Origin of the sequence: Paenibacillus sp. FSL L8-0641 (assembly GCF_038006265.1) — a bacterium.
Taxonomy (GTDB): domain Bacteria; phylum Bacillota; class Bacilli; order Paenibacillales; family Paenibacillaceae; genus Paenibacillus; species Paenibacillus polymyxa_D.
In genome coordinates this window covers 560343-950000 of sequence record NZ_JBBOUW010000001.1, presented here as the reverse complement: position 1 = coordinate 950000, position 389658 = coordinate 560343, and the positions used below count along the sequence as shown (strand labels likewise).

Annotated in this window: 342 protein-coding genes, 1 tRNA gene, 7 pseudogenes and 1 riboswitch (2 of these 351 running past the window's edge); of the genes and pseudogenes, 122 read left to right on the top strand and 228 right to left on the bottom strand. The window is 45.0% G+C overall.

The window, feature by feature from the left end:
- From MKY16_RS04215 to MKY16_RS04195, 5 genes are all read right to left on the bottom strand, one after another.
- On the bottom strand, positions 1 to 263 hold the 5' portion of the coding sequence (locus MKY16_RS04215; protein WP_220027006.1) for a nuclear transport factor 2 family protein. The gene continues 127 nt to the left of window position 1, outside the view; the window shows 263 of its 390 coding nt (coding positions 1-263); its start codon is at positions 261 to 263; the stop codon falls past the left edge of the window.
- 40 nt (positions 264 to 303) lie between these two features.
- Positions 304 to 1242, bottom strand: coding sequence for an NADP-dependent oxidoreductase (locus MKY16_RS04210; protein WP_029515744.1), 939 nt, complete (start codon positions 1240 to 1242; stop codon positions 304 to 306).
- A gap of 19 nt (positions 1243 to 1261) precedes the next feature.
- Positions 1262 to 1732, bottom strand: a complete 471-nt coding sequence (locus tag MKY16_RS04205) for a MarR family winged helix-turn-helix transcriptional regulator (protein ID WP_039270704.1) — start codon at positions 1730 to 1732, stop codon at positions 1262 to 1264.
- A 153-nt stretch (positions 1733 to 1885) separates the two neighbouring features.
- Entirely contained in the window at positions 1886 to 2557 is a 672-nt protein-coding gene (locus MKY16_RS04200; RefSeq protein WP_069011295.1) for an SGNH/GDSL hydrolase family protein, read from the bottom strand.
- Between the two features lie 21 nt (positions 2558 to 2578).
- On the bottom strand, positions 2579 to 3424 hold the full coding sequence (locus MKY16_RS04195; protein ID WP_340954256.1) for a LysR family transcriptional regulator: 846 nt from the start codon (positions 3422 to 3424) through the stop codon (positions 2579 to 2581).
- A gap of 130 nt (positions 3425 to 3554) precedes the next feature.
- Between MKY16_RS04195 and MKY16_RS04190 the strand changes: the two genes are divergently transcribed.
- Positions 3555 to 4685 carry a Gfo/Idh/MocA family protein gene (locus MKY16_RS04190; RefSeq protein ID WP_209949439.1) on the top strand — a complete coding sequence of 377 codons (1131 nt, stop codon included), beginning with the start codon at positions 3555 to 3557 and terminating at the stop codon, positions 4683 to 4685.
- A gap of 145 nt (positions 4686 to 4830) precedes the next feature.
- Here the strand turns inward: MKY16_RS04190 and MKY16_RS04185 are convergent, their stop codons facing one another.
- A complete protein-coding gene (locus MKY16_RS04185) occupies positions 4831 to 5448 on the bottom strand; it encodes a peptidase E (protein WP_340931322.1) in 618 nt (205 codons plus the stop codon).
- Between the two features lie 658 nt (positions 5449 to 6106).
- On the opposite strand from MKY16_RS04185, the gene MKY16_RS04180 reads away from it, so the two are divergent.
- The 8 genes from MKY16_RS04180 (at position 6107) to MKY16_RS04145 (ending at position 11436) form a co-directional block, all read left to right on the top strand.
- On the top strand, positions 6107 to 6511 hold the full coding sequence (locus MKY16_RS04180; RefSeq protein ID WP_340954251.1) for a hypothetical protein: 405 nt from the start codon (positions 6107 to 6109) through the stop codon (positions 6509 to 6511).
- A complete protein-coding gene (locus MKY16_RS04175; protein WP_340954248.1) occupies positions 6504 to 6710 on the top strand; it encodes a hypothetical protein in 207 nt (68 codons plus the stop codon). The genes MKY16_RS04180 and MKY16_RS04175 overlap by 8 nt, the downstream gene beginning before the upstream one ends.
- Positions 6711 to 6731: 21 nt before the next feature.
- Positions 6732 to 7076, top strand: coding sequence for a hypothetical protein (locus MKY16_RS04170; protein WP_340954247.1), 345 nt, complete (start codon positions 6732 to 6734; stop codon positions 7074 to 7076).
- Between the two features lie 170 nt (positions 7077 to 7246).
- Positions 7247 to 8410 (top strand): FtsK/SpoIIIE domain-containing protein, encoded by a 1164-nt coding sequence (locus tag MKY16_RS04165; RefSeq protein ID WP_340954244.1) that lies wholly within the window; start codon positions 7247 to 7249, stop codon positions 8408 to 8410.
- Between the two features lie 168 nt (positions 8411 to 8578).
- The gene (locus MKY16_RS04160) at positions 8579 to 9406 is read left to right on the top strand and encodes a rolling circle replication-associated protein (protein WP_340954242.1); all 828 of its coding nucleotides are present in this window, start codon (positions 8579 to 8581) and stop codon (positions 9404 to 9406) included.
- Positions 9384 to 9596 carry a DUF3173 domain-containing protein gene (locus MKY16_RS04155; protein WP_340954239.1) on the top strand — a complete coding sequence of 71 codons (213 nt, stop codon included), beginning with the start codon at positions 9384 to 9386 and terminating at the stop codon, positions 9594 to 9596. The genes MKY16_RS04160 and MKY16_RS04155 overlap by 23 nt, the downstream gene beginning before the upstream one ends.
- Positions 9589 to 10758 (top strand): tyrosine-type recombinase/integrase, encoded by a 1170-nt coding sequence (locus MKY16_RS04150; protein WP_340954236.1) that lies wholly within the window; start codon positions 9589 to 9591, stop codon positions 10756 to 10758. Before MKY16_RS04155 ends, MKY16_RS04150 begins: the two co-directional genes overlap by 8 nt.
- Positions 10759 to 10773: 15 nt before the next feature.
- Complete coding sequence (locus MKY16_RS04145; RefSeq protein WP_340954234.1) at positions 10774 to 11436, top strand: metallophosphoesterase; 663 nt, start codon at positions 10774 to 10776, stop codon at positions 11434 to 11436.
- Positions 11437 to 11521: 85 nt separating this feature from the next.
- On the opposite strand, the gene guaA is transcribed toward MKY16_RS04145, so the two are convergent.
- Entirely contained in the window at positions 11522 to 13060 is a 1539-nt protein-coding gene (guaA, locus tag MKY16_RS04140; protein WP_013308777.1) for a glutamine-hydrolyzing GMP synthase, read from the bottom strand.
- Positions 13061 to 13205: 145 nt separating this feature from the next.
- Here guaA and MKY16_RS04135 point away from each other — a divergent pair, with 145 nt between their 5' ends.
- The 6 genes from MKY16_RS04135 to MKY16_RS04110 all read left to right on the top strand — a co-directional run bounded on the left by MKY16_RS04135 (position 13206) and on the right by MKY16_RS04110 (position 19493).
- Positions 13206 to 13862, top strand: a complete 657-nt coding sequence (locus MKY16_RS04135) for a DedA family protein (RefSeq protein WP_340954232.1) — start codon at positions 13206 to 13208, stop codon at positions 13860 to 13862.
- Between the two features lie 370 nt (positions 13863 to 14232).
- Positions 14233 to 15774 carry a spore germination protein gene (locus tag MKY16_RS04130; protein ID WP_340954230.1) on the top strand — a complete coding sequence of 514 codons (1542 nt, stop codon included), beginning with the start codon at positions 14233 to 14235 and terminating at the stop codon, positions 15772 to 15774.
- Positions 15771 to 16979, top strand: a complete 1209-nt coding sequence (locus tag MKY16_RS04125) for a Ger(x)C family spore germination protein (protein ID WP_340954227.1) — start codon at positions 15771 to 15773, stop codon at positions 16977 to 16979. Before MKY16_RS04130 ends, MKY16_RS04125 begins: the two co-directional genes overlap by 4 nt.
- Positions 16980 to 16984: 5 nt before the next feature.
- Complete coding sequence (locus MKY16_RS04120) at positions 16985 to 18094, top strand: GerAB/ArcD/ProY family transporter (RefSeq protein ID WP_340954224.1); 1110 nt, start codon at positions 16985 to 16987, stop codon at positions 18092 to 18094.
- 29 nt (positions 18095 to 18123) lie between these two features.
- Positions 18124 to 18360 carry a hypothetical protein gene (locus MKY16_RS04115; RefSeq protein WP_340954221.1) on the top strand — a complete coding sequence of 79 codons (237 nt, stop codon included), beginning with the start codon at positions 18124 to 18126 and terminating at the stop codon, positions 18358 to 18360.
- A 17-nt stretch (positions 18361 to 18377) separates the two neighbouring features.
- Entirely contained in the window at positions 18378 to 19493 is a 1116-nt protein-coding gene (locus MKY16_RS04110; protein WP_340954218.1) for a GerAB/ArcD/ProY family transporter, read from the top strand.
- 78 nt (positions 19494 to 19571) lie between these two features.
- On the opposite strand, the gene bcp is transcribed toward MKY16_RS04110, so the two are convergent.
- Genes bcp through MKY16_RS04090 form a run of 4 tightly spaced genes read right to left on the bottom strand, consistent with a single transcriptional unit; the run spans position 19572 to position 22702 of the window.
- On the bottom strand, positions 19572 to 20039 hold the full coding sequence (bcp, locus tag MKY16_RS04105) for a thioredoxin-dependent thiol peroxidase (protein WP_340954215.1): 468 nt from the start codon (positions 20037 to 20039) through the stop codon (positions 19572 to 19574).
- Between the two features lie 42 nt (positions 20040 to 20081).
- Positions 20082 to 20870: an ABC transporter permease gene (locus tag MKY16_RS04100; RefSeq protein ID WP_340954211.1), complete on the bottom strand. Its 789-nt coding sequence runs from the start codon at positions 20868 to 20870 to the stop codon at positions 20082 to 20084.
- 4 nt (positions 20871 to 20874) lie between these two features.
- Entirely contained in the window at positions 20875 to 21669 is a 795-nt protein-coding gene (locus MKY16_RS04095) for an ABC transporter permease (RefSeq protein ID WP_025718034.1), read from the bottom strand.
- Positions 21662 to 22702 (bottom strand): ABC transporter ATP-binding protein, encoded by a 1041-nt coding sequence (locus MKY16_RS04090; RefSeq protein WP_165150775.1) that lies wholly within the window; start codon positions 22700 to 22702, stop codon positions 21662 to 21664. The genes MKY16_RS04095 and MKY16_RS04090 overlap by 8 nt, the downstream gene beginning before the upstream one ends.
- A gap of 103 nt (positions 22703 to 22805) precedes the next feature.
- Here MKY16_RS04090 and MKY16_RS04085 point away from each other — a divergent pair, with 103 nt between their 5' ends.
- From MKY16_RS04085 to MKY16_RS04075, 3 genes and pseudogenes are all read left to right on the top strand, one after another.
- Positions 22806 to 23927 carry an LCP family protein gene (locus MKY16_RS04085; protein ID WP_274484037.1) on the top strand — a complete coding sequence of 374 codons (1122 nt, stop codon included), beginning with the start codon at positions 22806 to 22808 and terminating at the stop codon, positions 23925 to 23927.
- 83 nt (positions 23928 to 24010) lie between these two features.
- Positions 24011 to 25327, top strand: a complete 1317-nt coding sequence (locus MKY16_RS04080; RefSeq protein ID WP_340957547.1) for a glutamate-1-semialdehyde 2,1-aminomutase — start codon at positions 24011 to 24013, stop codon at positions 25325 to 25327.
- Between the two features lie 207 nt (positions 25328 to 25534).
- Positions 25535 to 26495, top strand: a pseudogene (locus tag MKY16_RS04075) (DMT family transporter).
- A 79-nt stretch (positions 26496 to 26574) separates the two neighbouring features.
- Here the strand turns inward: MKY16_RS04075 and MKY16_RS04070 are convergent.
- From MKY16_RS04070 to MKY16_RS04005, 14 genes are all read right to left on the bottom strand, one after another.
- Positions 26575 to 26991 (bottom strand): sensory rhodopsin transducer, encoded by a 417-nt coding sequence (locus MKY16_RS04070; protein WP_322251836.1) that lies wholly within the window; start codon positions 26989 to 26991, stop codon positions 26575 to 26577.
- 55 nt (positions 26992 to 27046) lie between these two features.
- A complete protein-coding gene (locus MKY16_RS04065; protein WP_039270737.1) occupies positions 27047 to 28081 on the bottom strand; it encodes a glycoside hydrolase family 88/105 protein in 1035 nt (344 codons plus the stop codon).
- Positions 28082 to 28153: 72 nt separating this feature from the next.
- On the bottom strand, positions 28154 to 29266 hold the full coding sequence (locus MKY16_RS04060) for a rhamnogalacturonan acetylesterase (protein WP_029515763.1): 1113 nt from the start codon (positions 29264 to 29266) through the stop codon (positions 28154 to 28156).
- A 113-nt stretch (positions 29267 to 29379) separates the two neighbouring features.
- Positions 29380 to 30219, bottom strand: a complete 840-nt coding sequence (locus MKY16_RS04055; RefSeq protein WP_340954201.1) for a carbohydrate ABC transporter permease — start codon at positions 30217 to 30219, stop codon at positions 29380 to 29382.
- A gap of 5 nt (positions 30220 to 30224) precedes the next feature.
- Positions 30225 to 31133: a carbohydrate ABC transporter permease gene (locus tag MKY16_RS04050; protein WP_023987015.1), complete on the bottom strand. Its 909-nt coding sequence runs from the start codon at positions 31131 to 31133 to the stop codon at positions 30225 to 30227.
- A 238-nt stretch (positions 31134 to 31371) separates the two neighbouring features.
- The gene (locus tag MKY16_RS04045) at positions 31372 to 32664 is read right to left on the bottom strand and encodes an ABC transporter substrate-binding protein (protein WP_029515765.1); all 1293 of its coding nucleotides are present in this window, start codon (positions 32662 to 32664) and stop codon (positions 31372 to 31374) included.
- Between the two features lie 175 nt (positions 32665 to 32839).
- Positions 32840 to 34399, bottom strand: a complete 1560-nt coding sequence (locus tag MKY16_RS04040; protein WP_340931313.1) for a response regulator transcription factor — start codon at positions 34397 to 34399, stop codon at positions 32840 to 32842.
- Positions 34377 to 36107: a sensor histidine kinase gene (locus tag MKY16_RS04035; protein WP_209018226.1), complete on the bottom strand. Its 1731-nt coding sequence runs from the start codon at positions 36105 to 36107 to the stop codon at positions 34377 to 34379. Before MKY16_RS04035 ends, MKY16_RS04040 begins: the two co-directional genes overlap by 23 nt.
- Positions 36108 to 36231: 124 nt before the next feature.
- Positions 36232 to 36474, bottom strand: a complete 243-nt coding sequence (locus MKY16_RS04030; protein ID WP_029515768.1) for a hypothetical protein — start codon at positions 36472 to 36474, stop codon at positions 36232 to 36234.
- 39 nt (positions 36475 to 36513) lie between these two features.
- Positions 36514 to 37380 carry an inositol monophosphatase family protein gene (locus tag MKY16_RS04025; RefSeq protein WP_013308756.1) on the bottom strand — a complete coding sequence of 289 codons (867 nt, stop codon included), beginning with the start codon at positions 37378 to 37380 and terminating at the stop codon, positions 36514 to 36516.
- A gap of 174 nt (positions 37381 to 37554) precedes the next feature.
- Positions 37555 to 38556 (bottom strand): UV DNA damage repair endonuclease UvsE, encoded by a 1002-nt coding sequence (gene uvsE, locus MKY16_RS04020; protein WP_029515770.1) that lies wholly within the window; start codon positions 38554 to 38556, stop codon positions 37555 to 37557.
- Between the two features lie 139 nt (positions 38557 to 38695).
- Positions 38696 to 39019, bottom strand: a complete 324-nt coding sequence (locus MKY16_RS04015) for a hypothetical protein (protein ID WP_013308754.1) — start codon at positions 39017 to 39019, stop codon at positions 38696 to 38698.
- A 101-nt stretch (positions 39020 to 39120) separates the two neighbouring features.
- Positions 39121 to 40209, bottom strand: coding sequence for a D-alanine--D-alanine ligase (locus MKY16_RS04010; RefSeq protein ID WP_039270664.1), 1089 nt, complete (start codon positions 40207 to 40209; stop codon positions 39121 to 39123).
- A 73-nt stretch (positions 40210 to 40282) separates the two neighbouring features.
- Positions 40283 to 41278, bottom strand: a complete 996-nt coding sequence (locus tag MKY16_RS04005) for an amidase domain-containing protein (protein ID WP_029515772.1) — start codon at positions 41276 to 41278, stop codon at positions 40283 to 40285.
- A 420-nt stretch (positions 41279 to 41698) separates the two neighbouring features.
- Between MKY16_RS04005 and acnA the strand changes: the two genes are divergently transcribed.
- On the top strand, positions 41699 to 44410 hold the full coding sequence (gene acnA, locus MKY16_RS04000; RefSeq protein ID WP_340954198.1) for an aconitate hydratase AcnA: 2712 nt from the start codon (positions 41699 to 41701) through the stop codon (positions 44408 to 44410).
- Positions 44411 to 44483: 73 nt separating this feature from the next.
- Here acnA and MKY16_RS03995 read toward each other — a convergent pair whose 3' ends face one another.
- The 3 genes from MKY16_RS03995 to MKY16_RS03985 all read right to left on the bottom strand — a co-directional run bounded on the left by MKY16_RS03995 (position 44484) and on the right by MKY16_RS03985 (position 46673).
- Positions 44484 to 44831, bottom strand: coding sequence for a DUF1648 domain-containing protein (locus MKY16_RS03995; protein WP_069011282.1), 348 nt, complete (start codon positions 44829 to 44831; stop codon positions 44484 to 44486).
- Positions 44832 to 44875: 44 nt separating this feature from the next.
- Positions 44876 to 45514, bottom strand: coding sequence for an SdpI family protein (locus MKY16_RS03990; RefSeq protein ID WP_069011281.1), 639 nt, complete (start codon positions 45512 to 45514; stop codon positions 44876 to 44878).
- 322 nt (positions 45515 to 45836) lie between these two features.
- Complete coding sequence (locus MKY16_RS03985; protein ID WP_029515776.1) at positions 45837 to 46673, bottom strand: YitT family protein; 837 nt, start codon at positions 46671 to 46673, stop codon at positions 45837 to 45839.
- Positions 46674 to 47181: 508 nt separating this feature from the next.
- Here MKY16_RS03985 and MKY16_RS03980 point away from each other — a divergent pair.
- Complete coding sequence (locus MKY16_RS03980; RefSeq protein WP_010348453.1) at positions 47182 to 47334, top strand: hypothetical protein; 153 nt, start codon at positions 47182 to 47184, stop codon at positions 47332 to 47334.
- A gap of 122 nt (positions 47335 to 47456) precedes the next feature.
- Here MKY16_RS03980 and thiC read toward each other — a convergent pair whose 3' ends face one another.
- Positions 47457 to 49301, bottom strand: coding sequence for a phosphomethylpyrimidine synthase ThiC (gene thiC, locus MKY16_RS03975; RefSeq protein WP_069011280.1), 1845 nt, complete (start codon positions 49299 to 49301; stop codon positions 47457 to 47459).
- Positions 49302 to 49490: 189 nt separating this feature from the next.
- A riboswitch (TPP riboswitch) is annotated at positions 49491 to 49603 on the bottom strand.
- Between the two features lie 155 nt (positions 49604 to 49758).
- Complete coding sequence (locus MKY16_RS03970) at positions 49759 to 50502, bottom strand: IclR family transcriptional regulator (protein ID WP_039270658.1); 744 nt, start codon at positions 50500 to 50502, stop codon at positions 49759 to 49761.
- 300 nt (positions 50503 to 50802) lie between these two features.
- Here MKY16_RS03970 and MKY16_RS03965 point away from each other — a divergent pair, with 300 nt between their 5' ends.
- Both MKY16_RS03965 and MKY16_RS03960 read left to right on the top strand, forming a co-directional pair.
- Positions 50803 to 51840, top strand: coding sequence for an alpha/beta hydrolase (locus MKY16_RS03965; RefSeq protein WP_029515779.1), 1038 nt, complete (start codon positions 50803 to 50805; stop codon positions 51838 to 51840).
- 255 nt (positions 51841 to 52095) lie between these two features.
- On the top strand, positions 52096 to 53475 hold the full coding sequence (locus tag MKY16_RS03960) for a Fe-Mn family superoxide dismutase (protein ID WP_340954195.1): 1380 nt from the start codon (positions 52096 to 52098) through the stop codon (positions 53473 to 53475).
- 204 nt (positions 53476 to 53679) lie between these two features.
- Here the strand turns inward: MKY16_RS03960 and MKY16_RS03955 are convergent, their stop codons facing one another.
- The 7 genes from MKY16_RS03955 to MKY16_RS03925 all read right to left on the bottom strand — a co-directional run bounded on the left by MKY16_RS03955 (position 53680) and on the right by MKY16_RS03925 (position 59159).
- Positions 53680 to 54525: a lipoate--protein ligase family protein gene (locus tag MKY16_RS03955; protein ID WP_340954193.1), complete on the bottom strand. Its 846-nt coding sequence runs from the start codon at positions 54523 to 54525 to the stop codon at positions 53680 to 53682.
- A 162-nt stretch (positions 54526 to 54687) separates the two neighbouring features.
- A complete protein-coding gene (gene folE, locus MKY16_RS03950; protein WP_013308743.1) occupies positions 54688 to 55281 on the bottom strand; it encodes a GTP cyclohydrolase I FolE in 594 nt (197 codons plus the stop codon).
- 54 nt (positions 55282 to 55335) lie between these two features.
- Positions 55336 to 55590 (bottom strand): YneF family protein, encoded by a 255-nt coding sequence (locus MKY16_RS03945; protein WP_013308742.1) that lies wholly within the window; start codon positions 55588 to 55590, stop codon positions 55336 to 55338.
- A gap of 107 nt (positions 55591 to 55697) precedes the next feature.
- Entirely contained in the window at positions 55698 to 57446 is a 1749-nt protein-coding gene (gene queG / locus MKY16_RS03940; protein ID WP_340954189.1) for a tRNA epoxyqueuosine(34) reductase QueG, read from the bottom strand.
- A 95-nt stretch (positions 57447 to 57541) separates the two neighbouring features.
- Positions 57542 to 57979, bottom strand: coding sequence for a ribonuclease HI (gene rnhA, locus MKY16_RS03935; RefSeq protein ID WP_023986996.1), 438 nt, complete (start codon positions 57977 to 57979; stop codon positions 57542 to 57544).
- Between the two features lie 38 nt (positions 57980 to 58017).
- Positions 58018 to 58602: a signal peptidase I gene (gene lepB, locus MKY16_RS03930; RefSeq protein WP_029515784.1), complete on the bottom strand. Its 585-nt coding sequence runs from the start codon at positions 58600 to 58602 to the stop codon at positions 58018 to 58020.
- 131 nt (positions 58603 to 58733) lie between these two features.
- Positions 58734 to 59159 (bottom strand): GNAT family N-acetyltransferase, encoded by a 426-nt coding sequence (locus tag MKY16_RS03925; protein ID WP_029515785.1) that lies wholly within the window; start codon positions 59157 to 59159, stop codon positions 58734 to 58736.
- A gap of 521 nt (positions 59160 to 59680) precedes the next feature.
- Here MKY16_RS03925 and MKY16_RS03920 point away from each other — a divergent pair.
- Positions 59681 to 60295, top strand: a complete 615-nt coding sequence (locus MKY16_RS03920; RefSeq protein ID WP_340954187.1) for a superoxide dismutase — start codon at positions 59681 to 59683, stop codon at positions 60293 to 60295.
- Positions 60296 to 60428: 133 nt separating this feature from the next.
- Positions 60429 to 60920 carry a DinB family protein gene (locus MKY16_RS03915; protein ID WP_029515787.1) on the top strand — a complete coding sequence of 164 codons (492 nt, stop codon included), beginning with the start codon at positions 60429 to 60431 and terminating at the stop codon, positions 60918 to 60920.
- A 180-nt stretch (positions 60921 to 61100) separates the two neighbouring features.
- Here the strand turns inward: MKY16_RS03915 and MKY16_RS03910 are convergent, their stop codons facing one another.
- A complete protein-coding gene (locus MKY16_RS03910; RefSeq protein WP_307352471.1) occupies positions 61101 to 62534 on the bottom strand; it encodes a PTS transporter subunit EIIC in 1434 nt (477 codons plus the stop codon).
- Between the two features lie 24 nt (positions 62535 to 62558).
- Complete coding sequence (locus MKY16_RS03905; protein ID WP_340954184.1) at positions 62559 to 64751, bottom strand: alpha-galactosidase; 2193 nt, start codon at positions 64749 to 64751, stop codon at positions 62559 to 62561.
- 174 nt (positions 64752 to 64925) lie between these two features.
- Between MKY16_RS03905 and MKY16_RS03900 the strand changes: the two genes are divergently transcribed.
- Positions 64926 to 65747 carry an AraC family transcriptional regulator gene (locus MKY16_RS03900; protein ID WP_340954181.1) on the top strand — a complete coding sequence of 274 codons (822 nt, stop codon included), beginning with the start codon at positions 64926 to 64928 and terminating at the stop codon, positions 65745 to 65747.
- A gap of 348 nt (positions 65748 to 66095) precedes the next feature.
- Positions 66096 to 67025 (top strand): AAA family ATPase, encoded by a 930-nt coding sequence (locus tag MKY16_RS03895; RefSeq protein WP_090738462.1) that lies wholly within the window; start codon positions 66096 to 66098, stop codon positions 67023 to 67025.
- 482 nt (positions 67026 to 67507) lie between these two features.
- On the opposite strand, the gene MKY16_RS03890 is transcribed toward MKY16_RS03895, so the two are convergent.
- Positions 67508 to 68395 carry an NmrA family NAD(P)-binding protein gene (locus tag MKY16_RS03890; protein WP_340954178.1) on the bottom strand — a complete coding sequence of 296 codons (888 nt, stop codon included), beginning with the start codon at positions 68393 to 68395 and terminating at the stop codon, positions 67508 to 67510.
- Between the two features lie 239 nt (positions 68396 to 68634).
- Here MKY16_RS03890 and MKY16_RS03885 point away from each other — a divergent pair, with 239 nt between their 5' ends.
- Positions 68635 to 69276, top strand: a complete 642-nt coding sequence (locus MKY16_RS03885) for a TetR/AcrR family transcriptional regulator (RefSeq protein ID WP_445744860.1) — start codon at positions 68635 to 68637, stop codon at positions 69274 to 69276.
- Between the two features lie 684 nt (positions 69277 to 69960).
- On the opposite strand, the gene MKY16_RS03880 is transcribed toward MKY16_RS03885, so the two are convergent.
- Positions 69961 to 70539 (bottom strand): hydrolase, encoded by a 579-nt coding sequence (locus tag MKY16_RS03880; protein WP_029515795.1) that lies wholly within the window; start codon positions 70537 to 70539, stop codon positions 69961 to 69963.
- 125 nt (positions 70540 to 70664) lie between these two features.
- Here MKY16_RS03880 and MKY16_RS03875 point away from each other — a divergent pair, with 125 nt between their 5' ends.
- Positions 70665 to 71558, top strand: a complete 894-nt coding sequence (locus tag MKY16_RS03875; RefSeq protein ID WP_029515796.1) for a TetR/AcrR family transcriptional regulator — start codon at positions 70665 to 70667, stop codon at positions 71556 to 71558.
- Between the two features lie 250 nt (positions 71559 to 71808).
- Here the strand turns inward: MKY16_RS03875 and mutY are convergent, their stop codons facing one another.
- Together mutY and acpS are read right to left on the bottom strand one after the other, a co-directional pair.
- Positions 71809 to 73041 carry an A/G-specific adenine glycosylase gene (gene mutY / locus MKY16_RS03870; protein WP_039270624.1) on the bottom strand — a complete coding sequence of 411 codons (1233 nt, stop codon included), beginning with the start codon at positions 73039 to 73041 and terminating at the stop codon, positions 71809 to 71811.
- Between the two features lie 4 nt (positions 73042 to 73045).
- Positions 73046 to 73450 carry a holo-ACP synthase gene (gene acpS / locus MKY16_RS03865; RefSeq protein ID WP_029515799.1) on the bottom strand — a complete coding sequence of 135 codons (405 nt, stop codon included), beginning with the start codon at positions 73448 to 73450 and terminating at the stop codon, positions 73046 to 73048.
- Between the two features lie 184 nt (positions 73451 to 73634).
- Between acpS and MKY16_RS03860 the strand changes: the two genes are divergently transcribed.
- On the top strand, positions 73635 to 74462 hold the full coding sequence (locus MKY16_RS03860; RefSeq protein WP_029515800.1) for an alpha/beta hydrolase family protein: 828 nt from the start codon (positions 73635 to 73637) through the stop codon (positions 74460 to 74462).
- A 114-nt stretch (positions 74463 to 74576) separates the two neighbouring features.
- Here the strand turns inward: MKY16_RS03860 and nadE are convergent, their stop codons facing one another.
- The 3 genes from nadE to MKY16_RS03845 all read right to left on the bottom strand — a co-directional run bounded on the left by nadE (position 74577) and on the right by MKY16_RS03845 (position 77803).
- Positions 74577 to 75386 (bottom strand): ammonia-dependent NAD(+) synthetase, encoded by an 810-nt coding sequence (nadE, locus tag MKY16_RS03855; protein WP_025722646.1) that lies wholly within the window; start codon positions 75384 to 75386, stop codon positions 74577 to 74579.
- A 101-nt stretch (positions 75387 to 75487) separates the two neighbouring features.
- Positions 75488 to 75922 carry a BrxA/BrxB family bacilliredoxin gene (locus MKY16_RS03850; RefSeq protein WP_029515801.1) on the bottom strand — a complete coding sequence of 145 codons (435 nt, stop codon included), beginning with the start codon at positions 75920 to 75922 and terminating at the stop codon, positions 75488 to 75490.
- 141 nt (positions 75923 to 76063) lie between these two features.
- Positions 76064 to 77803 carry a two-component system sensor histidine kinase NtrB gene (locus MKY16_RS03845; RefSeq protein ID WP_039270619.1) on the bottom strand — a complete coding sequence of 580 codons (1740 nt, stop codon included), beginning with the start codon at positions 77801 to 77803 and terminating at the stop codon, positions 76064 to 76066.
- A 291-nt stretch (positions 77804 to 78094) separates the two neighbouring features.
- On the opposite strand from MKY16_RS03845, the gene MKY16_RS03840 reads away from it, so the two are divergent.
- Positions 78095 to 79354 carry a BaiN/RdsA family NAD(P)/FAD-dependent oxidoreductase gene (locus MKY16_RS03840; RefSeq protein ID WP_340954175.1) on the top strand — a complete coding sequence of 420 codons (1260 nt, stop codon included), beginning with the start codon at positions 78095 to 78097 and terminating at the stop codon, positions 79352 to 79354.
- 270 nt (positions 79355 to 79624) lie between these two features.
- On the opposite strand, the gene MKY16_RS03835 is transcribed toward MKY16_RS03840, so the two are convergent.
- The 6 genes from MKY16_RS03835 to MKY16_RS03810 form a co-directional block, all read right to left on the bottom strand.
- Positions 79625 to 81295: a ribonuclease J gene (locus MKY16_RS03835; RefSeq protein WP_029515804.1), complete on the bottom strand. Its 1671-nt coding sequence runs from the start codon at positions 81293 to 81295 to the stop codon at positions 79625 to 79627.
- 111 nt (positions 81296 to 81406) lie between these two features.
- The gene (locus MKY16_RS03830; RefSeq protein WP_340954174.1) at positions 81407 to 82837 is read right to left on the bottom strand and encodes a YfcC family protein; all 1431 of its coding nucleotides are present in this window, start codon (positions 82835 to 82837) and stop codon (positions 81407 to 81409) included.
- 2 nt (positions 82838 to 82839) lie between these two features.
- Positions 82840 to 84423 carry an amidohydrolase gene (locus MKY16_RS03825; protein ID WP_340954171.1) on the bottom strand — a complete coding sequence of 528 codons (1584 nt, stop codon included), beginning with the start codon at positions 84421 to 84423 and terminating at the stop codon, positions 82840 to 82842.
- A 135-nt stretch (positions 84424 to 84558) separates the two neighbouring features.
- Positions 84559 to 85272, bottom strand: a complete 714-nt coding sequence (locus MKY16_RS03820; RefSeq protein ID WP_069012137.1) for a GntR family transcriptional regulator — start codon at positions 85270 to 85272, stop codon at positions 84559 to 84561.
- Positions 85273 to 85367: 95 nt separating this feature from the next.
- Complete coding sequence (locus MKY16_RS03815) at positions 85368 to 86180, bottom strand: fructoselysine 6-kinase (RefSeq protein ID WP_165148393.1); 813 nt, start codon at positions 86178 to 86180, stop codon at positions 85368 to 85370.
- Between the two features lie 28 nt (positions 86181 to 86208).
- On the bottom strand, positions 86209 to 87180 hold the full coding sequence (locus MKY16_RS03810; RefSeq protein WP_340954168.1) for an SIS domain-containing protein: 972 nt from the start codon (positions 87178 to 87180) through the stop codon (positions 86209 to 86211).
- A 303-nt stretch (positions 87181 to 87483) separates the two neighbouring features.
- Between MKY16_RS03810 and MKY16_RS03805 the strand changes: the two genes are divergently transcribed.
- Entirely contained in the window at positions 87484 to 88116 is a 633-nt protein-coding gene (locus tag MKY16_RS03805) for a LysE family transporter (RefSeq protein ID WP_029515810.1), read from the top strand.
- 20 nt (positions 88117 to 88136) lie between these two features.
- On the opposite strand, the gene MKY16_RS03800 is transcribed toward MKY16_RS03805, so the two are convergent.
- The 4 genes from MKY16_RS03800 to MKY16_RS03785 form a co-directional block, all read right to left on the bottom strand.
- The gene (locus MKY16_RS03800; protein ID WP_029515811.1) at positions 88137 to 89477 is read right to left on the bottom strand and encodes an amino acid permease; all 1341 of its coding nucleotides are present in this window, start codon (positions 89475 to 89477) and stop codon (positions 88137 to 88139) included.
- Between the two features lie 190 nt (positions 89478 to 89667).
- Positions 89668 to 89967: a spore coat protein gene (locus MKY16_RS03795; RefSeq protein WP_029515812.1), complete on the bottom strand. Its 300-nt coding sequence runs from the start codon at positions 89965 to 89967 to the stop codon at positions 89668 to 89670.
- Positions 89968 to 89985: 18 nt separating this feature from the next.
- On the bottom strand, positions 89986 to 90171 hold the full coding sequence (locus tag MKY16_RS03790) for a hypothetical protein (protein WP_029515813.1): 186 nt from the start codon (positions 90169 to 90171) through the stop codon (positions 89986 to 89988).
- A 219-nt stretch (positions 90172 to 90390) separates the two neighbouring features.
- Complete coding sequence (locus MKY16_RS03785) at positions 90391 to 90825, bottom strand: hypothetical protein (protein WP_029515814.1); 435 nt, start codon at positions 90823 to 90825, stop codon at positions 90391 to 90393.
- A 289-nt stretch (positions 90826 to 91114) separates the two neighbouring features.
- Between MKY16_RS03785 and MKY16_RS03780 the strand changes: the two genes are divergently transcribed.
- Positions 91115 to 91579, top strand: a complete 465-nt coding sequence (locus MKY16_RS03780; protein ID WP_013369372.1) for a MarR family winged helix-turn-helix transcriptional regulator — start codon at positions 91115 to 91117, stop codon at positions 91577 to 91579.
- 174 nt (positions 91580 to 91753) lie between these two features.
- Here MKY16_RS03780 and MKY16_RS03775 read toward each other — a convergent pair whose 3' ends face one another.
- The 8 genes from MKY16_RS03775 to MKY16_RS03740 all read right to left on the bottom strand — a co-directional run bounded on the left by MKY16_RS03775 (position 91754) and on the right by MKY16_RS03740 (position 101487).
- Positions 91754 to 93346, bottom strand: a complete 1593-nt coding sequence (locus MKY16_RS03775; RefSeq protein WP_029515815.1) for a glycoside hydrolase family 32 protein — start codon at positions 93344 to 93346, stop codon at positions 91754 to 91756.
- A 111-nt stretch (positions 93347 to 93457) separates the two neighbouring features.
- Positions 93458 to 94957, bottom strand: coding sequence for a glycoside hydrolase family 68 protein (locus tag MKY16_RS03770; protein ID WP_029515816.1), 1500 nt, complete (start codon positions 94955 to 94957; stop codon positions 93458 to 93460).
- A gap of 610 nt (positions 94958 to 95567) precedes the next feature.
- Positions 95568 to 97082 (bottom strand): MDR family MFS transporter, encoded by a 1515-nt coding sequence (locus MKY16_RS03765; protein WP_029515817.1) that lies wholly within the window; start codon positions 97080 to 97082, stop codon positions 95568 to 95570.
- 172 nt (positions 97083 to 97254) lie between these two features.
- Complete coding sequence (locus tag MKY16_RS03760; protein ID WP_340957544.1) at positions 97255 to 98814, bottom strand: ABC transporter ATP-binding protein; 1560 nt, start codon at positions 98812 to 98814, stop codon at positions 97255 to 97257.
- Between the two features lie 60 nt (positions 98815 to 98874).
- Positions 98875 to 99462, bottom strand: coding sequence for an ECF transporter S component (locus tag MKY16_RS03755; protein WP_029515820.1), 588 nt, complete (start codon positions 99460 to 99462; stop codon positions 98875 to 98877).
- 156 nt (positions 99463 to 99618) lie between these two features.
- Positions 99619 to 100377, bottom strand: a complete 759-nt coding sequence (locus MKY16_RS03750) for an energy-coupling factor transporter transmembrane component T family protein (protein ID WP_322251864.1) — start codon at positions 100375 to 100377, stop codon at positions 99619 to 99621.
- The gene (locus MKY16_RS03745; RefSeq protein ID WP_340954163.1) at positions 100361 to 100957 is read right to left on the bottom strand and encodes a GNAT family N-acetyltransferase; all 597 of its coding nucleotides are present in this window, start codon (positions 100955 to 100957) and stop codon (positions 100361 to 100363) included. Before MKY16_RS03745 ends, MKY16_RS03750 begins: the two co-directional genes overlap by 17 nt.
- Before the next feature lie 224 nt (positions 100958 to 101181).
- Positions 101182 to 101487: a hypothetical protein gene (locus tag MKY16_RS03740; RefSeq protein WP_322251867.1), complete on the bottom strand. Its 306-nt coding sequence runs from the start codon at positions 101485 to 101487 to the stop codon at positions 101182 to 101184.
- A gap of 272 nt (positions 101488 to 101759) precedes the next feature.
- On the opposite strand from MKY16_RS03740, the gene MKY16_RS03735 reads away from it, so the two are divergent.
- Both MKY16_RS03735 and MKY16_RS03730 read left to right on the top strand, forming a co-directional pair.
- Positions 101760 to 102239: a GAF domain-containing protein gene (locus tag MKY16_RS03735; protein ID WP_029515824.1), complete on the top strand. Its 480-nt coding sequence runs from the start codon at positions 101760 to 101762 to the stop codon at positions 102237 to 102239.
- Between the two features lie 90 nt (positions 102240 to 102329).
- Positions 102330 to 102806, top strand: coding sequence for a hypothetical protein (locus MKY16_RS03730; protein ID WP_069012145.1), 477 nt, complete (start codon positions 102330 to 102332; stop codon positions 102804 to 102806).
- A 96-nt stretch (positions 102807 to 102902) separates the two neighbouring features.
- Here MKY16_RS03730 and MKY16_RS03725 read toward each other — a convergent pair whose 3' ends face one another.
- The 3 genes from MKY16_RS03725 to MKY16_RS03715 all read right to left on the bottom strand — a co-directional run bounded on the left by MKY16_RS03725 (position 102903) and on the right by MKY16_RS03715 (position 104691).
- Positions 102903 to 103667, bottom strand: coding sequence for a MerR family transcriptional regulator (locus MKY16_RS03725; protein WP_340954160.1), 765 nt, complete (start codon positions 103665 to 103667; stop codon positions 102903 to 102905).
- Between the two features lie 263 nt (positions 103668 to 103930).
- Positions 103931 to 104302, bottom strand: a complete 372-nt coding sequence (locus MKY16_RS03720) for a MerR family transcriptional regulator (protein WP_029515827.1) — start codon at positions 104300 to 104302, stop codon at positions 103931 to 103933.
- A 218-nt stretch (positions 104303 to 104520) separates the two neighbouring features.
- Entirely contained in the window at positions 104521 to 104691 is a 171-nt protein-coding gene (locus tag MKY16_RS03715) for a hypothetical protein (protein WP_340954158.1), read from the bottom strand.
- A gap of 306 nt (positions 104692 to 104997) precedes the next feature.
- Here MKY16_RS03715 and MKY16_RS03710 point away from each other — a divergent pair, with 306 nt between their 5' ends.
- The 3 genes from MKY16_RS03710 (at position 104998) to MKY16_RS03700 (ending at position 106863) form a co-directional block, all read left to right on the top strand.
- Positions 104998 to 105462: an AbrB/MazE/SpoVT family DNA-binding domain-containing protein gene (locus MKY16_RS03710; RefSeq protein ID WP_029515828.1), complete on the top strand. Its 465-nt coding sequence runs from the start codon at positions 104998 to 105000 to the stop codon at positions 105460 to 105462.
- A 384-nt stretch (positions 105463 to 105846) separates the two neighbouring features.
- Positions 105847 to 106353, top strand: coding sequence for a hypothetical protein (locus MKY16_RS03705; RefSeq protein ID WP_340954155.1), 507 nt, complete (start codon positions 105847 to 105849; stop codon positions 106351 to 106353).
- A gap of 180 nt (positions 106354 to 106533) precedes the next feature.
- Positions 106534 to 106863: a hypothetical protein gene (locus MKY16_RS03700; protein ID WP_340954153.1), complete on the top strand. Its 330-nt coding sequence runs from the start codon at positions 106534 to 106536 to the stop codon at positions 106861 to 106863.
- A 143-nt stretch (positions 106864 to 107006) separates the two neighbouring features.
- Here MKY16_RS03700 and MKY16_RS03695 read toward each other — a convergent pair whose 3' ends face one another.
- Positions 107007 to 107573, bottom strand: coding sequence for an NAD(P)H-dependent oxidoreductase (locus MKY16_RS03695; protein ID WP_340954151.1), 567 nt, complete (start codon positions 107571 to 107573; stop codon positions 107007 to 107009).
- A gap of 362 nt (positions 107574 to 107935) precedes the next feature.
- Here MKY16_RS03695 and MKY16_RS03690 point away from each other — a divergent pair, with 362 nt between their 5' ends.
- The 4 genes from MKY16_RS03690 (at position 107936) to MKY16_RS03675 (ending at position 110608) form a co-directional block, all read left to right on the top strand.
- Positions 107936 to 108847, top strand: coding sequence for a helix-turn-helix transcriptional regulator (locus MKY16_RS03690; protein ID WP_340931298.1), 912 nt, complete (start codon positions 107936 to 107938; stop codon positions 108845 to 108847).
- 88 nt (positions 108848 to 108935) lie between these two features.
- On the top strand, positions 108936 to 109286 hold the full coding sequence (locus MKY16_RS03685; RefSeq protein ID WP_069012151.1) for a nuclear transport factor 2 family protein: 351 nt from the start codon (positions 108936 to 108938) through the stop codon (positions 109284 to 109286).
- Between the two features lie 116 nt (positions 109287 to 109402).
- On the top strand, positions 109403 to 109729 hold the full coding sequence (locus MKY16_RS03680) for a DUF1330 domain-containing protein (protein ID WP_238437996.1): 327 nt from the start codon (positions 109403 to 109405) through the stop codon (positions 109727 to 109729).
- A gap of 84 nt (positions 109730 to 109813) precedes the next feature.
- Positions 109814 to 110608 carry an SDR family oxidoreductase gene (locus MKY16_RS03675; RefSeq protein WP_165148345.1) on the top strand — a complete coding sequence of 265 codons (795 nt, stop codon included), beginning with the start codon at positions 109814 to 109816 and terminating at the stop codon, positions 110606 to 110608.
- Positions 110609 to 110864: 256 nt separating this feature from the next.
- Here MKY16_RS03675 and MKY16_RS03670 read toward each other — a convergent pair whose 3' ends face one another.
- The 8 genes from MKY16_RS03670 to MKY16_RS03635 all read right to left on the bottom strand — a co-directional run bounded on the left by MKY16_RS03670 (position 110865) and on the right by MKY16_RS03635 (position 117461).
- A complete protein-coding gene (locus MKY16_RS03670) occupies positions 110865 to 111320 on the bottom strand; it encodes a DinB family protein (protein WP_029515829.1) in 456 nt (151 codons plus the stop codon).
- A 581-nt stretch (positions 111321 to 111901) separates the two neighbouring features.
- Positions 111902 to 113293 (bottom strand): aldehyde dehydrogenase family protein, encoded by a 1392-nt coding sequence (locus MKY16_RS03665; protein ID WP_340954148.1) that lies wholly within the window; start codon positions 113291 to 113293, stop codon positions 111902 to 111904.
- A 42-nt stretch (positions 113294 to 113335) separates the two neighbouring features.
- Positions 113336 to 113764: a universal stress protein gene (locus tag MKY16_RS03660; RefSeq protein WP_039270609.1), complete on the bottom strand. Its 429-nt coding sequence runs from the start codon at positions 113762 to 113764 to the stop codon at positions 113336 to 113338.
- A 27-nt stretch (positions 113765 to 113791) separates the two neighbouring features.
- Complete coding sequence (locus MKY16_RS03655; RefSeq protein ID WP_029515832.1) at positions 113792 to 115003, bottom strand: MFS transporter; 1212 nt, start codon at positions 115001 to 115003, stop codon at positions 113792 to 113794.
- Between the two features lie 40 nt (positions 115004 to 115043).
- Entirely contained in the window at positions 115044 to 115499 is a 456-nt protein-coding gene (locus MKY16_RS03650; RefSeq protein ID WP_069010957.1) for a MerR family transcriptional regulator, read from the bottom strand.
- A 350-nt stretch (positions 115500 to 115849) separates the two neighbouring features.
- Positions 115850 to 115951 carry a hypothetical protein gene (locus MKY16_RS03645; RefSeq protein WP_014599460.1) on the bottom strand — a complete coding sequence of 34 codons (102 nt, stop codon included), beginning with the start codon at positions 115949 to 115951 and terminating at the stop codon, positions 115850 to 115852.
- A gap of 114 nt (positions 115952 to 116065) precedes the next feature.
- Positions 116066 to 116650, bottom strand: a complete 585-nt coding sequence (locus MKY16_RS03640; RefSeq protein WP_069010956.1) for a TetR/AcrR family transcriptional regulator — start codon at positions 116648 to 116650, stop codon at positions 116066 to 116068.
- A gap of 199 nt (positions 116651 to 116849) precedes the next feature.
- Positions 116850 to 117461, bottom strand: coding sequence for a pyridoxamine 5'-phosphate oxidase family protein (locus tag MKY16_RS03635; RefSeq protein WP_069010955.1), 612 nt, complete (start codon positions 117459 to 117461; stop codon positions 116850 to 116852).
- Between the two features lie 115 nt (positions 117462 to 117576).
- Between MKY16_RS03635 and pdxR the strand changes: the two genes are divergently transcribed.
- The 3 genes from pdxR (at position 117577) to MKY16_RS03620 (ending at position 121409) form a co-directional block, all read left to right on the top strand.
- Positions 117577 to 119115: a MocR-like pyridoxine biosynthesis transcription factor PdxR gene (gene pdxR, locus MKY16_RS03630; RefSeq protein ID WP_340954145.1), complete on the top strand. Its 1539-nt coding sequence runs from the start codon at positions 117577 to 117579 to the stop codon at positions 119113 to 119115.
- 122 nt (positions 119116 to 119237) lie between these two features.
- On the top strand, positions 119238 to 119666 hold the full coding sequence (locus tag MKY16_RS03625) for a DUF1259 domain-containing protein (RefSeq protein WP_039270545.1): 429 nt from the start codon (positions 119238 to 119240) through the stop codon (positions 119664 to 119666).
- Positions 119667 to 119780: 114 nt separating this feature from the next.
- Positions 119781 to 121409, top strand: a complete 1629-nt coding sequence (locus MKY16_RS03620) for a GMC family oxidoreductase (protein ID WP_029515838.1) — start codon at positions 119781 to 119783, stop codon at positions 121407 to 121409.
- A 47-nt stretch (positions 121410 to 121456) separates the two neighbouring features.
- On the opposite strand, the gene MKY16_RS03615 is transcribed toward MKY16_RS03620, so the two are convergent.
- Positions 121457 to 122095: a pentapeptide repeat-containing protein gene (locus MKY16_RS03615; RefSeq protein ID WP_029515839.1), complete on the bottom strand. Its 639-nt coding sequence runs from the start codon at positions 122093 to 122095 to the stop codon at positions 121457 to 121459.
- A gap of 151 nt (positions 122096 to 122246) precedes the next feature.
- On the opposite strand from MKY16_RS03615, the gene MKY16_RS03610 reads away from it, so the two are divergent.
- Complete coding sequence (locus MKY16_RS03610) at positions 122247 to 125546, top strand: DUF5695 domain-containing protein (protein ID WP_340954142.1); 3300 nt, start codon at positions 122247 to 122249, stop codon at positions 125544 to 125546.
- Positions 125547 to 125829: 283 nt separating this feature from the next.
- On the opposite strand, the gene MKY16_RS03605 is transcribed toward MKY16_RS03610, so the two are convergent.
- Positions 125830 to 126876, bottom strand: a complete 1047-nt coding sequence (locus MKY16_RS03605) for a hypothetical protein (protein WP_340954141.1) — start codon at positions 126874 to 126876, stop codon at positions 125830 to 125832.
- Positions 126877 to 127048: 172 nt separating this feature from the next.
- Here MKY16_RS03605 and MKY16_RS03600 point away from each other — a divergent pair, with 172 nt between their 5' ends.
- The gene (locus tag MKY16_RS03600; protein ID WP_029515842.1) at positions 127049 to 127447 is read left to right on the top strand and encodes a hypothetical protein; all 399 of its coding nucleotides are present in this window, start codon (positions 127049 to 127051) and stop codon (positions 127445 to 127447) included.
- Positions 127448 to 127854: 407 nt separating this feature from the next.
- Here the strand turns inward: MKY16_RS03600 and MKY16_RS03595 are convergent, their stop codons facing one another.
- The 6 genes from MKY16_RS03595 to MKY16_RS03570 all read right to left on the bottom strand — a co-directional run bounded on the left by MKY16_RS03595 (position 127855) and on the right by MKY16_RS03570 (position 136104).
- Complete coding sequence (locus MKY16_RS03595; protein WP_029515843.1) at positions 127855 to 128682, bottom strand: carbohydrate ABC transporter permease; 828 nt, start codon at positions 128680 to 128682, stop codon at positions 127855 to 127857.
- Complete coding sequence (locus MKY16_RS03590; protein ID WP_029515844.1) at positions 128679 to 129563, bottom strand: carbohydrate ABC transporter permease; 885 nt, start codon at positions 129561 to 129563, stop codon at positions 128679 to 128681. The genes MKY16_RS03595 and MKY16_RS03590 overlap by 4 nt, the downstream gene beginning before the upstream one ends.
- A 38-nt stretch (positions 129564 to 129601) precedes the next feature.
- Positions 129602 to 130882: an ABC transporter substrate-binding protein gene (locus MKY16_RS03585; protein WP_069010949.1), complete on the bottom strand. Its 1281-nt coding sequence runs from the start codon at positions 130880 to 130882 to the stop codon at positions 129602 to 129604.
- Between the two features lie 219 nt (positions 130883 to 131101).
- Entirely contained in the window at positions 131102 to 132169 is a 1068-nt protein-coding gene (locus tag MKY16_RS03580) for a response regulator transcription factor (protein WP_029515846.1), read from the bottom strand.
- Complete coding sequence (locus MKY16_RS03575; protein WP_340931293.1) at positions 132166 to 133965, bottom strand: sensor histidine kinase; 1800 nt, start codon at positions 133963 to 133965, stop codon at positions 132166 to 132168. Before MKY16_RS03575 ends, MKY16_RS03580 begins: the two co-directional genes overlap by 4 nt.
- Before the next feature lie 132 nt (positions 133966 to 134097).
- Positions 134098 to 136104 carry a beta-galactosidase gene (locus MKY16_RS03570; protein ID WP_029515848.1) on the bottom strand — a complete coding sequence of 669 codons (2007 nt, stop codon included), beginning with the start codon at positions 136102 to 136104 and terminating at the stop codon, positions 134098 to 134100.
- Positions 136105 to 136399: 295 nt separating this feature from the next.
- On the opposite strand from MKY16_RS03570, the gene MKY16_RS03565 reads away from it, so the two are divergent.
- The gene (locus MKY16_RS03565; RefSeq protein WP_029515849.1) at positions 136400 to 137320 is read left to right on the top strand and encodes an AraC family transcriptional regulator; all 921 of its coding nucleotides are present in this window, start codon (positions 136400 to 136402) and stop codon (positions 137318 to 137320) included.
- A gap of 153 nt (positions 137321 to 137473) precedes the next feature.
- Here MKY16_RS03565 and MKY16_RS03560 read toward each other — a convergent pair whose 3' ends face one another.
- The 4 genes from MKY16_RS03560 to MKY16_RS03545 form a co-directional block, all read right to left on the bottom strand.
- On the bottom strand, positions 137474 to 138562 hold the full coding sequence (locus MKY16_RS03560; protein WP_029515850.1) for a site-2 protease family protein: 1089 nt from the start codon (positions 138560 to 138562) through the stop codon (positions 137474 to 137476).
- Positions 138563 to 138637: 75 nt separating this feature from the next.
- Positions 138638 to 138910, bottom strand: a complete 273-nt coding sequence (locus tag MKY16_RS03555; protein WP_029515851.1) for a hypothetical protein — start codon at positions 138908 to 138910, stop codon at positions 138638 to 138640.
- Between the two features lie 62 nt (positions 138911 to 138972).
- Positions 138973 to 140250 (bottom strand): lipase family protein, encoded by a 1278-nt coding sequence (locus tag MKY16_RS03550; protein WP_069010945.1) that lies wholly within the window; start codon positions 140248 to 140250, stop codon positions 138973 to 138975.
- 20 nt (positions 140251 to 140270) lie between these two features.
- Positions 140271 to 140570: a hypothetical protein gene (locus MKY16_RS03545; protein ID WP_029515853.1), complete on the bottom strand. Its 300-nt coding sequence runs from the start codon at positions 140568 to 140570 to the stop codon at positions 140271 to 140273.
- Between the two features lie 357 nt (positions 140571 to 140927).
- Here MKY16_RS03545 and MKY16_RS03540 point away from each other — a divergent pair, with 357 nt between their 5' ends.
- The gene (locus MKY16_RS03540; RefSeq protein ID WP_069010944.1) at positions 140928 to 144293 is read left to right on the top strand and encodes a DEAD/DEAH box helicase; all 3366 of its coding nucleotides are present in this window, start codon (positions 140928 to 140930) and stop codon (positions 144291 to 144293) included.
- A 93-nt stretch (positions 144294 to 144386) separates the two neighbouring features.
- On the opposite strand, the gene MKY16_RS03535 is transcribed toward MKY16_RS03540, so the two are convergent.
- The 3 genes from MKY16_RS03535 to MKY16_RS03525 all read right to left on the bottom strand — a co-directional run bounded on the left by MKY16_RS03535 (position 144387) and on the right by MKY16_RS03525 (position 146520).
- On the bottom strand, positions 144387 to 145337 hold the full coding sequence (locus tag MKY16_RS03535; protein WP_340954137.1) for a ring-cleaving dioxygenase: 951 nt from the start codon (positions 145335 to 145337) through the stop codon (positions 144387 to 144389).
- A gap of 55 nt (positions 145338 to 145392) precedes the next feature.
- Positions 145393 to 146019 (bottom strand): nitroreductase family protein, encoded by a 627-nt coding sequence (locus MKY16_RS03530; protein ID WP_029515856.1) that lies wholly within the window; start codon positions 146017 to 146019, stop codon positions 145393 to 145395.
- Positions 146020 to 146148: 129 nt separating this feature from the next.
- The gene (locus MKY16_RS03525) at positions 146149 to 146520 is read right to left on the bottom strand and encodes an MmcQ/YjbR family DNA-binding protein (protein WP_029515857.1); all 372 of its coding nucleotides are present in this window, start codon (positions 146518 to 146520) and stop codon (positions 146149 to 146151) included.
- A gap of 366 nt (positions 146521 to 146886) precedes the next feature.
- Here MKY16_RS03525 and MKY16_RS03520 point away from each other — a divergent pair.
- Positions 146887 to 147090: pseudogene (locus tag MKY16_RS03520) on the top strand (MFS transporter); the annotation flags it as partial.
- 148 nt (positions 147091 to 147238) lie between these two features.
- Here the strand turns inward: MKY16_RS03520 and ahbB are convergent.
- From ahbB to MKY16_RS03470, 10 genes are all read right to left on the bottom strand, one after another.
- Positions 147239 to 148228, bottom strand: coding sequence for a siroheme decarboxylase subunit beta (gene ahbB / locus MKY16_RS03515; protein ID WP_340954134.1), 990 nt, complete (start codon positions 148226 to 148228; stop codon positions 147239 to 147241).
- A gap of 18 nt (positions 148229 to 148246) precedes the next feature.
- Positions 148247 to 149248 carry a radical SAM/SPASM domain-containing protein gene (locus MKY16_RS03510; protein ID WP_340954131.1) on the bottom strand — a complete coding sequence of 334 codons (1002 nt, stop codon included), beginning with the start codon at positions 149246 to 149248 and terminating at the stop codon, positions 148247 to 148249.
- 25 nt (positions 149249 to 149273) lie between these two features.
- Complete coding sequence (locus tag MKY16_RS03505; RefSeq protein ID WP_029515861.1) at positions 149274 to 150446, bottom strand: radical SAM/SPASM domain-containing protein; 1173 nt, start codon at positions 150444 to 150446, stop codon at positions 149274 to 149276.
- A 546-nt stretch (positions 150447 to 150992) separates the two neighbouring features.
- A complete protein-coding gene (locus MKY16_RS03500; RefSeq protein WP_029515862.1) occupies positions 150993 to 151553 on the bottom strand; it encodes an NADPH-dependent FMN reductase in 561 nt (186 codons plus the stop codon).
- A gap of 188 nt (positions 151554 to 151741) precedes the next feature.
- Positions 151742 to 152749, bottom strand: a complete 1008-nt coding sequence (locus MKY16_RS03495) for an AI-2E family transporter (RefSeq protein WP_250243085.1) — start codon at positions 152747 to 152749, stop codon at positions 151742 to 151744.
- A 55-nt stretch (positions 152750 to 152804) separates the two neighbouring features.
- Complete coding sequence (gene psiE / locus MKY16_RS03490) at positions 152805 to 153221, bottom strand: phosphate-starvation-inducible protein PsiE (RefSeq protein WP_340954126.1); 417 nt, start codon at positions 153219 to 153221, stop codon at positions 152805 to 152807.
- 87 nt (positions 153222 to 153308) lie between these two features.
- Positions 153309 to 153803, bottom strand: coding sequence for a DedA family protein (locus MKY16_RS03485; RefSeq protein WP_340954123.1), 495 nt, complete (start codon positions 153801 to 153803; stop codon positions 153309 to 153311).
- Between the two features lie 22 nt (positions 153804 to 153825).
- Positions 153826 to 154335, bottom strand: coding sequence for a CDP-diacylglycerol--serine O-phosphatidyltransferase (gene pssA, locus MKY16_RS03480; RefSeq protein ID WP_029515866.1), 510 nt, complete (start codon positions 154333 to 154335; stop codon positions 153826 to 153828).
- 23 nt (positions 154336 to 154358) lie between these two features.
- The gene (locus MKY16_RS03475) at positions 154359 to 156128 is read right to left on the bottom strand and encodes a sensor histidine kinase (protein ID WP_340954120.1); all 1770 of its coding nucleotides are present in this window, start codon (positions 156126 to 156128) and stop codon (positions 154359 to 154361) included.
- Positions 156125 to 156805 carry a response regulator transcription factor gene (locus MKY16_RS03470; protein ID WP_029515868.1) on the bottom strand — a complete coding sequence of 227 codons (681 nt, stop codon included), beginning with the start codon at positions 156803 to 156805 and terminating at the stop codon, positions 156125 to 156127. The genes MKY16_RS03475 and MKY16_RS03470 overlap by 4 nt, the downstream gene beginning before the upstream one ends.
- Positions 156806 to 157015: 210 nt before the next feature.
- Between MKY16_RS03470 and MKY16_RS03465 the strand changes: the two genes are divergently transcribed.
- The 3 genes from MKY16_RS03465 to MKY16_RS03455 all read left to right on the top strand — a co-directional run bounded on the left by MKY16_RS03465 (position 157016) and on the right by MKY16_RS03455 (position 159664).
- Positions 157016 to 158365, top strand: coding sequence for a glycoside hydrolase family 30 protein (locus tag MKY16_RS03465; protein WP_340954117.1), 1350 nt, complete (start codon positions 157016 to 157018; stop codon positions 158363 to 158365).
- A 192-nt stretch (positions 158366 to 158557) separates the two neighbouring features.
- On the top strand, positions 158558 to 158947 hold the full coding sequence (locus tag MKY16_RS03460; RefSeq protein WP_029515870.1) for a winged helix-turn-helix transcriptional regulator: 390 nt from the start codon (positions 158558 to 158560) through the stop codon (positions 158945 to 158947).
- A 270-nt stretch (positions 158948 to 159217) separates the two neighbouring features.
- Positions 159218 to 159664, top strand: a complete 447-nt coding sequence (locus MKY16_RS03455; protein ID WP_029515871.1) for a hypothetical protein — start codon at positions 159218 to 159220, stop codon at positions 159662 to 159664.
- Positions 159665 to 159767: 103 nt separating this feature from the next.
- Here the strand turns inward: MKY16_RS03455 and MKY16_RS03450 are convergent, their stop codons facing one another.
- The gene (locus tag MKY16_RS03450; RefSeq protein WP_029515872.1) at positions 159768 to 160259 is read right to left on the bottom strand and encodes a phenolic acid decarboxylase; all 492 of its coding nucleotides are present in this window, start codon (positions 160257 to 160259) and stop codon (positions 159768 to 159770) included.
- A 167-nt stretch (positions 160260 to 160426) separates the two neighbouring features.
- Here MKY16_RS03450 and MKY16_RS03445 point away from each other — a divergent pair, with 167 nt between their 5' ends.
- Positions 160427 to 160975, top strand: coding sequence for a PadR family transcriptional regulator (locus MKY16_RS03445; RefSeq protein WP_069010937.1), 549 nt, complete (start codon positions 160427 to 160429; stop codon positions 160973 to 160975).
- A gap of 68 nt (positions 160976 to 161043) precedes the next feature.
- Here the strand turns inward: MKY16_RS03445 and MKY16_RS03440 are convergent, their stop codons facing one another.
- From MKY16_RS03440 to MKY16_RS03430, 3 genes are read right to left on the bottom strand one after another with little or no spacing between them, the layout of a single operon-like run.
- Positions 161044 to 162243 (bottom strand): Ger(x)C family spore germination protein, encoded by a 1200-nt coding sequence (locus MKY16_RS03440; protein WP_029515874.1) that lies wholly within the window; start codon positions 162241 to 162243, stop codon positions 161044 to 161046.
- Positions 162240 to 163334 carry a GerAB/ArcD/ProY family transporter gene (locus tag MKY16_RS03435; RefSeq protein ID WP_029515875.1) on the bottom strand — a complete coding sequence of 365 codons (1095 nt, stop codon included), beginning with the start codon at positions 163332 to 163334 and terminating at the stop codon, positions 162240 to 162242. Before MKY16_RS03435 ends, MKY16_RS03440 begins: the two co-directional genes overlap by 4 nt.
- A gap of 22 nt (positions 163335 to 163356) precedes the next feature.
- Positions 163357 to 165057, bottom strand: a complete 1701-nt coding sequence (locus MKY16_RS03430; RefSeq protein WP_340954114.1) for a spore germination protein — start codon at positions 165055 to 165057, stop codon at positions 163357 to 163359.
- Positions 165058 to 165304: 247 nt separating this feature from the next.
- Here MKY16_RS03430 and MKY16_RS03425 point away from each other — a divergent pair, with 247 nt between their 5' ends.
- The 3 genes from MKY16_RS03425 to MKY16_RS03415 all read left to right on the top strand — a co-directional run bounded on the left by MKY16_RS03425 (position 165305) and on the right by MKY16_RS03415 (position 171148).
- Positions 165305 to 165646, top strand: coding sequence for a phage tail protein (locus MKY16_RS03425; RefSeq protein WP_029515877.1), 342 nt, complete (start codon positions 165305 to 165307; stop codon positions 165644 to 165646).
- 48 nt (positions 165647 to 165694) lie between these two features.
- Positions 165695 to 169585 carry an immunoglobulin-like domain-containing protein gene (locus tag MKY16_RS03420; protein WP_340884274.1) on the top strand — a complete coding sequence of 1297 codons (3891 nt, stop codon included), beginning with the start codon at positions 165695 to 165697 and terminating at the stop codon, positions 169583 to 169585.
- Positions 169586 to 169819: 234 nt separating this feature from the next.
- Complete coding sequence (locus MKY16_RS03415) at positions 169820 to 171148, top strand: exosporium glycoprotein BclB-related protein (RefSeq protein WP_340884271.1); 1329 nt, start codon at positions 169820 to 169822, stop codon at positions 171146 to 171148.
- 68 nt (positions 171149 to 171216) lie between these two features.
- On the opposite strand, the gene nirD is transcribed toward MKY16_RS03415, so the two are convergent.
- Together nirD and nirB are read right to left on the bottom strand one after the other, a co-directional pair.
- Positions 171217 to 171546, bottom strand: a complete 330-nt coding sequence (gene nirD, locus MKY16_RS03410) for a nitrite reductase small subunit NirD (protein ID WP_029515880.1) — start codon at positions 171544 to 171546, stop codon at positions 171217 to 171219.
- Positions 171547 to 171585: 39 nt separating this feature from the next.
- On the bottom strand, positions 171586 to 174015 hold the full coding sequence (gene nirB, locus MKY16_RS03405; protein WP_029515881.1) for a nitrite reductase large subunit NirB: 2430 nt from the start codon (positions 174013 to 174015) through the stop codon (positions 171586 to 171588).
- Between the two features lie 406 nt (positions 174016 to 174421).
- Between nirB and MKY16_RS03400 the strand changes: the two genes are divergently transcribed.
- Genes MKY16_RS03400 through MKY16_RS03390 form a run of 3 tightly spaced genes read left to right on the top strand, consistent with a single transcriptional unit; the run spans position 174422 to position 178421 of the window.
- Positions 174422 to 176101 (top strand): spore germination protein, encoded by a 1680-nt coding sequence (locus MKY16_RS03400; protein ID WP_029515882.1) that lies wholly within the window; start codon positions 174422 to 174424, stop codon positions 176099 to 176101.
- Between the two features lie 24 nt (positions 176102 to 176125).
- On the top strand, positions 176126 to 177229 hold the full coding sequence (locus MKY16_RS03395; RefSeq protein WP_029515883.1) for a GerAB/ArcD/ProY family transporter: 1104 nt from the start codon (positions 176126 to 176128) through the stop codon (positions 177227 to 177229).
- Positions 177222 to 178421 (top strand): Ger(x)C family spore germination protein, encoded by a 1200-nt coding sequence (locus MKY16_RS03390; RefSeq protein ID WP_241113470.1) that lies wholly within the window; start codon positions 177222 to 177224, stop codon positions 178419 to 178421. Before MKY16_RS03395 ends, MKY16_RS03390 begins: the two co-directional genes overlap by 8 nt.
- A 37-nt stretch (positions 178422 to 178458) precedes the next feature.
- Here the strand turns inward: MKY16_RS03390 and MKY16_RS03385 are convergent, their stop codons facing one another.
- The 7 genes from MKY16_RS03385 to MKY16_RS03355 all read right to left on the bottom strand — a co-directional run bounded on the left by MKY16_RS03385 (position 178459) and on the right by MKY16_RS03355 (position 188354).
- Complete coding sequence (locus MKY16_RS03385; RefSeq protein ID WP_340954112.1) at positions 178459 to 180501, bottom strand: serine hydrolase domain-containing protein; 2043 nt, start codon at positions 180499 to 180501, stop codon at positions 178459 to 178461.
- A 123-nt stretch (positions 180502 to 180624) separates the two neighbouring features.
- Positions 180625 to 181926 carry a GHKL domain-containing protein gene (locus tag MKY16_RS03380; protein WP_340884269.1) on the bottom strand — a complete coding sequence of 434 codons (1302 nt, stop codon included), beginning with the start codon at positions 181924 to 181926 and terminating at the stop codon, positions 180625 to 180627.
- 1 nt (position 181927) lies between these two features.
- Positions 181928 to 182668, bottom strand: coding sequence for a LytR/AlgR family response regulator transcription factor (locus MKY16_RS03375; protein ID WP_165148237.1), 741 nt, complete (start codon positions 182666 to 182668; stop codon positions 181928 to 181930).
- A 210-nt stretch (positions 182669 to 182878) separates the two neighbouring features.
- Entirely contained in the window at positions 182879 to 183628 is a 750-nt protein-coding gene (treR, locus tag MKY16_RS03370) for a trehalose operon repressor (RefSeq protein ID WP_069010927.1), read from the bottom strand.
- Between the two features lie 76 nt (positions 183629 to 183704).
- Positions 183705 to 185669 (bottom strand): PTS system trehalose-specific EIIBC component, encoded by a 1965-nt coding sequence (gene treP / locus MKY16_RS03365; protein ID WP_340884268.1) that lies wholly within the window; start codon positions 185667 to 185669, stop codon positions 183705 to 183707.
- 90 nt (positions 185670 to 185759) lie between these two features.
- Entirely contained in the window at positions 185760 to 187499 is a 1740-nt protein-coding gene (treC, locus tag MKY16_RS03360) for an alpha,alpha-phosphotrehalase (protein ID WP_340884266.1), read from the bottom strand.
- A 273-nt stretch (positions 187500 to 187772) separates the two neighbouring features.
- Positions 187773 to 188354 carry a LysE family transporter gene (locus tag MKY16_RS03355; RefSeq protein ID WP_340884264.1) on the bottom strand — a complete coding sequence of 194 codons (582 nt, stop codon included), beginning with the start codon at positions 188352 to 188354 and terminating at the stop codon, positions 187773 to 187775.
- A gap of 110 nt (positions 188355 to 188464) precedes the next feature.
- On the opposite strand from MKY16_RS03355, the gene MKY16_RS03350 reads away from it, so the two are divergent.
- Positions 188465 to 189019: a helix-turn-helix domain-containing protein gene (locus MKY16_RS03350; RefSeq protein WP_081317545.1), complete on the top strand. Its 555-nt coding sequence runs from the start codon at positions 188465 to 188467 to the stop codon at positions 189017 to 189019.
- A gap of 116 nt (positions 189020 to 189135) precedes the next feature.
- Here MKY16_RS03350 and MKY16_RS03345 read toward each other — a convergent pair whose 3' ends face one another.
- The 7 genes and pseudogenes from MKY16_RS03345 to MKY16_RS03315 form a co-directional block, all read right to left on the bottom strand.
- Positions 189136 to 189705, bottom strand: coding sequence for a sugar O-acetyltransferase (locus MKY16_RS03345; RefSeq protein ID WP_029515893.1), 570 nt, complete (start codon positions 189703 to 189705; stop codon positions 189136 to 189138).
- A 183-nt stretch (positions 189706 to 189888) separates the two neighbouring features.
- Positions 189889 to 190041: pseudogene (locus MKY16_RS03340) on the bottom strand (MFS transporter); the annotation flags it as partial.
- 184 nt (positions 190042 to 190225) lie between these two features.
- On the bottom strand, positions 190226 to 191509 hold the full coding sequence (locus MKY16_RS03335; RefSeq protein ID WP_069010922.1) for an MFS transporter: 1284 nt from the start codon (positions 191507 to 191509) through the stop codon (positions 190226 to 190228).
- A gap of 5 nt (positions 191510 to 191514) precedes the next feature.
- Positions 191515 to 192171, bottom strand: coding sequence for an ArsR/SmtB family transcription factor (locus MKY16_RS03330; RefSeq protein ID WP_029515896.1), 657 nt, complete (start codon positions 192169 to 192171; stop codon positions 191515 to 191517).
- 193 nt (positions 192172 to 192364) lie between these two features.
- A complete protein-coding gene (locus MKY16_RS03325; protein WP_029515897.1) occupies positions 192365 to 194719 on the bottom strand; it encodes a glycoside hydrolase family 2 TIM barrel-domain containing protein in 2355 nt (784 codons plus the stop codon).
- A 79-nt stretch (positions 194720 to 194798) separates the two neighbouring features.
- Positions 194799 to 195593 carry a Nif3-like dinuclear metal center hexameric protein gene (locus tag MKY16_RS03320; RefSeq protein ID WP_069010920.1) on the bottom strand — a complete coding sequence of 265 codons (795 nt, stop codon included), beginning with the start codon at positions 195591 to 195593 and terminating at the stop codon, positions 194799 to 194801.
- Between the two features lie 121 nt (positions 195594 to 195714).
- The gene (locus MKY16_RS03315; protein ID WP_165148205.1) at positions 195715 to 196281 is read right to left on the bottom strand and encodes a 5' nucleotidase, NT5C type; all 567 of its coding nucleotides are present in this window, start codon (positions 196279 to 196281) and stop codon (positions 195715 to 195717) included.
- Positions 196282 to 196755: 474 nt separating this feature from the next.
- Here MKY16_RS03315 and MKY16_RS03310 point away from each other — a divergent pair, with 474 nt between their 5' ends.
- The gene (locus MKY16_RS03310; RefSeq protein WP_340884263.1) at positions 196756 to 197739 is read left to right on the top strand and encodes a glycoside hydrolase family 5 protein; all 984 of its coding nucleotides are present in this window, start codon (positions 196756 to 196758) and stop codon (positions 197737 to 197739) included.
- A gap of 113 nt (positions 197740 to 197852) precedes the next feature.
- Here the strand turns inward: MKY16_RS03310 and MKY16_RS03305 are convergent, their stop codons facing one another.
- The 3 genes from MKY16_RS03305 to MKY16_RS03295 are packed head-to-tail and all read right to left on the bottom strand — an operon-like array spanning position 197853 to position 204867.
- Positions 197853 to 200210 carry a beta-galactosidase gene (locus tag MKY16_RS03305; RefSeq protein ID WP_340884262.1) on the bottom strand — a complete coding sequence of 786 codons (2358 nt, stop codon included), beginning with the start codon at positions 200208 to 200210 and terminating at the stop codon, positions 197853 to 197855.
- Between the two features lie 21 nt (positions 200211 to 200231).
- A complete protein-coding gene (locus tag MKY16_RS03300; RefSeq protein ID WP_340884261.1) occupies positions 200232 to 201518 on the bottom strand; it encodes a cellulase-like family protein in 1287 nt (428 codons plus the stop codon).
- Entirely contained in the window at positions 201511 to 204867 is a 3357-nt protein-coding gene (locus MKY16_RS03295; protein ID WP_340884258.1) for a DUF5107 domain-containing protein, read from the bottom strand. The genes MKY16_RS03300 and MKY16_RS03295 overlap by 8 nt, the downstream gene beginning before the upstream one ends.
- Before the next feature lie 137 nt (positions 204868 to 205004).
- Here MKY16_RS03295 and MKY16_RS03290 point away from each other — a divergent pair, with 137 nt between their 5' ends.
- Positions 205005 to 205886 carry an AraC family transcriptional regulator gene (locus MKY16_RS03290; RefSeq protein ID WP_165148193.1) on the top strand — a complete coding sequence of 294 codons (882 nt, stop codon included), beginning with the start codon at positions 205005 to 205007 and terminating at the stop codon, positions 205884 to 205886.
- A gap of 115 nt (positions 205887 to 206001) precedes the next feature.
- Positions 206002 to 206978: pseudogene (locus tag MKY16_RS03285) on the top strand (bile acid:sodium symporter family protein).
- Positions 206979 to 207249: 271 nt separating this feature from the next.
- On the opposite strand, the gene MKY16_RS03280 reads toward MKY16_RS03285, so the two are convergent.
- The 4 genes from MKY16_RS03280 to MKY16_RS03265 all read right to left on the bottom strand — a co-directional run bounded on the left by MKY16_RS03280 (position 207250) and on the right by MKY16_RS03265 (position 212238).
- Positions 207250 to 207675 (bottom strand): MarR family winged helix-turn-helix transcriptional regulator, encoded by a 426-nt coding sequence (locus MKY16_RS03280; protein ID WP_039270457.1) that lies wholly within the window; start codon positions 207673 to 207675, stop codon positions 207250 to 207252.
- Between the two features lie 651 nt (positions 207676 to 208326).
- On the bottom strand, positions 208327 to 209808 hold the full coding sequence (locus tag MKY16_RS03275; RefSeq protein WP_340954108.1) for a glycoside hydrolase family 32 protein: 1482 nt from the start codon (positions 209806 to 209808) through the stop codon (positions 208327 to 208329).
- Positions 209809 to 209819: 11 nt separating this feature from the next.
- On the bottom strand, positions 209820 to 211055 hold the full coding sequence (locus MKY16_RS03270; RefSeq protein ID WP_029515908.1) for an MFS transporter: 1236 nt from the start codon (positions 211053 to 211055) through the stop codon (positions 209820 to 209822).
- Positions 211056 to 211254: 199 nt separating this feature from the next.
- Complete coding sequence (locus MKY16_RS03265) at positions 211255 to 212238, bottom strand: LacI family DNA-binding transcriptional regulator (RefSeq protein WP_029515909.1); 984 nt, start codon at positions 212236 to 212238, stop codon at positions 211255 to 211257.
- A gap of 129 nt (positions 212239 to 212367) precedes the next feature.
- Here MKY16_RS03265 and MKY16_RS03260 point away from each other — a divergent pair, with 129 nt between their 5' ends.
- Together MKY16_RS03260 and MKY16_RS03255 are read left to right on the top strand one after the other, a co-directional pair.
- On the top strand, positions 212368 to 212529 hold the full coding sequence (locus MKY16_RS03260; protein WP_250273189.1) for a hypothetical protein: 162 nt from the start codon (positions 212368 to 212370) through the stop codon (positions 212527 to 212529).
- A 446-nt stretch (positions 212530 to 212975) separates the two neighbouring features.
- Complete coding sequence (locus MKY16_RS03255) at positions 212976 to 213548, top strand: DinB family protein (protein WP_165148181.1); 573 nt, start codon at positions 212976 to 212978, stop codon at positions 213546 to 213548.
- A gap of 238 nt (positions 213549 to 213786) precedes the next feature.
- Here the strand turns inward: MKY16_RS03255 and MKY16_RS26085 are convergent, their stop codons facing one another.
- From MKY16_RS26085 to MKY16_RS03240, 4 genes are all read right to left on the bottom strand, one after another.
- Positions 213787 to 213960 carry a DUF3970 family protein gene (locus tag MKY16_RS26085; RefSeq protein WP_445744859.1) on the bottom strand — a complete coding sequence of 58 codons (174 nt, stop codon included), beginning with the start codon at positions 213958 to 213960 and terminating at the stop codon, positions 213787 to 213789.
- A gap of 6 nt (positions 213961 to 213966) precedes the next feature.
- Positions 213967 to 214245 carry a 3'-5' exonuclease gene (locus MKY16_RS03250; RefSeq protein WP_080658578.1) on the bottom strand — a complete coding sequence of 93 codons (279 nt, stop codon included), beginning with the start codon at positions 214243 to 214245 and terminating at the stop codon, positions 213967 to 213969.
- A 325-nt stretch (positions 214246 to 214570) separates the two neighbouring features.
- Positions 214571 to 215905: an erythromycin esterase family protein gene (locus tag MKY16_RS03245; RefSeq protein WP_029515912.1), complete on the bottom strand. Its 1335-nt coding sequence runs from the start codon at positions 215903 to 215905 to the stop codon at positions 214571 to 214573.
- Positions 215906 to 215986: 81 nt separating this feature from the next.
- Positions 215987 to 217144: a serine hydrolase domain-containing protein gene (locus tag MKY16_RS03240; protein WP_340954105.1), complete on the bottom strand. Its 1158-nt coding sequence runs from the start codon at positions 217142 to 217144 to the stop codon at positions 215987 to 215989.
- 1095 nt (positions 217145 to 218239) lie between these two features.
- Between MKY16_RS03240 and aiiA the strand changes: the two genes are divergently transcribed.
- From aiiA to MKY16_RS03215, 5 genes are all read left to right on the top strand, one after another.
- Positions 218240 to 218998, top strand: a complete 759-nt coding sequence (aiiA, locus tag MKY16_RS03235; protein WP_029515914.1) for a quorum-quenching N-acyl homoserine lactonase AiiA — start codon at positions 218240 to 218242, stop codon at positions 218996 to 218998.
- 14 nt (positions 218999 to 219012) lie between these two features.
- Positions 219013 to 220335: an MFS transporter gene (locus MKY16_RS03230; protein ID WP_340954103.1), complete on the top strand. Its 1323-nt coding sequence runs from the start codon at positions 219013 to 219015 to the stop codon at positions 220333 to 220335.
- A 45-nt stretch (positions 220336 to 220380) separates the two neighbouring features.
- Complete coding sequence (locus tag MKY16_RS03225) at positions 220381 to 221769, top strand: amidase (RefSeq protein ID WP_340954100.1); 1389 nt, start codon at positions 220381 to 220383, stop codon at positions 221767 to 221769.
- Positions 221770 to 221798: 29 nt separating this feature from the next.
- On the top strand, positions 221799 to 221990 hold the full coding sequence (locus MKY16_RS03220; RefSeq protein ID WP_029515917.1) for a hypothetical protein: 192 nt from the start codon (positions 221799 to 221801) through the stop codon (positions 221988 to 221990).
- A 159-nt stretch (positions 221991 to 222149) separates the two neighbouring features.
- Entirely contained in the window at positions 222150 to 222761 is a 612-nt protein-coding gene (locus MKY16_RS03215) for a TetR/AcrR family transcriptional regulator (protein ID WP_340954097.1), read from the top strand.
- 2168 nt (positions 222762 to 224929) lie between these two features.
- On the opposite strand, the gene MKY16_RS03210 is transcribed toward MKY16_RS03215, so the two are convergent.
- From MKY16_RS03210 to MKY16_RS03195, 4 genes are all read right to left on the bottom strand, one after another.
- Positions 224930 to 226468 carry a glycoside hydrolase family 32 protein gene (locus MKY16_RS03210; protein WP_340954094.1) on the bottom strand — a complete coding sequence of 513 codons (1539 nt, stop codon included), beginning with the start codon at positions 226466 to 226468 and terminating at the stop codon, positions 224930 to 224932.
- Positions 226469 to 226566: 98 nt separating this feature from the next.
- Positions 226567 to 228186, bottom strand: a complete 1620-nt coding sequence (locus MKY16_RS03205) for an ABC transporter substrate-binding protein (RefSeq protein ID WP_340954091.1) — start codon at positions 228184 to 228186, stop codon at positions 226567 to 226569.
- A gap of 18 nt (positions 228187 to 228204) precedes the next feature.
- Positions 228205 to 229086 (bottom strand): carbohydrate ABC transporter permease, encoded by an 882-nt coding sequence (locus MKY16_RS03200; RefSeq protein WP_013309484.1) that lies wholly within the window; start codon positions 229084 to 229086, stop codon positions 228205 to 228207.
- A gap of 14 nt (positions 229087 to 229100) precedes the next feature.
- On the bottom strand, positions 229101 to 229985 hold the full coding sequence (locus tag MKY16_RS03195) for an ABC transporter permease (protein ID WP_230584986.1): 885 nt from the start codon (positions 229983 to 229985) through the stop codon (positions 229101 to 229103).
- Positions 229986 to 230491: 506 nt separating this feature from the next.
- Between MKY16_RS03195 and MKY16_RS03190 the strand changes: the two genes are divergently transcribed.
- Positions 230492 to 231526, top strand: a complete 1035-nt coding sequence (locus MKY16_RS03190; protein ID WP_340954088.1) for a LacI family DNA-binding transcriptional regulator — start codon at positions 230492 to 230494, stop codon at positions 231524 to 231526.
- 22 nt (positions 231527 to 231548) lie between these two features.
- Entirely contained in the window at positions 231549 to 232544 is a 996-nt protein-coding gene (locus tag MKY16_RS03185; RefSeq protein WP_340954085.1) for a carbohydrate kinase family protein, read from the top strand.
- 240 nt (positions 232545 to 232784) lie between these two features.
- Here MKY16_RS03185 and MKY16_RS03180 read toward each other — a convergent pair whose 3' ends face one another.
- Positions 232785 to 233027 carry a hypothetical protein gene (locus tag MKY16_RS03180; protein ID WP_340954082.1) on the bottom strand — a complete coding sequence of 81 codons (243 nt, stop codon included), beginning with the start codon at positions 233025 to 233027 and terminating at the stop codon, positions 232785 to 232787.
- Positions 233028 to 233896: 869 nt separating this feature from the next.
- Positions 233897 to 237709: a GH32 C-terminal domain-containing protein gene (locus MKY16_RS03175; protein ID WP_340954080.1), complete on the bottom strand. Its 3813-nt coding sequence runs from the start codon at positions 237707 to 237709 to the stop codon at positions 233897 to 233899.
- A 1301-nt stretch (positions 237710 to 239010) separates the two neighbouring features.
- Between MKY16_RS03175 and MKY16_RS03170 the strand changes: the two genes are divergently transcribed.
- Together MKY16_RS03170 and MKY16_RS03165 are read left to right on the top strand one after the other, a co-directional pair.
- The gene (locus tag MKY16_RS03170) at positions 239011 to 240021 is read left to right on the top strand and encodes a LacI family DNA-binding transcriptional regulator (RefSeq protein WP_029515929.1); all 1011 of its coding nucleotides are present in this window, start codon (positions 239011 to 239013) and stop codon (positions 240019 to 240021) included.
- 1141 nt (positions 240022 to 241162) lie between these two features.
- Positions 241163 to 241495: a hypothetical protein gene (locus MKY16_RS03165; protein WP_340954079.1), complete on the top strand. Its 333-nt coding sequence runs from the start codon at positions 241163 to 241165 to the stop codon at positions 241493 to 241495.
- An 813-nt stretch (positions 241496 to 242308) separates the two neighbouring features.
- Here the strand turns inward: MKY16_RS03165 and MKY16_RS03160 are convergent.
- Positions 242309 to 243739 carry an aminotransferase-like domain-containing protein gene (locus tag MKY16_RS03160; protein ID WP_340954078.1) on the bottom strand — a complete coding sequence of 477 codons (1431 nt, stop codon included), beginning with the start codon at positions 243737 to 243739 and terminating at the stop codon, positions 242309 to 242311.
- Between the two features lie 113 nt (positions 243740 to 243852).
- On the opposite strand from MKY16_RS03160, the gene MKY16_RS03155 reads away from it, so the two are divergent.
- Both MKY16_RS03155 and MKY16_RS03150 read left to right on the top strand, forming a co-directional pair.
- A complete protein-coding gene (locus MKY16_RS03155) occupies positions 243853 to 244632 on the top strand; it encodes a PhzF family phenazine biosynthesis protein (RefSeq protein WP_340954076.1) in 780 nt (259 codons plus the stop codon).
- Between the two features lie 15 nt (positions 244633 to 244647).
- Positions 244648 to 245523: a DMT family transporter gene (locus tag MKY16_RS03150; RefSeq protein WP_340954075.1), complete on the top strand. Its 876-nt coding sequence runs from the start codon at positions 244648 to 244650 to the stop codon at positions 245521 to 245523.
- Positions 245524 to 245684: 161 nt separating this feature from the next.
- Here the strand turns inward: MKY16_RS03150 and MKY16_RS03145 are convergent, their stop codons facing one another.
- The 7 genes from MKY16_RS03145 to MKY16_RS03115 form a co-directional block, all read right to left on the bottom strand.
- On the bottom strand, positions 245685 to 246359 hold the full coding sequence (locus MKY16_RS03145; RefSeq protein ID WP_340954074.1) for an SDR family NAD(P)-dependent oxidoreductase: 675 nt from the start codon (positions 246357 to 246359) through the stop codon (positions 245685 to 245687).
- 151 nt (positions 246360 to 246510) lie between these two features.
- On the bottom strand, positions 246511 to 247074 hold the full coding sequence (locus MKY16_RS03140; RefSeq protein ID WP_340954073.1) for an OsmC family protein: 564 nt from the start codon (positions 247072 to 247074) through the stop codon (positions 246511 to 246513).
- Positions 247075 to 247201: 127 nt separating this feature from the next.
- The gene (gene ytxJ, locus MKY16_RS03135; RefSeq protein ID WP_340954072.1) at positions 247202 to 247540 is read right to left on the bottom strand and encodes a bacillithiol system redox-active protein YtxJ; all 339 of its coding nucleotides are present in this window, start codon (positions 247538 to 247540) and stop codon (positions 247202 to 247204) included.
- A gap of 285 nt (positions 247541 to 247825) precedes the next feature.
- The gene (locus tag MKY16_RS03130; RefSeq protein ID WP_340954071.1) at positions 247826 to 248167 is read right to left on the bottom strand and encodes a thioredoxin family protein; all 342 of its coding nucleotides are present in this window, start codon (positions 248165 to 248167) and stop codon (positions 247826 to 247828) included.
- Positions 248168 to 248193: 26 nt separating this feature from the next.
- A complete protein-coding gene (locus MKY16_RS03125) occupies positions 248194 to 248682 on the bottom strand; it encodes an OsmC family protein (protein WP_340954070.1) in 489 nt (162 codons plus the stop codon).
- Between the two features lie 104 nt (positions 248683 to 248786).
- A complete protein-coding gene (gene trxB, locus MKY16_RS03120; protein WP_340954068.1) occupies positions 248787 to 249713 on the bottom strand; it encodes a thioredoxin-disulfide reductase in 927 nt (308 codons plus the stop codon).
- A gap of 303 nt (positions 249714 to 250016) precedes the next feature.
- Positions 250017 to 250304: a hypothetical protein gene (locus MKY16_RS03115; protein ID WP_340954066.1), complete on the bottom strand. Its 288-nt coding sequence runs from the start codon at positions 250302 to 250304 to the stop codon at positions 250017 to 250019.
- Between the two features lie 446 nt (positions 250305 to 250750).
- On the opposite strand from MKY16_RS03115, the gene MKY16_RS03110 reads away from it, so the two are divergent.
- Positions 250751 to 251419: an ArsR/SmtB family transcription factor gene (locus MKY16_RS03110; protein ID WP_340954064.1), complete on the top strand. Its 669-nt coding sequence runs from the start codon at positions 250751 to 250753 to the stop codon at positions 251417 to 251419.
- 379 nt (positions 251420 to 251798) lie between these two features.
- Here the strand turns inward: MKY16_RS03110 and MKY16_RS03105 are convergent, their stop codons facing one another.
- From MKY16_RS03105 to MKY16_RS03040, 14 genes are all read right to left on the bottom strand, one after another.
- On the bottom strand, positions 251799 to 252377 hold the full coding sequence (locus MKY16_RS03105) for a TetR/AcrR family transcriptional regulator (protein WP_340954062.1): 579 nt from the start codon (positions 252375 to 252377) through the stop codon (positions 251799 to 251801).
- A gap of 104 nt (positions 252378 to 252481) precedes the next feature.
- Positions 252482 to 253252, bottom strand: coding sequence for an SDR family NAD(P)-dependent oxidoreductase (locus MKY16_RS03100; RefSeq protein WP_340954060.1), 771 nt, complete (start codon positions 253250 to 253252; stop codon positions 252482 to 252484).
- A gap of 478 nt (positions 253253 to 253730) precedes the next feature.
- Positions 253731 to 254693, bottom strand: coding sequence for an alcohol dehydrogenase catalytic domain-containing protein (locus MKY16_RS03095; protein ID WP_340954059.1), 963 nt, complete (start codon positions 254691 to 254693; stop codon positions 253731 to 253733).
- Between the two features lie 164 nt (positions 254694 to 254857).
- Complete coding sequence (locus tag MKY16_RS03090; protein ID WP_340954058.1) at positions 254858 to 255949, bottom strand: flavin monoamine oxidase family protein; 1092 nt, start codon at positions 255947 to 255949, stop codon at positions 254858 to 254860.
- 248 nt (positions 255950 to 256197) lie between these two features.
- Positions 256198 to 256620 carry a thioredoxin family protein gene (locus tag MKY16_RS03085; protein WP_340957543.1) on the bottom strand — a complete coding sequence of 141 codons (423 nt, stop codon included), beginning with the start codon at positions 256618 to 256620 and terminating at the stop codon, positions 256198 to 256200.
- A 253-nt stretch (positions 256621 to 256873) separates the two neighbouring features.
- Positions 256874 to 258370: an MFS transporter gene (locus tag MKY16_RS03080; RefSeq protein ID WP_340954057.1), complete on the bottom strand. Its 1497-nt coding sequence runs from the start codon at positions 258368 to 258370 to the stop codon at positions 256874 to 256876.
- Positions 258371 to 258925: 555 nt separating this feature from the next.
- On the bottom strand, positions 258926 to 259579 hold the full coding sequence (locus MKY16_RS03075; protein ID WP_340954055.1) for an ArsR/SmtB family transcription factor: 654 nt from the start codon (positions 259577 to 259579) through the stop codon (positions 258926 to 258928).
- An 80-nt stretch (positions 259580 to 259659) separates the two neighbouring features.
- A complete protein-coding gene (gene trxA, locus MKY16_RS03070; RefSeq protein ID WP_340954053.1) occupies positions 259660 to 259980 on the bottom strand; it encodes a thioredoxin in 321 nt (106 codons plus the stop codon).
- Positions 259981 to 260223: 243 nt separating this feature from the next.
- On the bottom strand, positions 260224 to 260994 hold the full coding sequence (locus MKY16_RS03065; RefSeq protein WP_340954051.1) for an SDR family NAD(P)-dependent oxidoreductase: 771 nt from the start codon (positions 260992 to 260994) through the stop codon (positions 260224 to 260226).
- Positions 260995 to 262842: 1848 nt separating this feature from the next.
- Complete coding sequence (locus tag MKY16_RS03060; RefSeq protein ID WP_069010900.1) at positions 262843 to 264162, bottom strand: ABC transporter permease; 1320 nt, start codon at positions 264160 to 264162, stop codon at positions 262843 to 262845.
- Positions 264155 to 265057 (bottom strand): ABC transporter ATP-binding protein, encoded by a 903-nt coding sequence (locus MKY16_RS03055; RefSeq protein ID WP_029515932.1) that lies wholly within the window; start codon positions 265055 to 265057, stop codon positions 264155 to 264157. The genes MKY16_RS03060 and MKY16_RS03055 overlap by 8 nt, the downstream gene beginning before the upstream one ends.
- A 2-nt stretch (positions 265058 to 265059) precedes the next feature.
- Complete coding sequence (locus MKY16_RS03050; RefSeq protein ID WP_185156356.1) at positions 265060 to 265995, bottom strand: ATP-binding cassette domain-containing protein; 936 nt, start codon at positions 265993 to 265995, stop codon at positions 265060 to 265062.
- Positions 265996 to 266036: 41 nt separating this feature from the next.
- Entirely contained in the window at positions 266037 to 266438 is a 402-nt protein-coding gene (locus tag MKY16_RS03045; protein WP_039270421.1) for a GntR family transcriptional regulator, read from the bottom strand.
- A 41-nt stretch (positions 266439 to 266479) separates the two neighbouring features.
- A complete protein-coding gene (locus MKY16_RS03040; RefSeq protein WP_029515935.1) occupies positions 266480 to 267199 on the bottom strand; it encodes a hypothetical protein in 720 nt (239 codons plus the stop codon).
- A 235-nt stretch (positions 267200 to 267434) separates the two neighbouring features.
- On the opposite strand from MKY16_RS03040, the gene MKY16_RS03035 reads away from it, so the two are divergent.
- Positions 267435 to 267662 (top strand): DUF1858 domain-containing protein, encoded by a 228-nt coding sequence (locus MKY16_RS03035; RefSeq protein ID WP_340954049.1) that lies wholly within the window; start codon positions 267435 to 267437, stop codon positions 267660 to 267662.
- A gap of 14 nt (positions 267663 to 267676) precedes the next feature.
- Complete coding sequence (locus MKY16_RS03030; RefSeq protein ID WP_029515937.1) at positions 267677 to 268936, top strand: DUF438 domain-containing protein; 1260 nt, start codon at positions 267677 to 267679, stop codon at positions 268934 to 268936.
- Here the strand turns inward: MKY16_RS03030 and MKY16_RS03025 are convergent.
- The 3 genes from MKY16_RS03025 to MKY16_RS03015 form a co-directional block, all read right to left on the bottom strand.
- Positions 268925 to 269437 (bottom strand): GNAT family N-acetyltransferase, encoded by a 513-nt coding sequence (locus MKY16_RS03025; RefSeq protein ID WP_340954047.1) that lies wholly within the window; start codon positions 269435 to 269437, stop codon positions 268925 to 268927. The two genes, MKY16_RS03030 and MKY16_RS03025, sit on opposite strands and share 12 nt — an antisense overlap.
- 593 nt (positions 269438 to 270030) lie before the next feature.
- On the bottom strand, positions 270031 to 270816 hold the full coding sequence (gene map, locus MKY16_RS03020; RefSeq protein ID WP_340954045.1) for a type I methionyl aminopeptidase: 786 nt from the start codon (positions 270814 to 270816) through the stop codon (positions 270031 to 270033).
- Positions 270817 to 270921: 105 nt separating this feature from the next.
- A complete protein-coding gene (locus MKY16_RS03015) occupies positions 270922 to 271110 on the bottom strand; it encodes a hypothetical protein (RefSeq protein ID WP_007428354.1) in 189 nt (62 codons plus the stop codon).
- 365 nt (positions 271111 to 271475) lie between these two features.
- Between MKY16_RS03015 and MKY16_RS03010 the strand changes: the two genes are divergently transcribed.
- From MKY16_RS03010 to MKY16_RS02990, 5 genes are all read left to right on the top strand, one after another.
- Positions 271476 to 272513, top strand: a complete 1038-nt coding sequence (locus tag MKY16_RS03010) for a serine hydrolase domain-containing protein (RefSeq protein ID WP_029515940.1) — start codon at positions 271476 to 271478, stop codon at positions 272511 to 272513.
- 44 nt (positions 272514 to 272557) lie between these two features.
- A complete protein-coding gene (locus MKY16_RS03005; protein ID WP_029515941.1) occupies positions 272558 to 273709 on the top strand; it encodes an MGDG synthase family glycosyltransferase in 1152 nt (383 codons plus the stop codon).
- Positions 273710 to 273739: 30 nt separating this feature from the next.
- The gene (locus MKY16_RS03000) at positions 273740 to 274021 is read left to right on the top strand and encodes a hypothetical protein (protein ID WP_029515942.1); all 282 of its coding nucleotides are present in this window, start codon (positions 273740 to 273742) and stop codon (positions 274019 to 274021) included.
- A gap of 554 nt (positions 274022 to 274575) precedes the next feature.
- Positions 274576 to 275259 carry an MOSC domain-containing protein gene (locus MKY16_RS02995; RefSeq protein ID WP_029515943.1) on the top strand — a complete coding sequence of 228 codons (684 nt, stop codon included), beginning with the start codon at positions 274576 to 274578 and terminating at the stop codon, positions 275257 to 275259.
- 259 nt (positions 275260 to 275518) lie between these two features.
- Entirely contained in the window at positions 275519 to 275857 is a 339-nt protein-coding gene (locus MKY16_RS02990) for a DUF4870 domain-containing protein (protein WP_029515944.1), read from the top strand.
- 184 nt (positions 275858 to 276041) lie between these two features.
- Here MKY16_RS02990 and MKY16_RS02985 read toward each other — a convergent pair whose 3' ends face one another.
- Together MKY16_RS02985 and MKY16_RS02980 are read right to left on the bottom strand one after the other, a co-directional pair.
- Positions 276042 to 276995 (bottom strand): sigma-70 family RNA polymerase sigma factor, encoded by a 954-nt coding sequence (locus MKY16_RS02985; protein ID WP_029515945.1) that lies wholly within the window; start codon positions 276993 to 276995, stop codon positions 276042 to 276044.
- An 18-nt stretch (positions 276996 to 277013) separates the two neighbouring features.
- Positions 277014 to 277457: a carboxymuconolactone decarboxylase family protein gene (locus tag MKY16_RS02980; protein ID WP_039270408.1), complete on the bottom strand. Its 444-nt coding sequence runs from the start codon at positions 277455 to 277457 to the stop codon at positions 277014 to 277016.
- A 151-nt stretch (positions 277458 to 277608) separates the two neighbouring features.
- On the opposite strand from MKY16_RS02980, the gene mscL reads away from it, so the two are divergent.
- On the top strand, positions 277609 to 278103 hold the full coding sequence (gene mscL, locus MKY16_RS02975) for a large conductance mechanosensitive channel protein MscL (RefSeq protein ID WP_039270406.1): 495 nt from the start codon (positions 277609 to 277611) through the stop codon (positions 278101 to 278103).
- Between the two features lie 82 nt (positions 278104 to 278185).
- Here mscL and MKY16_RS02970 read toward each other — a convergent pair whose 3' ends face one another.
- Entirely contained in the window at positions 278186 to 278887 is a 702-nt protein-coding gene (locus MKY16_RS02970) for a histidine phosphatase family protein (RefSeq protein WP_029515948.1), read from the bottom strand.
- An 85-nt stretch (positions 278888 to 278972) separates the two neighbouring features.
- On the bottom strand, positions 278973 to 279266 hold the full coding sequence (locus MKY16_RS02965; RefSeq protein ID WP_029515949.1) for a hypothetical protein: 294 nt from the start codon (positions 279264 to 279266) through the stop codon (positions 278973 to 278975).
- Positions 279267 to 279438: 172 nt separating this feature from the next.
- Between MKY16_RS02965 and MKY16_RS02960 the strand changes: the two genes are divergently transcribed.
- A complete protein-coding gene (locus MKY16_RS02960; protein ID WP_029515950.1) occupies positions 279439 to 280071 on the top strand; it encodes an NUDIX hydrolase in 633 nt (210 codons plus the stop codon).
- Between the two features lie 7 nt (positions 280072 to 280078).
- On the opposite strand, the gene MKY16_RS02955 is transcribed toward MKY16_RS02960, so the two are convergent.
- The gene (locus MKY16_RS02955; protein WP_029515951.1) at positions 280079 to 280867 is read right to left on the bottom strand and encodes a TrmB family transcriptional regulator; all 789 of its coding nucleotides are present in this window, start codon (positions 280865 to 280867) and stop codon (positions 280079 to 280081) included.
- Between the two features lie 65 nt (positions 280868 to 280932).
- A complete protein-coding gene (locus MKY16_RS02950; protein WP_029515952.1) occupies positions 280933 to 281784 on the bottom strand; it encodes a zinc ribbon domain-containing protein in 852 nt (283 codons plus the stop codon).
- A gap of 310 nt (positions 281785 to 282094) precedes the next feature.
- Here MKY16_RS02950 and MKY16_RS02945 point away from each other — a divergent pair, with 310 nt between their 5' ends.
- Positions 282095 to 284521 (top strand): UvrD-helicase domain-containing protein, encoded by a 2427-nt coding sequence (locus MKY16_RS02945; RefSeq protein ID WP_340954043.1) that lies wholly within the window; start codon positions 282095 to 282097, stop codon positions 284519 to 284521.
- Between the two features lie 179 nt (positions 284522 to 284700).
- Here the strand turns inward: MKY16_RS02945 and MKY16_RS02940 are convergent.
- Positions 284701 to 284943, bottom strand: a pseudogene (locus MKY16_RS02940) (tRNA-binding protein); the annotation flags it as partial.
- A complete protein-coding gene (locus tag MKY16_RS02935) occupies positions 284939 to 285844 on the bottom strand; it encodes a DMT family transporter (RefSeq protein ID WP_340954041.1) in 906 nt (301 codons plus the stop codon). The gene MKY16_RS02935 and the pseudogene MKY16_RS02940, both read right to left, overlap by 5 nt.
- Before the next feature lie 151 nt (positions 285845 to 285995).
- On the opposite strand from MKY16_RS02935, the gene MKY16_RS02930 reads away from it, so the two are divergent.
- Positions 285996 to 286889 carry an AraC family transcriptional regulator gene (locus MKY16_RS02930; RefSeq protein WP_318627621.1) on the top strand — a complete coding sequence of 298 codons (894 nt, stop codon included), beginning with the start codon at positions 285996 to 285998 and terminating at the stop codon, positions 286887 to 286889.
- Between the two features lie 99 nt (positions 286890 to 286988).
- Here MKY16_RS02930 and MKY16_RS02925 read toward each other — a convergent pair whose 3' ends face one another.
- Positions 286989 to 287783 (bottom strand): GNAT family N-acetyltransferase, encoded by a 795-nt coding sequence (locus tag MKY16_RS02925; protein WP_340931269.1) that lies wholly within the window; start codon positions 287781 to 287783, stop codon positions 286989 to 286991.
- A 449-nt stretch (positions 287784 to 288232) separates the two neighbouring features.
- Between MKY16_RS02925 and MKY16_RS02920 the strand changes: the two genes are divergently transcribed.
- Entirely contained in the window at positions 288233 to 290155 is a 1923-nt protein-coding gene (locus MKY16_RS02920) for a glycosyl hydrolase (RefSeq protein WP_340954039.1), read from the top strand.
- A 258-nt stretch (positions 290156 to 290413) separates the two neighbouring features.
- Here the strand turns inward: MKY16_RS02920 and MKY16_RS02915 are convergent, their stop codons facing one another.
- From MKY16_RS02915 to MKY16_RS02890, 6 genes are all read right to left on the bottom strand, one after another.
- Positions 290414 to 292093, bottom strand: a complete 1680-nt coding sequence (locus MKY16_RS02915; protein ID WP_029515958.1) for an ABC transporter substrate-binding protein — start codon at positions 292091 to 292093, stop codon at positions 290414 to 290416.
- Between the two features lie 42 nt (positions 292094 to 292135).
- On the bottom strand, positions 292136 to 293074 hold the full coding sequence (locus MKY16_RS02910) for a carbohydrate ABC transporter permease (protein ID WP_340954037.1): 939 nt from the start codon (positions 293072 to 293074) through the stop codon (positions 292136 to 292138).
- Positions 293075 to 293088: 14 nt separating this feature from the next.
- A complete protein-coding gene (locus MKY16_RS02905; RefSeq protein ID WP_340954035.1) occupies positions 293089 to 294045 on the bottom strand; it encodes an ABC transporter permease in 957 nt (318 codons plus the stop codon).
- Between the two features lie 86 nt (positions 294046 to 294131).
- Positions 294132 to 295682, bottom strand: coding sequence for a response regulator transcription factor (locus MKY16_RS02900; RefSeq protein ID WP_340954033.1), 1551 nt, complete (start codon positions 295680 to 295682; stop codon positions 294132 to 294134).
- On the bottom strand, positions 295675 to 297459 hold the full coding sequence (locus MKY16_RS02895; protein ID WP_340954031.1) for a sensor histidine kinase: 1785 nt from the start codon (positions 297457 to 297459) through the stop codon (positions 295675 to 295677). Before MKY16_RS02895 ends, MKY16_RS02900 begins: the two co-directional genes overlap by 8 nt.
- Positions 297460 to 297580: 121 nt before the next feature.
- Entirely contained in the window at positions 297581 to 299764 is a 2184-nt protein-coding gene (locus MKY16_RS02890) for an alpha-galactosidase (protein ID WP_340954029.1), read from the bottom strand.
- Positions 299765 to 300003: 239 nt separating this feature from the next.
- On the opposite strand from MKY16_RS02890, the gene MKY16_RS02885 reads away from it, so the two are divergent.
- Positions 300004 to 300843, top strand: a complete 840-nt coding sequence (locus tag MKY16_RS02885; protein ID WP_165148101.1) for an AraC family transcriptional regulator — start codon at positions 300004 to 300006, stop codon at positions 300841 to 300843.
- Positions 300844 to 300883: 40 nt separating this feature from the next.
- Here the strand turns inward: MKY16_RS02885 and MKY16_RS02880 are convergent, their stop codons facing one another.
- From MKY16_RS02880 to MKY16_RS02870, 3 genes are read right to left on the bottom strand one after another with little or no spacing between them, the layout of a single operon-like run.
- Entirely contained in the window at positions 300884 to 301768 is an 885-nt protein-coding gene (locus MKY16_RS02880) for a MetQ/NlpA family ABC transporter substrate-binding protein (RefSeq protein WP_029515965.1), read from the bottom strand.
- Positions 301769 to 301797: 29 nt separating this feature from the next.
- Positions 301798 to 302568: an SDR family NAD(P)-dependent oxidoreductase gene (locus tag MKY16_RS02875; RefSeq protein ID WP_029515966.1), complete on the bottom strand. Its 771-nt coding sequence runs from the start codon at positions 302566 to 302568 to the stop codon at positions 301798 to 301800.
- A gap of 5 nt (positions 302569 to 302573) precedes the next feature.
- Entirely contained in the window at positions 302574 to 303035 is a 462-nt protein-coding gene (locus tag MKY16_RS02870) for an S-ribosylhomocysteine lyase (RefSeq protein ID WP_029515967.1), read from the bottom strand.
- A 277-nt stretch (positions 303036 to 303312) separates the two neighbouring features.
- Here MKY16_RS02870 and MKY16_RS02865 point away from each other — a divergent pair, with 277 nt between their 5' ends.
- Positions 303313 to 304113, top strand: a complete 801-nt coding sequence (locus MKY16_RS02865) for a GTP pyrophosphokinase (RefSeq protein ID WP_029515968.1) — start codon at positions 303313 to 303315, stop codon at positions 304111 to 304113.
- A gap of 154 nt (positions 304114 to 304267) precedes the next feature.
- Here MKY16_RS02865 and thrS read toward each other — a convergent pair whose 3' ends face one another.
- Complete coding sequence (gene thrS, locus MKY16_RS02860) at positions 304268 to 306181, bottom strand: threonine--tRNA ligase (protein WP_029515969.1); 1914 nt, start codon at positions 306179 to 306181, stop codon at positions 304268 to 304270.
- A gap of 503 nt (positions 306182 to 306684) precedes the next feature.
- Here thrS and MKY16_RS02855 point away from each other — a divergent pair.
- Both MKY16_RS02855 and MKY16_RS02850 read left to right on the top strand, forming a co-directional pair.
- Positions 306685 to 307248 (top strand): TetR/AcrR family transcriptional regulator, encoded by a 564-nt coding sequence (locus MKY16_RS02855; protein WP_165148092.1) that lies wholly within the window; start codon positions 306685 to 306687, stop codon positions 307246 to 307248.
- A 12-nt stretch (positions 307249 to 307260) separates the two neighbouring features.
- Positions 307261 to 307689, top strand: a complete 429-nt coding sequence (locus MKY16_RS02850) for a DUF3995 domain-containing protein (protein WP_029515972.1) — start codon at positions 307261 to 307263, stop codon at positions 307687 to 307689.
- A 17-nt stretch (positions 307690 to 307706) separates the two neighbouring features.
- Here MKY16_RS02850 and MKY16_RS02845 read toward each other — a convergent pair whose 3' ends face one another.
- On the bottom strand, positions 307707 to 308930 hold the full coding sequence (locus tag MKY16_RS02845; protein WP_029515973.1) for an MFS transporter: 1224 nt from the start codon (positions 308928 to 308930) through the stop codon (positions 307707 to 307709).
- Between the two features lie 189 nt (positions 308931 to 309119).
- Here MKY16_RS02845 and MKY16_RS02840 point away from each other — a divergent pair, with 189 nt between their 5' ends.
- A complete protein-coding gene (locus tag MKY16_RS02840; RefSeq protein ID WP_029515974.1) occupies positions 309120 to 309698 on the top strand; it encodes a TetR/AcrR family transcriptional regulator in 579 nt (192 codons plus the stop codon).
- Positions 309699 to 309792: 94 nt separating this feature from the next.
- Here the strand turns inward: MKY16_RS02840 and MKY16_RS02835 are convergent, their stop codons facing one another.
- Positions 309793 to 310218 carry a MarR family winged helix-turn-helix transcriptional regulator gene (locus MKY16_RS02835; protein ID WP_029515975.1) on the bottom strand — a complete coding sequence of 142 codons (426 nt, stop codon included), beginning with the start codon at positions 310216 to 310218 and terminating at the stop codon, positions 309793 to 309795.
- Positions 310219 to 310382: 164 nt separating this feature from the next.
- On the opposite strand from MKY16_RS02835, the gene MKY16_RS02830 reads away from it, so the two are divergent.
- Positions 310383 to 311852, top strand: coding sequence for an MFS transporter (locus tag MKY16_RS02830; RefSeq protein ID WP_340954027.1), 1470 nt, complete (start codon positions 310383 to 310385; stop codon positions 311850 to 311852).
- Positions 311853 to 312067: 215 nt separating this feature from the next.
- Here the strand turns inward: MKY16_RS02830 and MKY16_RS02825 are convergent, their stop codons facing one another.
- From MKY16_RS02825 to MKY16_RS02785, 9 genes are all read right to left on the bottom strand, one after another.
- Positions 312068 to 313144, bottom strand: coding sequence for a Gfo/Idh/MocA family protein (locus MKY16_RS02825; RefSeq protein ID WP_340954026.1), 1077 nt, complete (start codon positions 313142 to 313144; stop codon positions 312068 to 312070).
- A 226-nt stretch (positions 313145 to 313370) separates the two neighbouring features.
- The gene (locus MKY16_RS02820) at positions 313371 to 313784 is read right to left on the bottom strand and encodes a DUF350 domain-containing protein (RefSeq protein ID WP_029515979.1); all 414 of its coding nucleotides are present in this window, start codon (positions 313782 to 313784) and stop codon (positions 313371 to 313373) included.
- A 96-nt stretch (positions 313785 to 313880) separates the two neighbouring features.
- The gene (locus MKY16_RS02815; protein WP_049816912.1) at positions 313881 to 315314 is read right to left on the bottom strand and encodes a glutathionylspermidine synthase family protein; all 1434 of its coding nucleotides are present in this window, start codon (positions 315312 to 315314) and stop codon (positions 313881 to 313883) included.
- A gap of 1 nt (position 315315) precedes the next feature.
- The gene (locus MKY16_RS02810; protein ID WP_069010810.1) at positions 315316 to 315654 is read right to left on the bottom strand and encodes a hypothetical protein; all 339 of its coding nucleotides are present in this window, start codon (positions 315652 to 315654) and stop codon (positions 315316 to 315318) included.
- A complete protein-coding gene (locus MKY16_RS02805) occupies positions 315654 to 316211 on the bottom strand; it encodes a hypothetical protein (RefSeq protein WP_238794842.1) in 558 nt (185 codons plus the stop codon). Before MKY16_RS02805 ends, MKY16_RS02810 begins: the two co-directional genes overlap by 1 nt.
- Before the next feature lie 90 nt (positions 316212 to 316301).
- Entirely contained in the window at positions 316302 to 317207 is a 906-nt protein-coding gene (locus MKY16_RS02800) for a M15 family metallopeptidase (RefSeq protein WP_340954023.1), read from the bottom strand.
- A gap of 151 nt (positions 317208 to 317358) precedes the next feature.
- Positions 317359 to 318084, bottom strand: coding sequence for a hypothetical protein (locus MKY16_RS02795; protein ID WP_029515984.1), 726 nt, complete (start codon positions 318082 to 318084; stop codon positions 317359 to 317361).
- A 20-nt stretch (positions 318085 to 318104) separates the two neighbouring features.
- Positions 318105 to 321230, bottom strand: a complete 3126-nt coding sequence (locus MKY16_RS02790; RefSeq protein ID WP_069010809.1) for a DEAD/DEAH box helicase — start codon at positions 321228 to 321230, stop codon at positions 318105 to 318107.
- 157 nt (positions 321231 to 321387) lie between these two features.
- A complete protein-coding gene (locus MKY16_RS02785) occupies positions 321388 to 322341 on the bottom strand; it encodes a helix-turn-helix transcriptional regulator (RefSeq protein ID WP_029515986.1) in 954 nt (317 codons plus the stop codon).
- 108 nt (positions 322342 to 322449) lie between these two features.
- Between MKY16_RS02785 and MKY16_RS02780 the strand changes: the two genes are divergently transcribed.
- Complete coding sequence (locus MKY16_RS02780; protein WP_029515987.1) at positions 322450 to 322989, top strand: dihydrofolate reductase family protein; 540 nt, start codon at positions 322450 to 322452, stop codon at positions 322987 to 322989.
- Between the two features lie 82 nt (positions 322990 to 323071).
- On the opposite strand, the gene MKY16_RS02775 is transcribed toward MKY16_RS02780, so the two are convergent.
- The 3 genes from MKY16_RS02775 to MKY16_RS02765 all read right to left on the bottom strand — a co-directional run bounded on the left by MKY16_RS02775 (position 323072) and on the right by MKY16_RS02765 (position 326307).
- Positions 323072 to 324367: an ABC transporter substrate-binding protein gene (locus MKY16_RS02775; protein ID WP_340954021.1), complete on the bottom strand. Its 1296-nt coding sequence runs from the start codon at positions 324365 to 324367 to the stop codon at positions 323072 to 323074.
- A 221-nt stretch (positions 324368 to 324588) separates the two neighbouring features.
- The gene (locus MKY16_RS02770) at positions 324589 to 325425 is read right to left on the bottom strand and encodes a carbohydrate ABC transporter permease (protein WP_029515989.1); all 837 of its coding nucleotides are present in this window, start codon (positions 325423 to 325425) and stop codon (positions 324589 to 324591) included.
- The gene (locus MKY16_RS02765; RefSeq protein WP_029515990.1) at positions 325426 to 326307 is read right to left on the bottom strand and encodes a carbohydrate ABC transporter permease; all 882 of its coding nucleotides are present in this window, start codon (positions 326305 to 326307) and stop codon (positions 325426 to 325428) included. It lies immediately after the preceding gene.
- A gap of 207 nt (positions 326308 to 326514) precedes the next feature.
- On the opposite strand from MKY16_RS02765, the gene MKY16_RS02760 reads away from it, so the two are divergent.
- Together MKY16_RS02760 and MKY16_RS02755 are read left to right on the top strand one after the other, a co-directional pair.
- A complete protein-coding gene (locus MKY16_RS02760; RefSeq protein ID WP_069010806.1) occupies positions 326515 to 328329 on the top strand; it encodes a sensor histidine kinase in 1815 nt (604 codons plus the stop codon).
- 7 nt (positions 328330 to 328336) lie between these two features.
- Positions 328337 to 329995 carry a response regulator gene (locus MKY16_RS02755; RefSeq protein WP_340954018.1) on the top strand — a complete coding sequence of 553 codons (1659 nt, stop codon included), beginning with the start codon at positions 328337 to 328339 and terminating at the stop codon, positions 329993 to 329995.
- On the opposite strand, the gene MKY16_RS02750 is transcribed toward MKY16_RS02755, so the two are convergent.
- From MKY16_RS02750 to MKY16_RS02740, 3 genes are all read right to left on the bottom strand, one after another.
- Positions 329925 to 330512, bottom strand: coding sequence for a GNAT family N-acetyltransferase (locus tag MKY16_RS02750; protein WP_029515993.1), 588 nt, complete (start codon positions 330510 to 330512; stop codon positions 329925 to 329927). The genes MKY16_RS02755 and MKY16_RS02750 overlap by 71 nt on opposite strands.
- Positions 330513 to 330624: 112 nt before the next feature.
- Complete coding sequence (locus MKY16_RS02745) at positions 330625 to 331749, bottom strand: NADH-dependent flavin oxidoreductase (protein WP_039270351.1); 1125 nt, start codon at positions 331747 to 331749, stop codon at positions 330625 to 330627.
- Between the two features lie 249 nt (positions 331750 to 331998).
- Positions 331999 to 332949 (bottom strand): bile acid:sodium symporter family protein, encoded by a 951-nt coding sequence (locus MKY16_RS02740; protein ID WP_318627633.1) that lies wholly within the window; start codon positions 332947 to 332949, stop codon positions 331999 to 332001.
- A gap of 243 nt (positions 332950 to 333192) precedes the next feature.
- Here MKY16_RS02740 and MKY16_RS02735 point away from each other — a divergent pair, with 243 nt between their 5' ends.
- Positions 333193 to 333948: a tryptophan-rich sensory protein gene (locus MKY16_RS02735; protein ID WP_340954016.1), complete on the top strand. Its 756-nt coding sequence runs from the start codon at positions 333193 to 333195 to the stop codon at positions 333946 to 333948.
- A 161-nt stretch (positions 333949 to 334109) separates the two neighbouring features.
- Here MKY16_RS02735 and MKY16_RS02730 read toward each other — a convergent pair whose 3' ends face one another.
- The gene (locus MKY16_RS02730) at positions 334110 to 334490 is read right to left on the bottom strand and encodes a RidA family protein (protein WP_029515998.1); all 381 of its coding nucleotides are present in this window, start codon (positions 334488 to 334490) and stop codon (positions 334110 to 334112) included.
- A 264-nt stretch (positions 334491 to 334754) separates the two neighbouring features.
- Here MKY16_RS02730 and MKY16_RS02725 point away from each other — a divergent pair, with 264 nt between their 5' ends.
- Positions 334755 to 335282, top strand: a complete 528-nt coding sequence (locus MKY16_RS02725) for a sigma-70 family RNA polymerase sigma factor (RefSeq protein ID WP_340954015.1) — start codon at positions 334755 to 334757, stop codon at positions 335280 to 335282.
- Entirely contained in the window at positions 335279 to 336547 is a 1269-nt protein-coding gene (locus MKY16_RS02720; protein WP_340954012.1) for a DUF4179 domain-containing protein, read from the top strand. The genes MKY16_RS02725 and MKY16_RS02720 overlap by 4 nt, the downstream gene beginning before the upstream one ends.
- 77 nt (positions 336548 to 336624) lie before the next feature.
- On the opposite strand, the gene MKY16_RS02715 is transcribed toward MKY16_RS02720, so the two are convergent.
- From MKY16_RS02715 to MKY16_RS02690, 6 genes are all read right to left on the bottom strand, one after another.
- Positions 336625 to 337344: an NAD(P)H-binding protein gene (locus MKY16_RS02715; RefSeq protein ID WP_340954009.1), complete on the bottom strand. Its 720-nt coding sequence runs from the start codon at positions 337342 to 337344 to the stop codon at positions 336625 to 336627.
- 46 nt (positions 337345 to 337390) lie between these two features.
- Complete coding sequence (locus MKY16_RS02710) at positions 337391 to 338836, bottom strand: ATP-binding protein (protein ID WP_340954006.1); 1446 nt, start codon at positions 338834 to 338836, stop codon at positions 337391 to 337393.
- A 175-nt stretch (positions 338837 to 339011) separates the two neighbouring features.
- A complete protein-coding gene (locus tag MKY16_RS02705; protein ID WP_318627636.1) occupies positions 339012 to 340514 on the bottom strand; it encodes an HD-GYP domain-containing protein in 1503 nt (500 codons plus the stop codon).
- 729 nt (positions 340515 to 341243) lie between these two features.
- A complete protein-coding gene (locus tag MKY16_RS02700) occupies positions 341244 to 341552 on the bottom strand; it encodes a hypothetical protein (protein ID WP_029516002.1) in 309 nt (102 codons plus the stop codon).
- Positions 341553 to 341650: 98 nt separating this feature from the next.
- Positions 341651 to 341773, bottom strand: coding sequence for a hypothetical protein (locus tag MKY16_RS02695; protein ID WP_274386362.1), 123 nt, complete (start codon positions 341771 to 341773; stop codon positions 341651 to 341653).
- 340 nt (positions 341774 to 342113) lie between these two features.
- Positions 342114 to 342419, bottom strand: coding sequence for a hypothetical protein (locus tag MKY16_RS02690; protein ID WP_238794843.1), 306 nt, complete (start codon positions 342417 to 342419; stop codon positions 342114 to 342116).
- 164 nt (positions 342420 to 342583) lie between these two features.
- On the opposite strand from MKY16_RS02690, the gene MKY16_RS02685 reads away from it, so the two are divergent.
- Positions 342584 to 342952 carry a VOC family protein gene (locus tag MKY16_RS02685; RefSeq protein ID WP_029516003.1) on the top strand — a complete coding sequence of 123 codons (369 nt, stop codon included), beginning with the start codon at positions 342584 to 342586 and terminating at the stop codon, positions 342950 to 342952.
- Here MKY16_RS02685 and MKY16_RS02680 read toward each other — a convergent pair.
- From MKY16_RS02680 to MKY16_RS02670, 3 genes are all read right to left on the bottom strand, one after another.
- Positions 342937 to 344601 carry a CoA-disulfide reductase gene (locus tag MKY16_RS02680; protein ID WP_340954003.1) on the bottom strand — a complete coding sequence of 555 codons (1665 nt, stop codon included), beginning with the start codon at positions 344599 to 344601 and terminating at the stop codon, positions 342937 to 342939. The genes MKY16_RS02685 and MKY16_RS02680 overlap by 16 nt on opposite strands.
- Positions 344602 to 344795: 194 nt before the next feature.
- Positions 344796 to 346091 carry a homocysteine synthase gene (locus MKY16_RS02675; RefSeq protein WP_340954000.1) on the bottom strand — a complete coding sequence of 432 codons (1296 nt, stop codon included), beginning with the start codon at positions 346089 to 346091 and terminating at the stop codon, positions 344796 to 344798.
- A 151-nt stretch (positions 346092 to 346242) separates the two neighbouring features.
- Positions 346243 to 346881, bottom strand: coding sequence for a flavin reductase family protein (locus MKY16_RS02670; RefSeq protein ID WP_340953997.1), 639 nt, complete (start codon positions 346879 to 346881; stop codon positions 346243 to 346245).
- A gap of 98 nt (positions 346882 to 346979) precedes the next feature.
- Between MKY16_RS02670 and MKY16_RS02665 the strand changes: the two genes are divergently transcribed.
- Positions 346980 to 347669: an ArsR/SmtB family transcription factor gene (locus MKY16_RS02665; protein WP_029516008.1), complete on the top strand. Its 690-nt coding sequence runs from the start codon at positions 346980 to 346982 to the stop codon at positions 347667 to 347669.
- A gap of 322 nt (positions 347670 to 347991) precedes the next feature.
- Here the strand turns inward: MKY16_RS02665 and MKY16_RS02660 are convergent.
- Positions 347992 to 348584 (bottom strand): annotated as a pseudogene (locus MKY16_RS02660) (dienelactone hydrolase family protein).
- Positions 348568 to 349422 carry an aminoglycoside 6-adenylyltransferase gene (locus MKY16_RS02655; RefSeq protein WP_029516010.1) on the bottom strand — a complete coding sequence of 285 codons (855 nt, stop codon included), beginning with the start codon at positions 349420 to 349422 and terminating at the stop codon, positions 348568 to 348570. Before MKY16_RS02655 ends, MKY16_RS02660 begins: the two are co-directional and overlap by 17 nt.
- Positions 349423 to 349598: 176 nt before the next feature.
- On the opposite strand from MKY16_RS02655, the gene MKY16_RS02650 reads away from it, so the two are divergent.
- The 3 genes from MKY16_RS02650 (at position 349599) to MKY16_RS02640 (ending at position 351663) form a co-directional block, all read left to right on the top strand.
- Positions 349599 to 350141: a GNAT family N-acetyltransferase gene (locus tag MKY16_RS02650; protein WP_080658582.1), complete on the top strand. Its 543-nt coding sequence runs from the start codon at positions 349599 to 349601 to the stop codon at positions 350139 to 350141.
- A 109-nt stretch (positions 350142 to 350250) separates the two neighbouring features.
- The gene (locus MKY16_RS02645) at positions 350251 to 350616 is read left to right on the top strand and encodes a cupin domain-containing protein (protein WP_039270324.1); all 366 of its coding nucleotides are present in this window, start codon (positions 350251 to 350253) and stop codon (positions 350614 to 350616) included.
- A 147-nt stretch (positions 350617 to 350763) separates the two neighbouring features.
- Positions 350764 to 351663, top strand: a complete 900-nt coding sequence (locus tag MKY16_RS02640) for an alpha/beta hydrolase family protein (protein ID WP_340953995.1) — start codon at positions 350764 to 350766, stop codon at positions 351661 to 351663.
- Positions 351664 to 351796: 133 nt separating this feature from the next.
- Here the strand turns inward: MKY16_RS02640 and MKY16_RS02635 are convergent, their stop codons facing one another.
- Positions 351797 to 352612, bottom strand: coding sequence for a DUF2935 domain-containing protein (locus MKY16_RS02635; RefSeq protein ID WP_340953993.1), 816 nt, complete (start codon positions 352610 to 352612; stop codon positions 351797 to 351799).
- A gap of 227 nt (positions 352613 to 352839) precedes the next feature.
- On the opposite strand from MKY16_RS02635, the gene MKY16_RS02630 reads away from it, so the two are divergent.
- Both MKY16_RS02630 and MKY16_RS02625 read left to right on the top strand, forming a co-directional pair.
- On the top strand, positions 352840 to 353874 hold the full coding sequence (locus tag MKY16_RS02630; protein WP_340953991.1) for an SPRY domain-containing protein: 1035 nt from the start codon (positions 352840 to 352842) through the stop codon (positions 353872 to 353874).
- A 279-nt stretch (positions 353875 to 354153) separates the two neighbouring features.
- Positions 354154 to 354795 carry a hypothetical protein gene (locus MKY16_RS02625; protein ID WP_069010792.1) on the top strand — a complete coding sequence of 214 codons (642 nt, stop codon included), beginning with the start codon at positions 354154 to 354156 and terminating at the stop codon, positions 354793 to 354795.
- A gap of 204 nt (positions 354796 to 354999) precedes the next feature.
- Here the strand turns inward: MKY16_RS02625 and MKY16_RS02620 are convergent, their stop codons facing one another.
- The 4 genes and pseudogenes from MKY16_RS02620 to MKY16_RS02605 form a co-directional block, all read right to left on the bottom strand.
- Positions 355000 to 355107 (bottom strand): hypothetical protein, encoded by a 108-nt coding sequence (locus MKY16_RS02620; RefSeq protein ID WP_023986758.1) that lies wholly within the window; start codon positions 355105 to 355107, stop codon positions 355000 to 355002.
- A gap of 147 nt (positions 355108 to 355254) precedes the next feature.
- Positions 355255 to 356136: a glycosyltransferase family 2 protein gene (locus MKY16_RS02615; RefSeq protein ID WP_340953989.1), complete on the bottom strand. Its 882-nt coding sequence runs from the start codon at positions 356134 to 356136 to the stop codon at positions 355255 to 355257.
- 223 nt (positions 356137 to 356359) lie between these two features.
- A pseudogene (locus tag MKY16_RS02610) lies at positions 356360 to 356443 on the bottom strand (glycosyltransferase); the annotation flags it as partial.
- Between the two features lie 542 nt (positions 356444 to 356985).
- Complete coding sequence (locus tag MKY16_RS02605) at positions 356986 to 357234, bottom strand: WGxxGxxG family protein (RefSeq protein ID WP_340931250.1); 249 nt, start codon at positions 357232 to 357234, stop codon at positions 356986 to 356988.
- A gap of 153 nt (positions 357235 to 357387) precedes the next feature.
- Here MKY16_RS02605 and MKY16_RS02600 point away from each other — a divergent pair, with 153 nt between their 5' ends.
- Positions 357388 to 357906 carry a DUF3231 family protein gene (locus MKY16_RS02600; RefSeq protein ID WP_029516021.1) on the top strand — a complete coding sequence of 173 codons (519 nt, stop codon included), beginning with the start codon at positions 357388 to 357390 and terminating at the stop codon, positions 357904 to 357906.
- A 183-nt stretch (positions 357907 to 358089) separates the two neighbouring features.
- Here MKY16_RS02600 and MKY16_RS02595 read toward each other — a convergent pair whose 3' ends face one another.
- A complete protein-coding gene (locus MKY16_RS02595) occupies positions 358090 to 359511 on the bottom strand; it encodes a transcriptional regulator (RefSeq protein ID WP_340953987.1) in 1422 nt (473 codons plus the stop codon).
- 921 nt (positions 359512 to 360432) lie between these two features.
- On the opposite strand from MKY16_RS02595, the gene MKY16_RS02590 reads away from it, so the two are divergent.
- On the top strand, positions 360433 to 361425 hold the full coding sequence (locus MKY16_RS02590; protein ID WP_340953985.1) for a YiiG family protein: 993 nt from the start codon (positions 360433 to 360435) through the stop codon (positions 361423 to 361425).
- Positions 361426 to 361935: 510 nt separating this feature from the next.
- On the opposite strand, the gene MKY16_RS02580 is transcribed toward MKY16_RS02590, so the two are convergent.
- Positions 361936 to 362007, bottom strand: a tRNA-Thr gene (locus MKY16_RS02580).
- Positions 362008 to 362080: 73 nt separating this feature from the next.
- Complete coding sequence (locus MKY16_RS02575; protein WP_029517883.1) at positions 362081 to 362428, bottom strand: MTH1187 family thiamine-binding protein; 348 nt, start codon at positions 362426 to 362428, stop codon at positions 362081 to 362083.
- A gap of 526 nt (positions 362429 to 362954) precedes the next feature.
- Here MKY16_RS02575 and MKY16_RS02570 point away from each other — a divergent pair.
- From MKY16_RS02570 to MKY16_RS02560, 3 genes are all read left to right on the top strand, one after another.
- Complete coding sequence (locus tag MKY16_RS02570; protein WP_029517884.1) at positions 362955 to 365288, top strand: ribonucleoside-diphosphate reductase subunit alpha; 2334 nt, start codon at positions 362955 to 362957, stop codon at positions 365286 to 365288.
- 20 nt (positions 365289 to 365308) lie between these two features.
- A complete protein-coding gene (locus MKY16_RS02565; RefSeq protein WP_029517885.1) occupies positions 365309 to 366340 on the top strand; it encodes a ribonucleotide-diphosphate reductase subunit beta in 1032 nt (343 codons plus the stop codon).
- 164 nt (positions 366341 to 366504) lie between these two features.
- Positions 366505 to 368256: a methyl-accepting chemotaxis protein gene (locus tag MKY16_RS02560; RefSeq protein ID WP_340953982.1), complete on the top strand. Its 1752-nt coding sequence runs from the start codon at positions 366505 to 366507 to the stop codon at positions 368254 to 368256.
- A gap of 184 nt (positions 368257 to 368440) precedes the next feature.
- On the opposite strand, the gene MKY16_RS02555 is transcribed toward MKY16_RS02560, so the two are convergent.
- On the bottom strand, positions 368441 to 369277 hold the full coding sequence (locus MKY16_RS02555; RefSeq protein WP_340931246.1) for an HAD hydrolase-like protein: 837 nt from the start codon (positions 369275 to 369277) through the stop codon (positions 368441 to 368443).
- 170 nt (positions 369278 to 369447) lie between these two features.
- Here MKY16_RS02555 and MKY16_RS02550 point away from each other — a divergent pair, with 170 nt between their 5' ends.
- The gene (locus MKY16_RS02550) at positions 369448 to 369942 is read left to right on the top strand and encodes a hypothetical protein (RefSeq protein ID WP_165148014.1); all 495 of its coding nucleotides are present in this window, start codon (positions 369448 to 369450) and stop codon (positions 369940 to 369942) included.
- Here the strand turns inward: MKY16_RS02550 and MKY16_RS02545 are convergent.
- Together MKY16_RS02545 and MKY16_RS02540 are read right to left on the bottom strand one after the other, a co-directional pair.
- Positions 369926 to 371530 (bottom strand): NAD(P)H-hydrate dehydratase, encoded by a 1605-nt coding sequence (locus MKY16_RS02545; RefSeq protein WP_340931244.1) that lies wholly within the window; start codon positions 371528 to 371530, stop codon positions 369926 to 369928. The two genes, MKY16_RS02550 and MKY16_RS02545, sit on opposite strands and share 17 nt — an antisense overlap.
- A 33-nt stretch (positions 371531 to 371563) precedes the next feature.
- On the bottom strand, positions 371564 to 372196 hold the full coding sequence (locus tag MKY16_RS02540; protein ID WP_039270303.1) for an NAD(P)-dependent oxidoreductase: 633 nt from the start codon (positions 372194 to 372196) through the stop codon (positions 371564 to 371566).
- 272 nt (positions 372197 to 372468) lie between these two features.
- Between MKY16_RS02540 and MKY16_RS02535 the strand changes: the two genes are divergently transcribed.
- Together MKY16_RS02535 and MKY16_RS02530 are read left to right on the top strand one after the other, a co-directional pair.
- Positions 372469 to 373434 carry a hypothetical protein gene (locus MKY16_RS02535; protein WP_340931243.1) on the top strand — a complete coding sequence of 322 codons (966 nt, stop codon included), beginning with the start codon at positions 372469 to 372471 and terminating at the stop codon, positions 373432 to 373434.
- Between the two features lie 271 nt (positions 373435 to 373705).
- Complete coding sequence (locus tag MKY16_RS02530; RefSeq protein WP_039270301.1) at positions 373706 to 374662, top strand: ArsR/SmtB family transcription factor; 957 nt, start codon at positions 373706 to 373708, stop codon at positions 374660 to 374662.
- A 119-nt stretch (positions 374663 to 374781) separates the two neighbouring features.
- Here the strand turns inward: MKY16_RS02530 and MKY16_RS02525 are convergent, their stop codons facing one another.
- The 3 genes from MKY16_RS02525 to MKY16_RS02515 all read right to left on the bottom strand — a co-directional run bounded on the left by MKY16_RS02525 (position 374782) and on the right by MKY16_RS02515 (position 378259).
- Positions 374782 to 375834 carry a lactonase family protein gene (locus tag MKY16_RS02525; RefSeq protein WP_340953979.1) on the bottom strand — a complete coding sequence of 351 codons (1053 nt, stop codon included), beginning with the start codon at positions 375832 to 375834 and terminating at the stop codon, positions 374782 to 374784.
- A gap of 212 nt (positions 375835 to 376046) precedes the next feature.
- A complete protein-coding gene (locus MKY16_RS02520; protein WP_029514730.1) occupies positions 376047 to 377249 on the bottom strand; it encodes an MFS transporter in 1203 nt (400 codons plus the stop codon).
- A 248-nt stretch (positions 377250 to 377497) separates the two neighbouring features.
- Positions 377498 to 378259, bottom strand: coding sequence for an AAA family ATPase (locus MKY16_RS02515; RefSeq protein ID WP_029514729.1), 762 nt, complete (start codon positions 378257 to 378259; stop codon positions 377498 to 377500).
- Between the two features lie 212 nt (positions 378260 to 378471).
- Between MKY16_RS02515 and mprF the strand changes: the two genes are divergently transcribed.
- Positions 378472 to 381114, top strand: a complete 2643-nt coding sequence (gene mprF / locus MKY16_RS02510) for a bifunctional lysylphosphatidylglycerol flippase/synthetase MprF (protein ID WP_340953977.1) — start codon at positions 378472 to 378474, stop codon at positions 381112 to 381114.
- Between the two features lie 106 nt (positions 381115 to 381220).
- On the opposite strand, the gene MKY16_RS02505 is transcribed toward mprF, so the two are convergent.
- A complete protein-coding gene (locus MKY16_RS02505) occupies positions 381221 to 381847 on the bottom strand; it encodes a nitroreductase family protein (RefSeq protein ID WP_340953975.1) in 627 nt (208 codons plus the stop codon).
- A 236-nt stretch (positions 381848 to 382083) separates the two neighbouring features.
- On the opposite strand from MKY16_RS02505, the gene MKY16_RS02500 reads away from it, so the two are divergent.
- Both MKY16_RS02500 and MKY16_RS02495 read left to right on the top strand, forming a co-directional pair.
- A complete protein-coding gene (locus MKY16_RS02500; RefSeq protein ID WP_039270297.1) occupies positions 382084 to 382560 on the top strand; it encodes a disulfide oxidoreductase in 477 nt (158 codons plus the stop codon).
- A 167-nt stretch (positions 382561 to 382727) separates the two neighbouring features.
- Entirely contained in the window at positions 382728 to 383225 is a 498-nt protein-coding gene (locus MKY16_RS02495) for a CcdC family protein (protein ID WP_029514725.1), read from the top strand.
- 156 nt (positions 383226 to 383381) lie between these two features.
- On the opposite strand, the gene MKY16_RS02490 is transcribed toward MKY16_RS02495, so the two are convergent.
- Both MKY16_RS02490 and map (MKY16_RS02485) read right to left on the bottom strand, forming a co-directional pair.
- The gene (locus MKY16_RS02490) at positions 383382 to 384344 is read right to left on the bottom strand and encodes a glycoside hydrolase family 26 protein (protein WP_340953972.1); all 963 of its coding nucleotides are present in this window, start codon (positions 384342 to 384344) and stop codon (positions 383382 to 383384) included.
- 640 nt (positions 384345 to 384984) lie between these two features.
- Positions 384985 to 385731, bottom strand: a complete 747-nt coding sequence (map, locus tag MKY16_RS02485; protein WP_013308498.1) for a type I methionyl aminopeptidase — start codon at positions 385729 to 385731, stop codon at positions 384985 to 384987.
- 193 nt (positions 385732 to 385924) lie between these two features.
- Between map (MKY16_RS02485) and MKY16_RS02480 the strand changes: the two genes are divergently transcribed.
- From MKY16_RS02480 to gntK, 3 genes are all read left to right on the top strand, one after another.
- Entirely contained in the window at positions 385925 to 386623 is a 699-nt protein-coding gene (locus MKY16_RS02480; protein ID WP_165147990.1) for a GntR family transcriptional regulator, read from the top strand.
- A gap of 131 nt (positions 386624 to 386754) precedes the next feature.
- On the top strand, positions 386755 to 388116 hold the full coding sequence (locus MKY16_RS02475) for a GntP family permease (RefSeq protein WP_340953969.1): 1362 nt from the start codon (positions 386755 to 386757) through the stop codon (positions 388114 to 388116).
- Between the two features lie 41 nt (positions 388117 to 388157).
- Positions 388158 to 389658: the 5' portion of a gluconokinase gene (gene gntK / locus MKY16_RS02470; RefSeq protein WP_340953967.1), read on the top strand. The gene runs 53 nt beyond the window's last position; only the first 1501 of its 1554 coding nucleotides appear in the window; it begins with the start codon at positions 388158 to 388160; its stop codon lies off the right edge, out of view.

The window sequence follows — 389658 nt, the reverse complement described above, 5'->3', positions numbered from 1 at the left end:
TTTTTACCACACACTGCCCATTTGGTTTGATAGGTATCAGGTTCTCTGGGTACAGGTTTCCAACCTTCATACATATGCTTGATTTCGAGCGATCCCTCAAAGAACATATTCAAGAAGCTTTTCCAACTGTTCATACCTTGTTTTCGATCACCATTCAATACAAACTCAATCTTCTCAGAAAAAAGGCTAATTAATCGCTCTCTACTCTTCTCGTCATCTTTTGCTAAATCATAGTAGTGAAAATAATCTTCTAAAATCTTCATCGTGCGCAATTCCATTCGTGCTGTATATGTGTATTCATCCTTATGAGAAGGTTATTGCAATTTTTCCAACAGCATGGTGGGTTTCGCTTAAAGCGTGTGCATCATATAAGCCTTTTTGCGAAAAAGGAAACGTCGCTCCCACTACCGATCTTACTTTCTTTTGCTCCAACAGGTCGGCAATTTCCTGCAGTTGCTGTCCGTTGGGCTCCAGCCATATATTTTTGGCCGTTACGTTGTACTCCTTTACCAGCTCTTCGTCAAAATTGCTCACAATGGATATGATCCGTCCAGTGCCCCTTTTCATTACCTTAAAGCTATTCTTCTGAACATCCCCGCCCATCGTATCGAACACCACGTCCACATCAGATAAAACTTCCTCAAAACGAGTTGTGTGATAGTCAATGATTTGGTCGGCTCCCAATGAAGCAAGCAATTCATGATTACGCTCACTGGCTGTAGTAATGACATAGGCTCCGGCTTGTTTGGCAAACTGAATAGCAAACATACCTACGCCACCTGCACCTGCGTGGATTAATACTTTTTCCCCTTTAGTCAGTTGACCATGTGTAAAAAGCGCCTGCCAAGCAGTCAACCCCGCCAAAGGTACAGAAGCGGCTTCCTCCCAAGAAATTGAGGCAGGTTTACGCGCCAACAGGTGATCATCCACCAAGGTATACTCGGCATAAGTACCGAACCGTGTGGTGTCCGGGCGTGCAAACACTTCATCTCCCACTTTCCAATCGGTGACCTCGCTGCCTACTTCCGAAATAGTGCCGGCTACATCCCAGCCTAAAATAATCGGGAACTCCCAATCCATCATTTGTTTTAAGTAACCTTCACGCAACTTCCAGTCAATTGGGTTGATGGAGGTAGCCGCCACTTTGACTACAACCTGATGAGCCAGTGGTGTAGGAGTAGGCACTTCTCTTTCTTTCAATTCATCCTTGCTTCCATACTGATCTATAACGATGGCTTTCATATTCATTTCCTCCTCACATTTATATATTCTTCACATTGTTGGACATACGCTGTAGTACATCTGTCAAAGCCACAATTTCCTCATCTGTAAACTTACATAGCAGCTTTTCCTGGAAGGCTTGTCTTTGCTCTGACAAAACTTGCAGCTCTTGAACCCCTAATTCGGTCAAACGTATATAGGTCACACGCTTATCCTGCTCTTTTTTACTACGTAAAATCAGACCTTCCTCTTCCAGCCTTCGTAGATGTCGAGTCACTGCTGCACCATCCAGAACGAGCAGATGTTGGAGCTCTAGCTGGCTTAGTTCCTGACGATGGTCAATATGATACAAAATTTCAACCTTGGTAAAACTGGTTTTTAACTGTGCTTCAAAAGCGTTATTCATTTCTTTACACAAAAGATGCATGCGATAAAACAACTGACTTTTTTCAGAGCAATGTTCGATGACAAACCATCCTCCTAATACTTGACCTATCAATTGATATATCAAGTATTATACACCCTCACTAAAAATAAACAAGTCCTGAGACAAGTCTATATAGACAAATCCTACAATTCAAGAATACTCAAGCTAAACAAATAGCCTGAGCATTCTTGAATTGTAGTTAAGGTCATTCGATGAAACGATGAAATAGTCCATACATTACAGTGTATTCATAAATCCGATAATACGAGCCGCCATCCGCTCGTGGCCTGCCTGATTCGGGTGCAGGCCGTCAGGGATACCATTTTCCCCTGTAAAGTACATCTGTTTATGCACAGGCAACAGTGGTTGAATTCCAGCGATATTCCACAGATCGCAGCACGGGAAAGAATACAGTGAGGCCACTTCTCTCACGGCCTGTGCATACGCGCTATAGACTTGACCTGTGATAGCATTAGGCAGATGCTCAGGAACGGTATCACTTGATCCGTGAGGCGGGGTCAAAAAGACGATCAGCTTGTCCGGGTAACGGTTAATTAATCCTTCGGCAATATGCTTGAGCGCACCATAAAACGTACGCGTTTCTGTCGATGGCGTATCCAAGCTACCGAACGATATTTCTCCCATCGAAAAATCGTTTCTTCCCCCCATAAAAAAGATCACGTCCGCATGAGGGTTCATTTTCTCATAACGCTCACACATCGGTTCAAAGCCACCGCTGGCTACACTGCTGCCGGATATGCCATGATTCTCAAAAGTTTGGAATCCTAATACATCACTCACGAGGTGGGGGTATGGCTTTTCTCCATCACGTAATTCATATCCAAACGTAATACTATCGCCCAGGAATACGGCATGGCTACCTTGGTACTTGCCCTGATTATTTGTCAATCTAATTCCACTCCTACTCTATTAGATCGTATTATTGATTTCGATAAATTTATGTTCAATCGCTGTCATTTCGTGATTTGGCCGGGTTATTAAATATGTATCCATGTAGCCAAAGATTGGGGGAGCGGGCAAATAGGATGTTACTTTGAATTGCCGCGCCAGCCTTTTGGACATGAGGGTGATTCCCATTCCCATCAAGGAAAATTGTACCATCGTTTCAAACACACCAACCTCCACAACCTCGCCATGGGTCAATTGCATGTCCTGATACATCTTCTCTAAATACGTGAGGTACAGGCAGCCATCCGACAATATGATAATAGACGCTCCTTGGAGTACCTGTTTAAGATCCGAGCCTTCATGTATGCCTTTCCCCACCAGTACCAGTTCTTCACGGCATAATTTTTGATAATGAATATACGGGTTAGCGGGATACCCTGTAACAAAAGCAATATCGAGTTCGCCGTCGAGAATCAATCGTTCCATTCCCGTGGTGGTTCCGGTTTTTAATGTAACCGAAGCCTGCGGATACAGCTCATATACCTTCGTGAGCGCCCTCGTTGTTTCGCCCGCCACGATGGACTGCATGGTACCGATGCGCAGCTTTTCCTCCTGCGGTCTCATTTTCATCTCCGTGTCTTGCCACAGCAACAACATTTGCTTGAACTGAGCATATAAGATTTCTCCTGCAGGTGTCAGCTCCATACCCCGGGGCTTTCGGTAAAATAACGCTGTGCCGTAATGGGCCTCCAGCTTCTTTATTTTAGCCGTCATATTCGATTGCAGATGATTCAGCTTTTGGGCAGCTTCTGTCAGGCTTCTCAGCTCCGCCACCGAAACAAATGCCTGCATATTTTCAATATCCATCCCTTCACCTCCCATCAAATAAAATGATACCTATATCATAAACAAGCATTATTATTTATGAGTTAAGTGTATTATATTGACCTTGGACGCTACTTTCCACCCTCATTTAAAAATTAGGAGGTATGGCAACATGGTAATAAAGAAGATTCGTGCAGGTATCGTAGGAGGTTCGATGAATAATAAATGGGCTAGTCAAACGCATATTCCGGCGTTGCTCAAGCACTCAAACCTGGATATCACTGCCGTCGGTACCTCCCGTATGGAGAGTGCACGACAAAGTGCAGAAGAAGTAGGGGCGGCACTGGCTTTTGATGATGCCAAAAAGCTCGCAGCTTCCGAGGATGTGGACATGGTCGTGGTGAGCGTAAAAGTTCCCCATCATTATGAGGCGGTGATGGCGGCAATTCAAGAGAGAAAGCATATTTTTTGTGAATGGCCCTTGGGGGCAAACACTGCGGAAGCTGCTGAAATGGTCAAGGCGGCGGCACTGGCAGGCATTCATCATACCGTCGGCTTGCAGGCACGGCAGGATCTTGAAGTGCAAACGATGAAAAAATTGGTGGAGAGCGGAGAGATTGGTGAAATTCTATCCTGTCATATGCAAGTAGCTACTTCCGGCAAAGGTGGACAAGTAAATCAGGACACTGCTTATTTGCTGAACAGAGCCAATGGCGCTAATCTGCTGACGATTAACGGCGGGCATTCTCTGGATGCGCTGCAATACATCGTTGGCGAATTCCGCGAGCTATCGGCCATCACATCATCTCGCTATAACGAAGCCACTATTCAGGAAACGGGTGAAGTCATTTCCAAGGATACAGCCGATCAGATTCTGATTCACGGACTATTAGACAAGGGGGCGCCGATATCCGTTCACATTCAGGGCGGAGTGAATTCTAAGTTTGAGATAGAGATTCAGGGGAAAAAGGGTATTTTGCGATTGACACAGAATCCTTCGCTTGGGCATGTTCAATTTGGGAATCTGACGCTCGAAAAACTTGCGTACGATCCAAGCAGTACGCAGAGTCATGGTCCTAATGGGGCGTTTGAACAAATAAGTGTAACTGCTGAGCCTGATGACGGACTGGATTTTCCAAAACAAGGGGTAACCCTGAATGTAGCCAAGGCTCATCATGTATTTGCCGAGGATATTTTGACGGGCACCCGTCTCGCTCCTGATTTCAACCATGCCTTAAAGCTGCATCAGCTACTGGATCGCATCGAGGAATCGGCTGCAACCGGGAAAAAGATTGTATGGTAAGGTAGAATTATAAAAAAGAACATTCAGTACCACGATGATGTGGAATTGAATGTTCTTTATATTGTAATCAGTTAAAATCCTACTCCACTCGATGGTGGTAATGCAGTGGACCTTCCTCTAGAAAAATTACCTTTTTTTAATGAAGTCATGCATTCTCGACTTTTATCCTATCACCTTCAACCAAAATAACTTCCGCGTTGCTGATTGGATATAAATTTAATTGGCTGTCATATTCCTCAATGATGCTCTCCACCGCTTTTTTAAACGGGATGTTCGTATGGTGGGGGACTGGGTAGAATTCAATGATCCCGAGCGCAACAAAGGAATCCAAAGCAGGCGCTTCCTGCACATTGTCCATAAGTCGGGCATATTCGATATTCGGTGATAAAATCATCGAACCTGCCGATTCACCTATGTATAACTTCCCTGCATTAACTTCATCAGCAATGATTTTGTCAGCCCCGGTTCTTTTTAACTCTTGAAGTAAATAAAATGTGTTGCCTCCGGTAATATAAATATAGTCATTTTCTCTAATTTTACTCTCTATTTCATTCAATGGTGCTGTGCTGATTTCGATTTCATCCACGACTAATCCTAAATTCTCTAATGCTTTTTTCCCTGAATTCACATAAAACTTAACTTTCTCTGGAATACTCGCGGTTGGGATGAAGGTGACTTTTTTTCCTTCTAAGTTTTCACCAGCGAAATGGACTAAGCATGGTGCAACATCCTTAAATGAGGACGATAGAAATAATTTTTTCATCTCTTTATTCTCCTTAGAACAACGTTTAATGAAACGAGATATGTAACACTTTAATCTAGGTACATTATAAAATATATTAGTATCAAAACATGACACCATTAGAGCATGACATGAAAAAGAGGTGAACGTTTAATTTCATACTTGATTTAAACTATTTATAGCTTGAATCTAATAAAACCATATAAAAAAGGAGATACATTACCATTGAATAATATCTCCTTTTTTCAACTTCATATTCCGTTTTGCAACAACAAATGACTTCATATCCCGTCCTTGCTTGCCCCCGTAAAAAAGACTCCAACCGCATAGCGATATTTCGCCGATACGGAGGAGTCTTGATGTTGTATTGGTAAATCTCAAAAGGTTCGTGGTTACAGGGCGGGAGTTCCCGCGTTTATTCCCACTCAATAAATTCATTAAATTGCGTAGCGTCTTCTTGATCTATTTGAATAGTTTATTAAGATTTGAGATTACTTGATTTTCATTGAATAGATACTGGTTGGTTGCAATTTGGTTGCAAAATTCAATTTAACAATACGACTTTTTATAAAAAGGGTTGCCAAGTGTCTTACCTTTTGTTATATTGAAAAGGTAAGACACTTGTTTTCCGTAAACTCAAGTCTTCAAACATTACTAAAAGAAAGTGAGGGTGATATTTTTGAGAATCCAAATGCGATTAAGTAGACCTGCTGTAGTAGCCATGCAAGAATACAAAAAGATTAAATTTGCTGATCCTGATGCGAAAGTCACTAATGGATACTTGATAGGGATGGCATTCAAATCCATCAAACATGAGCTAACACAAATTGACTGGATAAAAACAAACTCAATCACAATTCCAAACGTTACAGAAAACAATGATGAATCTTTGGATAGTTTACAGACGGCTTTAAATATTGAAGCTTCCATTTTACAGGACATAGAAGAACTGCAAAGGGACTTCATGATTGTATTTGGAACAAAAAAAATGTTCAAACCTTTTGTAATAAAACTGATTCTGTTTGCTGCGATTTTAAAAGAGCAAAACATCCTTGTATTAAAGGAGGAAACTGACCTTGAATAATGATGACATTTTAGAAATTGTAATGAATCATAAGAACTTAAACAAAAATTTTGTTGACATTACTTCAAAAAAATCAATTGAGAAAATTCCTAACACATCAGACTTAATTCATATCGTAAGGGAATTTTATCAAATGAATTTATCGCGAATGAATCATGATTACGCTTGGCGAATCGCTGTTTCATACTTGAACAAATAAAAAATCAAAGGGAGAGTTAAAATGCCATTAAGAATAACTGATCTACGAATTGATCCGAAGTCTCTTGGAGAAACAATGCTTCTTGCAGATATTACACCAAGTTACGAGTTTAAAGACGGTGCCAGAACTGAAAAGTTAGAAGGGTATAGATACTCCGTTGTTCTTCCTGCTCACAAAATGGAGAAGTTAGGCGTAAAAGTTCTAAACAAGACACCTTTGATTGATATTGAAAAAGGGGAAGAAATCCCAATCGGTACACCTATCCAATTTACAAATTTAGAGGTAGGCTCTTACTTCTCAAAAACTCAGGGTGTAAGTGTCACAGCTAAAGCGGATAATGTCTCATTCGTTAACAATGCAAAATGAGAAAGGTTATAAAATTTAAGATAGTATCTTTGTTAGACAAAAAAACGATCAACTTTAGATTATATTGCTGTATCGTTGTTACACTCGGCATAATTTGGGGGTTTGGGGAACTTCGTACCCTTACCCTCAATTTTTTTCAATCTAACCTGTCTATATTATGGTTTGTACCTATGATGTATCTAATTTTCAAAGTGTGGAAATTTTATATTAAAAAACAAAAAACAATAAATAAAATCATCGAAAAAAGACTCCTTTTCTTCCTCAAATCAAACAACCTCTTCCAAACCGAAACAATAGAAAAATACGAAAACAACAAGATAATAAAAGAAAAAACAATTTATAATTCTGCTATCTTAGGCTACCTAGTCACGTCTGAAGAAATTACGATCAGAGCATTTAAACAAGGTGATATTTTTAGCGATAAAATGAATGAATTTGATACTTCCCTTTGCGCACTACTTGATTTACCACTTGAAAATAAAGTTGATACTATTAGCTATTGTGATTATATTTTCAGTCTCCACAAAGATAACCGAATTATTATCAAGGGTACAGAGCTCATATACAACATAACAACCCTGTTACCCCTAAGCAGTAATTTAAAATGGAATATTCTGAAACAGCCACACTTGCTTTTGGCAGGCGTTACGGGATCAGGCAAGACAACATTTTTAAACTACCTCATTATCGAAATGAAGAAGATGAATGCTGATATATATATCTGTGATCCAAAACGTTCTGACCTTGCGAGCCTCAAAAACATTCTTGGTACTGAATATGTGGCGAGCGATACAAACAACATTGCGAAGCTTTCAAGAATTGTTAAAGAAGCGATGGAAAACAGATTCATCAACTATAAAGAAAGTGCTGAAAATTTTGTATATGGCTATTCATTTGTAGATTACAACTTAAAACCTATATTTATTATTTTTGATGAGTTAGGAGCATTTCGCGCAAGTGCTGATAAAAAAATATTTGCTGAAACTATGGCAAACTTGACTGAAGTCATTTTGAAGGGGCGTGAAATGGGTGTATTTTGCGTTTTAAGCACTCAACAACCAAATGCCAACAACATACCTACAGAATTGCGTGACAATCTCTCTGTGCGGCTTGCAATGGGCAACATGAGTAGTGAAGCCTATAGAATGGTATTTGGTGAGGATATAAAAGACTTACAGTCTGTAAACACGATGGGAAGCGGATATATATATTTAGATGGTCTGGGATGGTCTAAGCCTAAATCATTTGAAGCACCATACTTAGACTATAAAGAATTTAATTTTGTAGAGGAGTTGAAAAAATATCAAAACAATACGCTACCAGAAAAAATGTAGACCTCAATTTTCTATTTTTACAGTTGCGAAGCAAACTGAACGGAGTGATAAAAATAGAAAATTGAGGTTTCACGAGCCTCGGCTCGTGTAGAAACTTAACTTGATATATAGAACAACATCTAGAGAATTTTTCTCTTTCATAGTTATGGATTGCGAGGACAACCTACCTTGAAAAAACAGTTTAGGAGTTACAATGTCAAAACCATTGAAACACCTACAACAATCGAGGTTTGGGAATATATAGATAACTCGGTCTTTTACACTGTCAATGTTGGCGACAAAGAGCCAATCAAATGTGATCAAGCTGACGATAGCACAACAAAAGTTGAAAAGTCTGCAAGTACACATTATGACGCTCTGAAACGCAAGCAAAAGCATTATGAGGAAATGCGTTGGTTTATTGCTCGTATTGTAGATTGCAATTTTGATGACAATACCAAATTTATGACACTTACTTTCAAGGAAAATGTCCAGGACATCAACTATACAAATTACGAATTCAATAAATTTATAAAAAGATTAAATTTTCATATATACCATGTCAAAAAACAACAATTAAAATACATAGCTATTTGGGAAAAACAAAAAAGAGGTGCAATACACTATCACATCGTCTTTTTTAGCCTTCCATTCATAAAAATTAATCAATTAAAACAAATATGGGGACATGGATTTGTAAAACTAAATAAAGTAGATGTAGACAGCAAAGATAACCGAGGACGATATATTAGTAAATATTTTTCAAAAGATATTGATATTAAAGAACATAAGCAAAAATCCTTTTTCAAATCCCAAAACCTGATTAAGCCAATAACAACGCGCATGACAAGACAGGAGTTATTTGACTTCTCAACTGAGAATGTGGTGTTCACAAAAGAATACACTCGAACACTTCCCTATTTGGGAGATGATCCAGATGTCGGGCTTAAGTATGGCTCCGTCAGGTACACAAAGATTAGAAAAGGAGTTCAAAATGCAGATGATAACAAAAGTTGAATTAGGTCAACTCGGGTTTGGTCCAAGCCAGTGTTCAGATATAATACGAAAAGCAAAACGACTTATGGTGAACAAAGGCTACGGATATTATTCTAACAGGAGACTTGGTTGTGTGCCGGTCGAAGCTATAGAAGAAATATTAGGCATTCGTTTAGTCTTTGAAAACAATGAGGTGCGCAACAATGCCTAAAATATCAAACATTTATCAAGATAAGAAAAGTGGGAAATGGTACTTTGTTGCCAACCTTGGCTATGATGAGCATGGAAAGCGTCTAAGACATTGGGGGCGTGGTTACACAACACAAAAGGAAGCAAAGAAAGCTTTTGACGAATACATGAGCAATCATTCTAAATCGGCGCTAATAACGAACAGCACAATGAGTTACCAAGAATTTTATGAAACATATTTCGAGCCAGATTACAAAAGAACAGTCAACCAGAGAACTTTTGATAATCGCATGTCCTCGATGAGATTGCATTTTTCTTATTTCTTCAAAAGAAAGCTTAAAGATATAAATGCTCCGATGCTAAAAAAGTGGCAAAACAAGCTTTCTGAACGTTACTCCAATGCCTATATTCGTAATGTATATGGTTTATTTCAGAAGAGTTTAGATTTGGCTGTAAAACTGGGATTACTACAAATGAATATCGCAAAACAAGTCGGCAACGTTAAAAAGAACAAGCAAAAGGTGGACTTCTGGACACGTGAAGAGTTTGAAAAGGTAATCGCAACTTTTGATACAACGGACTACTATGAGCACTACGCCTTTATAAGCATATGGCTCTTGTTCATGACAGGCTTACGCATTGGTGAGGCACAAGCTTTAGAATGGCAAAGCGACATAAATTTCATCGAAAAAACGCTGACTGTCAGCAAGTCTATGTATTATAAAAGTACCCAAGAATTTTACCTTACAGCACCAAAGACGCAAGCAGGAAACAGAATCATAGCCCTGGATGATGATACTATACGTTATTTAAAAGAATGGCAGGAGGTTCAAAGTAAAAACGTACCTTCTAGATATGTGTTGTCTTACAATGGATTTCCCACCAATAAACATGCTACAAAATATGCGATAGAACAACATGCCAAACTTGCAGGAGTTCATAAAATAAAAACTCATGCACTTAGGCACAGTCATGCTTCTCTACTGATCTCTTTGGGAGAAAATGCGCTTGTTGTAAGAGACCGATTAGGGCATGAGGATATTGAAACAACGCTGGGCACTTACGGGCATTTATATCCAAATACCAATAGAGCAGTGGCGGACAAACTCAGTAATCTTATAACCGTTGAGAAAAGCGAAAAAGCAAAACGAACTTTGACGTCCAATCAATTTATTAAACGATGATACGGAGGAAACTATATGGCGCATATCTACGCTATGAGTGATATACACGAGGAACTAGATCTGTTCAAAGAAACACTTAGTCTAGTCGATTTCAGTAAAACCAATCAATTAATTTTAGTAGGTGACTATGTAGACATTCATTCACAAAATTTAGAGATTCTATATTTCATCAAAGAACTACAAGAAAAACATCCAGCTCAAATTACTGTTATAGCAGGAAATCATGAGTTAATGTTACTGGAGGAGATTGATTCCAAAGCCAGTTTGCTCAATGATATTACTCTCATAAAATGGCTGAGAGACTTACCCTTTTACTATGAAACAGACAAACAAATATTCGTTCACGCAGGCATAGATGAAGAAGCAGAGGAACTTTGGAAATGGGGTTCTGAAGATTATTATTTCTGTAGCAAATATCCTCATACCACAGGGGCATTTTTTAAAGATATTATTGCAGGTCACATATCAACTTCTGAAATTGCAGGTGAAGTTGATTATCACAAAGTCTATTGGGACAAGCAAAGCCATTTTTATATTGACGGCGATACTCGTGTTAGCAAAGCAATACCTGTTCTAAAATATGATACAACTTCAGGAAATTACTCTGGGTTTGAAAAAATAAAACAAGATGAAGATAGCTTTGTGTGGCGAGAATACTTAATAAAACAAGGCGAATAAACTTGGTTTGGTTGCAAAATGGTTGCTCATAAATAAAAACAGAGCGTGAAAGCCCGTTAAATATAGGCTCTCACGCTCTTGCTGTCTATTCCCACTCAATCGTTGCTGGTGGTTTGGAGGTGATATCGTACACGATACGATTCACGTTATCCACTTCGTTTACGATACGTACCGAAATTTTCTCCAGCACATCCCAAGGGATACGTGCCCAGTCGGCGGTCATACCGTCGATGGAGGTTACTGCACGAATACCTACAGTGTAAGAATACGTACGAGCATCCCCCATAACGCCAACACTCTTCATATTCGGCAAAGCGGTAAAGTATTGCCAGATTTCCCGGTCCAGACCGGCTTTAGCAATCTCCTCGCGCAAAATGTAATCCGACTCACGAACAATCGTTAGCTTGTCCTCTGTCACTTCACCCAGCACACGAATGGCAAGACCCGGACCTGGGAATGGTTGACGCCATACAATCTCAGCTGGCAGTCCACATTCTTCGCCGACTTTACGCACTTCGTCCTTGAACAGGGCATTCAACGGTTCGATCAGCTTGAACTTCATGTTCTCCGGCAAACCACCCACATTATGATGGGATTTAATGGTCTGTGCCGTTGCTGTTCCGCTCTCTACAATATCCGTATACAGCGTACCTTGTGCCAGGAAAGTAAAATCGTCGAATTGAGAAGATTCTTCCTCGAACACATAGATAAACTCGTTACCGATGATTTTACGTTTTTGTTCTGGATCATCTACTCCTGCCAGCTTGGACAAGAAGCGCTCACGTGCGTCAATTTTGACAACTTTCATATCAAATTTACCAACGAACGTCTCCATTACACTTTCGGCTTCACCTTTGCGCAGCAATCCATGGTCAATGAACATACACGTCAGTTGGTCACCGATCGCTTTATGAATGAGCATCGCTACAACGGAAGAATCCACGCCACCGCTTAAGGCACACAATACTTTCTTGTCGCCTACCTGTTGACGAATCTCACGAATCTGATCTTCAATGAACGATTCCATCGTCCAGTTGCCTTCACAACCGCACACTTCATACAGGAAGTTGCTGATCATCTCGTTACCTTGAACGGAATGACGTACCTCTGGATGGAATTGCACCGCATACAGATTCCGCTCCAGGTTACTCATCGCGGCAATCGGCGCACTCTCTGTTCCTGCATCCAGTGTAAAGCCGGTTGGCAGATCTGTAACGTGATCCCCATGGCTCATCCATACGGTTTGACGAGAATCCAATCCTTTAGCCAAGCGGGCATCCTGATTGAATTGCACGTCTGCTTTACCATACTCACGCTTGCCCGCACGTTCTACCTTACCATCCAATTGGTGAGCCATCAGCTGCATGCCGTAACAAATACCAAAGATAGGGATGCCAAGATCATAAATTGCCCGATCCACCTGAGGAGCATTGTCTGTATATACGCTGGAAGGTCCACCTGAGAAAACAATCCCTTTTGGCGCCAGCTCTCTCAGCTTCTCCGCAGGCGTATTGTATGGAAGGAGCTCGCTATATACGCCGAGATCCCGAATTCTTCTTGCGATTAACTGGTTGTATTGTCCTCCAAAATCAAGAACTACAACGATTTCATTAGGCTTATTCATTACCGTGCCTCCCTCAATTGTTCGTTTCATTATACGCAACGATAAAACAAGACGTCAAGAAATCAAGCGGAGTTGAGTGGGCATGAAAAGATTGTTAAAATGAATTGATTCTAAAATACTCAATCTGTTCGTAGGAGTGTAAACGATGGATGTGCTGAAGTGGATCGCGCAATTGTTCGAAGAATACGGCTACGGCGTCCTTTTTTTCGGCTTGCTGCTTGAGTTTATTGCTTTACCATTTCCCGGGGAAACCACAATGGCTTATGCGGGATATCTCTCCTATGCCGGTACCTTGGATTTCGGTAAACTGGTGCTACTAGCTTTTCTGGGCACAACCCTCGGTATGACTATTACCTACTTTATTGGAAGATGGGCTGGACTCCCCTTTATTCAGAAATACGGTAAATGGGTTTTGTTATCGCCGGACAAGCTTCAGAAAACACAAAAATGGTTCCAACGATATGGATACTGGCTTATTTTCCTTGGATATTTCATCCCCGGTGTCAGGCATTTTACCGGTTATTTTGCCGGGATTATTGCTCTTTCTTTCCGTAAATTTGTCTTGTATGCTTACAGCGGCGCTTTATTCTGGGTCATCCTCTTTCTAAGCATCGGCAAGCTGTTTGGTCCCCAATGGGATGCCATTTTCCATTTGGTAGAGCTGTATGCGCTGCGAATTGCGGGAGTCGTTGGGTTCATAATCCTGCTGTATATGATTTACCGGTGGAGAAGCTTCCTGTTTAGCTCGCTACGCAAATCCGAAAAATCGGTGAAAACCAGCAACAAGGATGACATGAAGTAGTCAAACCCCGCGCCTCCAACCAAACCCAACATACGCGGCTCCATCATTTCAATCACCACCCCTGCTCCAAACATAGACAGTCCGATGATATCTTGGCTCCACGCCGTCAGCATGCCCAACAATGGACCCTGTAAATACAATGGGGTCTCCCGCATTATTAATGTATCCAGACAAATGTCCCCTTTCCCGCCAGCCAACTACCGCTTAATCCATAAGTAAAATCCCCAGCAACAAAAGACATACCAGTCCTCCCTTCACCGGAGCAAATCGTGAATGTCAAACTGTATTCGTTTCTATAATCGTCAAGGCATAAATTCATATATTCAGAGCATACTAAGCCAACAAACTCCAATATCGGAGGATTTTACGTATGCCAAATCAGAATAAAAGTTGTCCACTTACTCATGTGTCCTCGAACTTGAAGGATAATGTAAACCATATTGAAAACTCCTTTGGAAACAGCGGAGATGTAATCATTAAAGAGCTATTATGGATGCAAAAATGGCCAGCAGCTTTGTTTTATATCGATGGTCTGATTAACACTCAATTGCTCCATGATTCCGTTCTGCGTTCATTAATGCGGGTAAACGAACATCATGTACCGGAGGGTGCGGAACCGTTCGACTATTTAAAGGATCAAGTATTAATTGCAGGTAACTCAGGTAGTGTGGACGAAATGGATGCCTTATTCAACCAGATGCTATCTGGCGGTATTATCATTTTGCTGGACGGATACGCAAAGGGCATATGGATTGATGCGGTCGGTTGGGAGGATCGCAGTGTTAGCGAACCCCAATCCCAAAGTGTCGTACGGGGTCCAATGGAGGCTTTTACCGAAAATTTACGTACCAATACCGCTCTAATTCGTAGGCGAATCCGCGATCCGCGCCTGTGGATGGAAACAAGACAGATCGGTCAAGTCACTCATACCAATGTGTCCGTGATGTATATCAAAGGAATTGCTGACGAAGGGGTTATTCAGGAACTGAGAGAACGTTTGGACCGAATTGATATTGACGGAATTTTGGAAGGGGGTTACATCGAAGAGGAAATTCAGGATGAATCCTTCACTCCGTTTCCCACCATTTATAATAGCGAGCGCCCGGATTCGGTCGCTGCCAGCCTGTTGGAGGGGCGGATTGCTATCTTGGTGGACGGGACACCCTTTGTTCTGTTGATTCCTGCGCTATTCGTGCAATTTTTCCAGTCGGCAGAGGATTATTACCAACGTGCTGATATCAGCACATTGCTGCGTTTGCTGCGTTTCTTTTCCTTTTTTATCGCTTTGCTTGCACCAGCAGTTTATATCGCGGTAACTACCTTTCATCAAGAGATGATTCCTACAAACTTATTGGTCAGTCTCGCTGCACAAAGGGAAGGCGTACCGTTTCCAGCCTTTGTCGAGGCGATGCTCATGGAAATTACTTATGAAATTTTGCGTGAAGCAGGAGTCCGAATTCCGAGGACAGTCGGACAGGCTGTATCTATTGTAGGCACACTGGTCATTGGGCAAGCAGCCGTGGATGCGGGGGTTGTCTCGGCGGCTATGGTCATTATCGTGTCAATCACCGCCATCTCCAGCTATGTTATTCCAGAAAACGGCCTGTCGATAGCGGTTCGTATTATACGCTTTGCCTTAATGATGCTAGCCGCAGCCTTTGGACTTCTTGGAATATTGATGGGGTTAATCGTAGTTTTGCTGCACTTGACCAGTCTGAGATCGTTTGGAGTATCTTACATGAGTCCGTTTGGCCCCTATGTGGAAAGCGATATGAAAGATACGCTGTTTCGCTTACCCTGGCCTCATATGAAGAAACGTCCTCAATCCATCTCTATCCAAAATACGATCCGCCAAAAAACGAAAAAAAGACGGATCGGCAATAAATCAAAAACCAGAAGGGATCAACCATGAAGCAGACCATACATTTGTTCTTTGTCTGGGGCCTGATTGCATTACTGTTAGGTGGTTGCTGGGATCGCCAAGAATTAAATGAGTTGGGCATAGCTATTGGGATCGGGGTGGATATGGAAGGAGACCAGTATCAGGTAACCGCTCAGGTGGTCATTCCTTCTGCTGTAGCTTCCAAATCTTCACCAAGTGCAGGCTCTCCAGTCGTTACTTATCAGGCCACTGCGCCCACGATTCAAGAGGCCATTGAAAAAATGACAAATACAAGTCCGCGCTCCATTTATTTATCTCATATTCGTATGCTGATTTTAGGTGAGGAGTATGCGAGAAAAGGAATTGCTGATGCGATTGAAGCCATGATGCGAGAGCCTTTTACAAGAAGTGACTTTTATATTGCGATAGCCAAGAATAACAAGGCTTCTACGATGTTAAAGATCCCCACTCCATTGGAAAAGTTGCCGGCAAATAAATTATTTGCTTCGTTAGATACCTTAACCAAAACCTGGGCTCCTGCCACCAAAGTAACCATGGATCAACTTCTTAGCAATCTGGTTAATCCCGACATCCAGTCCACTCTACCCGCTTTAGAAGCTGTGGGGGATATAGAGTCGTCCAATGAAAAAGGTATGGATGCTACCAAAAGCATATCGCCTGGAACCATATTGCGGTTTTCGGGTAATGGTGTATTCAAAAAAGACCGATTGCTGGGATGGATCAATGACCAAGACAGTAAAGGGCTCAGTTACATCAGAGATAAAGTGGAGTCTACAACGGGACACACCGATTGTCAGGGTGGGGGTAACATTGCCCTATTAACCTTGAGTAGCGACACTCAAAAAAAAGTAATCATTCGTGATGGAGAACCTGTTATCTCAGTATCAGTTACCAACAACAGCACAGTACGAGAAGTCAACTGCCAGCATATGAAGCTAGACAGTATAGCTGATATTAAAGAAATTGAAGCCGCAAGCAATGAAAAAATTGTTGAAATTATGAAGCATTCCGTAGAGACCGTTCGGCATGAGTTTAAGACAGACATTTTCGGCTTTGGTCAGCTGATCCACCAGTCCAAACCTGAGCTTTGGAAAAGACTAAAAGAACAAAAGGAAAATCCATTTATGGACTTACAGATTGAATATAAGGCACAAACGAAGATTAAAAAAATTGGTTCCTTGTTTGAATCATTCCAAAAACAAATGAAGGAGTGAGCTGGGTGGAGGAGAAAGGGCGTATCGGCATCAGAAATATAGCCGTACTCGTATTTTTGAGTATTATCGGAGACTGCGTATTGGTGTATCCCTCCCTCATTACAAGCATATCCAAGCAGGATGCCTGGATCAGCTCATTTCTAAGTATCCCAGCAGGATTGGCTGTATTACTGCTACTCCTGCGGGTACATCAGCTATATCCTGATCTCACCTTTATTCAACTCTGCCAGCGAATTTTGGGGCCATGGCTAGGCTCCCTCATCTCGTTATGGTATTTGTTCCATTTATTAATGAATTCCGCGATTTATTTAAGAGAGGTCGGGGATTTTATGAACAGCCAGACCTATGTGATGACGCCTCTGCCTGTTATCAATTTACTCTTAATTCTTGCGCTTATGTGGGGAATGTATATGGGATTGGAGCCTATTGCGCGTACGGCTCAAATCTTATTTCCATTATGCTTGGCTTTCACTTTGTTTTTAATTCTGTGCTTGCTTCCCCAATGTGAAAGTCAGCAACTTAAGCCTATGATCGAGCAAGGTATTCCCAAGATTATGGAAGGAAGCCTATTTGCACTATCCTATCCATTCGGAGAATTAGCTTTTTTACTCATGATTTTTCCTTATGTGAGCAAAAAACCGGGTCTAAAAAAATCGGTTTTGCTAGCTGGACTTGCTGCCAGCATTCTGTTAAGCGTACTACTCCTGGTTTCTCTCATGGTTCTAGGCCCTTTTGTAACCGAACATAGTGTGTATACCTCTTATACGCTATCTAAAAAAATCAACATAGGAGATTTCTTGCAGAGAGTTGAATCTATGATGAGCATAGCCTGGATTATCACTACCTTTGTTAAAACCATTTTACACTTCTATGCCTTTACCTTAGGAATGACTCAGCTACTGCGATTAGACAATGTACGGACCTTTCTGGGCCCTAGCTTTATGATCCTGTTTGGTCTGATTATCGTGTCGGCACCCAACATTACTTATTATCTGGATACGATCGTCCACGCTTGGATTTATTGGGATTTGACGGATTCCGTTGTCCTACCTTTGCTGCTGCTTATCGTGTACAAGTTGAGATCGAAAGGCAATCATAGCCTGGGACCTGGTTGACCCTCACTCTTAACGAAAGGAGCCTTAACATGTTAATTACCACTATCATTATCTGTTTCGCTCTCGCCATTGCTGCCAAAGATTTTCCAGGCTTGTACCGAAAGCATCGCTTTAAGGATATGTTCGTGTACATCGTTATGCTCGGATTAGGCACATGGCTTAGTATTCTTGCTGCCAAATTAGAGGTTACGCCAAGTCCGCTGATACTGATAGAGATCATCTATAACCCTGTTAACGCTTTTATTTCACATGTATTTGGCTTTTAGAAGGGAGGCAGCCACAAATGTCAAAAAAAGAACGTATCAGTGTTCGGCAAGTGACTGTCCTTATGTTTATGTGTTTAATCGGGGATATGCTCTTAATTTATCCGACTATGATTACACATATTGCTCATCAGGATGCCTGGATCAGCTCTATACTGTCCATACCGTTAGGTTTAATTATTATTTACGTGCTCCTTCGTGTTCATGAACTCTACCCGGGCCTTACACTTATTGAAGCGATCCGTAAAATTTTCGGGCCTGTATTCGGAACCATTGTCTCCTGCTGGTATTTGTTTTATTTTTTAATGAACACCGCTCTTATTGCTAGAGAGGTAGGCGATTACCTGACTACCCAGTTATTTGCACAAACCCCTCTGCGTGTCCTGCTCGTTATGGGAATATCCCTAATGGTGCTTACTGCGCTAATGGGAATTGAAGCTTTCGGTCGTGTTAGCGAGATACTATTACCAGCATATATATTAATCTTCTCTGGTCTGATCCTTGCACTCCTGCCACAAATTCAGCTTTCTAATGTACGGCCTGTTTTGGAAAACGGGTTAGCTCCTGTTGCTAAAGGAATGGTTCCAGGCGTGGCTATGCCTTTTGCCGAAATGTCCATTATGCTCATGGTTTTTCCTTATGTAAACAAAAAAGCCCATTTTAAAAAGGACATGTTGCTCACCTCTCTTATAGGCGGATTCCTGATTAGCGTGTTTCTGCTTCTCTCTCTCCTTGTCGTTGGTCCCTTTGTGACCAATTATAGTCCATACATTTCTTCTGCGCTCACAACAAAGATTAACGAGCTCAATTATATTACACGAGTTGAATCGTTAGTAACTTTAACCTGGGCACTTGCTGCCTATTTCAAAGGTGTCCTTTTCTTTTACGCGTTTACTTTCGGAACAACCCAGCTATTCCGAATTTCTAATATCCGCCCCTTTGTTATCCCCGCAGGAGCGCTTGTGTTTGGTATGACCATTTTGATAACCCCAAATGTGTTTTATTATGTAAGAACTCTTGTTTATCCCATGGCTACCTGGCATTATACAAACGGCTTGATCATTCCGCTTGTTTTATGGGGTGTTTATCTCTGCAAGCAAAAATGGAAGCAACGACAGAATGTATCTAAAAATTAGAAAAACCTTTTGAAACCGATGCTTAAAGAAAGCATAATCCGATTCCAAAAGGTTTTTTTGTTCTTCACTTACGCCATATCAATGAATGTATGCCAGCGCAGCATCAATATGCCCTTTTACTCTTAAACCACGCCATTCATGAACTAAAATTCCATTTTCATCAATAAGGAACGTAGACCGAACAATGCCCATGTACTGCTTGCCGTACATCTGTTTTTGCTGCCATACACCATACGTCTCAGCGACCTGATGCTCTTCATCAGATAACAACTGAAAAGGGAGTCCGTACTTGGCAATAAACTTGTCATGCTGCTTGAGAGGGTCAGGGCTTATCCCCAGAATCACCGTGTTCAAGCCTTCAAACTCCGTATGTTTATCCCGAAAGTCACAAGCCTGGGTCGAGCAGCTAGAGGTCAAATCCTTGGGATAGAAATACAGCAATACCCTACTGCCTCGATAATCAGACAGCTTGACACTCTTTCCTTCACTCCCAGGCAATTCAAAATCCGGTGCCGCTTGCCCAATAACGGTAAATGCCGCGGACATCTCATCATCTCCTATCTTGTGGGGGTTCTTATGTGATCTGACCTATGAGCCTGCCCCTCTATAGCGGCGAATTCCCCAGTTCCATGCCAGTAAGCCCAAGGTCAGAAAGACAATCCCCATCACAGGAGTTAAGAGAGCCATATGGCGCATGTCCTCTCGGTGGAGGAATAGGGAGGCTGGATATACACCAACAAAAGCAAAAGGTAGTATCCAAGTCAGCACAACCTGAATGGCTCGGTTATAGATCGTCACTGGATAACGTCCGTAGCCCTGAATATTGTACATGAGCGGGATAATTCCTGTGGGCGCATCCGAAAAGAACGAAATGGAAGTCAATATGGTGTAAATACCCGTATAAATGGCTACGGCACTCAGACTCATTACAATGAGTGCTGGAATAAACCACCACTCCATAGCCAAGTCCATCTGCGCACCGCTGATCCCCATAATAATCAGACCGATCACTGAGCCGACCAGTGCGGGCGGGTCCACATTTTCAAGGAAAATCTGGAACAGATTATACGCAGGACGGGTCATTACCCGGTCGAGTTCACCTTTTACAATATAACGCTCGCTAAAGTTCCAAAGGTTGACGAAACAGCTGAATAGTCCGTAAGGAACCATAAAAAATCCATAAACGAACACGACTTCATTTTCACTCCAGCCACCCAAACTGTCTGTGTGCATAAAAATAACCAGGATAAAAATAAGATTCGTGGCCTGAAACAGCAGATCTGAAATCACTTCTACCCAAAAGTCGGCCCGATAGGTGAGCCGTGACTTCATGTAATTTTTTAAATATTCGCTAATGAGACCCAAATAGTACATCATCGGCTTACCCTCCCTGCACGAACAGACGTCTGCGCGCCAGTCGCCAAATGATGATCATCGGCACGAGCAGAACAACCAGCCAAATGATTTGGATACCCAGTACATTCCAGATGCCAACGCCTTTTACACGTCCCGTAAATACAGAACCCGGCAAATAGGTAATCGCCTGAAACGGCATCCATTGGGCGATTGTCGCCAGCCAGCCTGGGAACAAACTGATTGGCAAAATCAACCCAGAAAACAGATCTACAACTACGCGCTTCATACGCATCATGCCCTCATTATTTTCGATAAAAAAGGCCGTTAACCCCGTAATAATATTAATTTGAGTGTTGATCATAAAGCTAAAAAACAGCATGACCAGAAAACCAACCCAGGCTACCGGATCCGTGGGAAGCTTCACCGGAAATAGCAGCAACGCAATCGCCATGCCTGGAATCATAAACAACAGAAAACGGAACATTCCTTCGCCGAGTCCTTGCATAAATTTAACAAGTACATAGTTATAAGGTCGGATCATCTGAATTGCAATGCTTCCATCACGTATATCCGTCGAGATCTCACGATCCAGATTGTTAAAATAAAAGGCTCTCGCCATCCACGATACTGCTACATACGTCGTCATCTGAGCAGCGGTAAAGCCTCCAATGCTACCCGCATCGCCATATATCGCTTTGTATGTGAAATAATACACGCCAATATTCATGCAATAAATAAGGATTCCTGAATAATAGTTCACACGATAAGCCAGCATCGTGAGAAATCGGATACGAATAAAATCGGTGTATACGCTAAGCATGAACTTTGGCCTCCACTACCGGATTGCCCTGGCGTTCAGCCGAGCCAGACTGATAGATACTGCGGACGATATCATCCGTGTTGGTTTCAATGATTTTGATATCCGTAATGTCCGTGCGACCGACTACGCAAGCGAGCACATCCGATACATTAATATGAAGAGGAATCCATACCTTGGCAGCCAAATCATTATCCACTGTCCAAGCCAATGGCATATCAGCAGTCCATGCCTGTAATTGCTCCAATTGGGTCGATGTGCCGAACTGGAACCGTACTTCTCGACCTGTACCCCAACGCGCCTTCAGATCCTCCAGACCACCATCATAAATGATATTCCCATCATCCAGCATAATGACGCGCGAGCACAGCGCTTCAATATCCTGCAAATCATGGGTCGTCAGCAAAATAGTCGTACCGTAATCCCGGTTCATGTCCTTCAGAAACTCGCGAATTTCGGACTTCACCATAATATCGAGCCCAATGGTGGGCTCGTCCAGAAAAACAATGGACGGATTGTGCAGCAAGGCTGCTACCAACTCACAGCGCATCCGTTGCCCGAGACTAAGCTTGCGTACCGGGCGGCTTAGCAGATCCTGCAATTGCAGTCTCTCCACCAGCTCATCCAGCCTGCGTTTGAAGTCCGTAGCCGGAACCTGATATACTTTCCGCAGTAGTTGAAAAGACTCGATCACACCGATGTCCCACCAAAGCTGGCTGCGCTGACCGAAAACAACACCAATGTTGCCTACAAATTTCTCGCGCTCCTCATAGGGGACATAACCGCCCACCTTGAGATGTCCCGATGTCGGCACGAGAATGCCTGTCAGCATCTTAATCGTGGTGGACTTTCCAGCGCCGTTCTCACCGATATAACCGCATATTTCTCCTTGCGGAATACGGAAGGAGATATCTTTGACCGCGGCCACCTCGTTGTATTCGCGGGCGAATAAATCAAGGAAGGCGCCTTTTAAGCCCTCGCGATTTTTTTGAACCTTAAATGTTTTGCGCAGATCCTGCACATCAATTGCCAGCATGTTATACCTCTCAATCAGGATTTGTAAAATCCATAGTTAAATTGATTGTGCTCCAAAAAGAAATTATAATGTAATGAACTGAAAAGCGAAAGGGAGAGCATCCATGACAAGCAGAACCAAAAGGACGATATGGTCGGTTCTAGCCGTGGTAATCGTCGCGATTGTCGGCTTTGCCGTGTACTATTTTACATCCATTTATAATCAGCTGGATAATCTGCATAAAGAGGGTGCTAACTCCCCCTTCAAAAATGTAAAGCAGGTCGATCAGGTTCGTACGCCAGAACCGCCCAAGTGGGAAGGTACCGATATGGTCAACATTTTGCTGATGGGTGTCGATGGACGCGGTATCCAGAAAGGGGAAGTCCCCCGATCAGACAGCATGATGGTTGTATCACTGGACCCCGTTAAGAAAAAAATCCACCTGTTCTCTATTTTGCGTGATACGTACGTGGATATTCCCGGCTACGGAAAAAATCGAATTAATACCGCCATTACTCACGGACCCAACACGGCCATGAAGACGGCTGGCGATCTGCTAGGCATCCCGGTGCAATATTATGTGTACACGGATTTCCAGGGCTTTATCAAACTGGTGGATGCCGTAGGCGGGATTGATTTTGAAGTGGAAAAGGATATGCATTATACAAGTAATGCGGATAAACATCAGTACGATATTGATTTGAAAAAGGGTATGCAGCATCTGGATGGCAACACGGCGCTTCAATATGTGCGGTTCCGCCACGATGCGATGTCCGACTTCTCCCGATCAGGACGGCAACGCGCATTTTTGGAGGCCGTAGCCCAGAAAATGCAGACCACGACTTCCATCGCCAACCTGCCGAACATTTTAGAGCAGGTTAACCCATACATCGACACGAATCTCAGTGTTAACGATATGTGGAAGCTGGCGAATGTGGGGTACCAAAGCAACTTTGCAGGCAGCGAACAGGTTCCACCGATGAAGATGCTCGGAGAAGAGAATGTGGGCGGCGCGGCAGTTCTTACTGTCCGCGACCCAGAGGAACTGAAAACGTATGTGCAGGATATATTTAATAATCCACCCGTACAAACACAGGAACAAAATAAGGATCAGAACGAAACGAAACAGCCAGACAGTGCATCGTCTACCAAGACGGATAAAGCTTCTTTTACAGGGGGCAGTAAAACCAGTAATGAGGATGCCTCCACACAATCAACAACAAAGACAGGTCAAAAAGAGCTATAATGATGTATGCAGGGGCAGCCGTGAACGCTGCCCTTTGGCGTGTGTATACCCTATTTTAATGAACGGAAAGGAAGTTTTTGATGATGAAACGGGAAAACTCCGAAGCACTATATAAAGAAGCCCTGGAGCATATTGTCGGGGGCGTTAACAGCCCTTCACGCTCCTTTAAAGCTGTGGGCGGCGGCGCTCCAGTATTCATGAAACGCGCTAAAGGTGCTCATTTCTGGGATGAGGATGATAATCGGTATATCGACTATTTGGCGGCATATGGCCCTATTATTACCGGACACGCCCATCCCCATATTACCAAGGCCATCAGCGAAGCGGCTGCGAACGGCGTATTGTACGGAACCTCAACAGCCTTGGAAATTAAACTGGCCAAGATGCTGAAGGAAGCCATTCCTTCTATGGACAAGGTCCGGTTTGTGAATTCCGGCACAGAAGCGGTTATGACGACGATTCGTGTTGCACGGGCCTATACTGGGCGGAACAAGATCATCAAATTTGCCGGCTGCTACCATGGTCACTCGGATCTGGTACTTGTAGCCGCAGGCTCCGGTCCTTCCACACTGGGCATACCGGACAGTGCAGGTATTACGACCAACATTGCGAGCGAGGTTATTACCGTGCCATTCAATGATCTCGACGCGTTGCGCCAAGCCTTGGAGCGCTGGAGCGACGATGTGGCGGCAGTCATGGTCGAGCCTATTGTCGGTAATTTCGGCATGGTCATGCCGCAGCCCGGTTATTTGGAAGGGTTGTGCTCCATGGCGCGTGCGAACGGCTCACTTGTCATTTATGACGAGGTTATCACCGCATTCCGATTCCACTTCGGTTCCACCCAAACGTATGCAGGTTTGGACAACCATGATGCGATTCAGCCAGATTTGACCGCGCTGGGCAAAATCATGGGTGGTGGTCTGCCGATTGGTGCCTACGGCGGCAACAAACACATCATGGAGCAGGTTGCCCCACTCGGCCCGGCTTATCAGGCGGGTACGATGGCCGGCAACCCGGCTTCCATCTCGTCAGGCATCGCCTGCCTTGAAGTCCTTCAAGGGGAAGGCGTGTACGAAGAGATGGAACGTCTGGCCGTGAGACTGACGGACGGTATTCAGTCCTCTGCTGAACGCTACGGCGTGCCATTGACGATCAACCGTATTCGTGGAGCGTTCTCGACGCATTTCTGTGATCATCCGATCACGAATTACGCACAGGCGCAGGATACGGATAGCGAAGCATTCGCATCCTTCTTCCGTCACATGCTGGATCGCGGTATTCATCTGGCACCATCCAAGTACGAGGCCTGGTTCCTCACAACAGCGCATACCGACGAAGATGTGGATGCTACACTGGAAGCGGCGGACGATTCGTTCCGGGCGATGTCACAAGGTAAGTAAACCTAGCGGTAAGTGATAGAATATGAAATATGATAAGAGCTGGAAGTAGTCTTAGGGAAGGGTATTCGACCTCTGGGACTTCGTTCCGGCTTTTTTCATTTCACAACTGTACCCGTACAGTTGCAGATTTTATGGATTGTATCAGGTTATGCCATCCGGGTATATTGAGAGAACAACAGGTTAAGGTCATGATTACGGAGGTTTATTATGCACAGTCGTTCCAGAAATGGAGCCGCCTATCTGGCAGCTCTCAGCTATGCAGCTATACTTGGATTTTCATTTTTATTTGTAAAATTGACAGTCACAGAGGCAAGCCCGCTGGATGTAATCGCCCACCGCTTTGCGCTGTCATTTATCGCTTTGACCGTTCCAGTGCTGCTCGGTTGGATTAAGCTCAACATCAAGTTACGTGACATTTTGCGCATTTTACCACTAGCACTGCTCTCCCCTTTAGTGTATTTTCCACTACAAGCCTTCGGGCTGATGAGCACTTCTTCATCGGAAGGTGGAATTATTCAAGCAACCGTTCCTATTTTTACGCTGCTGTTGGCTTCCTATTTTATTAAAGAGCGTACAACGGTAGTCCAAAAAGTTTCCTTACTGCTCTCTGTCTTTGGCGTGGTTTTTATATTTGTGATGAAAAGCGGAGCACCGCTAGCATCCAATAGCTATGGCGGTATTCTTCTGCTCATGCTCTCTGCGATATGCCTATCCGGCTATAATGTGCTGGCACGACCCTTAACACAAAAGTACAGCCCAATGGAATTGACCTACGTTACCTCTATTTTGGGATGTATCGTTTTTAACGTGGTGGCACTAGGATACCATGCCATAGACGGCTCCATGAGCGGCTATACCGCTCCACTGGTGAAGCCTGGTTACTGGCTGGCACTGGCTTATCTGGGCATTCTGTCTACCCTCGTCACCTCGCTGTTATCAAGCTTTGCCTTGAAGTGGATCGAAGCCTCCAAAATGAGTGTGATCGGTAATTTATCCACCCTCATTTCCATGATTGCCGGTGCTTACATTTTGAAGGAGCAGCTCGCCTACTATCACATTGTTGGGGCTGTGATGATCATTATCGGCGTGCTGGGTACCAATTTCGGAGGGCAAAAAAACTTCACGCCGATCAAAAACAACTTCGGCAAAATCAGAAAAAACAGGCTAAAAATAAATACTAAATTGCCTGCAAAAAAAGAAATCTCCCAGCTGCGCAATTCCAGCCGAGAGATTTCTTTTTTCACTTCTTAGTCTTCGTCGGATGAGATCGGGTACGCCATGACACTCATTAACGCCAATTCCGGCTGTGTCGTGTCCAATCTGCTATATTGTACGATGATGGGCACATCGCTAGTGACCGTAATTGCGTAAGGAATGCCTGTCGGAATCCGTTCGCCGGATTTCTCCAACGAGGCTGTTCGGATATGACGGGTTCGTCTTCCTTCCACCACCTCGATCAATCCCTCCAATGGCTCGCGGTCTTCAAAATAGATGTCTATACTTAGATTTGCCACACGGCTCCCACAATTCAGCACGCATATACTCTCATGACTGAGCAGCTCTCCCCGGCTTTCCGGTGGAATATACCCATCGGGGATGACCCAGAATAGGCCGCCTCGCGGCTGATTAGCCACCTTTTCCTGAGAAAGTTCAGCATTTCCCATACTATTGGCCTCCTTCCTTTACACATAATACTTTTTGGCGCATATGCCCCTTCTTCTAGCCGTACGGATTCTCCTTGGTACGCAACAGTTGAGCCAGAAAAGCAAGCGCCAATCCCTGACCCCAGCCTTGAATGCGTTTGTATGGAACGTTTCGATAGCCGTCAATATCGTTCATCACAGCGGTTCCAGCGGATACACCCGTTACTGTGCCGTCGTCCTTAATGCGGGAAAGTATACCGTCGATCGCCTTTTGTGTGTATTTGTTAAACAATCTTCCTTGCATAAGCAAGGCAGTCGCAATTCCTGCCGAGCCCGAGGTTTCCAGATAAGAGGTATCATCGTTCAGCACCGTATGCCACAGCCCTTCCGGGGATTGCAGCCGTACCAGCGCATTGAGCTGGTCACGCAGCGAGCCGTCGATGATCATATAAGATGGATGCTGCACCTCCACAAATTTCAGCGCTTTTGCCATCGTGAGAGCTGCCCATGAATTGCCGCGCGCCCAATATATTCCTGACATCCGGCTTTGATTCGCATGATCCCATCCGTGATAATACAGATTCGTATCCGGGTCCTGCAAAAATTCTTCATGCCCGTGATATTGACGAACCCCATCCTCCCAATACTCCTTGTTGCCTAACAGATGACCGATGCGCAGCAAGTAATAACCGGCCATAAACATCGTATCCACCCATGCTTGCTGCGGAAATACATCATGAAGTGAGTTCACCGTATGCTGGAAAATGCCGTCGGCAAACCGCTCCGCTTTTTTGGCCAAAAATTCTGCCATCTCGATGGCAATATCCAGGTATTTTTGCTCACCTGTGGCCTGATAAAGCGTCAACAAACAGTGCCCAACAGAAACGCCATTCACCGAGAGAGATGGAAGTCCATCCTCGATATTTTCGTCAACCCATTCTTTCAGCTTGGTCAAATACTTCTCGTTCCCTGTCGCTTCATACGCTTCACATACTCCGTAAAAGGCGACTCCACCCGGCCAATCCCAGCTGTAGTGCATTTGAAATGTGCGTTCTACGACCCGATCAATCACCTGCTTAACTTGTTCTTCATCAAAAATCAATGCAGGCATTTCCACGTCTCCCCCTTTGGTAAGTTTCACATGAGTTACCCCCTTAACGCCCGTACATGAAAAGGTTGTCCTTCAACGTAAATACATGCGCAGCGGTTGCAAATCCAGTGCCCTCACAGCATCCACCACCATGTCTGCAATACGAACCGCACCATTCTCATGAAAATGTGTGTTATCCTCTAAGCCGCCGGAAAAGTTCATGTATTCACCAGGCAGCAGCCACATAAAAAGCTCTTTACTCTCTTCGGGACCCAGCTGCTCATATAACTCCTGCGTGCGGGCAGACAAATCAATCAGCGGTACATTCGCTTCTTCCGCCAGCTCACGAACCGCTGTTACATAGTCACCATGTGTGTCAGATAGCGTACCATCCTCATTAAAATAGCGACGATGTACGGGCGTGACCAGTACCGGGGTTGCCCCATGGCTTCTTGCGCCGTCGATGTAGAGGCGAAGATGCTCCTTGTAGGTTGTAAAAGGCTCTGTAGCCCGCTCCGGGTCAGGCTTCTGATCATTATGGCCGAACTGGATGAACAGGAAGTCTCCTGCCTTTATTTCGCCCAAAATGGCACCCAGCCGTCCTTCGTCCACAAAGCTTTTGGAGCTTCTTCCCGATACGGCATGATTATCCACGCAGACATCATGCTTGAACAGGGCGGGCAAAGCCTGGCCCCAGCCAGTATACGGATAACCGGATGCGTCCTGATCCGTAACCGTGGAATCTCCGGCTAGGAATAGCCGGAGGGTCTGTGGCGCTGGCGCAATCTCCAGCGCATTGAGCCGTGGCGCGGTGCCTGATACGGTGAGGCGCAGCTTGCCACCCCGGACTGGCACCGCAAACAGGGCTTCGGTGAACTGGCCCGGCAGCGTGTGTACCGGGGGAAGCATGTGCTTGCCTTCACCAGCCTTGAGTCGCGTGAGCGTTTCCGCCTGCGAATCGCCGACCAGTATAGTGACGAGATACATCCCGTCTGGCACATCTGCAACAAATGCAGCGTTCAGTGGAATACAAAAGCTGCTTCGTAGCTGCGTGCGTGCATCCTTAGCTGCACACTGCCTTTTTCGACCGTACACATGCTCCGTAGTCTCGAAGCCATAGCCCTGTTCAGTTGTATATACGCAATCCGGAGACACTCCCTTGTAGCCATCCGCAGGTTCCCCCGGACCAAAATCAAACTTCCACAATTTACTCACCTCTCAGCCATCGCCCTCAAATCCCAACCATTTAATTGTATAAACCCGGATACCTTCCATTTCCACTCGTAAGCCTCATATCCTCACGCTATGGATTTTGAATCTTATCCCTTCAAACCACTTGTACTCATTCCTTCTACAATTTGCTTCTGGAATGCGAAGAATACAGCGATAACTGGAAGCAGGCTTAGGATAGACATCGCGAACATTCCTCCCCAGTTGGAAGCCGACTCGCTGTCGAGGAACATCTTGAGTGCAATAGATACGGTATATTTCTCCGGCGAATTCAGATACAGTACCGGACCTAGCAAATCCTCCCACTTCCAGTAGAAAGAGAAGATTGCCGCTGTAGCCAACGACGACTTGAGTAAGGGTAAAATAATTCTAAAATACAGCCGGAACTTGCCGCATCCATCAATCGTCCCCGCTTCATCCAACTCTCCTGGAATCGTTCGTATAAACTGCACCATCAGAAAGATGAAGAACGGCATCCCGAAAAAGGAGGGTACCACCAACGGTAAGATCGTATTGATCCAACCGAGCTTGGTGAAAATAATATATTGCGGTACCAGTACCACATCCCCTGGTAGCATAAGCGTCACCATCATCAAAGCAAACCACAAGTTACGCCCTTTGAATTTCAAGCGCGCAAAGCCAAATGCGATCAATGAGGAGGAAAGCACGGCTCCAATCGTTGAAATCACCACGATCGTGAGCGAGTTCAGAATGTACGTGCCAAAGTTGTAGCCAGTCGTTCCTTTCCAGCCTGTTACATAGTTTTGCCAGATCCATTCTGTAGGGAAAAGCGAGGATGCCGTGACGAATATCGTCCGACTTTCTTTAAACGAGCTGAACAGCATCCAAAAAACGGGATACAGCATCAGGAGCGCCAGTGCAGCAACCAGTATGTGATAAATTGGCCATTTGACCGTTTTCCATGCCATCGTTATCAGCGCCCCTTTTCCGTTTCATAAAATACCCAGTATCTGGAGGTTATAAATAATATCGCTGTCAGTATCCCAATCATAATGAGCATGACCCAAGCCATGGCTGCCGCATATCCCATGTTGCTGAACATAAACGCCTGTCGGAACAGATACAGTGAATGCAGCATCGTTCCATCCATCGGGCCTCCTTCGCCCTTAGAAATAACATAAGCCGGGACGAAGGTCATAAAGGCACTGATCGTCTGCATAATCAGATTAAATAGAATAATGGGGCTAAGCAACGGTAGCGTAATACTGAAAAATTTTCGTACTGGCTTAGCGCCATCTACACTGGACGCCTCGTACAATTCAACAGGAATGTTCTTCAAACCTGCCAGAAAAATCAGCATGGAGGAGCCAAATTGCCATACGGACAAGGTGATTAGCATCGTAAGCGAAGCATCCGGGTCACCAAACCACTTCACCGGAGTCGCCCCTAAGGTCGAAAGCAGGCTGTTCACTATGCCGTTATTACTGAAAATGTTCCGCCACATAATGGATACCGCAACACTGCCCCCGATAATCGACGGTAGATAGTACATCGTCCGATAGGTGCCGACCATACGCGACTTGGTATTCAAAATCATAGCCACAAACAGCGCGAAAATCAGTCGCAACGGTACACCGACCAATACATACGTAAACGTGACCCTGATCGAATTCCAGTATTTCGGGTCGCCTGTGAACATTTTTTCGAAGTTACCCAGACCAATCCATTTGGGCGGGGTGAACAGGTTGTAGGTGGTAAAGGACAGATACAGCGAAATAAACATTGGAATTAACGTAAACGCCAGAAAGCCCACAATAAACGGGCTGATAAACGCATATCCGGTCATATTGGCTTTCAAGCTCTGATGATTTCGCAAGCTCATCAAGCCTCCCTTCTGTTGCATTTTAAAGAATTAGCAAAACTTTATAATATTAATAATTCGTTGTTATGTGAATAATATTGTGATGTCTGCAAAGGGTGCTTATGCAGTCGGTTCGTCCAATCAACCGTGCGCAATCATGCTTTGGACTACGCACGGTTAACTTAACGAAACGTTCCTTCGATCATATCGATCTTATGCTAAAACAGTGTCAGATATCCTAAAGGTCACATTGCGCTCATTATTGCTTGTTATTCGCAAGGATAGTATTCGCATCAGCCCGGAATTTGGCCGCTGCGTCTTCTGGTGTCATCTGTCCAAAATTGACCTGCTCAATATAATCGGTCAGAGTCGCAATCACTTCCGGCGATCCGACTGGCGGCGGCGGGCTCATTGGAGAAGCCTTCGGCTCCATGGAAGCTACAAATTCAAACACCTGCTTCGTAGGCTCGCTTAACTCTGGCGCAACAGCTTCCTTGATTTTGGAGGAAATCGGTACGCCACGTTCGCCTTTAATCAATTTATTCGCTTCCACATCATTCATCCAGAAATCAATAAACTTTGCGGCCTCATCCTTCACCTGTGAACGGGAAGCAACCGTCCAGTACATCGTAGGCTGCATGTATACGCCTTTTTCCATATTCGGCCCAAACATTGGTGCCAGTGCCATGGGGCGGTTAACAACCTGCTGTAAACCTACATACTGATTGGACCACTGCCAAATACCGATGCCTGTTCCTTTTACGATATCGGATTCCTCAAGAATCCCCTTGGTCTGGTTCATAATTTCAGGAGGCGGGGTCGCTCCCTTCTTAATCAGATCAGCCAATCCGCTGAAGAAGTCAACAAACAGCTTATCATCGTCATACCCCAATCCTGTCCCTTCCGCATTGTAGAGAGTCTTTCCTTGCGTACGCAAATAATAGTGGAAGAAAATATCGGCAGCCATTGAGCTGTCAAAGTATACTTTATTGGAAGCTGCCTTTAAAGCCATTTCTTTGTATTGATCCCATGTCCAGTTGTCAGGAATTTTGTCTATGCCCGCTTTTTTGAGCAGCGCCGGATCATACTGGAAACCCAGAACATTGACACCTGTTGGAATACCATATTGCTTTCCTGCTATTACGCCGGTACTGAGTACATTTTCGTTCACGTCAGCGACCTGAATTTTTTGATTTAAGTAAGGCGCGAGATCCTCCAGTTGACCATTTTTTGCATATTGGCTAATGTACGAAATGTCCATTTGCACGATATCCGGTAACTGATTAGCCGCAGCCTGTGGGGCGAGCTTTTTCCAATAGTCATCAAAAGAGGCATATTCCACATCGATCGTTACATTAGGATTTTTCTGCTTATACAAATCAACGACCTTCTGCGTGTATTCATGACGCGTATCCGATCCCCACCAAGCGATACGTAACTTTACTTTCCCGTCTGCACTTGTGCCCGAATTGCCGCCGCCGTCCGCTCCGCTACATGCTGTCGTCAAAACGAGCAGCATAGCTATAATCAGAAACCATCCCTTTTTGCCCACCTATCTCTCCCCTTTTCGCTGTTCTAGAAAGGAGCCAAATTACAAGTGACAACGTATTTACGCATTTTTGATAGCGTTTACATTAGCTCCTGTTGTTATTTTCCCAAAAGCTGAGAAGCATTGGAATACACAAATCAGGTTTCCTGGGTTTAAAAAACAGTGGGACTCCATCAGCTCATCCCCTCTCGTGTGATTTAATGTACTCGGAAGGCGTCATACCTGCCCATTTTTTGAACACCTGGCTAAAATATTGCGCGTTCCCGCCAAAGCCGAACCATTCGGCCAGCTCAAACACCTTTACATCTCCTGTCTCTCGAATATGCTCAGCCGCACGTTCGATCCGATAACGATTGACGTAGTGTGAGAAGTTTTCCCCAGTCACCTTTTTGAAAATCTTCCCTAAGTAGTCGGAATTCATATACAGCATTTGGCCTGCCACTCCGTTCAGCGACAAATCGGATTTTCTGTAGTTTTGCTCAATAATAGTGATCATTTTATCAACGGTAGAAGATTGGCGATACACATTACTTTTATAATAGATTGCGGTCATTCGTTCGGCAGCTTCCTGTACAAAAGATTTGAGACATGCCAGCGTTTTTTGCTCTGCCAGCACCACCATTCGGCTCGTAAACGCCGCACGCTCTTCTTCAGGGCATATACGGATCATAGCGGCATAGAGCTGAAGCACATAAGAGCGGGTCACAGAGATTTCCAGCTTCATCCGGGACAAAATACCGAATAACCGATCCACTTCCTGTGCAACCTCCACCGTATTTCCAGCCTTGATCAGCAGACCGAACTTTTCCTCGTCCAGCTCCAAATCTGCCATCTCCCGGGTATCCTCAGTCGCTAAATCCTCTTTCGTAATCAGACTGCCCTCCCCGGTGTAAAAACGGTGATTCATACAATGCAGTGTCTCCCGGTACATCCCCCGTGAATGCTGCATACTATCCGACTCACTAACTGCGACCGTTACCTCCAGTTTGTAAAAGCGATGAAATGTCGCACGTACCGCTTCAATCTGTTTCATAAACCGTGACGTATCATCCTCGCTTTCCAGCACGATGAGCAATTGCCCCTGCATGGTCGTACTGAGCAAGACATCATCCATCAAATCTGCCGCTATATTTTGCAATGCAAACAGATGCTCCGGCTCATGGGATTCCTCCACCCGCAGCAGCAGCATTCGAACCTGCTTATCTTGCAATTCAATTCCGAATAACCGCTCATAAAATGCGATATCGCGGCTACCGTAAGTTTTATAGGAAATAAACTCCTTCAAAAAGTGTTCCTTCACATGAGGCAGCATACGCTGAAAATCTAGCTTCATCCGGTTTACAAACTGCTTGCGTTCTTCCTGCTCCTCCCGCTCCTGTCCCAACTCGGTCAGAGCCTCATGAATTTGCCGCTCATTGCATGGCTTCAACAAGTAGTGCTTCACCCCGTATTGCATGGCCCGACAGGCATAATCAAAATCTTTGTAACCAGACAACAGAATGAAACGGACGTCTGGAAAATGCTCCGTCGTTTTGGCAACCAGTCCGATACCGTCTAGTCCTGGCATAGAGATGTCGCTAATCACAAAATCAGGTGGGCTGGCTTGAATCTGATCATAAGCCTCAATCCCGTTACGTGCCGTGCCAACCAATCTCGTGCCCGCTTTCCCCCAATCAACCACCTGTGATATGCCTTCCAAAATCATACGCTCATCATCAACCAGTAGCACCTTGTACACGACCCTGATCCCCTTTCACATATGGAATACAGACATGAATCGACGTTCCTGTTCCTGACTCGCTATGCAGCTCTATCCCCCAAGGTGTACCAAATGTCAGGTTAATCCGTTCCTGAATATTCGTAAGTCCAATGCCCTGCCCACGAGTCGTAACCTGCCCGCTTCGCAGCTTTTCCAAGAAATCCGGCGTCATTCCCGGTCCGTCATCTTCAACTCGCAGAAATAGAGCACCCTCGCTTTCTCTCGCAATAATAGCAATCTGACAGGGTTCAATTCGCGGCTCCAGCGCATAATGAATGGCATTCTCCACCAAGGGCTGAAGCGTTAGCTTCGGAATTTGTGCATCCATCAGTTCTTCCGGAATATCCAGATGGAAAACGAGACGTTCATCAAAACGTGTTTTTTGGATCGTTACGTAGCTCCTTACAATATCCAGCTCTTTTCGAAGCGGAATCAGCTGCTCCTCAAAACTGACCGCACTGCGCAGTAGAAAAGCAAGTGCTTCCACCATCTCTGAAATCCGGTCCTGTTTATTGGCCTTGGCGAGCCAGTTCACGGACTCTAATGTATTGTATAAAAAATGTGGATTAATCTGGGCCTGGAGCGCCTTTAGCTCTGTTTCCCGCAGTAATAGCTGCTTGGCAACATTCTCATTAATGAGCTCACGAATGCGGCGAATCATTTTCTTGTACGTTCGATGAAGCAAGCCTACCTCATCCTGTGTGGAAAGGGGGACCGCACCAAGTGCTTCCTCTTCCAAACGGTCGAGATCGCCTTTTTCTATTTTACGCATGTTCTGGATTAATTGAACGATCGGTTTGGTAATGCTCCCTGACAATCTAGCCCCCAGAGCCAATGCGATAAGAAGCATAATGACAAAAATAGCGCTTACAACTTCTTTGATAATCGTAATGCTGCGAAACATATCATCGAAGGGGGTCATATGCAAATACGTCCAATCCGTATAAGAAGATTTGATTTGAGCAGCGAAAAAGGTTCCTCCTGAGTAGGTCGCAATCCCGTAAGGCTGCTTCCGGCCCAGCTCGGCCTGAATATCACTCTCACTCAAAAGTGGTGTTTCGGGATAAATCATCCGCCTTCCATCTGTAATCATCAGTTGTCCGTCACGACCGGAGGTTTGCACACGGTCCGCTACAATCCGGTCAATTCGTACACGAATCGCAAGCGTTCCGAGCCCATTCAGCGTAAAATTGGAATCGGTAAAGGATTTGAACTGCCGAGCTGCCAGCAAGGAGGAATGACCTGCGGCATACCATGCATTGGAACCGTCATGTTCGTCTGCCAGCTCCGACAGGGTGGATCGAAGCTCTTGGGGAATACCTTCGCGGTTGCCCGCACTCATGACCTGTCCCTCTTTGTCGATGACCATCATAGAATAGACATAGGTTTCAGAGCCGGCAAAGGCGACAAGCCTATTCGTTATTTTTTTACGCAGCACCATTTTGGCATAAGGGGATTTCTCTTTTTCCAATTGCAGCAAATAACGTTGAAGCTGCTCGTCCGTTGTTACCTTGAAAGTAACTTTTTCCACATCCTTCAGCTCATTTTCTATACCGATTGAAGAAATATTGAGTACTTCGGATGTTTTTTTGTACATTTGATTATCATAAATGTGAAATACGTACTTAAGTATGACTGCAACAACTGCAAAATTAACCAGCATAAGCACCGTGATCAGCAGTACCATTTTATGATGGATTCCAGCATTTTTGTAAGCGCTTTTAAAGTAGGTAATCAGTGATTGTCGCCTCCTTTATAACATACAAAATACCCCATGCCTTGGTCATTCGGCAAGAGGTATTTGCATTTGCTTAGCGTTGATCGGTTGGTTTCGATTTGTCCGCCTTGCTCATATATTCGTCGTATCGGTCATCAAGTTCCCGTGCCATACTCCGGTATTTACGCGTTTCCTCAACAATGGGATCGATATGAGTCTGAACCCGCACCTCATATTTAGGGCTGAGCCGTTCCCGCTTTTGGGCCTCATTCTCACGAATTTCGCCTTCCGTCAGCAGTTCACTGAGCTGGCGTTCCAATTCTTCGGATTGACTCATCGCGATTTCCTCCTTTAGGGTGATGGTCCCTACGTAGAATTATAACCCGGTTGCGTCTGCTTCTTTCAGCACTTGAATAAGTTGAGAATGAATAGCTGTATTCGTAGCTGCAATATGCCGTACACTCAGGTCATAAGGTCTGCCCAATGTATCGGTAATGGTACCGCCTGATTCCTGCACCAGCAAAGCGCCCGCTGCTACATCCCACGCATTCAAACCAATTTCGCAATAGGCCGATAACCGTCCCGACGCCACATAAGCCAGATGCAATGCTGCCGAGCCCAGCGCCCGAATGCCGCGTACCTGAGGTGTAAGAACCTGCGTGATTTTCATATTTAGCGGTTGTGCATACGTACGATCTGGCGGGAAGCCGATGCACACCAGACTATCTCCCAGTGTTTCTTCTCTTGAGGCTTGCATGCGATTACCATGTACATATGCGCCTTTTCCTTTTTCCGCTACAAACATTTCATCACGGGACGGATCATAAATAACCCCGACAATCACCTCTCCACGATGGGCCAAGGCAATGGACACACTGTAATACGGCAGACTGTGTACAAAATTGGTCGTGCCATCTACCGGATCAATAATCCATAAATATTCCTCTTCACGGGCAGCCTCTAGTGCGCGGGCCGAAGCTTCGGCTCCCGGCTCTACACCCTCTTCACCCAAAATCGCATGATCGGGAAAATGGGTCAGAATCAGTCTGCGAATCATCTGTTCTGCACCTTTATCTACCTCGGTCACTAGATCCGTAGGAGACTGTTTGGTATTCAAATGTTCAACAGTTCCCAGCCTGCTCTTAATCCATTCCCCGGCTTTGGATGCCGCGTTAATAGCCACGGCCGTATAGCTTTTTCCTGATACGATATAGGGAACCTTTTCGTTTTCATGTTCGTTCAACGTGTTCACTCTACTTTCTATATCATTGTTACGTGGTTTACGAAGCTGGCCTACAGCACAGTCTCTTAACCATCTCTGTTTCAGTACAAGTTTGCTAGTTTACACATTCTAGTATACACAATAAACTGCATAAAGTTTCCCCAAATGAGAGCTTTATCCGCAAAATACTACTTTCTAAGGCATAATTTCTACGGAAGCCCCATCCAGCACTTTGACCCCATTATCTTCCTGAAGACGCAGTTCATTCATCAATCCGAATAACGCTTCATCCTTAAGCTTGGCTTCAAGCATGACATCAATCCGATCCGTATATCCAGCAATATTGCGCAGAAAGGTCAGCAACGGCTCCACCAGAACACCGTCTGCATGACCACGAGGGTCTTTTTCACTTTTGGGACTGGAGGCATGAATTTTGGGCGGCAATGGATGATCAGTAGAAGATCCGGCTTGGGCCAATTCCCCTTTCCAGGTATTCAATATGTCTGGCCATAGCTCCCACGGCTTCTCACCCTCGTTATTGACCCATTGATGATGAATATCGAGAACCATCGGCAAGCCCGTTATTTTGCAAGCTTCCAGTGTTTCCACCGCATTGAATGTTTTATCATCATTTTCCAGCGTCAACCGTTCTCTTAACGAAAGATCCAGAGCACTAACCTGCTCTACAAAACGCTGGCCTGAGGTCACCTTATCTCCGTATGCACCACCAATATGAATGTTGTTCTTGGCTTCGGCACCGAGCCCCATGGCCTCCAGCATCGCTTTGTGGTACTTCAAGTCATTAATGGAGCTCTCCAACACCTCAGGACGGGGAGTGCTTAACACTGTAAAATGATCGGGATGAAACGATACCCTCATCCTATTCGCCTTGACATAGTTCCCAACCTCTGCGAAGTCAGTAGCAAGCGCCTGAAACGGGTCCCAATCCCGCAGATCCTGATGGGTCGCGAGCGGAATCAGCTTGGATGAGAAACGATAGACCTGGATATCACTCGCACGATTATGGCGCAGCAGCCTCAATGTATTATGGAGATTTTCGGCTGCTATCCGTTCTAGCTTGCGGATCGCAGCTTCTCGGTCTCCAATCTTGTTAAAGCTGGCCATCGTCATGGTTTTAGAGGGGGATGCATTTTGCACGGTAACCGACATGGCTACATAACCTAACCTTACGATCATAGGGTGTCTTCCTTTCAGTAGTTCGCAGTAGATGGTAAGGCCGCTTTCGTTCTGTGACCTAAAACCCTTTTCTACTGATCATACCCGGAAAAGCACATGCTGATTCGGTGTTATCGCACAAATTGCAAGAAGCAAACAGCTAGGATTGCTGCTGTGCTCCAAAAAACATTTCATCCGCCAATGCGGTCTGAATTCTTGATTCCTCATCATTCAGCTTACGAATGAGGATCATTTCAACTTCGGTCACTTCATCGCCCTGGAAATTAATTTCGGCGATACAGCCCACAATCTGTACGATGGCTACTGCCACGTTGTCCACGCTGTAAGCGATGACCTTCTGGCCTGTCGGAAACACGCGCAGCCCGGATTTAACCATTTTGCCACGTCCGTATTCCAGCAGTTCGTAAAGTTCTTGTTCGCTCTTGAATTTGCATACGGAGTTAAATTCAGTTTGAAAGCCCATGTGTAGCCGCCACCTTTCATCATTAAGGGTTTAGTGAAATGCTCAAGTAAGTGCCATATATATGAACAAAAAGGAGAGTGATCAGCTCCCCTTTGTTTCTTTTATGAGTTCTCGTAGTGCAATGCGGACCTGCGCTCATAACGCTCCAGTGCAAGAGCAATCATGCGGTCCAGCAGACTTGCATAGGATACGCCGGTTTCTCTCCACAATAATGGATACATACTGAACGGTGTAAAACCAGGCATCGTATTCACTTCATTAATAAGAATATGTCCGTCCGAGCGTCTGACGAAGAAATCGGCACGGGAAATCCCGCAGCCTTCCAGCGCGCGGAATGCTTGTAATGCGGCTTCACGAATACGATCTGCCACTTCCTCATCCAACGGTGCCGGAATAAGCATTTCCGATTGGCCATCCGTATATTTGGCAGCATAATCATAATAATCACTCGACGATACAATTTCACCCGGTACCGAGGCAATCGGCTCGTCATTGCCAAGTACGCTGACCTCAATCTCACGGGCATCGACGTACTCCTCGACAATCACCTTCAGGTCAAATTGCAAAGCCAGATCTACAGCCTTTTCCAGCTCTTCTCGGTTGCTGGCTTTGGAAATACCGACACTTGATCCCAGATTGGCCGGTTTGACAAAGCAAGGATAACCTAGCTCGGTTTCCATATTACGTACCAGATCATGACTGGTTTGGGCCCACTGTGTACTATTAAAATAACAGTATTTCACTTGCGGCAATCCTGCATGCTCAAACAGCTTCTTCATGACGCCTTTATCCATACCGGCTGCCGAAGCCAACACTCCTGCACCGACATAAGGCATATCCGCCATTTCGAACAGACCCTGAATCGTTCCGTCCTCGCCAAAGGTGCCGTGCAGCAACGGAAACAGCACATCCAGCGTCTGCTCTCCATACAGCTTGCCGAACAACGTATCTAATGCCGCCTTGGTACCGCCCTCTGCACGTTCCAGCTTCAATTGCTCTACAGAAGCCAGAGGAGCGCTTAATAGCGCCCCTCTACGCCAATCGCCAGCCTTCGTAATATAAAAAGGAATAATCTCGTATTTCTCATAGTTAAATGCGTTCATTACCGCATACGCCGTTTGCAGCGAAACCTCATGTTCGCCCGATTTGCCACCGTACACCAGCCCTACGGTCAATTTTTGATTTGCCATGCCTATCCTCCGCTTTCCTACTTTCGTCATTATGACTGATTTGCGTCACTATACCTGTTATCCATCATCTCATTTAAAAATAGTCGGCGATGTGATAAAAGCGATATACCGTGTTGTCGGTCCACGCATACGAATTTTTATAGTCCCAATAACGATGTCTGGAGCTTACCGTATGCGCATTGACTAGCGGCATGCCGCCCGCATCAAAGGCCGTTACCACCGTGCTGTGCTGAAAGGTTCCGTCACCATCCCAATCGTAAAAAATGACGTCCCCCAGCATGAGCTGCTCCGGTCGACTCACCTGCTCAGCAGTCAAACCCCATGAGCTGGAGCCCAAATACCGCTCCAGACTGTTGGAAACTGCCCAACTGTAGCTCCACAGCTCACGTCCGGCGACCCGTCCTTTATACCACCAGCCCGATTCTCTTTTACCAGTATAGTGGATCGGTGCGCCCCCTGCAAAGAGGCATTGCGAGATATAATTGGTGCAATCCACATCAAAACCTTCAAACTCTGGGTTAAAGCTATCCCACCACTGATCTGCATAAGCCGCTGCTTCTTCACGGCGATATCGGCTGGGACGTGCGGACGTACCAAAGCCCAGCACACCGCGATTCAGCAGCGGCAAACTCCCTCCCTGATTAAACGAAGCCTGTTCAAAAGGAACCTCTCCCCCCGCTGGCTTCCTTTCTGCCGGATCTCGCTCAATTCTCGCTACCTGCCAGGCTTCACCCTCGCGTGTGAACGTCAGACGCTCCCGTTCAATCCGATCCTCCCGGTGAGTCATCCCGCCCTTCTCATAAAAGAGTCGGACATGCAGTTGTACATCTACCACAGCCTCATCCGGCGTATCCTGCACCATTCGTAGCGGCTTGGCGCGTGTCTCGCTGCGTAGGGGAACAGCATCCCGTTCGTTGTACCACTGCTCCAATCTGGCCGCACGTGCTGCTCGTTCCATCCGCTGCCCCACCTCCAGATACTCATCCGGCTGCGGTACACCATTCACTTCACTGCGATTGTATTGATTCACGTAAGCAAAAAGGGCCTGTTTCCATTCCCGCTCCCCCATCCCAATCCCTCCATATTCGTCCCGCTATCCTTTTCCGGGGATAACCGGAATGATGTATAACTTCCTTTCTTGCCTCTCTGGTCTGAAATGCTCTCTATCTATAAGTATGAATCTCTAAAGCTTGGTATGAACATCGAAACGCGAGGGAGCGGGACGTTTTATTTTCCAATCTGCAACGCATCATTTAGGCCAAAAAAACTTTACGGAACTGTCTGAAAACGGTATACTTAATCCAAAAGCAATCATTTTGAAATCACGTTTCATCTAATGAAACAAATTGCATTCATCACAACCTCTAACACGTTAAGAAGCACTGAAGATGTAATTGAGAACGCAACCAATTTAAACCAACTGGGCAAGACGTCGAAAAAACGACATCCCTATTTTCCCCCAAGCATTCACTTCAAGGAGGTAATACTTATGTCAGGAAAAGATCAATTCTCCATCGCCCGTAGTCTGGAAGTTAACGGGAAGCCTTATCGCTACTACAGTCTTAAGGCACTGGAGGAACAAGGAAAAAGCGGTATCGCCAAGCTGCCTTTCTCCATTAAAGTGTTGCTGGAAGCCGCGGTTCGCCAATTTGACGGACGCGCCATCACTGAAGAACATGTACAGCAGCTGACAGGCTGGGCTGAGGATCGGGACACCAACAAGGAGATTCCGTTCATTCCTGCACGCATCGTGCTACAGGATTTTACCGGTGTCCCCGTGGTTGTCGATTTGGCAGCTATGCGTGATACGGTGAAAAAAGCGGGCGGGGACCCGAAGCAAATCAATCCGCTCGTTCCCGTCGATCTCGTTATCGACCACTCGGTCATGGTCGATGCTTTCGGTACCAGTGATGCGCTGGATTACAACATTAATGTAGAGTTTGAACGTAACGAGGAGCGGTACCGTTTTCTGCGCTGGGCGCAAACGGCGTTCAACAACTTCCGCGCCGTTCCGCCATCCACAGGTATCGTCCATCAGGTCAATCTGGAATATCTCGCCTCCGTTGCCGCTACCAAAGCCATTGACGGTGAAACGGTCGTCTTTCCAGATTCCCTCGTAGGAACAGACTCCCATACCACGATGATTAACGGCCTTGGTGTTGTTGGCTGGGGTGTCGGCGGGATTGAGGCAGAGGCGGGTATGCTGGGGCAACCGCTGTATTTTGTCACTCCCGATGTGATTGGCTTCAAGCTGACAGGCAGTCTGACGGAAGGCTCTACCGCCACCGATCTGGCGCTCACTGTTACACAAATGCTGCGTAAAAAAGGCGTAGTTGGCAAATTCGTAGAGTTTTACGGGCCTGGTCTGGCTAACATCAGCTTGGCTGACCGTGCGACAGTTGCCAACATGGCACCGGAATACGGCGCAACGATTGGTTTCTTCCCGGTCGATGCGGAAACACTGGCCTACCTGCGCAGCACTGGACGTTCCGATGAGCAAGTAAGCCTCGTAGAGGAATATTACAAGGCCCAAGGCATGTTCCGCACATCCGATACACCGGACCCTGTGTTCAGCGATACCATTGAGCTGGATCTAGCTTCGGTTGTACCGAGTCTCGCCGGACCCAAACGTCCGCAGGACCGTGTTGAGCTTGGCCGCATGAAAGAAACGTTTGAAGGCATTATTCGTACCCCGGTGGACAAGGGCGGCTATGGACTGAGCGATGAAAAAATCGCACAGAAGATTCCGCTGACCCATCCGGACGGCTCCACCAGCGAGTTAGGTACAGGAGCAGTCGTTATTGCGGCTATCACAAGCTGCACGAATACCTCCAATCCAAGCGTTATGCTCGGTGCGGGCTTGCTGGCCAAAAAGGCAGTGCAGCGTGGGCTCAAAAAGCCAGGCTATGTTAAAACAAGCTTGACGCCAGGCTCCCTCGTCGTGACGGAATACCTGCAAAAAGCGGGATTAATCGGACCGCTCGAAGCCCTCGGCTTCCATGTAGCAGGCTACGGCTGCGCAACCTGTATCGGTAACTCCGGCCCACTTCCTGACGAAGTGAGTCAAGCTATCACAGACCATGATTTAACGGTTGGCGCAGTTATTTCCGGTAACCGGAACTTTGAAGGCCGTGTGCATGCGCAGGTCAAAGCCAACTATCTCGGCTCACCGCCACTGGTTGTCGCTTATGCGCTGGCAGGTACAGTGAACATTGATTTGGTGAATGATCCGCTCGGTTACGATCAGGACAATCAGCCTGTCTACCTGAAAGACATTTGGCCCACTTCCGAGGAAATCAAGGAAGCCATCAGCCTGTCTCTCAGCCCGGATATGTTCCGTCGCAAATACGAAAATGTATTTACTGCCAATGAAAAATGGAACTCCATTCCGGTTCCTGAAGGCGAACTGTATGAATGGGATGAAAAATCAACTTATATTCAAAATCCACCATTCTTTGAAAAACTTCAGGATGGCGTGCAGGATATCAAGGAAATCCGTAATGCCCGTGTGCTTGCCCTGTTGAATGATTCGGTCACGACGGACCATATCTCACCAGCAGGCAACATTGCTCCTTCCAGCCCGGCAGGACTGTACTTGAAGGAGCATGGCGTGGAACGCAAGGATTTCAACTCCTACGGCTCCCGTCGCGGTAACCACGAGGTCATGATGCGCGGTACATTCGCCAACATCCGTATCCGCAACAATGTGGCTCCAGGTACTGAAGGCGGCGTGACCAAATACTTGCCAACGGATGAGGAAATGTCCATCTATGATGCGTCCATGAAATATCAGGCAGCCGATCAGAACCTGATCGTCATCGCTGGTAAGGAATACGGCACAGGCAGCTCTCGTGACTGGGCGGCCAAAGGTACGCTTCTGCTGGGCGTTAAGGCTGTCATTGCCGAAAGCTTCGAGCGGATTCACCGCAGTAACCTAGTCGGCATGGGTGTACTGCCTCTGCAATTCCAGGAGGGCTATGGCTGGTCCAGCTTGGGCCTCAATGGCCGCGAAACCTTCGACATCCTCGGCATTAACAATGACGTGAAGCCTGGTCAAGAGCTTACAGTTGTGGCTAAACGCGAGGATGGCACAAAGTTCGAATTCCCGGTAATTGCCCGTCTGGACAGCACCGTCGACATCAACTACTACCACAACGGTGGTATTCTGCAAACCGTATTGCGTCAAATGATTCAAGAGTAAAGAGCGTATAAATAACAAAATCCCCTCCAAATGCAGTGGAAACTGCACATTGAGAGGGGATTTTTTACATGCTTCAAGCCTTTAAAAGAAAACATATACCCAAGATTGCAAATACGAGGGTTATAAGAAGTGTGAAGAGACCAGGCAGGCTTTCCATGATTGCAGAGCCTTCTTCGCTCTTGAACTGACGACTGAAATAGGGTTGGAGCATAAGCATAATTATAAAAGATATGAGGCTAATTCCACACAACAACCATACCTCAGGGGAGGATTTGTCAACAAAACGGTCAGCCACATCATTGAAATTGTAGTGGATTGCTACATTCCTAGGCATTCTCGGATACATGAAAAGGTAGATAATGAAAGGCAAAACAGAAATAAGAAAAGACAATACATTAGAAAAATTTAATTTACTTCTCATGGAAATCCCCCTAATATGCCAAATCGATCCGCATTATACAGATATCAGCAGTCTATATTTTTATACCTATGGCTTAGAAAGAGAGAAGTAACAAAACTAATCATCGTCGGTAAACAAGAAGCGAGCACCATACACACATTAACTTCTTGTCCTAATCCTATAGCGATCCCGATTAAGCCAAAGGCTATCCAAATATAAGCAGAGATACGATGCGTCTTCTTCCATGCCTTTTCATTCGAAAGCAGCCATGGGAACTTCAAACCAATTAAACGGTTAGGTGTTAATTTAGTGAATGTGATACCTACTGTTAAGTGCGATATCGCTGAAACCAATAAAACTATATTTAAGGGACTGAAGTAAATAGCATTTGAATACAGTAACATTAAAAAAAGAAAAATAAAATTTAGAACAACAAACACACTGGAACATATTTTACGATATGGAACCAAATTATTTTCAGAAAATTGTTCTCTATGTTTCGAGAATTTTGGATACAAGACAACAATAAGAAAAGAGATAATCATCGCTCCTGATGACACAATAAAAAAAGCTAAAGGGAGCTTTAGCGGGTTCATTGAAGGCAATATAATAAATGAATTTATAAAATGCAATATAATAAATAAAATAGAAATCTGAATCCACGGCTTTTTAAATTCTTTTTTTAAATCATAGTTATTCTCCACTCAAAACAACCTCACTTGGAACTGTTTCTCAGTTGATTTTAGAAGTAAGTGTATTTATAATACTTCATTATAAAAAATGAATATATTTTAATAAAATATATATTATTGTCAGATCATAATGCATATTTTTCAAAAAAATAAGAGATCAAAGTCACATTCACAATATTTTTTTACAAAAAATAGCTTTTCTTCTGTTTCGAAAAGAAGTTATTATCTATCTACCTATTTCGATTATTAAAATAAACATCTCAAAGCAAAAAAGTCGATCCCTCAGGACCGACTTCCAACTATGTTCTCCTATAACCTAACCTTCGCACGCGAGCTACTTCGAAATATCCAGAAAACCTTCTCCGAACACGTCCCGCACGTCATGAATGGTGATAAACGCTGCTGTGTCGATGGCTTTCACTATCTTTTTGAGCGCCGATACCTCTTGTTTACTAATGACGATATACAGCACTTCTTTTGGATTTTTAGTGTAATAACCGTGGCCTGACAGGACAGTAACTCCACGATCCATTTTCGTAATGACCATCTCGGCAATTTTATCTTGGTGCTCCGAAATAATCATGACCGCTTTTTTGGGGTTCAGTCCTTCGATCATGAAGTCCATCACCTTCGTACCAACGTACAAAATAACGATAGTTAGCATCAATTTTTCCGGGCCAATAATAAAATAGGAAGAGAATGCGACAATCAAATCAAAAAACAGCAGGCCATAACTGATATTCCAATCCAGATACTTGTTGGCAATCCGTGCTAAAATGACCGTACCCGCCGTAGTGCCGCCTACCCGTACGATTAGGCCTATGCCAACCCCCACCAAAACTCCGGCAAATACGGCATTAATCGTCGGCTCATGCGAATCAATCCGCCAGTTGACTGTTAAATGTAAAAACAGCGAGTTAAAAGCGACCGCAATGATAGTGTACAAGGTCGTTCTCTTGTCTAAAAATTTATATCCGACAATCAGCAGCAAGCCATTAATCACCAGATTAACGATTGAGGGAGACCACTGAAACAGGTAGTACAGGATGATTGTGACGCCTGTAACGCCCCCCTCGCCAAACTCATTCGGGATCACAAACAGATTAACAGCTAGCGCGAAAAAAAACGCACCCAGAATAATAAATGCGATGTCTGCAATACATTTTTTCATATATGCTCTAATCCTCTCTCTAACATTTCAAAGGATGAATCGCCAGATCGATTGGCTGACTCTTGTTGTCAAAATACGCTGACAACCAGTTCATGGTATCTACTACCAAACATAAAGTCAATACAACTTTGACACTTTAATTCGCCACCAGACTGCCTCAATCCTGACTTGAGGAGTCCGCAAAACCCTCCTTTTACAAGGTTATTCGACAAAAAAACACAATCCCGACTACTAAACTAAGAAAACGGGCCTCAAGCCCTTGTTTTAGACCTAGGCACATTTTCCCCTAAAACGACCATCCTCCTAATCGGCATTTTGAACACACATGACCATCTTCCTGTTTTATGTCAAAAGCGTTTTACTTTGAAAAAATGTGGGTATAATGATTGAAACATAACCAAGCAACCTACATAGCATTGCGACATCAAGTACATATAAATAGTCCTATACAGACGTCCTAAGCAACTCAATCTGAATTTGACAATATGGAATTGGAGGAATGATCTACATGAATACAATGAACTTAACCGTCCACACCCTGATGCCCTTTCACCACCAATACCAACGTGCCAACGCGGTGAGTATGCAGAAGAAAGAAGATAGCTCGGAGAAGAAGCTCAGCTTTCAGGACATTTTGAATGAAAAAATGGGTAAAAAATAAGGCGCCGTTTATCCGGTTGCATGACTCGCTTTACATAAGCCAAAAAGCCGTAGTTTCCTACATCGACTGTAGAGAACCACGGCTTTTTTTGATTCATGCGTTCCTAAACTCACACATTCGTTTTATTGACCGCCATCCCGATACTGCTCTGCCTTCTCACGCATCCCAGCGGCCACTGCTTCTTCGGTGTTCAGCCCCTTATCCGCTGCATAGGCGCGAATGTCCTGCGTGATGCGCATACTACAAAATTTGGGGCCGCACATCGAGCAAAAATGTGCTTCCTTGGCTCCCTCTGCTGGTAGCGTTTCATCATGGTAGGACAAGGCCCGCTCGGGATCAAGCGACAGATTGAACTGATCCCGCCAGCGGAACTCAAAGCGTGCCTTGGACAAAGCATCATCCCGCTGCTGCGCCCGTGGATGGCCCTTCGCCAGATCGGCAGCATGTGCCGCAATTTTGTAGGTAATGACACCCTCACGGACATCATCCTTATTCGGAAGACCCAAATGCTCCTTAGGCGTAACATAGCACAGCATGGACGTCCCGAACCAACCGATCATCGCCGCCCCGATGGCTGAGGTAATATGATCATATCCGGGGGCAATATCCGTCGTGAGCGGTCCCAAGGTATAGAAAGGAGCTTCCTTACAAATCTCCATTTGCAAATCCACATTCTCTTTGATTTTATGCATAGGGACATGTCCCGGCCCCTCAATCATGACCTGAACATCATGCTTCCATGCGATTTGCGTTAGCTCGCCCAACGTTTCCAGCTCTGCAAACTGTGCTTCATCATTCGCATCATAGATACTACCTGGACGTAGACCATCCCCGAGAGAAAAGGCCACATCATAGGCTTTCATAATTTCGCAGATTTCTTCAAAATGTGTATACAAAAAATTCTCCTGATGGTGCGCAAGGCACCAGGCTGCCATGATCGACCCGCCACGGGACACAATTCCCGTCATTCTATTCGCCGTCATCGGTATATACCGCAGCAATACACCCGCATGAATTGTAAAATAGTCCACTCCCTGCTCCGCCTGCTCGATCAGCGTATCGCGATACAACTCCCACGTCAGCGCTTCTGCTTCGCCGTTCACCTTTTCAAGTGCCTGATACAGCGGCACAGTTCCAATCGGTACAGGAGAATTCCGAATGATCCATTCACGTGTGGTATGGATATTACGGCCTGTGGATAGGTCCATAACTGTATCCGAGCCCCAACGCACAGCCCAGGTCATTTTCTCCACTTCCTCCTCAATCGAGGAGGTAACCGCAGAATTACCAATGTTCGCATTGATCTTCACGTGAAAATGACGCCCAATGACCATCGGCTCACTTTCCGGGTGATTGATATTCGAAGGCAAAATGGCTCGTCCAGCCGCCAATTCCTGCCGTACAAACTCAGGCTCCACCCCTTCGCGGATCGCCGCAAATTCCATTTCGGGCGTAATGATCCCTTGCCGTGCATAATGCATTTGCGTCACTGTACGACCTTGCGAAGCACGAAGCGGACGGTTGGTCACGCCGGGAAATTCAACTGTCTCCCGTTTGGAGCCAGGTTTCAGTCCATTATCCTCCGGTTTGACGGCGCGTCCCTCGTAAGCCTCCACATCGCCCCGTTCCAGTGCCCAAGCTCGCCGTAATGGAGGCAGGCCCTGACGGATATCGACCTGATAGGCTTCGTCAGTCATGGGACCGCTCGTATCGTACACACGCAATGGCTCATGATGCTCCGTGCCCTGCGGCGTATGTGTAGGATGAAGAGCAATTTCCCGCTCTGGGACGGCAATGTCCGGCCGCGAGCCTTGAATATATACCTTACGGCTCCCTGGAAAGGGCGTTACCCCACTGGCTTGCTCCCCGTTTGTCTTCTCTACCCCAACTTCCCTTGTTCCTGCCAACCTTACTTCTGCTGATTTAAATTCTGTTCCTTTTGTTCCTTCTACTTCTGTCGGCTTCATTGTCCATTCCTCCCGTTTCGATGAAATGACACACCGATCCGGAACCATTCCCAGGGTGGCGCTGATCTATGCAAAAAAAGCCGGTTCCCCAGGGAACCGGCTAATCTAACGAGGCAGCTATCCAAACTGTGCACACGTGGAATAAATCCTATTCCAATGCGTCACCGTAGACAGCAACTGCGTATACATTTCAATGGCCGATTACTTCCCTACGCTGGTATGATCCAGATCAGGTGCAAAGGGTCCGGAATCTTGCACGATTCCATCTCAGCCCGGCATTACAGGCTCCCCCAGTAACTGTGATACTTCTATTCACATGAGGCGGACATAACAGACATCCCGCCATCCTTATCAGATTACTTCAAATTTATGGCTTTGGCAACCCTTCTAGGTTCCATTTAGCAAGGAGACGCTCCTCATCAAATCACTCTGCTTGCTTCAACTGCATTCATTCTTGTTACGGAAGCATAAGCCCCATTTCCTTCGCCGCTTCGATCAAAATCGGAGCAAAGTCATGTAGCGTCTCGGGTGCAAGCCGACTGACCGGACCGGATACAGATAAAGCCGCAGTGACCTGTCCCTTCCGGTTCACAATTGGTGCTGCCACAGCAGCGGCCCCTGGCTCCCGTTCTTCATAGCTGGTCGCATAGCCCTTCTCGCGAATGTCCTGCAGCTGGGCTTTATAGACCTCCGCGTCTACCGAGGGCGGCCATTCATTCCCGCTTAGCAGGGCTTCCAGCTCCTGCGGCGGCATAAAGGCAGCCAGCACCTTACTGGAGGCTCCTACAGCCAGCGGCATACGCGCACCCACAGGCGCAACCCTGCGGATCGCCTGATTGCTCTGCACGGCTTGTATGCGAATACGCATGCTGCCGTCCCGTAAGTACAAGCTGACCGTTTCGCCCAGACGGTCACGCAGTCCTTCCATTGCAGGCTGTAACAACACTGCCGGCTCGTCACTTTGGGACAAATGTGTGGATAGCTCCCAAATGCGGAAGCCAAGTCGATATTTTTCCGTTTCGGCATTCCGAACGACAAAGCCCCGATCCTCCAACGTAGTCAGCAGCCGATGAACCGTGCTTTTATGTAGACCAATTTTGGAGGCAATCTCCGTTAGGCCAAGATCCGAATCTGCGGTAAAACACAACAATATATCAAGTGCACGCTCTACAGCGCGAACGGTTAATTTACGGTCTTCCATTCGTGAACCGCTCCTCTTGTATCCATATTCGTTTCACACTATGAAACATGGTTACATAAATTATATAGAATAGTCGCGGCTACTGTAAACCGATGTTTTTGTGACAACCATATTACAGAACGAGAACAAACATCGACAATTCTTTGCATCATTTTTACTTTTCCGGTTCAGGCGTTGACTTTGGATAACCCCCATCATACGATAATAGGTATCTATACGGATATACACTATCATTTTCAAGTGGAATTATACCTAAATTCTATTGAAACGAAGATCAATTTTATATAAGGAGGCTCTTACATGATTTCTACATCCCAGCGCAACTCTCAGCTACAGACCGCTGTTCAGGAGCCGTCCACCCCACTCTTTAATCCCCGTCTGCTGCGGTTCAAGCACGTTGTGATTGCTCTGCTGCTGTCGGTCGTTTTTTTTCTGTTGTTTTGTTTTATTGCTTTGCATGCTTACATCGCGTGGGTACTTACGAATCCTACCGTCGCGCCGCTGTACTCTAATCCGATGCAGGCCAAAAACATGCCTTATGAGGAAGTCAGCTTCCCTGCCAAGGATGGTAGCCGCATGGTACAAGGCTGGTATATCCCGGCGGATCAATCGCGGAAAACGATTATTTTCAGCCATGGTTATGGAGCTAACCGCGAAGAAAGCTGGATTCCCATGTATGATCTGGCGCATTATGCCCACAGTTTGAACTTTAATGTGGTCATGTTCGATTATGGATTCGCGTCACAAAACAGCAAATCAGTCGCAACCGGAGGCAAAGCGGAATCCCAGCAGCTTCTCGGAGCGATCCAGCTTGCGAAGCAACGCGGCTCGTCGGAGATTATCGTATGGGGCTTCTCCATGGGGGCAGGAACCGCTCTTCAGGCGGGCTTGCAAACCAAGGATGTGGACGCAATGATTTTGGACAGCACTTTCCTGTTGGAGCCGGATACGCTGTACCATAACATTCACAATCAAATTAACCTGCCAAGACATCCGTCTTTGGAAATTCTGGAGTTGCTGTTTCCAGTCTTGAACGGCACCAGCTTGCATCAGATTCCATATCAGGAGGTTAAAAAGGAAAACTATCCGTTCCCGATCATGTTTGTGCATGGTACACAGGATGAAAAGGCTCCTTATCCTATTGCGGAAAAGCTCGCTGCCAATCAAACCAACCCACTTTCCAGTGTATGGATTGTCAAAAACGGGATACATGAGCTTATTTTCAGAGAGCATCCCCGTGAATATCTACGGCGGGTATCGACGTTTCTAAGCAGTGTACAGGAGCTGGAGGACAAGAAAACGATCGCTGATGCCCACAAACAAACGACTACGAAGTAAAGAATTATTTTTCAAAAAAACGTATTTAATTCTTCACCTTGAAGAAGCCTGCCTACGGACACTAACCCGTGCCGTAGCTGGGCTTCTTTTTCGTTTACCATGGTATTCTTGTTCTACGTAACAGATGTGACCAAATTAAGCGAGTTCATAGACATATTCCCGACAGGACAGCGAATATACTGGGTACGTATGCATCCAGGGCAGATCTGCCAGATCCGCCGGATAGCCATAGTGGGATACGGGAGGTATAAAACGATGCTGAGTACTTATGGGTCTTTCCTGCCCTTACGTGTGCTGGAGGAAATTCGGCATTGGAAGCAGCAGGAAAGTTGGCATGTGGAAGTGATTAAATCCGCTACCGAGGGACTGGAGCCTACTTATGTACGGCTGCTGGATGATTGGCGGACTGTATTCGAACAGACGGAACGCACCGCCATAGAGTTACTTGAAGAGCAACGGAGCGCACTTGATCCGGCAGATCAAGCGTGGCATCAGGAATGGAAACAGCTGTCGGCTGCCCCACAAGCACATACACACGAATTCACTGAACCTTCAAAACAGTCAAGGGGATTAGACGGATCATCATCTGTAAAGATGCCATCGTCAGAGTCAGCATTAAACGCTCAGCCTGACTCACAAGAATTAAATCGTCGATTGGACGATTTGCTGCAAACCGCAAACCGTCAGTCACAGGAGTATGTACGGCAGCTCGGTCTGCTGAGCGAGCACAGTCATGCATTGCGTCAGCAGCCAAAATCCGCTGGAGTTGTATTACACGCGGCACATGAAAGCCAATATTTCCTAATCTCGACAACCCCCTTTCAAGAACCCGGCTCCATTGCAAGGGCTGCTGGGTTGTATCATGTAGCGACAGAGGGTGAGAATTACCCAGAGGAAGCGTTTCGAGAACGGCAGGCAGGCATAAGGGGAGAAGGCACATCGACGACTAAAGGCGTCAAATCCAGCCAGGCTCAACCTTCGGCAACGGAAAAAACCTCAATCGGCCGGTCGGTTCCTATTGGAGGACATCGACTCCCACCGCTCCCTTACCCCTATAATGCGCTTGAACCGTATATTGATGAAAAAACGATGCGCATTCACCATGACAAGCATCATTTGAGCTATGTGAATGACCTGAATAAAGCGGAAAAGAAGCTGGAAGAAGCCCGAAAAACAGGTAATTTTGATCTCGTAAAACATTGGGAACGCGAACTGGCATTCAACGGCGCAGGCCATTATCTGCATACTCTTTTTTGGACGATCATGAGTCCTCAAGGCGGTGGCAACCCAAGTGGGCCACTGGCTGAACAGATTAAAAAGGATTTTGGCAGTTACGATGCATTCAAAAAGCAATTCAGTTCGGCAGCCGAAAAGGTCGAGGGTGGCGGCTGGGCTATCCTGGTATGGAGTCCGCGCGCGGGACGACTTGAAATTTTGCAGGCCGAAAAGCACCAGAATCTGACTCAATGGGAGTCCATTCCGCTGCTAGCGATAGATGTGTGGGAACACGCATATTACTTAAAGCATCAAAACGAACGCAACAAATACATTGAGGATTGGTGGCATGTCGTTAACTGGCCTGAAGTGGAAGCACGCTACGATCAAGCCTCCAAGCTGAGATGGCAACCCTTCTAGAGGTTGTTCAAAAAGTCGTCTTTCCATAACGAAGCTATTCAAGAAGCGGATTCGACGTCGAATCTTGAATTCAGCCGGGCCTTCCGTTGCTCACGTAGATCTGTCTACGCTCCGCTACTCAGTCCCTAGCTTCATCCAACTTTCTCGGTCCTGAAAAGCCGACTTTTTGAACACGCACTAATAGGCTTCTAAGCTAAAGACAAACTACACCTGCAAATCGTATCGCTCTCTGAGCGCTGCCATTTGTTCGGTCCATCCTTCCGGTTGTACCAGCCAGCTATCGGCAGGTAAAATGGCTGTCTGGCTCTCGACGACACGGCGCAGAGATGCCGTGTACGCCTCAACAGACGGCACTCCAGCCAGCTCTGCCAGGCTCCCCATCGTTGCTGGATTCACCCGGGGGTAATCCTGCTGCTGTACGCCTGTCGACGTATCTCCGGCTGCCTCCCTATAGAATTGCTGTACCGCCTGTGCACGCTCTGCACCGCTGCCCTCAATCATCACGAAGGCTGTGATGATATACGCCTTGGCTTGACGTCGCTGTGCAATGCCGCAAAACTTGCGGCCCCGGACGCTAACATCGTAATCCCCGGGACAGAAGGACCCGGGGATTTCTCCGGTCTGCGCCTCGCCAGACCACGGAACCAGCGCATCGGCAATTAGCCCTGCCATGAGCCGAAAATCCTCATGCAGGCTGATGGCCCGCTGTGGATTCGGCAGGATCAAGGACAGGTTCAGCACCCCCCTGTCCAGCATGACGGCCGCTCCCCCAGAGGGGCGTACGCATACCGAGGTTCCCGCGCTGCGCACTCGCTCCATCGCCTGTGGGGCGTAAGGGAGCCTGCGGTCCCGGTGACCGATCACAAGCGCTGACGGATGCCGCCATAGATGCAAAATGGGTGCAGCTCCTTTCCCTACTTGCCGACAGGCCAGCTCCTCCCAAGCCAGCGGAGACAAAACATCCTCCTGAGTGTCCGCAAGTGGTGCTTCAAACCACTGCAACTCAGGCAAAGCTGTTGTTTTTTCTGTTGATCTATGTACATTCTCCATACGTTATCCCCTATCTATAAAAATAACTGTTATCCATAGGCTAATCGTAATTTTAAGGCGGCTATCCCGTCGTTTATATCTGATGTTAACAAAAAAAGGTGGCTACGCCTATGCGTAAACCACCCTTTTTTGTTCATCACATAAACGTCTTGCGATGTTCGATCAATCCTTAAGCAGCGACAGAAACTCTGCGCGCTGCGCTGCATCATCACGAAACGTACCGCGTACCGCAGACGTTACTGTTTTGCTACCAGGCTTTTTGACACCTCTTGCACACATGCACAGGTGCTCGCCTTCTACGACTACCATAACCCCGTGAGCGGAGACCGCTTCATTTAAAATATCAGCGATCTGTGAAGTAATACGCTCCTGTACCTGCAATCGGCGGGTCACTGCCTCTACCAGGCGTGCAAGCTTGCTCAATCCTACAATTTTGCCGCTGGGTACATAGCCGATATGCACTTTTCCGAAGAAAGGAGCCATATGGTGCTCACACTGGCTGTAATAGACGATGTCCTTCACGATCACAAGCTCCTCGTGATTCTCGTCAAATGTCACACCCAGCGCATCCCGGGGATCAACCTCATAACCCGCAAATATTTCCTCATACATGCGCGCAACGCGTGCCGGTGTTTCCAACAACCCTTCACGCTTGGGGTCCTCACCGATCAGTTGTAAAATCTGCTCCACATGGTACTCGATTTTATCCCGGTTATCCGCAGCTTTGCGGTTAATATAATCTTTTACGCCAGCCACAGTAATCCTCCTCTATGCAGCAACCTCATGCGGCATCCGTACTCACGTTGCTCATTATTTCCGACGGCCCTGATTTTTACGCGGACCAGGCTGATTTTTGGAGAACTGTTGGTTCTTCATCATCTGCTGGGCTTTTTGCATTTGTTTCCCATTCAGGTTGTAACCCATCTGTTTGGCCATTTTTTGCAGCGTTTCAGGGTCGTTTTGCATCTTTTCAAGCTGTTTACGAAGATAATAAGCACCGATGAAAAATCCCCCAACCAAACCAGCAATCAGGGTAATAATCGGAATGACAATATTCCACACCACGAAGTCGTCACCTCTGTATATTTATATGAAACATCTTGAATTACACACGAACCTATCATAGCAAAACATGGGACAGCTAGCAAATCACTTTTTGCAAACATATGTCCTTATTGTTTCTCCAAATCCAGCAGCTTCGTCTTAACTGGCAAGCCTCCAGCATAACCGACCAAACTTCCATTAGCACCCGATACCCGGTGACATGGAAACAGAATGGGTAACGGATTTTTGTTATTGGCTTCACCCACAGCACGTACCGCCTTGGCTCGTCCGATCGATTCCGCAATATCTTTGTAGGACACACTTTGTCCGTACGGAATATTTTGCAGTGCACGCCATACCTGCTCTTGAAAAGGGGTGCCTCTCAAATCATAGGCTATACTGAATTCCCGTCGTTCTCCGGCAAAATATTCACGCAGTTGATCCGCGGCTTCGCACAGCTTTTCCGGCTCCTGCACATAGACGTATTCCCCAATCCATGTTCGGGCCCATTGCTGAAGCAGTGCTTCCTTCGCATGAAAAACGCCATAGTCTATTCGACACAGCCCCCGATCCGTAGCGCACAGCGTTAACGTGCCCACAGGTGTCTCCATCTCATCATAATAAATGGTGGTTGGACCCTGTGAATCCCCGGCCGTTACTTCTGATTTTGATAATTCAGATGCCTTTAGCTCTTCTGCCTGCTCTTGTTCCTCTAGTTTGGAATGCGCTTGCGCGATCATTTCGCGTACTTGCTCATGTTGTTCCTTCTCTGATGCTTGCTTGATCGCTGTCATAGCGTTTTCCCCTCCTATTCGACTCAAAGCCCACGCCGCCGTGCCTCGCAGCTCGGGACGCGGATCATCCAATAAAATCTCCGTTAATTTGGGCACCGCACTGATATCTTTGAAATTGCCCAGTCCAATGACTGCATTGCGTTGAATGGGCTTCTTCCCCCGCCAAGCCGCCGCACTTTGTCCAAATCGGTCTTTGAATTCACGGTTGCTCAAATCCAATAACGGCAGCAGCAACGGCTTCACAATTTCAGGATCGGGTGTAAGCTCGGGATGGTGATCCCAGTTGAGACCCCGATTTTTAGGGCATACCATTTGGCAGGTATCACATCCATACAGCCGATTCCCTATCTTCCGCATAAACTCCTCATCCAGAAAGCCCTTCGTTTGCGTCAAAAAGGACACACACCGTTGGGCATTCAGCTGTCCAGGACCCACAAGCGCGCCCGTAGGACAGGCATCCAAACATTTGGTACACTCGCCGCAACCCTCCGTTACCGGTTCATCTGGCTGGAAAGGAATGTTCGTCAACAGCTCACCTAGATAGATCCATGAACCCAGCGTCGGTGAAATCATCATCGTATTTTTGCCGCTAAAGCCAATCCCTGCACGTTCCGCAACGGCTCGATCCGACAGTTCTCCGGTATCCACCATATTTTTCATAATGGCATCAGGCACCCGCTCACTTATAAAAGCCTCAAGCTTTTCCATCGCTTCGCGTAGTACCAGATGATAATCTTTCCCCCAGGCTGAACGCGCCAAAATACCACGGTACTTCCCCTTGTCCGACTTCGGCGGGTCCTTCATTTTGGAAGGGTACGCCACCGCAATAGCAATCAGAGATGCAGGCTGTGAGCCATACAGCTCCGGGTAGATCCGCTTATCAATATCTGGCTCCTCAAAGCCGGATTCATAGCCTTTCGCACGATGCTCTTCCAATATAGCTTTCAGAGACAGAAAGGGGTCGGCGGATGCGAACCCGATGGAGTCGATACCCAGCCCTGGAGCCGCCTCAATAATTTCCTGCTTGAGCGAAGCCCAAGTCGAAGCGGTTCCGGCAGCCGCCTGAGTCAATCCGCGTTGCATCCGATACTCACCTCTCTTCCACTTTTTATCATTACAGATATGAGAATTTGCAAAATTCTCATATCTCAAATTTCAACAGAAAATAGCAGCAGATGCTACCGTAAATTTTTAACAGCACTGGTCGCTAGAAAATCACAACGATTATTCAGTTCGTTGTCACTGTGCCCCTTAACCTTCACATATTCAACCTCATGCTTACCCATCAGTTCCCACAGCTCTTCCCATAATTCCTTATTCTCCACTGGCTGATTTTTACTGTTGCGCCAGCCATTACGAAGCCAGTTCTTAATCCAGCCCTGTTTGAAGCAATTGACGACATAGGCAGAGTCACTGTGTACTTTCACATGGCAAGGCTCCTTGAGCAGCTTCAGTGCTTCAATCACGGACTTAATCTCCATACGGTTGTTTGTCGTCATTTTCTCGGCACCTGACAGCTCCTTACGATGCTCCCCATACAGCAGAACGATCCCCCAGCCCCCAGGACCCGGATTTCCCGAACAAGCGCCGTCGGTATATACCATCACTTCTTTCATCATCCTCTTCCTTTCCTTAATTTCAGACTTTAGTTGCTCTATAGCCACTTCCACTCAGATATCGGCCAAAATATAAATTCTGCACGTCCCAGTAAATCTTGAGATTTAATGCTGCCAAAATAGCGGCTATCCTTGCTTGCTGCAGTATGGCGATTATCTCCCATGACAAAAAAGTGCCCCGGCTCCACCGTAAAAGGACCATAATCACCATCCTCCACGTCAGAGTTGGTGTAAGGTTCATTTAGCAGTTCACCGTTCACATACAAATGATTATGTTCAACTCGGATTACATCTCCGGGAATACCTATGACTCTTTTCACTAAAAATCTTGGGCTCGACAGCTTGGAATCGGGATCTTTTAAAATCACAATGTCCCCCCTGCCCGGATCATGAAAATTATAAACCAGCTTGTTAACGAACAAATGCTGGCTTTCCATTAGCGTCGGCTGCATCGAATGTCCTCTAACCGTGGACAAGTTAAATACAAACAGGTTCAGAAGCAGCAAGACGACCATAGCGATCAGAAGAGTGACTAACCAATCGCGTATGTAACCAGAGCGACCTGCTTGTTTGGACGTTTCCGGCGAGGGAGGCGGGCCTGACGAAGGAGCCAAAGCGTCCATAATTAAACCTCCTCAACCCTGTTATAAATAGAAAAGCATATCCCGTACCCGATTGCAACGGTTACTCAGATATGCTCTAAATGTAAATATTATACTTAATGTTATTCAATTCTCTTTATTTCGATTCCCAATTAATGAGGCGCCAAAATACTCAGCTTCTGAAAAGCCTGTAAAATCTGGCTTGCTCCATAGCCCATCGCTTCGTACAAAGGCATGGCCACACTGTTATGCTTGTCCCCTGCTACCCAAATACGGCTAACCTTACGTTGCTGAAAACGCTGCTCCATGGACTCCACAAGCGATTTGCCGATTCCCATCCGACGACGATCCGGGTGAATAGCGATACGATAGTAACAACCATCATTCTGATCGATCGTGCCGATCAAAGCACCCACGATCTCTCCCTCTTCTTCTGCAACGATAATCAAACCGGAATCCCACGAAAGCTGACGGGCAAATGCTTTCACCGTCTCTTTGTAGCACTCCTCTGACAAGGCAATTTGCATGAGTTCCGTTACTGAGTTCACATCACTTAATTGAAAGGAACGAACGTGCATAAGTAATATCTCCCTTTTCGTAAGCATAATAAAAAAATTGAGACAGCACCGTCATTTTTACATAAATCCTTAAATTTCTTATCATGGTGTTAATCACAAGGCATTATGATAAAAATGCATACGATCTGCTATATATGAAATGAAGAACAGGAAAAGGGTGTATGCCCTCAAGTTCGTCATGTCATAGACATGACAGATTATAGCAGACGACAAAAAAGCCGAAATTTCTGCTTCCTTGACCATTAAACCATACTTTTTGACGGAATACATCCCTTTTTCTCATGTAAGCGCTGTATATAAAGCGTTTACATTTTAATGTTCACAATTTACCTCTTATTACCTATGTATTGTGTATTCCAAGCGGGTTTTTGGACATGCTATCTACCAGGCCGTATTGCCCAGTTTGCTATTTTACAAACAAAAATGTTGATTAAATAGGCTGAATGCGGTTTAATATAACTGTCGAGGGTATTATTACATAGGAACACTTACCCAACCATATAACCAGGAGGGATTTTACTATGGCATTTCAATTACCAGAACTTCCTTACGCAAAAGACGCATTGGAACCGCACATTGATGCACAGACAATGGAAATTCACCATGATCGTCACCATAACACATATGTTACAAACTTGAACGCAGCTCTGGAGAGCGCTCCCGAACTGCAAAGCAAAAGCCTGGAGGATCTGATCTCTAATCTGGACAGCGTTCCAGAAAGCATCCGCACTGCGGTTCGCAATAACGGTGGTGGACATCACAACCACAGCCTGTTCTGGGAAGTTATCGGTCCTAACGGTGGCGGACAGCCAACAGGTGCAATTGCTGAAGCAGTCAACAATGAACTGGGCGGCTATGACAAATTTAAAGAAGACTTCACTAAAGCAGCTACAACTCGTTTTGGTAGCGGCTGGGCTTGGTTGGTTGTCGGCAAAGACGGCAAACTGGCGATCACTAGCACTCCAAACCAAGATAGCCCGCTGTTTGAAGGTCTGACTCCGGTACTTGGACTGGACGTTTGGGAGCATGCTTACTACCTGAAATATCAAAACAAACGCCCAGACTACATTTCAGCTTTCTACAATGTAATCAACTGGGATGAAGTCAACAAACGTTACGCGGCTGCAAAGAAATAAGCCAGTAGCAACATTCTTATCCTATAATAAGGGCTGTCTCAAAAGTAGATTTTCTACGAATGAGACAGCCCTTTTGGCATTCCATGGTAAACTGGTGGAGATGATTCTCAAATATGGCTCTGGAGGTTGATGGATGCAGACTTTTTTTCGTTACAACTGGATGATTCGGGAACAATGGTACCGCTGGTGTGAAGAGGTGTCGCAGGAGGAATTACTGAAACAACGCGTCGGCGGAGTCGGCGGCATTCTAAAGACACTCTTTCATATCGTTGATGTGGAGTGGAGCTGGATTCAAACGATTCAGGGCAAACCCGACTTTCAGGAGGACTTCTCTCTGTATGATACGCTCGACAAGGTCCGTGAGCTGGATGCGAAGTTTCGACTCAATGTCGAGCCGTTCGTGCTCGCCTGGCATGATGGTCTGGAACGGAAAAGGTTTGAAGATCACCTCCCGGACGGCAGAATTGTAATGGATGCCTGGGGCGAGGTGATGCGCCATGTCATTGCCCACCAAATCCACCATATTGGGCAATTGTCCATATGGTCTCGGGAGCTCGGCAAGCCTCCGGTTTCGGCCAATGTAATCGGCAAAGGGCTGATTGAAAGCGATGGTGGCATCGATTAGCTTTAACGAATGTACATGCATACCTATGTAAACTTAGGGCCATCCTCGGTCGTTTATAACGGCGGAGGATGGCCCTTTTAATTTTTCATCTATGCTCTCTTGTCCATTCCACAAATATTCTCTTCCTTTAACCGTTTTCATAAAAGCTTAATTTTTTCAACCTGCTAATGTTCTTTTGGTTCAGGCTCGTGACCTCTTGCTCTTGATAGCACCATAAGCCAAGGTAAATAATGCTCCACATAACAGGGCAATAAGATGAGCGACAAGATAATTGATATGACCGTGATTATCTGACGCTGCAATTGCAAAGCCCGGAAGAGCCGTGGTTCCGAATCCTATGGCTGTCAGTTTACTTAAATATACATATGCTCCCGCAACCATTCCTCCGAGGCATCCAGCAACTAAGGGGAACTTATACTTTAAAGTGACCCCGAAGATCGCTGGTTCCGAGATTCCAAAAAGTACAGACCCGAATGCAGAGTAACCCATTTCTTTAACTTTAGTGTCTTTGCGATTCAAAAGAATATACCCCAAAACGGCGCCCCCTTGAGCCATCAAAGCTACTGATGCCAATGGGTTGATAAAATTTCTGCCTGTATCGGTTAACAGCTGCGCTTCTACCGCACCCATAACATGATGCAACCCCGTAATAACGATAATTTGCTGAATGCCTGCAAAAAACATAAAGCCGAATATTCCCAGGTTTTGCGTCATCCAAAGCAACGAAACCGTAACCAGACTGGCTAGCTCGCGCCCAAGAGGACCGATAATCGTAAACAAAAGCAGGGAAGAAACAAAGACCGTCAGCAAAGGAGCCAAAAACAATTTAATCATGTCTGGAACCTTTTTGTTAAAAAATTGATCCAATTTGGCTACCACGTATCCCATCATTAGAGCAATAATAATACCACCCTGAAATCCAACCAACTGTACGGGAAGGCCGAAAAGACTGATCGATTCCGGATTTTGACTCCCTTTAGCTACCTCAAAGGCATCCGCCAGGGCCGGATGAAGCATAATCGCACCCAGCACAAGCCCCAGAATAGGACGACCACCATATCTCTTGGTTGCAGAATAAACAACAAGCAGCGGCAGGATGGTGAAAATACCCGTGGAAACGATTTGAACAAAGCGATTAATCCCTTGAAAAATTGGATACATCTCCACAATCGATTTAGGACCAAATAACCCCTTCTGACCTAACAGCCCGGTTATCCCCATTAACAATGCGGCGGCGAGAATTCCCGGCATGATCTCAATGAAGACATCTGACAGCGATTTAATGGCTTTTTGAAAAGGATTTTGCTTTTGTGCGGACTTTGATTTGACATCACTTAATGACATATCTTCTGTTCCGGTCAGTTTGGAGAACACGGCATAGATATTATTGACCAACCCTGCTCCAAAAATGATCTGCAGTTGATCCCCCGCTATGAAAACACCTTTAACCAGATCAATATCTTCAATCTTCTTTAATTCCGCTTTTTCATTGTCCTCAAGTACAATTCTTAATCTTGTGGCACAATGGGCCACACCGATAATGTTCTCTTCACCACCGATATATTTTAAAATTTCTTGAGAAATGTGCTTATACCGCTTTTCTTTTGCTTCCATCTAGTAAACCCTCCTCTAGCTGAATCAGATCTCTTCTTTAACAAATCTCCAGAACATGCCTAAAAAGTCCTGCTTCACCCTGGCAAGCGTTATGCCAACATGCATTAATTCATCACCGCCGAACAGCTCACCGGTTTCTACATTTCTATAAACGTAGTCTGGATTCAAACCTTTGAATTTTAACGTTTTAATCGCGGCAGCGGGTTGGGATAAAACCTTGAAATAGCTGGCCGCCATTTCCGTTTGATCCTCTGACACAAAGCTCCATGCGGCTTCATTTTCATCAAACGGATTAATCATTCTGTAAAAATTTCCAAACTGAATGAGCGATCTCATTTCTTTATATAGAGCTATCTGTTTTTTCACCACTTCTTTTTCTTCAATGGTTAATGTCGTCAAATCCAGCTCATATCCTAAATTCCCGGCCATGGCGACATAACCTCTTGTCTCCAAGGGAGTTATTCTACCCACTTGATGGTTGGGTACTGTGGAAACGTGTGCCCCCATGGTAATTGGCGGGTAGACAAGACTTGTTCCCCATTGAATTTTCAGTCGGCAAATGGCATCCGTATTATCGCTCGTCCAGGTCTGAGGCATGTAATAGAGCATGCCGGCATCAAAACGGCCTCCTCCGCTAGAACAGCTCTCGAATAAGACGTTGGGGAACTTTGATGTAAGCTCTTCCATAATATTATAGAGTCCTAGGATATAACGATGCGCAGTCTCCCTTTGTCTCTCAGGTGGCAAGGCTGCCGAACCCACATCCGTCATGTGACGATTCATGTCCCATTTTACATAAGTAATTGGAACATCCGATAAAATATCCGAAACCGATTTAATAACGTACTCACACACTTCCTTCCTCGATAAATCCAACATAAGCTGATTTCTTCCCAACGTATACGGACGATCAGGGACATGGATACACCAATCGGGATGCTTTCTGTATAAGTCGCTGTCTATGGATACCATTTCAGGTTCAAACCACAAACCAAACTCCATACCCAGATTTCGAATGCGGTTTGCAAGATCCGGCAATCCATCTGGAAGTTTGCGACGATCCACCACCCAATCGCCTAATGAAGTATTGTCATCATCTCGTTTTCCAAACCACCCATCATCCAATACAAACAGCTCCACTCCCACACTTTGAGCTTCCTTCGCCAACTGCTCAATCTTGTTGGCATCAAAGTTAAAGTAGGTAGCTTCCCAGTTATTAATCAGGATCGGCCGCTCCTTGTCACGAAAAGGCCCACGGCATAATCTGTTCCTGTATAAATCATGATAAATTCTCGACATACCGCCCAAGCCATTTTCGGTGTATACCATGACCACTTCTGGCGTTTGGAACGATTCCTCTGGTTCAAGCAGCCATGTAAAATCAAAAGGATTAATCCCCATCATGATTCTTGTGTTCCGATAGGAATCTACCTGAGTCTGGGCCGTAAAGTTCCCGCTATACACCAGATTAAAGGCGTACACTTCACCCTGTTCTTCATCTGTCCCTTTTCTTACAAGTGCCATAAAGGGTGCCTGTTGAGGGCTGCTAGCTCCACGGCAGCTGTCTACCATTTGAATTCCGGGTACAATTTTTCGCCTTGCTATATTTTTCTCATTATTATGCGCACCGTACAAGGTAATGAGCTCGTATTCATCATCACGGAAATCCACACTAGCACTTAACGCTCTAAGCAGTTTTAGCTGTTGCCGACCTTCATTCTCGAAACGGACTGAACGGGTAATGACATCCCGCTTTTGATATAGGCTATAGGATAGTACAACCTTTACATCAATTAATGGGTCTTCAAGGACGATTTCCAGTGTTGCTACTTCGCCATCATCCTCTGCATACGTAGAAGGAAGCCCTTTCAATTTTGGTTTGCCTTGGAAAACCCGATGTTCTTTATACCGGAAATCGGTCACGGTAGAACCATTCTCCAATTGAATCTGATACGCAGGAATCCTGAAATCGCTATTCCCAAATGACGGATATTCTTGCGGGATGGTATCCAGTGAAAAGGCTCGATCCTCGCCATCGGGATTGGGCGAAAATCCTCTATCCATAAAGATGATTCTATTGCTCCCCCGATAGTTCTGAATTTTCTTTCCCCAATACAAATGGGATAAATAACCACCTCGTATAACCTGCATGACATAACTTGTATTGCTACCTTGTAAATGGAATAGAAGCTTCTCTTTATCGATGTATATAGCCATAGCAACCCCCTTATAGCGCTAATAGTACGATTTCCCAAAATTATAAATTATGTTGTTTGCTTATCGTTTACATTCTAATAATAATTGAATAGTTTTAATAATTATATGGAATAATGTAGACTCTATATGAAACAGTGTGATAATATGCAGAGATGAATTAAGGGGTGAAACCAAATGAGTTCGCATTTTTCCAATCATTCCTATAACAATCTGGATCTCAATCTATACACATGTGGCAAAGAGAGCTGTACCAGCAAACACTCTTATGGTCCAGCCATTCGAAGCGGGTATATGGTGCATTTTATTTTAAAAGGAAAAGGGATCTTTAAAGTCAACGATAAAATCTATCATTTGGAGAAAAACGATGCTTTCTTTATTGAACCGAAGGTTTTAATTTACTACGAAGCGGATGAGCTCGACCCATGGGAATATGCCTGGATTGGTTTTAATGGGGTGCAAGCAAAAGAATATCTAAGCCGGACCTGTATCCATAGGGACAATCCCATTTTCCGGTTTGAAGCGGAGGGCAGCCTTGCCCGCTGTATGGAGAGCATCGTGGTTTCTTCTACGCTGAAAACCAACAAGGACCTGTTGCTTGCATCCAAGCTGTATGAATTTCTGTATCTGATGTTTGATCTTTACCCTAATCAGGAAGTCAACCCTGAGGTAAGACAGCAGCGGTATATTAAAGAAGCGCTTCTCTTCATTCAACAAAACTATTCACACTTCATTACCGTAAGTGATATTGCCAAGTACATTTCAATTGACCGTTCGTATTTGCATCGTTTATTTAAACAGCAACTAAATAAGTCACCGCAGGAATTTTTATTACATTTGAGGATGGAAAAATCGTGCTCCCTATTAAGAAATACTTCCCTTAAAATCGGAGATATTGCTCGGTCTGTAGGGTATAAAGATGTACTCCTATTCTCCAAAATGTTCAAAACGGTCAACAAGGTAACTCCATCCGAATACCGAAAAAATCACCAAAAATAACACCTTCGGTCGCAAGTAAGTTAGGCATATTCCTCCCAGAAAACAGAAAAATAGCGGCAGCATGGATCAACCTCATGTCCATACTGCCGCTATTGTCAAAAGAAAATAAAGTTCTAGACTGAAAAATAAAGTATTAGACTGACGTTGCTTCATTAAGCTAACGAGCAGATTAGCACAACCAAGATAAGATAAGTAGATTTCGTCTGCTATAATACCTACATCGACTATGAATGGAAGGGGATTGAGCAATCAATGCTTTTAGAAGAGGAAGCTCCCACATTATTGAGGGAGGTTTACTAGTTGAAAACTTCAAATTGAAACGGAAGAGAAAACATAAGAGCAGGTTAGATGAATTACGGAGGAATGAAAATGTATTTAGATAAATTCATATTGCCTATAGATGAAGAATCCTCATTGATAGAACAAAGAATGGCATACAATGGCGGTAGGTTTGGATATGTCGACGAAACTTACCCATGTGGCATTTTCTCAAAAAATCGGTTTTCCGAATTGAGCTTTTCAAAAATCACAATTTTATATGGAGGAAACGGCTCGGGGAAAAGCACACTTCTAAATCTCATAGCGAATAAATTGGAACTAAATCGTATTGCACCATTCAATTCAAGTGAATTGTTCAGTTCATATGTTGAACATTGTAAATTTGAACTTGGACTTGACGACGAGGGATTTAAACATCGAATTCCAAATGGAAGTAGGATAATCACAAGTGACGATATTTTTGATTATATGCTTACAGTCCGCACAAACAACGATGAAATCGTGGATAGCACAGAAGATATAAGATCGGAATGGGGAAATCTGAAATTCGGCAATACAGTGAAAATGAATAGCATGGATGATTATGAAGCATTGAGGTTACAGGTGCTCTCAAGAAAAAAATCAATTTCACGCAGGGAGTTTATTCGCAGAGTCGCCGGCACCGAAATTAAACTGAACAGCAATGGGGAGACAGCCCTGAGTTATTTTAATTCCAAATTTAAAAATGACACATTATATTGTTTGGATGAACCGGAGAACAGTCTATCTCCTAAAATGCAGCTTGAACTTGTCAAAATGATAGAGGAAATGGCTCACTATTGCGGATGTCAATTTATCATTGCAACGCACTCACCGTTTTTACTGGCGATGGAGTTTACAAAAATATATGATTTAGAAGCTAATCCAGTCGACATAAAGCAATGGTGGGAATTAGAAAACCCAAAAGTGTACTTTGATTTTTTCAATAAGCATAAAGGGCTGTTTCTACACAATAAGTAAAGAAACAAGATTTGAACAAAAATATATCCGCCGCGTATATTAAAAAAAATTTGAGCTTATTTATTTATCGCTGATTACGCTAACGGGGAAACGATAGCTCAATAAATTGGCTTTTACCACGCCTTATTTAATGCCAAAGAGAGCCTATCCCTTTATTAATTGGAAATGATTTAACCTCCAAATCAAAGTGATGGGCTTATTTTCTTTCTCCTAAGCACTACACTACATTAGACTGACGCTATTTCATTAAGCTAACGAGCAGATTAGTTTAAAGTCAATCGATATGAACCTTATCACAGGTAAGGTTATTTTTTTGTGCGCATTCATCAATAAAAAACAAAGCTCGCTGTCACTTCAGCGAGCTTTGTTCTTTATATGTCAAAACCAAGTCATAGTAAACCCTATTCGAGGTCTCAAGTTATCGAAAGAAATAGCGCACTTAGGCGCGTTCTCATCCGCAGGTTAAACAATATTCTCGCTGTTTAAACAGATTTAATATACACATCTGCAAAAACTTTTGCAAAGTCTTCGACCTTGACTTTACCGAGGTGGTAGTCGGTGGCACGGAGGCTGACGTAGAACTCGTCGGCGTTCTCGCAGGCGCGGTTCATTTGGGCAAAGGCATTGGCAGTGTTTTCGTGGAAGCCGATTTTTTTCATATTCTCAGCAAGAGCTTCAACGGGGATTTGTTGGTATTTGGCCTCGATACCATTCTCAGCAAGGGCATTGAGCCAGTCGTTACCTGTGGCCCAGTCACTAACAATGAACTTCGCACTTTTACCCGATGGGGTGTGAGAAATCAGGGCGTAAGCGACGTCCGCGATATCAACGGGGCTGACCCAGCCTTGTGGGATGTCAACTGAAATTGGGCTGAAGATGGTCTGCTGGGTTTTTAGGCTTTGCATGTCGGCAAAAAGATTGCTGTAAAAGCCGACAGGGCGGATGTGGACAACGTTCACGTCTTCAAGCGAGTTTAGCGCTTCTTCTGCAAAATGATAGCTGTAGAGAATGCCGGCGTTTGGGTTGTCGGCGCCGACTGAGCTGAGGTTGACGACGTTTTTTACACCTGATTTTAGCACAGCGGCCTTATAATTTTCAGAAAGATCAATGGCGGTCTGCCACATGTCGGTGCCAGAGGCATAATTGATACCTGAAATCATGAGGTAGACGACGTCACTACCTGCAAAAGCCTGCGCGAGGAATTCGACGTCGAGGTTTGAGCCGACCGCTGGTTCGGCACCGAGCGCTTTGATGTCGGCGATACGATCTTTGGAGCTTGTGATGACGGTAACATCGTGGCCGTCTGCGATTAGGGATGGGAGGTAGTTGCGGTTAATATTGCCGAGTGAGCCGAGAACTGTGATTTTCATTGTGTAATCTCCTTTTTTAATGTGATTTCGAGAAATGGATATCGCTTATTGGGACCGTTATCCCTTCCTTGATTGGATATTCATTACAAGAGAGATTATACATCGGATAAATAAACTAAATAAACTAAATAAACTAATTTAATAAAATTAGTTTATTTAATAATCTTTTTAAATATTGTTTATTGATGCCTCTACTTTGATATAATATGATTTGACGAGCGGTAGAGGAGGCTTCAATCGTGAGAAAACCCATGAGCACAGATCAATATCTTAATAAAATCAAACCTGTAATTAGAAGAACCAGATTCAGCCAACTGAAAATTGACGATATCGCAAAACATATGGATATTAGTAAAGTGACGCTTTACAAGCATTTTTCATCCAAAGATGAAATCATCGAACAGGTTGTAGAGTATGGAATTCAGTACTTGCAGCAGGCTGACACCGTTGTATATGATGATTCCGTTTCATATATTGATCGATTTCAAAAAACGTTTCTGGAATCGTTAATAGGTGTTATTTATTTATCCGATTTGTTCCTGCAAGACCTTAAGGAGTTTTATCCACGACTTTTTGAAAATATTTCCGTTGCTCAACAAAATAGAATTAAAAATTTACAATCTTTTTTTCAATCCGGTATGGATAAAAAGATTTTTAACAGAATGCACGTTGCGCTGTCCTTAGTTCAAGACGATGCTACGCTTCGGCGCATTATGGAACCGACCTTTAGTATTCAATGGTATGATCTCACCTTGAAACAAGCCGTTATGGAATTTTATAAGATGAAACAGTATCAAGTGATTAGTCCTGAGTATCTGGATACTGTTGACGATTCCGTTATCGAAAAAGAAATCATTCGTATTTTACAAACCATTTCGTGAACGCGTTCGTTTCTCCCGACTTGCTCTTATTGATGCTGTCGTCCGTTATCTGAGTAATCGTTGTAAAGTTTGTAGCTTATAACGCTAAGAAGGCCCTCCGTGTAGATAACCATTAAACTTGCCGTTACAAACAGCACGATGAACCGTATCACAGTAAGTCATTATGCTAACGGAAAACGATAGCTCATAAAAGACAAGAAGGCAGCCGATCATAGTGATCGGCTGCCTTTGTTTAACTAACGGGCAGGATAGTTTAAAGCTTTCGATAAATCGTATGGCCTTACGAAAGACAATAAAAGCGCAGCTCATGATTGGAAAAGACCGTTTAAAAGAGCACCACCAATTCCACTGGCAATTATGCAAATTTTATTAGCATTAGCGCTGCGCCACTAGGCGTACTCGTCCCATTGGGCACTGCGGAACTCATGCTGGTTGCTATACAAGAAGCGCGTGCCAATTGCGACGAGCCGTTCGCTCTATATCATTCAGCGGTTACTTTGTATATTTGGTGCAGCAGGTCGTATCCCATGCCGTCAGCCAATATGTGCACCCTGGGAACACATAATCGTCCTTTAAGTATGGCCAGATGAGATTCCCAGCAAACGCAAAGCGAGTTTCAAGCTGTGGCGTTCTTCGTGTATTCGGTCAAATAATACACGGGGAATGGGAAAGTCATTTTTTCAACTATAAACAGTTGCCTGAAAGGGCAGAGAGGATTTCCTGTGTTGTCCGGGTACGCCCGATGCGTGGAAAAATGAAATTTTTTACGTAATCATGCCCGGTTTCGGAAAATCCAGTCATAGCATCAATCGCCAAAATCAGCTGATACCCATGCATAAACGCTTCCCGCGCAGTCGTATCAACGCCCAACTCAGTAGCGATGCCGCATAAGACGATGGTATCAATTCCTCGGCGGCGCAACTGAAGGTCGAGCTCCGTTCCGTAAAAAGCCCCCCATTGCTTCTTCGTGATGATATGGTCTGTCTCGGTGACCCGCATTTCCGGGACGATTTGATCCCATCCTTCAGGCAGATTCAGGGGTGGTCCAGGCGAATCCAACTTAGGACGCGGGATATCCTTCAAATCTTTACTAGATACCCGGACCAGTGCAACCATTGAGCTTTGCTCACGGAAAGTATCTGCCAAGGCTGCGGCGTTAGACACTACCTGCTCAGCAGAATAAGGGGCGTATTGATTTCCTATCCACTTTTGCAAGTCAATAACAACCAACGCTGTTTTTTGTGGATCCCATAATCGTTCCATTCTGTATGTTCTCCTCATCTCTTCGATTTGACCGTATGTCTAATTACGCGAACATATAGTCATTTGACTTCATGTTCCGTATTTTGTACTATCATTCATGAATAGTCAAGGGGGAGATTTTTCTTATGAGTGTGACAAGGGAAGAGGTTTTAAAATCGGCGATGAAGCTTTTTAAGGAACATGGGTTTCTTTCGACGACGATACAGGATATTGCCGAGGATTGCGGTATTGCCAAAGGATCAGTCTATAAATATTTCCCTTCCAAGGAAGACCTCTTCAGCGAGGTGTTTGATCAATGCCATAACGCCTATTTTGATCAAGTCGATGAACTGAAACGCTTTCCCGAACTCTCGCCAGAAGAGCAGTTTCTGCAGCAGATCATTCTGCGATTCCGTTATTTTATGGAATACAAGCATATTCTGGTCGAATTCACGGAGCTCCCCATCCAACAGGATCCCAAGTTCCAGCCGCTTAGACACAAGGTTAGAGGGCGGCTCATCCGATGGCATAAAGAGTGCTTGATACAGGTTTATGGCGAAGAAATTTATCCGTTCCTGTGGGATTTGGTTTCCATCTATCGTGCGATTCTGAAGGAGTACTTATTTTGGATCGTTTATGAAGAAAAGTCTCTATCGCTTGAGGAAACGGCAAGGTTCATTTTGGATAAGCTCAATGTGCTCGTTAAGCATATGATGGCCTCTAACCTGAAGCCTCTGCTGAAACAGGCTTCGTTCGAGAGGTATTTAAGCTGGGGGCTCGAGGACCGCCAAGGGGAGAGAGAGCAGTTCCTTACCGAGCTGTTCCGGGAGATGGATTCGGCCCTTAATGTTCTTCCATCCGGCGCAAAACATCGTTCGGAGTTGAAAGAGGTTTACCATTTTATCCAGAACGAAACTCGTAAAGCGGAACCGAACTTCCCGTTGCTGCAAGCTTCGCTCTACTTTTTGGAGAGAGAGAAAGAGCTTAAAAGTCAGGTCATCCAGTTAAGGAATATTATTTATTCAGGTAGGGGGAGATAGCTTGTTATGTGAAATCAAATCTAACCCCATTGGGGACAAGAGCGAAGACTCTAGGGGTGGAGAGGACAATACGCGAGAAAGGTACGTCTAATGTTGTTACGGTTAGCGAGCATCCCGCTAACGGGAAACGTTAGTTCAAGGGAAACAGCGACAGTCTAGGACTTTATTTTCTCGTCCTTAGTTGTCGCCATTTCCATTTTATAGGATAAATTAAATACTTTGTCTTTTGCTAACAGTTATTTCATTAACATCAGTTCTCTTTTTGCTTCGCATAATACTCGGTGATCAGATCGAGGAACACCTTGGGAAACGCCAAGGTGGCCATATCGGCTTCGCTGATCCAGCGGTACCCCGCTGGCAGCGCATTATGCGCGTGCTCCGCCTGCTCAGCCAGCGCAATCAACGCACCCGGCTTCGCTCCGGTGCTGTAGCTGGCCCGCTGCTCGGCAGCCAGCGGGGGGCCTCCCGCCTCCCCGGCAGGGGCGGCGACCTCCTCACACTGGAACACACGCAGGTTCCAGTGAATGTGGCTGAACGTGTGCTCCGCCTCACGTACAAACCGCACCGGGCGCGCAAGCACGCCCTCTGCCAGCAAATGAGCCGCCAGATGGTCCATGGCGGGCTCATCTGGCACCGGGCCGTTGTAGCCCTCCGGCACAGCAAGCTCATGCGGCAGCTCCCACATGCGGGCCAACAGGCCCTTGGCCGGGCGCTGCCGTACGAGCAGACGGCCGGTGTTCGCTCCGCTGCCCTCGATGAGAGCGACGGAGCGCGGCTCCAGCCGCGGCGGCTTTGCCTTGGTCTTGACTGGCAGTGTCTCCTCGCGACCTGCCAGCCTGCCCGAGCAATGCTCCATGACCGGGCAGGTCAGACAATGAGGCGACTTCGGCGTACAGACCAGTGCGCCTAGCTCCATCAGAGCCTGATTAAAATCAGAGGCTCTTCCTTCGGGAATCAGCTCCCGTACCAGACTTTCCATATGTGCCCGCGTGCTGCCTTTCATAATATCCTCTTCAATGAGAAAATAACGCGACAGCACACGCATCACATTCCCGTCCACAGCAGGCTCTGGTCGATTGAAGGCGATACTCATAATCGCCCCCGTCGTATACGGGCCTACTCCTTTCAGTGCAGCAACAGCTTGTGTATCATCCGGCACCTGTCCGCCGTGAAGCTCAACTACTTGTTTTGCCGCAGTTTGCAAATTCCGGGCCCGCGAATAATAGCCCAGTCCTTCCCATAGCTTAAGCACATCCTCCTCGGGTGCTTCCGCCAGCGCTTCAATCGTAGGAAAACGTGCAATAAAGCGATTAAAATACGGAATGACCGTATCGACACGCGTCTGCTGAAGCATAATTTCCGAGATCCAGATATAAAAAGGATTCCGATGACGTCGCCACGGCAAATCGCGTTTGTTACGTGTATACCAATTCAACAGTTCAAAGCTGAAATAACGCTTTTGTTCCAATGTATTTGTAGTCATCACATCACGTCTCCTTATATTCGACAATCACAAAAGCAGAGGCAATGTTAGGCTGATGTGTAATACTCAAGTGAATGCTGTAATTTGAGTCACCTGTATTCGGCAATCTCAGTCGATCCCACGCGGATGAAGACAAATAAACTACTGGCTTCCCCCCAGGTTCCGGTAAAATATCCATATCGCCAAACCCGATGATTTGCCCAATTCCGCAACCGAAGGCTTTCGTTATCGCTTCCTTGGCAGCAAAGCGCCCTGCTACAAACTCCGTTAGTCTACCCTTGCGTTCCACAGCAAGCTCGCGTTCTGCCGGGGTCAGCACTCGATTCAAAAACGCATCTGCATATTTACCTGCCAAAATATGAGCCATACGGCTTATTTCCAGCACATCATGTCCAATTCCGTAGATCATTTGGGTATTCTCCGTCCTTTATACTTTACTGGATCTATTGTAACAGTGCGTCCACACCCTGGCGAGTCACAAAGGCGTAAAAACAGCACCAAAATATGTTAAAATAAGAAAGGCTATAGATGAATGTTTGAAATTCAGCTGATATGCCCATTTTAAAAAAATTCCCGTAGAAAGGAAGGTTAGGATGTCAGAAACCATTATTGTTGAAGCAGGTACCGAAGCAGGAACAGATGCGGTGATCCGGGCTTCCTGGTTTCCCTCTAAAAATACAGCCAAAAGCCTGCTCATCATCGCTCATGGCTACAAAGGATTTAAGGATTGGGGCATGTTCCCCTATATAGCAGAAGCATTGAGTATGGATAACCATGTTGTGACCTTCAACTTTTCACATAATGGCATAGGTGAGGATCTGGAGAATTTTACCGAGCTGGAAAAGTTCGCACGCAACACCTATAGCCGCGAACAAGAGGATTTGGAACTATTGCTATCCAATCTGAGAGCCCGTCATGAGTTCAGAGAATTGCCATTGTTTCTGTTAGGTCATAGCCGAGGCGCGGGAAGCTGCTTTGTATATGCTCTAGATCATCCCGGCGAGATTGCTGGCGTCATTTCATGGAATGGCGTGACAGATCTTGATCTGTTTACTTTACCGCAAAAAGAAGAAATGCGCGCCAAGGGACGCAGCTATGTGGAGAACGCCAGAACCGGGCAACAGCTCCCGCTGGATGCTATCATTCTGGAAGACCTGGAACAAAATCGCCAGCGTTTTGCCATTGTAGACAGACTTGCCAACAGCCAGCTCCCAGCTGTACTGATCCAGGGAACCGAAGATTCCAAACGTCTACGAGAAGGCTCTGCCCTGCTCACATCCGTTCGTCCCGACATCGAATGGGTACAAATTCAAGGCGGCAATCATACCTTTAATACCGTTCATCCATTCCAGGGAGGCAGTCTTCCACTGGATCAGGCGATTACCGAAACCCGCCGCTTCATTGAGTGGATCGCCAATTAATTATTACCCCTTCAATACAAACGGCGATCCGCCGGGCGGATCGCCGCATTTATTTACTTCAGAATTTTGCAAAATCCTCGCTTGAGCATTTTAAAATTACATAATGATTAATGCTTAGACTCCTGGGATGCTTGTCCGCTTATGCGCAGTACGTGTAAAGAAGCTTTCCAGCTTTTCGCGTGCCGCCGGGTCAATTTCCTTGCCTTCCAGATAGTCACTGTTTGCTTCGTAGGAGATCCCCAGTTCTTTTTCATCCGTCTGGCCTTCCCACAATCCAGCTGTAGGCGCTTTGTCCAAAATGGCCTGCGGAACTCCGAGATAGCTGGCGAGCAAGCGCACCTGACGTTTGTTCAGCGTGCTAAGTGGCGTAATATCGACCGCACCATCGCCCCATTTGGTATAAAAGCCTGTGATGGCTTCGGAAGCGTGATCTGTGCCAACGACGAGCAAATTCAGCTCATTCGCAAGTGCGTACTGAACCACCATCCGTGTTCTTGCCTTTACATTCCCTCTCACTTGCGGAGTAATCGAACGCTCAAGACCAATATCCTTTAACGTATGCTCCACTTCCACGGCAACCTTGTCCACGGCTTCCTTAATGTTCGTTTCCCCGGCATATTTCAGGTCGAACGCTTTGGCAACCGCGTAGCTATGCTCGATATCTTCCTGTTGGCCGTATGGCTGGAATACACCCAACGTTTTGTATTCGTCTCCTTGTTCCTGCGTCAATTCATCTGTAGCGCGCTTGCACAAAGCAGCTGCTACGGCACTGTCAATCCCGCCACTGATGGCGATCAACAGCCCTTTGCTTCCCGTTTTCGTTACATACGACTTGAGGAAATCCACACGCTTACGGACCTCTGCCTCTACGTTAATCGTAGGCTGTACTCCCAATTCAGCAATAATCTGTTCCTGCAAACTCATCAGATAAGCACCTCTTTTTTAGGAATTTCCTTCACAAGCCAACATGCAAAAGCCCCGGCAAGTTTCGCAGGCGAAAAATGCGGGGCATAGCTTGAGCAGTCTTACCGGCAAAAACGATCAAATGCACTGGTCAAATCAGCAGCAATCTGATCTGCCGAACGATCCTCCACCTGATGACGCTCGATGAAGTGAACCAACTCGCCGTCTTTCAACAGCGCGATAGAAGGGGAAGACGGTGGGTAAGGTGCGAAAAATTCGCGAGCCTTTGCCGTTGCTTCCTTGTCCTGTCCGGCAAAAACCGAATACAGATGATCTGGCGTAATATCATGCTTCAGTGCTTCACCCACACCCGGGCGGCATTGGCCTGCGGCACAACCACATACCGAGTTCACAACCACCAGCACTGTTCCTTTACTATTAGGCAGCTTGGCCTCCACATCTTCAGAGGTACGCAGTTCCTGAATCCCAAGATTCGTCAGTTCATCGCGCATCGGCTGAACTGAATCTCTCATATATTGATCGAAAGACATAGACATATTCTTTCACTCCTTTTCCGAAAATCATGTATAGTACGTTTCTAATTTCATCCTTTGCCGTAGTAAAGGCATGGACATCTAAATTTCATTATACAATCTTTTTCACGTAATTTGCAAAAATCCGGCTATATTTTTGAACGATTATTTCTGTATCGGACTCATGACAGGAGGCTCAGAATGATCCCGGTAAGTCGGGACGGTTCTGCGCAATCGAACTTTAAACTGCGTGCCCATTCCCTCCACCGAATCTACGGCAATCGTACCGTGATGACGCTCCACTATACTTTGACATAAGGCCAGACCCAGACCTGTACCTTTCGTTTTGGTGGTGTAAAAAGGTTGGAACAGCTTTTCAAGCTGTTTTTGCGAAATTCCAGGCCCTGTATCCTTTACTTCCAGTTCCACGAAATCCCCTTCCTCATGAGTAGAAATGGTCAGCACTCCCTTTTCCCCCATGGCTTCCATCGCATTACGCGATAAATTAAGCAGCAATTGCTTTATTTCCTTAGGGTTCAAATGCAGCATCGTCACATGATCCTCCAGCTTTAGATCAATCGTCTGCCCCCTCAGATTCGCATCTGCCCACAATAAAGGCGTCAGTTCGCGAATAATATCATGCAGATGACATTGCTCCTTCTCGACAATTCGATTCTGGGCCAGTGAAAGAAAATCGTTAATAATCCCGTTCGCCCGGTCAAGTTCCTCCATCACAATGCGGTAATAATGGTTGAGGGATTCTGGGCTTTTCTCACGCATAAGCTGTAAAAAACCACGCACAACCGCCATCGGATTACGTATTTCATGAGTAATGCCCGCTGCCATCTGTCCAACCAGGCTGAGCCTCTCGAAATTGCCCAGCTCACTGCGCAGCGTCTCAAGCTCTGTAATATCTTGCAGGGCGATAATGACGCCTGTCGTTTGGTTTACATGTTTATCCCGAATAGGAAGGAAACTGGAGAAGAATACTTTGGGAGTAACATTTATAAAATCAGCACCCGCCTCTCCTTCCAATGCTTTCGCAACTCGTTCGTTAACCACAGGTAAAGTGTCAAAACCATATAACGTGCTCAATGGACGACCCACTATCTCAGGCAGTGTAATGTAGGGATCGTAGTTTCGATAGAGTTCCAGCATCGTTTTGTTCATATGTATAACTCGTTCTTCGCTGTCCAGAGTAACAAGAGATAACGGCATCAAATCCATAACTTGACGCAGCTTATCCACTTCAATTAAGTATTTGCTCGTAAACTCAGTCACATCACGCCGAAGCGTCAGTTTCTCAAAGGCATTATGCATTAGACTCACGACCGTAAAACTTGCCAGCACCCCTGCACCCATATTCCAAAACGTTGTAAGTAAGTCAGGAATGTATACAGAAACATCCTGTTTGCCCCACAGTAGCGGAAATATCGCCTTAAACAGCATATCAGCCACAACATATGCAGAGATCAGGAGCTTTTTGTCCAGCAATGTTCCTCTTTGAAAAAACTTGACATGCAGGAGCATAAAAGGAAAAAGGATAAAACCAGTGCCCACATACATTGGGGACATTTCTGTCGACTGGGCTATAATCAGGACACCCATCAGTGCGGAAGCAGCGAGCACAAAGGCAGTGCGACGTCTACCGTACATGATGCCAACAGCAAGGGGAATAATACCGAGATTAGAAGGTAGACCATACGGAGACTGATATTGAAAGAGTGTACATAGCAATATGGCTGGTAAGCAACACAAATACAGTATTCCTTGAGTGGGTCCAGGAAGCAGATTGCCGCCCCAAACCTTTTTCTTATCCCCATAATCCGTTAATATAGAGAAAAAACCCGCCGATATAACGGCAAGGAGAACTTGGAGCACACTTTCCTTCAACGCAATTAACAAGGACTTCTCCCCCTCATCATCTTTCCTTGACGCCGTTAGTTGAATTAAAGCACAGGCTACAATATATTACAATATATGTGTTAAAATTCCGGTATAGAACGACAAAATCTGCTAAATACCAGATGTATATAAGAAGATCGTTTTTACGCGTTTTAAAATCCTGTAAATTGAAAAATATACACGTTTACCGTGCCCTTAGGTTATCTAAAATGACGGTATTGCGATATGATGAAAAATTGGTTACGCCGTTCTGAATTTTTTGAAAATTTGTCGACGAAAAGGAAGAGGTTTATGACTTACGACGTTATTGTGATCGGAGGCGGCTCAGCCGGATTAATGGCTGCTGCCGCTGCCAGCAGTGAGGGCGCCAAGGTGCTTTTACTTGAAAAAGGAAATAAACTCGGGCGAAAGCTGGGGATCTCTGGTGGAGGCCGTTGCAATGTCACGAATGCCAAAGAGCTGGACGAACTCATTCGGCACATCCCCGGCAATGGCCGTTTTCTGCACAGTGCACTGGCGGCTTTTGGCAATCGGGATATCATCGCCTTTTTTGAACAGCTGGGTATAGCCTTAAAGGAAGAAGACAATGGGCGTATGTTTCCAGTGACGGACAAAGCCAAAACAGTAGTCGATGCTTTGATTAACAAGGTACGCTCTCAAGGAGTCGAAATTCGGACAAGTCTTCCTGTTCAAGAGGTTATTTACAAAGAAGGTCATACAGCTGGGGTACGGCTGCGTTCCGGTGAAATCCTACATAGCCGTAATGTCATTGTAGCCGTCGGTGGCAAGTCCGTCCCGCATACCGGCTCGGAAGGTGACGGCTATGCATGGGCAGAACAAGCGGGGCATACCATTACGGAGCTGTATCCAACAGAGGTGCCATTGACCTCAGGCGAAACGTTCATCCAGACGAAAGAGCTTCAGGGACTATCCTTACGCGACATCAGTCTGACCGTATGGAATGCGAAGCAAAAGAAAGTTGTCGTCCATGAAGGAGATATGATTTTTACACATTTCGGTCTATCTGGCCCAACTGCTTTGCGGTGCAGTCAATTTGTCGTCAAGGGAATGAAAAAAGATAAGGTAAACACGGTGTTATTGACTCTCGATTTGCAGCCTCATAAACATGCCGATGAAGTCTACCGTGAGACGCTGGAGTTGGCATCGGTCGATGCTAAAAAAGCGATCAAAAACGTGCTTAAGCCTTATTTACCGGAACGCTTGATTCCATTGTTGCTCCAGCAAGCCGAACTGCGTGAGGACTTGACCTATGATCATATTCCCAAGCAGCAATGGCAAGAACTTGCTCATCGCATTAAGGCGTTTCCAATCCGTGTGAACGGTACGCTCTCTCTGAAGGAAGCATTTGTTACCGGGGGCGGTGTGAATTTGAAGGAAATTAATCCGAAAACGATGGAGTCCAAGCTGATGCCTGGATTGTTCTTCTGCGGTGAGATTCTCGATATTCACGGTTACACAGGTGGTTATAATATTACAGCGGCGTTTACGACAGGGCATACAGCAGGGACACAAGCGGCCGTAAGCGATTAAGACGCTGCGCGTAGGACTTGATCTTACGATCGCTGTTGCCACGGGATTCTCTTGATTATATAAAAATTCCGTGGCAAAGGCGAACGCTGTCGCTTCTTCAGATTCAAATCCTCCGCTGCGCTGCATACCACCACTGCATCCTCATTTGTTTGGGGGAGATAGGAAAAGGAAATGAAAAAGACTTAAATCAGTTGAATTGCTGAGTTAAGTCTTTTTTTGAGTAATCGTGTATTGAACAAGCTCTATCTTGTTTTGACATTTGCCGCTATCTTAAACCTCAATAATGATAGGTAAAATCATGGGTCTTCTCTTCGTCTGATTGTAAATGAACCGACCAACATCATCTTTTAACATCTGCTTAATCAGTCCCCACTGACTCATTTCGATTTCTGTTAGCTCGTTCACTGTGGACATAATCGTGTCGTGGATCTGACTCATGAGCTCTTCGGAATCCTTAACATATACAAAGCCTCTTGAAATGACCTCTGGCGCTGCGAGCATTTGCTTCTCATTTTTACTCAACGTCATCACAATAATCAGCATTCCGTCTGAAGAAAGTTTTTTACGGTCACGCAGGACAATATTACCTACGTCACCGGTTACCAACCCGTCTACCAAGCTATTGCCGGCTGGTACTTTAGGGCCCAGGGATGCCCTTCCCTCTTCAATTTGAATCGTGTCACCGTTATGGACGATAAATACATTCTCCATCGGAATCCCCACTGACTCCGCTAGCTGACGATGCTGATACAGCATTCTGAATTCACCATGTATAGGAATCAAATACTGTGGTTTCATCAAAGTCATCATTAATTTCAGTTCTTCCTGGCTACCATGACCGGATACGTGCATTCCTGTAGAGCTGCCTGATCCATAAATAACCTGGGCACCCAGCACATACAGGTTGTCAATGACCTGGGAAAGGTTTCGCTCATTCCCCGGTATGGCTCCCGCAGCAATGATGACCGTATCACCAGGCAAAATTTCGATTTTGGGATGCAGAGAATTGGCTAAACGTGACAATGCGGCCATCGGCTCTCCCTGGCTTCCGGTACATAAAACTGCAATTTCTTCTGCGGGAAACCGCTCTGTTTCTCCCGCCTCAATCAGTAAATCCTCAGGCATATGCAAGAAGCCCAGCTCCTTGGCCACTGACACCACATTTATCATACTGCGTCCGAGTAAAACCAGTTTCCTGCCTGTTTCCACAGCCGCGTCAATGACTTGCTGGACACGGTTAACATTAGAAGCGAACGTGGAGATAAATACCTGCTGTTTGGCTCTGGCAAATGCATCTAGAATATGCCCGCCAACCAAACGTTCTGAAGGGGTAAATCCTGGCCTTTCCGCATTTGTACTTTCGGAGAGCAGCACTTTCACCCCCTTCTTTCCTATTTCAGCCATTCGATGAAGATCGGGAAAAGGTCCGCTTACGGGAGACATATCGAATTTGAAATCGCCGGTATGAACCACATTTCCTTCCGGTGTCTGAAAAAAGACACCCAAGCAATCTGGGATACTGTGGACCGTGGTGAAAAAGGATGCCTGAATCGTTCCCGCTTGAACGGTTGAATCCGCATCTATAAGATGAAGCTCGGCATCACGCAAAAGGTTATGTTCCCTTAACTTAATCTTAATTAATTCGATGGTGAGCTTTGTCCCATAAACAGGCATGTTAATCTGCTTGAGCAGATAGGGAATACCTCCGATGTGATCCTCATGCCCATGAGTCACAATGAGCGCTCTGACTTTATCCTGATTTTCCAGCAGATAGGTGACATCGGGCACAATAAGGTCAATACCAGGCAAGTTCTCATCAGGAAACTTCGAACCACAATCGATTACGACGATATCCTGATCGTATTGGATGAAATACATGTTTTTCCCGATTTCATTCACACCGCCTAAAGCAGCAATGAGTAATCTATTATCACCAAGCATCAAGTTTATTTCCTCCTTAGAAAAAGGCTATCCATATTATTCATTTTCCACGTAAACTTATACACAAAAAGAAACCCTTGTCTCTAAAGACAGGGGTTCTCACTTGATTTACTAAATACCCACCGCAGCCGAAATAGCAGCGAAAATAGCAGCAACTAACCACAGGATGGGGAATAGCTTGAAGATTACCTTCAGCCACTGTCCAAAGCTGATCCGGGCAATGGCCAATCCTGCCAGCAGAACTCCACCTGTCGGTGAAATGAGATTGGTTAACCCGTTACCAAACTGGTACGCTGTGACTACGGCTTCACGATTGATGCCTACAAGATCGCCAAGCGGTGCAAGTACAGGCATAGTTAGTGCTGCTTCCCCCGAAGAAGATGGGACTAGGAAAGTAATAATATTATGTGCAACCAACATAATGGTAGTGAACAAGTAATTTGGCAATCCTTCCAGGATGCTTGCGAGTGCATTCAATACGGTATCAATGATCATACCCTGCTCGGCGATGATCAGAATTCCGCGAGCGAGACCTATAATCACTGCAGCGTAGATGAATTCTCCACACCCTTTTACAAAATTCTCAGCTATCTCCTTCTGGCTCATTTTGGTAACTACCCCGACAAAAAGACCGAGTGCGAAGAAAAGGGCGCCGATTTCAGTCATATACCAGCCTTTGGCCAAAATTCCCCAGACAATGGCTCCAAGCGTTACAATAAATCCACCTATAATTAATTTGTCCCGAAACGTGAAGACGACGTCCTCACCTGTATTTTCTTTTATAAATTGCTCACGATTTATAATATCACTCTGAAAAACAATGGATTTCTCCGGATTTCTCTTAACCCGGTGCGCATACCACATCGTAAAGGCAATAGAAATCATAGTAAATACAAGCCATTCAATAAATCTCAGCCAGAGCTGTGGATTCCCCTCCACTCCTGCGATCCCCTGGGCAATCAATACTGAAAATGGATTCACAGTCGAACCAACATAGCCAATTTGCGTTCCCAGAAATAGAATGAGAATAGCAGTCATAGAATCGAAGCCTAGGGCAAACATTAACGGAATAAAAATTGCATAAAGCGGAATAATTTCTTCGCTCATCCCAAAGGTAGAGCCTCCAAGACTGAATATAACCATGGCAATTGGAATAAGCAAAATCCCCTTATTCTTCAGTCGCCTGGCAAGAGCCGTCAGAGCACGATCGATGGCTCCCGTCTGCAGAATAATCCCGAAGGAGCCGCCTACAATAAGGACAAAAGAGACCACATCGGCAGCATTGATAATCCCTTCAATCGGGGCGCTAAGGATTTGGGGAATTCCCTGTCTTAAATCACCGTTCTCACCCGTTTTGGGTACAGTGTGATAGGTTCCCGAAACGATTGCCGTTTTGGTCACACCGTTCACTGTCACTTCATGACGCTCAAACTGTCCGCTAGGTACAATCCATGTCAACGCAGCGACCGTAATAATAATCAAAAATATTAAAGTATAACTATGGGGCAAGGATAATTTCCATTTCTTATTCTTGATGTTCATGTTTATCCCTCATTCCAAGAATGGTTATACGTAACCTTCCCTCCCATAATGGTCAATATCACTTGGGCATCCCTGATGTCCCCAGCGGATGCGTTAAGGAGGTCGCGATCAAAAACGGCGATGTCAGCATATTTTCCAGCCTCCAGCGTACCTGTAACCTCTTCCATATAACAATGTTTGGCTCCATTAATGGTCCATGCCCTTAAAACGTCGGATGGCGGCATCCCTTGGTCAGGATACCAGCCTCCTGCAGGCGAGCCATCCGGGAATAATCGGTGAGAGGCTGCATACAGTGAATCAGGGACACTAGTGATAAATAAAGGCAGATCAGTCCCAATGGTTATTGGCACGTTAGCCCCCAGCATGGATTTATAATTATAAAAGCGGTTTTCATTGTCTTTACCTACCACAGCAGACATATAAGCCTCTTCGTAAGAAGGATTCAGTAGCAGGATTTGGGCGTAGACTTCGGCAAAAATTTCGTTCTCGCCCATTCTAATCAGATCATCTGGATGAGGATACTCTAGATCACTGATCGAATGTCTAATAAGGTGATTACCTTGTTGTTCGCGGCATTTTTCAATCATCGATACTGCCTGGCGAATTGCAGCATCCCCTTCTGCAGTTAGGCAGCATTTGATACCTTGGCTGTCTGCTTCCAGAACTAAGGCTTCAATTTTTTCATAATCAATCGTCCTTAAATTCGTGACTTCAGGCATATCTGCGTAAGGCTCCAACATATCCCCTGTATGATCGGCTACAACGCCGTCAAGCATCAGCTTGTATCCTTGAAAACGAATAAGGTCTCCATTATAAAGTGCTTTATACTTGATACCGGTGCCAATATCCAACGGTTCAACAACGGGTTCAAGCGAAAAATGAAATCGGAGTGGCAGTTCTCCTGCTTCTTTCAATTCTTCTAGAATCGGCAGTAGCTCGCTATGCCGGTCAAAGCCAATATCCTTTATGGAAGTAACTCCTCGTGCAGCCAGAAGGCGGCAAAACTCCACAAACTCTTGTTTGACAAGCCTATGATCCTGCATCATAGCTTGGAGCAGCAAAGCGCGTGCCTCAGCACTGCATTGATCCGGCAAAAACTGATATTTCTCCTGAGCCAGTCTGTTCATCCAGCAGTAGCTTTTATTTAGGTTAATGGCAATTACCGCCCGATCAGGGAACATCTCGTCCAACAAGCTTTGTTCCGGCAGCTTGCCCCATCTTTCCTCGCTCCACCCGTAAGCGGTTACATCTTTCCCTGGCGGGAGATTGTTTGCCGCTTGCAGCATGGATTCCACTGCTTCTCCAATCGAGGCTGCATGAGTCAAATCCACGCCCCGATGCATCGACATATATCCGGTAAAAAATACATGATTGTCATGAACTCCTGGCATGATAAAAGCATCACCCAAATCACAGACAACCGTTTCAGTTCCTATCCAAGCTTGTGCTTCCTCGGGACGCCCCACTGCTGCAATACATTCTCCCCGCAGTGCAATAAACCCAGGCGAAGCTTCATTTTCTAAGCCATTAAAAATTGCATTTGACAGTAGAACTTTGTCCGCTAATGTGTCCTTCATCCCTTGCATAGTTTCACCCCCTCATTATTTATCCGCTTCATAACATAACGTAACATAACGTTATAATATGGCTTCTGCTTCTCTCATGGAGTGGAAGCAGAAGCTGCGCCGTACCTGAATAACATTACATAACAGGCAACGGATTTATATTGAGAATTGATAACGGTCCCCAATGATGTACTGCTTACCTACATGAACGGGGCTTCCATGCTGATCATAAATAATCGTATGCATGTAGAACAACGCCTGTCCGATGGCCGTCTCTAGCAGCTTTGCCTGGTATTCATCCGCCAAGGCGATTTGTAATATCGTTTCTCCCGGTTGGTTAGGATCGATGCTGTATTTATGACGCAATAGCTCATATACAGAGCCCTCTAACTGCTCTTCCATTAGAAAAGAAAATCGGTCATAAGGGTAAAAATTATTCTCCAGCATGAGCGGTCGATCACCGGCGTATCTTTGGCGCTGAATATATAACACTTTTTCTCCTTGTGGCAACTGCAACTGATGTGCAATTTCCTCATCTGCTTCTCTGATTTCACGTTCTGTGACCACACTGTGTGAAGAGAGGCCGTTGGATTTGCAGGCAGCCGTAAAGCTGATCACATGTTCAATCTTCCGCCCAATTTTGGGTACATTGACAAAGGTACCTTTTCCTTGACGTTTGGTCAGATAACCTTCATGAACCAATTCGGCAATCGCTTTTCTTACGGTAATTCGACTTACATTGTAGGTCTCGCTTAGCTCAGTTTCGGTCGGTATACGACTTCCCTGCGTATATGTTCCATTATGAATAGCAGTTTTGACCGCTTTTTGTAATTGAATATATAATGGCTCTGCTTGATCTGAATTCAACATAATGTACCCTCACTTGTCATATAACGTTATATTACTCCCACTTAGAGTATCAAATGTTACATATTCTTACAAGTGAAGATATTTGAAAAAAATAATTAGTAACGGACGCCGTATCCGAATGAACCTTCTACCAGACAGCTCTGGGCGGCAACCCTCGATCCTTCTGCCATAGCGTCCTGAATATTATCCTTTTTCAAAAAACTCAGTAAAAAGGCGGTGATATAGGAGTCTCCTGCCCCCATCGTATCCACAGCGTCCACGGAATCAGGCGTTTGAAAATAGAACTTGGTACCATCATAGGCAATAGATCTATCTCCGCCGCGTGTGGCTACCAGAATTTGCCCCTCTTTTTTTCGATTGGAGCGGATATAGTTCTGTGTCTCTTCATCCGTCATATGGCTGCAAGAGAAGAATGCAAAATCGGCGTACGCAATATATCTCTCGACCTGTTCATCTACGAAATCATCTGAAAAGTCAAAAGAAAGAGGGATTCCCAACGTCTCCAATTCAGGCAGCAAGTGCCCTGTATGACTGTACAAGCCCGTGTGAATAAGGTCGAACCCGCCAACATAGGCCTTGTCATCTTCACTCAGCTTCAGCGGGTGGAGACGTGTAACTCCTCCCTCATTGCTGCCCAGAAATACTCTGTCCCCGTCTTCCAGGGTTACACGTGCGCAGCCGTTCTCACCGCTGTGATATCTGCACCGTGAAATGTCGATTTCCAGCTCACGGAGAATGTGTTCTACATGCTGTGCTTCGTTATCATCCCCGAATACTCCAATAAAGGCTGCATCTACTCCCGCTTTTTTGGCAAACACACTGAAATTAAGCGCATTGCCGCCAGGATACATCATGCGCAGATGAACATATTTATCTACCACATTATCGCCAATGCCTAGAACTTTCATGATGGTTTCCTCCTGTTGGTAAGTGCGCTTAGTAAGCTACTTTGCCCATATAACGGCGAGTTTCCAGTGGGTGATTGCGTACATTTGCGAGTGCTTCACGATAAACACATACAATGCTATAAAATAAAACCGGGTTAAAGAACTCGACAACCTCGTCAGCAATGGTTCCGATTCCAAGCTCCTTCGCATCGATTACTTCTACTTTCTCGGCATATTGATTCAGGAAAGTCTGTGCCCGCTCATCCAATGCCCGTGTGCGTCCTTCGTTGATCATCAGAATAAATGGAGTTTCTTTATCCGTTACTTCAAACGGACCGTGGAAAAATTCACCGGAATGGATTGAAGCCGCATGAAGCCATTGCATTTCCATTAGAGAACAGATAGCAAATCCGTAGGCATGTCCATAAGAAGCTCCGCTGGTCAGGATATAGAAGAGATCTTCATTGCGGTATTTGTCAGCGAATACACTGGCACGCGGTTCGACTTGTATTTTGGCCCTGTTAATAATTCCATTGATTGCTCCCAAGCCGTTCTGGAAAGCTTGATAATGCATATAGCCATCAGCGACTTGAAGCAGCTCAACAGTAAGCTCCAAAATAATAGCCATCGGGTTATTTTTGACATCGCTCTCATCTCCCCACTCGTAGAGGAATGAATAATCAGAGTAATTGAGCAGTGTCGCTTCACTATTGTGGGTTAAGCCGATGGTGTAAGCGCCTTTCTCTTTGGCTGATTTAGCAGCCGCAACCGATTCCGGCGTGTTTCCTCCATGGGAACACACGATGACAACTGAGTTTTTACCTAATCGTCTTGGCAGCGCGTGCACAAACTCATTTGCTGTATACATGCCTGCTACCAGCTTCTTTGCTTCACTATCCAAGAAATATTTTGAGGGATACATATCGACTAATGAGCCCCCGCAAGCTACTAAATAAACCTCAGAAATCTCTCCACTTGATTGTTCATAAATCGTCTGAACCGTCTGTTGTACATTCATCATTTTTACCTCTCCTTTTTATATAACGTTATATAACGTATTGTTTATGGGATAAATATAAGCGCTTTCACCAAAAGTGTCAAGTCCATTTATTCAATGAACTTTTAATACTCTGCATTCAAAAAGCTCTAATCCTTTTGTCGAAGAATTAGAGCTCCTATTGGGATTTGATTTATTGAGTGTTTGGTCATAGCGAGATTACACCTACAAAATACGCAAAAAATTGGTCTTACCCATGGGTTTGTCCGAATAAACTAAAGCAGACAAGTACATAACAGCCCATAAAAAATCAAGGAGGAAAACACCATTAATACATTTATCAGTTATATTTTTCTCGGTCTGTCACTTTCGGCCCCCATTGGGCCGATTAATGCTGCACAGTTGGATCGAGGTATTAAGAATGGATTTTGGCATGCTTGGTTTATCGGGCTTGGGGCAATAACCGCAGATATAATCTATATGCTGCTTGTCTATTTGGGAATGATCCACCTTCTCAATGCCCCGTTTGTTAAAGCTTTTTTATGGTTATTTGGTTTTTTCGTACTTGTGTATACAGGTGTTGAAAGCATCAAAAATGCAGGTGTGATTTCAGAATCTGAATTAAGGGGAAATGGCAATACCTTAACCAATTCATTTTTGGCAGGCTTCCTGATGTCATTATTTAATCCTCTCTCCATCCTTTTCTGGCTTGGCATTTACGGGTCCATACTGGCCAACGTCGCTAATACATATCCAGTACAACAGCTAATGATCTTTAGCGGAGCGATTGTATTAGGTGTGTTACTCTGGGACGTAACCATGGCAGCCGCTTCAAGTATTTTCCGGAGGTTTCTAAAAACCGGATTACTTAAAACCATCTCTTGGATGTCTGGATTATCTCTTATCGGTTTTGGTTTTTATTTTGGTGTACAGGCATTTCAATTACTTTTTTTACACTGACGATTAACTCCCTGACAAAGTTAACGAGATTCCTTGGCGTGCTTTCGGCGAACCCATTGTACAATGAGGTCACATATTGCAATGAACAAGACCAGAAGTAAGCTGATGTAAACCCCAGGACGGCTAAGCTTATGAAAAAAGGATCCGACCACAGCCATAGCTATCAACAATAATCCAACCCAGCGTTTAATGTTGCTAGATGTGCTCGATTTCAGTAACTTACCTGAAGACAGCAAAATAAAGCACCAGTTATACAACAGCATTAACCCTGCAGCTGTTGTAATATATTCATACACTTTTCCCGGCAGCAGCAACGACATTACGATGGCTGAGATTAATCCAACGGAGATCAAACTAAGTGCATACAGAGGATATTTGCCCTTCCACTTCCGTGAAAACAATGTGGGCGCATCTCCCTCCTGTGCAAGTGTAATCATCATAGATGTCTCTGCATATAGGGAGGCTGTCATTGTTGAGAACCCTGCAATAATAAGCACTCCATTAAATAAATGAGGTACAAAAACCAGATGATCGCTGCTCAGCGCAAGCACAAATGGACTTTCTTTCGGGTTAAAGGCACTTAAGGGTACCATAGACACAGCCAGACCAATCGAAAGCACATATACTACAACGAGCGTCATCAACATTACTTTTCCTGCTTTAGGTGCATCCTCCGGTTTTTGAAGCCGATTAGACATTATTCCGAGCACTTCAATACCTCCGTATGCATAAAAGGCAAAAATAAAAGATGACCATAATCCCATACCGCCGGTAGGAAAAAAGTCTTTGTAACTGATGGGGAACTTTGGATTATATTTTCCTCCTCCGATCCAGCCTGCCAAAAGAGCAACGGCCAAGACCAGAAACATAACAATAGCTGCCATTTTAATAATAGCCAATACATTTTCAACTCGATCAAAACCCTTGTTACCAAAAAAAACAATCACAAGTCCTAAAATCCCGAAGCCTGCCGCAAAAATCCACATCGGTACCTGAGGAAACCAGAAGCGTGAAAATATAGATAGCGCCGTTAGTTGGCTCCCATTGATAAGCAATTCTGAGAACCAATACACCCAGCCACTACCGAAGCCTGCCCAATTACCAAATGCTTTTTGGGCATAGGAACGGAAAGAGCCCTGTTCTGGATGATCTGCCGTCATGCGCGAAAGAGCGTCAAACACCACATACGTTCCCACCGCTGCCAAAAAGTATGCAATGAGTACGGCTGGGCCACCGATGGAAATCGCTAAGCCGGACCCGAGGAAATATCCTGTACCGATGGTACCTGCAACTCCTAACAAGCTTAGTTGCCACCATTTTAGTTTTTTTTCTTTTTGCATACGATCCGAAGACTTACCCATAAAAGAGAATCACCCTATTCCTGAATTTGAGACCGAGTTCTCTATTTTAAGATTGCCTATTTCACCATATTTCATGTGAAGCATGACTTGGCTTTATTTATGAATAAAGAAGCACCAGGACCCCGTTAAGGTTTACTGGTGCTTTGTAAATGTATAAAATTGTCCGAGGGGTTAAGTGAAACTCAAACGATCAAACTTTAGATAAAGAAAGGGCCTTATCGGCATTTTGAATATCCATTTGTATTTGCTGCTCCGGATCATAAGCGTTATAGTAACCGTTGTTCTTCATGTAATTAAAGATTTGTTCATGAAGATTAACCGCTTTGCTCAATTGGTCACAAAGAACATTGCGAACTTCCGAACTGGTTGACTCTGTCAGCGCAAGAGCATAGTTCTTAATTCCGCTTTTAGCTGAAATTAATAAATCAGAAGCAATCACCTGATCGTTCATGGGACTCGTTCCAGTCATATTCTCAATAAAAGAATTCACGTTAATCCTCCTTTAAAATTACACAAGTAGATTTCTAAGCTGTTGAATATCTTGTGTACCACCGTTGACATCCTGCTGCAAAATGTTTTTTAAGTTTGTGTCTGACACTAAAGGAATCATGGTTTGGGCTTTTGTGAGACAAGTTGTTTTAAATGTAAGCAGCTCATGTAATTCCAATTTTTCGTGAACTCCTAATTTTTGCATGGTCAAGACCTCCTTTCTGAAATTGTTATTCCCTGCTATCGCTGCTATTTATGCAAATCCTGCAGAGTTTCAGTTCTGGCAAAAGCTCTAACTGAGTTTTTCTCACACAAAAAAAAGCTCCTTCAAAGCCACAATAATCCATGGTCTTATAGGAACTTTTCCTTAAAATGTGCTGGACAGTGAAGACTCAAATTTCTAATCATGATTTTTAGGATAAAATTAGGTATGGATGCTTCCAGAAAATCCATCCACATCGTCCTCGGGTTGAGGATCAGAGCTGACGTTGTGCTCCTCCGTCGTATTAGTGTACGTTTGAGAGGAGCCATTTTTATAAGCTTCGCTCCAGTCTTCGTTGATCGTATGTGCTGGGATAATCCAGTCTTCCGGGCTATAACCTGGATTATGTACACCTATATTTCCTTGCAAACCGGGATATTCATCCGGTTTAGAGAAAAGAGTCCCTACCTCAATCATGCTTCCTTCATAGGCTTGGCAAATTTCCAATGCAGACAGTACATCTTGGTTCTCAATATGTACATTGAGACCTGTGTCACCGTTCGTGCTGGCAGAGTATCCAATTTCCTTTAATGTTTCACAGGCTTGAGCAGCTTGCTGCGGATCACGAAATTGAAAACGGAAAGAACCCGTATCCATGTGTTTCATCTCCTCTAAATTAGCTTATTTTGTTAATTTGTTCATTAGGTTAGGTATGTTCTTTTTTAATATAACCAACCAGAACAGTATTTTTACATTCAAATCCTTTATTTTTCAAAAATTTACTTTAATGCTTTGAAATTAAATAGTTAAAAAAGCAGCTACTGTGACAAATCGCATGTTTTCGCTATGTAAATCCCTTTATGCTAGTAACAAGGGTATGGTTGCCCGGTCATCCGAGCCGAGCGGTCAAAGGATGCCCAAATCCATACATAAAGGCGGAATGAAGATGATAGATTACCGAACATTGGTGACACAGCAATCTATGCATTTGTATAGCGTGTTTGCCAAGTCATTCAAAAGTGTAAACGAACATGCGGTTGCTGGCATCAAAACGGTGGGCTTCAACCCAACGGCCTTTGCCGTGATGGAAGTTTTATATCACAAGGGCGCGCAGCCAATCCAACAAATTGGAGCAAAGCTGCTTCTGCAAAGCGGAAATGTCACTTATGTTATTGACAAGCTGGAAAGTCGCGGTTATTTGCACCGTCACCCGTGCGACCAAGATCGTCGGATTATATATGCAGAATTGACGGACGAGGGACAACGTGTCATGGACGAAATTTATCCTGATTATACACGTCAGATTGAACGTGCCTTTAGCGGAATCAGTGAAACAGAAAGAGATCAACTCATCGGCTTGCTTAAAAAATTGGGTCGTAGCGCTGATAACCTGTCACCTTATCACAAATAGAATGTATAGTAATTTTAGCAAATAAACATTTGTGAAGAAATGAACAATCTTTAGCTGTGCTAAACGTAGATTAGATTTATACTAGAAAAGTCCACCCTTATATTCATGGGTGGACTTTTTATATACCTGAATAGAGCGAAATATGCCCAAGCTTACGAGCAGCATAAGTATCTGCTATCGACTAAAATGTTTGACCACTACATTGTTAAACATAGCCGGACCGCCATCGGAAAAAAGAGTAATTTTCTGATCCTCTAATCGTGGAAATATTAAGGAGGAATAAGCTACTTCTCCATCATCTACAAACACTTCAATGCTGGTTTTATCGACGAGAATGTTTAGGTGGACCTTTTTCTTATTAGCATCAAAAGGCGCCTTGCTCTCTACATATTTCCCACTCTGATCCGGATGTCCGGTATTGGCTCTATTTACGTAGGAGTATTGCCCATCCACCGAAACACCGACATCCACATGGCGCTTGCCATCTGCTGACTCTCGAAGCCTCAGTCCCGCATTTTTGATCGTTGACCAAGATACATCCGCCTCTAACTGATAGGTATCGCCTGCTACCGGAAGCGAGTAAACACCGTCTACTTTGATCTGTCCAAATGATTTCGTAGAAGTTTGGAATCGTTCCAAAGTTTTTACTGGCTGTGAAACCAAGCGATACCCAGCATCTGCTGTATGCTTCAACCGAATTTGACGAACAATCGAATCCATTCCATTAAAGCCTTCCTTTAGGGTAGGCGTGTTATTGGCATAATCCCAATTATTCATCCAGGCCAGAGCATAACGGTGACTGTATTTATCTTTGTCTTTTCCTTCCTCGAACGTAACTGCACCATACCAGTCAAACCCATAATCCAGCCACTCAGGTTCACTGTGATCAGGGAGAAATGCTTCTCCATTAAAATCTCCCGTCCAGTAGGCATACGTGTTGGGTCCGCCTGTTGGTTTGCTATTGGCGCTCGCGCCCAAAACCCATTGATAGGTTCCATCATCTGCACGCATCTGGTAAAGGTCAGGACATTCCACAAGCCCGATATTTTCCGTTTGAAAGCCACTCGTAAATTGCCAATCCTTTAAATTTTTAGACTTATAAAAGCCAATCTTCGTTCCCTCTGCCATGACCATCATCCATTGATTACGCCCAGTATCTCGGATGATTTTGGGATCTCTGAAGTCCTTTGTACCGGGATTGGACATCACAGGCTTGTTGCGGTAAGAAGTAAACGTCTTGCCGTTATCCTTACTGTACCACAAAAATTGTTCCTGCTTTCCGCCATCTGCGGAGGGCTGTGTCACAATGGCTACCAGCGTCCCTTTTCCAAAACCTGCGGTATTCTTATCATCGATCACGACCGAACCGGACCAAGGATCTCCATTCCGGTTCGTATATTTGGGAATCGCCACCCCTTCATCTTTCCAATGAACCAGGTCGGTTGATGTGGCATGTCGCCATTCTGTACCGTTCTTTTTGGGATAGTCACGATTGTATAAATAGTAATAATGATATTTTCCATCGAAATAAATGGGCCGTTGGGGGTCATTCTTCCACTTATCCGGAACGGTAAAATGATAGGCTGACCGATAGGTCGGTGTTGTATGCTTACTTTGTTTAGCTTGACTTTTTGGAGTTGCAGCAGATTTTGGGGGTTCGGCTGTATCCTGTTGGTACATACTCCAACCCATAGCTATGAATATAGTTAAGCCTGTGATGATTACAACGGATCGTATCCAAATGCTCTTGGGAGTTTTTTTTTTCATTATGACGATCCTCCTTACCTCTCATTGCATCGTTATGTACCGCCCGATGGACGACAGATCGGGTTGCTACCAATCTACCGCCTTCGGACATACTGCATTACATATACCTACTTATTTCTTTCCATACTCATTTGGAGATTCTTTTTTGTCATTCGTTGGATCAATCGTGATTTGCCCTTGCTCCAAAATACCGTTTTTCACAACAGAGGTTTTCGAGCCTTTAATATTCAGCAGGAAGCTTGGTGCGAAAGTAGATTTGTGATCCGGGAAAAGCCCGCGATTGGTCATATAACTCGAAACGACTACGTTATTGCCTTTGCCTTGCGGGATAGCAAAATGGGCATACGTCCAGGTAATATCATCACGATCCAGATCCTGATGAAGAACGAGACCGGTTCCATTCAAGGGTTTATAAGGCCCTGTCAAGGAAGTAGAAACATAACCCAGCATGTAAATATCATCGTCACCGATCGCATCTACAGTCACCTTGGAACCTCTCGTACTCGTAAATAAATACCACAAACCGTTCATTTTGAACACATTTGCCCGTTCAATTTCATCTGTTACCAAATTGGAAGCAATCAAAGGAGGCATTACATTTTTCAACGTATAATCATCATTCAATTCAACGATGCCCAGTGCGCCGTTAGCCAGCTCAGCTCCCTTTTTCTTGGGACTTTGCAACAAATTTTGTTGCTCTTCCGTGAAGAATTTCTTATTGCCGCCATAATAAGCTGGGTTTTGAAGCGAATCTTCGCCTTGGTAGCCGGTTTCTGTTCCTGTGTTGGCTTCAAATATAATATATTTGTGGCCTTGATCCTCGACATAGTGAGGGTCTCTAAACGTATGGTTGTCCATATCTATTCCGACGCTTTGCTGTACATTTTGATAGGTTTTCCCATCTCCACCGTCATAGATCGATTTCAAATCCTCGACTCCATCTACTTTCAGTGTCTTGTCATCAGGCTGAGAGACATTAATTTGAGCCGTGCTCAAGGTTTGTTTGCCGTATAGTTGGTTACTTGGCTCAAAGGGCTGTCTGCTGGTATAAAATAAACGTACTTGTCCATCAGAGGTTAACGTAGCAGAACCGGACCATTCTTCTGACTGATTTTTTAGAATCGGATCGTTGGCAAGTAATTTATCATTGTCTTTAAATACTCTTCCGGCATTTTTCCAGCCGCTCAGCGAGGTATTACCCGCTTTTTGATAGAACAGATATATAAATGTATCCTCTGCTCTTTTAGGATCGCCTGCCAACCCAAAAACGATATTATACCCTTTGTAATTGGCTACTGTGCCATCGGCATTTTGTAACGGCCAAGAGTCCCAGACATCAAAATCAGTCAGCTTGCCTGAGCTGTCGCGACCAATAGCAGAAGGAATATTCTTAATTGTAGACGCATCGAAGGACGGAACCTCATATTTCTCTTTGCCTTGCTGTTTGAAAATATTCAGCATGTCATTACGCGTAATTTGTGTAAATGCATTGTCTGTTTTGAGATCAGATGCATCATTTTCCTCGGCAAAAGCCTGAACGCCGCCTCCTAACAGCAAGGTAGTTGCTACTGTTGCAGTGGCTGCTTTACTGAACCATTTGTTAAACTTCAAGTACTCCATCTCCCTTAATCTAATTATGCTTCTAGATTTGAAAACCAACTTTTTGGTTGGTAGGGCCATTTTATATGGTATGTCAAACGATTGATATAGACTGAAAAGCCCTATTATGTGAGATAAGAAAACAGGTTACTCTATGAATTTCATCCTCATATTTTCCTAGTAATTTTCTGAAAATCCCTTTTTTTTCATTCTTATTACATTCAGAAAAATTTGCTGCTTGATTTTTTTCCGTGTTTCATATTGCTAGCTTGGTTGCTTCATTCACATGCAAAATCATTCTAAAATAAATCATACAAAGCCCAATTTGTAAGCGGGTTCAAAAAAATAGTTCCTTAGTACCCTACAGCTCCATCCAGAAACAAATTTTTTGTTACAATTTCTTAAGACTTTTTTACTATTTTGTTACCTATATCATATGAATATATCGCAGTCTCAAGGGGATTTTTATTTCCTTTTTGTATGCTGGGAAATTTATTGGTCCTATGCGAGGTGTTTTTTTGTTGAATCATTAGGAGGAGAGACCTTTGAATAAAGAGATAGCCCGGACTTTTATTCAAAGGTCCGGGCTATCTCTTTTATAATGAAAGATTTATATTATTTTTTATGCGTGTTCTCTTTGTGGTGTCTTTACGCGCTGATCTGCCTCTTCTTCCGTACCCGGCGGACGGTTCCGCAGTCCGAGCACGACAAACCAGCTAATCACTGCAATAACGACCATGATAACGAACAGGGAATGCAGACTGTTTTCCAGTACAGAACGAAGCAATCCGGCAACCTTGTCACTTAGACTCTGTGAAGCATGAGGTGCAAGCAGACCGTTAATATCCTCCTGCGTAACCCCTTGCTGTGTAAGCTGTCCTTCTGCTGTCTGGGCAGCAATGCGATAATTCAGCCATGAACCGAAGGCAGCAACCCCGATCGTTTGCCCCAACGTGCGCAGGAATGTATTCAAAGCTGTAGACGCGCCACGCAACTGGAACCCGACCGAGGACTGGGCAATAATCGTAAACACAGTTATCGAGAAACCGAATCCCAGTCCATACAACAATGTAGACAGGAAGAGCAGCCAGATTGGAGCCGTTTGGCCCATCAAGGTCATGACGAAGGCTCCCAATACAATCAGGGTCAGTCCAATCAATGAGGTTCGACGCGAGCCCAGCGTCAGCAAAATGCGTCCTCCGATCATAGAGCCAAATAGCCAGCCTATGGACATTGGAGCCAATGCGAGACCAGATGAAGCGGCATCCCCACCGTATACACCTTGAATCCATAGTGGAAGATAGCTAGTCAATCCGATCAGCAGGGTGCTGACTAACAGGGCTGCGGCACAGGAAAAAGCGATATCCCGTATCCGAAATAACTTTAGTGGCACCATCGGTTCCTGAGCGCGTTTTTCGATAACCAAAAACAGAATCAGGAACAAAATGGCTACGGCAGCCAAGGCCAGCAATTCAGGAGAAGCCCAACCGATATACTGTCCGCCCAGTGCCAATACGAGCAAGAGAGCCGTCATCCCGATGGTAAAGGTAACCGCTCCGGGTACGTCGATACGTGCGGTACGCTTGCTTACCTGTTCATGCAAGTAACGGGCGATGAAGAACATAGCCAGCAATCCAAAGGGAACGTTAAAGCCGAAAATCCACTCCCAACCAAAATAGGTGACCACATAACCGCCCAAGAGTGGCCCGATCAGGGAAGAAATTCCCCATACTGAGCTGATCATGCCTTGGACTTTGCCACGTTCCTCCATTTTGTATATATCACCGATGATGGTAAAGGTAACGGGAATGACACCACCCGCACCAATCCCCTGAATGGCCCGGTAGATAATAAGCTGCTCCATAGTACCAGCTATCATACAAAGTAAAGAGCCAAGTACAAACAACGAACAGCCGATTAAAAAAATGGGTTTTCGGCCAAACAAATCGCTAAGCTTTCCGAAAATAGGTGTGGTCACAGCCATCGTCAGTAAATATGCCGTAAAAATCCAGCTGAGCAAATTCACGCTGCCCAGTTCACTAACAATCGTCGGTCCCGCTGGACCGATAACCGTTCCTTCAATTGCGGCCAAAAAAGTGGCCAATAGAACACCTGTCAGCACGAGTCCGCGCTTCATAGGTTTATCGTCTCCCAAGCAAATCACAAATCCTTTCCTTATAAAAACTGTGTTGTATCTGTGCAGTTTTCCCTCTCAGATGGATGATTACCCGCACTGTATAATCGTAAACAGGCGGCCTATATAGGCCGCCTGTTTTGTACGATGTATATATATTATTGTCTACATATCCTTAATTTTTGTCAACTGTAATCGTATGATCATTCCAGCTATTTTCCGTTTTATAGAGATACCCCTCTTCCATACGAAGAACATGGCTGGCAAAGCGTTCAGCTACCTGTATATCGTGGGTGATGATCAGGAATGCCGCGCCTTCGGTAGACTGCTCTGTGCACATACGGAGCAGAATATTCGCCCCTTCGTAATCCGTTCCTGCGGTAGGCTCATCCAGAATGTAGAGCTTTTTGGGCAAGATAAACTGTGCTGCAACGCTCAAGAGCCTTTTCTCGCCTCCACTTAGCAGATACGGGGAGGCATCCAGTCTGTGCTCCAGCCTGGCGGCAGCCAGCAAGTGATGCGCCCGTTCCACATATGCGGCGGGAACTGGCTCCCCGGTCCGTAAACCAAGCTTGGCGCGAACGCTGTACAAGCACTCTTCCCACACCGTTGCAGCTGCAAACTGATGCTCTGGCTGCTGGAACACATAGCCGATTTCGGTAGCCAGCTGGTGAATGGGCAGCTTCGCCATATCCTGCCCCTCCCACCACATGCACCCCTTCGGTGCAGGGAGTAGGCCCATGAGCAGCTTGCCGAGCGTGGTTTTACCCGAGCCGTTCTCGCCCAACAGCACGGCTCGTTCGCCAGGCGCAAGGGCAAGACTCACGCCCTTGAGCGCCGGGCGCTGGCTGCCGGGGTAGGTGAAGGGCAATCCTTTCACCTCCAACAACGGCTGCCCAGCGCGGTCCGCTGCTGAGCCGGGATTCACCCACGGCTCACGCGGCATGTCTTCCCTCCCTGCCGGAGAGGGGAGCAGCCCCAAGGCGGCCAGCTGCGCACCATGTTCGCGCAGCAGCGTTTCGGGCGGACCCTGCAGCTGCACGGTCCCGCCCTTCAGGACGATGATGCGCTGCGCTGCCCGTGCGCCATCGTCTATGCGGCCGGACGCGGTAACTACCGTCCGGCCTTCGGCATGGAGCCGCCGACATAACAGGACGAAGTCGCAGACAGCCGGCGGGTCTAACTGCGCAGCTGCGTCGTCGAACACGACCAGCGGCGCTTCCAACGCCAGTACCGCAGCAATCGCGGTGCGTTGGCGCTGGCCTCCCGAGAGGCGCCGCACGAAGGAGTCGCGCTCGGGAGCTAGGCCGACGGCCTCCAGCGCAGCGGCAATGCGCTGCGCTATTTCTGCCGGAGGCACGCGCAGGTTCTCCGGCCCAAAAGCAATCTCGTCTTCGACGATTCCCTGCACCAGCTGGGCATCCGGGTCCTGAAGCACGACGCCGACAGTGGTGGCGACAGTAGCCAAATCAGCGGTATCGGGGTCCATCCCGTACACGGTCAACTCACCCGTTCGTTCGCCCTCGCCAGAACGGGATAACCCGCCATGAAGCAGCTGGCATAGCGTAGACTTTCCACTTCCGCTGGCTCCGACAATGGCTACATGCTCGCCCACCGCAATGTCCAGTGTCAGGCCATGTAACGCTGGCTCCACCTGATCATCATACCGATAGCCAAAATTCTTCAAGGATACGGCTATTTTACTGTTCGAATTATAATCGCTATGTTCATTCATAACTGAAATATCCTCGATCCCCATTGTTGAAGATATAACCACATGCATAGCCACCCACGGCTATGCACGTGAAGCGCGTCCTAGTTCAAACCGTTTTAACAGTCCCGTACGATTTAAGGCATCGCCCAGCACTTTCGTCAGCAGACCACACAGGACAATGCCGCTCAGGATACGAACGACCAGTGCAATCGTCAGCACCTTCCACCCCCAATGCATATAGCCAAACATATTGGCTGCCACAATAAACCACAGCGGAACCATAGCCCCACCCACTAGCATCAGCGAAACTGCGTTCCAGCGCCGATACCGCAACAAGGCAAATACCAACTCAGCCGCAATCATATAGCAGACAGCCGCCGCAATAATAGAAGCAATTCCATAGGCAGAGCCCATAAAAGACTGCACTACCGCACCAAAAGCATAAGCAATAACCGCCGTACCCGGCTTACGAATAATATAATAGGCCAACAAACCGTATATCATGTACAGACCGACAATAGTGGAAGTTGCGATAGGCCCTCCCAGACTGTTTAATGTTTTGTTAATGAGCGACAAATACACGGTCATGACGCCGTTCAACGTGGCCAGCATCGCCATGAGTACGATATCCAGCGTTGTAAACTTTGCAAACATACGAGATTCCTTCATATGTATTCTTGACTCCTCTCCCTATCTAATCTATAAGATTGCAGCTCTGATCCTTATACAAGCTGCTACTGTATAAATGTATTCATCTGCAGCCTTATTGTCAACCTAATTATATTCAAAAGGTTGACAATAAGAACAAAAATAAGAGGCTTCACTTTATAAGCTCCACCCTAAAACAGCCGTAGCTACTACAGCAGTCACAGCACATAAGTTGCCTAAACGCCCATTCTTCAGTGTGCGAAGATAGGTCCGTTCTGCATAAGCGCCGAAACCTTTGCCCTCCATAGCCAGCGCCGTCTGCTGAACCCGTCTTACAGCATTCACCAACACGGCAGCCGCATACCCGCTCCACCATGATAACCGATTGCCCCACCCCCGTGGTGGTTCCTGTCCACGAACACGCCGTGCTGCCATAATGGTTCGCCCTTCTTCTTCCAATAAGGGGAGAAACGTTAGTGCCACTGAAATACCGAACGCAAACCGATAAGGAACACGCAAGCGCAGATTCAATGCCTGCACAAAATCTCGGGGATCGGTCGTCGAGAGATAGATATAAGATGCCAAAAACAACACAAAAATCCGCAACGTTAACGCCCCTGCGATATCCAGTCCCTCTGCTGTAATGACAATGGGTCCCCATGAAGCCACGGGATGTCCTTCTCGAATCGCTAGGATAGACAGTATAAAATACGGGATGCCTAACCCAATCAGGAATGACATAGCCCGAAGTTGGCGTGCTAAGGTCAAACGTGCGCCCAAGCTAGCCACAGCAATCAGTACAGCCAAGAGAACTGCTTCCCGCAGCGTCGAATCCCAAACCATCGACAGGAGGCTAAAGCATCCCACCCATATTAGCTTACTTAACGGCCCTAGCCTGTGCAGTGGTGATAAACCGCCGTTATACTGAAACAGCATTTCGTTGTGCCTCCAGTCTGAGCCATTCTTCATGCAGTAAAGAATACATCAGCATATCCTTAAAGCCTGTAGATGTATGCTGTACCTGCCGCAACAGTCCTTCCTGTGTCCAGCCCATCGAGGACAGCAGAGCTTGCGAGCCTGTATTGCGCGGGTCCACCAGCGCTTCGATCCGATTCAACCGAATCGTGTTATACCCGAATGACAGCACCAAGCGTAGCGCCTCGGTCATGTAACCCTGTCGCCAATAAGGCTTGGCTATCTCATAACCAATCTCAGCTTTATAAGCTCCCTCTGTCTGCCAATAATTAAAACCACAGCTTCCAATCAACTTCCCGTTCTCCTTCAGCTCTATTCCCCAGCGCAGCGCATCCTCCGTCTTCGCCAGCTCATTCAACAGCTCAATCATATCCTCTGCATCCTCACGCCCTGACATACCAGAAAGGTTCATATAACGGTGAACCTCCGGGTCAGACCAGCAAGCGAACATCGTAGCCGCATCTCCGCTTTCCATTCTTCGCAGCCGAAGACGCGGACTTTCCAGCGATGGTATATGCCCCTTACATGCATATGCACACATGTTCAATCATCCTTCCAGCATTTAAAATGACAATAAATATACGCTACATTTAAGCATACACCTTCAACAAACACAACCTTATTTAAAGCTGAGAAACTTATATATATAGAAGATGCCCTTCTGTTCCTAGGATTAGGAATTAGAAGGGCATCTTCTATTTTATAAGAGATTAAACCGTTTGAGAGCTTGTCTTCCGAATCAAAAGTATTGAGCATCTAAGCCTTTTAAGAAGAGACACGGGTAGTGGTGCGTGTCGTTTTCTTCACAACATCCTTGTACAGTACGTCCAGCATCGACTGAATTTCCTGTAATTCATCGATCCCTGCACCGGTAATGCTGTACATATCATCATGCGGTGTCAGAAAGTTTTCCTGCGTCAGGTTTTCAAGCTCCTGCTTGACCTCACGTTCTCCTACACGGTAACCGCGCTCTTCCAACACAGGTTGAATATCTCTTATCGTGAGATCGTTCTGATGTGCATAAGAAAGCATCTGTATACGGATAAACAAGTTCTGAACATCTGCATGCATAATTGTAACTCCTCTCTGGCCTAAGCCAACCATGTTACACTGTTTTTACCCATAGAGGATAAGCTGGAAACAGATGAGGGCAACCCTTGCTGAATTACTCTCGATATTGTTTACCCCGCTAAAACGTATAGTTTTCCACTTGACTGAATATACACAATCGTTATATCTTAAATTAATTAACCAATGGTAAAAGCGAATTGCATAATTACCTATTTTTGGCAATTTATACAGCACTTCATGTGAAAATTTAATGTTAGGAGCGTGAACTCTACATGTTTCAAACTATACCTTACGAAGGCACACGTCATGAACAATTCGAATCCGTTCTCGGGCAACTCCGGGCACTGATTCATGATGAATCCAATACCATTGCTAATCTGGCAAATGCTTCAGCATTACTCGGTCACTTCCTTCCAAATATTAACTGGAGCGGTTTCTATCTTTATGATGGCACTGAGCTTGTACTTGGTCCTTTCCAGGGCTTACCTGCATGTATACGGATTCCGTTGGGACGTGGCGTATGCGGTACCGCAGCAGCAGAACAACGAACGCTTGTTATAGATGATGTACATGCGTTTCCAGGACATATTGCCTGTGACGCTGCTTCCAATAGTGAAATCGTTATTCCCCTTGTCAAGAATGGGGAGCTGATAGGAGTGCTGGACATTGACAGCCCACTTAAAGGTCGTTTTGATCACGAAGATCGTGTATTCCTAGAGGAATTTACGGCTATTCTGTTAGCCAGCCTATAACCAAAAATAGCGCATATATATCGTCTTCCTTCGCCACAATATAGGAGGGTCTGAAACCCAAAACTATCCGGCGAAGGAGATTGATGATCAATGTTCAACAACATGGCTCCACAACAACAACTTCATCAATGTGAACAAATTATTCAGCAATTGGCACAACAAACACAGCAAGGAACCGCCATGTATCAGCAGTTGCTGCAACAAGAGCAACAAAATGCATCCAGCCTTGAAAACCTGATGCAACGTGAACGTAATGCAGCTCAAATGATCCAAACCGCAATCCAGGACCACCAAAAAGCTATGCAACAATACCAACAAGTTATTCAACTGTGTAGTCAGCTGGAAAACACTATCCGCTCGAGCAGCCAAATGACTCAGCCTGGATTTGGCGATAACTATGCTTCCCGTAGTATGCAACCATCCACCTTTAGTGCAGGAAGCCACATGAATCACAGCTTTCCGCAGCATATGGGAACGACTGGACAGCATTTTGCAGGCAGTGGTAACATGCAGCAGTTCGGAAACAGCAGTCAGCAAGGCATGAGAACAGTACCAAGCAGCATGTAAGCTGTTTTACACAAAAAAAGGGTGAACAGCAGGCCGTCAAATCGGCTTGTTGTTCACGTCTTTTTCATATCATTTAAGCCCTTTCATCAGCTGTTGCTAGTTTAATTCCCGTTCGGCCAGCACCTTCATTCCGTCTCGCAAATACTCAGCCAGCCCGGGGCGATAGCCTTCATACATTTTATTGAAATCCTCATGCTCGACATACAAATCTCCCAGCCCGCTATAAATTTCTGCGGTAGGAGTATAAAATCGGCTTACCCATTGAAGATGACGGCGGATCAGCGCCTGTACTTCTTCACTGTTATGCTTCAATCCTTTATTCATGGCTTCAGCCAGCCGTCGATGAATCTGGTCAGCCTCTGCCTGCGAATCCAAATAATCCTCTTTGCTCCAGTTCTCCGTCGCCGTCTTGCTCTCCTGAATTGTTTTCTGAGCCTCTTGACCATAACGGTCTGTCAAATCATGTTCATACATTTCCTGCTTTTCCGGGTTAAACCCTTGGTACATTTGCTCTGGTTTCATTGCTTGTTCCCCTTTCAAATGAGCCACCGTTTCGTCGATGGTTTGTAGGAGAGTATGCAAGCGGAAGACTTTGGCCTCGACCTTGGCTCGATGCTCTTGCAAAACCTCGGCCTTTTGTTCCTCGGTTTGCTCCAGAACATTTCCAATTTCAGATAAAGGCAAATCCAGTTCCCTATATACCATGATTTGCTGAAGCCTCAACAGTTGTTCCTGTTCGTAATAGCGATATCCATTATTTCCAATATGATGCGGTTTCAGCAATCCTATTTCATCATAATAATGCAAGGTTCGTACGCTGATTCCCGACAGATTAGATACTTCCTTCACCGTATAAGCCATTCCGCTTCACCTCCCTTGCTTGACAGTCTACAGTCTCACGTGGCGTGAGAGTCAACGTCCCCACTTGCCCACCTTGGTACTACACTTTTACCCTATAAGCGCATTGTGAACCGCTCATTTACCAACCATTTTTCATACTTGCGACCTACAATCGGCATCTTTAGATAACTATGCAAAAAAGCCCACCAACGCGTATTTTCAAATATGCCGGGGGCTCCATATATTCGATTTGACTTAACCACTATTTACAGATCAAACGATACCTAAGAGAGGCTTTTTCCCATAACCACACGATCATAAAAAGCTATCTTTTGAATAATTTTCTCCAAATTGTGCTGCGTTTGTGCCACATGTTCTTCCACCTTCTTTTTGTGGGCTACAAGGAAATCTCTTCTCTCTTGGATTGTGGCTTCTCCTTTTACATTTAGCTCAAGGTATGCCTTAATTTCTTCAATGGTCATCCCTGTATCTTTCATAGCCATAAGGAACCTGATCCAATCGATTTGTTTTTCGGTATATACCCTTCTTCCCCCTTCATCCCGACCGACATCAGGTAATATGCCTTCTTTTTCATAATAACGAAGGGTAGATGCGGGCAATCCGCTCTTGATTTGAACTTCTTTAATGGAGTACATGGTTATTCCCCTCCTCATTCTTTTATTTTCTCTTCAAGTCAGCTTTAACGATAAGTATAAGTTTTCATAGTAAAGAGTGCAAAATTAAGATTCCTATATTCGTCTGTGGTACTCTTGCTTGCCATTCTCATCGGTAGTCCCTATAGCTCCATCCAGCAAGGGGGAACGGTCTTCTAGGCCTTCACTGCGGGCAATTGCTTTGAGAAAATCGGCATGTCTCATGGAATATCCGGCGAGCAACGGTACAAATTCTCGAAAATATCAAAGGCATCAATCGGATCGGATTCGATATTCTCAAGAATATGCTTTTGCAGTAGCGAGGCAACCTTCTTATTGCCCGTCAGTCCAGACAGAAAATAGAACGTGGGCATTTGTGCCTCATACAGCATGGGAATCGATTACCACCACAGCTTGCTTATTCTTCTTCCAAAACTGAAGTATTCTCATATGTAATTCACAGCTCCTTATCCCGTATCACTAAAAATTCCATTGCCAACTAGAATATACTTTATGAATATATATCGAAAATTCTTTATAATCTCCTCACACCTTCCTCTTAATAAATAAACATATTTTGGTAATTACTTGTATACTTTTCAACAGTTTACTAAAAATATGCGATTGCTTCTCTAAGCCTATTCTTTTTTATCATAACTATTTAGTATTATAAGGATATAAAAAAAGGAGGTTATCATTTGAAAAGTACAGGTATGACACGTCCCCTAGATGCGTTAGGTCGTATCGTTATTCCCAAAGAAATGCGAATTTCCATGGATTATAATGTGGGTGATCCTGTTGAGATTTTTGCAGATGAGGAAACCGGTATTCTCGCCTTTCGAAAATATACTGGGGTGACGTGTAAAATGTGTGGTTCAACAGAACAATTAACTTATTTTAGAGACAGCTTTATTTGCGGGGAATGTATTGAGAGTTTAAAGAAGGGGGTAAATTTCAGCCCAGTCCTAAGACCAGCCAAATCAGCTTTATCCAACTCACAACGATCTAATAAAGAGTCCAAACGTCTGCGGCGCTCGACACAACAGATGATCGAAAGTCTAAAAGAATTAATGCAAAAACACCCCAATGCAGCACAGCACGAATATGCCAAAATACTTGAGGTTTCCCAAGCCCGTATATCCCAGCTCAAAAAAATGCTATAACCACAGCTTGATACCCTACATAGATATACACCAGTGATTTCATCATGTACAGCTACTTTTGAACCGTGATACGCAGCATCATAGCTAACCGACAAAATGCAAAAACGTCCATGCGAAAATTCCAAACCAGGTATAAAGACCCACTGAATGACTTACAAGCGAGAACGCCTATAGCAAAAGGCAGTGCTACATTTAATATTGGTTCCTGAATTAAAAAATGACCTTCTTTAATTAGAGAAGGTCATTTCATTTATTTATTCATTTTTCTGTAGTAAAACATCCTATACTTTTCCTTTTCGTCGGCTTTTCGTCATTTCATTACATCTTCTCCTCATAAAAAATAATATTCGTTTTATAGAAAGAGAAAGGATGTGTGAACCTAATATGAACAAACCTACTCAAATTATTTCTATTCTTATACTTTCCGTAAGTGTAAGTGTGTTTGCTGGTTGTGGAAAGCAGGAAACAACAGATACATCTACCAATGAAACAGTACCAAAAACCTCAGAAACGGTAGTCAAAGAAGGAACAGATCAACCAGCCGCCCTGCAAAGCTTAGACGAGATCAAATGGAATGATGTTAAAGATCCTCTAATTGAAGATGCCATGATAACAAAACTCAAAGCAGCAATAGCTGCCTTCGTGTCAAAAGATTTGGAACAATTCCATGCTACGCTCGGTCCAGACGTTGGAACAGGTCACGATTACCTCTTCGATCATCCGGTGAAGTTTACTGGTATTGCTGGAGCTATAAAAGAAAATAATCGGACATTGATACCCGTTGTAGGGGAACGGCTGAATAATGAAGAAGGATATTCATCCGATATACGATATACCTTCTACTTTGAAAAAGATAAAGATGGCGCATGGCAAATTGTTTCAATTGATTAACTAAATTCTCTAAGATGCATTATCTCGATTTGTAGCAACATTGCCCATTCCAACGAGTACGTTTGCACATATGATGCCTTGTCAAAACATTCTTCTCATCGTTCGATGGGGCCGTAACAACCACATTTCGCGACCACTACTGAAGTGAGCAATTTTGTTAATTTATGGGGAATATTTACTGTGAACGGTCAACAGATCGTTGCTTTTGTAAAAAGCGTAGATCCCGCTAACAAATCTATGTTAGTGCTATATCCTAATGGCACACAGTCTTATATTGATGTTACTCAAATCAGTCAGGCTCAAGGCCCTTATCCAAGCATGCCTTCTGTTCCAGGACAAAGCGGTGGTCAGGGTGGGAGCCAAGGCGGTGGATCGCATTGGTATCCTCATGGTCAAGGCGGCGGTCAGAGCGGCGGACCACAGTGGTGGCCTCAACATGGTCAAGGTAGTGGATCACAGTGGCCTTCCAGTGGATCTCGTAGCGCCAATCGGAAAAATCGGAAAAACTAATATTCAACCCTTATTGTAGCAATTGCCACTTGTCATAAGCGAGTTGTCGATTGGAACACATTCAATGTTGGACCAACCAAAAGGCGTCGCCTGCAAATGCACGCGTTGCCTTTTGGGTTAGCCACTGGCTCTGAACATAAATATTAGGATCTGCTAGCCATGTCTGCAATCTGGTTAAGCCACTCTTTACGCGTATCTTCATCAGATTGGGGTACCGACTCAAAAAATAGATGATACATGACATCAAGTCCACAATATTCAAATATGCCTTTGTCGGACGTCAAGCGAAGTGCTTGATCCATACCAATGCTGGCATATTCCGCACGTGATTTTCCCTGCGTATTGAGAATAATAGCCTTCTTTCCCTTGAGCAGTCCCATCTGCACTCCATTTACATATTTATAAGCAAATCCGTAGGAGAATACGCGGTCAATATATCCCTTCATAATAGCTGGCATCCCCGTCCACCAAATAGGATAAATAAAGGTGATTACCTCTGACCATTGCAAATACTCCTGCTCCCGTACAACATCTTCTCCAATGTCTCCAATGACCTCGCTACTGCTAACCACAGGTTGAAAATTGATTGCATATAGATCACGAACAACCACATCATGTCCTTTTTGCTTTAGCCCCTCGACTGCTGTGTTCAAAATCGCATGATTAAAACTTCCCTCAGATGGATGTGCGTAAATAATAAGATGTTTCATTGGTTTTCCTCCATTTACTTCAAAGTAAGTGATTGATCAATTACTAAATTTTGCACACCTTCAACTAACTGAATATGCTCAATCCATAGTTCCGATAAAGATACGTTTGAGTAACCTTGAGCGGTATCCTGCTCATGAATAGCACCTCCATTGCTTGTTAATTTAGTTAGTGATTGATCAATCACTAATGATTGGTCTCAGTATAGTTTATTCCTTTTTACTTTGCAAGTGCTTTTTGTTCAACTTTATATAAAAGATTGGTCCCCCAGTTGATGTCCATTAGGGTGTGGTGTCAAACAATCACTTAATATGACTTTATAATGCCATGTTATTAGGTGTATGCTCCTAGAGAGGTGAAGCGTATGCCACTAAGCAGACATTTTGAAATTATTTATATGTTACTCCATAAGAAAAAAGTGACTGCTGATGAATTGGCAGAACATTTTGAGGTTTCCACACGAACCATTTATCGGGACATAGATGTCTTAAGCGCAGCTGGGATTCCCATCTACAGCAGTAGAGGCAAGGGTGGCGGAATATCATTGATGGAGGGTTATGTCTTTAACACCTCTTTACTGTCCGAGCAGGAACAAGATGATATCTTAATGGCCCTTCAGAGTGTGGCCACCGCTACCATCCCACAGGTAGAAGAAGTGCTGAACAAATTGAGTAGGCTTTTTAAAAAAGACATGGGTAACTGGATCGAGGTAGATTTTTCGCCATGGGGAAGCCAAAACAGTCAAAGACAGCTATTTACACTCATTCGCAACGCAATAATTACAAACCATGTTATAAAGTTCCGCTATTATAACGTCGCCGGGGAACAGAGTTATCGTAGCGTCGAACCTGCCAAGCTATTGTTTAAAGATAAATCCTGGTATGTGGAAGGTTACTGTTTAAATACCGAAAGTCATCGTGTATTTAAGATTAGCCGAATGAAAGAGATTACAGTTTCCGAAATTAGTTATGAGCCAAGAACGGTCGTAGCATCTACAGATACAAAAATGAACAATTTGCTTGATACCATTGAAGTAACTCTTCACATTTCTGCTCAAGGTGCTTACCGCGTATACGATGAATTTGCCGAGAAAACAATTACTCAGAAGGAAGACGGCTCTTATACCGTCACGGCACAATTTCCCGTAGGCAATTGGCTGGACAGTTATCTGCTGTCCTTTGGTCCCCTCCTTATAAAGGTTAGCCCCGAACAAGTACGTACAAGAATATTGTCTCATTTAGAAACGATGAAAAGAAATTTAAATGATCCTCTATAATATGACACCATGTAGTCATATTATCACTGCTATGATGAGTTTGAAGTTATCGCTCACAACATACTCACCATAGGAGGTTGAAGAATCAATGAATCCACATAGACCCATGCCACCAGCAGTAGAAACTTACTTTACATCAGCGAACAAATCCCGGCTTGAAACATTTACTTCCGCTTTCGATAAAGATGCGTTGATCTTGGATAATCATCGCGAAATCAAAGGTATGGAAGCCATAAAATCATGGTGTGAAGCAGAAATATTGGAGCCGAATGTCACCTTCGAGATCATGGATATGGATGACACAAATAATACCGTCGTCGTAACTGCGAAAGTAGACGGAGACTTTGATAAATCGAATCTTCCCGACCCACTCCTACTTAAACATCAATTTCTAGTAAACAACAATAAAATTAAAGAACTGATTATTACACTCCCATAAAGTAATTAAAAGAGGATTTTGTAAAAATCCCATAAGCGACTTCCAATGAACAAGATATAGATCGAGATGGTTTAGTTCGTCTATATCTTGCACTTCGGAGCGACTGGAATCGAATTTTGCAAAATCCTGAAAAAACAAGAAAGGGAAAACCGTATATGTCCGCTTATGTTGTTTTTATACGTGAACAGAGTACCGATCAAACTGAACTCCAACTCTATTCTCAGTTGGCACCGGCAGGTTTGGCGGGACATTCCGTCAAACCCCTAGCAATGTATGGCGCATACCTGGTCCTCGAAGGACCCGATATTGAAGGGTTGGCCATCCTGGAATTCCCCACTTTTGAGGAAGCACAAGCTTGGTACTTTAGTCCAGCCTATCAAAAAGCCCTAAAGCATCGACTGCGCGGAGGGCGGTACCGAGGTATCATTGTCGATAGTGTGTAAGGTTCGCAAAACAAGTGAACTCGGAGTGAAGATACCTAGAGGTAGTTCTCAACCACATTGTGAAAATCAGGAGGAATTATTCGCATGAGTTTTCAATTAGAAAACATTGTAAGTGAGTTTAAAGGTAAAAAGGCCTTGGTCACAGGCGGTACCAAAGGAATGGGAGAGGCTATTGCTAAGAGACTTACGGCTGCAGGTGCTACTGTAATTACTACGGCTCGAACTACTCCAGTTAATTTAGAAAATCCGGATCTATTTATTCCAGCCGATATTAGTACGCCTGAAGGTGTAGATAAAGTGGTAACCAGCGTTCTTGAGCGCCTAGGCGGTGTAGATATTCTTGTCAACAATGTTGGAGGCTCGTCAGCCCCATCCGGGGGAGCCCTTATCTTGACAGACGAGCATTGGCAGCAAACTTTTAACGCCAATCTGTTTGCTGCTGTCCGTTTAGACCGTGGACTGCTGCCGGCTATGGTTGAAAAGGAAGCCGGTGTTATTATTCATATTTCATCCATTCAACGTCGCTTGCCGCTATATGATGCAACATTGGCTTATGCTGCAGCCAAAGCAGCTTTAACTACTTACAGCAAAGGGTTAGCCAAGCAGTTTTCGCCTCAAGGCATTCGTATTAATACAGTTGCGCCAGGCTTTATCGAAACGAAGGCAGCACAAAGTTTGATTGATCGGATTGCTGAGACGACAGGTGACCGAGAAAGTGCATTAAAGCAACTGATGGACTCGTTGGGAGGAATTCCAATTGGTCGTCCAGGACTACCAGAAGAAGTCGCTGAGCTTGTTGCTTTTCTGGTATCTGACCGGGCCGCTTCTATTACAGGAAGTGAATATAATATTGACGGCGGAACAGTACCAACGGTCTAAAACTCAAGCTAAATACGCTTTATCAATAAGCCCATAACCGTATTTGGAAGCAAATTAATTTTCCAATTTATAAGGGTGTGGGCTCTCTTTGATCCTAAACAGCTCTGCTAAAACCGTGGAGGCTTTGTAGCAGCCGATTTTGCTCCAATCGCAATTAGAGTTTGCCTAAGTTCATCCTGAGTTACCTTTGCCATTTCTTGTGCAGTAGGATATTTCGGTTTTACTGCGTTTCCATTCCTTCTCATTGCGGAACTTTTCAGAGCCTCGCGAACGTGATGTAATCGACTTGGGCAGGCTCTGCCGATTCGATCCGAAGTGCCCGGTTGATCTGTCCCCGGTGATATTGTCCATGTAAGAGGACCTGCAACAGGCTGTCCCGGACGGACGTTCGGAACGGAACCCCGCTCTGGTTCGCATAGTCGATCATCTCATCCAACTCGGATTCCTCGAGCCCTTCGATATAGACACGATATTGTTCGGCGTTTTCTTCGAACATCGTCCGGATCGCCGACAGGTCTTCAGCTTCCTCCCACAACGAATATTGCGCGCTGCCCTTGCCCTGCAATCGGGACAGCCAGACTCGTTCCGCGACCGCGACGTGCCGAACCAGCTTCAGAAGGTCCTTGTTCTTCGTCTCACTCTCCTCGAGCGCGTCCAAGATGCGTCCGTCCGCCCAGTACAGGTGGTCCATCATGCACTTGATCGTCTTCATTTCGGTTTCCCCCTCTTCATCTCATCGATTACTTGAACCTACTGTTAACCGTTAGTTTAATCATTTGAATGAACTAAAACAACCTTTTTTGGGGTGAATTCCTTGTTGCTGTAAACTTCCAAGGAGAAACGTGCAATTTCAAAGGGTTTAGTGGCTTGTCGCTCCCTTTTGGGAAGAACTCATGGGAGATTAAGCCTACTCTGGTTGCTGCACCATCCTCATTTTACGTTTAGCCTTGAAAGATCTTTGATACTTTAATTTCATAACCCTTCTCAGGCACTGCCTTTTTTAAAAAATCATTTGGCTAGGTCTATTTTGTTATTGTCTTTTTGGGGCTACGACCATCCTTCATTATATTCCATTTTTAAATATTAATTAAAGAACATACGCGGGTAGCAGTAGTGATTTAAAAGAGCCTTATCTTAATCTAGCACTAAGAAAACACTTTATTTTCATCTGATAATCACGTAGAAGGTGCCAAAAAAGCCTATCTAATGAACAGACATACGCAAAACGTATTATCTATGTCCATCAGATAGGCTTTTATATAACTACTACCGTTTAATAACGATCAGCTTTGTTTACAGCATTTCTTCCATGGCATACTTTACGCCTTCGCGTCCGGTGCCACTTTGCTTCACACCACCATACGGCATATGGTCGACACGGAAGCTTGGAATGTCATTGATCACCACGCCGCCAACCTCAAGCTTGTCTGCTGCATCCAGCGCAGTCGTGATATTACGTGTGTAAATTCCCGCCTGCAGGCCATAGATCGAATCATTCACATGGTTTACGGCTTCATCTATAGAGCTAACAGAATGAATCAGCACAAGCGGGGCAAACACTTCACGACAGGATACCTTGGAAGTCGGGTCCACATTAAGCAAAACCGTCGGCTCCAAAATACCTCCCTTGGCTTGACCACCCAGAGCGATCCTCGCACCTGCTTGAACGGCTTCTTCCAGCCACTCACGGACACGTTCGACATCCTTGGCTGAAATAAGCGCGGATACATCCGTGTCCGGCTCTAGCGGATCTCCCATTTTTAAACGTTGAGTTGCTTCTATAAATCGGGATACAAAGGTATCATACAGTTCATCGACAACGTAAATACGTTGAACTGATATGCACACCTGCCCTTGATTGGCAAAGGCTCCACTCACACAACGGTCGATGACCGCTTCCACATCCGTATCACGGTCGATAATAACGGCCGCGTTGGAACCCAGCTCCAGCGTGACCCGCTTCAAGCCAGCCTTGGAGCGAATTTCTGTACCGACCGCCGGGCTACCGGTAAAAGTGATATAGCTGACGCGCGGATCAGTGACAAGTACGTCGCCATTGGTTTTACCATCGCCGCTGATCACGTTAAGAGCGCCCGCAGGCAATCCAGCCTGCTCTAGCAGCTCCGCGATTAGGTAAGCCGACAACGGCGTCTGCTCCGCAGGCTTTAATACGACTGTATTGCCTGCTGCCAGCGCGGGACCCACTTTATGAGCGACCAGATTCATCGGGAAGTTAAATGGTGTAATAGCTCCTACTACTCCGACAGGTTCTTTGAGCGTGTAGGCCATACGGCCCTCGCCGCCCGGTGCGGCATCCAGCGGAATGGTTTCCCCGTGAATCCGTTTGGCTTCTTCAGCTGCGAACTTGTAGGTTTGCACCGTCCGGTCAACCTCCGCCAGCGCAGCTTTCCATGGTTTTGACGCTTCGCATGCAATGATGCGCGCTGCATCCTCACGCCGCTCTTCCAGCAGGTCAGCCAGCTTCTCCAAAATGGCTGACCGCTGGTGCGCTGGCATGGCCCGCATCTCCGAGCGTGCATCAGAGGCCGCCTGAATAGCAGCCTTGGCATCTTTTGGCGTGGCCTCTGCCACCTCAGCAATGACCTCGCCGGAATACGGCGACTTCAACGTCGTATACGATGAAGCTGTTTTCCATTCTCCACCAATAAATAAATGCTGCTGCATGCTTTTTCCTCCTTTTCTCTATATTAACGTCTCTTTTACCATCTATTTTACCGTCAGCACCGGACAAGGTGCATGCTGAATCACATGATGGCTCACGCTGCCCAGTATCATTTCAGAAACAAGTCCTTTTCCCCGTGTTCCCATAATGATCAGATCCACCTTTTCCTGATCTGCAATTTCACAAATGATACTCGCCGGATTACCATGACCCGCCAACATACGGCAAGGGATGTCCGCGTCCTTTAAATAGTCGGATGCAGGTTCCAGGATATGACGACCTTCCTCTTCGATCCGCTCATCCACATCGACCCCAATCGGGGGCTCATTCATGGATAAAGCCGGGTTTACATGCAATACAGTCAGATGCGGGTTCCCCTGAAGCTGCTTAGACAACGTTTTGGCGGTCTCCAACGCCCTCATCGCGTGTTCCGAACCATCAATCGCGACCAGAATATGTTTGTATTCGCTCATACTCTTTTCCTCCTCAGAAGTTCGATCTTAGTGTGCATCCACCTGAATATCCTGCATATGTCGACGACGTCCGATCAGCACAACTACACCAATCAGGACCATCAATGCTCCAAAATAAAACGGGGTTTCTGCTGAGTACCACTCTGACAGCTTCCCTGCAAGCCACGGCGAAATGGCCCCGCCCAAAAACCGCATGAAGCTGTAGGCCGCAGATGCTGTCGAGCGCTCCACTGGAGCAGCCTGCATAACAGCGGTTGTAATCAATGTATTGTTAATCCCCAGGAAAATACCAGCTACAATGACGGCGACAATGACAGTCGTTGGCGAGCCAGCTACCGTCCCAATCGCCATAACACCTAAATCAATGGCAAATAGCGTCAGCATGATACTAATGGAAGATACCACGCTCAAGCGTGCTTGAATCTTTGGTGCTACAAACACCGAGGTAAAGGCTAGCATAATTCCCCAGCCAAAAAATACATAACCCAAACCATGCTCGTCCAGATGCATTACATATGGAGAATACGCCATCAACGTAAAAAATCCAAAGTTATATAACAACGCTACAATACCGAGCGTGAGTAAAGCTGGATAACTAAGCGCTTTGAACGGATCGGCAATGGAACCGCGTTTTTTGGGCTTTGGAATCGAAGGCAGCATAAACGTAATGAACAAAAATCCCACGACCATTAGTCCGGCTACACCGAAAAACGGACCACGCCAGGAAATGGAGCCTAACTCACCGCCCAGCAGCGGACCCACTGAAATCCCGAGGCCCAAGGCCGCTTCATACAAAATAATTGCTTTAGCTGTTCCAGAAGTAGACAGACCTACAATCGCAGATAACGCTGTTGCGATAAACAAAGCGTTCCCCAAGCCCCAGCCTGCCCGGTAGCCCACAATTCCGCCAACTGTATTGGCCGTGCCGCCAAGTCCGGCAAACACAATAATAAACAAAATCCCGGTTAGTAACGTCCATTTGACACCCAATCGACTAGATACGACGCCCGTAATCAGCATCGCAACGCCTGTTACCAGGTTATAGCTGGTGAACAGCAATGACACTTGGCTTTTCGTAGCATGAAGCTGATCGGCAATGGCCGGAAGAATCGGATCGACCAATCCCAGGCCCATAAATGAAATAACACAAGCAAAGGCGACCGCCCATACCGCTTTAGGTTGAGACAGCAAGCCTGAGCGTTCTTTTAGCTCTTCAGGTAATGCATGTTGTGAACTCATATTATGATGTTACCTCCACATCTGAATGTAAATGTTCTTGTTATGATGGGTTGTGATCAAGTTCCTCATCCAAAAGGGTTTTGCGTTCACGAACCCTGACCCGCAACTCCTCCAACTCAGTCTGGAGCAAACGGATGCTGTTGATTTTTCCCTCCATTAATTCCAACTGTTCGTTCAGTGTACCTTCCATATCCTCCAACATGGCCCGTCGCTCGTTCGGTTGCAAATGCTCCGTTCGCTCGCGATATTCCTCCCGCTGACCCTTGAGCATTTCCGCTGCGGACATGTAACGCTGAAGCTCTTGCAAGGAGAATCCAAGTACTTCCTTGGCACTCACTATTTTTTTTAGTAAATCCACATCCTCCTGCGTATACAGGCGCATATTTCCTTCACTGCGTTGCGGGGAGGGCAATAATCCGATCTCCTCATAATAACGAATAGTTCGCTTCGTCAGACCACTTTGCTTGGCGACCTCATCAATTTTATACGTAACCATGACACCCACCTTATGAAAAAGATTATATATAAATACTACGCCTATATAACGTTAACGTCAACGTAAACTTTGATATAAAAAGAAACCGCCTCTATTGGAGACGGTTCCTGTTTTGACTAGCACGGTCATAGACCCGAAGCATCGGCGCTCAAGCCCATGAATATAGCTTTAGATGAAAATGGTACGTGTGATGATAACCAGCAAAATGAAGAGTACCAGAATAACACCAGTGGAAGTAAACATGTTGTAGCCGCCACCACCGCAACCTCTTTCTACTTCACCCATCTTAAGTTCCTCCTCCCTCTGTCGATTACAACAAATCGCCCGAAATCAGATTCATGAGCTACGAATTAGATGACGAATGCTTTGGAAATAATAACGAGCAGAATGAAAAGTACCAGAATCGCTCCTGTAGATGTAAAAGCTCCATAACCAGCGCCTACTCCAGACATGGTGATTCCTCCCTTCATGGTTTACAAGAGCATCTTATGCTTATGCCATCATTCATGATAGGGACAAATGCCGCGCCTGCCGCCCAAATCTAGGTTTGGTATTGTATAGTCCTGTTATTCTTCGGACCCGAGCATGCCGTGATAGAGGAGGTTTCGTGCCTGCTTGGCAAGTACAGACGGACTTTCACGTCCAGGCAACAATTTCGTTAACGTCAGCCGTTCAATCAAGCCGATCACGCATTCTGCTATCAGTTCAGGGTCCAGTTCCTCACGGCACGAGCCCCATCGTTGCGCAGCCAGCAGATGCTTTTTGATATGCTCGGCCATTTCCGCCTTAATGCGCACCGAGTCTGCCGCCTGGTAAAATCCGACACGGGTGATCGCCGGATTGTTAGACAACACGCGAAAAATAGCCTCCAGAAACACTTGTCCCCGTTGCAAAATTTCAGCTTCGCTTTGATCCGGACCTATCTTCATGCTTTGAACCGTTTCATTCACCAAAGTACGAAAGCTCTCCACAAGCTCATCATACATCTGTTCCTTGCTTTCAAAATGAATATAAAAATCCGGCTGCGTCAATCCTGCGCGTGCCGCGATCGAACTTACCTTTGTCTGATAAAACCCCGTCTGAGCGAACTCTTCAGCCCCTGCTTCCAGTAACAACCGTCGACTCTCCCGACTTCTGACTCCTGCTCCCATCACGGTCTTGCCCCCTTACGCCACAAATCTATCGTATTATAAAGTTCCTTTGCAGTAAGAACAACGGGCTTGAGGATGATATATACCTGTCCTTCAAAAGTCCTAATACGGAAGGACTGAAAGTTTCGGAAAATCAAGGGCATCTCCCTACAAGGTATAATTAACCAATCTGATGGCGAGCGAGCAGGATTTATTACGCTCAGTGATGAGGACAATATTTGCGCATCATCTCAATCGTCGTCAGATCATCATCCAGCCCCCGTTGTTGCAAGCCGTCGATAATTTGCTGACGTTCCTGATCTTTGACATTTTGACCGAATTTAAACTTGGCGGTCCAATCCTCCGGTACAATTTTGATCAGAGCGACCCCTTTCAAACGTGAAGCATACCGAGAATCGCTAGCATCAATCGTGTCATACCCGCCTTCCGGTTGCAGCTTACTCATAAAAATGGAAAAGGCCGATGCTTTTTCTTCCAAATCCACTACATGCTCCGCATGACCACGAACGGTAATGCTTTTAAAAAATGAAGTCGCCGGACATGCCATATGTTCATCCGTAAAATAAGATGGAATGAGCGCATATTCTTTGGCGGCTGAAAAAGTAACCCGATTATCCTCTTTCATCTGTTCCATCTTTTCTCCAGCACGGCTGCCATGAATATAAAAAACGCCATTTCCATAAGCGAAATTCAAGGGAACCACACGCGGAAAACCATCCTCGCTGTTCATGCCTAAAAATCCGAAACTGACCTCGCTTAGAAACTGCTCTATTTCCTCTAGTTCTGCCACCGCAAATTCTTTCCTTCTCATAGTGAACTCTCCTTCCATCTATTGACCAATGATACATTTCAGATTATGTTGAAAATGGATTCATAAAAAGACCCAATATGAACGAAAATGAGTGGCCCAATCGAAGGAGAAGAGTATGGATATTACGATTGCTTATCAGCGCGCGCTTCATAAATATCATTTAAAATATTTGGCATTGTATCATGCTCTTCGTGAGGGAATCCTCAATGGTTCCCTTGCCAGTGGTACGCGTCTGCCTTCCACTCGTGATCTGGCTGTGATGTATGGAATTTCGCGAGGGAGTGTTAAAGAAGCATACGATATGCTGCTGGCAGAAGGATATGTAGACTCGGCAGTAGGCAGAGGAACCTTTGTTATGCAACAGACAGCAGTGCTACCAAACCCATCTCAAATCAGCCAGCAGAATCAGAATCCACCCGTTGCCAAGCAAAAATCCCCTACGCTGTCAGCATGGGGACAACGAATCATGCAGATCGAGAGGGAACGAAACTTACAGTCGTCTCCTGTTTCAACTACAGATAGAGACCGTGCGCAACAGCCTTTGATTTCTTTTCAGGCAGGAGAAGTTGTATTAGAGGGCAATTCACAGATCGCATGGAAAAGCGCACTGACTGCCGCTGGAAAAGATCTGCAAAAGCCCTCGGCTGACGAGACCACTGCACCAGTGAGCGGTGATGAATGGCTACGTGAAGCGATTTGCCATCATGTTGGCAGAACACGCGGAATTACGGCCAGCCCGGATCAAGTCGTATTATGCAGTGGTTCCATGGAAGTAATCACGTTATTAAGTCAGTTACTTATTCATGAACAAGATCGAATTGTATTGGAGAATCCTTGTTATTCCGGCATCTACCGTGCAGTTACTGCCTCAGGCGGACAGATACTCGCTGCCGAAATGGATCAACACGGAATTGTCCCACAGGATTGGGATTCCAACTTGCTGTTTGTTACACCTGGACGACAGTTTCCAACCGGTGCAGTGTTGCCATTAACACGCCGTCAACATATTTTGCAATGGGCAGCATCCAAGGGAGCGTGGATCATTGAGGACGATTATGACAGTGAATTCCGCTGGGCAGGACGACCCATTGAACCGTTAAAAGCACTGGATCGCGCAGAATGTGTCATCTATGTCGGTTCCTTTTCCAAAAGCATGTTCAGCAGCCTTCGACTCGGGTTTGCAATCCTGCCCGTTGAATTAGCCCAAGCGCTGACAGCTGCCAAACGACTATACGATCCCCTGCCGCCTGCCCGCTTGGAACAGCGCGCACTGGCACGTTTTATGATGCGCGGCGACTACGTTCGCCATGTGCGTCGGATGACTCGCATATACAGGTCTCGCTACGACGTGTTCCAGCGGGAAATACAGCAGTTGAATGAACTGTTTCACTGGCATCAGAACAATTGCGGACTACATGCCTATGCCATCTGGAAGCATGATTCTGCCCAGTATCATCATTTGATGCAGACAGCACGATTTTACGGAGTCACATGGCGTGATGCCGCTGATTACCAACTGACACCGGGACCTCCATCAGCTTGCTTTATCTTTGCCCATCTATCGGAGCAACAAATTATTGAAGGGTTTAACCGTCTGCGCCAGGCATGGGACAGTATCAAACATGAGTATCACGGAGCAAAGCTGAGGCTTTAAAAAGGTACTCCATTCGCGCTTTGTATATAGCAAATTAGACTAACGATAAAGAAGAATTGCCCTTTCCATTCCCTTACTTTTTCATATGATGCTAGTAACTTAAAAGAATTGGAGTGAGAGAAATGGCAATTAGTCCGCTTTGTAGACAGTTTGCAGCTATATTAAAAGCAACACCTCAAATCATCAACGGAGTTTGTACTGCATCTACAGTCAGAAATAACATCAAGCCGATCATTTTAGGGAAAAGGGCCAGATCCTTTCTTGCCATACCCCAAGCTTTTTCTTTCGAAAGTATTGGCCGTAACGGAAAAGGTTTATGTCTTGGTGAAACCGTGATTTTGACCGCAGAAATTAATCCGTTTATTTCTCGACTTCGTAAACATGATATCAAAGTGACGGCACTGCACAATCACTGGCTATTTGATAACCCCAATCTCTGGTACATCCACTTCGAAAAAGTAGAAAAACCGCTTGTTTTCGCCACAGAAGTGCGTGACGCGCTTAATGTCTTGACAACGAAGCCTGTACGGCCGGTTATTAAGAAAAAGTAAGCTATCAATAAATGCAAAGATCCGCTTTGGCGGGTCTTTTTTTGTTATGGGCGGAACATAGGACAAAACAGATTAATATTCTACATTAGCCCATTTATCTAAAAGGAGAGCTTTATGAAAAACAAATTAATCTTTGATTATATTGTCGTAGGAACAGGTCCTGCGGGTGCTGTAATAGCGAAAACCCTTACGGATGATAAGCAAACATCGGTTCTTGTGCTGGAAGCAGGGGAAAATAACGATAAAGATAAACCCATTAGGGACTCTACCTTTGCCCCGGAGCTGGAGGAACAATTTTTCCCTGAATACTTTTGGCAAGGGGAAGGCATTCCACAAAATGGAGTAGACGATCGGTCATTCGAATGGACCACAGGACGGCTGCTAGGCGGTGGCTCTTCAATTAACGGCGAGCAGTATGTACGGCCTACTTCGGCTGTATTTAGAGAATGGGAAAAACTTTTAGGCCCATTATGGTCACCTAGAAGAGCCATTCGCCGATTCAAAAAACTAGAAAAATATAATGGAGAAACGAATAATCCAAGGGTTCACGGATATAGCGGACGGATTGATATCAGGCAAGCTCCTGTAAATCCCACGTCTATGGCGCAAAAACTAACCTTGGCCATTGAACGTGCTACAGGTTTTCCGGAAATCCTCGATTATAACGATCCTAAAACTCCCCTTGGTCCCTTTACCCGATGGCAGTTGTTCCAAAAACCAAATGGACACAGGGAAAGCTCTTCAACCGCTTTTCTCTCGCCAGGCATCATGACTTCTTCCGGACAGGGCGTAAACGGCCGGAAGTTGAGGGTTTTCTTTAAATCAACAACTTTGCGCGTTCTTTTTACTAACAAGCGCGCTGTAGGAGTGGAATTCCTCCGTGAAGGAATATGTACACGAGCTTATGCGCGGAAGAAGGTTATCGTCTCAGCAGGCATTAACAGCGCCCAGTTATTAATGCTATCCGGAATCGGACCTGAAAAATCGCTTAAAGACAAAGGGATTCATGTAGTATTTAATAATCCCAATGTAGGCAAACGCCTGCGTAACCATACTCTGAACTTTGCCTCCTTCTCAACCAATCCCAAGGATCGCGCACTGCCTTCTAATGATCCAAGTGCTCTATATACGGGTGGAGCCTTCTTGCCTGATCCCAATGGAACGGAGGACCATCGTCGGGCGGTTCAAATGCTAGGTATAGGTTCGGAAGGCATGCTTACCTTAGGTTTGATTTACTTACGCCCTGCAAGCCGGGGATCGATCAAACTGCAAAACAACGACCCTCTGAAAATCGTGCTTGCAGATGAAGGCTTTCTCTCGAATCCCGAGGACATGGAAGCGGTGAAAAACATATATAAAAATTATGTCAAAAACATAGCGGCAGAGCTGACGGCCATTGATCCATCATATCAGCTCGTTTCTCCTACGCTTGACGTTATTGACAACGACTCTAACCTGGAGGAGTTTATCAAGCAAAATTTTGGCCATAATCATCACCAGCAAGGCTCTCTTCGCATGGCCCCATTAAATAGAGGAGGCGTCGTGGATCGCAGAGGTAACGTGCATGGAGTCAAAAATTTAATCGTTGCCGATGCTTCCATCATCCCCTTCACGGTCGATGGCAACACATCCGCTGCTGCATACCTGATAGGATATACCATAGCACGACAATTAAAGCTGCTGGATAAAAATATACGCGCTCGAAAGTTAAGACGGCAACGATATGAAGAATATGAAGAGTAGCCTGAGACTCGTTCGTCATTTGCGGCGGATGACTCGAATATATCCCCTTATTTAATTACTAGCCCCAAAAGGCCCACAAAGGATGAAGCCTGATGCGGTGAGATGATGCAGCCATTCAAGTCTTCTATCTCTACTTGTAATCCATCAAATTCGCAATCACTGAGATCAATTCCCTTGAGCTTGGACCCCGACAGGGTGGCTTGATCCAGATTGCAACGGGCAAAAGAGGTTTTTTGTAGTGTTAAATGATACAGATCTGCACTTATCAAAGAACAATCCTCAAAACCAACTTGCTTGAAATTAGCAAAACGGAACATCGAATAATCCCCTAAACAATCCGAAAAACGAACGTTTTGGAACCTGCTTCTCGAAAAATCCGTTCCGAGCAATTTGCAGTTTCTGAACTCTACCCGATGGATAAAGGAACCTGAAAAATTAACATTCGATAGATCGCATTTATCAAAAATAACGTCTGTCCATTCACTTTCCGGCAATGACGATTCCATGATCGTTACATTTTTAAAAGTCATCTTCTCTAATGAAACCTTAACCGCTTCCATATTGTCCAAAATGATATCCTCTACAGACCCTATACTGAGTTCGTCTTTGGATCGTATGGAGCGCATTTCTTCATTTAATACGGGTAAATCCGCAGGAATCTTTGGCAACTCCATTTTATTTTTCATTATATCTCTACCTCCACGATTGAGAGCCCTCTAGGATATCTATATGAATCTATTTTCTATCAATTCTCATACATAGGGTAGCAAAAGTATTTCTCACACATATATTAACGTAGTGAGCACGCTCACGAACCTTTGTTAGGAGGTTGATAACATGGCAGTACAGCTATCTAATCAAGTGTTCTCCATCTCTGTCGGAGATTACGGGGATCTCTCTTCCTTGCGACTGGTAGGGGACACTTTTAATACCAACTATGTTATGAACAGCTCCAACGCACCTAAACAGAATACGTCGGATCATCAATGGCTGGGTGAACTCATGTTCACCTATCGTCTCGGCAACGGAGCGTGGACTCGGGCATGGACAAGCAATTCTGCTGATGCGCGCCAGATCACCTCTTCTGGAAACAGTGTCCAGGTAGCCTATCAGAATTCATCAAACCATCAGGGAATACGTAATTTCATTTTACATGAAACTTATTCGTTGGTTAACGATTATTTGCACTGGCAAATGAAAGTAACGAACAGCTCTAATCAAACGCTGGAGATCGGAGATTGGGGACTGCCACTTCCGTTTAACGAGTACTGGTCGGGTGGCAATAATGAACAAATTTATGAAACCAGAGTACTCTCACACTCCTTTGTAGGCCATAACAGTTCCTTTATTACCGCTGGACGACCTAGCGGCATCGGACCGTATGTACTACTAATCCCTGATGCCTCAACGGGGGCTGGTCTCGAATATCAGGACCATTGGAGAACTGAGGAGCATCCCGGCAGCACATGGGCTATGGAGCAAGGGGGCTGGTCTGAAGGACTGAATGTGTTCTATATCCACTCCAATGTCATCAAGAGCACCAACCGTGGCTATCTTGGAAGCACCAGTCTGTCGCTGGCTCCTGGTGAAAGCAAAACGTATGCTTTTAAATTTTACAAGGTAGCGGACGAGCAGGCCGTAGAGGACAGGCTGTACAGTGAGGGACATGTGGATGTGACCGTGGTTCCGGGTATGATCTTCCCAACCAATCTCAAGGCTAAATTCGATCTGCATACCAGCAAATCCATTACCTCTGTCACCGCGCAATATCCGTCGGAAACGACCATCAGCTATCTGGAAACAGCCCCTACAAACCATAAAATATATGAACTTACACTGGGACGACTGGGACATAACAATATTACGGTTAACTATGGTAACGGCGAAAAAACCGTTCTCCAGTTCTATGCCATCGAGCCAATCGAAGCTGCACTTCAGCGTCACTCTACCTTCATGGTCAACAGCACCCAATGGAACGTTCCGGGCGACCTGAGGGATAAGGTCTTTGATGACTGGATGATGCAGTACAAGGCCAAACGCAACAGCTTTGCTGGTTACTGGGGCTGGGGTGACGATTGGGGGCTAACTCACGGTCAGTTTCTGGCGGAGAAAAACGTTCAGAAGCCCGTGGCATCTGAGATCAAGGCAGTCGATGATTATTTGGAAGTGGCCATCTGGACGAATTTGATGGAAGGCCATCATAGCGATTATCTGGTTCCTGATTTCCTGATGCCGCAGCCTAATACGACACCAACGTACCGGGGCTATGCCTATCCGCACATTTATAATACGTTTTTTAGCATGTATAAACTTGCCAAGCTGTATCCCAACCTGATCAGCTATCGCAATAGCAAAAACACATATTTGCTACGTGCTTATCATATTTTTAAAGCGTTGTATGAAGGCCCTGTTGCCTATAACTGGAACACGGGACTCATGGGTGAGCTAACTACACCTGATATTATTATAGCGCTTCAGGAAGAAGGCTTGACCACCGAGGCTAACGACCTGATTGCCAAAATGGCTACCAAGTACAACAATTTCAAGAATACCACCTATCCTTATGGCTCTGAGTATAACTATGACAATACAGGCGAAGAAGCCGTATATACACTCGCCAAAATGAACAACAACACGACGATGATGAGCAAAATCAACGCCAAAACGCGTGCTGCACGCGGTCATATGCCTGTCTGGTACTATTACGCCGATCCGGTCACCATTACCGGAGAGAATTGGTGGAACTTCCAGTACACGACCTCACTGGCCGGCTATGCGATGGATGACTGGACACGTCGTTATTCGTCCAAGCCTGAAGTGGATCAGCGTCTATCCTATGCCGCCAAGCTGGCGAACATCGGGGCGATTAACTCGGGACAGATCAGCTCTGATCCTGCCAATATCGGGGCGGTATCGTGGACATATCAGGCAGGCAAAGGCAATTATGGCGCACTCGGTCTGGACGGCGGCCCTCTCTTTAACGGATGGTGTGGCATGTCCGGGGAAGCCGATCTAGGGCTGTTTGGAGCCATTAAAATTCTAAGCTCGGATGTTGCTGTCGATCCCATATTCGGTTTGTTCGGTTATGGCTGTGACGTTACAGAAAGCAATAACAGCTATACGGTTACTCCAAAAGACGGCGTATTCCAACGTCTGCATCTGATCACCCAGAAGCTGAGTCTGGAGTTGAACCGGGATCAATATAGCTTGGCCATCGTGTCCAAGTCCAAGAACAACATGCGCCTGACACTGAAAAATATGACCCCAGGCACGACTCATACTACCGTTATGAGCTTGACCGGACTCGCGGCAGGTACGTATGACGTGCTCGTAGACGGCACAAAAACCGGATCAGTCACGGCTGCTAACAGCTCTGCGATCACGGTCAGACTGAATATCGGTACGGCAGCCAACTATGATATCCGTATTCAGTCGAGTACAGGTAATCCGTCTCCCGCTGGAGACATCATAGCCCGTTATGAATTTGACGAAACGGCCGGATCTACCGCAGCCGATTCGTCAGGTTATGGACAGCAGGCCAGTGTAAATGGAGGCGCGTGGGGAGCCGGACGGAAAGGCAATGCCCTGCACTTTAACGGTACAGACGCCTATGCTAGCCTGCCCGGTGGTATCGTTAGCAGCCTCAATGACTTTACCATTGCCGCGTGGGTACGGGTGAACACGCATAACGGCTGGGCACGCCTGTTTGATTTTGGAGCAGGCACGGATCGGTATATGTTTTTGACACCTAAGGCCGAGGGAACTGGTATGCGCTTCGCTATCACTATCGCGGGGAACGGAAAGGAACAACAGTTGAATGCGCCGGAGCTAGCAACAGGGGTTTGGAAGCATGTCGCCGTGACTTTGTCAGGCAATACTGGAATGATGTATGTGGACGGTGTAGAGGCGACGCGTAACACGAACATGACGCTGAATCCTTCCAGTCTTGGACTGACAAACCGGAACTATATTGGGAAATCCCAGTTTGATGATCCCTATCTGAACGGCGCAGTAGATGAACTGATCATTTACAACAGAGCCCTGACCGCTCAGGAAATCCGGGGCTTGGCCTCGGCAAGTAGCATCATTACAGCCCCTGATGTGGGAGTCCAAGCATATGCTGAGGGGGCAGATTAGAATGCATTATGCATTCATTCATGCCGTTAACGTTTTAGATTGTGAATGATTTGTATTATGAATGATTTGTATCGTGAAACATTTGCATCGTAAATGATTGGGATCGTGAATTATTTCTGCTGGTGCTTCTCATTGCCTCCGCCCCGGATTTCTTATATTAATTCTGTAATCAGGGGAGAAATCCGGGGAGGTGATGCTTCCGAAGTGAGCCTTCCTGTGGAAATCTCTTAAAGCGACCACTTTACCAAAGTAATCAGCGGCAGCTATTCCATCTATAGATCAATTAGCTTCGTCTAATACGTGTCGTTCTTGGTCTTAAGCGAGCGAGTTCCTCACTGGTGAGTTGTCTAGTATAGGAGCGAGGGGAAGACCCTGTATCTACCCTCAGCACCCTGCCTGCCCCGCTGGGTCGGGCTACTCGTGTGTTGAATACCTGCATGGCCCACTGCACTGGAAAGGCTATGGATAAGCGACCATCTGCCGTGCCTGCATAATTAACCGCAGCTGCATAATTATCAGACTGTCTGAGCCATACAGAGCCAGAATCCCCGGGTAGTGATACAGAAGTCGTACCTCTAATAACTGTCTGATCTTCGAAGGTCAGTAAGCCCAACTCTCCACCATAATTGATTTGCAGGTCCGTATAGACGGACTCTACCGTGCCATTGACCCGCCCGGTCGTACGCCCTACCTTCTTCAACCTATCCCCTATGCGATAAGCGGTCACATGACCCGGAATCGCTCCTACTGTGGCATAACGCGGATTGAGCAGGTTGTTACGGGTCGGAAGCGAAAGCGCCCCATCAATCAGGTTCGTTCCGGTAGGATTCAAGCGCACGTAACGATATAGCCGTCCTATACGATCCTGAGCAACCGTCCCCCCATCGGCTCCGCCTGGCTGAATTGTAGCCTCCCGATTGTCTGTATTGGAGGGATTGAGGACATGGTTGTTGCTAAAAAGATAACGTGTAGCCGGCGCTCCAGTTGGGGCGACGATGAGTCCGGTTGTACCGGAGCCTTCAATCGTCCCGACACTGTAGCCGGCGATGACCGGGCGTATGCGCACTCTGTAGTCCGTAGCATTGGCTCTGATCTTTCCAGTCTTTACAATTCGGACTGGAACGTTTGTTTTCTTTCCTAATGCGGTGGCCGACAGGAGTCCAGTAGAGGCCGACGCTAAACGGTCCGTGTACACAATGACAGCGGCTCCCCTTTTGGGATGGGCAGGGTCCCTGTATCCTACGCCAATGCCGTGGACACCGGACATTTTTAAGACTCGCTTGGCCATCCGCTTTTTCACTTGAAGCGCGGCCGAGAAGGTAGCCAACATGATCATCTCCTTTTACATTCAGATGAAATATTGTATGGCTAAGGCCGCTTCGCGTTCCATTTGATCTACGATCGCTGTATTGAAAAGCATATGAAAACATACCATAAAATGGTACACTTATTTCCGAAATTGACATCTTATCATTTGATTCTGATGTTCAAGGAGGTACTTTATGTTTTCAATCATGTTGACATACAGCATACAAGCAATTGCAATTTTACTAATTATCTTTGAATTGTTGAGAAAAAACAGAAAAAAAGTAGGCTGGGGATCACTTTCACTGCTGTTATCTCTTCTTGGCATGGCTGTTTCTTTTGAATTTGGCGATTACATATTGGGAGACCAGTTGCTTTCCTTTTTTGGATTGTCCGCATGGTCCAATCCTGTCGATAATACTAGGTTTCACTACACCATTTATCTATCCAGTATTTTTTTTATTCCCAGTTTAATCATTGGATATAAAAATCCTAAAGAGTTTGGAGCTACAATCGGAAAACGGGTTTCTAGTATATATCTAACTTTGATCATCATTTCGCTTTTATTTTTTATTATAAGTATTTTCTCGAAGTAACGTTGGATGTGCGTCGTTCCAAAACAAAAGCCTTTCTCAGCGGAGGGTTTCTGTTTTATCACATTAATTCCGAACATTCCTGGGTGGGTAATTAGATTAAGGAGCTGATATTATCTATAATTCATTTACCTCAACATTTTTTGCTGCGTTAACTGCAATCACCCTCATAACGCTGCCAAAATTAGAAGCTAGGGTGAGTAAGAGAACAATGTTGAAAGTGAGAATTTCCATAATAACAACAGTTCTGCTGATCGGAGTCGTGTTGTATATCATTGACCCTCAGTGGTGGATCATTGTAGCCTTTGCAATTTTGTTTGTAACCCTTCCTATCTTTTTATTGAAACGTTGGCGCGAAAAAAGCTGAATCAGAGAAAAAGCCTTCCTTATTGATAGGAAGGCTTTCCACCTTATCCCTTAACCGCTCCCTCCGCGATTCCTTCCATAATGAATTTCTGAAAGAATGCATAGATCAGGATAACCGGGATGGAGGTCAGCACGAGTGCGGCCAGAATAAGCGACCATTCCTTGTTGTACTCTCCAAACAGCATATTGGTCGAGAGAATCAGGGTGTAATGGTTCACATCCGTCAACATCAACAATGGAAGTAAAAAGTCATTCCAAATCCACAAGAAATCCAAAATCGCGATAGTAACTGTAATCGGCAGCAGCAAAGGAAATATAATGCGAAAGAACGTCTGAAACTCATTACAACCGTCCATTTGTGCGGATTCTTCCAGCTCACGTGGGATGGATTTGACAAATCCATGATACAAAAAGATCGCCATATTCACACCCAAGCCGATATAGATCAGGGCCAAGCCGTACGTACTGCCCTGAACGGACAAATCTTTTGCCATTCGTGTAAGCGGTATCATAATGGAGTGAAACGGCACCAGCATCGATGCGACAAATAGGAAGAAAATCGCACTGCTCAGTTTCCCCTGTGTACGAGACAGCTTGTAGCCTGCCAGCGCCGAACAGATCACAATGCCACCAATGCCGATAAAAGAAATAATCGTGGAATTCAGAGCGCTGTTCAGCAAATGAGTCTGATGAAAAGCCTGACTGTAATTTTCAAAATGAAGCTTTGTTGGCAGCGCTGTAAAGGATGCAAACATCTCACCCTGTGTTTTAAACGAATTAATTACCGCCATGTAGATCGGGAAGAAGGACACGACTGCGCCCACGCACAAAATCAGCGTAATCAGCAAGGAATTGGCTTTCTTCAACCTCATGCCTCCACCTCCCTCTTCTTCATGACACGCAGTTGAATCAGGGTGAAAATGAGAACAATCGCGAACAAAATAACAGATTTGGCACTCGCATAACCATAACGGAAGTTGTTGGAGAACGCCTCCTCATAAATGTTCATTGTAATCACCTGTGTACTGCGCCCCGGCCCCCCGCCAGTCAGTCCGTATACGACCTCATACACCTTGAAGGCACCATTCAGCGTCAGGAAGAAACAGATCGTAATCGCATGAGTAATCATCGGCATCGTCACACTTCGCAATGTCTGAAATGCGTTCGCCCCGTCAATAATCGCAGCTTCCTTCAAGCTTTGTGGTACACCTTGAAGCGCAGCCAGATAGATGATCATCATATAACCGACGCCATTCCAGAGCGACACGATAATAATAGCGAAGAAAGATACTTTCGGATCGCCCAGCCACGATTGGCCCAAAAAGGCGATAGCCGTCTTTTCGGCGATCTGTGGCAGCACGGAGGAAAAAACGAATGTCCACATAAATGCGCTAATAATGGTACTGATCATATTGGGCATAAAAAATATCGTCCGGAAAAATCCTTTGGTACGTGTACGCGACTCAATCAACACTGCCAGTGCCAGCGCCAGTACATTTTGCAGCACAATCATGACGAATACGTATTTAAGGGTAAACCAAAGGGAATTGAGAAAATCGGGGTCTTCTTTCAACGATTCCACAAAGTTCCCCAAGCCGATAAAGCTGTAATTGGGATTCAATCCGTTCCAGTCTGTAAAGCTGTAGTACATGCCGCTGATCGTTGGAATGAGCAGGAAGATGGCATAAAAGATCAGCGCCGGGGCTGTAAACGCCAGTAGCATGACGTATTTTTTATAGATTTTAAAAGGCATGGAGTCTCTCCCTCCTGGTGTAATTCTGTAGGTTACCGTTACTTGTTCACTTTGTTATACGATTTCCATGCCTTATCCAGCGCCTTAATGACATCATCCTGCGAGAGCTGACCCGCATAATAGGATTGTAGCGATTTGCCTGCCTCGTCCTTGACCGCTTGCGGGATCGATGGATCTTGGTACGACTTGCCTGCTTTTACGTATTCGGTAGCGTCATTAACCCAAGGATAGCTTTTAAACGTATGCACTTTGGAGATCGGGTTAAATTTCAATGCTTCATAGAACGCACTGGAATCCTTGTCATCCAGCACATAGTTAACAAAATCGAGCGCAACCTCCTTATTCTTGCTTGTAGAGGATACAGCCAGCGAAGTCGAAGTGGACAAATTGATCAATGTCGCATTCGGATCGTCATTGATCGGCAGCGGAGCTACCCCAAAATCCATCTTCGGATCCGATTTTAAAATCGTTTCTGCAAACCACGGTCCCTGAATCCACATCGCCGCTTTACCCGAGGCAAACGCAGCCGATCCATCATCCCCACCGATTTCCAGCGCCTTGTCCGTACCGTTGCTATTCACCAGATCAATAATATCGAACATGCTCTTCATTTCGGAAAAAGAGCCTTTATCCTGATTCATCCGGTCGATAAAATCCTTATTCTGTGTGTTCATCATCGCACCCGCTGTCAGCGGCACGAACAGCTGTGGAATCCAGGATTCCTTGTAGGACAACAGGAACGGTTTCACATTATTCGCTTTCAGCTTCTCGACCACTGCCTTCATTTCGGTTAACGTTCCCGGCGGCTGCAAATCCAAATCCTTAAATATCTTTTTATTGTACAAGTAGCCCCATGAGATCGTCTCCAAAGGAACCGCTACGACCTTTCCGTCTTTGGTTGTCACCGAAGGCTTCACACTATCCATCAATTTGTTAACAAAAGGCTGACCGGACAAATCCTCCAAATAGCCCGCTTTATAAAACGGAGGGATTTCATTCACTGCGTGCAATGCAAATACGTCCGGCGCATCGTTGGATGCGAGTCTTGTCTTCAAAATTTGTGCAGCGTTGTCCGCAGGCGGCATCTCCAGTTGAACAGTAACGTCGATATTTTTATCTTTCTTCTCTTTCGCTACGAACGCATTAATGTATTTATCGTAGTGCTCCTTCAAACGGGGCTGAGCAATAAACATTTTGAGATTCACCGTTTTGCCGTCTCCACCGGAACCGCTGCTGTCACTGCCTGAAGAATTCGCTCCACACCCGGCCAATAACGTGCCAACCAGCATTGTGCTCAATACACCTTTCCACATTTTCATAAAAAATGACCTCCCCTATTTTGAAAATAACTGCTACCCACCGACAAATCAGTTGTTATTCAAAGCAGCTATGCCGCCGGTCTTCAACCTCTATTCAGCTCTGTGCGAACTTCATAAAGGCCAAATTCCTTTGTACAACTTGTTTTGTATACGCTTTCATTATAGAATGGGAGGTCACTTCTGCCATTGGACACCCTTAGCTTATTGGATTGGACTTTTTTAAACTTCCTTCCTCATTTCACCGGGTGCCATGCCAAAATGCTTTTTAAATACCCGATAGAAATAAGACACATCCTCATATCCTGCCATCTCCGCAACTGCTTTAATTGAAACCTGTTTATTGACCAGCCATTCTCGCGCCTTTTCCATTCTTCGCGCTACAATATAGTCCGTTACATTTTGACCATACTCCTGCTTAAATACCTTGCTCATATACTCCTTGCTCACAAAAAAGTTTTTCGCCAACTGCTCCAGTGTAATCGGCCCAGCAAAGTGACTGTCAATATATCGCCGTACCTCTTCTAAATTCAGCTTGTTTTTGTATTTCCGCTGCCGAATGAGCTGATCCAGTTCCTGAACATAGCACGACGATACGAATTCCAGCGCATGTTCTACAGAGGATACGGCATCCTGCGACAGTAGAGATCCTGCCTTTGCCGTAGAAGTATCCAGCCCGTTATCCGCTGCCAGCTCTTTCAGCAGGGAAAGAAGCTCCTGCACTAGCCTGCCTAGCATAGGTGGACTCGGCGCTCCATAACTCTCCAGCTCCTGCATAACCTGTCTGCAGGTTAGGTTCACCCCGTCACAGTTCAACTCATTAAAATAAAGACGCAGCAGTTGCTTATACCGGGTCAGCTTGTGAAAAAACTCATAATCCAGCTCCGTCGCTTCTTGCTGCTGTTCAGCAGCCTTGACCTCCAGATCGTTTTTGCATTTGAGCAACACTGCATTCAGCTCGGCAGGATTGACTGGCTTTAACAAATAATCGACGGCCTTGTAACGGATGGCATGTTTGGCATACGCAAAGTCATCATATCCGCTCACGACAATGATTTTTACATCAGGACAATGGTTATTTAGCGCTTGCAGCAGCTCCACTCCGTCCGCACCTGGCATGTGCATATCCGTAATCACAATATGGGGAGCTAACTCCCCGACTAGTCTGAACGCCTCGTCTCCGTCCTCAGCCTCACCCACTACCAACATTCCGAGTTTTTCCCATGTGCCAAATGTCTTCAGAATATCGCGATTCCACGGCTCATCGTCCACAATTAATACTCTGATCATACTTTTCCCTCCTCTGCTGAGATGAATGGAATGCGGATGGTAACACGTGTACCAACACCCTGCTCACTATCTATCATCACTCCGTAGTGCACTCCAAAATTCATCCGTATGCGTGAAGACACATTGCTCAATCCGATATGACTACCCTGCGCCCAGATCGGTTCCTCCGACGCGTTTTCCAGCTTTGCCCGTACTTTTTCCAGCTTGTCCGGGGTCATGCCGTTTCCATTATCGCAAACCGTAATACACACATCTTCTCTCATAATCTCCACTCGAATTCCCATTAGCCATGCCCCTGCCTTACGGTCAAGACCGTGCTGAAACGCGTTTTCTAACAATGGCTGAAGCGATAGCTTAGGCAGACGAATATCCATCGCCTGTTCTTCCGTCTCCACCTGAAACACTAATCTTTGGGGAAATCGACGTTGTTGGATGCGCATATAATGCCCTACATGGTCGAGCTCTGCGCGTAAAGAGGCCAAATCCTGAGGCTCCCGTACCACGTAACGGAACATCTCACTCAGCGACCGAATAACTTCATAGGTGTCCTCCGGCTTTTGAGAAAATACCATACTCCCGATCATTTGCAGTGTATTTTGCAGAAAATGTGGATGAATCTGTGCCTGGAGCGCTTTCAATTCAGCCGTCTTTTTTTGCAAATTGATACTGTATTCTGTCTGGATATGCTCGCGGATTCGGCCTGCCATCCCATGCAGACTTCTTTCCAGCAGTCCTATCTCATCCGGACGTGTACTTGGCTGTCCAACCGGCCCTTTGATCATATCCAGCTCCTGTACGGAACGTGCCAAATGAACAATCGGACGTGCAGTCCGCCATGCGATGAAAACGGCAATGCAGATGGAAACCAGGATTGAAATCACGCCGACGATGATACCATACAGCATGGTTGAAAAGGCGCTGTGGTTAATGGAGGAAGTGGGTACGATTTTGACCAGCTTCAGCCCAACTACATCCAGATCATTATAGAACACATAATGTTCAGCAGTTTGAATCATCCCGGGGCCCGGCTTAACGTCACGCAGAGCTGTCAGCACTCCTGCAGGAGGAGGCGACTGAAGAGCCTGTGCTGGATACATAACCCTGCCATCTGCATCTGTAATCAACACTTGATGCTGATCCCCTCGTCCCAGCAGGCCCAGCGTCTGATCGAATTGAGACCACAATACATCCAAAGAAATAGCTCCCGTCTGCTTTTGGTCTTCAAAACGCCGAATACTGCGCGTCAGAGTAAAGCGTTCCGGGTCAGTAGAGCTTGGGCGAATCAAATAATCCTTATTCGCTTGCCACATCTCGGCATACTGTGGGGGAATACCGCTCACCGTCGTAATTTCATTTTGCATGCTATTGAAGGTAAACAAGGTTTGCGATTGCTTCGAATAAAGCTGGATGCCGATCACATGACTTCCGGCCGAATAATACACATTCGCCATCGTATTCAGCATTTTTCGCTGGGCATTAAATTGGCTTGAAAGATTGTCAGGCTCGCGCTCATTCAAATAATCGCTCAGATCAGGACTGATCTGAATGCTGTAAATCAGATGATTCAGACGATCTAGCTGATCGCTGATATAGATCCCCGTCCATTTCATATTGGACATGTTCGTCTCTACCACTTCCGTTTCCATGGAAGCTCTGCTTTTCTCCGCAGCCAGCACCGTGACAGCAATGACCGGCAGCACAGACAAAACAACCATCGTCAAGATCAGCTTGAGCTGAATGCTACGTCGATACGGGGCCGTCAGCGCCCGGAACCAGCGAACTGCTCGGGTTGGCATAGCGATGCACTCCTCTTTCAGCCATATGCGAAAACGCCCCGCAATTCGCAGGGGCGCTTCATGTACCGGATACTCCCGGGGAAAACCTATATGATATTATTCGTAAGTTGGTTTCAGCTCATTATTCATCATTTACGCTTCTTCGATAATTATAACACCCCAAGGCTCTAATGGAAGCGTTTCTCCTTGGGTAACCGCATGCTCCCCAATCAGCTCCTTGCCGTCTCCATGCGGATAGACCACCGAGCCTGCTTGTTCAGAATAGTTAAAATAGTACCGGATTGTCCGTCCTAGCTCATTCGTGCCGGATTTAACAATGATCGGATAAGACGTTTCCTGATCCAGTCCCCATACTCCTGCCTTTTTGGCTACAGAGCTGAATAGTTCGCGGATGACCGCCGGGCTGACGATACAGCCGATATAGGTCGCTGTTCCCTGACCATAGCGGTTTTGCGTAATTGCTGCATATTTGCCCCAATGCGGGTGATCGTAATAGGCCAATACTTCGGCGGTCGTCGGGGTAATCAGCTCCATCCACGTATCTACCTGATTGTCCTCTGGTGCCACCCCAAAAGGATTATTCTTAAGCGTCACTTTCTTCGGCTCCACGAACAAGCTGTAATGAATGCCGCAGGCTTCGCTAATCACGCCCGGCTGTCGGGACGTTCTCACCTGCACATGCTCGTTGGTAAATCCGCTTCGGAATGTGTATACTACATGACCACCTTTTTCCACATATCGGTTCAGCTTCTCCAGTAGTGCATCTGGGGCAGAATAGAGAACCGGGACGATCAAGAGATCATAGTCGTCAAACGATTCTGTACCTGGATGAACAATATCTGTCCCGATATTCAGTTTATACAACTCGTCATACAAACGACGTACGATGTCATTGTAATTCAACGGACTACTCATATTAAATTTAAACCAGTCAATTGACGTCAATGCTTCGTTGCTGACCAGAATCGCCGTTTTATTTTTTTTTTTCAAGTTGACCAAATGCGGAGACAATCTTGCAAAATCCTTCCCTATGGTCTGTGCTTCCTCATACACTGGATTCGGCTCAAAATCATGGCTCAGCAGACCCTTCCAGTAGGTTTCGAAGGAATTATGGATGGAATGCCAGTGCCAGTATGCCACCATATTGGCCCCTGAAGCCAGATGGCTGAACGCTTGCAGACGCAATTGCCCCGGATAGGGAACCCAGTGGGTAAAAGCCTGCGCTTCCGTTTCTAGCACTAGATAGTTGTTATTTTTCGTCGAACGTGCCACATCGCCACCGAAGGAAATTTCAATACCAGTCAGGTCATCCTGTGATGGATGGTAAATATCCACCCCAGTCACATCAAAGGCTTGCGATGCCGCAAAGTGATCCACGTCTGGCTGAACACCAAAGGAATGACCTCTCCATTCAAAATCAAAGTTTTGCGTAATAAATTGGTCCTCCCGCTTATATTCCTTCACCAGCGCGACCTGCCATGCCAGAAAGTCCGTCACCAGCTTGCGCTGGAATTGGGAAAAGGCTGCGCCCAAACTTCCATTAATCGTTCCGACCACTGAAGGAAAGTCCCCCCAGCTATTGATGCGATTACTCCAATAGTCCAGACCAAATTTGCGGTTTAGCTCCTCCAGCGATTCGAACCGCTCTCGCAGATACTTTACAAATTGCAATTGCACATTAGGCCCACTCGTGTTGTAATGCTTGGTCTCATTATCCGTCTGAAAGCCAATGACCGCCGGATGCTGACTCACCCGTCCGATCAGCTTGCGTATGATTCGCTCGGCATGAAACAGGTACACCGGGTTCGTAATGTCCATAATCTGGCGAGCACCATATTTGCCCGGCCCTTGAGGCGTTGTCGCCAATACATCAGGATGCTCCTTCACCAGCCACGTGGGTACGGCATAGGTGGGCGTCCCCACAATGGCTTCAATGCCCGCCTTATGCATGGCGTCCAGCACCCGATCCACAGAAGTAAAATCAAACACGCCATTTTGCGGTTCATGCGTACTCCAGGTGGATTCCGCAATCCGCACCACGTTGATGCCCGCATCCTTCATCATTTGGATATCCTGGTCCAAACGGTCATATGGCATATATTCATCATAATAGGCAACACCGTACAGTAGCTTTTTCATCAAGTCGTCCTCCAATTAGGTTCATCAGGATTTTGCAAAATTCGATTCCAGCCACTCCGAAGATCGGAGCACTAAGTGCATTCCATATACGGGCTAGTACAAATAGAGTACTGATAATTGAAACAGATATGTCAACATAATCCGCATCACTTTCAAAATGTCTATATATAAGCACTTTCTTTTATATAAAAGCTTATACAATAGCATTTGTAAGCGCTCTTTTATTATAGTTAAATGTTAGATACAATGAGATTGTCTAAGCGGTGTAAAATTTACCCTAATCGAAGGTGATCTGATGATATTAAATCCTGATGTTGATCCATCTCTATTTCATGATTGCCAATGGCTGCCCATTATTGACTGGAATGTGAAATTTTTTGGCGCCCATATTCACCGGGTCCAAGCGGATTGGTGCATGCCGGAGGAATCTCATATCGGTTTTGAAATTGCACTCATTTTAGAAGGTCGTCAGGAAACGATTATGGAAAATAACGTATATTCGGTTGGAGAAGGTGATATTTTAATCATTCCGCCGGGTTTTAAACATGTGAGTCAGTGTGTTTCCCCAAACGGCATGTACTATTTTAGCTCTCATTTTAATGTCGATGATCCATTATTCCGTCAGGAAATGATTAAAAGCAATCAGCTCTTTTTTCCGGCGGGTACTGAAACGAATGCCAAGCTGCAAAAGGTTGTCCATAGCTGGATTGGCATGGTGCGGAAAAGCGGAGAATATACGACAGCAGACCGTTTTCGCATGCAGATTGCCTTATTTGAGCTATTCGGGATATTCTCGCAAATGATATCTACCAGTTTGGAGCCCAGAATTGCGCCTTCATCCGTTCAATATGCCAAGGCCATCATGGAAGCTATTCAATCGAGGTTTAAGCCTTATCGGGAAGATGAATCTGGCGAGCAAGCGTTCCGACTTGAAGATGTGGCGGCTTCTCTCGGGATCAGTCCTGGCTATGCCCAGGAAGTGTTCCGCAAGGTATACGGCTATTCACCACGTCACTATCTATCGGAAACCAAGTTGCATGAAGCTAAGGTGTTGATCCAGCAGCCCAATCTACCACTCAACAAGGTAGCTTCCCTGCTCGGATACTCCAGTCTGGCTCATTTCAGCAGACAGTTCAAGCGCTGGACAGGCACCAGCCCACTTAAATACCGCCAAACGTTAAAACCGATTACTAATGAACAAAGGATTAAGATATAAGGACGGATAGCAAAGGCTCCACCGTGTTATTCAACCCAAAAAAAGAGCGTGACACCGAATATTGCGGCTGTCGCGCTCTTTTGTCTCTATTTTCTACAAGCTGTACCGTTGCCTTAATGATCTAAAATCTTCACCAAGCTCTCATCATTCGGATCACAGCCTAATATCCCCTATATGCTGGTGCACCACATACATCATCCCCATCAGGAATACGGCCAAAGCCAAGTAACCGATGCCGAATTTCCAGCGCGATGATGCGGGTACTTCGTAATACTTATCATTTTCAAACGGAATATAATCAATCCCACACAGCAATCTGAGCTGGTACGCATCCGGCGTCGGTATATGTTCCACACCGTTCAGCCATACATCCTGGACAAGACACTGCTGTGGCAGCAGAAGTGTCTGCTCCACATCCAGACTTTCCATATACACCGTCACATATTGCTGCCCCTCTAAATCCGAGTAGGTATTAAAAGATAATCTGCGCGTGTGCTCCGGTCCAGGCAGCGGATATCCTTGTTCATACAGATGCTGTACGTTCACCAGTGGCTTTTGCAAAAAGGATTGGACCTTAGCCTCTTCTTTATTGCGTTTAACATATTTTTTGTACAAATCGTAGGCAAAGAACGCCCATATCAAGAAAAATAAAAAGGATTTTAAATATACTACGACTACAATTCCACCCAATAGACCCACCAGCCACAGCCAACGCGTCACTGCCGTGGAAATCCGTCCTCCGTCGAGCGGATGAATCGGCAGCAGGTTGATCAGGTTCAGGAAAAAGCCGACATACGAGAGCGCATACAACAGGGGACTGTCTGTTGCATAGGCTCCTGCGTATACTGCCATAGCCCCAATCGTCCCCAGTAACGGGCCGCCCATGGCCACATAAGCCTCTGTCTGCGCATCCAAAGGTTGACGTTTCATGGTGATCAGCGCACCGAGAAAAGGAATAAATAATGGTGCTGATACGGGAAGCCCCTTGCGCTTGGCGGCCAATACATGTCCCAGCTCATGTACAAACAACAGCAACACGAAGCCGACCGCAAATCCCCACGGGTAAATGATCGCATATGTGCTAATCGTTATCGCCATAGATATCAGCGCACCGCCAAATTTACTGAATTTTAAAAGGGCAAGTAACGACTTGCCTTTCAGAAGAAGCAATGCTGCTGCACTACCAAGGTACCATTTGGATGAGCCGGATTTGGAATCGGTCTTTTTCTCTTCATTTTGCAAAAGTATCCGTCTCCTTTCTCTAACACTTCCATTGTATCCTGCTATGTGCAGCTTGTAAAAACTTCTCTACCTTCATTACTGTACAGCGTCTGTACGTTTCATCAATTCAACATACTGAATTAACTCTGCCTTTTGTTGCTCTAAAGTATGAATTCTGTTCGTTAACCCGACAAAAAAAGCTTCAATTTGGTCTCTGATAGCATTGGCCGAATGCCCAGTCCATTCATGCAGACGCCCATATAATACACGTGCCGCTTGTTCATCTGTGCGAAGTTTGGCGAGTAGCCAGGTCAGCTCCTTTTCGGCAAGCAATAGCTCTTCCAGTTCGACCCGTAATTGTCCGTTCAAATTACTGGCCACCTCCTATGTATTCATTTTTCTATATCGTTAGTACCTTGTTATTAGCGTTATTAGCTAATATCTGCCTGGATAAACTGCTCTATTTTGTACTCGAGATTGTAAAGAAATTCATTAGTCGTCCGTAAATGCCACTGACTAAATTCCATCATGGAGGAGTCAAGCTGTGTTACAATCGGCTGCAACCGCCGACTCTGACTACTGTGCAAATAGCGTGAAAGCCTGGCTCTGACACGTTGGAAATCTGCATCACATTGTTGTGCATTCGCCTTCCATTTTTCAGCTACAGCGAGTAGATGCTCCGGCATGACTTGAATCGTACCTGCTGAAGCAGATGTTGCCGCCGTTACCAGCGCTGCCTTTTGGAATTGAGTTAAGGTCTGTCCTAATTGATGTATCCAGCCGTCCACCGTTTCCATTAGGTTAAAGTCAGATGGAATACGCGGAGATTCCGCGATTCGTTCGCCTGTTACAGGATCATATAGCGGGTTGGATACATAGCCATTCTTATCAAACTTATAATGATTGAGTGAGTGATAGGAAGGCCCACCCAACGTGTTGTCCACTCTCTCTTTTAGTCCTAAGCCTTCATTAGCTGTTTGATAATTATTGTCAATATGGTAGGAAGCTCCTACGTGAAGATCGTACCCTCCCCCAATAAAGCTAGCTATCATATCACTGGGATGCAGAAAATTCGTAATTTGATGGTCAAACTCACCATTTTCTGCTTTCTCTCTGTACTCCGGTGTCAGACTGGAAATGACCGAAGGCGCACAGAATGTAACCGCATTTAACCCTGTATAAGCAGCTACATATTGTGCATTCCCTCCTCCCAGCGAATGTCCAGTTAGCGAGAAGTTGTAGTTTTTGTACTTGTTTTGTATATCCTTCGCATAGTCCTCTGCCTGATAGAACTGGTTCGAGCTGCCGAACAAAGCCTTATCTACGCTTTTTTCTTTCTCTCCCATCCAGTTGTTAAACGCCGTGAACCCTAAAGCGTCGTCCATTTTTTTCATTTTTTCATTATATTCATCTGAATGAATATTCAAGCTACCGTGAATTTTGCGGTTAATTTCAGGAAGTGCAAGAGTCACATCGTTATACAGATCCTGTGGATCATCCGTTTCCGTCCCACGATAGGCGATAACGGCCTGTTCCGTTTCTTCGTTGTAAAATGTGACAGCGGCAAGTCCCGAATCCTCGCGATCGAGCGTGTCTAACACTTTCCAGCCGGGGAGTTCTTCTGATGGTTCAGCACCTTTTTTCATTTTTTTATAGGCCATTTCAGACATTATTTTATAAGTTTCGTCACTTACTTGAAGTGAACTCATACTATTTACACTCCTCTGATCTAGTGATTTTTCTTTTTATCTTGAAAGCCTGGATAAGTCCCATTTTCAATAAGCACCTTTTTTAGCTCGGGACTTATAGCAAAATTCGAAGTTTCCTGATTTTCATAGTTTACAGAAATCGTAAAATCCTCTTCTGCATGACCTATTACATTGCCACTTATATCTACCTTGTTTGTTACATAAGGAGGAAATTTTTTTGCATATGTGATTTCAACGTCTAGTTCGTATTTTTCCTTCAAATATTGAACAGCCGTAGCTTTCGCCTTACTGATCAGTTCAGCATCTTCGTCTTTATTCACCTTGTGGCATCCTCCCAGTATTAAAATAAGGGCTATCAACACCATCATTCCTTTTAGATATCGGTGACTGATCCTAATCATCCCTTTCATATGCGTAACATCCATTTTATATCCACAAAATCCCTTTTATAAATTGTACCTTTTCTTTCCAAAGACAATCAATACGCCATAAGACATGGGATAGGGTTAAGTCTACGGTATCAAATCGGTGTGGAAACCTTCCGTTCTTAGCTGATAAGTTTTATTTCTCGTATAATATCATCCATATTTTTCAATTACATTCCCCACATGTCCATCCTCCTGTCTGTTCTGTTATCATGTAAGAAAACGGAATAACCCAGGAAAGGATTACGAACCATGAGTTTTGAACTTACCCGACGAGCCATCAGACAACTATGCAGTCAAGCCGCTTATGACGACGGGGATGCCTATTACCGGGCCAAAAGAGTGGCCTTTACACAAATAGATCATGATGAAGGGGTATACGAAGCTACGGTCAAAGGAAGCAGCTTTTATGCTGTTGCGGCGATGATCCGATCCAATGGAAGTATCCGAGCAGAATGCACCTGTAGCACATTTCAGAACACCGGTCGATATTGTAAACATATCGCAGCTGTTCTCCTTAACGCCCATGATATACGCCGTGGAAAGAGTCTGTCTGTGCGCTCCTATGCCTCCAGACTTCATCCCGGTACTGCCCCAGATACAGCAGGAAGCATGGATTCAGACGGGATGTACACATCTACAGATGCTTCATATGATCACACTGCTAGAACAGCACGATCCTCTGACATCACACAAGGCGATCTCCAGCTGACCGACAGCATGTTAAAGCTATTTGGCCGCAAGCGACCGCTTCGCAGCACACCAACCCTACTGGATACTCGCGCGGTCTTGGATTTTCAGTTCGTGATCCGACCTTTTGCCTACGGTTACCAAAAATATATGTTTGGTGTGGAAATGAAGGCCGGTCCCAAACGATTATATATCGTCCAGAAAATCCGTCCGTTTCTGCAGAGTATCGACCGTGGGGATAGCTACATGTTCACGAAAAGCTTCTCATACGAGCCTGAGCTGTACCGCTTCCGACCTGAACATGACGCTATTCTCCAGCAATTATCCCAGGTGTGCCACCATGAGCGTATGATTCGGGAAACCTCAGGCACGTATTCATCTTCCAGTAGTCATATGAGCGGCGAGCGAATGCTCCTCATCCCGCCTGCGGCTTGGGAAAAGCTGCTCCCCTTGCTGACAGCAGCACAGGGCGTCTACTTTGAAATTCACGGAAACATGAACGAGGGTATTCCCCAGTCCGACCTGATGCTTCCGCTGCAATTTGAATTTGATGAGGCTGAGGCCGAAACCGAAGGCTACCAGCTAAGCATACAAGGATTGGATGACTTGACCATCATGGAAGACTATGGTGTCGTCATTGCCGATGGCAAGCTTGTCAAACAGAAAGCCGACCCCTTACGGCGTTTGTCCGAGCTAAAACGGATGGTAGAAGTACATCACAGGCGAAAAGTTCAGATCGCGCCAGAGCAGATGGAATCTTTTATGGACAAGGTTGTACCCGGGTTAATGAAGCTCGGACGTGTTCATATAACACGTTCCGTCTCAGATCGGGTCACACAGCAGCCATTGAAGGCCAAGCTGTATCTGGACCGAGTAAGAGACAAGCTGCTGGCAGGGCTGGAGTTCCAATATGGGGATATCATCATCAACCCGCTGGAAACAGATGCACGAACGCCTGGTAACGACCGAATTCTGATACGTGATGGAGAACAGGAGCAACGGATTTTGGAGCTGATGGAGCATAGCTCCTTTGCCAGAACAGACAGCGGATATTTTATGGAAGATGAAGATGCAGAGTATGATTTTTTGTACCATACGGTTCCGCAACTGGAAAAGCTGCTGGACGTCTATGCTACAGGTGCAGTCAAAGCAAAAATAAACAATACTCTGCCTACCCCAAGGATACGCGCGGAGTGGGATGAACGTACAGATTGGCTTGAATTTAAATTTGATATGGAGGGCATACCGGAACCGGAAATTCGCAAACTGCTCAAATCGTTAGAGGAAAAACAGAAATATCACCGTCTGCCGAATGGTGCCTTGCTGCCGCTGGAAACAGAGGAATACAAGGAATTGATTCGGTTCATGAATGAAACAGGTATCCGCAAAAGTGATCTGGATGCAGCCCAAATTCGTGTTCCCGTCACGCAAGGACTGTACTTAATTGATCCTCACGATCATGGGAAAAACCTGACTTTGGGTAAAACCTTTCGCCAGCTACTGGAAAATATACGCAACCCAGACCATCTCGACTTTCCAGTTCCAGACATGCTTGCCCCAATCTTAAGAGATTATCAGGTTTACGGCTTTCAATGGCTTAAGACATTGGCGCATTACCGTTTTGGGGGCATTTTGGCAGATGATATGGGGCTGGGTAAAACGCTGCAAAGTATCGCCTTCCTTGTCTCAGTATTGCCGGAAATCCGCAACCAGCAGCTTCCAGCCATGATCGTGTCCCCTGCATCACTGGTGTACAACTGGCGGAATGAGCTGGAGAAGTTTGCTCCACATATCCGCGTTACTATCGCAGATGGCAGCCCGGAAGAACGCGGCCGGATCATACGGGATGCCGCCAGTTATGACGTCGTCATTACGTCCTACCCGCTGCTACGACGCGATGCAGATGTGTACAGCAAGCCATCGTTTCATACGCTCATTCTGGACGAGGCACAGGCTTTCAAAAATCATGCCACCCAGACGGCACAGGCTGTTAAGGATGTAAAAGCTCGTTACCGTTTTGCCCTGACAGGAACGCCAGTAGAAAATACGTTGGAAGAGCTGTGGTCCATCTTTGACGTTGTATTTCCTGCGTTATTTCCCGGCGGGAAAAGAGCGTTTCACAACCTGCCTCGAAATGTGATTGCCAAGCGGGTTCGTCCTTTTTTGCTGCGCCGTCTCAAGAGTGATGTCCTCAAGGAGCTGCCGGAAAAAATCGAATCCGTGCAGGTATCCCGGCTTCTGCCAGATCAGAAAAAGCTGTATACGGCCTATCTGGCCAAGCTCCAGCATGAAACGTTAAAGCATCTCAACGAGGAAGGATTTCAGAAAAATCGGATCAAAATTCTCGCAGGTCTAACCCGGCTTCGTCAGCTCTGCTGTCATCCTGGCTTGTTCATCGAAGGATATACGGGAAGCTCCGCCAAATTTGAACAGCTGTTGGAGATCATTACGGAATGTCTCAGCTCCGGGAAACGGATGCTCATTTTTTCACAGTTCACCACGATGCTTCAAATGATCGGACGCGAGCTTGCTCGAGAAGGAGTGTCCTACTTTTACCTGGATGGGCAGACTCCCGCTCTGGAACGAGTCGAACTGTGCGATCGCTTCAACGAAGGAGAACGCGAGCTGTTCCTGATTTCCCTAAAGGCAGGAGGTACTGGCCTGAACCTCACCGGCGCAGATACAGTCATACTGTATGATCTATGGTGGAATCCCGCTGTAGAGGAGCAGGCTACCAACCGTGCACACCGAATGGGCCAGAAAAAAGTCGTGCAGGTTATTCGTCTCGTCGCCCAAGGCACAGTAGAGGATAAAATGTATGAACTGCAACAAAAAAAGAAAAACATGATCGACCAGGTCATTCAGCCGGGGCAAGAAACCCTTTCGGCACTGACCGAGCTGGAGATTCGCGAACTGCTCATGATCTAGCTAATTCCACATGCACAAAAAGGTCCAATCACGGTAGAAATCTTCCCGTATTGGACCTTTTTGCTTCTAATATGATTGTTTGGATCGAGCAGATTAATCCTGTTTTAATACTCTAGGTTCAATGGGAACCAGGTTAGACTCAATCTGGGTGCGCTGAGGCTCATACCATTCAGGCAGCATCAGCTTGTGCCCCAACTCATTCAATTCCTCATCCACCGTAAATCCGGGCGGATCGGTTGCGATCTCGAATAGAATACCGCCTTGCTCGCGGAAGTATACGGCATTGAAGTATTGGCGATCTACAATGCCACTAGTCCCAAAACCCTGCTGGTGAACCCATTCGTTCCACGCTTGATGCTCCGTATCATCCTGCGCGCGCCAGGCAATATGGTGAACCGTACCGGCACCGCCATTCCCCCACGGGACATCTTTGACCGGAATATCGATCAGGTTGCCCAGATCACCTGTCGTCTGATAGCGGATGTAGCCTGCATTTGCGTCTTCTCCGATGAGAGTCATCCCCAGGACGTTCTCCAACACCCCTTGCGTATGTTTGGAATCCGCACTGTACAGTACCGCCCCGCCAAAGCCCTTGATCGCTTTATCCGTAGGCACACCCCCGGCTGTCCACGTGTTCAACGGGCCACCTTCCCGCTCCACCAACTCCAGATGTAAGCCCTCGTTGTCTCGGAACTGGATGAATGACTCGCCAAAACGATTATCCTTCGTGAAAGATACCTTCAAGCTGTGCAGACGGTTTTCCCAGTATTCCAAAGCACCGGATGGCACGACATACGTCGTAATCCCAACCTGTCCGCCTCCAATCTTACCCTTGCGTGTACCCGGAGCTGGAAAAAAAGTAATGATTGTTCCCGGGCTGCCCTCTTCATTACCAAAGTACAAATGGTATACTTCTGGAGCATCAAAGTTGATCGTCTTTTTAATCAATCGCAGACCAAGTACGCCTGCGTAAAAATCAACGTTGCCCTGCGGGTCGCCTGCAAAGGACGTGATATGGTGAATTCCAGCGGTTTTCAATGACATCTTTATCACTCCTTCATTAACATGTTGATTTATTTACACAAATGATTTACAAATTTCAAAATCCATTGTAGCTGACAAATTGTCCAACCGGCTTGCGGTATCCCCGTGCCCGCTGACCCGATTCGTCCTCTTTACCCAAGGTAATCATCATCACCGGTACAAATTGCTCTGGAATATTCAGTACTTCCTGCACCTTCGCCGGATCAAAACCGATCATCGGGCATGTATCCCAGCCTTTGTCCTTGGCAATCAGCATAAATTGCATAGCCGACAGGCTGGCATTACGGATCGCTTCTTCTCTCTGGAAGACAGGTCCCCGCTCGCGATAAAACTGAGTTACCGATTCCACTGTACTATCATATTCCTGCTTGCTCAGGACACCTAAATTCAGGAATCCTTCGTTGAGGTCAGCTACCTTGGTATAAGCTTCTGTATCCCCCAACACTACAATGGTCGCCGAAGCCGTTAATATTTTATACTGCTTACTTGCCTCATCATGCAGTCTTTGTTTGGTATCCGCATCCTGCACTACGATATAACGCGCATGCTGTAAATTAAAAGCCGATGGAGCAAACTTCACCAACTGAAATATTTCTTCTAGTTCTTTTGCATCTATAGTAACATCAGGAATAAATTTAGAAGCTGATCTTCTCTCTTGAATAATATTCACCAGTTCGCTCATGTTAAGTTCCACTCCTTGATATTATTTTCAAATGAATTATCTTTAAATTAAGAATATATCTATTTGTGATTTCTGTCAAGTAAAACTATAAGTATTTTTGGATACAAAAAAAGGGCTTCACTCAGCCCTTTACAGATCCGTTGCCCGTATTCTCATCGTAATCGCTTCACGTTGCGCTTTGGTTAAGCTCTTGAAGACCAGCTCATACGAATGGTCGATCATGCTGTACAAATCCTCCAGTGGGAAGGTAGCATCAACCTCAATCGTATTCCAATGCTTTTTATTTAAATGATAGCCTGGCTTAATCGCCTTGTTTTGTTCACGCAAATTTACCGCAATGACTGGATCACATTTCAAGGATACATGGCTAATACCATCCTTTTCAGTCAGGAGAGCAAACATCTTGCCCCCTACTTTGAGTACCAGGGGATCAGCACCAAACGGGTAATCCTTAACGGCCTCTTTTTGGCTCAAACCATATGCTACAATTTGCTCAAACACCAGCCTTCTCTCCTCTGTTCCGAGTTATTTGTTCTACGAACCTACCTATTTGCGCCCTATTATATCACCTTCATACGCTACATATACACTAAGTCCGTGCTACATTTAGGGGAACTGTGCTAAAGGTGAACCACTACGGATACCGTCGCACACACTGTTCGGATTGGCTCTATATGGGACAGGATAGCTGGTTCGCGAAAAATAATAATGACTACTGTTAGGCGCAATAAGGTAGCGCCTATTTTCCTCTTAATTCACTTCATCCCCCTTTAATCATCCATGTAAAAAAGTGTTTTATTTATATAAGCTTATACGGAAGCGAAAGCTTTTTTAAGCGGCAAAAAATAAATAAAGGAGATTTTTTTCGTGAACTCAAACACTGCTCTTATAAGAAAAGGCGGTGCAAATGTGTCGTCTTCCAAACGTCTCCCGTGGGTCGGGTTGCTGGCTTTAGCCATGGCGGGATTCATCTGCATTCTTACAGAAAGCCTGCCTGCTGGATTACTGCCACAAATTGCACAGGATCTAGGGGTCAGTTCATTAAGATTAGCGGGGCCTTTGCCGATGCTTTCAGACTGCACGCTCGATACTTCCGATCTATGTAAAATTGTAAGCATTACGAATTAAACTCAATATAGTCAAAGAGCGTTAACCTGCCAACACGAAAAACGGACGCTGTCCTTGAAGAGACGGCATCCGTGTGAATATAAGAAGCGCTTTAGATCGAAAAGCTCGTTTTCTTCAATTCTTCCGTGCTGAACAGAATATCGTAATCCTTGATGTCTTCCCGCCGAACAAATTGCTCCGCAACTTTCCGAACAGACGCTTCATCGGGTCCATGAATCATGGCGTATAAATTATACGGCCAATCGGGGTGCGTCCGGCGCTTGTAGCAGTGGCTGACTTCCGAATAATCGGCCAGCCTTTTTCCTGCCTCAGGTATATGCTCCTCAGGAAGTACGCAGATGAACAGGCCATTTGCTGAAAATCCCGCTTCCCTATGCTTTAGAACGGCTCCGATTCGTTTGAGTGCTCCTCCTGCCTGCAGTGCCTGCAAGCGCAGAAACACCTCTTCCAAGCTGCAACCTGTCTTATTGGCAATCTCGGTATACGGTTCAGTTGACAACGGAAGATCTCCCTGCAGTTCGCGGATCAGCTGCACATCCGTTATTTCTATTTTGCATGGTTCCTGTTTGGAGGTTGCGACTCCATTCAAGTTCGGGCTGGGTGTAATGGCTGATGCATCAGCCGTTTCTTCCATATTCAGAAAGACCTTTAGTTTGAATAATTGCTCGGAGGGAAACTCATATAGCAGCGGCCCTCCCGCCGCTTCACGGATCGTTTCAAGAATAGCCCCCCGTTCTTCCTCGGTCCGGGAAGTCAGCGTGAACCACATATTGAGCCTGCTGCGCCGGCGGTAGTTATGGGTTACGCCTCTATACCTGTTGATGACAGCAGCGGTCTGGTAAAAAAGCTCCTCCCTGACTGCCATCGCATACAAACAGCCTCTAAATCCCAGTCCCGCCGGATTAAACACCCCGCCGATCCGCCGGATGAATCCCTCTTTCTTCAGCCTTTCAAGCCTTTGAAGCACATCTTCCTGGCGTAATTCCAGTTCCTCCGCAATGGCATTCCAAGGGCGTCTGACCAGAGGAAGCCCGATTTGCAGCCGATTCAGCAGCTTCCGGTCGTTCGAATCCAGGTCCACTATTCCCACCTCCCCAGCTTACAGCGCCGCCGATCTTTTGTAACACCACGGCTCTTCGGCCATGAAGTTGCCGCCGCTGTAATAGTACGATCTCGCCCGGCAGCCGCCACAAATGCCCACATCGGGGCAGGAGCCGCATTCTCCTTCATATTTCTTGAAGTCCCTTAAATCCCGAAACACCGGATTATCCCGCCATATTTCATCAAAAGGCTGCTCGCGAACATTCCCCACCTTGACCGGCAGGTACGGACAAATATGCACCTCGCCATTCGGCAGCACAGAACAATAGGAGACCCCGGCCAGACAACCGCGCGTGTACCGCATTTCCAGCCCCATGCTCTTGGCAAGCGGCATGAACTGGGGAGCGCATGTCGGTTTGATTTCAAGGGATGTTGACTTCTGTTTGGACAGAACACTGCGCAGAACCGAGTAATACCGTTCCCGCTTCAGCCCGTCTTCTTCGATATGGACGGCCCGTCCGGTCGGGACGAGAAAGAACGGGTGCAGAGAGGACACATGAAGCTCCTCGGCAAGCTGGGCAACCTGCACGAAGTCATCCATATTTCCCTCGGTCAGCGTCATGTTAATCTGCACTCTCAGCCCGGCTTCCCGGGCATAACGAATGCCCTCCAATGCTTGCTGCCAGCCTTCTGGCGCATTCCTGAACCGGTTGTGATACTCAGGCGTGGCGCTGTCTATGCTGATCGCAATGCCCCCCAGCCCTGCTTTTTTCAGCTCCGCAGCTTTGGCAGCGGTCAGAAGCGTGCCGTTGCTGCCAAGTGCGGGACGAAGGCCGATAGACGAGGCATACGCGATCAATTCGCAGAGATCTTCACGGATCAAGGGCTCGCCGCCGCTGAATATGAGAAGCTTGAATCCAGCCTGCTTGATCTGATCAATGAGCCGGATGCCTTCCTTCGTGGTTAGCTGGTCTTCTACAGACGATGTCGGCCCCGAGTCGCGATAGCAGTGTTCGCAGTATAAATTGCATTTCTTGGTCACATTCCAGGAAACGAGCATGCGTATTCAGCCTTCCTTTCCAGTGTTATACGATTCCAATTTCACGGTCACTTAAATAACAGGATGGGTCCTCCGCCCAGAAATCACCGCTTACCGAAGCCCGGGCCCGGAAATTCCCGTTACAGATATCCAGCCAATTGCATTCTCTGCAGCGTCCCTTTAGCAGCGGTTTACGGTCGCGCAGGCCGACCATTAGCGGATGAGCGGCATCACGCCAAATCTCGCTGAATTTCTGCTTGCGGATATTACCGATTTCGATATCTCTCGTGAACTGATCGGGATAGACGTTGCCGTGCCAATCCACGCAGCCGATGGCTATTCCGGAACGGTTGCCGCCGTTTCTCTGAAGCAAGCCAAGCAGTTCAGCTGCGCGCTCCGGGTCGCGCTCCATCATCCGCTGGTATAAGTAAACGCCATCCGCATGGTTATCAACGGTGAGCAATTCCACCGGTTTGCCTTTGCCATGCAGGTCCACCGTTTTAGCCATAATCCGGTCAAGAGCATGCCGGGATTGTTCATGGGTAACATCCTCTTGCTGCAGGGCGCTCCCGCGGCCGGAATAGACGAGATGGTAGAAGCAGGCCCGAGGAATATTTTCCCGCTCGATCAAATCAAGGACACCATCCAAGTCTTCATATGTATGTCTGCTGATCGTGAACCGGACCCCTACCTTCTGGCCGATGACCAAGCAGTTTCGGATACCCTGAAGCGCCTGCTTAAAGGCTCCTTTTCGCCCGCGAAATTCATCATGGCGCTCTTCCAGCCCATCCAGGCTTACACCGACATATTTAACCCCTGCTTCTTTTAGCATCTTCGCTCTGTCCATGGTAATCAATGTGCCATTGGTCGATACTACCGGCCGAAGCCCTTTGCTTGACGCATAAGAAATCAGCTCATAAATATCTTTGCGGATCAGAGGCTCTCCACCGGAAAAAAGCAGTACCGGCACTTGGAAGGCGGCCAGATTATCAATAAATACCTTAGCTTCCTCCGTCGACATTTCATCGGGATCATGGGCAGGACAGGCATTCGCATAACAATGTTTACAGGTTAAGTTGCAAGCCCGTGTCGAATTCCATACGACGACAGGCCCTCTGCCCGCGGAAACGCCATGAGGTTTGTGGCCCGGCTTAATGGTATAACGAAGATCATCGCCTTCTCCCTTCATACCGGTAAGTAGTTTCGTTACATTAATCATTTTCGTTCCCTCATCTCCCTATAATTAGATACCAGTTCTTTTTATCTTAAGATAACTTGTGAGAATAAGGATATGCGCTATTATCTTGCTCTCGCGCCGCATTAATGCTTGGGTCTGCAATAAGAAGAAACGTCTGACGGCGTCTTATTAGAGCTTATGCTTCCGAAGTAGCGATATGAGTATCGCTTTTAGGTACGTTTACCCGTAATGCTGCGGGTATCAAAAAGGTCGTGGCCGAAATGATTTTTTCTTACAGCTGAAAAAGTGCTAGCAGGTTTCACGGTTACACACAGCCATGACATTCAGCGTGAAATTTGGCAAAAGTATATATTTGTTGCCAGCATGAGCGGAACACTTCTGGCATTGGCCTATCGTAATATGTCATATCCGATACTTGAAACGGTGTATGCCCGATTAAAGGTCTATGAGCGTTTGCTGGACACAACTAATATTAGATAACTGGTGAATTCCTGCCGTTGAATATGTAGTAGGTGGCCATTCAAATAAGCAGATCCTTCTATGATGAAGGATCTGCTTTGGATTTTCCTATACCTGTCCTCTGCATGCTTGCTCAAGCCCTTGAAGTAATGCCTCCATTTCCTGTCTAGTTTCAGCGTTTGTAATGATGCCTTCTGAGTTCAGCTTTAATGTGATATGCGGAATAATGACCTTTCCATTCTCCACAATCTCTGCATTGATCATTTGCAATGTGAGCAGCAGCGAGGCATGCGCCAGATGGCCGCCCATAGGAGACGGTGACGCGCTAATGACCGCTGTTGGTTTATTTACAAATTCACCTGAAGATACGAGCCAATCCAAGGCATTTTTCAAAGCACCCGGCACCCCATTTCCATATTCCGGTGTACAGATCAGCACTCCATCCACTTGTTTCAATTGTTCCCGTAGCCCTCTTACGGAAGCTGGCCCCTCATCTACATCCAAGTCAGGGTTAAAATGCGGGAGATCTTCCAACCCATCATAGACTGTGAACATCATATTTTCAGAAGCCAGCCCCATAGTAGCCTTCATAAGTGCTGTATTGGAGGACTTTTGACGAAGGCTACCCGATATAGCCAATACCTTAATTTTCTGTTCCAACCGTATCATCTCATTTCTCCGAACTTGATCTGATCTTGCATATTCAGTGTACTATAGCTAACAAGAGAATTAAAAAGTGGATGAGCGTCAGCGATTTTTCCTGTGAACAAAAGGGCAATAAAAAAATGCCTGCGGTTTCGCAGGCATTTGTGATATATCAATAGTCACTATACTAGGGCGGAATCTGTATTGCTGAATCAAGTATCCTTCTCTTGCTTGCGTTTTATCCCAATCAGATCAAGGAAGAAAACAAACAACGGAATACCTACAATCAAGCCCCAAATTCCAATCAGATGCTCAGAGAAAATAAGTACGACAAAGGTAAAGAAGATCGGTAAATTCGTTTTGGATGACATCAGCTTCGGATTTAAGAAATAGGCCTCAATCGCATGAATCACCACGATCAATATAACCAGATAAATTACATATTGAATGCCACCGACACTGAAAGCGATCAGGCCGAGCGGTGCCAGTGAGATAAACACACCTGCCACCGGAACCAATCCCAGTACGAAAATGATGAGCGCAAGACCGAGCAGATTAGGGAAGCCCATAATCCAGAGCGCAATCGTGGTCAATATACAGTTAATAAGTGAAATCAGCAGTTGAGCCTCCAATACCTTCCCGAACGTACCCAGGAACATACGGCCGAAATGACCCACTTCCTTGAAAAACCAGCCCAGCTTGCTATCTACAAACGTAGCTGTAAAGCGTGTAATATAGGATTTTTCCATCAGGAAGAACAAGCTCAAAATAATTGACACCAGAAGTTGTGTTCCCAATTGACTGACCTTCATCACTGCACTCAGGCCAGGCTCAAATAGCCGCTGAACATTCAGTGTGTCCATAAATTCGATAATCGTTTCGTTCCATTGATTACGATCAGGATACATATACGCTTGCTGAATCATGAGATACACCTGCTTGACCTGTACAATGATTAGCGGCACCATTCGGTAAACGCCCCACACCATAATCAGGATCAGCAGACCATACACCAGTAGCAGTACGACCATTGACGGTACATTGACGAACCGCTTGACCAGCTTATTCACTCCGTTATATATACTGCCAATCAAGATCGTAAGCAGCAGTGTTAACAACATAATATTCATCATGCTTCTTAACATAAACAACAGCAAAACGATTATCGCAAGGACGGCTACCCGCCTGACGCCCGCATGATTCATCCAGTTTCTTACCATTCGTCTTTATTCCCTCTCTCCCACTTGACTGTCAACTTTGCAATCTTCCTGAGCATCAACTTTCTCTTTTTAACAATTTACTGTTAGCGATCAATAGAGAACCTACCATGACTAGGATAGCAATAGACCACCAGAATGTATTTTTAGCATCATCATGATCTACAATAATGAGCCTGATGACAGCCGTGATCCCAATATAGATAAAATAACGTAATGGAAAATGAAAATTGGTTTTAAAGTACTTAACTATTAATGCTATGAATTCAAAGTACAAGAAAAACACAAGCAACTCTTCCGTGAATTCATAGTAATTTTTGTCGCCCTCTGCGTACAAAAAAACATAAGAAAAAATGGACCATGTTTCTTTTAGCAGTAAGAAGCTTAAAATCAGCCCGACCAGAAATAGCGAGATATTTAAGATCATTTGCAGAAAACCAGGTAACTTCTCAATATACTTCATTAATGCATTCAATACAGATCCCCTCACTGGTTGTACAGTATCTTTATTTATATTATCGGTGGTATACGTGAAAAATGCTACATTACTTTTGGGGTCACCTTAATGAAAGTTTATATTCGCCCCTGCAATATAACCAATAGAGATAAAGATAAGCGTCCATATCAGAGAACCTGCGCTTGCCACCAGCATATATTTTCGGACAGGCATCGCACTAATGCCCGACAAATAGCTTGTCGCATGTCTGACTCCTGGGATAAAATAACCGAACAAAATGGTCCACAACCCAAAGCGCGCAAACCACCCCTTAACTCTTGCAAATCGCTTCGGTGTCAATCCAACCCACTTGCCGTGCTTATCCACCAAGGGCTGGCCCAGCTTTTTGCCTAGCGTGTAGCTGATCATCATCCCTGTCATTGCACCGATGAAGCTGACTAAGATAGACACCGAATAATTCAGTACCATAATAGAAGATAAATAGCCGACAAACACCATAATAATTTCATCTGGAACCGGTAGGCCAATAATCCCAAGAGCAAGAAGAGCAAAAATAGCGATATATCCGTATTGTGTAATCATGCTGATGGCCCATTCCATAGGAGCGCCACCTCCTGACCGATTATTTTTTGAAGGACGGGAAGGGAATACGGCTAACCATCAGGAACGACAGCACTACCATTAACGCAAGCAACAACCCCGGCTTCAAATGCTCACTCCATAAAAACATAAAGGACAAAATCACTCCCGCCGCCGTAATCGGCATACCCACAAAGCCTTTACTAAAAGCCATTAGGTTGAATCTTGCCAATCTTACCGCACCACATATGACAAACAAAACAGCCACAAGTGGTCCTACCCAATGGGTATCTCCCAGCTTGTATAACAAGATCAAGAAAGCAGGGGCAACCCCAAATGAGACCACATCCGCCAGCGAATCGAGCTGTTTGCCAAAATCACTGGAACAATGCAGCAGCCTTGCCAGTAAACCGTCTAATACATCCCATAAAGCAGCCACCACCACGAGAATAAAGGCGGTCATGTATTGCTCATGAATCGTGAAATACAGGGATAAGACCCCTGCCCCCAGGTTTGCAATCGTGCATAGTGAGGGCAACCAATTCCATTTCATACTCTTAACTCCTTTGCCATAACTTAGCCTCCGAATATAACAACAAAACGGACGCCGTCCTTGGTATTCTCCACCTTAAAGTGGAATTCGTGCAAATCCAAAATTCGTTTGACGATCGACAGCCCGAGCCCTGTCCCACCTGTCTGGCGGCTTCGGGACAGCTCAGCCCGGTAAAAGCGATCCCATATCTGCTCCAGTTGATCATCAGGAATGGTCTCACCTTTATTTTCAATGGAAAAGGAACTGATTTCCCCATCACCTTCGATACGAATCGTGATTGAGCTTCCTTCCTCAGCATGTCGTATGGCATTGACAACAAAGTTGATAATCACCTGTTCCATCCATCCTACATCGGCATGGATCGGCATCTCATTGGCGGGGATAATGACTACTTCCAGCTTTTTCTCCTTCAACAAATGGAATAGCTTGTCCACGACCTCCTCCACCAGCTCACTCAAGATAAAGGTCATCTTGCGAAGCTTGAGAGTACCCGATTCCAATTTGGCGAGGTCCAGCATATCTTTGACCAATCGCTCCATTTTGTCCGCTTCCTCTACAATGACTTTCATATAATGATCCTGCTTCCCGGCGCTAACCCCATCTTGTAATCCTTCTGCGAAGCCTTTAATGATACTCAGCGGAGTTTTCAGTTCATGAGAAGCGTTGGCAAAAAAGTCTTGTTGCACAGCCTCCATCCTCTGCTTCTGTTCCATATCCTCCACTAATTGCTGATTGGCCTCCTGAAGCTCGCGCAAAGCGGTGTCCAGGTTCTGGGACAGGGTATACATGCTGTAGGACAAGCTGCCCAGTTCATCATTCTGCCGGATTGGTGTATGGGCTGTAAAATCGAGCTTAGCCATCCGCTTGGCGGTATTATTCAAAGCAATGAGCGGGCGGGTCACCATCCGAGAATAGAACAGAGACAAAATTAGAATGAGTGCAAATCCTCCGATCCCTAAGTACAGATAAAACCAGCGCAAAGCCTCATTCGTCTCACTGATTTCCTGCAACGATGTCACAGTGAACAGGAGGTCGATCTCGCCTGTGCTCTGACGAACAGGATGGACTATAACTGCATTGCGTACCCCTGTCCAAGGTTCCGTCCAATCTTCCTCCAACACTTCGAAATTCTTAAGCTTCTCCAGATGCGACTGTGATAAAGGGAACCATTCCTCCAGCGCACTAAACAGTAAACCTTGTCGCTGACTCCATGTTTTCAGATCCGGCAGTACAATCTCTGTCACCGTACCGGAAAACCTTACACTGCCACCTGTGCTTGCCTCTTCCAAAGTTGATCCTATACTTTTGAAGCCAAGCTTCTGTATGCCGGTTGGATAAATTAAATTGGCGGAGGATATGCCTTCCGTTCCCAATCCCTCACCTTCAACCGTTACCGTATCGCCAGGCTGAATCCGGGCAGCTCTCAGCTCATCTCCATACTCACTCATAAACAGAGACAGCGATATTTTAACGATTTTACCATCTGCTTTTCTTACATTGATATGAAACGCATCATCCAGCTTTACTTTGCCGTCCAGCGTTACAATCGCCAACTGGTTTTTATTTTGAAGCATAAAACGAGCTGCCTCACGCGAAACCCTGCCCGATCCCCAAGCCTCCTGGACATAACTTTGACCGAAGCTTTGCAAACGACTTTCCACACGCCCAATCTTCTGTTTCTGATAAAAATTTTCAAAAAACAACAATTGACTTAAAATCACCATACCGTAAAAACACAGGAAAAACACAACCGTCATAATGAACAACTTAAAGGTAACTCCCCGTTTGTTCATTCTTCCTCCTCAAACCTGTAGCCAGTACCAAAAATAGTGCGGATATGGCGTGATTCACGGCCCAGCTTACTTCTCAGCTTTTTGATATGCGTATCGACAACTCGTGTATCTCCTTCAAAGTCGATGCCCCACACTCGGTTCAGTATCGCATCCCGTGAAATAACGATGCCTTTATTATGTATAAGCAGCCGCAGCAGCTCATACTCCTTGGGCGTCAGTTCGACTTCCGCCTGATCCACCTCAAGCCGATGAGCCATCGTGTTGAGAATGGCACTACCGAACCGCAAGATATGCGACTCTGGCTGCACATGTCCTTCCACCCGTTTCATCAGCGCGTTCGCGCGAGCAATCAGCACCTTGGGGCTGAATGGTTTGGTCACGTAATCATCGGCTCCTAGTTCAAAGCCTAATATTTTATCATCATCACCGGATTTGGCTGTCAACAAAATGATCGGCACACCTGAACGGCTGCGCACCTGGCGGCACACCTCCCAACCATCCAGTTCCGGCATCATAATATCGAGTATAATCAGGTCAGGCTGCACCGAATCAAACCAGATAAGTGCATCTTTTCCATTGCCTGCTTCATAGACTTCCCAATTATTTTGTTTAAAATAATCCGCAATCACTTCACGAATACGTATTTCATCCTCGACAAGAAGAACTCTTTTCTTCAATCGACTTCCCTCTTTCGGTCATTCTAGGACACCAGTATATCAAAGACATGTGTTCTTTATGTGTTCTTGACACTTCTTATCAGCAAAAGTTCTCATCCGCAAATTTCACCTTGGATTAGGGCAAATTTGTCATCGCTCAGACCATCTCTTCCTCTAAGATCCTACCCTATAATAAGTTGAGATACAAAAAGCCTGACAGGAGGGTAACACATGAGCAATCAAACCATTCAGTGGTTTTCCACTTCCAAAGCTAAAGCTTGGCAATCCCAAGCTCACCATTTGACCGATACCCAAGAGAGTGCCAACCTAATCCTTACAGGAGAAACATATCAGCTTGTAGAAGGCTTTGGTGGCTGTTTTAATGAATTAGGTTATGTGGCCCTGAATCATTTGGAAAAGGACGACCGAGATCGGGTGCTTCATTCTCTCTTTCACCCAGAGGGCGAGCACAAATTCACGATATGCCGACTTCCTATTGGAGCGAGTGACTACGCGCTGGAATGGTATAGCCACAATGAAACAGACGGCGACGTGGAGATGAAGCATTTTTCCATCGAGCGCGATCAGCAGTATCTCATTCCTTTTATTCGAGAAGCGTTACAACTCAATCCGGACTTAAAGTTGTTCGCTTCACCCTGGAGTCCGCCGACATGGATGAAATCACCGAAAGCCTACAATTACGGCACGCTGCGCTGGGAAAAGGATATTTTGAAAGCGTATGCATTGTACTTTGTCAAATTTGTTCAGGCTTACCGGGAGGCAGGGATTACGATCCATCAGATTCATGTTCAAAATGAAGTCATTGCCGATCAGAAGTTTCCTTCCTGTGTATGGACCGGAGAGCAACTGCGTGAATTTATTCGCGACTATTTGGGTCCTGCTTTTGAGGAACACGGACTGGATACGGAAATTTGGCTGGGCACCATTAACGCACCCGATCCGTGGGAGGAATTAATGAAAAAGACTTCGACCGGATTCGATGAGTATGCCCATACCGTGTTAAGTGACCCCCAGGCCTACAAATATATTAAAGGTGTAGGCTACCAGTGGGCAGGCAAAAATGCCATTCAGCGCACCGTTGCCAGTTATCCTGAGCTTCGTTACATGCAAACCGAAAATGAATGCGGTAACGGAGAGAACTCATGGGACTACGCCAAATATGTATATAATCTGTACCAGCACTACTTCACCAATGGTGTGAATGCTTATATTTACTGGAATATGGTTTTGGAACCGAAAGGCAAGAGCACATGGGGCTGGGAGCAAAATTCGATGATTACCGTTGATCCAACGGATCGAAAACCTGTCCTGAATCCAGAGTATTATGTCATGAAGCATTTTTCTCATTTTGTATTACCGGGTGCCCGACGCATCGGACTTCGTGGCTCATGGACTGGAAATGCAGTTGCTTTTCAAAATACAGACGGGCAAAGAGTGCTAGTCATCGCCAATCCGTTCAAGGAATCTCGAGTACTGAACCTGTCTATCGGAGAAACAACACACCGCTTGGAGCTGGAGCTGGAGCCGGAGTCCTTTAATACGATGGTGATCCCTTCTTAACGCCGCAGTTTTCTGCAATTATGCATATTAGGAAATGTTACAGTCCTGTTTTTCGGTTCTGCGTAATCATCATGCTTCACTGTCCAGTCGATCCGTATCCAAACGTATGCATAGTTTCCAAAATGGATGTATATCCTTTTGCGTATAGTAACTATAAATAGTATACTTGGAATAACTATGGACAGGAGGTCGATGAATATCACTACTGTAAAAGACCGGATTGATTTGAAGCTGATTAATTGTGATAAGGAATTGACTCTCGCGGTCATCGGTGGAAAATGGAAGCTGATTATTTTGTGGCATCTCGGTATGGAAGGCACCAAGCGGTTTGGTGAATTGAAGAAGCTGATCCCCCATATTACGCAAAAAATGCTGACTAACCAATTGCGCGAGCTGGAAGAAGATAAACTCATTCTACGTAAAGTCTATCCTGTCGTCCCTCCGCATGTGGAATATTCACTGACAGAGCATGGCGAAAGCCTGATTCCGGTACTGAGAGCAATGTACGATTGGGGATCAAACTATCGCGAGAACGTGATTTGGAAAGAAGAAGAAGCGGTTCAAGACGTCACACCCGTGTGACCAGCAAACAAGCATTTTGCGAAATGCTAAACTATATTTCTCGTAGAGGCGACCCTGGGAAGATCCGGGGTTGTTTTTTTGTGATATAAAGACATTCTCCAAGATAATAAAAGATATGGATGCAAGTATCCGTTTCCATTGGCATTAAAGCTCGTTTTCCGCTACATATCCTCATTTTACACTTGTATTCGTGATTTACATTACATCCGCTGTGACGTATGATTCTTCCATCCCTATTTACAGTGAACTCGAGAAGGAGGCCATTCTAGCATGAGCATGACGCTTGCCCAGCCCACAACGTCCCAAGCGACCCAATTACGCATTGGTTCCATGGAAATGATTCAATACGATTATCGTCAATTTCCTGACTCGAAACCCTATCAACACCATTGCTGTGGCTTGCTTACTATGTCGTGTAACGGCGCTCAAGGTCTGGCAGAATATGAGTTACCTGAAATTAAAGGCGCCTTTGACCTCGTCCGCTGGGCTTCCGTGTTTACCTCACTCAAGGGTCTGTCCTTAACCGAGGCTGAGCAATATATTCAGCACCACGCTGATCACTGGGGGCCTGATAAAACAGAGCTGGCTCTATCAGCCTTATCCGATCTGACTGCCCATGCGAACCTGCACATTCTCTCCCCATTAGCGACCATCCTCCCCCCTCGGATTAGTCGTTCGTATCTCATCGAGCATGGCCTGGTCTACTATTCATTCTAAATATCGTCCACCACTCCATTAGCAATCTACTTTCCAGTTCATGCAAAAAAGCCTGAGACTGTTTATCACAGGCCAGGCTTTTACACTTTCAGCACAGAGTTGATCACACTTGCAGTTTACCTGCACGAATATCGTCTGTCATTCCTTCATAAGGTGCTTGGGAAATTAATTGTTCGTTGTTCACACCCGCATTTTCGATGAATGTAATATCTGCAAATTCAGGCACCACATACTTTGGATACGTTTCATACTTTTCACGCGATTCTTCCATTAGCGGAATAAAATCGTTTTGGTAGCGCACAGTGATTTCCGGATGCTCATGAACCCATTTAGGGAAGAAAATAATGCCGTGCATACGTTTTTCTTCAGGCATAAAATTCAGAGACACGTCAGTGCCTGTCGGTTCGGTCCACGATACTTTATACACGTTTTCCACCAGTTTCGCCAGATTGACCTTCTGATCACGTACCCAGCGGCCACCTACCATACCACTATGAATGCGATAATCGATCGTATCTTCATTTTTAATATATATTTCATACTCCCAACCATTCTCATAGGTGTAAATCATGTGGCTGCCGATAAACTTGTCCATCTTGCATCCTTCTTTCCTAAATTATAATTTTTCATGAATTGAATAGGATACCAAAGATAATAAATATTCAATTCAAAACATGTAAATATAAACATGTTTTTAACTACATATAAATTGTAGCACTGTGGTATACTAGTGTCAAATACCGTTTTACGAGGAGAGCTACGTTGAAACGCACTTTAAAATATGCCATTTTGGGCCTGGTTCACAAAGAGGAAATGAGCGGCTACGATATTACGAGCCAATTCAAGCAGGAAATCGGACAATTTTGGAGCGCCAAGCACAGTCAGATTTATCCCGAGCTCAAAAGGCTGACCGAAGAGGGACTCATTGAATATCGGACCTCCATTACAGGAGCCAAGCTGGAAAAAAAATTGTACTGCATTACCCCCAAAGGAACCCAAGAGCTGACCGAATGGCTGCTAAGCCCCAAGGAGTTACCGGAAACGGAAAAAGATGAGTTTATGCTTATGCTGTATTTCTCAGCGGCCATCCCCAAGGAAGAGAACAAGCGATTGTTCGAGGACCAGATTGCCAAACGTAAAGAAAAGCTGGAGTATCTGTACGAAAGTAAAAAATCCCTCCAACAGCTGGACGAGAATCTTCAATCCCCCGGCTCTAACCAATTCGGGCATTATCTGGTGCTGAGCCGTGCCATTAATCGGGAAGAAAGCTATATTACGTGGCTGGAAGAAACACTGTCCCTGTTTGAATAGCCTAAAAAACCTTCAACGTCACGTAGATTCGTGGTATTGAAGGTTTTTCTAAAATAAGTACGTGCAAACTAGTCTGCCGTCGTAATCGAAGAGCCGTAATCTTCAATATGGATATCTGTGCTAAACCGTACAGGAATGGTACTAAAAGTGGTATCCCAATCCTCTTTGACCTTACGCCAAACTTTAGGATGCTGAATCCTCAAGGCCTCTCCGAAACCTCCGACGTCAACCTTCAGCTTTTGCATTTTAGCTAACGTTTGTTCAGCTAATGAATTCACTTTCTCCTGAAAGAGACTCTCTTCTTGTCCAAGCACATTGTTGCTACGCAAATTTTCATTCTTTATATGCACCTCCGAAATGCGTCCCTCTGAGGTCATTTTTACCTGAAAGGAAATGTCATCCCCCTGAACGATGGCCTTGATCTTGCTTTTCACCGCTTTGATCTCATATGCTATATTTTTACCGGTTTTCGGATCGCTGCTTTTCAGCACGCCTCCATCCAATTGGCCTTTGATCCACATAAGACCCTCGACCTCCGACTCATTCAGATAACCACCGTAGGTTTGTGTCTTTCCCTTGATGATTCCCGCACCTGCGAGCTTGATTTCATTCTCCGCCGTAATGACATTAGGTAATATAAAGCTTCTTTCACCCTTCATGGGTCCGATCACTTTAGCCAAAGCCATGGGCTTTATCAACCGCGCGTTCCGTTTACGGTTTTGGAATATATCCTTTAATATATAAGCAGGAATCTGACCAGGAATTTTCTCCTGAAGCGCATTCCCCGCCTTGTCTGTACTAATCAGTAGCTGTACGCTGGGCCGAATGTCATTATCCCCCAAGAAAAAGTCCAGCAGCTCATACAACGGAATCTTGCGAAGCAGACTGGAGCTGATAATAATCGTTTTCAAATGTTGCCCGATGGGAGGTCGATTGGTCCGCAATGAAATTTCTCTGAGCATTTCAAAAACGGAATCCCCCGTTTCCGTAATATTAAAAAATTTTTTAGCTTGCGGGGAGGAGCTATTGGAGCCTCCGCTTTCCTCTGGGATGACAAATTGGAAGGTTCCAGTGATTAACTCTTTTTTTGGATAATCTCCTCCTTTTCGATTAATTTGCTCTTCTTGCGAAGATTCTGCCTCTACATCCATAGCAATACCTGTCATCAGATTTAGATCCTCCACCGGCGAGCTGCTCCAACAACCTGAAAGTGTACAACATACTAGGAGTGCGGTCATTCCGAGTAATCCCGACCGTGCCCTCATCATGACCGCACCTTCCTCCAGCGAGAAATAAGCAGAAGTGGCAGTGGAAGCAGAGCGAATAAAACAAAAGCTCCATTCCCCAGGATCGTTCCAAAAGAAAATAACTCATTCAGATTTTTGGGAATTTGGGATAGGAAGTAGATGATCGGAAGCAAAATGAACAGCGTCTTGGAATAAGAGCTATTCAAAATTTGAGAAACTCCGAGCGAAGCGCAATAAAAAGCAATACTAAATGTGGAAAAAATTTGCATGATCCAAATGGTCAACAATAAGGATTCGAACCGTTCCAATAACAGGTACTCCACTTCAAAACTGCGAGCCAAATCTAAAAATGGCCAGGTTCTGCTCAAGACTCCTTCGAACGAAAAAGCGCCAATGCACAGGATCAGCGTTGCTGTATAAAAAGCGACCGCGATCCCGATCGCCAGTCCGATTGCCTTGGTTGCTTTCTCGGGTTTTTCCATCCGACAAAAAATAATCAGCAAGGACTCTGTCCCCGTTAATGTCAGGATTGTAGTCTTGAGCGTTCTAACCACTGGCATCACCCCCTCCGACAAGACAGGACGCAAATTATTCAATTCGAAAATATTTAAACTCAGCAAGCATATCAACAAAAAGATAGCCGTCGTAATCGGGAATATTAATTGGCATATTTTCCCTAATGAGCTTACTCCTCCCATGCATAGGTACAGAGAGAGCCACATAAAAGGTGCTGAAATTGCCCACGCCGGAGTGCCTTCAAGCAGAAAGAACGACGTTACTTCCTCCACAGATCGGATTTCAAATGCGGCTATACAAACAAAATAAATAACAATCAGCATACCAATCCCTTTGCCAATGACTTTGCCTGTTATCCGCTGAACATACTGGTAAAAGGTGCTTTCTGGAAACCTTGAACTTAGTTTGATCATAATCCATCCGAGCAGGAAAGTGCCCCCCCCTGCTAAAATGACAGATATCCACGCATCCGGTGTTTTTGCAACTTCAGTTGCTACTCTGGGAAGGGTAAGCAACCCGGCAGCCAGCATAAAGGAAACCACAATTGCCGTTGTCTGCAACGTTGTAATTTTATCCGCTTTTTTCCCACGGGCCATCTTGCTCCCTCCTGTGTTGAGCTCATCCTTGTCGCTTAGGGTCTTTATGCTTCAAAAGAATGGGTCTATTTTTCATAAATTGCAGCGGTGCTCGTATGAAGTAATCTTTCCAGTCCTTCAACGAACGGGGGACCGTTAGACTCAGGAACGGCACACCGAAGCTGTGTAATTTAACCATATGAATACTCAGCATTAGGAAAAACATGATTACGCCATACAACCCGAAGGTGGCCGCCGTAAACATGGCTCCAAAGCGCATGACACGCATGGAAATCCCAGCGCTGTATACAGGGGCTGAAAAGGAAGAAATCGCTGTAACGGCCACCACAATTACGAGAATCGGGCTTACAATCCCAGCGTCAACAGCGGCCTGTCCAATAATCAAACCGCCAACGATGCCCATCGCTGGACCGATGGGTTTGGGGAGCCGAAGTCCTGCCTCGCGTAAAATTTCGATGGAAATTTCCATAATCAGGGCCTCAATCAGTGTCGAAAATGGGACCCCCTGTCTCGCACTGATAATCGAAATGACCAGCTTGGTTGGAATCAATCCGGGATGAAACGAGATAAAGGAGATATAGAGCGCCGGGGCGAACAGCGATATGAAAGTTGCCATAAAACGAAGGAATCGTATAAGCGAACCCGGTATCCATCGTTCATAATAATCTTCGGGGGACTGGAGCATCATCCCATACGTTACAGGCATAAGAAGCGCAAAAGGTGTACCGTCCAGCAGAATCGCCACACGTCCCTCCAGCAATGCAGCCATGACCCGATCCGGTCTCTCCGTATTTTGAATTTGCAGAAAGGGGCTAAGAAAATTATCCTCAATAAGCTGCTCCACATAGCCCGACTCCAATACCTCATCCATATCAATGGTTTGGACCCGCCGCTTCACCTCATCCACAAGCTCCGGGTCGGCAATGTCTCTGAAATACACCACCATCAACTGCTTCTCCACTCTTTTTCCAACTTTGAAGGACGACATGGCCAGTTCCGTACTTTCTCCATGTCTGCGCAGCATTGCCGTATTATCGCTGAGGGTCTCGGTAAAACCGACTCGCGGTCCTCGCAGCACCGATTCCGATATCGGGTCCTCCACCCCTCGTGTATTCCCTTTGGGTGTACCCAGCACAAAAGCGCCGGGTATGCCCTGAATTATAAGTATGACAGAACCGAACAGCACCTTTTGCAAGGAGAACTGCACCTCTAACGTATACTCTGTCTCCGATACCAGCATGACCTGACGAATAAACATATCCCGAAGCTCTTTTCCTCTCGGAAGATCCTCCCCGCCTTGTCCTGAACTGCCCCAATCCATCAGTGGCTTTAAAATGTTCTGATCCATGCCAACCTTGTCTGTTAATCCATCCACAAAAAAAAGTGTACCTACAGCGTTCAGTTTTCCCAGGAAAATAGATCGTTCGTTCACATCTGCCATATCCGCGACGGCTTGTCTGACTTTTTCTATATTCGCCTCATAATCTTCGGTAAAGGTTCCCTTTTCCTTCTCTGCCTCACTTACAGACGGGTTGCGATCTGCCTGCTCCGAACGGTCTTCTTCTTCTAGAAGCTTTAATCGTTCCATACGTCTGCTCTCTCGACCATCCATCGCTTTAATTTGTCGTACCGTCAGAAAAATAATCAAAGGTATGATGAACAAAAAGACAGCTTCTATCCATACGTTCCATTTGGGTATATGAGTTCCGATGACCTGCCACACGTTCTTTCCTCCTTTACTTCCATAGGATTTGTATATAGATTTACCTGGATTAGAAAAAAGATGCATGGACGATAGGTGGGATGGAATAAATTTCTTTGCTCACAAAAGGAATAAAAAGGTGAATTTGATAGATGAACTGTAGTGTCAAATGTAGAAATCCATGATAATATCTATTCATTCTATGACTAATGTCACAAATTTGTTGAATTCGTGGTCCATTATTCGAATCTAAAAAGGAGTTGTAGGTATGAAGAATCATTTTTGGAAGAAAACCGCTGTGTTGAGTTTGTTAGCGGTCATTTTGTTAGGTGGAACGGCAATCAGTCCCAAACAGGCACATGCAGGTTATGAGCCTTATATTGGGGAAATTACGGTGTACCCGTACATGTTCGCTCCTAAAGGTTGGCTAAAATGCGAGGGCCAGATCTTGAGCATTGCTCAGAATTCAGCATTATTTAGCCTGCTGGGCACTAATTTTGGCGGCGATGGAATGAGCACATTTGCATTGCCTGACTTGCGCGGAGCTTCCCCGTTGCCAAATGTAAACTACTACATCGCAACCGAAGGGGCATACCCGTCCCGCCCATAAGATGAATACGCTCAATAGTGTGCTATTTAATAAAGAAGAGGTGATAGCGTGCTCGAAGGCAATAACTTCACACGCAACAAATTGAAACCCTATCGGTTGCTGGTTCCATTGCTGCCATTCATCGGCGGTGCGTTCCTGCTCATAGGGACGAATGAGGCACATGCTGCCGGTTGGGAAAATGTAGTGTTGCACAAGCCTGTAAGCTCAAGCGGTTACACGCAACCCTATGATCCCTCCAGAGCGGTAGATGGGTCAATCGAGCCAACAAGCCGCTGGTATCAGGCAAGCAATGGTGAAAAATGGATCCAGGTAGATCTGAGAGATTGGTATACCGTAGATCGATATGTTGTTACAGGTATGGGTGTCCATTATGGATGGAACGATCAACGTGATCCATACAGTTTCCGATTGCAGACAAGCAGCAACGGAATTAATTGGGTGACTGTAGATACCGTCCAGAATAATGAAAGCTCTAATGTTGAAAAGAGCATTGCCCCTGTAACTACACGATACTTGCGATTAACTATTGATCAAGGAAATGCAAGAAACAATCAATGGACTTCCATCATGGAATTCGCAGCTTATGGGGAGCAATTGCCTATTCCACAGGCTCCGGGCCATTTTGCAGGAACCAAAAATGGAAATACAGTGGAGTTAAGCTGGGATGCTGTTCCTTATGCAACATCATACAAAGTCATACGAGATAGCGTAACGCTCTATACAGGCAGCTTAACCCAATTCATAGACACTTCAGCCTTGCCGCCAGGTGAAGCAATTTATACGGTTCAGGCTGTGAATGCTAAAGGGGAGAGCACTCCCTCAGAGGTTAAAGTGATTATACTTACCGATGCCGAGAGAGTTGCACAGGCAAAAGCCGCTCTTGCTTTAGGCTTTGCATCTGGAGATACAGCTGATTCGGTATCTCAAAATCTGACACTACCCCTCACTGGATTGAATGATACGACGGTGAGCTGGAGTTCGGATACTCCTGACGTCATTACGAATGAGGGGGCTGTCACACGCCCGCGGTACGATCTGGGTGACCGAAAAGTAAAACTTACAGCTACGATTGCAAAAGGAACCGCCTCGGATACTCAAACTTTCGAAGTTACCGTACCGAAGATAACTGCACATGATACATTGGATCAAGCAGCAGGTGCCCTCTCGCTTGGCGATTTGTCTGCGCTGACAGAAAATATATCTCTCCCATTATCCGGTTATGGTGGTACGCAGATCGAATGGTCCTCGTCCAAACCTCTTGTCATTGCATCAGATGGAACACTCACCAGACCCTCTTATAGTAGTGGAGATACTGACGTTATCCTAACGGCTACCCTGCAACTTGCAGGCTTAACGAAAACAAAGAATTTTACTGCGCATGTATTCCGTCTGCCCATGAGCGATACAGAAGCCGTTGACGCAGCATACAGGGCGCTTGAGTTGCCAATGACTACAGTAACCGGAGACGTATATTTGCCAAAAGACGCATTGAATGGTGTTCAGGTGTCATGGTCATCGACTCAGCCCCAGTTCCTGGATCATACGGGGCATGTAACATTCCCAAGCTATGTGCAAGGCGATCAGACCATCACGCTGGAAGCAGTTGTGTCACGAGGCGGGGTTGAGCTGCGAAAAACATTCAGCCTGCTCGTGCCCGCACTGCCCGTAAGTGCTGATGAAGCCGTAAATTTGGCAGCAAATACACTAAATTTGGATTATCCGCAAGGGATTAAGGATTCCATTGCTCTGCCTCGTACAGGAGCATTTGACACCCAGATTGACTGGTCTTCGGATCAACCGGATATCCTCAGCAATAGTGGTCAGGTGAATCGGCCTAAATATACAGACGGTGATGCGAATGTACAATTAATTGCCATTATTTCTAAAGGTGCAGCTTCTGTACAAAGAACATTCACGATCACAGTGCTGAAGGCATTGCCGAATACACCTTACGTACGATTGAACGGCAGTAATCCAATTGTTCTGGAAACCGGCGACAGCTTCACTGATCCAGGAGCCAGCGTACTGGACAGTGTTTACGGCAATATCCTGCTCCCTGAGCTTTCAGGTAGCGGGAATGTTGATACAAATGTACCTGGTGTATATGTATTGAACTATGCTTATAGCGACAACGGGGGTTGGACGGCAGAGCCTGCAGAACGCCATATAAACGTGCTGCCTCGTGCTGTTACAGCCGCAGCAGGCAATGAGGATATAGCCTCTGTGATCGTTACAGGCGCCTTACCGAACGCACGGCTTGAGCTGTACAATGCTCAGCAGGAGCTTATAGCGGAAGGAATTGCTTCCGGAGAGGGTAGATATACATTTATACCCGTTCCTGAAGGAGCCACCTACTATGTGCTACAGAACGTAAATGGCATGAAGAGCGCTCCGTCAGGGCTAGTGTATCCGCAAGGGTTAACCGCGCAGCGCGTTGCCGATTCCATCACAAGCATAACACCTCCTACAACAAGTGATACATTGCTCAGGTTGCCTGTTGTACCTGATGGTTTCCGTGTGACCATCAGCAGCAGTAGCCAGCCAGACATCGTGCGTACAGACGGAACTATTGTTCAAGCAGGTACTCCTTCCGTTGTAACTATCATGCTGGATGTTATGAGGGTAAGTGATGGTTCTCATGCTTTGACGCAAGCCATAGAAGTCACCGTTCCTGCCAAGGTAATTGCGAATACAGGCAAATCTAACAAAGATAAGACTGAGGATCTATCTACTTTCGTGCCACAGATCGGATTTTCCGAACAAGGGAAAGAGTTCTCCCTCTTTGTTCCTTCGCCGGCATTTCTGGATGAGCAGATACAGCAAGCACTTCGTGAGGGCAAAGCATACGCAGACATTCGTTTGGAGCAGGAAAAACAAATGAGTCGTGTTCTCCTTCCTCATTCTTTACTGAATAAGTGGGATAAGATGGGTGCATCGGTAATATCCCGATATGGAACACTGAGGATATCCAGTGACACCTTAACCAGCATGGCCTCAGGTCAGCAGGACGTTACATTGTCATTCCAGCAGGTAGATGTACAGCGTGCACAGCAGATCCGTGATTGGGCTGAGCAACAATCCAGCCTGACGCTGATGGGTCCGGTTACAGACATCAAAGCTAATGTGACAGGGACATCGACCATCATTCTACCGCTGGATAACGAATCCTTAGGTGAGTTACACAATGCAGAGCCCCAGTTCTCCATTCTTGTTATTCATGAGAATAGCGAGCGTGAGATTCTAAAAGGTACTGCTGTAATGGATTCAAAAGGGATTTTGTCGGGTGTGAGTCTGAATACGACCGGGTTAGGTACCTTTGCCATCGCCACAGATGCAAAGCCTCAAACCGGTCATACCCGTGTGCAAAATGCCCCAATCAATTCGTCAGATTCGCAAGAGCTAGCTCAAGTATGGCCAGATGTACAAGGCCATTGGGCTGCGAAGTCCTTGCAATCTCTTGCAGACAAAGGCTGGATACAAGGCTATAAAGACGGCAACATACGTCCTGAGCGCGCTGTAAGCCGTGCAGAATTTGTAGCCATACTGACCAGAGCATTGGGAACTGCTGGAGATGAGAGCCCTTCTACCTCATTTACAGATATGAAGGGACACTGGGCTGGATCAGCTGTGGATTCTGCTTACCGTCAGGGATGGATTCAAGGGCTAACCGCTCAAACTTTCGGACCTGATGAAAGCCTTACCCGTGAACAGGCGATGGTGATCCTGTCACACGCGATGCAGAATCAGACATCCATTTCCAGCACTACTGCACTGCAATCCTACAAGGATGAGCAGCAGATTTCAGCGTGGGCCTCCACAGCATTCCAAAATGCAGTATCCTCCGGCTGGATCAGCGGTTATCCAGATGGAACGCTCAAGCCAAAAGCGGCTATCAGCAGAGGTGAGATGGCTGAACTGTTAGTACGTATGCTTAAATAAGAATTTTCAAGTTTCATAGATCAGATGAGTATAGCCAATACAACGCGGCCTCCAAGCTTTTCGGGGGGCCGTATTTTTTATGTGTATTTTATGTAGGAGCCTTCAACAATCATTTTTGCTTGGTCATTCACCCTTTTCGCTTCAGAAAATATATTATGAGTATCTGCGAAACGGGGCGATGAACCACCTGTCACCTCTACTGTAGGAAGAACGATCAGGAGGAGATATTTGAGCATGAAACATAAAAAACCGTTCAGGTTCAGTGGTGCATCAAAAAAAGATGAAGACTGTAAACCAACAAGAGTAAATAGAAGTATCGAAGATCTTCTCAGGCTGATTAATGAAATGACCGCGATTATCCCCATCGTGTTCGCAAACCCTTCTGCGGCTAATGTATCTTCCTTGCAACAGGTTTTAAGACGTCTGTTGTCTCTGGCGAAAAGCTTAAGGCTTCGCGGCGGGGCCAAGGCAGACTTACTGGCAGCGCTGGAGCTTGCTATTGTTGCGTTAGAAGCTACACCTTTCTCGCCGATCGGCGTAGGTACTGCACTGCAACAATTGCTGGATGCGCTATTGTCCATCGTTTTACAAGAATCCCTCGATCCTGCTCTTAAAGACAGCTTAATCAACGCGATCAGAATCGCTGGAACGATGGTTAGCAACGTATTAGGTGAAACATACTTGTCAGGGGAGCCCGGTGCACAAGGACCCCCAGGGCCTCCAGGGGTTCCAGGGCCTCCAGGACCTCCAGGACCGGTGGGACCCGGCGGTGCGCCTGGACCAGCAGGTGGACCAGGGCCACAAGGGGCTCCCGGACCTATCGGAGCGGCCGGACCTGTGGGCCTTGACGGGCCTGCGGGACCTGTGGGCGCCGCTGGGCCCGCTGGGCCTATCGGGGCCGCTGGACCGGAAGGCCCTGCCGGACCTGTCGGCGCTACGGGTGCTACGGGGCCCGATGGTCTACCGGGCGCAGTTGGCGCTGTCGGACCCGCTGGGGCCACGGGTGTTACGGGCGTTACAGGGATTACCGGAGCCACCGGCTCGGGAGCCATCATCCCGTTTGCTTCCGGAGGGCCTGCTACACTGACAACTGTTCTTGGTGGGCTGGTAGGAACCACAAGTTTGATCGGCTTCGGAAGCTCAGCTACAGGTATTGGCCTCGTAGGCGATACCATTGACCTCACAGGTACGCTTGTAGGACCGCTTATTAACTTTGCTTTTTCCGTACCACGGGATGGCGTAATTACCTCTATTGCTGGTTACTTCAGTACAACAGCTGCTCTGACCCTCTTAGCATCATCCGTTAGCATTACTGCCCAGTTGTTTAGTTCCCCAACACCTAATAATTCCTTCACAGCGATTCCCGGAGCTACCGTTATATTGACTCCCCCACTGACTGACATTGTTGCTTTGGGAACGATCTCTAGTGGTATTACTACCGAATTGGCTATACCCGTAACCGCGCAGACCCGTCTACTTATGGTCTTCTCAGCAACGGCTACAGGAGCCTCCCTCCTCAACACCGTGGTGGGTTATGCGAGTGCAGGCATTACCATTACCTGATCCAAGCCGAAAAGGGCCCAACAGGATTGTCCTGTTGAGCCCTTTTTATTTGTATTCCATCAGATGAACTAAACCGTTTCGAGCGATATTTTTACTTCTTCTCCCTCTTCACAAACAGCGAACGTTTTAACTTGTCCGTGATCAGGCTCTTGAACGATGCCTGTCTGCAGGTCAATTTTCCAGTCATATAAAGGATCATAGATATAATGACCAGATACTATCGCCTCTGTAAGAGGACCTCTTTTGGGATGAGGATTGATATTTTCAACGGCATAAAGCTCATTCTCCGAAGTGCGAAAAACAGCAATTTCGACACCTTTGATGTGGATGGTACGTCCTATTCTGATCGGAAAATCCTTACTGTGACCGACGACAAGCCATTCGGCATTTTTGATCATTTGCTTGATTGCTCCCTTCCTCAGGCATTTTAGATACAATTACACAATAGACGGGGTGACAACCTCGAATAAATTTTTGCGTGAATCCTCATCATTGATGATCTTTTTCCAAGGGTCTTCGACCTGTTGCAGTGCAAATTCGATACGTTCTACTAAAGCTTGGCGATTAGCTGTATCCTGAACGACTGCTTTCTGAATCTCTTCCAGACCGATCCGTTCCACCCACTCCGAAGTACGTTCCAGGTATTGTCCTGTTTCGCGGTAGAGTTGCATTACGCTACCTACAATATCAATCAACTCGGCGTCGGTTTTCACTTTACAGAGTGAATCAGCCAACCGTGCTTTAATACCGCCATTACCACCGATAAAGATCTCCCAGCCCCCATCATTACCTACGATTCCGATATCTTTGGTACATGATTCCGCACAGTTGCGTGGACATCCATTAACCGCTAATTTGAATTTTGCCGGGAAATCCAGTCGTTCGAATTTCCGTTCCAACACTTCTCCCATTCCCATCGAGTCCTGTGTACCAAACCGACAAAATTGCGATCCAACACAGGTTTTAACCGTACGAAGTGACTTCGCGTAGGCATACCCCGACGGCATATCGAGTTCTTCCCATACTTTAGGCAGATCCTCTTTACGGACACCGATCAAATCAAGCCGCTGTCCTCCTGTTACTTTAACGACCTTAACGTTGTATTTAAGAGAAACATCTGCTATCTTCTTCAAATCTTCTGGGGTCGTTACACCGCCGTACATTCTAGGAACAACTGTAAACGTTCCATCCTTTTGAATGTTTGCGTGCAATCGCTCATTTACAAAACGGGAATCCCCCTCATTTTCATAGGTGTCCGGGTTAATCATTCCCAGATAGTAATTCAGCGCCGGCCGGCATTTGGAGCAACCTTCATCATTATGCCAACCCAGTACATTCATAACTTCACGCGTTGTTGTCAGCCCTTTGGTTTTGATCGCTTCCACAATCTCGTCCCGGCTCAATGTTGTGCAGCTACATATTCCTTGCTTGGCTGACGTCTTGAAGCTGTCTCCAAGAACATATTGTAGAATCTGCTCCACGACCGGCTTACATCCTCCACAAGAACGAGTTGCTCCGGTACATGCTTTAATTTCATCGACTGTAGTCAGCCCATTGTCATTAATTGCATCAACAATGGCCTTTTTAGTAACACCGTTACAGCCACACACAATTTCATCATCGGCCATCGTTTCAGCGGATGATGTTTTCGACCCGTGATTGCTGCATCCAGTACCCATGAGCTGTCCATATATTTCATCTGTCATCAATGTTTGCTGACGCACATATTTTTGCAGGCTAGCAGATTCGCTCACATCGCCAAACAGTACAGTTCCAACAATCTTATTTTCACGAAGCAGCACTTTTTTGTAGGTCCGCTTCCACTCATCTTTTGCAACAATCACCGTATGTTCAGGCTGGGTTATGAATTCGCCAGCTGAGAAAACATCCACCCCTGAAATTTTGAGCTTGGTGGAAACCACCGATCCCATATAACCTTCAGTTTCCGCGCCTGCCAAATGTTTGGCAATGACACTTCCCTGCTCAAACAGCGGAGCTACCAGACCATAACAGATTCCGCGGTGTTCAACACATTCCCCTACAGCATATACATCCGGCACAGAGGTTCTCATCAAATCATCGACTACAATACCACGGTTCGTTTCCATACCACTTTGCACAGCTACCTGAATATTAGGCTTGATCCCAACCGCCATAACGACCAAATCCGCTTCCAGCTCGCTTCCGTCTGAAAACCGCAATCCTTGTACGCGATCTTGACCGTACACCTCCGAAGTTTGCATTTGCATAGCAAACTTGATTCCTTGGCGTTCTAGTTCTGCTTTTAGCATCGCAGAGGCTTCCCGGTCTAGCTGACGTTCCATCAAATCTTCCATTAAATGAACGACCGTAACATCCATCCCCAGATTGACCAGGCCTTTAGCTGCCTCCAGCCCCAACAGACCTCCACCAATGACAGCGGCCTTTTTATAGGTCTTTGCCGCTTCCAGCATTGCCGAGCAATCGGCGATATCTCGGAAACCAATAACTCCCGGTAATTCTTTACCCGGAATAGGCAGAATAAACGATTGTGAACCAGTAGCCACCAAAGCCACATCGTAATCAATTTCCAGTCCGTCTTCGGTGAGAATCTTCTTGTTCTCACCGTCGATACTTTTAACCATTTTTCCTGTATATAAAGTAATCCCTTGATCCGCATACCATTGCAAATCGTTCAGTATGATATCATCTATTGTTTTACTACCTTCCAACACATAAGAGAGCATGATCCTGTTATAGTTCGGATGCGGCTCACTTCCCAGGACTGTAATTTCATATTTATCTGTTAATTTTAAAATTTGTTCGACCGTATTGATACCAGCCATCCCGTTCCCTATAACCACAAGCTTCTTTTTACTGTTTATCATATACCGGTTCCTCCATTCATTCGACGCTACTTCCTATCCGACGACATCTCTACGTTTCTAATGAATATTGTTTATGCTTCTATTTTAATACAGCAGATAGAGCTATATGTGACTAGAATCACAATGTAGTTAAAATTAAGAATATTTAGGGATTTCCCTATTCCGTTTCAAGGGATTTTGCTCCATTCTCTACACTGGCTCTCAGTGCTAGATAGCTCTATAACAACAACAGAAGTGTTTCGTGTGAGATCTGCCGTAATGATTAGATTTAAAAATAGTGTAGTTGATGATCATTTGCTCTGGTCATCGAACGAATCTTTCCAGTTCATGTGTAAATACAACCTTTATAAGGAATACTTTAGGGACAACTTGTATCTTAGAATTGATTCGTTTGGAGGTGGTCATCTTGTGGTCTAAAATAATTTCTTATATTCCGAGCTGGAGTATACTCTTTCAAGCAGGCCTCGCGTTGATTATTCCTTTAGGGATTTATTATATAAACACCTCGATTTATTCGTTTGTCGGTAGTAAGGGAGCGAAATCCAAACATTCTTCCGGTCGGCCGCTCTCCGATGAAAATAACGAAGGGCACCTTGATCAACAGAATAAACCAAACTCTAAAATTACAGGGAATTACGATTCCGATTTAAATTCGATCCGAGAGTCTATAGGCGGAAATAGTGATGTGCATTTTCGTGAGTTTATGTTGAAAAAATTTCATGCTCGGTCCGTATTAGTCTTCATAGAAGGCATGCAGGATGAAAAGCTTATGAGCAATCAGGTATTGGAGGTCTTGATGTTTGAGGGCCAGCAGGACCAACAGGAACAGCCGGAAAGTATAAGTAGCTCTTTTATAAAAGATAGCTTGATGCCACTTACGCAAATTAGTGAAGTTACCAGTATGGAGGAACTGCACGAGTTCATCCTTTTAGGTCATACTGCCTTATTAATTGAAGGAATGAAGGAAGCACTACTGGTAGGCTCGCCTAATGGCGCCATTCGCTCCGTCAATGAACCAACCTCTGAAGCACTACTTCGGGGTCCCAGAATCGGTTTTACGGAAGTATTAAGTGAAAATACTTCGATGCTTCGACGCCAGGGCTTAAATAAAAGTCTGGAAATGAAGAAATTTCAAGTGGGAAGCCGAATCAAAAAGGATCTGGTTGTCGCGTACATCAAGGATATTGTGAATCCGGATCTTCTTGAAGAAGTAAACCGCAGAATATCAAAAATAGATATGGATTTTTTGGCTGAATCCGGTTATGTGGAGCAACTCATCGAAGACAATTATTTAAGTCCGTTCCAGCAGGTTCACAACACAGAGCGACCCGACCGTGTCATTAATGCATTACTGGAAGGAAGAATAGCCATTCTTCTGGACGGGACTCCCTTTGCACTTATTGTCCCGGTGACCTTCAGTATGCTGCTTCAATCTCCCGAGGATTATTATGAACGCTGGATTCCAGGTTCACTTTTACGTTTGCTGAGATTTTTTGGAGCTTTCATAGCGCTGATGGGCCCTGCTTTGTATATCTCTTTTATTTCATTTCATCCCGGTTTGATTCCGACCAAGCTGGTCATTAGCATCATTCAGACCCGTCAAGGCGTCCCTTTTCCTTCCGTCATTGAAGTCATGATTCTGGAAATTTCGATTGAAATCCTGCGGGAAGCCGGCATCCGATTGCCCAAACCCATTGGTCCTGCAATGGGCATTGTGGGAGGCTTGGTCATCGGCGACGCTGCTGTAAATGCGGGCATCGTCAGCCCCTTCCTGGTGATTGTGGTTGCGGTAACTGCCATTTCTTCATTTTCGATACCGACATACAGTGCGGGCATTACCTTGCGCCTACTGCGTTTCGTCGGCATGCTCTTTGCAGCAATCCTGGGGATGCTCGGAACCATATTGTTCTTTCTGTTGATTTGTATCCATCTGACGAAATTGAAAAGCTTCGGCGTCCCATATGTGACTCCCTTTTCCCCGATGCGTCTAAGCGACTTGAAAGATATGTACATCCGAGCTCCTATATCTCTAATGAAACGAAGACCTGTTATGATGAAAACGCAGCAAAAAAGGCGTAGACCATGATGCCAAGACGAAGGAGGAGCTACTGTGTTTAGACGCTCTGATGACAAGATCACGACGAAGCAGGCGGCTGTATTCCTGACCAATACCGTATTGGGCGCAGGGATTTTGACACTGCCGAGGGGTGTAACTGAACAAGTACAGACTCCTGATGCATGGCTTTCTGTCCTCATCGGTGGAGGTATTGTCATATTCGTCGTCTGGGTCATGGTGAAATTAAGTCAACAGTTTCCCGGAAACACCATATACCAATACTCCAGAAGAATTGTAGGCACTGTTCCGGGAGGAATCTTAAGCGTGCTATTGATTATATACTTTATAATCATTGCCGGCTTTGAAATACGTGTGTTAGCTGAAGTGACCATGTTTTTTCTACTCGAAGGCACACCCATCTGGGCGATTGTGATTCCATTTATCTGGGTAGGGAGTTATTTAGTTTTTGGAGGCATTAATCCCATCGTGCGACTGTACCAGATTGTACTTCCAATCAGTCTTTTCTTTCTGCTTTTTTGTTTTCTCTTTAGCTTAAGGATTTTTGAAATTGATCATCTTCGTCCCGTATTGAGTGAAGGGGTTTTGCCCGTCATCAAGGGGCTGAAATCAACTATCCTTGTTTTCAGTGGATGTGAAGTCGTCATGACACTGGTCGCTTTTATGCAGCACCCCGAGAAGGCATTTAAGGCCATGGTAGTGGGGATCAGTATCCCTTTAATTTTGTACTTTTTGACCGTAGTTATGGTCATCGGCGGGCTATCGGTAGATTCCACTGTGACAAGTACTTGGCCTACCATTAATTTGATGCGCAGTTTTGAAATCCCTGGATTTCTTTTTGAACGTCTAGAGTTTCCACTGCTAGTGATCTGGATGATGCAAATGTTTTGTAATTCCTGCAGTTTTTTCTTCAATGCATCCTTAGGTGTTTCACAGGTGTTTGGTTTTAAATATCGTTATGCGGTTTTCGGTTTAATCCCGCTAATCTTTATCTCCACAATGACTCCTGTTCGTATGATGGAAGTGTTTAGCCTGGGCGATGCGATCGGATATATGGGAATCCTATTATTTATTTTGATTCCGGTATTTCTCTCCATTGTGTTCATGATCAGGAAGAAGGGAATGAAGCAAAATGTGTAGACGACCTATCCTATCTGTACTGCTTGCCTTTATTCTTCTGGTGACTCAAGTCGGTTGTTGGAGCAGCAAAGAAGTAGAGGAACTTAGCATATATACAGGACTTTCTCTGGATAAGGGGGAGCTCACTCCATTGGAACAGGATCTGGAGAAGAAAGGTAGCCGTTACTTCAAGAAAAATAAAATTACGGCCAGCGTACAAATCGTCCCCAAAAAATCATCTGGAAGCCCAAACCAACAAGGCGGAGGAGGGGGACAAGAGCCAAACTATAACAACATAACTGGCACAGGAGATTCTTTGCTTGAAATCTTCCGGCAGCTCTCTCTCCGTTTGGATCGCCCCGTTATTGGCCACCATCTAAAGGTCATGGTGGTTGCCACCGATTTGGCGAAAGAACAGACGATGCAGCAATTGATGGATTTTGCGCTTCGTGATAATGATATTCGCCCGAGTTGCTTGGTCTTCTTAAGCAAGGGACGAGCAGCTAGTACTTTAGTTACCAAATATAAGGAAGAAGTCCCATCCATTCATATTCTGTATATGCTTCGTAACCATTTCAGAACCAGCAAGGTAATGAGGGGGGTCAATTTGTCTGAATTGGATGGGATGATGCATTCCAAAAAAAGCTATATATTGCAAAACATCACTGAATCCGATGGGGAATTGGAATTTTCAGGTGCTGGTATTATTAAAGGAGATACCGGTCACTGGATAGGCAGTTTGGACCAACAAGACGTGGAGAGTATTGGCTGGATTACAGGTGATGTTAAGGGCGGAGCTGTAAAAACATATGACAAGCGGAATGAAGCTATCACTTACGAAATCAAATCGGTAAAAAGCAAAATAACAACTAAAGTAACCGAAGGCAACGATATCTCGTTTCACGTAAAAATTGAATCCAAAGGACGTTTAATCGAAAACTGGGATGATAAAGCGGACCCGACTGAGACACAAAACATGAAGGAGGCTGAGAAAGAGTTTGAAAAACAAGTGACTCGCAGGATTAAGTCTCTTATGCACAAATTACAGTCAGAATATAAAGTCGATGTTGCCGGTTTTGGTGACCATTTGCATATTGAGAAACCGCAGGTGTGGAAAAAGGTAAAGGATAATTGGGATTACAAATTCAGCAAAACCCCCGTAACCTTTGATATAAAATTATCCATTACGGATTTAGGTTCATCTGCTGAATGAAATAGTCGCTCCTGAATTTACAGAAGCGACTACACACTTAATTCAAATTGATTTTAAATACATCCCCTGCATTGCCACCCAAAACGATCAAGCCACCTTTGGGCAGTACAACCGAATTGTTATTGCTAGCAGTTGAAAATTGTACAACTGCTCCGTTTTCATCATAGACAGCGAACCCTCCGCTTGTTGGAAAATCAACGGTCATCGTTTTATTGGCTGAGTTTTTATCTATTTTATACCATGTGGCTTGGCCATTAGATGGTACAGTGTGCACTGATTTTCCTCCCAAGATAGGTTTAGCAGCATCTTCACTGATATAGGATTGTCCATCTATGGTTAAATACTCCGAACCATCCTTGGTATAAAAATTCAGATCAAATGCATCTCTTCCACTCATAACTGGAATCTCAACGGCATTTACTGCTTTATTCTCATTCACAATTTTAGTACCACTTGCGTATCCATCATGATCAACGGATATTTTTTTCGTTATAAATGAGGGGGCCAGATAAAATATGGAAGATATCTTTTCATCCAAAGCATAATAAATTCTCCCGTTTCTGTTTTCCCATGCCTTTTTAACTGTGGGATTTACAGGATTGGCATCTAGCTTTTGATATTCATAAGTCACCATAACCATTTGACCTAATCCCGGAAAGTCTAAATATAGGTTAGCCTTAATATACGTTTTCCCGTTTTTTTGTTTGTCAAAGCTTATGGCTACACTGCCATCACTGCTTTTGAATTGTCCATTGCCTGTATACACATATTTTTGCGCCGGGACGAATCCATCCAAGAAAGCAGGTAAATCAAACTCACCGTTTTTAATCTCTACATTGATGGTTGTACCCACAGAACCGTATAATCCCGAATAAGAAAGTAAATCAGATGGCATTTCCACTTTTACAGGAGGCTCAAATGTTTTCTCAGGTATGATGTCTTTAATGATGCCCTTATCTTTTAAAAGTTCCAATAAAATGTTAGAAGCAAAAATACTATCTAAGATGGAAGACCCTCCAGATGAAAGCACAGCCATAGAAATATGATGCTCTGGTATGGTGATCAAAGTAGAGTGATACAAAACAGTATCCCCACCCTTGGATAACGCAGTTATTCCGTAATCACTAAACGGTGCCAACTGAACCGCATCCCAACCAAGTCCATAATTAAAGCTGTTTGTCTCTTCAGGTACCCATATTCCTTTTCGATATTCATGACTTTGCATGGACTTCGCCGATTGGGCAGATAGAATATCGGGTCTGTTCCCCGTTAACACTTCTGAAAACATAGCCACCTCTTCTGCGGTGGAGTATAAGCCCCCTGTCCCGATGACATTGGCATTTTCAACCGGTAAGGCCCCCTCAATCGCAGGAAAATAAGTTTTGGACAGCTTTTGTCTATCAAATTGATCGAGAGGTGTTTTGGTAGATTTCAAACCCAAAGGGGTACTCATATGCTTTGCCAGGAAATCGGTGTAACTTAGACCGCTCACCCGCTCAACTAATATTTCAAGCAATTGAAATCCATCATTGGTATATACGGAATATTCGCCAGGGTTTGATTTTAAAGTTTCTGATTGCAACCTTAGCAAGAGCTCATCATGATTTTCTGTATCATTGTTATTAAATAACATACTATTTTTATAGTGAGCACCATAAAGACCTGACGAATGATTTAACAGCATACGCGGTGTAATTTGTTTGTATCTTTCATCAGACATTTTAAAGTCCTTAATGTATGTTGTTAATGGCTGATCAATATCTACCTTATGGGCATCCACCAGCATCATCGTTGCAGCAGATACATACATTTTGCTTGTAGAGCCTATACCGAACATCGTATCTTTGGTGATCGGCTCGTTGGTTGCTTTATTCTTTACACCCACGCTATCCGATAATACGATGTTTCCATAATCCATAATGGCATACTGCACACCGCTAACACCGTATTTGGATACCAGCTCCGAGGCCAGACTGCGAGCCTTTTCCTTGATAGGTTCATCAGTGCCTTGAGCAAAAGTATTCGTCATCGGCAGTACAAAAAGCATAGCAGAAACGAACACAGCTATTATTTTCTTCATTCCATATTTCCTCCTCTTATAGCTTCACCAGATTTTATGACTGACCTGATCATACAATGAACGAGGATTCTATATAAAAAAACACCCTTAAACGAAAAAAACAATCCCTAAACAACATGATGTCTAAGGAATGTCCTTATAAAATGGCAATAAAACCATATTATTGAATACTTTATTTCTCGTTTCAATGGTCATATTCCCACCATATTTGTCACATATTCTAGATATATTGGTTAAGCCAATGCCATGAACATCTGGGTTTGATTTTTGACTATGCAAATGAGCCACTTCATTCTCCACATGATTAAGGATGTGAATGAAAAGCGCGGACTCATTGGAATGTATTTTAATAAGAATGTACCTGTCATCAGCAATCTTGACCTTTTTAGATGCTTCTATGGCATTATCCAGCATATTCCCTAGAACTACACATAAATCATAACGTTCAATATTTACTTTCTGTGAATATAAGTTAAGTTGGGTATCTACCTTGATGCCATTGGCTTGTCCAATGTTAAGACTATTCGTGACAAGGGCATCTATAACCAGATTACCGGTATTAACCCTTTGATATGCTCCTTCGATTTTATTTAAGGTAACCTTAATATGTTCACTCGCCTCAGCCAATTCATTTCTCTTGATACATTCTTCAATATACAAAAACTGTTGGTGCGTATCATGAATGATTCTTTTTATATTTTTGAAGCTGTGAACCGTTTTTTCATAATTGGCATCTTGGTAGTCCATCTGATCTTGTAATTGAGCATTTTCATGCATTAATTGAAATTTTTCAATGACATTATCAAAAATATATATGATAAAAACATTTAAGGAAATAAAGCCAATAATAGAACCAAAATAATACATATTCTTTTCACTATAAACAGATAAAACATTGACCTGGTATAAACTTATGATGGGAACGATTAAAAATAAAATATAGTAACGATGCTGCAAAGGGAAGGTTCTTCGTTTGGCAAATAACCGTATAATCTGAATGACAGCAAACATGATAATGCAGCTGAGTAACATAACCTTAGAGAATATCAAGTGATCTTGTTCACTCAAATGGCTAAAGTTGCTAATTTTAACAGAGCCTACAGCATATAAAATATAAAGAGATATAAAATTAACGATGGTTATCAATACAGCATAAAGGATAGAAAAGATGATCTTTGTCTTTATTTCCACTGTATACGATTGCGCTAAACTAAATATGACAAGTAATGCTAAAATCGAAGATATCGTAGGAGCCAAATAAACACTTAAATATAGGGAATCCAGCAACCCAAAAATAATGAAGTACACGAATCTGTTCGGCTTTCGATTGGACTTATCAAAAACCGAGTTAAAGTAAAAATTCACTTGGAAGCACATAACAAGGACAACGCAAAGATTAAGAAGCAGGGAGTTATATTCCATCATATTAATGCATCTTCATGATCATAAATTTGGTATATAGATCTTTAACTTCTTTTATTTTAGAACGCCCAATAGGTAACTTCACATCATTTGACATCAAAACATCACCGCCAGCAAATTTTTTCACATGAATTAAGTTTATAATAATCGAACGATGAATTTGTAGAAAATTATGTTCTTTTAATGCTGAAGCATAGTCCGAAAGAATCCCTTTGCTATCATAGGTTTGAGTAGAGGTTACAAAATGCAGTTTGTTTTTTATGGTTAAGCTTTTGACCACTTCAATACTAATGATATCATCATATTTTAAAAGCACTTCCTCATAAGCTGACTTGATGATAACGAATTTTTTATCGAGAGATTGAAAATATTGACACAGCTTTATCATTTTTTCCTCAAAGATATGGGGAGCAATCGGTTTTATTAAATACTGAAATGTGACTACGTCAAAACTTTCCACCATATATTCAGGGTAGCTCGTTAAAAAAACAATCTGTTCATCCAGGTGATTTAAACTCCTTATTTTTTGGGCGGTTTGGATTCCGTTCATGCCACTCATTTCAACATCCAATATTAAGATATGGAATGGAGACTCATGGTTTTGATAATGAGATACCAGCTGTTCTCCGGAGTCGAATAATTCAACTTTAAATTCTATACTGGTCTTTATCGACAAAGTAATCAGCATATTTTTAACAAGCTCTCTCTGCTTGTGCTCATCATCGCAGATAGCCACTCTATACATAAATAACATACACCTCGTTCCCATTGCATTGATCATGGAATTGTATTCTAAACAGTATATAACCTTTTAATATTCTATAAACAGCTTTTGGATAAAACGCAAATTCAAATCCCTCAAATGCCAGTATACAAGCTGCTCAGCAGTTGCATCCAAGGTAAAAAAGAAACCCTCGTCTTAAAAGACGGGGTTTCTTAACTATATTATTGATCGTTATTTTAAAAAATCTGCTCTCTTGTCTCCACCGTGGGAACGTCTGGCAAAGTCGACAAATTGGAATTTGTCCAGCCGATGCCTTGACTCGGTATACTGGAACAACGTGGTGTCCTCCAGATAAACATAGTTACGTACTACGACCACATGAGTGTAGTTCTGAAGGTCCATCAGCCTATGATCTTCTTCGTCTGCATTTTCTACGGAAACGACTTTTTTTGCATAACTGATTTGAAGATGGAGCTCTCCCTCCAAATATTCGTAGATGGATCCACGACTAATTTCCTCAGTAAGCACAGATACAATGTCTGATCGAAAGTAATCTTTGTCCAATATGACGCATTCACCTTCAATTTCACGTGCACGAACGACTTTCCAGACCAAATATTTGTCTTTGTCAATCTCAAGATGATTGGCTATGTCATCTGGAACTGGAAGTAGTTGATTTTCATGTACAATGGTTCGTGATGTACGCCCAATCCGTTCGGACATTTCCTTAAAACTGACCAGACCTCCTATAGGAAAATCCATCCGTCCCATATCCAGAACAAAAGATCCTTTAGCTTTTATTTTATGGATATACCCATTTTGTGCAAGCAAATGGAGTGCCTTACGTACGGTTTCGCGAGAAGTGTTATACTCCCGGGCCAGTTCATTTTCAGATGGCATTTTCGTACCTGGAGCCAATTCGCCTGTCTGAATCTGTCCCGAATAATCCTGATAAATTTGCAAAAATATATTCTTTGTCAATTTTCATCACCACGTTCATTGTAGCATTCTTTCACTTCCCTGTTCACTATAATAGACTGTGCGAATTGAAACTGAATTAATTCCTATGACCTGATGAAGAATTCAAATGAATTTTCATTAAGGTATACTGCAAATCGTCTGCCTCACCTGGCAGTTCCTCAACCGATTTAATCATACTTTGGCCATCCGGGACAATGACAGGTGTAATGATGGGATATCCAGATTTCTGAATCAGATCACGGTCAAATTCCATCAATAGTTGTCCTTGCTTCACAGTTTGATCTGTCTCCACATGTATGGTGAATCCCTCACCCTTCAGTGACACCGTATTGATCCCCACATGTACCAGAATCTGTACCCCTGTCGGATGCTCCAAAATCAAGGCATGCTTGCTTTTCATCATGATATGAATAACTTTTCCGCTGAAAGGGGCAAGAATCTTACCATCCTTCGGTTCCACTGCGATACCCTGTCCCATCTGCCGTTCGGCAAAAGCCGGATCAGGAACCTGCTCCAACGGCACAACACGTCCCAGTACCGGAGTCTTTACTTCAAGCACATCCAGTGCAGAATCTTGACGGCCCGAATCTTTCCGTACGGAGTCGTTAGCTGGTGTAGCTGGAGTCTGACGGCGCTTATTTAGCAGTTTTCCATACATAAAGGTTAAAGTGAACGGTACAATCAATACGATCGCCATCCCAATGAAGAATACACCCCAGTTGTTTGGGAAAATAGACAAGAAGCCTGGAATCCCTCCCACACCAATGGAAGAAGCCATCACATGATTTACGGTAAGCAGTATACCTGCGATACCGGAACCGATCATTCCAAATACGAACGGATATTTATATCGGATATTCACCCCGAATATGGCAGGCTCGGTTACACCCAGAAAAGCAGACACAGAAGAGGTAAGAGCCAACCCTTTTCCCTTTTGCTCCTTCAATACTAGCATCATGGCCAATGCTCCGGCCCCCTGAGCGATATTGGACAGCGCCAGCATCGGCCAGAGGAACGTTCCACCCTGCGTACCAATTAATTGCACATCCACCGCCAGGAAAGTATGGTGCATTCCCGTAATCACGAGCAAGGAGTACAAGCCTCCATAGATCAAGCCTCCCACCGCAGGAGCCCAATCGAAAACGTATACAAGACCAGACGTAATAGCATTACCAATCATAAAAGTAACCGGACCGATCACTGTAAAAGCCAGAAATCCCGTTATTAATAATGTAATCGGTGCCACGAGTAACAGCTTAAATGAATCCGCTATCTTTTTATTTAGGAATTTTTCAATTTGTGCAAGTACGTAAGCGGATACTAAAACAGGTAAAACCTGTCCTTGATAACCAATCTTGTTCACTTCCCACCCAAACAAATTCCAAACCGGAACGGTTCCTTGGGTAACGGCATCCGCATAACCGTATGCACTTAATAAATCTGGGTGAACCAGAATCAGACCCAGTACAATCCCGAGTAAAGGACTGCCGCCAAACCGGACAACGGCTGACCATCCAATTAAGGCAGGTAGGAATGTAAAAGCGGTGCTGGCAATGGTGTTAATGATAGCAGCAAAGTCAGTCCATTGAGGATAGACCTGAACCAGAGCCATACCTTCGAAGAAAATCCCCTTGCCTGTCAAAATATTATTTATTCCAAGTAATAAACCTGCAGTCACGATTGCGGGCAAGATGGGGATAAAAATATCTGCCAGCGTCTTGATGGCACGCTGAATTGGATTTTGTTTTTTGCTTGCTGCATTTTTGACATCGTCTTTAGAAGCCCGACTACCTCCTGTAATGGAGATCATTTCGTTATATACCTTATCCACCAGGCCTGGACCAATCACGACCTGATACTGTCCTTGTGAAGAAAATTGGCCTTTGACCAAATCATTTTGTTCAAGTGCTTCTTTATCGACCAGCTTATCATCATAAAGGGCAAATCGCAGACGAGTTACGCAATGCGTAGAGGCCTCTATGTTGTCTTTGCCACCAACGGCTTTTATAATGTCTTCTACCTGTGATCTTTCAATCGCCATTTAGCCCACTCCCTTAACGTTTGCTCTTTTTTAGCAGCAACCCCGGTTATAAAAAATAACGTTCCCGGGGTACTACTAGTTATCTCCATACTATTCACTAAGACTACGGACAATCCACATATATGAAGCATATGGGGCCAAAGTGATCTCTTGTTTTAGCTCCGGGACGTGCTGGGTATTACCTATTAAAAGCTCAGCCGCACCCAACGCTTGATTTTTTAATGATGAATAAAATGAATCCGGTATACGGAATTGCGCATCCTGTCCGCTAAAATTAGAGATGACGATCAAAGTCTCCTCTTCATTGCTGCGTTGATAGGCGTAGACCTGAGGATGAGCTTCGTCCAAACGTTGATAACTCCCGTCAGTAAGGACCTGCACCGTCTTACGCAGGTGAATCAGCTGACGGTAATGATTGTAGATCGAGTTCGGGTCCTCTAACTGAGACTGAACGTTGATCTGTGGATATCGTTCATCTACCTTAATCCAAGGCGTGCCTGTAGTGAAGCCCGCATTGCGAGTGTTATCCCACTGCATCGGTGTCCTCGAATTATCACGAGACCGCTCTCGAATGATATTCAATGCTTCTTCTGCACTTTTGCCTTGTTCCTGTAAGATACGATACATATTCAGAGATTCAACATCCCGAAACTCTTCAATATCTGCCCACTGCGGGTTGGCCATCCCAATCTCTTCACCTTGAAATATATAGGGCGTTCCTTGAAGACCATGTAACGTGGTTGCCAGCAGCTTGGCGCTTTCCGCATGGTATTCGCCATCATCCAAAAAGCGAGAGATCGCCCTTGGCTGATCATGATTGTTAAAAAACAATGCACTCCAGCCGCCACCTTGTTGCATGCCCGTTTGCCAATCCGAGAATAGCTTCTTCAACAATTCAAAATCATATGGCATCAATTCCCACTTATGTCCATTTGGATAATCTACCTTCAAATGATGAAAATTAAAGGTCATGGACAATTCTTTTCTTTCTGGATTGGAATAACGGATACAGTGATCCAGTGAGGTGGAGGACATCTCCCCTACAGTGACACTGTTATACGCTGAGAATACTTTCTCATGTAATTCATGAAGGTATTCATGCACACTTGGGCCGTCCGTATAATACTTACGCCCGTCCCCAGGAGCCGTGCTTCCATCGTCGTCCGAGAATTGCTGATCTTTGGAAATCAAATTAATGACATCAAGTCGGAAGCCACTAACTCCCTTCTCTGCCCAAAATTCCAGCACATTAACAACTTCCTGACGAACTTTGGGATTTTCCCAGTTTAAATCCGCCTGCGTCTTATCAAACAGTGTCAAGAAATATTGGTTTGTAGCCTCGTCATACTGCCAAGCTGGTCCACCAAACTTGGAAATCCAGTTGTTCGGAGGTCCTCCATCGGGTGCTGGGTCACGCCAGATATAATAGTCCCTGTACTCACTATCCTTAGAAAGCCGCGCCTGCTGAAACCAGACATGCTCTGTGGAAGAATGGTTAACCACGATGTCGATCATCAAGTGCATCCCACGCGCCCGAATTTCCCGGCTCAATTCTTCAAAATCCTGCATTGTTCCATAGTCAGGATTAATCCGGCAATAATCGGCTACATCATACCCGTTATCACGTTGTGGTGAGACATATACAGGCTGCAACCAGACAATATCGGTACCCAGTTTTTGCAAATAATCCAGCTTTTGCGTCAGTCCTCTTATATCACCGGTTCCTTTACCCGTCGTATCGTTAAAACTTTTGGGATAAACCTGATAGACGACCGATTTGCGCCACCAGTCCTTATCTTGAGGAACCAAAGTCCTATTCGTTGCTTCCATTCATGCTCATTCCTTCCTTGCGAAATGAAGTAGCGTAAAAAATAATATAACGCTTTCAACATCTTGTATATACAAGATTAAGTCATGTATATACAAGTTGTCAACAGCTTTATTTATTAAGGTAATACCCGTTTTGCAGCTAAATGATCAGGAGACTCATCCATTCTGTCCGATTGTATGTTATAACTCGTAAAATAAGCTCAATTCACACGAAAAAAAAGCTCCTGCCTATAGTCAGGAACCTCCCTTTTCTATGATGGATACGGTATTCATTTACATCCATATCGATAGTGCACTATAAATCAGTAATAAGGCCATTATAATATTGAAGGAGTGCTCATACTTGTTCAAGAAGCGCTGAAACATAGCCCCAAAAACCGCCCAGCACACTACAGCTACAAAACCAATACAGGTCAGGAGTAATGAAATCGTAATAAGCTCTATATACGATACATCATAAGGCATTACAAACGTTGAAATGACCGTAATACCATACAAAATGACTTTTAAATTAATAAATTGCAGCAGCAATCCTGATTTGAAGGAATATCCTTCATTGTGATCATTATTTTTAGAAGAAGGTTTGCTCTTCGCTATTTTTATCGCCAGATAAAGCATGTACAGACTACCGAGTACATTCATCCAGATTTTAACCCGTGGCAAAAAATGATACAAAGCAAGATTAAAATAGCAGGCTAACAGCATAATAGCGAAACAGCCCGCTGTTACTCCCAGCAAAAATGGAAATGCTTTTCTCAAACCTAACCGCCTGGCACTGTCTAATGACATAATATTGTTGGGTCCGGGCGTAAAGCTGGTAACAATCACATAAGAAAGAAACGGAATAACCGGCATGCAACAATCAACTCCAGTATGTTATAATTGTATAAAGTGTGCGTTAAAACGCACGTTTGTACTTTATGATTGTACAATACGTTCTTTATAAAGCACAATAGGGGCGAATAATTATGGAGAATATTAATCTGATTTTAAGTAAAAATTTGAAATATCTAAGAAATGAACGAAAATTAAGTTTAGATAAATTAGCCGATCTGACGGGGATCAGTAAAACGATGCTTGGTCAGATTGAGCGGGGAGAATCAAATCCTTCGATTACAACCGTATGGAAAATTGCGAACGGTTTGAAAATCTCTTTCACTGCCCTGATTAATGAACCCCCTGCAGATGCAGTAGTCGTTCCGAAAACCAAGGTGCAAGTGCTTGAAGAAAATAATCACTATCGGTTGTATCCGTTTTTTCCCTATGAAGGAAGTAGAAATTTTGAGGTTTACACCGTAGAGATTGAAGCAGGCGGGGAACTGAGTTCAGCGCCACACCGTGAAGGTACAGAAGAATTTATTACGGTATTTGAGGGTGAAATGGTGATAAAAGTCAGCGAAGAAATGTACACAGTTAAAGCTGGAGATTCAATCCGGTTTAAAGCAGACCGTCCACACATTTACTATAATCTAGGAGAAACACTAGTTCGGATGAATATGATTATTTATTACTCTGTATAGTTCAATCTTGAAGACCATAAGCATACTAGTCTTTAAATTAAATGATCCTATTAAAATAAAGAGCTATTTTAATAGGATCATCGGAACAAATATTAAATGCTTTGCCTGTATGCTGTTTAGGAGATTTCAATCTGCTTAATTATTCGTGCTGGATTTCCAGCTACAACCACATGATCTGGAACATCCTTGGTTACTACTGCTCCTGATGCCACTACGACATTATTACCTATCGTAACACCAGGATTGATCACTGCTCTCCCGCCGATCCATACATTGTTGCCAATCTTAACAGGCTTTCCATACTCTGGGCCAGCGATTCGTTCAAACGGATCTATGGGGTGAGTTGCTGTGTAAATATGAACTCCTGGAGCCAGGAAACAATTATCTCCAATGCGCACTTCGCAAACATCCAAAATGGTACAGTCAAAGTTGGCATAGAAATTATTTCCAACATGGATGTTGTATCCGTAGTCACAACGTATGTTGGGTTCCATGCCTATATTTTCACCAGTTGATCCGAAAAGCTCCTTAAGTAACTTTTCACGGTACTCACGATCCGTCTCTGTCGTCTGATTAAAGAGACGGACACATCTTCTCGCATACTCTCTTTCACTCGTTAATTGAGGATCAGCAGCTACATACAGTTCTCCATCTATCATCTTTTGTTTTTCCGTTTTCATAGTCATGCGACAATCCCCTTTATTTTTTAATCTGATTTTTTCTTTCACTCCAATGGGTTGGGCTGCACCCGATATCAAACCAGCGACCATAACGCCAACAAGCACTACAATCAAGGCATGCAGAAGTTCCAACATGTTCACCTAAAAACCCTAAGCCTGGGGGATCTATAAGTAGTCCCGCTAAAGAAATGCAGCTAATCCAAAAATAATGATTCCCATTTCGGCAGTCGAGACATGTAAATTACCCCGTATAGTAGGCGTTCGAGATACCCAGGAAGCAAAAGCTACACCCGGTAAAGCGAACAACAAAAACAAGATATTACGAATTACCCGAGGATTCATGGATGATTCTACTGGCATTTACATATCTACTTATCACCACTTTTTATTAATGTTTTAATAAGTTATATCATAATTAGTCATTCTATTCGTATCCAAACTATTTGTCAAAAAGAGAACTATGGCTGCTTCCCCCCGACAGTTAGGTAAACACAAAAAAACGACCATAAGGTCGTTTTTTGCTAGTCTATGCTCTCTTTGAACGCATCCATAACATGATAGGAAGTAACGCCAGCGCCAGAATTCCTCCCGCATAAGAAAGTATGGAATAGCTTGAATTTGCTACGATCATCCCGGACAGTGCTCCTCCCGAAGCTCCTGCCAAAGCAATAAGTACGTCCACCGATCCCTGTACCTTAGCTTGATTAGATATTGTCGTCGAATCTACAATCAAAGCGGTTCCACTAATCAGTCCAAAATTCCACCCTATCCCTAAAAGAGAAAGCGCCACAATAAGCAAAACCATCGAATCAGTGGGAGCCAACGCAGCTACTACGCCAGCGAGAAGTAGCGTTACAGCTGAAGCCATCGCCATCGCTATACGACCAATCTTATCGACAAGAATACCCGTAACTAGAGACGGAAGATACATAGCACCAATATGAAAACCGATGACTAATCCTACTTCGCCGAGTCCATGTCCATGGTGCTTCATATGTACGGGAGTCATCGTCATAATCGCAACCATGACAATTTGAGTTATTATCATGATTAAAGCGCCAAGAATAATTCCTTTTCTACCATCACGAGTAGCCTCAAGATCAGAAGACGACTGGCTTCCTTGTGCCGCCTGATTCGCAACTGCTTTGGCCACCAATAAAGGGTCAGGATGAAGAAGTAGCAATAATATTATGCCTGCTAATGTATAGGCTACCGCCGCTAAAAGAAAAGGTCCCGCTAAACTGGGAACTCCAATGGATAACGCAAACTCTCCGGTAACGTTAACTAAGTTGGGACCGGCTACCGCTCCGATCGTTGTAAAGACCATAGCCATACTCGCAGCTGTTGCCCTCTGCTTTGAACTTGCGAGATCTGTACCGGCATAACGAGCCTGCAGATTTGTAGCCGTTCCCGATCCATAAACAAGAAGGGAGACTAGAAGCAGGGTAATACTATTCATAAGGGCTGCAACAACGACACCGATCGCCCCAACTCCCCCTGCAATAAAACCGAGTCCCAGCCCCATTCGTCGGCCGAATCTTTGGGAAAACCGACCAACGAGGAGCGCTGCAGCCGCTGAACCAAGTGTAAATAGTGCCGCAGGAATCCCCGTAAATTTATCCGTACCCAGCATATCTTGCGCCAACAACGCACCAACGGTTACTCCGGCAGCAAGTCCGGCGCCTCCAAAAATTTGAGAGAAAATAACGGTGATAAGCGTACGACGATACAGTTTTCTTTGCTTATCTGAAGATTCCGCATAGGAATTGATAAGCGCTTGCCTCTTCTGCGAAGCATTCGTCAAATTCATTAAGGCTAACTTCCTTCCCTGATAAAGTCGTTCCAATCATGAACACTCTTATCCAAGTGTCTAGCTTCGAAACCACGAGCCTGCAACAATGCAATAGCTCTAACCGCCATTAAGCAATACGGGCCTCTGCAATAAGCCACAATCTTCGAGTCGGCTGGCAACAAAGATAACTGCTCCGCTAATTCTTCAATTGGAACGGAAACAGCCCCCGGTATATGAGCAGTTTCATATTCATCTCGCGGCCGTACATCAAGAAGTGTGACCTCTCCTTTTTCCATCCGCATTGCCAATTCTTCCATTGTGACTCCTTCAACATCCGAGAATTGACCCAAAAATTGCTCCTTAATGTGCTGAACTTCAATTAACTGCTTTTCAGACAGGTCATACAGTGAATTTAAAAAGTGCAAAACAGATGAATCAGAAAGTTCATAATACACAAAGTTTCCCTGCTTTTTGGATTGAACCAACTTAGCTTGATATAGAGTTTGTAGATGCTGAGAAACATTGGCAACGGACATCGAAGTCATTTTAGATAGAACTTCAACTGATTTGGGTCCTTGTATGAGAATATCAAGAATTTCCAACCTTTTCGGGCTGGACAAGCATTTTCCGATCCGTGCGTATTCGGTGAAAAGCCCATCTTTGAAATCTCGTTCGTTCACTATTAAACACCCCATCTATTAAACTATTCAATTAATTTCTTTAATACCGAAACTATAAAACTTTCTTATTTTTATGTCAATTCTGAAACCTACCTATATATAAAAATAAAAAAGACCAGCCCAGAAGCTGGTCAAGAGTAACAATAATACGTAAGCTAAAATACAATGTCTTTACTGAATCAACCTTGAATTGTCATTTATATTCTTGTTCCACTTTCAGCCTGGTTCCTCCCAGTAACCCTCCATCTGCTGATGCTTGAAGCAACAGCTCACCAGCCACATTCCCAGATTGTACAACCACAAGACACCTTCCTCTGTGTGTTCGTCTCTCATTCCCCTTGTAGGGTTCATCACTGGTGAGGTCCCCATTGTCTATTCCAAGGATGCGGCCATCACCATGCAGTTTAAAGGTTAATTCAACATCCTGGTTAGGTACAGTGATCCCGTTTGGGTCTATGACGGTTACTTCCACATGAGATATCTCATGCCCATCAGCAGGTAGAACCGTCCGATCGGCCTCCAACTTTAGAGCATAAGGAGTCCCGGCAGTAGTCAGTTCATGCTCACAAACCTTCTCGTTTCCATTACGACCCACAGCTCGGATTTTGCCCGGTGTATAGGGAAGCTCCCATAGGATTAAATGATTAGGGTAATCCACTAGCTTCCTCTCACCGTATAATTCATCATTCACGATCAATTCCACACTCTCACAATTGGTGAAGGTAACCAACCGTATCAATTTTCCACCGTAGTCAGGAAATGTCCAGTGATCTTCCATGGCCGGAGATTTCCAGTGCATTGTCCATGTCGGATTAAATTCCGATTTCATATGTTCGTTAAATGCGGCTATGTGCACAACAGGCTGATTAGACCATAAGCTTTGTTGGAGATAAGATACTGGTTTGCGGAATCCGCAAGTATCAATCAGGCCCGAAGACCACCCTTTGGAGGGATAGCTCGTTTCTCCCAAATAGTCAATTCCACTCCAAACAAATTGACCGATCACATAATCATGATTAGCGACATCAAACCAGGGATTCATAAGCAAATAACCTTTAACCCGGTTATCCTTGCCCCGATAGTATGGAAACGTCTCGGTTCCAAGGATAAGCATATCCGGCATGGCTGCCCTATAGTGCTCATACCACTGCTCCTGATAGTTTAACCCCAGAACATCCACTCGTTGTGCCAGCTGCTTAGTATGCTCCACTTTGGCCTCAATCGAACCCTCACGCAAGCTGATCGGTGTATTATGCGGCTCAAGCGCATATGTAACCGATCGGGTTGGGTCTTTTTCATGGCAGAAACCCACGAGCTGCTCCAACATTTTTAGCATGGATGGCTGCCCTTGGTTTTCCACTTCATTCCCAACGCTCCACATGAAAACACTGGGATGGTTCCTGTCTCTGAGCAACATTGCCTCCAGATCTTTTTCCCACCACTCATCATATAAATGCTCATAGAAAAGAGATTTCCACTTATCAAAAGCCTCATCAACCACCAAGAACCCCATCTGGTCACATAAATCTAATAATTCGGGCGCCATCGGGTTATGAGCAAAACGGATCGAGTTACAGCCCATTTCCTTCAGCTTTTGCAGCCTTCTTTTCATGGCTGTATCATGGTAAGCAGCCCCCAGACAGCCTAAATCATGGTGAATGCACACTCCCTTTAGCTTTAAGCTGTGCCCATTCAAAAATAAACCTTTTTGTGTATCCAGCTTCACTTCTCTTATGCCAAAAGAGGTACAATAACGATCCACCTCTGTATTGTCGCAATAGATCGTCGTCTGGGCTTCGTAGAGCACTGGGTTGTCCGGTGACCATAGTTCTGGCTCTAATACTCGCGTTTTTTGCTCTATTTCCCCCGTTTCACAGCTCGAAAGAGTGACTCGGTTTTCCACTTTTCCTTGGATCTGTCCCTGTGGGTCCAGCATTTCAGTCATAATCGTACACTCTACGGCATGCGCGTGTTGATTAGTGACCTGGATTCTGACAGTCACCTTGGCTTCATCTGGCGAAATTTCAGGTGTGGTAATGTAAGTCCCCCATTCGGTTATATGAATATAATCCGTACAAATCAGCCAAACATTACGATAAATACCGGCCCCCGAATACCATCTGTCAGGTGAAAGAATCGTATTGTCCACTTTGACGGCAATCACATTTTCCTCATCCCACCGAATATATGGAGTCAAATCATATTGAAAGCTAACATATCCATAGGGTCGCTTGCCCACAAAATGCCCATTGATCCAAACCTCACTGTTACTGTGAATGCCATCAAATTGTATGTATACGCGCTGTTTTGGAGAGGAGGGCTTCACATTAAAATGCTTTCTGTACCATCCGACAGACCATCTTGGCAAATAAGCCTGATTGCCACCATACAGCATATGTGGATCAAAGGACTTTTCAATGCTCCAATCATGAGGGACATGAAGGAGCCGCCAATGCTCATCGTTGTAGTCCATTTTCTCAGCACCCGCGTAATTTCCTTCTATAAATCTCCAGTCTGTTTTGAACGGCATAATCACTCTGCTTCCCATGATCTCGCCTCCATTTCATAAAGTGGATGAACGGATATAACAGCAGTGCTGGATGACCATCACAAAAAACGTGTTCTCATTACAATATTTGAAACACCGGGTGATCTTCAATAAAGTGTACGGGAAGCATCGGAAATTGGGCGGAAAGTACATCTGCGAGATACTTCATCCCAGGTGCTTCACTTTCAGCATGTCCCAGCATGATAAGTGCTCTACTGTGCCCTTGATAGACAGCATCTTTAACATATTCTGGTGTTTCCCATTCTGGGCCTTCACCGGCGATGACTACATCTACATTTTCATTTAGAAATAATGGAATGGCTAGATCGCCACCTCCCCTGTATCCTACTGAAATTCCCACTCGTTCACATGGCATGGAAACCTCGCCAGCCACCCGTACATAACGAATATGTAGTTTGGCTTTGATATATTCAGCGATCTCCTTAACTTTCATAGCTGGAATAGTCAAAATGGCGGCCGTCGGCTGCTGTTTCACCATGTAATTGTGCCAGCCAAGCGCCTGAAGAAGCCCAACCATCACTCCATCCGGTTGATAACGATGTATGGTGTCATGAAACCGATAAATGCCTATACCTGCATCGGCAATGAGGCGAGATTTTTGCGAAAAAACCGGATCATGTAGTAGACACTCATGCATCCTCTGATGACTATAAAAAATGCCTTCATGCGTAATGATAAAATTTGCACCTAGAGAAATAGCTTGTTCTATCACGTACTGTGAAGCGGAGAAAGCGGTTACAATTCCTTGCACCTCAGTATCTACAGATCCTGGGTCCAGCAGATCTACGGTGGTGTGGGGTAGGCTTATTCCCTTGGTCAGATGATTCACAATCAGACCCATAGTCATGGTCATACACGTTCCCTCCTCATGGATAATGCATAGCAATTGTACCATTTTATTTCAGCCATAGGCGCTATTCTTTCTAGCAAAACAGCCAGTTCCAGAGGAGCCAGCTGTTTTACGAATAATTCTATTATTTATACAGAACTCCTAAAATGGAGTCGATTCGTTCTTTTGCTCCTTGCCAGGATGTCATGACGGGGAACTCATATTGCTCTCTTGCTCTCAGATTCCATGGATGAGGAATACAAAGCACCTTTTTCCCCTCCTTTAGCGCAGGTACTAAATTATGAGGACCATCATCAATCAGGAGATCATAGTTAATCAGGTTCTTTCGTTTACATGGGAAAAAGTTCTCGATCGGAATGAATGGCATATGTCTTTGAAGCCAGTTCCATTTCTCTACGACGGTCTTAGGTTCTGCTGCTGTCACAATAATGACATCAAAAGCATTGCAAAGCTTCTCCATTTCTTCTACAACATACTCGTCAAACAGTTCAAGTTCCTCAAACAAACCCGGTCGCCCATAAAATACATCATGCGTGCTTTTGGGATGACGTAGATGATCCGTGTTCCAATCTAACATTTCTTCATAACGAAGCGGATGAGTGGGAAATTCACTATTGTTATGGTATATGGCTCGTTTGACGAGATGACAGATGGTATCGTCCATATCGACTGCAATGATTGGTTTTCTCATCAGCTTGCCCCTATTCACTCTGGTAAAATTTTTCACAAGAATATCATACTATAATTTAATATCGCGGTGAAGCTTAGGTATTGCTGTCCGATAGATCTCACCTTTGTTCAAAATAATTAACCAAGCAAAACGTTAGGTCAACCTACACAAATCCGGAATATCACAGAAATATAGTTAGGTTATTTTTATCAATATAAACTAAATTTTAAACAAATATAAACAATAAATACAATGAAACCACAGAAAATCGCACTTAAATAATACATCCATGTGTTTATACTTCAAAAACATAAAAAATAACTAAAATAACCGATTGAATAACAAAAACACAAATGATAGAATAACAAAAATAACTTTTTTCATATTTGAAAGCGCTTAATTTTGTGTTTAGCTTACTGCTATTTACACACTTACATACCTAACTTCATCTCTGTATAGCAGGAGGTTGAATAATATATTTAGGGAGGAATAAAAATGAAGGTATTGTTAAGAAAAGCACTATTGTCTGGAATGATCGGCTTGCTCATCATGATTGGTTTAGGAGGAGATTTCTCCAAGGTAGAAGCTGCTTCAGGATTTTATGTAAGCGGTACCAAATTGTATGATTCTACAGGCAAGCCATTTGTTATGAGAGGCGTCAATCATGCTCACACATGGTACAAAAACGATCTTTATACAGCGATCCCGGCAATTGCCCAGACAGGTGCTAATACTGTCCGAATTGTCCTTTCTAACGGAAACCAGTACACCAAGGATGATATTAATTCCGTGAAAAATATTATTTCTCTCGTCTCCAACCATAAAATGATTGCTGTACTTGAAGTTCATGACGCTACGGGCAAAGACGACTACGCTTCTTTGGATGCAGCTGTGAACTACTGGATTAGCATAAAGGATGCTCTAATCGGCAAGGAAGACCGGGTTATCGTAAACATAGCGAACGAATGGTATGGTTCTTGGAATGGAAGTGGTTGGGCTGATGGATACAAGCAAGCGATTCCCAAGCTGAGAAACGCAGGTATCAAAAATACACTCATCGTCGATTGTGCCGGATGGGGACAATATCCTCAATCTATCAATGACTTTGGTAAATCTGTATTCGCAGCTGATTCTTTGAAGAATACGGTATTTTCCATCCATATGTATGAGTTCGCTGGTAAAGATGTTCAAACTGTTCGAACCAATATTGATAACGTTCTGAATCAAGGACTCGCTCTGATTATTGGCGAATTTGGCGGTTACCACCAGGGAGCAGACGTCGACGAGACAGAAATCATGAGATACGGTCAATCCAAAGGAGTAGGCTGGTTAGCCTGGTCCTGGTATGGTAATAGTTCCAATCTTTCCTACCTTGATCTTGTAACAGGACCTAATGGCAATCTGACGGATTGGGGGAAAACTGTAGTTAACGGAAGCAACGGGATCAAAGAAACATCGAAAAAGGCTGGTATCTACTAAACGTACTATCAGAAAGTAAAAAAGGCTCATGGTTGAACGACCATGAGCTTTTACATTTTTATACTTTATACTAAAAGTACCCACTGTGCGTCTCTGAACTTACACTTCCTGGGTTATACGGTGAGTCGAATTTCATACACAGGCACGATGCTGACTGCGCCGATATCTACGATACGTTCCTTTGCCGTCTCTTTCCAGCCAGCCATAGTCGTATTGCTGTTGAGAACCTTACCTTTTCGTATTGGGGAAACATATACGTACAACCCTTGCTCGATGAGCCGATGCTCAAATGCTTTCAAGCCTATTTCCCAGGTCGTATGGTTGCAGAAATTATCGTTGATCAGTTCGCCATCCATAAAAGCATAACCGATATCTCCAGTATAATCGATACGCAGCAGAGCTTCCTTAATTCCGTGAAAGGCATCTATCTCAAAATCAATAGTAAGTTTATCGTCATTTATTTTTTTCAAATTGAAATGAATTTCTCGCTTAGGAGCCTTTAAACGATACGTTTTAAATACATTGTTTTCTGTTATGTCTAGCAGCTCTCCACCAGTAATAGATGTGATCGAGGCGTCGAAATCAGGGAATACACTCAGGGATACCATTTCTTGATCCGTCGATTCCAGCCTTAGATCGCCCTCAGATACAAGTACATTGGCATTGGTCAAAATGACTCTGTCCCGACCTTGCATGTTTACCTTCCAAAATGTAAGACTTTGCTCATCAGTCATCGTGTAGATGGCAACTTTTTTGCCACTTTCAGATACCAGATGGATGAGACTATCGTCCTCTTCAGCAACCTTAATGATCGTGTTCCCATCCAACTGCTCTATCGAGCCTTTGTCGATTGTGGCACTGATGATATCTTTTGACTCAATTTCATATCTTCCCTTCATCCCCTCTGGTACAAAGAAAAAGTAGTATACTTCTCCATCTTCTTCTATCCTTGTTATCAGCTGTACCGTAGCATATTTGAGCTTCATTCCATCTAAATTAAAGTTAAATGGCAATATAGCGAAACTTTCACGTCCTAACATCAGCTCACCTTGACTAGGGATTACAATCGTTTCCTCGGGCAGTTCAATGCACACATTAAAATCGCACAGGTCGTCATTTTCGACATGGTCTTGGAAATTATTTAGAAACAGATAACCCGATCCAGCACTGGATCGCACTGCATATCGTAACGTATCCACATCATAAGGGTCCATCTGGGACGTATCCCCTGGCAGAATAGTCTTTGTTAGTGAGAATTGCTTTTGGAACGTTGAAAAAAAGTAATGCTGCAGCTTTGTTCTATGGTACGATTCCCTTACTTGACCGAATTCGCCGATCATGGCGTTGAAATCATAGGAGATTTTGGGGGTGGCTAGATCATTGGTGAACGGGTTAACCTTACCCCGAGGATTGGAACCCCCATGATACATGTAATATCCGATCAGATTACAGCCTTCTGCAACCTTCATGACAGTCATTGCTGGAACACTGCGGTAGGGAAATGCGAACCGATATTTATAAAACTGAACCATGCCGCCACCCATTTCACAGCAAGCGTACGGATAGTCTTCAGGTGCGTATTGAGGCTCGAAATTGTAACTCTCTGGAATCTTGTTATTATGCTTGTCGCGGAAAATGTATTCCGGTGTCGCAGGATGCTCGTCCATCCCCTCCAAACGTCCCTCTTCGTAGTAGATCCATGGCCAATAGGCATACCCGCCCCATAACGGCAGCATATCAGGTACAGGAGTTGTTGCTCCTCCCCATCCTGTGCACGTATAGATCGGAGTATCAATCCCCGCTTCCAGAGCTATTTCTTTAAGTTTTAACATATGCGAGTTACCGTCACTTCCACTGTTTAGCCACATATCATTAATTCCTACAGTCAATGCCCACTGGGCAGATGAATGATGATGCTCGTTTTCGATTTGGGTGCCGATAATCGGCCCCCCCTCCTTATATAACAGCCCTTTAACCTGGCTACCGATTTCGTTATACAATCTTCTTGTATAGAACAGATACCCCTCATCATTAGAACGAACCTCAAATGGTCGACCGAATAACCAATCTGGCATACCGCCGTTTCGAATTTCCCCATGATCAAAGGGACCGATCCGAATGATGGAGTATACCTGATGTTTGCCGCACAACTCGATGAAACGACGAAGATTCTTGTTCCCACTCCAATTAAAAACACCTTCAACTTCTTCATGTAGGTTCCAAAAAATATAAGTGGCAATGATGTTTACGCCGCCCATTTTTATTTTAATAATTTCGTCTTCCCAATAGCGTTCATCATAACGGGCATAATGGAATTCACCACAAATACCGAAAAAGGGCTCTCCGTCCTTCTCCATAAAATAGTTGGTGAATCCGATCTCCTCTCCTTTTGGGTTGGTGCCGCCAAGTTTGATATGTCCTTTAACAATATGCTTCTGATCGTCTTTAACCGCAACTCGATAGTTTCTCATGGAGTTCACTCCCCTCACTCGTTAATCTGAATTCAGGATAAATTGGTTCCACTTGCGCTGCCAAGCGATATCATTCCAGAATGGATGATGGGGAGCGCAGTTAGAACAGAGGGTCATTCCCCAGAACCCAAGTGCCATTCCTTTTCGCAACACATATTCAGCGATAAATTTGCCGACTGGGCCTTCTTCAAATTGGCCATGCAGCGGCGTGTAGCCTACATAACCTTCTCCTATGACAATTGGAATGCCGGAATGACGAGTCCATTCATGAATCTCTTCCAATCGGGTGTCGGCCTTCTGCAACATGGCCATTTTATGGTCTCCATACCGATCGTACAAAAATAAATCCCATTGATCGGGATCTACCCAGTCGTGCAAATAAATAAGTCTCATGCCGACTGGATTGCCTTCCATCCGCCAATTCTGCCCCGGAGGCAGGGTCCATTTTGTAAATGGAGGAGCGTCTTCTCTTAATAGGGATTGTACGAATGGATTGGGGAACGGCGCCAACTCATCATAAAGCGCTGCCGCTTCCATAAGCTCATTGAGCACCCCTTTAATATAGAGGTGAAAATGGGCCACCTGCATATTGCGCGCGACGTAAGCTTTGGGGTAGGCTTCATTTAACGTATAGCTGGCCGTCATCATGATATCCGGATGACATTGGCGAAGATATTCTATCGCTTCTTCTACGTAGGGCTGCATGGCTTCAATAAGCGCCGGTACATTCGTTTCAGCTATGCCTTCAGACGTTCCGACGGCGTTTAACTGCCCAAATTCCAATTCATTATGCAGCTCTGTATAGATGATCTGACTCCTGTAGCCTTCTGCTGTGACGAAACGGATCAACTGATCCATTGATTTTGCAATGGCCATGAATCTCCCCTTAGGAGGAATTGCAGCTAATTTATCTCTAAGCTCAGCATGAGCCAGAAAGCTGGGACTCTGCTGATATTCCCAAGAGGATAACATAATGTAACAGTTATGAGCCTTTGCTTGTTTGAACAGTTCGAGCAAATGAGCATGCCCGTCCAGTAATGCGCCTCCACGACAGTTATACCAACGCGTACGCTGGCCTACTTCCCCAAGGTTAGCAAACTCCAAGGGTCCGGGGCGTTTGCCATCCGCTGTAAACAACATGAATGGCATAGCACATATTCGGATCGTATTGTAGCCTCTTTCGACCGCTTCTTTAAAACGGGCTTCCAGATCGCTATAGGGCTCACCTTCCTGCGTCATGGTATACCAAGAGAAGTCCCACATCGTGATCGTCAATTTGCGCGGTACATTTCTCATGAGATTACTCAATTGATTTCCCCTCCCAGCTCCAATCCATATGGTTCAATGCTCCTTGATGGTTGGCTTCCAGCTTAAGCACCGATTCAAAATGTAAGATAGCTTCGTCCTGCCGCCCTAATCCAAGCAAACCAAGTGCTTTCATATAAGTACAATGAACCTGATTACGAATATTCAGGTCATCTTCAAAGATGAGAAAGTCGGGTAACGAGACCGCGAAGTAATCTATTTTCACGGGTTCGAACAAGTGCCTATCGGCGTAATCTATGAGCTTGTTAAATCGACGCTTGCCTTCCTTCACATAACCAAGTTTCTGCCAGGCCAATCCTTGGTAAAATATCATATCTGGCTGTTGATCGTTATAATACATGGCGTTAATGGGTTCCCCCAGTCCTTGAGAGGCCGTGGAAAAGGCCTGTCTTGCCTCATCTGTTAATTTCAATAGCTCGTACGCGCAGCCCAAATAATAATAGATATCATTATCTTGGGAACCCTCTAGCTTACCTTCGCCAAGATTCTCTGGATACACTAAAGCCTCCCGCAGCCCCTTTACAGCCTGTTCAATCCGCCCAGACCTCAGGTCGGACTTGGCAAGCTCTACCTTGGCCAGCCTATACTGTCCCGTTACCTTCCCCTCTCCGCCTTCCCATGGATGAAATATTCTCCCTGTCAGCAAGGACAACGCTATCTTATGCTGCTTCATCGTATTGTGAACGGTTACATATTCTAAAAACAGATCATCGCGAAGCTTTATGATTCCCGGATAACTCTCCATTAGATTCAATCTGTCGTTGGGCTTGATGTTCAGCTTCTTATACAGCTGGTCAAGCTCATAAAGAATACGTGCGTCTGAAGTATTGCACGCAAAGGCCTGCTCTAACGAATGGCGAGCCTTCTCTACTTGGCCTTGTTTGTTAAAATATCCAAGAGCAAGATTACGGTGTACAACGGGGGAAGTATCGTCAATGGAACGAGACGTTTCCCAGCTGGAAATGGCATCCCGATGCCGTTTCTTATCATAGAGTAAATTACCTAAGTAATAATGCGCCTTGTCATCCTTCGGTCTTGTTCGAATTGCAAATTGTAACACATCCAACTCAAACAGACGGTTAGGAAAGCAGTAATCGGGTACTGCATCTGCGGCCTGAGCGAGAGCATTGTTCACCTGCTCAGGCTTGCCGATTTTAGCATAGCAGAAGGCCTGAACGTAATACAGCATAGGGTATGTTTTTGCCTGCTCTGGAGCTTCTTCCAGCACACATGCTGCATCCTCATAGAGTCCTGCCGCCGCATAGTCCGATGCTACCGCTATATAGTTGTGCACATCTCCACGCATCCATTTTTCCAGCTCTTCAAAGACCGTTTTAGCATCATCTCGTAACCCGAGAGCCTCTAAAGATAATGCTTGCTCACGGTAAGCTCCAAAATCGGCGATATCGAGCTTCATCGTTTCCTTGGAAAAGGCTATTGCCGCTTCGTAGTTGCCAAGCTTACGAAGAATAGCCGACTTCAGGTTGCGTGCCTTGTAATTGCGAGCATTTCGGATTATTGAGCGCTCCACGAGTTCCAGGGCTTCTTCATAGTTCCCTTGTTCTGTTGCAATCTGTGCCAGTGAGAAATACCCGCTGTCTTGCCATGCCGCACTCCATACTGATTTATAAAATGCAGCGAACGCCTCATCCATCCGCTCTTGGTGTTTTAGCGACAAACCAAGCTGGTAGTAGGCCTCACCATCATAGGGATTAGAGTTACGCCAGGTTACCCGCGAGATGGCTTTACGAAAGCACTCTTCACTTTCTGAATACAATCCTCTACGAAGAAGCAACGTACCATATGCCACATTTACACGGCTGTCATTTTTATCTCTTTTCAGGCCCTCAAGATAGTACGCCTCAGGTTCAAAGGTAGCATGACGATATTGCTCCAAATGTTGTCCTGCTAAATACAATTCTTCGTTCGTTCTTAATTCCTCCGGTTCCGGCAAGGGGGCAGCAGCAGCCGGCATCTGTTCAACTTCCCTTTTCTTCGGCTGGTAACTAATCAGCTCCCTTCCGGTCGCGTCTTTGACAGTTAAGCATAGCTCATATTCCTCATCCTCAGCCAAAATAACTGTCTTCTGTATAAAGGCCTTATTAGGTGTCAGATCTAAGGTTTCTTGGATATAAACTTTCCGCTGACTGCTTAATTCCACAACAGCCTCACGAAATGACGAAGTCACATAGACTCCAATCTGTGCTGTCCCTTCGCTGCGATTTAATTCCAAACTAACGGCTGCGTCAATTGAAGCGTTTTTGACCATACCAATATGTTTGTAAGGCATAAAATACTGTGAGAACGTCTTTTCTTCATACGGCTGAAGCCAAGTGAAATCTGGTTGATTATCGGTATACACTCCCGTCATCAACTCGATGTAGGGGCCGTCTTCATCTGTTAGATTGCGGTCCCAAGCTTGGCCGAATTCGCCATTTCCCCATGTCCACTGCTTTTTCCCGGGAGAGATGTGATGGTTGGCCACATGCAAAAGCCCAGCTTGTTTCATATGGTCGTAACCACCTATGAAATTGTAATCCGATTTATAGGCCATATATGAAGTGGGAACAGGAATATTTTTGTATCGGGAGATATCTACGCCTTCAGAATAATCCATTTTATAATAAGTGCCTGTAGCAATCGGGAAACGGGATACATCTCGCTTTCCATGGTCGAACACGGCTGATACGTCTGGAGGAAAAACAGATTGCGTGTGATCATGTACCGCTACGGCTGGATTGGCCCACCATAGAAATGTTTGAGGCTCGGCAGTTCGGTTGTATAGCTGGGCCCCCACTTTAAGGTATGCTTTATCCGGTTGAAGTGTAAAACCAGCTGTTACTTTCGTGCCGAACATACGATCAATTTCGCTCACCCATACCGTTGCGCTTCCGTCGCCATGTTCTTCCAACTTGTATTCAACGGGTCCGTAAGTGTTGGGACGGTGATGCTGCGGCCAGTTGAACTCAATACCTCCAGATATCCACGGCCCCAATAAGCCCACAAGCGCTGGTTTGATGACCCTGTTATAATAAACAAAATCATAACCGTTGGTCTTGTCGACCGCACGATAAATGCGGCCTCCCAGCTCTGGCATGATCTCAATGCGCAAATATTTATTTTCCAGAAAAACCATTTGGTAATTTTCAAGTTTCTTCTCATCCTCAATTTTATCAATGACCGGATGCGGATACACTCGACCGGAACTCCCCTGATAGACACGTTTCTCCAGAAACATTGGATTTTTCTCGGGTTTGCCAATTCCATACGTGGGGATCTGCACGGTTTGCTCCCACACGCGTGCCTTAGCGTCAAAAATGCTCAATTCCATCACTCCCTCATAGTTGCTCTTATGATTCTGAGCTTACAAGTAAGCGACATTACAGACAATTGACAATCCACTGTTTATGATGGACTATATACGTATTTCATCATTAGAGCCGCCTAAGGCTAGGAGATGGATAGATTATGAATAAGAAAGCTGATGGATTTGAGGGTGAAAAGTTATATGTCGTTCCACCCTATATACTGGATAAATTAAATATGAATCCGCTTACAAAAAATCTATATATTACGGATATAGGCTGCTTCAGCCATGCCCGCCATCATTTTCGTGAAAGAATGCACGGATGTGACTCTCATATATTCATCTACTGTACCAGCGGAAAAGGTTGGATACGAACAAAGGATGGCCTAACGATTGACATGACAGAGCGAGGCTTTGCGTACATTCCCAGGGACATGCCGCATGCTTATGGGGCTGACGATAGAGATCCTTGGACAATTTACTGGTTTCATCTTAAAGGGGACCAAATGGATGATTTTATAGCATTGTTTGAGCCTTTTAAAACGTATATTTCGATATCTGCCAGTGATGGAGTCAAACTACTGGAGCTATTTCATCAGTGTTACGACCTTTTATTGAATAAATCATACTCCATTATACATTTAGTTCAAGTATCGCAAACTGTCCGTTATCTGCTGAGTTTTGTTGTATCGGTTGCATTTCGCAAGGAAGACAGTACGTACCAGAGTCATGTGGATAAGGCAACACGCTATATGAGTGAACAATTGGAATCCACCGTTTCGCTTGAGCAGCTTAGTCGGCATGTTCAGGTATCCAAGCAGCATCTGAACCTGATATTCAAGCAATCCACCGGCTACTCTCCTGTCGATTACTATTTAAGAATGAAGATACAGAGGGCCAGTCAGCTTTTGGATTTGACGAATGCCTCTATTAAAGAAGTTAGCATACAACTCGGTTTTAGGGACCCTTACTACTTCTCCAGACTATTCAAAAAAATAATGGGCTGCTCTCCTTTGGAATATCGAAATAATTTGAAGGGTTAATCTATGTTCATCAGGAGCGTTCAAATTTGCTTCTATCGGGCTACCGCAAGGTCACAGATCATTTACGAATCACGGGTGCAAGGTCTATACTTAAGGTTAAAAAAGGAAGTTTTGTATGCTCCTCACGTTGAATCGTAGACTAAATGCAGCTATGCCGCTAATTACACCAATCAGCATTCTAATTGGCGTCCTAATCGGTACGCCGTTGTCAGAATATACCAAACTCTCTCCCTGGCTGTTTGCATTCATGACCTTCGCGGGCAGCATCAGTATGGGGTTTAAGGATTTTGTCCATGTGATCAAGCATCCTGGTCCGCTGATCGCCTGTCTGTTTATTCTTCACCTGGCCATGCCGCTTCTCGCCATGATGCTGGGACATCTGGCCTTCAGTGATGATCCTTACACGATTACTGGACTTATTCTTGGTGCAGCTATCCCTACACGGGCATTTCCAGCTTCGTGTGGGTCAACATATATAAAGGCAATACAGCGCTGACATTGGCGATCATTTTAATTGATACGATTTTGGCCCCATTTGCCGTGCCGGGCATCATGTCCCTACTGATCGGAGCGGATGTGCAGCTCGATACCTGGGCGATGATGCAGAGCCTATTCTGGATGATTGTCGTTCCTTCGCTAATCGGCATGGTGTTGAACGAATGGACCAAAGGGAAGATCAAGCAGGTATGGGGACCACGGCTAGGACCGTTCTCCAAGCTGGCTATGGCTCTTGTCGTCATGATTAACGGATCTGTCATTGCGCCTTATCTGGTCGATTTTAATCTTAAGCTTGTCGGAGTATGCCTATCCATAATCGTCCTTGCCTCCACTGGATATGCGATCGGTTATCTGATATCAGGACTGATGCGGTGGAATAATGCAGACCGTACGGCGCTTGTCTTTAACGGCGGCATGCGCAATATTAGCGCGGGAGCCGTGCTTGCCATCACCTATTTCCCGGCCCCGGTAGCATTGCCCGTTGTACTGGGGATGATTTTCCAACAATCCACAGCATCTCTGGTCGGGTTTCTGCTGAGTCGTCGCGACCGCGGCAACGCCAAGGAAAAGCGCAATACGGCCTCTGTTTCTTAAGCAAAGGGGGTTAGCGGTGGTTCCAGATGATAAAACTCCTCCTTATGAGGAGGAGTTAGTTTCGGAAGGGCGTTTCTATACGTACATGGTTGAAAGTCTAATTCAAATATGCATGCACAATCATGTAAATGGTCACTTTCCACTTCATAACATTACTATTGAATCGTGTAGGGTAATAAACTTAGCTTCCGTAAAGAGCCTTTCGCGGCACAACGTTCAAGCCATATATTACCCTAAGGAAACTAAGAACGATATACACAGGTCGCAAAGTCTAAAACAGCTTTTGCGTAAGATTTTGAAATTGTGACTTCACTCCATCTTTCTGAAGTTCTGATTGTAACACCTGATTAAAGGTTTGAAGTGCACGCTGGAATTTATTTTCACCAAATTCCGTAATCCGAGTATACACACCTCGTCGATCATCCTCGCATGTATGTCTTTGTAAAGCCCCGCAGTTTTTGGCTTCCATTCTCACTACGAGTCTCGATGTCGCACTTTGACTTAATCCCACCAATTCTTGAAGTTGCTGCAGTCGTAATTTTTTTTCCTCGGAATTGGATATAAAACCTAAAACATAAAACTCCTTCAAAGATAAATCATAATTTTGTAGCAGGGCTTGTTCTAACTTATCATTTAAAGTGGAATGGATGTGAGACAAAGACAACCATACATCCAAAAGTTCGTTTTCATGTTGCAAGTTTAGACCACACCATTCTATATTGAAGTATTTCCAGTAAGTTTATCCTATTGTAACAAGCTTAAATGGAATGGTCAAAACCCATAACCTATTTTGAATATTACAATCCGTCGTCACCGAACCAGCATGCAAATGCAGCATAATGATTCTCGTTTCAGAGTGTCGATTTTATTGACAGTAGTCCACCCTAACTATCTTCCTATGTACATACATTGCTGCAATTAAGCTTATATAATGTGAGAAAGTGAAGATAGCAAAAAACAGGTCAATCATGGTGATATCTAACCATAATCGACCTGTTGAATGTAAAGGAATAGCATTTTCAAAGTGAGCGGTAACAACATCATGACGAAATGGAAGAACAACGTAGATCGTAGCAAAAGGAAGTCAGACAACCAATTTTCACATGTAGCCTTTCAAAAAGACGACACTGCATATCCAGTGTCGTCTTGTTAGTGTTATTTTTAATTGTTTTTGTTTCAAAGCAACTTAATAAGGTGAACTTTGCAAATAAAACTCTTGGCCTGAACCCTGAAGACTTCTCGAACCAGTCCCTTGGGAATTTCCCCCTTCAACCACTCTATCAAGATATATATAGATTCCATATCCTTTTACTGTATACATAATATGAACTGCAATCTTTTCATTGAGTTATTCAGCTTGCCATATATCTTTCAATTTCCAATATGTCAGCCCATTTACTAGCGCCTCTCCACCCTCTGTTATGATTTCTATGCCTAGCAATTTCTCACCCGGATAGATGCGACTTGTCATCGTAGCTTGCCCTTCATTCGCAAACATTTCAATGGATGAACGATCCAGATATACATGCAATGTCAGCTGTCCCTCAGCATTGAAGGCTGTTTGACGTACTCCATCTGTCTTTTTACCTGATTTAGAACAATTAAGCATTAGTTTCTGCTCCGGAATAGAATATGTGATAACCGTTTCTTCTCGACCTGTTCCACGAAACTTCAAGCCTACCAGGTCTGCACTTGACTTCGTGAGGTCGAACACTACCTTAACTTCAAGCAAGTCTTCTTCAACTTCCTTGAAGTAACTTCCAGAAATAGCGCCATATTGATACAAAACATGTTTACTTTGACGAAGTAACTTCATTTCTTCAACTGGAGTCATCAGTACTTTATTATTGTCACCCAACGTAATTAAACGTGGGATCGTCATTGCTCCACACCAGCCGTCTGCTTTCGTCGGCATATCCGATTCCCACATATCCATCCAACCAAGCGCTATGCGGCGACCTTGATCATCTAGAAAAGTTTGAACAGCATAGAAGTCATGACCAGTATCCAACTCGATGAACTCTCCATGCTTATATTCATTACTATCATAATTATATTCGCCAACATAATATCCCGTCTGGAACAAGTTATTGTACTTATCTCCTTGCGCATCAATACCTTGTGGGGAGAACATAAATATATGCTTACCGTTCAGTTCAAAAAAATCAGGGCACTCCCACATGAAGCCCATATTCTTATCTCCCTGCAGAAGCACACCATGATAGGTCCAAGTCCTAAGATCAGGAGATGTATATAGAATAACACGCGGCAGATCTTCTTTCGTGCTGTTACCTAGGATCATGTACCATGTATCCTCATGCTTCCATACCTTCGGATCACGGAAATGCTGTGAGCTATCAGTCGGAGGTTCAGCGATTACGGGATTCTGCCTTAGTTTTGTAAAATGAATGCCATCTGTGCTTACTGCCACATTTTGATTTTGGAAAAAGATATTGTTTGGTTGATCAATATAGTGATGACCAGTATAGATCAATGTCAGTTCGCCGTTATTATCTACTGCGCTTCCTGAGAAGCAACCATCAAGGTCACACGCATCTCCAGGCGCTAATGCAATCGGACAATGCTCCCAATGTACAAGGTCTTTACTCTTCACGTGGCCCCAATGCATTGGGCCCCAGTTCTCATCATAAGGATGATGCTGATAGAAGGCGTGATATTCACCTTTGAATTGAATTAATCCATTTGGGTCGTTAATCCAGTTTGCTGGTGCCATAATATGATAACCTAATCGGTACCGCTTGTTCATTTTCGCTTCTGCCTGTTTCAATGCTTCCTCAGCTTGCTTCGTATTGTTATTATATGTGTTCATCTTTCTTCCTCCTATGCTGTTTCAATATGCTTGTTAGGCTTGGGATCCAGCTTTTTCGGTTCTTTCTTTAAGGTAAAGATTGAGATTGTTGTAAAGACAAATACGAAAACACCCATAATCACGTACGTATTTGCAAAACCTCTAATGTCATAAGACATACCGGCGATTGGCGAGAAGATCGAAGCTCCTACCTGACTCATAAACTGGAATCCCACCAGATACAAGATCGAAGACAGACGCGTATCGAAATTTGCAGCCAAGTACTTAAATACGGAGATCAGCATGATTGGCAGTTCCAATGCGTGAATCAATTTCATAGCTGAGATTCCATAAGGTCCAATAACTAAGCCTGAACCCATGATCCGGAACGCCATCAAGAACCCTGCCAATATTAGACCCTTTTTTGCTCCAATTTTGTTGACAATGAAAGGCGCTAAGAACATCATGCCTGCTTCCAAGAACACTTGTAGGGAATTTAAGTAACCGTAAACTTGATTGCCTAATGCAACCGTTGAGAACGTCGATGAAAAGTAATTCGGGAACTGCTGGTCATACACATTGTAAATACAGGTAACACCAAGAACATATAGAATGAAGAACCACAAATGCTTATTTGCAAACAAATGGCCGATTTGCTTAAAGTTAACGGATTCTGCTCGCTCCATCTCGGAATCTGTCATTTCAACTTTAATTGTCATCATAATGATAAACAGAACGACAGCAGATACTGATGCAATCCAGAAGTTAATGTTAGGGTTGATATTAAAGAGCTGACCAGCGAAAAACGTTGCTGCTGCCCAACCTAGCGAGCCCCACATACGAGATTTCCCGTATTCAAAGTCATATTTTCGGCTGACTTTCTCGACATAAGATTCGATGGCTCCAATCCCTGCCAAAAAAGAAATACCCAAGTATAATCCACCTGCAATGGCACCGAGAAATACATTGTATTGAAGTAACGGCCCATAGATAAAGATATAGAAAGGACCAACAAATAAGAGCAAAGAACTGATTAGAAATAAAATATGCTTCTTTAATCCGATTTTATCAGATATATAGCCATAAAGCGGTTGCATACATAGCGCAAAGATAGCGTTTACAGTAAAGATAACACCTGTTTCAGCACCATTCAGACTGATTTCTTGCCCTAGCCAGATGGAGAACAATGAATAACTTGCTGACCAAGTAAAGAAGAAAAAGAAGAAATAGGCACTTAGTTTCCAGTACATGCTCTTTGACTTTCTCATATCGAACGCTCCTCAAGTTGAACATTTAATGTAAATGAAAGCACTTTCGTATTTACAGATCGATTATATGTCAACCGCTTTCATATGTCAACCGCTTGACATATTTTCGAAAGAAAAAGAGCTTTCCTCTTTGATTTCAATTACTCTAATAAGGATAGCTCCACCTTCTATCACAATGCTGAAAACTATGGAAATTGTATTAAGCCGTACTAGCTTCAATCAGTTTCACTGGTAGATAGGTTTCTCGCGGGACATCACTGAATCCACCTTCAATTTCTTTAATAAGTAACTCTATGGAAGATCTCGCAATCTCCTGTATTGGTTGCTGAATTGTCGTTAATTCAGGGAGAAGATTGCGGGTTGTTTCTGTTCCGTCATATCCAATTACGCGAATATCTTCAGGAACACGTTTTCCTCTTCTTCTTGCTTTAGCAATAAAAGACGCAGCCACCAAGTCATTACTCGCAAACAATCCATCTACTTCAGGATGTTCATCGAGCAAGCGTTTAATCGGTTCGTCGTGATTCTGTTGGTGGAAGGGATCATGTACTTCATAGGTAATTGCCTTTCGACCATACTGCTCCATCACATCTTCATATGCTTTTCTTCTTAAGCTTGCTGGTGTTTCCAATTCAACAGGGCCATTTATGTGTAAGATATGCTTGCACCCTTTTTCAATAAGTAGTTCTGACGCCAGTTTTCCACCCATATAATTATCCGATCCTACAACTGGGATTGAATCGGATAGGAAGCGATCGATCGCAATGACGGCAATGTTCTTCTGTTCATAATTTACGATACCCCGATTGTGTGTACCAACGATAATACCGTCAACTTGATTTCGCATAAGCATATCCACATATGATTCCTCTTTATCCAGCTGATTCAAACTGTTACAAAGCAACAGCTTATAGCCTAATGACGCACAAATATTCTCTATATGAAAAGTCAGCTCTCCGAAAAATGGGTTGCTTGTAGTTGGAATGATTAATCCAATCAGATTTGTTCGTTTACTAAATAATGACCGAGCCACATCATTTGGAAAGTAATTTAGCTCTTGCATCGCTTTATGAACTTGATCCTTCGTTTCTTGACTGATATAGCCACGATTATTAAGTACGCGAGAAACCGTAGTCGGTGAAACTCCAGCTAATTGTGCAACATCGTTAAGTTTTGGTTTCATTGATTCTCCCTGCCTTCTCTTCATGCCATATCTCTAATTTTTTTCATTTTAACATGGTTAAATGTTAAAAAACATGCTTGAGCATTCTTATGGATTATTCTTCAGATTTGTCTCCCTCTAAGAATCTCCTTGGCGACAGAAGAACTGGTCAAAGAAGACGCTAAAAAACAAGGATATGATAGCGAATTTGTTGATTATTACATCATAGAAATGAGCAAAAATCCTCCTGAAGAAGCTTACACCGTATTGCCTGCGGCTGTAACCATTTCGTCGAATCGTGCCACTGCTTAATAGGCTCTGTCGTAAATTCATTTCAATTTTAATGATAATGGTAAACTAAAGTCTAAGCAGTCTCATTTCCTCAGATGCATGTCAGATGATAATTCAACGATCATCTTCATAATTAGTGAGAACTCATTGACTCGAAGTTATACTACTTCTTCATTGTCAATTGTTAGCGAATAATAATGTTTTAGACTAAACAATAAAGAACTAGACTGAGATAAGTTATAGACTGGCGACGCGCGGCCCGCATGCGCGACTGCAGTTGCGCTCCCCATCTCTTCCGGAATGAAGTCCAGCTTTGCGATCGGCGCGCTAGCGACTGCGCCCGTGTAATTAGAAAATATAGTCTTAGACTGGAAAATAAAGTATTAAAGGTATAAACTACGAATATGCTTTTTTCTTGAACCCTCTCATATGATGAGAGTAATTCAGTATTCGAGGAGATGGTCTTGATGAACAAGAACATAGGGATTAAGGATACTTTGGTAAGGTTCGACGAGATTTCGAAGCATTATGTTCGGGAGCTGGACAAGTATAGTCTGGCGGAACTGTGTCGCAAGCCAAGCGAGAACGAATGGTCGCTTGGGCAAATGTACCTGCATCTGCCTCATTCCACGCTGAACTTGCAGCTCCGTCTTGCGGAGCAGTGCATGGCGCTCGGTGGCGGCAACGAGGAGGGCGACGGGAAGACGGAGGCCGGTCATGCCGTGTTTGAGCAAGGGAGCTTCCCACCGGTTCGCATTCAGGTACCGGCCGACTTGCAATATACGCCCCCACAGCCAGAAAGCAAGGAGCAGCTTGTCGCCAAGCTGGAGGAAGCAAGGCGCCGCATGCATGAGATTGGGGCGTCGCTACAGAACATAGACCCAGAGCGGCTGCAGCGAAAGGCGACTCATCCGGCCGTAGCCTTCGGCGCGTTAAACGCGGTCGAATGGTTCACGATGGTGGAGATGCATTACCGTCATCATCTTCTTCAAAAGGAGCGGCTGGACGCTTTCTTACAAACTGCAGAGTTATTAGGCTAACAGGACACGATAGTTGAATGTTGACCACAACAGCGGCCAGTCTAGGAATTTATTTTCGCGTCCTTATCTGCCGCTGTTGCATTTGTCGGATCAGTCTAAAACTTTATTTTCTTCGGACAATAAAGTTGTATACCGAAATCCAATATTGTCATTCGGATTCTTTTATCAATATATAAAAATATGTACGTTAAAATGGGGTAATACCAGCGAAATTGATACAAACCGCAATTTGTTTCCTCTAAGCTTTTAGAGGCTGATCGTTTGGACTGCTTACATCAACATAAACACGAACATATTCACTGTTTCTGTTCTGATAAACCTTTGAACGCTTCAGCACTCTGTAGTAGTCCTCGAAGTGCTCCAAAAACTGATCAATCTCTTCAGGTATTCCTTCAACCCGTATTTTTAGCATCCTCTTTTACAACTCTTCTTTTAGCGATGAGCTTGGAGCATTTTCAACCATTTCGTTTGTAATTCCGTGGATGGCGGTCGCCTCTTCTGGAATGAGGGATACCGGCTTGATTAACGTTTCAAAAAGAGGATTTTCGTCAAGATCAATAATTGCAATCTCTACGATCTCAGAGTCGCCATCTAAACCGGTGGTTTTCACATCTAAAATGATATATTCTGATTTTCTTTGGCTAACTGAACGGTTCGAGCTTTTTGTATTGCTGCTAGTTGTTTCTCTTATTTTCACAAAAAAACCAAGCTGACGATTATAAGATGGACTTTTTCTTGTACAAAAAAGAGTCTGCCCTTGGGCAGACCCGATACAAATGAACAGACTCGTGCAAGTTGTGCTCAGTCAGATTGAACCTGCAGGATAGAGGCTGTTTCAATTCGGATTTATTTTGTTAACTTGATAATAATGTGCTTCTACCCAACATCGTCTCTAATTCGAAAACATTTATTCCATTTAATGATCTTTTAATGGAATAACCTAGCTGACATTTTTAAACACCTCTATTGACACTTAACACTATCATCAATACAACACTTCGTTAAGCCACATTATTACAAATTTATTGATGTAGTTGAGATGGACTCACTTTTTGAATTTGAACAAGTATATCAAACGTTTTACCTAATGATATATCAACAGTTTTTGGTATAGCAGGGCCTTCTTTAGTTATTCCAGCGAAAATTTGATGTTGTTCGTTTAACCAAGTTTTTGTCACTCCGTTCGCCTTACGTAAATCAATAAAAAATTGATCTTTTTTGACCTGTCCAAAAATGTAATTATAACTGTTTGGATCATCTGATTTTAATATTCCATATGGGCCAAATTCACCATCATTATTATAAACATTATATTGTCCTTTATAAACAGATGTTCCAATAGATACATACCGTTTTCCATAATATTCTGCTAAATGCTGCCCAGCTACTTTAGGGTATATAAATGGAATCATATTTGTTTTCGAAACGTGTCCATTATGTCCCCAAACTATGGTTTTCCCTAAATGTTCTTCAGTCCACTTCGCATTTTCATACATTGCAATATCATGTTTCAAATAAAAATCCGATGGTTTATCAGGGGATGTTCCTCCTAACATTGTAGTAAACTGTTCAATAATACGAGCATTTTGTTTTATCCATGCGAACTCTTTGGATTTTCCGTTCAGATAACTTTTATTTTGTTCTAATAAAGCACTGATTTGTTTAGCATCTGAAATATACTTTTCTTTTTCTTCTTTTGTAAGGCTCTCAAAAGTAGTCATATCCTTTGTTACAGGAATGAGACCTTTTATCTTCTCTTCTACTCTAGGCACAAGATCTGAATTGTTTCTTTTTATATATTCTATTATATTATTATAAACATTCTCGTTTACTGATTGAATGTCCATCCCAATGATACGCACTTTAGATTTATGTTCTGGATTAGCATTATATTGTCGAATCCAACTAAGTAGATCTAACATTTCTTTTGTGTTAAATACAGGTGATAGATGTTGGCTTGGGTTTCCCTTACCAGTAAGAACATATCGATCAAGCTCCAAAGCTCTGTCCCATCCCTCTTCTAAAACTAAGTTGATGAATCCCTTTTCAGATACTAAATAATTAACAATGCGTTGTTTCATTGTAAAAACTTCATGAGCCCCATGCGTAGCTTCACCTAAACCTACAATTGAAGCTGAACCTACCATATTCTTAAGTGGTTTTAAATCATTAAAAGATGCAGTTGGATTAGTTGTTTTTAAAGGCTTTGCATGCATTTCTAACCATTCCGTTATTTGATTTGTATTGTAGGGAGCTGTAACAGAAACTCCTGTTTTCGAGTCTGCATAAGTACTTCCTACAAAATTAGTCAGTATTATAGCAAAAACACCAAGTGCAATAATCATTTTCTTTTTCATAATACCCTCCTAAAATACTTACTTGTTAGTTTTTTGACATGCTCTAAGGAGCCCAGTTTAAACCATTTTTTTCCTTTTTTCCTACTTGCTAAATTCAGCAAGTAAAATATTTTTAAATGGATCAGGACTATCAGCTTTAAAGCTGTTCAAATTGACGACCAATGTATGCTTGCCTCCAAGTGTGCCACCAGCAAAAGTGGTAAACCCTAGAACTCTACCTTTGTGTCCCCATATCGAGACACCGTTTGGAAGCTTAGTTTCAAAGATCCCAAGACCATATCCGGTTCCTTCTCTATCTGTAGGAACTGTAGTAAGCATTTGTTTTAGTTGCTGTTCCTTCAGTAATTTACCACTGAATAAGTAAGAGAAGAATTTGTTTAAATCGTCAGCAGTAGAAATCATATCTCCATCCGAGCTACCTGGGTTAATATAAGTAACGTCTTTTAGCTCACTTGCTCCGTCTAGTTGGAAATAGCCACGGGCATGCTTGGTGCCTGGAATCACGCTTGAATTGCCAGGTAGGAATGTATTTGACAAATCAAGCGGTTCAATAATCCGATTTTCAACCTCTTCCGCATAGCTGTTTCCAGTTACTTTTTCAATAAGGATCCCCAGTATTACGTATCCTGTGTTTGAATAAGACCAACCCTTTCCTGGGGCAAAGTCTGGGGGAAGAGAAATCCCCATCTTTACGAATTCTTCAGCCGTATACGATTTTTTTGTATCCATATAATCAAAGTCTTTTGAATTTACATAGTCAGCGATACCACTTGTATGATTCAATATCTGCCGGATAGTAATTTGGTTACCATCATATCCGTTTCCTTGAATGACACCAGGCAACCATTTTTCAATGGAGTCGTCTAGATTCAAGCGGTTCTCTTCAGATAATTGAAGTAGAACGGTTGCAATGAATGTCTTCGTTACACTACCAATGCGAAAGCGAAAATCTGTTTTCATTGGTTTCTTGGTGCTCAGGTCCGCTAACCCAGCGGCATAACTCCATGTTTTTCCACCCTCAGAAGTTTTAGCAAGTATCCCAGGATATCCAAGTTGCAATGTATCCCGCATTGCCTCTTTGACGGAATTACGTTCACTTTGAGTGCTTGTTTGTAACGGACTAGATACATTTTGAATGGACTCCGCTTTTACAATTGAGGTTGGTGTTGTGTATAACAGAGAACTTCCAGCCATTAAAAGGACTAAACCTGTAGATGCAATTTGACAATGCTTTTTCATAAAGATATTCTTCTCCTCTATTCATATTGTATCGGCAGTTATTTGCTGTTTTAGGGCAAGAGTGGATTTGCAATTATCTTTACTCATTATTATTTTCACAAACGCTATTGTGTCCTAACAAACGGTAAATTCCTTTTTTTTCACATGTATGTTAACCCTAGAAATTACTTATTTTCCTTAAAACACTCTTGTTACTGGATTGTTTTTCATAAATAGGTCATACCTGTTTCCCCTTTCACGCCTCTTTATTTTTTATCATACACAATGAAAATCTCTCCTCCTCGTTTATTGTTAATGTGTTAAACTCCCTCTATGATTCTAAGTATTTTTCTGTCACATACGGTAGTGTCAAAATGTCACACTATTAAAAATCCTAATATTATTCGGAGTGAATATCTCAATCCAGATGTCGCTGTCAGTGAAGCTGGTGATTTGGCTGTGTCTTATTCGTATTCCCAGTTGCTCCATAACCTCTCTTACCGGAACTCTTGCCAATCTCAATTCAATCGCTTGCATTTTTCTAGGGGGTAACTCACTCTCGTTGCCAACGTAAAAACACCTCCAAGGTTATCTCCATATCTTACGACATGGCTTGATTCTCTTGAAGGTGTTTTGATTTGTCTCACGTTATGGGGTCAGTCCCCTTGATCTACAGTCGAAAAAGGTTCTTTATCTAACTTTACCAATCGATCAAAAACCTTAATTTCAAATCCCGATTCATTTCTCAACACTTCAAACCGGATGTTCTCCTCTACCGCCGGATTGATGGCTGAACCGAAACATTGTTATCTCCTGACTACAATCAATCATTTTAAGCCCATTATCTTCAAACAGGCATTCAGCATATCCTTGTTTTTATAGATTACAACAGTAATCTCCTGTCGTGCTCTCGTTAGCATTTGGTACAAACGCAGCCCCGTTGTTTCTTTGCACTCCACCTAGGCGACATTCTTTAGCTTGGCGTATTGTTGCAGGTGTAAGGCTTTTGCCGATGCCCAACCGCCGATGACAAATTGACATCGGACAATTTGTCCGATATAATCAAAACAAAACGGACAAACTGTCCGAATTTATAATACGAAGGGTGAAACTGGGATGCATATCAAAAAATTGTATTTTTTATCTGTAGGTGAATGTTTCCTAGATCAATCGGCAGTTAATCGAACCCTTGCCCCCGGGAAATTAGTCGGAATGCCTGTGTGGTCTTTTCTATTGGAAACGACCAGCGGGCCGATACTCATCGATACGGGAATGCCCGACGCTTTTATCAACAATCCCGATTACTACAAGGGGACTAGACGTGAAGGGCGCGTCGTCCCCAACATGTCTGACGGCGACTCGATCGTAAATGTGTTAAAGCGTGTCGGTTATCGACCTGACGATATTCAAATGGTCATTAGCTCCCATTTACACTTGGATCATTCTGGGGGAAACGGGCATTTCCGCAATACGCCGATCCTTATTCAAAGAGCAGAGTATGATGCGGCCATAAACAATGAGGATTACTCTCCATTAGAGTGCAGGCTGCCCGATTTACAATATCAAATCATTGAGGGTGACCATGAATTGATTCCGGGGGTTCAAATTTTATTCACTCCGGGTCATTCCCCTGGCCATCAATCAGTCCTTGTCACAACGGAAAAGTCGGGTCCAGTGCTACTGACAATTGATGTTGCTTATACTCGGGAGAACTTCGAGAATAGCGTACCGTTCTTGACATTCGATCAAGAGATGGCTGCCAAATCGATTACTCGCATGCAGGAGTTAATTCAGGATGTTCGGCCGTCCTATGTTTTCTTGGGACACGATAGAGATCAGGCGCAAAAATGCCGCACCTTTCCTGACTTCCTGTAATGGAGAGACAGGCTATGGATACTCAATCAATGGCTTTATCCGGCAATGAGCGGAAATTAATGGGGACACTTTGCTTGCTCATTATTTTCGGAAACATCAATATGACCATGTTTAATTTGTCTATACCTTCGATTTCCGCTGACTTTGCCCTGACCTCCTCGCAGGTGAGCTGGGTTATGGTCGGTTACAGCATTTTGATGGCTATCGGCGCCGGTACTTACGGCAAGTTAACGGAGTCCTTTTCCTTTCGCCAGCTGTATGTCATTGGTTTAATCCTTTTAGCTTTCGGCTCTATGACCGGCTTTTTTGCAGCTTCATACTTGCAAGTCATCATTGGAAGACTACTGCAGGCAGCAGGGGCCTCATCCATCTCTCCCCTGTCTTATGCGGCAGTAACCCTGTATTTTAAGCCTACAGTCAAGGGACGGGTGCTGGGAACCTTATCCGCCACAATTGCCTTTGCTTCCGGCTTCGGGCCTGTGTTCGGCGGTTTCGTAGAGCAATACTTTGGCTGGCGTGCTTTGTTCATCGTGTCCAGTCTGAGCCTATTTGTTATCCCTTTGATATTCAAGTATGTTCCTGACAAGAAACACGACCGCGGTTCATTCGATTTTCTCGGAGCTGTTTTGTTCTCCGCGGGACTGGCGTTGGTATTGCTAGGGGTTACGAACTATTGGTTTATGCTCATTGCAGGAGCAGCAGTTCTTCTATGGTTCGGTACTCATATTCAGAAAAAAGAACATCCATTTATCGATGCATCTTTCATGAAAAATGCTCCTTACCGACGAATTCTAGGGATTGGATTCCTTACCTTCGTATGCAACACGGGGTTAACCTTTACTCTTCCTGTCATGATGAAGAATTCCTTTCATTTACCAACTAGTAAAATCGGTCTGCTGATGCTTCCCGGTGCCGCCTGTGCAGCCTTGCTCGGATCCCGGATCGGAGGTTGGACAGATCGTTTCGGAAGCTCCCGCGTGCTTGTCATATCGCAAAGTCTCGTCATCAGCGGATTTATACTACTGGGGGTATCCGTACATTTGCCGCCATGGATCGACGCTTTATTGATCATTATCCTTATGATTGGATTCAACGGTGTCCTCACCTCTAGCAGCAATTTAGTTTCGACGACACTCCGTTCGGCTGAGTTGGGTGTGGGGATGGGTATTTTCACACTGGCCTATCTCCTAGGCGGAGCATTCGGCCCTGCGCTGGTCGGCCGACTGATTGATCTAAAGATGCCTTTTTCTGTTGTTTATTTTACCATTTCCCTATTGGCAATCCTGACATACTTATTCGCAAGAAAAGCAAATCCTAGCGGAAGCTATGGTAATTAGTTTGGTAGACTTACGACATGTCCGAAAGATACGGAGGATGAATAGATGAGTAAATTAAATATCCAACTGTCCTTTGCTGCTATTCATGAGCTGGCCGAGGGGATCCGAACAAGGGAAATATCCCCGGTAGAGATTACAGAACATGCGCTTCATCGCATCGAACGTTTGAATCCGAAACTGAACGTTTTCGTTACCCAAACGTCCGAACTGGCGATTGAACAAGCGAAGCAATCGGAACGCGATATTATGCATGGTCGGTACAAAGGGCCCCTTCACGGGATTCCCATCGTTCATAAGGATCTATATTACACTAAAGGGATCCGAACAACTGCCGGTTCAAAAATATTGAACAGCTTCGTCCCCGATTACGATTCGACGGTTGCAGCTAAGCTACATGAGGCTGGAACAGTTCTGCTAGGCAAAGTACAGACTCACGAGTTCGCTGCGGGATTGACAACAACTAGCCCGCACTTCGGTCCTTGCCTCAATCCGTGGAACACTGAACTTGTAACGGGAGGTTCAAGCGGCGGCTCGGCTTCTGCTTTAGCAGCTGGACTTACTTATCTGGGCACAGGCTCGGATACCGGAGGTTCGATCCGCATACCCGCTGCTTTGTGCGGTGTCGTAGGGATGAAGCCGACGTACGGTCGGGTCAGTCGGTATGGTATCATTCCAATGGCCTGGTCATTGGACCACTCGGGTCCGTTGACCCGCTGTGTCATGGATGCGTCCCTGTGCTTGGATGTGATGTCTGGCTTCGATCCAAAGGATGAATCGACTGTCGATCTGCCTGCGCCAGGTATCAAGATGTATCCGAATGGTCTCAGGGGTGTGCGTATCGGATTGCCGACAAGCTACTATTACGAGGATTTGATGCCGGAAGTGGAAGCTGCGATGAAGGCCGCTATCAATAAATTCCGAGAACTGGGAGCAGAAATCATCGAAGTTAGCCTGCCCCTGATCAAACATGTTAGAAGTGCGACGATGGCCATTATGATGACGGAAATGTACTCGTACCACGAGAAGTGGCTTGAGACAGAATTGGAACAGTATGGACCGGACGTCCGAATGTTTCTTGAAAGCAGTAGAGATATTCCGGCTTCCATTTACCTTCAGTCTCAGCGGGCCCGGCAACTAATTGCCAATGATTTTTTGAATGCATTGTCCGGAATCGACATCTTGTTGACGCCGGCAACACCGATCACTGCGCCGCGTGCAGATGATGATGCTAGTGTATTCAGATTGAACTCATTTACGGTTCCGACCAATTTGACTGGCTTGCCTAGCCTGAGCATGCCTTGCGGCTTCTCACCTTCCGGTCTGCCGATTAATATGCAATTGATTGGCCGCCCCTTCGAAGAAGCGACAGTACTAGGTATCGGCAATACTTATGAAATGAATACAGACTGGCACAAGAGACATCCGGATTTGTAAGCCTGACTATATTTGATGGAGGGTAATCTATGGATCAAAAGCAACTTAACTCTGAAGTTAGCAGGAAAGCATCAACCGAAACCGGAACAGATACGACGAGCGACAAGAAAAAAGCATACGAGCAGTTTATTCATACGATCGCAAGTTTAAAGGAACTGGACCTATCGGGCATTGAACCGCATTTGCCTCCAATTTACAAAAAGCACTATACCAAGAAATAAAAAAAAGCTCATCGGTCACCCAAATGAATGTATTTTTAATTTTTCACGAAATGTATTATAATTATGAAGACGGACAACATGTCCTATACACGAAAAACGGACTTATTGTCCGTTTTTCGTGTTAAATAACAGTTAAATTAATGATGAAGGGAGATGTTTATGGTGAATTCAGAATCGCAATCTGTCTCTCTGAAAATTCCCAGAGAGGAGTTAAACCGAAGACGAATTTTGACGGCGGCTAGAGAACTTTTCATCAAAAACGGTGTTGACAATGTCAATATGCATCAGATTGCGAAGACTGCTGGAGTAGGACAAGCAAGCCTATACCGCCGCTATTCGGATAAGGGCGACATATGTCAGGAGATCGCGTATGAAGAATACCAACCTTTGTTTGATGAAGTTCAAGCATTTCTTGATCAATCCCCAGAAACCGCTGCCTTGGACCGGCTTTACCATGTAATCGTAAGATATGTCTCTTTTTTAGAGGCGAAAGTTCCTTGGCTCTGTGAGGTCAGCCGGGCCTCAACCGGGCATCGTCCGTTACAATCTCCGTTATGTCAATGGATGCGCAATATAAGCAGAGATCTGCTAAATGAGGCCGTTGAACAGGGAGACGTATCCGGGGTGGACATTTCATATACTATTGAAGCCCTGCTGGCCGTGCTTCACAATATCGATTACCATCTCCAAGATGAAGGCTTTACAAGCCAACGAGTTCTTGATGGATTACACCGCATATTTATTGAAGGTTTAAGAGCTAATAGACATTAATTGAGGGGCTGGCCACAAAGCCACATAACATGGATGAGGGATAGTCCTGCGTAACTCCTCTTTTTATCTCATAATGGTATATTGAATGTACAAAGAAACCATATCCTTTCAAATGGTCGGGTGGTACCTCCATTTTACCCAGGAACGGTTTCTTATTGTTTTACAATTGGAGAACAGGACGTCCCTAGTCATTTTTATGACTTATGGGACAACCCTTTTTTTCTGCCAATGGCTGCTACGCGAATTGTCCGGATCGGACTTCCATGGCACGCTCTCCTTATTCGGTCTTCTTATCATCAGCAGCGCTCTTTCGACTACTTCCTGTAGGCTTCGTAGCAGCAGGCTTAGTAGCCTGAGAATCCATGGAGAACAAGCAGGTTTTCATCTTATGTATTCTAAAATTGCAGTTGAAGAGATTTGTACAACACTTGGGGATTTTATTAACTCATCTTCCAAACTCCACGTCCAACTTCTCCAATCCATAACCAAACCACCTTTACGAAAAGTATCAATTATGATCGTAATTTGGATTCGATATAGATAATACCATATGTTAATATTTATAGGATATATAGAGTAAATAGAAACACAAAAAGCCAATAGAAACAAGGGGCTTTGTTTCTACTGGTTTAAAAATGTCTCAAACATATACCCAAAAATGTCTCGGTTATCAACCAAATCAGTCTCAATTATTACCGTTACTCACTGTGTGGTGTCATAATTAATGAGAATATCCACATTGCTTAAATGCATAAAAATACATCCGCTTGTATACATTATTTTACCATCGAGTAACCCTAAAGATACAAAAAAGGGCAAAAAAAATGCCGGTTAATGGATATAAAAAACATATGCAGTTCCATCATTAAATACAAAGATGCAGTAGCTGGTAAATCTTCAATTAATTTAATTTTTGAGTCTGTTATGAGGTATACAATATTGTTTGGATCATAGAGGTACCAGTCATCTCTCATCACTTACGATATATCCGTTAACTTTTTTATAGCCAGCAGCCATTTTCTCCTTATAAGCTTCATCACGTAGTCTTTTTATTCTTTCCTGTTTTAATACCTCTCTAGCTGCTAATTTTAGTTTATTGTACCTTCTATTGAATTTATCTAACTGATAGAATGCAAACACATTGCTAAGCTTAGGCCTTTCATCGAGAAGGGTTAATAACTTAGGAATTGTGACTGAACTGTAAAACTGCCCCAAACTCTTTGGATCTAGCTCTTAGTTTTCTTCTGTATTCTGTTCTTTGCGTTCTAAGAGTATCTATCTCTTTCAACAGTTCAACTTCACGTCTAGCCAGATGGTTTCTTTCAGTTTCAACTTTAGTAATATTTCTTTTCAGAGGCTCTCTGAGTTATGCCCGATGATTTCTTTCATCACCAGCAAATTTTGATTTAGATCTGCTGTAAAAGGAACGACTAGTTGAGGTATTTCTTGTTTCATGAAACTTTTTTTGATCAAAGCTGAACCAGTGTAAATTTCTCCCGTTCCCTGTATGCAACCATTGAAATACTCTTGATACTCCAAACGGAAGAGCAAATGGGAAAAAAGTTCCTAACCATATATCCGGTTTAATAAGATAAGTTAGTACCTTTTGCAGAATGATGACGGTCTCACCCTTTCATGAAAATCAAGAAATTCCATATTTGCTAATTTAGCATACCCAGCCCCATTATTTTAATTCAAACGCTTAATTGCCCTTGTCTTAACACGAGACAATATCATTTATCTGTAAAACAAAAAGCCGCCAAATTGGCGACTTCATAACCACTGCAAGTTCTTGTCCCGAACTGAGAACAAGAACTAGGTACCCCCTTGGGAAAAGAATATGATCTTATTGTCAATCATCATATTATTATAGGTAAGATGCAAGGAAAGATTCTTACGCCCTCTTACCACTGTAAAACTATATTATGAAATTCTCCGTGTTAGTCTTTCGATTTCTGCTAACTTCTAAGGATACGAACCCCCGGTACGGTTGTGAGCCGACGGGAGGTTACGTGTCCAGGCATAAGATAATACTTTAATTAGTTTTGGAGACCAGTTTAGATACGGATATAAGCAATCGGGCTGTAACCATTTCGTCGAATCAAGCCGCTGCTTAACGGGTTCTGTTGTAAGAACGTTTCAATTGGAATGATAATCATAACTACTGTCTAAACATTCTCATTTCCCCAAATGCTTACCAGATCATTGATCTGAAGCGACACGACCCTCAGTTCTCCACCAATGGCGTAGAGTTCTAGTCCCTTACTTTCGAAGTCCGGGAAAATCATGTCTGAAATGATTGTTTTTCCATGATTGCCGAAGACTTCGACACTTGACCAATCCAGATAAATGCTCAACTGTATCCTCTCATGCTCTGGCTTCATAGTGGCCTTGTGTATTGCTGTGAAATCTGAATGAAAATCAGTGGCGCTCGACTTCGTCCGATCGACGAACAATTCCTCATTCGAGATATTATATCCGATGATCGTCTCCTGATTGGCGGACTTCCGTACTTTAAACCCGAATTCCATAGCAGTACCGATTTCAAATTCTGCAATAATTTCTGCCTTGGCTGCGGAAATATCAGACAACACGTTCATATCTGGCTTAATCGTCAAGTCTTGTAGAGACAAAATCGGTTTTCTTAGCTGACTTAATTCATTTATGGGTGTTTGGATTAGGCGAAGTCCCTCGGGATAAGTCCTTAGCTGTAGCTCCCGGGGAATTGATGTCTTGCCACGCCATTCCTTTGAAGGAAGCGTCGTAGCATAACGCCAATTATTCATCCAGCCGATCCAAATCTTTCGTCCGTCTTCGTTCGAAATGCCATTCCAGGACACGGCCGCGTAAAAGTCTGATCCATAGTCTACCCATTTGATAGTATCGATAGATTCCAACGCTTCATCTGGCGTGAACGACTTACCGTCAAAGTTGCCTACAAAATACATCATGCCAGAACCGCCTGCCGGTGGTTCCGGATCGTCTGGATTCACACCATTTCTATCCCCGACGCTTAGCATCAGAATCCACTTCGTGGTATTAGGATCCTCATCCACTTGGATTCGAAATATATCAGGACATTCAAATATCCCTCGGTGTATATATGGAATGTCGGAACCGAATTCGCTTGCAAAAGACCATTCTTTCAGGTTTGGAGATGTGTAAAATTCTACACGGTCCCTTACGGCAAGAACCATGATCCACATTGATGATTCATCATGCCAAATCACCTTCGGATCACGAAAGTCTAGCGTGTCCGTTGGAAATAAAACCGGGTTACCTTCATATTTTGTCCAGGTTCGACCCTTATCCTTGCTGTAAGCAATGCTTTGCACCTGCGGTTTTCCAGGCTGAGCCTTGTTGCCCTCATTTGTATAAATGGCAACCAATCCTGATCCTTCCTCGTCGAAAAATCCGCTGGTATTGTTCTTATCCACCACCGCACTCCCCGAGAAGATCGCTCCGTCCTCTCCAGGTGGAATCGCCGGTGGAAGCTCAGTCCAATGCACTAGATCCTTGCTTACCGCATGCCCCCAATGCATGTTGCCAAAATCAGGCTGCGTATCATGGGGCGTATGCTGGTAGAACAGGTGGTACTCTCCTTCAAAGTAAACCATACCGTTGGGATCGTTCATCCAATTTTTCTCCGGTGAATAATGAAATTGAGGCCTGTACGTTTCACTATAGTTACTTTTTAATTCTTTCATAGTATCCGCTCTCCTTTTAATTGTTGATAAGGTATTTAACATAATAATTTGAGTTTGCTCGTTTGCAAATGAATTTGAGATACTACCATTTAAATGTTTCAGCCTTGATCTTTAAGATATCTGTCATAACCTTTTTGTTTGATTTCCAGCCATTTATCTAGTCCCAGTCTGGACAGCTCGGCTTTATATTCGGCCCATTCTTCTTCCACTTTACCCGTCTTGATCCATTCCGCCCGCTTGCGGCTAACGTAAGCAAACAAATCGGTTTCCAATGTGGAGATCTGCTTCTGATCCTCCAGCGAGAAGAAGACTTTCGGGAAATTATGGTCAGCCTTCATATAAGGAACGAGTCTTTCCTTCATGAGCTTAAGCCGTCCCACTGCATCATCGGGCTTGGTCGTTACTTTTCCGTAATACTCGTCAAGAATTGCCAATGGACCGCCGATATTCGTTTTTTGCCGCAGCTCGACAGGGGCCGCTCCCTTAAGCGGAAGATGCTTCAGCATATGACTCGCTTCATCGTATTCAAAAATGTTCTGCTGAGTTTTGTCGCCGTAGGTGCCCCAGTTGTCCTGTACGGACTGGATAGGATCATACAGTTGGTCAATCCATTTTGCCGTAAGCTCAAGATTTTTGTTGTCACTGGTAATCACCATTTTCCCCCGGTCAAAGCCGAGATTGTTCGTGCGGGTCACATTGACTTCACCGCTTGGCCCGGCGAGCGGATTCATCAATTCATATTTATCGTTATCTCCTGAGATGTTCGCCTTATCCCATTGAAAGTAGAGACCATATTTTTCATTCTGGCCTTTGGCCAGATACGTATTGTAATCCTGCTCGAATGACTCTTCGTCGATCAGGTTCAGCTTATACAGCTCATTAAGATATTTAATCCCCTCTTTATAACCATCCTGATCGGCAGTGAAGACCACTTTCCCCTCATTGGTCACTACCGTATGATCGCCGTTGTCCCCAAGACCGAATGATCCGAACAGAAAATTCAGGTCCTCATTGCCGTTATTGAGTATAAAGGACAGCGGGATTTCATCCGCTTGGCCATTTCCGTTAGGGTCGCCATTTTTAAATGCGAGCAGAACTTTTTTTAAATCCTCGGTGGTTTTTGGCATTTTAAGTCCCAGCTTTTTCAGCCACTCCACATTGATCCATGGCATGTCATTTACAGAATGAATGCTCTCCTTCTCAGAACCCAGCTCTTCAATCCAAGGAAAGGCATAAATGTGCCCGTCCTGTGCGGTTATCATGGATCTGTACTCAGGTGCTTCCTTCAATACCTTCTGCAGATTCGGCATATATTTTTGAATCAAATCCTCCAAAGGGATAATAGTTCCATCCTTTCCGAGATTCAACAAATCGTAATCGGAATATATGGCATCCAGTATGGCATCTGGAAGATCACCACTGGCAACAGCAAGGTTTCTTTTTTCAATGAAGGAATCGGAGGTGAAGTTGGTAAAATCGATATGCACCCCTGTTTTTTCTTCCAGTCTTTTATAAATCAACTTTTCATTTGGATCGGAAGGTGCCAGCGGCGAGCTTTGAGTCATAAAATGCAAAGTAACTTTCTCTTTAAGCGGCAGAGTAACATTTTCCAGCTTGTAATCTTCGGATGCCGCAGAATTATTGCCTGAACCGCCACATCCGGCAAGCAGTGAAGTAGAAAGTGCCAACACAGACAAGGTTAGTAATGTTTTTTTCATCTCTATTCCCCCGATTTGTTATTTGATCGAACCTACCATGACACCCTTTTCGAAATACTTCTGGAAGAATGGATACATGACAATCAAAGGCAAACTTGATATGACAATGGCAGAGTACTTAATCATTTCAGACAATTTCTTAAGCTCCGCTTGTGCCATCGCATCGGCAATCATGCCGGGCTGAACCTGATTCTGTATCAAAATGGAGCGCAGTACCAGTTGAAGCGGAAACAGCTTCGGATCATCCAGATAAATCATGGCGTCGAAATAAGAATTCCACTGTCCGACAAAAGCATATAAAGCTAGAACAAAAATAATAGGCTTGGAAAGCGGCAGGACGATTTTAAAGAAAATACTGAGCTCGGAAGCTCCGTCTATACTCGCCGCCTGGAACAGTTCTTTCGGAAGTCCCTGGAAATAAGTCTTTGCCAGAATAATATTGAATACGCTGATCGAGCCGGGCAGAATAATGGCCCAGACCGTATTCAACATGCCTAAATCCTTAATCACCAGATAGGTAGGAATCAGACCGCCACCGAAAAACATCGTTATCAGGAAAAAGATCATAATGGACCGTTTCCCTACCAACTCTTCAATCGCAAGCGGATAAGCCGCGAAGACGGAAAATAATACGGTTGCGAACGCAAAGGCTGCTGAATAAAAAATAGCATTAAAAAAACCGCGGATCATGGCACTGTTGCTTAGGATTTTGGCATATCCCGTGAGTGTCCAGTCTGATGATGTAATGGCAAACCCTTTGGTAATCAGAGTATTTGGAGTTAAAAAGGACGAAAGCACCACATAAACCAGCGGTAACAGAATAGCGAGAACAAACAAACCAAGTAGAATATAATTAATGATGAGCAGAATCCGGTCCTTCCCGGTGTAATGAATATCCATAAATACCTCCTTCTTTAATACAGCCCTTCTCCTTCGTTCAGCTTCTTGACGACGGTATTTACGAAAATCAACAGGAATACATTAATTACGGAATTGAACAACCCGATTGCCGTAGAATAAGCATAATCGCCGGATTGCAACCCCACCTTGTATACGTAAGTTGCGATGATTTCCGAGGTAGGTGTGTTCAGAGCCGTCTGCATTAGGTAAGCCTTTTCATAGCCGATCGACATAATACCTCCTGCAGCGAGAATGAACAGGACGGCCATGACGGGTTTAAGAGCTGGCAGATCAATGTGGAAGATTCTCTTCATCAATGAAGCGCCATCAATTGTTGCAGCGTCATGCAACTGCGGGTCCACATTGGCTAAGGTGGCCACATAAATGATAGAGGACCAGCCCGCTGTTTGCCATATACCGGACAAAATATATACCGTTCGGAAATAGGCAGGATCAGTCATAAAAGCAATCGGCTTGCCGGTGAAGGTTGTTACCAAAGCGTTCACTATTCCAGCTGGCGATAGAAAAACAAACAGCATACCGGCAACAACAACAACCGAGATGAAGTTAGGTGCGTATACAATAAGCTGAATATTCTTCTTGAACTTCGCTCCTCTGACCAGATTTAGCATTAAGGCCAGAATGATTGGTACTGGGAAGCCGAGAATAAGACCGTAAGCGCTTAATTTAAGCGTATTCATTAAAATGTCATAAAAATTTGGTGATGAAAGAAACCGCTGAAAATGTTCAAATCCAACCCATTCGCTGCCGAGGATGCCTTTTCTTGGGCTGAAATTTTTAAACGCAATGATCGAGCCGTACATGGGAACATACTTGAAAATGACGGTAAGAATTATGGACGGAAGCAGAAACAAATACAATATATAATTTCGAAGCATATAGCTTAACCAATGGTTTCTTTTTTTTGTTTCTGAAGCCTTTAATCCCCTTTTTTGAACGATCGAATTTGCCAATATTTTCCCTCCTATTGTTCACGGCTTGTTATACGACACAAAATATAAGCCATGTTATGTCATCTCTCTGACATAATTAACCAAGATGTTTTTCAAATACTTGCTTGTAATATCCACACCTCCAACAGAACGAGAATTTTACACATTCCCAAAATGAATGGGCTTACAATTTACATTTGAACATATTTTACTCTTACAATTTAGCAGATGTACATTTAATTAGTCAATATATTTCGGGTGAAAAATTCATTCAAAAAGCGTATTTCAAGATAATTATAATGTTTCCAGCAAAAATCTATCAAAAATACACAATACAAATAAACAAACGTAAACTTTTATTGTTCATTTGAATAAATGCATTGTTAAAAACATGAAAATACTATATATTTAGAAGTATGAAGAATCTTAATTCGGAGAATAAGGTGAACAATATGACGAGAAAGTCAAAGGTTACGATACAAGATATCGCTGATGCCTTGGGGATTTCCAGAAACACTGCCTCCAAGGCGCTTAATGGAGTGGAGAGTATTCCCGCCGTTACTAGGGACAAGGTGGTCAAAAAAGCAATGGAGCTTAAATACAAACAATTTTCTTATATGGAAACAGCTTCTGAAAAACAAGGCAATATCGCACTTTTGACCTGTAATCTTCCTAATAGCTCACACTTTGGATCTTTGTTGATCAGCGGACTGGAGAAGGAAATCAGCAAACAGGGCTATACTTTATCTATTTATTTTGTTCGTGAGAATGATATCAATTCGATGACCCTACCCGGCAATTTTGAACCTTCGAATGTGGCTGGCATTTTCTGCATCGAAATGTTCAGCAAGGAATACAGCAAGCTGATCACAGATCTTGGCATCCCAACTATTTTTATTGATTGCGCTGCGGATATGATGTATCCAGAATTGAAGGCGGATCTGGTATTAATGGAAAATGAACACAGCACATACTGTGTTACCCGGAAATTGATCGATTATGGCTATGAAAGCTTCGGTTTTGTAGGCGATTACAATCACTGTAAAAGTTTTAATGAACGCTGGACCGGATTTAATAAGGCCTTAGCAGAAGCAGGAATCGCCGTAGATCCTGCCCAAAGCATTGTAGCGCCTGACCGCAACTTCGTTCTAGAGGAGAACTGGATGGAACAGCAGTTGGATGCCCTGAGGGAATGTCCCTCCGTCTTTATTTGCGCCAATGATTTCATTGCCATCAGCGTGATCAAATCTTTGAAAAACAAAGGGATTAAAGTCCCGGAAGATGTTGCTGTTTGCGGGTTCGATGATGCTTTGGAATCCCGGGTTGTCGAGCCTCATCTTACAACCGTGCATATTTATAGTAGTCAGATGGGTATTATTTCAGCCGAAATGTTATTGTCCAGAATCAAAGACAATACCATGCCATACCGAGTGACTCATGTTGCAACGGATATCGTATACCGAGACTCGACCCCTGTTCTAAACTAAATCTACCAAGAGGTGAATCAAAGTGAAAAATGACAGAACGGTTCTTTGTGTGGGCGAGTTGCTCATTGATTTTTTCTGCACAGATATTGATGTTAATCTTGCCAAGGGTCAGCATTTCTCCAAGCAGGCCGGCGGCGCTCCGGCAAATGTAAGCGCAGCCGTAGCCAAGCTCGGAGGAAAAGCGTCATTCTTGGGGAAAGTCGGGGCTGATCCCTTTGGCATGTACCTGAAGCAAACGTTGGATGAGCAGCATGTGGATACGTCTATGCTCCTTTTTGATCCGTCAACGCCGACTACACTGGCCTTTGTTTCCCTTGCCGCTAACGGCGAACGGGATTTCGTGTTCAACCGCGGAGCTGACCGTCAACTGTCTCTGCAGGACATTGATAGAGAATGGACCGGGCAGGCAGCCATTCTGCATTTTGGCTCGGCAACGGCCTTGCTCGCCGATCCTTTCCGGGAAGCGTATTTGTCTTTATTGGACGAAGCGAAAGCCAATGGGCAATTTACCTCCTTTGATCCCAATTACCGGGGGGACCTCTGGAAAGATAGGCTGGAGGAGTTTATAACATTGTCCAGAAGAGGAATACACAATGCGGATTTCGTAAAGGTAAGCGAAGAGGAATTAAATATCATTACGGGGCTGACTGACCGCAATGCTTCATTGGATCTTTTGCATGGGTTGGGAGCTAAAACGGTGGCAGTTACCTTGGGGAAAGAAGGTACTCTCATCTCAAGCGGTACCTCCCGTTCGCTAATCAGCAGTATTACTGTTAAATCGATCGATTCTACCGGTGCCGGTGATGCCTTCGTCGGAGCTATGCTGTATCAAATCAGCCAGCTGAGTCAGCCCAAGGCATTTACCTCCGATTGGGAGCAACAGCAGGAATTTATAACACTTGCCAATCAAGTCGGCGCTATCGTGTGCACTAAAGTTGGAGCGATTGCAGCCTTGCCATCGTTGGAAGAAGTTAAGCATTTCATAGAGCAACAGGGTGAAACAAAAATCGAACTGTAAGAACAGCAAAGGTGTCCCGACGATCCTAGGGTCGCTGGACACCTTTTTAGTTATTCCTTGGAAAGTGAAGTGAGGAAACTAAATCATATCAAGGGAGTTTAATCAAAAGGAAACTACTACTATCCTATGTAGTAGCTCCTTGTATTTAAGACAGACCAAAATATTTTCGATTGCCGATAATATTCCATTTTTATTTGACTCAGATGTTTTCATAAAACATTTTAATTCACATTGCTGTGCTTATTGTAGGTAGTGATTTGAAGCTTTAACAACTGTATTTAGTGTTTCACTTCTTGTACATTGTGGATCAAATAAAACAGGAAATAAATCCTCCATGCCTCTCAGGTGATCTCGATCTAAATACTCTGATCGAATTAGTCCATCTTCGGCAAACATAAAGAAAACCTGGTTGTAGGCAGAAATTCCTCTTAAAAATGCTGGTTCCATAAAGGTATCGACGATAATGGGCTTCTTTTTACCCATTTGTTATAACTCTAAAATAATGAACTCAACACTTTCATCAAAGACCGAAGAACCATTGACTCTATCGTTCCCACAACCTAAGAAAAACCACTCCCAATCGATAAAGTGACTTAAAATTGCCGGATGGTCCTGAGGGTTAGCTTTGCCCTGATAATCAAAGGTATGGTCATCAGAAGAATAATACTCCCCACTTGGAGGCTTTCGTCTTAGTCATAGTGCTTTTTACCGCCGTAAGGCCCCCGCCACAAATCCAAGTAAGTGTGATTTAGATAAAGCCTTAATACTCGATCTGAAATTTTCAAAGTACATCATTCCCCTGTCTAAAAATTGTTTCTTACAAGGGGAAAAGTCTCATTCTGAAAGCACTACAGTAATTTCTCATCATCCATATTCATTAATAATGCCCCCATCATTAAGTTATGTTTGGTTTATTCGATTCCGTCCCACATTCCACACAAAGTCTATCCATACCTAAAGCTCTTTTCCCTTGGCTCCTACAAATCCATTTCATTTTATCCTATTCGTTCCCTTGGCCTCGTGGTTTATCATCATTTATTAACCACCATTTCTTTTGATTTTTTATATTCTCGTTGCACATAATAATAAATCCGTCCAAATCGGCATGCCAAATCACCACAAGCAACATCTGGTGCTTGCAGCATGGACATCTCAACGGGTCTTGTTCATATGTCTCTATCACTCGCTGGCGATACGAAAAGCGAAAGAAGCTCGACGCTTTCCTGGCCAGCAAGAAATTGATTTTCCTAACCTGACAGAAGTAAGCTGAAGCTGCATGAACACAATAACAAATCCGCCTTTTGCCAAAAGCCCCTCTACGCCAAGCGAAGGGGCTTTTCTACAGGATAGAACTAAAAATCAGAGCTTACTTTCCACCTATTTCGTCGCATTTCATCCGTTGGAGGAGTCTCTAACGTAAGCTTTGAACCATCCTCGGATATGGTCAAAGCCCTATTATGATAAACTGAGATAATGACAACCGAACCATCCCTATTTTTGTGGACAATCCACCGCTGATTATTGTAGCCCAAATAAGAATAGAGCTGAATTTTATTGTGCTCCGCGTCCAGATCCAGCGCCTGTCCGGAGGTCGTTCGGATGGAATAGGAACCTGCATCATCTCCGGTCGGCACAAACACCCATTTTTGATCCGAGGCTTCATTTGCATCCTGTACACTAACTGCTTCGCCATTTGCCAGGCGGGCTGTATATATGGATTTTTGGAATGCTACGTTCACGAGGCTTGATACCCTCAACTTGGCCGGTTTCCCTCCTGTCACATTTACATTCTGATAAGAGACAGAGCCGCCAAAGACATGAAGTCCGAAATGACCTTCGGCAAAGGTCCCATCCTTCAGATCCATTATTTTCAGTCCTCCCATATGTACCACGATATGCGGGCCTTCCGCTTGAATCTTTATTTTATAGGTTTGGCCTCGCTGGATGAAGGCCGGGACTTTCGCCAGAACCTGTCGTTCCTCGAATCGTCCATCTATTTTGTAGAACAGGCGAATAGACTTCATGTTAGGATCTAGATTCAGGTAGTAGCCGCTGTGCCCATCCTCGCTTGCACGGAACAGGAGTGAACCAGCCCCGCCGGACGTGCCAAGCTTCAGTTCAGCTTCATAAGTAAAATCCCCAGCCTGCTCCTGGGCCATATAATTCGCGTCGCTTGAGTATCTTCCACGAATTCCATCCTTGCTGAGTACCCATGAAGCCATTGACGGATCTGGGGTCCAGCCGCTGAGACTGGTATGAAACTCGCCGCCAGAGACTTTTACAAGAAGGCTGGCGGATGCCTTTCCATTCGGGGTGGATACAGTAATGACGGACTCGCCCTCTTTTTTGGCCATAAGAGTTGCCTGAGAAGCGCCGGCTCCCTTTATGCCTACCACCTTGGCATTACTGGATTTCCACTCCAGCGGGTGAACACCATTGCCAGGCCCATTCTCCACTGCCGCCCGCAGCGTTTCACTTTGCCCTATCCCTAGTTCACGGTCACCCGTGTCCATTGCAATCCGTAGTGGCGAATCGTTATCCGAATTCCACACTGATCCAAGCTTGTTTACCGACAGAGAAACAATCTTCACATTGCCACCCTGATTATAGAAGCTCATCTCCCTACTGGCCGGATCAGGAAATATGACCTCGGAGAAAACCACCTTGCCTCCATTAGCGAAGACCTCAACAGAGGATTCATCCACCAAAATCCGCATCTGGATCCGCTTGTTCTCGGCTTTCATCCCCGTTTCATGTCTTGTGGTAAACAGATTGGAGAAATCCGTAGCTCCGGAAGCAGAGCGATCCACGAACAATTTACTTTCGCCTGGCTTATAACCCACCACAGTCTTCTGATTCGCACCTTCACGTAGATTAAAACCAAACTCTGTTACGTTACTTCCAGCCGGAATCTCCAGTTCGGCTTCAATCTCATATGCTCCAGAAACAAGTCCCTTCAGCAGGTTTGGAGAAGATGGATTGATCATCTTGTCAGTTACAGAGAACAGCCTGCTGCGCAGATGTTCCATCTCCTTGATCGGACCCTGGGCGAGACGGAGTCCGTCGGGGGTCATGACCAGAGCAACCTCTCTCGGAACAGTCAGTCCCCCCTTCCAGCCCGAAGTCGGAAAAGCGAACGGATAATCCCAGTTGGACATCCACGCCAACATCACTCTGCGCCCATCCGTCATGTCCGAGAAAGACATGGATGCATAATACTCCTTGCCAAAATCCGTTCTCAGCACCTTTCCTGCCGGATTGTCATTTACGAATTTCCCCTCTGCAGTCAGACTTCCCACAAAATATTCAGAATCCGATCCTCCTGTTGCCGAATTCGCCCCTGTACTGATCATGAGAACCCACTTCTTCTCTGACGTTTCCTGCACGACCAGTGGGAACAGGTCAGGGCATTCCCACACACCGCCACGAACATAATCTCCATAACCCCAATTGTCGGTCAACGTCCAGTCCAGCAAATTAGCCGATGTAAAGAACCGGATATGATCACCACCGGACACTACCATGACCCAGCGATTATGCTCGTCATCGCGAATCACCTTAGGGTCGCGGAAATCCCATCCCCCCGGTTCTTCCCCGTTCTTGCCGGGGTTCTCAACCACGATCGGACGATTCTTGGCATAATGCCACGTACGCCCCTGATCCTTGCTGTAAGCAAGGCCAATGCGCTGGTTGCCATTAGGACCATCTGGGTTATAGGAAGTATAATAGGCGATCAGACCTTTGCCGCCCGAATCCGTAAATAAGCCTGAAGTATTCGTTACATCCGCCACAGCAGATCCGGACCAGATATGCCCGTAATCATTCCACGGAAGTGCAATCGGCAGACGTTTCCAGCTCAGCATATCCTTGCTGACGGCATGGGCCCATGTGCCTCCATCCTGATGGAAAAGATGGTATTCACCTTCGAAATAGACCAACCCGTTCGGGTCACTGGCGTACCCACGGATCGGTGTATAATGATACTGGGGACGATAGGTTTCAGTATAATAATTATTAGACTCCGTGACATAAGCATCCTGAAAGTAAGCGCTTCCCTTTTTCACAACAAGACCGGCGTTTCCTGTTGAATACGAATGATCCGTTACATCGATTGCTGGTGGAGTATAACCGTCCACGAAAACTTGAATCCGGTTACCCATTGCCTTTACTTCCATATAATGCTTCGCCCCCGCTAAGCTCGGATAAGGTCGCTCTGAGCCTGCAATTGCAGTTCCATCCGCTTTCGTCAGCGATACGCGGACCTGCTCTCCTTCCTTCACCAGAGTAGCTTCATATCCACGTGTTCCATCGGTAGAGGACCGGAAAGCTAGAGCGGCAGCAGCATCGGAGCGGAAAACGATTGTTCCTTCATATACAAAGTCAGCAGCTTGCCTACTATAGATTTGCTGAGCCTTGCTCTGGTTCACAGACGTTCCTTTTTGGCCGCTGAGGTCAGGCTGCCACTGTCCTTTTTTCATAAGTACCAAACCCAGATTCCCTTTCAGATCGCTAACGGTTATGTTTTGGAACAAGGCTGACCCATCCCAGACGTGAAGTCCAAGGCGGCCAGATCGGTATGAACTGTCTTGAACATCAATCACAGGCTTATATTGAGTTCCCCAATATACTTTCAGCGAGGCCCCTTCAGCTTTTACCTTGAGATGATAGATCTCCCCTTTCTTGAGCGAAACCGGATGCTCTTCATTTAATTTACCTGCTCCACTGCCCGCATCTTTTAAACGGATAATACCGGACTGCGGTGCAATTTGAAGCATATACGAATTCAATCCGTCTTCATTGGAACGGAAGAGCAAAGAAGCATCCGCTTGCATATCCTTGATCATAACATCGGCTTCATACAGGAAATCATCTGCTATTGTTTCTGAGATGGCCATCACGTCCTCCTGCGGATCAGATGTCAGCAGGAGCCCTTCTGCGGCATCTCCCCACTTGCCATTTCCTTTTACCTGCCATCCTGTCAAATTTGTATTTAGATTTATAACGTTTTCAAAAATAGAAAGACCCTCCTTTTCCGATTTTCCTGTGTTACCTTCCGCCCGTGCAGCCCAGCCGGTATCAGGACTAGCGGCGTAAACTCCAGATGAAGTCATAATAATAGCCATCACCATGAGGATGTGCAGCACAGCTTTGAATTTCTTTTTCATCGATTACCCTCCATTTCTACTCTACGGAATAATCATCTTCTACCAAAAAAGTAGAAGGCGGCCAGTTACAGCACAGTAACTGGCCGGAATAGCATATTAAATTTGTTATAAAATATATAGAGCTTGAACTTGTGATTTCTATTTTAGGATTTGAACGAGACTATTGGGAATGTTCAAACTCCGACTCCCCTCTCTCTTTCCCTTTTTGTTAATTTTCAATAATATCCGAGCCCGGTGGAACACTATACTCATCCTTATGCTCCAAGATGGCACTTAAATTGAAATAACCGTTCAGGTTCCGGAGCACAACCTACCGGTTCAGCGGGAAAATCAGCAGCAGCTGCATAACGCCGCCCAAAAAATTTTGTGAGTTGACAAAAGTAAAATGACACGGGTTTATGGACCAGCAATATAGAAGGCTTCCATATCTAATGCGATATGGTTCAACGGCAGCTCGTGGTCCTTTTTCTCATCTGGCTTCAATGGCCTTCAAGGCGTCCCTATGTTAACGAATTCATCTTCAGAATGCCGTCTGGTCAGCATTTGTCCACTCTTCGGATATACAAGTATATGTATAATTTCACCTTCCGAATAAACACTAACACCGCCCCCCCCGTACCTACGATATATTACAAGCAGTAGGAATCCTTACGCAGCACCCCATTTAAATCTCGCTATAAACTGCTGCATTGACATCGGTTTCCCAGCCAACGGGAACGGCAAGACCCGCCGCAGAATACTCAGTGTTTGTAATTTTCGACCCCGTCTTAGGAGTTGTGTAGCGAATCTGTAATTTGGCTATCCGGCGGAAAAGCTCAATAAAATCACAGCCGGTTATACAGAGCTCATTTTAGTTTACCTCCATCCTTACCCTCAAAATACTTATACTTGTGCATTTAATTGTTCATCAAGTTTACATTTATAATCAATATTTATAAACATTAATTTATATAACCAAAAGTATAGCGCTTTCAAAAATAAAAAGCAATGAAAATCCCACTCACTCTGTTACTTGTTTAAGTTTATATATTTCCTTGATAGCAAACCCTCACGAGAAGGGGTCTAGCTCTCTTTCTTTTCTTAGAAGAACACCGATTTATCCTAATAGTATAGAATCTTTTTTATCTAACTCTTACTACAAAAAAGGCAAAGAGTAGTGTAGTATAAGAGGGGAATGTTTATTAGCAGTATGCAAGATCAAAGAATTGTTTTCAAGCTAAAAACCACATTCACATTTACATTTGAATAAATTTTTGTTTATCATTTAAGATTTTATGAAGCAGGATAAAAAGGAGCTTATTATGGCTGAGAAAGTAACGGTTCAAGACATCGCGGATGCAATGGGGCTGTCTCGAAATACCATATCCAAAGCCCTCAACAACCATCCGCAAATTCCAGAGGGCACAAAAAAGAGAGTAATCCAAAAAGCAGCGGAGATGAAATACAAAAACTACAGTTTTATGAATGGAGGCAATATTGCTCTTCTTACACGAGGGGACATTAACGCCATCAGCTTCTACTCTGAAACGATTAAAGGAATGGAAACCTCCCTGCGCGCTGAAGGCTTTAATCTGATCTTATCTCTTGTCAATCCTGAGGATATCCATTCATGCACACTGCCCTCCAATATTAACCAATCAAATGTGAACGGAATTGTTTGTATTGAGATCTTCCAAGAAGCCTATATTGAAACTATTCTAAACACGGGCATTCCAACGGTATTTATCGATTTTTTGCCAGAGTCGTTGAACTCTCCACACAAATTCGACATCCTCTTGATGGAGAATCACCGCACGACATACAATCTTACTCGTTCTCTCATTGGACGCGGCCATTCGGAGATTGGATTTATCGGAGACCACAATCACTGTCGAAGCTTCTATGAGCGTTGGCTTGGTTACGATCAAGCCCTCCGGATGCATCGCGCTTCATCTGGAGAGACGTTCAGCATCAAGCTTGAGGACAACAATCCTTATCTATCTGTTGAGTGGATGCTTGAACAGTTGAAGCAGCTTCCAAAGCTTCCGACAGCATTTGTTTGTGCCAACGATGATATTGGAATTTCGGTTATTCGTGCGCTAAAGGAGCTGCACATCGATGTTCCTGGACAAATCGAGGTAACAGGTTTTGACGATATTGCTAATGCCAAGATTATCGATCCTCCGCTCACGACCGTACATACTTATCCGTACGGACTCGGTACACGCGTCGTTGAGTCCTTGTTGGCTCGATTGGAGCAGCCGGATCGACGGAATGAGACCATTCATCTTGAGACATGCATCGTTCATAGAGGCTCCACGAAGTCTTCCTAATCAAGTTGTATGTAACAAAGATACAGGGAACCATTTTTATTCAGAGCATATACACTGTTATTTTTAAGCAAGGTAAGATGAATAAGATTTTCAGATACCAAGGTAGTATGAATGAGAGAGATAGCAAAACTAAAAAATTAATCTTTCTCACATTCTTATGTTTTATTTTTTTGCTCCTTATAGTTAATAACCATAGTGTACTTCTATCATTACAATATAGACATAAATAAATAAGAAATTGAATCAGCACTTTGATTTTCAATGATATTCCTCCAAATAAGTTATGTTTTTCGCGTTAATTAAGTTTTGATGTGTAATGAATTTTTCAGATGAGTAAGCGCCCGAACTGTAGAAGGTATTTTGGTAACTAAATTAAAATGAGTTAAGAGAAGCATTTAGCGTAGATCTCATTTTTAAAAAGACGAAAAACCTCTTCACAATTCAGCCCTATCTCCTTTCTAATTATTGCATTTGCGTAAAGTTAGGCTTATAAGTAGCTGTTTATACTTAAATGAATCTGATATAAATAATACGTTTATATTAGATTTTCTTAAAAGATATATTTAAAAATAAATTGTCCTTATGTCGCATAATACAAATAATTTTTTTATTTATAGAAATAGCTATAACTGTATTCAATGAAAAAAGGTAGGTTCGCAATTGAACCTACCTATTCGGAGAAATTACATATTATTTACTTTCTTATCCTACTTAAGACTCCGAGCCCATCATTCTCCTGGCTTCTTTTAGTATTGAACCTGTTGTACTCATTAGCCATCCCAAAGAATCAGTAGTACCACAATACTCAATAACATCAGCGCATTTTAATTGTCAGGAGAAAATAACGTTCTAGACTAAAAAATAAAGTGTTAGACTCAGCAAATAAAGTTGTAGACTGAGAAAATAGAGAGACTGACGATGCTTCATTAAGCTAACGGACAGATAGGTTAACCATGAGATTTCAATAACTAGTATGGTTGTAGCATTGTAAAAAATATTGATCCCTCATAAGGGGGGAGTGATTTATTATTGAGTCTTTATGTTAAAATTACTATATGGATTGTGAATAAATGTACTTGAATTAATGCAGCAGATTAGTAATGGTAGATTATACCATGTGGATTATATGGAGGTTGCTGTAATGTTTGAAAGTATATGTGTTTCTAGTGATTGCGATTTAGGGACAATAGCAGAGAAAGCAATTTTTTATGATAAGGTAAAAATAATCGTCAATGAGAATCTGTTAAATCGTTTGTTTTCACAAGTCCATCCCGCTGAATTTATTCCATTTTTAGAAGAACATAAAGAAAATATTGAATTAGTTTATTTCTGGGTTGTACCAGTTACTAGAACTTTCCACCACGATGATAAAACAGAAATAATGTTTACCTCAATGGATGAAGATGATGTAGACCCATACTTAGATTACTTGTGGGAAAAAGGTGGGTTGAATAGTCCTCTCCTTTACTTTTAAAGAAACTTCCAAAAGATATTAAGTTAAAATTACACATCATAGAAGATGATGCTCTTTTAAAAAGATATGAATTAGAACATAATATTAGTAAAGAGATAATTGACCCTCTCTCATTTCTAGGAAGTTATTTTTCGACTTTTTCTAGCTTTGAAGTATGGTCAAAGCACTCATCGGATTTCCAATTAAGCCCATCATCTTCTATCTTAATTGCGAACAGATTTGATTCCCTTTATAACAAAATCGTTAGTGGAAGTAATAGTATAGAAACATTTAATAATTTTGTACTGAAAACTGGAAATGTTAGAGGAGTTTTGAATTCCGGGGAAAAGACTTTTTCAGAGTATATATCTATATATGAAAATAGTAGAAAATTCAAGGAGTTTATTGGTGATTTACCCCCAGAAGCTAATTTAATACAGGAATACTTTAATGCTAATAATGCAAATACTTGGGCTGAGAAATTACCATCTAAAACAATCAGGTTGGGCTGTTTACAGGTGCAGGTTTACTTAATACAGTAGGTGGCTCAGGAGCTGGCACTTTATTAGGAATAGGATCGTAGTGGCCATCCTCGTCTGGCTGTTTAACTGCATCAATTATAATATCTCCCATTCATTGATTATGAAATGGAGTTAAAATTCCTTAAGGACATGCTAAAGACAAAAACTTATATCGTTAAAACAAGAAAAGCCGCCATTTTGGCGACTTATCTATCTGAATATATTTATTTTTTCATTTTACAGCTAAGAATTTTTCTTGTAGTTACTATACATCCTTCTAGTAACTCTTATTTAATTTATCATCAACGATCTTTTATCTATTTATACTGTTACTCATTTTGATAAATTGATTTTCAGGTTCGATATTCGATAGTAACCTTTGCAAACGCTGGAGTCCAATGACTAGTTCCAGTTGATCCAGCGACGAGGATAAAGAAACTCGCAGAAACTGATCCCCGTTATCTTTCCTTGTTAAGAAACGTGCCGAGTGATAAATATGAATTCCATAATCCATAGCCTTATTTTCCAGTTCTTTTAGTTGGTAATGATGAGATAATGGTAACCATCTATAGAAGCTGAGTGGATTCTCAGTTTGCGTGTACTGATGAAAATAACTCTGGTATAGCTTGCTCCGTTCCAAGGCGATTGCCCGCTTTTGCCTGATGATTTCTTCAGCGATTCCTGAATGTATCATTTCAGTTATGATCTCTGCATTAAGTGAAGACGTTTTAATATTCACGTTGAATACCCCGTAATGCATCTTTTCCTTTAGTAACTCTGTGCATGTCATATACGCTACCCTCAATCCTGAACTGAGCGATTTCGAAGTACTCAGAATATACACAAAGTGATCCGGAACGAAGTGAGAAACCGGCAAAAAACCGCTAGGAGACAAAAATGAATAGATATCATCTTCAATTAAAATGATTCCATGTTGATTGATGATCTTGGCTAGATTTTGTCTACGCTCCATGTCCATGACGATCGCCGTAGGGTTATGACAGGATGGAATGAGATAAATTCCTTTAATATGATTAGTATTACAAGACTTCTCCAAACTTTCTGGAAGCATGCCACTTGTATCTCCATCTATAGGCACAAGTTGAATATTCAGAAGGTTTGCTAGTTCAATAAAGTTAGGATAGGTGTGTATATCTACGGCAATTTTGTCGCCTGGATGAAACAGGGACATTAGTGTTAGAGCAAGTGCATTCTGTGCGCCGGAAACAATCATGATGTTCTTTGCCTCGGCTTCCATTCCAAACTGATGCATCCATGTTCTTGCTGCGGTTTGATGATAGGGAATTCCAAGCGGGTGCCTATAATCCAGCAGGGTCGTCAGATAATCTTTACTCGCAACTTGTTTAACCATTTCAGCTACCTGGTCATTGCAATGATCTAACGGCTGTATAATCCCCATTTCGATATACTGGTTGCGTTCTACATGCTCTTCGAGAAAAATAGCGTTACGAACATGAGGCGTTACAAAAGTCCCTCTACCTGTTACAGCATAAATCAGCCCTTTGACTTCACATATCTTGAAAGCACGCGTAATTGTGCTCAGATTCACATCCAGATAATCTGCCAGTTCACGTTGAGGCGGCAGCTTAGTATTCGGTGCCAGAAATCCATTGATAATGTCATACTCCAGTAGACTGGCAATAGAGCGGTAAATAGGTGAACTAAGCTTTTTGCGAACCGGTGTCCAACTCATCGGATAATTTTCAAACGAATTCACAGGCATAAGCATCCTCCAAAGATTGTCTTACATACAATTTTAACATTGTAGCCATACAATATATAGTGTTACAGTGGTGCATATCAGTCAACAAACTATCAGCAGGGAGGGCAAAAAAGATGAAATATTATGTCGTAGATGCATTTGCACAGAAGGTTTTTGAGGGGAATCCTGCAGGTGTATGCATTATGGAGAACTGGATTTCGAATGACTTGATGCAGCACATCGCAATAGAAAATAACCTTTCCGAAACTGCTTTTGCTGTTAAAGAAGGAGATCATTACCGTCTAAGATGGTTTACGCCCGCAGAAGAAATTGAGCTTTGTGGTCATGCCACCCTAGCTACCGCTTATGTCATAGCCAATTTTTATGAACCTGGTTCGGAGCACTTTACGTTCCACAGTCTAGGCGGAGAATTGACTGTCATTAAAAAGGGCGAGTTATATGAGATGGACTTCCCAAGCCGGATGCCGGCGTTGGCCACATTAACTCCTGATATGGTAGAGGCTCTTGGCGTTACCCCAGTGGAGACATATCTAAGCAGAGATCTGATGTTTGTACTGGAGACTGAGGATCAGGTTCGGGACCTGAAACCGGACTTCTCCAAGTTAAAGAGCTTAGCGGATGGGTTAGGAGTGACGGTAACGGCTAAAGGCTCTAATTATGATTTTGTATCTAGGAGCTTTTTCCCTAAGCTGAATGTAAATGAAGATCCCGTTTGCGGTTCAGCACACTGTAACTTGATTCCATACTGGGAAGAGCGCTTGGGTAAGCAGGAAATGGTAGCAAAGCAATGGTCTTCACGTGGAGGTATACTTTACTGCCAACTGCAAAAAGAAAGAGTGAAAATCAGCGGAACGGCAGTCCTGTACTCCATAGCTGAATTACAAATCAATTAACCACCTTGTGAAAACATGATGCAATCTAATATAAATAAAGGTCTAATCTTACTGTTTACCGCCACGTTATTCTGGGCTGGAAATTACATCTGTGGTCGATATCTTGGTCCAACTCTACCAGCAACACTTCTTAATACGATACGCTGGTTTCTTTCAGCTATCATTCTGTGGGGATTGGTGAAATTCAGACAACAACAGCTTCCGCTCTTTTCGAAATGGAAAGAGTTCTCTGTACTTGGATTTCTGGGTATATTTGCTTTTTCTACGCTTAATTATGAGGGACTGAAGTTGATTAGTGCTTCCAGAGCGGGTATGATTTCAGCGATTATTCCGATCCTTATTCTCATTTGCACACCTCTGATATTGAAAGAGAAAGTTAAACCTCTGGCATGGATTGGGTCAGCGGTATCGATTGTCGGGATTATTATATTATTTCAAGGTAAAGCCTCTAACTCAGCCGGCGACACATCAGTTACAGGGGATATAATGATACTTCTGTCATGTGTGGCCTGGAGTCTCTACACGGTGCAAGGAAAGAAATATGGAGAGTCTACAGGCCCGCTGACCCTAACCGCTGGAGCTGCTGTATATGGAAGCATATTTAGTGCCATTAGCTGTATAGGCAACGTAAATGTTGATACCATACACATGAACTCTACGGCATGGGTGTGCATTCTGTACGTAAGCACGTTTGCTTCCGTAGCAGCCTATTTTGCCTGGAATGTAGGGGTTAAACTGATTGGTGCTTCTAGAGCAGCCCCCTTTATTAACCTACTTCCCGTGTGGACTGTGATTCTAGGTATTGTTTTACTCGGAGAACATGTGTCCTTTATGTCTTTTGTAGGTGGCCTCATTGCACTCATGGGTGCAGTTTTGGCAAGTATCAAATAATGTTTATTATTGTTCATCTTAATAGTAACAAAAAAAATCAAGTTCTTGTCCTCAGAGGAGGGAAAAGAACTTGATTTTTTCGTTAAAACAATAAAACCCTAAAATGTCGACATTTCCTGAATTCCTATTTGAAAAATAGATTGGTCTTCAAAAAAATTAATTTAATTCAATACTTGCATAATACTCTTAGGGAAAGTTTCTTCTGCTTCTGCTCTTTTCTCATATATATTGTACCAAGCCTCCGCTACCTGGTCTGGATCAAAACCCGTGCCCTTCTTGATCAAAGGACTGATGGATAAATGACCAACAAATACCCCCATAGGAAGCAAACGTTCGTGCAAAGTAAGGATGTAGTTTCTCAATCCAGACATGGCTATCCCTGAATTTCCGAACATGGCGCTTGGACTCATGGCTGAAAGGTCGCTTGTGAAAAGAAGCGCACCCTCACCTCGTTCAATCATTTCTGGAATGACTTGTCTTGCAGAGTTGATGGCTCCGATGACCACATTATTGAAAATTTGAATAACGCTCTCATCTGTCGTATCCAGCACAGGTGTCACAGAGGCATTTCCATTATGAGGACTAAATTCTAAAACATTTATTGTACCATAATTATTTTTAATTTGTTGAAATGCACTAGTTAGCTGCATTTTGTTTGTGATATCGGCAGCAAACCCCTTTGCTTCAATCCCCATCTGATTTAGCTGCTGAGCATATTGATCGAGCTTCTCCTGTGTTCTTGAAATCAGAGCAATACGAAACCCGTGCTTCCCAAAAGTCTTGGCCAGTGAGAAACCAAGACCAGGCCCAGCACCAACTATAACCATTGTCTTCATTGAATCATTCTCCTCTTATTAAGACGTAGTCCACTTTGTGATACAACTTTTTTGTGAAATGGACTAGTCGAAAGTATTGAAACTTATTTCGTGATTCTCGCCAAGCAGAATACTATGCTGCTTGGCGGGAACTCTGGAACCAGTATCCTAATTATGATTCAACAACAAATTCGCTGTTCAGTTGGATCGCATTGGCAATGTTCCAGCGGTTAGGAGATGTACGTAAGACGGTTTCATGAATTCGATTCCATTGCTCTTGCGTCCCGTCGCCATTCACAACCACTTTATAATGGAGTTCTTCATATCCAGGTTTAATATTCTCATCCAGACCCAGGAAGCCGCGAAGATCCAATTGTCCTTTCGTTTCAATCCTCAACGATTTCAAGTGGACATTCTCTAAAGAAGCTGCTGCAACATACCCAACAATCATACAAGCGTTCAGTGCTGCCATGAGAAACTCTTGTGGGTTAGCAGCTTGGTTCTCACCTAATAACTCAGCTGGTTCATCGATTAAAATCTCAAAATCCCTCTCAAGCTGTTGCTCACCAAGCTTCATTTCCTTAACGGACGTGGCTGACTTTGTCCCCCCAGTCCACTCCGTTGTCACTTGAAATTTCGCTATCCCATCGTTTGAATTCTGCTCTACAGCTCCTGCAAACTGTTTCAGAGCGCCTATGTTGAGTCCGTTAATAGTTTCGAGATTATTGTTGTTCATTGGATATCTCCTCATCTTTCTTTCCTTTTATAAATAGCAATAGACTATACAAAACTACCTACTAGAAGGTAGTTTTGTATCATGCTTAAATTCGGATTAAAACATCTTTCTTCGATATCAAATCAATTTAATCCAATACCGCTCTTATATGTTCAGTTGTGACTGCCCAGTGTGAAGTTGCCCAGTATTTTGCTTTATCCTTTATTAAAATAATTTGTGGGGATTCATGTTTAACGTTTAAATCTTCTGCAATCTTATTCGATATAGGACGGGACTCGATCACTTTCACAAGAAAGTAGTCCGTTTTGCGATTAGGCATCTCTTTCAGATATTGTTCAAATTCCTTAAGGGCATTTGCGCTGACGGGACAAGATGTACTGTGCTTTAAAACAACTTGACCTCGTTCCATGGATTCTTCAAAAATAGTAGCCCAATCCTCCAAAGTCGTAACTTCTCTCCATTCCATCTTCAGTTACCTCCTTCCAAATAAATGTACTATTAGTTGTATATGCCATGAAAATTATTCAATTGATAATTTGAATAATAAATTAGTTCATTAATTCAGTCAAGCACTTTTTTACGTGAGAAGAGAACGGAATCCTATGAACCATGTTCCTAGATTGTTTTGGTGAAAAAGCCGCCATTCAGGCGGCTTACGAAGCGGTTTTATTCTTATCCTACAACATGATCTGTTCCTTCCACTCTAGGATTCGCTGTTAAGAGATGATATGATAGCATAGCTCACCGTTTATCAAGAACGTATATTCCCTATTTCAACTGCATGTTGCAGAAATTGCTCGATTTCTTCCTGAGATTTACGCATCTTATTGACATAACGGGTAAGCTCTTCACCGCCAGCGAAGGCGACAAAGCTTGGAATACCCATAATGTTTTGTTCTTCACTGACAGTGCCTACATGATCAACATCCACCTCGACCAGATTCAAATCATTTGCAAATTTATCTTCCACTTCAGGCATGAATGGATCAATAAACTTGCAGTCACCACACCAGTCTGCTTTAAAAACAGCGACCGTGAGTTTTGAAGAGTTAATTGCTGCATCAAACTCAGATTTCGATGAAATTTTTTTCATGTTCTTTGCTCCTCTTCAAAAATGATTTACCATTGTAATTGGTGTTCTTCAATATAGTTGCTTGTCACATCATCTCCGGAGTCAATCGTTACTTTCCCCTCGGTATCAACAGGAACCCCTGCTTTTATAAGCAATTGACCGATATGGCAGTCTTTTTCAGCTTGTAGAATCAAGGCTTCTGCCATAGTGATATCCTCATTGGAGGATCCCGAGGATAACACAACGTGCGGACGATGTGTGATACTTAGATGATCGCCTTTCGTTATATTGCCCTCGGTATCCATAAAGAGTCCGGTAACGGGTACTTTCTTGCGATCGAGCATGTATGCCAGTGTCATCGTATAACAAGCGACAGCTGAGGACATGAGGAGTTGCTGGGGTTCAGCCCCTTCTCCACTTCCTCCTTTAGGTGCAGGGATAGCAATTTGGGTTTGTAATTTGTCACTTTTTATACGACCATCGCCTTTTGCATCTTTGTACCAAACCGTATTCATATTAATTTTTTGATCTGCCATTTAAATCTACTCCTTTTGAATATGTTATTTTATACTATAGCTGCTTAAACGCAACTGCTTGAAACTTTGATACATTCGTTTTACTTCTGGAATACCTCAAGTGATTATTGTTCCAAAGAATCGATGAACTTTTCGCTATCCATGGCTGCCATGGCCCCACTTCCAGCAGCAGTAATAGCTTGACGATAGCGATGATCCTGTACATCTCCACAAGCAAATACACCTGAGATGTTTGTCATGGATGTACCCGGTACTGTTACAATATAGCCGTTTTCATCCGTTTCAATTTGATTATTCAAAAATTCAGTATTCGGATGGTGGCCAATAGCTACAAAAACACCATGTGCAGGCAGGATTTCCTCTTCGCCCGAGATATTGTTTTGGACTTTTAATCCTGTTACGCCATTTGGTTCTGCAACAACTTCGAGGGGTGTCTTGTTAAACGCCCACTCAATTTTAGGGTTCGAGCGTGCGCGATCTTGCATTATTTTTGAGGCTCTCAATTCCTCTCGACGATGGACAACAGTCACTTTAGAGGCAAATCGCGTTAAGAAGCTTGCTTCTTCCAACGCAGTATCACCACCTCCCACCACAATCAGCTCCTTATTCCGAAAGAAAAATCCATCACACGTAGCACAAGTGCTCACTCCACGCCCTACGTTATCCGCTTCTCCAGGTATGCCTAAATATTTCGCGCTAGCACCGGTAGAGATGATCAACGTTTCAGTAACAACCTCACCTTTGCCTTGCACTTGTAATCTAAACGGCCGTTTCTCAAGATCTACTATTTCTACCCAACCGGTTAAAAATGTAGCTCCAAAACGCTCTGCTTGTTTCCGCATGTTATCCATTAATTCAGGGCCCATGATGCCTTCAGGAAATCCTGGGTAATTTTCGATTTCGGTTGTAGTTGTAAGCTGTCCACCTGGTTCAGGTCCTTCAATAACGAGAGGACTCATATTTGCACGAGCCAGGTAGATCGCTGCAGTTAGCCCGGCTGGACCAGTTCCAACAATTACGGATTTATACATTCTCTACCCCTCCAAAGTTTATGGTATTTCATTTAATATTCAATTGAATAATTGAATTGTATCATTGTATTATCTTTTCGTCAACACGTCAGTTAAAGTTTAGTAATATGTCTATACATTTATTTGAAATGATCTTGAGAAAGACTTTAGCTCGGGAGGGTATAGATTAGAAATGTGGAAGACTAACTAACATACATAAATTTGAGAAAAAGCCGACAAAGCAATATTGCAGTGTCGGCTTTTACAAGAGAATTGATTTTTCATATGGGTTAAATTGCATTTTTCAAACAATATTGACCATTCTTAGAATGCGCTATAAATACGAATTTCGGGGTCAGCTTGAAGCAAATCTTTCAGACCAACGACAACATCCTTGTTGAATAGATCACTTTCCAGATAGGCTTTAGCGTCAGATTCACTACTGAAGCCGTGCAGAACTTGAACGTCTTCCTCACGTACTAGTAATTCTTTTGACAAAGCACCAGCGATCTTTGAAAGAAAAGGCTCTTTAAAGGTTGTATAAACATTAGCTGCTGCCTCGCGTTCGGATACATTCACTTTCAATGTAATTTGAAGATAAGCTTTTTGCATAGGATTTGTACCTCCAGTTTTTTTTATATGATCAATAAATCAAATGATCAATCAATCAATTGAATCTTATACAATAAACTTCTAGTCGTCAAGTCAATATCTGATATTTTAATCTCTAGCAGATGGCTATGTTCATAATTTTGTCAACTATTTCATTCCTAGTAATTTGATCAAATTACATTATTTCTACTTGACTATACTGAGGTACATGTTAAAATTCTATTAATCAATTGAATGACTTAACACTTCTTTTTTTGAGGAGCAAAGTCAACTTTTGAATATGGAAGTTAGATAATATCATTGAACACATTGCTTTCGGAAAACGCTAAAATAGAATTCCTACTCATGTTTAACAGTTATGAATCATTGTTTAAATCGATTTAGAGGGTATAGTTAACATAGGAATTCCTTTCTTTAAATTTGAAAAAGAATTGAGGTTGATCATAATGGAGGAAATGCTGAACTCTGCAAAAATTTTCAAGGAAGATTTATATAAACAATTAGCCAGAATCGGAAAATGTTTATCCAGTGACAAGCGTCTTGAAATTTTGAATGTGTTATCCAATGGTTCTAAAACAGTAGAAAAAATAGCCACTTGCACAGATATGAATATTGCAAATGTATCTCGCCATCTTCAAATTCTACTCGATGCAAAACTTGTTAAATTCACGAAAAAAGGAACTTACGTCATTTACTCATTGGCTGATCCTGAAATTACAGGATTTCTTTCGTCCTTATGGCGGATCAGTGAGAAGCAACTTCCGGATATCAGTAGGATGAAAGATGATTTCTTAAACAACCTTGATGACGTCCAGACGCTTACAATGGATGAGGTTATGGACAAACTTAATAGTTCTTCCTTGATTCTGGTGGATTTGCGTCCGAAAGAAGAGTATGAAAGGGAGCATATTGCGGGAGCAATTTCGCTGCCGATGGAAGAGTTGGATGTGTTGATGCGCGAGTTGCCCAAAGACGCGGAAATTATCGCATATTGCAGAGGTCCTTTATGCGTATATTCAGCCCTGGCAGCACAAAAATTACAATCGGAGGGGTTCACTGCTTATCGCATGGAGGAAGGCTTAAATGAGTGGCAGGAACATTTTCAAGTGCATTAAACTGATTTCTAGGTACTAATTTGAATCTAAAATTATCCCATTCAGACAATCTCAACTTTCCAATTAGGTAATAAAAAAGACTTCGAGACCCATTACTAAGGGGCTTTGAAGTCTTTTTTATGTAAGACAATTATTCTTAAACGTAAAATAACCTCTAACAGAATATCATTCATAGCTGCTTACACGTCGAATGACTCTTTTTGGTGAAGCTGCGGTAGATACGTTGATGAGCCTTAAGCCATTCATTAACCCTCGTTGTAGCCCTCGAAATGCTAGAACGGAAGCAATTAGGATACGTCATGTGTTTGATACGATCCCTAACTTACGCTACCACTGAATAGTATCGTATGAGGTTAAGTTATATTCGTTGAGTAAAAGATTAAACTGGGCGCAGAATCGACATATAATTAGTAACAAGCGAGTCGTAATACCCAATTTCACCAGAGGATCTAGATAATAACTGTGCACCTTGAACAAATGCAATAAGCGTTTGGGCCTGTTCAAGAGCCTCATTAGAAAAAGTGAATTCTCCAGATTTTTTTCCTTGATCAAGCACATGTTCCAGCCAAGCCGTATTTGCATCAAAAAATAAATTAAGCTCCTCGCGGATCTCCAGTGGAAAAGAATTTAATTCTGCTGCCATCATTGAACATAAACAAAGCTTGGTGTTATTCTCCAACGTTTCGCGATATAGACCAAAAAAAAGTTGAATTTTTTTCATTGAACTAAGCGTTTGATCAGTAACTTCCTGAAGCCTACCCACAAAATCTTTGCGATATCGGAGAAGGACGGCTTGCACTAAATCTTGTTTGGAAGGAAAGTGATAATGGATGCTTGCTTTGCGAATACCTATAGCCTCCGCGATATCTGCATAGCTAAAACCGTTATAGCCCCGTTCCTGGACTAATGTAAGCCCTACATCCATAATCTCTTGCAATGTGTTTTTTTTTGTATTCATAAAAGCAATCTACCATTCAGTAAGTATACTGTCAAGGCAGCTACCTCCTTTTACTGTTTAAGAAAGGGTCAACCACATGATGTGATTGACCCATAAGAAACCACTTATCTCAAGCGAGCTGTAACTCCGCCATCTAACGGCATGACAATACCTGTAATCCATGAAGCAGAGTCACTGGCAAGGAAGAGAATAGCTTCAGCAACGTCTCCCGGAGTTCCGTTACGTCCAATAGGATGGAACGCATTAAAGGTTGGCAGCACTTCAGCAACCTCTTTTTCCGTCATAAAGCTGTTGTAAATCGGTGTTTCAACTACAGCAGGTGCTACAGCATTCACCCGAATTTGATCACCCGCGAGTTCCACAGCCAAGTTGCGAGTTAAAGCGTGGCGTCCTGCCATCGCAGCAGAATAAGCAGAAGAAGGCGTTGACTCAACCGCTTGGATTGCCCACATCGAACCTGTGTTTACGATGGCGCCTCCTCCTCTTTTCTTCATTTCCGGAATGACGGCTTGAGATGGATAGAATGTTCCCTTCACGATCGTATCCAAATAGGATTGCAAATCTTCAGGTGTATGCTCAAGCACAGGAGTTGGAACAAATTTACCTGTGTTATTCACGAGGACATCAATTCCACCAAATGCATCCACAGCGGTTTGAACCAGTTTCTTCGAGGTTTCGGGCAGACTGATATCACCGGATACGGCCAGTACTCGCTTACCTGAAGGGTCAATCTCCAAAGCTGTTTGCGTCAATACATCTTGTCGACGACCGTTGATGATCACATTTGCACCTTCTTCAAAAAATCGTTGTGCTGTTTTCTTACCAATACCGGTTCCTCCGCCAGTGACGATTACTGTTTTATTTTCAAATTTCATTGTGTTACATCTCCTTCATCCATGTTATTTTAAATCCTTCAAAGCTTCGTCTTGTCTTTTCCGCCACCTGTGATAATAATTGTTATTTTTCCACCTACTCTGAGTCCCAGAATTAAAAACAGCTTAAAATCATTTTCAAGTCCAGAAGAACCTCACTGGATTGATTTAATTCTACCTTCTAGTAGGTAGATAGTCAAGTGTATTTTTTATTCTATAGTAGCTTCTTGTTCAATAGAGTCCCTTACTAAGGGTAAGATCGCTATCGATAAAAGTGAAGACTCATCCTGTAGAATGTAATTGAATCCAACTACGTAATATTGCATGTTCATTTCATAACTACAAAACCGGCTACACCATGCGATAGGTATTGCCGGTTTTGAGCTTATTTTATTAGTTAACGGGGACGAATTCTGTGATTTATTAATGATCACGGAGACCAAAAAGGAATCAAAATTATGCTCTGGTCATCATAGTTATATCATTCAGAAATATTCAAAACAGCACGAAATCTTGTCGATGCTGACATCATTTTATCGTATGCTTCATCAGCACGCTCTAAAGGAAATGTTTCAATCATGGGGCGAATATCTGTAAGAACACTGAAATTAATCGTTGCTTGAATTTCTTTCGCTCCGCCTGTAAAAGAACCTCTTACTGTATTGGGACCTTTCAAGAAGTCCATTGCCGACAATTCCAATTGGTCGCCCGAACCGGCTACTATGATTAATTCACTGTCTTGACCCAGTCCGTTTATCAGTGAAGAAATGGCTTTAGCGTTTGGTGCTGTAGCCAGAATGACTTTGGCTCCTCCCAAAGCTTGTAAAACCGCAGCGGGATCTTCTTTTTCAGAATCAATGTACAGATGTGCCCCAAGTTGACGTACAAGCGTTTCTTTATCACTTCCCCGGGATATGGCAACGGTACGATATCCAGCTTTGTTTGCATACTGAACAGCAAGGTGACCTAGACCGCCAATTCCCTGAATAGCTACCAGATCACCAGGCCGAGCTTTACTATTTTTGATAGCGCTAAAAGTCGTTTCCCCAGCACACATTAGTGGAGCAGCTTCCATCGACGAAACTTCACTTGGAATACTGGACAAATTATCCTCATAAGCGACCATGTATTCAGCATAACCACCGTCAATTGTTAATCCAGTTACATGGCTATGTCCTCCATGCCACCCAATCCCGACACGCTCTCCAACCTTCCACTTTGATGAACCTGCTCCAAGCGCATCAACGATTCCAACCACTTCATGTCCAGGAATCCGAGGATACTCCGAGGCAGCGCCTCCAATGGCCATCGAATCTCCGTTACATACACCACAAGCCTCAACACGAATCAGCACTTGTCCTTCTGCAGGTTGCGGAACTGGAATCTCAACCAGTTTCATTTTTTCCCCTTTAGCCGGTACTTGCATAGCTCTCATCATCTTCATGAATAGACCCCCTATAATTTAAAATGTCGGAACTTCATTAGTATAAAACAAATAAAACATTTATTCAATTATTTAATTGTATAATTGAATAAATGTTTTTTTATTACTATGTCCTGATAACGAATGTGAAATTCATTGTTTATTGAGAACATCTAATTTATTCTTTAATTGATAATTTTTAAGACTGCAAGTTCAGCTGACTGAAGAGCACCCTCTAGATGTCCACCAAACTCAGTACTTGTTTCTGTTCCAGCGAATACAATATTGTTTTTCCATTCACCAACTACAGGTATTTCTCCATAATTCGGGAAGTCTTGAAGTGGAATACTATCCTCATATATAGCCGTATCAGAGTCCACAGACCAATCCTTGTATAAAATAGTCCTTACTTTTTCTGCCGAAGAGCCAAAAAGCCTAATTAATTGTTCTTTAACCTGCTCTAAAACCTGCTTTTCCCCTAAATGATGACGGACTTTCGAGGGCATACCAAAGAAACCAAATAATGCACCTGAACCTGTAAGGGGAGAAGCATCATGAATTTCTTGCAAAGGGCCTACCCAACTCGATACGAAACCTGAAAGTCCATCTTTTCTCCAAAAAGGCTCATCATAGACAGCTATAGCTTTGGCTTGCCCTGCCATCCAGGTTGGTTTGTTGATAAGGTTTAGGTTCATTTCAGGAGAGAATGCAGGGATAAAAGTAATATGTCGTGCAACAATACGAGGCGGTAATGCTAAAATAACAGCCCGAGCGATAAATTCTTTTGTTTTTCCATCTGAAAGTACTGCACTTATCGTGATAGAGTTTTGATCGTTTAATTTAATTGTCGTTACACGTGTTTCCAAATCAAAGATTTCAGGTGGTAACTTACTATATAATGCGTCAATTAAAGATTGCACTCCTCCTGTAAACCGTGATGATCTCTCCATTGAGTGAGCAGGAAGGATATGGCGTTCAGGTGCTTGGTTCTCGTATCGCTCAAATAACATAGCCCCCTCGGTGTGCTGATCGAAAGTTTCGAGGTTTAGCTCCTGAACGAGATTGGCGATAGCATGCTCATATCTCGGCCAGAACCAAGTGGGTCCTAGATCAAATTTCCCCATTTCAGGTTTGTCTGGATGAAAAGCATTTAAAACTCTCCCACCAATCCTATCTCTAGCATCTAAAATCTTACATTCAATACCTTGTGCTGTAAGTAAAGTGGCAGCTCGCAAACCACTTAAACCAGCGCCAATAATAATCACCGGATTTTCCATTTCTGTTCTCCATTCCTGTAGATAATTTTAAGTTCATGTTGAGTATCAAAACTTTTTTCAAATATTATATTGAACAATTGAATATTAGGTCGTTATGCTTTTTAAGTCAAGTGTGGATCTTCTTTTTCTCTAATATTTGATAGAAGAAATTTTGAAGGAAATCATCATATCTATAGCATCTTTACTAAAGAGAATCTGAAAGCAAATGATTCCAATTTAGGAGATGTATATTTAAAATTCGTTTTATTTTAATCATTTTGTTTTATTGCATTGCAAAGTTGTTGTAATCTTATTTCTAATTGTTCAAATTGAACAAATCGTCCTTCGCGGAGATGTTCCTTCTGATCAAAAAACAACATGATCGTGGGAACTGTAAAAGTCAACAATTTACCTGTAACCTCTTCTACCTGGGTGGCATTAATGTGCGCAAGCTTTATTTCTGGATAATTACTGAGTAATTCTTTTAGTTTGGGATAAATCGCATGGCATACATTACATTCCTCCTGCGATACATATAACATGCTTAATCGATTACTTTGAATAAACGTATCTATTTCTTTCGTTGAAGTTATTTCTTGGACATCCTTCATCTCTAATCCCCTTGCTGTATGTGGAATTCGATCCATATTTAATTCAAAAGCTTTTTTTCCTATAGAAATAATGGATTTCATCACAGATCTATTCCGTCCTGTCACACGACGACCCAAGCAAATTGCGGTTTCTCTATTCGATAATGCTACTATATCCAATCAAGAAAATTATTTTAAAAAACGACGGTTTGTCCAATTAAAACCGTCGTTTTTCTCCTACATATCAAATAATAACAAAATAGATTTGTTTTAAAATTTTTAACCAAATGTCTGTTTGCCTAAATCGATACAGACGCCTTAAAATGGTGTGTAGTATTACATTCACAAATTCGTTTTATTTTATTTCTTTTTTATTTTCTCTCGATGAGTTCAACAGGTGGATTAACGTTGCTAACACACCCAGTAATGCCAAGCCTGCAACAATGGCCATTGCGGTATGCATGTTAGGCAGTAGTTGATTCTGCTGAGTAGATTCATTCGAACTGTTAAGAACAGCTGTAATAATAGCTAAGGAAACCGCTCCGCCAATTTGCAAGCTGGTGTTAACTAGACCAGAAGCAAGACCTTGTTCTTGTGGGGCTACCCCGAATGTACCTTGCACGTTCACCGCAGGGAAGGCCAAAACGAATCCAATACCAATTAAGATCATCGTTGGGAGAAGGAAGTTCCAGTACGGTAACGACGGATCAACTCGGAAGAACAGGAGATAACCTACGGAAACCGATGTCAGACCAATCAGTATCGCAACGACGGTTCCAAGACGTTTCATTACTTTATCGATTCGAGGACCAAAAACGACCTGGAATAGGCTTGATGGCAGAAAGGCCAAAGCTACCCACAGCGGCGCCCACCGCAGCGAATCTTGGAGGTAAATGGTCACGATGAACTGAAATGCCATAAAGCTACCAAGCAAGGTCATCGCCGCCAAATTCGCGTTGCGAAGTGTTGCTGACCGTAAAATGCCAATCCGGACGAGGGGGTGAGGATGTTTTCGTTCTACCAGAACGAAGGCCACCATCAGGGCTACGCTTGCGACAAGTAATGCAATCGTCCAAAAGCTCGTCCAACCTTGAATTGGAGCTTCAACGAGGGCGTATACTAATAGCAGTAAAGATCCTGTAATAGTAAGTGCTCCCCAAAGATCAAATTGCTTAAAAGTGACACGTTCCCGTGTTGAACGTGGAATCAATCGCAATCCTAAAAGGAAAATGATGATAGCAAGTGGCCCAGGAGCAAATAAAGTAATACGCCAGCCGAGTTCAGTGAGAACACCCCCGAGTACAAGGCCTAGTGCAAAACCGGTTGTTCCGAAAATCGAATAAATACTTAGTGCTTTCATTCTGGCGGGTCCCTCGGCAAACGTTGTGCTAACAATCGACATTCCCGCAGGTACCGTGAATCCTGCTGCTATCCCCTTTACGAGTCGCAAAGCGATGAGTGTCATCTCGTTGCTCATTAATGCACTAACGATCGAGGCTAACCCAAATACAGCAACAGCGATGAGAAAAACTTGGCGACGTCCGATTAAGTCTGAAACTCGTCCGCCCAGGAGAAGAAATCCTCCGTAACCCAAGATATACGCATTAACAATCCATTGTAGTGTTCCCGTTGAAAGGTGTAGTTCACTTCCGATGGAGGGCAGAGCAATGTTGACCATCGATAGGTCGATTCCGTCAAGGAAAAGTGCACTAGATACGACCAAAAGGAGTATCCATGTCCTAACGCTCCATATCGTTCCATGTTCTTGCGTCTCATTAGAATGTTCAGAACGATTAATTTGCCTTTCTTCATTGATAATGGATTTATCAATTCTATATTTTTGATTTGACATTATTTCACTTCCTTTTCTCCGTTGTGGATGTCAACTTTCTATCATCACATCCATAATTTCCACCTTTATGTTGAAACAAAGTTAAGCTGATCCCAAATTTCACGAATCTCTGAAAAAACACTTCATATTGAAGATAGAGGGAAGTTTATGCATTCGGTCTGTTTTGCATGTTGTCCATCTATTCGAGTTCTAATTTCCGTCGTTGTGGTTAATCGCCTGCTCAGGTTCTCTATCTTTAATGACGAGTAGATTTATATTTGCAATAGACAGAAAAATAGCTGCGTCAGTCCTCAGAACCTATTCCTTCAATCAAATCATCGACTTGTTCATGTTTTATTTTTTTAATATATAGAAATATTCAATTGAATAATTGAATTATAGTGTTAGGTATTCCATATGTCAAGCAAGGTTAAGTGATTCTATTAATATATCAATCCCTATTGAGATGGGCGAAGTGTTCAAAATTCCCTTAAATTTAGTTCTTCAAAAGAATCGGTAATGATTGTTCATATTGTAGCCAGTACCTTTTTTGAATTAGTTCATCACAAATAATATTTAATTCAAATTCCACTCCTGTACCCCTTCATCAATCCTATAAGCAGTAAATCCTTTCTTCTTTATATGTTCCACAGCTTCCGTTGTATTCACGCAATAGGGACCTCTACAGTACACTGCAAGTTCTATTTGCTTAGGCAGCGTTTGAAGGTATGCATCGAGTTCTTCCATCGGTACCGATATTGAACCTTTTATATGCGCTGCCTCATACTCGTCATTAGGACGGATATCCAAAACAACGATCGAGTTTGAAGCCATTCTTTTGATCAATTCTTCTTTTGCAATCGTCTGAATACCTTCATATTGATGAAGCAGGTCTTCTTTAATACGAGGTATATCGGAAAGCCGATTCTCACAGAGCTTCCATAAGACAACTAAAAACTCGGTCACTACAGGATCTTCTAGACTATAAATCGCGTAGGTCCCTTCTTTTCTGAATTTCACCAGGCGCGAATCCAACAAGATTTGAAGATGCCGTGATACGTTGGCAACACTCATACCCGTATGTTGGGCTAAAAGCTCAACAGATTTAGGGCCGTTGGAAAGTAAATCCAAAAGCTCGAGCCGCTTGTCACTGGACAAACATTTTCCGATACGGGCATATTGCTGATATAATCTTTCTTTAATGGACGTTTCTGATTGCGAGTGCATCATACAAACCTCCTTTCAAGTCCTATTAAAAATCGGCAACTACTCAGTTAAAGCATTGCCGATTTTAATCTATTTTATTGGTGTTACTTGCTTGCCAGATTTTCAATTTTTTCTTTTAGTATGTGCTTTTGGTTAATTCCCACCATCGTATCAGCTAGTTTACCCTCTTTAAACAAAAGAAGAGTAGGGATACTTCTGATACCAAATTGCGAGGCCAGTTCTGCCTCTTCGTCGACATTGACTTTTGCCAGTGTTGCTTGTCCCTTTAGCTCATCAGCTAATTCCTCTACAATCGGAAGCTGGATTTTACATGGACCACACCAAGGAGCCCAGAAATCGACCAAAGTTACTCCCGACTGAATTTGATTATGAAATGTTTCTTTCGTTAATGTTATTGCTCCCATAAAGAAAGACCTCCCTTAAATTTTTAAAATACTTTAAAATCAATCAAATGTTCAATTGATTGATTGAATTATAGTATAATAAAAATGTCCCGTCAAGTTGTATTTTCCCATCATTCACTAACTTTCATTACTTTAAAGTTTTTTGATGAAATACGGTTTGGGGGCACATTAAAGCTCGGAGGCACTTCTGCGACTTCTTTTTTAATGTGTAGTTACAAACATTTGATTGAGCCCTGAGTATACTCATCTCAAACGAGCTGTAACTCCGCCATCTAATGGCATGACAATTCCTGTAATCCATGAAGCCGAGTCACTGGCAAGAAATAGTATGGCTTCTGCTACATCCAGAGGGGTGCCATTCCGTCCGATCGGATGAAAGGCGTTAAACCCAGGAAGCACTTTAGCCACTTCTTCTTCACTCATAAAGGTGTTATAAATCGGTGTTTCAACAACGGCAGGTGCTACAGCGTTCACTCGGATGTGATCCCCAGCGAATTCAATCGCCAAATTTCGAGTCAGGGCGTGCCGTCCTGCCATGGCGGCCGAGTAAGCAGATGACGGCGTTGCTTCTACTGCTTGGATCGCCCACATCGAGCCCGTATTAACAATCGCTCCTCCCCCTCTTTTTTTCAATTCGGGAATGACAGCTTGAGAGGGATAAAACGTCCCTTTCACAATGGTATCCAGATAAGATTGTAAATCCTCTGGTGTATGCTCCAGAAAAGGAGTCGGGTTAAATTTCCCTGTGTTGTTAACCAGTACATCAATGCCGCCAAAAGATTCGACGGCCAGTTGGACTATTTTTTTCGAAGTTTCAGGCAGACTGATGTCACCCACAGCGGGCAATACCTTTTTTCCTGATGGATCAATCTCTAAAGCGGTTTGTTTCAGAACCTCTTCACGGCGGCCATTAATGACGACATTGGCACCTTCCTCAAAAAATCTTTGCGCTGTCGTTTTTCCGATTCCAGTTCCTCCGCCAGTGACAATAACCGTTTTATTCTCAAATTTCATCTTACGCATCTCCTCGTTTTCATTAATTTTCATAAGTATCTGGCTCAAAATACTGACTAAGGATGTACCTCTATAACAAAGTATTCAAAGAGAAATCAGAAACGGCCTATCTTATAGTTCACCAATTTTCATTTCCTTATTCCCCTCTTTAATCGAAAGATAGACTTTGCGTGACCAGCACCATAGAGAGGTCTTGTTTTACACTTGAACACCATTCCTAATGCGTTTTCGGTGCTAACAAACTAAAGCCTCTTCATCTCGGATGGTACCAAGTCCGTGATTGAAATAATATTGTCGATTTACTTTCAGAGAAAGTAGAACCGATCTTCCAAACCCAAACATTTAGTTTCAAAACAGAGAAGAAGTGAGTAAAATGATAATTCGACCGACTTATCAGGCATTGTAAACAGTCCCGAAAACCGACCTAAACTGCAAACCACAAGAAAGGCGTCCAAAACTATCATGGTCTAGGTGCTACCATCATGAATCAGATTGAACTTGGCTTGTTGTCCTTTAAGCTAACCATGGATAAATTATCTAGTTGCAACGCACTTTGACTTATCACCTCTTCTAGATTGTTGTAGCACCGATCCAACTTCTTGCATAGGCGGTCAACTCATCCCGAAAATTTAAACTATGGTGTCAGCTTGTAGAAGCAGGTTCTAGGCCAGGAATTTCGTCTTCTGCTAGGCTGCTACTAGCCGTAACTTTTGTTGTAATTTTATAATAGTCCCCATAATTCAATATCATTCTAGATAATGAACCTGTGAATTCATTATCTAGTTAGGGTTCGCTCGTGAAACAAGAGCAAAATCACAGAATCGAATCCCAACGTGGGAACTCATCTGTGATTTTGCTTTCCTTGAATATTTCCACTTTGGATTATTTGTTCATGCTGAGCCATTTTCAATTACGATGAAATGGAACCACTCACTGATCTTATAATCTCTCAATTTGTTTTTTTAATATCTTCATGCTGTTTTGAATAATAAGTCTCTGAGCACCACTTAATTTGAGGCTCTCTATTCTTCTCATAAATCTTTATTAGTTGGTTTAAAACGAAAACCTTTTGTACGATATTTTCACAAAAAAAGTTAAGCTGTCGTTCATAAAAATTAATTTCCTTTTGATAAGGATGGCGATACGTTTGATTCCTCTCATATACATCAAGAAGCTGAATATGTAAATTATATATATCTTTATAATAAATCTTAATCTCCTCCCTTCTATTTTAGAATCAGTATACCCATTTAGACAAGGAAATAGACATATGAATTCAATCTAATATTTATTAGAAATTAATCAACAAAATGAAAAAACTGATGAGATGGTTTCGCCCCAACTTAAAAATTTCAATCTATAAACAGGCCTGTTAATTTTCTAAATATCTCAGTAAGTTAAAGCCTAGGTACCAAAGATGCATTCTCCAAATAACAGGATGAAATTAGAATGAGTGCAACATTTTTCTGAAACGGGTAGCCATTTCAATCAGCTATACATAAAGTAAAAAAGCCCCTTTTCAACGGGGCTTTTTAGGTTAGATATTAGATTGTCCTGTTGCTAAAAATGTATATAACATAATTTTATTATAGCGAGCAAAGGTAATTCTCCCTTCAGTTAATGTTTGTCTCACTTCTTGTTATAAAAAAAAGGCTATCCTTTTTCACCATAAAATAAGAATACTTAGATTATTTATTCACTGATAATTTTGTATTCACTTATCCTTTATTCCTGATTTCATTGGGTTTTCGGGGATATTGACTGTCTCATTTAGATGGTATAAACAGTCTCATTTAATAATAAAATTAGTCTCAATTGATGTTATAAACCACATGTATTGCTAAAAATTTAAATCTTGTAAGCCTTCATAGCTTTTCTTAGCTCTTTGAACGAAGGACGTTTACCATACATTAAGACACCCGTACGGTAGATCTTGGCGGCCAGCCAACCGAACAGCAAAATGGAGGCGACCAGAATACCAAGTGACAGCCAGATTTCCAGCAGGCTCGCCCGTTCCAGACCAATCCGCAACAGCATGACGGTTGGCGAGAAAAATGGGATGTACCCGGCAACCTTTACGAAAATCGTATCAGATGCGGCGATATTGAAGATACCGATATAAAAGGCTGCTAGTGACAGCACGGTAATCGGCATGATCGCCTGTCCCAACTCCTCGGTACGGCTAACAATGGAGCCCACCGCGGCGAACAGTACTGCGTAGAGAAAGTAGCCGAGGATGTAGAATACCAGACCATAACCCAACACCGCGATATTCAGTTGCGACAGATCCAGCCCGGCTGAGCTAAGAATGACATTATTATGCGGCAGCATAAGGTTGGCACATACAGCGGCTGCAAAGACAGCAATTTGCAGCAGGCCGACCAGGAAAATGCCGATAATTTTTCCGAACATCTGGGTCAACGGTGAGACACTTGTGATGAGAATCTCCATGATACGTGAGCTTTTTTCCGATGTCACCTCTGCAGCAATCATATTCCCCGTCATCATGGAGGAGGTGAAGAATAAAATCATCAGTACATAGACCAAACCATAGTTAATCATAGAGGTCTCTTTTTCCTCTGTCCCCACAGCTCCCCCTGCCTCAGACGAACCGTCTACTTCCCTGCTGTCCACTATTACAGGTGTGCTAATCTCACGAATTTGATCACTGGTCAATGCATTGCCGCCCATAATGGCTTTGACCTTAGCTTCCTGAAGTCCCGTCTGCAACAATGTAATTACAGCAGGAGATGGCTCTTTTTCTACAGAGACATATTCCACTTTAGGAAACGTGTCTCCCTTGTCGGTAGGCTCCGTGAACTGTACGTAACCTTGCAGCTCCCCATTTTTCAAGGCTTGCTGCATGGCTGGTGTTTGTACGTTGTCATAACGCTTCCAGATGGCTGCCGGGTTGGATTGCTCCTTGGTGAATTTCTCCAGTTGATTCGCCACTTCTATCCGGCTCCCGGCAATCAGTCCCAAGCGATGATGCTCGGCTGCCGTCGTGCCCGAACCTCCTGTCCCATCTGCTTTAAACAAAGAAATCAAATATGGCAGATTCATACCAAGCGTAATGAGCAAGGCCAGTACCAGCGTTGTAATGATAAAAGATTTGGTTCTCGCCTTCTGACGAAACGTAAAACCGATTACCGTACCCAGTCTATTCATGGGAATCACCCACCTCTCTTATGAAAATCTCGTTCAGCGTAGGTTCCTTGATCTCAAAATGCTCTACATCCGTTTGCTCCAACGCCGTTTGTAATACCAACTTCGCCGCATTCGGCTGCTCAATATGCAGCATCCAGCCGCGATCCATAGGCTCTACACGGCGCACGCCGGGCAGCTGTTCCAGTCCGTTCACTTCACCTGTAGTGATGAGACGAACTTTTTCACGCGGGTAACGGCCCTTAATCTCCTGCACACTTCCCTGCACAACTGTATTTGAGCGATGCAAAATCGTAATATGACGGCACAGTTCCTCCACATGCTCCATGCGGTGGGTCGAGAATAAAATCGCAGCCCCATCGTCCCGCAGCTCTTTTACCGTATCCTTAAGCAATTCAACGTTTACCGGATCAAGCCCACTAAAGGCCTCATCCAAAATGAGCAGCGTCGGGCGATGCACAACGGCGGCAATAAAGCCCATTTTCTGCTGATTTCCCTTGGATAGCTCCTCAATCCGCTTGTCGTAATATTCGGGCACTCCAAAGCGCTCCAGCCAGTAGCGTAGACTTTTGTCCGCCTCCTTAGCCGACATTCCGCGCAACCTGCCCAAATAGTTAATTTGCTCGCTCACCTTCACCTTGGGGTACAACCCTCGCTCCTCGGGCAAATAGCCCATCGTCCGCTGAAGCTCCTTGCTGTAGGGCTTGCCCTCATATTGAATGTTACCTCCATCAGGGTAAATCAGACCGAGCACCATGCGCATCGTTGTCGTTTTGCCTGCTCCATTGCCTCCCAGTAGTCCGTAAATCTCCCCACCGTTCACATTCAGCGAAATTCCGTTCACCGCCGTGTGGTTCCCATATTGCTTCACGACCTCTTTCAATTCCAGCATGTTCATGATTACTCCGCTCCTTTTTTCTGCGTGTATGTCTCCGCATCTTCTGATAGTTGTCCCGCAGACCAATGTACTAAAATATCATCCAGTTCCAAACGCCGCACACGGATGGGGCGGATGCCCGCTTGTTCCAAGATGGCGCTGGTCTCTCCGGCTGCCAACGTTACAATTCGCTGCAATCCGCCTTCGCTCTCCATCTCTACAACACCCGGAAGTTCCGATGCCTCCTCCGGTGTGCCTTCAAACCACATTTCTTTGCTATTTTCGAGCAAATGGTCTTTTTCCAGCTTGCCGAGCAGCCTGCCATCATGCATCAGGACAATATAATCCGCCAAACGCTTAATCTCGTCTATGATATGAGTGGCAATAATGACCGTCGTTTTGCCGTTCTCCATACAATCCCGCAGTTCCTCCAGCATGATTTTCCAGGCAAAAGGGTCTAAACCCGACGAAGGCTCATCCAGCAGCAACAAACGAGGGTGAGGCGCCAAGGCTGCAGCCAGTTCAAACTTACGGCGCTCTCCCTTGGACATGCGCGATAATTTCGTATGCTGCGGAACCTGAAATCGTTCCATCAGACGCTGAAAACGTGTTTCATCCCAGCCGGGATACCACAAGGCTCGAAACGCCGCTGCTGCTTCTGCTGTGAGTCGATCTTCCTCACGGGTCGGCTGCTCTGACATATACCCAACCCATTGTCGTGTATCTGCCGGCATGCCGTCCGGATACGCTTGACCGAACCAACGTATTTCACCGGAATCCGGGTGGATAAGCTGAGTCAGCAGATGAATCAATGTACTTTTGCCCGATCCGTTATGTCCAGCCAAAGCGACTACATATCCCGGTTCAATGGTTAGATTAATCGGTCCAATTTCCCGGTTACCTCGAGTTTTATAGACTTGGCTCATCTCAATAATGGGTGTTTTTATCTGTATCCCCATAGGAACTTCCACATGATGGTTTACATCGTTTTTCACGGGCGTCACTCCTTCACTTGGACTTCATACCTTCTCTTCACCATTTCTGCGAAAAGCTCCAACAATTCCTGTTCTGTCATCTGTACAGCGATGCCTGTGTCAATCGCCGTTTCCAACGCCTCGGTCACTGCTTTAAGGCGGTAACCTGAGCGCTTATCGTCTTCGACCAGAGCTACGAAGGTGCCCGTTCCCTGCCGGGTACGAAGCAAGCCTTCGTTCTCCAAATCCTGATAGACCCGCCGGACGGTGATGACGCTGCAGCGGAGCGTCCCTGCGAACTCCCGAATGGAGGGAAGCAGCGTTCCCGCTGCAATCTGTCCGGTTACGATGAGTGAGCGAAGTTGCTTTTCAATCTGCGCATACAGCGGTTCCGCGCTATTCTCATCAATTTGCACTGGTATATTCACCTGCTTCTCCCCCCTTTTTATCTATCTTTGTACACATACCGCTAAGTTAAATCCCGTTTCATAAGCTTACGCTGTGTCACCCTGTAGGACATCCACATACCCAGAGCTCCTGCCAGCAGCGCTCCCCACATCACCGGAGACAACAGCTGCCATTCCTTGCTGTAAAATGCCGTTATCGATACCAGATTGGCCCCACATACTCGAACTATAATCGTAACTATCCCACAAATTAGCATGATGACAATGGATAGCCAAAAGTAGGATTTACCTTTTTTAAGAAATTCCAAATGAATATAAATGGCTTGAATCAGCATTCCGTAGCCTATCCAGGTAAGTGCAAACGATACAAAGAAACCTGTACTGGCATATACCCGAAACGTAGCTGACAACGTAAACAAGAGAGTGAAAAATATCACACTATTCACAACAAACGCCAAAAGCGCCTGTTGAATTCGACTCATAATCACCGCATTCATCGGTATAGGCAAGGTGCGGAAAAAGGCTAGCATATGCGTATAGGAATCTTCCTGAAGATATTTAAATGCACGGCGGTTATAAATGTATCCGAGAAACGGAATCAACACCAGCATGATAAAATCGGCTACCGGACTCAAGTTTCCACGTTCATCCCAATGCACACTTACAGCAAAACTCATGGTAAATCCCAAATACGCAATAAACAGCAATGTCCACAGCATAACATATGGATTGTTGCGAAAATCCTGCCGGGTAATCTTCCATGCCTGCTTGATGATTGTCATTTTCTTATCCTGATCCCTTCTGCACTGCCTGTAATGACGACCTCGTTCTCTCTTCATACGAAGTTATTATTAAAGTAATCAATGTTATTACTGTATATATCTTTATACACAGTATATAAACCATGAATTACAACTGTCAATACCTGAATGTAAATTGTGCGTACAATCACAATAGCTCGTCAGGACCTATGCTACTCTGTAAATGATAAACGTTCTCAATCAAGGGGATGAACAAATGGATAAGATACTGCACTGGGATGAGCCGATTTTTAACCTTGTTAACCGTTATCCCGAAGTGAAGGACATTATGGTAGAGCTGGGTTTTCATGATATCGCCAAGCCTGGCATGTTACAAACCGCAGGTCGTTTTATGACATTGTCCAAAGGTATTGCATTGAAAAAAGTAGCTACGGAAACCGTGGAACGCACGTTTTTGCAACATGGTTTTACCATTCAAAAATAAAGGAGCTAACGATCATGAGCGAGCTAATTAACAACCGTGAACATACAGCACAGGAATTAACAGAACGTCAACGAACACTGAAGGAAATTATAAAAGAATTACATGCCGGGAAAAGCGTCGAAGAGGTGAAAGCGCGTTTTGCAGAGGCTGTTGGCGGAGTAAGTGTGGCGGAAATTTCAGCTATGGAGCACGCACTGATGACCGAGGAGGGAATTCCCGTATCGGAAGTTCAGCGGCTCTGTTCCGTGCATACTTCGATCTTCAAGGGCTCCATTGAGGATATTCACCGTCCTTCAGGACCGGAGGAACAACCGGGACATCCTGTCCACACATTCAAGCTGGAAAATCGGGAGATCGAACGACTAGTCAACTTTAAGTTGGCATTGCATGCAGAGCAATTTCAAAAGGAGGACAGTCCCAAGGTTATTTACAAGCTGCTTGAGGATTTAAGTCTGCTAATGGATCTCGACAAGCACTACAGTCGTAAAGAAAACTTGGTCTTTCCTTATCTAGAACGCTATGGAATTTTTGGCCCGACCAAAGTCATGTGGGGTGTGGACGACGGCATTCGTGCCGCGATTAAGGAAGCGAAGAGTCTGCTCGCCGAATATAACGGGGATCGTGAACAGATTGGGAAGGCGCTTGCCCATATCATGAGTGAAGTAAATGAAATGATATTCAAGGAAGAGAATATTTTGCTGCCGATGGCACTCAGTAAGCTGACAGAGGATGAATGGCTGAAAATAGCCCGGGAAAGCGAGGAAATTGGATTCTGCCTGACCGCCCCCGAACGCGAATGGATACCCGAACGGGCAGAGGAGCCTGCAGAAGCCCTTGAGCAAACGGAAGGCACATCAGGAACACCGCAAGGCTTCGTGCGATTCGAGACAGGGATTGTATCCGTACAACAATTGGAACTGCTGTTGAATCATCTTCCTGTTGACCTGACCTTTATAGATGAAAATGATGTGGTTCGCTATTTTTCCCATGGTAAAGAACGAATCTTCGCGCGCACGAAAGCCGTCATTGGTCGTACCGTACAGAATTGCCACCCGCCCCAAAGCGTGCATGTCGTTGAGAAGCTGCTGGAAGATTTTAAGGCAGGTCGCAAGGATGTTGAGGATTTTTGGATTCCAATCAAGGACAAATTTGTCTACATCCGTTATTTTGCCATTCGTGATGCAGAGGGCCGCTATCTGGGAACGTTGGAATTTACGCAAAATATCGCACCAATTCGTGCCTTGGAAGGACAAAAGCGTATTCTATCCGAATAGTATCCAACCGTAAGCCACCATGTTCAGGTTTTTGCCACCCATATTTATAATATGTTGTTCTACTATAAGTTTGGCCCCCAGCTTTTCATAAAAAGTACATGCTGGATTATCTGCTAGCACCCATACGATTACAGAGTGAATATCCAAACTATTAAAATGTTGAAGCAGACGTAAAAATAGTCTCTTCCCCAAGCCTAAACTATGGTATTCACTCAAAACGTAAATAGCCGTTATTTCTCCCCCATACGGGGGATATTCACCTGACTTTTCCGGCCCCCCACTCACAAATCCGATGATTTCCCCCTTCTCATTTTCAGCAACATATACCCGATGACCGTCTTCACTGGATAGATTCGCATTCCACAGTTCTGTTCTTTGCTCATAGGAAATCTGTTCCAGAACCTGGGCGGGCATTATTTCTTTGTACGTCGTCCTCCAGCAATCTACGTGCACCTTGGCGATGCCCTCGGCATCTGATATCGTTGCTTCCCTGATGATCATGTGAGTTCCACTCCTAGTTTCCAATATTATACTTTCCATATACCGACGATCCGAATCTTGATCTATAATAAAAATGTTCACTGCTATTCATTCATTCCTGAAGGATTCGACTTGAATAAAATTGTTTCATTTTATGTACGTTCGTGGCTGTAGCTGTATTGATCATAGGCTGGAGTATCGGGTTGACGCCCGTAGGCAATCTGGTCTTTCAATATGTATTTGGTATGTCCCCGGAATTGATCGAACCTACCAAGAACGTATTTCAGGTTCTTACTTTACTATACATATGGGTAGCTGTCCGTAACATATATCAGGGACTTATTATTAACAAGCACCGAACGGCATGGATGACATTCAGCTCGTCCATACGTATTATCGTGATGCTACCAAACCTATCTTTATCGGTAGGCTGTTTTCTGTAGCTTTGCAATTCTCGCGCTTATTCTCTGTATCTGCTTTTTTCCAGGACTGGACGGCAAAGTGGCGGGAATTGTGATGGCTGTTTCCGATGAATGCATCATCCTGAAAAAAACTTACCTAGAGAGCCTTATGCAAAGGACCCGCACATTGACTCCCTATGGCACAACTCGCTTTTACGAGGTCAAAATATAAGGGCCGTTCTTTGTAATCGCAATCGTGTGCTCGTATTGGGCTCCCCAACTGCCGTCTGCTGTGCTGATGGTCCAGCCATCGTCCCCCCAGAGCACGGCCCCCTCGGTTCCTAGCGTAAATACCGGCTCGATGGTAATCACCATCCCTTCGCGCAGGGGTAATCCCGTTTTGGGACGACCGTAGTGCAGAACCTCTGGCGGCTCATGCATTTGGCGGCCAATACCATGCCCGATCAGAGGCTTGACGTTGCCGAATCGCCGCCAGCCTGCTGCTTCTTTTTCCACAGCATGCCCGATATCCCCCAATGTCCTCCCCGGGCGGGCAACCTCGATACCGCCCATCAGTGCCTTATGGGTCTGCCGCAACAGTCTCGCTACCGGGCGGCTAATGTTACCTACCGCATAGGTCCATCCTCGGTCAGCCAGCCAACCGTCCTTGTTAACCACAATGTCGATGGTCACAATATCCCCATCATGAAGCACCCGCTCCGAGGGAAAACCATGGCACACCACCTCATTGACCGAAGCGCAGGTGGCATAAGGGAAACCTTTATAGCCCTTTTGTTCAGGCGTGGCTCCGCGCTTGTTTAAAAACTGCTCCACCCAAGCGTCGATTTCAAGCGTTGTGATTCCCGGAAGAATACGACTTTCCAGCGTACGATGACAATCTGCCAAAATACGCCCGGCCTCCCTCATGTAGCCGATTTCCTCCGGTGTTCGTATCGCTATCTCTATTGGAATCCGCCTCCTTTGAGCATACAAATACACTAAACCTATCCCATTGTATGCAGGGCAGACACAAAAAAACCGTCTCCTCTGTGGATAGACGGTTTATAAAAGTCGTATTTCTAGTTTTTCGGGTAATCGAACCCTTTAAGATACTGAAGAATTTATGCGACCGAGTTCGTTTTCCACCACCATGGTCAACTCTTCCTCATACCCTCCTGTAATCCGGTATTTTCGCACATATTCCTTTACAAATTTTTTGGGATCCTTAGGCCGGAAAATTCGAGTCATTTCCCGCAGACTTTCCTTTACTTCATTGTGACCTTTCGTTGCCATGTAACTCCCTCCCAAAACGTTGAAAATAAGTGCTCCGTTGAAGAGAATGCCGAAAAGTATTGATGTCCTTATGCAGTGAAGTAGTATGTCTAATTGCAGCTTAGGTCGGGAACGCCTTAGGCAAGGCATGTACCTGACACTTGTATTAACCGATTTTCTTTTGGCTGAATCACTACCCCATTATAACATATTCAGATACAGCTTTCAGCTTTCCAGTAAATTTACATTGATTTTACCTATCTTTTACGCATCATGTCATTTGGGGTACTACATCAGCTGTTGCACAGAGGGTATACCTTATTTATCGGTTTTTGGAGTGTATGTGTTTGGGGTAAAATAAATAAACATAACAAGGAGGGAAAAGGATGAGCCGCTATGCTCCGCTGTTCACTGCACCTGTTGCCCGTATGTCTGCCCTGAACATAGGAACTTGTGAAGAGGAGGGCATCAATGCCTCCTTACTTGATCAGGCAGACCGTGAAGTTCAAGCCAAGTTTCCTAAAATGCACAGCTTCCTGCTGCTGCGCCACGGTAAACTGATCTGGGAACGCTATTACAACGGTCATGAAGCAAGCTCTCTGAACGATTTGCGATCCGCGACCAAAAGCTTCACTTCCACGCTCATCGGCATAGCTATGGCTCGCGGTGATATGCCCGGGCCAGAGACGGCTGTACATAAGCTGTTGCCTGAGTATTTACCTAGGCGGAAGGAAACACTGCTAGAGCAGATTACGATTCGCCATCTGTTGACCATGACATCCGGCTTGTATTGGCAGACAGGCAAAAAGCTCGGAGAAGCTTTTATCCACCGTTTTCATCGCAGCAAAAGCTGGCCGTCCTTTGCCCTGCGCTTACCTGTACAGGAGGATCAACTCGGTGTATTCCAATATCGCAGTGTTGACTCGCACTTGCTGTCCGTGCTACTGACCCATTGTTGTGGGATTGACGCCTATACGTACGCTCTCCAGCATCTGTTCGAACCCTTAGGTTTTGGGAGAAGTGGTTGGGCACAAGATCCAGAGGGCTACACCATGGGACATATCGGGCTATATCTGACATCGCGTGACATGGCTAAATTCGGCGACTGCTGCCTTCATCAAGGCAGCTGGAACGGAAAAGAATTGATACCGGCCGATTGGCTGCATCAGGCGACACAGCGACAGGTCGAAGGCTATCCAGAATTCGGGGATTACGGATTCCAATGGTGGACAGGACGACTCCACGGCATCAACTACGCGTGTGCACACGGACATGGAGGACAGCAAATTTATCTTGTGCCAGAAGCGAACGCAGTCGCGGTATTTACAGCAGACAGCAAGGTGAGCCGTTGGAAAAATCCGCGAACACTACTGGAGCGTTACGTTTTGCCAGCCGTATCCTCCCTCAACTTGGAACGTTCCTGAAATGAGCTTCAATGTGCTTATTGAATATAGGGGGCTAAACAATCATGGAAGTCTTACCACCAAAAATTCTAATATTGTACGCCAGTTACGGGGAAGGCCATGTACAGGCCGCCCGGGCAATTAAGGACAGTTTGCGAAGACTCGGACACTGCGAGGTACGACTACTTGACCTAATGGCTGAATCTCATCCCTGGTTGAACAGTCTGACCAAATTTGTATATATGCAAAGCTTCAAAACCATTCCACAGCTTTACGGATGGGTCTATAACATCACGCGCGGTATGCAGGCTACATCGGCCTTCGGCCATGTGTTGCATTCATTCGGAATGCGTCAACTTACGCTCACACTGAAAAAGGAGTTGCCCGACCTCGTAGTACATACATTCCCGCAGCTCGCGCTTCCGGCGTTACGTCGCAAAATGGGAATGCATTTGCCGATTGTCAACGTGGTTACGGATTTCGATCTGCATGGGCGCTGGCTGCATCCCGATATTGACCGCTACTATGTAGCCACTGAGGATATGCAGCAGGAAGCTGCCCAGCGGGGAATACCGATCGAACGCATTGCCGCGACGGGCATTCCGATCCACGCTTCTTTTTATAACATGTCTGCCGACGAAGCGCCTGTTCAAGAACAGCTAATCCCACCCCTACAGGCTGAGACTACTACGCTACTCATTATGGCTGGCGCCTATGGTGTGCTATCCGGCATAATGGATATCTGTCAGCAATTAAGCCAGCTTCCTCAGTTGCGGCTACTCATCGTCTGCGGTCGTAACCAGCAACTGAAGGCAGAATTGGATGCGCTGTATGCAGACTACCCGGACATTTACACCTATGGATTCGTGGACTTTGTTCCAGCACTTATGCGTGCGAGCAATCTGGTGATTACGAAGCCGGGCGGCATTACACTCTCAGAAAGCATTGCATCCGGTTTGCCTATTCTTGTGTTCAAGCCCGTACCCGGTCAGGAGCTAAATAATGCTCTATATTTGCAGCAAAAAGGAGCTGCTCGGATTGCTCGCACTACGGAGGAGCTGATTCAGCATTGTCTCGACCTGATTTCCATCCCCTCTCTTGCTGGAGAGATGACGCAGGCGATTAAGCTACTTCGCAAACCTCATCCCGCAGACCAAATTGCCGAGGATATTTTGCATCAGCTTGTGGATAAAAGAACCTCCGTCCGGACAAATTAACGGAGAATAAGCCAGACGGAGGGGATACCAATGGAACGCAAAGGAAAGGATTTACTCCCACTAACGGGTGATAAGGTAGAAGTGGACGGTGTTTATATTGATGAGGATGGACATGAGCAGCATTTGCACAGAGGCCAGCATTTTCCCGCTGATGTAGTTTTGGGTACTTCCGAGTGGAAAATGACCGAATATGCCTTTGATAACCATCACGAGGGACGTACCGATGAACGACTTATCCCCAAAGAGGATGACAAGAATAAAATGGGTAAAATCACACATCCACGCCGCCATTTAAAAACTGGTGACCGATAATTACGAAAGTATATCCACAATTACACCCAATATGTTGATAGTTTGTGGACAAACTGTGTGCAAAGTATAAATTATCGTAATATTATCTACAGATTGTGCACAACTTGTGTATAAATAATGTTATTTCTGTGGATAAACATTAATATGTGGTGGATAAAGTGTATACAACATGTGCAAAACATGTGCATAACCGTTTAAAAGGCTGAACGAATTCTTTTCGTTCAGCCTTTTTCGTATTTTTATACACATTCTCTAATTCATTTTTTTACCGAGATCGGGTATGTTCGAACGAAAAATCGCTCCCGGAACGATGAGTTGCCCAAAAAGGACTCTATCCCATTAACGGAGACTCATCGAAAATTCGCAAATAGCGCATAGAGGAGTGTAAAATGGAAACGAGGACGAACAGAGTCAAAAGAGGAATTACCGAAATGTAATAAGGCGTAGTCATCATAGAAATTCTCGCTTCAGGCGGGCGAACATATGCAGGAACGCGGTATATAGAAGCATCTAGCAAAACTCGTTGACCAAAATTTGGAGTAGGGGTGATCCGAATGGCATCTATTAAAATCCTTTCACTTAATGTCGGCATGCCCAAGCAGATCCAGTTTAATCAGAAGAACGTTTCTACGGGGATATTCAAGTCGGCCACAGATGAATATTTGTATTTATCTTATCTAAACTTCGAAGGGGATGGGCAGGGCGATCTAGTTCATCACGGGGGTAAAGAGAAAGCTGTATGCGTCTATCCCTACGAGCACTATCCGTTCTGGGAAAATGAATTACGGAGACCGCTCGATTACGGCGCGTTCGGGGAAAATTTAACGATAAAGGGTTTGCTAGAATCCGACGTTTGCATTGGAGACGTCTTTAAGCTTGGCAAAGCTATCGTTCAAGTTAGCCAACCGAGACAGCCTTGCTACAAGTTGTCCATCAAGTACGGCGTACCGGACATGCCCTTGAAGGTACAGCAAACAGGCCACACGGGATTCTACTTCCGCGTTTTGGAAGAGGGAGTTGCCTCTAAAGCCGACGGACTATCCCTCCTTCATCGCCATCCGAAAGCAATTACGGTTTCATTTGCCAATCGAATTATGCATCAAGAGAAGAATCATATCGAGGGTATTAAGCAAATTCTTGAAGTTGAAGAATTGTCCTTAAACTGGAGAAATACGTTTCTAAAACGTTTGGCGGGAACCGAAACGGATTCTCGGGAAAGACTATCAGGCAATTCGTAAGGTGGAAGTGGTTCAATGAGTCTGCAAGCTCGTCTGGCTACAGTCGAACATCGAATCTGCGAAGCTTGTGGGCGATGCGACAGAAGCGCAGTCCAAAGGTTATCGCCAAATTCGAGTATATCCACTCGCTTGACCGCTTATCCTTTGTGTAGAGCCATTTTTTTTACCGAGATCGGGCATATCCTTCAATCCTGTCCTCATAGCTTGTATAGTACGGAGACTTAGCTTGAATCTTTTTATAAAGGAGGATATGCCTGACATGTCAGTCTATAAGTCTTCCACAGGATTGGATGAAAATATAGCAGCTGTCCTGTGCTATTTGTTCGCCTTTATTGGCGCGCTGGCCTTTGTCATGCTGGAAAAGAAAAGCCGATTCGTATTATTTCACGCACTGCAATCCATACTTCTTTTTGTAGCCCTCATGATCGGACATGTGCTGGTAGGATTCATCCCCCTACTCGGTCCTTTCTTCGCTTCCCTGCTAACGCTGGCAGGCCTTGCCTTGTGGATTATCTTGTTAATTCGTGCGGGACAAGGAAAGTGGCTCAAGCTTCCCTGGATAGGCGATCTGGCTCTTCATCAAGCCCGGCAGTTATGAAAACAGCAAAAAACCTTGATCCTAAGCAAGGAATCAAGGTTTTTTATGTTTGGGCGGTTCATTTTTTTACACTAGCTTCTTCTGTCCTATCAGGATTTTGAAAAATTCGATTCCAGTCGCTCCGGAGTGCAAGATATAGACGAACTAAACCATTTCGATCTATATCTTATTCATTGGAAGTCGCTTATGGGATTTTTGCAAAATCCTCGTCTATATGGATGTGTCCCAGCTTATCTGGATTAACCATTAAATAAAAATTCTGAATATGCTCCCCGTCCGGTGTCAGTATGAGACATAAGGTTTCTCTCACTTTTCCGTCTTCCAGAAATGCCAGCTGGACCTCGCCATTGATGACGGTATGGCACACATCTCTTTCTCGTAAAACGGTTAATACCCGACGAGAAGTCAACAGGGCAAGAACACCTTTGCGTACAACCATCGGCCTCATCACCGTATGCACATTACCTCCGCCATCTGACACAAATACAGGTTGTTCAGCCAGTAGTTCCAGCATAGCAGTCACATCGTAGGCAAGAAAAGCTGTTGTAAAACGTTCTAGTAGTTTTATTCGGGATGAGTTATTCACATTGCGACTGGACTGAGCCTCAAGAGCAGATTCTCCGGAAGATAGAATACGACGGGAGCGACTGAACAACTGACGACAGTTGCTCTCCGTCTTCCCCAGCAATTCCGCAATATCTTTGTAATCATATTGAAAAGCTTCCCTCAGCACAAAAACAGCCCGCTCTATCGGCTTTAGCTGCTCCAGCAAAACCAGAAAAGCGTAAGATATCATATCTTTACGCTCTAACCAATCCGCAGGGAGATCTGCGCTTTCACCCAACGGCTCCGGCAGCCACTGTCCTACATATGTCTCTCTTTGCTTACGTGCAGAGTTCAGTAGATTCAGGCACCGATTCATCGTCATTTTGGCCACATAGGCTTTGGGATTGTGTATATTATCCAGGGGCTTATCCTTCAGCTCGACAAAGCAGTCTTGAACGACATCCTCGGCATCTGTAACCGTTCCAAGCATGCGATAAGCAATGGCAAAAGAATATTTGCGATATTTCTGATACAGCTCTTCCAGACTTACATCCACCGATTCTTGTTCAATTCTATGTTCTTTGCCAGACAAAGCATAGCCCCCTGTTCATTAAAGAATGCCCGGATACATGCCCGTTGCAATTGCAATCCGGTTCCAACTGTTAATCACGTTAACTGCGGTTATCAAATCTACGTATTCTTCCTCGGTAAAATGCTCTCTGACCCGATTATACAAATCTGTAGGTACCCCTTGTTCTGAGATACGAGTAACCGCTTCGGCTAATTCAAGCATAACACGTTCTTTTTCCGTGAACAAAGGAACCTCCCGCCATAAGGCTAGCTGCAAAATGTGGTCAGCATAATCCCCCAGCTTGAGCAGATCCTTCGCATGCATATCCAGACAATAGGAACATCCATTGATTTGGGATACTCTAATTTTCAGTAGTTCGTACAATACTTTGTCTGTAAAACGACCGGAAATATATTTCTCCATCTCCATCATCGCCTTGAACGTACTAGGACTCACTGTTCTGTGATTGAATCTTAAACTCACGATACATCGCCTCCATTATTGGTTTACATATAGAAGACAAATGAACATGTGATTTTGTGACAAAGTGCAATACATCAATTGGGAATTGCCCTCAATTGACATAGCATGTATTATAGATAAATGATTTTATGCAAAGAAGGTGAGCACTCACATGAGCGGAAAAGGTATTATAAAAGAATTTAAGGAATTCGCTGTACGGGGTAACGTGATTGACCTTGCGGTCGGTGTTATCATCGGTGGAGCGTTTGGCAAAATTGTCACTTCTGTGGTAAACGATATTATTATGCCTCCGATTGGTAAGCTTCTGGGAGGTATGAATTTTCCAGATTTGTATGTAGCTTTACAAGCTGCTGAGCCTTTAAATGGTGACGGTACACGCAAGACTTTGGCACAGGCCAAAGAAGCAGGGATCGCGGTCCTCGCCTATGGTCAGTTCATTAACGTCCTGCTGGACTTTCTGATCGTGGCCTTCTGTGTGTTCATGCTGGTCAAAGGGATTAACATGCTGAAACGCAAAGAGGAAGAAAAACCTCCTCAGGAAAAAACGATCAAGGAATGTCCACATTGCCTATCCGAAATTCCTGTAGCCGCTACCCGTTGCGCACATTGCACTTCCAAGCTGGAAGGGTACGTGGAAGCACGCTGACTCAACCCACTTATATGACTACAATAAACGGCTTAAGACGCTCTATCGTCTTAAGCCGTTTTGGCATGTATGGAAAATTCAATTAGTTGAAATTGGTGATAATGCCACGGGGTCTAACGGGCAAGCCCTCAGCGTACAGATGGGAAACATCACCGAAGCCGATGCAACGGGGAACTGCCCATTCTTGGGAGCGCTCATCAAACAAGATCGTGGTTACGGAGCTAGGCGGCATCCAAAAACCGGACCAGACCAAGGCCAATGGCAACTCCAACAGATGAGCAAGCCAGGTCAGCCCGAAGCCGCCATGACAAAATACCGCCACCTGATCTTCAGTGTGCTTCAGAATCCGGTACCTGCCCTCCACCCGCTCAAAGCCTTGCCGTTTCAGGAACTCATCGGAATGAAGCTTCAGCCGCTCGAAGGTTTCAGGGCTTTGCGTTCCCTGATAATAGGAAATCTCCTGCCAAGAGTCATGAGTCGGCAGGGGCAACTCGGAACGGATCACTTCACCAGGCAAATCCCAATGGGAAAGACGGCCGTATGGGGTTTCCTCCAGCTTTAGAGCCAGCTCCTGCGTCCAGTGTTCTACTTCATGAGTCATACCCAGAGAGTCGGCGGTGTAGCGCATCGTATCCAAAGCCCTCCCCAAAGGAGAGGCATAAATTCGATCCAGTCCGTGACTGGAAAGCCGCTTGGCTAGTGCCTGGGCTTCCAAATGCCCCTCCGGCGTTATGGTGTTGTTGGGGTAATCGGGGTCTGCGTGTCGGATAATATACAATCTCATCATTGTTCTCCGTTCCTATGAATGGCGACAGGATCGCTTTATCTCATTTCATCGATTAGTTCTCCTGGTCTTTAACGTTTAACGTTTAACGTTTATTCAGCAAAGTTTCCAAAATCGCGCGCAAATCCCTATCTTCCTGGTAGACTTCCTCACCCGTATCCAGCTCAATAACCCGGATATATGTATAATTGGCTCTGACATCGACTGGTTTAAAAATCAATTCCTCCGGATTGTCTGGGCGGACATCATAGCCCATATTTTTGAACATATCCGTGATTTGATCAATCCCCGGCTTGCCCCCGCTTTCCAGCATAATCAACCCGCGAAGTTCCTTGGGTTCCTCCGGATGCATGACTCGAAAATGTACTATACATTCCATGTAAAATCGCTCCTTTCAATCATAAATCTATGTGATGTTTCAAATCCTTATGTTCCCAGCATACCCCAAATGCCACTCCACATTCCACACCCGCCTTCATATCGTTAGGACAGAAAACACGTTATACTGTAAAGTAGACCTTTGATTTCTGCTTACTATAGGAGGAACCACGATGAATAGCGAGCTTCTGGATATCTACGACGATGAAGACAACCCCCTTGGCACAGCCTCCCGACGAGACGCACATGCCAAGGGATACTGGCACCATACCTTTCACTGCTGGCTAGCACGAGACACTTCTACAGGCCGTCGCTTGCTATTCCAACAGCGTCAGGATACGAAGGATACCTTCCCCGGATGCTACGATATTACAGCAGCCGGTCATTTGACGGCAGGCGAAGATATGTCTCAGGCGGCTCGCGAGCTGGAGGAAGAATTGGGCATTCATGTTCCCTTTACCTCATTAACACCGCTGATGACCGTTCGGTATGAAAGCAAAGGTACCGCCCAGGGCACCTCTTTTTGGGATCGGGAGGTTAGCTCGGTGTTTGGACTGCTATCGAACCAGCCATTGGAAGCTTATCATCTCCAGCAAGAAGAAGTAGCCGGACTGTACGAAGCGGATCTTGACCAAGCACTGGCCCTTTTTGAAGGCTATATTCCCTTTATCGAAGCCCAAGGCATTACGTCAGGGCCGAACCCAGAAAAAACTCGCCGCCTGATCACATCGGATCAATTCGTGCCTCATAAGGCGGGCTATATTACATCTATATGCCGGGCACTGATGGAACTTCCTACCCGGTAATCTTTAGCTATTCCCCAGCTGACATATATTTGCCGATAATGCCTTCATACCGCCAGCCATACCGGGTCGACAGCTCTCTGCCCATATCATGCTCCAGCTCATACAGAATAAGATCCTGAGCAAAATGATTAAGCAGCAGGCCTGTCATTACCGGATGCTCGGTAATAAGCGCCTGTGTCGGGCAATTCTCTCCCCGCATACCCAGCATGCACCAACGCCGATCAATAACAAAAGAAAACTTACGCCCTGCTGGTTCCTGTCCGTCTGTACCAGACCTAAGCGGTAACCACGGTCCCATCATGCTTTCTCCGTTATCGCAGGACCAGAGCAGACGCACACCTCGACTCTCGGCTTTCTCCAACTCTGTCCGCAGCAGTTCGGCTTCCTCGCGCCACAAGTCCAACACAATCTCATGCTCTGCCCGTTCCAACTCACGGGTCAGACTTTCCAGTACCTTCCGATCGCCTTCCGCATTATAAAAGGTCGGCTTGGTTGGTTCTGTTCGTGGCATTTCTTTCTCCACTGCACGTAGAGACTCCTGCATTTGTCCTTCGATCATCCGGGTCAATTCAGCCGGTGGCAGCATGCTGTAACGTACAGGCTCTCCCGCACTGGTTCTGAGGTATCCCTGCCCGGCCAAACGCTGTAAAGCCGCGTACACGTTGGAGCGTGATGCACCCAGACGCTTAGCCACTTCATAGCCGGAAGCCGCATTTTGCCTCGAAAGCTCGACCATAACCTTGGCTTCCATTTCCGTAAAACCCAGATTCCGCAGATGATGCAGCAAACGCTCCATATATTCTGTTCCCCCTATGCTGCCCGGCGTTATGTCTGTGTCCTGCAGCAGCCTGTTCGGCTGCGTTAAATCTGTTCAGCTCCGCAACGCGGGCACCACTTGGACCCTTTGGGTAGTTCTGCGGTGCAGATTTGGCATTTTACATTTTCACGTACTTGTGCAGACGGCGTTGCCGGTTTCTCAGCCCCGGAGTTGTTGGCCTTCCAATATCGAATCCGCTCGTCCAGCTCCTCCTGACGCTCACGCTCACGTGCCAATTCTTCAAGACGACGGTGTTCTTTTTCCAGATCTTCCTGACGACGGCGCTCCCACTCAGCGTCGAATGCCGCTTTTTCCTCCGGTGTAAAATCAGACACTGTATAATCGCGGTCTAGTCCCGCTGGTTCGTGTGTTTCATACCGCTCATCCTGTTCCTGTTCATGTCGATCGACTACTTCATGTTCTGCATACTCCGTGTAAGCAGGCGCAGCATCCTTCGCTACCTCTGGCTTGCGCAGATCAAAAGAATAGACGTCCGTTGGCACCTCTTCACGCACAGCAGCTACTTGTTTGGAAGCAGCCTGTCCTTCATTGAGCTTGCGTCCGCATTTAGGGCAAAAGTTCGCATCCAGAGGCACAACCGCTCCACAGGTGCATAAATGAGCGTTCTTCAATTCTGCAATTCTACTGCGCAGCTCGTCAATTTCATCCTGAAGCTCATCACAAGCAGTGGATAGCTGTGTCATCTCGGTTTCTGCCACCGACATGTCGGATGCGCGATAACCTTCGTAAAAGATTTGACCCATTCGCAAGAAATGAACATCCATTTCCTGCTGGATCGTTGTAATTTGTGAATTGATCTTACTAATCTCGACAGCATGCTGCGCCTTTTCTGTTGCGCGATTAGCGCCTTCCTTTATACGTTGAATCAGCTTCATCGTTATTTCCTCCCCATATCCAGCCGGATTTCACTGTACCGTCCGTATATCCCAAAGTTTTTTTCTGTTGGCAAACCTCGAACTCCTGTATAATGGAATGCGGTCATATCGCCTGTTTGAAGGCTATAGGCATTGGCGTCAACGTATTGACGTTCTGACGCTTCGGCAAGATCCGCATGAATTTCAGCATTATTTTAGTCCATCGCCTTGTTCTTATCGTCAGCTAAAGCTGACTAGAACTCTATCATACCAAAAACTACCCCCATTTGTGAAAATGGAAGATTTTAAGAACGAAAGGGGTTTCAGGATTATGGACCCAAATCCTTCTTTTTACCCTCGACCCATCGGGGTTCCTTATTCAACGTCGAGCCCTCAGGCACGTCGTGCTTCCATGGATACCAGTATGACGCTGGTACCCGATACCGACCAAGACTCGGCCTATTTTCGTGCTTTAGAGAACGCCGGCATTCACCTGAACCGCCCGCAGATTCAGGCCGTCCGCCACGGCAAAGGTCCCCTACTGACCCTTGCAGGGGCTGGCTGCGGCAAAACCACAGTGCTGGCTGCCCGCGCAGGCTACCTGATGGCGATGCGGGATGTTCCTGCATCGTCCATTCTGCTGGTGACCTTCACCAGCAAGGCAGCTGCCGAGATGAAACTGCGCATCGCGGGATTACCCGGTGTGCGCCCTGCCGCTGCACGTGCAGTTCAGGCACGCACGTTTCACTCATTCGCTTTGGCGATGCTGCGTCATCGCGGCGTGCAAGATGAAGTGTTCGGTGAAACGCAGGCCCAGCATACCGTCATGAAAATGATGCTGCGGCAGCTTGGGCTCAGCGAGGCTTTCCAGCCGGAAAGCCTGCTGTCTGCCCTCTCCGCCTGGAAAGCGGAAGGCCGCAGCGCGAACGAGCTGCCGGAAACCGTGCGCGAGGAATCGGATGCCAAGCGTGCCATGCTCGCTTATGAAGCGTGGAAACAGGAGCGCAATAAAATGGATTTTGACGATATTCTGCTGCGTGCCTCCGCACTACTGCGTGACCCGGATGTACTTCAGCCGCTTCAGCGACGTTTTTCACATATCATGGTCGATGAATTTCAGGATACGAATGCCCTCCAATATGAGATGGTGCAGCGGTTGGCTGCCCGACATCGCAATCTGATGGTTGTGGGGGATGATGACCAGACGATCTATACCTTTAATGGGGCACGCCAGGAATCCATTCTGGAGTTTGACAAGGTCTATAAGGATGCAAAGGTCATTACTCTGGATATTAATTATCGAAGTGATGCACGCATTTTGGGGCTGGGCTCCAACATCGTCGCCAAAAATGTTCATCGACGCTCCAAACGTCTTGCGGCTGCCGGGCGTGAGGGCTTGCCGCCACAGTTTGCCACCCCATCTGGGCCTGAGGAAGAGGCGGGACATATTGTTACTCATCTGCTCGGGCAGGTAGAAGAAGGTCGTCTTCGCTACCGGGATATCGTTATTTTGCACCGGACAGCCAGCGGAAGCCGATCTATTTTTGAGCAATTAATTATGCGGGATGTCCCATTTATTCAGTACGGAGCAGGGGCTGTATTTTATGACCAGTCCCTGATTCGTCCTTTAATGGATCACCTGCGCTTGTCGCTAAATCCCCGACGTATGGAATCCATTCCGAGCACCCTTGGGCCGCTGTACGTCTCGCGTGAGGCTGGGATGGAATGGATTATGCGCGAGGAGAAACAGCAGGCTAAAAAATACCCGCTGATTCATCTCAGCCGCTGGGATCGACTACGTGATTTTCAGCGTGAACAAGTGAAAGAGCGTATTCGTCTGATTCGCAGTCTCACTACCATGAAACCTGCCTATGCCATTCAAGAAATGCGGCGCGTCTTTTATGACAAATATTTGGAAAGTGGAGATACGGGCGCGTGGACTCATTATAAGGAAACGATGCAAGAAAGTCTGGAGGAGCTCGAAACGGCAGCCAAGCGGTTTGACACTGTGGAGGCGTTCGTCAGCTTTGCGGACGAGCTTTCCGAGCGTCACCGCCAAATGGAATCGCTGCGCAGAGAGGAAGACAGCGATGCTGTTCGGCTCATGACGATCCACCGCGCCAAGGGATTGGAATTCCCTTGCGTATATTGGATCGGAGCCAGCGAAGGCATTCTGCCGCACAGCTCGGCGCTGCACAGCGAGCTGCCGGAGGATCGGCGGGCAGGCGCCGCCCCAACTACAGCTGTGGATAACGATGCAGCGCTTGAAGAAGAGCGCCGCCTCGCTTACGTGGCCGTCACCCGGGCGAAGGAGTTGCTATACATCACCTCCCCCGCCTCTAATCATGGCAAGCCTGCCGCCGTGTCACGCTTCCTGCTGGAAGCCTATGGGGTCACCCCTGAGGCTTCCAAGCCAGAAACACGCCGCAGTAGCTTCGGCCAAGCGAAGGGTGCTTCCGGGTATGGCAGCCGTGCTGGCGCTGGATCGCCAGCGTCTGGCACAGCGACCCGCGTGAGCAACAGGCCGGGACCAGGCAGCGCTACGGCACGGACAACCTCGTCGGTGGCAGGGTCTCCAGCGGAGCCACGCATCAACGTGCCTGTGTGGAAATGTACCGACGGCGCTTGCAAAGCGTGGATGCGTCGCGACACAACAAGCGGACGCCGTACAAGCGCGGCTAGCACAAGCACGCCGCCAGTGTGCCCGCTCTGCGCCTCCCCGATGACAGAGGGGACACGCAGCATCCCAGCCAGATAGGGATACGGCGTATAGCTGGTATGGAGAATTGTGCAGACCAATAATAAATCAAATAAAATTTGGACAGACCAAATAAAAAAGTGGCAGACTAGGACTTAAAAATAAAGCCCTAGCCTGCCACTATCTGTTTTAACTTGCTATTGAACGATCATGTCCTGTTAGATTATCCAAGCGTTCTATCACCCAATAGGTGTTCCATCAGGTAGTTTGATATCTGGTTTCAATAGAATCACATCCCCCTTTTCGGGTATTCCTCCAAGAACCAATACCTCTGAGTTAAAGCCTGCTATCCGTCGAGGTGGAAAGTTGACTACACCTATAATTTGTTCCCCTATAATATCTTCAGCCACATATCTTTCTGTAATTTGCGCACTCGAAGTTTTTACACCGATATCTTGTCCAAAATCAATTTCAAATTTAATATTTTGCAACTGTAGTATACTTTAAAGATTTTGCCCAAAAATACATTCCCATACCGAATAAAGTCATGATTCCACCTATGAATTGAAATGCAGAGATTATTTCTCCCAAGAATAAGTAGGCGAGAATTATGGCAAGAACAGGCTCTCCAATAATACCAACGGAGACCGTAGTTGCACCCATTGATTTCAACAACAGATTAAAAATATATTGTCCAAAAATAGTTGGGATTACTGCAAGTAACAAGAAATACATCCATTCCGACGAGTCATATTCAATCAAGGAATAATGATTCAACAAATTGTAGACCAGCAAGACGCTGCCACCAATAAAAAAAACAATAACACTATATAAATTTGCATTTATTTTGTGACTTACTTTCTGTCCTGCCAACATATATGCTGAAACCAAAATTGTTCCCAATAAAGATAATCCATCTCCGATCAATGCCTCTCTCGAAATCCCTATGTCTCCCCAAGCAATAATGATTGAACCGACAAGAGCGGCGATCAAACAAAGTATGGTTAATATGTTGGTTCGGTCTCTGAACATAAAGTATGAACCCATCATTACAAATAAAGGCTGTAAGGATAAGATGACCATGGAGCTCGCAACTGAGGTATATACTAAAGATTCCATCCAGAATAAGAAATGCAACCCGAGAAAAAGACCAGCTATGAAAACGGTAATCCAATCTTTTTTGTTCATTGCTAAGGTAAGGAACATTTTCCAAGGTACAAAAGGAAGCATTATGAGTACTGACATATACAATCTGTACATCCCAGCCACAGAGGTTGGAGTATCTGAGGATTTGATCATGATGGATGAGATAGAGACAGACAGTATGCTGATTAAAAGCAAAATATACGGATGAAACGGTAACGACGATTGATTTATTTTCACATGTACGCCTCCAAGAGTCCAATCGCCTGTGCACAGGATTGTAATGATAAGCCGAAGATCTGGTATAATAATATCACCACTTTTATTTATTTTGTGTAACTATATCTTTAATTTATATAGAAATATCGTCATCAGAAAGGACCTCGCTAAAATGGAAAAACAATTGCATGAGACCATTCTATATCCCGATGTTTCATTTCCATACATCATGTACACCCATACTATTCATGCAAGTAGTCCTGAAGGTAGAGGATTCAACGATCTACATTGGCATGAGGAACTACAAATCACTTTGGTTACCAAAGGGAAGCTAGTAATCCAAGTTAACGGGATTGATCATGAATTAGAAACAGGTCAGGCCATTTTAATTAATAAAGGTGTTCTTCACGTTACTACGCACCTTACACATAACGGCCAATATGTCAGTTTTAATTTTCCGGAGAAGCTGCTGGCCTTTTATGCAGATAGTGCGATGGAAAAAAACTATGTACTGCCTTATACAAACTCTCTCTTATTGTCATTAGTAATCAAAGGAGATGTTGAATGGCAAATTCAAATACTGCAAATGCTTTGGGATATGAAAGAGAAATTTGATATGAAAAAAAACTGGGGATGGGAATATGAGGTTTCTATTAAAACAGTACAATTATGGTTCATCATAATTTCTAACATTTCGCTTTCTTCGGAGGAAGCACCTAAACACATGAAACTGCAACAGGAAAGACTTCAATTGATGCTCAGCTTTATCCATCAAAACTATTCAGACAATATAACACTGCAAGAAATTGCTGAAGTAGCACATTTAAGTATTTCGGAATGCACTCGTAGTTTTAAGAGAACCATTCATATGACACCTTACGACTATTTAATTAAGTACCGTATCAAGAAAAGCAGCGAGTTATTAATTTCAACAGATTCTACAATAACTGAAATAGCCCACAGAGTGGGGTTCAATCATGTAAATCACTTCATTCAATCTTTTAAAAAACATCATGAAAGAACACCTAAAGATTTCCGGAAATTTAGAAATGAAATCAAGGATTAAGGGCTATTTCTTTTCTGGTTGCGTGATACCGCTCTAATACCAACAGTCACCTATATTCCGTTGTACTTCTCAACCGGCGCGCGACAGCGGCCTAATTCGTCAATCAATAGATAGCTTAAAATCAACAATAGTTTGCTCAGCCGTGATCTCATAGCCTAAGCCCTCGTAAAGATATACAGCGGCTTGGTTCTCCTTCAGTACTCCCAGGTAGATATCTGATGAAAGTGACCTGCCCAGTTTTGTAAGTTGGCTCGTCAAGTGCTTTGCTAGGCCTTTCCCTCTGTGAGTAGGGCTTGTGTATATGTTTCCGAGCTCAACAAGTTTAGAATCATAAAAGTGGAAGCCGCCCACGACAATAAAATGACCACATTCCTTTATCCCAAGGAAAGGATATTGTTCGAGTTCGCTCCTCGTAAAAAATTTCATGCCGCCATTTCGTAATAAATCCACTATATCTGAAAGGTCATTTTCCTTAACTAGCTCAGCCCAGTTTGAATCGAGCAGTTTCGATTGATCCATATGCTTCATTGTTAAAAAACGTTGTGGGTTACCCAATATAAGACCATGAGATTGAAAAAGTTCAAGGTCACGATTACAGAGGATTGTACCACAAACAGTATTTTTCTTAAGTTGAATGATTTCCTCAGTAAAAGTAATAAGAGCTGGAAAGTTAAGTTTCTCGCGATTTATGCAATGGAAAGAAAAAGCAGGGAAGGATAGCCCCCAAAAGTATGCTAAGACCGCCGTCAGCTTGTCGTCTATATATTGACCAACAAATTTAGCCTGCTCCTTACGTTGACTTAAATAGCTATAGAATAACAAGTGTTGGTCTCTATTAATCTGGTCAGTTAATTGACTAATTGTTTCGTAGGTAAGCAATCGATGAGAAATCATTTATTAGTCCCTTTCATTAGTCATACTTTTCCTATGCGTGGAATACCTACTGGCATGATACCACAAATTGAAACTATTCTTCCCGCTTATTCCATATAGCCTTAAAAAATATTGGGTTATACATTTCTATAAAGATAAATTGTTTGCCGCCGGAGTATAAAAATCCATAATTTAAGGATGATTTTTCCCGAAATTCATTGTATGGTTCCTGCCTCGCGTCTAATTTATCATGAAATTAAAGAGAGGTGAGGCACTGAAAAAATTAATGACAAATATTGAAAACGCATACAAATGAAGAAGGTATGTTTAAAAGTGCAAGCTGGTCCTTAATCACCTGTCATCGATTACTTCAAAGCGTACTTAATATGTACACACTTATGAAAGCGTTTTCTGTACTATGCGTTGCAGGTTAACTAAGGCTTTAACATCTAATTCAAGGAGTGAGTCATATGCCAGACCCATGGAAAAAAAGGTTTTTCAGTATTCTCAGTTTTGTTCTCTTATCCTTTTTGTTGGTATCTCTCAGTTTAATTCCAAGCCTAGCAAAAGCAGAATCAGCTCACTTGGTCACTGACGGTAGCCCCTCTCCTATAGTCGTCAGCTCCAAAAATGCAATTCTTCAAGGTTACGGGGTAGAAAAACGGAATATACCCTATACCGGCGATACGCTTTATAAAGGCGATGGCTATGTATCCTTCTTTTATGACTATGACCCAAACTCAGGAAAGTCTGACGGGACGGCTACGTTTAAAGTGAACGTGCCTACAGCAGGTCTTTATAGGCTGAGCCTCGGCTACTACATTCCGGCGGACACCGGCTCCAAGGATACCAGCATCAAGGTCAATGGCACAATGGCTGAAAACGTAACGCTGGCTGCTCCTCCGAAAGGTACGGCGGTGAACGAGAAAATGGTAACTAAGATCATGCTGAATGCTGGCACAAACGAGCTGACTTTTTCAAGAGGCTGGGGATATTACGGGATCGAGTATGTGAAGGTTGAATTCGCCAATCTGCCTGCTGCCATAAGCAAAATGGAAGCCGAAGAAGGAGCCATTACTGGTGAGGTCAGCATCGAAGCTGCTGATACGGGTTATTCCGGTACCGGTTACGCAGCCTTTAAAGGCACAGGGTCGTTAACCTTTGCCTATAACGCAGCCTCAAGCGGGCTTTACAATCTTGCAATCGGTTACAGTAACCCCAATGGAGACAAAAAGACTCAATTGGTGGTCAATGGCCAGACCAGCGAAACATCACTCCCGACAACAGTAAGCTACACAGAGGTATCTGGCGGTAAACTGATGCTGAGTGCGGGAAACAATACCATACAGTTCAATGTCGATTCGGACCAATATCATATCGACTACGTCAAGCTGTCAGCAGTGTCCCCCCCGAAATTGCATCAGATTGAGAAAAAGCCAGTAAACCCGAATGCGACTGCGGAAACCAAGGCACTTATGGGTTATCTCGTCGATAGTTACGGCAGCAATATTCTTTCCGGTCAGCACACTCTTGAGGATGCCCAGTGGATTAAAGACCAAACTGGAAAGTATCCTGCGATGTTATCAACGGACATGATGGATTATTCCCCCTCTCGCATCGAACATGGCGCCACCTCAACTGAAGTGGAAAAGGCGATTCAATGGGCCAAAGAAGGTGGAATTGTCACATTCGCATGGCACTGGAATGCTCCTAAGGGACTGCATGATATTCCCGGCAAAGAATGGTGGCGCGGGTTTTACAAGGACGCTACTACATTCGACGTTCAATATGCGCTCACTCATCCCGAGTCGGAAGAGTATCAGCTTATCCTAAGGGATATCGATGCTATTGCTGTTCAGTTGAAACGTCTCCAAGACGCTCACGTTCCGGTGCTGTGGAGACCGCTGCACGAGGCGGAGGGCAAATGGTTCTGGTGGGGCGCCCAAGGGCCAGACTCCGCCAAGCAACTGTACCATATCATGTACGACCGCCTAACAAACTACCATCACCTGAACAACCTGATCTGGGTATGGAACTCTGAGAGCCCCGAGTGGTATCCGGGAGACGATGTCGTCGATATTGTAAGTGTGGATATCTACAACCAGGCGGCTAATTATAGCCCAAGTATCGGCAAGTATGACAGCTTGGTGAATCTCGTGCAAGGCAAGAAGCTGGTTGGTCTGTCCGAAAACGGTCCGATTGGCGATCCTGAATTACTTCAAACATATTCAGCGCATTGGCTCTTTTTCACCACATGGACAGGCGACTTCATCCGCAACGGACAATATAACTCCCTGGATCATCTCATAAAAGTGTTCAACAGCGATTACGTGATCACGAGGGATGAGCTTCCCCAAGACCTATTTACTTCGTCCAAGAATGAAGCGGAGTAAATTACTTTGAACGTATCCGTAACTATACCGTCCCATCCAGCGTCGTAAAGTAACGAAGTAGTCTTCCTCTAACAAACAGCGGCCACCTCTGAAAATAACCAGGGTAGCCGCTGTTTATTTGTACCTCAAATGCTCCATATTTTATTCTCCCGTTTCGTTAATGTAGCTACTTTTCTAACCAAGAGACCATTATGAAAAAGGACCGTCTCCTCTCCGGCAGGAAAGTGGAAACGGCCCCGTTCTTTTATGCGAAACGAGTTAGTTCGTGGACCACAGCTTAATTCGGTCTTGGATATGCTTGGTAAAGGATTGTTCCATTTCTTGCACTCCAGCTTTCTCTAGTTCTGCCATATAGGCATCCCAAACCTTGTCGAAGTTTTCCGGTTTAGTCATGACAGCTTCCGGAATTCGTTTCCATGTAATATCCTTCATCTTGGCTCCAAGAATAACAGCCGGATCGTCATTGGGAAGAGACATTGTATATGCTGCTCCGTATGCTCTAGGCGGAAATTCCTCTTCCTTCGGGAATAGATCTTTCCAGTGCTCGATCTTATAAGCCTTAAGAACTTCCTTCTCCGACTTATTGTAAGTCGCTGTCAGCAGTTCTGGATAACTACGAGTGAAATAGTTGCCGGTTGAGTCCTCGATGCCATCACCATAATGGACCGACAAGTTCCAATATAGGCCGATTCCAGACTCTTTTTGGAAAGCCGCATTGTCATTGTTTATCCGTTCAAGTACAGCCGGAGTAATCGTCCGTTTGCCGTCTTTCATCGTGTAATGCTTTCCTTCAATTCCCCAGTTATTCAGGACTTGCCCCTCTTCCGATGCTAGAAAGTCGAGAAACTGGATAGCGCGTACCGGATCCTTGCATTTGCTAGAGATTGAGATTCCGTACCCCCCATCAAAACCAGGCAGCCAGAAGTTGGTATCCTTGTACTCCTTGCTCATGGTAACTGGATAATGACCGTAAGTCTGATCGAATTTGCCCTCCGCCTTCAGCGCATTTTGTCCGTCGCCATAGTCCCATTCCGGATCGGCCAGGCCCAGTACGCGACCTGAAGCCACTTTCGCTTTAAACTGGTCAGTCTTTTGCACAAAGCTTTCCGGATCAAGTAATCCAATGGCATTCATGTGATTCAACCAGCGAAAATATTCTTTTTCTTCCGGTCGACGGAAATGATAAGTCGCTTGGTGTGTTTTTTGATCGATGTAGTATTCACCATCGTCTGGTCCCCCAGTTGTTTGGAATCCTGAGTTCGTTACCTGGTACATATGCCAATCGTCCGCATTTAGGGACAGTCCGATATTTTTGTTGCCATTTTCATCCGTCGGATGCTTGGTTAGATAGTCCTTAATGACTTTTTCAAAATCCTGTACCGTACGAATGTCTGGGTATCCCGCTTCCTTGACGACACGGTGTTGGAGTTTAAATCCTACGTCGGGTTTGATTTTTTTCTCTTCGACAGCAGACCAAGTTGGAATCACATAGATTGATGGGTCGTCCAAACTGTACTTTGTTCGAACAAGCTTGTCACCCAGCATTTTTTTGATGTTTGGTGCATGCTTGTCGATCAAATCCGTCAGATCAATGATTGCGCCAGCATCGACAAGTTTGCCAACATCCGCCTTAGCAGCGATTAAATCAGGATAGTTTCCTGTGGCAGCAATCAATGAAATCTTTTGGACCGGGTCACCGACAGCGAATTCAGCATCAAGGGTTACTCCAGTTTTTTCAGCGATGACCTTACCGACTTCATCCTTCATGCCATTCCAATTTGTGCTGGAGTCTTCCGAAAAATAAGTAAGCGTGATGTCACCCGTTGTTACGGCCTTGGTAGCCTCGGACGGATTATTACCGCTGCACCCTGCAAGGGTCGCCACTAAAGTCAGTGACATTACGAAAGATACGATCATTCTGTTTTTTCTTGACTTCATGGAGCGAAACCTCCCTGTATAATGAATGTTTGCTGCTTCGTTTTAGCTTTTTACCGCTCCAAGCGTCATACCTTTAACAAAATACTTTTGTAGAAAAGGATAGACGATAAGAATCGGGACTGTAACAATGATGGTGATTGCCATTTTGACCGATTCCGGAGACACTTGTGCCATACGCTCAGCCATATTGGCAGCATCCTGAGAATTGGTTGCGCTCGTTGTAGTACTCTGCAAAATTTTCATCAATTCATATTGAAGGGTCGTCAACGATTCGTTAGACCCATTAAACAGATAAGTATCGAACCAAGAGTTCCATTGCCCAACTGCCAAGAAGAGCGCTACGGTCGCTAATGCCGGTTTGCAAAGAGGAAGGATAACGCGCCAGTAGATCGTGAAGTCGTTGGCACCATCCAGCTTGGCTGATTCCTGTAACGCATAAGGCAGGCCGTCAATAAAGGAACGAATAATGAAGACATTAAACGCACTTACAAGGCCTGGTAAAATATAGACGGCAAATGTATCAATTAAATGCAATTCCTTCATCAGGATAAAACCTGGAATCAACCCGCCGGAAACATACATAGTGACGGCCAGAAAGATGGAGATGAACCTTCTAGCTTGAAAATCACTTCGTGCAAGCGTATAGGCAAGCATCGAACCGCTGACCAAGCCCGCTACGGTGCCAATGACGGTTCGCAGAAAGGAGATCTTGAACCCAGTGATTAACCCCTCATAGGTGAAAATCAAATCGTAATTCTTCAAAGTAAATTGCCTTGGCCAGATGGTGATCCCACCTCTAATGGTGTCTACCGAATCGTTAAAAGAGATAGCTAGCACATTTAAGAACGGGTAGATCGTCAGCACGGTGACCACAATCATGAAAACATAAACAACTACCCCCAGGATTCGGTCTTGTGGTGATTTTGCCTGAAGCTTGTTGTTTAATCCGCCGACCGGCGTAGTGCTTTTGACAGCCTCCATGTCCATTCTCCTCCTTACATAATGCTCTCGTTGGTATAGCGCTTAAAGATTCCATTAGCCGCAAACAATAGGATCAGGCTGATCACCGAATTAAAAATATTAATGGCCGTTCCGAAAGAATAACGTCCCATCGCCAGCCCATAATTAAGCGCATACAAATCAAGTACTTCAGAGTAATCAATGACCAGGTGATTGCCCAGCAGAAATTGTTTCTCGAATCCCGTACCGAGCAGATGGCCGATAGACATAATCAGGAGAATAATAATGGTCGACCGGATCCCCGGCAGCGTAATATGCCACATTTGCTGGAATCGGCTAGCGCCGTCCACCCGTGCAGCCTCGTATAGTTCAGGTCCAATACCGGCGATGGCAGCCAGATAAATAATGGCGTTCCAACCCGTTTCCTTCCAGATGTCTCCGAAAGTGACAACCCACCAGAATAATTTGCCTTGGGCCATAAACTGGACTGGCTGATCGATGATACCTAGACCCATGAGCATATCGTTTACGACACCACCATCTGCTGAAAGCATTTTGGTGACAATGCCTGCAGCAACCACCCATGAAACAAAGTGCGGCAGATAAGATACGGTCTGAACAAACCGTTTTATCACTTGTATGCGCACCTCGTTGAGCAATAGAGCAAAGACAACGGGTACAATAAAACCAGCGACCAGTCCCATAAGACTCATAGCCAGCGTGTTCCGCAGCACTTGGTAGAAATGATCATCTCGGAACAAAGTACGAAAATGCTCCAAGCCCACCCACTTTTGTTCGAAAAAACTCAAACCGGGTTTATATTTCTGAAAGGCCATTGTCCAGCCCCATAGCGGTAAATACTGGAAGACAAAAACCCAAATAACAAACGGAATGGACATGTAGTAAAGATACCTCTGGCTTTTAAATACCTTCCAAGCATTCCTCTCCGTCTTTTTGTATGCCTTTTCCGAAATCGCTGTTACCGCTTTCATTTTTTCATCCCCTCTCTTAAAATCCATCATAAAACAGAGAGGAGTCCGCGCCCATACAACGGATTGCGGGAAAAATCACCCACAAATTATGGATTTCTATATTCCGACGGTGAACAGCCTTCGTACCTTTTGAATTTGCTGTAAAAGTAGTTTACGCTTGTATAGCCCACGCGTTCAGCGACTTCGTATACTTTCACTCCCTGATCCAGCAACTCCTTTGCCTTTTGGATGCGGACTCGGTCCAGGTATGTGTTGAAGTACTCCCCAGTCTTGTTCTTGAAAAGCTGGCCTAAATAGGCAGTACTATAGTTTAGTAGTCCGGCTAGCGTTTCCAGCCTCAGATTGTCAGCATAATGCCTGTGAATGAAGTCGATCATTTTTTTGAATTCCTGCTCCTTTCCACGGTGTTCAGAGTCTTTCGCCAATGCTAGTAGAAAACGGTGGGTCTCTTCCAAAAGATCATCTAGGTGATCATGCTGGTATATCCCATTCAAAAAACGGGAAACTGCCCCCGTCTCTTTCAACTCAATACAGAAACCCGCGGTCAACTTGTGAATGACTGCATTGGACAGAAAGAAGAAGGACTCTTTGACGAACTTCTCATCTTGCCCCTGTCTGAGAAAAAATGCTGCCGCCTCGTTCAACAACGGTAGTACCATAGTCTGGTTTCCTACCTCCAGACTGTAATACAGGCGGAAGATGAATTGCTCCATCATTTCTTCGGCTTTATCGACGGACAATTGGGAGGAATCCAGCGAAGCCGAAAAGAGAGGATACGGATCTATCAGTCGGTTCTTCTCGCTGAAAAAAGCTTGTTTTACTGCTTCCTGGGCCATAAAAAAAGATTTGCAAATATCTTCGGGAACAGACACTCCCCCTCCGGTTGCAGCGACGAACCGGACATTACCCGCGGCGTTACGAATCTCGTTATACAGACTTTCACGACGTTTTCTTCCGCGCAGCGGCTCGTTGAGCAAAAGGACTGTATACGGCGGGATTACTGTGACAAGCCCCATCATCTGCCCCTCGATCTTTGTCTTCAAACCATTCGAAAGCTGGTATGCGACATCGGAACGATCTACTTCGGAAACACGCGGGTAGACGACCACGACTTCGTAGTGGGTCCACCACAAATCCGCTTCTATTGCTTTACTTCTCAACTTGGTGGGATCTTCAGTTTTCTCTTGAGGGGCGAGCAGATTGTGCAGGTATAAATCGCAATTCATAACCTCTCTCTTACGCCACTCCTCTTGAAGACGCTCCTCTTCAATCCGCTCGCGTATCCGTTTTAAACTGGCCGACATTTCAGCAATATCGACTGGTTTAAGGAGATAGTCGAACACCCCGTATTTGATTGCTTGTTTGGCATACTCAAAGTCGGCATATCCACTGAGGATCATAAAGTGCAAATGATGACCGCTGGATCTTAAGTGTTCAATCAACTGTAAGCCATCCATAACCGGCATGCGGATATCGACGATTACGACATCAGGAGCTTTTTCCTCGATGACTTCCAGTGCTTCTTTCCCGTTGGCTGCCGTAGCTGTAACGATAAATCCGAGGCTTTCCCAAGGAATCAGCGTTTGAAGCCCTTGACGAAGCTTCGGCTCATCGTCAACGATGACTACCTTAATCATTTGGATTCCCCCCAGGTATGAAAAACTGAATACAAGTGCCTTGCCCAGGCTCGCTCTCTATACTTAAGGCACTAGATGTCCCATACAGCAAGACGAGACGATCGTTTACGTTTCGCAAACCAATCCTCTGGACCTCCTGCTCATGTAGGGATTCAACAAGCTCTTCCCGTACAAGAGCGAGACGATCGGCTGTAATACCAGCGCCGTTATCACGTACCATGACTCGGAGCCCCTCCGGGATTTTCTTTACTTTCACTTCAATGACAGCTCCTTCTGCGCGGTTATCCAGGCCATGTACAATAGAATTTTCCACCAAAGGTTGAATAATCAATGGCGGAACCAACATCTCCTCCAAACTTGGATCAAGCGTTAAACGATAATTCAAACGGTCTTCATATCGGAACTTTTGAATATCAAGATAACAGCTAACCCGCTCAATTTCTTTACGCAGCGGAATCTTATCGTTACCGGCTTCCAGACTGCTGCGCAGTAACGCGCTCAGCTGCCATACTGCCTCAGCGATATCGTCCTGCTTGCGAATGTGGGCCTCCATTCTGATGGACTCCAACGAATTGAAGAGAAAGTGCGGGTTAATCTGGCTGGCCAGCATTTTAAATTTGATCTCGTTTTGTCTTTGCTCTACGAGATTTTTCTGACGATTCGTTTCTTGGACCTCCTGCACCAAATTGTTCACGCTGCTGACGAGCGCGTTAAATTGCCTTGATAGTATACCGACTTCATCTTTTCCGTCGATATGGAGAAATGTTTCCCATGAGCCCGCGCCAACTTTGGTCATATGTTTGCTCAAGCGGAGAAGCCTTCTGGATAATAGCGAAGCAGAAGCATAGATAAGTAAGACTGCAAACATCAGGCTGGCCGTGATCACGATTCCGCCAAGCCATATCACTTGATTGGAATCGCGGGTGATCTCTGAAACGGAAAAGATGGAAATGACGCGAAGTCCGTTCCAGCTGTTCTGTGGAATTAGATTTGCAATAACCACTTTTGACGCTTTTCCGTTGATGAACGTGTTGTAACTTCCTTCCTGATTAAAAAGTATATTTTCGTCAGCATGAATTTCGGAAAGATTCTTCCCGAACAACTTTACTTCATTAGACGCGACGATCTGATTTCGGTTATCTACGATCAAGGTAGGGAACGATTCCTGCTCTAGGATTGAATTTAATTGGCGCTTGTTTACATTCATGACCAGAACTCCTTTTCGCCCTAGTGAATCCACTGAGAATGAACGAATTAGACTGAGATAATCGGAACCGTCCCTCTCATCCTTGATTAAATCCCATCCGGCTAAACCTTTCTGATCTATAGCCTCCTTGTACCAATCTGCGGTTGTGATCGTATGGTCAGGCTGGATAAATTCCCAATTGTTAAGCGCTCCTGGATTAGCGACATAGACACGGATGCCGGATATCTCTTTGTATAACTGGAGGTAGTCACGAATATCCGTATACCCCCGGTATGCCTGAATGACTTCGAGGTAGCTGTTATACTTTTGGCTGGCCACCATCTTCATCCGGCTGTCATTGGTTAGCCGGTACGAGATGTCCAGCGGAACTTTAATCAGTTCTCCTGTACGATTTCGGACCCTTTCAACATTGTTGGATGCTTGCATAAAGGCGTTCTTAATGACAATCTCTCGAAGCCTCCCGGTCAGAAACAGACCGCATAACAGCAAGGGAAGAACGGCTACCGAAATGAATGTAAGCGTCATTTTCTTCCTCAGTTTCATGTCATTCATCATTCGTATAAAAAACAAGACTTCCCCCCTCTCAGATCAGTGCGGCTGCTACGCGCAAAATGCCCCTTTTCATATAAAAAGGGGCATAACCTAATCGATTGTTTTTTCTCTTTTGGCAGTTTACTGTTGTACTGATCCTTTAGACCTTGCCGGACCTTATTGCCCGGAGCCTGAACCATCCACTTTCATAGTCTTTCTGTCTGTAGACAAGAGGAAGCCCCAACTTCATAAGCCTATCCCCCCCATGGATAGACTTTTGCCCGCTATTTCCTGACTGAACTTCATATTCGAGTTCTGGATTAAGTCCGTCAAGGCGGAGGGCTCGCCAAGGCGCGTTCGGGACAGCCATCACTTGGAAATAGTAGACGATGGCATCCTCTTGGTCTTCAGAAACAAACATCCAAGCCGACTCGTTATTTTCAAACGGACTCTTTAGGCGATACAAGTCACCCTTCTGTACTAAACCACGAATCTGCTTGTAGACTGCGATTTGGCGTTTGACCGTCTCTTTTTCCTCATCGGTGAATTTCGTGAGATCAAGCTCATATCCAAAATTCCCGGACATGGCTACATCACCTCGAAAATCAAGGGGCGTTATGCGTCCAACTTGATGGTTCGGAACTGCCGAGACATGCGCCCCGGTTGCGATTACAGGATAGACAAGGCTAGTTCCATATTGAATCTTCAGGCGTTCCACCGCATCGGTATTATCACTAGTCCAGACTTGAGGCATGTAGTAAAGCATGCCTGGATCAAAGCGTCCTCCGCCACTTGAACAGCTCTCGAAAAGAATATGCGGAAATTCAGTGGTGACGCGCTCCAATAGCTCATACAATCCAAGAACATAGCGATGGGCAGTCTCGGATTGGCGTTCCGGCGGCAGAGCAGCGGAACCGATTTCCGTCAGGCAGCGGTTCATATCCCATTTCACGTAAGAAACCGGCACGCTGGAGAAAATGGCAGCCAGCGAATCGTAGATGAAATCGCGCACTTCCTTGCGAGTATAGTCCAGCACTAGTTGCCATCTGGCTTCGCTGCGCCTCCGTCCCGGAACGTGAAGGCACCAGTCCGGATGCTCCCGGTACAACTCACTGTCTGGAGAGATCATCTCTGGCTCAAACCAGAGCCCGAACTCAAGACCCAGCTGATTGATACGTTTCGCAACATCCGCAAGTCCGTCTGGCAGTTTCCGACGATCCTCGTACCAATCGCCAAGAGACGAATTGTCGGAATCTCGTTTTCCGAACCAACCGTCATCTAAGACAAATAGTTCGATGCCTAGCTCAGCCCCCTCTTTCGCGATCGATACCAACTTATCTGCATTGAAGTCAAAATAGGTAGCTTCCCAGTTGTTGACCAGAATAGGTCTTTCTTCGTCCCGATATTTCCCTCGGCAAAGTCGAGTCCGATACAAGCGATGATACGTCCGCGACATATCTCCCAGGCCTTGACCGGAGTAAACCATAACGGCTTCTGGCGTTTGGAAACTCTCCCCTGGGCTCAGTAACCACGAAAAGTCAAAGGAGTTCACGCCGATGTTAAACCGTGTGGAGCCAAATGAATCCATTTCTGCTCCCGCCTCAAAGCCCCCGCTATACACAAGGCTAAAGCCGAATGCCTCGCCATAGCTTTCCGTTGTCTCCCGAGTGACCAATGCAGTAAAAGGGTTGAGTTGATGGCTGCTCATGCCCCTTTTGCTATCGATTCGGTTTTCACCTTGAAGAATCGGTTTGCGGGTAATATTCCCTTCCCGAGCCCATGCTCCCGAAAGATACATGGATTCCAAATCGCTTTTACCCGAAAAATCGACACTGGCACTTAGTGCACGAAGGAGCCTAAGATTCTTTTCCCCCGCATTACTCAAACGAGCCGAACGAGCGATTACGTTTCGATCCGCGAAAACGGTGTAAAGAAGAACCACTTTAAGACCTGAAAAGGCATCTTTTAATTCCAGTTCCAGCGTATCCGCTTCGTCTTCATTCTCGGTATATACGGCCGGAAGCCCGCTTAATGATGGCTTTCCCTTCATGATACGGTAACCATCGTACTTCAACTCCGTAATACGAGTTCCATCCTCAAGTTCTACCTGATACGCCGGGGTACGGAAGTCTCCACTCCCATACTGCGGATACTCTTGCGGAAGCCGATCCAATCCAGCCGTCGCAGAAGTGTGAGGCAATAGATCGGCCGTTGATTCGCGATGCTTCAGCCTATCTCCCCAGTATACATGCACAGGAAATCCATCCACAACCTGAATAATATAACTCATGCCCGACGACTGTAGATGAAACAGCCCCGTTTGCTCTTGAACAATGATACCCATTGGGAAAATAACCCCTCTCTTAGATAATAATCATCGGAGATCCACACCAAAAAGGCACTTAGAAGAATCTTTATGTAGCAGGCATCAACTAAGCTCATATGGTGTAAAGCTTGATAAGATCCAACAATATAGCAGCAGGTTCTACAGAAATCATATATTAATTTTAGATATGAAGTACATGGCATGGTGCTCACTATTTATGTTATAATGCTTGATAATTTACATAAGGAGATTTTACCGTGATAGAGTATTTGCCACGTAGTAAACAGCACTCTGAATTGTATCTAACTCAGTTTGGTATAGAGAAATGCATACCCAGTCACTTTTTTGGACCTGCGATAAGAGATCACTATTTGCTCCATTATGTTTTGGACGGAGAGGGTACCTTCGAGGTTGGCGGGTTCAGTTATCGCTTGCGGAAAGGACAGTGGTTTCTAATCTGCCCCCAAGTCATCACTTATTATCAAGCCGATGTGGTGAATCCTTGGTCTTATTGCTGGTTTGGTTTTAACGGGGTACTGGCAGAAACACTCCTCAAGCAAGCAGGCCTAACGATGACGCGTCCAATCCTCAACTTTGAAGGAGACCATTTGATTTATCAGTATTTGCAGCTCATGAACGAATCAAGTGGATGCCATAAAGCTCGGGAAACCAGACTGACCGGTCTGCTATGCCTAATGTTATCGGAGCTTATAGAGTTCGGTCCGGTAACACCTCCTGAACAAAAGGAAAGCCGGGCGGAAATTTACGTGGAAAAAGTGAAGGATTTTATCGAAATGAATTATGCTCAGAAGATTACCATTGAGCACATTGCAAATTTTATCGGACTCAATCGGAGCTATTTATGTTCGTTATTCAAACAACAAGTGAACACAAGCATTCAGGATTATTTGGTTCGCTATAGGATCAACAAAGCATGTGAAATGATGGGAAACGCTGAACTTTCGATCGGTGATATTTCCCGTTCAGTCGGCTATAACGATCCTTTACTCTTCTCGAAAATTTTTAAAAAGATAAAGGGATTCTCCCCCAAACACTATCGAATCGAAACCCATGCTCAAACTCAAGCCGACTACTAACAAAAGAGGTCAACCCGAAAAACTGGCTGACCTCATAAGTTTATTTTGTTGTAGTTTGTCCTTCCAAATAAGAAACCGGCTCTTTAACTTCTACTTTGGTACCGCCAAATTCATCTTTAATGAATTTTTGAGTATCCTCGTTATGATAGAGATCCGCTAACTTTTGCAGCCCTTTGTTATTTGCCTTATCAGATGAAGTCACCAGAACGTTAATATTATTTTTGGTTGCCTGACTGATTTCCTCATGGAACAAGGAATCTTTCAGTACATTCAGGCCCCCTTCTAAAGCAATCGTATTCCCAATCAGCACCAAGCCTACATCTTGAATCACTCGTGGGCCTGTTTTGTCATCAATGAGTTCAAATTTCAGGTTTTTAGGATTGCTAGTAATATCATTGACTGTACCCAAGGCATCATTAAAGTCAGCCTTAAGCTTGATCAAACCGGAGGCTTCCAATAACTTCAAACCTCTTGCCGTATTGGCCGGGTTATCTGCCAAAGCTACCAGAGCCCCGTCAGTCACTTCATCGATGCTTTTGAATTTTTGCGAATAAATCCCCATCGGCTCCAGATAGGTTGTGGCTATCGCCTTCAAATCGGCTTTGCTCTCTTTGTTATAGCTAACCAGGTACGCCCATGATTGGAATGCATTCACGTCTACTTCGCCTTCTTTGGTTGCATTGTTCGTTTCGATTCCACCGTTAATTTCTTTCACTTCAATGTCCAGCTTGGCATCCTTGGCGGCCTGGGACTGGGCAATATGCTTCCATATCTGGGCGTCAGAGCCCATGGATCCGATGACTACTTTTTGCGTTTCCGAACCGGAAGCGGCGCCGGAGCCATTGCTGTCCGAACTTTTAGTACCACATCCTGCGGCAATTAATAATAAACTAATCCCTAATAGTAAAACGAACGATTTTCTCATGTTGTTTTCCCCCAGATCATGCTAGTATGCTAGTGCATCGTCATTCCACCTGTAACATTAATCGCTTGTCCTGTCATGTATGCAGAGAGCGGACTTGCCAGAAACAGCACTACATTGGCAACATCCTCCACCTCGGCCGTTCTCCCCAAAGGGACCTGTGAACAATCTTCTTCGTATATTTCTTGAGCGGTCATTCCGCGAATGACGCCTCCTTCAATCCGTTCACGATGCTTCATCGGCGTTTCTACAATGCCAGGGCAGACCGCATTTACCAAAATATTTTGCCGGGCAAGCTCAATGGCCATCACCTTGGTCAAGCCGAGAACCGCATGTTTGGAAGCACAATATCCGCCCATCGCCCGATATCCATTTTTTCCAGCCTGCGAAGCCATTTGAATAATTCGTCCTGCTTTACGAGCAGCCACCATTTCTTTGGCAAAACGTTTGGACGTTACATATAATCCGGTTGAATTGATCGAAAATACTTTCTCCCAATCAGCCAACTCACTATCAATGACATAATCCATCGTAGAAGTACCCGCGCAGTTCACCAATATATCAGGAACTCCCGCTTCGCTGATTAGTAAATCGCACCATCTTTCGATATCATCCGGTTTGGATATGTCCAATTGAGTTTCAACCAACTGTGGATTGACCACTCTATACGGCTCTTCATAAGAGATATCAGCAGAAATCACTTTAGCTCCGCTTTGAATGAAAAGCTCTACAATTCCCTTGCCTATGCCTGACTTACCGCCTGTCACTACCGCTGTCTGATGAGATAGGTCAATCGAAATCATAGATTTTACAATACTCTTTCGAAAGGATCGCGGCTAATGCCTGCTTCCAATACAATTTTCACATATTCCTGCGCAGAGAAAAGGGAGTGGTCCTTGTAGTTCCCACATTCCAAAGCAGTAACAGCCGGGACCTCTGTCGTTTCCAGAATTCTTTTCAAGGTTTTTTCCAAAGCGAGTGCAATTTCCTCAGGCTCATGTTCATTCCATAAAATCAAGTAGAACCCCGTTCTGCATCCCATAGGAGAGATATCAATAATTCCTTTGATTTCATCTCTCAGATACGTGGCTAATAAGTGCTCCAGCGTATGTACAGCTGCTGTCGGAAGTGCATCTTCATTGGGTTGCAAAAATCTCAAGTCATACTTTTGTACTGTGCTTCCTTTTTCGTCATGCTCTACTCCCGCTGCTCTTACATAAGGAGCCTTTACAATCGTGTGATCTAATTGAAAACTTTCTACTTTTGCCATTTTTCTTTTCCTCTTTTCTGTAATTTATATTTTTAATCTAATGATGGATACTCTACATTTGTGATTTTTTTCAAAGAATTAAATGCTCAAAATCAGCATTTTTGTAATTATACATCGGATTACTCGGTTTTACCACTATAATTCTTGTCGTATTTCTTTTTTTCTTTGTCCGTCTCTCCTTTGCCTGTAGGTTTTGACATAGTGTACAATGTATACGATAATGCATTTTTACGAAAAAGATCGAGGACATCATAAGCCTCATTTAGGAGAATGCTCTGTGAATGAACCGGATTGGAAGCACCTGAATGCTGTCCCATTACCCCTGCAGGAATTTCAGCTACAGCTGGATCAAAACAGTGTTGACGCCAAGCAACTAGAGGAGTGGAGAAAGATTCCCGTCCTTTATCAGCTGGCTCTGGAAGAATTAAAGAATAAAATTAAGCTGATCCAGACGGAATGGAAGCTGTTAGACGGTTTTAGCCCGATTGAACATATTAAAACCCGAATCAAAGAGCCCCACAGCATCGTGGAAAAGGTTCGGCGCAAAGGGCATGAAGTGACCTTGGACAATATATTGCGTGAAATTCATGATATCGCGGGGATGCGTGTGGTATGCGCCTTTGTGAAAGATATTTATCGTCTGATGGATCATCTACACACTCGGGAAGACATTCGTATTCTGGAGGTCAAGGACTATATAGCCCATCCTAAGCCCAACGGCTATCAGAGCCTGCATGTCATTGTGGAAATTCCACTGATCCTGTTTGAGGGCACACGTTGGATCAAGGTTGAAATTCAATTGCGTACATTGGCTATGGATTTCTGGGCCAGTATGGAGCATATTTTGTATTATAAGTTCGATAAGAAAGTGCCTGAACATGTCGTTAATGGATTGACCGAAGCCGCACGTGCAACCTACGAGCTGGATCAGAAAATGCTGAAGTTGCGCGGCGAAATTTTATCGCTTAGCGAGGAACAGGATGCGGAAGAAACCCCGGAGAAACCATCCGAAGAGTCGTCCATGAAGACACTCTCCCTCCCCGCAGATCACGCCACTTCACGGCCACAAACCTGCTAAGTTTTTGTGTGTAAGATAACTTAAGAATTCCGTCGAGGCTGCAAAAACGTTGGTTCAGTCTTACGCTGAATTCTGTAATGTACAAAAAAAGAGCCATCAAAACCACGTTCATCATGGTTTTGATGGCTCTTTTACACATTTTTTCGATCAAATATTACTGTTTCTCACGGATTTCTGTGCTGATTTTCTCAACGATGTCCGCAATGCTGAGTGATCCCAGATCGCCTTCGCCGCGTTTACGAACCGCTACAGTACCGGTTGTTTTTTCATTTTCCCCGATAACGAACATATATGGAACCTTCTCTAGTTGCGCCTCGCGGATTTTATAACCAAGCTTCTCATTGCGAGTATCCACTTCTACGCGCAGACCCGCTTTCAGCAACGCATCCTGTATCTCATTAGCAGTCTCGATATAGTTCTCGGATACTGGCAACAGCTTCGCATGAACAGGAGCCAACCATAATGGGAATGCACCTGTAAAATGCTCAGTCAGGATGCCCATGAAGCGGTCAATTGAACCGTAGATGGCACGGTGAATAACGACTGGGCGGTGCTTTTGGTTGTCCTCGCCCACATAAGTGAGGTCGAATTTTTCAGGCATTTGGAAGTCCAATTGGATCGTTCCGCACTGCCAGCTGCGTTTGAGCGCATCGAGAATGTGGAAGTCAATTTTTGGACCGTAAAATGCTCCATCTCCCGCATTAATACGGTAGTTGATGCCCAGGTGATCCAGCACGTTTTGCAGAGCTTGTTCCGCTTGATCCCACAGTGCTGGCTCGCCCATAAAGTCATCTGGACGTGTGGACAATTCCACTGTGAAGTCAAAGCCAAACACACTATACATTTCGTTAATCAGCTTAATTACGTCTGAAATCTCTTGTTCAATCTGACCTGGTGTGACAAAAATATGCGCATCATCCTGACAGAATGTACGAACACGCATCATACCGTTCAACGCACCGGACAGCTCATGGCGATGCACTTGTCCAAATTCGGCTATACGAATTGGCAGATCGCGATAAGAATGAAGCTCATTTTTAAACACAAGCATATGCCCTGGGCAGTTCATCGGTTTCAGAGCAAATGTAGTTTCATCCACTTCGGAGAAGTACATGTTTTCCTTGTAATGCTCATAGTGTCCCGATTGTTCCCACAGCCGGTTGTTCATCATCAGCGGTGTACGTACTTCCTCATAGCCATGCAGACGTTGAATGTCACGGGAGTAATCTTCCAATGCAGTGCGGACAACCATACCTTTAGGCAGGTAGAACGGCATACCCGGTGCTTCTTCGGAGAACATGAACAGTTCCAACTCTTTACCCAACTTGCGATGGTCACGTTTTTTTGCTTCCTCCAGCAAATGCAGGTGCTCATCCAGTTGTGCTTTTTTCGGGAATGCTGTTCCGTAGATACGTTGCAGCATCTTGTTGTTGGAATCGCCTCTCCAGTATGCACCCGCTACACTCAACAGTTTAAAAGCTTTGATGCGGCCAGTAGATGGCAAATGCGGGCCACGACACAGGTCAAAAAATTCGCCTTGGTCATAAATTGTAATTTCCGCTTCTTCCGGCAAATCACGAATCAGTTCCAGCTTCAGTGGGTCTTCCAACTCTCCAAAAATACGAGTGGCTTCCTCACGGCTGACCACACGACGTGTAATCGGCAGATTTTCCTGTGCGATCTTCGTCATTTCCTTCTCAATCTTGGCCAAGTCGTCAACGGACAAGGGGTTTTCGATATCAATGTCATAGTAGAAGCCGCTGTCGATGACCGGACCGATACCCAGCTTCACATTTTTCTCACCGTAAATGCGTTTGAGCGCCTGTGCCAGCAAATGCGCTGTACTGTGGCGATAAATTTCCAGACCGTCTGCACCGTCCAGCGTAATGATTTCAAGGTCAACGTTCTGGTCCAAAACGGTGTTCAGGTCTACAGCCTTCCCATTCACTTTACCTGCTACGGCGTTCTTTTTCAGCCCGGAGCTGATCGAACCCGCCACATCGGCGATCGTTACGCCCTGCTCGTACTCGCGTACGGCTCCATCCGGCAATTTCACTTGAATACTCACGATTAAAGCCTCCATTCAAATTGTGTGCTATATCAAAAATTGAACGCAAAAAAACGCCTCTCTCCCTCAAGGGACGAGTGCGTTCAGCTCGTGGTTCCACCCTAGTTCGGCCCGCTCCTGTGCGTACATTCATGTTCATCGGAACATGCTCATGCACACATGCGTGACCCTCCATTGGTATCCGTTAACGGGGATAAAGCGGTAGGCGCTTACTGATGTCACTGCCAGATTGCACAGCTACATGTTCAACGTCACGGCTACAAAGGGGTAACTTCACATGCGGTTGCCGGAAAAGCTCTCAGCCTCGTCTTTTCTCTCTGAACGGCCCTTCAAGGAAATCATGTCTTTGGTCAATGCCTTGAATATCACTATATGCTACAGCATTATAGATCAAATTCGCAGATATTTCAAGTGGGCGTTTATGTATCCATATTTACACAGCTCTGAAAACACTATAATATACACTTATCTAGACGACACCGTACAGAAAGGGAGAAGGAGAGATGCCTAGAATTATTGTCACAGAAGAACAATGGATTCGGAAAGGAATCGAACGTTTTGAACAGGGTGGAATTGATCAACTCGTAGTTGAAAAAATGGCCGTTTCTTTGGGGTGCAGTAAGAGCAGTTTTTATTGGTATTTTAACAATCGCAGCAGCTACATTAGACAGATTGTGGAGACATGGAAGGAACAGACGACACAACAGGTGATTGCAGCGTCCATCATCCATGCTGCTGCAGATGAGCGGATCAAAGAGTTGTTAACCCAGATGTTCGGGAAGACGAAACGAGGAGATTTTCTGTTTTATCTGCGAAAACTGTCATTGAAGGATGATAGTTACCGTTCCTTGCTCGATGAAGTTGAACAGATGAGAATGGAGTTTATGAAAGAGCTTTTAATACAGAAGGGAATGCAGGCAGAGAAAGCCTTTCAGAGATCATGGATGTTGTACCATTACTACTTAGGCTGGTATGAGCGTCACAAGCAAGAGACATTAAGTGACGAAGCCATTCAACAGCATATTCACATGATTTGGACAGAGTGGATTTCGAATGAACCCAATTAAGGAGGATGTGGGATGTTGGAATTACTTACATGGGCAGTTGGCGGAATTCTATGGGTACTGAGCGGCATGCATTTATATTGGGTATTCGGCGGACAAAAAGGCGCTAAGGCAGCGATCCCAAGCACGGGAACGGATTTACTCTTTAAACCCTCCAAAATAGGGACATCGACCGTTGCCATTTTACTAGCTTTAGCCGCTTGGTTCGTCCTAGAACTAGGTGGAGTTACACAATTCCTGTTTTTCAGGTCCTTTCATTCCTACGGTGCAGGCTTGTTGTCGTGCGTATTTATTTTACGTTCTATAGGAGATTTCAAATGGGTAGGGTTCTGCAAGAGAAAGAAAGGAACCGTTTTTGCAAAATGGGACAGTGTGCTCTATTCGCCCCTTTGCTTTCTCTTGGGAACAGCCATTTTAATCATTATGTTTTTGCGTACGGCATAACTTAAAGCTGACCTCTATCAGGTGGTTTGTTTCTTTCGCACGTCTCCACTCGTTTCTTTCTCAGTGAAAAAGTACAGCAAAGCCAGCACAGGCAGGACGACTCCAATCAGAGCACTGAAATTCCAACCTCCTAACGCATACGACCAACCACCTAATGATGATCCAATCGCTCCGCCTATGAAAAAAATAGACATAAATAATCCATTCAAACGCCCTCTCGCTTCACTTCCCAAGGAGTAAATCACACGCTGTCCAAGTACAAGATTTCCCGATACAGCCATATCCAGTGTAATCGCGGAAATAAAGAGAAGTACGAGTGCAACCGTCGAATGACTTTGAAAAAGATAGATGAGCAAAAAAGACAAGGCTGCAATGATCATAGCTAACCCGGTTAATACTTTACTCCAGCCTTTATCCGCCAATCTCCCGGCAATCGGAGCAGCTACTGCACCACCTACGCCTACTAAAGCAAACAATGCAATCCCTTGTTGGGACATTCCGAAATCATCCGCCAAACGTAGAGGAACAACAGTCCAAAATAGGCTGAATGCACCAAATAGGCAGGCTTGATAGAGGGCACGGCGACGCAATGCAGGCGTTTGTTTTAGAAGAGTACCTAACGAGAAAATCAATTTACTGTAAGATACCGTAGGCACAGGCTTGCGTTCTGGAAGAGCTCGCGAGAGCAGAATCGTCAACAGCGTCAAGACAATGGCTGACAAAATAAATACGGCTTGCCACCCCCAGATGCTGGTGATAAAGCTTGCTACTGGCCGTGCGAACATAATGCCTAGCAAGAGTCCGCTCATGACATTCCCAACAACGCGGCCGCGTTGCTCTTCGGATGCTAAATAGGTGGCGTACGGCACCAGTATTTGGGCTACCACAGATCCAATTCCAATGAACAAGGATGCGGTCAGGAACAACGGGGCATTGGTAGCAAAAGCGGCAACAACCAATGCACAGACTGTAATGATTAGCGATACGACCATGAGCCGTCGATTTTCGATAATGTCGCTGAGCGGTACGATAAATAGCAATCCCACCACATAGCCGATTTGAGTCAAGGTGACAATGAAGCCCGCGGCTGTAGAAGAAAGGCCCATAGCAATATGAATAGGTCCTACAAGGGTTTGAGCATAGTACAGGTTGGCAACAATAAGGCCGCATGCGGCTGCTAACAAAAACATCATCCAATTTGAGATACGGTTACTTTCTAAGGCTTGTTGTTCTCTTTGCATGATAACCCTCCTCATTAATTTAAATACTAAACGTATAGTTCATTAATTCGATAGTTAAATAATATACTGAACGTTTCGTTTTGTAAATAGGCAAAATCAACTTTTTATTTTTATATGGTATTTGATATACTGAACGTATAGTTTATTTTTTTGTGGTTACTTATATCTATTAAGAAGGTGAGCATTCCAGTGCAGAGCAAAAGAGGACGTCCACGTAATGTCGAGACGCATAAATCTATCCTTAACGCTTCCTATGATTTACTGTTGGAGCAAGGCTTTGGGGCGGTTACGGTAGAAAAAATTGCTGAACGAGCGAAAGTTAGCAAAGCCACCATTTATAAATGGTGGCCTAACAAAGCTGCCGTAGTGATGGATGGTTTCCTGTCAGCCACCATAGCAAGATTGCCCGTGCCCGACACGGGCTCTGTATTAGATGATATTCTCATTCATGCCACAAATTTAGTGCGGTTCTTAATAAGTCGAGAGGGTAAAATCATTACGGAGTTAATAGGCGAAGGGCAACTTGATTCAGGATTGTCAGAGGCATACCGGACCCGATATTTCCACCCTCGGCGACTTGAGGCCAGGCTTCTTATTGAGCGCGGAATGGAGCGCGGAGAATTGAAGGAAGATCTCGATATTGAATTATGTATCGATCTCATTTATGGGCCCGTTTTTTATCGATTGTTGGTAACCGGTTATCCATTAGACGACTCCTATGTACGACAATTAGTCATGAATGCGTTCAAAGGAATTGGCTTGGACTGAATGACGTGGCATCAAGCAGCCCTCACAGAGTATCCTCTGTGAGGGCTGCTTTTTCTTTTACCTGCCACGATCCTCTGGCTAGTTCCTGATTTGTTTATTCGTCAGGGTCTATACTAATTTTTTGCAGCAGGTCGATCAGAAGGTCCTCTTCCTCTTCGGATAGATTGTGGACAAGGCTGACATTGGACTCGTCCAATATTCCTTGTAGGACAGGGGAAAATTCTAGCGCCTTGGCTGTAGGAGACAAAAGATGGGAACGGCGGTCATTTGGGTCTGTTTTCCGTTCAATATAGCCTGATTCCTCCAATTGTTTCACAGAGCGCGCCGTGGTTGCCTTGTCAAATTTAAGTTCATTCGTCAACTGCTCTTGTGTAATGCCCGGCCGCTGCAAAATGAGCTTTAAAAAGCTGTGTTGTCCTCCACTGCCGATTCCGTAAGGAGTCAGTTTTTTGGACAATATTTTTTGATTACGACGGTACAGGTGGGAAATTAGCTTTCCAATCGGTTGTTTTTTTCTCATCAAATACACCTCATTGGCTTAAAAATGACACATCCCCAGTTGGGACCAAAGCAAAGTTTACAATAATATTGTTGCACACGCAACTAATTTGCTGTACACTAGAACCGTTCATTTAGTTGCGCGTGCAACTAAATGAAAATTGTCAACGATAACGAGGTGTAATGATGAGTTCAACTGCTACAACGGCTACAACCTATCAAGAGAATATCGAAGTCCAGAAGAAACGTTGGCTGATTTTAATTGTTTTGAATCTGTTTACATTTATGTCCACATTGGATGGAAGCATCGTCAATATCGCTCTTCCTGTGTTGTCTCGCACATTACATTTACCCGTAGCACAGATTGAATGGGTGACAACCGCCTATTTAATGGCGATATGTATCGCTATTTTATTTTTTGGCAAGCTTGGAGATATCGTCGGTAAAATCAAAATATTTAAAATCGGCACAATCGTATTCATTCTTGGCTCCCTATTGTGCGGTCTTAGCTCTTCGCTCTCTATGCTGCTGATTTCCCGCATTATTCAGGCGATGGGGGCGTCCATGACCATGGCAAACAGCCAGGGGATTGTGACAGATGTCTTCCCCTCCAAGGAACGGGGCAAAGCACTTGGCCTCATTGGAACCTTCGTTTCTCTAGGTAGTATCGCCGGGCCAAGCTTGGGCGGTATTATTGTCTCCTCGCTCGGCTGGCAGTACATTTTCTGGGTCAATGTACCGATAGGATTGGTCGCTGTCTTTCTTGGCTGGAAGCTTCTGCCGAAGGATTTGATCAAGGTGAAAGATAAAATTGACGTTCCCGGTAGCTTGGTATTTGCTATTTTTATTCTCACTTTGTTCGTCGGATTGTTGCTGGGACAACAGGTCGGGTATGGCGACAAACGTATCGTTGCTTCGCTGGTGATGGCTGTAGTTGCTTTTGCCATGTTTATTCGATTGGAACTTCGTCGTCCACAGCCACTGCTACAGCTCGCGCTATTCAAAAATCCGTTATTTTCGCTCAGTATTTTGTGTGCTTTTCTGGTGTTCGTCGCTAACTTTTGCTTTAACATCATTTCACCTTTTTATGCGCAGAATATGCTGAACTTGTCGCCTTTTCATGCCGGGTTCCTGCTGATGTTGTTCCCCATCTCTATGGTTATTGTGGCCCCACTCAGCGGTGCGCTTTCCGATAAAATCGGGTCTGAACTGCTCACATTCGCCGGGCTGGTCGTTATGGTCATTGCCCAGATTGGATTGGCCCAACTGCATGCAGGCAGCTCCATCCCGCTCGTGGGTCTGTGGATTGCCATGCTGGGCATTGGCAGTGGTTTATTCCAATCGCCGAACAACTCGCTGATTATGTCCACGGTACCCCGCACACAGCTCGGCTCAGCCGGTAGCGTCAATTCGCTGGTTCGCAACGTCGGTATGGTTGTGGGGATCACCTTGGCCACATCAATCCTCTTTTATATTATGAGTAAAGAGGCTGGTTATCGGGTCACCGGCTTGGTCCCGGGTCATCCAGAAATTTTTCTGGCAGGCATGCATGTAGTCTTTATGACGTCTGCGTCCATCTGTCTTGTGGCGGCATTGTTAACAGGCTGGCGGCTGATCGGGGCTAGACGGGTAAGAACGCAGCAAGAAAAGGGATAAAGAGTAACATTTACAATTTTAAAAATGGGATACAAGGGTGGAGCTCACATGAAACATTACTATGCATGCGGAACAAAATTGATGGTAAAGGAGTGTGAAGGCGAAGGCCCTATAAGCGTTGCGATGCGAAAATGATGAAAAAGATGTCTTTACAGGTAATTGAATTGCTAAACCGCAAGATGGCTGCTCTTTCCAAGGAACCCTCTTGCGGGTCCCTACACTTCTACTAAACGTCCATTCTCTTTCCATGATTGCAATATTTTCTCAAGTACCCACTGGTTTTTGTAGCCGTCCTCGAATAAGGGGGCACGATCCACAGACTCTCCCCTTGCCAGCTCAACAAAATCTTCATAGGCCGTATGATTATAGATTGCAGGGACAGTCCAAGTCTCGTATTCGGCATCCGGGTGTTCTAGGTCACGCAGCACAATGCGGATACTTTCCGGATTACTGAGGCTGGCGTGCAGCGTACCCAGTTCTCCATAGATATCGACTTCGATATCGTGCCGTATGCCGATGGCATTTTTATGTGTGATAAAGGTTCCCACGGTATTGTCGCCTACGATGCCATGAAAGGCAGCGAGATCTTCCACATCCACTTTTACAGGCAGGCCCGTGATCGGATCGAGCCGCTCGGGTGTAATGGTATGTAGCAGCGCTGCGACACTTTTAAATTCACCCACCAAAAAACGGGCCAGATCAATGATATGTGAGGCTGTATCCCCCACTACTCCAGAACCAGCCTTGGCTAAATTGTGACGCCAAGTATACGGATGCTGACGATACGGCGCAAATGCATCCATTAGATAACGAAATTGAATGTTATAGATTTTACCCAGCTTTTGCTCATCCAGCAGTTGCTTGGTATATTGGAAGGCCGCGCCGTAGCGATGCTTATAGTGAACCAGCAAAGGCACCGGATTCGCTGTATATAGCTTTTTCAACCGATCCGCTTCCTCCCATGTGAGAGTCAATGGTTTTTCTGCCAGTACAGCTTTGTGTTTTTCCAGCGCAATACGAATAATGTCAAAATGCACATCATTGGGTGTCAGCGACAGAATCGCATCTACTTCTGGGTCACGGATTAATGCTTCATAATGGGCGTACCGCTTGGAAGCAGGCAGTTGCAATTGTTCTCCGATGGCTTGAAGGCGATGGGGATTCACATCACTAACGGCCACAATAGATACCCCCGAGATGGTGTGGAGTGATCTCATGTGATATTCAGCGATAAGACCCAGGCCAATGATACCCATCCGAATTTGTTTGGTTGGGAAGGTGGTGGTACTCATATGTTCAGAACTCCCTTCTCTTCAATTTGGTTTGAACTCTGTAGCAAATTCCTTTTGCTATGCAGTATCACCCGTTGCTTTGTAGAATAGTCCCCACAGGAAGTGATCGTTGCAACCCTTAATTCAACAGTCCGATGCCGGTAGTGAATACAATGTCTCATAAAAAAAGGATCTGCAGCTCCGTTGTCCGGTGTTGCAGATCCTTGGTATTCCTTCTCTATATCGACTACATCAAAAATGTACCTACCACAAAAGAAACCCCGACGATGATTGAACGCAGCAGCTGTGCCAGAGCCACATTGCCCTTGGCAATTTCCTCGCACACCTTGGTACGCGGCGTCACCAGATCAAAAATCACATAGACGAGACACAGCACTACAATGCCCACAGCCGACCAGGCCAGCATATCGAGCCATGAATGACTGCTGTACGACACCATCCCCACGATGATACACAGACCTAGCAGCTTTGCCCCCATATAGATGCCTGCCGCCTCATTGCCGTGTGCGATTTCTTGATTATCGTTATAACGTGTCAGTAAGCTGAACACAAAATAACCTACGATTAAGATGGCAAACAGGATAAGCAGGCCGATACCTACATTGCCCAGTGCGTTGCCCAAACTGATATGAGAGTCCAATTTTTTTCCTCCTTATGATACTTCAGGATTTTGCAAAATCCTCACTTGTGAAAATGAAACAGATATGTTCGAATATTGTATATTTTTCAATTTAGCTTATACAACCGGCGGATTAGGATGTACGGTGGCAACGGCGGCGGCGCAATAGTAGGCCATATCACCTGTTACCTTTTCACCGATTCGCGGCAGGACACCCGCAAAACGCCCCCCAATTACAAATATGCCTGTTAACACATAGCCGTGAAATAGCCCTTCCTCGGTCTGTACCTCTGCGGTCTGCATCGGCCACAGCCGCTGATAAATCTTAGGCTGTCCTTCATAATAAGCGGCAACATGTGCGGCTTCCTCCTGCTCAGGCGTTCGTGGGGCATCAGCTTGGTGAAGCAGATCAGGATGGTCGGTCTTCGCATTTTGAACCTTTCCCAAGACACCTTCTAGTCTCTCCTCGTCTTCGGTATGTTCAATCAAGTGCGTCCCTTTACCCTCCCGACCCCATATACCTTTGGCCACATAGGGCTCTTTATTTTGCATAAACACCGAGGGTTCAAAATACGTAGGCAGCAGGTAGGTTCGTATCACCTCCAGCTCGCGATCGTCAAACAAACGAAAACCACAGAACTCTGGTGTCTGCTCATTGCGCTCATACAGTGACCAAACGGTTGCGGTGAACCCTTTGCTCTGGGTAATGATATGCTGCGGTGGGTTGATTAATCCTATTTTCCCGTCTGCCACCATATCCATTAGCGCCTGCCCCACCTCAAGCCCCGTATTCTCCTCCCGGTCATCAATTAGATACTCCAGCGGATACAGGCGATAGAGAATACGGATCTGCTCTCCCCGGTGATACAATCCTTCATTCGGGATAATCTCCAGTTCTTCCAAAGGAGCATAAACGACTTCGAATCCGGCTTGTTCACATAAACGCATAATATATTTGGTGTTCGTCTGATCCTCGATGTGCCAGTCATAGCAAGTGAAATACACCTTTGTCCCTAATCCCTTGCGGCTATAAAAATGGATGAGCTCCGTCAAGGCAGACTGAATCGCCTCGTCCATTCCAGTTGAGGGTCCATGTAGTGCATTGTCATCCTCCGACATTCCTCCCTTACTCAGCACCTCTAGCAGCTTTCCTTCGAGATAAGCCACCTCGGGAATTCCGGTTGGGGTATCGGTGTTATTCTCAATGCACTTGATACCCGCTTCCCCCACAATCCAGTCCTGGCGGGTTATCCCATCCGGCTCGGCCTCCATACGTGCAGCACGCAGCAAGCCCGGATGAATCCCCAACCGTTCCACCAGGTATTCATCCGGCATATAGCGCTGAACGAATTGCTGAACCTTGCGATAAATACGATGTACCGCCTCAGAAGCAACCTGAAGCTCTGCCAGCTCGCTTTCCCGATATACCGTTAAGGCCGGCACGCAATAGGACTTGCCATACATGCGGTGATACGGGATGATACGGCTGATTTCACCCTTAAAAAGCTCATCATGTTCATAAGGCAATTGCCGAATCGTGCGCATGCTCATCTTAACCCCCAGAGAAAAAGCCGCTGCGTGAGCCGCTGCTGCCAAAACCGCTGTGTGAGCTGGAAGATGAGGATGAGCTTTTGCGGTATGAGCTGGAAGAAGAACGACTGCTATGGTATGAGGAGCCTCCACTATAATAAGTCGATCCGCCATAGTAATACCCACTGCTGCCTGAATCCCGACACGCCGTTTGTTCCGATATAGGAAGCTCATCGCAGTCATAATACTCGTCGTCACCGCAACCCGTCAGAGCGGCCGGGACAGCCAACATCAGGGCAAAGGCCGCCATCCGTGTACGAGAGCCGGGCTTGGATTTCATTTTTTCCCAAGAATGCTCCATCACAGATCGACCTCCTTCACAAACAGATGTACCTTTTTCAGCTGAGGGTCCAGTACCGAATATATAAATTCATATGTTTTGCCACCCAGTACTGTATAGTGATCTAATAGCCGTTGGGCCAACTCCAAAGTAAATACCGAACCTTCCCGCTGATCCATACTACGGAATGCAGGTTCATGCCATATCCAGTACATTGCACTGTATGTGGAAGTGTAACCTCCCTCACTGGCAAGCACGAGGTCTGTGATAGACGCACCGTAAGGCTTTGCACGTTCCCCTGTAAATTCAGTCACATAGACGGAATGATCCGTATGTTCCTCACTTTCATTCGAGATATGCGACCATAGTTTGTCATGGAGACGCGTAGCGTCTACAAGCTTGCGTAGAAACAGCTCATCTCCCGATACGGATTCCCGTGTCAGGCTGCGCAGTTCCTTTTGAGTGTCTTCCGACCATTCGCGATACGTTAATGAATAATAAATGATGATTCCCTTCCCTTCCTGTACGCTTCTGTCATGAGGTTTGCAACAAATCAAAGCGCTTCTGTCGTTGATCACTATACGAGATTCTACCTTGAAAAGGTTCAATTTGGAAGAAAAACACGACAAAAAGCCGCAATCCCTAGGATTACGGCTTGATTTTAGCTGCTACAGCTTGATATTGTTCTCGTCGAAATATTCCTCCAGCGTCATCCCCTGCTTGGCTACATCCTCCGCAATGTCTATTCCCACATAACGGATATGCCAAGGCTCGTACACGTAGCCGGTCACATCTTCCTTACCCTTCATATAACGAATAATAAATCCGTATTCCGGTGCATGTTGTTCCAACCATTCGCCTTCCTTGGAAGCTCCGAAGGATTGCTCCAGCGCATTACCTACGCTTGGGCTGGATACATCAATGGACAATCCCGTCTGATGCTCACTCGTACCCGGTACAGCGCTGACTTTAGAGGCATATTCCTGTCCCTTTGTCTTTACATTGTTGTCGAAAATAGACACCTGACGCTTATAGGAACGGTATCCCGATACCGCACGCAGCTCGATGCCGTCCTTTTTCGCACCGTCGAACAGCTTCTCCAGTGCCTCTGCCGCTTCCTTACGCAAATGCCGCTTTTCGTGCGGTCCCTCGAAGGAAAATTGCACCTGCGGCTCCACCAGGTCGTCTGGGACATAGCCCACAGGCAAGCTGCGCTTTTTGTTCACAACGACTGTATCCGAAGTCGCATTGGTGACAGTCGCGGTTCCATCCTCTTCCTTAACCGTGGCTTGCAGCGCACTCTGGCTCCGCAACGCCATCACTGGGTCGGCTTGTCCACTTTCTGTACCCGCAGAGGCTTGTCCAGCACTAGTGCTACCATTGCCCGCATCCGGCTGGGTGGAAGGCTGCACATTCTCCTGTACCGCTGTAGATGACTTTAACGGCTCGCTTTCCTGTCCACCTGATCCTCCCTGCTGGCAGGCTGCCAGTAATAGCCCTGGCAGGATCAGCCCTGGAATGAGCGCTTTGGTCCATCGCTGAGATGTGCGCGTCTGTTGTATATGTCGTTTCATGCTGGTATCTCCTCCAATATTGCAATTGATACATGACTTGCAGTGACTTTTCCGTTCCCCCATTGTAACTGAACTTTGGACACTCTTCGAAGCCGTTATCCCGTTCGATGAAGGCGAATAGACTCGAAAAAGGAAGTATATACCCGAATTGTTACGGAGTATGACGTTTTTGCGGAATTGCAGCTCGGGCCCGCTCGGCTACCCGTTCACGTATGAGTTTCAATGCCTCTTCCGCACGGGGTAAACCCGGCAGCAAAGCCGTAATATCCGCTTCCTTCTTAGGAACAAGCTTCTGCGGCAGATGAATCTCAATCGCATGAAAACCTGCACCGGGACGATGTAATGCTCCTTCTGCCGCTGACTCGGCAATCCATTCGCTAATCGCAGCCGATCCACTGCGTCCGCCTTCCGGCCGCGAGGTAGACTCAAGCGCGGGGGATGTCCCCTGCACATGAGATAACTCTCCGGCCCAAGCACTGAATACGTACTCCAGCAGCTCTTCCCGCGTCATTCCGATCAATTCCAGACAGGTCTGCGGCTCGCTTTCCATCCCGGTCTGAAGAGCCTTCTTCACATCGTCGACTACACCCACGCCATCCTCCATGCTGGAAGTGGCTGTCTCAGCTGCTAGCTGAACGATCTCATCCAGCGATAGACAGGTTTTCCCTTGCAAAAAGCGGTAGATGTCCAAAGGATCTGCTTTTAGCTGCTCCAGCCATGCCTTTCGCTGTTCGGGGTTTAGTACAGGCGCTGGACCCATCCATTGGACAGCATGTGCGGAAGGTACACCCGTTGATTCGCCTTCCAAGCCATTTCTGTCTAATTCCGCTATCCATTGACCGTCAGTTACTTTCAGCTTCACTCGCGGCCTCGTCATCGCCTTCATCCTTTCTCTGCTCACTCAATCCATACATCATTTTGCAACGCTATCAGACCGCGCAATTCATCATCAGACATTTCGGTGAGCCAATGTTCACCGGAGCCGACAACCTGCTCGGAAAGTGCCTTTTTGCTCTCGATCAGCTCGTCGATTCGCTCCTCCAGTGTACCTTGACAAATCAGCTTGTGCACTTGTACATTGCGGCTTTGACCAATACGGAATACGCGGTCTGTCGCCTGATTTTCCACTGCAGGATTCCACCAGCGGTCATAGTGAATGACATGGCTGGCACGTGTCAGGTTCAGGCCCACACCACCTGCACGCAGGGAAAGTACGAATATATTCGGCCCTTCTCCCTGCTGGAAGTTGTGAACCATTTCATCCCGTCTGGTTTTCGCCAGTCCTCCATGTAGAAAATACGGCTCTTCCCCGAAGATTTTGGCCAAACGGGAGACCAGCAATTCTCCCATCGACACATATTGGGTGAATATCAGCGCCGATTCGCCGTTCTCGCGAATCGTCTCTACCAATTCCAGCAGTCGCTCCATTTTGCCCGAGTTTTGCGTTTTACCACTATCAGCCCGACCCGGAATGATCAGACCCGGATGGTCACAAATCTGCTTCAACTTGGTCAGTGAAGACAGAACAAGCCCTTTGCGAGCTATACCGATCTGCCCATCCAGTGTTCCCAATAATTGATCCACTACGCCCCGATACAATCCGGCCTGCTCTGGTGTCAGTACACAGTAGGATTTCAACTCCAGCTTCTCCGGCAAATCCTTGCGTATATCTGGGTCGCTTTTGAGTCGACGCAGCATGAACGGGGAGACGAGGCGATGAAGCTCACGCAACGCAGACCCCCGCTCCTCTCCCGCCAGACTGTACCGTTGGCGGAATGAAGACGCCGTACCGAGGTAACCTGGGTTCAGGAATTGAAAAATAGACCACAGCTCGCTCAGCCGATTCTCTACCGGGGTACCCGTCATGGCAATCCGATGTGGAGCAGACAGCTTCATGACGCTTTGTGCTTGCTTTGTTCGTGCATTTTTTATATATTGCGCTTCATCCAACACGATGGAGGACCAGTATACCGCAGATAAATCGCTACCGTCCCGTCCCGCCAAATGATAGGTAGTGAGGACGATATCATACTCACGTACACTTTCCTGAAACAGCTCGCCGTGGAGTCGCTGGTTTCCATGGTGAATATACAGTGACAAATCCGGTGAAAAGCGTTTCAACTCGCGCTGCCAGTTGCCGAGCAAGGACGTTGGACAGATGATCAACGCCGGACGTTGATCATCTGCGCCGATGCCACCGTCGAGTAGGCAGGTGATGACCTGAATCGTTTTACCAAGCCCCATATCGTCCGCAAGGCAGACGCCAAAACCTAATCCACGCATCGCGGCCAGCCATTGAAAGCCGCGCTCTTGATAGGGCCGTAATGCGCCGTGCAGCGTCTCTGGCACAGGTCGCGGCTCTACCGAACGAAGTACGCCGCCCTCAGCCAAAGACGCAAGCAATCCGGCGGATTCCGCGCCAAAGATGGACAAGCCTTTCCATGAGGCCTCGCCTGCACTTTCATTTTCTGCGGCCAGATGCATCCATTCGGACAAGCTCATCTCACCGTTCTCACCGCGCTTGATAAAGCGCAGCACCTGACGAATTTCCTTAGGATCGACCTCGATCCATTCCCCTCCGAGACGTACATACGGCAAATTAGCGGCGACAATGCTTTCCAGTTCCTCCATCGTCAAAGTTGTATCACCCAGCACAGCCTCGGCATCAAACGAAATCATGCGGTTAATGCCGACAGTCGATGTATCGGCAATCACACCATCCGGCTTGGCACCCTGCTCTGTCGAACGCATTTTGAGCCGCAAGCCTGCACGTCTTCGGCCCTCCCGGCTCCAGCGTGAAGGCATTTGCACGGTAATACCGTTCTTTTGTAATGCGGGAACGGCTTCCGTCAGGAAGCGGAAGAACATCTCCGGCTCCAGTGTCAGCCCTTCGGGATAAGGGCGGTTCAACGCTTCTTGCAATATGGGTGCTGCTTCAGCAGCCTGTCCGAGCCTCATTAGCAGTTGCGCCTGCACTTGACGATATACAATTCCGCCGCGAACCAGATCGCGTTCAGGATGCGCCCACAGGGCCAGAGCAGGCAGTCGCAACCCCGGCTCAGCATCGCTTTCTGCCCAAAAGGTAATGCGCCATTCCTTCACACTCTCTTCCAGCGAAGGCTCCAAACGAAGGCACAACCGCAGTTGCCCTTCTATCGGCTCCTTGTCTTCCCGCTCCGTGACAGGCATTGCGCTTCCCTTAAGAGAGGACGCTTGGAGAACCAGCTCCTCCATCTCCGCGGGCGTTCCCTGAATCGCCACCGGGCGGGAACCTGTCAGCAGACTGTTCCACCATAGCTCTGTCAGCGGCGATCCTCCGCGCCGATACTCTGCACGATATCGTCCCAGCTCACGGTCTGATGCTGCCAACACCGCGGTCGTTTCCGCATGGATGACCGCACACAAGAAGGAGTACAGCACGATTCCGGCTGCATCCTCGCGTGTTTCAGGCTCCTTACCCGCGAAAACGGCAGGAGCCGCCATACAAACAGCCGGCATTGCAGCAGCCAGCTCATGAAAGCGGCGTATGTCCTCCTCTTGATACAGACGAGGAATCCACACCCCGACAGCCGCTTCCGGACCACGACGACGCGGTCCCGATGGACGCGCCTCTGTAAGCGATGGCGTAATTTCGCCCCGCTGCATCAGCTCTAGCGCAAAATAAGCGGCTTTTTGCCAATATTGCATTTCCTCGCCCAGCGTAATGCCCGATGCCGCACAGCCCTTCTCGTCCATGCGGGTCAGCAGTGCCATCGTCTCGCGTGGTTCCAGCGCCAAGCCCTCCAATGTACGCCCCAGCATGGAACGTCTTTTGCCACCTCTGCCCGCGGTTTCCACACGAGCAGTGTTCGGTATTCGTACCTCGGCAAGGCGCAACGCAGCCTGCCGAAACGGCCGAAGGTCTCCCTTTAGCGTCAGCCTGCGAATTACACTGCTCCACGCATCGATACGTGGTTCCGACGTCTCACCAGAAAAGCAAAAAAACACATCTCCGAGCCATATCCCATAAAGCGGTTGATTCATATCTGTCTCCCGTCCAGCCTTTTGAATTATTACTCTTCATCATATACGAAAACGGGCTCTTTTCAAAACTTTATCACAAAAATAAATGGAAAGTCATAAGTCAATAACCTTAAATATTCATGTGGTTAACTATAAATAAGAGAATCAATTTACAGGATTAATTGTCTTTTTCTTCATCATCTGCTTTTGCATCCTTCAGATAAGGGTTCAGGCTGTCTTGCAACAGTTGCTTGACCTGTACACGCAGTTCTTTGGGAAATACGACCTCGGCCTCTGGCCCGTATTTTAGCAAAAGTCGGGATACATATCTAAACTCTTCGACCGGAATATATCCCTGCCATTCCTGAGCCTGCCCTTCCTGATGGGAAACATTTTGGAAGAGGGCATCTGATCCGGCCAGCCTGACACCCAATGCGGTAAATTTTATTTTGGACGGAATTCCTATACGGGAATCCTCCGAAGCCAACCATTCTTGAAGTGTAGGAAGGGTGTCCAAGGTGTCGTCCAGCATCGTTATTGTGATCACCCGATCTGAACGATACAAAATGATGCGGTCTCTGCTATACGCTGGCATGTACCAATATCCGTGATCAAAATACAGTCCAATCGGATATACCTGAGTCCACTTTGCCCCGGAAGCGGAGCGGTAATGCATGTTCACCCGGCGCTTATTCAGCGCAGCCTCCAAAATGATTGAGGTGTAGGGTGACTCTGCGTGAGTAGGTAGCATACGAAAAGAAATGTACTCCTTTAATTGATCGATGCTGTCCTGCACATCCTGTGGAAGTTCGGCATAATAGTGCTCGGATAAATGCTCACGAACTGAGCCAAAAGGGATATCTGGAATGTTCTCCAACAGTTGCAGCATGAGAAAAAGACCCAAGGCCTCGTCACGAGCAAGATGAAGGGGAGGAAGAAGCCGATTGGGAAGTGCCCGATACCCGCCATGAGGACCCATTTCGGTATAAAGGGGTAATCCGGTCTGCTGCAAATAGTCGAGATCTCTCTGTATCGTCCTGACGGAGACACCAAAACGTTCAGCCAGCTCACGCGCCGTATATTTTTTTCGGGAATCCAGTATCCTCATAAGAGCAATTCTGCGTTCGTTCATAAGGTACCCCTCTAATCAAAAATTAATTTAAAATGACCGTTTAACTACGACATACGATGTCATAAATACATTGTAACATTAGGATATAGAAAGGAGTGAATGAACACTATGAAGGATTTGAAATCAAACGCAGTTGTGCTGTATATTGCCATGAGTCTCGACGGGTATATCGCTTTGCCGGACGGTTCGGTGGACTGGCTGTATGATGTTAAAGGGGATGGTGGGGACAATGGATATGCCGACTTTTACGATACCGTTGGTACGGTGCTGATGGGCAGACTGACGTATGAGGAAGTATTGAAGCTCTCAGATGATTTCCCTTATGCTGGAAAGCCATGCTATGTGCTCACACGAGCATTAACGGAGCAACAGCAGGCGCCACATATTACATTTACGGACGAAGCTCTGACTGAACTGGTTCCACGTCTACAAGGACAATCGGAAGGTGCGGTATGGCTAGTCGGTGGAGGCCAGTTAGTCCAGGCCTTCTTACAAGCTGGACTGCTGGAGAAAGCTATCATTGCGATCATTCCCAAAGTGCTTGGACAAGGAATACCGTTATTTCCAGAGGGAACACTACCAAGTACGTTTGAACTCCAAGAAATAGAACGCCGCGGGGATATTGTTCTTCTCCATTACCATATATAATTAATTTTGCAAAAAAGCCTTCGTATGTTCAGGATCATGCAATTTCCCTGACATACGAAGGCTTTATCGCGTGCTTTTGTTCTTATTTAGTCTTCAAATTTTCCCATGTTTTCTGGAAATCATCGAATAGCTTCCCAGCATCCGATTTACCTGCCACATAGGCTTGCATCTGACTTCCGAATTCTTGCTGTGCTCCTTCAGGATAGCGGCTAAAGAACCAGCCCAGCAGTTTGTTTTCCTTACTGTACTTCACCACTTCAGCACCCAATTGGCCCATATCAGCCTCTGCCCCTTCGATGCTCTTGAACGCTGGAATAAACTTGAATTCCTTGGTGATATACTTTTTACCCCGCTCGGATGTTACCATCCAGTTTAAGAACTCTTTCGCCTCGGGTTTGACAGACGAATTTTTATTAACCACCCAGTTGTTGGCGACACCTACAAACAGCTTATCTCCGGCTGTTGCGTCTTCACCAATCGGCATAGGCAAAATACCCAGATTCAGCTTCGGATTAATTCCATCAATTTGGACTTGAGTCCAGTTCCCCTGCTGCATCATGGCAGCCTTTCCAGTGGCGAAGTTCGTTACCTGCGTGTTGTAATCAGTCGTGAGCGGCTTCGTATTCCCATACTTCAGTGTCAGATCGAACAACTTAACCCACTCGGCAAATACAGCGTTGCCCGGAATCTTTGCAGTTCCATCATTCAGTCCCTTAACGAAGGCCGAAGGGTCTGGCTGATTGGCAAATGCCACGTTCAGCAAATGATTGCCCAGCACCCAAAACTCCTGATATCCATTAGAAAATGGAGTAATCCCAGCGGCTTGGAGCTTTTGTGCAGCTCCCTCCAGTTCGGACAATGTTTTAGGGGTCTCCGTAATCCCCGCCTTCTTGAACAAATCCTTGTTATAAATAAAGCCGTATCCTTCCAGATTCATCGGCTGACCATACAGCTTGCCGTCTTTGGTCATCGGCTCTTTGGCGACATCGACCACATCCCCAACCCAAGGCTGGTCAGACAGGTCCTCCAAATATTCCAGCCACGTATCCAGCTCGCGGTAACCGCCGACGTTAAAAATATCCGGCTGCTCCCCGGAAGCAAACTTCGCCTTTAAAGCCGCTCCGTAATCACTGCCCCCGCCCACGGTCTGAATATCGAGCTTGATCCCTGGATGAGACGCTTCGTATTCCGCCTTCATGCGGTTCAGCGCTTCTGCAATCTCTACCTTGAATTGAAAAATGTGAATGGTTTTTTCCTTCACTTCCTCTTTGCCTGCGTTTTGTCCGCCACTGCTGTTACAACCTGCCAAAACCAGGGCAAAGGCCGCGAGAAGCAAGATTAATGCTTGAGCTTTCTTTTTAAAAGTATGCGTTTTCATTTTGATGTTCCTTTCTATTCTAAATTCATACCAGATGAACTCGAAAAATTCATGTGGAAACGGAGCTAACGGAATGGTGCTGAACAAGCGATAGCGCTCGCCTTTGTCTCTAGATTCCCACCTTTATTCGTTTATTCAGGGAAATCTGGAGGCTAACAGCGATGGTAAGCACCCTCGTTTGCGGTGTGGCACACCGTGTACATTTTCAGCTCATCCCACACTCAACCCTTGACCGAACCCGCCATAATACCTTGTATAATATATTTTTGCATAGCCAGAAAGAATGCGATGACTGGCAAGATGCCCAGCACCAGAGCAGGCAAAGCCAAATCCCACTGCTTTGTGTATTGTCCGAAAAAGGCATAGGTCGCAATCGGAATCGTTCGCAGCTCAGCCTTTTGCAGTACCAGAGAAGGCAGGAGATAATCATTCCAAATCCAGAGCGTATTTAAAATAATAACAGTTACCATCATCGGCAGCATCAACGGATACACAATTCGGAAAAACACTCCGTAAGGCGTACAGCCGTCCACCGTAGCTGCTTCTTCCACCTCGACTGGCACACCTTTGACGAATCCATGAAAGAGAAAGATCGACATTGGAGCTCCGAATCCCAGATAACAGATGACCAGACCACTTATACTGTTCATTAAATCCAGTGTACTTACAACCTTGACCAAAGGAATCATCACCGATTGAAAAGGAATAACCATAGCAGCTACGAACAGGCTGAACAACACTCGATTATAACGCGTCGGACGCCGGACCATTCGGTAAGCTGCCATTGAGCTGATCAGTACGAGCAGCAGATTACTAACTACCGTAACCACGAATGAATTCCATAAAGCTTCGGGAAAACGCGTGATGCTCCACGCTCTAGCGTAGTTGCTCCATACAAAGGTTTGTGGCCAGGCCGCAGAATCGGTGAGCAGGTCACCAAAGCTTTTGACCGAATTCACGAATAAAAAGTAAAACGGGACGAGGAATAACAATGCGACGAGGATCATCACTATCTCGGTCGCCCATGTTCCAAAGCGGTAGCGCTTGCTTGTTTCCATTTACGCTTCCACCTCCCGACTTTTCGTCAGTCGTACCTGAAGGCTCGTAACCAGAGCAACAATGATAAAGAAAATGAGTGCTTTAGCTGTTCCCAGCCCATAACGATTATTCACAAACGCTTCATTGTAAATATTGAGTGCAACCGACTCTGTGGACCCGAAGGGACCGCCTTTGGTCAGTGACAAATTAAGATCGAACATTTTGAATGACCATGATATCGCCAGGAAAAGACAAACCGTAACGGCAGGCATGATTAAAGGAAGTATAATCGACCGCAAAATTTGCATCCGACTAGCTCCGTCAATTTCGGCTGCTTCTAGCATATCGCGGGGCACATTGGTTAGGGAAGAGATATAAATCACCATCAAATAACCGGCAGTTTGCCAGATAAACACGATTACAATGCCCCAGAAGGCCGTGATCTCATCTCCCAACCAGGACAGATTGAAGAAGGACAAGTTCGTGCTCTCTCCGATTGCTGCAAATCCCTTGACGAAAATAAACTGCCAGATAAAGCCCAGCAACAGACCTCCGATCACATTGGGCATAAAAAAGATGGTCCTTAGTACATTTTTTGTTTTCAACGGTTTGGTTAGAAAATACGCCAGCAGAAAGCCAAAAATATTCGCAGCCACCACTCCTACCACCGTAAAACGGACCGTAAACCAGAACGCTGTCCCAAATTTGTCATCATTCCATAAAATGTGACTGAAATTATCCAGCCCGACCCACTTTGCCTGATTAGCTACTCCATTCCACTCTGTAAAAGAATAGTACATTCCGAGCATGAAAGGGATTACAATAATGATAACGAAAAATAACGTCGACGGCCCTACAAAAATCCATTGCTGTAGCCATTGCGACGACTTGGCGCGATTCAAACCGATCCCCCCTTATGTTGTCTATTGGTGTCTGGAACGCTCCTTTACGGCTTTCTTTCAACAGTATGATGTTTGGGCCGTAAGGATAAGCGATTCACATGTTCATTATGTCGAATAAGCGCTCTCGAGAACACGTAGGATCGTGAACCATTAAGGGGGAAAATATTGACCTCTGGCTCGCCTTGAATTGTGAAAGGAGCTCACTGCATGAAATTTTACAGTATTCGTTCTCGCCTAATCTGGTTTTTGCTCATTGCGGTCACCCTGCCGCTACTGCTGTCGATGACCATGACCTTCGTTCTCACCAAGCACTCCTTGCGGGAGCAGGCCACACAAGAAAATGAGCGGCTTATTTTTCAGGGAATTACGAATTTGGATAACTATTTACAGGGTTTGAATCGCGCGTCCATCGGAGTCTATAATGACCCTCATTTTCTGCGTAATCTGGCCAAAATTCCGGATGATTACCGGGCCGTCGCTGAAATTTACACCACTCTGCAAACGATGATGAATGCTACGTCAGGCATTGACCAGGTGTATTTGCATTCTTTTGAGGCTGGGCAATCTACGCTGATTACCAGCACGGTTCCTCTACGGGAATTCCGGCTGGAGCCCTTTACCGGTTTTATTCATTATGGCCCTTCCGGACTGTTCATACAGCCCACGCATATGAAGCATTTGTACGGCTTTTCGGCGGTTTCCTATGCGGAGCACAGCACAGAGCAGCAAGTATTTACACTTCATCGGGCGATTCGGAACATTCCTGCCTCAGAGACGCTTGGGGTACTGGCTATAGATGTTGATCTGGAGCCGCTGCGCAGTATTTGCCGTCAATTGTATGATGCGGATACAGAGGAGCTGTTTTTAATTGATCGAAACGGAACGATCATATATAGCGGAAAAGAAGCATTAATTGGAACACACTGGAAGGAATCTGACCTGCTCAATCGAATTTCTAAAGAAGACGAGCACGGAGTGATTGAGGATGATACAGCATTGCACGTGTACGGCAAGCTGGATGCCAATTTGTCAGGCTGGACGCTCGTCAAGAAAATTCCACATCGTACGCTGTATTTACGGGCTACCCGCCTGACTCAGATCAATGCGGTCATTACAGGCGCAGCATTGCTACTTGCCATTGTTGCCACGTTATGGATTTCGATAAAAATCACGGCACCTATTAAGCGACTGACTCGCTACATAAACCAGATTCAGTCCGGTCAACTGGATGTAGACATTCGGGCCATGAGTAACGATGAAATCGGAGTACTGTCGCGCCGTTTCAGACAGATGATGGATACCATCAATAACCTCATTTTGCGGGAATACAAGCTGGAGCTGGCTAACAAGACACATCAATTGAAAGCGCTCCAGGCACAGATTAATCCTCACTTTTTATATAATACGCTACAGTCTATTGGAACCCTGGCTCTACAGCATGAGGTGCCGCGAATTTATTCGTTGCTCTCTTCCCTTGCCAAAATGCTGCGCTATAATATGAGGGACCATACGGTCGTTACTCTTAAGGAAGAAGCCGAACATGTAAAACAATATCTTGATTTACAAAAGGAACGCTTCGGTGAGCAATTAGAGGTCACTTACCAGTGGGAAGATGAAGTCCTGAATGATCGGGTGCCTAAAATGATTCTCCAACCGCTGGTGGAAAACTACTTTAAACACGGTGCCGATCCCCGGCTGGGGCCCGGTGAAATTCGCATTACAGGTAGCCGAATCCGGGAAGGTATTGTGAAAATAACAGTGGAAAATAACGGAACTAACATTCCACAAGCCGAGTTGGAGCAACTCCAGCATATGTTAAAACGTCCGCTAAAAGCCTACGAGGAGCCAGACACTAGCGAGCAGGACTCCATTGGCCTTCGTAATGTTCTATTGCGTATTCAGCTTCACTCGGAGGATGGTTCTAACACCCTGTGCGTAGACAACATTCTGCCTCATGGTGTCCGGTACACACTCGAAATTCGCACGGAAACCCATACGGAGATTCATATTAAGGGAGAGTGATCTGTCAATGAAAGTCCTGATTGTGGATGATGAGAAGCATGTGCGCCATGCCATACGGATGCTCGTACATTGGGAAGCTTGCGGTGTGAGCGAGGTGATTGAAGCCGAGTCGGGCGATCAGGCGATTGAGGTCATTACCGCCCTTTCCCCACCCGTTGTACTCACGGATATGCGGATGCCCGGCAAGGATGGGATAGCACTGATGGAGTGGATTCAAGTCAATTCCCCAGCAACCAGAGTCGTGGTGGTCAGTGGCTATGATGATTTTGACTTGGTTCGACAGGTCATCCGCCGGGGAGGCATGGACTATATTCTTAAGCCCGTGGATCCAGTGGAGATTAACGAGGCTGTAAAAAAAGCCACTCAAGCCTGGCGGACAGCAGAGCAAGACCGGAACAGGCAGACGATGCAGGCCATGGAAGTCAATCGGATGAGACCACACTATGCTGATAAGCTCCTGACTGAAATCGTTTCCGGGATAGCGAATACCCCTCTTTCCATTACGCCCTTACGCGAGGAGCTACGTCTTCCCGCAGCTATTCAGATATGTAATGCAGCTGTGATGAGTACTACTCAGCTGGATGCCGATATACTGGACAAATATAAAACGCGGCGTGCGCTTTTGAGCTTTTCCCTCACTAACATCTGCAACGAATTTCTCGGAACTTCTCAAACCGGAGTTGCATTCCGCCATCTGGAGCGTATGGACGAAATTATTCTGCTATATTGGGGCGATCCATCTCGTTGGTCAAAGCTCTTGCAGGATATTCATACAGGAATCAAAACCGCTTTGCGGTGCTACATGCACATCGGGGTTGGCTCTTTTGGTGCCTTTCCCATAGCGGCAGCCACTGCCTACCAAGAGGCAAGGCAAGCGTTGTGGAAACGGGATGTGTTGCAAGCCGACTGGATGCACCAGAGTACCCAGACACGGCAGAGCATTCGTCTTCCCCAGTTACCTGACATGGAAGAGGAACTACGGCTTAGTGCGCTCAGCTGTAATGCCAGTCGTGTGTCTATAGCGGTAGGCCGCTGGATAGCAGCCGTAGCCGAGTTGCCTTCGGTTACAGCAGAACAGCTAGCCAGTTGGAATCAAGAGCTGGACTGGATGCTGGCCCGCTGGTTGAATGACAGACCCGGAGATACCGATGGCGAGGAGATGGCAGATGAGTCCGGCTCCATTCATGCATTGCCGATCGACAACCGCGGCATGCTTTCGTTGCCCTTATGGCAAAGACAGGTCGAAAACCGACTGCTGGCAGCCGGTCAGGCACTTACACCAAGCCATAGTCCAAACAACCCGACCATCCGTGATATTGCCCGCTATCTGGATGCACACTACGATGAAGACATTTCTCTACAGGATATGGCGAGCCGCTTTTACCTCAGTCGGGAATATATTTCTCGTAAATTCAAGCAGGAGTACGGGGTTAATCTGTCGGACTATTTGTGCCAGATCAGGATGGGCAAGGCAAAGCTATTACTGCTGAATGACAAGCTGCGCCTTCATCATATTGCCGGTATGGTCGGTTATCAGGATGAAAAATATTTTGGCAAGGTGTTCAAAAAACTGGAGGGTGTCACGCCTGGCGAGTTCAGAAGACGCCATTCTGCAAATCCTCAGCCGTTATCGCATACAGCACGTGATCTTCCCACACACCATTAATCTTCAAGTAGTTGAGAGCTAGCCCTTCGCGGCGAAATCCTGCCTTTTCCATCACTCGATTGGAAGGCGTATTTCTTGGCATCACTCCAGCTTGAATACGGTGTAATTCCAACTCATTCAGGGCGTAGCGTACAATATCCTTCACTGCGGAAGTAGCATAGCCTTGTCCGTGGTAAGCAGGATCTACAAAGTAGCCCAGATTGGCGTTTTGAAAGGGGCCTCTAGCGACACCCGACAGCTCTATTCTGCCAATCAGCTTATTATTTTCCGGCAAAAAAAGTCCAAACGTATATCCCTGTCCGGCTTGTGCCGCTTCCAAACCGTTGGAAATCAGACGCGCCTGTTCTTCCAGGGTAAAGTAAACTTCAGGCCGTTCTGGCTCGAACGGTTTGAAAAAATCAAAATTTTCACGTCTGATCTCTAATAAACGTTCTGCATCATTTACTTGCAACAGTCGAATCTGTAGCCCCGGATGGGTTGACTCCATCAAAATCGCGCCATTAGCTCCATGTAACATTGTCAGTTTCCTTCTTTCTCAGTTATTCCTATATTATTGTGTTCACGGTCACAAGGCAGGAAAATACCCCAGGTGCATGAGAGCAGCCTAGGGTATCTCCGTCATTCAAAATTTAGTCCGTAACAGGCATCCAGCCTGGAAGGGTCGTCAACGCACCCCACAGGTAGTCAGGAATGACTAGCTCCTGCTGGGCTTGCTTGGATAAGGTCGTGCGAATGGTATCTTCTGTGCCGTTTTGCACCTTCTGAACCCATTGCGGCTCCATCAAAAGTGGACGTCCCAGCGATACAAGCGGTACACCTGTCTCCAGTGCTGCAAGCGCCTCGTCCGGTGTATTCAGCGATCCGACTCCCATAATCGGCACACGGTTACCTACCTTCTCATGGATGAGAACGGTACGTGACCGTTCGTCACTACGGTCACGGAACGAACCACCGAAGAAATGATTTACGGAAATGTGCAGGTAATCCAGCCCTTGATCCGCCAGACGGTCTACAAGCACCATCGTATCATCCAGCGTGATGCCTGGCGTGTGTCCTTCCTCAGGAGACAAGCGGTATCCGAAAATGAATGGCCCCTTTGCATGTTCTGCGATCACTTTCTTCACTTCGTGAACAATCGCCAGCGGGAAGGTCATTCGTTTTTCAACACTTCCTCCCCATTCATCAGTACGAATGTTGGAATGCGGGGAAAAGAACTGCTGCACCAGGTAACCGTTCGCTCCGTGCAGCTCCACACCATCATAGCCTGCTTCAATCGCGCGGCGAGTTGCTTCGCCATAGGCGCGGATGACGCGGTGGATATCATCGGATGTCATTTCACGCGGCACGGGTGCGCCTTCTTTTTCCTCGGCTACTGCGCTTGCACTAATCGGTTGTCCGTCTGGAATCTGATCCGGTGGACACAGGCGGCCACCATGATAAATTTGCAGGATCGCTTTCGCGCCCTCCTGATGAATCGTATCCGCCAGACGGCGCAGGCTAGGAATCATTTCATCCTTGTCCGCACCAAACTCATTAACAAATCCTTTACCATCTGGAGTTACATACACACAAGCGGTAATAACTGCGCCCACACCCCCTGAGCGTTCACGGTAGTATGCCAGTTCCTCGTCACTCACTTCACCATTTTCGTGGGAAGCAAAGTTAGTCATAGGTGCCATGGTAATACGGTTCTTCAACGTAACACCGGATGGCAGGGTAAAAGCTTCAAATAGAGAATTATATTTTGGGTTCATTCTTTCTCTCTCCTTCAGTTAAATCAGATCAGATAATATAAGGCTGTTGAGCATGAAGCCGAATACAAATTCGATGTAGTTTTTCTTCCATAACGAACTCAAACTACTGTTGCTTACTTAAATACAGTGGTTATAATAACCACAGTATAATGATCCGCAACTATAAAGTCAAATCTATCCTTTCTGACCATCCCTAAACTGTTCGAAAAGGCTGAACCGTAGCCACTTGGCACAAGCCACTAACAAAGCTTAATGCTTCCCGGTTGTACTTTTCTTCTCCTCCCGGCGGGAAAACCAAGTCGCGAGCAACGAGCCGGAAATATTATGCCATACGCTAAAAATCGCACTCGGTACAGCAGCAATCGGGTTAAAATGAGCTGCTGCCAGCGCAGCACCCAGTCCGGAATTCTGCATTCCCGTTTCCAGCGTAACAGCTTTACGCTTGGAAAGATCCATGCCGAACAGCTTGGCAAACCAATATCCAAGCAGGAACCCGATTCCGTTATGCAAAATAACCACACCAAAAATAATCGGACCTGTCTCCAAAATCTTGCCTTTGCTACCTGCAATCACAATAGCCACGATGAGCATAATCACCAGTGTTGATATGAGCGGCAGCGCCTGGACACTGGCTTCTGCCTGTTTGCGAAATAGCGATTTGATGATAACACCCAGCACAATGGGGACAATAACTACGATGAGAATGTCCATGATCAGGGACTTCGCATCAATATTCATCCAACGTCCAGCAAGCAGGTTAATCATCGCCGGGGTAGCCAGTGGAGCAATCAGCGTCGACACCGAAGCAATCGATACCCCCAACGCCACGTCGCCTTTGGATAAAAGCGTCATTACGTTGGACGCAGTTCCACTCGGGCAACAGCCAACCAAAATGACACCTACCGCAATATCCGGTGGCAACTGCAATACTAATGCCAATCCAAAGGCCAGAAACGGCATAATCAGATAATGCCCGACCACACCAATAGCCACATCCACTGGACGCCGGAATACTTCGCGAAAGTCAGCCGCAGATAAAGTTAGCCCCATCCCGAACATGACAATGCCCAGAAATAACTGTATGTATCCTTTCAACCCTGTAAACGCCGCAGGAAAGAAAAATCCCAAGCATGCAAATAAAAGTACCCAGATGGAAAAGGTCCCTCCTACAAATTTCCCTACTTTCTCCAATCTATTCATTCAACTTATCTCCTTACTTCTATATAAGCTGAATTTGAGGAAATACAGCTTATATAGTGCTTAAAATTTTTATCATTGTACTACATATGACTGCATATACATACAACCTTTTATGATTATACCGGGATCAAGAAACTTTTTCCCGTTCGGACATATTCGAAAGCAAAGTGGGTATATTCATAGTAGAAGATTGTGACCAGTCGGTCATTTTGGATCATCATTCGTTGAGGAGGAGATATCCCAATGTCACGAAGCCATCCGTATAAATGGTGGAATATTATTGCATTTATCGCTGTCGTTCTCATTAACTTTCTGGCTTCTACACTTCCTATCGGTGGCAGAAGTACTGCTGCTGTATCCAACATGTACCCTACCTTAATCACCCCAGCGGGTTACGCTTTTTCCATCTGGTCAGTCATCTACGTGCTGCTCGCTTGCTTTGTCGTGTATCAAGCTACACCTACAGGGCAAGCCAAGACAAGCGTTCAATCCATCGGTATTTTTTTTATTCTAAGCTGTGTTTTCAATATCATCTGGATTTTCCTCTGGCAGTATGTATACGTAGAATTGTGCGTCATCGTTATTATTTTATACTTGCTTTCCTTGGGGGTCGTGTATGTACGTACCCGCACACCTCAGCCAACCCGCGGAGAAATGTGGTTCGTCAAGCTACCGTTCAGCCTCAACCTCGGTTGGGTATCCGTTGCTACTATTATCAATATTGCAGTGGCACTGGAAAAGAATGAATGGAGTGGCTGGGGACTCAGCGATACGACATGGGCGATCATTATCCTGCTCATCGGCACCATATTGGCGATCATGGTCAGCTTTCCTTATCGTGACAGCATTTATCCTCTCGTATTTGTATGGGCCTATGTCGCCATCGCCGTCGAGCATCCGAACCATGAAAATGTACGGCTGGCTGCATTGATCTTGGCAGCAATCATTCTGGTGTACGCCCTATGGCTATTCTTTGCCCGTAATCGAGACCGGGATTAAAGAAACTATTGATATCTACTAGCAAAAACAAGCGAGTTCGGGTCTGAATCATCTAGCCCAAGCTCGCTTGCTTTGTTTATTCATTTTATCCAATATGATTAGGTATAGACTTTGATCAAATCTATAAGCTTGCTTGTTGAGTGATCTACACCGGGTACAGACTATTCGCCCTTCAATGCAATGACTTCAATCTCCACCAGTGCATCCTTAGGCAGACGGGCTACCTCCACCGCACTGCGTGCTGGATAGGGTTGCTCAAAGAAAGAACTGTACACCTCATTGACGCTGACAAAATCGTTCATGTCCTTCAGGAATACAGTCGCTTTCACAACCTGGTTCATGTTGCTGCCTGCCGCTTCCAGAATGGCTTGTACGTTGCTCAAGGACAGGCGTGCCTGCTCCTGTACATCCTTACCAAACTCACCTGTTGCCGGATTCAGTCCAAGCTGTCCCGAAGTGTAAACAAACCCGCCTGCCTCTACCGCTTGGCTATAAGGGCCGATAGCACCAGGTGCTTTTTCAGTCGCAATTGTTTTTTTCATATGGGTTGGATTCTCCTTCCTGATACTGGTTCACCGTATTATAGCATGTGAAGTCCAAAGCTACTATTCCGTGCGACGGGTTAACGCACTGGGTTTCTTTTAAGACACCCCATTGGGAAGGTGCTATATTTTTTTGTTTCCGCTGTAACCTTTAGCACCTATGTATCATCTAACTCCTATAACCTGCTACAAAAACAAACTTTACAAATCCAGATACAGGTACAATGAACATAGCTAGTATAGACGGGAAAGGAGCACCATCCTTTGAATCTCGAAACAAACTTACACCAAGCAAGGCAGGGAGACCGCAAGGCATTCGTCGCCTTGATGAAACATATGGAATCCGATATGTATGGCATGGCGCGTTCCATTCTTCGCAGCAATGAGGATTGCGCGGACGCGATGCAAGAAGCAATGCTCAAGGCTTACAAGTCTCTGGGAGAGCTGCGTCAACCTCGCTATTTTAAAACATGGCTGCTTCGCATCCTCATTAATGAGTGCCATCAGATTATCCGCAAGCAAAAACGGATCGTCCCCGTGGCCGAATTTATAAAGGAACCCTCCACCTCGGGCGAATATGAAAAAATCGAACTGCGCGAGGCCATCGACCACTTGGAGGAATCCATGCGAACCGTAATTTCCCTGCACTATTTGCGGGATATGCCGATCAGAGAAATATCAGAGGTACTGGATGTATCAGAGGGGGCCGTCAAAACACGATTGCACCGTGCTCGCAGAATATTAATGGACCTGCTACAAAATCGTGGAGAAAGGAAGGTGACCTTTCAATGAGCCCTTCAGAGATTGAGAAACAGAATCAAGAGCTGGATCGAAAATTACAATCAGAAAAAGAAAACTTGGACGCAGACACGGTAATGATTCCCGATTTGGTAAGAGCACGCTTAGATGCATTTTACACACAAATGGAATCGGATGTGGAGCCGTTATCCAAGTCTCCTTCCTTACATCGACCGGGCAAAAAATTTCTTCGGGGGACCGCAATTGCCGCTGCTTCTGCGGCTGTCATTAGCGTTATGATCATTGGTAGCGCCTTTGTTTCGCCTACAATGGCAGAATCATTGAAACAGGTTCCCCTTGTAGACAGCGTGTTCAAGCTTGCTGGGGATCTCGGGCTGCAAACCGCTGATCAGAAAGGGTTGGCAACTTCCTCGAATCTCAGTGTTACCCATAGCGGTATTACATTAAAGGTACCACAAATCATATTTGACGGGACACGCTTGGTCGTGGCGTTGGAAAAGAGCGGCGGAGATTCACAACATCAAACCCTATATCCGGCGATCCAAATGCAAGGACAGCCCGAAGGGGACATTCTGGAGAAAGTGGACCTGTTCATCAATGGGACATCGGTCAATAGCAATAATGGCGCCTTTAATTTCATGTATGGCCGCCCAGGCAAAGATAGTAATTCTATGCTGATTGCGTATATGAGTGACCCTGCCAGTGGTAAACCCGCCTTACCAGATCAGTTTGAGCTAGAGGTATATGCAAAGTTAAAAAGTGTAGCCGAGCCGTTTCGCATACAAGCCACAGTTCATAAAACTAAAATAAATAACAAGATACTTCAGCTGCAAATGAGTATATCTAATCCGTATCTTGCATTTACGGCAGACAAGGTAGAAATCACACCCATCACGACCAAGATCACAACGTCGTTTAAAATGCTGACCGATATTGCACATATGCCGGATGAGTACACCGTGAAGCGAGAGTACAATGACATCAAAAATGGACAAACGATCCAGTACACCAAAAAAGAATTGGATATGCTTGATTATGCGGTATTCGACGAGCAGGGAAGAGAACTCCAACTCCTAAGCGGCTCTGGAGTTCCCCTTACTAAAGAACGTGAGAGCAAAATGATCACCCTATTTACTCCTTTTGTGGACACTCCCCAGAAGATCATCTTCAAGCCTTATATATTGCCAACACAACCAGGAGGCAGTGCCCTACTCGATGCTAATGGCAACTGGACACGCCATTACATTGATGAATTAGAGATTACGATCGATGTGCCGCAACATACAGACCACCCATAAAACACAAATAACGCCGCTGCTGCCCGAATCATCGGGCAACAGCGGCGTTATTATCATTTTTAATCCTAAACGTGGTTTTACACGTTTACATCCGTACCCGTTCCTGAACTAGTTTCCTCAACATCGGATGTTAGTTCCGCACCGATGACCCGAATAATGTCGTTCGGATAAATATGTACGCCGCTCGCCTGCGCAAGAGCGATTCGTACCATGGCTCGTGCGATGACCGAAGCCGGGATGGCACGGTAGGAAGCCAGCTTGCCCGTCATCAGACCGTCCAGCGCTTTCATGACAACAGCGGCAGCGGCTTCGCCCAAACGTCGTTCAGGTCTCGCTCCCAAGATCAGCGACGGACGGAACAAATGCAGCGCAGACAGCCCGATAGCGGCAAGCGCCTCTTCAGCCTCACCCTTGGTGCGATTATAAAACACGCGTGAATCTGGATCGGCCCCCATCGCTGAGATAGCTAGCATCTGTACAGCACCAGCCTCTTTGCCCAACTGGGCAGCTAGCACTGGATAGTCCACATCCACCTGACGGAACTGCTCCTTGGAGCCAGCCTTTTTCATCGTTGTCCCAAGGCAACAAAAAACATCATCCACCCCTTCGAAGGCGAACGCCGTTTTCTGTGGCTGTTCCCAATCGATAAGCGCCTGCTCCAGCTTGGGATGCTTGATGTCCAACGGACGTCTGCCCATAACCATGACGCGGTTGTATTCCTTTTGCACCAGCAGCTCTCGTACAACATAACCCCCGACAAGCCCTGTTGCACCCACAACGACCGCTTTACGTTCCATGATAGACCTCCTTTGTGCCATAACGCTCCTGCTCCTACAATTGCGATTAGGTTAATTTAAAGGGTTGTTCGTCCGCCTCCTTGCTTTTGGACGGACACATCGGTAGGTACAGGGAAAATGTACTTCCCTTGCCCTCCTCACTCTCCAGACGGATAAACCCGCCCAACAAGCGGGAAAAATCACGGCTGATGGACAATCCCAACCCAGTTCCTCCATATTTACGATTAATGGAACCGTTCGCCTGCTGGAATGCCTCAAAAATAACGTGTTGCTGAAGCTTGGAAATGCCGATGCCCGTATCTTTTACAGCAAATACAACCCAATCTCCCTCCTGTCCCTTTCGATCCAGATGTTGTGTACTGATTTCCAGCAATACACGTCCTTCATGAGTGAACTTAAAGGCATTGGACAACAGATTACGCAAAATTTGCTGTACACGTTTGGAATCGGACCGAATTTCATTCGGTATAGGCTCATGCTCCTTTAAGCTGAATTCCAGGTTTTTATCCTTCGCAGTGACTTCAAACTGCATCATCATCACCTGCGCAATTTCACGCACATTGACCGGCTCACTTACGATTTCCATGTGTCCAGCCTCGACCTTGGACAAGTCCAGAATGTCGTTGATCAGTTGGAGCAAATCATGCCCCGAGGCATAGATGAGATCGCTGTACTGGTATAACTCGTCCTCATCCAGTTCCTTTCCCTGCTCGTTGATAATCTGCGCCAGGTTAATAATGCTGTTAAGAGGTGTACGTAACTCATGCGACATCGTTGCCATAAAATCCGATTTATATTGGGAAGCCATCATCAGTTGCTTGGCACGTTCCTCTAGAATGACCTTTGTCTTCTGCAACTCATCTCGCTGCTCTGATAACAACTCATTCGCCTGCTTAATCTGATGATTCCGCTGTTGCTCCATCTGAAAGTCCCGTAAAATCAGAGCAAATAGAAAACTGAGGACGATGCCGATTGGCAGTGTCAGAGGAACAACCTCCGCTACATAATAGCGCCAGGGAATGACGCCCAGGCAGGCTATATTTAACGTATTTACGATATTAACCGCTAAAATGGTCACCGATGCCTTGATAATCAGACGCCAGGTGGAACGCCGCATCCAGTAGTTCAATCCGGCGCACAGGACGCCCAGAATGCTCATATTCAAAAAGCCGACCCACGCCGCCATATGCAAACCGAAGGTAAATCTCGTAAGTCCGATTGCGACCCCAATAATAATAAGCGTATAGGAGCGGGGATACACCAATGCCGCGATAATCAGCGGTACAAAACGCAGATCAAAAATAACCGTTTCACTAAAGTTAAAACCAAAGCAAGAGCTGACCCATCCGCCAAATATCACTAGCAGCACGGAGCTGACATATTTGAACCGCGAAGAGGTACGACTCAAACCATATTTATAAATCACGTTCGCCACATAAGCAACGGCAATCAGCATCCCTAAATTCATTAAAAACATCATTGAAAATTGCATGGACTCACACTCCCATAGCGCAAAAAATTGGATGCCAGGCCTATGTTAACCGCGTTTGCCTTTCTTGTACATCATAACATGAAGCCCCATCTTTCGACATGTCAAAAGATGCTTAGCTCCCTATATAAAAAAGCGAACCTCAATGGCTCGCTCTAATGTGCTGATACCTATAGAATCAGCTTGTGATGCCTTTGTTCCGGCGCCACTCCTTGACAAATAATTCGGCAAAATAAGGGTCCCATTGGGTTCCCTTTCCCTCCTCCAATATCATAACCGCCTTCTCTTCCTTCATACCTTGCCGATAGGGGCGATTAGACGTCATTGCATCATAAGCATCCGCTACAGCAATGATTCGTCCAAATAAGGGGATATCTTCCCCAGCGAGCTGGTCAGGATATCCTTTGCCATCATAACGTTCATGGTGCGAGCGCACGCCAGGCAAATAAGGGGCCATAGCATAAGCCGGTTCAACTTGCCGGAGAATGCTCTCCCCCATAACCGGGTGCATTTTAATCTGATCAAACTCCTCGTCCGTCAGCTTGCCGTCCTTGAGTAGCACAGCGTCAGCCACGCCGATTTTACCGATATCATGCAGCAAGGCTGTTTTGCGCAGCAAATCGATGTCCGCCTCATTCAAACCTCCCTTGCGCCCAATGAGTACAGAGTATTCAGCTACACGCAAAGAATGTCCTGCGGTATAGGCATCTCGTGCATCCAGTGCTGCCGCCAAGGTGGCGAAGTAACTGTCCAATAGCTGACCGTTCTTTTCTTCCCGTTCCTTTAGGCCCTCAATCATCATGTTAAATCCTTCGACCAGCTCCGCAAATTCGTCCGAATACAAATCGCTGGCATTACTGTTCAGGCGGCCTTCCTTCACTTCATTCATTTTTTCCAGCAGGTGGTGGATCGGCTGTTCGATCTCACGGGTCAGCAACCTGCCTCCCAGATAAGCAAAGGCTACACCAAAGATTAAAATCGCACCCGCCCATGCCCAATAGGAACTAGAATTCGCCGCCTCCAAACGTTCCAAGCGAATCTGTGTAGCTAAACAAAATAAAAATAAAGGAAAAGCACCAATGAGCGTCGCACTTAACTGAAATTTATGCCGAAGCGATAGCAGGACTCGTCCTCGCAGGGACAGGCTCAATCCATATTGCTGGTAGGTTCGATCCCGAATTTCCTCCAGCAGTGGTTTGATTGCTCTCATGGTCAGGAAAAATTCAACCAGTGCGTGCATGGAAGCAACCAGACAAGCTCCTATACAGGCGATTCCTACATAATAAAAGGGAAAAGTAAGTTGTCCAGTATGTATCATCCATAACGCAATGACGGTTGCCGGGATAGAGAAGCCTAACAAATGCGGTCCTACAATACGTAAAACTGACAAATTAGGCAGATGATGAACCCGGATATACACCGCTTCTACATCCTTGAGTGTTTCCTGGTTACCTAGAAAAAAACGATGAACTGGTCTCAAATGGATTCGAAACACTATGGTTTCACAAGCAATCATAATGACGCTGGAAAATGCAATAATTTTAACAAGACCCCAAATTTCATAGTGGGCTACATTTAACGTGGAAAATACAAAAATCATACCTACCAACAATACAGTGATAAACGAACCTATAATATAGTTCAGGATAACATGCTGAATAAAGCGCTTATAGGTCGGCAAATTGCTACCCCTCTTTTCATCCGTACACTCTAAAATATCTTGTGTATTCAATATCGGAGTCCAACCATCAAAAGTTTACCTTCTTGCTTGAGCATTTTACAATACGAAGACGGCTTTTAGTCTGCAATTTATAGATGGGAAATCATGCTATTCTTAATTAAGAAACCAAACACACCTTGTGTTTTAGATATATTCCTGCTATACTATTAAAGTATGTATTAACCCCATAAGATTCCACGCAACAAGCTATTACTCCTAATCACCGTATGGAGCTTCTCCAAATTTTATGTATAACCCTAATGTAGAATTTTGAGCTTTTGCCGAAGATTTTCACATTCACACTGGCGCGGTCATCGGAGCCGCAAGGACGAAAGAGAGGTAGGGCTTTTGTCGTTTGGAAAATGAACAGTGGAATCACACTGCCCCTTATGAACATGCTGACCATATATTGCAAGGTAGCAGGGGTTGAATATATATTATGCCATCAAACGATGAAGTTTGGGCAAGCTGTGCAGTACATGCAAACTGCACCCATCCTCCGGATGATCCCCGGGGGATTTTTCATTTTACGGAAACCGTATCATGAACAAAAAAATGACCCCGTCGATACATCGACAGGGCCTATAGCTTGATCAAAAAGGGGTTAATAGGGTCATTATAGTCTCGCTTTCTTAAAACTAAATGATATGCACCTTAAAAACTCATTAATTCTCCAGTTTTATATACCTTCTAATAATTCGTCCAATATTCTGTACCATCGGTCGGCATCGTTTGCGTAGTGGAACGTCTTGTTTCGGCTTGAGTGCGCCTTTGGGTCGAGGGACGCTCCCATCCTTCCAGTAAAACAACATGTTGGGTACCCGAATTGTTTTCCCAAGTGATGTAGCGCTCCTGTTCCATATGTCGCAAGGCGACTGTAATTTCAGCGTCTCGCTTGCCCGTTTTTACGGTCAATTCCGCCATTGTAGGCATGTGGCGATGCTGGGCGAAATAATTATACAAAATACGTAGCAGCTTTCGTTCCAAATCTGGCAACATCGTCTTCCCTCCTACAAAGAACATATGTTCCCATTATAACACATAAAAATGCACCCTCCTACTGGAAGATGCACTGGGCTTGTATTCCCATGTTGAATTCAGCTTTTTTCCTTCTCTTGACGACCGACAGAGCGCAGCCACCAAGCGACTCCACCAACACTTCCAAGTGCCAGAACCGTTAAGAAAATAATATAGAACAAATGAAATGCACGATCACTCATGGCAATCGCCTCCCTTACTTTATGTATACACTTTCCAGCTAAGCCTGTAAACCTCTTTTTGATCCCACATTCTAAATTTCCCCAAGAACTCGACAATAGATACTTGCTTGAGATCCATCGGTGCATACTAACTAAAAATGGTTAATACCAAATATGAGACAGACCAAGGAGGTTATCGAATATGAAATTCCTATTGATCGTGATCATCGTCGTGCTGATCGTTGTGTTGCTTATGAGAAGACGCAGATAAGCGGCGACATCCTGCATGGTTAAAAAGGAATACAAAAAGGGCTTTCGGCACATCACCGAAAGCCTTTATTCATATGAGGTTAGGGCTAAATTACGCCTTGTTCTTCTTGCTATATTTAATAAAAGCAATTACAAGCGCAACAGCAAACAATATTCCGCTGACTACCCATGTTGTCAGAAATGCCATACCCAAACCCACATTAGACCCCATCGTCGGGTGCTGCATGGCAGTAAACACCGAGCCCTGCATCATAAATATGGTACAGAATAAAACAACGGGCGCCAAAATAATCGTGCTTGCCGTCTTCCGACTACCAGATACTGCGATCACGCACAGAGCGGAAATCACCAAGATTACCCAATATATAACTGCTTCCCAAATCACTGAAGTGCCCACTGTTCAACCTCTTTTCTATCCATTCGTATATGCCTCTTCTATTGTAACAGACGTCACACAGTGAACCAAGCCATAATTTGATCAGAAAAGGGGTAAACTCTGCGAATAACGTAAATAATGTACAGTAGCAATCCTACATTAAAGACAGGAAAGAAAATGATTCCATGAGAAGTGCAAGCCCTTTTGTCATTGTAAACGACGTGCAGCAGTCAATTGACTATTACCAATCGGTTTTAGGCGGAAAAATCAAAGTGCTAAACAAGCAGGAAGGCAGACTCTTGCACGCTGAACTTCACCTGGGTAGCAGTCATATCCATTTTTCGGATTCCTACGGTAAGCCGCTGAAAGCACAGCATGTACAAATCATTCTCGACTGTGAAAGTGAGGACGAGCTTAAGCAGGCTTACCACGCACTAGCAGAAAAAGGTACCGTTACCGTGGAACTACAAGATACTTTCTTTGGTGCGCTGCACGGCGAAGTAACGGATCACCTTAACCAGATTGGATGGGTGATGAACTATTTTAAGAGATGATCACGTTCAGCCATAACCGAATACGTCTTATAGCCACCATCAACGTTCCTCACCCGATAACCGTATTGGGTCAAAATTCGGGCCGCAATATAGCCTCGCAGACCAACTTGGCAGGATACCGCGATCTCCAGATCACTAGGGATTTCCGCCATCCGCTCTCTAATCTCGGCCAGAGGAATATGAATCGAACCTGGAATGGCTCCTGCCTGTAGCTCCACTGCATCCCTAACATCAATAATAAGACCACCCTTTCGGTGAAAATCATCAACTTCATGCCACTGTATCGTTTGGACCAGCCCATCCATGATATTCGAAGCCACGTAGCCCGCCATATTCACAGGGTCTTTTGCTGAAGAATAGGGAGGTGCGTAAGCAAGTTCAATATCAGCCAGTTCTCGGACGTTCAAATGACCACGAATAGCCGTCGCAATGACATCAATTCTTTTGTCTGCTCCATCAGCTCCAACAGCCTGCGCCCCATAGATCATCCCATTCTCAGGATTAAAGAGCAGCTTCATAGCGATGGGTGATGCGCCAGGATAATAACCAGCATGCGAACCGGGATGAATATGAACAGCTTGATAAGGAACACCCAGCCGCTGTAATGTTTTTTCATTATTACCTGTAGATGCTGAAGTCAATGCAAAGGTCTTAATGACGGATGTTCCGAGCGCCCCATCATAAGAAATTGTCTGACCGTTAATATGATCTGCTGCCAAGCGCCCCTGACGATTGGCTCCCCAAGCTAGCGATACCATCGTTGCAAACCCATGATTGCGGTCCTTGACCTGGATGGCATCCCCCACCGCATAAATGGCCGGATCGCTGGTTTGCAGTTGGGCGTTGACCTGGATGGCGCCGCGAAAACCAAGTTCCAATCCGCTTTGCTTGGCCAACTCATTTTCAGGAACAACACCGATCGCCAGAATAACCATGTCCGTCTGAAGCACACCCCCGGAGGTCAAACGAAGTTGTGCACCCTGCTCTTCAAAAGCCGTGACTCCTTCCTCTAAACGCACCTCCACCCCGTTCAGTCTCATATGCTGTTCTACCCATTTGGCCATTTCAGGGTCCAGCGGATTCAATAATTGTTGTCCCCTATCAATAATAGTTACTGCAAGTCCACGCTCCCGCAAATTCTCGGCCATCTCCAGCCCAATAAATCCGGCCCCGATCACTGTGACATGCTGGGGATGTCTTTCATCTACATATGCTTTAATGACGTCCGTGTCATGAATATTTCTTAATGTAAATAGATTCACAGCTTCATGTAATCCGGGAATGTCCGGTATCATCGGTTTGGCTCCCGGCGACAATACCACAATATCGTATGGCTGCTCATCTGTTTCCCCTGTAACCATATCGCGGAAATGGACGAGCTTCTGCTCGCGGTCTATTTGTATCACTTCTTTCAGTACCCGCACATCTATATTAAAACGGTCTCTTATCCCTTGAGGTGTCTGGAGAAACAGCTTCTCCCGCGCAGGGATTGCCCCGCCAATATAGTAGGGAAGGCCACAGTTCGCAAAAGAAACATGCTCTCCGCGTTCAAACAGAGTAATCTCGTCTTCCTCATTCCATCTACGCAACCTCGCAGCAGCAGAAGCTCCACCTGCTACCCCGCCAATAATAACTATTTTTCTACCCACTTCTTCCCCTCCTTATATACCCTATGGGGTATAATATATACCTATGGGGGTATGTTGTCAACACGCAAAAAAAGACGGAGGTTGCCCCCCGCCTGATCAACCCTGAACGAATACCGATCTGGGTCGAAAAATCACTTGCGATGCTACACGAATGCTCTGTCACGCTTGGTCTAAGAAGTGTTCGACTACTGATACTACTGCTGCTGACTGGCCGCGATCGCCTGCTCCAGATCGTACAATATATCGTCTATTGCTTCTGTCCCGACAGATAGGCGTAACAGCTCCGGTTTGACTCCGGCAGCAACCTGTTCTTCCTCATTCAACTGCTGGTGCGTTGTGCTTGCCGGATGAATAATCAAAGACTTGGAATCACCTACATTCGCCAAATGAGAAAATAGCTTTACATTCGCAATTAGCTTGCTTCCCGCCTGGCTTCCACCCTTAATACCAAAGGTCAGGATTGCTCCTTGTCCTTTCGGCAAATACTTTTGAGCTAATGCGTAGGACGGATGGCTCGGCAACCCGGTGTAGCTGACCCACTCCACATCCTTGTGACCTTCGAGATATTGCGCTACCTTCAAGGCATTTTGACTATGTCTTTCCAGCCGCAGATGAAGTGTCTCCAAGCCTTGAAGCAGCAGCCATGAATTGAACGGAGAAATGGCTGCTCCCAAGTCCCGTAGCAATTGCACCCGTGCCTTGATAATATATGCGATAGGTCCCACCGCCTCGGTGTAAACAACTCCGTGGTAGCTCGGGTCCGGCTCAGTCAGCCCCGGGAAACGACCACTCGCTTTCCAGTCAAACTTGCCGCTGTCCACGATCACCCCACCAATAGACGTACCGTGTCCGCCAATAAACTTTGTTGCCGAATGCACAACAATGTCCGCTCCGTATTCGATAGGACGCAACAAGTAGGGGCTTGGGAATGTGTTATCCACAATCAGCGGAATACCATATTCGTGCGCAATCGCCGCCACTGCTTCCACATCTAGCACATTGCCCTGTGGATTGCCAATCGTTTCGGCAAAGATGGCCTTCGTTTTATCCGTAATGGCATGGCGAAACTTCTCTGGTTCATCCGAATCGACAAAATGCACCTTAATACCCAATTTGGGCAGTGTGGTAGAAAACAGATTATATGTACCGCCATACAGGCTGGAGGCTGATACAATTTCATCTCCAGCTCCCGCAATGTTCAGAATGGAGAAGGAAATCGCCGCCATTCCCGAAGCTGTGGCCAACGCGCCAGCCCCGCCTTCCAGTGCGGCGATCCGTTGCTCGAACACATCCGTGGTCGGATTCATCAGACGCGTATAAATGTTGCCGAATTCTTTCAGCGAGAACAAATCAGCCGCATGCTCGGCATCCCGAAATCCATATGAAGTGGTCTGGTACAACGGAACGGCGCGGGAAAAGGTAGTAGGATCAATCTCTTGTCCGGCATGGACAGCGAGAGTTTCGAATGACAGCTTGCGTTCTTCTGACATGGTTATTTCCTCCCTTGTTATACGTGCTGTATGAATCGTTTCTTCCTGTATGCGTACTCATGGATGATTTTTCAATCATTCTCGCACAAAAAGAACAATTTGGGAAGATAATTCTCATTATTCGGGTAGGATATTATAATTTTATTAAATATCAGGTTTCAGATCGGAAAGTTTTGCCCAAATGCTCACCCAAACCAAAATAATGACGGAAATTATAGATGAGTGGGCTCCACTTTGTCGGATCAATACGGTTCTCACCGAGGATAATATCCTGATGAACATGCACCTGTATGGCTTGAGTTTCGACGATCGCAAAATAAGGAGAATGATCAGGAATCCGGACCTCTTTCACCTTGGCTTCAATTTGAATAGGACACTCCCTAATTCGGGCGGGCTTGACCCTATTCGCCTCAATCGAAGTGAGTCCGCTGATCTCATACTTATCTTTATGGTGTATAAATCCATGTTCCTTCTTTTTCGCTGGAACAGGATTCTTGCCTGTATAAGGAGCCAAACGTTCTACATTCTCCCACATCGAAGGCCCCGGGACGTTGATTACACATTCGGGATGCTGCTTCATATTTTCAAATGCTTTGCCACCAATTCCAATACCTAGTACCACACAATCTCCTAATGCCCACGAGGAGGAAATGGGGCTAATATTGGTTGTTCCATCCTCATTCAGCGTATTGAGTAAAATCACAGGGGTTCCGTAATATAAAATGCTAGGGTTAATCGTTTTAACGTCTGGGGTATGATTCATCTCATTCATCTGATTTGTTGGGTTCATTATCTCTTCTCCTTCTATTCAGATCTACCTCCCTATTGTAAAATATAAATATTTCAACCTTCATCGAAGTATGGATTACAAAGGGGGATAACCGTGCCATGAGCACCAAGTCAAATGTAGCCATGATTGCTTCTCTTGTTAGCGAGCCTTCCCGTGCAGCTATACTCACCGCTTTATTAGACGGCAGGTTCCACACGGCAAGTGAATTGGCCCATATGGCAGGCATCAAACCGCAAACGGCCAGCTTCCATCTGGCTAAAATGACCGAGGCACACGTCGTTACTGTGGAAAAACAAGGGCGTCACCGTTACTATGGCATTCAAGACCCCGAAGTTGCCCGGGTGATGGAGTCATTTTTATCCATAGCTCCACCTGTTCCAATCAAGTCATTCAAACAAGCCTCCGAAAACGAGGCCATACGGTTGGCAAGAACTTGCTACGATCATGTTGCGGGTCAATTAGGCGTACAGCTCATGAATTTTTTCATGCAAAAGGGGATTCTTTCCGAGGATCAGGACGGGCTTCATATTACGGACCAAGGAGAGACTTTCTTCACTGACTTTCAGATTGACCTTACAAAAACAAGACAAAAGCGCCGCTCCTTCTCACATAAATGCCTGGATTGGAGTGAACGACGCCATCACCTTGCCGGTGCTTTAGGAAGTGCTATTCTGGACAGATTATTCGAATTACATTGGATCGAGCGTCTGCCTACAACCCGAGCGATACGTATTACAGCCGAGGGTAAAAGAGGTTTTAAAGAGATATTTTCGATAGAGGTCGACTAGATCATCAGAGCCCTTTTATTTTTCGCATTACCTCAAATCAAGCAGACTGTTTGAATTGGGCAATAGCAATGGCGGAGTCCTGAAAGTTAACTCCTGTCGTAGTAAGCAGGATAAATTAAGAAGCTTTCCCGCTCTGATCCGCCGCTTTTGCCCCATCTGCCGGAGAAGGTTGAATGGTATTATGAAAAAAAGGTAGCCACAGCCACATACGTCTCCTTTTCATAGTCAATGATGTGTATACATATGACTAATCCGCATATCAAGACTGTGCGTTTCCCCAGAGTAATGAAACAGGTGTGGGCTGGATGAAGCTGTTCATTGATCAACCTCTCTTGAAGAACTCTACCGTTTCGTTAAATGATTGCTGAGCCGAATGTACGTTATATCGGGGAGAGTACGGATCACTGAATCCGTGCTGTCCGCTGAATTTATGTACCCGGATATTACGGTTATCTAAAATTGAAATGAGCTCATCCACATTAAATGATGGTTCTTCCTGTGGAAAAAAAGCAGTGTTGGACAATGTGGAGTTATTTCTAAATAATTCCTAATACGAGAGCCATAGTATCCTACAATTCCATCAACATACTTTTCTTTACTACACAGCCAGGCAACCGTTGCCCCTATGCTAAAGCCGACGATAAATACCTTTTTATAGCGAGCTCGAATACTTAATAATAAACTTTCGATATGATAGAAAGAGCGTTCAAATCCTATATTTTCTATAAAATTGGTATAGGCACTTTCCTCTTGCGAATAGTCATAAGGCGTTTCTTTGCCTAGTAAATTTGGACAAATGACATCATAACCCTGATCTGATAATAGGCTACAAAAATTTTGTATATGCTTGTTAATCCCATAAATCTCATGCAGTACAACAATTAGGGTGCTCGACTTTTTATCTATGCTTATCATATTGTCCCCCTAACCAGTTTTGAATATGGGAAAATAATTCATCCGGATACGCGTATTTATACTTAGCTGCCACTTCCGAGGATAATCGTTTGAACAACTTTAAGGATACGACCAATGCTTCCCAACTATGATTGGGATCGTATTTCCCAAAAGATTTCTTCAAATCAGTAACAACATCTTGATCAGCCCATTCATTCATGAATTTCCCTGCATGCCAAGTATCATATTCCGATCCATGTACAGCTTTTGCATGCCACTCTATCATTTGCAGCAATAATTGTTTACAGTCCATATCTCTTTGCTTAGCTACCCACAGATCATTACGCAAAATTTGTTTAGCCACATATAGAGAGGCGAAGCAATACATGTTAACAACCTGTAGATAAGCACCTTCAGATATTAGAGGAGTATCCGGGATCGTTGTGGTTTGAGAAATGATTTGATTTCCATTCCCCGTCTTATCGAGCAGCATCCTGACCCCCCGCTGAAATCCTTCAGGAATACGTCCATTTTTGATTATATGATCCAGATCAGAAATATGACGGAATAGAAAATCAACCTCAGCCCCTTGGTCAAAGAGAACGAGTTTTTCCGGATCCCCTTTTGCCGTTCGAAACATAAAGCTGGTCCAAACTTTGCCGATGTTTAGTAACCATTGATCATTTTGAAGATAGTAATCTGGATTCGTTGAAAAGACGACTACATCCAAGTCAGAAAACTCATCAAAAGGCTTGTCCTCTCTTGCCCGGGACCCAACGATATAAACCGCAATAATTTCCTCATTAGAGATTCCCCATTCGGATATACGCTCCTCAAGCACTTCGTAAGCATTATTCATTACAATATATCCTCCTTTTTTAGAAAACATTATATCCAATCCAATAATTACGGTATATATTTTTAGTTAACATTCAAAGGAATGCTGCCTGATATACACCATTCATCAAATCAATTTCCCAATCTTCATCCTGTGATATAATTCTTTCAATATTACAGTTTGGAAGGATGGTGCAGATGTCGGAGCAGCGAGTATACATCCGGTTCTCTGAGGAGACGGACGCCGCAGAGTTGGCAGCAATGTACAAGCGCAATCGAGAATTCTTTGAGAAGTTTTCGCCAAACAACCAAGAGAAGTACTATACGGAGGAGCACCAGCTCCAGACGATTATTAAAAGCAAGGCCGACATGATGGAAGACCGGAAATATTCCTTCGTGGTATGCCACAAGGAGGACGACCGGATTATAGGCAGCATAAGCCTATCTTTTGTGGTGAGAGGACCGCTTCAGAGCTGTATGATCGGATACAGTCTAGACCAAGCATATAACGGAAAGGGTTATACGACGGAGGCGGTGAAGCAAGTGGTTCACTATGCCTTCGATGAGCTAAAGTTTCACCGGATCTTCGGGGAAGCCTCTCCCCAGAATCCAGGATCCATACGTGTGCTTGAGAAGGCTGGCTTTCACAAAGAAGGCATCTCTCGAAGCAACGTAAAGATCAACGGAAAATGGGAGGATCACCAGGTTTTGGCGATTATAAATCCATCTGAGGATATCTAGTTTTTCAGAGTGAACAATCATTTAACCATTGTAGGTGGTAGATAAAAGTACCAAATTTCAATATTCTTATTATTGTAATTGAATTTCGGGAAATTCCAAGGAGGTTATTATGAAGTATCAATCCATCAAACTGAATGAAAAGTTATCTAAGTTTAGTGATCATTGGTCTCCGAAAGTTATTGGTGAAATGAATGACTATCAATTTAAATTGGTGAAAATAGTTGGGGATTTTGTATGGCATGATCATCAGGATACCGACGAGGTCTTTATTGTACTTGAAGGTGAGATGTTCATTGATTTTAGAGATGGACGGGTACAAGTTTCTCAGGGAGAGATGTTTATTGTACCTAAGGGGGTCGAACATAAACCTTTCGCCCATGAGGAGTGCCATATCATGCTAGTAGAGCCGAGGGGAGTGGTAAATACTGGAGGAGCAGAGTCAGAATTAACGGCAGCCAATGATACTTGGATTTGAATATATAGAAATAATTAGAAGTGAACAAGAAAAATTGAAGCTGATCGGAGATGGGGCGTATGCACTCCGTAGCTGTCTATTATTGCACTAAGCAACGGGCAGGGGGGATAGTTAAACAAAAATTTCGAGAAAGGAAGAGTATAGTGGATGATAAGAAACGCAGAATTTAAGAATAGTTATGCAGGATGGCGAGAAGTAGAAATAAAGGATTCCTCTCTAGGCATTACATTTCCCATGATGGTAATGTATCCAACGGACGAACCCGAACAAATAGAGCGATTGGGTCCATACCAGTTAGAGTTGGCGAGAGAGGCAGGGCCATCGGAAGGAAGGTTCCCTTTGGTTATCATCTCTCACGGTACTGGCAGTACACCGCTTGTGTATCGGATTTTGGCGCAGTATTTAGCACGTAATGGTTTTATTGTCGGCATTCCAGAGCATCCATTTAACAATCGAAATGATAATAGTCTGGAAGGGACTGCCCAGAATCTTATCTATAGACCTAGACATCTTAATATGGCCACCGATTGGTTTTTCGATAGTATGCTTTTCAAGGACAATTTGATACAGAATGCTGTGTCGCTCATTGGACATTCCATGGGTGGTTATACGGTATTAGCAGCGGCAGGTGGCGTGCCGACTTCTTTTCCTCACGAGACCTCGGACGGAAAGCCCCAGCTTATAGAGGTTACACCAGATTACCGAGTAAAATGCCTCGTTTTACTAGCGCCAGCGTCGGTCTGGTTTCGAGCTGAAGATAGCTTGCGTACGGTTAATCTACCTATCTTAATGATGGATGCAGAGAAGGATCAGTACACTCCTTCTTTACACGCGCGTATAATATTGGATGGCGTGCTGGACCCTAAGAAGGTACAATACAAAACAGTAAAAAACGCCGGACATTTCTCCTTTCTGAGTCCTTTCCCGAAATCGATGAGGACTCCAGCCTTTCTCCCATCGCAAGACCCTTCCGGCTTTGATCGCGAACATTTCCATAGGGGACTTAATGCTGATATATTGGATTTTCTATGTACTCATACACGTTAGTTGGATGACAACAGCGGCTGTCTAAAAACTTTATTTTTCAAGTCTTAGTCTGCCGCTGTTTGATTTTTGTTCAGTCTAAAGCTTTATTTCCACTGGACATTTTACAGAAACTGTATCATTTTGCAGGACTCTCTCAGTGCATGATTTCTCTCTTATTCACCTTAACACCTGATAAGGATTGATCAAACATATCGAGAATAAAAAGGAACCTCTCAGCTTCACGAAATACATGATCGGCTAATAAAGGATGGATAATGCTTTTTATTCGGCACTCGTCGATTAAATCACGCGCTGTTTTCTTAAAATCACGCAAGGACTTCACAGAGACACGGTTCTCATCAACAAATTGACTCAGGAGTGGAACGGTTTGTGACTGTGGCCGCATATGACTTAGGTCAATCGCTTGAAACATTAGCATATCAAAATCATTACTAAACTCCCTAGCTTGTTCAACCAGTTTACGTTCGGATGGATCAAGCAAATGGCCTATAAATTTTGCGTGATCGGCCATGATTTTTAAGAAAAATACATTTTCGTCAATAATAGCATCAGGTAAGGGTTCAAGTGTTCCTGAATTCAGTTCTCCTAAACGGTTTCTGAAATAATTTGCTTCCCGACTTACGTGATCTACCAGTAAAGGAAAATTGGTTTGTCCAGGAAGCTTGCATTGTAATATAAGGCCCAATACCATCCTCTTAAATGCCCAAATATTCGTCGCCGCATTCTGAACTTCCGTATTAAACTCTTTGATTGTATAAGGATCTGTCTTGTTATTAAATTCATGCGACCTTTTCTCGATATCCTCGAAAATAGCGTAAAACTGATTGGCTTCTGTTTTAAGTTGAGTATCTTCCGCTCTAAAACCTAACCCCAGAAAAAAGGAATGCTCCTTCATAATCCTCGACCAAAATCGTATTTCATCTAATGAGCGCGAAACGAATGCATCCAATCATATCCCTCCTCTATGTGAGCAAAAAAGCACTTACTTAGTCATATGGGATATGCCAGGTTATTATGATTATCGAATCCCACGCCTCATATTAGTCTAATTCTGAAGTTAGCAAATTAAATTCCATAATAATACTCATATTTGAATATATATCATTTAATGTTTGGACAATTCTCCCAATCCAGTTCTATAATTCACTTGTTATTACATATATTTAGGAGGAAGTCATGAACAATATTATATTCAAAAAACTAGGAACAATAGTGTTAGCCCTTCTCATTGGAGCTTCGGTGTTCTCATTGTTCCCTACCGTTACAAAAGCTGAGACTACAAATGTGACTTGGAAAAACGGGTCTGTAGTAACTACTCTTGATGGGATTTCAACAAGCGACAGAGCGACAGTGGGGAAAACAAATGGGAAATGGTATTGGGAAGTGAAGGTCAACAATGTTGCTTCATTCGTAGGAATAACAGGTGAATCGGACAAACAATATCAAGCATTTTATGGGGCTAGTGGTGAAATTTGGAATAACATCAAATCACCAGTAAAGCTAGCCTACAATTATGGTTTTGGAGTTGATTACGTTATCGGCATTGCATTGGACTTAGATAACGATAAAATAGTTTGGTACGCTAATGGGGTTTCACGCGGAGCTAATTCCATTAAACCATCTGAACTAGAGGGGTCACAGATTTTCCCTGTGGTTTTAAGTGGAACTGGTCAGAAAATAGCTTTTGAGGCTAATTTCGGAGCTAGTGAGTTTAAATATCCTATTCCTGAAGGTTTTTTACCTTATCAAGATTCGGGTACATCTACAACGCCTGATCCATCTACAAAGCCTGACCCGTCTACTACACCGGATCCATCCACTAAGCCCGATCCGTCTACTACACCGGATCCATCCACTAAGCCCGATCCGTCTACTACACCGGATCCGTCCACTAAGCCCGATCCGTCTACTACACCGGATCCGTCCACTAAGCCCGATCCGTCGGATACAGATGGGGCCTCCCAACCAACTGGTGACCGCGCCATTCTGACTGTAACGATGGACAATGGATTTGATAAAGAATTCGATTTGAGTAAAAAAGAACTCAATGCCTTCATCGCATGGTATGACGCTAAAGATGCTGGTAGAGGTGCTTCTTTCTTTGCCATTGACAAACATAATAACAACAAAGGTCCATTCAGTAATCGCAAAGACTACGTAATCTTCAATAAAATTCTCACATTTGAAGTAAGCGAATATTCAACGAAATAAACATGATGAAGGACTTCATATCGGCTAACATGCCAATGAAGTCCTTTTTTCACCGTTACCCTAATCTCGAAATCACGCCTACATTGCTATAACTGGACGATACATTTTTTCTAGACTAAAAGTTTGCAAATCGTTTTTTAAACAAAAAAAGCACGGCTTCCAAAAAGCCTGGAAGCTGTGCTTTGCTTATTTATTCAACCCTAATATTCGATAATAAAGGTAACAAGATAAAATGAGCAACTACCTCAACCGATGAGGATACTCACAGGAGAATTCGTTATGTTAAAAAAAGCTCTATTCATTGCTCTACTTTCTGTAGCTCTAACAGCTTGTGGAAGCAATTTCAAAGAAGCAACGACAAGGTCTGGGTCTTCAAGTACATCCTTTGCTACTGAACAAACAGCAAGCAATGAAAATACTGCTCAGCAAGCTTCTACAAATCAGGTCACAGATAAACAATATTTATTTGCTGAATTCATGAAAGATGGAACCCCCATGTTAACAGAAGATCAAGCTTCTATGGAACAAACGTCTTATGACTTCATTGCTAAAAACAGTGACTTATTTCCTTCCACAGATAAAAGCAAAGTCATTAATCTAGTAGACAAATCCGTAACAACAAAACACTTAAATAAAAATTTGAACTTATACTTAAACAAATTTGTAAAAATAAGCGGCGATGTAATAGATATAGAAGAAGATAACATTCCTATAGGAACAACGGCTATCGTTTATATTAGTGATGAAAATGATAATACAGTAATGGCAGTTTATCCGGGAGCAAGTGGGGAAATTTTTGAAGGAGACGTTGCTACAGTTATTGGAGTTCCTATCGCTAATTTTTCATATGAAAATATTTCAGGTGGCTATACGAATACTACATTGTTAGCAGCTTCTTTTCTCACGAAAGAAAATCAATAAATTTTAATCATGAGTATTCAACTAAATCACACGAGAGGGACTCTATCCGGCTAGATAAAGTGATTAGAAAATTGTTCAAATGCAAAAAGCACTGCCGACCCATAAGGTTAGCAGTGCTTTTTATCTAATCTAATTTCGGACAGAATGAAAGAAGGTCGTTCAACTTGATTGATGGGTCATTATCATACAATTCTTTTCGCAAAATTAAACCCAACATGATTTAAGGATGATAACCAAGAGGATATAGAGCACCAAAATAGCTGCTGTAGAAGTCCACACACCGCAAACAGCTGCACCTGCACATCCGCTCATAGCTTTAGCCCTCCTTTATTTGTCGTCATCTTAATATATGTGTAAATATGTTTTATGACCGGGCATTCAGGTAAACATAAAAAACACTCCACTTACGCATGCCAGCGGAATATTAGGATACTTTCCGATTGCGTGCTGATATCTTTGTTAATATGGAAGATGAGATATACACCGCGAAAAAGCCATGCTTAATAGTTCCTGATTGTAAATCTGATACTTACGGTTTTGATCCAGCACCCAATTTGCAAATCCTACAGCTTTAGTGTAGCAATTATAATCATAGGGATTAATTTTAAACTCAAGAATATTCAGCATCATCTGATTCTCTTCATCTGATAATTTCAAGCCCAACTGGCTAAACTGCCTTTGTCGAATTCTCCGAGCGGTGTCGTCTTGTATGGCTCTGTGCTGAATGGACACTTGTCCTTTATGTTGACGATAATACAATAAGCTTATGGGGAGGTTTGCTATTTGTACCTGAGAGGCTAATCGGTTCCACAGTTCGTAGTCTTCGGCATGAGGATAACTACTATCATATTGAATGTTTAGCCGATGTATCATGCTATTGCGTATTATTGTAGCAGGATGGCAGATACAGCAATGAAATAACAACCATGTTCTAATTTCTTCATGACTAGCCGGATTCACCTTAAGTGCCCCTCCACTAGAAGTAGTAAAAGCAGCACCACATACATCAATTAGGGGATTTTGATCCATGAATGATATTTGCACATCCAATCGATCTGGCGTAGAAATATCATCGCTATCCATACGAACGATATATTCACCAGTTGCCCTATTGAATCCCTCGTTTAAAGTAGCAACCAAACCTTGATTGGTACTATGGAATATTTTAACCACTCTAGGATCTGTTATTTGTGAAATAACAAAAGCGGATCCATCTGTTGAGCCATCATCAATAATAATCAATTCAAAATCGGAATAGGTTTGAGCTAATATACTGTGGATTGCTTCCCAAACAAAGGACACAGTGTTATAAACTGGAAGTATAATTGAAGCTCGTGGCACAAGAAGTTCCCTCCATTCTACATTTTAAAATTAGAAAATATTATTTTGCATAAAAGCCAACTTCCCTATTTTTCTCGAAAACTATTTCTTCGAATGTTCATGCTCCAAGTATATGTATTGAAATATATTTTGAGGCGGCTTCTCGGTAAAAAAAGCTTTCCATAGCCACCCTTTGGGGTATTTATAGAAAGCTAATCTGCTTTGCAGCGTCTATAGCGCTCACTTAAAATTTTTCAGGAAACGGTTTGACAATGCCTTCTGTCAGAATGTCCGCTAAATGAATCATATGGATCTCGTTTTTGTCGGTTGGAATGGAATATATGATAGAAGTATTCATGGGCTTGTTTGCACTAATTCTTATATTATATCCTTTCAAAGTACTGGTACGATGGTTATTAGAATTCTTAAATTTTAAAAATGTCGTCACTTCCTTTATTACTTTTGGCACGCTTGCTTTGTCGTATCTAATATTTATTACAGTTAGATCACAATCAATAGAGGATATATTAAAAGGAGCTTCGATTGCCATACCTGTTTTTGTACTATACTTAGTAATTGATCTTCAAAAAAATAATGAAGAGAAGGAAACTGCATTACCCACTACTCCATAAAACAGTAAAGATACCCTGACGCTTTAAGTAAGTGAGTAATCAAATAAAGACTCTTATGGCAATATATTAGCAGAGTCCTTTCATTTACTCTAAATTCACATTGATCACGGAAAAATAAGATTAGTTAATCTTAATAGCTATTCGGTGATCGGTGTGTTGAATCTAAAAGTAAACAATCCCCGCTGACCAAGTATGGTTAGCGGGGATTGTTTAGTTGTTTTTGAGTTGTTGTTTACGATTATCTTTTACTGTGGTTTTCAGGCTCGCGACGTTTTAAACCTGCCAAGCCAATTAATCCCAACAGGCCAAGCCACCCCCAATTATTATTATTATCGTTATCATTATTATTAGTAGTAGTTAGCATTTGTGTTCTACCATTGTCGTTTGTGGCCATATTGTTTTGACTGTTTTCAGCAAATGCTACTGCCGCTCCAAAGCTTGAAATCATTAATGCAACAACAGCCATTATCTTCATTTTTTTCAACATACCTAAACCACTCCTTTAAATTTGTGTTTGCAATCAATTTTTTAATGTATTTAGCATGCCAATTGAACTTATTTCTTATACACACATTAAATCTTCACTACTGGGAATCATAAATTCGTACATCATTAAAATTAAAAAGGAGTGGTTTTTATAATGGGTATCCTAAGCGGGAATCCAAAAGACGAGCCCATGCATTACGGAGAAGTTTATAGTGTATGGCAGTTTTCAGCGTTAGCGAAAGGCAGCGTTTCATTTTACCAAGCATGTTTAAACCACGCAGGAGACAAAGAACTCAAAAAAATACTGGATGATCTTATTGATCAAGCTAAACTGGAAATCCAAGAATGCGACGCAATGCTTACTGATAATGGGATTGCCCCAGCTCCTATTTTGCCTGAAAGACCCCCTGTGAAACTTGAGGATATCCCGGTTGGTGCAAGGTTTACTGATCCCGAAATCGCAGCTAAAATCGCATTAGATACCTCTGTAGGATTGACATCTTGCAGCCAAGCTATGGGTCAATCCATTAGAGAAGACATCGGGGCTTTATTTGCGAAATATCATCTAACTAAGACTGCTTTGGGAGTCCGTATTCTAAAAATGAACAAAGAAAAGGGTTGGCTAATACCTCCCCCTCTTCAATTAAAAAGACCTGAACCAGTTAAAGCCTAAATTTCCAGTACGATTCCTCAACACACTGTTCCCCTTAGATTGTTCAACAAAAATCCCCGCCGACCAGTTAAGGTTAGCGGGGATTGGTTTTGTTACGTTTAAGCACCTCCGATGGTAACGTAAGGCTGAATACTATTGTGGTGGTTAAGGGCTTGATCCGGCACAGTAACAATAAACAAAAAGCTAGCCGCGATGATTAGCAGTACCATTTTTTTCAACATTGGTCATCCACACCTTTTCCATAAAATTTAAAAATGCTGCTTTGGTTTCAGGAGTCGCATAATCCCGAAAATGTAAAAACAAACCCAAACAGTTTATAAAACAAGTCTCATTATTTAGTGTATGATAACTTACTAATGAATACATCAAATGTTTAAAACCATCAATGTAAGAACCTCGATGTAAATAATAATAAGATAACTCGTAACCAAACCACGCGATATAAGCCGGTATCACTTGTTGGGTATACATATCATCTGATGATAGTTGCTGTTGTGCAAAAGCATTTATTTCGGCTTCAAATTGCTGAAGTATACCTTCTACATCTATACTATATTGGTTTGCTGAAATTATAACATTCAACAGTTTTGAGATTTTCTCATTCTCGTTAGTGGCGGATGTTGCTGCAATATATTCAACATAATCTTGAAGCACACTTATATCTCCTGACAACAGTTTATATACGTAAGTATTACCTTCTGCCCAACTTTTGAACAAGCTAATCCAGTGTTGAGTATCGTCGTCAGTCTCTTTAACCCAATCTAGATTAGCGTAGGTGTATGTATATTCTAGAGCTTGTTGATAGTTGCCTTGAGCTTCACAGACACTCGCACACAATAAATCGGCATAAGAAATGTATACAAACAAGGGACGAGTTAGCTTCTTAGTAGATTCATTACGCTCTCGACTCTTCTGTTCATGTTTCAAAGTATATTGGATTTCCGCTTTATCTCTCATTTTTCGGGCTAGTTCATCAACCTTGTCCCATTTACGTAAAGACCTATATACGTTAGCCAAATCCTTCAATGCGTCAAGCTGATCTAATTCATCTAGTCGCTCGACATAAGGCTCAAACAGTATAGCTGCCTTGATATTTCGGCTTTGATCATCTCCAATCTGAATCGTGAATATGCGATATTGACAGATGGCTAAACGTTCAGAATGTTGGTACTTCTCGGCTTCAGCTACGCCCTCATAGAGCAGCAATGCAGCATCATTTCGTCCCTGCGCTAATAACATTTCTGCAATCTCAAATAGTTTGGGTGAATAGAGTAGATTGTCCATGATGGTTCCCACCACTTGACGGATCGCGCCTAACTTGTCCAACTCCGCACAGCGAAACAAAAACGGCTCGATTCGCCTCATATTCGGTGGGGTGTCGATGATGTAGTTTTCTATGAATAAATCGTAAAAGTAGCCCTCCGGTAAACCCATAGCTTCAGTAATTAGGTCAAGCTGGTTAACAGACATAGACTTATTCCCCGTCACAATAGCGCTTACTATTCCCCTATTCATGCCTGCTATATGCCCGAATTGCGTTAGACTCATGCTCTCTTGTTTTAAGTATTTGTCTAATTCTGTTCGTATCGTAGGTGTATGCTTCATGCCATAGCCACCTTCCGCTTAAATATTCCATATTTTTTAAAAACTAACTTCATTTTTCACCAAAATTGACCATCTGTCAATATACTATGCAACTAATGTAAGAATTCGGCCTTTAGCATGAAACAAAGCAAAAAAACTAATTATATTTAGCATAATAATCCTACTAAAAAGACCTCAGCGTAGAAGATTGTCCAAAGTCACAAAAAAGCGCGACCTCCAAAAAGCTTGGAAGTCGCGCTGTGCTTGAGTTTCATAGAATGCTGGTGAAGGGAATTGAACCCCCGGCATACGCATTGATGCCTAATGCTCTCTAAAGTACCCTTCTCCGTCTCCTGCGTGCATGATATCTTCTGATTGCGATTCCAGTCCTCCAGAGGACGATATCCTGTAGTGTAGAATTATCCGCCTCCCTGTCTTTATCTCCAGATCCTTCATAGCTGGCATATTACAGCAGCCTACTGAAAAGTTGCAGACTAGTCTGAACGGCGACGTTAAGCTAACGGGTAGGATATTCCAATATGTAGCAAAATTGTACTAAAATGAGTTCGTCTAGGTAAACAAAGGTATCATCTTTTATGTGAAGGAGAGGAGTACGATTATGGTTAGTAAAGAAATAAGGGACATCATATTTCAGGAATATTTCCAATGGGGAAACCACCACTGAGACCAGAGGAATATAAGCATTTAGGAAGTTGGCAGAGCAATCGTCAACAACAAAGAAATTTATAAAATTATGCTACTCAAGTCTCAAGACCTATTCACCAAATAAATTTAAAATTGAATAGATCGTTTTACAATTAACATTGGTATGCGGCGAAGAGGGAATTTAATCGCCCGGAAAAGGTCAGTTGTTCTCTCTCCTATTCAGACATCTTACAAAAGAAGAGCACGTTAAATTACTCAGTCGGGGGAATCACTATTTTGAGAAAGCTATCATTCTTTATTTCCATTATTATGTTGGGTGCAATGTTGTCCGCTTGTTCTGCCATTACATCCACCGTGGATCAAGCGACTGCAGGCGTTACGTCCGGCGAGAGCAAAGAAATCGAAAAATACAATGCGTATGTGAGGCTGAATAACTTGATGACAGGCAGAATCAATGAGGTTCTGGTTCATTATTTCGAGAAGTTCGGAGTGGATACACAGCCTGTAATCGAGAAGAACTTCAGCTTCATCATGCTCGGCGTTGCTGAAACTGAGCGGGAAGTTATTGATAAAGCGAACGGCTATACCGCAAGCCAACCTGCTTTTGCGAACGCAGACCCCGTAGTGATCAAACTGACACCGGTCATCAATGATCTGTTGTCCGTCCTGGACGAAATGAAAGCCTACTATGATACAAAAGGCTACGTGGATGATGACTTCGCAAAAGGAAAACAGCTGCATACCAAGCTGGTAAGTGCCAATCTCGCTTACGAGACTGTCTCCAAACAATACTTCACGGCTATGCAAAAATTGGGTAACGAGCAGCGTCTGGCTGAACTGCAAAAACTCAAGGATTCAGACCAGCAGATCAGGTATAATGCCTTGAAGTTCATGATAGATGCCGAGGCTACGGCCATTGAAATGGATGAGCAGGGTATCACCGCCAACAATGTGCTGCAGCTTGATATGACGAAGTTTAAAGCCAAATACGACATTATGACCGCAGATCTAAGTGCGCTCATGACAATCTCAAAAGACAAGAATCGAGTTCAAAAAGAAGGGATTAACAGCTTCAGTATCAGAAACTACGTTGATTCAGCCACTGAGGCAAAAGCGGCTGCTTCGAAAATTATTGAACGCATCAATAAGAAGGAACCTGTATCTGATTCTGACCTGAACGGCCAGTTCCTGAACACTACGGATGGCACACCTGAGAATTTCAATTATAAGCTAAGCAAGGCAGTCGAACGATATAATGAAATAAATTAAGCGTATCTAACGATAGGGGCTGCGAAAACAAATACGGAGTTCCGGTAACGAACAAGCTCTGCCAACCATAAGGTTAGCAGAGCTTGTGCTTTAAAATCCTCCAATGGTAACTTGAGGGTGAATGCTATGATGGTGGTTAAAAGCTTATCCGGCACATTAACAATAAGATTTAAAAATGCTGCTTTAATTTCTGGAACCGCATAATCCTGAGAGTGTAAAAATAACCAACCTTACTTCTCAAAGCTGGTATTCATCCGAAGAACGTTCAAGAGCAACTTGGACATTCGTCTATCAATGTAACTCTGGATACCTATTCACATGTTCTTCCGAATCTCCAAGAGGCGGTGTTAAAAAACATTGGCGATTCAATTACAGGTGAGAGTATTAGCACTGAAAAACCCACTTTACTAGATTAAAGATTAGAAGAATGGTAGAAAAATGCTCACTCCAACAAAAAAAGCGCGTCCTCCAAAAAGCTTGGAAGCCGCGCTGTGCTTGAGTTGATAGCTATGCTGGTGAAGGGAATTGAACCCCCGGCCTACGCATTACGAGTGCGTTGCTCTACCCCTGAGCTACACCAGCAGGTCAGTGTAACTGACAACAAAAACTATTATACTCTTAGTTACATAAAAATCAATCACTTACATCAACTTTTTCAACTAGGATTTGGATTTAGTTCGGTAACATTTCCTGTCACGGTGCCAGATAGTTTCTCTGCGACGGAACGGAGCTTTTGGTGACTGGAGGAAGGCTTGTCACGGCGATCATCAATTTTGACCGAGGTGGAAACACGCTTCGCTCCTGACAGGAATGGTGCTTCGTGCAGCGCAGCGATGGCGGTGAATACATCGTCCAACGAACCTTCAATAATCGTACTCATGGAGGTAAGCTCATAGGTAATTCCTTTTTGCGTCTTCAACACTTTTTGCATCTGGGCAACGTAGTCGCTCAGGCTTGTACTCCCCGTTCCAATCGGGATCACTGTCACTTCTGCAATAGCCATCGCCAGGTTCCTCCCTAAAATTAAAATCATCGCTTCTTTAAAAATCTAAAATTTCAGTCCGATAGAGCGAGCAGCCTTATTTCACAAAAAAAGTTCATATGTATGCTGCTTGTTTCTGTAGGAAACATCTTTATCATTCATTGTACCGTTCAAACTGTCTCAATTCAAATACAGCCCGCGACTTCTCTGTATATTTTGATTTTCCATTCCTTTTCCTTTACGTATGGCTTCGAATGTTGCTATAATACTCCTTGCACTTATTTGAAATTTTAAGTTTTTACACACAATATGTTGGGTTAAATATTCATAACACGTCTAAATATAGTGATGTAGCCGATAAATCGTACGGGAACCATCTTTTCCCCCTTCATTGGCAGGTACATCGCTATTTCTATGTTATTGGATTACATACAGCCCCCAAATGCTGTCTGACCATCGCTTTTTTCGCCATTATCTTCTCATCATGATCATTTTCATGCCTATTCCCAAGTATGATTCCAAATCAGGAAAGCGAGGAATTAATCCTATGCCACAACTCGTAACCAAACCAAACAATCGCCAGTTGGCTTTTGACGAAATACGCATCTCCGTATATGCCGACCGTGTACTCAGCGGACTGGACAAGCTGGATAAGGATCGACTCATTCGCGGTGTAACTAGCAAGCTGCGCCGGGACGAAGTCACGGGGGATGACATTAGCAACGCGTTTGCAATGGCTGCCCTTGAATTGGTTAGTAAGGAAGAACCGGACTGGAAATTTGCCGCTGCACGTGCTTTGCTCACTTCCTTGTATAAAAAAGCGGCTACTCACCGCCGTTACAAATCCTATGCGGACGAGCCTTACGGCGCTTTTTATCCACTGATCACTGATTTGGTCCAAAAAGGAATTTACCGTCAAGAACTGCTCGACTACTATACCAAGGAGCAGATTGATGAGTTGGGCGATTCCATTTTGCCGAAAAATGACCTGTTGTTCGATTATATCGGGCTGTTAACACTGTCTGAGCGCTATTTGGCCAACGATTTTGACGGACGCGTAATGGAACTGCCTCAAGAACGCTACATGATCATCGCGATGTACCTGATGCACCAAGAGCCTGCCGACAAGCGGATGGAGCTGGTCAAAGAAGCATACTGGGCGATGAGCAACATGTACATGACAGCAGCTACACCAACTATGTCCAATGCCGGAAAAAAGGTGGCCGGACAGCTCTCCAGCTGCTTTATCGACACCGTAGACGACTCATTGGAAGGTATTTTCGACTCCAATACGGATGTAGCCCGTCTTAGCAAAATGGGCGGCGGCATCGGCGTATACCTTGGTAAAGTACGGGCGCGTGGCTCCGATATCCGTGGACATAAAAATACAAGTTCCGGCGTCATTCCGTGGATTCGCCAGTTGAACAATACAGCTGTTAGCGTAGACCAATTGGGTACTCGCAAAGGTGCAATTGCCGTATATCTGGACGTATTCCATAAGGACATCCTCGCATTCCTTGACCTGAAGCTGAACAACGGTGACGAGCGGATGCGTGCACATGACGTGTTCCATGGCGTATGTCTGCCCGATCTGTTCATGGAGCGGGTCGAAGCACGGGGCGAATGGAATCTGTTCTGTCCGCATGAAGTGAAGAAAGTAATGGGCTGGAAAGATGACAACGGTCGTCCACTGGGACTGGAAGATTTTTATGATGAAACCTTCGGTTCAGGTACCTTCCGCGAAAAGTATGAGGAGGCGTCACAGCATCCCATTCTCTCTCGTATTACAGTGCCTGCCATCGACATTATGAAGCGCCTGATGAAGTCGCAACTGGAAACAGGTACGCCTTACATGTTCTACCGTGATACGGTAAACCGGGCCAATCCGAACCGCGCCCATGGTATGGTGTATTCCTCCAACCTGTGTACGGAAATTATGCAAAACCAATCTGCAACTGTAGTGGAAAAAGAAGAATTGGTCACCAAGGACGGACAAACGCGCATCGTTATTTCCAAAATTCCTGGCGACTTTGTGGTGTGCAACCTGAACTCCATCCATCTGGCTCGTGCGGTTCCGGCAGGTGTGCTGGATCGCCTCGTGCCGATTCAGGTACGTATGCTGGATAATGTTATTGATATCAACAACATTGAAGTACTGCAAGCACAATATACGAACAGCCAATATCGCGCTGTCGGTCTGGGTACATTCGGACTGCATCATCTACTCGCACTGGAAGGTATCCGTTGGGAATCCGATGAAGCGGTAACCTATAACGATCATTTGTATGAAAAGATTAACTACTTGGCCGTCAAATCCAGCATGGAGCTAGCGAAAGAAAAAGGCCGTTATGCCAAATTCGAGGGCTCTGACTGGTCTACCGGGCACTATTTCACTTCCCGTGGCTATACAGACGGTACACGCGAAGGCAAATTTGTCACTACCTCCGAGTGGAGTGAGCTTGCAGAAGAAGTCCAACAAAACGGTGTCCGCAACGCATGGCTGTTCGCCATCGCGCCTAACGGTTCCACGTCTATTATTGCAGGCTCTACCGCCAGCATTGATCCATTGTATGAGCTGCTTTCCTATGAAGAGAAAACAACTTACAAGATTGCTAACCCTGCACCGGACTTGAACGAAAAAACTATCTGGTACTACAAGACGGCTTTCTTGCTGGATCAACACGCTTCGATCAACATGGCTTCTGCACGTCAGCGTCATATTGACCAGGGCCAAAGCTTTAACCTGTATGTACGGCCTGATATTAAAGCAACTGAATTTTTAGAGCTGCACATCCATGCCTGGAAATCAGGTATGAAATCGACCTATTATGTACGCAGCCGCGCACTGACGATTGAAGAATGTGATAGCTGCGCATCCTAAACTAAAGGAGAGAAGCTCTCATGCAGTTACAGAAGATTTTTAACACGGAAGCGCCAAATCGCTCTACCCGTATTATTGAAGGCGAAAGCTCCGGTATTTTGAATTGGAACGATATTCGGATGCCGCATATGTACAAATTGTATAAAGTGCTGCTGCTGAATCACTGGATTCCAGATGAAATCCCGATGTCCAAGGATGCGTCCCAGTTCCCTGTGCTGGATGCCGAAGAACAGCGCACCTTCAAAATTAACATCGGCCTGCTGGCTGTACTGGATTCAATGCAAACGATGTTTGTCGGGGATGTAAAACGCTATTTTACCGACTCGTCACTGGAAGCTATTTCAGCGATTATCGGGCAGCAGGAAGTGGTGCATAACCAGTCCTACTCCTACGTTCTGTCTTCTTTGGTGTCAGATCAGGAACAGAAGGAAATTTTTGAATACTGGAAAAACGATCCTGTCCTGCTGGAGCGTAACACATTCATCTCGGACATTTACCAGGAGTTCCGCGATGAGCAGAACCCGCAAACCTTTTTCCAAGCGATGGTAGCGGATTTGATTTTGGAAGGCATTTTCTTTTACAGTACGTTTGCTTTCTTCTACAATTTGGCCCGTGATCAGAAAATGATGGCAACCAGCCAAATGATCTCGTATATTCAGCGTGATGAAAATCAGCATTGCTACTTCTTTGCCGAAGTGTTTAAGCAGCTGTTGTCTGATTTCCCTGAGCTGAATACCAAGGAAAATACGGACTATGTCTATCGTATGATTGACCGCGCTGTGGAGCTGGAAACGAATTGGGCGCATTATACGCTCAAAGAGGTTCGCGGCATCGACCTGAACGAGCTGAGCGATTACATCAAATACATGGCAAATATGCGCCTGAGATTGCTTGGTATGGACAAAGCGTACGAAGGCGTAGATGTAAACTGTATGCCTTGGATTAAACCATTCTCAGATGAAGCGCTGAATGCGACAAAAACGGACTTCTTTGAAGCAAAATCACGCAATTATGGCAAGGTCGGAGATGACAACGGATTTGACGATTTGTAAGTCATAAGATACAGCCTTAGCTCGGTACTTACCGGGCTAAGGCTTTTTTCATGAGAATTTGCGCAAATACGCAAAAAAATCATGAAACATCTGAATAACTATTCATATTTTCCTATTTGTACACGATATATATGAAGAAAAAAAAACAAAGTAAGGAGCATATTATGAAAAGCAGCGTCAAAAAAAGAATGGGATTACAATCCAAACTCTACTTCATCTTGCTCATTCCTTTAATAGTGATTGGCGTCATTGTTTTGTGGACGACCAATCAATCTATCCAAAATGCTTCTCTATCAACCATGCAGCTAAACAATGAAACACTGGCAAAGAACACGGCCCAGTTACTGGACAAATCCGCAGTCAAGAGCTTAAATACGGATTCATCGGAGCAAAGCAGCGCGTATAAGCAGCTTCGGAACGAGTTAAATACGCTCAGGCTGCAAACTGGAATCCTGTACATCTATATGTACAATCGGGTTGGCAATGAGTGGAAAATTACGGTGGATGGAGCCGCATGGGACGATAAAGACTACAGTCCATTCGGAACCCCTGTAAGTTTTACCCTTAAAGAAACGGAGGAGAAATTGAAACAAGGGGAAACAGTGACTACAGATATTACAACGGACCCTGAGTGGGGGACGATGTTTTCCTCCTTTACTCCCATTAAGGATACTGATGGAACCATCATTGGTTATTTGGGAATCGATAGATCCCTGTCCTCTGTGACTGAAGTATACGAACATACCTTGCCCGAGGCCTACCGATTAGTTATTCCTGTTATCTCCATCATTCTAATCATCTCCATTGCTGCTATGATGCTGGTAACCCGGCGGATACTGCGTCAGGTGAGATTTATTAAAAATACACTGGAGCAAGTAGCCGACGGCAACCTTACGGTTACATCGTCGCAAGTAACATATGATCAGTTAGGCGAAATCAGCGGATTGACGAACAAAATGGTGGAAGCCATGTCGAATATGATTGTGGATATTCAAAGCAGTTCAAGTACACTCCAGCATGCATCGAAGAATATCGTCGTGACAACGGAGGGGACACTCCATCAGACTGAGGAACTGTCCCGTACGCTCCAGCAAATTGCCGATGTCTCTATTAACCAAGCAGAACAAGCGGTGGAATCGGTTCAACAATCTGACCGATTAGGACAAACGCTGGATGAAGTCGGAAGCCATGTGCAGCAATTCACGGATACAGCCCATCATCTCAATGAGGTTCGCAATCAGGTAGCCAGTGAGCATGAACTGTTATTAGAAAAAGGACGAGAAAGCGCCCTGCGTATCAAGCAGATGCAACGCATGTCCCACGCGTTAACCGAAAAATCCCGCGAGGCAGCTAACATCGGTCAACAGGTACAGGGCATCGTAAAGCAGACGCAGATTTTGTCCTTCAATGCATCTATTGAAGCCTCACGTGCAGGCGAAGCTGGCAAGGGTTTTTCTGTGGTCGCTCATGAAATGGGGCAACTTGCCCAACAATCCGCCATATCGATTCGTGAAATCGACGAAATCTTAAGCAGCTTTGTTGAGCAAATTGAGCAAATGGGTGATCAATTTGATGAAAACATAAAGACCGTCAATGAACAAGAAATCCAAATTTCGGTATGTCTACAGTCTGTTGACAAAGTCACCCAGGTCTCACAGGAAGTTCAGGAGTTAGCTGCACATCTGGCTCAATTGACGGCAGAGATGCAAGAGGTACGTCACAGCGTAGATCAACATTTAAATCACACAGCCAGCGCGGCACAGCAGACTGCCGGAATGACAGAAGATGTATCAGCAAGTGCTCAGAAGCAGGCCCTAGCGGTAAAAGAACTATCCGAAGTAGCCCGCAATTTGACCACACTATCAAACAATCTGCAGCGTCATGCCGACCAGTTCCGGGTAAAAAACGCTGAATAGTGAATATTATGTTGGATTCGATTCAACTGAACGAAAAGAAGTAAACTAAAATGGAGCATTCGCTAACGTAGCGAATGCTCCATTATTATGTTTTGAAAGCCGAGCAGAGTTCACCTTTATCCGAGTAGGTGCATACATATAACCTAGAAGTGTGTATTCAAGCACTCCAGACTCATATCCGTTCTTATGACGGGGGTAGCGCCGCTGTTTTCACCTGTTTCGTATAAGAAGGATAGCCTCCCGTATGCTGGAGCATTTCGATTTCACGCAAAATACGCGGCAAGTCAGCGACCGAGTTCATCACGATGTGGGCTCCTGCTCTTTTCAAACCATATACACTCTGTCTGCGCCGTTCCTCAGCCACTCTGTCTTCCGCTTCATGGCTGGTCGTTTGAGCTACGGTCGTCACGCTTTCGCTATGGTTCAAGACACCAATCGTCCATACACCGGCGTTCCGTCCTTCTTGCATATCGGCTGCTGTATCTCCTACTTTCACAATATCGCTCAGCGGAAATACCTGCAAGCGATGTGCAATTTCATAGATCATCCACGGATAAGGTCTCCCCTGCGAAACTTCACAAGGGGCAACCATACAATCCAGCGTATAGGGTGACTGTGCAGGCGTAAATACGTGACTGAGCATCTCCATTGGACAGGATGCAGTGGCACCTGACTGAATGCGACGATCCTGCAACTCCTGCAGCGCCCTGTCTATACCGATAGCAGGCTCAGCCCCTTGGATCAAGGAGCGGAGAACAGGGACAAGCTCAAGATAAATATGCTCAATATCCACTCTGCCAGGATGCGCACCAAAGCACTCCAGCCATTTTTTCCGAACCTCTGAAAGTCCCAGCACATTCGCAATATGATCCCGGATCGGCATTCCTCGCCCATGAGATACCTGTTCTTCAGTTACCTGTATACCTTTCCATCTGAAAATATCACGCATTCCCTGGGTTAAGCCTCGTCCTCCGGGGTCTAACAATGTACTTTCGAGATTAAAAATAACCGCCTGTATCATGCAATCCCCGCCTTTCCGTACCGCGGCTATCCGCAATCTTTATTTTGCTTAGGAACATGATACACAGCTAACGTAAACTGAAATGTCGTAAACGGTAAGCGGATTGTAATTGAAAATAAATTCCTTGATTGGTTGTGAATACCGAGTGTGATCAGAGGAGGAGTCGCAACATGAGACAGCCTTGGAATGAATTTAATTCCAAAATGCCTTGGCGGATGGAGCTTGGTTGTTATGCGCTGAATAAACTGGCCTGTGGAGGATTGGTTTTTGGTCTCTTATGGGTCTACTGCTATCTGACAGAGGAAGTAATAGGGGTTCCTCTGACTATAGCAGGCAATAGTGGTGAACTGACCGCGCAGCTGTGGGCCTATGGTTTTGCCCTTCCTGCCGCTCTTGTCGCTGATGCGCTATGCGATCTTTTACCCTGGCTTCGCAAGCCCGAGCAGCTCACCCTATACCTCGCTGCAGGATTCAGTGTCTTTCTCCTGCTAGGTTCTTTGATGTCGCCTGCCGGAACGGGCATTTCATGGAGCAACGGCATAGCAGGTGCAGGGATTACACTGCTGTATTATGGAGGAAGGCACTGGCTGAACCGTGAATATGGATTACAGATCATGCTGGCCTTCCTCCTGCCACTGCTGCTATGGCCTATAGGGCTTCAATAATGTCGCCAGCGATCACAGAGGCAGGATGCTGGCGATGACGTGCGGCTGTTTCTCCAGCCGCACCATGCAAATACACGCCAAAAGCTGCTGCCTGCGAAGCACTCAGGCCCTGAGCCAGCAAACCTGCGATGATGCCTGTTAGCACATCGCCCGCACCGCCTGTCGCCATCCCAGCATGGCCTGTGGTATTAACGTAGGCCGTTCCATCGGGACAAGCGATGACCGTGCGCGCTCCTTTGAGCACCAGCGTGACCCCACGTGTTCGGGCGTACTCCCGGGCATGGGTGATACGGTCACGCTGCACCTCTGCTGTCGGTATGCCCAGCAGACGAGCCATTTCACCGGGGTGCGGCGTCAGTACGACCGCCGCACTTCTCGGCTTCCAAGCCTCCAGCTCAGGCCCCGCCGAGGCGAGGATGTTCAAGGCGTCCGCATCAAGCACAAGCGGACCGCCGTATTCCTCCCACAGGCGGCGCAGCCAGCCGGTGTCCCCTGCAAAGCGGCCGAGGCCGGGGCCGACGGCCAGCACATCACGTGCCTGCGCGAGCTGTAGCAGCTCATCTGCGGAGTCGGCGTTCCATTCGCCGTCTCCGCCTGCTACTGCGGCAGCGAGCATTAGTTCCGGCGCGGCGCCAATGACGCGCGGCAGCAGCGCTTCGGGCACCGCCCACGTGACAAGGCCGCTGCCGATGCGCAGGGCGGCACGTGCGGCCAGCAAGCCCGCGCCGCTCATGCGCAGGCTTCCAGCCGCGACCAGAACGTGGCCGTAGGTGCCCTTGTGTCCATCCGGCACGCGGCTGCGGCTTACATCCACGTCCAGCGCAGCGCGCAGCGTGTCACGGGTCAAGAGCTGCAGCTGCACGCCGCACTCACGGGCAAGGCCGGGTGGAATACCGATGTAGCGTACCACCACATCGCCTGCGGTCCCGGCGCCTGGATATTGGACGAGCCCACGCTTCAAGTAGGCGAGGCATACGGTGACGCGCGCACGAATGCACGGCTCGTGCAGTGCACCTGTGTCGGCGTCAAGGCCGCTAGGCACGTCTACCGACACCAGCGGCACGCCGCTGGCATTGGCCTCGCGGATCAGCGAGGCGTAGGGTTCGCGCGGCGGGCCTTGCGTGCCCGTGCCCAGCAGGGCATCGACGATGCCGGAGGCGCCGCGCAGGTCGAGGGTATCCCGGCCATAGAGGATCACCGGGATACCCAGAGCCGCGATGATATCGCGCTGCGCAGCCGCCTCACCCCGCAGCGTGTCTGGCGGCTCGACGTACACAACGGTGACGCGTAGACCTGCATCGGTTAAATGGCGGGCCGCCACCAGTCCGTCACCACCATTGTTGCCTTTGCCTACGAGGATATACCAGTGTTCTCGTTCCCGTAAGTCATGTCGTCCTTGACTCCACGTCTCTGTCCGTATAACACCGCCATGTCCCGGTATATCCCCCGGCCCTGTGTGTGAAAGCTTCAATACTTCGTCAGCTACCGCGCGCCCGGCATTTTCCATCAAGGTAAGGGCCGGAATACCCAGCTTGTCAATTGTATAGCGATCCAATTCTCGCATTTCTTCGGCGGTCACCATATACATGCCTTTCGCCTCCCGTATGGCTATCCCTGCTTATTAATATCCAACTGTAAAACGGGAATTGACAAATTCCCCTTCTACTAACTCATCAATCAGGGCTACCGCATAATCTTCGACCGAGATACGGCTATGGCCTAATTCGTCAACCACCAAATGATCCAAACCAATACGGAACTGTCCTGTACGTTTTCCTGCTTCAATCATTCCGGCAGGACTACAATAGGTCCAGTCTACATCCGCAGCGCGGTACAGCTCCAGTGCATCTGCATGGGCAGCCGCCAGCGGCTTCACTTCCTCCGGAAACTCGGCGGTATCCATGAGGCGTTCACCGTTTTCTGTTTTCAGACTTCCCGCTCCACCAACGACAAGTATGCGCTCCGCGCCAGAACGCCGAGTTCCTTCCAGCAAAGAACGAGTCGCTTCGAGCAGTTCTTCCTCTTCTCCAAACTTGGGACCGTATGCGCTAATGATAGCATCGTGCCCCTTAGCCACTTCCGTAACGGAATTCGGATTTAGAATATCTGCTTGAACCACCGTCAAGTATTCACTTTGCTCCGTCACACGTTGGGGGTCGCGCACCGCTGCTGTCACCTCATACTTACGCTTGATAGCTTCCTTTACTAACGCTTTGCCGATTGTTCCTGTTGCCCCGAAAATAATAACCTTCATATTCACTGCCTTCTTCCTGTCTATAATTTACTTACTGTTATTTATCCGTTTTATCTCCAGCTTAAACCCGTGCAAGATATCGATTCGATGTCTCATGATCTTCTGTTGCAATTTTTATATTTTTATCCATACCGAATCTACCCTCCTGCTTGTATCTTGTCTATTTTACCAAAAAATACTTCATATATCCTGGTCAAAGGTATACAAGCCCTTGAAATGCCTGTGTAGTCTGTGCAATAGTGTAGAAAGAACAATGGAAGGAGGGATTGCGGGTGTCCCCGACGGACTTCGCGGCGTTAGTCGCATATATCTCACCCGGTCTGATCGCCTTCCTGCTGGCGTTGTCTTTGCTGGTATGGCTGTATGTTCACAGTGCAGCCCAGCTTCGAAATTCGCGTCAGCAGCGGCTGGAAGAATTACAGGAATCGCTGCGTATCTATGGACGATTAGCTGGTTGTCTCCAAACCACTACCCAGAACGGGTTCAATAACAGCGAAAAGCAGTACCAGAACGGACTCATCCACGCTCTTCAGGAAGCCAAAGCTGCTCCCTATTTGACCCCTCACCTTCAAGAGCAGGTTCAAGCATCCCTTCGGGAGTGTGATGCGTTCCGCAGAGAATTGCTTCTCAAATCACTGGAGCGTGAAATGAACAAACTCATTGAGGAACGGCGTCTTGTTCTGCTGGAATCTCATGCTCCGGGCTGGGGAACAGCATTGTGGAAGCTATTGCGTCCAGCAGCTGGTCCGCTGGCACTGGCAGGAATCGTCTGGTTGGTCACAAGGCTGGTTGTGGAACTGACAGCCTCCAGCCATGTTGATGTTAGTCTGCCCGACACTGCACAATCTGCCTCATGGCTCAAAGGGTATGCATGGATGAAATTCGTTTCAGGCCTGATCGCCCTACTGTATGTATATCGGCTGATGACCCTGCGCAGACAAAATGATCTGGACGTGACGGCATCCCATTTTCCAACAAGCCTGTTGTGCTTGGTAATCGCCGCTGTCGCCCTGTTTCAATGGATCGGACCGGAAGCATCTCCCTACATACTGGCTGTTCAGCTTGTGCTGTTCTTGATCGGCTTCCGACTTACCCGAGGTCGCTCGCGCAGTGATCGTCCTTATGTTGGTCATCCCGGCTTGATCAAGGCAGATGCTTCTCAACATCAGGATTTACGCGCAGCAGATACAGATAAAACGGCTGACTCTTCTTTGGCAGAAGAACATATCCGATCCTAAACACCAATGGCACATGCCTCTACCCGTATCCTGCCTGCAAATCACATACCATCACAGGACATCCCAACAACAAAGAAAGAGTTTATGGGGTGTCCTGTTTTTTGAACAATTTTTGGATTTTTGTGGGGTTAGGCTTGTGCCAATGATCAAGGAAAGGGTATATTGTTTATATAAATGTAAATCATATCGTTTTTTATGTATTATTATTGAAAAAAATCCATATATGTTAAACTACCATCAATTTATGATGTGCGTTAGAATTGGAGGAACTATGCAACTGGACATTTCTGAAAAATCACTTCCCGTTTATGAGGCGCTGGCCAGTGAGGTTCGGCTAAACATGATTGTTCTGCTTGCGGAGAAGCCTATGAATATACGTGAGCTGGCGGAAGCTTTGGGGCTCAGCAGTGCGATTATGACGATGCATGTCAAGAAACTGGAGAGAGCGTCCATTATTTCGACCAAAATGCTGCCCGGACGAGGCGGGGTACAGAAAGTGTGCTCGCTGGCAACAGACAAAATTGAAATCGCCATGCCACGCTATCAGCAGGATGTACGGCAATTCCATCAGACAGAGATTTCCGTCGGACACTTTACAGATTTTGAAATACAGGCGACCTGCGGACTGGCTACCGTCGAAAAGATCATTGGTGAATTCGATGAGCCTCGTTCGTTCTTGGACCCTGAGCGCTTCAATTCCAAAATTCTTTGGTTCAGCCAAGGATATATGGATTATAAGGTGCCGAATTTCCTACTGTCCAGCCAAAAAGCTGAGGAACTGGAAATTTCGATGGAACTATCATCCGAGGCCCCTTTTACCAATGATAATTGGCCTTCAGATATCACTTTTTTCCTAAATGATGTGAATTTGGGTACATGGACCAGCCCAGGGGATTTCGGGGATAACCGTGGTAAATACACACCTGCATGGTGGCCTGATTTTATCAATCAATATGGTCTCCTCAAAAGACTTCGCGTTACCTCCGAGGGTACCTTTATGGATGGGAAGCAAATTTCTGACGTGACTTTAAGCCAAGTGCTGATTGATCAGAAACAATGGAAATTCCGTATTGCCATATTGGATGATGCCCAGCATGTGGGAGGGGTTACTCTGTTCGGCACCGGATTCGGTAACTACAATCAGGACATCTTGTTCCGTTTGTACTACAAACATGCAGAAAATCATACCAAAACAGTAACGGTAGAAGCTGGCGATAGCAGCAAATAGTTTTAGTCCACTTCAAGACCTGAACACGGCGTTTTGCCCATGCCTTTCATGGGAAACAAAGCGCCGTGTTTTATTTTTTCATTCACTTATATCGTACTCTTTTGCCACGTGCTATCCGATTAGCGTACAGGTTCAATACACACAGGTGAAGGAACCTCCAGCACATATCCCGTTCGGGTCAACCGTCCATCCTCACCATGGATGGCAAAGGATACGAGGTTGTTTCCATCCTGATTCGCCACTACCAGATAACCGGACAAGATGTTGAAGTTACGCGGTGTGCTGCCGAAGGTTTCCACCCATTCAACCGTCCTCAGCTTGCCGCTGTCCAGATCGACATGGTATAGCACGATGCTGTCATGGCCGCGGTTTGACACATACAAAAAGCGTCCACAGGGCGTAATCCGAATATCGGCTGCCGTATTTTCTACATCTATAAAGCCTTCTGGCAGTGTGGACAGGCTTTGCAGCAATGTAAGCTCACCATTACGTTCGTTATAACTAAACACAGCGACGGTATTGTTCAACTCATTGGCGACAAAAGCATATGGACGCGAAGGATGAAAAACCAGATGACGCGGTCCAGAACCAGGTGGCAAATCTGTCTCACGATGGGTCACCAGTTTGCCATCCTCTGTCAAACGGTATACCACAATCTGATCCAGCCCCAGATCACATATCAGGGCATACTGTCCTGAAGGATCTGGAATAATCGAATGCGGATGTGCCGCATCCTGACGGTCCTGGCGAATACCTGAGCCGGTATGCTGAACTTGCCCCGACATGTCTCCTAATCCTCCAGCTTCCGTCACAGGGAACACAACGGCATTGCCGCCTGAATAGTTGGAAGCCAGCACATATCGTCCATCGGTTGTTACGGAAACATAGCAAGTATGTGCTCCCTCTGTCCCTTTGCGATCCAAAGGATGTAATTCCCCCGTCTGGGTATTCACCTGATACGCATACAGCTCGCCTCCTTCTGTTTCACTGGCAGCATACAGCTTTGTCCCATCCGGGTGTAGCGCGAGAAAAGAAGGCCTCTCCATCCCTTCCACACCTCCAACCATGCGCAGATCACCATGGGTCACATTCAAAGCACATACATATATTCCTCTTTCCTGACGAGACGCATAAGTCCCTGTATAAAATAACTGCTCATTCCGCTCTTCCATCGGCTCTCAGCTCCTTCTAGCTTTTTTTATCTGGCTTTTAGCTCTACTATTTGTCTTGTTGTAAAACCATCATGCATTATTACCCAAGATTCTGTCGTTTCATTAACGTTTCGCAATGTATGCAAAAAAATAGCCTCCTTCGGCGCCATCTGTGGTTCATAAGAACGTCACAGTTCACACCAAAAGAGACTAAATTTACGACAAGAACAACATTAAACCGCTGTGGTTTGCGTATCTCTGCTATTCCATTTTACAGCCAGCCCCAAACTAAGGATGAGAATGACTGCCCCAAAAATATATGGCAAATTGATATGCACATCGAACAATTTACCCGCAAGTGCAGGCCCCAGAATATTACCAATACTCATATAAGCATTGTTCATGCCGGCTGCAACTCCCTGCTCATCCCCCGCCATTTTGGATAAAGCAGTATTAATGGCTGGCCGCAGCAACGACGTAGCGGTAAAGAAGATGAGCGATACCCCGAGTACATAATAAAAGTTGCCGGAGAGCAGCATAAGCACAAGGGAAATCGCTGAAAACAGAAAGGAGCCGATAATGACACCTTTTTCGCCAAAACGATTCAACATCGGGCTAATGACCACAGCTTGAATCACGGTTCCGACCAGTGCTCCTACGGTAATAATGATAGCAATATCACGCTCATTGTAATGAAACTTGCCCGTCACGAAGAAAGGAAACATCGTTTCAAAATGCGTCAATCCAAAGGTTAGCGTGAATATCATAATCAGCAGCATAAAGTAAGGCTTGCGGAAAGAAAGGGCAAACTGTTTAATCACATTATCCCGTTTGGCCTTGACATTCCGAAACTTCAACTGTTTCTCCAGCGACAAGGTTTCGGGCAGCATAATCAAGGAAATCAGTGCAGCTACGCCCGATACGGCCGCCGAAACATATAAGGGCGTACGAATCGAGATATCTGCCAGCAAGCCGCCCACACCAGGACCGATCACAAAGCCAAGAGACATGGCAGCACCCAACAACCCCATTCCTCTACCGCGATTGTGGACCGTTGTAATATCAGCAATATAGGCCATCATCGGAGGAATCATAAAAGCTGCTCCTGCACCTCCCAGCAAACGGGAGATATATAGTATGGTTAACGATTCCCCAATCGCAAACAATACAGAAGACGCCGTCATGATTACCAAACCGATAATAATCATCTTTTTACGTCCGTATTTATCGGACCATTCTCCCGCTAACGGCGAAAACAGGAATTGGGTTAAGCCAAACACGGCAACCAAATAACCACCCGTTTCACCACTGCCTCCCAAGGAGCTCATAAACTTGGGAAGGATCGGAATAATGAGGCCAATCCCCAGCATGGCAATAAACATATTAATCATCAAAATGACCAGCGGCCCCATTTTCAACTGTTGTGAATCTGACATGTAGCGTTTTGTCCTCCTCAGGTTCTTTATTTCGTATACGAAAATCTTATTTTGCAACCATTCCAGCAAAACTCTTCATTATATTAATAGAGAGAAGGACAAATAACAATCATAAAATACTTCCGATAACCCTGAATCTTTCCTTTGGGCAGAACAGCAAAAAGGAACAACTTGAAATGGCGATGTTGTCCCTCTCATAACGAACGACCAGGATGAATTTCTGGAACGGTCTGGCGGTCCTACGAACTTTATTGTGGATCTTCGAATAGCTCCTGTATCATCTTTTCCCTGTTATTCAGAAATTGTTTCGTAATGATAAAATGATCGGTTTCCTCTAGCGTCCGGGTGTCAATCCCTTCATGTGTCAGATGATACAAGATGGAATCTGGATAAGCCATCAAAATAGGGGAATGAGTAGAAATGATAAACTGTGAGCCCTGCTGCACCAGCTCGTGAATCCGTGCAAGCATGGCCATCTGGCGCAAAGGCGATAATGCAGCTTCCGGTTCATCCAAAATATACAATCCTTGCCCTCCAAACCGATGCACAAAGGCAGCAAAAAAAGACTCGCCATGCGACTGCTCATGCAGCGATTTACCCCCGTAGGAATCTCGAATCGGTCGCCCTCCTCCTTCTCGATCCAGCTCGTCGATGTGAGTCGCCACATTATAGTAGCTCTCCGCCCGGAAAAAGAAGCCATCCCTTGGCTTTTCTACCCCTCTCACCAGCCGGATATGCTCATACAGTGAGGAATGCGTGGCTTGTGTAGAAAAATTGAAATTTTTAGTACCTCCCTCTGGATTAAATCCCCACGCGACCGCGATTGCCTCCATAAGCGTCGATTTACCTACGCCATTTTCTCCAATAATATAGGTGACGGAAGGATGAAATTTGAGTTCGTTCCACTGGTGTAAGGCTTTTAAGTTAAACGGATATTGGCTCTTGTCCGCATCTGGAGGCCATATCAGCTCCAGGCGACGTATAAAAAGATTACGGTCCCATATACTCATATCCAAATCAGCTCCATTGCCAAGCAATTCACTAGGTTTTCCATCATTATATTGGAATTATTTACAGCAATCAATCTGAAATCCCATTTCGTAACCCTTCTGTTGTTATTGAAGCGATTATTACAGGTATAATATATAGTAATGTTCATCGGGTATGAAATCTAAGCACCTCATTCCGTGTATATCTCATTCTTTTCCAAGCAGGTGAATCTATGAAATCTAATCACAAACCGATTCAATCTTTTAAAATCGTACAGTTCATAATGACCATCTACAGGCAGCGATTGACACGTATTTTGCTACCGTTGGCTGTACTGGCTTTTATTATATGGGAGGCCGGACGAGAACTAAAAGACTTTAATCTGGCGCGTATGCTTCATGAGCTGCGGCGAATGGATGCCACCTTTCTCATCGAGATTGGCTTGTTCTCACTGGTTGCTGTGGCGGCTATGAGTGCATATGATTACGTAATCAGACATCATTTCAAGCTTCAGGTCAAGCCTGGAACAACATTTCGCTACGCCTGGATCTCCAATACCTTTAATAATGTCTTTGGTTTTGCAGGCTTTACAGGAGCGGGACTTCGCACAGTACTGTATAAGAAAAGCGGTGTGCCGTTGGGTGTCATCACCTCTGCGGTCGTGTTTCTTTCGCCAGTCGTCATTACCGGACTATCTTTGCTGGCTTGGGGAGCCATTGTTCATCTGTATCCGGTACAGCCTGTACTGGATGCTCACCCGTGGCTTCATTGGGCGCTGTGGGGAATGGCATTGTACCTACCGCTATTCCTGATCATGCAGCGCTCCAAACGGTACTCCACATGGTTCAACAAGGGAGAAGGACAGCTTTCCTGGTCCACCATCTCCGCTTCCATCAGTGCTTCCCTGCTGGAATGGCTGCTGGCTGGCCTTACCTTTGCATGGATCGGCTCGCACTTGCTCCATGAACTGCCGATGCATGCTGTGTTCGGTATTTATGTAATAGCCGCGATTGCCGGGTTAATCAGTCTTGCACCCGGAGGGGTCGGGGCATTCGACATCATTGCCCTGCTCGGGCTGCAAATGGCGGGAGCCAACTCAGATCGGGCACTGGCTGTCCTACTGGTCTTTCGCGTCTTTTATTACATCATCCCGTGGCTCATCGGCTTGGTATTAGCCGCGCTGGAAATGATTCCGCGTAACGAGCGCCTGTCTCAGCTAGCTGAGACAGGTTGGGATTACTCCCTTAATGCCTGGCAGAAGGTATGGGGCTGGCCTGGTCAATTCCGGTTTTTGGCCGATCTAGGGGTATGGGCGCTTGGTAAGCTGGTACTCATCTCCGGCGTGGTGCTTCTTTTGTCGGCAGCTACGCCCGGTCTGTTATATCGGCTTCGTTTTGCTGAGCATTTGCTCAGCCTGCCCGTCATGCGCTTGTCGCATGAAATCTCGGTCATCATCGGAATTATGCTTGTCGTCCTGTCCCATGGAATCTCCCTGCGTATTCGCAGAGCATTACGACTGACATTGATACTGCTTCTGACAGGAGCTATTTTCACCTTCACTAAAGGTCTGGATTTTGAAGAAGCTTTATTCCTACTGTTTGTGGCTTTAATGCTATGGATTTCGCGTTCGCGGTTTTATCGGGTCAGTGCGCCGCTGAATCGGCACAACATTTTAATATGGGGTGGATTATCTCTACTCGTAACCGGGGCTTATTTTATCATTGGGGCAGGCTCCAACACTCCCTTTATGCGCCATTTGCATGCCAAGGTCCATCTAGACTTTTTTATGAACCGCAGCGATTACGGAGTTACCGCCGTGTTTAGTCTGATTTTGGCATGGGTATTCCTGACGGTATATTTCTTTCTTCGACCTCAGCGTAGCATCGCTAATCTACCCGACGAGCAGGAGCTGGATAAGCTAAAAGAATTTTTGGAACGGCAGGGTGGTAATCTCGTCTCTCATATGCTTTTTCTGGGCGATAAATATCTGTATTGGACCAAAAATGAACAGGTTGTCATTCCCTACGCTCGTAGCCGGGACAAACTGATTGTATTAGGTGACCCACTCGGTCCAAAAGAACGTGTGAGTGAAGCCATTCAGGAATTTCAGCGGTTCGCAGATCGGTATGCGTTAACGGCTGTATTTTATCAGGCCTCGCCGGAGTATTTGTCCATCTATCACGAGAACGGCTATCGCTTTTTCAAACTGGGCGAGGAAGCACTGGTGCCGCTGGAATCATTTACACTGACGGGCAAAAGCAATCAAGCGCTACGCAGCGCCAAAAACCGTTTTGACCGCGATGGCTACTCGTTCGAAATCATCCAACCGCCTCTAGAGGCGTCACTGATTGAGGAGATGCGTCAGGTTTCGAATATTTGGCTGGATGGGCGCAAGGAGAAGGGATATTCACTCGGCTGGTTCAAAGAACCCTATCTTCAGTTGGCTCCGATTGCAATGCTAAAGGACTCTGAAGGGAAGGTCATCGCTTTCGCTACGATGGCCCCTGCCTATGATCATGGACGGACGGTCTCCATTGACCTGATGCGCCACTTGTCTGACACGCCAAATGGCACGATGGATTATTTATTCACACGGGTCATTGAGTGGGCCAAGGAGAGTGGGTATACGACATTTAATCTGGGAATGGCACCGCTGTCCCAGGTAGGACAAAGTGAAAAGGCATTGCGCGAGGAAAAACTGGCTCGACTTGTTTTCCAATACGGGGGACATTTTTACGGCTTTCAGGGGCTTCGGCGCTTTAAGGATAAGTTCAAGCCGCAATGGGAGCCGCGCTATCTGGCCTATCCAGCTTCTGTCTTTCTACCGATCCTGACGCTGGAGCTGGTATATCTCGTGTCCAAACGCTCGGACTAAACAAAGGGCTGACAACAGGACTTTAATAAGTCTAACACGACGTAAAAAAGGGTGTTCCCCAACCACGAACGGTTGCAGGAACACCCTTTTATATTCACAAATCTTCTTAGAAGCTGCCTTTTACAACAACTTCAGAGAGTGGAAAACGTCCTGATGGACGTGCTGGCACTTGTGCCTTACCTACACTAATAAGCAGGGTTGGCAGGTAACGTGCTGGAATATTGAATTGCTCGATCAATTGTGCTGGAATGAAACCGCCCATTGCGCAAGTATCGTAGCCCAGAGATTTAGCAGCCAACATAATATTTTGTGCTGCAAGAGCAGAGTTCAGGATGGCTGCATCGCGAGCTACTTGCGAGTTTTGGTACGCGCCATTGATTTGACCTACCAATGCGTCACGGATTTCCGCTGGCAGTGCGCCTGCTTCTACCGCTTGATCATAAATGACGGTGTTACGGTTCGCTTCCAAATCACCCAATACGGCAATCGTAACGGAACTTTCCGCTACTTGACCCTGATTGTAGGCGATAGGCAGCAATTTTTGCTTGTCCGCTTCGCTTTCGATAACAAGGAATTTCCAATGTTGAAGGTTCCAAGCGGAAGGAGCTTCTATCGCCGCAGTCAAAATAGCCTCCAAATCTTCCTCTGGCAATTTAAAATCCTTAACATAGCTCTTTACCGCGTGTCTTTCACTAATCGTAGATAGGGTTTCATTTTTTGGACTACTCGACATTCTGGGCACACTCCTAATTTCTTATGATATATATCTAACTTGAATCCTCATTAACTTCCCAAACTACTGCAATTATAAAAATGATAGTTAGTCATGTCAATATGTTTAAGTATGACCCTGCACTCAAAATACAGTACAATACGGATAAAGACATACATATCGGCAGATGCCTGCCGATGGGACAAGACATAATGAGTTCATTTTGTTCTCATTTGAATTAAAAAAGGAGCGTTACTATGATTGGATCGTTTAAAAAAACAGATATTGCTTTGTTTGCCGCCTGGGTTGTAGCTTGTGTGGCAACTTTGGGCAGTCTGTATCTCAGCGAGATTTTGGGGTATGAGCCTTGTAAGCTATGCTGGTTTCAGCGCATTCTGATGTATCCCCTGACCCTTCTACTCGGGATCGCCTATTTTCGAGGGGATTCGGGGATACGCCGTTATGTCATGCCGTTGGCTATCATTGGAGGTGCGATTTCGGCCTATCATTTTACCATTCAGCGCATCCATGCAGCCGCCAAAGCAGCTACGCAAACTTCAACTTCCTGCGGCAGAGTATCCTGTGAACAGGATTACCTAAACTGGTTCGATTTCATCACCATTCCTTTTCTCGCACTGATCGCCTTCATCCTTATTATTGTAGCCATGGGTTATATCATGCGAAAGGAGAAAAAATCAGCTCAGGGAGAGGTACAAGCAACAGAACTCGCATAAGTATGAAAGAGACCCAATTATAGGGCCAGTGTTATCACCAAGAGGCGTATAATCCGCTTGCCGGGGGAGAGACTGTAACTAAATATATCCATTGCATATGTGGTATAATGTGAAAGGTTTGCAGTCTGTCCAATAACGCTTATATTCCTTATAGAGGGGGCCAGTCCATGTTTCATATTAGCACCCCATTGCTGCAATATGGCGCAACCTTCGGTATGATCTTAATCGCTATATCGGCTATTTTCATCCGTATGAAGACAGGTCATCGCCCGATTAATGCCAAAAAAATCATCATCCCTCCGCTCGGCATGAGCACCGGTTTTATGATGTTCGTGGTGCCGGAAGTACGGGTTCCCTGGCTTTGGGCGCTGGGCGCTTTTCTGGTCGGCTGGTTTATTTTTTCTTACCCGTTGATCCGCAGCACCAAATTTGAGTTGCAAGAAGGGCTGGTTTTCGTGCAACGCTCACGTACCTTCTTCTTTATCCTATTCAGCCTGCTGATCGTCCGATTGCTGCTGCATGAATTTATTCAGCATTACATTACCATTCCGCAGACAGCAGGGCTATTTTTCATCCTAGCCTTCGGCACCTTGTTACACTGGCGGCTCCGTATGTATTTTCAATATCGTCAATTCGTTCCGGACGAGACAGAAGTCCGCATCTGACCAACGGTTTTTTAACATGCTTGCTAGCATATTGCTGTATAGACCAAAAAAGGACACGTTCTCCCAGCCAGGAGGCCGTGCCTTTTTGGTCTTTTCGTCTTTTTAGTCTATCGGAGGCTACATTTCCGCCTTGCCCGGACGCCGGGCGCTAGGCACTTACTGGGAGCTTTCTTTTGTAAACAGCGTGCTGCCGTTTATGTTGTTCTGCGGAGCATAAGCGCCGTCCCAGGTGATAAAGAAGCTTGCTCCGGTGTAGATTACATTCAGGGCCTTGTTCCAAAGCGAATAATCGAATTCCTTGAGCTGATTATTGTTGCGATCCACATGGTCGCCACCCACGGCTGGTCCAATTTCGCAGAAGCCATAAGTTTTTCCAAGTCCTTTGATGTCATTGTAAGCCATCTTAATTTCATTGTCATTGGACGGATCGTCGCTGTAAGCGTCGATGCCAATCCAGGTGACATAGCTGGAGCCGGGGTAATAAGCAGCCGCGTTGGCTCCTTTATTTGGAGCATAGACAAAATTGACGTTGGACATGCCATTGGTCGTCACAATGTAATTGTACAGATTGATGTACAGGTTCTTATAGTCCGTCGTGTTCTTGTCTCCCCACCAGAACCAGCCTCCGTTCATTTCATGGAAGGGTCTGTAGTAAACGGGGGATGAATTAAACTTTTGCAGGCCGGTCACGACATTGTCAACCTGGGCCTTATAATTTTGCAGCCATGCGGGGCTGGACGAATTGATGGATGAAATGTCTGTATTAGCCAAGATCTCGAAATCGGAATCAGACATCGGGGCGTTTACATTTCCACCCTGGGGATTGGGCATGTGGGTGGAAACGGTGACGATTTTCCCCAAGGCTTGGATGGCGGAGGCGCTATTGGAAGTAATGGAGGCTGCATCGGTTCCCCCCTGGTTCCAGTTCAGCAGATCATAGGAGACGATGTCAGGGTTGTAGGTCCAGACAGGACTGGTGTTTACACTTCCGTCATAGCCCAGGAACATGCCAGTATAGTTGATATTGCTCTCCGCGCCTGCCGTCATTGGTAGCGAGAATAATAATGCAGCCCCGGTCAGGGCGCTGATCAAGCTCTTCGTTTTCTTGACTGAATTCATAATGGTTATCCTCCTGATGTTTATATCTTGCTGTTTGTAATCGCAAGACTTAAGATGTGACCGATATTCCCCTAGGACAATCTGACTCGCAACCTACATGTTTTTCGTTTTAGCGAGTGGATCTCCATCTTCCTAAAGGAATACGTTTTTGTGATCCTCAATTACATCGACATCAAGGAAAAAAGTTGAAATAGTTCTATTAGAGCAAAAAAATAATTCATATAACAATGAACAAACAATTTATGCAAAATGTGGTAGGGACTAAATGTGTAATAAAGGAATTTTTTTTCATTTCATTCTTATGAATTTGTTTTCAAATTATTGTTATTTTTGTACTATGTAGAAGATTCATAATCACACACTTAGCGTATCCTAGCGTCTATCAGAACTAAGCTGATCACTCTGATGGCATGGTGTACATTTCGTTAAAATGGTGGCCTGGCACTCATGAAATGAAAAAACCGATATTCGCCTTTTGGACAAAATCGGTTTTTGGAGATGAAACCATTATTCCCCGCATGTACTGGACCTTTATAGAATGCACGTAGCAAAAGGGACTGTCCCCTGGACAGCCCCTTTTCTGTAATATGTCCAGCCCATTCACCACGGTAGTCTGTATGTTTGCGGTGGATGCCTGCTTTTATTGCTGGGTCAAAATGATCGGACCCTCTGCTGTAATGGCCAGCGTATGCTCGTATTGCGCAGACAAGCCGCCGTCCAACGTGCGTGCGGTCCAGCCGTCCGCATCAATTTTACTGCGGTATGTGCCTGTGTTGAGCATTGGCTCAATTGTAATGACCATACCCTCTTTTAAGCGTGGTCCACGGTGCGGAGGTCCGTAATGTGGAACCTGCGGTTGCTCATGCATCTCTTCTCCGATGCCGTGCCCAATAAATTCGCGTACGACCGAGAAGCCTTCCGCTTCCGCGTAGGTTTGTATCGCATGGGAAATATCACCGATCCGGTTACCGATAACGGCTTGCTCAATCCCTTTATACAGCGATTCCTTGGTAACATCCAGCAGCTTTTGCGCCTGCTCAGACACATTACCCACCGCATACGACCAAGCGGAATCTGCCAGCCAGCCATTCAGGTTCACAACCATGTCGATCGTCACGATGTCCCCGTCCTTCAACGGTGTCTTATTCGGAAAGCCGTGGCAAATCACATCGTTAGGTGAGCCACAAGTTGCAAACTGGTAGCCGTTATAGCCCTTTTGCTCCGGTGTTGCGCCATGCTTCTTCATAAAGGATTCCGCAAAGGCGTCAATTTCCAGTGTCGTAATGCCCGGCTTGATCATTTTGGCAATTTCCCGGTGGCAAGCAGCCAAAATGTCTCCAGCTTTTTTCATATTTTCAATTTGTTCTTTGGTTTTAATGATAATCATTAAACGGTCTCCTTCTTTTCCGTGTTCGTTCCACTTTTCACTGCTTCTTTTTTCTGCTTCTATTGTAACGCTAAAAGCAGCGAAATGGAACCGATGTCAACTGATACCGTTTACAAGGATCTTAAACGGGGTATATAATATTCCATAACTTGTATACCAGTATGCAAAATCATTTCCTAGATAGGAGTATCCTATGAAATATCCAACAACCTGGTTACAGGGCGCATCGCTTGGGGAAAGGATTGCTTGTGAACTTCGGCTTCAGATTATACGCGGCGTTCAGACACCAGGCACTGTGCTATCTGAGAATCAGATTGCTGCCGATTTTGGTACCAGTCGTTCTCCGGTGCGTGAAGCCTTGAAGGCACTCTCGGGCGAAGGACTGATCCGTCTGGAGCGCATGGGGGCGATTGTCGTCGGCATGACACCCGGTGATATGGAGGAGCTATTCGATGTGCGAATGCTGATTGAACATTTTGTTGTACAAAGGTATGTACATAGTGATAATGCCACATTGGTGACTGTTTTGAATCAGATGATTGACAAAATGGAAGTCGCTCTCAAGTACAGGGATGTCGTTGAATTTTCTCTTCAGGATTTTAATTTTCATGAAGCTCTGGTTCTGGAAGCTGGCCATACCCGTATTCTTCATACCTGGAATGGCATGAGACAGCTAATCCTGACGGTCATGTTAGCTGCAACAGAACAACGATTTGCGTCCAACATCGAAGAATCACAAGTCACGATTCACAAACATCGAACCTTTGCAAACGCCTTAAATCAGGGGGATGCTCAGGAGTTGTCAGGATTTATTGAGGATCATTATCGAGATACCCGCAACGCGGTTAACGATAGCGTCCTGTCTCCCTACAGAAGAAAGACATCGTCCTAGCCACAATATGCGTGACAAAGAGCAGATGTACCGCGCTTTATGCGTTTCTCGCTGGCGCGGCTCTCTTTTAATTGAAGTTGTCGACAAGTATACATTTAGCTATACATATAAGAATAAGGAGGCATACCTTCATGAACACATTATTCGGCTTAAGCCATAACGCGTCCCTGCTCATATGGGCGCTAGTTACCGTCATTCTTTTGATTTTGCTGATTGCTAAATTCAAATGGAATCCCTTCGTTTCACTGCTGCTTTCGTCGGTATTTCTCGGACTGGTTAACGGGATGCCTGGTCATGAAGTTACTGCCTCCATCACCAAAGGGCTCGGCAGTACACTTGGCTCCATCGCCATCGTGATCGGTTTAGGCACAATGCTCGGTAAAATGATGGCAGAATCTGGCGGTGCCGAACGCATCGCGACTACACTGATGGATCGTTTTGGTGAAAAACGCGTTCATTGGGCGATGATGATCGTAGGCTTTATCGTGGGAATTCCGGTGTTTTTTGAGGTTGGTATTATTTTATTAATTCCCATCCTGTTCACGGTTGCCCGTAAAATGAACATGTCTCTGCTGAAAATCGGTATTCCAATGCTGGCAGGACTATCGACGGTACACGGCCTTTTACCACCCCACCCGGCTCCGATGATCGCGATTGAAGCCTTTAACGCCAATATTGGACGCACGATAGGATATGCACTCATCGTGGGCATCCCATCCGCCATTATTGCAGGCCCGGTCTTCGGCGCTTGGATTGGCAAAAGAATCATGGTCAGACCTTCCGAGAGGCTGGACGAGCAGTTCAGAAATACGACGGGGCGGTCGTTGCCTCCCTTTTGGATTACTTTGTCCACCATTTTGTTACCTGTTATTCTAATGCTTAGCGGATCAGTCGCTGAAATTGTAGACCCGGCCAATACACATCCGCTCACTGTATTTTTCAAATTCATTGGTGATGAGGTTATGGCATTACTGATTGCGGCCGTGTTTTCTTTTTTCTCGCTAGGCTATGCACGTGGTCTAAAGAAAGAGGACTTGTCCCGTTTTACCAGTGAATGTCTGGCACCAACAGCCTCTATTATCTTAATTATCGGGAGCGGTGGTGCATTTAAAACGGTATTGATCAACAGCGGTGTAGGTCAGGCCATTGCAGCGGTCGCTACAGGAGCCCATATGAATGTGATTGTATTTGCTTTTCTGGTCGCTGCGCTCATTCGTGTAGCCACTGGGTCAGCGACAGTCGCGATGACGACAGGCTCCGGTATTGTCGCACCTGTGCTGGCACTTACACCCGGCGCGAATGTCGAACTGGTCGTCCTTGCTACAGGAGCAGGGTCGCTGATCTTGTCTCATGTGAATGACGCCGGTTTTTGGATGATTAAAGAATTTTTCAATATGACGGTTCCGCAGACTCTAAAATCATGGACCGTTATGGAAACCATCCTCTCCCTGGTCGCTTTCGGTTTGATTATGCTGCTGAGTGTGTTAACTTAACGATAATGAGCTAATAACGGTAAGTGAAGGGGAGATTGAATATGACAGACACCCGATATATGATCGGCGTCGATATCGGTACGACCAGTACCAAAGCAGTTCTTTTCGAAGAAAACGGCAATATTGCCGCCCAGCACCATGTGGGCTATCCGCTCCATACACCTGAGCCGGATGCGGCAGAACAAGATCCGGAAGATATTTTCAAAGCTGTTGTGACGACGGTGCAAGAGGTCATGAAACAAAGCGGAGTGTCAGCTGAGCATGTACTGTTCGTCTCCTTCAGTTCGGCCATGCACAGCGTACTGGCAGTGGATAAGAACGGCAAACCGCTGACCGCCTCTATCACTTGGGCAGATAACCGTAGCGCCAAATGGGCCGAAGCGCTCAAACATGAATACAACGGACACGATATTTACTTACGTACCGGAACGCCTATTCATCCTATGTCACCGCTCACAAAACTAATGTGGATTACACGGGATTTACCAGATGTTGCGACCCAGACGTACAAATTCATTTCCATTAAGGAGTACGTTTTTGCCCGGTTATTCCACCAATATGTCGTGGACCACTCGATTGCCTCTGCAACCGGACTCATGAATTTGCAGCAGTTGGACTGGGACGAGGAAGCGCTGCATATTGCAGGTGTGACGAAGGAGCAGCTATCCGAGCTGGTGCCGACAACTCATGTGCTCAAAGGGCTGGATGAGACCTATGCACATGACATGGGCCTACTGAAGACGACTCCTTTTGTGATCGGGGCCAGCGACGGTGTCTTGTCCAACCTCGGTGTGAATGCGATCAAGCCTGGAGTTGTCGCTGTTACCATCGGCACCAGCGGAGCCATCCGCACCGTAGTTGATAAGCCGCTCACGGATGCCAAAGGGCGCTTTTTCTGTTACGCCTTGACCGAAAAGCTGTGGGTCATCGGCGGCCCGGTGAACAACGGAGGTATAGTCTTCCGCTGGATCCGGGATGAATTTGCAGCCTCCGAAGTGGAAACGGCCAAACGACTGGGACTTGATCCATATCATGTGCTGACCCAAATTGCGGAACAGGTACGTCCTGGCTCCGACGGTCTGCTCTTTCTTCCGTACTTATCCGGTGAACGTGCGCCCCTATGGGACCCGAATGCTCGCGGCTCCTTCTTCGGTCTGTCCCTGCGTCACAAAAAAGAGCATATGATTCGCGCCGCTCTGGAGGGTGTGCTGTTCAATTTGTATACCGTCATGCTCGCCATGGAAGAAGTCATCGACAGACCGTCAGTCATTCACGCCACGGGTGGATTTGCACGCTCGGAGCTATGGAGACAGCTCATGGCAGATATTTTTGATCAGGAAGTCATTATCCCCGAAAGTCTGGAAAGCTCATGTCTGGGTGCAGCTATTCTAGGCTTGTACGCACTGGGACGGATTGATTCGCTGGATGCTGTGTCCGGTATGATTGGTACCACTCACCAGCACAAACCGGTAGCAGAACACGTGAATATTTATCGCGATTTACTGCCGATTTATATTCGCATTTCACGTAAATTCGAAGAAG

Excerpts from the sequence above, each read along its gene's own strand:
- MKY16_RS03050 (WP_185156356.1), bottom strand. The coding sequence starts at position 265,995 with ATGGGGATACAGATAAAAACACCCATTATTGAGATGAGCCAAGTCTAT.
- MKY16_RS04170 (WP_340954247.1), top strand. The coding sequence starts at position 6,732 with ATGCCATTAAGAATAACTGATCTACGAATTGATCCGAAGTCTCTTGGA.
- MKY16_RS04095 (WP_025718034.1), bottom strand. The coding sequence starts at position 21,669 with ATGCTTAGCGTATACACCGATTTTATTCGTATCCGATTTCTCACGATG.
- MKY16_RS02845 (WP_029515973.1), bottom strand. The coding sequence starts at position 308,930 with ATGCAAAGAGAACAACAAGCCTTAGAAAGTAACCGTATCTCAAATTGG.
- MKY16_RS03180 (WP_340954082.1), bottom strand. The coding sequence starts at position 233,027 with ATGGGTAAAAAGAAGCCCATTATCGTCGATACCTTTATGGAACCAGCA.
- MKY16_RS03205 (WP_340954091.1), bottom strand. The coding sequence starts at position 228,186 with ATGAAAAAAACATTACTAACCTTGTCTGTGTTGGCACTTTCTACTTCA.
- MKY16_RS03440 (WP_029515874.1), bottom strand. The coding sequence starts at position 162,243 with ATGATGAGGGCACGGTCGGGATTACTCGGAATGACCGCACTCCTAGTA.
- MKY16_RS03540 (WP_069010944.1), top strand. The coding sequence starts at position 140,928 with ATGAGTTTTGAACTTACCCGACGAGCCATCAGACAACTATGCAGTCAA.
- MKY16_RS03475 (WP_340954120.1), bottom strand. The coding sequence starts at position 156,128 with ATGAACAAACGGGGAGTTACCTTTAAGTTGTTCATTATGACGGTTGTG.
- MKY16_RS02565 (WP_029517885.1), top strand. The coding sequence starts at position 365,309 with ATGCAGTTACAGAAGATTTTTAACACGGAAGCGCCAAATCGCTCTACC.
- MKY16_RS02735 (WP_340954016.1), top strand. The coding sequence starts at position 333,193 with ATGTCACGAAGCCATCCGTATAAATGGTGGAATATTATTGCATTTATC.
- MKY16_RS02815 (WP_049816912.1), bottom strand. The coding sequence starts at position 315,314 with ATGAGCATGCGCACGATTCGGCAATTGCCTTATGAACATGATGAGCTT.
- MKY16_RS04005 (WP_029515772.1), bottom strand. The coding sequence starts at position 41,278 with ATGGGGGAGCGGGAATGGAAACAGGCCCTTTTTGCTTACGTGAATCAA.
- MKY16_RS03650 (WP_069010957.1), bottom strand. The coding sequence starts at position 115,499 with ATGGTTACGTATAAAATTGATGAGGTCGCCAAGCAAAGTGGTCTGACG.
- MKY16_RS03265 (WP_029515909.1), bottom strand. The coding sequence starts at position 212,238 with ATGAAACCAAAACTTAACGATGTTGCACAATTAGCTGGAGTTTCACCG.
- MKY16_RS02710 (WP_340954006.1), bottom strand. The coding sequence starts at position 338,836 with ATGCAATTTTCAATGATGTTTTTAATGAATTTAGGGATGCTGATTGCC.
- MKY16_RS03890 (WP_340954178.1), bottom strand. The coding sequence starts at position 68,395 with ATGAAAATCACAGTTCTCGGCTCACTCGGCAATATTAACCGCAACTAC.
- map (WP_013308498.1), bottom strand. The coding sequence starts at position 385,731 with ATGATTATCATTAAAACCAAAGAACAAATTGAAAATATGAAAAAAGCT.
- MKY16_RS02965 (WP_029515949.1), bottom strand. The coding sequence starts at position 279,266 with ATGGAATGTATAGTACATTTTCGAGTCATGCATCCGGAGGAACCCAAG.
- MKY16_RS03850 (WP_029515801.1), bottom strand. The coding sequence starts at position 75,922 with ATGTCTATGTCTTTCGATCAATATATGAGAGATTCAGTTCAGCCGATG.
- MKY16_RS04090 (WP_165150775.1), bottom strand. The coding sequence starts at position 22,702 with ATGCTGGCAATTGATGTGCAGGATCTGCGCAAAACATTTAAGGTTCAA.
- MKY16_RS02645 (WP_039270324.1), top strand. The coding sequence starts at position 350,251 with ATGAAGTATCAATCCATCAAACTGAATGAAAAGTTATCTAAGTTTAGT.
- MKY16_RS03695 (WP_340954151.1), bottom strand. The coding sequence starts at position 107,573 with ATGAAACATCTTATTATTTACGCACATCCATCTGAGGGAAGTTTTAAT.
- pdxR (WP_340954145.1), top strand. The coding sequence starts at position 117,577 with ATGGATATTACGATTGCTTATCAGCGCGCGCTTCATAAATATCATTTA.
- MKY16_RS02755 (WP_340954018.1), top strand. The coding sequence starts at position 328,337 with ATGAAAGTCCTGATTGTGGATGATGAGAAGCATGTGCGCCATGCCATA.
- MKY16_RS03215 (WP_340954097.1), top strand. The coding sequence starts at position 222,150 with ATGGTGAATTCAGAATCGCAATCTGTCTCTCTGAAAATTCCCAGAGAG.
- MKY16_RS03335 (WP_069010922.1), bottom strand. The coding sequence starts at position 191,509 with ATGAATTTGACGAATGCTTCGCAGAAGAGGCAAGCGCTTATCAATTCC.
- MKY16_RS03780 (WP_013369372.1), top strand. The coding sequence starts at position 91,115 with ATGATAGATTACCGAACATTGGTGACACAGCAATCTATGCATTTGTAT.
- MKY16_RS04080 (WP_340957547.1), top strand. The coding sequence starts at position 24,011 with ATGAAACGGGAAAACTCCGAAGCACTATATAAAGAAGCCCTGGAGCAT.
- MKY16_RS03295 (WP_340884258.1), bottom strand. The coding sequence starts at position 204,867 with ATGGAATTGAGCATTTTTGACGCTAAGGCACGCGTGTGGGAGCAAACC.
- MKY16_RS03035 (WP_340954049.1), top strand. The coding sequence starts at position 267,435 with ATGGATAAGATACTGCACTGGGATGAGCCGATTTTTAACCTTGTTAAC.
- MKY16_RS04070 (WP_322251836.1), bottom strand. The coding sequence starts at position 26,991 with ATGGGAAATGCTGAACTTTCTCAGGAAAAGGTGGCTAATCAGCCGCGA.
- MKY16_RS02955 (WP_029515951.1), bottom strand. The coding sequence starts at position 280,867 with ATGGAGCGTTTGCTGCATCATCTGCGGAATCTGGGTTTTACGGAAATG.
- MKY16_RS03465 (WP_340954117.1), top strand. The coding sequence starts at position 157,016 with ATGAGCAATCAAACCATTCAGTGGTTTTCCACTTCCAAAGCTAAAGCT.
- MKY16_RS03225 (WP_340954100.1), top strand. The coding sequence starts at position 220,381 with ATGAGTAAATTAAATATCCAACTGTCCTTTGCTGCTATTCATGAGCTG.
- MKY16_RS02620 (WP_023986758.1), bottom strand. The coding sequence starts at position 355,107 with ATGAGCGGATGTGCAGGTGCAGCTGTTTGCGGTGTGTGGACTTCTACA.
- MKY16_RS03665 (WP_340954148.1), bottom strand. The coding sequence starts at position 113,293 with ATGCAGCAGCATTTATTTATTGGTGGAGAATGGAAAACAGCTTCATCG.
- MKY16_RS03190 (WP_340954088.1), top strand. The coding sequence starts at position 230,492 with ATGACGAGAAAGTCAAAGGTTACGATACAAGATATCGCTGATGCCTTG.
- MKY16_RS03085 (WP_340957543.1), bottom strand. The coding sequence starts at position 256,620 with ATGAAATCCATTATTTCTATAGGAAAAAAAGCTTTTGAATTAAATATG.
- MKY16_RS02960 (WP_029515950.1), top strand. The coding sequence starts at position 279,439 with ATGAATAGCGAGCTTCTGGATATCTACGACGATGAAGACAACCCCCTT.
- MKY16_RS03570 (WP_029515848.1), bottom strand. The coding sequence starts at position 136,104 with ATGAAAAAGCTACTGTACGGTGTTGCCTATTATGATGAATATATGCCA.
- MKY16_RS03655 (WP_029515832.1), bottom strand. The coding sequence starts at position 115,003 with ATGAGTTCACAACATGCATTACCTGAAGAGCTAAAAGAACGCTCAGGC.
- MKY16_RS02500 (WP_039270297.1), top strand. The coding sequence starts at position 382,084 with ATGATTGGATCGTTTAAAAAAACAGATATTGCTTTGTTTGCCGCCTGG.
- uvsE (WP_029515770.1), bottom strand. The coding sequence starts at position 38,556 with ATGATCGTAAGGTTAGGTTATGTAGCCATGTCGGTTACCGTGCAAAAT.
- MKY16_RS02775 (WP_340954021.1), bottom strand. The coding sequence starts at position 324,367 with ATGAAAACGCATACTTTTAAAAAGAAAGCTCAAGCATTAATCTTGCTT.
- MKY16_RS03170 (WP_029515929.1), top strand. The coding sequence starts at position 239,011 with ATGGCTGAGAAAGTAACGGTTCAAGACATCGCGGATGCAATGGGGCTG.
- MKY16_RS03820 (WP_069012137.1), bottom strand. The coding sequence starts at position 85,272 with ATGTTGAATTCAGATCAAGCAGAGCCATTATATATTCAATTACAAAAA.
- MKY16_RS02915 (WP_029515958.1), bottom strand. The coding sequence starts at position 292,093 with ATGAAGTCAAGAAAAAACAGAATGATCGTATCTTTCGTAATGTCACTG.
- MKY16_RS03090 (WP_340954058.1), bottom strand. The coding sequence starts at position 255,949 with ATGGAAAATCCGGTGATTATTATTGGCGCTGGTTTAAGTGGTTTGCGA.
- MKY16_RS03760 (WP_340957544.1), bottom strand. The coding sequence starts at position 98,814 with ATGAATGAACATAGCGATTATAATTCGAACAGTAAAATAGCCGTATCC.
- MKY16_RS02880 (WP_029515965.1), bottom strand. The coding sequence starts at position 301,768 with ATGAGAAAATCGTTCGTTTTACTATTAGGGATTAGTTTATTATTAATT.
- MKY16_RS02640 (WP_340953995.1), top strand. The coding sequence starts at position 350,764 with ATGATAAGAAACGCAGAATTTAAGAATAGTTATGCAGGATGGCGAGAA.
- MKY16_RS03720 (WP_029515827.1), bottom strand. The coding sequence starts at position 104,302 with ATGTACTCCATTAAAGAAGTTCAAATCAAGAGCGGATTGCCCGCATCT.
- MKY16_RS04210 (WP_029515744.1), bottom strand. The coding sequence starts at position 1,242 with ATGAAAGCCATCGTTATAGATCAGTATGGAAGCAAGGATGAATTGAAA.
- MKY16_RS03970 (WP_039270658.1), bottom strand. The coding sequence starts at position 50,502 with ATGGAAGACCGTAAATTAACCGTTCGCGCTGTAGAGCGTGCACTTGAT.
- ytxJ (WP_340954072.1), bottom strand. The coding sequence starts at position 247,540 with ATGGAATGGAGAGAAGTTACGACTTTGGAGGATTGGGCTACTATTTTT.
- MKY16_RS02910 (WP_340954037.1), bottom strand. The coding sequence starts at position 293,074 with ATGGAGGCTGTCAAAAGCACTACGCCGGTCGGCGGATTAAACAACAAG.
- acnA (WP_340954198.1), top strand. The coding sequence starts at position 41,699 with ATGTCAGGAAAAGATCAATTCTCCATCGCCCGTAGTCTGGAAGTTAAC.
- queG (WP_340954189.1), bottom strand. The coding sequence starts at position 57,446 with ATGCAACGCGGATTGACTCAGGCGGCTGCCGGAACCGCTTCGACTTGG.
- MKY16_RS03110 (WP_340954064.1), top strand. The coding sequence starts at position 250,751 with ATGGAGGAAATGCTGAACTCTGCAAAAATTTTCAAGGAAGATTTATAT.
- MKY16_RS02850 (WP_029515972.1), top strand. The coding sequence starts at position 307,261 with ATGTTGGAATTACTTACATGGGCAGTTGGCGGAATTCTATGGGTACTG.
- MKY16_RS03830 (WP_340954174.1), bottom strand. The coding sequence starts at position 82,837 with ATGAACATCAAGAATAAGAAATGGAAATTATCCTTGCCCCATAGTTAT.
- MKY16_RS03355 (WP_340884264.1), bottom strand. The coding sequence starts at position 188,354 with ATGCCGGTTATTCCGTTTCTTTCTTATGTGATTGTTACCAGCTTTACG.
- MKY16_RS03620 (WP_029515838.1), top strand. The coding sequence starts at position 119,781 with ATGAAAAACAAATTAATCTTTGATTATATTGTCGTAGGAACAGGTCCT.
- nadE (WP_025722646.1), bottom strand. The coding sequence starts at position 75,386 with ATGAGTTTGCAGGAACAGATTATTGCTGAATTGGGAGTACAGCCTACG.
- MKY16_RS03800 (WP_029515811.1), bottom strand. The coding sequence starts at position 89,477 with ATGGGTAAGTCTTCGGATCGTATGCAAAAAGAAAAAAAACTAAAATGG.
- aiiA (WP_029515914.1), top strand. The coding sequence starts at position 218,240 with ATGCATATCAAAAAATTGTATTTTTTATCTGTAGGTGAATGTTTCCTA.
- MKY16_RS03625 (WP_039270545.1), top strand. The coding sequence starts at position 119,238 with ATGGCAATTAGTCCGCTTTGTAGACAGTTTGCAGCTATATTAAAAGCA.
- MKY16_RS03075 (WP_340954055.1), bottom strand. The coding sequence starts at position 259,579 with ATGATGCACTCGCAATCAGAAACGTCCATTAAAGAAAGATTATATCAG.
- MKY16_RS03200 (WP_013309484.1), bottom strand. The coding sequence starts at position 229,086 with ATGGATATTCATTACACCGGGAAGGACCGGATTCTGCTCATCATTAAT.
- MKY16_RS03825 (WP_340954171.1), bottom strand. The coding sequence starts at position 84,423 with ATGCAAGGGATGAAGGACACATTAGCGGACAAAGTTCTACTGTCAAAT.
- thiC (WP_069011280.1), bottom strand. The coding sequence starts at position 49,301 with ATGAAGCCGACAGAAGTAGAAGGAACAAAAGGAACAGAATTTAAATCA.
- MKY16_RS04050 (WP_023987015.1), bottom strand. The coding sequence starts at position 31,133 with ATGAGCTTGCGAAATCATCAGAGCTTGAAAGCCAATATGACCGGATAT.
- MKY16_RS03100 (WP_340954060.1), bottom strand. The coding sequence starts at position 253,252 with ATGAAATTTGAAAATAAAACAGTAATCGTCACTGGCGGAGGAACCGGT.
- mutY (WP_039270624.1), bottom strand. The coding sequence starts at position 73,041 with ATGACTACAAATACATTGGAACAAAAGCGTTATTTCAGCTTTGAACTG.
- MKY16_RS04185 (WP_340931322.1), bottom strand. The coding sequence starts at position 5,448 with ATGAAAAAATTATTTCTATCGTCCTCATTTAAGGATGTTGCACCATGC.
- MKY16_RS03960 (WP_340954195.1), top strand. The coding sequence starts at position 52,096 with ATGCTGAGTACTTATGGGTCTTTCCTGCCCTTACGTGTGCTGGAGGAA.
- treC (WP_340884266.1), bottom strand. The coding sequence starts at position 187,499 with ATGGAAGCAACGAATAGGACTTTGGTTCCTCAAGATAAGGACTGGTGG.
- MKY16_RS03600 (WP_029515842.1), top strand. The coding sequence starts at position 127,049 with ATGTTTTCAATCATGTTGACATACAGCATACAAGCAATTGCAATTTTA.
- MKY16_RS03460 (WP_029515870.1), top strand. The coding sequence starts at position 158,558 with ATGAATATCACTACTGTAAAAGACCGGATTGATTTGAAGCTGATTAAT.
- MKY16_RS03645 (WP_014599460.1), bottom strand. The coding sequence starts at position 115,951 with ATGTCTGGAGTAGGCGCTGGTTATGGAGCTTTTACATCTACAGGAGCG.
- MKY16_RS03875 (WP_029515796.1), top strand. The coding sequence starts at position 70,665 with ATGAGTGTGACAAGGGAAGAGGTTTTAAAATCGGCGATGAAGCTTTTT.
- MKY16_RS03605 (WP_340954141.1), bottom strand. The coding sequence starts at position 126,876 with ATGTTGGCTACCTTCTCGGCCGCGCTTCAAGTGAAAAAGCGGATGGCC.
- MKY16_RS03245 (WP_029515912.1), bottom strand. The coding sequence starts at position 215,905 with ATGAAAAAGAAAATGATTATTGCACTTGGTGTTTTTGCTATAATACTG.
- MKY16_RS03580 (WP_029515846.1), bottom strand. The coding sequence starts at position 132,169 with ATGATCAGAGTATTAATTGTGGACGATGAGCCGTGGAATCGCGATATT.
- MKY16_RS02730 (WP_029515998.1), bottom strand. The coding sequence starts at position 334,490 with ATGAAAAAAACAATTGCGACTGAAAAAGCACCTGGTGCTATCGGCCCT.
- MKY16_RS03385 (WP_340954112.1), bottom strand. The coding sequence starts at position 180,501 with ATGAAGAAAATAATAGCTGTGTTCGTTTCTGCTATGCTTTTTGTACTG.
- MKY16_RS02830 (WP_340954027.1), top strand. The coding sequence starts at position 310,383 with ATGAGTTCAACTGCTACAACGGCTACAACCTATCAAGAGAATATCGAA.
- MKY16_RS02670 (WP_340953997.1), bottom strand. The coding sequence starts at position 346,881 with ATGAACCCAACAAATCAGATGAATGAGATGAATCATACCCCAGACGTT.
- trxB (WP_340954068.1), bottom strand. The coding sequence starts at position 249,713 with ATGTATAAATCCGTAATTGTTGGAACTGGTCCAGCCGGGCTAACTGCA.
- MKY16_RS03860 (WP_029515800.1), top strand. The coding sequence starts at position 73,635 with ATGTCAGAAACCATTATTGTTGAAGCAGGTACCGAAGCAGGAACAGAT.
- MKY16_RS02925 (WP_340931269.1), bottom strand. The coding sequence starts at position 287,783 with ATGATTTCTCATCGATTGCTTACCTACGAAACAATTAGTCAATTAACT.
- bcp (WP_340954215.1), bottom strand. The coding sequence starts at position 20,039 with ATGTCCGCGGCATTTACCGTTATTGGGCAAGCGGCACCGGATTTTGAA.
- MKY16_RS04145 (WP_340954234.1), top strand. The coding sequence starts at position 10,774 with ATGGCGCATATCTACGCTATGAGTGATATACACGAGGAACTAGATCTG.
- MKY16_RS02515 (WP_029514729.1), bottom strand. The coding sequence starts at position 378,259 with ATGAGTATATGGGACCGTAATCTTTTTATACGTCGCCTGGAGCTGATA.
- MKY16_RS03505 (WP_029515861.1), bottom strand. The coding sequence starts at position 150,446 with ATGATTAATGTAACGAAACTACTTACCGGTATGAAGGGAGAAGGCGAT.
- MKY16_RS02945 (WP_340954043.1), top strand. The coding sequence starts at position 282,095 with ATGGACCCAAATCCTTCTTTTTACCCTCGACCCATCGGGGTTCCTTAT.
- MKY16_RS02480 (WP_165147990.1), top strand. The coding sequence starts at position 385,925 with ATGAAATATCCAACAACCTGGTTACAGGGCGCATCGCTTGGGGAAAGG.
- MKY16_RS03635 (WP_069010955.1), bottom strand. The coding sequence starts at position 117,461 with ATGAGAAGGAAAGAATTTGCGGTGGCAGAACTAGAGGAAATAGAGCAG.
- MKY16_RS03255 (WP_165148181.1), top strand. The coding sequence starts at position 212,976 with ATGAACAAGAACATAGGGATTAAGGATACTTTGGTAAGGTTCGACGAG.
- MKY16_RS03675 (WP_165148345.1), top strand. The coding sequence starts at position 109,814 with ATGAGTTTTCAATTAGAAAACATTGTAAGTGAGTTTAAAGGTAAAAAG.
- MKY16_RS02825 (WP_340954026.1), bottom strand. The coding sequence starts at position 313,144 with ATGAGTACCACCACCTTCCCAACCAAACAAATTCGGATGGGTATCATT.
- MKY16_RS02750 (WP_029515993.1), bottom strand. The coding sequence starts at position 330,512 with ATGTTACATGGAGCTAATGGCGCGATTTTGATGGAGTCAACCCATCCG.
- MKY16_RS02560 (WP_340953982.1), top strand. The coding sequence starts at position 366,505 with ATGAAAAGCAGCGTCAAAAAAAGAATGGGATTACAATCCAAACTCTAC.
- nirB (WP_029515881.1), bottom strand. The coding sequence starts at position 174,015 with ATGATAAACAGTAAAAAGAAGCTTGTGGTTATAGGGAACGGGATGGCT.
- MKY16_RS02595 (WP_340953987.1), bottom strand. The coding sequence starts at position 359,511 with ATGAAGCATACACCTACGATACGAACAGAATTAGACAAATACTTAAAA.
- MKY16_RS03345 (WP_029515893.1), bottom strand. The coding sequence starts at position 189,705 with ATGACTATGAAAACGGAAAAACAAAAGATGATAGATGGAGAACTGTAT.
- MKY16_RS03380 (WP_340884269.1), bottom strand. The coding sequence starts at position 181,926 with ATGATGGAATATAACTCCCTGCTTCTTAATCTTTGCGTTGTCCTTGTT.
- MKY16_RS02870 (WP_029515967.1), bottom strand. The coding sequence starts at position 303,035 with ATGGCAAAAGTAGAAAGTTTTCAATTAGATCACACGATTGTAAAGGCT.
- MKY16_RS02525 (WP_340953979.1), bottom strand. The coding sequence starts at position 375,834 with ATGGAAGAGCGGAATGAGCAGTTATTTTATACAGGGACTTATGCGTCT.
- MKY16_RS02720 (WP_340954012.1), top strand. The coding sequence starts at position 335,279 with ATGAGCCCTTCAGAGATTGAGAAACAGAATCAAGAGCTGGATCGAAAA.
- MKY16_RS03310 (WP_340884263.1), top strand. The coding sequence starts at position 196,756 with ATGAAGGTATTGTTAAGAAAAGCACTATTGTCTGGAATGATCGGCTTG.
- MKY16_RS02540 (WP_039270303.1), bottom strand. The coding sequence starts at position 372,196 with ATGAAGGTTATTATTTTCGGGGCAACAGGAACAATCGGCAAAGCGTTA.
- MKY16_RS02760 (WP_069010806.1), top strand. The coding sequence starts at position 326,515 with ATGAAATTTTACAGTATTCGTTCTCGCCTAATCTGGTTTTTGCTCATT.
- acpS (WP_029515799.1), bottom strand. The coding sequence starts at position 73,450 with ATGATCTACGGAATTGGACATGATGTGCTGGAAATAAGCCGTATGGCT.
- lepB (WP_029515784.1), bottom strand. The coding sequence starts at position 58,602 with ATGGACGCTTTGGCTCCTTCGTCAGGCCCGCCTCCCTCGCCGGAAACG.
- MKY16_RS03060 (WP_069010900.1), bottom strand. The coding sequence starts at position 264,162 with ATGAATAGACTGGGTACGGTAATCGGTTTTACGTTTCGTCAGAAGGCG.
- MKY16_RS03550 (WP_069010945.1), bottom strand. The coding sequence starts at position 140,250 with ATGAGTTCACTTCAAGTAAGTGACGAAACTTATAAAATAATGTCTGAA.
- MKY16_RS02555 (WP_340931246.1), bottom strand. The coding sequence starts at position 369,277 with ATGATACAGGCGGTTATTTTTAATCTCGAAAGTACATTGTTAGACCCC.
- MKY16_RS03980 (WP_010348453.1), top strand. The coding sequence starts at position 47,182 with ATGAATACAATGAACTTAACCGTCCACACCCTGATGCCCTTTCACCAC.
- MKY16_RS03015 (WP_007428354.1), bottom strand. The coding sequence starts at position 271,110 with ATGGCAACGAAAGGTCACAATGAAGTAAAGGAAAGTCTGCGGGAAATG.
- MKY16_RS03105 (WP_340954062.1), bottom strand. The coding sequence starts at position 252,377 with ATGAATACAAAAAAAAACACATTGCAAGAGATTATGGATGTAGGGCTT.
- MKY16_RS03900 (WP_340954181.1), top strand. The coding sequence starts at position 64,926 with ATGAGTTCGCATTTTTCCAATCATTCCTATAACAATCTGGATCTCAAT.
- MKY16_RS03880 (WP_029515795.1), bottom strand. The coding sequence starts at position 70,539 with ATGGAACGATTATGGGATCCACAAAAAACAGCGTTGGTTGTTATTGAC.
- MKY16_RS02700 (WP_029516002.1), bottom strand. The coding sequence starts at position 341,552 with ATGTTGCCAGATTTGGAACGAAAGCTGCTACGTATTTTGTATAATTAT.
- MKY16_RS03840 (WP_340954175.1), top strand. The coding sequence starts at position 78,095 with ATGACTTACGACGTTATTGTGATCGGAGGCGGCTCAGCCGGATTAATG.
- MKY16_RS03165 (WP_340954079.1), top strand. The coding sequence starts at position 241,163 with ATGTTTGAAAGTATATGTGTTTCTAGTGATTGCGATTTAGGGACAATA.
- MKY16_RS03435 (WP_029515875.1), bottom strand. The coding sequence starts at position 163,334 with ATGGCCCGTGGGAAAAAAGCGGATAAAATTACAACGTTGCAGACAACG.
- MKY16_RS03535 (WP_340954137.1), bottom strand. The coding sequence starts at position 145,337 with ATGTCATTGAAAACCGCTGGAATTCACCATATCACGTCCTTTGCAGGC.
- MKY16_RS03425 (WP_029515877.1), top strand. The coding sequence starts at position 165,305 with ATGAAGAATCATTTTTGGAAGAAAACCGCTGTGTTGAGTTTGTTAGCG.
- MKY16_RS03640 (WP_069010956.1), bottom strand. The coding sequence starts at position 116,650 with ATGGGAGCAGGAGTCAGAAGTCGGGAGAGTCGACGGTTGTTACTGGAA.
- MKY16_RS03615 (WP_029515839.1), bottom strand. The coding sequence starts at position 122,095 with ATGAAAAATAAAATGGAGTTGCCAAAGATTCCTGCGGATTTACCCGTA.
- MKY16_RS03715 (WP_340954158.1), bottom strand. The coding sequence starts at position 104,691 with ATGCTGTATGAGGCACAAATGCCCACGTTCTATTTTCTGTCTGGACTG.
- MKY16_RS03485 (WP_340954123.1), bottom strand. The coding sequence starts at position 153,803 with ATGGAATGGGCCATCAGCATGATTACACAATACGGATATATCGCTATT.
- MKY16_RS03130 (WP_340954071.1), bottom strand. The coding sequence starts at position 248,167 with ATGAAAAAAATTTCATCGAAATCTGAGTTTGATGCAGCAATTAACTCT.
- MKY16_RS02900 (WP_340954033.1), bottom strand. The coding sequence starts at position 295,682 with ATGATTAAGGTAGTCATCGTTGACGATGAGCCGAAGCTTCGTCAAGGG.
- MKY16_RS03740 (WP_322251867.1), bottom strand. The coding sequence starts at position 101,487 with ATGCATGCAGATGTTCAGAACTTGTTTATCCGTATACAGATGCTTTCT.
- MKY16_RS02715 (WP_340954009.1), bottom strand. The coding sequence starts at position 337,344 with ATGGAACGTAAAGCGGTCGTTGTGGGTGCAACAGGGCTTGTCGGGGGT.
- MKY16_RS03895 (WP_090738462.1), top strand. The coding sequence starts at position 66,096 with ATGAATTACGGAGGAATGAAAATGTATTTAGATAAATTCATATTGCCT.
- MKY16_RS04035 (WP_209018226.1), bottom strand. The coding sequence starts at position 36,107 with ATGGTACTGCTGATCACGGTGCTTATGCTGGTTAATTTTGCAGTTGTT.
- MKY16_RS02795 (WP_029515984.1), bottom strand. The coding sequence starts at position 318,084 with ATGACGAGGCCGCGAGTGAAGCTGAAAGTAACTGACGGTCAATGGATA.
- MKY16_RS02990 (WP_029515944.1), top strand. The coding sequence starts at position 275,519 with ATGTCAGTCTATAAGTCTTCCACAGGATTGGATGAAAATATAGCAGCT.
- MKY16_RS02495 (WP_029514725.1), top strand. The coding sequence starts at position 382,728 with ATGTTTCATATTAGCACCCCATTGCTGCAATATGGCGCAACCTTCGGT.
- MKY16_RS03065 (WP_340954051.1), bottom strand. The coding sequence starts at position 260,994 with ATGAAATTTGAGAATAAAACGGTTATTGTCACTGGCGGAGGAACTGGA.
- MKY16_RS03915 (WP_029515787.1), top strand. The coding sequence starts at position 60,429 with ATGCAGACTTTTTTTCGTTACAACTGGATGATTCGGGAACAATGGTAC.
- MKY16_RS03750 (WP_322251864.1), bottom strand. The coding sequence starts at position 100,377 with ATGCTGTTTCAGTATAACGGCGGTTTATCACCACTGCACAGGCTAGGG.
- MKY16_RS02475 (WP_340953969.1), top strand. The coding sequence starts at position 386,755 with ATGAACACATTATTCGGCTTAAGCCATAACGCGTCCCTGCTCATATGG.
- MKY16_RS02740 (WP_318627633.1), bottom strand. The coding sequence starts at position 332,949 with ATGAATAGATTGGAGAAAGTAGGGAAATTTGTAGGAGGGACCTTTTCC.
- MKY16_RS02655 (WP_029516010.1), bottom strand. The coding sequence starts at position 349,422 with ATGAATAATGCTTACGAAGTGCTTGAGGAGCGTATATCCGAATGGGGA.
- MKY16_RS03320 (WP_069010920.1), bottom strand. The coding sequence starts at position 195,593 with ATGACCATGACTATGGGTCTGATTGTGAATCATCTGACCAAGGGAATA.
- MKY16_RS02490 (WP_340953972.1), bottom strand. The coding sequence starts at position 384,344 with ATGAATTCAGTCAAGAAAACGAAGAGCTTGATCAGCGCCCTGACCGGG.
- MKY16_RS03595 (WP_029515843.1), bottom strand. The coding sequence starts at position 128,682 with ATGAGGTTGAAGAAAGCCAATTCCTTGCTGATTACGCTGATTTTGTGC.
- trxA (WP_340954053.1), bottom strand. The coding sequence starts at position 259,980 with ATGGGAGCAATAACATTAACGAAAGAAACATTTCATAATCAAATTCAG.
- MKY16_RS02920 (WP_340954039.1), top strand. The coding sequence starts at position 288,233 with ATGCCAGACCCATGGAAAAAAAGGTTTTTCAGTATTCTCAGTTTTGTT.
- MKY16_RS03160 (WP_340954078.1), bottom strand. The coding sequence starts at position 243,739 with ATGCCTGTGAATTCGTTTGAAAATTATCCGATGAGTTGGACACCGGTT.
- MKY16_RS03230 (WP_340954103.1), top strand. The coding sequence starts at position 219,013 with ATGGATACTCAATCAATGGCTTTATCCGGCAATGAGCGGAAATTAATG.
- MKY16_RS03790 (WP_029515813.1), bottom strand. The coding sequence starts at position 90,171 with ATGCAAAAATTAGGAGTTCACGAAAAATTGGAATTACATGAGCTGCTT.
- MKY16_RS02605 (WP_340931250.1), bottom strand. The coding sequence starts at position 357,234 with ATGTTGAAAAAAATGAAGATAATGGCTGTTGTTGCATTAATGATTTCA.
- MKY16_RS03670 (WP_029515829.1), bottom strand. The coding sequence starts at position 111,320 with ATGAAGACGATCAAGTGCATGATGGACCACCTGTACTGGGCGGACGGA.
- MKY16_RS03450 (WP_029515872.1), bottom strand. The coding sequence starts at position 160,259 with ATGGACAAGTTTATCGGCAGCCACATGATTTACACCTATGAGAATGGT.
- MKY16_RS03270 (WP_029515908.1), bottom strand. The coding sequence starts at position 211,055 with ATGAGAAAGTCAAAGAGCATGTACTGGAAACTAAGTGCCTATTTCTTC.
- MKY16_RS03510 (WP_340954131.1), bottom strand. The coding sequence starts at position 149,248 with ATGCTCGTTTCCTGGAATGTGACCAAGAAATGCAATTTATACTGCGAA.
- MKY16_RS03455 (WP_029515871.1), top strand. The coding sequence starts at position 159,218 with ATGAGCATGACGCTTGCCCAGCCCACAACGTCCCAAGCGACCCAATTA.
- MKY16_RS02570 (WP_029517884.1), top strand. The coding sequence starts at position 362,955 with ATGCCACAACTCGTAACCAAACCAAACAATCGCCAGTTGGCTTTTGAC.
- MKY16_RS03995 (WP_069011282.1), bottom strand. The coding sequence starts at position 44,831 with ATGAGAAGTAAATTAAATTTTTCTAATGTATTGTCTTTTCTTATTTCT.
- MKY16_RS03055 (WP_029515932.1), bottom strand. The coding sequence starts at position 265,057 with ATGAACATGCTGGAATTGAAAGAGGTCGTGAAGCAATATGGGAACCAC.
- MKY16_RS02995 (WP_029515943.1), top strand. The coding sequence starts at position 274,576 with ATGGCATCTATTAAAATCCTTTCACTTAATGTCGGCATGCCCAAGCAG.
- MKY16_RS03000 (WP_029515942.1), top strand. The coding sequence starts at position 273,740 with ATGGAACGCAAAGGAAAGGATTTACTCCCACTAACGGGTGATAAGGTA.
- MKY16_RS02520 (WP_029514730.1), bottom strand. The coding sequence starts at position 377,249 with ATGTCAGATTCACAACAGTTGAAAATGGGGCCGCTGGTCATTTTGATG.
- MKY16_RS02505 (WP_340953975.1), bottom strand. The coding sequence starts at position 381,847 with ATGTCGAGTAGTCCAAAAAATGAAACCCTATCTACGATTAGTGAAAGA.
- MKY16_RS04110 (WP_340954218.1), top strand. The coding sequence starts at position 18,378 with ATGTCAAAAAAAGAACGTATCAGTGTTCGGCAAGTGACTGTCCTTATG.
- MKY16_RS02545 (WP_340931244.1), bottom strand. The coding sequence starts at position 371,530 with ATGTATATGGTGACCGCCGAAGAAATGCGAGAATTGGATCGCTATACA.
- MKY16_RS03005 (WP_029515941.1), top strand. The coding sequence starts at position 272,558 with ATGGAAGTCTTACCACCAAAAATTCTAATATTGTACGCCAGTTACGGG.
- MKY16_RS03835 (WP_029515804.1), bottom strand. The coding sequence starts at position 81,295 with ATGCTTGGTGATAATAGATTACTCATTGCTGCTTTAGGCGGTGTGAAT.
- MKY16_RS03985 (WP_029515776.1), bottom strand. The coding sequence starts at position 46,673 with ATGAAAAAATGTATTGCAGACATCGCATTTATTATTCTGGGTGCGTTT.
- MKY16_RS02875 (WP_029515966.1), bottom strand. The coding sequence starts at position 302,568 with ATGATTTCGATTGACCTATCTCATCAGACAGCGGTAGTGACAGGCGGT.
- MKY16_RS02790 (WP_069010809.1), bottom strand. The coding sequence starts at position 321,230 with ATGAATCAACCGCTTTATGGGATATGGCTCGGAGATGTGTTTTTTTGC.
- MKY16_RS03565 (WP_029515849.1), top strand. The coding sequence starts at position 136,400 with ATGATATTAAATCCTGATGTTGATCCATCTCTATTTCATGATTGCCAA.
- MKY16_RS02780 (WP_029515987.1), top strand. The coding sequence starts at position 322,450 with ATGAAGGATTTGAAATCAAACGCAGTTGTGCTGTATATTGCCATGAGT.
- MKY16_RS04190 (WP_209949439.1), top strand. The coding sequence starts at position 3,555 with ATGGTAATAAAGAAGATTCGTGCAGGTATCGTAGGAGGTTCGATGAAT.
- MKY16_RS03495 (WP_250243085.1), bottom strand. The coding sequence starts at position 152,749 with ATGGTAAGAAACTGGATGAATCATGCGGGCGTCAGGCGGGTAGCCGTC.
- mprF (WP_340953977.1), top strand. The coding sequence starts at position 378,472 with ATGAAATCTAATCACAAACCGATTCAATCTTTTAAAATCGTACAGTTC.
- MKY16_RS03325 (WP_029515897.1), bottom strand. The coding sequence starts at position 194,719 with ATGGGAAGCAGAGTGATTATGCCGTTCAAAACAGACTGGAGATTTATA.
- MKY16_RS04065 (WP_039270737.1), bottom strand. The coding sequence starts at position 28,081 with ATGCCTGCATTGATTTTTGATGAAGAACAAGTTAAGCAGGTGATTGAT.
- MKY16_RS02890 (WP_340954029.1), bottom strand. The coding sequence starts at position 299,764 with ATGGGTATCATTGTTCAAGAGCAAACGGGGCTGTTTCATCTACAGTCG.
- MKY16_RS04055 (WP_340954201.1), bottom strand. The coding sequence starts at position 30,219 with ATGGCATGGAAAACGGTCAAATGGCCAATTTATCACATACTGGTTGCT.
- MKY16_RS03765 (WP_029515817.1), bottom strand. The coding sequence starts at position 97,082 with ATGAAGCGCGGACTCGTGCTGACAGGTGTTCTATTGGCCACTTTTTTG.
- MKY16_RS03725 (WP_340954160.1), bottom strand. The coding sequence starts at position 103,667 with ATGGCTTATACGGTGAAGGAAGTATCTAATCTGTCGGGAATCAGCGTA.
- treP (WP_340884268.1), bottom strand. The coding sequence starts at position 185,669 with ATGGCGATTGAAAGATCACAGGTAGAAGACATTATAAAAGCCGTTGGT.
- rnhA (WP_023986996.1), bottom strand. The coding sequence starts at position 57,979 with ATGAAAGAAGTGATGGTATATACCGACGGCGCTTGTTCGGGAAATCCG.
- MKY16_RS02530 (WP_039270301.1), top strand. The coding sequence starts at position 373,706 with ATGCAACTGGACATTTCTGAAAAATCACTTCCCGTTTATGAGGCGCTG.
- MKY16_RS03610 (WP_340954142.1), top strand. The coding sequence starts at position 122,247 with ATGGCAGTACAGCTATCTAATCAAGTGTTCTCCATCTCTGTCGGAGAT.
- MKY16_RS02550 (WP_165148014.1), top strand. The coding sequence starts at position 369,448 with ATGAGACAGCCTTGGAATGAATTTAATTCCAAAATGCCTTGGCGGATG.
- MKY16_RS03690 (WP_340931298.1), top strand. The coding sequence starts at position 107,936 with ATGCCACTAAGCAGACATTTTGAAATTATTTATATGTTACTCCATAAG.
- MKY16_RS03810 (WP_340954168.1), bottom strand. The coding sequence starts at position 87,180 with ATGATGAATGTACAACAGACGGTTCAGACGATTTATGAACAATCAAGT.
- nirD (WP_029515880.1), bottom strand. The coding sequence starts at position 171,546 with ATGATCAAAAATGCCGAATGGCTTGTCGTCGGTCACAGTAAGGATTTT.
- MKY16_RS03575 (WP_340931293.1), bottom strand. The coding sequence starts at position 133,965 with ATGCCAACCCGAGCAGTTCGCTGGTTCCGGGCGCTGACGGCCCCGTAT.
- MKY16_RS03955 (WP_340954193.1), bottom strand. The coding sequence starts at position 54,525 with ATGGAGAATGTACATAGATCAACAGAAAAAACAACAGCTTTGCCTGAG.
- MKY16_RS03925 (WP_029515785.1), bottom strand. The coding sequence starts at position 59,159 with ATGCACGTTCGTTCCTTTCAATTAAGTGATGTGAACTCAGTAACGGAA.
- MKY16_RS03660 (WP_039270609.1), bottom strand. The coding sequence starts at position 113,764 with ATGAGCGAATACAAACATATTCTGGTCGCGATTGATGGTTCGGAACAC.
- MKY16_RS03910 (WP_307352471.1), bottom strand. The coding sequence starts at position 62,534 with ATGGAAGCAAAAGAAAAGCGGTATAAGCACATTTCTCAAGAAATTTTA.
- MKY16_RS04085 (WP_274484037.1), top strand. The coding sequence starts at position 22,806 with ATGACAAGCAGAACCAAAAGGACGATATGGTCGGTTCTAGCCGTGGTA.
- MKY16_RS03080 (WP_340954057.1), bottom strand. The coding sequence starts at position 258,370 with ATGTCAAATCAAAAATATAGAATTGATAAATCCATTATCAATGAAGAA.
- MKY16_RS03585 (WP_069010949.1), bottom strand. The coding sequence starts at position 130,882 with ATGAAAATGTGGAAAGGTGTATTGAGCACAATGCTGGTTGGCACGTTA.
- MKY16_RS03375 (WP_165148237.1), bottom strand. The coding sequence starts at position 182,668 with ATGTATAGAGTGGCTATCTGCGATGATGAGCACAAGCAGAGAGAGCTT.
- MKY16_RS03745 (WP_340954163.1), bottom strand. The coding sequence starts at position 100,957 with ATGTGTGCATATGCATGTAAGGGGCATATACCATCGCTGGAAAGTCCG.
- MKY16_RS02835 (WP_029515975.1), bottom strand. The coding sequence starts at position 310,218 with ATGAGAAAAAAACAACCGATTGGAAAGCTAATTTCCCACCTGTACCGT.
- MKY16_RS02770 (WP_029515989.1), bottom strand. The coding sequence starts at position 325,425 with ATGGAAACAAGCAAGCGCTACCGCTTTGGAACATGGGCGACCGAGATA.
- MKY16_RS02575 (WP_029517883.1), bottom strand. The coding sequence starts at position 362,428 with ATGGCTATTGCAGAAGTGACAGTGATCCCGATTGGAACGGGGAGTACA.
- MKY16_RS03175 (WP_340954080.1), bottom strand. The coding sequence starts at position 237,709 with ATGAAAAAGAAATTCAAAGCTGTGCTGCACATCCTCATGGTGATGGCT.
- MKY16_RS03685 (WP_069012151.1), top strand. The coding sequence starts at position 108,936 with ATGAATCCACATAGACCCATGCCACCAGCAGTAGAAACTTACTTTACA.
- MKY16_RS02855 (WP_165148092.1), top strand. The coding sequence starts at position 306,685 with ATGCCTAGAATTATTGTCACAGAAGAACAATGGATTCGGAAAGGAATC.
- MKY16_RS04030 (WP_029515768.1), bottom strand. The coding sequence starts at position 36,474 with ATGAGTCAATCCGAAGAATTGGAACGCCAGCTCAGTGAACTGCTGACG.
- MKY16_RS03415 (WP_340884271.1), top strand. The coding sequence starts at position 169,820 with ATGAAACATAAAAAACCGTTCAGGTTCAGTGGTGCATCAAAAAAAGAT.
- MKY16_RS02600 (WP_029516021.1), top strand. The coding sequence starts at position 357,388 with ATGGGTATCCTAAGCGGGAATCCAAAAGACGAGCCCATGCATTACGGA.
- MKY16_RS03390 (WP_241113470.1), top strand. The coding sequence starts at position 177,222 with ATGTGTAGACGACCTATCCTATCTGTACTGCTTGCCTTTATTCTTCTG.
- MKY16_RS03500 (WP_029515862.1), bottom strand. The coding sequence starts at position 151,553 with ATGATACGGTTGGAACAGAAAATTAAGGTATTGGCTATATCGGGTAGC.
- MKY16_RS04130 (WP_340954230.1), top strand. The coding sequence starts at position 14,233 with ATGCCAAATCAGAATAAAAGTTGTCCACTTACTCATGTGTCCTCGAAC.
- MKY16_RS03010 (WP_029515940.1), top strand. The coding sequence starts at position 271,476 with ATGAGCCGCTATGCTCCGCTGTTCACTGCACCTGTTGCCCGTATGTCT.
- MKY16_RS03240 (WP_340954105.1), bottom strand. The coding sequence starts at position 217,144 with ATGAAAAAGCATTGTCAAATTGCATCTACAGGTTTAGTCCTTTTAATG.
- MKY16_RS04165 (WP_340954244.1), top strand. The coding sequence starts at position 7,247 with ATGATGTATCTAATTTTCAAAGTGTGGAAATTTTATATTAAAAAACAA.
- MKY16_RS04135 (WP_340954232.1), top strand. The coding sequence starts at position 13,206 with ATGGATGTGCTGAAGTGGATCGCGCAATTGTTCGAAGAATACGGCTAC.
- MKY16_RS04150 (WP_340954236.1), top strand. The coding sequence starts at position 9,589 with ATGCCTAAAATATCAAACATTTATCAAGATAAGAAAAGTGGGAAATGG.
- MKY16_RS03775 (WP_029515815.1), bottom strand. The coding sequence starts at position 93,346 with ATGAAAAAAAAAACTCCCAAGAGCATTTGGATACGATCCGTTGTAATC.
- MKY16_RS03040 (WP_029515935.1), bottom strand. The coding sequence starts at position 267,199 with ATGACAATCATCAAGCAGGCATGGAAGATTACCCGGCAGGATTTTCGC.
- MKY16_RS03210 (WP_340954094.1), bottom strand. The coding sequence starts at position 226,468 with ATGAAAGAATTAAAAAGTAACTATAGTGAAACGTACAGGCCTCAATTT.
- MKY16_RS03125 (WP_340954070.1), bottom strand. The coding sequence starts at position 248,682 with ATGGCAGATCAAAAAATTAATATGAATACGGTTTGGTACAAAGATGCA.
- MKY16_RS02650 (WP_080658582.1), top strand. The coding sequence starts at position 349,599 with ATGTCGGAGCAGCGAGTATACATCCGGTTCTCTGAGGAGACGGACGCC.
- MKY16_RS02695 (WP_274386362.1), bottom strand. The coding sequence starts at position 341,773 with ATGAGTGATCGTGCATTTCATTTGTTCTATATTATTTTCTTAACGGTT.
- MKY16_RS04100 (WP_340954211.1), bottom strand. The coding sequence starts at position 20,870 with ATGATGTACTATTTGGGTCTCATTAGCGAATATTTAAAAAATTACATG.
- MKY16_RS03275 (WP_340954108.1), bottom strand. The coding sequence starts at position 209,808 with ATGAACACATATAATAACAATACGAAGCAAGCTGAGGAAGCATTGAAA.
- MKY16_RS03590 (WP_029515844.1), bottom strand. The coding sequence starts at position 129,563 with ATGCCTTTTAAAATCTATAAAAAATACGTCATGCTACTGGCGTTTACA.
- MKY16_RS04115 (WP_340954221.1), top strand. The coding sequence starts at position 18,124 with ATGTTAATTACCACTATCATTATCTGTTTCGCTCTCGCCATTGCTGCC.
- MKY16_RS02685 (WP_029516003.1), top strand. The coding sequence starts at position 342,584 with ATGAGAAGTGCAAGCCCTTTTGTCATTGTAAACGACGTGCAGCAGTCA.
- MKY16_RS02970 (WP_029515948.1), bottom strand. The coding sequence starts at position 278,887 with ATGAGATTGTATATTATCCGACACGCAGACCCCGATTACCCCAACAAC.
- MKY16_RS03220 (WP_029515917.1), top strand. The coding sequence starts at position 221,799 with ATGGATCAAAAGCAACTTAACTCTGAAGTTAGCAGGAAAGCATCAACC.
- MKY16_RS03965 (WP_029515779.1), top strand. The coding sequence starts at position 50,803 with ATGATTTCTACATCCCAGCGCAACTCTCAGCTACAGACCGCTGTTCAG.
- MKY16_RS03145 (WP_340954074.1), bottom strand. The coding sequence starts at position 246,359 with ATGAAGACAATGGTTATAGTTGGTGCTGGGCCTGGTCTTGGTTTCTCA.
- MKY16_RS03115 (WP_340954066.1), bottom strand. The coding sequence starts at position 250,304 with ATGCAAAAAGCTTATCTTCAAATTACATTGAAAGTGAATGTATCCGAA.
- MKY16_RS04195 (WP_340954256.1), bottom strand. The coding sequence starts at position 3,424 with ATGGATATTGAAAATATGCAGGCATTTGTTTCGGTGGCGGAGCTGAGA.
- MKY16_RS03920 (WP_340954187.1), top strand. The coding sequence starts at position 59,681 with ATGGCATTTCAATTACCAGAACTTCCTTACGCAAAAGACGCATTGGAA.
- MKY16_RS02745 (WP_039270351.1), bottom strand. The coding sequence starts at position 331,749 with ATGAACCCAAAATATAATTCTCTATTTGAAGCTTTTACCCTGCCATCC.
- MKY16_RS03315 (WP_165148205.1), bottom strand. The coding sequence starts at position 196,281 with ATGAGAAAACCAATCATTGCAGTCGATATGGACGATACCATCTGTCAT.
- MKY16_RS03755 (WP_029515820.1), bottom strand. The coding sequence starts at position 99,462 with ATGAAGGAATCTCGTATGTTTGCAAAGTTTACAACGCTGGATATCGTA.
- MKY16_RS03785 (WP_029515814.1), bottom strand. The coding sequence starts at position 90,825 with ATGGATACGGGTTCTTTCCGTTTTCAATTTCGTGATCCGCAGCAAGCT.
- MKY16_RS02665 (WP_029516008.1), top strand. The coding sequence starts at position 346,980 with ATGAGCACCAAGTCAAATGTAGCCATGATTGCTTCTCTTGTTAGCGAG.
- mscL (WP_039270406.1), top strand. The coding sequence starts at position 277,609 with ATGAGCGGAAAAGGTATTATAAAAGAATTTAAGGAATTCGCTGTACGG.
- MKY16_RS02630 (WP_340953991.1), top strand. The coding sequence starts at position 352,840 with ATGAACAATATTATATTCAAAAAACTAGGAACAATAGTGTTAGCCCTT.
- MKY16_RS03305 (WP_340884262.1), bottom strand. The coding sequence starts at position 200,210 with ATGAGAAACTATCGAGTTGCGGTTAAAGACGATCAGAAGCATATTGTT.
- MKY16_RS03290 (WP_165148193.1), top strand. The coding sequence starts at position 205,005 with ATGAATAAGAAAGCTGATGGATTTGAGGGTGAAAAGTTATATGTCGTT.
- MKY16_RS03155 (WP_340954076.1), top strand. The coding sequence starts at position 243,853 with ATGAAATATTATGTCGTAGATGCATTTGCACAGAAGGTTTTTGAGGGG.
- MKY16_RS02785 (WP_029515986.1), bottom strand. The coding sequence starts at position 322,341 with ATGAACGAACGCAGAATTGCTCTTATGAGGATACTGGATTCCCGAAAA.
- MKY16_RS04010 (WP_039270664.1), bottom strand. The coding sequence starts at position 40,209 with ATGGCAAATCAAAAATTGACCGTAGGGCTGGTGTACGGTGGCAAATCG.
- MKY16_RS03905 (WP_340954184.1), bottom strand. The coding sequence starts at position 64,751 with ATGGCTATATACATCGATAAAGAGAAGCTTCTATTCCATTTACAAGGT.
- MKY16_RS03195 (WP_230584986.1), bottom strand. The coding sequence starts at position 229,985 with ATGCTTCGAAATTATATATTGTATTTGTTTCTGCTTCCGTCCATAATT.
- MKY16_RS03140 (WP_340954073.1), bottom strand. The coding sequence starts at position 247,074 with ATGAACAACAATAATCTCGAAACTATTAACGGACTCAACATAGGCGCT.
- MKY16_RS03735 (WP_029515824.1), top strand. The coding sequence starts at position 101,760 with ATGTTTCAAACTATACCTTACGAAGGCACACGTCATGAACAATTCGAA.
- MKY16_RS04015 (WP_013308754.1), bottom strand. The coding sequence starts at position 39,019 with ATGGGCTTTCAAACTGAATTTAACTCCGTATGCAAATTCAAGAGCGAA.
- MKY16_RS03705 (WP_340954155.1), top strand. The coding sequence starts at position 105,847 with ATGAACAAACCTACTCAAATTATTTCTATTCTTATACTTTCCGTAAGT.
- MKY16_RS26085 (WP_445744859.1), bottom strand. The coding sequence starts at position 213,960 with ATGCTAAAAATACGGGTTGAAGGAATACCTGAAGAGATTGATCAGTTT.
- MKY16_RS02625 (WP_069010792.1), top strand. The coding sequence starts at position 354,154 with ATGTTAAAAAAAGCTCTATTCATTGCTCTACTTTCTGTAGCTCTAACA.
- MKY16_RS04125 (WP_340954227.1), top strand. The coding sequence starts at position 15,771 with ATGAAGCAGACCATACATTTGTTCTTTGTCTGGGGCCTGATTGCATTA.
- guaA (WP_013308777.1), bottom strand. The coding sequence starts at position 13,060 with ATGAATAAGCCTAATGAAATCGTTGTAGTTCTTGATTTTGGAGGACAA.
- MKY16_RS02675 (WP_340954000.1), bottom strand. The coding sequence starts at position 346,091 with ATGTCAGAAGAACGCAAGCTGTCATTCGAAACTCTCGCTGTCCATGCC.
- MKY16_RS03530 (WP_029515856.1), bottom strand. The coding sequence starts at position 146,019 with ATGAGCGAACTGGTGAATATTATTCAAGAGAGAAGATCAGCTTCTAAA.
- MKY16_RS03025 (WP_340954047.1), bottom strand. The coding sequence starts at position 269,437 with ATGATCATCAGGGAAGCAACGATATCAGATGCCGAGGGCATCGCCAAG.
- MKY16_RS02930 (WP_318627621.1), top strand. The coding sequence starts at position 285,996 with ATGGAAAAACAATTGCATGAGACCATTCTATATCCCGATGTTTCATTT.
- MKY16_RS02800 (WP_340954023.1), bottom strand. The coding sequence starts at position 317,207 with ATGAAACGACATATACAACAGACGCGCACATCTCAGCGATGGACCAAA.
- MKY16_RS03150 (WP_340954075.1), top strand. The coding sequence starts at position 244,648 with ATGATGCAATCTAATATAAATAAAGGTCTAATCTTACTGTTTACCGCC.
- MKY16_RS03030 (WP_029515937.1), top strand. The coding sequence starts at position 267,677 with ATGAGCGAGCTAATTAACAACCGTGAACATACAGCACAGGAATTAACA.
- MKY16_RS02950 (WP_029515952.1), bottom strand. The coding sequence starts at position 281,784 with ATGAAGCTGATTCAACGTATAAAGGAAGGCGCTAATCGCGCAACAGAA.
- MKY16_RS03095 (WP_340954059.1), bottom strand. The coding sequence starts at position 254,693 with ATGAAGATGATGAGAGCTATGCAAGTACCGGCTAAAGGGGAAAAAATG.
- MKY16_RS03730 (WP_069012145.1), top strand. The coding sequence starts at position 102,330 with ATGTTCAACAACATGGCTCCACAACAACAACTTCATCAATGTGAACAA.
- MKY16_RS02905 (WP_340954035.1), bottom strand. The coding sequence starts at position 294,045 with ATGAAAGCGGTAACAGCGATTTCGGAAAAGGCATACAAAAAGACGGAG.
- MKY16_RS03815 (WP_165148393.1), bottom strand. The coding sequence starts at position 86,180 with ATGAAAGTTCTAGGCATTGGCGATAATGTGGTAGATAAATATGTTCAT.
- MKY16_RS04155 (WP_340954239.1), top strand. The coding sequence starts at position 9,384 with ATGCAGATGATAACAAAAGTTGAATTAGGTCAACTCGGGTTTGGTCCA.
- MKY16_RS02810 (WP_069010810.1), bottom strand. The coding sequence starts at position 315,654 with ATGGAGCATTCTTGGGAAAAAATGAAATCCAAGCCCGGCTCTCGTACA.
- pssA (WP_029515866.1), bottom strand. The coding sequence starts at position 154,335 with ATGAAATGGAATTGGTTGCCCTCACTATGCACGATTGCAAACCTGGGG.